This is a genomic window from Pseudomonas alcaligenes (assembly GCF_014490745.1).
Classification (GTDB): domain Bacteria; phylum Pseudomonadota; class Gammaproteobacteria; order Pseudomonadales; family Pseudomonadaceae; genus Aquipseudomonas; species Aquipseudomonas alcaligenes_C.
The window spans coordinates 3758524-4216136 of sequence record NZ_LZEU01000001.1; the positions used below are offsets into that span (position 1 = coordinate 3758524).

The 457613-nt window shown below is 65.8% G+C and carries 420 protein-coding genes, 5 tRNA genes, 1 other RNA gene, 2 pseudogenes and 3 riboswitches (2 of these 431 only partly in view); of the genes and pseudogenes, 181 read left to right on the forward strand and 247 right to left on the reverse strand.

Annotated features, from left to right (window positions below; genetic code table 11):
* From A9179_RS17160 to A9179_RS17175, 4 genes are all read right to left on the reverse strand, one after another.
* On the reverse strand, window positions 1–158 hold the beginning of the coding sequence (locus A9179_RS17160; protein WP_187807426.1) for an amino acid ABC transporter ATP-binding protein. The gene continues 604 nt to the left of window position 1, outside the view; the window shows 158 of its 762 coding nt (coding positions 1–158); the start codon lies at window positions 156–158; the stop codon falls past the left edge of the window.
* A 12-nt stretch (window positions 159–170) separates the two neighbouring features.
* Window positions 171–1268: an amino acid ABC transporter permease gene (locus A9179_RS17165; RefSeq protein ID WP_187807427.1), complete on the reverse strand. Its 1098-nt coding sequence runs from the start codon at window positions 1266–1268 to the stop codon at window positions 171–173.
* Window positions 1269–1277: 9 nt separating this feature from the next.
* On the reverse strand, window positions 1278–2462 hold the full coding sequence (locus A9179_RS17170; protein WP_187807428.1) for an amino acid ABC transporter permease: 1185 nt from the start codon (window positions 2460–2462) through the stop codon (window positions 1278–1280).
* Window positions 2463–2559: 97 nt separating this feature from the next.
* Window positions 2560–3588, reverse strand: coding sequence for an amino acid ABC transporter substrate-binding protein (locus tag A9179_RS17175; RefSeq protein ID WP_187807429.1), 1029 nt, complete (start codon window positions 3586–3588; stop codon window positions 2560–2562).
* A gap of 388 nt (window positions 3589–3976) precedes the next feature.
* On the opposite strand from A9179_RS17175, the gene A9179_RS17180 reads away from it, so the two are divergent.
* The 4 genes from A9179_RS17180 to rhlB all read left to right on the forward strand — a co-directional run bounded on the left by A9179_RS17180 (window position 3977) and on the right by rhlB (window position 8586).
* On the forward strand, window positions 3977–4636 hold the full coding sequence (locus A9179_RS17180; RefSeq protein WP_187807430.1) for an alpha/beta hydrolase: 660 nt from the start codon (window positions 3977–3979) through the stop codon (window positions 4634–4636).
* Between the two features lie 242 nt (window positions 4637–4878).
* Window positions 4879–5817: a GGDEF domain-containing protein gene (locus A9179_RS17185; protein ID WP_187807431.1), complete on the forward strand. Its 939-nt coding sequence runs from the start codon at window positions 4879–4881 to the stop codon at window positions 5815–5817.
* A gap of 81 nt (window positions 5818–5898) precedes the next feature.
* Complete coding sequence (locus A9179_RS17190) at window positions 5899–7059, forward strand: dipeptidase (protein ID WP_187807432.1); 1161 nt, start codon at window positions 5899–5901, stop codon at window positions 7057–7059.
* A gap of 99 nt (window positions 7060–7158) precedes the next feature.
* On the forward strand, window positions 7159–8586 hold the full coding sequence (gene rhlB / locus A9179_RS17195) for an ATP-dependent RNA helicase RhlB (RefSeq protein WP_187807433.1): 1428 nt from the start codon (window positions 7159–7161) through the stop codon (window positions 8584–8586).
* A gap of 51 nt (window positions 8587–8637) precedes the next feature.
* Here the strand turns inward: rhlB and A9179_RS17200 are convergent, their stop codons facing one another.
* The 3 genes from A9179_RS17200 to A9179_RS17210 all read right to left on the reverse strand — a co-directional run bounded on the left by A9179_RS17200 (window position 8638) and on the right by A9179_RS17210 (window position 10373).
* On the reverse strand, window positions 8638–8940 hold the full coding sequence (locus tag A9179_RS17200; RefSeq protein ID WP_187807434.1) for a ribbon-helix-helix domain-containing protein: 303 nt from the start codon (window positions 8938–8940) through the stop codon (window positions 8638–8640).
* A 14-nt stretch (window positions 8941–8954) separates the two neighbouring features.
* Window positions 8955–9521: a DJ-1/PfpI family protein gene (locus tag A9179_RS17205; RefSeq protein ID WP_187807435.1), complete on the reverse strand. Its 567-nt coding sequence runs from the start codon at window positions 9519–9521 to the stop codon at window positions 8955–8957.
* A gap of 75 nt (window positions 9522–9596) precedes the next feature.
* Window positions 9597–10373, reverse strand: coding sequence for a class I SAM-dependent methyltransferase (locus A9179_RS17210; RefSeq protein ID WP_187807436.1), 777 nt, complete (start codon window positions 10371–10373; stop codon window positions 9597–9599).
* Between the two features lie 106 nt (window positions 10374–10479).
* Between A9179_RS17210 and A9179_RS17215 the strand changes: the two genes are divergently transcribed.
* Entirely contained in the window at window positions 10480–11298 is an 819-nt protein-coding gene (locus A9179_RS17215; RefSeq protein ID WP_187807437.1) for a hypothetical protein, read from the forward strand.
* Here the strand turns inward: A9179_RS17215 and A9179_RS17220 are convergent.
* The 7 genes from A9179_RS17220 to ppc form a co-directional block, all read right to left on the reverse strand.
* Window positions 11279–12106 (reverse strand): isocitrate lyase/PEP mutase family protein, encoded by an 828-nt coding sequence (locus A9179_RS17220; protein WP_187807438.1) that lies wholly within the window; start codon window positions 12104–12106, stop codon window positions 11279–11281. The genes A9179_RS17215 and A9179_RS17220 overlap by 20 nt on opposite strands.
* A gap of 76 nt (window positions 12107–12182) precedes the next feature.
* Window positions 12183–13034, reverse strand: a complete 852-nt coding sequence (locus tag A9179_RS17225; protein ID WP_187807439.1) for a DUF72 domain-containing protein — start codon at window positions 13032–13034, stop codon at window positions 12183–12185.
* A 126-nt stretch (window positions 13035–13160) separates the two neighbouring features.
* A complete protein-coding gene (locus A9179_RS17230) occupies window positions 13161–13505 on the reverse strand; it encodes a hypothetical protein (protein WP_187807440.1) in 345 nt (114 codons plus the stop codon).
* A gap of 82 nt (window positions 13506–13587) precedes the next feature.
* Window positions 13588–14268: a tRNA (adenosine(37)-N6)-threonylcarbamoyltransferase complex dimerization subunit type 1 TsaB gene (tsaB, locus tag A9179_RS17235; RefSeq protein WP_187807441.1), complete on the reverse strand. Its 681-nt coding sequence runs from the start codon at window positions 14266–14268 to the stop codon at window positions 13588–13590.
* Between the two features lie 113 nt (window positions 14269–14381).
* Window positions 14382–15437: an HAD family hydrolase gene (locus A9179_RS17240; RefSeq protein ID WP_187807442.1), complete on the reverse strand. Its 1056-nt coding sequence runs from the start codon at window positions 15435–15437 to the stop codon at window positions 14382–14384.
* 180 nt (window positions 15438–15617) lie between these two features.
* On the reverse strand, window positions 15618–16265 hold the full coding sequence (adk, locus tag A9179_RS17245) for an adenylate kinase (protein WP_187807443.1): 648 nt from the start codon (window positions 16263–16265) through the stop codon (window positions 15618–15620).
* Window positions 16266–16424: 159 nt separating this feature from the next.
* Window positions 16425–19061: a phosphoenolpyruvate carboxylase gene (gene ppc, locus A9179_RS17250; RefSeq protein WP_187807444.1), complete on the reverse strand. Its 2637-nt coding sequence runs from the start codon at window positions 19059–19061 to the stop codon at window positions 16425–16427.
* A gap of 261 nt (window positions 19062–19322) precedes the next feature.
* On the opposite strand from ppc, the gene A9179_RS17255 reads away from it, so the two are divergent.
* Window positions 19323–19673 (forward strand): pilin assembly protein, encoded by a 351-nt coding sequence (locus A9179_RS17255; RefSeq protein ID WP_187807445.1) that lies wholly within the window; start codon window positions 19323–19325, stop codon window positions 19671–19673.
* Here the strand turns inward: A9179_RS17255 and A9179_RS17260 are convergent.
* The 11 genes from A9179_RS17260 to A9179_RS17310 form a co-directional block, all read right to left on the reverse strand.
* Window positions 19670–20179, reverse strand: a complete 510-nt coding sequence (locus tag A9179_RS17260; RefSeq protein WP_187807446.1) for an O-acetyl-ADP-ribose deacetylase — start codon at window positions 20177–20179, stop codon at window positions 19670–19672. The genes A9179_RS17255 and A9179_RS17260 overlap by 4 nt on opposite strands.
* Window positions 20180–20186: 7 nt before the next feature.
* The gene (locus A9179_RS17265) at window positions 20187–20525 is read right to left on the reverse strand and encodes a hypothetical protein (protein ID WP_187807447.1); all 339 of its coding nucleotides are present in this window, start codon (window positions 20523–20525) and stop codon (window positions 20187–20189) included.
* A 55-nt stretch (window positions 20526–20580) separates the two neighbouring features.
* Entirely contained in the window at window positions 20581–21462 is an 882-nt protein-coding gene (locus tag A9179_RS17270; RefSeq protein WP_187807448.1) for an alpha/beta hydrolase, read from the reverse strand.
* Window position 21463: 1 nt separating this feature from the next.
* A complete protein-coding gene (locus A9179_RS17275; protein ID WP_187807449.1) occupies window positions 21464–22210 on the reverse strand; it encodes a TIGR00266 family protein in 747 nt (248 codons plus the stop codon).
* A 148-nt stretch (window positions 22211–22358) separates the two neighbouring features.
* Window positions 22359–23651, reverse strand: coding sequence for a flavohemoglobin expression-modulating QEGLA motif protein (locus A9179_RS17280; protein WP_187807450.1), 1293 nt, complete (start codon window positions 23649–23651; stop codon window positions 22359–22361).
* 10 nt (window positions 23652–23661) lie between these two features.
* Window positions 23662–24216, reverse strand: a complete 555-nt coding sequence (locus A9179_RS17285) for a hypothetical protein (RefSeq protein WP_187807451.1) — start codon at window positions 24214–24216, stop codon at window positions 23662–23664.
* A gap of 91 nt (window positions 24217–24307) precedes the next feature.
* Window positions 24308–25021 carry a TetR/AcrR family transcriptional regulator gene (locus tag A9179_RS17290; RefSeq protein WP_187807452.1) on the reverse strand — a complete coding sequence of 238 codons (714 nt, stop codon included), beginning with the start codon at window positions 25019–25021 and terminating at the stop codon, window positions 24308–24310.
* Window positions 25022–25164: 143 nt separating this feature from the next.
* The gene (gene lysS, locus A9179_RS17295; RefSeq protein WP_187807453.1) at window positions 25165–26667 is read right to left on the reverse strand and encodes a lysine--tRNA ligase; all 1503 of its coding nucleotides are present in this window, start codon (window positions 26665–26667) and stop codon (window positions 25165–25167) included.
* 62 nt (window positions 26668–26729) lie between these two features.
* Window positions 26730–27825 (reverse strand): peptide chain release factor 2 gene (prfB, locus tag A9179_RS17300; RefSeq protein WP_187807454.1). Its coding sequence is split into 2 segments (ribosomal slippage): window positions 26730–27752 and window positions 27754–27825, totalling 1095 coding nucleotides; the frame shifts between segments, so codons are not numbered across the junction.
* A 195-nt stretch (window positions 27826–28020) separates the two neighbouring features.
* Entirely contained in the window at window positions 28021–29016 is a 996-nt protein-coding gene (locus tag A9179_RS17305) for an autotransporter outer membrane beta-barrel domain-containing protein (protein WP_187807455.1), read from the reverse strand.
* A 55-nt stretch (window positions 29017–29071) separates the two neighbouring features.
* Entirely contained in the window at window positions 29072–29806 is a 735-nt protein-coding gene (locus A9179_RS17310) for a tellurite resistance TerB family protein (protein WP_187807456.1), read from the reverse strand.
* A gap of 234 nt (window positions 29807–30040) precedes the next feature.
* Here A9179_RS17310 and A9179_RS17315 point away from each other — a divergent pair, with 234 nt between their 5' ends.
* From A9179_RS17315 to A9179_RS17365, 12 genes and pseudogenes are all read left to right on the forward strand, one after another.
* Complete coding sequence (locus A9179_RS17315) at window positions 30041–30952, forward strand: LysR family transcriptional regulator (protein WP_187807457.1); 912 nt, start codon at window positions 30041–30043, stop codon at window positions 30950–30952.
* Window positions 30953–31086: 134 nt separating this feature from the next.
* On the forward strand, window positions 31087–32541 hold the full coding sequence (locus tag A9179_RS17320) for a gamma-aminobutyraldehyde dehydrogenase (RefSeq protein ID WP_262410617.1): 1455 nt from the start codon (window positions 31087–31089) through the stop codon (window positions 32539–32541).
* Between the two features lie 77 nt (window positions 32542–32618).
* Window positions 32619–33770 carry a putative ABC transporter substrate-binding protein YdcS gene (gene ydcS, locus A9179_RS17325; RefSeq protein ID WP_187807459.1) on the forward strand — a complete coding sequence of 384 codons (1152 nt, stop codon included), beginning with the start codon at window positions 32619–32621 and terminating at the stop codon, window positions 33768–33770.
* 209 nt (window positions 33771–33979) lie between these two features.
* On the forward strand, window positions 33980–35008 hold the full coding sequence (locus A9179_RS17330) for an ABC transporter ATP-binding protein (RefSeq protein ID WP_187807460.1): 1029 nt from the start codon (window positions 33980–33982) through the stop codon (window positions 35006–35008).
* A gap of 1 nt (window position 35009) precedes the next feature.
* Entirely contained in the window at window positions 35010–35954 is a 945-nt protein-coding gene (locus tag A9179_RS17335) for an ABC transporter permease (RefSeq protein ID WP_187807461.1), read from the forward strand.
* Entirely contained in the window at window positions 35944–36750 is an 807-nt protein-coding gene (locus tag A9179_RS17340; protein ID WP_187807462.1) for an ABC transporter permease, read from the forward strand. The genes A9179_RS17335 and A9179_RS17340 overlap by 11 nt, the downstream gene beginning before the upstream one ends.
* Window positions 36751–36894: 144 nt before the next feature.
* On the forward strand, window positions 36895–38319 hold the full coding sequence (locus A9179_RS17345; protein ID WP_187807463.1) for a gamma-aminobutyraldehyde dehydrogenase: 1425 nt from the start codon (window positions 36895–36897) through the stop codon (window positions 38317–38319).
* Window positions 38320–38528: 209 nt separating this feature from the next.
* Window positions 38529–40046 (forward strand): APC family permease, encoded by a 1518-nt coding sequence (locus tag A9179_RS17350; RefSeq protein ID WP_187807464.1) that lies wholly within the window; start codon window positions 38529–38531, stop codon window positions 40044–40046.
* A 94-nt stretch (window positions 40047–40140) separates the two neighbouring features.
* Window positions 40141–40614, forward strand: a complete 474-nt coding sequence (locus A9179_RS17355; protein WP_187807465.1) for an ester cyclase — start codon at window positions 40141–40143, stop codon at window positions 40612–40614.
* A gap of 238 nt (window positions 40615–40852) precedes the next feature.
* A pseudogene (locus A9179_RS23200) lies at window positions 40853–41143 on the forward strand (methyl-accepting chemotaxis protein); the annotation flags it as partial.
* A gap of 342 nt (window positions 41144–41485) precedes the next feature.
* Window positions 41486–41986 (forward strand): cache domain-containing protein, encoded by a 501-nt coding sequence (locus tag A9179_RS23205; RefSeq protein WP_394354768.1) that lies wholly within the window; start codon window positions 41486–41488, stop codon window positions 41984–41986.
* A gap of 156 nt (window positions 41987–42142) precedes the next feature.
* Window positions 42143–42823: a transglutaminase-like cysteine peptidase gene (locus tag A9179_RS17365; protein ID WP_187807467.1), complete on the forward strand. Its 681-nt coding sequence runs from the start codon at window positions 42143–42145 to the stop codon at window positions 42821–42823.
* A 30-nt stretch (window positions 42824–42853) separates the two neighbouring features.
* Here the strand turns inward: A9179_RS17365 and recJ are convergent, their stop codons facing one another.
* Window positions 42854–44569, reverse strand: coding sequence for a single-stranded-DNA-specific exonuclease RecJ (gene recJ / locus A9179_RS17370; RefSeq protein ID WP_187807468.1), 1716 nt, complete (start codon window positions 44567–44569; stop codon window positions 42854–42856).
* An 80-nt stretch (window positions 44570–44649) separates the two neighbouring features.
* Window positions 44650–45189, reverse strand: coding sequence for a YaeQ family protein (locus tag A9179_RS17375; protein ID WP_187807469.1), 540 nt, complete (start codon window positions 45187–45189; stop codon window positions 44650–44652).
* A gap of 85 nt (window positions 45190–45274) precedes the next feature.
* On the opposite strand from A9179_RS17375, the gene A9179_RS17380 reads away from it, so the two are divergent.
* From A9179_RS17380 to A9179_RS17405, 6 genes are all read left to right on the forward strand, one after another.
* The gene (locus A9179_RS17380; protein ID WP_394354739.1) at window positions 45275–46486 is read left to right on the forward strand and encodes a CaiB/BaiF CoA transferase family protein; all 1212 of its coding nucleotides are present in this window, start codon (window positions 45275–45277) and stop codon (window positions 46484–46486) included.
* 31 nt (window positions 46487–46517) lie between these two features.
* Window positions 46518–47558 carry a DUF2157 domain-containing protein gene (locus tag A9179_RS17385; RefSeq protein ID WP_187807471.1) on the forward strand — a complete coding sequence of 347 codons (1041 nt, stop codon included), beginning with the start codon at window positions 46518–46520 and terminating at the stop codon, window positions 47556–47558.
* Window positions 47559–47721: 163 nt separating this feature from the next.
* Complete coding sequence (locus A9179_RS17390) at window positions 47722–48675, forward strand: ornithine cyclodeaminase family protein (RefSeq protein WP_187807472.1); 954 nt, start codon at window positions 47722–47724, stop codon at window positions 48673–48675.
* Between the two features lie 5 nt (window positions 48676–48680).
* Entirely contained in the window at window positions 48681–49805 is a 1125-nt protein-coding gene (locus A9179_RS17395) for an NAD(P)/FAD-dependent oxidoreductase (RefSeq protein ID WP_187808622.1), read from the forward strand.
* A 53-nt stretch (window positions 49806–49858) separates the two neighbouring features.
* The gene (locus tag A9179_RS17400; RefSeq protein WP_187807473.1) at window positions 49859–50488 is read left to right on the forward strand and encodes a helix-turn-helix transcriptional regulator; all 630 of its coding nucleotides are present in this window, start codon (window positions 49859–49861) and stop codon (window positions 50486–50488) included.
* A gap of 29 nt (window positions 50489–50517) precedes the next feature.
* Window positions 50518–50958 (forward strand): hypothetical protein, encoded by a 441-nt coding sequence (locus A9179_RS17405; RefSeq protein ID WP_187807474.1) that lies wholly within the window; start codon window positions 50518–50520, stop codon window positions 50956–50958.
* Between the two features lie 27 nt (window positions 50959–50985).
* Here A9179_RS17405 and A9179_RS17410 read toward each other — a convergent pair whose 3' ends face one another.
* The 5 genes from A9179_RS17410 to A9179_RS17430 form a co-directional block, all read right to left on the reverse strand.
* Window positions 50986–51762, reverse strand: a complete 777-nt coding sequence (locus A9179_RS17410; protein ID WP_187807475.1) for an ABC transporter substrate-binding protein — start codon at window positions 51760–51762, stop codon at window positions 50986–50988.
* A gap of 274 nt (window positions 51763–52036) precedes the next feature.
* Entirely contained in the window at window positions 52037–52492 is a 456-nt protein-coding gene (moaE, locus tag A9179_RS17415) for a molybdopterin synthase catalytic subunit MoaE (protein WP_187807476.1), read from the reverse strand.
* Between the two features lies 1 nt (window position 52493).
* Entirely contained in the window at window positions 52494–52739 is a 246-nt protein-coding gene (locus tag A9179_RS17420) for a MoaD/ThiS family protein (RefSeq protein ID WP_187807477.1), read from the reverse strand.
* Entirely contained in the window at window positions 52736–53236 is a 501-nt protein-coding gene (gene moaC / locus A9179_RS17425; RefSeq protein ID WP_187807478.1) for a cyclic pyranopterin monophosphate synthase MoaC, read from the reverse strand. The genes A9179_RS17420 and moaC overlap by 4 nt, the downstream gene beginning before the upstream one ends.
* Before the next feature lie 111 nt (window positions 53237–53347).
* Window positions 53348–54739, reverse strand: a complete 1392-nt coding sequence (locus A9179_RS17430; protein WP_187807479.1) for a PhoH family protein — start codon at window positions 54737–54739, stop codon at window positions 53348–53350.
* Between the two features lie 471 nt (window positions 54740–55210).
* On the opposite strand from A9179_RS17430, the gene yaaA reads away from it, so the two are divergent.
* The 15 genes from yaaA (at window position 55211) to A9179_RS17505 (ending at window position 74199) form a co-directional block, all read left to right on the forward strand.
* Window positions 55211–55990, forward strand: coding sequence for a peroxide stress protein YaaA (gene yaaA, locus A9179_RS17435; protein WP_187807480.1), 780 nt, complete (start codon window positions 55211–55213; stop codon window positions 55988–55990).
* A gap of 653 nt (window positions 55991–56643) precedes the next feature.
* A complete protein-coding gene (gene algD / locus A9179_RS17440; protein WP_187807481.1) occupies window positions 56644–57954 on the forward strand; it encodes a GDP-mannose 6-dehydrogenase in 1311 nt (436 codons plus the stop codon).
* A gap of 61 nt (window positions 57955–58015) precedes the next feature.
* Window positions 58016–59497: a mannuronan synthase gene (gene alg8 / locus A9179_RS17445; RefSeq protein ID WP_187807482.1), complete on the forward strand. Its 1482-nt coding sequence runs from the start codon at window positions 58016–58018 to the stop codon at window positions 59495–59497.
* A gap of 27 nt (window positions 59498–59524) precedes the next feature.
* Window positions 59525–60694, forward strand: coding sequence for a PilZ domain-containing protein (locus A9179_RS17450; RefSeq protein WP_187807483.1), 1170 nt, complete (start codon window positions 59525–59527; stop codon window positions 60692–60694).
* 13 nt (window positions 60695–60707) lie between these two features.
* Window positions 60708–62093, forward strand: a complete 1386-nt coding sequence (algK, locus tag A9179_RS17455; protein WP_187807484.1) for an alginate biosynthesis TPR repeat lipoprotein AlgK — start codon at window positions 60708–60710, stop codon at window positions 62091–62093.
* A 25-nt stretch (window positions 62094–62118) separates the two neighbouring features.
* Window positions 62119–63573 carry an alginate export family protein gene (locus A9179_RS17460; protein WP_187807485.1) on the forward strand — a complete coding sequence of 485 codons (1455 nt, stop codon included), beginning with the start codon at window positions 62119–62121 and terminating at the stop codon, window positions 63571–63573.
* Window positions 63574–63583: 10 nt separating this feature from the next.
* A complete protein-coding gene (algG, locus tag A9179_RS17465; RefSeq protein WP_187807486.1) occupies window positions 63584–65182 on the forward strand; it encodes a mannuronan 5-epimerase AlgG in 1599 nt (532 codons plus the stop codon).
* Window positions 65183–65195: 13 nt separating this feature from the next.
* A complete protein-coding gene (locus A9179_RS17470) occupies window positions 65196–66617 on the forward strand; it encodes an alginate O-acetyltransferase (RefSeq protein ID WP_187807487.1) in 1422 nt (473 codons plus the stop codon).
* Window positions 66618–66628: 11 nt separating this feature from the next.
* Complete coding sequence (locus tag A9179_RS17475; RefSeq protein ID WP_187807488.1) at window positions 66629–67729, forward strand: mannuronate-specific alginate lyase; 1101 nt, start codon at window positions 66629–66631, stop codon at window positions 67727–67729.
* A gap of 257 nt (window positions 67730–67986) precedes the next feature.
* Complete coding sequence (locus A9179_RS17480; RefSeq protein WP_187807489.1) at window positions 67987–69465, forward strand: MBOAT family O-acyltransferase; 1479 nt, start codon at window positions 67987–67989, stop codon at window positions 69463–69465.
* Between the two features lie 12 nt (window positions 69466–69477).
* A complete protein-coding gene (locus A9179_RS17485) occupies window positions 69478–70623 on the forward strand; it encodes an alginate O-acetyltransferase (RefSeq protein ID WP_187807490.1) in 1146 nt (381 codons plus the stop codon).
* 70 nt (window positions 70624–70693) lie between these two features.
* A complete protein-coding gene (locus A9179_RS17490) occupies window positions 70694–71338 on the forward strand; it encodes an alginate O-acetyltransferase AlgF (protein ID WP_187807491.1) in 645 nt (214 codons plus the stop codon).
* A gap of 104 nt (window positions 71339–71442) precedes the next feature.
* Window positions 71443–72879, forward strand: coding sequence for a mannose-1-phosphate guanylyltransferase/mannose-6-phosphate isomerase (locus A9179_RS17495; RefSeq protein WP_187807492.1), 1437 nt, complete (start codon window positions 71443–71445; stop codon window positions 72877–72879).
* Between the two features lie 104 nt (window positions 72880–72983).
* Window positions 72984–73817 carry an SDR family oxidoreductase gene (locus A9179_RS17500; protein WP_187807493.1) on the forward strand — a complete coding sequence of 278 codons (834 nt, stop codon included), beginning with the start codon at window positions 72984–72986 and terminating at the stop codon, window positions 73815–73817.
* 4 nt (window positions 73818–73821) lie between these two features.
* Window positions 73822–74199 carry a hypothetical protein gene (locus A9179_RS17505; protein ID WP_187807494.1) on the forward strand — a complete coding sequence of 126 codons (378 nt, stop codon included), beginning with the start codon at window positions 73822–73824 and terminating at the stop codon, window positions 74197–74199.
* Here the strand turns inward: A9179_RS17505 and A9179_RS17510 are convergent.
* The gene (locus A9179_RS17510; protein WP_187807495.1) at window positions 74196–75092 is read right to left on the reverse strand and encodes a DMT family transporter; all 897 of its coding nucleotides are present in this window, start codon (window positions 75090–75092) and stop codon (window positions 74196–74198) included. The genes A9179_RS17505 and A9179_RS17510 overlap by 4 nt on opposite strands.
* A 144-nt stretch (window positions 75093–75236) precedes the next feature.
* On the opposite strand from A9179_RS17510, the gene A9179_RS17515 reads away from it, so the two are divergent.
* Window positions 75237–76109 carry a helix-turn-helix domain-containing protein gene (locus tag A9179_RS17515; RefSeq protein WP_187807496.1) on the forward strand — a complete coding sequence of 291 codons (873 nt, stop codon included), beginning with the start codon at window positions 75237–75239 and terminating at the stop codon, window positions 76107–76109.
* On the opposite strand, the gene A9179_RS17520 is transcribed toward A9179_RS17515, so the two are convergent.
* The 4 genes from A9179_RS17520 to A9179_RS17535 all read right to left on the reverse strand — a co-directional run bounded on the left by A9179_RS17520 (window position 76110) and on the right by A9179_RS17535 (window position 78854).
* Window positions 76110–76430: a DUF3325 domain-containing protein gene (locus tag A9179_RS17520; RefSeq protein WP_394354769.1), complete on the reverse strand. Its 321-nt coding sequence runs from the start codon at window positions 76428–76430 to the stop codon at window positions 76110–76112.
* Window positions 76431–76432: 2 nt separating this feature from the next.
* Window positions 76433–77959 (reverse strand): PepSY-associated TM helix domain-containing protein, encoded by a 1527-nt coding sequence (locus A9179_RS17525; protein WP_187807498.1) that lies wholly within the window; start codon window positions 77957–77959, stop codon window positions 76433–76435.
* The gene (locus A9179_RS17530) at window positions 77956–78252 is read right to left on the reverse strand and encodes a DUF3649 domain-containing protein (protein ID WP_187807499.1); all 297 of its coding nucleotides are present in this window, start codon (window positions 78250–78252) and stop codon (window positions 77956–77958) included. The genes A9179_RS17525 and A9179_RS17530 overlap by 4 nt, the downstream gene beginning before the upstream one ends.
* 155 nt (window positions 78253–78407) lie before the next feature.
* A complete protein-coding gene (locus A9179_RS17535; protein WP_262410740.1) occupies window positions 78408–78854 on the reverse strand; it encodes a phosphate-starvation-inducible protein PsiE in 447 nt (148 codons plus the stop codon).
* A gap of 235 nt (window positions 78855–79089) precedes the next feature.
* On the opposite strand from A9179_RS17535, the gene A9179_RS17540 reads away from it, so the two are divergent.
* Both A9179_RS17540 and A9179_RS17545 read left to right on the forward strand, forming a co-directional pair.
* A complete protein-coding gene (locus tag A9179_RS17540) occupies window positions 79090–79539 on the forward strand; it encodes a MarR family winged helix-turn-helix transcriptional regulator (protein WP_187807501.1) in 450 nt (149 codons plus the stop codon).
* A gap of 223 nt (window positions 79540–79762) precedes the next feature.
* Entirely contained in the window at window positions 79763–80191 is a 429-nt protein-coding gene (locus A9179_RS17545; protein ID WP_187807502.1) for an organic hydroperoxide resistance protein, read from the forward strand.
* 79 nt (window positions 80192–80270) lie between these two features.
* On the opposite strand, the gene A9179_RS17550 is transcribed toward A9179_RS17545, so the two are convergent.
* From A9179_RS17550 to purL, 3 genes are all read right to left on the reverse strand, one after another.
* On the reverse strand, window positions 80271–80588 hold the full coding sequence (locus A9179_RS17550; RefSeq protein WP_187807503.1) for a YqfO family protein: 318 nt from the start codon (window positions 80586–80588) through the stop codon (window positions 80271–80273).
* 318 nt (window positions 80589–80906) lie between these two features.
* Complete coding sequence (locus A9179_RS17555; protein ID WP_187807504.1) at window positions 80907–81176, reverse strand: CDGSH iron-sulfur domain-containing protein; 270 nt, start codon at window positions 81174–81176, stop codon at window positions 80907–80909.
* A 55-nt stretch (window positions 81177–81231) separates the two neighbouring features.
* Window positions 81232–85128 (reverse strand): phosphoribosylformylglycinamidine synthase, encoded by a 3897-nt coding sequence (gene purL, locus A9179_RS17560; protein WP_187807505.1) that lies wholly within the window; start codon window positions 85126–85128, stop codon window positions 81232–81234.
* A gap of 158 nt (window positions 85129–85286) precedes the next feature.
* Between purL and mltF the strand changes: the two genes are divergently transcribed.
* On the forward strand, window positions 85287–86765 hold the full coding sequence (gene mltF, locus A9179_RS17565) for a membrane-bound lytic murein transglycosylase MltF (protein ID WP_223123239.1): 1479 nt from the start codon (window positions 85287–85289) through the stop codon (window positions 86763–86765).
* Window positions 86766–86775: 10 nt separating this feature from the next.
* Here the strand turns inward: mltF and tadA are convergent, their stop codons facing one another.
* The 5 genes from tadA to A9179_RS17590 form a co-directional block, all read right to left on the reverse strand.
* Complete coding sequence (gene tadA / locus A9179_RS17570) at window positions 86776–87255, reverse strand: tRNA adenosine(34) deaminase TadA (RefSeq protein ID WP_187807507.1); 480 nt, start codon at window positions 87253–87255, stop codon at window positions 86776–86778.
* On the reverse strand, window positions 87255–88625 hold the full coding sequence (locus tag A9179_RS17575) for a multicopper oxidase family protein (RefSeq protein ID WP_187807508.1): 1371 nt from the start codon (window positions 88623–88625) through the stop codon (window positions 87255–87257). The genes tadA and A9179_RS17575 overlap by 1 nt, the downstream gene beginning before the upstream one ends.
* Before the next feature lie 153 nt (window positions 88626–88778).
* A complete protein-coding gene (gene guaA, locus A9179_RS17580; protein ID WP_187807509.1) occupies window positions 88779–90356 on the reverse strand; it encodes a glutamine-hydrolyzing GMP synthase in 1578 nt (525 codons plus the stop codon).
* A gap of 77 nt (window positions 90357–90433) precedes the next feature.
* Entirely contained in the window at window positions 90434–91903 is a 1470-nt protein-coding gene (gene guaB, locus A9179_RS17585) for an IMP dehydrogenase (protein WP_187807510.1), read from the reverse strand.
* Between the two features lie 105 nt (window positions 91904–92008).
* A complete protein-coding gene (locus tag A9179_RS17590) occupies window positions 92009–92560 on the reverse strand; it encodes a sugar ABC transporter ATPase (protein WP_187807511.1) in 552 nt (183 codons plus the stop codon).
* A gap of 106 nt (window positions 92561–92666) precedes the next feature.
* Between A9179_RS17590 and xseA the strand changes: the two genes are divergently transcribed.
* The 5 genes from xseA to A9179_RS17615 all read left to right on the forward strand — a co-directional run bounded on the left by xseA (window position 92667) and on the right by A9179_RS17615 (window position 98996).
* A complete protein-coding gene (xseA, locus tag A9179_RS17595) occupies window positions 92667–94046 on the forward strand; it encodes an exodeoxyribonuclease VII large subunit (RefSeq protein WP_187807512.1) in 1380 nt (459 codons plus the stop codon).
* 60 nt (window positions 94047–94106) lie between these two features.
* Entirely contained in the window at window positions 94107–94961 is an 855-nt protein-coding gene (locus A9179_RS17600) for a M23 family metallopeptidase (protein WP_187807513.1), read from the forward strand.
* A gap of 146 nt (window positions 94962–95107) precedes the next feature.
* The gene (locus tag A9179_RS17605) at window positions 95108–95776 is read left to right on the forward strand and encodes a glutathione S-transferase (protein ID WP_187808623.1); all 669 of its coding nucleotides are present in this window, start codon (window positions 95108–95110) and stop codon (window positions 95774–95776) included.
* Window positions 95777–96134: 358 nt separating this feature from the next.
* A complete protein-coding gene (leuA, locus tag A9179_RS17610; protein WP_187807514.1) occupies window positions 96135–97805 on the forward strand; it encodes a 2-isopropylmalate synthase in 1671 nt (556 codons plus the stop codon).
* Between the two features lie 144 nt (window positions 97806–97949).
* Entirely contained in the window at window positions 97950–98996 is a 1047-nt protein-coding gene (locus A9179_RS17615; protein ID WP_187807515.1) for an NAD(P)-dependent alcohol dehydrogenase, read from the forward strand.
* Window positions 98997–99066: 70 nt separating this feature from the next.
* On the opposite strand, the gene A9179_RS17620 is transcribed toward A9179_RS17615, so the two are convergent.
* The 22 genes from A9179_RS17620 to trmJ form a co-directional block, all read right to left on the reverse strand.
* On the reverse strand, window positions 99067–99525 hold the full coding sequence (locus A9179_RS17620; protein WP_187807516.1) for a hypothetical protein: 459 nt from the start codon (window positions 99523–99525) through the stop codon (window positions 99067–99069).
* Between the two features lie 17 nt (window positions 99526–99542).
* Window positions 99543–100340, reverse strand: a complete 798-nt coding sequence (locus A9179_RS17625) for an amidohydrolase (protein ID WP_187807517.1) — start codon at window positions 100338–100340, stop codon at window positions 99543–99545.
* Window positions 100328–101476 (reverse strand): pyridoxal phosphate-dependent aminotransferase, encoded by a 1149-nt coding sequence (locus tag A9179_RS17630; protein WP_187807518.1) that lies wholly within the window; start codon window positions 101474–101476, stop codon window positions 100328–100330. Before A9179_RS17630 ends, A9179_RS17625 begins: the two co-directional genes overlap by 13 nt.
* A 127-nt stretch (window positions 101477–101603) precedes the next feature.
* The gene (der, locus tag A9179_RS17635) at window positions 101604–103067 is read right to left on the reverse strand and encodes a ribosome biogenesis GTPase Der (RefSeq protein ID WP_187807519.1); all 1464 of its coding nucleotides are present in this window, start codon (window positions 103065–103067) and stop codon (window positions 101604–101606) included.
* A gap of 199 nt (window positions 103068–103266) precedes the next feature.
* Complete coding sequence (gene bamB / locus A9179_RS17640; protein WP_187807520.1) at window positions 103267–104418, reverse strand: outer membrane protein assembly factor BamB; 1152 nt, start codon at window positions 104416–104418, stop codon at window positions 103267–103269.
* Window positions 104411–105046 carry a YfgM family protein gene (locus A9179_RS17645; RefSeq protein WP_187807521.1) on the reverse strand — a complete coding sequence of 212 codons (636 nt, stop codon included), beginning with the start codon at window positions 105044–105046 and terminating at the stop codon, window positions 104411–104413. Before A9179_RS17645 ends, bamB begins: the two co-directional genes overlap by 8 nt.
* An 18-nt stretch (window positions 105047–105064) precedes the next feature.
* Window positions 105065–106369 (reverse strand): histidine--tRNA ligase, encoded by a 1305-nt coding sequence (gene hisS, locus A9179_RS17650; protein ID WP_187807522.1) that lies wholly within the window; start codon window positions 106367–106369, stop codon window positions 105065–105067.
* 14 nt (window positions 106370–106383) lie between these two features.
* Window positions 106384–107496 carry a flavodoxin-dependent (E)-4-hydroxy-3-methylbut-2-enyl-diphosphate synthase gene (ispG, locus tag A9179_RS17655; RefSeq protein ID WP_187807523.1) on the reverse strand — a complete coding sequence of 371 codons (1113 nt, stop codon included), beginning with the start codon at window positions 107494–107496 and terminating at the stop codon, window positions 106384–106386.
* A gap of 8 nt (window positions 107497–107504) precedes the next feature.
* Window positions 107505–108593 (reverse strand): RodZ domain-containing protein, encoded by a 1089-nt coding sequence (locus A9179_RS17660; RefSeq protein ID WP_187807524.1) that lies wholly within the window; start codon window positions 108591–108593, stop codon window positions 107505–107507.
* A complete protein-coding gene (pilW, locus tag A9179_RS17665) occupies window positions 108593–109354 on the reverse strand; it encodes a type IV pilus biogenesis/stability protein PilW (RefSeq protein ID WP_187807525.1) in 762 nt (253 codons plus the stop codon). The genes A9179_RS17660 and pilW overlap by 1 nt, the downstream gene beginning before the upstream one ends.
* Window positions 109355–109367: 13 nt before the next feature.
* Window positions 109368–110516, reverse strand: a complete 1149-nt coding sequence (gene rlmN / locus A9179_RS17670; RefSeq protein ID WP_187807526.1) for a dual-specificity RNA methyltransferase RlmN — start codon at window positions 110514–110516, stop codon at window positions 109368–109370.
* 24 nt (window positions 110517–110540) lie between these two features.
* Window positions 110541–110972, reverse strand: a complete 432-nt coding sequence (gene ndk, locus A9179_RS17675; RefSeq protein WP_090442892.1) for a nucleoside-diphosphate kinase — start codon at window positions 110970–110972, stop codon at window positions 110541–110543.
* A gap of 100 nt (window positions 110973–111072) precedes the next feature.
* On the reverse strand, window positions 111073–111273 hold the full coding sequence (iscX, locus tag A9179_RS17680; RefSeq protein ID WP_187807527.1) for a Fe-S cluster assembly protein IscX: 201 nt from the start codon (window positions 111271–111273) through the stop codon (window positions 111073–111075).
* Between the two features lie 14 nt (window positions 111274–111287).
* Window positions 111288–111629, reverse strand: a complete 342-nt coding sequence (gene fdx / locus A9179_RS17685; protein WP_187807528.1) for an ISC system 2Fe-2S type ferredoxin — start codon at window positions 111627–111629, stop codon at window positions 111288–111290.
* Entirely contained in the window at window positions 111629–113497 is a 1869-nt protein-coding gene (hscA, locus tag A9179_RS17690) for a Fe-S protein assembly chaperone HscA (protein ID WP_187807529.1), read from the reverse strand. Before hscA ends, fdx begins: the two co-directional genes overlap by 1 nt.
* 42 nt (window positions 113498–113539) lie before the next feature.
* The gene (hscB, locus tag A9179_RS17695; RefSeq protein WP_187807530.1) at window positions 113540–114061 is read right to left on the reverse strand and encodes a co-chaperone HscB; all 522 of its coding nucleotides are present in this window, start codon (window positions 114059–114061) and stop codon (window positions 113540–113542) included.
* Window positions 114062–114069: 8 nt separating this feature from the next.
* Complete coding sequence (gene iscA, locus A9179_RS17700) at window positions 114070–114393, reverse strand: iron-sulfur cluster assembly protein IscA (protein WP_187807531.1); 324 nt, start codon at window positions 114391–114393, stop codon at window positions 114070–114072.
* A 25-nt stretch (window positions 114394–114418) separates the two neighbouring features.
* Complete coding sequence (iscU, locus tag A9179_RS17705) at window positions 114419–114805, reverse strand: Fe-S cluster assembly scaffold IscU (protein ID WP_069517686.1); 387 nt, start codon at window positions 114803–114805, stop codon at window positions 114419–114421.
* Window positions 114806–114853: 48 nt separating this feature from the next.
* The gene (locus A9179_RS17710; RefSeq protein ID WP_187807532.1) at window positions 114854–116068 is read right to left on the reverse strand and encodes an IscS subfamily cysteine desulfurase; all 1215 of its coding nucleotides are present in this window, start codon (window positions 116066–116068) and stop codon (window positions 114854–114856) included.
* 31 nt (window positions 116069–116099) lie between these two features.
* Window positions 116100–116591: a Fe-S cluster assembly transcriptional regulator IscR gene (iscR, locus tag A9179_RS17715; protein WP_187807533.1), complete on the reverse strand. Its 492-nt coding sequence runs from the start codon at window positions 116589–116591 to the stop codon at window positions 116100–116102.
* A 139-nt stretch (window positions 116592–116730) separates the two neighbouring features.
* On the reverse strand, window positions 116731–117510 hold the full coding sequence (cysE, locus tag A9179_RS17720; protein ID WP_262410742.1) for a serine O-acetyltransferase: 780 nt from the start codon (window positions 117508–117510) through the stop codon (window positions 116731–116733).
* Window positions 117503–118282, reverse strand: coding sequence for a tRNA (cytosine(32)/uridine(32)-2'-O)-methyltransferase TrmJ (gene trmJ / locus A9179_RS17725; protein ID WP_187807535.1), 780 nt, complete (start codon window positions 118280–118282; stop codon window positions 117503–117505). The genes cysE and trmJ overlap by 8 nt, the downstream gene beginning before the upstream one ends.
* A gap of 145 nt (window positions 118283–118427) precedes the next feature.
* On the opposite strand from trmJ, the gene suhB reads away from it, so the two are divergent.
* Window positions 118428–119243 carry a type III secretion system regulator SuhB gene (gene suhB, locus A9179_RS17730; protein ID WP_187807536.1) on the forward strand — a complete coding sequence of 272 codons (816 nt, stop codon included), beginning with the start codon at window positions 118428–118430 and terminating at the stop codon, window positions 119241–119243.
* Window positions 119244–119303: 60 nt separating this feature from the next.
* On the opposite strand, the gene A9179_RS17735 is transcribed toward suhB, so the two are convergent.
* The 6 genes from A9179_RS17735 to queA all read right to left on the reverse strand — a co-directional run bounded on the left by A9179_RS17735 (window position 119304) and on the right by queA (window position 125564).
* Complete coding sequence (locus A9179_RS17735; protein ID WP_187807537.1) at window positions 119304–119852, reverse strand: glycine zipper 2TM domain-containing protein; 549 nt, start codon at window positions 119850–119852, stop codon at window positions 119304–119306.
* Between the two features lie 183 nt (window positions 119853–120035).
* Window positions 120036–120947, reverse strand: a complete 912-nt coding sequence (gene secF / locus A9179_RS17740) for a protein translocase subunit SecF (RefSeq protein WP_394354770.1) — start codon at window positions 120945–120947, stop codon at window positions 120036–120038.
* 10 nt (window positions 120948–120957) lie between these two features.
* The gene (gene secD / locus A9179_RS17745) at window positions 120958–122826 is read right to left on the reverse strand and encodes a protein translocase subunit SecD (RefSeq protein WP_187807538.1); all 1869 of its coding nucleotides are present in this window, start codon (window positions 122824–122826) and stop codon (window positions 120958–120960) included.
* Window positions 122827–122887: 61 nt separating this feature from the next.
* Window positions 122888–123229, reverse strand: coding sequence for a preprotein translocase subunit YajC (gene yajC, locus A9179_RS17750; RefSeq protein ID WP_187807539.1), 342 nt, complete (start codon window positions 123227–123229; stop codon window positions 122888–122890).
* A 155-nt stretch (window positions 123230–123384) separates the two neighbouring features.
* Window positions 123385–124503: a tRNA guanosine(34) transglycosylase Tgt gene (tgt, locus tag A9179_RS17755; RefSeq protein WP_187808625.1), complete on the reverse strand. Its 1119-nt coding sequence runs from the start codon at window positions 124501–124503 to the stop codon at window positions 123385–123387.
* Between the two features lie 5 nt (window positions 124504–124508).
* Complete coding sequence (gene queA / locus A9179_RS17760) at window positions 124509–125564, reverse strand: tRNA preQ1(34) S-adenosylmethionine ribosyltransferase-isomerase QueA (protein ID WP_187807540.1); 1056 nt, start codon at window positions 125562–125564, stop codon at window positions 124509–124511.
* Window positions 125565–125672: 108 nt separating this feature from the next.
* On the opposite strand from queA, the gene A9179_RS17765 reads away from it, so the two are divergent.
* From A9179_RS17765 to A9179_RS17810, 10 genes are all read left to right on the forward strand, one after another.
* Window positions 125673–125756, forward strand: a tRNA-Leu gene (locus A9179_RS17765).
* A gap of 261 nt (window positions 125757–126017) precedes the next feature.
* Window positions 126018–126230, forward strand: coding sequence for a cold-shock protein (locus tag A9179_RS17770; RefSeq protein ID WP_187807541.1), 213 nt, complete (start codon window positions 126018–126020; stop codon window positions 126228–126230).
* A 102-nt stretch (window positions 126231–126332) separates the two neighbouring features.
* On the forward strand, window positions 126333–126836 hold the full coding sequence (locus A9179_RS17775; RefSeq protein ID WP_187807542.1) for an RDD family protein: 504 nt from the start codon (window positions 126333–126335) through the stop codon (window positions 126834–126836).
* A 119-nt stretch (window positions 126837–126955) separates the two neighbouring features.
* Window positions 126956–128290 carry an imelysin family protein gene (locus A9179_RS17780; protein ID WP_187807543.1) on the forward strand — a complete coding sequence of 445 codons (1335 nt, stop codon included), beginning with the start codon at window positions 126956–126958 and terminating at the stop codon, window positions 128288–128290.
* Window positions 128291–128448: 158 nt separating this feature from the next.
* Entirely contained in the window at window positions 128449–129861 is a 1413-nt protein-coding gene (locus tag A9179_RS17785; RefSeq protein WP_187807544.1) for a di-heme oxidoreductase family protein, read from the forward strand.
* A gap of 10 nt (window positions 129862–129871) precedes the next feature.
* Window positions 129872–130936 (forward strand): imelysin family protein, encoded by a 1065-nt coding sequence (locus A9179_RS17790; RefSeq protein ID WP_187807545.1) that lies wholly within the window; start codon window positions 129872–129874, stop codon window positions 130934–130936.
* A gap of 3 nt (window positions 130937–130939) precedes the next feature.
* The gene (locus tag A9179_RS17795; protein ID WP_187807546.1) at window positions 130940–132034 is read left to right on the forward strand and encodes a DUF1513 domain-containing protein; all 1095 of its coding nucleotides are present in this window, start codon (window positions 130940–130942) and stop codon (window positions 132032–132034) included.
* A 207-nt stretch (window positions 132035–132241) separates the two neighbouring features.
* Complete coding sequence (locus A9179_RS17800) at window positions 132242–133861, forward strand: methyl-accepting chemotaxis protein (RefSeq protein ID WP_187807547.1); 1620 nt, start codon at window positions 132242–132244, stop codon at window positions 133859–133861.
* A gap of 173 nt (window positions 133862–134034) precedes the next feature.
* On the forward strand, window positions 134035–135165 hold the full coding sequence (locus tag A9179_RS17805) for an efflux RND transporter periplasmic adaptor subunit (protein ID WP_187807548.1): 1131 nt from the start codon (window positions 134035–134037) through the stop codon (window positions 135163–135165).
* 85 nt (window positions 135166–135250) lie between these two features.
* Complete coding sequence (locus A9179_RS17810) at window positions 135251–138301, forward strand: multidrug efflux RND transporter permease subunit (RefSeq protein ID WP_187807549.1); 3051 nt, start codon at window positions 135251–135253, stop codon at window positions 138299–138301.
* A gap of 60 nt (window positions 138302–138361) precedes the next feature.
* Here A9179_RS17810 and A9179_RS17815 read toward each other — a convergent pair whose 3' ends face one another.
* The 4 genes from A9179_RS17815 to A9179_RS17830 all read right to left on the reverse strand — a co-directional run bounded on the left by A9179_RS17815 (window position 138362) and on the right by A9179_RS17830 (window position 141536).
* Complete coding sequence (locus A9179_RS17815; RefSeq protein ID WP_187807550.1) at window positions 138362–138595, reverse strand: hypothetical protein; 234 nt, start codon at window positions 138593–138595, stop codon at window positions 138362–138364.
* 2 nt (window positions 138596–138597) lie between these two features.
* Window positions 138598–139296: a lipopolysaccharide kinase InaA family protein gene (locus A9179_RS17820; RefSeq protein ID WP_187807551.1), complete on the reverse strand. Its 699-nt coding sequence runs from the start codon at window positions 139294–139296 to the stop codon at window positions 138598–138600.
* A gap of 287 nt (window positions 139297–139583) precedes the next feature.
* Window positions 139584–140864, reverse strand: coding sequence for a sensor histidine kinase (locus tag A9179_RS17825; protein ID WP_187807552.1), 1281 nt, complete (start codon window positions 140862–140864; stop codon window positions 139584–139586).
* A gap of 3 nt (window positions 140865–140867) precedes the next feature.
* Window positions 140868–141536 (reverse strand): response regulator transcription factor, encoded by a 669-nt coding sequence (locus A9179_RS17830; RefSeq protein ID WP_187807553.1) that lies wholly within the window; start codon window positions 141534–141536, stop codon window positions 140868–140870.
* A 215-nt stretch (window positions 141537–141751) separates the two neighbouring features.
* Here A9179_RS17830 and A9179_RS17835 point away from each other — a divergent pair, with 215 nt between their 5' ends.
* Entirely contained in the window at window positions 141752–142492 is a 741-nt protein-coding gene (locus A9179_RS17835; protein WP_187807554.1) for a phosphatase PAP2 family protein, read from the forward strand.
* Window positions 142493–142678: 186 nt separating this feature from the next.
* On the opposite strand, the gene A9179_RS17840 is transcribed toward A9179_RS17835, so the two are convergent.
* A complete protein-coding gene (locus A9179_RS17840; RefSeq protein WP_182831907.1) occupies window positions 142679–143437 on the reverse strand; it encodes an SDR family oxidoreductase in 759 nt (252 codons plus the stop codon).
* Between the two features lie 108 nt (window positions 143438–143545).
* Here A9179_RS17840 and A9179_RS17845 point away from each other — a divergent pair, with 108 nt between their 5' ends.
* From A9179_RS17845 to groL, 4 genes are all read left to right on the forward strand, one after another.
* Window positions 143546–144277: a HugZ family pyridoxamine 5'-phosphate oxidase gene (locus A9179_RS17845; RefSeq protein ID WP_187807555.1), complete on the forward strand. Its 732-nt coding sequence runs from the start codon at window positions 143546–143548 to the stop codon at window positions 144275–144277.
* A gap of 63 nt (window positions 144278–144340) precedes the next feature.
* Complete coding sequence (locus tag A9179_RS17850) at window positions 144341–144796, forward strand: FxsA family protein (RefSeq protein WP_187807556.1); 456 nt, start codon at window positions 144341–144343, stop codon at window positions 144794–144796.
* A 269-nt stretch (window positions 144797–145065) separates the two neighbouring features.
* Window positions 145066–145359, forward strand: coding sequence for a co-chaperone GroES (locus tag A9179_RS17855; protein WP_187807557.1), 294 nt, complete (start codon window positions 145066–145068; stop codon window positions 145357–145359).
* Window positions 145360–145402: 43 nt separating this feature from the next.
* Window positions 145403–147043, forward strand: a complete 1641-nt coding sequence (groL, locus tag A9179_RS17860; RefSeq protein WP_187807558.1) for a chaperonin GroEL — start codon at window positions 145403–145405, stop codon at window positions 147041–147043.
* 180 nt (window positions 147044–147223) lie between these two features.
* On the opposite strand, the gene A9179_RS17865 is transcribed toward groL, so the two are convergent.
* Window positions 147224–148231 (reverse strand): DUF481 domain-containing protein, encoded by a 1008-nt coding sequence (locus A9179_RS17865; RefSeq protein ID WP_187807559.1) that lies wholly within the window; start codon window positions 148229–148231, stop codon window positions 147224–147226.
* Window positions 148232–148374: 143 nt separating this feature from the next.
* Entirely contained in the window at window positions 148375–149373 is a 999-nt protein-coding gene (locus A9179_RS17870) for a DUF481 domain-containing protein (RefSeq protein WP_187807560.1), read from the reverse strand.
* Between A9179_RS17870 and A9179_RS17875 the strand changes: the two genes are divergently transcribed.
* Both A9179_RS17875 and A9179_RS17880 read left to right on the forward strand, forming a co-directional pair.
* Complete coding sequence (locus A9179_RS17875) at window positions 149372–149764, forward strand: MGMT family protein (protein ID WP_187807561.1); 393 nt, start codon at window positions 149372–149374, stop codon at window positions 149762–149764. The two genes, A9179_RS17870 and A9179_RS17875, sit on opposite strands and share 2 nt — an antisense overlap.
* A 38-nt stretch (window positions 149765–149802) precedes the next feature.
* A complete protein-coding gene (locus A9179_RS17880) occupies window positions 149803–151422 on the forward strand; it encodes an AmpG family muropeptide MFS transporter (RefSeq protein WP_187807562.1) in 1620 nt (539 codons plus the stop codon).
* A gap of 42 nt (window positions 151423–151464) precedes the next feature.
* On the opposite strand, the gene A9179_RS17885 is transcribed toward A9179_RS17880, so the two are convergent.
* Window positions 151465–151944, reverse strand: coding sequence for a YajQ family cyclic di-GMP-binding protein (locus A9179_RS17885; RefSeq protein WP_187807563.1), 480 nt, complete (start codon window positions 151942–151944; stop codon window positions 151465–151467).
* A 99-nt stretch (window positions 151945–152043) separates the two neighbouring features.
* Here A9179_RS17885 and A9179_RS17890 point away from each other — a divergent pair.
* The 4 genes and pseudogenes from A9179_RS17890 to A9179_RS17905 all read left to right on the forward strand — a co-directional run.
* Window positions 152044–153063, forward strand: a pseudogene (locus A9179_RS17890) (response regulator); the annotation flags it as partial.
* On the forward strand, window positions 153060–153971 hold the full coding sequence (locus A9179_RS17895; RefSeq protein ID WP_187807565.1) for a putative 2-dehydropantoate 2-reductase: 912 nt from the start codon (window positions 153060–153062) through the stop codon (window positions 153969–153971). The pseudogene A9179_RS17890 and the gene A9179_RS17895, both read left to right, overlap by 4 nt.
* Window positions 153972–154016: 45 nt before the next feature.
* Window positions 154017–156038 (forward strand): sensor histidine kinase, encoded by a 2022-nt coding sequence (locus tag A9179_RS17900; protein WP_187807566.1) that lies wholly within the window; start codon window positions 154017–154019, stop codon window positions 156036–156038.
* Window positions 156039–156040: 2 nt separating this feature from the next.
* Window positions 156041–156622 (forward strand): cob(I)yrinic acid a,c-diamide adenosyltransferase, encoded by a 582-nt coding sequence (locus A9179_RS17905; protein ID WP_187807567.1) that lies wholly within the window; start codon window positions 156041–156043, stop codon window positions 156620–156622.
* A 22-nt stretch (window positions 156623–156644) separates the two neighbouring features.
* On the opposite strand, the gene A9179_RS17910 is transcribed toward A9179_RS17905, so the two are convergent.
* The 4 genes from A9179_RS17910 to secA all read right to left on the reverse strand — a co-directional run bounded on the left by A9179_RS17910 (window position 156645) and on the right by secA (window position 162577).
* Window positions 156645–157586 (reverse strand): Nudix family hydrolase, encoded by a 942-nt coding sequence (locus A9179_RS17910; RefSeq protein WP_187807568.1) that lies wholly within the window; start codon window positions 157584–157586, stop codon window positions 156645–156647.
* On the reverse strand, window positions 157583–158221 hold the full coding sequence (locus A9179_RS17915) for a glutathione S-transferase family protein (RefSeq protein ID WP_187807569.1): 639 nt from the start codon (window positions 158219–158221) through the stop codon (window positions 157583–157585). The genes A9179_RS17910 and A9179_RS17915 overlap by 4 nt, the downstream gene beginning before the upstream one ends.
* 289 nt (window positions 158222–158510) lie before the next feature.
* On the reverse strand, window positions 158511–159728 hold the full coding sequence (argJ, locus tag A9179_RS17920) for a bifunctional glutamate N-acetyltransferase/amino-acid acetyltransferase ArgJ (RefSeq protein WP_187807570.1): 1218 nt from the start codon (window positions 159726–159728) through the stop codon (window positions 158511–158513).
* A 113-nt stretch (window positions 159729–159841) separates the two neighbouring features.
* Window positions 159842–162577, reverse strand: coding sequence for a preprotein translocase subunit SecA (secA, locus tag A9179_RS17925; RefSeq protein WP_187807571.1), 2736 nt, complete (start codon window positions 162575–162577; stop codon window positions 159842–159844).
* A gap of 248 nt (window positions 162578–162825) precedes the next feature.
* Between secA and A9179_RS17930 the strand changes: the two genes are divergently transcribed.
* The gene (locus A9179_RS17930) at window positions 162826–163281 is read left to right on the forward strand and encodes a DUF721 domain-containing protein (RefSeq protein WP_187807572.1); all 456 of its coding nucleotides are present in this window, start codon (window positions 162826–162828) and stop codon (window positions 163279–163281) included.
* 69 nt (window positions 163282–163350) lie between these two features.
* On the opposite strand, the gene lpxC is transcribed toward A9179_RS17930, so the two are convergent.
* The 18 genes from lpxC to rsmI form a co-directional block, all read right to left on the reverse strand.
* Window positions 163351–164262, reverse strand: coding sequence for a UDP-3-O-acyl-N-acetylglucosamine deacetylase (lpxC, locus tag A9179_RS17935; RefSeq protein WP_187807573.1), 912 nt, complete (start codon window positions 164260–164262; stop codon window positions 163351–163353).
* A gap of 112 nt (window positions 164263–164374) precedes the next feature.
* Window positions 164375–165571: a cell division protein FtsZ gene (ftsZ, locus tag A9179_RS17940; RefSeq protein ID WP_187807574.1), complete on the reverse strand. Its 1197-nt coding sequence runs from the start codon at window positions 165569–165571 to the stop codon at window positions 164375–164377.
* Window positions 165572–165625: 54 nt separating this feature from the next.
* A complete protein-coding gene (ftsA, locus tag A9179_RS17945) occupies window positions 165626–166873 on the reverse strand; it encodes a cell division protein FtsA (protein ID WP_187807575.1) in 1248 nt (415 codons plus the stop codon).
* A gap of 21 nt (window positions 166874–166894) precedes the next feature.
* Window positions 166895–167755, reverse strand: coding sequence for a cell division protein FtsQ/DivIB (locus A9179_RS17950; protein WP_187807576.1), 861 nt, complete (start codon window positions 167753–167755; stop codon window positions 166895–166897).
* A gap of 3 nt (window positions 167756–167758) precedes the next feature.
* A complete protein-coding gene (locus A9179_RS17955) occupies window positions 167759–168700 on the reverse strand; it encodes a D-alanine--D-alanine ligase (RefSeq protein WP_187807577.1) in 942 nt (313 codons plus the stop codon).
* On the reverse strand, window positions 168697–170145 hold the full coding sequence (gene murC, locus A9179_RS17960; RefSeq protein WP_187807578.1) for a UDP-N-acetylmuramate--L-alanine ligase: 1449 nt from the start codon (window positions 170143–170145) through the stop codon (window positions 168697–168699). Before murC ends, A9179_RS17955 begins: the two co-directional genes overlap by 4 nt.
* On the reverse strand, window positions 170138–171208 hold the full coding sequence (murG, locus tag A9179_RS17965; protein ID WP_187807579.1) for an undecaprenyldiphospho-muramoylpentapeptide beta-N-acetylglucosaminyltransferase: 1071 nt from the start codon (window positions 171206–171208) through the stop codon (window positions 170138–170140). The genes murC and murG overlap by 8 nt, the downstream gene beginning before the upstream one ends.
* Complete coding sequence (gene ftsW / locus A9179_RS17970; protein ID WP_187808626.1) at window positions 171198–172415, reverse strand: putative lipid II flippase FtsW; 1218 nt, start codon at window positions 172413–172415, stop codon at window positions 171198–171200. The genes murG and ftsW overlap by 11 nt, the downstream gene beginning before the upstream one ends.
* Before the next feature lie 2 nt (window positions 172416–172417).
* Window positions 172418–173764, reverse strand: a complete 1347-nt coding sequence (murD, locus tag A9179_RS17975) for a UDP-N-acetylmuramoyl-L-alanine--D-glutamate ligase (RefSeq protein ID WP_187807580.1) — start codon at window positions 173762–173764, stop codon at window positions 172418–172420.
* A gap of 6 nt (window positions 173765–173770) precedes the next feature.
* Entirely contained in the window at window positions 173771–174853 is a 1083-nt protein-coding gene (mraY, locus tag A9179_RS17980; protein ID WP_187807581.1) for a phospho-N-acetylmuramoyl-pentapeptide-transferase, read from the reverse strand.
* Window positions 174854–176221 (reverse strand): UDP-N-acetylmuramoyl-tripeptide--D-alanyl-D-alanine ligase, encoded by a 1368-nt coding sequence (locus tag A9179_RS17985; RefSeq protein ID WP_187807582.1) that lies wholly within the window; start codon window positions 176219–176221, stop codon window positions 174854–174856.
* The gene (gene murE, locus A9179_RS17990; protein ID WP_187807583.1) at window positions 176214–177677 is read right to left on the reverse strand and encodes a UDP-N-acetylmuramoyl-L-alanyl-D-glutamate--2,6-diaminopimelate ligase; all 1464 of its coding nucleotides are present in this window, start codon (window positions 177675–177677) and stop codon (window positions 176214–176216) included. Before murE ends, A9179_RS17985 begins: the two co-directional genes overlap by 8 nt.
* Entirely contained in the window at window positions 177677–179428 is a 1752-nt protein-coding gene (locus A9179_RS17995) for a peptidoglycan D,D-transpeptidase FtsI family protein (protein ID WP_187807584.1), read from the reverse strand. Before A9179_RS17995 ends, murE begins: the two co-directional genes overlap by 1 nt.
* On the reverse strand, window positions 179425–179718 hold the full coding sequence (gene ftsL / locus A9179_RS18000) for a cell division protein FtsL (RefSeq protein WP_187807585.1): 294 nt from the start codon (window positions 179716–179718) through the stop codon (window positions 179425–179427). Before ftsL ends, A9179_RS17995 begins: the two co-directional genes overlap by 4 nt.
* Window positions 179715–180656 (reverse strand): 16S rRNA (cytosine(1402)-N(4))-methyltransferase RsmH, encoded by a 942-nt coding sequence (gene rsmH, locus A9179_RS18005; RefSeq protein ID WP_187807586.1) that lies wholly within the window; start codon window positions 180654–180656, stop codon window positions 179715–179717. Before rsmH ends, ftsL begins: the two co-directional genes overlap by 4 nt.
* Before the next feature lie 2 nt (window positions 180657–180658).
* On the reverse strand, window positions 180659–181114 hold the full coding sequence (mraZ, locus tag A9179_RS18010) for a division/cell wall cluster transcriptional repressor MraZ (protein ID WP_187807587.1): 456 nt from the start codon (window positions 181112–181114) through the stop codon (window positions 180659–180661).
* 310 nt (window positions 181115–181424) lie between these two features.
* Window positions 181425–181772: RNase P RNA component class A (rnpB, locus tag A9179_RS18015), an RNA gene on the reverse strand.
* Window positions 181773–181812: 40 nt separating this feature from the next.
* On the reverse strand, window positions 181813–182685 hold the full coding sequence (gene rsmI, locus A9179_RS18020; protein ID WP_187807588.1) for a 16S rRNA (cytidine(1402)-2'-O)-methyltransferase: 873 nt from the start codon (window positions 182683–182685) through the stop codon (window positions 181813–181815).
* 124 nt (window positions 182686–182809) lie between these two features.
* Here rsmI and A9179_RS18025 point away from each other — a divergent pair, with 124 nt between their 5' ends.
* From A9179_RS18025 to A9179_RS18040, 4 genes are all read left to right on the forward strand, one after another.
* Window positions 182810–184621 carry a penicillin-binding protein activator gene (locus A9179_RS18025; RefSeq protein WP_187807589.1) on the forward strand — a complete coding sequence of 604 codons (1812 nt, stop codon included), beginning with the start codon at window positions 182810–182812 and terminating at the stop codon, window positions 184619–184621.
* The gene (locus A9179_RS18030; RefSeq protein ID WP_187807590.1) at window positions 184608–184976 is read left to right on the forward strand and encodes a YraN family protein; all 369 of its coding nucleotides are present in this window, start codon (window positions 184608–184610) and stop codon (window positions 184974–184976) included. Before A9179_RS18025 ends, A9179_RS18030 begins: the two co-directional genes overlap by 14 nt.
* Before the next feature lie 145 nt (window positions 184977–185121).
* Entirely contained in the window at window positions 185122–185715 is a 594-nt protein-coding gene (locus A9179_RS18035; RefSeq protein ID WP_160493644.1) for a phosphoheptose isomerase, read from the forward strand.
* Window positions 185712–186245 (forward strand): BON domain-containing protein, encoded by a 534-nt coding sequence (locus A9179_RS18040; RefSeq protein ID WP_187807591.1) that lies wholly within the window; start codon window positions 185712–185714, stop codon window positions 186243–186245. Before A9179_RS18035 ends, A9179_RS18040 begins: the two co-directional genes overlap by 4 nt.
* Before the next feature lie 79 nt (window positions 186246–186324).
* Here the strand turns inward: A9179_RS18040 and A9179_RS18045 are convergent, their stop codons facing one another.
* From A9179_RS18045 to rplM, 7 genes are all read right to left on the reverse strand, one after another.
* A complete protein-coding gene (locus A9179_RS18045) occupies window positions 186325–186744 on the reverse strand; it encodes a ClpXP protease specificity-enhancing factor (RefSeq protein ID WP_187807592.1) in 420 nt (139 codons plus the stop codon).
* A 19-nt stretch (window positions 186745–186763) separates the two neighbouring features.
* Window positions 186764–187381 carry a glutathione S-transferase N-terminal domain-containing protein gene (locus tag A9179_RS18050; RefSeq protein WP_187807593.1) on the reverse strand — a complete coding sequence of 206 codons (618 nt, stop codon included), beginning with the start codon at window positions 187379–187381 and terminating at the stop codon, window positions 186764–186766.
* A gap of 88 nt (window positions 187382–187469) precedes the next feature.
* Window positions 187470–188252, reverse strand: a complete 783-nt coding sequence (locus A9179_RS18055; RefSeq protein WP_187807594.1) for a cytochrome c1 — start codon at window positions 188250–188252, stop codon at window positions 187470–187472.
* Window positions 188252–189463 (reverse strand): cytochrome b, encoded by a 1212-nt coding sequence (locus tag A9179_RS18060; protein ID WP_187808627.1) that lies wholly within the window; start codon window positions 189461–189463, stop codon window positions 188252–188254. Before A9179_RS18060 ends, A9179_RS18055 begins: the two co-directional genes overlap by 1 nt.
* The gene (gene petA / locus A9179_RS18065; protein WP_187807595.1) at window positions 189463–190056 is read right to left on the reverse strand and encodes a ubiquinol-cytochrome c reductase iron-sulfur subunit; all 594 of its coding nucleotides are present in this window, start codon (window positions 190054–190056) and stop codon (window positions 189463–189465) included. Before petA ends, A9179_RS18060 begins: the two co-directional genes overlap by 1 nt.
* A gap of 251 nt (window positions 190057–190307) precedes the next feature.
* On the reverse strand, window positions 190308–190700 hold the full coding sequence (rpsI, locus tag A9179_RS18070; protein ID WP_187807596.1) for a 30S ribosomal protein S9: 393 nt from the start codon (window positions 190698–190700) through the stop codon (window positions 190308–190310).
* Window positions 190701–190714: 14 nt separating this feature from the next.
* Entirely contained in the window at window positions 190715–191143 is a 429-nt protein-coding gene (gene rplM, locus A9179_RS18075) for a 50S ribosomal protein L13 (RefSeq protein WP_187807597.1), read from the reverse strand.
* Between the two features lie 274 nt (window positions 191144–191417).
* Between rplM and A9179_RS18080 the strand changes: the two genes are divergently transcribed.
* Window positions 191418–192455, forward strand: a complete 1038-nt coding sequence (locus A9179_RS18080) for an NADP(H)-dependent aldo-keto reductase (protein ID WP_187807598.1) — start codon at window positions 191418–191420, stop codon at window positions 192453–192455.
* Between the two features lie 53 nt (window positions 192456–192508).
* On the opposite strand, the gene A9179_RS18085 is transcribed toward A9179_RS18080, so the two are convergent.
* Window positions 192509–193645, reverse strand: a complete 1137-nt coding sequence (locus A9179_RS18085; RefSeq protein ID WP_187807599.1) for an acyl-CoA dehydrogenase family protein — start codon at window positions 193643–193645, stop codon at window positions 192509–192511.
* Between the two features lie 141 nt (window positions 193646–193786).
* On the opposite strand from A9179_RS18085, the gene A9179_RS18090 reads away from it, so the two are divergent.
* Entirely contained in the window at window positions 193787–194782 is a 996-nt protein-coding gene (locus tag A9179_RS18090; RefSeq protein ID WP_394354741.1) for a GlxA family transcriptional regulator, read from the forward strand.
* Between the two features lie 57 nt (window positions 194783–194839).
* Here the strand turns inward: A9179_RS18090 and zapE are convergent, their stop codons facing one another.
* From zapE to A9179_RS18105, 3 genes are all read right to left on the reverse strand, one after another.
* Window positions 194840–195934, reverse strand: a complete 1095-nt coding sequence (zapE, locus tag A9179_RS18095; protein ID WP_187807600.1) for a cell division protein ZapE — start codon at window positions 195932–195934, stop codon at window positions 194840–194842.
* A gap of 85 nt (window positions 195935–196019) precedes the next feature.
* Window positions 196020–197366, reverse strand: a complete 1347-nt coding sequence (locus tag A9179_RS18100) for a tryptophan--tRNA ligase (protein WP_187807601.1) — start codon at window positions 197364–197366, stop codon at window positions 196020–196022.
* Window positions 197367–197384: 18 nt separating this feature from the next.
* Complete coding sequence (locus A9179_RS18105; protein WP_187808629.1) at window positions 197385–198011, reverse strand: alpha/beta hydrolase; 627 nt, start codon at window positions 198009–198011, stop codon at window positions 197385–197387.
* Window positions 198012–198149: 138 nt separating this feature from the next.
* Between A9179_RS18105 and A9179_RS18110 the strand changes: the two genes are divergently transcribed.
* Window positions 198150–198584, forward strand: coding sequence for a Z-ring associated ZapG family protein (locus A9179_RS18110; protein WP_187807602.1), 435 nt, complete (start codon window positions 198150–198152; stop codon window positions 198582–198584).
* 179 nt (window positions 198585–198763) lie between these two features.
* On the opposite strand, the gene cysN is transcribed toward A9179_RS18110, so the two are convergent.
* From cysN to A9179_RS18125, 3 genes are all read right to left on the reverse strand, one after another.
* Window positions 198764–200662, reverse strand: a complete 1899-nt coding sequence (cysN, locus tag A9179_RS18115; RefSeq protein ID WP_187807603.1) for a sulfate adenylyltransferase subunit CysN — start codon at window positions 200660–200662, stop codon at window positions 198764–198766.
* Between the two features lies 1 nt (window position 200663).
* Complete coding sequence (gene cysD, locus A9179_RS18120) at window positions 200664–201581, reverse strand: sulfate adenylyltransferase subunit CysD (protein WP_187807604.1); 918 nt, start codon at window positions 201579–201581, stop codon at window positions 200664–200666.
* A 132-nt stretch (window positions 201582–201713) separates the two neighbouring features.
* Window positions 201714–202472: a Nif3-like dinuclear metal center hexameric protein gene (locus A9179_RS18125; protein WP_187807605.1), complete on the reverse strand. Its 759-nt coding sequence runs from the start codon at window positions 202470–202472 to the stop codon at window positions 201714–201716.
* A 112-nt stretch (window positions 202473–202584) separates the two neighbouring features.
* On the opposite strand from A9179_RS18125, the gene algW reads away from it, so the two are divergent.
* Complete coding sequence (algW, locus tag A9179_RS18130; RefSeq protein WP_187807606.1) at window positions 202585–203736, forward strand: Do family serine endopeptidase AlgW; 1152 nt, start codon at window positions 202585–202587, stop codon at window positions 203734–203736.
* Between the two features lie 43 nt (window positions 203737–203779).
* On the opposite strand, the gene hisC is transcribed toward algW, so the two are convergent.
* The 10 genes from hisC to A9179_RS18180 all read right to left on the reverse strand — a co-directional run bounded on the left by hisC (window position 203780) and on the right by A9179_RS18180 (window position 211784).
* A complete protein-coding gene (gene hisC, locus A9179_RS18135; protein WP_187807607.1) occupies window positions 203780–204835 on the reverse strand; it encodes a histidinol-phosphate transaminase in 1056 nt (351 codons plus the stop codon).
* 113 nt (window positions 204836–204948) lie between these two features.
* Window positions 204949–206259 carry a histidinol dehydrogenase gene (hisD, locus tag A9179_RS18140; RefSeq protein WP_187807608.1) on the reverse strand — a complete coding sequence of 437 codons (1311 nt, stop codon included), beginning with the start codon at window positions 206257–206259 and terminating at the stop codon, window positions 204949–204951.
* Window positions 206260–206382: 123 nt separating this feature from the next.
* Complete coding sequence (gene hisG, locus A9179_RS18145) at window positions 206383–207018, reverse strand: ATP phosphoribosyltransferase (protein ID WP_187807609.1); 636 nt, start codon at window positions 207016–207018, stop codon at window positions 206383–206385.
* 84 nt (window positions 207019–207102) lie between these two features.
* Complete coding sequence (gene murA / locus A9179_RS18150; RefSeq protein WP_187807610.1) at window positions 207103–208368, reverse strand: UDP-N-acetylglucosamine 1-carboxyvinyltransferase; 1266 nt, start codon at window positions 208366–208368, stop codon at window positions 207103–207105.
* Window positions 208369–208390: 22 nt separating this feature from the next.
* Window positions 208391–208630: a BolA family protein gene (locus A9179_RS18155; protein ID WP_187807611.1), complete on the reverse strand. Its 240-nt coding sequence runs from the start codon at window positions 208628–208630 to the stop codon at window positions 208391–208393.
* Window positions 208631–208758: 128 nt separating this feature from the next.
* Entirely contained in the window at window positions 208759–209067 is a 309-nt protein-coding gene (locus tag A9179_RS18160; RefSeq protein ID WP_187807612.1) for an STAS domain-containing protein, read from the reverse strand.
* Window positions 209064–209708, reverse strand: coding sequence for an MlaC/ttg2D family ABC transporter substrate-binding protein (locus A9179_RS18165; RefSeq protein ID WP_187808630.1), 645 nt, complete (start codon window positions 209706–209708; stop codon window positions 209064–209066). Before A9179_RS18165 ends, A9179_RS18160 begins: the two co-directional genes overlap by 4 nt.
* A 2-nt stretch (window positions 209709–209710) precedes the next feature.
* Window positions 209711–210178, reverse strand: a complete 468-nt coding sequence (mlaD, locus tag A9179_RS18170; protein WP_187807613.1) for an outer membrane lipid asymmetry maintenance protein MlaD — start codon at window positions 210176–210178, stop codon at window positions 209711–209713.
* Window positions 210178–210975 carry a lipid asymmetry maintenance ABC transporter permease subunit MlaE gene (gene mlaE / locus A9179_RS18175; protein ID WP_187807614.1) on the reverse strand — a complete coding sequence of 266 codons (798 nt, stop codon included), beginning with the start codon at window positions 210973–210975 and terminating at the stop codon, window positions 210178–210180. The genes mlaD and mlaE overlap by 1 nt, the downstream gene beginning before the upstream one ends.
* Window positions 210975–211784: an ATP-binding cassette domain-containing protein gene (locus tag A9179_RS18180; protein ID WP_187807615.1), complete on the reverse strand. Its 810-nt coding sequence runs from the start codon at window positions 211782–211784 to the stop codon at window positions 210975–210977. The genes mlaE and A9179_RS18180 overlap by 1 nt, the downstream gene beginning before the upstream one ends.
* Before the next feature lie 243 nt (window positions 211785–212027).
* On the opposite strand from A9179_RS18180, the gene A9179_RS18185 reads away from it, so the two are divergent.
* From A9179_RS18185 to A9179_RS18230, 10 genes are all read left to right on the forward strand, one after another.
* A complete protein-coding gene (locus A9179_RS18185) occupies window positions 212028–213002 on the forward strand; it encodes a KpsF/GutQ family sugar-phosphate isomerase (RefSeq protein WP_187807616.1) in 975 nt (324 codons plus the stop codon).
* Window positions 213003–213527 carry a KdsC family phosphatase gene (locus A9179_RS18190; RefSeq protein WP_187807617.1) on the forward strand — a complete coding sequence of 175 codons (525 nt, stop codon included), beginning with the start codon at window positions 213003–213005 and terminating at the stop codon, window positions 213525–213527.
* Window positions 213528–213535: 8 nt separating this feature from the next.
* Window positions 213536–214105, forward strand: a complete 570-nt coding sequence (lptC, locus tag A9179_RS18195) for an LPS export ABC transporter periplasmic protein LptC (RefSeq protein WP_187807618.1) — start codon at window positions 213536–213538, stop codon at window positions 214103–214105.
* On the forward strand, window positions 214092–214637 hold the full coding sequence (gene lptA, locus A9179_RS18200; RefSeq protein WP_187807619.1) for a lipopolysaccharide transport periplasmic protein LptA: 546 nt from the start codon (window positions 214092–214094) through the stop codon (window positions 214635–214637). The genes lptC and lptA overlap by 14 nt, the downstream gene beginning before the upstream one ends.
* Window positions 214637–215362: an LPS export ABC transporter ATP-binding protein gene (gene lptB, locus A9179_RS18205; protein WP_187807620.1), complete on the forward strand. Its 726-nt coding sequence runs from the start codon at window positions 214637–214639 to the stop codon at window positions 215360–215362. The genes lptA and lptB overlap by 1 nt, the downstream gene beginning before the upstream one ends.
* Window positions 215363–215586: 224 nt before the next feature.
* Entirely contained in the window at window positions 215587–217080 is a 1494-nt protein-coding gene (locus A9179_RS18210) for an RNA polymerase factor sigma-54 (protein ID WP_187807621.1), read from the forward strand.
* Window positions 217081–217241: 161 nt separating this feature from the next.
* Window positions 217242–217550 (forward strand): ribosome hibernation-promoting factor, HPF/YfiA family, encoded by a 309-nt coding sequence (gene hpf, locus A9179_RS18215; protein WP_187807622.1) that lies wholly within the window; start codon window positions 217242–217244, stop codon window positions 217548–217550.
* 13 nt (window positions 217551–217563) lie between these two features.
* Window positions 217564–218028: a PTS IIA-like nitrogen regulatory protein PtsN gene (ptsN, locus tag A9179_RS18220; protein ID WP_187807623.1), complete on the forward strand. Its 465-nt coding sequence runs from the start codon at window positions 217564–217566 to the stop codon at window positions 218026–218028.
* Between the two features lie 19 nt (window positions 218029–218047).
* Window positions 218048–218905: an RNase adapter RapZ gene (gene rapZ / locus A9179_RS18225; RefSeq protein WP_187807624.1), complete on the forward strand. Its 858-nt coding sequence runs from the start codon at window positions 218048–218050 to the stop codon at window positions 218903–218905.
* A gap of 8 nt (window positions 218906–218913) precedes the next feature.
* The gene (locus tag A9179_RS18230) at window positions 218914–219186 is read left to right on the forward strand and encodes an HPr family phosphocarrier protein (RefSeq protein ID WP_187807625.1); all 273 of its coding nucleotides are present in this window, start codon (window positions 218914–218916) and stop codon (window positions 219184–219186) included.
* Between the two features lie 60 nt (window positions 219187–219246).
* On the opposite strand, the gene pmbA is transcribed toward A9179_RS18230, so the two are convergent.
* Window positions 219247–220593, reverse strand: coding sequence for a metalloprotease PmbA (pmbA, locus tag A9179_RS18235; protein WP_187807626.1), 1347 nt, complete (start codon window positions 220591–220593; stop codon window positions 219247–219249).
* A 113-nt stretch (window positions 220594–220706) separates the two neighbouring features.
* Between pmbA and yjgA the strand changes: the two genes are divergently transcribed.
* Window positions 220707–221228 (forward strand): ribosome biogenesis factor YjgA, encoded by a 522-nt coding sequence (gene yjgA, locus A9179_RS18240; protein WP_187807627.1) that lies wholly within the window; start codon window positions 220707–220709, stop codon window positions 221226–221228.
* A 22-nt stretch (window positions 221229–221250) separates the two neighbouring features.
* Here the strand turns inward: yjgA and tldD are convergent, their stop codons facing one another.
* From tldD to mreB, 8 genes are all read right to left on the reverse strand, one after another.
* Window positions 221251–222693 (reverse strand): metalloprotease TldD, encoded by a 1443-nt coding sequence (gene tldD / locus A9179_RS18245; RefSeq protein ID WP_187807628.1) that lies wholly within the window; start codon window positions 222691–222693, stop codon window positions 221251–221253.
* Window positions 222690–223544 (reverse strand): carbon-nitrogen hydrolase family protein, encoded by an 855-nt coding sequence (locus A9179_RS18250; protein WP_187807629.1) that lies wholly within the window; start codon window positions 223542–223544, stop codon window positions 222690–222692. Before A9179_RS18250 ends, tldD begins: the two co-directional genes overlap by 4 nt.
* A gap of 46 nt (window positions 223545–223590) precedes the next feature.
* Window positions 223591–227427, reverse strand: coding sequence for a YhdP family protein (locus tag A9179_RS18255; protein WP_187807630.1), 3837 nt, complete (start codon window positions 227425–227427; stop codon window positions 223591–223593).
* A gap of 13 nt (window positions 227428–227440) precedes the next feature.
* Window positions 227441–228898 (reverse strand): ribonuclease G, encoded by a 1458-nt coding sequence (rng, locus tag A9179_RS18260; RefSeq protein ID WP_187807631.1) that lies wholly within the window; start codon window positions 228896–228898, stop codon window positions 227441–227443.
* A 57-nt stretch (window positions 228899–228955) separates the two neighbouring features.
* Complete coding sequence (locus A9179_RS18265; RefSeq protein ID WP_187807632.1) at window positions 228956–229552, reverse strand: Maf family protein; 597 nt, start codon at window positions 229550–229552, stop codon at window positions 228956–228958.
* Between the two features lie 39 nt (window positions 229553–229591).
* A complete protein-coding gene (gene mreD, locus A9179_RS18270) occupies window positions 229592–230080 on the reverse strand; it encodes a rod shape-determining protein MreD (protein ID WP_187807633.1) in 489 nt (162 codons plus the stop codon).
* Window positions 230080–231087, reverse strand: a complete 1008-nt coding sequence (gene mreC / locus A9179_RS18275) for a rod shape-determining protein MreC (protein WP_187808631.1) — start codon at window positions 231085–231087, stop codon at window positions 230080–230082. Before mreC ends, mreD begins: the two co-directional genes overlap by 1 nt.
* A gap of 80 nt (window positions 231088–231167) precedes the next feature.
* Complete coding sequence (gene mreB, locus A9179_RS18280) at window positions 231168–232205, reverse strand: rod shape-determining protein MreB (protein ID WP_187807634.1); 1038 nt, start codon at window positions 232203–232205, stop codon at window positions 231168–231170.
* Between the two features lie 218 nt (window positions 232206–232423).
* Between mreB and gatC the strand changes: the two genes are divergently transcribed.
* The 5 genes from gatC to A9179_RS18305 all read left to right on the forward strand — a co-directional run bounded on the left by gatC (window position 232424) and on the right by A9179_RS18305 (window position 236507).
* A complete protein-coding gene (gene gatC / locus A9179_RS18285; protein WP_187807635.1) occupies window positions 232424–232711 on the forward strand; it encodes an Asp-tRNA(Asn)/Glu-tRNA(Gln) amidotransferase subunit GatC in 288 nt (95 codons plus the stop codon).
* Between the two features lie 15 nt (window positions 232712–232726).
* Window positions 232727–234178: an Asp-tRNA(Asn)/Glu-tRNA(Gln) amidotransferase subunit GatA gene (gatA, locus tag A9179_RS18290; RefSeq protein ID WP_187807636.1), complete on the forward strand. Its 1452-nt coding sequence runs from the start codon at window positions 232727–232729 to the stop codon at window positions 234176–234178.
* Between the two features lie 11 nt (window positions 234179–234189).
* Complete coding sequence (gene gatB / locus A9179_RS18295; RefSeq protein ID WP_187807637.1) at window positions 234190–235638, forward strand: Asp-tRNA(Asn)/Glu-tRNA(Gln) amidotransferase subunit GatB; 1449 nt, start codon at window positions 234190–234192, stop codon at window positions 235636–235638.
* 79 nt (window positions 235639–235717) lie between these two features.
* Window positions 235718–236086 (forward strand): septal ring lytic transglycosylase RlpA family protein, encoded by a 369-nt coding sequence (locus A9179_RS18300; protein WP_187807638.1) that lies wholly within the window; start codon window positions 235718–235720, stop codon window positions 236084–236086.
* A 37-nt stretch (window positions 236087–236123) separates the two neighbouring features.
* Window positions 236124–236507, forward strand: a complete 384-nt coding sequence (locus A9179_RS18305; RefSeq protein WP_187807639.1) for a carboxymuconolactone decarboxylase family protein — start codon at window positions 236124–236126, stop codon at window positions 236505–236507.
* Window positions 236508–236664: 157 nt separating this feature from the next.
* Here A9179_RS18305 and A9179_RS18310 read toward each other — a convergent pair whose 3' ends face one another.
* Genes A9179_RS18310 through A9179_RS18335 form a run of 6 tightly spaced genes read right to left on the reverse strand, consistent with a single transcriptional unit; the run spans window position 236665 to window position 246985 of the window.
* Complete coding sequence (locus A9179_RS18310; protein ID WP_187807640.1) at window positions 236665–237453, reverse strand: YfaP family protein; 789 nt, start codon at window positions 237451–237453, stop codon at window positions 236665–236667.
* A gap of 5 nt (window positions 237454–237458) precedes the next feature.
* Window positions 237459–239096, reverse strand: a complete 1638-nt coding sequence (locus A9179_RS18315; protein WP_187807641.1) for a DUF2300 domain-containing protein — start codon at window positions 239094–239096, stop codon at window positions 237459–237461.
* Window positions 239097–239099: 3 nt separating this feature from the next.
* On the reverse strand, window positions 239100–243659 hold the full coding sequence (locus A9179_RS18320; RefSeq protein ID WP_223123427.1) for an alpha-2-macroglobulin family protein: 4560 nt from the start codon (window positions 243657–243659) through the stop codon (window positions 239100–239102).
* 26 nt (window positions 243660–243685) lie between these two features.
* On the reverse strand, window positions 243686–244324 hold the full coding sequence (locus A9179_RS18325; protein ID WP_187807643.1) for a DUF1175 domain-containing protein: 639 nt from the start codon (window positions 244322–244324) through the stop codon (window positions 243686–243688).
* Window positions 244321–246159, reverse strand: coding sequence for a DUF2138 domain-containing protein (locus A9179_RS18330; protein WP_187807644.1), 1839 nt, complete (start codon window positions 246157–246159; stop codon window positions 244321–244323). Before A9179_RS18330 ends, A9179_RS18325 begins: the two co-directional genes overlap by 4 nt.
* Window positions 246160–246196: 37 nt before the next feature.
* Window positions 246197–246985: a YfaP family protein gene (locus A9179_RS18335; protein ID WP_187807645.1), complete on the reverse strand. Its 789-nt coding sequence runs from the start codon at window positions 246983–246985 to the stop codon at window positions 246197–246199.
* 298 nt (window positions 246986–247283) lie between these two features.
* On the opposite strand from A9179_RS18335, the gene A9179_RS18340 reads away from it, so the two are divergent.
* Genes A9179_RS18340 through pbpC form a run of 4 tightly spaced genes read left to right on the forward strand, consistent with a single transcriptional unit; the run spans window position 247284 to window position 256833 of the window.
* Window positions 247284–253124, forward strand: coding sequence for an alpha-2-macroglobulin family protein (locus A9179_RS18340; protein WP_187807646.1), 5841 nt, complete (start codon window positions 247284–247286; stop codon window positions 253122–253124).
* On the forward strand, window positions 253121–253810 hold the full coding sequence (locus A9179_RS18345) for a lysozyme inhibitor LprI family protein (RefSeq protein ID WP_187807647.1): 690 nt from the start codon (window positions 253121–253123) through the stop codon (window positions 253808–253810). Before A9179_RS18340 ends, A9179_RS18345 begins: the two co-directional genes overlap by 4 nt.
* Window positions 253807–254511, forward strand: a complete 705-nt coding sequence (locus A9179_RS18350) for a lysozyme inhibitor LprI family protein (protein WP_187807648.1) — start codon at window positions 253807–253809, stop codon at window positions 254509–254511. The genes A9179_RS18345 and A9179_RS18350 overlap by 4 nt, the downstream gene beginning before the upstream one ends.
* An 18-nt stretch (window positions 254512–254529) precedes the next feature.
* A complete protein-coding gene (gene pbpC / locus A9179_RS18355; protein WP_187807649.1) occupies window positions 254530–256833 on the forward strand; it encodes a penicillin-binding protein 1C in 2304 nt (767 codons plus the stop codon).
* Between the two features lie 139 nt (window positions 256834–256972).
* Here the strand turns inward: pbpC and A9179_RS18360 are convergent, their stop codons facing one another.
* The 3 genes from A9179_RS18360 to A9179_RS18370 form a co-directional block, all read right to left on the reverse strand.
* Complete coding sequence (locus tag A9179_RS18360; RefSeq protein ID WP_187807650.1) at window positions 256973–257914, reverse strand: AEC family transporter; 942 nt, start codon at window positions 257912–257914, stop codon at window positions 256973–256975.
* Between the two features lie 152 nt (window positions 257915–258066).
* On the reverse strand, window positions 258067–258627 hold the full coding sequence (locus A9179_RS18365; RefSeq protein WP_187807651.1) for a response regulator transcription factor: 561 nt from the start codon (window positions 258625–258627) through the stop codon (window positions 258067–258069).
* Entirely contained in the window at window positions 258620–259897 is a 1278-nt protein-coding gene (locus tag A9179_RS18370) for an ATP-binding protein (protein WP_187807652.1), read from the reverse strand. Before A9179_RS18370 ends, A9179_RS18365 begins: the two co-directional genes overlap by 8 nt.
* Before the next feature lie 171 nt (window positions 259898–260068).
* Between A9179_RS18370 and A9179_RS18375 the strand changes: the two genes are divergently transcribed.
* The 7 genes from A9179_RS18375 (at window position 260069) to A9179_RS18405 (ending at window position 268186) form a co-directional block, all read left to right on the forward strand.
* Window positions 260069–260779, forward strand: coding sequence for an SIMPL domain-containing protein (locus A9179_RS18375; RefSeq protein ID WP_187807653.1), 711 nt, complete (start codon window positions 260069–260071; stop codon window positions 260777–260779).
* Between the two features lie 210 nt (window positions 260780–260989).
* Complete coding sequence (locus tag A9179_RS18380) at window positions 260990–262591, forward strand: ABC transporter substrate-binding protein (RefSeq protein WP_187807654.1); 1602 nt, start codon at window positions 260990–260992, stop codon at window positions 262589–262591.
* Between the two features lie 46 nt (window positions 262592–262637).
* The gene (locus A9179_RS18385; protein WP_187807655.1) at window positions 262638–264221 is read left to right on the forward strand and encodes an ABC transporter substrate-binding protein; all 1584 of its coding nucleotides are present in this window, start codon (window positions 262638–262640) and stop codon (window positions 264219–264221) included.
* 74 nt (window positions 264222–264295) lie between these two features.
* Window positions 264296–265306 (forward strand): ABC transporter permease subunit, encoded by a 1011-nt coding sequence (locus A9179_RS18390; RefSeq protein WP_187807656.1) that lies wholly within the window; start codon window positions 264296–264298, stop codon window positions 265304–265306.
* Window positions 265307–265318: 12 nt separating this feature from the next.
* Complete coding sequence (locus A9179_RS18395; RefSeq protein ID WP_187807657.1) at window positions 265319–266230, forward strand: ABC transporter permease subunit; 912 nt, start codon at window positions 265319–265321, stop codon at window positions 266228–266230.
* Between the two features lie 10 nt (window positions 266231–266240).
* A complete protein-coding gene (locus tag A9179_RS18400; protein ID WP_187807658.1) occupies window positions 266241–267215 on the forward strand; it encodes an ABC transporter ATP-binding protein in 975 nt (324 codons plus the stop codon).
* Complete coding sequence (locus A9179_RS18405) at window positions 267215–268186, forward strand: peptide ABC transporter ATP-binding protein (protein ID WP_187807659.1); 972 nt, start codon at window positions 267215–267217, stop codon at window positions 268184–268186. The genes A9179_RS18400 and A9179_RS18405 overlap by 1 nt, the downstream gene beginning before the upstream one ends.
* 33 nt (window positions 268187–268219) lie before the next feature.
* Here A9179_RS18405 and A9179_RS18410 read toward each other — a convergent pair whose 3' ends face one another.
* From A9179_RS18410 to A9179_RS18430, 5 genes are all read right to left on the reverse strand, one after another.
* Complete coding sequence (locus A9179_RS18410; protein WP_187807660.1) at window positions 268220–269362, reverse strand: ABC transporter substrate-binding protein; 1143 nt, start codon at window positions 269360–269362, stop codon at window positions 268220–268222.
* Window positions 269363–269495: 133 nt separating this feature from the next.
* Window positions 269496–270416, reverse strand: coding sequence for a 5-oxoprolinase subunit C family protein (locus A9179_RS18415; RefSeq protein ID WP_187807661.1), 921 nt, complete (start codon window positions 270414–270416; stop codon window positions 269496–269498).
* Entirely contained in the window at window positions 270413–271090 is a 678-nt protein-coding gene (pxpB, locus tag A9179_RS18420) for a 5-oxoprolinase subunit PxpB (RefSeq protein WP_187807662.1), read from the reverse strand. Before pxpB ends, A9179_RS18415 begins: the two co-directional genes overlap by 4 nt.
* Window positions 271087–271830: a 5-oxoprolinase subunit PxpA gene (locus A9179_RS18425; RefSeq protein ID WP_187807663.1), complete on the reverse strand. Its 744-nt coding sequence runs from the start codon at window positions 271828–271830 to the stop codon at window positions 271087–271089. The genes pxpB and A9179_RS18425 overlap by 4 nt, the downstream gene beginning before the upstream one ends.
* Before the next feature lie 114 nt (window positions 271831–271944).
* On the reverse strand, window positions 271945–273108 hold the full coding sequence (locus A9179_RS18430; RefSeq protein WP_187807664.1) for a type III PLP-dependent enzyme: 1164 nt from the start codon (window positions 273106–273108) through the stop codon (window positions 271945–271947).
* A gap of 610 nt (window positions 273109–273718) precedes the next feature.
* Here A9179_RS18430 and A9179_RS18435 point away from each other — a divergent pair.
* Window positions 273719–275302 (forward strand): peptide chain release factor 3, encoded by a 1584-nt coding sequence (locus tag A9179_RS18435; protein ID WP_187807665.1) that lies wholly within the window; start codon window positions 273719–273721, stop codon window positions 275300–275302.
* A 55-nt stretch (window positions 275303–275357) separates the two neighbouring features.
* Here A9179_RS18435 and A9179_RS18440 read toward each other — a convergent pair whose 3' ends face one another.
* The 9 genes from A9179_RS18440 to urtA all read right to left on the reverse strand — a co-directional run bounded on the left by A9179_RS18440 (window position 275358) and on the right by urtA (window position 285038).
* Window positions 275358–276413: an AAA family ATPase gene (locus A9179_RS18440; protein ID WP_187807666.1), complete on the reverse strand. Its 1056-nt coding sequence runs from the start codon at window positions 276411–276413 to the stop codon at window positions 275358–275360.
* 7 nt (window positions 276414–276420) lie between these two features.
* Window positions 276421–277464 carry an aliphatic amidase gene (locus tag A9179_RS18445; protein ID WP_187807667.1) on the reverse strand — a complete coding sequence of 348 codons (1044 nt, stop codon included), beginning with the start codon at window positions 277462–277464 and terminating at the stop codon, window positions 276421–276423.
* Between the two features lie 106 nt (window positions 277465–277570).
* Entirely contained in the window at window positions 277571–277918 is a 348-nt protein-coding gene (locus tag A9179_RS18450) for an FmdB family zinc ribbon protein (RefSeq protein ID WP_187807668.1), read from the reverse strand.
* A gap of 131 nt (window positions 277919–278049) precedes the next feature.
* A complete protein-coding gene (gene fmdA, locus A9179_RS18455; RefSeq protein WP_187807669.1) occupies window positions 278050–279279 on the reverse strand; it encodes a formamidase in 1230 nt (409 codons plus the stop codon).
* Window positions 279280–279714: 435 nt separating this feature from the next.
* Window positions 279715–280404 carry an urea ABC transporter ATP-binding subunit UrtE gene (urtE, locus tag A9179_RS18460; RefSeq protein WP_187807670.1) on the reverse strand — a complete coding sequence of 230 codons (690 nt, stop codon included), beginning with the start codon at window positions 280402–280404 and terminating at the stop codon, window positions 279715–279717.
* Window positions 280405–280572: 168 nt separating this feature from the next.
* The gene (urtD, locus tag A9179_RS18465) at window positions 280573–281334 is read right to left on the reverse strand and encodes an urea ABC transporter ATP-binding protein UrtD (protein ID WP_187807671.1); all 762 of its coding nucleotides are present in this window, start codon (window positions 281332–281334) and stop codon (window positions 280573–280575) included.
* The gene (gene urtC, locus A9179_RS18470) at window positions 281331–282515 is read right to left on the reverse strand and encodes an urea ABC transporter permease subunit UrtC (RefSeq protein WP_187807672.1); all 1185 of its coding nucleotides are present in this window, start codon (window positions 282513–282515) and stop codon (window positions 281331–281333) included. The genes urtD and urtC overlap by 4 nt, the downstream gene beginning before the upstream one ends.
* Window positions 282516–282678: 163 nt before the next feature.
* Complete coding sequence (gene urtB / locus A9179_RS18475; RefSeq protein ID WP_187807673.1) at window positions 282679–283599, reverse strand: urea ABC transporter permease subunit UrtB; 921 nt, start codon at window positions 283597–283599, stop codon at window positions 282679–282681.
* Between the two features lie 194 nt (window positions 283600–283793).
* The gene (urtA, locus tag A9179_RS18480) at window positions 283794–285038 is read right to left on the reverse strand and encodes an urea ABC transporter substrate-binding protein (RefSeq protein ID WP_187807674.1); all 1245 of its coding nucleotides are present in this window, start codon (window positions 285036–285038) and stop codon (window positions 283794–283796) included.
* A gap of 292 nt (window positions 285039–285330) precedes the next feature.
* On the opposite strand from urtA, the gene A9179_RS18485 reads away from it, so the two are divergent.
* Both A9179_RS18485 and A9179_RS18490 read left to right on the forward strand, forming a co-directional pair.
* The gene (locus A9179_RS18485; protein WP_187807675.1) at window positions 285331–288726 is read left to right on the forward strand and encodes an ATP-binding protein; all 3396 of its coding nucleotides are present in this window, start codon (window positions 285331–285333) and stop codon (window positions 288724–288726) included.
* A complete protein-coding gene (locus A9179_RS18490; protein ID WP_187807676.1) occupies window positions 288701–289375 on the forward strand; it encodes a response regulator in 675 nt (224 codons plus the stop codon). The genes A9179_RS18485 and A9179_RS18490 overlap by 26 nt, the downstream gene beginning before the upstream one ends.
* 2 nt (window positions 289376–289377) lie before the next feature.
* On the opposite strand, the gene A9179_RS18495 is transcribed toward A9179_RS18490, so the two are convergent.
* Window positions 289378–291417 carry an AsmA family protein gene (locus A9179_RS18495; protein WP_187807677.1) on the reverse strand — a complete coding sequence of 680 codons (2040 nt, stop codon included), beginning with the start codon at window positions 291415–291417 and terminating at the stop codon, window positions 289378–289380.
* A gap of 140 nt (window positions 291418–291557) precedes the next feature.
* Between A9179_RS18495 and A9179_RS18500 the strand changes: the two genes are divergently transcribed.
* Window positions 291558–292343 carry a TatD family hydrolase gene (locus A9179_RS18500; protein WP_187807678.1) on the forward strand — a complete coding sequence of 262 codons (786 nt, stop codon included), beginning with the start codon at window positions 291558–291560 and terminating at the stop codon, window positions 292341–292343.
* Between the two features lie 105 nt (window positions 292344–292448).
* Here A9179_RS18500 and A9179_RS18505 read toward each other — a convergent pair whose 3' ends face one another.
* On the reverse strand, window positions 292449–294479 hold the full coding sequence (locus tag A9179_RS18505; protein ID WP_187807679.1) for a methyl-accepting chemotaxis protein: 2031 nt from the start codon (window positions 294477–294479) through the stop codon (window positions 292449–292451).
* Window positions 294480–294737: 258 nt separating this feature from the next.
* Here A9179_RS18505 and A9179_RS18510 point away from each other — a divergent pair, with 258 nt between their 5' ends.
* A complete protein-coding gene (locus tag A9179_RS18510) occupies window positions 294738–295622 on the forward strand; it encodes an ROK family protein (protein ID WP_187807680.1) in 885 nt (294 codons plus the stop codon).
* A gap of 3 nt (window positions 295623–295625) precedes the next feature.
* Here the strand turns inward: A9179_RS18510 and ampE are convergent, their stop codons facing one another.
* The 3 genes from ampE to A9179_RS18525 all read right to left on the reverse strand — a co-directional run bounded on the left by ampE (window position 295626) and on the right by A9179_RS18525 (window position 299479).
* Entirely contained in the window at window positions 295626–296456 is an 831-nt protein-coding gene (gene ampE, locus A9179_RS18515) for a regulatory signaling modulator protein AmpE (RefSeq protein ID WP_187807681.1), read from the reverse strand.
* Window positions 296457–297017: a 1,6-anhydro-N-acetylmuramyl-L-alanine amidase AmpD gene (ampD, locus tag A9179_RS18520; RefSeq protein ID WP_187807682.1), complete on the reverse strand. Its 561-nt coding sequence runs from the start codon at window positions 297015–297017 to the stop codon at window positions 296457–296459.
* Between the two features lie 101 nt (window positions 297018–297118).
* Complete coding sequence (locus A9179_RS18525; protein ID WP_187807683.1) at window positions 297119–299479, reverse strand: DUF1631 domain-containing protein; 2361 nt, start codon at window positions 299477–299479, stop codon at window positions 297119–297121.
* Between the two features lie 313 nt (window positions 299480–299792).
* On the opposite strand from A9179_RS18525, the gene nadC reads away from it, so the two are divergent.
* Complete coding sequence (nadC, locus tag A9179_RS18530; protein WP_187807684.1) at window positions 299793–300641, forward strand: carboxylating nicotinate-nucleotide diphosphorylase; 849 nt, start codon at window positions 299793–299795, stop codon at window positions 300639–300641.
* Window positions 300642–300695: 54 nt separating this feature from the next.
* On the opposite strand, the gene A9179_RS18535 is transcribed toward nadC, so the two are convergent.
* The 4 genes from A9179_RS18535 to A9179_RS18550 all read right to left on the reverse strand — a co-directional run bounded on the left by A9179_RS18535 (window position 300696) and on the right by A9179_RS18550 (window position 304683).
* Window positions 300696–300771 (reverse strand) — tRNA-Thr (locus tag A9179_RS18535).
* A gap of 13 nt (window positions 300772–300784) precedes the next feature.
* Entirely contained in the window at window positions 300785–302335 is a 1551-nt protein-coding gene (locus tag A9179_RS18540) for an O-antigen ligase family protein (RefSeq protein ID WP_187807685.1), read from the reverse strand.
* Window positions 302317–304239, reverse strand: coding sequence for a sulfatase-like hydrolase/transferase (locus A9179_RS18545; protein WP_187807686.1), 1923 nt, complete (start codon window positions 304237–304239; stop codon window positions 302317–302319). The genes A9179_RS18540 and A9179_RS18545 overlap by 19 nt, the downstream gene beginning before the upstream one ends.
* Window positions 304240–304272: 33 nt before the next feature.
* Window positions 304273–304683, reverse strand: a complete 411-nt coding sequence (locus A9179_RS18550) for a pilin (RefSeq protein ID WP_187807687.1) — start codon at window positions 304681–304683, stop codon at window positions 304273–304275.
* A 234-nt stretch (window positions 304684–304917) separates the two neighbouring features.
* On the opposite strand from A9179_RS18550, the gene pilB reads away from it, so the two are divergent.
* From pilB to yacG, 5 genes are read left to right on the forward strand one after another with little or no spacing between them, the layout of a single operon-like run.
* Window positions 304918–306621 (forward strand): type IV-A pilus assembly ATPase PilB, encoded by a 1704-nt coding sequence (gene pilB / locus A9179_RS18555; protein ID WP_187807688.1) that lies wholly within the window; start codon window positions 304918–304920, stop codon window positions 306619–306621.
* A gap of 3 nt (window positions 306622–306624) precedes the next feature.
* Window positions 306625–307842 carry a type II secretion system F family protein gene (locus A9179_RS18560; RefSeq protein WP_187807689.1) on the forward strand — a complete coding sequence of 406 codons (1218 nt, stop codon included), beginning with the start codon at window positions 306625–306627 and terminating at the stop codon, window positions 307840–307842.
* A 2-nt stretch (window positions 307843–307844) separates the two neighbouring features.
* Window positions 307845–308717 carry a prepilin peptidase gene (locus A9179_RS18565; protein WP_187807690.1) on the forward strand — a complete coding sequence of 291 codons (873 nt, stop codon included), beginning with the start codon at window positions 307845–307847 and terminating at the stop codon, window positions 308715–308717.
* Window positions 308714–309325, forward strand: a complete 612-nt coding sequence (gene coaE / locus A9179_RS18570; RefSeq protein ID WP_187807691.1) for a dephospho-CoA kinase — start codon at window positions 308714–308716, stop codon at window positions 309323–309325. The genes A9179_RS18565 and coaE overlap by 4 nt, the downstream gene beginning before the upstream one ends.
* A complete protein-coding gene (gene yacG, locus A9179_RS18575) occupies window positions 309322–309516 on the forward strand; it encodes a DNA gyrase inhibitor YacG (protein ID WP_187807692.1) in 195 nt (64 codons plus the stop codon). Before coaE ends, yacG begins: the two co-directional genes overlap by 4 nt.
* Before the next feature lie 12 nt (window positions 309517–309528).
* Here the strand turns inward: yacG and A9179_RS18580 are convergent, their stop codons facing one another.
* The 4 genes from A9179_RS18580 to A9179_RS18595 all read right to left on the reverse strand — a co-directional run bounded on the left by A9179_RS18580 (window position 309529) and on the right by A9179_RS18595 (window position 311379).
* Entirely contained in the window at window positions 309529–309744 is a 216-nt protein-coding gene (locus tag A9179_RS18580; RefSeq protein WP_187807693.1) for a hypothetical protein, read from the reverse strand.
* Between the two features lie 62 nt (window positions 309745–309806).
* A complete protein-coding gene (locus A9179_RS18585) occupies window positions 309807–310496 on the reverse strand; it encodes an energy-coupling factor ABC transporter permease (RefSeq protein WP_187807694.1) in 690 nt (229 codons plus the stop codon).
* Window positions 310493–310960, reverse strand: coding sequence for an FAD/FMN-containing dehydrogenase (locus A9179_RS18590; protein WP_187807695.1), 468 nt, complete (start codon window positions 310958–310960; stop codon window positions 310493–310495). The genes A9179_RS18585 and A9179_RS18590 overlap by 4 nt, the downstream gene beginning before the upstream one ends.
* Window positions 310957–311379, reverse strand: coding sequence for a GNAT family N-acetyltransferase (locus A9179_RS18595; protein ID WP_187807696.1), 423 nt, complete (start codon window positions 311377–311379; stop codon window positions 310957–310959). Before A9179_RS18595 ends, A9179_RS18590 begins: the two co-directional genes overlap by 4 nt.
* A 98-nt stretch (window positions 311380–311477) precedes the next feature.
* On the opposite strand from A9179_RS18595, the gene A9179_RS18600 reads away from it, so the two are divergent.
* The 4 genes from A9179_RS18600 (at window position 311478) to A9179_RS18615 (ending at window position 314487) form a co-directional block, all read left to right on the forward strand.
* Window positions 311478–312107, forward strand: a complete 630-nt coding sequence (locus tag A9179_RS18600; protein WP_187807697.1) for a DUF1780 domain-containing protein — start codon at window positions 311478–311480, stop codon at window positions 312105–312107.
* A gap of 84 nt (window positions 312108–312191) precedes the next feature.
* Entirely contained in the window at window positions 312192–312365 is a 174-nt protein-coding gene (locus A9179_RS18605; RefSeq protein ID WP_187807698.1) for a DUF3094 domain-containing protein, read from the forward strand.
* A 60-nt stretch (window positions 312366–312425) separates the two neighbouring features.
* Window positions 312426–313724 carry an NAD(P)/FAD-dependent oxidoreductase gene (locus A9179_RS18610; protein ID WP_187807699.1) on the forward strand — a complete coding sequence of 433 codons (1299 nt, stop codon included), beginning with the start codon at window positions 312426–312428 and terminating at the stop codon, window positions 313722–313724.
* Between the two features lie 46 nt (window positions 313725–313770).
* Complete coding sequence (locus A9179_RS18615) at window positions 313771–314487, forward strand: substrate-binding periplasmic protein (protein WP_187807700.1); 717 nt, start codon at window positions 313771–313773, stop codon at window positions 314485–314487.
* Between the two features lie 57 nt (window positions 314488–314544).
* On the opposite strand, the gene A9179_RS18620 is transcribed toward A9179_RS18615, so the two are convergent.
* From A9179_RS18620 to A9179_RS18630, 3 genes are all read right to left on the reverse strand, one after another.
* Window positions 314545–314620: transfer RNA gene (locus A9179_RS18620), tRNA-Lys, on the reverse strand.
* Window positions 314621–314625: 5 nt separating this feature from the next.
* Window positions 314626–314702, reverse strand: a tRNA-Pro gene (locus A9179_RS18625).
* Between the two features lie 9 nt (window positions 314703–314711).
* Window positions 314712–314787: transfer RNA gene (locus tag A9179_RS18630), tRNA-Asn, on the reverse strand.
* A 208-nt stretch (window positions 314788–314995) separates the two neighbouring features.
* Here A9179_RS18630 and A9179_RS18635 point away from each other — a divergent pair.
* Complete coding sequence (locus A9179_RS18635) at window positions 314996–317374, forward strand: DUF1631 domain-containing protein (RefSeq protein WP_187807701.1); 2379 nt, start codon at window positions 314996–314998, stop codon at window positions 317372–317374.
* Window positions 317375–317707, forward strand: a complete 333-nt coding sequence (locus A9179_RS18640; RefSeq protein ID WP_187807702.1) for a PilZ domain-containing protein — start codon at window positions 317375–317377, stop codon at window positions 317705–317707.
* 72 nt (window positions 317708–317779) lie between these two features.
* Here the strand turns inward: A9179_RS18640 and clpB are convergent, their stop codons facing one another.
* The 3 genes from clpB to rluD all read right to left on the reverse strand — a co-directional run bounded on the left by clpB (window position 317780) and on the right by rluD (window position 322166).
* Window positions 317780–320344 carry an ATP-dependent chaperone ClpB gene (gene clpB, locus A9179_RS18645; protein WP_187807703.1) on the reverse strand — a complete coding sequence of 855 codons (2565 nt, stop codon included), beginning with the start codon at window positions 320342–320344 and terminating at the stop codon, window positions 317780–317782.
* Between the two features lie 122 nt (window positions 320345–320466).
* On the reverse strand, window positions 320467–321195 hold the full coding sequence (gene pgeF, locus A9179_RS18650; RefSeq protein ID WP_187807704.1) for a peptidoglycan editing factor PgeF: 729 nt from the start codon (window positions 321193–321195) through the stop codon (window positions 320467–320469).
* Complete coding sequence (rluD, locus tag A9179_RS18655; protein WP_187807705.1) at window positions 321195–322166, reverse strand: 23S rRNA pseudouridine(1911/1915/1917) synthase RluD; 972 nt, start codon at window positions 322164–322166, stop codon at window positions 321195–321197. The genes pgeF and rluD overlap by 1 nt, the downstream gene beginning before the upstream one ends.
* Before the next feature lie 148 nt (window positions 322167–322314).
* Between rluD and A9179_RS18660 the strand changes: the two genes are divergently transcribed.
* The 4 genes from A9179_RS18660 to A9179_RS18675 all read left to right on the forward strand — a co-directional run bounded on the left by A9179_RS18660 (window position 322315) and on the right by A9179_RS18675 (window position 326622).
* Window positions 322315–323334 carry an outer membrane protein assembly factor BamD gene (locus A9179_RS18660; protein WP_187807706.1) on the forward strand — a complete coding sequence of 340 codons (1020 nt, stop codon included), beginning with the start codon at window positions 322315–322317 and terminating at the stop codon, window positions 323332–323334.
* Window positions 323335–323460: 126 nt separating this feature from the next.
* The gene (locus A9179_RS18665) at window positions 323461–323694 is read left to right on the forward strand and encodes a PP0621 family protein (RefSeq protein WP_187807707.1); all 234 of its coding nucleotides are present in this window, start codon (window positions 323461–323463) and stop codon (window positions 323692–323694) included.
* Window positions 323684–325279: a sensor histidine kinase gene (locus A9179_RS18670; RefSeq protein ID WP_187807708.1), complete on the forward strand. Its 1596-nt coding sequence runs from the start codon at window positions 323684–323686 to the stop codon at window positions 325277–325279. The genes A9179_RS18665 and A9179_RS18670 overlap by 11 nt, the downstream gene beginning before the upstream one ends.
* Window positions 325280–325281: 2 nt before the next feature.
* On the forward strand, window positions 325282–326622 hold the full coding sequence (locus A9179_RS18675; protein WP_187807709.1) for a sigma-54-dependent transcriptional regulator: 1341 nt from the start codon (window positions 325282–325284) through the stop codon (window positions 326620–326622).
* A gap of 7 nt (window positions 326623–326629) precedes the next feature.
* On the opposite strand, the gene thiO is transcribed toward A9179_RS18675, so the two are convergent.
* From thiO to A9179_RS18710, 7 genes are read right to left on the reverse strand one after another with little or no spacing between them, the layout of a single operon-like run.
* Window positions 326630–327733 (reverse strand): glycine oxidase ThiO, encoded by a 1104-nt coding sequence (gene thiO, locus A9179_RS18680; protein WP_187807710.1) that lies wholly within the window; start codon window positions 327731–327733, stop codon window positions 326630–326632.
* Window positions 327734–327791: 58 nt separating this feature from the next.
* A complete protein-coding gene (locus A9179_RS18685; RefSeq protein WP_187807711.1) occupies window positions 327792–328190 on the reverse strand; it encodes a type IV pilin protein in 399 nt (132 codons plus the stop codon).
* Between the two features lie 10 nt (window positions 328191–328200).
* Window positions 328201–331449, reverse strand: coding sequence for a pilus assembly protein (locus tag A9179_RS18690; protein ID WP_187807712.1), 3249 nt, complete (start codon window positions 331447–331449; stop codon window positions 328201–328203).
* A gap of 22 nt (window positions 331450–331471) precedes the next feature.
* On the reverse strand, window positions 331472–331942 hold the full coding sequence (locus A9179_RS18695) for a pilus assembly PilX family protein (RefSeq protein WP_262410620.1): 471 nt from the start codon (window positions 331940–331942) through the stop codon (window positions 331472–331474).
* Between the two features lie 14 nt (window positions 331943–331956).
* A complete protein-coding gene (locus A9179_RS18700) occupies window positions 331957–332673 on the reverse strand; it encodes a prepilin-type N-terminal cleavage/methylation domain-containing protein (protein WP_187807713.1) in 717 nt (238 codons plus the stop codon).
* An 8-nt stretch (window positions 332674–332681) separates the two neighbouring features.
* A complete protein-coding gene (gene pilV / locus A9179_RS18705; protein WP_187807714.1) occupies window positions 332682–333113 on the reverse strand; it encodes a type IV pilus modification protein PilV in 432 nt (143 codons plus the stop codon).
* Window positions 333113–333580 (reverse strand): GspH/FimT family pseudopilin, encoded by a 468-nt coding sequence (locus tag A9179_RS18710; RefSeq protein WP_187807715.1) that lies wholly within the window; start codon window positions 333578–333580, stop codon window positions 333113–333115. Before A9179_RS18710 ends, pilV begins: the two co-directional genes overlap by 1 nt.
* Before the next feature lie 196 nt (window positions 333581–333776).
* Here A9179_RS18710 and A9179_RS18715 point away from each other — a divergent pair, with 196 nt between their 5' ends.
* Complete coding sequence (locus tag A9179_RS18715; RefSeq protein ID WP_187807716.1) at window positions 333777–334304, forward strand: GspH/FimT family pseudopilin; 528 nt, start codon at window positions 333777–333779, stop codon at window positions 334302–334304.
* Here the strand turns inward: A9179_RS18715 and ispH are convergent.
* From ispH to murJ, 6 genes are all read right to left on the reverse strand, one after another.
* The gene (gene ispH / locus A9179_RS18720; RefSeq protein WP_187807717.1) at window positions 334291–335235 is read right to left on the reverse strand and encodes a 4-hydroxy-3-methylbut-2-enyl diphosphate reductase; all 945 of its coding nucleotides are present in this window, start codon (window positions 335233–335235) and stop codon (window positions 334291–334293) included. The two genes, A9179_RS18715 and ispH, sit on opposite strands and share 14 nt — an antisense overlap.
* A 62-nt stretch (window positions 335236–335297) precedes the next feature.
* Window positions 335298–335735, reverse strand: coding sequence for an FKBP-type peptidyl-prolyl cis-trans isomerase (fkpB, locus tag A9179_RS18725; RefSeq protein ID WP_187807718.1), 438 nt, complete (start codon window positions 335733–335735; stop codon window positions 335298–335300).
* Window positions 335728–336237, reverse strand: a complete 510-nt coding sequence (gene lspA / locus A9179_RS18730) for a signal peptidase II (RefSeq protein ID WP_187807719.1) — start codon at window positions 336235–336237, stop codon at window positions 335728–335730. The genes fkpB and lspA overlap by 8 nt, the downstream gene beginning before the upstream one ends.
* Window positions 336230–339061 carry an isoleucine--tRNA ligase gene (gene ileS / locus A9179_RS18735; protein ID WP_187807720.1) on the reverse strand — a complete coding sequence of 944 codons (2832 nt, stop codon included), beginning with the start codon at window positions 339059–339061 and terminating at the stop codon, window positions 336230–336232. The genes lspA and ileS overlap by 8 nt, the downstream gene beginning before the upstream one ends.
* Before the next feature lie 50 nt (window positions 339062–339111).
* A complete protein-coding gene (gene ribF / locus A9179_RS18740; RefSeq protein ID WP_187807721.1) occupies window positions 339112–340050 on the reverse strand; it encodes a bifunctional riboflavin kinase/FAD synthetase in 939 nt (312 codons plus the stop codon).
* Window positions 340051–340134: 84 nt separating this feature from the next.
* On the reverse strand, window positions 340135–341679 hold the full coding sequence (gene murJ, locus A9179_RS18745) for a murein biosynthesis integral membrane protein MurJ (protein WP_187807722.1): 1545 nt from the start codon (window positions 341677–341679) through the stop codon (window positions 340135–340137).
* A 196-nt stretch (window positions 341680–341875) separates the two neighbouring features.
* Here murJ and rpsT point away from each other — a divergent pair, with 196 nt between their 5' ends.
* Window positions 341876–342148: a 30S ribosomal protein S20 gene (gene rpsT, locus A9179_RS18750; protein WP_160078424.1), complete on the forward strand. Its 273-nt coding sequence runs from the start codon at window positions 341876–341878 to the stop codon at window positions 342146–342148.
* Window positions 342149–342243: 95 nt separating this feature from the next.
* Here rpsT and A9179_RS18755 read toward each other — a convergent pair whose 3' ends face one another.
* The 5 genes from A9179_RS18755 to rplU all read right to left on the reverse strand — a co-directional run bounded on the left by A9179_RS18755 (window position 342244) and on the right by rplU (window position 345819).
* The gene (locus A9179_RS18755) at window positions 342244–342705 is read right to left on the reverse strand and encodes a CreA family protein (protein WP_187807723.1); all 462 of its coding nucleotides are present in this window, start codon (window positions 342703–342705) and stop codon (window positions 342244–342246) included.
* Between the two features lie 11 nt (window positions 342706–342716).
* Window positions 342717–343835, reverse strand: a complete 1119-nt coding sequence (proB, locus tag A9179_RS18760) for a glutamate 5-kinase (RefSeq protein ID WP_187807724.1) — start codon at window positions 343833–343835, stop codon at window positions 342717–342719.
* Between the two features lie 61 nt (window positions 343836–343896).
* Window positions 343897–345120, reverse strand: a complete 1224-nt coding sequence (gene cgtA / locus A9179_RS18765; RefSeq protein ID WP_187807725.1) for an Obg family GTPase CgtA — start codon at window positions 345118–345120, stop codon at window positions 343897–343899.
* A 106-nt stretch (window positions 345121–345226) separates the two neighbouring features.
* Window positions 345227–345484 (reverse strand): 50S ribosomal protein L27, encoded by a 258-nt coding sequence (rpmA, locus tag A9179_RS18770; protein ID WP_021702937.1) that lies wholly within the window; start codon window positions 345482–345484, stop codon window positions 345227–345229.
* A 23-nt stretch (window positions 345485–345507) separates the two neighbouring features.
* Window positions 345508–345819, reverse strand: a complete 312-nt coding sequence (gene rplU, locus A9179_RS18775; protein WP_187807726.1) for a 50S ribosomal protein L21 — start codon at window positions 345817–345819, stop codon at window positions 345508–345510.
* Window positions 345820–346123: 304 nt separating this feature from the next.
* On the opposite strand from rplU, the gene A9179_RS18780 reads away from it, so the two are divergent.
* A complete protein-coding gene (locus tag A9179_RS18780) occupies window positions 346124–347092 on the forward strand; it encodes a polyprenyl synthetase family protein (protein ID WP_187807727.1) in 969 nt (322 codons plus the stop codon).
* Window positions 347093–347224: 132 nt separating this feature from the next.
* Window positions 347225–347467: a PA4570 family protein gene (locus A9179_RS18785; protein ID WP_187807728.1), complete on the forward strand. Its 243-nt coding sequence runs from the start codon at window positions 347225–347227 to the stop codon at window positions 347465–347467.
* Between the two features lie 181 nt (window positions 347468–347648).
* On the opposite strand, the gene A9179_RS18790 is transcribed toward A9179_RS18785, so the two are convergent.
* The 6 genes from A9179_RS18790 to A9179_RS18815 form a co-directional block, all read right to left on the reverse strand.
* Window positions 347649–348278, reverse strand: a complete 630-nt coding sequence (locus A9179_RS18790) for an FKBP-type peptidyl-prolyl cis-trans isomerase (RefSeq protein WP_187807729.1) — start codon at window positions 348276–348278, stop codon at window positions 347649–347651.
* 61 nt (window positions 348279–348339) lie between these two features.
* Entirely contained in the window at window positions 348340–348594 is a 255-nt protein-coding gene (locus A9179_RS18795; RefSeq protein ID WP_187807730.1) for a DUF6482 family protein, read from the reverse strand.
* Window positions 348595–348714: 120 nt separating this feature from the next.
* A complete protein-coding gene (locus A9179_RS18800; RefSeq protein WP_187807731.1) occupies window positions 348715–349209 on the reverse strand; it encodes a TIGR00645 family protein in 495 nt (164 codons plus the stop codon).
* 191 nt (window positions 349210–349400) lie between these two features.
* Entirely contained in the window at window positions 349401–349742 is a 342-nt protein-coding gene (locus tag A9179_RS18805) for a PA4575 family protein (protein ID WP_187807732.1), read from the reverse strand.
* A gap of 189 nt (window positions 349743–349931) precedes the next feature.
* Window positions 349932–352391: a Lon protease family protein gene (locus tag A9179_RS18810; protein ID WP_187807733.1), complete on the reverse strand. Its 2460-nt coding sequence runs from the start codon at window positions 352389–352391 to the stop codon at window positions 349932–349934.
* Between the two features lie 79 nt (window positions 352392–352470).
* Window positions 352471–352797, reverse strand: a complete 327-nt coding sequence (locus tag A9179_RS18815; RefSeq protein ID WP_187807734.1) for a TraR/DksA family transcriptional regulator — start codon at window positions 352795–352797, stop codon at window positions 352471–352473.
* Window positions 352798–352953: 156 nt separating this feature from the next.
* Between A9179_RS18815 and A9179_RS18820 the strand changes: the two genes are divergently transcribed.
* Both A9179_RS18820 and A9179_RS18825 read left to right on the forward strand, forming a co-directional pair.
* Window positions 352954–354807 (forward strand): Lnb N-terminal periplasmic domain-containing protein, encoded by a 1854-nt coding sequence (locus A9179_RS18820; RefSeq protein WP_187807735.1) that lies wholly within the window; start codon window positions 352954–352956, stop codon window positions 354805–354807.
* Window positions 354808–354905: 98 nt separating this feature from the next.
* Window positions 354906–355262: a hypothetical protein gene (locus A9179_RS18825; RefSeq protein ID WP_187807736.1), complete on the forward strand. Its 357-nt coding sequence runs from the start codon at window positions 354906–354908 to the stop codon at window positions 355260–355262.
* A 191-nt stretch (window positions 355263–355453) separates the two neighbouring features.
* On the opposite strand, the gene ettA is transcribed toward A9179_RS18825, so the two are convergent.
* Entirely contained in the window at window positions 355454–357121 is a 1668-nt protein-coding gene (gene ettA, locus A9179_RS18830; RefSeq protein WP_187807737.1) for an energy-dependent translational throttle protein EttA, read from the reverse strand.
* Between the two features lie 275 nt (window positions 357122–357396).
* Between ettA and A9179_RS18835 the strand changes: the two genes are divergently transcribed.
* On the forward strand, window positions 357397–361608 hold the full coding sequence (locus A9179_RS18835; RefSeq protein ID WP_463604194.1) for a bifunctional diguanylate cyclase/phosphodiesterase: 4212 nt from the start codon (window positions 357397–357399) through the stop codon (window positions 361606–361608).
* 143 nt (window positions 361609–361751) lie between these two features.
* Window positions 361752–363005, forward strand: a complete 1254-nt coding sequence (gene glyA, locus A9179_RS18840; protein ID WP_187807738.1) for a serine hydroxymethyltransferase — start codon at window positions 361752–361754, stop codon at window positions 363003–363005.
* A gap of 92 nt (window positions 363006–363097) precedes the next feature.
* On the opposite strand, the gene yjiA is transcribed toward glyA, so the two are convergent.
* From yjiA to A9179_RS18855, 3 genes are all read right to left on the reverse strand, one after another.
* Entirely contained in the window at window positions 363098–364069 is a 972-nt protein-coding gene (yjiA, locus tag A9179_RS18845; RefSeq protein WP_187807739.1) for a GTPase, read from the reverse strand.
* A gap of 139 nt (window positions 364070–364208) precedes the next feature.
* Window positions 364209–364412, reverse strand: coding sequence for a YbdD/YjiX family protein (locus A9179_RS18850; RefSeq protein WP_187807740.1), 204 nt, complete (start codon window positions 364410–364412; stop codon window positions 364209–364211).
* A gap of 10 nt (window positions 364413–364422) precedes the next feature.
* Window positions 364423–366489 carry a carbon starvation CstA family protein gene (locus tag A9179_RS18855; protein ID WP_187807741.1) on the reverse strand — a complete coding sequence of 689 codons (2067 nt, stop codon included), beginning with the start codon at window positions 366487–366489 and terminating at the stop codon, window positions 364423–364425.
* A gap of 162 nt (window positions 366490–366651) precedes the next feature.
* Between A9179_RS18855 and A9179_RS18860 the strand changes: the two genes are divergently transcribed.
* Genes A9179_RS18860 through A9179_RS18870 form a run of 3 tightly spaced genes read left to right on the forward strand, consistent with a single transcriptional unit; the run spans window position 366652 to window position 370394 of the window.
* Window positions 366652–367836: a DUF3142 domain-containing protein gene (locus A9179_RS18860; RefSeq protein ID WP_394354742.1), complete on the forward strand. Its 1185-nt coding sequence runs from the start codon at window positions 366652–366654 to the stop codon at window positions 367834–367836.
* Window positions 367823–370030: a hypothetical protein gene (locus A9179_RS18865; RefSeq protein ID WP_187807742.1), complete on the forward strand. Its 2208-nt coding sequence runs from the start codon at window positions 367823–367825 to the stop codon at window positions 370028–370030. The genes A9179_RS18860 and A9179_RS18865 overlap by 14 nt, the downstream gene beginning before the upstream one ends.
* Window positions 370023–370394, forward strand: coding sequence for a PilZ domain-containing protein (locus A9179_RS18870; protein WP_187807743.1), 372 nt, complete (start codon window positions 370023–370025; stop codon window positions 370392–370394). Before A9179_RS18865 ends, A9179_RS18870 begins: the two co-directional genes overlap by 8 nt.
* Before the next feature lie 57 nt (window positions 370395–370451).
* Here the strand turns inward: A9179_RS18870 and A9179_RS18875 are convergent, their stop codons facing one another.
* The 3 genes from A9179_RS18875 to A9179_RS18885 form a co-directional block, all read right to left on the reverse strand.
* The gene (locus A9179_RS18875) at window positions 370452–370601 is read right to left on the reverse strand and encodes a hypothetical protein (protein ID WP_187807744.1); all 150 of its coding nucleotides are present in this window, start codon (window positions 370599–370601) and stop codon (window positions 370452–370454) included.
* Between the two features lie 111 nt (window positions 370602–370712).
* Window positions 370713–372080 carry a DNA repair protein RadA gene (gene radA, locus A9179_RS18880; protein WP_187807745.1) on the reverse strand — a complete coding sequence of 456 codons (1368 nt, stop codon included), beginning with the start codon at window positions 372078–372080 and terminating at the stop codon, window positions 370713–370715.
* A gap of 90 nt (window positions 372081–372170) precedes the next feature.
* Window positions 372171–373586, reverse strand: a complete 1416-nt coding sequence (locus A9179_RS18885) for an MltF family protein (RefSeq protein WP_394354771.1) — start codon at window positions 373584–373586, stop codon at window positions 372171–372173.
* Window positions 373587–373775: 189 nt separating this feature from the next.
* On the opposite strand from A9179_RS18885, the gene A9179_RS18890 reads away from it, so the two are divergent.
* Window positions 373776–374267, forward strand: coding sequence for a GNAT family N-acetyltransferase (locus A9179_RS18890; protein WP_187807746.1), 492 nt, complete (start codon window positions 373776–373778; stop codon window positions 374265–374267).
* Window positions 374268–374276: 9 nt separating this feature from the next.
* Here the strand turns inward: A9179_RS18890 and A9179_RS18895 are convergent, their stop codons facing one another.
* On the reverse strand, window positions 374277–374558 hold the full coding sequence (locus A9179_RS18895; RefSeq protein WP_187807747.1) for a YdcH family protein: 282 nt from the start codon (window positions 374556–374558) through the stop codon (window positions 374277–374279).
* Between the two features lie 159 nt (window positions 374559–374717).
* On the opposite strand from A9179_RS18895, the gene A9179_RS18900 reads away from it, so the two are divergent.
* The 3 genes from A9179_RS18900 to mscL all read left to right on the forward strand — a co-directional run bounded on the left by A9179_RS18900 (window position 374718) and on the right by mscL (window position 376330).
* A complete protein-coding gene (locus A9179_RS18900) occupies window positions 374718–374972 on the forward strand; it encodes a YdcH family protein (RefSeq protein ID WP_187807748.1) in 255 nt (84 codons plus the stop codon).
* Between the two features lie 120 nt (window positions 374973–375092).
* Window positions 375093–375839, forward strand: coding sequence for an EAL domain-containing protein (locus A9179_RS18905; RefSeq protein WP_187807749.1), 747 nt, complete (start codon window positions 375093–375095; stop codon window positions 375837–375839).
* A gap of 62 nt (window positions 375840–375901) precedes the next feature.
* On the forward strand, window positions 375902–376330 hold the full coding sequence (gene mscL / locus A9179_RS18910) for a large-conductance mechanosensitive channel protein MscL (protein WP_187807750.1): 429 nt from the start codon (window positions 375902–375904) through the stop codon (window positions 376328–376330).
* A gap of 332 nt (window positions 376331–376662) precedes the next feature.
* Here the strand turns inward: mscL and A9179_RS18915 are convergent, their stop codons facing one another.
* Window positions 376663–377439: a ferredoxin--NADP reductase gene (locus A9179_RS18915; protein WP_187807751.1), complete on the reverse strand. Its 777-nt coding sequence runs from the start codon at window positions 377437–377439 to the stop codon at window positions 376663–376665.
* 89 nt (window positions 377440–377528) lie between these two features.
* Here A9179_RS18915 and A9179_RS18920 point away from each other — a divergent pair, with 89 nt between their 5' ends.
* The 4 genes from A9179_RS18920 to A9179_RS22885 all read left to right on the forward strand — a co-directional run bounded on the left by A9179_RS18920 (window position 377529) and on the right by A9179_RS22885 (window position 381484).
* Window positions 377529–378653, forward strand: a complete 1125-nt coding sequence (locus tag A9179_RS18920; RefSeq protein WP_187807752.1) for a methyltransferase — start codon at window positions 377529–377531, stop codon at window positions 378651–378653.
* Window positions 378654–378927: 274 nt separating this feature from the next.
* Window positions 378928–380361: a cytochrome ubiquinol oxidase subunit I gene (locus A9179_RS18925; protein ID WP_187807753.1), complete on the forward strand. Its 1434-nt coding sequence runs from the start codon at window positions 378928–378930 to the stop codon at window positions 380359–380361.
* On the forward strand, window positions 380358–381362 hold the full coding sequence (gene cydB, locus A9179_RS18930; protein ID WP_187807754.1) for a cytochrome d ubiquinol oxidase subunit II: 1005 nt from the start codon (window positions 380358–380360) through the stop codon (window positions 381360–381362). The genes A9179_RS18925 and cydB overlap by 4 nt, the downstream gene beginning before the upstream one ends.
* Complete coding sequence (locus A9179_RS22885; protein WP_223123242.1) at window positions 381362–381484, forward strand: DUF2474 domain-containing protein; 123 nt, start codon at window positions 381362–381364, stop codon at window positions 381482–381484. The genes cydB and A9179_RS22885 overlap by 1 nt, the downstream gene beginning before the upstream one ends.
* 76 nt (window positions 381485–381560) lie before the next feature.
* Here the strand turns inward: A9179_RS22885 and A9179_RS18935 are convergent, their stop codons facing one another.
* Together A9179_RS18935 and A9179_RS18940 are read right to left on the reverse strand one after the other, a co-directional pair.
* The gene (locus A9179_RS18935) at window positions 381561–381896 is read right to left on the reverse strand and encodes a DUF3703 domain-containing protein (protein ID WP_187807755.1); all 336 of its coding nucleotides are present in this window, start codon (window positions 381894–381896) and stop codon (window positions 381561–381563) included.
* A complete protein-coding gene (locus tag A9179_RS18940) occupies window positions 381886–382515 on the reverse strand; it encodes a cation efflux transmembrane domain-containing protein (RefSeq protein WP_187807756.1) in 630 nt (209 codons plus the stop codon). Before A9179_RS18940 ends, A9179_RS18935 begins: the two co-directional genes overlap by 11 nt.
* A gap of 61 nt (window positions 382516–382576) precedes the next feature.
* Between A9179_RS18940 and A9179_RS18945 the strand changes: the two genes are divergently transcribed.
* Entirely contained in the window at window positions 382577–382993 is a 417-nt protein-coding gene (locus A9179_RS18945) for a MerR family DNA-binding protein (protein ID WP_187807757.1), read from the forward strand.
* A 197-nt stretch (window positions 382994–383190) separates the two neighbouring features.
* The gene (locus A9179_RS18950; RefSeq protein WP_187807758.1) at window positions 383191–384405 is read left to right on the forward strand and encodes an MFS transporter; all 1215 of its coding nucleotides are present in this window, start codon (window positions 383191–383193) and stop codon (window positions 384403–384405) included.
* A gap of 6 nt (window positions 384406–384411) precedes the next feature.
* Here A9179_RS18950 and A9179_RS18955 read toward each other — a convergent pair whose 3' ends face one another.
* The 4 genes from A9179_RS18955 to A9179_RS18970 form a co-directional block, all read right to left on the reverse strand.
* On the reverse strand, window positions 384412–386412 hold the full coding sequence (locus A9179_RS18955; protein WP_187807759.1) for a J domain-containing protein: 2001 nt from the start codon (window positions 386410–386412) through the stop codon (window positions 384412–384414).
* Window positions 386413–386421: 9 nt separating this feature from the next.
* A complete protein-coding gene (locus A9179_RS18960) occupies window positions 386422–388113 on the reverse strand; it encodes a molecular chaperone HscC (protein WP_187807760.1) in 1692 nt (563 codons plus the stop codon).
* A 138-nt stretch (window positions 388114–388251) separates the two neighbouring features.
* The gene (locus tag A9179_RS18965; protein ID WP_187807761.1) at window positions 388252–388701 is read right to left on the reverse strand and encodes a SecDF P1 head subdomain-containing protein; all 450 of its coding nucleotides are present in this window, start codon (window positions 388699–388701) and stop codon (window positions 388252–388254) included.
* On the reverse strand, window positions 388698–389255 hold the full coding sequence (locus tag A9179_RS18970; RefSeq protein WP_187807762.1) for a DJ-1 family glyoxalase III: 558 nt from the start codon (window positions 389253–389255) through the stop codon (window positions 388698–388700). The genes A9179_RS18965 and A9179_RS18970 overlap by 4 nt, the downstream gene beginning before the upstream one ends.
* Window positions 389256–389450: 195 nt before the next feature.
* Here A9179_RS18970 and A9179_RS18975 point away from each other — a divergent pair, with 195 nt between their 5' ends.
* Together A9179_RS18975 and trmA are read left to right on the forward strand one after the other, a co-directional pair.
* Window positions 389451–390749: an NCS2 family permease gene (locus A9179_RS18975; RefSeq protein WP_187807763.1), complete on the forward strand. Its 1299-nt coding sequence runs from the start codon at window positions 389451–389453 to the stop codon at window positions 390747–390749.
* Window positions 390746–391831: a tRNA (uridine(54)-C5)-methyltransferase TrmA gene (trmA, locus tag A9179_RS18980; RefSeq protein ID WP_187807764.1), complete on the forward strand. Its 1086-nt coding sequence runs from the start codon at window positions 390746–390748 to the stop codon at window positions 391829–391831. Before A9179_RS18975 ends, trmA begins: the two co-directional genes overlap by 4 nt.
* A 273-nt stretch (window positions 391832–392104) precedes the next feature.
* On the opposite strand, the gene adeC is transcribed toward trmA, so the two are convergent.
* The 3 genes from adeC to A9179_RS18995 are packed head-to-tail and all read right to left on the reverse strand — an operon-like array spanning window position 392105 to window position 397837.
* Window positions 392105–393550: an AdeC/AdeK/OprM family multidrug efflux complex outer membrane factor gene (gene adeC, locus A9179_RS18985; RefSeq protein ID WP_187807765.1), complete on the reverse strand. Its 1446-nt coding sequence runs from the start codon at window positions 393548–393550 to the stop codon at window positions 392105–392107.
* A complete protein-coding gene (locus A9179_RS18990; protein WP_187807766.1) occupies window positions 393547–396684 on the reverse strand; it encodes an efflux RND transporter permease subunit in 3138 nt (1045 codons plus the stop codon). Before A9179_RS18990 ends, adeC begins: the two co-directional genes overlap by 4 nt.
* Before the next feature lie 10 nt (window positions 396685–396694).
* A complete protein-coding gene (locus A9179_RS18995) occupies window positions 396695–397837 on the reverse strand; it encodes an efflux RND transporter periplasmic adaptor subunit (RefSeq protein WP_187807767.1) in 1143 nt (380 codons plus the stop codon).
* 168 nt (window positions 397838–398005) lie between these two features.
* On the opposite strand from A9179_RS18995, the gene A9179_RS19000 reads away from it, so the two are divergent.
* Window positions 398006–398641: a TetR family transcriptional regulator gene (locus tag A9179_RS19000; protein ID WP_187807768.1), complete on the forward strand. Its 636-nt coding sequence runs from the start codon at window positions 398006–398008 to the stop codon at window positions 398639–398641.
* An 82-nt stretch (window positions 398642–398723) separates the two neighbouring features.
* Here A9179_RS19000 and A9179_RS19005 read toward each other — a convergent pair whose 3' ends face one another.
* From A9179_RS19005 to A9179_RS19015, 3 genes are all read right to left on the reverse strand, one after another.
* Entirely contained in the window at window positions 398724–399602 is an 879-nt protein-coding gene (locus tag A9179_RS19005; RefSeq protein ID WP_187807769.1) for an amino acid ABC transporter substrate-binding protein, read from the reverse strand.
* Window positions 399599–400936, reverse strand: coding sequence for a putrescine-ornithine antiporter (gene potE / locus A9179_RS19010; RefSeq protein WP_187807770.1), 1338 nt, complete (start codon window positions 400934–400936; stop codon window positions 399599–399601). Before potE ends, A9179_RS19005 begins: the two co-directional genes overlap by 4 nt.
* Before the next feature lie 390 nt (window positions 400937–401326).
* Window positions 401327–401710: a DUF4345 family protein gene (locus A9179_RS19015; RefSeq protein WP_187807771.1), complete on the reverse strand. Its 384-nt coding sequence runs from the start codon at window positions 401708–401710 to the stop codon at window positions 401327–401329.
* A gap of 124 nt (window positions 401711–401834) precedes the next feature.
* On the opposite strand from A9179_RS19015, the gene A9179_RS19020 reads away from it, so the two are divergent.
* Both A9179_RS19020 and ypfJ read left to right on the forward strand, forming a co-directional pair.
* On the forward strand, window positions 401835–402266 hold the full coding sequence (locus tag A9179_RS19020; protein ID WP_187807772.1) for a DUF411 domain-containing protein: 432 nt from the start codon (window positions 401835–401837) through the stop codon (window positions 402264–402266).
* Window positions 402267–402333: 67 nt separating this feature from the next.
* Window positions 402334–403212, forward strand: a complete 879-nt coding sequence (ypfJ, locus tag A9179_RS19025; protein WP_187807773.1) for a KPN_02809 family neutral zinc metallopeptidase — start codon at window positions 402334–402336, stop codon at window positions 403210–403212.
* A 46-nt stretch (window positions 403213–403258) separates the two neighbouring features.
* Here the strand turns inward: ypfJ and A9179_RS19030 are convergent, their stop codons facing one another.
* Window positions 403259–404266, reverse strand: a complete 1008-nt coding sequence (locus A9179_RS19030; RefSeq protein WP_187807774.1) for an AraC family transcriptional regulator — start codon at window positions 404264–404266, stop codon at window positions 403259–403261.
* 149 nt (window positions 404267–404415) lie between these two features.
* Between A9179_RS19030 and A9179_RS19035 the strand changes: the two genes are divergently transcribed.
* Window positions 404416–406245: a long-chain-acyl-CoA synthetase gene (locus A9179_RS19035; protein WP_187807775.1), complete on the forward strand. Its 1830-nt coding sequence runs from the start codon at window positions 404416–404418 to the stop codon at window positions 406243–406245.
* A gap of 80 nt (window positions 406246–406325) precedes the next feature.
* Here A9179_RS19035 and A9179_RS19040 read toward each other — a convergent pair whose 3' ends face one another.
* The 5 genes from A9179_RS19040 to A9179_RS19060 form a co-directional block, all read right to left on the reverse strand.
* A complete protein-coding gene (locus A9179_RS19040; RefSeq protein WP_187807776.1) occupies window positions 406326–406727 on the reverse strand; it encodes an endonuclease domain-containing protein in 402 nt (133 codons plus the stop codon).
* A gap of 159 nt (window positions 406728–406886) precedes the next feature.
* Entirely contained in the window at window positions 406887–407477 is a 591-nt protein-coding gene (locus A9179_RS19045; RefSeq protein ID WP_187807777.1) for an HAD family hydrolase, read from the reverse strand.
* On the reverse strand, window positions 407474–408343 hold the full coding sequence (gene tesB, locus A9179_RS19050; RefSeq protein ID WP_187807778.1) for an acyl-CoA thioesterase II: 870 nt from the start codon (window positions 408341–408343) through the stop codon (window positions 407474–407476). The genes A9179_RS19045 and tesB overlap by 4 nt, the downstream gene beginning before the upstream one ends.
* 5 nt (window positions 408344–408348) lie before the next feature.
* Window positions 408349–409971, reverse strand: a complete 1623-nt coding sequence (locus A9179_RS19055) for a SagB/ThcOx family dehydrogenase (protein ID WP_187807779.1) — start codon at window positions 409969–409971, stop codon at window positions 408349–408351.
* The gene (locus tag A9179_RS19060; protein WP_187807780.1) at window positions 409961–410530 is read right to left on the reverse strand and encodes a GNAT family N-acetyltransferase; all 570 of its coding nucleotides are present in this window, start codon (window positions 410528–410530) and stop codon (window positions 409961–409963) included. Before A9179_RS19060 ends, A9179_RS19055 begins: the two co-directional genes overlap by 11 nt.
* A 68-nt stretch (window positions 410531–410598) precedes the next feature.
* Between A9179_RS19060 and A9179_RS19065 the strand changes: the two genes are divergently transcribed.
* Both A9179_RS19065 and A9179_RS19070 read left to right on the forward strand, forming a co-directional pair.
* Window positions 410599–411516: a histone deacetylase family protein gene (locus A9179_RS19065; protein WP_187807781.1), complete on the forward strand. Its 918-nt coding sequence runs from the start codon at window positions 410599–410601 to the stop codon at window positions 411514–411516.
* Window positions 411517–411549: 33 nt separating this feature from the next.
* Entirely contained in the window at window positions 411550–412797 is a 1248-nt protein-coding gene (locus tag A9179_RS19070; RefSeq protein WP_187807782.1) for a TIGR03862 family flavoprotein, read from the forward strand.
* 56 nt (window positions 412798–412853) lie between these two features.
* Here the strand turns inward: A9179_RS19070 and A9179_RS19075 are convergent, their stop codons facing one another.
* Window positions 412854–414299: a TolC family outer membrane protein gene (locus A9179_RS19075; protein ID WP_187807783.1), complete on the reverse strand. Its 1446-nt coding sequence runs from the start codon at window positions 414297–414299 to the stop codon at window positions 412854–412856.
* A gap of 221 nt (window positions 414300–414520) precedes the next feature.
* Window positions 414521–414627: riboswitch (TPP riboswitch) on the forward strand.
* Window positions 414628–414709: 82 nt separating this feature from the next.
* Between A9179_RS19075 and thiC the strand changes: the two genes are divergently transcribed.
* Together thiC and cytX are read left to right on the forward strand one after the other, a co-directional pair.
* On the forward strand, window positions 414710–416593 hold the full coding sequence (gene thiC / locus A9179_RS19080) for a phosphomethylpyrimidine synthase ThiC (protein WP_187807784.1): 1884 nt from the start codon (window positions 414710–414712) through the stop codon (window positions 416591–416593).
* A gap of 208 nt (window positions 416594–416801) precedes the next feature.
* Window positions 416802–418064 (forward strand): putative hydroxymethylpyrimidine transporter CytX, encoded by a 1263-nt coding sequence (cytX, locus tag A9179_RS19085; RefSeq protein WP_187808636.1) that lies wholly within the window; start codon window positions 416802–416804, stop codon window positions 418062–418064.
* Between the two features lie 27 nt (window positions 418065–418091).
* On the opposite strand, the gene A9179_RS19090 is transcribed toward cytX, so the two are convergent.
* Entirely contained in the window at window positions 418092–418868 is a 777-nt protein-coding gene (locus A9179_RS19090; RefSeq protein ID WP_187807785.1) for a substrate-binding periplasmic protein, read from the reverse strand.
* Between the two features lie 108 nt (window positions 418869–418976).
* Window positions 418977–419717: an RsiV family protein gene (locus A9179_RS19095; RefSeq protein ID WP_187807786.1), complete on the reverse strand. Its 741-nt coding sequence runs from the start codon at window positions 419715–419717 to the stop codon at window positions 418977–418979.
* Window positions 419718–420182: 465 nt separating this feature from the next.
* On the opposite strand from A9179_RS19095, the gene A9179_RS19100 reads away from it, so the two are divergent.
* The 12 genes from A9179_RS19100 (at window position 420183) to ispA (ending at window position 432822) form a co-directional block, all read left to right on the forward strand.
* A complete protein-coding gene (locus A9179_RS19100) occupies window positions 420183–420782 on the forward strand; it encodes an NUDIX domain-containing protein (protein WP_187807787.1) in 600 nt (199 codons plus the stop codon).
* The gene (locus tag A9179_RS19105) at window positions 420773–421225 is read left to right on the forward strand and encodes a DUF1249 domain-containing protein (RefSeq protein WP_187807788.1); all 453 of its coding nucleotides are present in this window, start codon (window positions 420773–420775) and stop codon (window positions 421223–421225) included. Before A9179_RS19100 ends, A9179_RS19105 begins: the two co-directional genes overlap by 10 nt.
* A gap of 79 nt (window positions 421226–421304) precedes the next feature.
* On the forward strand, window positions 421305–422138 hold the full coding sequence (gene cpdA, locus A9179_RS19110) for a 3',5'-cyclic-AMP phosphodiesterase (RefSeq protein ID WP_187807789.1): 834 nt from the start codon (window positions 421305–421307) through the stop codon (window positions 422136–422138).
* A gap of 374 nt (window positions 422139–422512) precedes the next feature.
* Window positions 422513–424108 carry a flavin monoamine oxidase family protein gene (locus tag A9179_RS19115; RefSeq protein WP_187807790.1) on the forward strand — a complete coding sequence of 532 codons (1596 nt, stop codon included), beginning with the start codon at window positions 422513–422515 and terminating at the stop codon, window positions 424106–424108.
* Between the two features lie 134 nt (window positions 424109–424242).
* The gene (locus A9179_RS19120) at window positions 424243–424848 is read left to right on the forward strand and encodes a YqiA/YcfP family alpha/beta fold hydrolase (RefSeq protein WP_187807791.1); all 606 of its coding nucleotides are present in this window, start codon (window positions 424243–424245) and stop codon (window positions 424846–424848) included.
* A 65-nt stretch (window positions 424849–424913) separates the two neighbouring features.
* A complete protein-coding gene (gene parE, locus A9179_RS19125) occupies window positions 424914–426812 on the forward strand; it encodes a DNA topoisomerase IV subunit B (protein WP_187807792.1) in 1899 nt (632 codons plus the stop codon).
* Window positions 426813–426817: 5 nt separating this feature from the next.
* Entirely contained in the window at window positions 426818–427813 is a 996-nt protein-coding gene (locus A9179_RS19130) for an esterase-like activity of phytase family protein (RefSeq protein WP_187807793.1), read from the forward strand.
* Window positions 427810–428340 carry a retropepsin-like aspartic protease family protein gene (locus A9179_RS19135; RefSeq protein WP_187807794.1) on the forward strand — a complete coding sequence of 177 codons (531 nt, stop codon included), beginning with the start codon at window positions 427810–427812 and terminating at the stop codon, window positions 428338–428340. Before A9179_RS19130 ends, A9179_RS19135 begins: the two co-directional genes overlap by 4 nt.
* A 13-nt stretch (window positions 428341–428353) precedes the next feature.
* Window positions 428354–430612, forward strand: a complete 2259-nt coding sequence (parC, locus tag A9179_RS19140) for a DNA topoisomerase IV subunit A (RefSeq protein WP_187807795.1) — start codon at window positions 428354–428356, stop codon at window positions 430610–430612.
* Window positions 430613–430916: 304 nt separating this feature from the next.
* Window positions 430917–431621, forward strand: coding sequence for a PqiC family protein (locus A9179_RS19145; protein WP_187807796.1), 705 nt, complete (start codon window positions 430917–430919; stop codon window positions 431619–431621).
* A gap of 74 nt (window positions 431622–431695) precedes the next feature.
* A complete protein-coding gene (locus A9179_RS19150) occupies window positions 431696–431938 on the forward strand; it encodes an exodeoxyribonuclease VII small subunit (RefSeq protein ID WP_187807797.1) in 243 nt (80 codons plus the stop codon).
* On the forward strand, window positions 431935–432822 hold the full coding sequence (gene ispA / locus A9179_RS19155; RefSeq protein ID WP_187807798.1) for a (2E,6E)-farnesyl diphosphate synthase: 888 nt from the start codon (window positions 431935–431937) through the stop codon (window positions 432820–432822). Before A9179_RS19150 ends, ispA begins: the two co-directional genes overlap by 4 nt.
* 180 nt (window positions 432823–433002) lie before the next feature.
* Here the strand turns inward: ispA and A9179_RS19160 are convergent, their stop codons facing one another.
* Window positions 433003–433902 (reverse strand): phosphatase PAP2 family protein, encoded by a 900-nt coding sequence (locus A9179_RS19160; RefSeq protein ID WP_187807799.1) that lies wholly within the window; start codon window positions 433900–433902, stop codon window positions 433003–433005.
* 201 nt (window positions 433903–434103) lie between these two features.
* On the opposite strand from A9179_RS19160, the gene A9179_RS19165 reads away from it, so the two are divergent.
* The 4 genes from A9179_RS19165 (at window position 434104) to A9179_RS19180 (ending at window position 442789) form a co-directional block, all read left to right on the forward strand.
* Window positions 434104–437367, forward strand: coding sequence for a carboxyl transferase domain-containing protein (locus A9179_RS19165; protein ID WP_187807800.1), 3264 nt, complete (start codon window positions 434104–434106; stop codon window positions 437365–437367).
* A 113-nt stretch (window positions 437368–437480) separates the two neighbouring features.
* Complete coding sequence (locus tag A9179_RS19170; protein ID WP_187807801.1) at window positions 437481–438440, forward strand: alpha/beta fold hydrolase; 960 nt, start codon at window positions 437481–437483, stop codon at window positions 438438–438440.
* Between the two features lie 151 nt (window positions 438441–438591).
* Window positions 438592–440505, forward strand: coding sequence for a 1-deoxy-D-xylulose-5-phosphate synthase (gene dxs / locus A9179_RS19175; protein ID WP_187807802.1), 1914 nt, complete (start codon window positions 438592–438594; stop codon window positions 440503–440505).
* A 96-nt stretch (window positions 440506–440601) separates the two neighbouring features.
* Window positions 440602–440762: riboswitch (cobalamin riboswitch) on the forward strand.
* 107 nt (window positions 440763–440869) lie between these two features.
* Window positions 440870–442789 (forward strand): TonB-dependent receptor domain-containing protein, encoded by a 1920-nt coding sequence (locus A9179_RS19180; protein WP_187807803.1) that lies wholly within the window; start codon window positions 440870–440872, stop codon window positions 442787–442789.
* A gap of 107 nt (window positions 442790–442896) precedes the next feature.
* On the opposite strand, the gene A9179_RS19185 is transcribed toward A9179_RS19180, so the two are convergent.
* The 13 genes from A9179_RS19185 to nrdR form a co-directional block, all read right to left on the reverse strand.
* Window positions 442897–443709 (reverse strand): cobalamin-binding protein, encoded by an 813-nt coding sequence (locus tag A9179_RS19185; protein ID WP_187807804.1) that lies wholly within the window; start codon window positions 443707–443709, stop codon window positions 442897–442899.
* A complete protein-coding gene (locus tag A9179_RS19190) occupies window positions 443709–444128 on the reverse strand; it encodes an MFS transporter (protein WP_187807805.1) in 420 nt (139 codons plus the stop codon). The genes A9179_RS19185 and A9179_RS19190 overlap by 1 nt, the downstream gene beginning before the upstream one ends.
* A complete protein-coding gene (ribA, locus tag A9179_RS19195) occupies window positions 444125–444736 on the reverse strand; it encodes a GTP cyclohydrolase II (RefSeq protein ID WP_187807806.1) in 612 nt (203 codons plus the stop codon). The genes A9179_RS19190 and ribA overlap by 4 nt, the downstream gene beginning before the upstream one ends.
* A gap of 122 nt (window positions 444737–444858) precedes the next feature.
* The gene (locus A9179_RS19200) at window positions 444859–445509 is read right to left on the reverse strand and encodes a retropepsin-like aspartic protease family protein (protein ID WP_187807807.1); all 651 of its coding nucleotides are present in this window, start codon (window positions 445507–445509) and stop codon (window positions 444859–444861) included.
* The gene (locus A9179_RS19205) at window positions 445496–446254 is read right to left on the reverse strand and encodes a substrate-binding periplasmic protein (protein ID WP_187807808.1); all 759 of its coding nucleotides are present in this window, start codon (window positions 446252–446254) and stop codon (window positions 445496–445498) included. The genes A9179_RS19200 and A9179_RS19205 overlap by 14 nt, the downstream gene beginning before the upstream one ends.
* 12 nt (window positions 446255–446266) lie before the next feature.
* Window positions 446267–446752, reverse strand: coding sequence for a phosphatidylglycerophosphatase A family protein (locus A9179_RS19210; RefSeq protein ID WP_316851843.1), 486 nt, complete (start codon window positions 446750–446752; stop codon window positions 446267–446269).
* Window positions 446745–447710, reverse strand: coding sequence for a thiamine-phosphate kinase (thiL, locus tag A9179_RS19215; RefSeq protein ID WP_187807809.1), 966 nt, complete (start codon window positions 447708–447710; stop codon window positions 446745–446747). The genes A9179_RS19210 and thiL overlap by 8 nt, the downstream gene beginning before the upstream one ends.
* A 4-nt stretch (window positions 447711–447714) precedes the next feature.
* Window positions 447715–448200, reverse strand: a complete 486-nt coding sequence (gene nusB, locus A9179_RS19220) for a transcription antitermination factor NusB (RefSeq protein ID WP_187807810.1) — start codon at window positions 448198–448200, stop codon at window positions 447715–447717.
* Window positions 448197–448673, reverse strand: a complete 477-nt coding sequence (ribH, locus tag A9179_RS19225) for a 6,7-dimethyl-8-ribityllumazine synthase (protein WP_187807811.1) — start codon at window positions 448671–448673, stop codon at window positions 448197–448199. Before ribH ends, nusB begins: the two co-directional genes overlap by 4 nt.
* 85 nt (window positions 448674–448758) lie before the next feature.
* Complete coding sequence (ribBA, locus tag A9179_RS19230) at window positions 448759–449838, reverse strand: bifunctional 3,4-dihydroxy-2-butanone-4-phosphate synthase/GTP cyclohydrolase II (protein WP_187807812.1); 1080 nt, start codon at window positions 449836–449838, stop codon at window positions 448759–448761.
* Window positions 449839–449849: 11 nt separating this feature from the next.
* Window positions 449850–450512 (reverse strand): riboflavin synthase, encoded by a 663-nt coding sequence (locus A9179_RS19235; RefSeq protein ID WP_187807813.1) that lies wholly within the window; start codon window positions 450510–450512, stop codon window positions 449850–449852.
* A gap of 160 nt (window positions 450513–450672) precedes the next feature.
* A riboswitch (FMN riboswitch) is annotated at window positions 450673–450828 on the reverse strand.
* Window positions 450829–450879: 51 nt separating this feature from the next.
* On the reverse strand, window positions 450880–452004 hold the full coding sequence (gene ribD / locus A9179_RS19240) for a bifunctional diaminohydroxyphosphoribosylaminopyrimidine deaminase/5-amino-6-(5-phosphoribosylamino)uracil reductase RibD (protein ID WP_187807814.1): 1125 nt from the start codon (window positions 452002–452004) through the stop codon (window positions 450880–450882).
* Window positions 452001–452465, reverse strand: coding sequence for a transcriptional regulator NrdR (nrdR, locus tag A9179_RS19245; RefSeq protein WP_187807815.1), 465 nt, complete (start codon window positions 452463–452465; stop codon window positions 452001–452003). Before nrdR ends, ribD begins: the two co-directional genes overlap by 4 nt.
* A gap of 190 nt (window positions 452466–452655) precedes the next feature.
* Here nrdR and A9179_RS19250 point away from each other — a divergent pair, with 190 nt between their 5' ends.
* The 4 genes from A9179_RS19250 (at window position 452656) to A9179_RS19265 (ending at window position 455264) form a co-directional block, all read left to right on the forward strand.
* Window positions 452656–453108: a YbaY family lipoprotein gene (locus A9179_RS19250; protein WP_187807816.1), complete on the forward strand. Its 453-nt coding sequence runs from the start codon at window positions 452656–452658 to the stop codon at window positions 453106–453108.
* Entirely contained in the window at window positions 453105–453761 is a 657-nt protein-coding gene (locus A9179_RS19255) for a class I SAM-dependent methyltransferase (protein ID WP_187807817.1), read from the forward strand. The genes A9179_RS19250 and A9179_RS19255 overlap by 4 nt, the downstream gene beginning before the upstream one ends.
* A 191-nt stretch (window positions 453762–453952) precedes the next feature.
* Entirely contained in the window at window positions 453953–454825 is an 873-nt protein-coding gene (trxA, locus tag A9179_RS19260) for a thioredoxin (protein ID WP_187807818.1), read from the forward strand.
* 1 nt (window position 454826) lies between these two features.
* On the forward strand, window positions 454827–455264 hold the full coding sequence (locus A9179_RS19265) for an acyl-CoA thioesterase (RefSeq protein ID WP_187807819.1): 438 nt from the start codon (window positions 454827–454829) through the stop codon (window positions 455262–455264).
* Window positions 455265–455318: 54 nt separating this feature from the next.
* On the opposite strand, the gene A9179_RS19270 is transcribed toward A9179_RS19265, so the two are convergent.
* Window positions 455319–455672 (reverse strand): hypothetical protein, encoded by a 354-nt coding sequence (locus A9179_RS19270; RefSeq protein ID WP_187807820.1) that lies wholly within the window; start codon window positions 455670–455672, stop codon window positions 455319–455321.
* A 122-nt stretch (window positions 455673–455794) separates the two neighbouring features.
* Between A9179_RS19270 and A9179_RS19275 the strand changes: the two genes are divergently transcribed.
* From A9179_RS19275 to A9179_RS19285, 3 genes are all read left to right on the forward strand, one after another.
* Window positions 455795–456370, forward strand: coding sequence for a DUF2796 domain-containing protein (locus tag A9179_RS19275; protein WP_187807821.1), 576 nt, complete (start codon window positions 455795–455797; stop codon window positions 456368–456370).
* 106 nt (window positions 456371–456476) lie between these two features.
* Complete coding sequence (locus A9179_RS19280; protein WP_187807822.1) at window positions 456477–457184, forward strand: ABC transporter ATP-binding protein; 708 nt, start codon at window positions 456477–456479, stop codon at window positions 457182–457184.
* 1 nt (window position 457185) lies between these two features.
* Window positions 457186–457613, forward strand: partial view of an ABC transporter permease gene (locus A9179_RS19285; protein WP_187807823.1) — the start only. The gene runs 835 nt beyond the window's last position; the window shows 428 of its 1263 coding nt (coding positions 1–428); its start codon is at window positions 457186–457188; the stop codon falls past the right edge of the window.

Here is a 457613-nt window from a genome sequence, read left to right on the forward strand (position 1 = left end):
GACTTGCCCGAACCCGACGGCCCGCACAGGACGATGCGCTCGCCCTGCTTGACGTTCAGGTTGATGTCCTTGAGCACATGGAACTGGCCGTACCACTTGTTCACGCCCTGCAGGCTGATGATCGGCTCGGCCGCGGCTTCTTTCTTAACTTCGGTCATGGTCTATGACTCCTAACGCTTGTGGCCGGTGTCCAGCTTGCGCTCCAGGTGCATGGAGTAGCGGGACATGCCGAAACAGAAAATCCAGAACACCAGTGCGGCGAACACGTAACCCTCGGTGGACATGCCCAGCCAGGCAGGGTCGTTGGTCGCGCGCTTGATGCTGTTGAGCAGGTCGAACAGGCCGATGATGATCACCAGGCTGGTGTCCTTGAACAGGGCGATGAAGGTGTTGACGATGCCCGGGATCACCAGCTTGAGCGCCTGCGGCAGGATCACCAGACCCATCATCCGCCAGTAGCCCAGGCCCATGGCCGCAGCGGCCTCATACTGGCCCTTGGGAATCGCCTGCAGGCCGCCACGCACCACTTCGGCGACGTAGGCGGACTGGAACAGGATCACCCCGATCAGCGCCCGCAGCAGCTTGTCGAAGCTCATGCCTTCGGGCAGGAACAGCGGCAGCATCACCGAGGACATGAACAGCACGGTGATCAGCGGTACGCCGCGCCAGAACTCGATGAAGGTCACGCAGATCACCCGGATCGCCGGCATCTTCGAACGCCGCCCGAGGGCCAGCAGGATGCCCAGCGGCAAGGCGCCGGAGATACCCACCGAGGCAATCACCAGGGTCAGCATCAGGCCGCCCCACTGGCTGGTCGCCACTTCGCTCATGCCGAGGAAGCCGCCATGCAACAGCCAGAACGCCAGCAGCGGGAAGGCCAGCAGGAAGCCGATGGCGTAGAACGCCTTGCGCGGCATCTGCGGGATGAACAGCGGCGAGGCGCCGATGATCGCCAGCCACAGGGTCAGGTCGACCCGCCAGCGCAGGGCTTCCGGGTAGAAGCCGTACATGAACTGGCTGAAGCGCTGGTTGATGAACACCCAGCAGGCGCCTTCGCTGGTGCAATCGGCGCGGGTAGTGCCATTCCAGTCGGCGGAGAAGAAGGCCCAGTTGAGCACCGGTGGCACGATCAGCCACACCAGGTAGATCGCCAGCAGGGTCAGCAGGGTGTTGAACCAGTTGGAGAACAGGTTGGCGCGCATCCAGGCCAGCGCACCGACGCTCATTGGTGGCGGCGGCAGGTCGGGTTTGAATGTATGGGTCTGCATGGCTGCTCCTTACCGCTCGATCAGCGCAATGCGCTTGTTGTACCAGTTCATCAGCATGGAAATGCTGATGCTGATGGCCAGGTACACGCTCATGGTAATGGCGATGGCCTCGATGGCCTGGCCGGTCTGGTTGAGCACCGTGCCGGCGAACAGCGAGACCATGTCCGGATAGCCGATACCGGCGGCCAGCGAGGAGTTCTTCGCCAGGTTCAGGTACTGGCTGGTCAGCGGCGGAATGATCACCCGCAGGGCCTGCGGCACTATCACCAGGCGCAGGGTCTTGCCGGCCGGCAGGCCGAGCGAGCGCGCCGCCTCGGTCTGGCCATGGCTGACCGACTTGATCCCGGAGCGTACGGTTTCGGCGATGAACGCCGCGGTGTACACGGTCAGCGCCAGGGTCAGGGCCACCAGTTCAGGAATCACCACCCAGCCACCGTGGAAATTGAAGCCCTTGAGCTGCGGGGATTCCCAGTGGAACGGGCTGCCGCACAGCAGCGCCAGCAGGCCGGGCAGCAGCACCAGCAGGGCCACCACGCCGAGGGCGACCGGAAACGGCTGGCCCGTTGCCTCGCGTCGCTGCTTGGCCCAGCGCGCCAGCAGCACGCTGCAGACGATGGCGGTGAGCAGCGCCAGCATGAACGGCCAGAAGCCGCTGTCCATGGTCGGCGCCGGCATGTTCAGGCCGCGGTTGCTGAGGAAGAAAGTGTCGCCCAGGCTCAGGCTCTGCTTCGGCCCCGGCAGCGGCTGGAGGATGGCGAAGTACCAGAAGAAGATCTGCAGCAGCGGCGGGATGTTGCGGAAGGTCTCGATATAGATGGTGGCCAGCTTGCTCACCAGCCAGTTCGGCGACAGCCGCGCCACGCCGATGATGAAGCCGAGAATGGTGGCCATGACGATGCCGATCACCGACACCAGCAGGGTGTTGAGCAGCCCGATGACGAACACCCGGCCATAGGTGTCGCTCTCGCTGTAGTCGATCAGGTGCTGGGAAATACCGAAGCCGGCGCTCTGCTCGAGAAAGCCGAAGCCGGAGATGATCCCGCGTTGTTGCAGGTTGCTCTGGGTGTTGTCGAACAGGTACCAGCCGATCGCCACCACGGCGATCACGGCAATGATCTGGAAAGCCCAAGCGCGCACCTGCGGATCGGTCCAGACCGATCCACGTGGGCGCGTAGAGGAAGCAGGAGTATGCATAGCGGCCCTCATTGAAACCCCACGCCCGCAACCGGCGACGTGGAGTCCATGGCATCAGGAACACCGACACCCCGCAGCGGGGGCGCCGGCACGGGGGTCAGCGCACCGGCGGTGCGTACTGCAGACCACCCTTGTTCCACAGGGCATTGAGCCCGCGCTCGATCTTCAGCTCGCTGCCGGCACCGACGTTGCGATCGAAGATTTCACCGTAGTTACCAACTTGCTTGACGATCTGTACGGCCCAGTCCTTCGGCAGTTTCAGATCCTTGCCGAAATCACCCTCGGCGCCCAGCAGACGGGCGATGTCGGGGTTCTTGGTGGACTTGGCCATTTCTTCGACGTTGGCCGAAGTCACGCCCAGTTCCTCGGCATTGAGCTGGGCGTACAGGCTCCAGCGCACGATGTCGAACCACTCCTCGTCACCCTGGCGCACGGACGGGCCGAGCGGCTCCTTGGAGATCACTTCCGGCAGCACCACGTAGTCGTTCGGTGCGGCCAGCTTGATGCGCTGGGCGTACAGCTGCGACTGGTCGGAGGTGAGCACGTCGCAACGCCCGGATTCCAGCGACTTGGCGCTCTCGTCGGAGGTGTCGTAAGTGATCGGGGTGTACTTCAGGCCATTGGCACGGAAGTAGTCGGAGAGGTTCAGCTCGGTGGTGGTACCGGCCTGGATGCACACGGTGGCGCCGTCCAGTTCCTTGGCGCTGGAAACGCCCAGCTTCTTGTTCACCAGGAAGCCCTGGCCGTCGTAGTAGGTCACGCCGGTGAAGTTGAGGCCCATGGCCGCATCACGCGAGCTGGTCCAGGTGGTGTTGCGCGACAGTACATCGACCTCGCCGGATTGCAGCGCGGTGAAGCGCTCCTTGGCGGTCAGCGGGCTGAACTTCACTTTGGAGGCGTCGCCGAACACGGCTGCAGCCACGGCGCGGCAGACATCCACGTCGATCCCCAGGTAGTTACCCTTGGCATCGGCGTAGGAGAAACCCGGCAAGCCATCGCTGATACCGCACTGCACGTAGCCTTTCTTCTTCACTGCATCGAGGGTCGCGCCTGCGTGGGCAAAGCCGCTTACGCCCAGGACTGTCGCGGTAGTCAGAATTGCCAGGGTGGATTTCACCATCTTCATCAAAACCTCCAAATGTTCTTGTTGGATCGGAGTCTCGGTTCTGCCGCCGTACCCTTGTGAGGCACGTTCGATCCCGCCACCATGGCAGGATCAACCGGGGTGCGAACCTGAGGTGAGTCTAGATGCCGATACCAAGGCCGGCGAACTCACCGCATGCCGTAGGTAATACGGGCTTGAGACGCAGTGGGGTGTCTGGCCTCTGCGCACGAGGCGCCCCCCGCCAGACCCAGTGCCTACAGCAAAGCGCGTACCAGCTTGATAACCGAGCCCCGACAAAGGTCGGTCAAGAGCAAAACTTTTTCCTGTGCGACATCTTCTTAAGAATTCCCACCCTTCGACAAAAACGCTGCGCACCAAAACAAGGCGCAGTTCCATCGCGGAGCCCGACATGAGCGAAATCCTGACCCTCGAGCCCACCCAAACGGCCGACGCCTGCGTCATCTGGTTACACGGACTGGGGGCCGACCGTTACGACTTCGAGCCGGTGGCCGCACTCCTCCAGCAGCGCCTGCGCAGTACCCGTTTCATCCTGCCGCAGGCGCCGACCCGCGCCGTGACCATCAATGGCGGCTGGGCCATGCCCAGCTGGTACGACATCCTCGCCATGAGCCCGGCCCGGGCGATCAACCGCGAGCAGCTGGAAGCCTCGGCGCAGACCGTCATCACCCTGATCGAGGCGCAGCGCGACAGCGGCATCGACCCGGCGCGCATCGTCCTCGCCGGTTTCTCCCAGGGTGGCGCCGTGGTGCTGCACACCGCCTTCCTGCGCTGGCAGGGCCCGCTGGGTGGCGTGTTGGCGCTGTCCACCTACGCACCGACCTTCAGCAACGAGCTGCAGCTCGATGCCCGCCAGCAGCAGCTGCCGGTGCTGCACCTGCACGGCAGCCACGACGACGTGGTGCTGCCCGCCATGGGCCGCGCCGCCCACGATTGCCTGCAAGCCCTGGGCGTGCCGGTGGGCTGGCGCGAATACCCGATGGCCCATGAAGTGCTACAGGAAGAAATCCACGATATCGGCGCCTGGCTCGAGCAGCGCCTGGCCCGCTAAGCCTGCGTCAAAACTTCGGCAAGGCAGCGCAAGCGCTCTAAGTAGAGCCTTCGCTGTCAACTTCACGACGTCCGCGTGCAGGTCGGCCCCCAGTCCATGACCACTGGTCGGCCAACGCCGGATCGAGGATTGCTTCGGCAATGGGCGCAGGCATAAGGTCGGCCAAGGTGTTCGCCCAACAACAAGGAGTGTTTTGCGATGCCATCTGCTTTATGCAGCCTGCCACGGGGGCTCCCGCCGCGATGAAAAGCGCGCACTGGCAGGAAGATCTGCATCAAATCAGCCAACTGCGACTGTTCCAGAATGTCGCCGCCAGCAGCGTGCAACAGCTGCTCAGGGAGTTTCGCGCCTGCGAATTGGATGCCGGCGAAGTCCTGCTCTCGCCCTTCAACCGCAACCAGTACCTCTACCTGCTGCTCGAGGGTGAGCTGAAGGTCTACCTCGGCTCCCTGGAAAACCAGGCCGTCAGCACTCTAAGCCCCGGCGAATGCGCCGGCGAGATCAGCTTCATCGACAATGACCACCCGTCCGCCTACGTGGTCGCCAGCCAGGCCTCGCTGGTGCTACGCCTGCATCGCGAGTCGCTGGTCAAGCTGTTCACCCAGTCGCCGCAACTGATGCAGAACCTGCTGGAGCTGCTCTGCGAGCGGGTGCGCCAGGGCAACCGGATCATCCTCGACAGCGAGCAGAACGCCAACGTCGACACCCTCACCGGCTGCTTCAACCGGCGCTGGCTGGAGCATGTGTTCGAGCGAGAGAGCACCCGCTGCGCCTTCAATGACCAGCCGCTGTGCATGCTCATGCTCGATGTCGACCACTTCAAGGCCTACAACGATCAGCACGGCCACCTGGCCGGCGACTACGCCCTGTGCCTGGTCGCCCATACCCTGCGCAGCCAGCTGCGGCCCAAGGACAGCATGGCCCGCTACGGCGGCGAGGAGTTCGTCATCCTGCTGCCGGAGATCGACGCCAATGAAGGCCGCGGCATCGGCGAGCGCCTGCGCCAGAGCCTGGAGCAGATCGGCTCGTTCTACTCGCCGGTGGGCATCCTGCCGGGTGTGACGGTATCCATCGGCTTGGCCCAGATGAAGCACAAGGACAGCCTGGAAGCGCTGATCGCGCGTGCCGATACGGCGCTGTACAGCGCCAAGCAGCAGGGCCGCAATCGCCTGATTGGCTGAAATGCCCCGCCCGCAACCACTCCCTTTCCCCTCTCGACTTGCTAGAGTCGGCGCATAACAACAACGCCCGGATGGCACCTAATGCGCAAATTCCTGCTCGCCCTGCTGGCCCTCGGTGTAATCGTCGCGGGGGTCTTCTTCAGCCTACCGTCACTGATCGACCGCCACATGAACACGGTTGCCTCGCCCGCCCCCTACCCGGCCAGCGAGGCCGCCACCCAGCTGCACCAGAGCCTGTTCGTCGCCGACCTGCATGATGATGCCCTGCTCTGGCAGCGCGACCTGCTGGAGCGTCACGACTACGGCCACTCCGACCTGCCGCGCCTGCTCGAGGGCCATGTCGGCCTGCAGGTGTTCTCCACCGTGACCAAGACCCCGCGCGGCCTCAACTACCAGAGCAATGGCGCCGACAGCGACAACATCACTCTGCTGGCGATGGCTCAGCGCTGGCCGCGGGCCACCTGGAACAGCCTGCTCGAACGCGCCCTATATCAGAGCCAGAAACTGCAGCAGGCCGCCGATGCCAGTCAGGGCCGCATGCACCTGATCCGCAGCCGCGGTGATCTGCAGAACTTCATCAGCGCCTGGCAGCAGAATCCGCAGCAGCTCGCCGCGATCCTCGCCACCGAAGGCCTGCACCCGCTGGAAGGCCAGCTGGAGAACGTCGACCGCCTATACGACGCCGGTTTCCGCATCGCCGGCCTGACCCACTTCTTCGATAACGAAATCGGTGGCTCGGCCCATGGCCTGGTCAAGGGTGGCATCACCCCGTTCGGCCGCGAAGTGGTCGCCCGTCTGGAACAGAAAGGCATGCTGGTCGACCTCGCCCACGCCTCCAAGCCGCTGATCGACGATGTGCTGGCCATCGCCAAGCGCCCCGTGCTGGTCTCCCATACCGGCGTCGCCGGCACCTGCCCGGGGCCACGCAACCTCAGCGATGCCCACCTCAAGGCCATTGCCGCCACCGGCGGTCTGATCGGCATCGGCTACTGGGATGCCGCCGTCTGCGAGACCTCGGTCGGCGCCATCGTCCGCGCCATCCGCTATGCGGCGGACAAGGTCGGTGTCGAGCACGTGGCGCTCGGTTCCGACTTCGACGGCACCGTGCATGCGCCGTTCGATACCAGCGGCCTGGCCCAGCTCACCGAGGGCCTGCAGCGTGCCGGCTTCAAGCCCAACGAGATCGCCGCGATCATGGGCGGCAACGTCCAGCGCCTGCTGCTCGCCAGCCTGCCCGAGTGAAGCCGTGCTTTGACCTGAGCAAAATCCGCGGCACTTCGCCGCGGTAGCTTCTTGCTTTACACTGGCGGCCGTTCATTCCTTAACCAATACGAGACGGCCGTGCTCAAAGCACTCAAGAAGATCTTCACCAAGGGCGAAGCCGAACAGCCCGCCAGCCCCACTCCCCCCAGCGTCGCAGCCCCCGCCCCGGCGGCCGCCCAGCGCGAAACCAAGCCGAAGAACGCGGCCCGCACCGAGCCCGCGGCCCCTGCCGCGGCCAAGCCGCCGCGCGCCGACAAGCCGCGTCGCGAGCGCCCGGCCAAGCCGGTGAACACCTGGAAGCTGGAAGATTTCGTCGTCGAACCGCAGGAAGGCAAGACCCGCTTCCACGACTTCAAGCTCAGCCCCGAGCTGATGCACGCCATCCACGACCTCGGCTTCCCCTACTGCACGCCGATCCAGGCCCAGGTGCTCGGCCATACCCTCAAGGGCAAGGACGCCATCGGCCGCGCCCAGACCGGTACCGGCAAGACCGCCGCGTTCCTGGTCTCGACCATCACCCAGCTGCTGCAGACCACCCCGCCGAAAGAGCGCTACATGGGTGAGCCGCGCGCACTGATCATCGCCCCGACCCGCGAGCTGGTGGTGCAGATCGCCAAGGACGCCGAGGCCCTGACCAAGTACACCGGCCTCAACGTCATGCAGTTCGTCGGTGGCATGGACTTCGACAAGCAGCTCAAGCAGCTGGAGTCGCGCTACTGCGACATCCTGGTCGCCACCCCTGGCCGCCTGCTGGACTTCAACCAGCGCGGCGAAGTGCACCTGGACATGGTCGAGGTGATGGTGCTGGACGAGGCCGACCGCATGCTCGACATGGGCTTCATCCCGCAGGTACGCCAGATCATCCGCCAGACCCCGATGAAGGGCGAACGCCAGACCCTGCTGTTCTCCGCCACCTTCACCGAAGACGTGATGAACCTGGCACGGCAGTGGACGGTCGATCCGGCCATCGTCGAGATCGAGCCGGAGAACGTCGCCAGCGACACCGTCGAACAGCACGTCTACGCCGTCGCCGGCAGCGACAAGTATAAGCTGCTGTACAACCTGATCACCCAGAACAACTGGGAGCGGGTGATGGTATTCGCCAACCGCCGCGACGAAGTACGCCGCATCGAGGAAAAGCTGATCCGCGACGGCGTCAGCGCCGCGCAGATGTCCGGTGACGTGCCGCAGCACAAGCGGATCAAGACTCTGGAAGGCTTCCGCGAAGGCAAGATCCGCGTGATGGTCGCCACCGACGTGGCCGGCCGCGGCATCCATGTCGACGGCATCAGCCACGTGATCAACTTCACCCTGCCGGACGTGCCGGACGACTACGTGCACCGCATCGGCCGTACCGGCCGCGCCGGCGCCAGCGGCACCTCGATCAGCTTCGCCGGCGAGGACGACGCCTACGCCCTGCCGCCGATCGAAGCCCTGCTGGGGCGCAAGATCACCTGCGAGATGCCGCCGGAAGAACTGCTCAAACCGGTGCCGCGCAAGCACTGATCGGCAGCCCATAAAAAAGCCCGCTCGACGCGGGCTTTTTGTGCGTGGTGTTTAGCGCGCCTGCACCAGGCTGAGCACTTCCGCCGAACGCTGCGGCTTCTGCGCCAGGTAGCGGGTGCAGCTGACGCGCAGGAAGGAGGCGAAATTGACCACCTCGCCGCGCAGCTCCATCACCTCGTCGTAGAGCTTGGCAATCAGCTGGTTGGTGGTCATGCCATCGACCTCGGCAATCTCGCGCAGCAGCTCCCAGAACTGGTTTTCCAGGCGCAGGGTGGTGACCACCCCGCGAATGCGCAGGGAACGCGAGCGCGACTCGTAGAGGATCGGATCGGCCTTTACATAGAGCTCACACATTCCCTGCCCTCCTCTCAGCCCAGCACTTTCAGGAACGCCGCCAGCCAGGCCGGGTGCGCCGGCCAGGCCGGTGCGGTGACCAGGTTGCCGTCGACGTGGGCGCCATCCACCGGCAGCTCGACGAAGCGCCCGCCAGCCAGGCGCACTTCCGGCGCGCAGGCCGGGTAGGCGCTGCACTCGCGGCCTTCCAGCACGCCGGCCGCGGCCAGCAACTGCGGGCCGTGGCACACCGCAGCAATCGGCTTGCCGGCCTTGGCGAAGGCCTGCACCAGGGCGATCACCTGCTCGTTCAGGCGCAGGTACTCGGGGGCGCGGCCACCGGGAATCACCAGCCCGGCGTAGTCCTCGGCGCGTACCTGGGCGAAGTCGAAGTTGAGGGCAAAGTTGTGCCCCGGCTTCTCGCTGTAGGTCTGGTCGCCCTCGAAATCATGGATGGCGGTGCGAATGGTGTCGCCGGCCGCCTTGCCCGGACACACCGCATGCACGGTGTGGCCGACCATCTGCAGGGCCTGGAACGGCACCATGGTCTCGTAGTCTTCGGCGTAGTCGCCAACCAGCATCAGCAGTTTGTGGGCAGTCATCGCAGCATCTCCGGCAGTAGTGACAGGTGCGTTCAGTCTGGCCCAGTCGCGCTCGCCGCGGGTAATAGGCCGCTACTACTTGAGGGCCTTTTTCGGGTAGATGTCATAGCGGCTGGACTTGCCTTCCAGCGCGTAGCTGGGCTTGGCCCCCTCGATGATCGGCGCCTTGCGCGGACGCTTGACCACCACCCGGTGGCTGGCCAGGGCCAGGGCGGCAGCGAGCAGCGCCGGGGCATCCAGGTCATCGCCCACCAGCGGGCGGAACAGGCGCATCTCCTTCTTCACCAGGGCGCTCTTGTCGCGATGGGGGAACATCGGGTCGAGGTAGATCACCTGCGGCGGCTCGCCCTGCCACTGCTGCATCAGCTCGATGGCATTGCCGGTGAGCAGGCGCATCTGCGCGGCAATGGCGGCGACCTCGGCGTCCCGCGCGGCGCGCTGCAGGCCGTCTTCGAGCAGGGCGGCGATGATCGGCTGGCGCTCGATCAGGGTCATGCTGCAGCCCAGACTGGCCAGGACGAAAGCGTCACGGCCCAGGCCAGCGGTAGCATCCAGCACACTCGGGCGCACCCCGGACTGCACACCGACCGCCTTGGCGATCATCTGCCCGCTGCCGCCGCCGTACAGGCGCCGGTGAGCGACTGCGCCATCGACGAAATCGACCCGCACCGGCCCCGGTGCCTGCGGCCCCAGTTCGGCCAGCTGCAGCCCTTCGTCACCCAGCTGCAGTGCGAATTCGGCCTCGCCCTGCTGCGGCAGGCCCAGACGTTCGGCCCATTGCGCGGCACCATTGGCATGCATGGGGGCCAGGGCCTCGACTCGGATGGTGGTTATAGCCCGCTCGTCGCTCATCAGGAAAAGTGCTCAAAAAATGCTCAAAACGGGCTGACCAAGGCCGATAACCCAATACCGCCCTATTCTGCCAGACGCGGCCTGCCGAGGCCGCACCGAGTTGTCCATGTTCGATGCCCTCTCCGCCCCCCACAGCCCGCCCACCTCCCGCCACAGCAGCAGCCTGGAACAGGAGCTGGATGCCGGCCTGCGCGACTCGCTGGACTACCAGATCCTGCGCCGCACCCTGATGCCCGATAGCGAGGCGCCGGTACCCGGCGAGGCCGCTGCCGAGATCAGCCAGGCCAGCCAGGCGGACAGCGCCAGCACGGCCAGCAGCACTGCGGTGGCCGCCGCCAGCGCCCAGGCCGCCAGCTTCCAGCAGGTGCTGCAGCAGCGCGAGCTGGAGCTCAACGTCAACGTCCAGCCACAACCGCAGCAGGTCGACCCACTGGTGCTCGACCTGGCCGGCAACGGCTTCAGCAGCTGCGGCCTGGATGCCGCCGTGCACTTCGACCTGGATGGCGACGGCCGCCGCGACCACATCAGCGCCCCCACGGGCGACGATGCCCTGCTGGCCCTGGATCGCAACGGCAACGGCCGTATCGACGACGGCCGCGAACTGTTCGGCGATCAGCATGGCGCGGCCAACGGCTTCGCCGAACTGAGCAAATACGATGACAACGGCGACGGCCGCATCGACATCCAGGACTCGGTGTTCGAACGCCTGCGCCTGCTGCGCCTCGCTGCCGACGGCCAGCAGCAGAGCCAGAGCCTGGCCCAGGCCGGCGTCAGCGCCATCGAGCTGCACGCCCAGGACGTCAGCCAGGCGCTGGGCGCCTACGACCGCATCGCCCAGCTCGGCAGTTTCACCTTCAGCGACGGCCGCGAGGGCCAGGCGGCCGACCTGCTGTTGGCACTGCGGGCTAGCGAAACAGGTCGTTAACCGCGTCGAACGGCATCGCCTCGCCCACCCGCCCCAGGCTGCGCTGCTGCGCCAGCTCCCTGGCCGCAGCGAAGAAGGCGCCATAGGCCACGCGAGCCAGGTTGGAACCCAGGCTGACGCGCTTCACCCCCAGCTCGGCCAGTTCATCGAGGCTCAGCTGCAGGCGCGGCGAACCGACCAGCACATTGACCGGACGCGGCGCCACGGCGCTGACCAGCGCCCGGATTTCTTCGCGCGTGGTCAGCCCCGGTGCATACAGCACATCGGCGCCGGCCTCGGCATAGGCCACCAGGCGGCGGATGGTGTCGTCCAGATCGGGCCGGCCATGCAGGTAGTTCTCCGCGCGCGCGGCCAGGGTGAAGGGAAAGTCCAGTTCACCGGCCGCCGCCACGGCCGCCTGCACCCGCTCGACTGCCAGCTCCAGGGGATAGATCGGCTGCTCGGGCCGCCCGCTGGCATCCTCGATCGAGCCGCCGACCAGGCCCACCGCGGCCGCCATGCGGATCGTCAGGGCACAGGCATCCGGCTCGTCGCCATAGCCATTTTCCAGATCGGCCGCCACAGGCAACGGCGTGGCCTCGACTATGGCCCGGGCATTGGCCAGGCACTCGTCGCGGCCCACCGCCCCCTCGGCATCGCGGCGACCGAGGGAAAACGCCAGGCCGGCGCTGGTCGTGGCCAGGGCCGGGAAGCCCAGGCCGGCCAGCATCTTCGCCGAACCGGCATCCCAGGGGTTGGGCAGAACGAGCAGCCCTTCGCCCCGGTGCAGGTCGCGAAAGACCTGGCCGCGCTGCTGTTGTGAACTCATCTGGGCACCTCCGGCCTGCTGACAGAGCCTCAGCCTAAGTCCTGCGCGGCAAGTCGTCGAGCCGAGGTCGGTGGGCCTACAGCAGCCCCAGTTGCTCCACCGCCGCCGGCAGCGGCGCCAGGGCCGGCAGACCGGGCAGACGCGCGCCGAGCGCGGCATGGAAGCGCAGGGCCTGGGCGGCGGCCAGGTGGTTGTCCGGGGTGTGCAGGAACACATGGGGCGTCAGGCCCTGCTCGATCCAGGCGGCGACCTTGTCCAGCCAGGGCTCGAGGAACGCCTGGTTGGCATGCAGATCCGGCCCGCCGATGAAGCGCAACTGCGGGCTGGCACTGAAGGCGGTCGGGCGCAGCGGCAGGCGCGGCTTCTTGGCCTGGGCATGGAGCACCGCCGGGTCGCTGGAGGTGCAGCTGAACAGCGCCCGCGAATCCAGGCAGATGCGCTCCACCCCGCGTTCGTGCAGGTGCCGGTTGAGCTGGCGCTCTTCCTCGCCCTTGGCGAAGAAGGCCGGATGGCGCAGCTCCACGGCAATCGCCCGGCCGGCGCAGGCATCCAGCCAGCCCAGCAGCTCAGCCAGGCGGGACGGGCCGAAGCTGGCCGGCAGCTGCAGCCATAGCGGCGCCACCCGCGCGCCCAGGGGTGCCAGCAGGGCCAGGAAGTCGGCGGTGGCGTCCACCTGCTCGCGCAGGTCGCCGCCATGGCTGATATCGCGCGGCAGCTTGGCGCAGAAGTGAAAGCCCGCCGGCATCAGTTCGGCCCAGCGCTGCACGGTCGCCGCACTGGGGCGGGCGTAGAAGGTGGTGTTGCCCTCCACCGCGTTGAAGGTACGCACGTAGTGCGCCAGGCTGTCGGCGGGGCGCAGGTCAGCGGGATAGAAGGAACCGCGCCAGGCCGGCTCGTTCCATGACGGGCAGCCGAGGAAGTACGGCATTCGATCTGCTGCGCGTCGGCCATGCGGCGTTGGCCAAGGGGCTCGGGTGCTCATTTACTACCTATAAACTCCGCGCCCTCGCCCCTTGCCCGCCTAGCCTGGCGCTAGCTCGCGAGATCGAAAAACTCAGGCGTACAGATCGAGGCCGAGGACTTCGCTGGCGTCACGCTCGTTGGTGTAGCTGGCGGTGTTGCCGTAGGTGGCCAGCGCCTGGCTGGCCTTGGCGCTGAGGCCGCGCGGCGCGCTGTAGCTCTCCTGGCTGCGCGCCGGCAGGCTGTCGCTGGCGGCGTTGCCGGCCTGTACCCGGCGCAGCTGGGCGGCCTGCTCGAAGCCCTGGGTGCTGGACGGCGACGCCGGCTGCTCGCGACGCTCCTCGACCTCGCGCTGTGTCTCGCGATAAGGCGTGACCGCGCTGCCCGGACGGGAGCTGCGTTCCAGCGAATAGGAGGAGGTGAAACCGTCGATGCGCATCGAATACTACCCAGGCTCGTGCTGGCAATTTAGCGGCGGGCGCCGCCCATTGCAAAGCGCCGTCCGGCGGACTGACTGTCGGTCATGGTGCGGCCTTGGGCGTGGCCACCTGATCGCGCAGGTACACCGGTTGTGCCTGATCTGCCGGCAGGCCTTCGCCACGGGCCCAGGCGAAGCCGGCCAGGCGTAGCAGATCCTCGGCATGCGGCAGCATGGCGCCGTCCTGTGCCACTGTGCTCGGTGCCAGGCGTGCGGCATAGCTGCCCCAGCCGGTGCCGGCACCGAACCAGTCGCCCGTCGCGCCGCGCGGCAGGCTGGCCTGCTCCGGCGGCAGCACAGCCTCGACGCCCTGCAGGCGCATCTCACCCTGCTCGGCGCGGTAACAGCCCCAGTACACCTCGTCCATCCGTGCATCGATGGCCGCGGCCACCTGCTCGGCGCCGTGCTCGCGCAGCGCGCGCTGGGCCAGGATGGCCAGGTTGGAGACCGGCAGCACCGGCTTGTCGAGGGCAAAAGCCAGGCCCTGTACCACGCCGATGGCGATGCGCACACCGGTGAAGGCGCCCGGGCCACGGCCGAAGGCGATGGCATCTAGCGCCGACAGGGCCACGCCGGCCTCGCCCAGCAGGGTCTGGATCATCGGCAGCAGGCGCTGGGCATGCAGGCGCGGGATCACCTCGTAGTGGCTGAGCACCTTGCCGTCATGCAGCAGGGCGACGGAGCAGGCTTCGGTGGCGGTATCCAGGGCCAGCAGGGTAGTCATGGCGTTCTGACAGGTAAAAAGCGGGCAGGCATTAGAACCGCTTGCCGGTTTTTTTTCCAGCCATCGGGGATCGGCGGCCCGGCCCACATGCACCGGGCCGCCCGGGTGGCGACTCAGTGCAGCTGGTCGGGCGTGACGATCAGCCAGTTCTTGTCCGCCGTCACCGGCTGCTGCAGCTCGGCCTGGCGCTTGGCCGCACTGGCCTGCCAGTCCTTGACCTGCTGGGTGTACTTGGCCTTGCGATCAACCCAGATGCGCAGCCCGCCCTTGCTGGTGTCGGTGGCGTTGAACAGCATGTAGCCATCGGACAGCGGGGTGTCGCCGGCCACCAGGATCGGCTTCTTCCACTGGTCGATCCAGCCGAAGATGGTGCCCAGCTTGCCCTCGTACCAGGTCATCGGGTTCATCAGGTAGGAGGTCAGCTGCAGGTCGAGGTTCTTGGCCGGCTCGTAGCTGCCTTTCTGGATCTGCAGGCGCGAGGTGGTCAGGGCGCCGCTCTGGCGATCCTTGAGCAGCAGGTTGACGCCAAACACGTTCTGCGGCTTGAGGTTGTAGCCGTACTTCGGATCGCTGACCACCATGCGCACCAGCTCCTCGCTGGCGGCGCTGATCACGTAGACCTCGATGCCGTGCTCCTGCAGGCGGTTGTACAGCTCCTGCATGCCGGCGAACGGCTTGGGCGGATTGACGCTGCCGTCGACCACCTTGTCGCCGTCGTAGTACTTCAGCGGGATCGGCTTGCCGTAGGCCATCAGCTCGTCGACATAGCCCTTCAGCTCGCGCAGGGAGAAGCCGGAGAAGATCTGCGCCACCCAGGGGTAGCACACCAGGTTGTCGACCTCGCACAGGCGGTAGTAGTAGCTGTTGAGGCTTTCCTTGAAGCCCGGGGTGTCCTTGAACGGGATCAGCTTGAGCGCCGGATCCATGTTCTCGCGGGTCAGCACGCCCTTCATTTCCAGGAAGGGCAGCAGCGACTCTTCGAGGTCGAACTGGTACGAGGTGTTATCCATGTCGAACACCGCATACGCGCCCTTGTTGGCGTTGCTGGCAATCAGGCTGTCCAGCTTGGCAGCGGTTTCGGCAGGCCAGTGCTTCAACTCGGTGGCTTGTGCTCCCAGTGCGGCCACGCTCAGGGCCAGCCCGAGCATCCAGCTATGCATCGCTTTCATGTCTTCTCCTGCATCCTTAGGGTGAGAAAAGCGTTCGACTGGTCTAGACCAGAGGAACGATGCTAGAGCGTGCCAGCCTCAGGTTACTGTTCTGAGAACGACGCCGACTTAGCTGCCCTCACCGGGGCGCAGAAACGACAACGGCCCGCAAGCGGGCCGTTGAGGATGCAGCAAGGGCACTCAGCTGAGCGCGGCGAACACCTTGGCGGTGATCTCGTCCACCGAGCCAACGCCGGCGATGGCGCTGTACTTCGGGGTGCCGTCGGTAGCGGCCAGCTTCTGGTAGAAGTCCACCAGCGGCTTGGTCTGCGAGTGGTACACGGACAGGCGGTGACGCACGGTTTCTTCGGTGTCGTCCTTGCGCTGCACCAGGGCTTCGCCGGTGACATCGTCCTTGCCTTCGACTTTCGGCGGGTTGTAGATCACGTGATAGACGCGACCGCTGGCCTCGTGCACACGGCGACCGGCGATGCGGCCGACGATCTCTTCGTCGTCAACGGCGATCTCGACCACGTTGTCGATGAGTACGCCGGCTTCCTTCATGGCTTCGGCCTGGGGAATGGTGCGCGGGAAACCGTCGAACAGGAAACCCTTGGCGCAATCCGGCTGAGCGATGCGCTCCTTGACCAGGTTGATGATCAGGTCATCGGATACCAGGCCGCCGGCATCCATCACGCTCTTGGCCTGCAGGCCCAGCTCAGTACCGGCCTTGACCGCAGCACGCAGCATATCGCCGGTGGAAATCTGCGGAATACCGAATTTTTGGGTGATGAAACCAGCTTGGGTACCTTTGCCGGCACCGGGCGCCCCCAACAGAATCACGCGCATCGAAGTGCTCCTCGAGAAATGACAAGAAATCGTCGGATTCGCCTCATGGGGCCAATCTCACTATTCGGGTTTCGGCGTCACTGAGCGGCCAAAAGGGTGACCAAGATACACAGCGCCCCCCCCGTGCACAAGCCACCGAAAGTCGGAGGCTACGGGGCTTCAGCCGGTGTTGCGCAGGCCTGCGGCGATGCCCGCGACACTCACCAGTAAAGCCTGTTCCAGAGGGCTGTCCACCGGCCCCTGACGCTGTCTGGAACGGGCCAGAAGCTCGGCCTGCAACAGGTGCAGAGGATCCAGGTAGATGTTGCGCACGGTGATCGCCTCGCGGGTCTGCGGGCTATGGGTGAGCAGCTCGGACTGACCGGTCAGAGCCAGTACGATGGCACTGCACTGCGACAATAGGTCGCGCAACTGCGCACCCAATGGTCGCAGTCCGGCTTCGACCAGGCGCTCGTCGTACAGACTGGCGATACTGCTGTCGGCCTTGGCCAGCACCATCTCCAGCATGTCGATACGGGTACGGAAGAACGGCCAGTGCGCGCGCATCTCCTCCAGCAGGGCTTTCTCGCCACGCTGCACAGCATTGCCCAGGGCGCATTCCCAGCCGAGCCAGGCCGGCAGCATCAGGCGGGTCTGCGTCCAGGCGAAGATCCACGGGATCGCCCGCAGGCTTTCCACCCCGCCGGCGCGGCGCTTGGCCGGGCGACTGCCCAGCGGCAGGCGACCGAGTTCCTGTTCCGGGGTGGCCTGGCGAAAGTACTCGACGAACTGCGGATGCTCGCGCACCACCGCGCGGTAGGCGGCCACGCCCTCCTCCGCCAGGCGCTCCATGGCCGCCCGCCAGGCCGGCTCGGGTGCAGGCGGCGGGCGCAGGGTGGCTTCCAGCACGGCGGCCAGGTAAAGGTTGAGGTTCTGCTCGGCCAGGTCGGCCAGGCCGAACTTGAAGCGGATCATTTCGCCCTGCTCGGTGGTGCGGAAGCGCCCGGCCACCGAGCCCGGCGGCTGCGACAGGATCGCCGCATGGGCCGGGCCGCCGCCACGGCCGACCGTACCGCCGCGGCCATGGAACAGCAGCAGCTCGACTTCGTGCTGGCGGCACACCTCGACCAGGCTTTCCTGGGCGCGGTACTGGGCCCAGGCCGCCGCCGTGGTGCCGGCATCCTTGGCCGAGTCGGAGTAGCCGATCATCACTTCCTGCGGGCCGTGCAGGCGCGCGCGGTAGCCATGCAGGCCGAGCAGGCGGTCGATGGCCGGGCCGGCGTTATCCAGGTCGGCCAGGGTCTCGAACAGCGGCACCACGCGCATCGGCCGCTGCACCCCGGCTTCCTTGAGCAGCAGCTGCACGGCCAGCACATCGGAAGGCGCCCCGGCCATGGAGATGACGTAGGAGCCCAGCGCGGCGGCCGGGGCCTCGGCGATCACCCGGCAGGTGGCCAGCACTTCGGCGGTTTCCGCCGAGGGCCGGTGGTGGGACGGCAACAGCGGGCGGCGGTTGTCCAGCTCGCGCAGGAGGAACTCGCAGCGCCGGTATTCCTCCCACTCCTGGTAATGCCCAAGGCCCAGGTAGTCGGTTATTTCGCTGAGCGCCGCGGCATGCCGGGCGGCGTCCTGGCGGATGTCCAGACGCACCAGGAACAGGCCGAAGCAGGCCGCGCGGCGCAGGCAGTCGAGCAGCGCGCCTTCGGCGATCACGCCCATGCCGCAGGTGTGCAGCGAGTGGTAGCAGAGCTCCAGAGGTTCGAGCAGCTCGCGGTTGTCGTGCAGCACCTCGGCGCCCGCCGCCACATCGGCGTCCAGCGCCGCCTCGGCCCAGGCGCGGGTGGCGCGCAGGCGTTCGCGTAGTTGCTTGAGCAGCGCCCGATAGGGTTCCGGGTGCACGCCGACGCGCAGGCGCAGCTCATCGCTGGCCTGCTGCATGGACAGCTCGGCGGCCAGGCGGTCGATGTCGCGCAGGTACAGGTCGGCAGCCATCCAGCGCGCCAGTAGCAGCACCTGGCGCGACACCTCGGCGGTGACATTGGGGTTGCCGTCGCGGTCACCGCCCATCCACGAGGCGAAGCGCACCGGCGCGGCGCCCAGCGGCAGGCGCAGGCCGGTGGCCGCCTGCAGCGCCTGGTCGGTACGGCGCAGGAAACTCGGCACGGCCTGCCACAGGGAATGCTCGATCACCGCAAAGCCCCACTTGGCCTCGTCCACCGGACTGGGCCGGCTGCGGCGGATCTCCTCGGTGTGCCAGGCCTCGGCGATCAGCCGGCGCAGCTTGAGTTGCACCTGCTCGCGCTCGTCGGCAGAGAGGTCGGCATGATCCAGCGCCTGCAACTGAGCGGCGATGGCATCGTATTTCTGGATCAGGGTGCGCCGCGCCACTTCGGTGGGATGGGCGGTGAGCACCAGCTCGATATCCACCCGGGCCAGCTGGCGGGCCAGCTGCTCGGGGCTGTGGCCGTCGGCCTGCAGGCTCTGCAGCAGGCTTTCCAGCACGCGATTCTCGAACGGCTGCAGCTCTTCCGGGCGGCGCCGGCGGATGTGCTGGTACTGCTCGGCGATATTGGCCAGGTTGAGGAACTGGTTGAATGCCCGTGCCACCGGCAGCAGCTCGTCGTCGGCCAGGCCGGCCAGGGTGTCGCGCAGCTGCTGCTCGCCGGCGGCCGAGCCCTGACGCCCGGCCTTGGCGCCCTGGCGGATCAGCTCGATCTTGTCGACGAAGGCCTCGCCGCGCTGTTTGCGGATGGTGTCGCCAAGCAACTCGCCGAGCAGGTGAACCTCTTCGCGCAGACGCGCATCGATTTCCGCCATGACCGCTCACTCCGCTGGAGGTGGAGTCCTCAGCTTGCACAGCGCGACTCTTTCTTACAAGGGCACGACGAATGGCCTTGCAGCGCTCTGGCGCGAGCTAGGCTGAAACTAGCGGGCGCCAAAAGCGCCTGTGACCCGGGCCACCGCAGTACCCGGGCAACCGGAGTCCGCGGCGCGATCGGCCAGCCAGAGCGAGGTTAGCGTCCCCAGGATCGCAGCGGCTCGCAATCGCCCCACACCCCGGGGCACTCAGAGGTGTTTATGAAGATCCGTGAACTTGCCCGCCATTGGGAGCAGAACGCCAAGGGTCGCCTGACCCGCAGCCAGTACCACATCCACCTGGATCTGGAAGCCGCCGCACGCCTGGCCGCCCTGGCCGAGATGTACCCCAAGCGCAGCGCCGAGGAACTGCTCGGTGAGCTGATTGGCGCCGCCCTGGAAGAACTCGAAGCCAGCCTGCCCTACGTCAAGGGCAGCACCGTAGTGGCCACCGACGAGCAGGGTGATCCGCTGTACGAGGACATCGGCCCCACGCCGCGCTTCCTGGCCCTGTCGCGGCGCTACCTGCAGACCCTCAGCGCCAACCAGGCGGCCACCAGCAAAGCGAGCTAGACCGCGCTGTCGAGCAGTTGCCGGTAGAGCTCGGCCATCGGCGCCGAGAAGGCCACCAGCAGCGCCTGCTGCAGGCTGCTGCCGGCCGGCCGCGGGCGACGCAGCTCGGCCACAGCGATGCGCGCCGCCGCCTCGTGGGGATAGCCGTACACCCCGCAGCTGATGGCCGGAAAGGCGATGCTGGCCAGCCCGGCCGCCTCGGCCAGGGCCAGGCTGTTGCGGTAGCAGGCGGCCAGCAGGCTCGCCTCGTCGGCCTTGCCGCCCAGCCAGACCGGCCCCACCGTGTGGATCACATGTCGCGCCGGCAGGGCGAAGCCTGGCGTCAGCCGCGCCTCGCCACAGGGGCAGCCGCCCAGCGTGCGGCAGTGCTCCAGCAGCTGCGGGCCGGCGGCACTGTGGATGGCACCATCCACGCCGCCGCCACCGAGCAGCGAGCTGTTGGCGGCGTTGACCAGCGCATCCACCTCGAGCCGGGTGATGTCGCCCTGCCAGACCTCGATGCGCATGGCCGGCTCAGGGTGCGGCGGGAGCGGCCGGAGCAGCGCCCTGGGCATCGACGCAGCGCACGGCCTGCTTGTGGCTGTCGACCAGCACGCCGCTGAGCCCCTTCTGCTGGGTATCGAACAGCACCAGCACGCCGTCGATGCATTGCGCCACCTGGTCGGCCGGCTTGACCGAGATCTTGTAGTCCTCGCCCGGCACGGTCTTGAGCATGGTGAAGTCGGCCAGCAGCAGGGCGTCCTCCTCCTTGGCGAAATGCACGTAACCGTAGAACCAGAGGATCGCCACGGTCGCCACGATGCTGGCGATACCGGTGAGGATCAGGGGAATGGCGTTGCGTTCTTCACTCATGACGGAGATCACTCGAAGGGGGAAGGAAACAGGCGGCGCAGTTTACGTGGCGCGGCTACTGCGGGCTATCCACATCCGGCACCTCGGCCAGGCGGCGCAGGCCGACGAAACCGGCCGGATCCTCCAGATAGAGCAGCAGCACGCGCCGCCAGGTCGGGTCGTTGAAGGTCTGCACATGCTCGCCGCGGGTCGGCTGCAGCACCCGCGGCGCAGGCGCCGCCTGGTACAGGCGGATGCCGTTGGCCAGCGGCACCACCGTATCGTCCAGGCTGTGGTAGATCAGCTTGGGCAAGCCGGTCAGCTGCGGCATGGCCCTGATCGCGCTGTCGCCATCGGGCACCAGCCAGGCCAGCGGCACCTGCAGCGGCCAGGTCAGCCAGGCCGAGCCCAGGGTGTAGCGAGCGATATCGCGGTAGCTGGCCGGCACGCCATCCAGTACCAGCGCCTTGAGCTGCGCGCGGCGCTGTGGGTGCTCGGCCAGGAAGTGCACGGCCAGGGCGCCACCGAGGCTCTGGCCGAGCAGCACCAGCGGCTTGCCCTGCACCTCGGGCGCCTGCTGCAGCCAGGCAAAGGCTGCCTCTATGTCCTGATATACCGCCGGCAGGCTGGGCGAGCCCTCGGACAGGCCATAGCCGCGGTAATCCAGCAGCAGCACCTGGTAGCCCTGCTCCGGCAGCCAGTAGCTGCCACCCAGGTGCCAGGCCAGGTTGCCGCCATTGCCATGCAGGTGCAGCACGGTGCCCTTGACCGCCACGCCAGGCTTGGCCGGCAGCCACCAGGCGTGCAGACGGGTGCCGTCGGCGGCCGTCAGCTGGATGTCGCGGTATTCCAGGCCGGCCTTGGCCGGGGTGATCGGCAGGCCCGCCTGCGGGTAGAACAGCAGCGCGCTGCATCCGCCCAGCTGCAGGCTGACCAGGAGCAGCAGCGCGCGCAGCATGCTACTTGCCGCCGGCGCGCACTTCCTCGCGCGCACGGAAGGTGGCGTCGTAGATGCGCTCGGCCAGGCGCGAGAACGGCAGGCTCTGGATCCACACGGTGCCGGTGCCCTTGAGGGTGGCCAGGAGGATGCCCTCGCCACCGAACAGCATGCTTTTCAGCCCGCCGGCCAGGCCGATGTCGTAGTCGATGCCGCTGGTGAAGGCCACCAGGCAGCCGGTATCCAGGCGCAGGGTCTCGTTGTTGAGCTCCTTGCGGATCACCGTGCCGCCGGCATGCACGAAGGCCAGGCCATCGCCTTCGAGCTTCTGCAGGATGAAGCCCTCGCCACCGAAGAAGCCGGCGCCCAGACGCTTGTTGAAGCTGATGCCGATCTCGGTGCCATGGGCGGCGCAGAGGAAGGCATCCTTCTGGCAGATCAGCCGGCCGCCGACCTGGCCCAGCTCGATCGGCACCACGGTGCCCGGGTAAGGCGCGGCGAAGCCGACCCGCTGCGGGCCTTTGCCCTCGTTGCTGAAGTGGGTCATGAACAGCGACTCGCCGGTAAGCAGGCGCTTGCCGGCGCCCCACAGCTTGCCCAGCACGCCACTGCTGGAGCCGTCGCCCATGCGCGTCTCGAAGCGGATGCCCTCGGTCATGTAGTTCATCACCCCGGCCTCGGCGATCACCGTCTCGCCCGGATCGAGGATGATCTCCACGGTCTGCGCCGAGGCGCCAAGGATTTCGTAGTCGAGTTTATGGCTGGGCATGCAGGGCTCCCTAATAACTATCGGTCTGATGAAGCGTAGCGAGCGAAGCACAGGCTAGGCGCAGAGCGGCCCGGAAAGCGGAGTTTACTGAGTGTAAATGAGCATTTCCGGGCCGTTCGGCAACGACGCATGGGTGAGCGCAGTAGCTTCAGAGAATGTTGGCGTAGTCCGCTTCGATGCGGTCAAGACTCAGGTGATTGAGGAAGTTGGAGAAGCACATCCAGGCCGACAGCGCATTGAGGTCGCGGAACTGCGGCGGCAGGTACTTGGGCGGTGCCACCAGGCCTTCGTCCACCAGCTGGCGCAGGGTGCGCATGTCCTCCAGGGTGGTCTTGCCGCAGAACAGCAGCGGGATCTGCTCCAGCTTGCCTTTGCGCACGGCCAGCTGGATGTAGTTGTAGATCAGGATAAAGCCCTTGAGGTAGGACAGATCCTTGGTGAACGGCAGGCCGGTCGGGGTCGAGCCCCGGAAGGCGCGGCTGGCGTTGCCGTAGCTTTCTTCCAGGGTGAAGCCCTGCTCGCGGTAGAACTCGTAGACCTGCAGGAAGTCGGCGCCCTCCTCGGCCATGTGGATGGCGCGGGTGCGGTTGGTCAGCTTGCGCAGGCGGGTCGGATAGGAGGCGAAGGCGATCACCTCCATCAGGATCGCCAGGCCTTCCTGGGTCACCGTCGACGAGGGCGGGCCCTTGGCCAGGAAGGTGCAGATCGGCTGGCTCAGGCCGTTCAGCGTGGTGCCGACATGCACCAGGCCCTCGTGCACTTCCAGCGCACGTACATCACGCTCGTTGAACAGGGCGTCGGCGCGCACCTTGATGTAGTCGGCACCGGCGGCGGCATCAGCGACTATGCCGTCGGACTCGAAGACGCGGATGGTGTCGTCACCGAACACCTTGGCCAGGCGCTCCTGCAGCAGGCCCACGGCATCCTTGGCGGTCAGCGTCTTCGGCTCGTCTTCCAGGTCGCCGCGGGCAGCGATGTTGTTCAGGTAGTCGGAGAGCATCAGGCCGAGGTCGGCTAGGGTCGGGTCGCCGGCATGGAAGGCGTCGGAAGCGGCGCCGTACAGCTCCTGGGAGATCAGGCCGAAATCCGCGGTACCACGTGCTTCGAGCATGCGGATGACCATGCGGTATTCCTTGCACATGCGCCGCATGATCTGCCCGACCGGGTTGAACTGGCCGAGCTGGCGGGTGATGTCGCGCTCGATGTTCTGGAATTCCAGCTTCTTCGCCGTCGAGTCGAAGCTCAGCGGGCGGCTGTCGTAGTAGCTGCGATCGACCGCCGGCATCTGCTTGCCCTTGGCCTTGATGAAGCCCTGGCGGATGCTGTCGTCCCACTTGATCGCATCGAGCACGCGGATCGGCGTCTGCGCCTCGACCAGACGCGCCGACAAGGCATGGATGGTCTTGTGGTAGTCGTCGGAAATCCTGGGCTTCTTGGCCATGCCGGCTCCGTTATTGCTCGCTGCGTTGGTAGCGCGCCACTTCGACGAACACGTCGGAGTTGGCCTGGTCGTCGAGGTAGGCGAAGACCTTGTCCAGCGGGCTGGTCACCAGCACCGCCTCGCCCTCGGCGGTATCCACCGCCTGGCCCTGCAGCACGCCGCCGTCGACCTCCTGGAGGATCCGTTCGACATCCAGGTTGTACACCACCAGCTCGTTGCCGGTGGTCAGCTCGAAGCCGGCGATGGCGAAATTGGCGCCCATGCGCTTGGGCAGGCCGGCCGAGACGTACCAGCGGCGGCCATGGTGGGCGACGGTGAAACCGTATTCCTGGACACCCTTGAGCTCCTCCTCGCTGCCGCTCCAGGAGCGCGCCTTGTACAGGTTGGAGCCGGCACGGCTGATCGACAGGAACTGCCGGTCGCCCCACTCGTCCTGGCGCTCCCATTCGCCCAGCAAGGGAATCGGCGCGGCCTCGTTGGCCGGGATGGGATCCCTGAAAGTGACCAGACAACCGTTCAACAGCAGGCAGGACAAGGCGGCAACAGCGACGCGCCAGGCTTTCATTACGCACTCCTTGTGAGATCCGAGGGTCGCCAGCGGCGAAAACGAAAAGCCCCGCCGAAGCGGGGCCTGACCCAATCGTACGCGTGCTTGATTACACGCCGATGACCAGATCGAGGAAGCGCTGCAACACTGCGCGCTGGCCCTCTATGTCCAGGTTTTCCACCCCGTCGACAAGGGCATGATATTCCATCCGCAAAACCAGCGTAGTCAACACCTGCGCATCCTCCACCGGCGCCGCCGAACCGAGGGCGCGCAAGGCCAGCTCGGCGAACTGCAGGCGCAGCTGCTGATGCGCCTGAGCCAGCGGCATCAGCGCAGGGTTGGTCAGCGCCGCCTGGCGAAAGGCCAGCTCCACCAGCAGCTCGGTATCGCCCTCGCGCGCCTTGGTCTGGATATGCGCGACGCTGAGGTCGATGACCCGGCCGGCCATCTGCCGACGGGCCTCCGGCGCCTGCTCCACCTGGCTGGCCATGCGCTGGAAATCCTCGGCGATATCCGCCCACAGCAGCGACAGGTTGGCCGAACTGCGCTCGACGAACAGCACGAAGCTGTCGGTGATCAGATCCTGAATGTCCTTGAAGTAGTAGGTGGTGGCCGACAGTGGCACGCCGGCCTCGGCCGCCACCGCGCGATGGCGCACACCGCGCAGGCCGTCGCGGGCGATGATCCGCAGGCTGGCATCGAGGATGCTCAGGCGGCGCTGTTCGCTGCCCTGGCGGCTGGCCTTGCGGCCCTGGTACTGGACACTGTCGGCGAGTTCACTGGCCAGCCTGGCCGGGCATGCAAGAGCGGTACTGAGGGTCACTGCTGGTTATTCCCCACAACATTATTGCGGACAAAAAACAGGGCCTGCTGTTGATGGCAGGCCCTCCTTTTGCGTTCGGCATCCCAGGGATGGCAATTTGCCACGCCGAACTCTGCGCACAGTGCCCGCAACGGGCGCGGCAATCAAGCCTGCGGGCGCATATGCGGGAACAGAATCACATCGCGGATCGATGGCGAGTTGGTCAGCAGCATGACCAGGCGGTCGATACCGATGCCTTCACCGGCGGTCGGCGGCATGCCGTATTCCAGGGCGCGGACGAAGTCGGCGTCGTAGTGCATGGCCTCGTCGTCACCGGCGTCCTTGTCGGCCACCTGCTGCATGAAGCGCGCGGCCTGGTCTTCGGCATCGTTCAGCTCGGAGTAGGCGTTGGCGATCTCGCGGCCACCGATGAACAGCTCGAAGCGGTCGGTGACGCTCGGATCGTCGTCGCTGCGGCGAGCCAGCGGCGAGACTTCGAACGGGTAGCGGGTGATGAAGTGCGGCTGCTCCAGCTTGTGCTCGACCAGCTCCTCGAAAATCATCACCTGCAGCTTGCCCAGGCCTTCGAAGCCGAGCACCTTGGCGCCGGCCTTCTTGGCGATCTCGCGGGCCTTGTCGATGTCCTGCAGGTCGGCGGCAGTGATGTCCGGGTTGTACTTGAGGATCGAGTCGAACACCGACAGGCGGGCGAACGGCTCACCGAAGTGGAACACCTTGTCGCCGTACGGCACGTCGGTGGTACCGAGCACCAGCTGGGCCAGCTCGCGGAACAGTTCCTCGGTCAGATCCATGTTGTCTTCGTAGTCGGCGTAGGCCTGGTAGAACTCGAGCATGGTGAACTCGGGGTTGTGCCGGGTCGAAACGCCTTCGTTACGGAAGTTGCGGTTGATCTCGAAGACCTTCTCGAAGCCACCGACCACCAGGCGCTTGAGGTACAGCTCCGGCGCGATACGCAGGAACATCTGCATGTCCAGGGCGTTGTGGTGGGTCTCGAACGGCTTGGCCGCGGCGCCGCCAGGAATGGTCTGCAGCATCGGCGTTTCGACTTCGAGGAAGTCGCGCTTCATCAGGAAGCTGCGGATGTGGGCGATCACCTGCGAACGCACGCGGAAGGTGTCGCGCACGTCTTCGTTGACGATCAGGTCGACGTAGCGCTGGCGATAGCGCTGCTCGGTGTCGGACAGGCCGTGGTGCTTGTCCGGCAGCGGGCGCAGCGACTTGGTCAGCAGGCGCACGTCGGTCATTTCCACGTACAGGTCGCCCTTGCCGGAACGGGCCAGGGTACCGACGGCGGAGATGATGTCGCCCATGTCCCAGGTTTTCACCGCGGCCAGGGTCTCTTCCGACAGGGTCTTGCGGTTGACGTAGACCTGGATGCGCCCGGTCATGTCCTGGATCACCATGAACGAGCCACGGTTGAGCATGATGCGCCCGGCAACCTTGACCGGAATGGCAGCGGCTTCCAGCTCTTCCTTGGTCTTCTCCGCGTACTGTTTCTGCAGGTCGGCGCAGTAGTTGTCGCGGCGGAAGTCGTTGGGGAAGGCATTACCCTGCTCACGGATGGCAGCAAGCTTTTCCTTGCGCTGGGCAATCAGCTTGTTTTCTTCCTGTTGCAGGTCGTGCTGGTCGAGTTGTTGGTCGCTCATGGTCATCGGTTTCCGTCACGGGGTCGTCGCCGCCCTCCCCTGGAGGGCGGAATCGAAAGGTATTACAGGCCTTGCTTGAGGCTGGCCTCGAGGTACTGATCGAGGTCGCCATCGAGAACCTTCTGGCAGTCGCTACGCTCGACGCCGGTACGCAGATCCTTGATCCGCGAGTCATCGAGCACGTAGGAGCGGATCTGGTGGCCCCAGCCGATATCCGACTTGGTCTCTTCCAGGGCCTGGGCCGCGGCGTTGCGCTTCATCATCTCCAGCTCGTACAACTTGGCCCGCAGCATCTTCATCGCGGTGTCCTTGTTGGCGTGCTGGGAACGTTCGTTCTGGCAGGCCACCACGGTGTTGGTCGGCACGTGGGTGATACGTACCGCCGAATCGGTGGTGTTGACGTGCTGACCACCGGCACCGGAGGAGCGGTAGGTGTCGATGCGCAGGTCGGCCGGGTTGATCTCGATCTCGACCTTGTCGTCGATCTCGGGCGAAGCGAACACCGCCGAGAACGAGGTGTGGCGACGGGCGCCGGAGTCGAACGGGCTCTTGCGCACCAGGCGGTGCACGCCGATCTCGGTGCGCAGCCAGCCGAAGGCGTATTCGCCCTTGATATGCACGGTAGCACCCTTGATGCCGGCGACTTCGCCTTCGGACAGCTCGATGATGGTGGCGTCGAAGCCGCGCTTGTCGGCCCAGCGCAGGTACATGCGCAGCAGGATGTTGGCCCAGTCCTGGGCCTCGGTGCCACCGGAGCCGGCCTGGATGTCCAGGTAGCAGTTGTTCGGATCCATCTCGCCGCTGAACATGCGGCGGAACTCCAGCTTCTCGAGGATCTCGCGCAGGCGCTCGACTTCGGCGGCGACGTCGTTCACCGCACCTTCGTCGTTCTCTTCCACGGCCATGTCGAGCAGGTCACGGGAGTCGGCCAGACCGTTCTTGAGGTCGTCAAGGGTCTCGACGATCTGCGCCAGGGTGGCGCGCTCGCGGCCGAGGTTCTGGGCGTACTCGGGCTTGTTCCAGACGTTGGGGTCTTCCAGCTCGCGGTTTACTTCGACCAGACGATCATGCTTGTGATCGTAGTCAAAGATACCCCCGAATAGACAGGGTGCGTTCGGACAGATCCTTGATGCTGTTGAGGATCGGGTTGATTTCCATAAGGGCAGCACTCGCAGGCGAAAAGAGAGTCGCAACGGCGATGCGCGGCCCGGCAGGCCGGCCGTGACGGCCGCACACCGGACACGGCGGCAGGCCGTGACCTCGAAGGTTCTGAAAAGCCCGCGAGTATACCCGAGTCACGCCGCCCTGGCAGCCCGCCAACGCCCACGCGCCTCGCCGCCTGACCGGCGGGACTCAGATTTTCAGGCTGAGTCGCGCGGCCAGGGCATGCTCACGGGCATCCTCGGCGTACTGCCCGGCATAGCCCAGGCCCAGGCTGAGGTTGTCGTCCAGCACGTAATCGAGGCTCAGATCCAGGCGCAGGTTGTCACGCTCGAACTCGCGCCCCTCCAGCTGCAGGCGCTCGCCACTCGCCAGGTACTGCGCCTCGCCACGCATCTGCGGGTCGACGAAGGCGTGCCGCCCGGCCAGGCTGGCGCGCCCCACCAGCTTGCGCTGCGCCACCTGCCAGGAGGTGGCGGCACGCCAGCCGAGGGTCAGGTAGCTGCCGTCCTGGGTTTCGCCCTGCAGGCGCAGCGCCTGACTGCCGCCCTGCTCGCGCAGGTGATCGGCATCCAGCTGCACATAGGCCAGGCCGGCAAAGGGCTCCAGGCTGAAGTCACGAAAGTCCAGGGAATAGCCGGCCTCGCCGAACAGCTGGGCGCTGCCGGCGCGGCTGTCGGCATGCAGTGACTGAGCGGCGCTATGACGCTCGCTGCGCAGCTCGTGCCAGCTGTAGCTGGCGCCCAGCTTGAAGCCAAGCTGGTAGAAGCGCGTCGCCGCGTAGCCGCCCAGGTGATAGCTGTCGACGTCGCTGTCGCCGCCCTGCTCCGCCTGCAATTCGCTGCGCCCGGCACCGGCCAGCACTCCGGCCATCCACATGCCCTGCAGCGGCCGGTCGAAACCGATCAGCAGCCCGCCACTACGCCGTTCCAGGCGATCCGCGCCGCTGCCGCCATCCCAGGAACCATAGCCGCCATAGGCCCGCGCCCAGCTCTGCCATTGTCCGGGCTGCGCTGCGCGCTCGCGGAAGGCGAAACGAATCTGCTGCAGGCGATCCAGCGCCGCCTCGCGCGGCAGGCGGCTGTCTTCCAGCAGCAGGCTGCGCTGCTCGAGCAGCGGTGCGAGCGACTGCGCGCACGCCGCCATCGGCAGCAGGCCGGCAAGGCACAACATGGCAAAACCCTTCATCGCACGGCTCCCTGACAGTCCTGCGCAGTCTAGCGCCTGGATCCGCCGGCAGTCGTCAGGCCTTGGCCAGCTCCTGGCGCACCTGGGCTTCCAGCTCGGCCTTGAGCGCCGGTTCGAGCTTGAGCTGGCGGGCCAGCTCTTCCAGGTAGGCGCGCTCCATGAAGTGCTCTTCGTCGACCATCAGCACGCTGGCGATATACATCTCCGCGGCCATTTCCGGGGTGCTGGCGGCACGCGCCACTTCAGCCGGATCGAGTGGTTTGTTCAGCTCGCCTTGCAGCCACTGCGCCAGTTGCGGATCGCCGGCCAGCTTGCCGAGCTGTTCGTCGAGCAGTTGCCGCTCGCGCTCGTCGACATGACCATCGGCCTTGGCCGCCGCTACCAGCGCGCGCAGGATCGCCTGGCTGTGCTGCTCGGCCTGCGGCGCGGGCAGGCGATCGACCGTTTGCGGCGGCAGCGCCTGGGTGGTGCCGGCCTGCTGCGAAGCCTGCCAGTTGCCGTAGGCCTTGTAGGCGATCACCCCGAGCGCAGCCAGACCGCCGTAGGTGATCACCTGGCTGCCGACCTTGCGCGCACTCTTGTTGCCCAGCAGCAGGCCCAGTGCACCAGCGGCCAGCGCGCCGCCACCGGCGCCCTTGAGCAGGGTGCCGAGGTCGCCACCGCCCTTGCCGCCACCGGTGACGCTGCCAAGCAAGCCACCCAGGCCGCCAGACGAGGCAGAGCCGGACTTCTGCTGCAGCAGATCCTGGCCGGATTTGAGCAGTTGATCGAGCAGGCCGCGGGTATTCATGGCGTTGTCCTCCAAGCTGAAAAGGGTTCCCTGTGAGGCCCCGATTCTAGCCACGGACAAGCACAGCCCAGGCCGGGCAGATGCTTCGAGATATTGCTGGGGCACGAGAATTGCGTCTGGCCAGAGCCTGGCAGGCACAACAACCCCTAAACATTCGCAAAAAAAGAAAGAACCTAACTGCATTCGACAAACCATAATGCCAAGTACCCGCCCTCCGTCGCGAGCCACCGTCGCATGATGACCCTGCGCCAGATCCGCCACTTCATCGCCGTCGCCGAGACCGGCTCGATTTCCGCTGCCGCCCAGGCGGTGTTCATTTCCCAGTCGACCCTGACCCTGGCCATCCAGCAGCTGGAGGAGGAAATCGGCGTCAGCCTGTTCAACCGCCACGCCAAGGGCATGAGCCTGACCCACCAGGGCCACCAGTTCCTGCGCCAGGCGCACCTGATCCTGGCCACCGTGGACAACGCCAAGCGCAGCCTGCAGCAGAGCACCGACCAGGTCGCCGGCAGCCTGACCATAGGCGTGACCAGCCTGGTTGCCGGTTACTACCTGGCCGACCTGATCACCCGCTTCCAGCGCGCCTACCCCAACGTGCAAACCCGCGTGGTCGAGGACGAGCGCCCCTATATCGAGCACCTGCTGGTCAGCGGCGAGATCGATGTCGGCGTGCTGATCCTGTCCAACCTGGAAGACCGCCATGCCCTGCAGACCGAGGTGCTGACCCACTCGCCGCACCGTCTGTGGCTGCCTGCCCGCCACCCACTGCTGGAGCGCGACAGCATCAGCCTGGCCGATGTGGCCAAGGAGCCGCTGATCCAGCTCAACGCCGACGAGATGGGCCTGCACACCCAGCGCATCTGGAGCCGTGCCGGCCTGACCCCGCGAGTGACCCTGCGCACCGCCTCGGTGGAAGCGGTGCGCAGCCTGGTAGCGGCAGGCCTCGGCCTGTCGGTGCAACCGGACATGACCTACCGGCCCTGGTCGCTGGAAGGCGACATCATCGAGGCTCTGCCGCTGGCCGACCTGAGCGAGCCCCTGGATGTCGGCCTGGCCTGGCGCCGAGGCACGGCGCGGCCTGCGCTGGTCGATCCGTTCCTCACCGTGGCGCGCGAACAGCCGCATAACCGTAAGGTTTCGATTTAATCGAACGCTACTTTCAATATTTAGAATTTGTCGACCTCTGTGTCGGGCCCTAGTCTCAGTTCCTTATGGATGCAGGGGTTCCGCGCAGCACCGGAGCCGCCATGCAGGTAGAAACAAAAAGAAGAAGCCCGAAGATGTCCGAACCCACCCTGTACAGCGCATTGCTGATCGACGGCCAGCTGGTCGGCGGGGAAGGTCTGGTCGAGGCCATCATCAACCCGGCCAGCGGCGAAGTGCTCACCTCCATCGCCGAGGCCTCGCTGGAACAGCTGGAAGCCGCCGTCCAGGCCGCCCACCGCGCCTTCCCCGGCTGGTCGCGCACCACCCCGGCGCAACGCGCCACGGCGCTGCTGGCCATCGCCGACGCCATCGAACACAACGCCGAGCAACTGGCCCGCCTGGAAGCCCTGAACTGCGGCAAGCCGCTGCACCTGGCGCGCCAGGACGACATCCCCGCCACCGCCGACGTATTCCGCTTCTTCGCCGGCGCCGTGCGCTGCCAGCAGGGCCAGCTGGCCGGCGAATACGTGCCCGGCCACACCAGCATGGTGCGCCGCGACCCGGTCGGTGTGGTTGCCTCCATCGCGCCGTGGAACTACCCGCTGATGATGGCCGCATGGAAGATCGCCCCGGCCCTGGCCGCCGGCAATACCCTGGTCTTCAAGCCCTCGGAACACACCCCGCTGTCGATCCTGGCCCTGGCACCCGCTCTGCGCGACATCCTGCCGGCCGGCGTGCTGAACATCGTCTGTGGCGGCGGCGAAGGCGTCGGCAGCCAGCTGGTCGGCCACCCGCGGGTGCGCATGGTGTCGCTGACCGGCGATATCGTCACCGGCCAGAAGATCCTGCAGAGCGCCGCCAAAACCCTCAAGCGCACCCACTTGGAACTGGGCGGCAAGGCGCCGGTGATCGTCTGCAACGATGCCGATCTCGACGCCGTGATCCAGGGCATCCGCACCCATGGCTACTACAACGCCGGCCAGGACTGCACCGCCGCCTGTCGCATCTACGCCCAGGCCGGCATCCACGACCGCCTGGTGAGTGAGCTGGGCGACGCTGTGGCCAGCCTGCGCTTCGCCCGCAAGAAGGACAGCGACAACGAGATCGGCCCGCTGATCAGCGCCCGCCAGCGCGACCGCGTAGCCAGCTTCGTCGAGCGCGCCCTCGGCCAGCCGCATATCGAACGGGTCACCGGTGCCGCCGTGCATTCCGGGGCCGGCTTCTATTACCAGCCGACCCTGCTGGCCGGCTGCAAGCAGAGCGACGAGATCGTCCAGCGCGAAGTGTTCGGCCCGGTGGTCACCGTTACCCGGTTCGACCAGCTGAGCCAGGCCGTGGACTGGGCCAACGACTCCGAGTACGGCCTGGCCAGCTCGGTATGGACGCAGAACCTGGACAAGGCCATGCAGGTCGCCGGGCGCCTGCAGTACGGCTGCACCTGGATCAACACCCATTTCATGCTGGCCAGCGAGATGCCCCACGGCGGGCTGAAGCGCTCCGGCTACGGCAAGGATCTATCCAGCGACTCGCTGCAGGATTACAGCGTGGTGCGCCACATCATGGCACGCCACGGACAACAACTAGACTGAACAGATTCACCCGTTCGGCAGCGGTATCGCCGACATTTTGCTGCCCCAATAACAGTCCACAAGAAGAGGGAATCCCGATGTCCGCGCACAAAACAGCAGTGCTCAGTGCACTGGCCACCGCTCTGCTCGCCTCTGGCGCCGCACAGGCCGCCGAACCGCTCAAGGCACTCGGCACCGCCGAAGGCCAGCTCGACATCATCGCCTGGCCCGGCTACATCGAACGCGGCGAAACCGACAAGAACTACGACTGGGTGACCAAGTTCGAACAGGACAGCGGTTGCAAGGTCAACGTCAAGACCGCCGCCACCTCCGACGAGATGGTCAGCCTGATGGCCAAGGGCGGCTACGACCTGGTCACCGCCTCGGGTGACGCCTCCTTGCGCCTGGTCGCCGGCAAGCGCGTACAGCCGATCAACATCGCCCTGATCCCCAACTGGAAAAACGTCGACGACCGCCTCAAGGATGCCGCCTGGCACACCGTCGGCGGCCAGCACTACGGCACGCCCTACCAGTGGGGCCCGAACGTGCTGATGTACAACACCAACACCTTCAAGGAAGCCCCGACCAGTTGGTCGGTGGTGTTCAAGGAGCAGAACCTGCCCGATGGCAAGAGCAACAAGGGCCGCGTGCAGGCCTATGACGGCCCGATCTACATCGCCGACGCCGCCCTGTACCTGAAGTCGACCAAGCCGGAACTGGGCATCCAGGATCCCTACCTGCTGACCGAGGAACAGTACGCCGCCGTACTGGAACTGCTGCGCGCCCAGCAGCCGCTGATCCACCGTTACTGGCACGACGCGACCGTGCAGATGAGTGACTTCAAGAACGAAGGCGTGATGGCTTCCGGCTCCTGGCCGTACCAGGTCAACGCCCTGCAGCTGGAGAAACAGCCGATCGCCTCCACCGTACCGGTCGAAGGCGCCACCGGCTGGGCCGACACCACCATGCTGCATGCCGACGCCAAGCACCCGACCTGCGCCTACAAGTGGATGGACTGGTCGCTGCAAGCCAAGGTGCAGGGCGACGTAGCCTCCTGGTTCGGCTCGCTGCCAGCGGTACCGGCCGCCTGCCAGGGCAACGAACTGCTCGGTGCCGAAGGCTGCAAGACCAACGGCTTCGACAACTTCGCCAAGATCGCCTTCTGGAAAACCCCGCAGGCCGAGGGTGGCAAGTACGTGCCCTACAGCCGCTGGACCCAGGACTACATCGCCATCATGGGCGGTCGTTAAGCCTCCCCTCTCCACCGGGAGAGGGGTCGGGGGTGAGGGCCATGTCCGGCAACTCGCCCCCTCACCCCAACCCTCTCCCAGCGGGAGAGGGAGTAGCCCGAGTCTTCCGTTTCACCGTTGTACATCCACCACCGACTCTCCCGTCTTGTGTCGGCAAACCCAACCCGGGTGAGGCGGTGGTGGATGGCTTATATCCTGGAGCGTTTGCTATGACCCTTGCAGTGCAATTTACCGATGTGTCCCGCGCGTTCGGCGACGTCAAAGCCGTCGACCGGGTGTCCATCGACATCCAGGATGGCGAATTCTTCTCCATGCTCGGCCCTTCCGGCTCGGGCAAAACCACCTGCCTGCGCCTGATCGCCGGCTTCGAGCAGCCCAGTGCTGGCTCCATCCGTATTCATGGAGCGGAGGCCGCCGGCCTGCCGCCCTACCGCCGCGACGTCAACACGGTGTTCCAGGACTATGCCCTGTTCCCGCACATGGACGTCCTCAACAACGTGGCCTACGGCCTCAAGGTCAAGGGCGTCGGCAAGTCCGAGCGCCTGGCCCGTGCCGAGGAAGCCCTGGGCATGGTCGCCCTCGGCAGCTACGGCGCGCGCAAACCGGCGCAACTGTCCGGCGGACAGCGCCAGCGCGTGGCCCTGGCCCGCGCCCTGGTCAACCGCCCGCGGGTACTGCTGCTCGACGAGCCGCTCGGTGCCCTCGACCTCAAGCTGCGCGAGCAGATGCAGAGCGAACTGAAGAAGCTGCAGCGCCAGCTCGGCATCACCTTCATCTTCGTCACCCATGACCAGAGCGAAGCGCTGTCCATGTCGGATCGCGTGGCGGTGTTCAACAAGGGCCGCATCGAGCAGGTCGACACCCCGCGCAACCTGTACATGAAGCCGGCTACTGCCTTCGTCGCCGAATTCGTCGGCACCAGTAACGTGCTCAAGGGCGAGCTGGCCCAGCGCCTCAACGGCAGCGGCCAGCCGGTATCGATCCGTCCGGAACATGTGCGCCTGAGCAATGGCGATCCGCTGGGCAGCGACGAAGTGGAAATCAGCGGCCTGCTGCACGACATCCAGTACCAGGGTGCCGCCACCCGTTACGAGATCCAGCTGGAGAACGGCCAGAACTTCTGCGTCAGCCAGGCCAACAACCAGTGGCAACTGGGCGATGCGCCGGTGCAGCCGGGCCAGCGGGTCAGCGCGCGCTGGGCGCGTGGCGCCATGGTCGGCCTGCGCGAGGACGTGTGAGATGAGCCAGTCCCTCGCCATCGACAACAGCGGCGGCGGCCTGATGCGCCGGCTGTCCGACCTGCTCTACCGCAAGCCGACGCTGTACCTGTCGCTGCTGCTGATTCCGCCGCTGCTGTGGTTCGGCGCGGTGTATCTGGGCTCGCTGCTGACCCTGTTGTGGCAAGGTTTCTATACCTTCGACGACTTCAGCATGACGGTCACCCCGGAACTGACCCTGGGCAACTTCGCCGCGCTGTTCCAGGCGGCCAACTTCGACATCATCCTGCGCACCGTCGGCATGGCGGTGGCGGTGTCGATTGCCAGCGGCCTGGTGGCTTTCCCCATCGCCTACTACATGGCGCGCTACACCACCGGCAAGACCAAGGCGTTCTTCTACATCGCGGTGATGCTGCCGATGTGGGCCAGCTACATCGTCAAGGCCTATGCCTGGACTCTGCTGCTGGCCAAGGGCGGCGTGGCCATGTGGTTCATCCAGGCGCTGCACCTGCAGCCGCTGCTGGAGCTGATCCTGGGCATCCCCGGCGTGGGCGGCAACACCCTGTCGACCTCGCACCTGGGGCGCTTCCTGGTGTTCGTCTACATCTGGCTGCCATTCATGATCCTGCCCATCCAGGCGTCGCTGGAGCGCCTACCACCGTCGCTGCTGCAAGCCTCGGCCGACCTCGGTGCACACCCGGCGCAGACCTTCATGCAGGTGATCCTGCCGCTGTCGATCCCAGGCATCGCCGCCGGCTCGATCTTCACCTTCAGCCTGACCCTGGGCGACTTCATCGTGCCGCAGCTGGTGGGGCCACCCGGCTTCTTCATCGGCAACATGGTGTATTCGCAGCAGGGCTCGATCGGCAACATGCCGATGGCCGCCGCCTTCACCCTGGTGCCGATCGTGCTGATCGCCGTGTACCTGTCCATCGTCAAACGTCTGGGGGCCTTCGATGCACTCTGAAAAAGCATCCTGGGGCCTGAAGCTGGCCGCCTGGGGCGGGTTGGTGTTCCTCCACTTCCCGATCGCGATCATCTTCATCTACGCCTTCAACACCGAGAGCTCGGGCTTCAGCTTTCCGCCGCAGGGCTTCACCCTGCACTGGTTCAGCATCGCCCTGGCCCGCCCGGACGTGGTCGAGGCGATCAAGCTGTCGGCGCAAATCGCCTGCCTGGCCACCCTGATCGCCATGATCCTCGGCACCCTGGCCGCAGCGGCGCTGTACCGCCGCGACTTCTTCGGCAAGGAGAGCATCTCCATGCTGCTGATCCTGCCGATCGCCCTGCCCGGCATCATCACCGGCCTGGCGCTGCTGGCGGCGTTCAAGAGCTTCGGCATCGAGCCGGGCTTCCTGACCATCGTCATCGGCCATGCGACCTTCTGCGTGGTGATCGTCTACAACAACGTCATCGCGCGTTTCCGCCGCACCAGCCACAGCCTGATCGAGGCGAGCATGGATCTCGGTGCCGACGGCTGGCAGACCTTCCGCTATATCGTCCTGCCCAACCTCGGCTCGGCCCTGCTGGCCGGCGGCATGCTGGCCTTCGCCCTGTCGTTCGACGAGATCATCGTCACCACCTTCACCGCCGGCCACGAGCGCACCCTGCCGCTGTGGCTGCTCAACCAGCTGGCCCGCCCGCGCGACGTACCGGTGACCAACGTGGTGGCGATGCTGGTGATGCTGGTGACCATGCTGCCGATCCTCGGCGCCTACTACCTGACCAAGGACGGCGAAGCCGTGGCCGGCAGCGGCAAGTGATTGCATTTACTCCCCTCTCCCGCCGGGAGAGGGGCCGGGGGTGAGGGTTTCCAGGCAGCACCGAGCGGCCTATAGCCCCCTCACCCCAACCCCTCTCCCAATGGGCGAGGGGCTTAAAACAACCGCGATAGCGAGGCTTATGCGATGCAAACCAAACTGCTGATCAACGGCGAACTGGTCGACGGCCTGGGTGCCGCGCAGCCGGTGCTCAACCCTTCCCTGGGCAGCACCCTGGTACAGATTCCCGAAGCCACCGCCGAGCAGATCGACGCCGCCGTGCGCGCCGCCGACGCGGCCTTCGATGGCTGGTCGCAGACCACGCCCGGCCAGCGCTCCGCCCTGCTGCTGGCCCTGGCCGATGCCATCGACGCCAACGCCGACGAACTGGCCCGCCTGGAGTCGCAGAACTGCGGCAAGCCCTACGCCGCCGCGCGCAACGATGAACTGCCGGCCATCGCCGACGTGTTCCGCTTCTTTGCCGGTGCCGCGCGCTGCCTGCAGGGCTCCGCCGCCGGCGAATACCTGCCCGGCCACACCTCGATGATCCGCCGCGACCCGATCGGCGTGGTCGCCTCCATCGCGCCGTGGAACTACCCGCTGATGATGGCCGCCTGGAAACTGGCCCCGGCCCTGGCTGCCGGCAACTGCGTGGTGCTCAAGCCTTCCGAGCAGACCCCGCTGACCGCCCTGCGCCTGGGCCAGCTGATCGCCGGCATCTTCCCGGCCGGCGTGGTCAACATAGTGTTTGGCCGCGGCGCCAGCGTCGGCGAGCCGCTGGTGACCCACGCCAAGGTACGCATGGTGTCGCTGACCGGCTCCATCCCCACCGGCGCCAATATCATTTCCAGCACCGCCGCCTCGGTTAAACGCATGCATATGGAGCTGGGCGGCAAGGCTCCGGTGATCATCTTCGACGACGCCGACATCGACGCCGCCGTCGAGGGCATCCGCACCTTCGGCTTCTACAACGCCGGCCAGGACTGCACCGCCGCCTGCCGCATCTACGCGCAAAAAGGCATCTACGAGAAGTTCGTGGCCAAGCTCGGCGAGGCGGTCGGCTCGATCAAGCACGGCCTGCAGGACGACGCCGGCACCGAGCTCGGCCCGCTGATCACCGAAGTGCACCGCCAGCGCGTGGCCGGCTTCGTCGAGCGTGCCAGTGCGGTGCCGCACATCGAAGTGGTTACCGGTGGCAAGGCGCCGGCCGGCAACGGCTTCTTCTTCCTGCCGACGGTGCTGGCCGGCGCCAAACAGAGCGACGAGATCGTCTGCCGCGAAGTGTTCGGCCCGGTGGTCTCGGTCACCCCGTTCGACGACGAAGCCCAAGCCCTGGCCTGGGCCAATGCCTCCGACTACGGCCTGGCCAGCTCGGTATGGACTCGTGACGTGGGGCGCGCCCATCGCCTGTCGGCCCGTCTGCAGTACGGCTGCACCTGGGTCAACACCCACTTCATGCTGGTCAGCGAAATGCCGCATGGCGGCCTGAAACTCTCCGGCTACGGCAAGGACATGTCCATGTACGGCCTGGAGGACTACACCGCCATCCGCCACGTGATGATCAAGCACTGAGTTCCACCCGGTGAGGTCTGACGGCCTCGCCGCCCCCGCCGCAAGGCAAAGGATGCTTCACCGAAAACCCTGCCCCCGCGCCAGTGACGGCGCGGCGGCAACGAGAGGGCCATACCTCTTGGGGAACGCAAGACACTCCAACAATAAAGAGCGAGCCGGTCACGCCAGACGGCCTTGAACCTGCCGCCCACAATAACGAGGAACTTCGCATGAGTGCGCCATCGGCCGCCGATCGCGACGCAGAACAACTGCGCGCGCTGGGCTACACCTCCAACTTCAATCGCAGCATGAGCCTGTGGGAAAACTTCGCCCTCGGCTTCACCTACCTGTCGCCCGTGGTGGGCGTCTACACCCTGTTCGGCCTGTGTCTGGCCGCCGGCGGCCCGCCGATGTTCTGGTCGTACCTGCTGATCGGCCTCGGCCAGCTGCTGGTGTGCCTGGTGTTCGGTGAAGTGGTCTCGCAATTCCCCATCTCCGGTGGCGTCTACCCCTGGGCCCGGCGCCTGGTCGGCAAGCGCTGGGCGTGGATGGTCGGCTGGATCTATGCCTGCGCCCTGTGCGTGACCATTGCCGCGGTCGCCGTCGGCGCGGGGCCGTACATCGCCGCCATGCTCGGCTTCGAGGCCAGCCAGGCGACCAATATCGTCATCGCCCTGGTGCTGACCCTGCTCGCCACCCTGACCAACCTCAGCGGTACCAAGACCCTGTCGCGCATCGCCATGTTCGCCTTTATCTGCGAGCTGGCCGGTGCCGTGGCCGTGGGCGCCTACCTGCTGATCTTCGAGCGTCATCAGCCACTCGGCGTGCTGGTCGACACCTTCGGCATCGGCTCCGCCGAGGATTCCTACCTGCCGGCCTTCCTCACCGCCTCGCTGGCCGGGATGTTCCTCTACTACGGCTTCGAAGCCTGCGGCGACGTGGCCGAGGAAACTCCGAACCCGAGCAAGCGCATCCCCAAGGCCATGCGCATGACCATCTACATCGGCGGCGTGGCGGCGATGTTCGCCTGCCTGGCGCTGATCCTCGCCGTGCCGGACATGCAGGCAGTGATCAACGGCACCGACACCGATCCGGTCGGCACCATCCTCAACAACGCCTTCGGCCCGGTCGGTTCGCGCGTGGTAATGGCGGTGGTCACCGTGTCCTTCGTTTCCTGCGTGATCAGCCTGCAGGCCGCCGCCAGCCGCCTGCTGTATGCCTACGCCCGTGACGAGATGATCATCGGCAGCAGCCTGCTCAAGCGCATCTCGCCGAAGGCCCATGTGCCGGTACCGGCCCTGCTGGTGTGCGGTGTGGTACCGGCCATCATCATCGCCCTCGGCTTCGTCCTTCAGGACGCGGTGGCCACCATCGTCAGCTTCGCCGCCATCGGCATCTACCTGGCCTTCCAGATGATCGTCCTCGGCGCGCTGTTCGCCCGGGCCCGTGGCTGGGTACCGAGCGGCCAGTTCACCCTCGGCAAGTGGGGTACCCTGGTCAACATCGGTGCCCTGCTCTACGGCGTCGGCGCTATCGTCAACATGGCCTGGCCACGCACCCCGGACGCGCCCTGGTACATCAACTACGCCATGGTGCTGAGCACCCTGATCGTGATCGGCCTGGGCCTGCTCTACATGCTGCTGGACAAGCCCTACGATCGCGGCACCGCCCCGGCCGGCGACGCCTGGAACATCAGCGGCAAGAAGGCCCAGGGCAGCAATCTGGGCCAGGCGCAAGAACCGGCCTGAGTCCGCCTGCGGTAAAAGCTGCGCCGCCCGGTGGCGGCGCGGTTCCGGGCCACCCGGCCCACAACCTGCGGGCGCGCCCGCAACGGAGACAACCATGCGTAACCTCGTCAGAGCGTTTTCCCTGCTGTCGCTGTTCTGTTTCGCCCACCTGGCCCAGGCGGCCGACACCAAGGCCATAGTCGACGGCTACATGGCCGCCTGGAACGCCCACGACGCCGACAAGGCCGCGACCTTCCTCAGCGAGGATGCGGTGTACTTCGACGCCACCGTCGGCACCCCGCAGAACGGCAAGGCCGCCGCCCGCGACAACGTGATCAAGGTGTTCATCGGTGCCGTGCCGGATCTGAAGTGGGAAATGACCAGCGCGCCTATCGTCAGCGCCGACGGCATTGCCTTCCAGTGGAAATTCAGCGGCACCAACAGTGGTGCCTGGAGCGCGGAAACCCCGGCCACCGGCAAGCCGCTGTCCTTCGAAGGGGTCAGTTTCGTCCGTATCAAGGACGGCAAGATCAGCTACCAGGGCGACTACTACGATGCCCTGGGGTTCAACAAGCAACTCGGTTGGTAAAAAGCCGGCCGAGGATTTGCTGCGCGTCGGCCATGCTGCGTTGAAGGAGGGCTCGGGCTGCTCATTTACAGCTTGTAAACTGCGCGCCCTCGCCCTCCTTCGCCTTGCCTGACCTTAGCTCGCAATATCCTCAATCCGGCTTTACAGCCTTTTTTTCACCTGCTCGCCCCGCCGCCAGCAGGTTTGGCGACCAGCTTGGACGCCCTCCCCTGCCCCACCCCGTTCGGACTTAGCCAAGATGTCAGGTTCCCGCAGTAACGCCGCCACCCAGGAAGACAGCACCCGCACCACCATCGATCAGGTCAAGCAGCTGATCGCCGGGCTGAATACCCGCTGGGGCGAAATCGGCAAGGTGGCGGACGTGATCCGCCAGATCGCCAAGAACACCAACCTGGTGGCGCTCAACGCTGCCATCGAAGCCGCCCGCGCCGGCGAGCAGGGTCGCGGCTTTGCCGTGGTCGCCGACGAAGTGCGGCGCCTGGCCAGCCAGTCCGCCGAGGCCACCAGCGAGATCGGCAACGTGGTCGGCGCCATCCGCCAGGAAAGCCAGAAGGCCCTGGCCGATGTGGAACAGGCCGAGCAGGCCAGCCTGCTGGAACAGGCCCAGGTGCTGCTGGCCCACGAGGCCCTGCAGCTGCAGGGCCAGTTCAGCGTGATGGCCACCGCCCTGTATGGCCTGAAGAATTTCATCGTCGGCATGAAGGCCAAGGGCATGGGCCCGCAGCGCGAGCAGGTCGACGCAGTGATGCAGCAGTACCTGGTGCAGAACCCGGATCTGCTGGCCTTCGCCTGCGCCTGCGAGGCCAACGTGCTGGATGGCCGCGACAGCGCCTTCGTCGGCCAGCCCGGGCATGACGCCAGCGGCCGCCTGATGGCCTACTGGAACCGTGGCAGCGGCCTGCCGCAGCGCGAATGCCTGGTCGGCTACGAGACGGACGACTGGTACCAGCTGCCCAAGCGCAAGGCCCGCGACGTGTTCATGGAGCCCTACGACTACCCGATTGCCGGGCGCACGGTGCTGATGACCTCGTTCATGACCCCGATGTACCTGGGCAGCCAGTTCCTCGGCATCCTCGGTGCCGACTACACCCTGGCCCAACTGCAGGAGCGCCTGGCCCAGCACAGGCCGTTCGGCCACGGTCATTTCGCCCTGCTGTCGAACCAGGCCACCTACGTCACCCACCCGGATGCCGGCCGCCTGGGCAGCCAGGCCAGCGAGCTGAGCAACGAACTGCGCCAGGCCATCCGCGACGGCAAACCGCTGTGCCAGCGCCAGCGCGACGGCCAGGTGCAGCTGCTGCAGCCGATCTTCGTCGGCAACTGCAATGCGCCCTGGGCGCTGCTGATGCAGCTGCCGCCACGCCAGGGCTAGCGACCGTTCGTCAGCTACCGGCCAGACCTTGCGCACAAAGGGTGCGGGCCATCACAGGACGGCCCTAGCTGCTGGGCCGCAGGCCTCCTAGGATCAAGCCCATAACGAGAAGCGGCGGCCGTCCTGGCGAACCGCACCCTGGCCCAACGCCCATCCATGCTTGCAATCACCCGACTCTTCGCGCGCCGTACGCTGGGCGCCGCCTGCGCCCTGCTGCTCTATCTGAGCGGCGGCCTCAGCACGGCCGGCGAAAGCCCGCGCCTGCCCGGCAGCGCCCTGGCCGAGGCGATCAGCCAGAGCCGCCTGGAGGCCTGGCACGGCCTGCTGGCCCAGGCCGGCGGCAGCGAGCGCGAGCGCCTGGAGCGGGTCAACCAGTTCATCAACCGCAGCATCCAGTACGGCGAGGATCGCGACACCTGGGGCAGCGCCGACTACTGGGCCACCCCGCTGGAAACCCTCAGCCGCGGTCGTGGCGACTGCGAGGACGTGGCCATCGCCAAGTACTTCAGCCTGATCCGCCTGGGCGTACCGAGCAGCAAACTGCGCCTGACCTTCGTCAAGGCGCTGCGCCTCAACCGTGCGCACATGGTGCTGGCCTACTACGCCGAGGACAACGCCGAGCCACTGCTCCTCGACAGCCTGCAGCCACAGATCCGCCCGGCCAGCCAGCGCAGCGACCTGCTGCCGGTGTATGCCTTCAACAACCTGGGGATCTACTTCGGTAGCGCCTCGCAGCAGCGCTCCAGCCAGTCGCCGCAGCTGCTGTCGCGCTGGCAGGATGTCAGCGCGCGCGCCCTGGCCGATGGTTCGCAGGGTGTGGACACACCTCGCGGCTGAAGTCCTGAGCGGCTAAGCGCCGCCCAACTCTTAACGTGGCGCCAGATGCGCCACCATCAACTGCACGCTCTCGCGGCCCTGGTATTCGTTGACGTCCAGCTTGTAGGCCAGCTCGACCCAGCGCACGTTGGGGTTGGGCCAGGTGTCGCGGTCGACGTTGAAGGCGATGCCGTCCAGGGTCTGGCCGCCGCACTCGGTCTTCAGCACCAGCTTGAGGTGCTTTTCGCCCACCACCCGCTGATTGACGATCTGGAACACGCCGTGGAACAACGGCTCGGGGAAGTGCTGGCCCCAGGGCCCGGCATGGCGCAGGGCCTTGGCCAGTTCCAGGTGGAACTCCTCGACACCCAGCTGGCCATCGGACAGCAGGCGCCCGGTGAGGTCGTCCTCGCTGAGCTGGCGGCGCACCTCGGCATCGAAGGCAGCGGCAAAGGCGCCGTAGTTTTCCTGCGGCAACGACAGGCCGGCAGCCATGGCATGCCCACCGAACTTGCTGATCAGCCCCGGATGCTTGGCCGCCACCGCGTCCAGCGCATCGCGGATATGCAGGCCCGGCACCGAACGGGCCGAGCCCTTGAGCAGGCCGTCGCCGGCATCGGCGAAGGCGATGGCCGGGCGGTGGTAACGCTCCTTCAGGCGTGAGGCGAGAATACCGATCACGCCCTGGTGCCAGTCGGGCTCGAACAGGCACAGGCCGAACGGCAGGCTGTCCAGCGGCAGATCCTTGAGCTGGGCCAGCGCCTCGCGCTGCATGCCCTGCTCGATGGCCTTGCGATCCTTGTTCAGCTCGTCGAGCTGCTGGGCCATGTCGCGGGCCAGGCCCTCGTCGTCGCACAGCAGGCATTCGATACCCAGGCTCATGTCGTCCAGGCGCCCGGCCGCGTTCAGGCGCGGGCCGAGGATAAAGCCGAGGTCGGTGGAGGTGATGCGCCCATGCTGGCGGCCAGCCACTTCCAGTACCGCGCGCAGCCCCGGACGGGCGCGGCCGGCACGGATGCGCGCCAGGCCCTGGTGCACCAGGATGCGGTTGTTGGCATCCAGCGGCACCACGTCGGCCACGCTGCCCAAGGCGACCAGATCGAGCAGCTCGCCCAGGTTGGGCTCGGCCACGCCGCTGCTGGCAAACCAGCCGATTTCACGCAGGCGCGCGCGCAGGGCCAGCAGCACATAGAACATCACCCCGACCCCGGCCAGCGCCTTGCTCGGGAACTCGCAGCCCGGCTGGTTGGGGTTGACGATGGCATCCGCCGCTGGCAATTCCGGGCCCGGCAGGTGGTGGTCGGTGACCAGCACGGTCAGCCCGGCGGCCTTGGCCGCGGCCACGCCCTCGACGCTAGAGATGCCGTTGTCCACCGTCAGCAGAAGGTCGGGCTGGCGCTGCAGGGCCACGGCGACGATTTCCGGGGTCAGGCCGTAACCGTACTCGAAGCGATTGGGTACCAGGTAATCGACATGGGCCGCGCCGAGCATGCGCAGGCCGAGCACGCCCACCGAGCTGGCGGTGGCGCCGTCGGCATCGAAGTCGCCGACGATCAGGATGCGCTGGCGCTGCTGCAGGGCCTGCACCAGCAACTCCACCGCGGCGTCGATGCCCTTCAGCTGCTGATAGGGGATCAGACGCGCCAGCCCCTTGTCCAGCTCGGCGGCGGACTGCACGCCACGCGCCGCGTACAGGCGGGTCAGCAGCGGCGGCAGGTCGCCGAGGTCGGGAAGTTGGGCAGGAAGCGGGCGGGGATCGATGCGCATGGGTATTCCGGTTGTTCTGCTAGGCGGGCCAGTAACGGCGCGGAAGGCTCCCTCTCCCCTTGGGAGAGGGGAAGCGGCGTTCAACGCTCGCCGTGCAGCCACTCCAGGGGAATCTCGTGCTGGCCGCGCTCGTCGGTGACGTAGAGCAGGCCGTCGCTGATCATCACGCTCCAGCTCACCGAACGCGGCAGGTCGCGGGCGATATTTTCCAAGGCTTGCTGATCCACGCCGACCACATTGATGTTCTTCAGGCTGCGCACGCCATCGAGCACCTTGGTCTGCCATACCCGCAGGTTGCCGTAGGCCACCAGGCTGAATTTCTCGGTACGCCGCGAGCACCAGGTGATGCGCTCGGCGTCCGGCTGGCCGACCTCGATCCAGTGCAGCACGCGGTCGTCCAGGCTCTTTTCCCACAGCGCCGGCTCGTCGACATCGGACAGGCCACGCCCGAAGGCCAGCTGCTCGTGGTACCACAGGGCGTAGGCGATCAGCCGCACACACAGGCGCTCCTCGGTCTCCGAGGGATGCTTGGCCACGGTGAAACGCAGGTTCTCGTAGACGTTGCGGTCGATGTCGGTGAGGTTCAGGTCGATCTTGTACGGCGTGGCTTGCAGGGCCATGGGCGGGCTTCTTGGCTGGCGGGAAAGGCGGCAAGTCTACCCGATGCAACCCATGCGGGTTAGAGTCGCGACCACTGCCAGATGGATGGACACCCGCATGAACCTGCCCAGCAAACCCCTCGCCGGCCTCAAAGTGGTCGAACTCGGCACCCTGATCGCCGGCCCCTTCGCCTCGCGCATCTGCGCCGAGTTCGGCGCCGAGGTGATCAAGGTGGAATCGCCGGATGGCGGCGACCCGCTGCGCAAGTGGCGCAAGCTGTACGAGGGCACCTCGCTGTGGTGGTTCGTGCAGGCGCGCAACAAGCAGTCGATCACCCTCAACCTCAAGCACGAGGCCGGCCGCGAGGTGCTGAAGAAGCTGCTCGGCGAAGCGGATATCCTGATCGAGAACTTCCGCCCCGGCGTACTGGAAAAGCTCGGCCTGGGCTGGGACGTACTGCACGCGCTCAACCCGAAACTGGTGATGGTGCGCCTGTCCGGCTTCGGCCAAACCGGGCCGATGCAGGATCAGCCAGGCTTCGGCGCGGTGGGCGAATCCATGGGTGGGCTGCGCTACATCACCGGCTTCGAGGATCGCCCGCCGGTACGCACCGGCATCAGCATCGGCGACTCGATCGCTGCGTTATGGGGGGTGATCGGCGCGCTGATGGCCCTGCGCCACCGCGAGGTGAATGGCGGCACCGGCCAGGTGGTGGACGTGGCCCTCTACGAGGCGATCTTCGCCATGATGGAAAGCATGGTGCCGGAGTTCGACGTGTTCGGTTTCATCCGCGAGCGCACCGGCAATATCATGCCCGGCATCACCCCCTCCTCCATCCACACCTGTGGCGACGGCAAGCACATCCAGATCGGCGCCAACGGCGATGCGATCTTCCAGCGCTTTATGCGCGCCATCGGCCGCGATGACCTGGCCGACGACCCGACGCTGGCCGACAACGCCGGCCGCGATGTACGCCGTGACGAACTCTACGGGGTGATCGACCGCTGGGCCGCCAGCCTGCCGCTGAGCGAGGTGGAAGCCACCCTGGTACGCGCCGAGGTGCCGGCCAGCCGCATCTACTCCGCCGAGGACATGTTCAAGGATCCGCAATTCCTCGCCCGCGAGATGTTCCTCTCGGCCAAGCTGCCGGATGGCAAGCCGTTCAAGATGCCCGGCATCGTGCCCAAGCTGAGCGAGACCCCGGGCAGCGTGGAGTGGACGGGCCCGGCCCTGGGCGAACATAACCAGGCGGTGCTGAGTCGCCTCGGCTACAGCACCGAACAGATCGCCGAACTGCGCGCCAGCCGCGCCATCTGACCCCGACTCCCCGCGCAGAAAGGAAGCCTGCATGAGCCTCAAGATCGACGCCCACGACCTCGCCCGCGCCGTCAGCGCCGGCGTTCTGCAACCCGGTCAGGATCACAGCCTGCTGGCCTTTCTGCGCCAGCAGCCGGAGCAGCACGCCAGCTTCCAGCTGGCCCACATCGCCTACTACTTCGGCGCGCTGCTGATCATGGGCGCCATGGGCTGGTTGCTGAGCGAAGCCTGGATGCGCGTCGGCGATGTCGCCCTGCTGCTGGTCGCCCTGTCCTATATCGGCCTGCTGACCGCCTGCGGCCTGGGCCTGTGGCGACGCGGGCAGCAGATTCCCGGCGGCCTGCTCGGCGCGGTGGCGGTGAGCCTGGTGCCGCTGGCGGTGTTCGCCTTCGAGCGCCTCACCGGCCTGTGGCCACTGGACGACTACCAGGGCGATTACCACGACTACTACATCTATGTGCAGGGCGGCTGGCTGGCGATGGAAGCCGCCGCCGTGGTCGCCGGCCTGCTGATGCTGCGCCTGCTGCCCTTCCCGTTCATCGTCATGCCGATGGCGATCGCGCTGTGGTTCATGTCCATGGATCTCAGCGAGCTGATCCATGGCGACTCGTTCAGCTGGGAACAGCGCCGCGATGTGTCGCTGTGGTTCGGCCTCGGCCTGCTGCTGGTGTGCTTCGTGGTCGACGGCCGCACCCCCAAGGACTATGCCTTCTGGGGCTACCTGGCCGGGCTGCTGGCGTTCTGGGGCGGGCTGAGCCTGTCGGACAGCGGCAGCGAGTGGGGCAAGGCGCTGTACTGCCTGATCAACCTCGGCCTGATGGCCATCGCCGTGCTGCTGCGCCGCCCGCTGTTCATGGTGTTCGGCGCGCTGGGCGTGGCCGGCTACCTGGGCTACCTGTCTCACCAGGTGTTTGCCGACTCGCTGCTGTTCCCCATCGTGCTGACCCTGATCGGCCTGGGCGTGATCGGCCTCGGCCTGCTCTACCAGAAACACCGCACGCAGCTTACCGACGGCCTGCGCGCGCGCCTGCCGGCGGCCCTGCTGGACTTCCTCCCAGCCCTGCGCCGCTGACGGCAACCCAGCCCGCTCGCCGGCACGCAGCAGCGCCGGCGGGCACGCCTGCGACACCCGCAGTCAACCAGGCGCCATGGGCAGACCGGCGGCCTTGCCGGAAAATACTTAAAAGTCCAAGATGGACAAATAAGTTTATTCCTACCCAGCGGAGCCTTCAGCCATGTCCAGCCCCACTCCCCGCGTGATCCACCAGGCCGAAGCCGAACGCCTGCTCGCCCGCCTCGACGTGCACCAGGCCATGCGCGGCATGTTCCGCAGCCTGGGTGAAGGCCGCGCGGTGCAGCCGGCGCAGCAGCTGGTGGAGTTTCCCGGCGGCGGCGACTTCATCAACTACCTGGGCGTGCTGGCTGACGAAGGCGTGTACGGGGTCAAGACCTCGCCCTACATTCCCGGCCCGCAGGGCGCCACCGTCACCGCCTGGACACTGCTGATGTCGATGCACAGCGGCCAGCCGCTGCTGCTGTGCGATGCCAAGAGCCTGACCACCGCGCGCACCGCCGCCACCACCGCGGTAGCCGTCGAGGAGCTGGCGCCGGCCGCAGCCCGCCACCTGGCCATCATCGGCAGCGGCGCGGTGGCACGCGCCCACCTGCATTACGTGAAGCACCTGCGCGACTGGCAGAGCATCCGCCTGTACTCGCCCAGCCTGGCCAGCCGCAGCGCCGCCGAACACGACGCCCTGCTGAGCCTCGACCCGCGCCTGAGCCTGGCCGCCAGCCAGGCCGAAGCCGTGGCCGACGCCGAGGTGATCCTGCTCTGCACCTCGTCCGCCGGCCCGCTGCTCGACCCGCTGAGCCTGGGGCGCAATGCACTGGTCACCTCGATCAGCACCAACGCCCCGCGCGCCCATGAAGTGCCGCCCGCCAGTCTGGCCGGCATGGACGTGTACTGCGACTACCGCGCCACCACCCCCGGTTCGGCCGGCGAGATGCTGCTGGCCACTGAGAGCGGCTGGAACCGCAGCCAGATCCGTGGTGACCTGGCAGAACTGGTGAACGGCCAGGCCAGCAAGCCGGACTACAGCCGCCCGGTGTTCTTCCGTTCGATCGGCCTGGGCCTGGAAGACATGGCCCTGGCCAACGCCCTGCACCAACTGCTGGAGCAAGACCAGTGAGCGCGATCATCGACAGCGAGTACCTGATCATCGGCGCCGGCATCGCCGGGGCCAGTACCGGCTACTTCCTCGCCGGCCACGGCAAGACCATCCTGCTGGAGCGCGAGAGCCAGCCCGGTTACCACAGTACCGGGCGCTCCGCGGCGCTCTATACCCTGGCCTATGGCACCCCGCAGGTACGCGCCCTGACCGCCGCCAGCCGGGCCTTCTTCGATGCACCACCGGCCGGTTTCAGCGAACACCCGCTGCTCAGCCCGCGTGGCGAGATGGTGGTGGACTTCAGCGGCGATGCCGAGGAACTGCAGCGCCAGTTCGACAGCGGCAAGGCCAGCGTGGCCGACATGCGCCTGCTCAGCGCCGACGAGGCCTGCGCCCTGGTGCCGGTACTGCGCCGCGACAAGGTGCATGGCGCCATGCTCGACCCCAGCGCTGCCGACATCGATACCGACGCCCTGCACCAGGGCTTCCTGCGCGGCATCCGCCAGCAAGGCGGGGAAATCCACTGCAGCAGCGAAGTCAGCAGCATCGGCAAGGTCGAAGGCGGCTGGCAGGTACGCTGCGGTCAGCAGCTGTACCGCTGCCGGGTGCTGGTCAACGCCGCCGGCGGCTGGTGCGACGAGATTGCCAAGCTGGCCGGGGTCGCCCCCATCGGCCTGATTCCCAAGCGCCGCGCCGCCTTCACCTTCCTGCCGCCGGAAGGCATGGACAGCCATGCCTGGCCCTGCCTGGTGGACTTGCACGAGGCCTTCTACTTCAAGCCGGACGCCGGCCAGCTGCTCGGCTCGCCGGCCAACGCCGACCCGGTCGAACCCCATGACGTACAGCCGGAGGAGCTGGACATCGCCATGGGCATCTACCAGATCGAAGAACACACCAGCCTGAGCATCCGCCGCCCGGCGCACACCTGGGCCGGCCTGCGCAGCTTCGTCGCCGACGGTGATCTGGTCGGCGGCTACGACCCTCACGCCGAAGGCTTCTTCTGGGTCGCGGCCCAGGGCGGCTACGGCATCCAGACCAGCGCGGCGATGGGCGAGGCCTGCGCCGCGCTGATCCGCCAGCAGCCGCTGCCGGAGCGTTTTGCCGCCTTCGGCCTGACAGCCGCGATGCTCTCGCCTTCCCGCCTCGGGTGACTTGCGGCACACTCGCAGCGCCCCGCCATGCGGGGCGCCGACCGGAGCCCCTGATGAAGCCGAATACCGCCGCCGACCTGGACAACTTCCGCGCCCTCGCCGACGCCATCGCCACCCTGTTCTTCCCGCATGCCGAGGTGGTGCTGCACGACCTGCGCACACAGAAGATCGACCACATCGCCAACAACATTTCCAAGCGCGCGGTGGGTGACGACGCCGCCCTGGAAGACCTGCTGGAAAACACCCCGAACGAGCGCAACATCGGCCCCTACGAGAAGCTCAACTGGGACGGACAGAAGATCCGCTCGGTCAGCACCGTGCTGCGCGACGCCCAGGGCACGCCCGTCGCCGTGCTGTGCCTGAACCTCAATATCACCCTGTTCGAGACGGCCAAGCAGGCCCTCGACCTGTTCCTCTCGGCCAACCAGCTGATCCCGCAGCCCGACGCGCTGTTCCGCGACGACTGGCAGGAGCGTATCAACACCTTCCTGCACGCCTGGCTGCGCCAGCGCCAGATCGGCCTCAACCGCCTGACCCGCGAGCACAAGCGCGAGCTGGTCGAGGCCCTACACGCCGAAGGCGCATTCAAGGGCAAGAGTGCGGCCAACTACGTGGCCAATGTGCTGAACATGGGCCGCGCCACCGTGTATAAACATCTGAAAGAGATCAAGGGCGAAGCCTGAGCTCTCTCCCCCCCGGCAAGGACGCCACCATGCACCGCCTGATCCGCTTCTGCCTCATCCTGCTACAAAGCCTGGCCATTCCGCTGACGGCCGGCCTGTTCCTCTGCGCCGTAACCGGCGAGCTGCAACAGCAGCGCTTCGTCCTGGAATGGCCGTACCTGATCGATTCCTACCACCCGGCCCTGGATGTCTTCGGCCTGTCGCTGCCCGGCATCCTGCTCTATGCCCTATTGGCCAGCCTGCTGCGCCAGCGCGCCGTGCAGGCCGCAGGCCTGCTGGTGCTGACGCTGCTGACCAGCTACAGCACCATGCAGGCCTTCGCCACGGCCTTCGGCAATACCTGGACGCCAGCGGAAGTGTTCTTCGAGCTGTATGTCGCCTACCTGCACCTGCTGGCTCTGGCCCTGCTGCCCGGCCTGCTGCTGTGGTGGCTGCCAACGCTGGTGCCAGACATGAAAAAGCCGCGCTAAGCGCGGCTTGTTTTGCACGGCGAGTTATCAGTCGCCGTAGATATCGAAGCTGAAGTATTTGCTCTGGATCTTCTGGTACTCGCCATTGGCGCGAATCGCCAGGATCGCCGCGTTGAGCTTGTCGAGCAGCGCCTGGTCACCCTTGCGCACGGCGATGCCGGCGCCCTCGCCGAAGTAGTGCGGATCCTTGAAGTCCGGGCCGACGAAGGCGAAGCCTTTGCCCTGCTCGGTCTTGAGGAAACCTTCGTCCAGCGGGATGGCATCGGCCAGGGTGCCGTCGACGCGCCCGGAAACCAGATCCAGGTAGATCTCATTCTGCGAGCTGTAGCGCACCACTTCCACGCCCTTGGGCGCCAGCACTTCAGTGGCGAAGCGGTCGGTGGTGGTCGAGCGCTGCACGGCGATGCGCTTGCCCTTCAGGCTGGAGAAGTCGGCACTGACCTCGCTGCCAACCTTCATCGCCAGGCGGGCCGGGCTGTAGTAGTACTTGCCGGTGAAGTCCACCGACTTGCGACGGTCGTCGGTGATGGTCATCGACGACAGGATGGCGTCGACCTTCTTCACCTTGAGCGAGGGAATCAGGCCATCGAACTCCTGCTCCACCCACTGGCACTCGACCTTCATCTCGGCGCACAGGGCGCCGCCGATTTCCACGTCGAAGCCGGCCAGGCTGCCATCGGCCTGCTTGAAGGCAAAAGGTGGATAAGCGGCCTCGATGCCCAGGCGCAGCGGCTTGTCGGCAGCAAACAGACTGGAGGCCAGCAGGCTCAGGGCAAGGCCGCCGAACAGGACGAGTTTCTTCATGGTGTGACTCCCGCGATACAGGTAGGCGCCCACCGCGCGGCGGCGGGCAGGTTGGCGATAACGACAAGGGACAGGGCAGAAGAAGAGCGTGCCGGCGTGAGCCGGTGCAGGCAGGGAACGGCGAATAGCTGGCGCTGGAGCATGGGGATCGGCCGCTAATTTGTACTTATGAGTCCATACTGGACTTTTCCGTACAAACCGTCAACCGACAGCAACGACCACAGGTCGGCCCCGCGCCCTGTCGTGCCTTGATGGGAATGGAAATGCCTGAATATCAGGACTTCGACCAGCGCTGCGCGGCCTCCTGGTCGCTGCAGCGCCCTTCGACCCAGCGCGCGCCTTCAGCCGTGTCTTCCTTCTTCCAGAACGGCGCGCGGGTCTTGAGGTAGTCCATGATGAAGTTGCAGGCGTCGAACGCCGCCTGGCGATGGCTGCTGGCAGTGCCGACGAAGACGATCGGCTCGCCCGGCTCGAGCCGGCCGACCCGATGCAGCACCTCCACCCGCAGCAGCGGCCAGCGCTGCTCGGCCTCGGCGACTATGCCGGCCAGGGCCTTCTCGGTCATGCCCGGGTAGTGCTCGAGAAACATGCCGCGCACGTCGTGGCCGTCGTTGAAGTCGCGCACATAGCCGACGAAGGTGGCTACCGCGCCGATACCCAGGTTGGCCGCGTGCAACGCATTGAGTTCGACGCCCGGATCGAAGGCTTCGACCTGCACCCGGACGCTCATCTCAGCCACCTGTGACCGTGGGGAAGAAGGCCACTTCGTCACCGTCGGCCAGCTCGGTGTCCAGGCTGCACAGCTCCTGGTTGCGCGCGCACATCAGGTTCTGCTCGGCCAGCACCTGCCATACCCCGCCGCGCCCCAGCAGGTGCTGACGCAGGTCGTCCAGACTGGCCAGCGCGGCCGGCTGCAACTGCTCACCCTCGATGCCCAGCACCTCTCGGTAACGGGCGAAATACTGTACGCGGATCATGCCTGGCTCCCTGCCGGATTGTGGGGTGCACCCTCAGCCTTGAAGGTACCGCTCTTGCCGCCGGATTTCTCCAGCAGGCGAATCGCTTCGATGACCATGCCGCGATCCACCGCCTTGCACATGTCGTACAGGGTCAGCGCGGCCACGCTGGCGGCGGTCAGCGCTTCCATCTCCACCCCGGTCTGCCCGGCCAGCTTGCAGCGCGCCTGGATGCGCACGCAGTCGTCGCCCTCGGCCGCCAGCTCCAGCTTGACGCTGGTGAGCATCAGCGGATGGCACAGCGGGATTAGGTCAGAAGTCTTCTTCGCCGCCTGGATGCCGGCGATACGTGCCACGGCGAACACGTCGCCCTTGGGGTGGCCGCCGGCGACGATCATCTGCAGGGTCGCGGGCAGCATGCGCACCAGGGCTTCGGCCACGGCCTCACGGGAAGTCACGGCCTTGTCGGTGACGTCGACCATGTTGGCGCGGCCTTGGGAATCGAGATGGGTCAGCACGAGCTTGCTCCAGGTGGGATGCCGCATTGTAACGCTGCGGACATGCGGAGCGCGCTGCTTTTACCCGGTCGGCGCGCCCTCCCCGACGGGAGAGCGCGCGACGCAGGCAGGTTACATATGGGTTTCGGCGTATTCGGCCAGCAGCGAGCGCGGTACCCCTTGCAGGGTGATGTGCACGCCGTGTTCGAAGTCCTTGAAGCGCTCGGTGAGGTAGGTCAGGCCCGAGCTGGTGGCGGACAGGTAGGGGGTGTCGATCTGCGCCAGGTTGCCCAGGCAGACCACCTTGGAACCGTTGCCGGCACGGGTGATGATGGTTTTCATCTGGTGCGGGGTGAGGTTCTGGCACTCGTCGATCAGGATCAGGCTCTGCTGGAAGCTGCGCCCGCGGATGTAGTTGAGCGATTTGAACTGCAGGGGCACCTTCTGCAGGATGTAGTCGACGCTGCCGTGGGTGCTCTCGTCGTCCATGTGCAGCGCTTCCAGGTTGTCGGTGATGGCGCCCAGCCAGGGCTCCATCTTCTCCGCCTCGGTGCCCGGCAGGAAGCCGATGTCCTCGTCCAGGCCCTGCACACTGCGGGTGGCGATGATCCGGCGGTAGCGCTTGCTGACCATGGTCTGCTCGATGGCCGCGGCCAGCGCCAGAATGGTCTTGCCCGAGCCGGCGGCGCCGGACAGGTTGACCAGGTGGATATCCGGATCGAGCAGGGCGAACAGCGCCAGCGACTGGTACACGTCGCGCGGCTTGAGGCCCCAGGCTTCCTGGTGCAGCAGCGGTTCCTGGTGCAGGTCGAGGATGGTCAGGGCGCTGCCCTCGATACCCTTGACCCAGCCGACGAAGCCCTGCTCGTCGATGATGAATTCGTTGATATGCACGGCCGGCAGGTTGTCGGTGAGCTGCACCTGGTGCCAGGTGCGGCCATGGCCCTGGCGGGTCTCGACCTTGCTCACGCGATCCCAGAACGAGCCGCTCATGTTGTGGTAGCCGCGCGACAGCAGGGACACGTCGTCGACCAGCTGGTCGGTGTGGTAGTCCTCGGCGGAAATCCCGCAGGCACGCGCCTTCAGGCGCATGTTGATGTCCTTGGTCACCAGCACCACGCGCATGCCCGGGTTGCTGCTGCGCAGGTCGACCAACTGGTTGATGATCTTGTTGTCGTTGAGGTTTTCCGGCAGCCAGGTGATCGGCTCGGCACGTTTGCTCATGAGGATCGACAAGGTGCCCTTGGGCCCGCTCTTGCCGCGCTGGATCGCGACGCCCTTCTCGACGTCTTCGGGAATCGCATCGCCGAGCACCTGGTCGATCAGGCGGATGGCCTGGCGACATTCGGCGGCGACCGTGTGCTTGCCGGTCTTGAGCTTGTCCAGCTCCTCAAGCACGGTCATCGGGATGGCGACGTGGTGTTCCTGGAAATTCAGCAGCGCGTTGGGATCGTGGATCAGGACGTTGGTGTCGAGGACGTAGAGGGTAGGCAGGGTGGAGCGGGTGCGTCCGTGGTCATCCATACTCGGTCACCTTATCGAGAGGCCAGTACGACGGAGACCCCGTGCAACGCTCCGTCGCGGAAGGGCCGCCGATCTCCCGGCCGAAGTCGGGAAAGTGCTAGCAAAGGTGATGGCCGATGGCCGCCACCTGTGCTGCAGGGTTCGGCGGTCTTCCAGTGTTAATACTCCAATGTGGATGACAGAAAAAAGAACTTTTTCATCGCTTTCAGGCTTTTTTATCGGCTCGACGAATAACGCTTGGCGCTGCGAAAAAGCACCGTTAAAGTCGGAAGTCCTGCCCCCTGGCGAGAGGCCCCTCTCGCTGCAATTGCCGCCCCTCGGCGCCATCCCGAAGAGCCCGCATCAAGCCTGATCTTCTATGCCAACGTAGCTGGCCTAGTACGCACTTCTGCCGGCCCCCATCACGCCGATAGCTGGAGCCACACCCCGCATCCGGCCTAGAATCGCGCCACGTTTTCTGGAGACGACCCGATGCTGCTGGTGATTTCCCCCGCCAAGACCCTCGACTACGAAACACCGCCGGTGATCGGCCGCTTCACCCAGCCCGAGCATCTCGACCATGCCCAGGAGCTGATCGGCCAGCTGCGCGACATGAGCCCGCGGCAGATCGGCGAGCTGATGCACCTTTCGGACAAACTGGCCGCCCTCAACGTGGCGCGCTATGGCAGCTGGCAACGGCCGTTCAATCCGTCCAATGCCAAGCAGGCGCTGCTGGCGTTCAAGGGCGACGTGTACACAGGCCTCGCCGCCGAGGATTTCAGCGAGGCCGACTTCGACTTCGCCCAGCAGCACCTGCGCATGCTCTCCGGCCTCTACGGCCTGCTGCGCCCGCTCGACCTGATGCAGCCCTACCGCCTGGAAATGGGCACCCGCCTGGCCAACCCGCGCGGCAACAACCTCTACGATTTCTGGGGCGAACGCATCAGCGGCTGGCTCAACCAGGCCCTGGCCGAACAGGGCGACGACGTGCTGCTCAACCTGGCCTCCACCGAGTACTTCAGCTCGGTCAAGCGCAAGGCCCTGCAGGGGCGGATCATCGACACCGAGTTCAAGGATCTGAAGAACGGCCAGTACAAGATCATCAGCTTCTTCGCCAAGAAGGCCCGCGGCCTGATGGCCCGCTACGTGATCAAGGAGCGCCTGTGCGATCCGGCCGGGCTGAAGGATTTCAACTACGCCGGTTATCGCTACAGCGCCGAGCAGTCCAAGCCGGACAGCCTGGTGTTCCTGCGCGACCAGCCGCAGGACTGACCCCGCCCGGTGCCCGGCTCCGTCGACGCCGGGCGCACTCCCCGCCCCGCACAAATTCCCCCCGCCTTAGCCTCACCTGTATGCCACTGCGCACGCGGGCTGCAGCACTCTGCCCGGTACTTTCTGGGCAATCTGCCATTAGCCAGAACAATCAAAAGTTGAACTTTCCCAACACTTTTAACGTCGCGGAAAAGTGCCATCAAAGTGCGACCACAAACACTTAGTTTAATTATCGAACTGCGCAACAAAACAGGACGAACGGTAGGAACTATAGGATTTTCAATAGACTCTTACCCCCCGTAACAACTTTCTTCACGCCCTTCTGCGTGAACCAAAACTGCCGAAATCAGTGCACTCAGGTGCGCCGGGATAACTCATCCCCGGAAAAGTTCAAGTGCAGTAAGTGTCCAGCTCAAGGAGATCCAGACAGACGCCCACGACCAGAGCATAAGCCAGGCAGCACTAGCCTCGGCAAGCCTTACCAGGCAAACGACCAGGGCCTGCAACAGATAACGAGCCCACTGTTTACTTCCCCTTCGAGAAGTACGGAATTGTGCATGCCTGAATAACTCATTCATCACCCATGAATGAGCCAGTTAATAACGGTGGCGATCAGCCACTTAATTGCGCGATATATGGACGAGGTGAACGCAATGCGAATCAGCATTTTCGGTTTGGGCTATGTGGGGGCTGTATGTGCCGGTTGTCTGTCGGCACGTGGCCATGAAGTAATTGGCGTCGATATATCCAGGGGCAAGATCGACCTGATCAACCAGGGCAAGTCGCCAATCGTCGAACCTGGCCTGGAGGAGTTGCTGCAACAGGGCCTGCGCACCGGCCGCCTGCGCGGCACCACCGATGTCGCCGCCGCCGTGCGCGACAGCGAGGTGTCGTTCATCTGCGTCGGCACGCCGAGCAAGAAGAACGGCGATCTGGAACTCGACTACATCGAAGGCGTGTGCCGCGAAATCGGCTTCGCCATGCGCGACAAGCCCGGCCGCCACACCGTGGTGGTACGCAGCACGGTGCTGCCGGGTACCGCGCAGAACGTGGTGCTGCCGATTCTCGAAGACTGCTCAGGGAAGAAGGCCGGCGTCGACTTCGGCCTGGCGGTGAACCCCGAGTTCCTGCGCGAGAGCACCGCGATCAAGGACTACGACTTCCCACCCATGACCGTGATCGGCGAGTACGACACGGCCTCCGGCGACCTGCTGGCCAGCATCTACGAGGAACTCGATGCGCCAATCATCCGCAAGAGCATCGAGGTCGCGGAGATGATCAAGTACACCTGCAACGTCTGGCACGCGGCCAAGGTCACCTTCGCCAACGAGATCGGCAATATCGCCAAGGCGGTCGGCGTCGACGGCCGCGAAGTGATGGATGTGATCTGCCAGGATCACAAGCTCAACCTGTCCAAGTACTACATGAAGCCCGGCTTCGCCTTCGGCGGCTCCTGCCTACCGAAAGACGTGCGAGCCCTCAACTACCGCGCCAGCTCGCTGGATGTCGACGCACCGCTGATCGGCTCGCTGATGCGCAGTAACACCGCGCAGGTGCAGAACGCCTTCGACATGATCGCCGGCTACGACAAGCGCAAGGTCGCCCTGCTCGGACTGAGCTTCAAGGCCGGCACCGACGACCTGCGCGAAAGCCCGCTGGTGGAGCTGGCCGAGATGCTCATCGGCAAGGGCTTCGACCTCAGCATCTTCGACAGCAACGTCGAATACGCCCGCGTCTACGGGGCCAACAAGGACTACATCGAGTCGAAGATCCCGCACGTGTCGTCGCTGCTCAACAGCGACTTCGACTCGGTGATCGACAACGCCGATGTGATCGTCCTGGGCAACGCCGACCAGCGCTTCGCCGGCCTGGCCGAACGTACGCCCGAAGGCAAGCAGATCATTGACCTGGTCGGCTTCATGAGCCGCACCAGCCATGCCGGCGCCGAAGGCATCTGCTGGTAAGGCCCAACGGAACGCCCCGGGCTTCGGCCCGGGGATATCCCGACACAGGACGGATGTACATATGGACAAGCTGAAGACAGGCATCAATCAAGCCAGCGGCTGGCTGCTCTACCTGTCGCTGCTGATGCTGCTGGCGCTGGCCCTGCCGAGGACGGTATTCGACCCCGAGTCGAAGGACTTCCTCCTGCTGATCGGCGCGGTGGGCATCTGGCGCTACTCCATGGGTGCCATGCACTTCCTGCGTGGCTGCCTGTTTCTCTACCTGGTGTTCCCGCACTACCGGCGCAAGGTGCGCAAGCTCGGCAGCGCGGCAGACCCGTCGCAGGTATTCCTGCTGGTCACCAGTTTCCGCATCGACGCGCTGACCACCGCCATGGTCTACCGCTCGGTAATCCGCGAAGCCATCGACTGCGGCTACCCGGCCACCGTGGTGTGCTCGATCGTCGAGCTGTCCGACGAGTTGCTGATCAAGGATCTGTGGCGCCAGCTCGCCCCGCCGCCACGGGTCATCCTGGATTTCGTGCGTATTCCCGGCACCGGCAAGCGCGACGGCCTGGCCCATGGTTTTCGCGCCATCTCGCGGCAGCTGCCGGACAGCGACGCCGTGGTGGCGGTGATCGATGGCGACACCGTGCTTAACGCAGGCGTGGTGCAGCGCAGCGTGCCCTGGTTCAAGCTGTTCCCCAATGTCGGCGGGCTCACTACCAACGAGTTCTGCGAGGTGCGCGGCAGCTATGTGATGAGCGAGTGGCACAAGCTGCGCTTCGCCCAGCGCCATCTCAACATGTGCTCGATGGCCCTCTCCAAGCGCGTGCTGACGATGACCGGGCGCATGTCGGTGTTCCGCGCCAGCGTGGTCACCGACCCCGAGTTCATCGCCGACGTCGAGAGCGATCACCTAGACCACTGGCGCCTGGGGCGCTTCCAGTTCCTTACCGGCGACGACAAGTCCAGCTGGTACAGCCTGATGCGCCTGGGCTACGACACCTTCTACGTGCCGGATGCGGCGATCAACACGGTCGAGCACCCGCCGGAGAAGAGCTTCATCAAGGCCAGTCGCAAGCTGATGTTCCGCTGGTACGGCAACAACCTGCGGCAGAACTCGCGCGCCCTCGGTCTCGGCATGCGCCGCCTGGGTCTGTTCACCAGTCTGGTGCTGTTCGACCAGCGCGTGTCGATGTGGACCTGCCTGCTCGGCCTGTGCGTGGCGATCATCGCCAGCCTCAAGTACAGCATCGCCTTCATCCTGGTTTACCTGCTGTGGATCGGCCTCACCCGGCTGGTTCTCACCCTGCTCCTCAGCCTCAGCGGCCACCCCATCGGGCCGGCCTACCCCCTGATCCTCTATTACAACCAGATCGTCGGCGCCCTGGTGAAGATCCACGTGTTCTTCCGCCTCGACCAGCAGTCCTGGACGCGCCAGAACACTCAGCTCGACCGCGGCCTGGCCAGCTTCACCCGCTGGTTCAACCACTGGTCGTCGCGCGCCATGACCTTTTCTGCCACCAGCGTCTTCATCGCCACGCTCCTGGCGTTGGTGTGACCGGAACCCGAACAGGAACCCTCCCCCATGAACACAGCCGTCAACATCAACGTCGTCCACGAATCGGAAGCCCAGCGCCAGCATGCCCGGGTGAAGATACCCGCGCGGCTGCGCTACCTCGCGAAGAACCGCGAGAGTGTCGAGCTGCGCATCCTCGACCTGTCCGCCGGTGGCCTGAGCTTCACCGCCGACCGCCAGCCCGCCCGGGTCGGCGACCATCACCAGGGCCACCTGCAGTTCCAGCTGGACGGCCTCAACCTGGGCTTCGACATCGAGTTCCAGGTGCGCTCGGTCGACCCCAGCAACGGCCGCGTCGGCTGCCAGTTCCACAACCTCAAGCCGCGCGACATCGCCACCCTGCGCTACCTGATCAGCGCCCACCTGGCCGGCACCCTGGTCAGCGTCGGTGACCTGCTCGCCACCCTGCAGCGGGAGAACTTCACCAAGGCGCGCAAGGCCGGCGGCCAGGGTTCCGGCCTGGGCGTGCTGGGGCGGTTCAAGGCGGTGACCTTCAGCCTGGCCATCTTCGTGATCGGCGTGGCCGCCTTCGCCTACATCCTGCAGTCGCTGTACAACCTGTACTTCGTCACCCACGCCCAGTCGGCCCAGGTCAGCGTGCCATCGCTGCAGGTCACCATGCCGCGCGAAGGCACGGTGCAGAGCCTGCTGCCCGAGGGCAGCGACAAGGTGGCCAAGGGCGCGCCGATCGCCGCCTTCTCCGCCAGCATGCTGGAGATGCTCAAGGGCCACCTGAGCGACGAACAGCTGACCCCGGCCAACGTCGAGGAACTGTTCGGCAAGCAAATGAAGGGCACCCTGACCAGCCCGTGCAACTGCAAGATCGCGCGCCAGCTGGTGGCCGACGGTCAGTTCGCCAGCAAGGGCGAGGTGATCTTCGAACTGGTGCCGCAGGACAGCCACGCCAGCATCAGCGCCAGCTTCCCCTACCGCAACCTGGCCGAGGTCAAGCCCGGCACCCGGGTCAGCTTCTGGGTCGGCGACGAAGACCAGCCGCGCCACGGCCTGGTACTCAGCACCAGCCTGCACGACGGCGGCCTGTCCTCGGACATCCGCGCGGTGATCCAGCCCGACCAGCCACTGCCCAGCACCTACGCCGGACAGCCGGTGGAGGTCAGCATCGACCGCGGCCCGTCGCTCGACTGGATGATCGACAAGGCCCTGGCGGCCGGTTTCTGAGGAGGACGCCCGCATGTCCCACCACCACTCCCGCGCGCCCCTGGCGGCGCCGCTGCTGCTGAGCCTGGCCGTCGGCCTGGGCGGCTGCGCCGGCCTGCCGGATCAGCGCCTGGCCAACGAGGCGCTGAAGAGCGGCGACAACGTCACCGCCGAACGCAACTTCCGCGCCCTGGCCGAGATGGGCTACAGCGATGCCGCCGTCGGCCTGGCCGACCTGCAGGTGGCCAGCGGCACGCCCGAAGACCTGGCCAAGGCCGAGCAGACCTATCGCCAGGCCATGGACGAGTCGCCGCGGGCCAAGGCCCGCCTCGGCAAGCTGCTGGCGCGCAAGCCCGACGCCGACAGCGGCCAGCGCCGCGAGGCCGCGCAGCTGCTCGAAGACGCCTTCGCCGCCGGTGAGAGCAGCAGCCTGCTGCAGCTGGCGATGCTCTATCTGCAATATCCACAGGACTTTCCCGGTATGAACGTACAAGCGCGTATCGGCGCCTGGCGCCAGCAGGGCCAGCCGCAGGCCGAACTGGCCCAGATCCTGGTCTACCGCAGCCAGGGCACCTACAACCAGCACCTCGGCGAGATCGAACAGATCTGCCAGGGTCTGCTCGAACAGGCCGACGTGTGCTACGTCGAACTGGCCACCGTGTACCAGCTGCAGGGCCAGGAAGAGCAGCGCGAAGCCCTGCTGCAACGCCTGATGGGCGACTACCGCAGCGGCGCCGTGCCGGCCCAGCGGGTCGAGTCGGTGGCCCAGGTGCTGGCCGACGGCGAGCTCGGCAAGCCCGCCGAAGGCAAGGCCCAGGAACTGCTCGAGGCCATTGCCCCGCAATACCCGGCCGCCTGGGTCAGCCTGGCCCGGCTGCTCTACGACTACCCGGCGCTGGGCGATATCGACACCCTGATGGGCTACCTCGAGCACGGCCGCGACGCCGCCCTGCCGCGCGCCGAACTGCTGCTCGGCAAGCTCTACTACGAAGGCAAGCTGGTGCCGCAGGATCCGCACAAGGCCGAGCAGCACCTGCGCAAGGCCGCGCCCAGCGAGCCCGCCGCCAACTACCTGCTGGGGCAGATCTACCTGCGCGGCTACCTCGGCGAGGTCTACCCGCAGCAGGCCCTCGACCACCTGCTCAGCGCCGCCCGCGCCGGGCAGATCAACGCCGATTTCGCCCTCGGCCAGATGTTCTCCCAGGGCAAGGGCATCCAGCCCGACCTGCCCAGCGCCTATGTGTTCAGCCAGCTGGCGCTGCCCAAGAACACCCCGCAGGCCATCGAGCTGGCGCGCAACGTCAGCCAGCAACTGCCCGCCGCGCAGCTGGGCCAGGCCAGACAGAAACTGCAGGAAGAACGCGCCCTGCGCGGCCCCGCCCTGCCAGAACAGGCCGAGCTCAGCGCCCAGGCGCTGTAAGCCCCACGCCGGCAAGGAACAGCAGATGAAACTGAATCACCTCACCACCGGCCTGAGCCTCGGCATGTCGCTACTCGGCGCCGGCTCGGCCTCGGCGGTACAGGTCAGCGACCCGAACTTCGGCCTCGACGTGAAGATCACCCTGCAGTCCGAGGACGACCGCGACCTCGGCACCGCCAAGGGCGGCGACGTCGAGGGCCTGGGTCTCGACCTGCGACCCTGGGCCTACGGCCAGCGTGGCAACTGGAGCGCCTTCGCCATGGGCCAGGCGGTCACCGCCACCGACATAGTCGAGACCGACACCCTGCAGTCCAGCGACCTCGACTCGGAAGAGGACTCGGGCAATGGCAACGACGGCCGCCAGCCGGACAAGAGCTACCTGGCCATGCGCGAGTTCTGGGTCGACTACGCCGGCCTTACGCCCTACCCCGGCGAACACCTGCGCCTCGGTCGCCAGCGCGTACGCAGCGCCGAAGGCACCTGGTGGGACAGCAACATCGAGGCGCTACGCTGGAGCTTCGACACCAGCCTGCTGGAAGCCCATGTCGGCGTCGCCGAGCGCTTCTCCGAATACCGCACCGACCTCGACGAACTGGCCCCGGAAGACGAAGACCGCCAGCACCTGTTCGGCGACCTGTCCTACCAGTGGACGCCCGGCCACTGGGTCGGCCTCAAGGCCCACCACAGCCACGACAGCGGCGACCTGCAGAACCCCGGCGAAGAAGTCGACGCGCTGGACAAGCGCTACACCGGCGACCTCACCTGGCTCGGCCTGAATGCCGATGGCGACTTCTTCAACCCCAATTCGAAGAACCCGCTCAACTACTGGGCCCAGGCCACCTGGCTGACCGGTGACACCGAGCAACTCGAGCATCTGGTGGTCGGCGACCAGCGCATTGCCACCGGCAAGCGCGACCAGGATGTCGACGCCTGGGCCGTCGACCTCGGCCTGCGTTACAGCCTCGACGACAACTGGAAGGTCGGCGGCGCTTACGCCCGTGGCAGCGGCGGCGGTGACGAGGGCAAGTCCGAGCAGTTCATGCAGACCGGCCTGGAGAGCAACCGATCGGCCTTCACCGGCGTCGACTCGCGTGTGCACCGCTTCGGCGAAGCCTTTCGCGGCGAGCTGAGCAACCTGCAGGTGGCCAGTGCCTTCGCCTCGTGGAAGCTGCGCGAGGACTACGACGCCAGCCTGGTCTACCACCGTTTCTGGCGCGTCGACGCCGACCAGGACATCGGCCAGAGCGGCATCACCGCCCAGCTGCAGGACGGCGAGAAGGATGTCGGCCAGGAGCTCGACCTGGTGGTGACCAAGTACTTCAAGCAGGGCCTGCTACCCGCCGGCATGAGCGAACACCTGGACGACCGTTCGGCCCTGGTGCGCTTTCGCGGTGGCGTGTTCAAGCCCGGCGATGCCTATGCCGGCGATACCGACGCGCTGATGCACCGCGCCATCGTCGACTTCATCTGGCGCTTCTGAGGGCATGGCCATGCACGCACCAAATACCGCGCTGCCGATACGCGGGTTTCACCCGCCCTACAAGCGCCTGGCCCTGCGCCTGCTCTGTGGCGGCGTGCTGCTCGGCCTGCTGCAGCTGGCCGAAGCCAATACGCCGCAGCCGACCCAGTCACTCAAGGAAACCAAGAACTACACGGTAACCAGCGCGCCGATCAACCAGCTGCAACTGGCCGAGCCCAAGCTGCCAGAGCTCGACGGCTACACCCGCGAAGCGGTGCTGGCGAAGATCCAGCCCAAGCCGGCCGGCCAGGTGGTGGTGCGGCGCATGCTGCAGCAGGACGCCCTGAAGGACTTCATCGGCGGCAACGAGCGCCTGCGCGAATGGGTCAGCCGCCAACGCGGCATTCCCCTGGCGATCTTCGTCGAAGGTGGCTATGTCACGCCCAGGGAACTGGCCAAGCGCCTGCCGCCCAGCCAGTTCGCCGAGACCGCGCCGGGCGTGTTCATCGCCCGCCTGCCGCTGGTGGTCGCCCAGGGCGCCACCCTGCATGTCGGTCAGGAGGTCAAGGAGCTGCGCCTGTCCCAGGAGCGCGGCGCCTTCCTGGTCAACGACGGCAAGCTGTTCATCACCGACACCCAGCTCACCGCCTGGAACGAAAGCAAGGGCGAGCCGGCCTGGTTCCAGCAGCCCAAAACCTTCCGCCCGTTCCTGGTGTCCTGGGGCGGCAGCGAGCTGTACATCGCCAAGAGCCGGGTCAGCAGCCTGGGCTACGACAACTCCAAGTCCTACGGCATCTCCATCACCCAGTACACGCCGGGCATGCACGCCCGCCTCAAGCGCCCGCAGCCGACCGGCTGGCTGGTGGATTCCGAGTTCGTCGACCACTGGTACGGCTTCTACTGCTTCGAGGCGCAGAACGTGGTGATCAAGGGCAACACCTACCGCGACAACATCGTCTACGGCATCGACCCGCACGACCGCTCGCACGGCCTGATCATCGCCAACAACAGGGTCTACGGCACCAGGAAGAAGCACGGCATCATCATTTCGCGGGAGGTCAATGACAGCTGGATCATCAACAACAAGAGCTACGACAACCGGCTCTCCGGCATCGTCATCGACCGTAACAGCGTGGGCAACCTGATCGCCTACAACCACGTCTACCGCAACCATTCCGACGGCATCACCCTGTACGAGAGCCCGGATAACCTGCTGTGGGGCAACCAGGTGCTGAACAACGCGCGCCACGGCATCCGCATCCGCAACAGCGTGAACATCCGCCTGTACCAGAACCTCGCCGCGGCCAATGGCCTGACCGGCATCTATGGCCACATCAAGGATCTCTCCGATACCGACCGCGACATCGCGCTCGACCCCTTCGACACCAAGGTGTCGATGATCGTGGTCGGCGGCGAGCTGGCCGCCAATGGCTCTAGCCCGCTGTCGATCGACTCGCCGCTGAGCCTGGAGCTCTACAACGTGGCCCTCACCGCGCCATCGAAGAGCACCGGCATCACCTTCAGCGGCGTGCTCGGCGAACGCCAGGAAGAAATTCTCGACCTGCTGGTACGGCGCAAGAAGGCCGTGCTCATCGACCCCGTCGAAAGCCAGGCCGAACTCCAGGACTGAGGGAAGGAACGACATGAACCGCTATCACCGCATTCGCCCGCTGGCTCTCGCCGGCTCCCTGCTGACCCTGGCCAGCACCGCCGCCCTCGCCGCGCCGCAATACCAGGCCCGCGCCATCGGCCCGCTGTGCCCGGCCGCGCAGAACCCGAGCAACTACAACAGCAAGTACCTGAGCTTCTTCACCACCCTGGTGCAGGGTGAGGGCGACTGGCTGTTCCGTACCCGCTACGACCTGCGCACCGACTTTGGCACCACGGCGGAAGGCTACCGCCAGTTCAAGCGCCTGCACGACGCGCTCAAGGCGCGCGGCATCGAGCTGATGATCGTCTACCAGCCGACCCGCGGCCTGGTGAACCGCGAGAAGCTCACGGCCGAAGAGAAGGCCAGCTTCGACTACGAGCTGGCGAAAAAGAACTACCTGCAGGCGGTGGCCGAGCTGCGCAAGACCGGGATCTGGGTGCCCGACCTGTCGCCGCTGTTCGACGAGCGGGATCAGGCTACCGACTACTACTTCAAGGCCGACCACCACTGGACACCAGCCGGTGCCGAGCGTACCGCCAAGCTGGTGGCCGAAACGATGCAGCAGATTCCCGGCTTCGCCGAGATTCCCAAGAAGGAATTCGAGAGCAAGGTCACCGGCCTGCTGCCCAAGGCCGGCACCCTGCACAAGACTGCTACCAGCTTCTGTGGCGTCAGCTACGCCACCCAGTACGTCGACCGCTACGAAACCGTAGCGGCAGGCACGAGCGGTGGCGACGACCTGTTCGGCGACGAGTCCAACCCGCAGATTGCCCTGGTCGGCACCAGCAACAGCGGCCCGGCCTACAACTTTGCCGGTTTCCTCGAGCAGTACAGCGGCGCCGAGGTGCTCAACATGTCGGTCAGCGGCGGCGGCTTCGACAGCGCCCTGCTGCAGTACATGAGCAGCCAGGAATTCCACGACAGCCCGCCGAAGATTCTGGTCTGGGAGTTCGCCACCCACTACGACCTGGCGCAGCAGAGCTTCTATCGCCAGGCCGTGCCGCTGGTGAACAACGGCTGCGCAGGCCGCCCGGTGGTGATGAAGAACAAGGTCACCCTCAAGCCAGGCAGCAACGAGGTGCTGGTCAACGGCGCGGATCAGCTGCGCACCCTGGCCGCGCGCGATTACCTGGTCGACCTGACCTTCAGCGACCCGTCCGTGCATGAGTCCATGGCCACCATCTGGTACCTCAACGGCCGCCGCGAGAACTTCAAGATCGAACAGAGCGACCGCGTCGATACTGGTGGCCGCTACGTCTTCGAGCTGCGCAACGATGCCGACTGGCGCGACCTCAACGTGCTCGCCATGGAGATCCACAGCCCGGAAAACATGCCGGCCCAGCTCAGCGTCGAAGCCACCCTGTGCAAGCGCGCCGGCCCCGGCGACAAGGCGCTGACGGCGCAGGCCGAGTGAAGGAGCAGCCCATGACCCCACGCAACTGGCTCCTGGTGCCCTGCCTACTCGGCACCGCCCTGCTCGCCCAGCCGACCCTGGCTGGCGCCCTGGTGCCGCCCAGCGGCTACTACGCCGCCATCGGCCAGGACAAGGGCGAAGCCGAGCACTGCAGCGCACCGCCCAAGCCCTATACCGCCAAGCTGGAGTTCCGCAGCAAGTACGAAGGCTCGGACAAGGCCCGCGCCACCCTGAACAAGGATGCCGAGCAGGCCTTCCGCGCCAGCACCGCCGACATCACCACCATGGAGCGCGGGGTCAACCAGCAGGTCACCCGCTACATGCGTGGCGGCCAGCGCGAGCAGCTCGAATGCACCCTGCAGTGGCTGGGCAACTGGGCCCAGGCCAACGCCCTGCTCAGCACCGAGGGCAACCACACCGGCAAGTCCATGCGCAAATGGGCACTGGGTAGCCTGGCATCGGCTTGGCTGCGCCTGAAGTTCTCCGAATCGCGGCCGCTGGCGCCCTATGCACAGCAAGCACAGCTGATCGAGTCCTGGTTCGCCAGGCTGGCCGAACAAACGGTCAGGGACTGGAGCGACCTGCCGCTGAAGAAGATCAACAACCACAGCTACTGGGCCGCCTGGTCGGTGATGGCGACCGCCGTGGCGCTCGACCGCCGCGACCTGTTCGACTGGTCGGTGGCGCAGTTCCGCGTCGCCGCCAGCCAGGTCGACAACGACGGCTACCTGCCCAACGAACTCAAGCGCCGCCAGCGCGCCCTGGCCTACCACAACTACAGCCTGCCGCCGCTGACGATGATCGCCGCCTTCGCCGAAGCCAACGGCGTCGACCTGCGCGAAGAGAACCATGGCGCGCTCAAACGCCTGGCCGAACGGGTGCTGGAGGGCGTCGACGACCAGGATGCCTTCGATGAACGCACTGGCGAAGACCAGGACATGGACGAGCTGGAGATACACGCCAAGTTCGCCTGGCTGGAGCCCTACTGCAGCCTCTACGCCTGCTCGGCCGAGGCACGCGAGCTGAAGCAGGACATGGGCCCGTTCCAGACCTTCCGCCTGGGTGGCGACGTGACCCAGGTGTTCGCCCCGAACAAGGGGGGTGGCAGCTGAGGCCTGGCCCCTCACCCCAACCCTCTCCCGGAGGGAGAGGGAGCTGATCCGAGGTTAGCCTCAGCAGCGCCTCGGCCGGCCAGGCAACACGCATACCCCCTCTCCCCTCGGGAGAGGGCCGGGGTGAGGGGAAACCTCACACCCGACAAACCCGACCCGCACAACAGATGCGGGCGGGCCGCACGACCTTGCAGCAATACCCGGGGAGGAATGGGTGGGCCGACTGGCCCTGACAGTTCTTCGATGGAGAAACGCGGATGGTTTTCTCGTCCAACGTGTTCCTGTTCTTGTTCCTGCCGGTGTTTCTCGGCCTGTACTACCTGTGCGGCAACCGCTACCGCAACCTGTTGCTGCTGGTGGCCAGCTACGTGTTCTACGCCTGGTGGCGTATCGACTTCCTCGCCCTGTTCGCGGCGGTGACCGTCTTCAACTACTGGATCGGCCTGCGCGTCGGTGCGGCCGGGGTGCGTACGAAAGCCGCGCAGAAATGGCTGATCCTCGGCGTGGTGGTCGACCTCGGCGTGCTCGGCTACTTCAAGTACGCCGGCTTCGGCATCGACAGTCTCAACACGATCATCAGCTCGTTCGGCATGCAGCCGTTCGTGGTCACCCACATCCTGCTGCCCATCGGCATCTCGTTCTACATCTTCGAATCGATCAGCTACATCATCGACGTGTACCGCGGCGACACCCCGGCCACCCACAACCTGATCGACTTCGCCGCCTTCGTGGCGATCTTCCCGCACCTGATTGCCGGCCCGGTACTGCGCTTCAAGGATCTGGTCGACCAGTTCAACCACCGCAGCCACACGGTGGACAAGTTCGCCGAAGGCTGCACCCGCTTCATGCAGGGCTTCATCAAGAAGGTGTTCATCGCCGACAGCATCGCGCCGATCGCCGACCACTGCTTCGCCCTGACCAACCCGACTACCGGCGACGCCTGGCTCGGCGCGCTGGCCTACACCGCGCAGCTGTACTTCGACTTCTCCGGCTACAGCGACATGGCCATCGGCCTGGGCCTGATGATGGGCTTTCGCTTCATGGAGAACTTCCGCCAGCCCTACATCAGCCAGTCGATCACCGAGTTCTGGCGGCGCTGGCACATCAGCCTGTCCACCTGGCTGCGCGACTACCTGTACATCAGCCTGGGCGGCAACCGCGGCAGCACCTTCGCCACCTACCGCAACCTGTTCCTGACCATGCTGCTCGGCGGCCTGTGGCACGGCGCCAACATCACCTACGTGATCTGGGGTGCCTGGCACGGCCTGTGGCTGGCCATCGAGCGGGCCCTGGGGGTCAACGCCGCGCCGCGGGCGCTCAATCCGCTGAAGTGGGCCTTTACCTTCCTGCTGGTGGTACTCGGCTGGGTGATCTTCCGCGCGGAGAACCTCGACGTGGCCTGGCGCATGTACGCGGCCATGTTCAGCTTCAGCGACTGGCGCCTGTCCGAGCTGGGTGCCGCGCCGCTGACCAGCCTGCAGATCTGCACCCTGCTGCTGGCCTATGCGGTGATGGCCTGGTTCGGCATTCGCCAGTTCTTTGCCGAGCCGCTGGGCGGCGCGCCCAAGGCCCGCGCCAGCGCAGCGGTCGAGCTGGCCAATAGCGCCGACGGCGCCGTGCGGGCCAGCCTGCTGCCACTGCTGGCCAGTCGCATGGCGCTGCTCCTGCTGTTCGCCGCCGCCGTGCTGAAGCTCTCCGCGCAGAGCTTCTCGCCCTTCCTGTACTTCCAGTTCTGAGGTGCCTCGACCATGAACCGAACCGCGAACCTGCTGTATATCGGCGCCTTCGCCGGCAGCCTGCTGGCCCTGGCGGTCAGCTCGAGCCGCAGCTTCGGCGACTTCTCGGTGGCCGCCGACACGCCGCTGCTCAACGGCAAGCTGAGCCACGCCTTCGAGAAACACTACGACGATAAATTTCCGCTCAAACAGTTCGGTACCAATGTCTGGGCCGCGCTGGATTTCGCCCTGTTCGGCGAAGGCCGCCCCGGGGTGCTGATCGGCCAGGACGGCTGGCTGTATTCCGACGAGGAATTCAAGCCGGTGGCCGACGGCCCCCAGCATCTGCGCGACAACCTGGCGATCATCCGTGGCGTGCACGACGAGCTGGCCCGCCAGGATATCCAGCTGGTGCTGGCCATAGTCCCGGCCAAGTCGCGACTGTACCCGGAGTACGTCGGCACGCACCGCATCACCCGCATGCGCCAGGATCTGTTCGCCCAGTTCCGCGATGCGGCGCAGCGCGCCGGGATCATCGCCCCGGATCTGCTCGCTGCGCTGCAGGCCGGCAAGCGCCATGGCCAGGTGTTCCTGCGCACCGACACGCACTGGACACCGCTGGGCGCCGACCTCGCCGCCCAGCGCCTGGGTACGGCGGTGCAGCACGCGGTGACGCTGCAGGGCGAGCCGCAGGACTTCGTCACCGAAGATGACCGCAGCCATGCCTACCGCGGCGACCTGACCCGCTTCCTGCCGCTCGACCCGCTGTTCGAGCAGTGGCTGCCGGCCCCCGACAACCTGCAGCCACGCCAGACCCGCCCGGCCAATGCCGCGGCCGCCGTCGACGATGCCGCGCTGTTCGCCGACAGCGCGCTGCCGGTGACCCTGGTCGGCACCAGCTACAGCGCCAATCCCAGCTGGAACTTCGCCGGCGCCCTGCGTGAACACCTGCAACGCGACCTCAGCAACCACGCCGAGGACGGCCACGGGCCGATCCTGCCGATGCTCAAGTACCTGCAGAGCGACGAACTGAAGAACGCCAGGCCGCAGGTGGTGATCTGGGAATTCCCCGAGCGCTACCTGCCGATGGCCAACGACTTCAGCGACTTCGATCCGGCCTGGATCGCCGAGCTGAAGAACACCACACATACGCGCCTGGCCGATACCGCCAGCCGCTGACCACGCTTTGGGCAATACGCCCGGAACAACGGCCACCCGGCCACCGATAGCAAAGATGGAGGAACACCCCATGCACAGACCAACCCAACGCAGCTGGACGTCCTACGCCTGCGCCCTGGCCCTGGGCCTCGGCGCCCTGCACGCCCAGGCCGACGAAGGTGGGCTGTATGGCCCGCAAGCCCCCAAGGGCTCGGCCTTCGTGCGTGCTTACAACGCCGGTAATGCCGAGCTCAGCGTGAATGTCGGCAACACCGATCTCAACGATATCGCCCCGCTCGGTTCCAGCGACTTCAAGTTCCTCCCGGCCGGCAGCTACAGCGCCCAGGTCGGCAACAGCAACCTGCCGGTGAAGCTGGATGCCGACAAGTACTACACCCTGGTCAGCCAGCCGGGCGATGCCCCCCGGCTGGTCGAGGAACAACCGTTCAAGAACAAGCAGAAGGCGCTGATCCGCGTGCAGAACCTCAGCGACAGCAAGCTGACCCTGAAGACCGCCGACGGCAAGACCCCGGTGGTCGAGGCGGTAGGCCCGGACAGCAGCGGCCAGCGCGAGATCAACCCGGTACGGGTCGGCCTGGCGCTGTTCGACGGCGACAAGAAGGTCAGCGACCTCAAGCCGGTGGTACTGGAGCGCGGCGAAGTGGTCTGCCTGTACATCACCGGCAGCGCCGGCAAGCTCTCGCCGGTGTGGGTCAAGCGCCCTGCCGAGAGCTGAGTGACGCCCCACGTACCCGCGCCGCAGAACGCGGGACGTGGTCATCCGCCGATCCGGAGCATTGGGGAGCGACAACTGATGACTGACCTACAGGAGATACACCCATGATTCCCATCATTCTTTCCGGCGGCAGCGGCTCGCGCCTCTGGCCGCTCTCGCGCAAGCAATACCCCAAGCAGTTCCTCGCCCTCACCGGCGAGCACACCCTGTTCCAGCAGACCCTGCAGCGCCTGGACTTCGACGGCATGCAGCCGGCGGTGCTGGTAGCCAACCAGGAACACCGCTTCATCGTCCAGGAACAGCTGGGGCAGCTGCAGCTCAAGTCGCAGATGCTGCTGCTCGAACCCTTCGGCCGCAACACCGCGCCGGCGGTAGCCATCGCCGCCATGCAGCTGCTCGCCGAAGGGCGTGACGAGCTGATGCTGGTACTGCCCGCCGACCATGTGCTGGACGACCAGCACGCCTTCCAGCAGGCCCTGGCCCTGGCCACGGTGGCGGCGGAAAAAGGCGAGATGGTGCTGTTCGGCGTGCCGGCGCTGAAGCCGGAAACCGGCTACGGCTATATCCGCGCCAGCAGCGACACGCGCCTGCCGCCGGGCATCCAGCGCGTCGCGCAGTTCGTCGAGAAACCCGACGCCGAGCGCGCCGCGGCCTACGTGCAGGCCGGTGACTACTACTGGAACAGCGGCATGTTCCTGTTCCGCGCCAGTCGCTACCTCGACGAGCTCAAGCACCATGACGTGGACATCTACGACACCTGCCTGCTGGCCCTGGAGCGCAGCAAGCGCGAGGACGGGCAGATCAGCATCGACGCCGCCACCTTCGCCTGCTGCCCGGACAACTCCATCGACTACGCGGTGATGGAGAAGACCGCGCGGGCCTGCGTGGTGCCGCTCACCGCCGGCTGGAACGATGTCGGCAGCTGGTCGTCGATCTGGGATGTGCATCCCAAGGACTGCGACGGCAACGTCACCAAGGGCGACGTGGTGCTGCACAACAGCCGCAACTGCCTGGTGCACGGCAACGGCAAGCTGGTCTCGGTGATCGGCCTGGACGACATAGTGGTGGTGGAAACCAAGGACGCCATGATGGTGGCGCACAAGGATCACGTGCAGGACGTGAAGAAGATGGTCGGCCTGCTGGACGCCCAGGGCCGCACGGAAACCCAGAACCACTGCGCCGTATACCGCCCGTGGGGCAGCTACGACTCGGTGGACATGGGCGGGCGCTTCCAGGTCAAGCACATCACGGTCAAGCCTGGTGCCCAGCTCTCGCTGCAGATGCACCACCACCGCGCCGAGCACTGGATCGTGGTGTCCGGCACCGCCCAGGTGACCTGCGACGAGAATGTCTTCCTGCTCACCGAGAATCAGTCGACCTACATTCCGATGACTTCGGTGCACCGCCTGAGCAACCCCGGCAAGATTCCTCTGGAGATCATCGAGGTGCAGTCCGGCAGTTACCTGGGCGAGGACGATATCGAGCGCCTGGAAGACGTCTATGGGCGCAGCACCGAGGTGCGCGACGTACCCGTGAGCTGACGCCCCTGTCACGCGTATGGCCTGCCAGGCCATACGCGTACCGCGCGCCTTGTGTAGGATGCGGGCATACCGTCGCCCGCGAACAACACTACAAGGAGCGCTGCATGAGCCAACCCGTCGTTCTTATCACCGGCTGTTCCAGCGGCATCGGCCGCGCCCTGGCCGAGGCCTTCCGCGACGCCGGCTACAACGTCTGGGCCTGCGCGCGCAAAGCCGCCGACCTGGCCGCCCTGGAGGCGGCCGGTTTCACTGCGGCGGAACTCGACGTCAACGATGCCGCCGCCATGCAACGCCTGGTCGAACGCCTGGGTCACGAGGCCGGTCGCCTCGACGTGCTGATCAACAATGCCGGCTACGGCGCCATGGGCCCGCTGCTCGATGGCGGCGCCACGGCGATGCGCCAGCAATTCGAAACCAACGTGTTCAGCCTGGTCGAACTGACCCGCGCCTGCTTCCCACTGCTGCGCGCCAGCCGCGGCCGGGTGGTGAACATCGGCAGTATTTCCAGCGTGCTGATCACCCCGTTCGCCGGCGCCTACTGCGCCTCCAAGGCGGCGGTACATGCGCTGTCCGGCGCCCTGCGCCTGGAGCTGGCACCGTTCGGCGTGCAGGTGATGGAAGTGCAGCCGGGAGCCATCGCCTCCAGCTTCGGCGCCAATGCCAGCCAGAGCGCCGAGCAGCTGATCAGCGAACAGTCGCCCTGGTGGCCGCTGCGCGAAGGCATCCGCGCCCGCGCCAACGCCTCCCAGGAAAAACCGACGCCGGCCAGCGAGTTCGCCGCCATCCTTCTGGCCGCCGCGCAGCGCCCCGAGAGTCCGGCCCTGCTGCGCATCGGCAATGGCAGCCGCAGCCTGCCGCTGCTGGTGCGCTGGCTGCCGCGCAAGCTGATGGATCGGATGATGAGCAAGCGCTTCGGCCTCGACTGCCAGCTGGACTGAGCGCATGGCCGACGTCAGACGCTTTGCCCTGCATCGCTATGCGCTGGGGGCGATCCTCGCAGTGATCCTGCTCAACCTGCTGGCGCGCGGCCTGCTGCGCATCGGCGGGGTGCCGGCCACCCTGCTGGTGGCCGTGCTGGTCGCCCTGGGGCTGCGCTGGCTGTACCGCCGCCTCGAAGGCCGGCGCCCCGAACCGGGCGCCGCCTGGGTGCTGACCCTGCTCTACGGCGCCGGGCTCGGCCTGCTCTACCTGGGCCTGTGGGGCCTGATGTGGCTGAAGGACGAACCCGGCCACATGGGCCAGCTGCTGTTCGTCCTGCATTACCTCAGCTACCCGGTCAGCCTTGCGCTGGCCCTGCTCCTCGGCCGTCGCCCCGGCTAGCGCGCGGGCAACGCCTGTGCCGCCGGCTTCGGCTGGCGGAACACCAGCACGTTGCCGAGCATCACCAGCAGCAGACCGAACAGTGCCGGCGCCGTCCACTGGTAGCCCTCGACGAACACCGAGATGTTCAGCGCCACCACCGGGAACAGCACGGTGCAGTAAGCTGCGCGCTCCGGGCCCATACGCCCGACCAGGGTCAGGTAGGCGGTGAAGCCGATCACCGAACCGGGAATCGCCAGGTACAGCAGCGAGCCGATATAGCGGCTGTTGGCTTCGAAGGTGAACGGCACGCCACTCACCAGGCAGTAGCCGCCCAGCAGCAGTGCGCCATACAGCATGCCCCAGGCATTGGTGGTCAGCGGCTTGAGCCCGGCCTGCTGCTGCAGGCTGGACAGCAGGTTGCCGGCGGAGAAACACAGGGTACCGAGCAGGGCCAGGCCGAGGCCGATCAGGGTCTGGCGGCTGGCCTCGTGGTGCGCCAGTTCGGGCCAGAACAGCAGCGCCAGGCCGAGCAGCCCCAGGGCGCCACCGGCCAGGACGTTGGCGGCGATCCGCCGGCCCATGAAGATCCGCGCATTGAGTGCGTTCCACAGGGTCGCGGTGGAGAAGATCACCGCCACCAGGCCGCTGGGGATCCATTGGCTGGCGGTGTAGAAGCACAGGAAGTTGAGGCAGAACAGGCACAGGCCCTGGGCCAGGCACAGCAGCTGGGCGCGCCGGTCGAGACGCTGCAGACGCTGGCTGAGCAGAAGCAGGACGAACAGCACGCTGGCCGCCAGGGCGAAGCGATAGGCAATCGAAACGGGGATGGCCACCTCGCCCAGCTGCAGCTTGAGGGCGATCCAGGTGGTGCCCCAGATCAGGACGGTGAGCAGGTACAGCGACAGGTTCATGGCAGCACTCCAGCAGCGGCAGCCCAGTGTCCTCCCGCCCCGGCTCGCCGCGCTTGCACAAAGTTGCGCTTATTTGCCCGGCGGTGCTGGCAGCCTCGCGCCTGCGGGGTAGGATGAGCCATCCGTCGCCATCGCCCGTGCGCCATGTCCACCCTCGAACGCCACCAGGTTTTCCAGTCCCTCAGCAGTTCGCCGCATGCTCGCCTGGAGCATGTCGCCGAGCTGGGCGACGGCCTGGGCGCGGCGCTGTGGAGCAACCATCACGACGCCCGCGACTACCAGGGGCCAAGCCATCACACGCTGTCGTGCTACCTCACCGGCGGCACCGGCACCTTCCGCCGCGAAGCGCCGTCGCACAAGGGCGCGCCGGACAAGCTGTGCATCCTGCCGGCCGGCCACGACTCGTCCTGGGTGATCAACGGCGAGATTCGCCTGGCCCACCTGTATGTCAGCCCGGAGCGCTTCGCCGCCAGCGCAGTCAGCCTGCTCGACCGCGAACCGCGCGAGCTGCAGCTGCGCGAAAGCACCTTTCTCGAGGACGCGGCCCTGGCCGGCCAGTTTCATCGGCTGGTGAACCTCAACTGGGACGAGCCAGGCGAACGCCTGCTCGGCAGCAGCCTGGCCCACGAGATGCTCAGCCACGTGCTGCTGACCCAGGTCGGCCTGCGCCAGGGTCTGCAGATCAAGGGGGGATTGGCGCCGCACCTGCGCCGGCGCCTGGTCGAGTACATCGAGCAGCACATCGGCGAGCCGCTGCCGCTGGGCGAGCTGGCGCAGCTGGCCAGCCTGTCGGAATACCACTTCGTGCGCATGTTCCGTGCCAGCTTCGGCCTGCCACCGCACCGCTACGTGCTGCAGCGGCGCCTGTTGCGATCCCGCGAACTGCTGCTGCACAGCCAGCTGGCGTTGGGCGAGATCGCCCTGGCCTGCGGCTTCAGCAGCGCCAGTCACTTCAGCAACCGCTTCCGCCAGGCATTCGGCGGCGCGCCCAACCTGCTGCGCGCCAGCCGCGGCTGATCAGAACAGCAGCGCCACGCCACCGGCCAGCGGCAGCAGGCCGGCCAGGGGGAACACCCAGCGCTCGCGCCAGGCCAGCAACGCCACCAGCAGCAGGCCGGCCAGCATCAGCTGGCACAGCCACAGCACGCTGCCGATCTCGCCGCCTTCGGCGCCGATGCACAGCAGCAGGCCGGCGAGCATGCCGAGCGGCGCCAGCGCGCGCAGCAGACGCTGCCGCCGCTGGGCTGGCGCCCCGCTGAGCAGCACCTTGTGGTGACGCGACATGGCCAGGCACAGGGCAGTCATGGCCAGGTAGTTGAACGCAAAGCCGAGCAGCAACATCAGACGGCCTCCTCGACCAGGGGGCGACAGGAACGCACGGCCTTGGCCTGCTGCGGCTGGGCCAGGCGCCAGGCGCACAGGGCGCTGATCAGGCCACCGAGCAGCAGGAACAGATCGATACCGGCCAGCGCCCAGTCGCCACGCGCCAGGCTGGACGGCAGGCCGCCGTGGGCAGTGCTCAGGGCATTCAGCAGCGGCAGCAGCAGGGCCAGCAGCGCGCCCAGGGCCAGTTGCTGGCGGAGCAGGTTGCGCGGCTGGTTGCGGCGCAGGGCCGACCACAGCAGCACCAGCAGCCAGCTGCCGACAAACACCCAGCCTTCGGCATTGGCGCGCTCGGTGAGGTTGTCCGGAATCAGGCGGTTGCCCCACAGCAGGGCCAGGCTGGCCAGCGGCAGGCCGACGAACACCCCGCCGTTGAGCGCCCGCACCAGGCCGATGCCGGCATCGCCGCGGGCCTCGCGTTTGCTCAGCCAGACCTGCAGGCCGCCCACCAGCATGGCGCAGCCGGAAAAGCCCAGCAGCAGGTAGAGCAGGCGCACCAGGGTGCCGCCGAACTGCGCCATGTGCAGGCCGGTCAGCCAGCTGTAGGCCTGGTAGCCGCTGGAGACCTTCTGCTCATGCAGCAGGACGCCGCTGGCGTCGTCGTAGCTCAGGGTGTCCTGGGGGGCGGCGATGCGCGACTGCTCGCGGCGGCGCACATCCACCACCCCGGCTTCGTCGCCCGGGTGATGCACGCTGACCCAGCCGACGTCGCTACCGCCCCACTGCTGGCGCGAACGCTCGATCAGCTCGTTCAGGGAAGCCTGCTGCGCCGCCGGCTTGTGCACGCCCTCGCGCATGTAGGCGCCCATCACGTCGGTGAAGAAATGCTCGATGTTGCTCTGGTAGGCGACCTGGGCGCCGGCCGGCATGTAGTTGGAGACGAAGATCGCCAGGCCGGTGTAGGCCAGTACCAGGTGGAAGGGGAAGCCGACCACGCCGAACAGGTTGTGCGCATCCAGCCAGGCGCGCTGGCCATTGGCATTCGGCCGCAGGGTGAAGAAGTCCTTGAAGATGCGCCGGTGGATGATCACCCCGGAGACCAGCGCCACCAGCATGAACATGCCGGCCAGGCCAACGATGTAGATGCCGATGTTGCCGGCATGCAGGGCGTAGTGCAGCTCGAAGAAGAAGCCGCCGCCGAGGGTCTCCGGCATCGGCTGGTGGCTGGCCGGGTCGAACGCGACATTGTGGATCTGCTCCGTCTTGTCGATTTCCCAGCCCAGGCGCCAGTAAGGCTCACGCTCGGTCGGCGGGTGCATCCAGAAGGCGTGCAGTTCGTCCTTGACGTTGCGTTGCACCCAGGCCCGCACGTCGTCGGCGGTCATGCTGGACTCGCTCGCCTGGTGCAGCGCCGGACGCATCCAGCGCTCCAGCTCCTTGTCGAAGCAGGCAATGGTGCCGGCGAAGATGATCACGTAGAGCAGCCAGCTCGGCAGCAGGCCACCCCAGGTGTGCAGACCGGCCATGGATTGACGCAGGCTCATGGGCGTACCCCCAGTTCAGAGGGCAGGAAGGCGGCCAGGCACATCAGCGCGGTCAGGCCGACCAGCCACAGCCAGGCACGGGTCGCGCTGCGCGCGGCGAACACGTAGATCACCGCCGCCGTCCACACGGCGAAGCAGGCCAGGCTGGAGAACACCACACGGTCGGCCTTGGCCAGCGGCAGGTAGACGGAAAAGAAGGCGGTGAAGCCATAGGCCAGTGCGTAGCCGCCGATCAGGGCGGCCAGCACGCGGGAGGCGATGCTCCAGCGCGACAGGGATGATTTCTTGCTCACGGTCGACTCGATCTTCTGCGGAGGTAAGGCCTGGTCAGGGCACAGATGCAATCAGATCGCGTATCTTATTGAGAAACACTTGCAATGGATAGCGTTTATCCCCTAGCCGGCGACCGTGCTGGGGCGGCAAAACTGTCACCACATATTGCCGGCCCTCAGCTTTCCTCGCTGCCGCCCTCTTCTGCCGGCCGGCTGCTGGCCACCGAGGGAAAGCGCGACGAGGCGAAGCGCACCACCAGGATCGCCAGGGCCAGCAACAGGATGGCGCCGGAGACATAAACCACGCCCATGTCCGGCTTGTAATGGTGCGACACGTCGGAGATCAGCAGGCGGGTCAGCGCGGTGATCGCCACATAGATAAGGAAGCGCACCGGCATGTGATTGGTCTTGAAGTAGATGCCGACCATGGCGCCCAGCTCCAGGTAGATGAACAGCAGGAGGATGTCATCCACCGTGATGTGCCCCTTCTCCAGCATGCCGAGAAAGGCCACAACCGAGGCCCAGGCGGTGATACCGCCGATACCGAACAGGGCCAGGTAGTGGAATGCCTCCACCAGCAGATTGCCCACCGACTGCGCCTGCTTGTGCATGCCTTCGCGCATTGCATCGACTCGTTTCACTTGCACCTGCCACTCCTTCAACTGCATTGATCTGCCCTAAGCCAGGCCGGCCACCCTACCCATGCAGAATGGAGGCCAGCCGCGATCCAGAGCCTCTGCCCCGCTGCGGCAGAGACACAGACGCCGCGACATGACCAAGCGGTCACCCGCAAAGCAGTTTGCGGAACGATAGTTGGCGCGATAAATTATTGTGCAGACGTCCTGTCCGGAGATTCCCATGAGCACGGCCAAATCCTGCGAAGCGCTGCAGCTGGATAACCAGCTGTGCTTTGCCCTGTACTCCACCTCCCTGCTGCTGACCAAGGCCTACAAGCCTCTGCTGCAGTCCATTGGCCTGACCTATCCGCAGTACCTGGCCATGCTGGTGCTGTGGGAAGGCGACGGCATCACCGTCGGCGATATCAGCGCACGCCTGCTGACCGACCCCGGTTCGCTGACCCCGCTGCTCAAGCGCCTGGAAGGCGAAGGCCTGATCACCCGCACCCGCAGCAGCGCCGACGAGCGCGTGGTGGAGCTGCGCCTGACCGAACGGGGTCGCGCCCTGCAGGAACAGGCCGCGCACTTCCCCGCCTGCATCGCCGAGGCCGTCGGCCAGCCAGGCAGCGAGCTGCTGGCCCTCAAGGCCGAAGTAGTGGCCCTGCGCGAGAAGCTGCGCCAGGCCCTCTGATCCCCCTGCGCTGGCCGATCATCCGGCCAGCCATCCCGCCACTCTTCCCTATTCCTCGCCCTGCAGCCCAGGCTGCGCCTGCTTATTCCTTTGCGCACAAATCATTAGAACGATAAATTCCAACAATTATCTTGCGCACTAAATAAATCACGCCTAGAGTTCACCTCACGCACTTAGTTAGCGCGCAAGATTTTAGACAGCAAACCAAACTGGAGATACCACCATGCAAACCATCAAAGCGCTCTACACCGCCACTGCAACCGCCACCGGTGGCCGCGACGGCCGTGCCGTCTCCTCCGACGGCTTCCTCGACGTCAAGCTGACCACCCCGCGCGAACTGGGTGGCCAGGGCGGCGAAGCGACCAACCCGGAGCAGCTGTTCGCCGCCGGCTACTCGGCCTGCTTCATCGGTGCCCTGAAGTTCGTCGCCAGCCAGAAGAAACAGGCCTTCCCGGCCGACGCCTCGATCACCGGCAAGGTCGGCATCGGCCAGATCCCCGGCGGCTTCGGCCTGGAAGTGGAGCTGAACATCAGCCTGCCGGGCCTGGAACAGGACGTGGCGCAAGCCCTGGTCGACGCCGCCCACCAGGTCTGCCCGTACTCTAACGCCACCCGCGGCAATATCGCGGTACGCCTGAACGTCGCCGTCTAAGCACACCGTTCGCACCGCAAAAAGCAAAAGCCCCGACTCGCCATAGGCGGGTCGGGGCTTTTCTGTAGGGGTTAGGGGCTCAGAAGCGCAGGTCGGACAGGCGCCACACGTCGAAGGCCGGCGTCTCGTAGGGGTGGGTATTCTTCATGGCCTTGACCACGTCGTGGATCAGCTCGTCGGCCACCACCAGCTCGACCTTCCACTCCGCCACTTCCTCGATCCGCCCGAGCTGGCCGAGGAACGGCTCGCTGCCGTTGAGCGGGCGGTACTGCCCGGTGCCCAGGGTCTGCCAGCAGCAGCTGTCATAGTTACCGATGCGTCCTGCTCCGGCGGCGAACATCGCCGTCTTGACCACATCCAGGTGGCTTTCCGGCACATAGAAACACAACTTGTACATCGAGTTCTCCACGGTGCATCGACGAATACGGGAGCCTGGGGCTCACCCTGCCAAAACCATAATGGCATTTTGCCACATCAGTGCCGAGAGGCACAGTTCGCAACTCTGCATTGGAGTCCTGGAGAAAGAGATAGTCCATTTCCTGACTAGAGCAGTTAGCCATAAGCCGAGGCGGACTAAGAACCTGCTTACGATCTTCTGGATTAGCGCCAGACAAGGCAAAAGTGCCGAAAAAGCGCAGTTTACGCAGTGTAAATGAGCATTTTGAGGCCACTTTTAACGCCGTATGGCCGACAGCAAGGAGGTCGTAAGCAGGTTCTAGGAACCTTGGGTGAAGCGCCGCCACCGCGCCTTGAGCCCATTGGCTGGCGGGTTGTGGCTACCGTCACAGTAGGGCAGGCGCTGCGACTGGCCACAGCGGCACAGCAGCAGATGCTGTTCGCGCACCACCTGCAGTTGCAGGCCGTGGGTACAGGCAGGAGAACAATCGGGAAGCGCGGGAGAACGCCCGCAGCGGCACAGCAGCAAGGTTTCGCCCGGCTGCACCCGGCGTACCTCAGGAAGGATGACCTCAGGGCCGTCGCTCACCGACAGCCCCTCGATCCGCCCTCCCCCGCAGGCGGGAGAGGGTTGTGCGTGGGGATCAGTCGACCCACACGCGGGCGTTGCGGAACATGCGCAGCCAGCCGCCGTCTTCCTGCCACTCGTCCGGGCGCCAGGAGTTCTGCACGGCGCGGAATACCCGCTCCGGGTGCGGCATCATGATGGTCACGCGGCCGTCGCGGCTGCACAGACCGGTGATGCCACGCGGCGAACCGTTGGGGTTGGCCGGGTAGGTTTCGGTGACCTTGCCGTGGTTGTCGACGAAGCGCAGCGCCACGGAGCCGGACAGATCCGCCTCGAGCAGGGCCTCCTCGCTTTCAAACTCGGCATGGCCTTCGCCGTGGGCGATGGCGATCGGCATGCGCGAACCGGCCATGCCACGCAGGAAGATCGACGCCGACTCCTGCACCTGCACCATGGCCACGCGTGCCTCGAACTGCTCCGAGCGGTTGCGCACGAAGTGCGGCCAGAACTCGGTGCCGGGAATCAGCTCGTGCAGGTTGCTCATCATCTGGCAGCCGTTGCACACGCCGAGGGCAAAGCTGTCCTTGCGCTCGAAGAAGGCCTGGAAACCATCGCGGGCACGGGCGTTGAACAGGATCGACTTGGCCCAGCCTTCACCGGCGCCGAGCACGTCGCCGTAGGAGAAGCCGCCGCAGGCCACCAGGCCCTTGAACTCTTCCAGGCTGACGCGGCCGCTGAGGATGTCGCTCATGTGCACGTCGATCGCGCTGAAACCGGCGCGGTCGAAGGCCGCGGCCATCTCCACCTGACCGTTGACGCCCTGCTCGCGCAGCACGGCGATGCGCGGACGCACGCCTTTCTTGATGTAGGGCGCGGCGATGTCCTGGTTGACGTCATAGGACAGCTTGATCGACAGACCCGGGTTGTCCTCGTCGAGGATGTTGTCGAACTCCTGCTCGGCGCAGCTGACGTTGTCGCGCAGGCGCTGGATCTGGTAGCTGGTCTCGGCCCACTGGCGCTGCAGCAGACGGCGCTGGCCACCGAACACCGCTTCACCGTTGAAGCTAATGGCCACGTCGCTGCCGTTGACCGGCTGGCCGATCACCGCCACGCAGTCGTCGAGGCCGGCGGCGCTGAACTGCGCCAGCACTTCCGGAGTGGCGTCCTGGTGTACCTGGATCACCGCGCCGAGCTCTTCGTTGAACAGCACGGCAGCCAGGTCATCCTTGCCATCGGCCAGGGCGTCGAGGAACAGGTTGAGGCCGCAGTGGCCGGCGAAGGCCATTTCCAGGGCGGTGGTCAGCAGGCCACCGTCGGAGCGGTCGTGGTAGGCCAGGATATGGCCGTCGGCATTCAGGCCCTGGATCACGGCGAAGAAGGCCTTGAGGTCTTCAGCGTCGTCGACGTCCGGCACGCTCTGGCCGATCTGCGCGTAGGTCTGCGCCAGGATCGAGCCGCCCATGCGGTTCTGCCCGCGACCGAGGTCGATCAGGATCAGGTCGGTCTCGCCCTTGTCCAGGCGCAGCTGCGGAGTCAGCGACTTGCGCACATCCTGCACCGGAGCGAAGCCGGAGATCACCAGCGACAGCGGCGAGGTCACGCTCTTGTCGACGCCCTCGTCCTGCCAGCGGGTCTTCATGGACATCGAGTCCTTGCCCACCGGAATGGTGATGCCGAGCGCCGGGCACAGCTCCATGCCGACCGCTTTGACCGTGTCGTACAGGCGCGCGTCTTCGCCCGGGTGGCCGGCAGCGGCCATCCAGTTGGCCGACAGCTTGATATCGGACAGCTTGTCGATGCGCGCGGCGGCCAGGTTGGTGATGGTCTCGCCGACCGCCATGCGGCCCGAAGCCGGGGCGTCGAGCAGGGCCAGCGGGGTGCGCTCGCCCATGGCCATGGCTTCACCGGTGTAGACGTCGAAGCTGGTGGCGGTGACGGCGCAGTCGGCCACCGGTACCTGCCACGGGCCGACCATCTGGTCGCGGGCAACCAGGCCGGTGATGGTGCGGTCGCCGATGGTGATCAGGAAGCTCTTGCTGGCCACGGCCGGGTGGCGCAGCACGCGGCTCACCGCTTCGTCGATGTCGACGCGGGCGGCGGCGAAGTCATCGCCCTGCTCTGCTTCGCGAGCCACGCTGCGGTGCATGCGTGGCGGCTTGCCGAGCAGTACTTCCAGCGGCATGTCCACCGGCTTGTTGCCGAAGTGGCTGTCGGAGACGGTCAGATGCGGCTCGGCGATGGCCTCGCCGACCACCGCGAACGGGCAGCGCTCGCGCTCGCAGATGGCCTTGAAGCGCTCGAAGTCGGCGGCGTCGACCGACATCACGTAACGTTCCTGCGATTCGTTGCACCAGATTTCGTGCGGGGCCATGCCCGGCTCGTCGTTGGGTACGGCGCGCAGTTCGAAGCGACCGCCACGGCCGCCGTCATTGATCAGTTCCGGCAGGGCGTTGGAGATACCGCCGGCGCCGACGTCGTGGATGAACTTGATCGGGTTGGCATCGCCCAGCTGCCAGCAGCGGTCGATGACTTCCTGGCAACGACGCTCCATTTCCGGGTTGTCGCGCTGCACCGAGGCGAAGTCCAGGTCGGCCGAGCTGGCGCCGGTGGCCATGGAGGACGCGGCGCCGCCGCCCAGGCCGATCAGCATGGCCGGGCCGCCGAGCACGATCAGCTTGGCGCCGACCGAGATCTCGCCCTTCTGCACATGGTCTTCACGGATGTTGCCGAGGCCGCCGGCGAGCATGATCGGCTTGTGGTAGCCGCGCACTTCCTCGCCACGCGGGCTCTGCACCGCCTGCTCGAAGGTACGGAAGTAGCCGTTCAGCGCCGGGCGGCCGAATTCGTTGTTGAACGCGGCGCCGCCCAGCGGGCCCTCGATCATGATGTCCAGCGCGGTGACGATGCGCTCGGGCTTGCCGTAGGGCTTCTCCCACGGCTGCTCGAAACCGGGGATGTTCAGGTTGGACACGCTGAAACCGGTCAGGCCGGCCTTCGGCTTGGCGCCGCGACCGGTGGCGCCTTCGTCGCGGATCTCGCCGCCGGAGCCGGTGGAGGCGCCGGGGAACGGGGCGATGGCGGTCGGGTGGTTGTGCGTTTCCACCTTCATCAGGATGTGCACCGGCTCCTGAGTGGCGCCGTATTCGCGGGTTTCCGGATTGGGGAAGAAGCGCCCGGCCTCATGGCCGACGATCACCGAGGCGTTGTCCTTGTAGGCGGACAGCACGCCATCGCTGTGCATCTGGTAGGTGTTCTTGATCATGCCGAACAGCGACTTGTCCTGGCTCTCGCCGTCGATGTCCCAGCTGGCATTGAAGATCTTGTGGCGGCAGTGCTCGGAGTTGGCCTGGGCGAACATCATCAGTTCAACGTCGTGCGGGTTGCGGCCCAGCTCGGTGAAGTTCTTCACCAGGTAGTCGATCTCGTCGTCGGCCAGGGCCAGGCCCAGCTGCACGTTGGCCTGCACCAGGGCGGCGCGGCCGCCGCCGAGGATGTCCACCGCGGTCAGCGGCTTGGGCTCGGCGTGGTTGAACAGGCCGGCAGCCTCTTCCAGGGCACCCAGCACCAGCTGGGTCATGCGGTCGTGCAGCACGGCAGCCACGGCCTGGGCCTCGGCTGCGTTCAGCTCGCCGCTGACGTAGTAGGCGATGCCGCGCTCCAGGCGCTCGATCTTGGCCAGGCCGCAGTTGCGGGCGATGTCGCTGGCCTTGCTCGACCAGGGCGAAATGGTGCCGAAACGCGGGATGGTCAGGAACAGCTTGCCGCTGGGTTCCTGCACCGGAACGCTCGGGCCGTACTTCAGCAGACGGGCCAGAACTTGCTCTTCGGCGGCGGTCAGCACACCGGTCACTTCGGCAAAGTGCGCGAACTCGGCGTACAGCCCGGTCACGGCGGGAACCTTGGCGGTCAGTTGCGAAAGCAGTTTGCCGTGACGGAAGGCGGAAAGAGCGGGCGCGCCGCGCAGGATCAACATCGTGAACAGCCTCTGGGAAGGGGTGTGCTTTGAGGCCGTGCATTCTAGCCTAAAGCGCCGCCGGGCGGCACCCGTAAGGATGCATGCCGATGTACCTAGCAGAGCCACCCCGAGCTGTCGAGATATGGCGCCCAGCAGGCTTTGCGTATACTGCGCCGATGTTTGCCCACACCGCGTTGCGCACCCGCTCTGCCGCCTGGCTGCTGGCGACCGCAATCCTTCTGTTGCTCGCGGGCTGCGATGGCGATGGCGATGTCGCCAAACCGCCCAGCACGCTCGAGCGCGTCCAGAAGGAGGGCGTGCTACGCGTGGTCACCCGCAACAGCCCGGCCACCTATTTCCAGGATCGCAGCGGCGAAACCGGCTTCGAGTACGAGCTGGTCAAGCGTTTTGCCGACAACCTGGGGGTCGAGCTGAAGATCGAGACGGCCGACAACCTCGACGACCTGTTCACCCGCCTCAACCAGCCGGGCGGCCCGGTGCTGGCCGCCGCCGGCCTGGTCGCCAGCGACGGGCGCAAGGCCCAGGCGCAGTTCTCCAAGTCCTACCTGGAAGTCACCCCGCAGGTCGTCTACCGCAACGGCGAGCCGCGCCCATCGCGCCCGGAAGACCTGCTCGGCAAGCGCATCCTGGTGCTCAAGGGCAGCAGCCACGCCGAACAGCTGGCCGAACTGAAGCAGAACATGCCCGGCTTGCAGTACGAAGAGTCCGCCGACGTGGAAGTGGTCGACCTGCTGCGCATGGTCGACGACGGGCAGATCGACCTGACCCTGGTGGATTCCAACGAACTGGCGATGAACCAGGTGTATTTCCCCAACGTGCGCGTCGCCTTCGACCTCGGCGACGCGCGCAGCCTGGGCTGGGCGGTGGCCGCCGGCAGCGACGACAGCCTGCTGCGCGAGGTCAACGACTTCCTCGACCTGGTGGCCGAGAACGGCAGCCTCAAGCGCCTCAAGGATCGCTACTACGGGCATGTCGACGTACTCGGCTACGTCGGCGCCTACACCTTCGCCCAGCACCTGCAGCAGCGCCTGCCGCGCTACGAGCAGCACTTCAAGCAGGCCGCCGAGAAACACAAGGTGGACTGGCGCCTGCTGGCCGCCATCGGCTACCAGGAGTCGATCTGGCAGCCGGACGCCACCTCCAAGACCGGCGTGCGCGGCCTGATGATGCTGACCCAGGGCACCGCCCAGGCGATGGGCGTGGTCAACCGCCTGGATCCGCGGCAGAGCATCCTTGGCGGCGCCAAGTACTTCGCCCTGATCCATTCCGGCCTGACCGAAGACATGAGCGAGCCGGATCGCACCTGGTTCGCCCTGGCCGCCTACAACATCGGCATCGCCCACCTGGGCGACGCGCGCAAGCTGGCCGAGGCCGAAGGGCTGAACCCGAACAAGTGGCTGGACGTGCAGCAGATGCTGCCGCGCCTGTCGCAGAAACGCTGGTACAGCAAGACCCGCTATGGCTATGCGCGCGGCGGCGAAACGGTGCACTTCGTGCGCAACATCCGCCGCTACTACGACATTCTCAACTGGGTGACCCAGCCGCAGCTGGAAGGCAGCCAGATCGCCGAGAGCGGCCTGCACGTGCCGGGCGTCAACAAGACCCTGCCCAAGGATGAGTCCGGGCTGCTCTAAGCGCCCCCGGTCAGCCCTGGCGGCGCGCCTTGAAGAAGGCGCTGAGCATCTCGCTGCATTCCTGGGCCAGCACGCCGCCCTCGATCAGCACCCGGTGGTTGAGGAAACTCTGCTCGAAGAACTGCCCGCGGCTGATCGCCACCCCGGCCTTGGGCTCGGTGGTGCCGTAGACCACCCGAGCGATGCGCGAATGCACGATCAGCCCGGCGCACATGCTGCACGGCTCCAGGGTGACATACAGGGTGCTGCCCGGCAGGCGGTAGTTCTGCACAGCCGCGGCGGCAGCGCGGATCGCCACCATCTCGGCATGGGCACTGGGGTCGCTGGTGGAGATCGGGCAGTTGAAGCCGCGGCCGATCACCACCCCGCCCTGCACCAGCAGCGCGCCTACCGGTACCTCTCCCCTTTGCGCCCCCTCGGCAGCCAAAGCCAGCGCCTCGCGCATGAGGCGCTCGTCCTGGCTGCGGTCGATGATCTGCGGCTGGCGCATCAGGCCACCTCGATGGCGGCCATCAGGCCGGTTTCCATGTGGTCGATCACATGGCAGTGGAACATCCATATCCCGGGATTATCGGCAACGAAGGCGATACGCGCCGTCTCGTTCTTGCCCAGCAGGTAGGTGTCGGTGAAGTACGGCACGATGTCCCGGCGATCCGAATCCAGCACCTTGAACGCCATGCCGTGCAGGTGCACCGGGTGCTGGTACTGGGCCATGTTGCGCAGCACGAAGATGTAGTGGCCGCCCTGCTTCAGCTTGGCGATGGGGCGGTCGGCACAGGTCTTGTCGTTGATGTCCCAGGCCTGGCCGTTGATCTGCCAGTAGCGGTACTTGGCGCCCTGGGCGACGTTGTCGACCAGGGTCGCGGCCCACTCGAAGTTGAAGCGCAGAGTCTCGGCGCGGCCCAGATCCGGCTCCGCCACCGGGTTGGCCGGCAGCGCTGGCGGCCACTCAGCGGCCGGTTCCGGGCTGGCCACGCTTTTCAGGGTGGCCAGGCGCAGCGGGCCGTTGCGCAGCGACAGCTCGGTGCCGCTAGCCGGCACCCGCAACGCCAGATCCAGGCGCATGCCCGGGCCCAGCCAGTAATCCTTGCCCAGCGGCCGCGGCTGCACCGGATGGCCGTCGAGGGCATAGATGCGCGCCTCACCACCGGACAGGTTGAGGCAGTAGGTCACCGTGCTGTCGACGTTGATCAGGCGCAGGCGCACCACCTGCCCGGCCGGCAGTTCGAGGGTAGGAGCCGGCACGCCGTTGATGGTCGACAGGCGCCCGCGAGTGCCTTCGCGCGCCGCCTCACGCGGCACGCTGAAGGCGCTGAAAGCACCCTCCGCATCCACATGCCAGGTTTTCAGGCATAGCGTGCGCTCGTGGGCGAAGCCAGTCGGCTCGCGCTCCTCGATGATCAGCGGGCCGACCAGGCCGCGGCCGAGCTGCTCGGCGCTGGACAGGTGCGGGTGGTACCAGTAGCTGCCGGCATCCGGAGTGAGGAAGTCGTAGTCGAAGTACTCGCCCGGCAGCACCGGCAACTGCGAGACATAGGGCACGCCGTCCATCTCCAGCGGCAGGCGAATGCCGTGCCAGTGGATGGTGGTCGGCTCGGCGAGCTGGTTGACGAAGCGCACGCGCAGGCGCTCGCCCTGCCGGCAGCGCAGCTCCACGCCCGGTGCCTGGCCACCGTAGCCCCAGGCCGGAGTGACATGCCCGGGCACCAGCTCCAGGTCGAAGGGCGCGGCGATCAGCTGGTAGTCATGGCTCGCCGCGTTCTCCGGGCGCCCCAGCCAGTAACGCACGCCACCAGCGCCGAGGCCGACCACACCCAGCCCGACCAGGCCGGCCAATACTTGTCTGCGGGTAAATGCCATATCCAACCCCGTTGCGCAGCCGCCGGAGAAGCCCGGCCCGCCAATTGCAATATCTTCTCATTCCAGCACTGGCAAAGACGAGCCCGCCAGCGAGGCCGATTGCCGCATGCGCAGATGCGACAAGGGCAGCTCGCGCTGCCCCTGTTGGCTAGATCATTCCCACTCGATGGTGGCTGGCGGCTTGCTCGACACGTCGTAGGTGACGCGGGAGATACCGGAGATCTCGTTGATGATGCGGTTGGAGACCTTCTCCAGCAGCTCGTAGGGCAGGTGCGCCCAGCGTGCGGTCATGAAGTCGATGGTTTCCACGGCGCGCAGGGCCACGACCCAGGCGTAGCGACGGCCGTCGCCGACCACGCCCACCGATTTCACCGGCTGGAACACCACGAAGGCCTGGCTGGTCTTGTGGTACCAGTCGAAGTTGCGCAGCTCCTCGATGAAGATGTGGTCGGCCAGACGCAGCAGGTCGGCATATTCCTTCTTCACTTCGCCGAGGATGCGCACGCCCAGGCCCGGGCCCGGGAACGGGTGGCGATAGACCATGTCGTAGGGCAGGCCCAGCTCCAGGCCGATCTTGCGCACTTCGTCCTTGAACAGCTCGCGCAGCGGCTCGACCAGGGAGAACTGCATGTCTTCCGGCAGGCCGCCGACGTTGTGGTGCGACTTGATCACATGGGCCTTGCCGGTCTTGGCGCCAGCCGACTCGATCACGTCCGGGTAGATGGTGCCCTGGGCGAGGAACTTCACGTCCTTGAGCTTGGTGGCTTCCTCATCAAACACCTCGATGAAGCTGCGACCGATGATCTTGCGCTTCTCTTCCGGGTCGCTGACACCGGCCAGGCGACCGAGGAACAGCTCTTCGGCGTTGGCGCGGATCACCTTGACGCCCATGTTCTCGGCGAACATGGCCATCACCTGGTCACCTTCCTTGTGGCGCAGCAGGCCGTTGTCGACGAACACGCAGGTCAGCTGGTCGCCGATGGCGCGGTGCAGCAGCGCGGCAACCACCGAGGAGTCGACGCCGCCGGACAGGCCCAGCAGCACCTTGGAAGTGCCGACCTGGGCACGCACGTTGGCGATGGCGTCTTCGACGATGTTGGCCGGAGTCCACAGGGCTTCGCAGCCGCAGATGTCGAGGATGAAGCGCGAGAGGATGCGCCCGCCCTGCTTGGTATGGGTCACTTCCGGGTGGAACTGCACGCCGTAGTAGCCGCGGCTGTCGTCAGCCATGGCGGCGATCGGGCAGCTCGGGGTGCTGGCGAGGATATGGAAGCCGGCCGGGATCTCGGTGACCTTGTCGCCGTGGCTCATCCACACGTCCAGACCGAGCACACCGTCGGTGTCCACATGGTCTTCGATGCCGTCGAGCAGGCGGGCCTTGCCGACCACGTCGACGCGGGCATAGCCGAACTCGCGCAGGTCGGAGCCTTCCACCTTGCCGCCAAGCTGCTCGGCCATGGTCTGCATGCCGTAGCAGATACCGAAGATCGGCACGTTCAGCTCGAACACCGCCTGCGGCGCGCGCGGGCTGCCCGCTTCATGCACCGACTCCGGGCCACCGGCGAGGATCACGCCGCGCGGGGCGAAGGCGCGGATCGCCTCGTTGTCCATGTCGAACGGGTGGATTTCGCAGTACACACCGATCTCGCGCACACGGCGGGCGATCAGCTGGGTGTACTGGGAACCGAAGTCCAGAATCAGGATGCGGTGGGCGTGAATGTCGTGGGCCATGGCCGTCTCTCGTAGCGGAATTCGCAAATGACACGGGGCTGAATAGCAGCCCCGTGTGTTCTTCTATAAAGCGTCGATCAACCGACCCGATAGTTCGGGGCTTCCTTGGTGATCTGTACATCGTGCACGTGCGACTCGGCCATGCCGGCGCCGGTGATGCGCACGAACTCCGGCTTGGTGCGCATTTCCTCGACGGTGGCGCAGCCGGTGTAGCCCATGGAGGCGCGCAGGCCGCCCATCAGCTGGTGGACGATGGCGCTCATCGCGCCCTTGTACGGCACACGGCCTTCGATGCCTTCCGGCACCAGCTTCTCGGCACCGGCCGAGGAGTCCTGGAAATAACGGTCGGAAGAACCCTGGGCCTGGGCCATGGCGCCCAGCGAGCCCATGCCGCGGTAGGCCTTGTAGGAACGGCCCTGGAACAGTTCGACTTCGCCCGGGGCTTCTTCGGTACCGGCCAGCATGGAGCCGATCATCACGGCGGAGGCGCCAGCAACGATGGCCTTGGACAGGTCACCGGAGAAACGGATACCGCCGTCGGCAATCAGCGGCACACCGGTGCCAGCCAGAGCGGCGGCGACGTTGGCCACCGCGGAGATTTGCGGAACGCCGACACCGGCGACGATGCGGGTGGTGCAGATCGAGCCCGGGCCGATACCGACCTTGACCGCATCGGCGCCGGCTTCGGCGAGGGCCTTGGCCGCTTCGCCGGTGGCGATATTGCCGCCAATGACTTGCACCTCGGGGAAGTTCTGCTTGACCCAGCGTACGCGATCGATCACGCCCTTGGAGTGACCGTGGGCGGTGTCGACGATGATCACGTCGACGCCGGCAGCCACCAGTGCGCCAACCCGGTCAGCGGTATCGGCACCGGTGCCGACGGCAGCGCCGACGCGCAGGCGGCCCTGGTCGTCCTTGCTGGCCAGCGGGTAGGCCTTGGCCTTCTCGATGTCCTTGACGGTCATCATGCCCTTGAGGGCGAAGGCGTCGTCGACGATCAGGACTTTCTCGATGCGGTGCTTGTGCAGCAGCTCGCGCACGGCTTCCTTGGTGGCGCCTTCCTTGACGGTGACCAGACGCTCTTTCGGCGTCATCACGTCGCGCACCAGGGCATCCAGGCGGTTCTCGAAACGCACGTCACGGGAGGTGACGATGCCGACCAGGTCGCCGTTGGACAGTACCGGCACGCCGGAGATGTTGTGCTGGCGGGTCAGCTCGAACAGGTCGCGCACGGTGGCGTCGGCCTCGATGGTGATCGGATCCTTGACCACGCCGGCTTCGAACTTCTTGACCTTGCGTACTTCGGCAGCCTGCTGCTCGACGGTCATGTTCTTGTGGATGATGCCGATACCGCCTTCCTGGGCCATGGCAATCGCCAGGCGCGCTTCGGTGACGGTGTCCATGGCCGCGGACAGCAGCGGAATATTCAGCGAGATGCCGCGCGTGAGTTGGGTCTTGAGGCTGACGTCTTTCGGCAGGACTTCGGAATAACCGGGAATCAGGAGGACGTCGTCGAAAGTCAGGGCTTCTTGGCTGATACGCAGCATGGCGGGGCTCCCGAGCGGGAAAATAAGAAGCGCGGCATTATACCCAGCTGACCCGCTTCGCTCAATGCAAACTGTGATCGGCGTACAGAGAGCCGGCTCGCCGCCTCAGATCTGCACCAGCACCTGGCGCACGGGCTGGCCCAGGCGCTCGGCAAACTCGTCGAGAAAGCCCTGACGGAAGCCCGCCTCGGCCCAGTTGTTGAAAATGAAGCCGAGGTTGGAGAAGGCACAGGGCTGCAGGAACAGGAAGCCGTTGATGTCGTCCTCATGGCCGCACTGCGGGCAGCTGAAGTTGTCGGTCAGCCCCGGCATCCACTCCTCCAGGCTGTCGAACAGCGCCTCGCCGATCTCCTGGCGGCACTGCGGGCAACCGGCTTCCTCGAGGAAATCCACGGTCGGCGTATAGATGCAGCGCTTGCTGATCACCTCCAGACCATTGAGCGGGCGACCGAACGGCAGCCGCTCGGGATGCTCCACCACCGCCCGGGCACCCGGCGCGATGGCGTAGGCCATGCCCCGCGCGCCACGGCCACAGGTGCTCGGCTGCGCCTCGACGATGTCGCGCTTGATCAGCCAGCGCAACAGCGCCCAGGCCTTGGCCTCGTGCCCGGGCAGGCTGGAAATCTGTGGCACCAGGATGATCTGCTGGTCGCTCATGGCGGCACCCCGAATCGAAAACAGGCGCGCAGCTTAATCCCGGCAGCCCGCCGGTCAAGGCCGACCGACCTATGGCTGGCCCGGCAAAGCCTTTATCATGCCGGCCATGCTCAACGATCCCTTCCAGCGCCTGGGTCTCGACCGCGAGACCTTGAGCGTCAGCCAACTGAACAACCGTGCCCGCCTGCTGCTGGAAGACGTGTTCGCCCAGGTCTGGGTCGAAGGCGAGATATCCAACCTGGCCCGCCCGGCCTCCGGCCACATCTATTTCACCCTCAAGGACAGCCAGGCCCAGGTGCGCTGCGCGCTGTTCCGGCAGAACGCCGCGCGCGTGCGCCAGGCCCTGCGCGACGGCCTGGCGGTGAAGGTGCGCGGCAAGGTCTCGCTGTTCGAGGGCCGCGGCGACTACCAGCTGATCCTCGACAGCGTCGAGCCGGCCGGCGACGGTGCCCTGCGCCTGGCCTTCGAGGCGCTCAAGGAGAAACTCTCCGCCGAGGGCCTGTTCGCCGCCGAGAGCAAGCGCGCCCTGCCCACCCATCCGCAGCGCATCGGCATCGTCAGCTCGCCGACCGGCGCGGTGATCCGCGACATCATCAGCGTGTTCCGCCGCCGCGCGCCGCAGGTGGCGCTGACCCTGATCCCCACCGCCGTGCAGGGCCGCGAAGCCACCGCGCAGATCGTCCGCGCCCTGCAGCTGGCCGACCGCGCCGGCTTCGACGCGATCATCCTGGCGCGCGGCGGCGGCTCGCTGGAAGACCTCTGGTGCTTCAACGAGGAAGCCGTGGCCCGCGCCGTGGCCGCCTGCGCCACGCCCATCGTCAGTGCCGTCGGCCATGAGACCGACGTATCGATCAGCGATTTCGTCGCCGACGTACGTGCACCAACACCCTCGGCCGCCGCCGAGCTGCTGGCACCGGACAGCTCCGACCTGCAGCACCGCCTGGACGGCCTGAAGCGCCGCCTGCTGCTGAGCCTGCAGAGCCGCCTGGGCCGCGAACAGCTGCGCCTGGAAGGCCTGACCCGGCGCCTGCGCCACCCCGGCGAGCGCCTGCGCCAGCAGGCCCAGCGCCTCGACGACCTGGACATGCGCCTGCGCCGCGCCTTCACCCAGCAGGCCACCAGCCGCCACGAGCGCCTGGCCCGCCTGGACGGCCGCCTGCATGCGCAACACCCGGGGCGCGCCCTGGCCCTGCTGCGCCAGCGCCTGGACAGCCTGGCCGAGCGCCTGCCGCGGGCCATCGACGGCCAGCTCCGGCAGCAGCGCCAGCAGCTCGCCGCCCTGGGCCAGCAGCTGCATATCGTCAGCCCGCTGGCCACCCTTGGCCGCGGCTACAGCATCCTCCTCGACGATCGCGGCCAGGCCGTGCGCAGCGCCAGCCAGACCCACCCGGGGCAGAGGCTCAAGGCGCGCCTGGGCGAAGGCGAGCTGGAGGTGCGGGTCGAAGACAACCACCTCACCCCGGTCACCCTCTCCCTACTCGATTGATACCTGGACAAACCAATGCCTACCTTTATCCGTAGGAGCGAGCTCTGCTCGCGAAGCCTTATGGCTGCCAATATTCGCGAGCAGAGCTCGCTCCTACGGAGTGCCTTGCTCGCCCTGCTGCTGTGCCTTGCCCTGCCCGTACAGGCAGAAGGTTTCATCACCCGTTTGCTGAACAAGCCGGTGCCCGGCGGCGTGGCGGTGCTCGACCTGGGCGACGGCCCTGTCGCGCCGCAAGCGCGCTACCAGGGCAAGCCGGTGCTGGTGGTGAAGGAAGAAGGCCAACGCTGGATCGCCATAGTCGGTATCCCGCTGACGGTAAAACCGGGCCCGCAGCAGATCGAGGCAGGCGGCCGAACCCTGAATTTCCAGGTCGGCACCAAGCGCTACCGCGAGCAGCACATCACCCTGAAGAACCAGGAACAGGTCAATCCGAGCCCGAAGAACCTAGCGCGCATCGAGCGCGAACTGGCCGAGCAGACCCGCGCCTACCAGCAGTTCAGCCCGCGCCAGCCGAGCAACCTGCTGCTCGACAAGCCGGTGGCCGGCCCGCTCTCCAGCCCTTTCGGCGTGCGCCGCTTCTTCAATGGCGAGGAGCGCAACCCGCACGCCGGCCTGGACTTCGCCGTCGGCGCCGGCACACCGATCAAGGCCCCCGCCGCCGGCAAGGTGATTCTGATCGGCGACTACTTCTTCAACGGCCGCACCGTGTTCGTCGACCACGGCCAGGGCCTGATCAGCATGTTCTGCCACCTGTCCAAGGTCGAGGTGCAGCTGGGCCAGGAGCTGGCGCGCGGCGCCGTGCTCGGGCGGGTCGGCAGCACCGGGCGTGCCACCGGCCCGCACATGCACTGGAACGTCAGCCTCAACGACGCGCGGGTCGACCCGGCGATCTTTATCGGCGCATTCAAACCCTAGGCTCTGTTGCCGCTTCGGCGCGCCCGTGCCAGCACCAGCCCCTAGCAACGGCCTGCCCCCACACGTATAAGTGACGGCTACCCGCTGATCGCCCTGAGTGACGCGCTGTACATGGCCATCGGCATCGTCCCCGACCAGGAGCCATGATGATCATCGTCCACCACCTGAACAACTCGCGCTCGCAGCGCATCCTCTGGCTGCTCGAAGAACTGGGCGTGGAGTACCAGATCCAGCGCTATGAGCGCGATCCCCAGACCATGCTCGCCCCGCCGGAACTGCGCGCCGTGCACCCGCTGGGCAAGTCGCCGGTGGTCAGCGACGGCGAGCTGACCCTGGCCGAGTCCGGCGCCATCATCGACTACCTGGCCAACCGCTACGGCCAGGATCTGCTGCCACCAGCCGGCAGCCCCGAGCGCCTGCGCTGCAACTATTGGCTGCATTACGCGGAAGGCTCGGCCATGCCACCGCTGCTGCTCAAGCTGGTGTTCGACAAGGTGGAAAGCAGCCCGATGCCCTTCTTCATCAAGCCGATTGCCCGCGGCATTGCACAGAAGGTCAAGCGCGCGCTGATCAACCCGCAGCTGCAACTGCACCTGGACTACCTGGAAGGCGAGCTGGGCAAAAGCACCTGGTTCGCCGGCGAGACTTTCAGCGCCGCCGACATCCAGATGAGCTTCCCGCTGGAAGCAGCCACCTCGCGCGGCGGCCTGGATGGCAGCCGGCCGCGGCTCAAAGCCTTCCTCGAACGCATCCATGCCCGCCCGGCCTACCGGCGCGCCCTGGAAAAAGGCGGCGAGTACGCCTACGCCAGCTGAGACAGGCGCCCTCCCCCTGACGCCGGCCACCCGCCGGCGTCAGGGCCATGGCCAGCGCTCAGGCCTGGCGGGGCAAAAACGCCTCGCAATTCAGCCGCAGAAAAACCTGAAAACCTGGCATTTATTCCCACCAACTGGATAACAGAGCAATAAATCACCGTTTTTCCAGCACGACTTGCCAGCTTTAACCTATAGCTTTAGGGTTGGCAGTATGAACATCGCCCATACCCTCATTCTCCTGCGTCAACACGCCTGCCAGCGCCTGGTCAGCCCGCGACTGCGTGGCTAAACCGCTCGCCCCGCCGTTTCGCCCCTTTTCGTTTTACCCGGCCTGCCTGCCGACCCAAGGATTTTCGTCATGACCATGCTCAAAGACCCGTCGAAGAAATACCGCCCCTTCACCCAGATCCAGATCCCCGACCGCACCTGGCCGGACAAGATCATCGACAAGGCGCCGATCTGGCTGTCCACCGACCTGCGCGACGGCAACCAGTCGCTGATCGAGCCGATGGACGCCGAGAAGAAGATGCGTTTCTTCAAGTGCCTGGTCGCCGTGGGCCTGAAGGAAATCGAAGTGGGCTTCCCGTCCGCCTCGCAGACTGACTTCGACTTCGTCCGCGAGCTGATCGAAGGCGGCCACATCCCTGACGACGTGACCATCCAGGTGCTGACCCAGGCCCGTGAAGACCTGATCACCCGCACCTTCGAGTCGCTCAAGGGTGCCAAGAAGGCCATCGTCCACTACTACAACGCCACCGCGCCGAGTTTCCGCCGCATCGTCTTCAACCAGGACAAGGCCGGCGTGGTCGAGATCGCCACCCACGCCGCGCAGATCATCAAGCGCCTGGCCGCCGCGCAGCCGGAGACCCAGTGGGGCTTCGAGTACTCGCCGGAAGTGTTCAGCTCCACCGAAATCGACTTCGCCGTCGAGGTGTGCAACGCGGTGATCGGCGTGTTCCAGCCGACCCCGGCACAGAAGCTGATCCTCAACCTGCCGGCCACCATCGAGTGCGCCACGCCGAACAACTACGCCGACCAGATCGAGTGGTTCGGCCGCCACGTCGACCGCCGCGACAGCGTGCTGATCAGCGTGCACACCCACAACGACCGCGGCACCGGCGTAGCCGCCTCGGAGCTGGCAGTAATGGCCGGCGCCGACCGCGTCGAAGGCTGCCTGTTCGGCAACGGCGAGCGCACCGGCAACGTCTGCCTGGTGACCCTGGCGCTGAACCTCTACACCCAGGGCGTCAACCCCGAGCTGGACTTCTCCGACATCGATGCCGTGCGCAAGGTGGTGGAAGAGTGCAACCAGCTGCCGGTGCACCCGCGCCATCCGTACGTTGGCGACCTGGTGCACACCGCCTTCTCCGGCTCGCACCAGGACGCCATCCGCAAGGGCTTCGCCCAGCAGGATCCGGAAGGCGTGTGGGAAGTACCGTACCTGCCGATCGACCCGGCCGACATCGGCCGCGACTATGAGGCAGTGATCCGGGTGAACAGCCAGTCCGGCAAGGGCGGCATCACCTTCCTGCTCGAGCAGGAATACGGCATCAGCCTGCCGCGCCGCATGCAGATCGAGTTCAGCCAGGTGGTGCAGAAGGAAACCGACCGCCTCGGCCTGGAAATGACCGCTGCGCAAATCTACAGCCTGCTGGAAAACGAGTACCTCAAGGCCAACAGCCCCTACGTGCTGAAGAGCCATCGCCTGCAGGAAGAGAACGGCATCTGCAATGTCGACGTCGACGTAACCTTCAACGGCGAGCTGCGCCGCAAGCACGGCACCGGCAAGGGCCCGCTGGAAGCCCTGGTCGCCGCCCTGCCGCTGAGCGTCGAGATCATGGACTACCACGAGCACGCCATCAGCGCCGGCACCAACGCCCAGGCCGTCGCCTACATCGAGGTACGCCTGAATGGCGGGCGCCCGCTGCACGGCATCGGCATCGACGAGAACCTGACCACCGCGACCTTCCGCGCCCTGTTCAGCGCCCTCAACCGCGCCATGAGCCAGGCCGAGGCCCAGGCCGCCTGAGTCGGTAACAGATGATCGAGGGGGCTGCGGCCCCCTTTTTCATGCCCGTAACTCTGGGCATGGATTCGGCAGGATTGTGCAAGCCGGCGATCACGCCCCTGCCCTAACCTCTCCCTGGCTTACCGACTCGCCAAGGAGAACTCCATGAGCAAGACCCTCGCCTTCGCCGCCCAGGCCCCACACACCCCGCTGGCCCCCATCGAGATCCAGCGCCGCGCCGTCGGCCCGGACGACGTGGCCATCGATATTCTCTACTGCGGCGTCTGCCACTCCGACCTGCACACCGCGCGCAACGAGTGGAACAACACCTTCTACCCTTCGGTGCCGGGCCACGAGATCGTCGGCAAGGTCACTGCTGTCGGCAGCAATGTCACCAAGTTCAAGGTCGGCGACGTCGCCGGCGTCGGCTGCATGGTCGACAGCTGCCGCCACTGCGCCTCCTGCGGCGAGAGCCTGGAGCAGTACTGCGAGAGCGGCTTCACCGGCACCTACAACGGCCCGGTATTCGGCGGTGAGAACACCTTCGGCGGCTACTCCCAGCACATAGTGGTCGACCAGCGCTTCGTCCTGCGCATCAGCCACACCGACAACCTGGCCGCCGTGGCGCCACTGCTGTGCGCCGGCATCACCACCTATTCACCGCTGCGTCAGTGGCAGGTCGGCCCGGGCCAGAAAGTCGGCATCGTCGGCCTGGGTGGCCTGGGCCACATGGGCGTGAAGATCGCCGCCGCCATGGGCGCTCACGTGGTGCTGTTCACCACCTCGCCGAACAAGCGTGAGGACGCCCTGCGCCTGGGTGCCCATGAGGTGGTGGTATCGAAGAACGCCGAGGAGATGGCTGCCCACGCCAATAGCTTCGACTTCATCCTCAACACCGTGGCCGCACCGCACGACCTCAACCCCTTCCTCAACCTGCTCAAGCGCGACGCCACCCTGTGCCTGGTCGGCGCCCCGGATTCGCCGCACCCGCCGGCGGACGTGTTCGGCCTGATCTTCAAGCGCCGCCGCATCGCCGGCTCGCTGATCGGCGGCATCGCCGAGACCCAGGAGATGCTCGATTTCTGCGCCGCCCACAACATCGTCTCGGATATCGAGATGATCCCCATGCAGGCGATCAACCAGGCCTACGAGCGCATGCTGAAAAGCGATGTGAAATACCGCTTCGTGATCGATATGGCCAGCCTGGCCTGATCAACGCTCTGCGTGCTCCCTGAAAACACAAAACCCGCCAATCGGCGGGTTTTGCATGGGTGCGCCCGGCTCAGACCAGGCCGCTCAGCATCAGTACCGGCACCAGCACCAGCAGCACGGCGACCAGGAACAGCAAGCCGATGCCCACCGCGCGCCAGTTGGAGAAGAACGCCCCCTGCTGCGCGCGATGCGCCTCCAGGGCCGGGGCATGCAACTGCTTGGCGTAGTAGTACATGGCCATGACCTGGGCCACGGCGAAACCGCTATTCGGCGTGCCATCCGGCAGCATGAAGCTGATCAGCAGCACCGCCAGCAGGCAAACGCCGGCCATTACCCAGCTGGTCTTGAGCTTGTCCAGCAGGCCCAGTGCCTTGAGGTTGTGGTTGAGCACATAGGCGCCGGCCAGCGGCGTACCAAAGAAGGTCGCCAGGCCGATGGCGGCCAGGCTGTAGAGCTTCTGCCCTTGCGCTACAGAATCAGCACTGACCAGCTCGGCACTCGGGGTCTGGAACGGGTTGTTGGCATCCATGCGGGGCATTCCTGAAGTCAGGGAGGGGTGAGGGAAAAACTATCAGCATCCAGATGCGCCGGGAAGCGCTCGCGGTAGGCCGCCAGATTGGCCGCACTGAGGGTGACGCGGAACACTCCGCCCGCCTCGCCCGGCGCCAGCAGGGTTTCGCCCTGGAAATCCAGCACCTGGCTGTCGCCGCTGTAGGGGTGGCCATTGCCGTCGCTGCCGATGCGATTCACCGCGGCCACGTAGCACAGGTTCTCGATCGCCCGCGCCGGCAGCAGGCGGTTCCAGTGCTGGCGCCGTGCGCCCGGCCAGTTGGCGGTGTACAGCAGCAGGTCGGTGCCGCCGGCATCACGACTCCACACTGGGAAGCGCAGGTCGTAGCAGATCAGCGGGCGCACCTGCCAGCCTTTCAGTTCCAGCAGCACCTGCTCCTCGCCGGCGCGGTAGTGCTTGTGTTCGCCGGCCATGCGGAACAGGTGGCGCTTGTCGTAGTGCGCCAGCGAGCCATCCGGACGCGCCCATAGCAGGCGGTTACGGTAGCTGCCGTCGGCAGCCTGGATGATCAGGCTGCCGGTGACTACCGCGCCGATACGCCGGGCCTGCTCGCGCAGCCAGGCCGTGGTCGGGCCGTCTTCGGCCTCGGCCAGCTCGGCCGAGTGCATGGAGAAGCCGGTGCTGAACATCTCCGGCAGCACCACCAGGTCGGCGCCACGGGCCTGTTCCAGCAGCGGTTCGAAGCGCGCACGGTTGGCGGCGGCGTCGTGCCAGTCCAGTTCGCTCTGGATCAGCGCCAGTTCGAGGTCGGGCAGTTGGCTCAGATCGCGCATAGTTTTTCCGCTGCCAGGCGCAGCGTCTCCTCGCGTTTGGCGAAGCAGAAGCGCACCAGGCGCATCTCGGCCGGGGCCTGCTGGTAGAACACCGACACCGGGATGGCCGCCACGCCGTGCTCGCGGGTCAGCCATTCGGCCATGGCCACGTCACCCAGGTCGGGGCGAATCGCCGAGTAGTCGGCCAGCTGGAAGTAGGTGCCTGGCGCACGGGTGAAGTTGAAGCGCGAGCCGGCCAGCAGGTCGCAGAACAGGTCGCGCTTGGCCTGATAGAAGGCCGGCAGCTCCTCGACATGCTCGGGGCTTACCGCCATGAAATCGGCCAGCGCATGCTGCAGCGGTGTCACCCCGCAGAAGTTGACGTACTGGTGGATCTTGCGCAGCTCGGCGGTCAGCGCCGGCGGCGCCACCACATAGCCGGTCTTCCAGCCGGTGACGTGGTAGGTCTTGCCGAACGAGCTGACCACGAAGGCGCGGGCGTACAGCTCCTCGTGGGCCAGCACGCTGGCGTGGCGGGCGCCGTCGAAGATCAGGTGCTCGTAGACCTCGTCGCTGATGATATGGATATCGCGGCCACGGATCAGCGCCGCCAGCTGATCGAGATCGGCGCGGCCGAGCAACGCGCCGCTGGGGTTGTGCGGCGAGTTGATGAAGATCAGCCGCGTCCGGTCATTTATGGCATCGGCCAGGCGCTGCCAGTCCACGGCGAAGTCCGGCAACGCCAGCGGCACGTGCACGCAGCGCCCACCGGCCAGCTCGACCGAGGGCTCGTAGCTGTCGTAGCAGGGGTCGAGGACGATGGCCTCGTCGCCCGGGTGGATCAGCGCCTGCACGGCGCAGAAGATCGCCTCGGTGGCGCCGGGAGTGATGGTGATCTCGCTGTCGGCATCGCGCTGCACGCCATAGCTGCGGGCGATCTTGGCCGCCACCTGCTGACGCAGGGCCGGCAGGCCGGTCATCGGGCAGTACTGGTTGCGCCCCTCCAGCACATGGCGGGCCACCGCTTCACGCAGGGCCTGCGGGCCGTCGAAGTCGGGAAAGCCCTGGGACAGGTTGATGGCGCCGGTTTCCGCGGCGAGCTGGGACATGCGGGTGAAGATGGTGGTGCCGACATTGGGCAGCTTGCTGGCGAGCATCGGGACTTCCTGCTGGCGTTAGGCGAGCCGCGAGGATAGCCGATGGCCGCCGCCTGATGCAGCAGCCGCACTTATGAAAAAGGCGCAGAAGCTTATGCTGCTGCGCCTTTGGCCAACACCGGAAGAATCAGCGCTTGTCCTTGCGCTTCTTCTCGGCCTTCTTGTGGTGGCTCATCAGTCGGCGTTTCTTGTTCACCTGGCGGTCGGTGAGGGTGTTCTTCTTGCCCTCGTAGGGGTTCTCGCCGCCCTTGTACTCGATGCGGATCGGCGTACCGACCAGCTTGAGCACGCGCCGGTAGGTGTTTTCCAGGTAGCGGGTGTAGGACTTCGGTACGGCGTCCACCTGGTTGCCGTGGATCACGATCAGCGGCGGGTTGGCGCCACCGAGGTGGGCATAGCGCAGCTTGATGCGGCGACCGCTGACCATCGGCGGCTGGTGCTCCTGCACCGCGTCCTCGAGGATCTGGGTCAGGCGGCTGGTCGGCCAGCGGGTGATCGCCGACTTGAACGAGGCCTGCACCGACTTGTACAGATTGCCCACGCCCGTGCCGTGCAGGGCGGAAATGAAGTGGATGTCGGCGTAGTCGACGAAGAACAGCCGGCGCTCCAGCTCGGTCTTCACGAAGTCGCGTTCGCCCGGTTCCATGCCGTCCCACTTGTTCAGGGCGATGACCAGCGCACGGCCGGACTCGATGGCAAAGCCAAGCAGGTTGAGGTCATGGTCGACCACGCCTTCGCGCGCGTCCATGACGAAGATCACCACGTTGGCGTCCTTGATCGCCTGCAGGGTCTTCACCACCGAGAACTTTTCCACTTCCTCGTGGATCTTGCCGCGCTTGCGCACGCCGGCGGTGTCGATCAGCGTGTACTTCTCGTCGTTGCGCTCGAACGGGATGTAGATGCTGTCGCGGGTGGTGCCGGGCTGGTCATACACCACCACCCGCTCTTCGCCGAGCATGCGGTTGACCAGGGTCGACTTGCCGACGTTGGGACGGCCGATGATGGCGATCTTGATCCCGTCCTTTTCGCTCGGGCCGGGAATACGCTTGGCTTCCTCGCCTTCGGCAACGTGCTCGTCGCTGACGTCTTCTTCTGCGTCACGGGGGAAATCCCCCAGCGCCGCTTCCAGCAGCTGGGTGATGCCGCGGCCGTGGGCACCGGCGATCGGCAGGGCTTCGCCCATGCCCATCGGGGCGAACTCGGCGCGGGCGATGTCCGGATCGATGTTGTCGATCTTGTTCACCACCAGGAAGCTGCGCTTGTTGCGCTTGCGCAGGTGCTCGCCAATCATCTGGTCGCTGGCGGTCAGGCCGGCACGGGCGTCGACCAGGAACAGCACCACGTCGGCTTCTTCGATGGCCAGCAGCGACTGCTCGGCCATCTTCTCGTCGATGCCCTCCTCGTCGCCGGTGATGCCGCCGGTGTCGACCAGGATGTAGCTGCGCCCTTCCCACTTGGCTTCGCCATACTGGCGATCACGGGTCAGGCCGGCCAGGTCACCGACAATGGCATCGCGGCTGCGGGTCAGACGGTTGAACAGAGTCGACTTGCCGACGTTGGGGCGGCCCACCAGGGCGATTACCGGAACCATTGGCTCCTCCGATTCAACGATCTGCTGCGCGTCGGCCATGCGTCGTTGGTTCGGGGACTTGGATGCTCATTTACCAGATGTAAACTCCGCACTCTCGTCCCCGCCCCGCCTAGCCTGGCTCTAGCTCGCTAGATCGTAACGTAAACAAAAACAAAGGCCGCTGCCGTAGAACGGCAGCGGCCGGACATTGCAAAACAGCTTAGCGGATGGTCAGGCCGACCAGCTTGCCGCTGTTGCCGTAGGCATAGATCCAGTCACCAACCACCAGCGGGCGCACACGCACACCGTCGCCATCGATCTTCTCGCGACCGACGAAGTGACCATCCACCTGGCTCAGCAGGTGCAGGTAGCCTTCGAAGTCACCGACTGCCACGTAGCTGGAGAACACTTCCGGCGCCGACAGTTGGCGGCGCGCCAGGGCGTCGTTGTTCCACAGCGCCGAGTTGGAACGCTCGTCGATGCTCTCGACGCTGCCGTTGGCCTGGCTGACGTAGACGTTGCCGAAGCCCTGGGCCAGGCCGACATAGCTGGACGCATCGCGATCCCACAGCGGGCGACCGCTGTCGACGTCGAGCGCGGCCACTTTGCCCTGGTAGGTCACCACGTACAGGGTGCCGCCGGAGAGCAGCAGGTTGCCGTCGATATCGACCACGCGCTCCAGCTCGGAACGGCCTTTCGGCACAGCCACGCGCTGCTCCCACACCGGGATGCCGCGCTGGGTGTCGAGGGCGATCACCTTGCCGCTGGACAGGCCGGCGATGGCAAGGCGGTTGGTCAGTACCGGGCCGCTGGTGCCACGCAGGGTCAGCACCGCCGGGGTGTTTTCGAAGATCCAGCGCTGGCTGCCGGTACTGGCATCCAGAGCAATCAGGCGATCGTCCTGGGTCTGCACCACCACCACGTCACCGTTGGTCGCCGGGGCCGACAGCACTTCGCTGGTCACCCGCGAACGCCACTTCTCTTCACCGGTACTGGCGTCGAGGGCGATCACTTCGCCTTTCAGGGTACCGACCAGCACCAGGCCGTAGCCGGCGCCAACACCGCCGGATACCGGCAGGTCGAGGTCGACTTCCCAGGTCTTGTCGCCGGTCAGGCGATCCAGGGCCACCACCTCGCCGTCCGCCGAGGCGGCGTACAGGCGATCGCCGTCCACGGCCGGGGTCAGCAGGTTGTAGATATCGCCCTGGCCATCACCGATGGAGCGGCTCCACTGGGCATCCAGGCGCACTTCTTCCTGGATGTCGGGCAGCTCGGCCGGCGGCAGTTCCTTCTTGCTGTTGCTGCTGCACCCCACGGCCATCACGGCCAGGGCCAGCACTGCGGCATTCTTCCAGCGCATCACGTCACGCATCCCCTTTGGCCAGGTCGTCGAGTTTCATTTGCAGACCACCCACGGCCGCATCTTCGGCCAGGGAGTCCTTGGCTTTCTGGTAGGCGGCATGGGCATCGTCGGTACGGCCGAGCTGCACCAGCAGGTCGCCCTTGAGTTCTTCGCGGCTGGCCTGCCAGGCCTTGTCCGCTTCGCCGTCGAGCAGCTTGAGAGCGTCCTCGGCCTTGCCCTGGGCGGCGAGTACACGCGCCAGGCGCTGGCGCGCCAGCTCGCCGACGGTGGCATCCACCGGCTTGTCCAGCAGCAGCTTGAGCTCGGCGGCAGCGTCATCCAGCTTGCCGGCCTCGACGGCCACCTTGGCCACGAACAGGCTGCCGTACTGGGCGTAGTGGCTACCGGCGAACTCGCTCTTCAGCTTGCTGGCCAGCTCCGCGACCTTGCCGGCATCCGGCTGGCCATCGGGGGTCAGGCTGGTTTCCAGCAGTTGCTGGTAGACCTCCGAGGCCCCCTGGGCCTGACGGGTCTGGTAGGACTGCCAGGCCTGCCAGCCGAATACCAGCGCCAGGGCCAGCGCACCGCCGGTCAGCAGGGGCTTGCCGTTGCGCTGCCACCAGTCCTTCAGCTGCGCAATCTGTTCTTCTTCGGTCATGCTCACCCCAGTAGCTCCTTATTCGCTTTGTGCTTGAGCCTGCGCCAGGCAGGCGCCGAGATGCTGTGCGAGCGCATCCCAGGCAATGCTTTGTTGTTCGCCATCGGCGCGCAAAGGTTTGCAACCTACCACGCGACTGGCCAGTTCGTCGTCACCCAGAATCAGGGCGTAGCGCGCGCCGCTCTTGTCGGCCTTCTTGAACTGGCTCTTGAAGCTGCCGGCGCCGGCGTTGACCAGCAGTTTCAGACCCGGCAGGGCATCGCGCAGACGCTCGGCCAGGGCCAGGGCGGCCAGCTCGGCCGGCTCGCCGAAGGCGCACAGGTAGACGTCCGCCGGGTTGTTCAGTTCGGCCGGGATCAGCTCCAGGGTTTCCAGCAGCAGCACCAGGCGCTCGACGCCCATGGCGAAGCCCACGCCCGGGGTCGGCTTGCCGCCGAACTGGCTGACCAGACCGTCGTAACGACCGCCGGCGCACACGGTACCCTGCGAGCCGAGCTTGTCGGTAACCCACTCGAACACGGTACGGCCGTAGTAATCCAGGCCGCGCACCAGCTTCGGGTTGATCTCGTAGCGGATGCCGACCGCATCCAGGCGCGCCTTGAGGCCATCGAAATGCGCGCGCGACTCTTCATCCAGGTAGTCGTGCAGGGTCGGCGCATCGGCCAGCAGGGCCTGGGTCTGGGCATTCTTGCTGTCGAGGATGCGCAACGGGTTGGTGGTCAGGCGGCGCTGGCTGTCTTCGTCGAGCTGCTCGAAACGCTCCTGCAGGTAGGCCACCAGGGCATCGCGATAGGTCGCGCGCGCTTCGCTGGAGCCCAGGCTGTTGAGCTGCAGGGTCACCGCATCGGCCAGGCCGAGCTTGTGCCACAGGCGCGCGGTGAGCACGATCAGCTCGGCGTCGATATCCGGGCCAGGCTGGTTGAAGACTTCCACGCCGATCTGGTGGAACTGGCGGTAACGGCCTTTCTGCGGCTTCTCGTAGCGGAACATCGGCCCGGTGTACCACAGCTTCTGCACCTGGCCACCACCGGTCAGGCCATGCTCGAGCACGGCGCGCACGCAGCCGGCGGTGCCTTCCGGACGCAGGGTCAGGGACTCCTCGTTGCGGTCGAGGAAGGTGTACATCTCCTTGTCGACCACGTCGGTGCCCTCGCCGATACCGCGGGCGAACAGCTCGGTGTACTCGACGATGGGCAGGCGGATTTCCTGATAGCCGTAGCCATCGAGCAGGGCCGCGAAGGTGCCTTCCAGGTAGCGCCAGGCCGGAGTCTGCTCCGGCAGGATGTCGTTCATGCCACGGATGGCTTGCAGGGTCTTGCTCACAGGGTGTCCTTAAATCAGCCGCGGACGATCACGGCCGCATCGGCTTCGACCTTCTCGGCCGCTTTCTGGCGGATCAGCTTCTCCAGCTCGTCCACCAGGTTGTCGTTGGTCAGTTTCTGCGCCGGCTTGCCGTCGATGTAGATCAGGTTGTTCGGCGTACCACCGGTGAGGCCGATATGGGCCTCCTTGGCTTCGCCGGGGCCGTTGACCACGCAACCGATCACCGCCACGTCGAGCGGCACCAGCAGGTCTTCGACGCGGGACTCCAGCTCGTTCATGGTCTTGACCACATCGAAGTTCTGCCGCGAGCAGCTCGGGCAGGCGATGAAGTTGATGCCGCGGGAGCGCAGGCGCAGCGACTTGAGGATGTCGTAGCCGACCTTGATCTCCTCCACCGGATCGGCAGCCAGGGAGATACGGATGGTGTCGCCGATGCCATCGGCCAGCAGCATGCCCAGGCCCACGGCCGACTTCACCGTACCGGAGCGCAGGCCGCCGGCCTCGGTGATGCCCAGGTGCAGCGGCTGCTCGATCTGGGTAGCCAGCAGGCGGTAGGCCTCGACGGCCATGAACACGTCGGAGGCCTTCACGCTGACCTTGAAGTCGGGGAAGTTCAGGCGGTCGAGGTGCTCGACATGGCGCAGCGCCGACTCGACCAGGGCGGCCGGGGTCGGTTCGCCGTATTTCTTCTGCAGATCCTTTTCCAGCGAACCGGCATTGACCCCGATGCGGATCGGGATGCCCTTGTCGCGGGCCGCTTCGACTACGGCGCGGACGCGGTCTTCACGACCGATGTTGCCCGGGTTGATACGCAGGCAATCGACGCCCAGCTCGGCCACACGCAGGGCGATCTGGTAGTCGAAGTGGATGTCGGCCACCAGCGGCACGCGTACCTGCTGCTTGATCTTGCCGAAGGCCTCGGCGGCCTGCATGTCCGGCACCGATACACGCACGATGTCCGCGCCGGCATCTTCCAGGCGGCGGATCTGGCCGACGGTGGCAGCCACATCACAGGTATCGGTGTTGGTCATGCTCTGCACCGCGATCGGCGCATCACCGCCGACCGGCACCGAGCCGACCCAGATCTTGCGGGACAGGCGGCGTTTGATAGGAGATTCGCAATGCATGCTCAGGCTCACTGCCCCAGTTTGAGGCGGGCGGTTTCACCATGGGTGAAGGGGGCGATATCGACCTGCTGGCCGTTGAAGCTGACCACCGCGCCGCGGGCATAGCCCAGACGCAGTTCCAGAGGGGCCTTGCCGGTGACTTCCAGGCTCTCGCCCTTGCGCTTGAGGGCGCTGAGCAGCAGCTTGCCGTCGGCATCGGTGACCTGGGCCCAGCAGTCGGCGCTGAACATCAGGCTGACCCGGCCCATGCCGGCCACGGCAGCCGGAGCCACTGCAGCAGCGGACTCGGCAGGCGCAACGGCAGGTGCAGCCGGGGCGACAGGCGCTTCGGTCACGGCAGGAGCGGGATTGTTCGGCAGCGCGGGCGCCGCTGCAGGCGGCGTCAGCGCGGGTACAGCGCTGGCCGGAGCGGTGCCAGCCGCTTGAGCCGGCGCAGCAGCAGCCGGGGCTGCCGGCACGGCCGGCTGGGCAGCCTGGCCTTCGGCGGCTGCAGGCTCGCCCGGGGTTGCTGCTTCCGGCGCGACCTCGGTCGGCAGCACAGGGGCTTCGCCCTCCTCGCCGCCCTGGACTTGCGCCACGGCCTGGTCTTCCAGCTCGCTGAGCGGATGGATTTCGGTGGTGCCATCGGCGGCATCGACTTCCACGTGCTCGATATTGGCACCCGAGAGAGCGCCACCGGCTTCATGCGACTCGCCCTGCCACCAGAAGAATCCGGCAGCGCCGAGGCCCAGCAGAACCACCACGCTGAAGGCCTGCAGCAGGCCCTGCGAGGCCCGCGCCGGCTCTTCGACCCGGCCCAGGCTGGCTACGCTGCTGCCCTGGGCATCGGTACCGGTGTACTGGTCGAATTCCTGCACCAGGCGGTTGCCATCCATGCCCAGCAGCTTGGCATAGGAACGGATGTAGCCACGGGAGAAGGTATGCCCGGGCAGCTGGTCGAAAGCACCAGCCTCGAGCTGACGCAGCGCCTGCGCCGTCAGGTTGAGCTGGGCGGCCACATCGGTCAGTGCCCAGTTCTTGTTTTCGCGTGCCTTGCGCAGCATCTCGCCAGGATTGGCACGAGTCGCCACCGCTACTTCAGGATGCGAGGCCTTCATTATTGCTCCGAGAGGAATTGCTGATATTCCGGAGTGCCCGGATAGAGACGTTTCATCTGCAGGCCCAGGCTGGCCGCCTGGTCGCGATCATCGAACACCTTGGCCAGGCGGATGCCGAGCAGCAGGCTTTCCGGGGTCTGCTTGCCCTGCTGGCTGAAGCCGCGATAGTAGGCACGGGAGGACACGTAGTCCTTGTCCGAGTACGACAGCTGTGCCATCTGCAGCAACGCCAGCGGACGCTGGCTGTTCATCCGCAGGGCGCGCTCGAAATAGTGCTTGGCCTGCTCGCGCTGGCCCAGCTTCAGGGCCGTCAGGCCGAGGTTCTCGAATACCCGCGAACGCTCGGAGTAGAGGGTGTCCTGGGACGCTTTGAGGAATTGCTCCTGGGCCTCCGGGTAGCGTTTTTCCTCGTAGAGGAAGCCACCGTAGTTGTTCAGCAGGCGGGCATTGTTATCGCTCAAGGCAATCGCCTTGCGGTAGTGCTCGTCGGCCAGCTTCGGCTCCATCTCGCGCTGGAACACCAGGGCCAGCGCGGCATGGGCGTCGGCGCTCTTGGGATCGAGATCCAGTGCCTTGCGCAGCGGCTCCTTGGCCTTTTCGGTGGAGCCCTGGTTGAGATGACCAATACCCAGCTGAATATAGGCATCGCGGGCTTCGTCACGCCCTTTCTGGGTGCTCAACGGATCGACAGGCCCGCCGGTTCTGACGCAGCCCACCAGGATCACGGTCAGAAACAGGCACAGCGCAGCACGCAAGGTCATGGATGTCCTCCCTTCAGGTTCGATTGGCAGCATTGCGAGGCGTCTCGGCCTCGCTGCCCAGCTGACGAACAGCGATATAGCGCTCACTACGCCGGGTGCGATCCTGCACCTGACCGACCAGCTGCCCACAAGCGGCATCGATATCGTCGCCGCGCGTGGTACGCACGGTGACGTTGAAGCCAGCCTTGTGCAGTAGATCCTGGAAGCGGCGAATGGCGTTATTGCTCGGCCGTTCGTAACCGGAGAAGGGGAAGGGATTAAACGGAATCAGATTGATCTTGCAAGGAAAATCCTTGAGAAGTGCGATCATCTGCGCAGCGTGCTCGGGCTGATCGTTGACGTCCTTGAGCAGGGTGTATTCCACCGTCAGGAAACGTTTCTCGCCCAGGCCATCGATGTAACGGCGGCAGGCAGCCAACAGCACGTCCAGCGGGTATTTCTTGTTGAGCGGCACCAACTGGTTGCGCAGCTCGTCGTTCGGTGCGTGCAGCGACAGGGCCAGAGACACGTCGGTGACGGTCGCCAGCTTGTCGATCATGGGCACCACGCCAGAGGTGGACAGAGTCACCTTGCGCTTGGAAATGCCGTAGCCCAGATCATCCATCATGATCTGCATGGCCGGTACGACATTGTCGAAATTCAACAGGGGCTCGCCCATGCCCATCATCACCACGTTGGTGATGGCACGGTCGATCTTGGCCGGTACGGTGCCGAAGGATTTGTTGGCAATCCACACCTGGCCGATGATTTCCGCGGCAGTCAGGTCGCTGTTGAAGCCCTGCTTGCCGGTGGAACAGAAGCTGCAATCCAGCGCACAGCCAGCCTGCGAGGACACACACAGGGTGCCGCGGCCGCCTTGCGGGATGTACACGGTCTCAACGCAGCTGCCGGACGCCACGCGCACCACCCATTTACGGGTGCCATCGCTGGAGATGTCCTGGCTGACCACTTCGGGGCCGCGAATCTCGGCGCAGTCCTTGAGCTTTTCGCGCAAGGCCTTGCCGAGATTGCTCATGGCGTCGAAATCTTCGGCGCCAAAATGGTGAATCCACTTCATCACCTGGCCGGCGCGAAAGCGCTTCTCTCCGATCGACTCGAAGAAGCTTTCCATTTCCGGCTGGGTCAGCCCCAGCAGGTTGGTTTTACCGGCAGTCTCAGTCATGGCTTCACCCTCGCCTGGTCGCGATTAGCGAATGCGAGCGCACACCTCGGTGGCGGCGAAGAAGTAGGCGATCTCGCGAGCAGCGGAAGCCTCGGAGTCGGAACCGTGTACAGCGTTTTCGTCGATGGAAACGGCGAAATCGGCGCGGATGGTACCGGCAGCGGCTTCTTTCGGGTTGGTGGCGCCCATCAGCTCACGGTTTTTCAGAACGGCGTCTTCGCCTTCCAGAACCTGAACGATGACCGGGCCGGAGGTCATGAAGGCGACCAGATCCTTGAAGAAGCCACGCTCGCTGTGCTCGGCGTAGAAGCCAGCAGCTTCGCGCTCGGACAGTTGAACCATTTTCGAAGCAACGACGCGCAGGCCGGCTTTTTCGAAACGGGTGGTGATTTCGCCGATTACGTTTTTGGCAACGGCATCCGGCTTGATGATGGAGAAAGTGCGTTGAACAGCCATGTGAAACTCCGAAAACAAGGATTAAAGCGAACAAGTAAACCCGCGAATTATACGCGGGTTAGGGAAAAATGCGTAGGGCAGCGCCCAAGGGCGCGGCAGCTTACTCGGCTTCTTCGATCCAGGCGGCCTGGATGGCCTCCAGAACCTTCTCGCCACCGCGCTGCGGATCGTCGCTGAAGTCCGGCAAAGCCAGCACCCAGCGGTGCAGATCGACGAAGTTGACGTAGCGCGGATCGGTATCCGGCTTGCTTTCGGCCAGTTCGATGGCGATATCCAGCACGTCAGTCCATTTCAGGCTCATGACAGCTCCTTGAATCAGTGCGGCGCCTCGGCGGCATGGTTGAGCGAGTACTTGGGAATCTCGACGGTCAGGTCTTCCGTCCCGACTATCGCCTGACAGGCCAGGCGCGACTGCGCTTCCAGACCCCAGGCGCGATCGAGGAAGTCCTCCTCCAGCTCGTCCGCCTCTTCCAGCGAATCGAAGCCCTCGCGAATGATGCAGTGGCAGGTGGTGCAGGCACAGACGCCGCCACAGGCACTTTCCATCTCGATATGGTGTTCGTGGGCCAGCTCGAGAATGGACGTGCCGGGCTCAGCCTCGACAACCATGCCGTCAGGACAGAACTTCTCGTGTGGCAGAAAAATGACCTGCGGCATCAGTTATCCTCGATTTCGTTCAGATTGCGCCCCGCCAGAGCGGCCTTCACCGTCGAATCCATGCGGCGCGCAGCAAAGGCGTCAGTGACTTGCGACAGGCGCTTGGTCTGCTGCTCGATGGCGTAGCCGTCACTGCCTTCCAGCAGCCCGATCAGCTCCTGCACCTGCAGGTCGATGACCATGCGCTCTTCGGCATCCAGCAGGCGCTCGCCATCGGCCTCCAGGGCCGCCTGCACCGCCTCGACCAGACGCCGCGCCTCGACCTGGTGCTCGCGCAGCACGCGCGCCTCCTTGTCGCCACCGGCGTTCTGGAAGGAATCCTGCAGCATGCGGGCGATCTCGCCATCGGTCAGGCCGTAGGACGGCTTGACCTGGATGCTCGCCTCCACTCCCGACCCCAGCTCGCGGGCGGAAACACTAAGCAGACCGTCGGCATCCACCTGGAAGGTCACGCGGATCTTGGCCGAACCCGCCACCAGCGGCGGAATGCCACGCAGCTCGAAGCGCGCCAGGGAGCGGCAGTCGCTGATCAGCTCGCGCTCGCCCTGCAGCACATGGATCATCATGGCCGTCTGGCCATCCTTGTAGGTGGTGAAGTCCTGCGCGCGCGCCACCGGAATCGTGGTGTTGCGCGGAATGACCTTTTCCATCAGGCCGCCCATGGTCTCCAGCCCCAGGGACAGCGGAATCACGTCGAGCAGCAGCAGCTCCTCGCCCTCGCCGCGCTTGTTGCCGGCCAGGGTATCGGCCTGGATCGCAGCGCCGATGGCCACCACCTGGTCGGGGTCGATATCGGTCAGCGGCGTACGCCCGAACAGCTCACCCACGGCGGCGCGCACGCGCGGCACGCGAGTGGAACCGCCGACCATGACCACCGCCTCGACCTCGTCGAGCTCGATCCCGGCATCGCGCACCGCACGGCGGCAGGCCTTGAGACTGCGCGCCAGCAGCGGTTCGATCAGCGCCTCGAACTGCGCGCGGCTCAGCTCGCCGCGCCAGTCGCCATGGGCCAGGGCGACCGAGTCGGCCGCCGTCAGCGCTTCCTTAGCCGCACAGGCGGCCTGCAGCAGACTGCGCTGGGTGCCCGGGTCGATATCCGTGGACAACCCGGCCTGCTGCATCATCCAGCCGGCGATGGCATGGTCGAAATCGTCGCCACCCAGGGCGCTGTCGCCGCCGGTAGCCATCACCTCGAACACCCCGCGACTCAGGCGCAGGATGGAAATATCGAAGGTGCCACCACCCAGGTCATAGATGGCGACCACGCCTTCGGCCTGCTGGTCGAGACCATAGGCCACGGCCGCAGCGGTCGGCTCGTTAAGCAGGCGCAGGACATTCAGGCCGGCCAGGCGCGCGGCATCCTTGGTGGCCTGGCGCTGGGCATCGTCGAAATAGGCCGGCACGGTGATCACCGCCCCCACCAGCTCGCCACCCAGGCTCGCCTCGGCACGCTGGCGCAAGACTTTGAGGATTTCGGCGGAGACTTCCACCGGGCTCTTGGCGCCCTGCACGGTGTCGATGAACGGCATGTGCGATTCGCCGCCGACGAAACGGTAAGGCAGCTGCTCGCCCAGTTGCTTGACGTCTTCCAGGCCGCGCCCCATCAGGCGCTTGATCGACAGCACGCTGTTCAGCGGATCGCTGGGCGCCGCCGCCTTGGCCGCCTGGCCCACCTCGACGCGGTCGGCGTGATAGCGCACCGCCGACGGCAGGATCACCTGCCCGGCAGCATCCGCCAGAGGCGCCGAAAGACCGCTACGCACGGCGGCGACCAGGGAGTTGGTGGTGCCCAGATCGATACCCACGGCCAGGCGACGCTGGTGGGGCTGAGGGCTTTGGCCGGGCTCGGCGATCTGCAGTAGGGCCATGATGCTCTGAATGTCAGGTGCGCGACCGGGGCCGCACTTCGGTTAATCGTCGAGGCGCTCTTCCAGATCGCGCACTTCGTGGGCCAGCTTGTCGAGGAACTGCATGCGCCGCACCAGGCGCTCGGCCTCTTCACGGCGCGCAGAATCATCCCAGCAGGCGGCAAAACCTTCGTCGAGCTCATCCTGAGCCGCTTTCAGACGGCGCTTGAACGTCGCCACCCCGGCCAGATCGGCCTCGTCCTGCAGCTCTTCCAGCTCCTCGCGCCAACGCATCTGCTGCAGGAGGAACTCGCCATCCTGCACCGTGACTTCCAGCGGCAGCTCGCGGCCGCGCAGAGCCAGCAGGTAGAGCGCACGGCGCGGCGCGTTCTTCAGGGTCTGGTAGGCCTCGTTGAGGCTGGCCGAATGCTCCAGCGCCAGACGCTGTTCGCGCTCGCTGGCATCGGCGAAGCGATCCGGATGCACGGCCTTGGCCAGTTCGCGATAGCGCGCCGACAACTGCTGAAGATCCAGGCGAAAGCCGGGCTGCAGATCGAACAGGGCAAAATGACAGGGACTACCCACAACCGGCCTCAGACGTTGAAGCTCTCGCCGCAGCCGCATTCGCCACGCACGTTCGGGTTGTTGAACTTGAAGCCCTCGTTGAGCCCCTCGCGCACGAAGTCCAGCTCAGTGCCGTCCAGGTAGGTCAGGCTCTTGGGATCGATGATCACCTTGACCCCGAAGCTCTCGAAGACCTGATCCTCGCCCGCCACTTCATCGACGAACTCCAGCACATAGGCCAGCCCGGAACAGCCGGTGGTGCGAACGCCCAGGCGAATGCCCTCGCCCTTGCCACGCCCCTCGAGGGAGCGCTGCACGTGGCGCGCGGCCGCTTCGGTCATGCTGATAGCCATGGCAACTCCTTACGCGACAACGAACTCAGACCAGGCCTTTCTTCTGCTTGTAGTCGCGCACGGCCGCCTTGATGGCGTCCTCGGCGAGCACCGAGCAGTGGATCTTCACCGGCGGCAACGCCAGTTCTTCGGCCAGCTGGGTGTTCTTGATGGTTTCCGCCTCGTCCAGGGTCTTGCCCTTCATCCACTCGGTGGCGAGGGAGCTGGAAGCGATGGCCGAACCGCAGCCGTAGGTCTTGAACTTGGCGTCTTCGATCACGCCCTGCTCGTTGACCTTGATCTGCAGACGCATCACGTCGCCGCACGCCGGGGCGCCAACCATGCCGGTGCCGACGTTCGGATCCTCGGCATCCATCTTGCCGACGTTGCGCGGGTTCTCGTAATGGTCGATGACCTTTTCACTGTAAGCCATGGTGCAATTCCTCTCTCATCAGGTGCCGCTCTACAGGCGACTCGAAAATCAATGTGCCTGCCATTCGACCTTGGAGATGTCGACACCTTCTTTGAACATGTCCCACAGCGGCGACAGCTCACGCAGCTTGTTCACCGCATCAGCCACTTTGCTGGCCGCGTAATCGACTTCTTCCTCGGTGGTGAAGCGACCGAAGGTGAAACGGATCGAGCTGTGCGCCAGCTCGTCGTTGCGCCCCAGTGCGCGCAGCACATAGGACGGTTCCAACGAGGCGGAGGTACAGGCGGAACCGGAGGAGACCGCCAGATCCTTGAGCGCCATGATCAGCGACTCGCCCTCGACATAGTTGAAACTGAGGTTCAGGTTGTGCGGCACGCGCTGGGTCAGGCTGCCGTTGACGTACAGCTCTTCCATGCCTTCGAGCTGCTTGTAGAAGCGGTCGCGCAGGGCCAGAACACGCTGGTTTTCCTGCGCCATCTCTTGCTTGGCGATACGGAAGGCCTCGCCCATGCCGACGCACTGGTGGGTCGCCAGGGTGCCGGAGCGCATGCCGCGCTCGTGGCCGCCACCGTGGGTCTGGGCTTCCAGGCGCACGCGCGGCTTGCGGCGCACATACAGGGCACCAACGCCTTTCGGGCCGTAGGTCTTGTGCGCGGAGAAGGACATCAGGTCGACCTTCATCTTCTCCAGGTCGATCTCGACCTTGCCGGTGGACTGGGCTGCGTCGACATGCAACAGCACGCCGCGCGAGCGGGTCAGCTCGCCGATGGCGGTGATGTCGTTGATGGTGCCGATCTCGTTGTTGACGTGCATCACCGACACCAGAATGGTGTCGTCACGCAGCGCCGCCTCGACCATGGCCGGGGTGATCAGGCCATCTTCGCCCGGCTCGATGTAGGTGACTTCGAAGCCTTCGCGCTCGAGCTGGCGGGTGGTGTCCAGCACCGCCTTGTGCTCGATCTTCGAGGTGATGATGTGCTTGCCTTTAGTGCTGTAGAAGTGCGCGACGCCTTTGATGGCCAGGTTGTCGGACTCGGTGGCACCGGACGTCCAGACGATCTCGCGGGGGTCGGCATTGACCAGCTCGGCGACCTGGCGGCGGGCGTTTTCCACGGCCTCTTCGGCCTTCCAGCCGAACACGTGGGAGCGCGAGGCCGGGTTGCCAAAGTTGCCATCCACCAGCAGGCACTCGCTCATCTTCTGCGCAACGCGCGGATCGACCGGAGTGGTGGCGGAGTAGTCGAGGTAAATCGGCAATCTCATCAGGTGTCTCCTATTCGGGCTGGCGCCCCGCTCAATCGACGGCGGACGCTTCAATCTTATCCAGGCGAGGCGTCCTGCCGCCGCAATGGCGCTGATCCTGGCGCAGGGCAACTTCCTGCACCTCTCGGCGAGTCACCAGGTCAGCCAGGCTGATACCACTGAGGAACTCGTGAATCTGCTGGCTGAGGTCGCACCACAGGTGGTGGGTCAGGCAGGTATCGCCGGAGTGGCAATCGCCAAGCCCCTGGCAACGGGTAGCATCCACCGACTCATTGACCGCATCGATCACCTGAGCCACCTGGATCACCTGCATGTCGCGCGACAGCTGATAGCCACCACCGGGACCACGCACACTGCTGACCAGGTTGCCGCGACGCAGCTTGGCGAACAGTTGCTCCAGATAGGACAGGGAGATGCCCTGACGCTCGGAAATATCCGCCAGCGAAACCGGCCCGTGCTGCGCATGCAGCGCCAGGTCGAGCATGGCGGTAACGGCGTAACGGCCTTTGGTGGTCAGTCGCATGGTGGATACCACGGATTCGCTGGATTGCCGCAAGTATCCCCTTTTCCGACTATTTAGGTCAACTATAAGACCGATCAAAATAGTCGGATTTAGGCGCGGTACGGGGCGCGAATCATAGCAGACTCAGCCCCGCACGGCATCAGGCGGCAGGCTTGTCGCCCTGCTCCTTGCATACACCCTCGAAATCCTCGTCGCGCAGCGCCGGCAATTCCTTGGCGCAGTAATCACTGCCCAGAGCCTTGAGCGCCCCGCACATACCCTCCAGGCGCGAGTCGACCGCTTGCAGGTGGTCGAGCAGCTGACCAATGGCACGCGCCACCGGGTCAGGCATGTCCTGACTAACGCCATAAGCATCGAAACCGAGCTTCTCGGCCATGGCCTGGCGCTTGGCTTCCTGCTCGTCATCCGCCTTGGCGATGATCCGCCCCGGGATCCCCACTGCCGTAGCGCCAGCCGGCACCGCCTTGGTGACCACCGCATTGGAGCCGATCTTGGCCCCCGCACCGACGGTGAACGGACCGAGCACTTTGGCACCAGCACCGACCACCACACCATCTTCCAGAGTCGGATGGCGCTTGCCCTTGTTCCAGCTGGTGCCACCCAGGGTCACCCCCTGGTACAGGGTGACGTCATTGCCGATCTCGGCGGTCTCGCCGATGACGATGCCCATGCCGTGATCGATGAAGAAACGCCGGCCGATCTTCGCCCCCGGATGGATCTCGATGCCGGTCAGCCAGCGCCCGAAGTTGGACACCAGGCGCGCCAGCCACTTCCAGCCGCGCCCCCACAAGGCATGCCCCAGACGGTGTAGCCAGATGGCATGCAGGCCCGGGTAGCAGGTCAACACTTCGAAGGCATTGCGCGCCGCCGGGTCGCGATGGAAAACGCTCTGGATATCTTCGCGCACACGCTCAAACATCATCTTCTCTCCGCTTGTGTGGCTCGCCACGCACTGCTTTCTGGGTCTCCGTGAGGATACCGCGCAAAATGTTCATCTCCAGCTTGCTGACGTCGGCCCGCCCGTACAGGCGGCGCAGGCGCGACATCAGATGGCGCGGATGCTGCGGATCGAGGAAACCGATCGCCACCAGGGTACTTTCCAGGTGGCCATAGAACAGTTCCAGCTCGTCCGCCGTCACCGGCTGCGCATCCAGCGGTACCGCCGCCTCTACCTTGCTCATCTTGGTCGGCTGCCCCTGGGCAGCCAGCCAGGCCATGCGCACCTCGTAGGCCAGCACCTGCACGGCCGTGGCCAGGTTCAGCGAGCTGAACTCGGGATTGGCTGGGATATGCACGTGGAAGTGACAGCGCTGCAGCTCTTCGTTGGTCAGCCCGGCGTATTCGCGACCGAACACCAGGGCCACCTCGCCACCGGCCTGTACATGCTCCAGGCTGGTGGTCGCACATTCGCGCGGATCGAGCAGCGGCCAGGGAATGCGCCGATCCCGGGCGCTGGTGCCGAGCACCACGGTGCAGCCGACCAGCGCCTCTTCCAGGGTGTTCACCACCTGCGCCGCCTCGAGCACATCGGTCGCCCCGGAGGCGCGTGCCACCGCTTCGCTGCTGGGAAAGTCCAGCGGATCGACCAGCACCAGGCGCGACAGCCCCATGTTTTTCATGGCCCGCGCCGTACCACCGATATTGCCGGGATGACTGGTATTGACCAGAACCACGCGAATGTTCTGCAGCAAGTTCCGCTCCCGACAAAATGCAAAAGGGGCATAGATGGTACAGAAGCCCCCGAGCGAACGCCACGCAGCACAACGGCTAGGCTAGATGAAAAGGGCTTTTCTGTTAGAATGCCCGGCTTTCTTTAACGCCCCAGGTGAATCTCCCATGCAGCCCATGCTGAATATCGCCCTGCGCGCCGCCCGCAGCGCCGGCGAACTGATCTTCCGCTCCATCGAGCGCCTGGACGTCATCGCCGTCAACGAGAAGGATGCCCGCGACTACGTCACCGAAGTCGATCGCGCCGCCGAGCAGACCATCATCCAGGCCTTGCAGAAGGCCTACCCGACCCACGGCTTCCTCGGAGAGGAAGGCGGCCTGATCGAAGGCAGCGGCGAAGGCGCCGACTACCAGTGGATCATCGACCCACTGGACGGCACCACCAACTTCATCCGCGGCGTACCGCACTTCGCCGTCAGCATCGCCTGCAAATACCGTGGCCGCCTGGAGCACGCCGTGGTGCTCGACCCGGTACGCCAGGAAGAATTCACCGCCAGCCGCGGCCGCGGCGCAGCCCTCAACGGCCGCCGCATCCGCGTCAGCAATCGCAAGAGCCTGGAAGGCGCCCTGCTCGGCACCGGTTTCCCGTTCCGCGATAGCCAGCTGGATCACCTGGACAACTACTTCGGCATGTTCCGCAGCCTGGTCGGCCAGACCGCCGGCATTCGCCGCGCCGGCTCCGCCAGCCTGGATCTGGCCTACGTGGCCGCCGGCCGCTTCGACGCCTTCTGGGAATTCGGCCTGTCCGAGTGGGACATGGCAGCCGGCGCCCTGCTGATCCAGGAAGCTGGCGGCCTGGTCAGCGACTTCAGCGGCGGCCATGACTTCCTCGAGAAGGGCCAGGTAGTGGCCGGCAACACCAAGTGCTTCAAGGCCGTGCTGACCGCAATCCAACCGCACCTGCCGCCCGCCCTGAAACGCTGATCGCGGCGTTTCACCGGCATAAAAAACCGCCCCGAAGGGCGGTTTTTTTATGGGCCGCGTTTACTGCACGACCGGCGCCTGCTGCACCAGCACCAGCTGACCCTGCTCGTTGAGCGGGATACGGCTGCCCGGGTCGTGATCCATGCGCACCTGGCTGACCTTGCCATCCAGCTGGTATTGCACGTTATAGCCAGACACCTTCTCGCTGGTGTCAGTCACCGTACTGCAACGGGTTTCAGTGGTGGTGTAGGTGTCACGCTCCTGCATGCCTTCCTGCACCTTGTTGCCGGCATAACCGCCGCCCACGGCACCCGCCACGGTAGCCAGCTTCTTGCCATTGCCGCCACCGATCTGGTTGCCCAGCAGGCCGCCCGCCACCGCACCCAGCACGGTACCGGCGATCTGATGCTGATCCTTGACCGGCTTCTGCCGGGTCACGGTGACGTCCTTGCACACTTCGCGCGGCGTCTTGACCGTCTCCTTGATCGGTTCCACCGCCAAGACTTCGGCATACTCCGGGCCTTTGACCAGACTATAGGTTGCCACCGCGCCACCCGCGGTCACCCCGACCGCGCCCAGCACAGCACCCACGATCATCGACTTGTTCATATGCTTCTCCTGCATTCGAGCTACGCGGGCTTTCTGCCCTCTTCCCAGCCTTGGATAAGGCCAGCCAGAACGAGTTCCCCAGATATCGCCCCCCCAGGCGATAAGTGGGAAGCGCCGCACAAATATAGCTGCCAAAAACACAAAGCCCGGCAGAACCGGGCTTTGTAGGAACAGCGCGAGCACTCAGGGGCGCTCATCCACCTCGGCACTGGCGGCCGGCGGGATCAGATCTTCGCTGCTCAGGTTCAGCCAGATCAGTACCACGTTGGCGATATAGATCGACGAGTAGGTACCAGCCAGCACCCCGACGAACAGGGCAATGGAGAAGCCGAACAGGTTGTCGCCACCGAACAGCAGCAGGGCGACGATGGCCAACAGAGTGGAGATCGAGGTCGCCATGGTGCGCAGCAGGGTCTGAGTGGTCGAGATGTTGATGTTCTCGACCAGGCTGGCCTTGCGCAGCACGCGGAAGTTCTCGCGCACCCGGTCGAACACCACGATGGTGTCGTTCAGCGAGTAACCGATGATCGCCAGTACGGCGGCCAGCACGGTCAGGTCGAAAGTGATCTGGAAGAACGACAGGATACCCAGGGTCACAACCACGTCGTGCACCAGCGAGGCAATGGCACCCACGGCAAACTTCCACTGGAAGCGGAAGGCCAGGTAGATGAGGATACCGCCGAGCGCCAGGAGCATGCCCAGGCCGCCTTGGTCGCGCAGCTCTTCACCCACCTGCGGGCCGACGAACTCGACTTTCTTGTCCTTGATCAGGTTACCGGCATCGGCTGCCTGCAACGCTTCGACCACCCTGCCGCCGAGCTGCTGGTCATCGCCACGCAGACGCACCACCACGTCAGTGGTGGCACCGAAGCTCTGCACCACAGCATCTTCGAAGCCGGCACCCTTGAGCTGCTCGCGCACCTGGTTGAGGTCGACCGGCTTTTCATAGCGCAGCTCGATCTGGGTACCACCGGTGAAGTCCAGGCCGAAGTTCAGCCCCTGGAAGAACCAGCTACCCAGAGCAATGAAAGTCAGGAGCATGGTGATGGCGAACGCAATATTGCGCACGCCCATGAAATTGATCGTACGTTTCATCATCAGCCCCTCAAATCCACAGCTTCTTGAAGTCGCGACCGCCGAAGATCAGGTTGACCATGGCACGGGTCACCATGATGGCGGTGAACATCGAAGTGACGATACCCAGCGACATGGTCACGGCGAAGCCCTTGACCGGCCCGGTACCCATGGCGAACAGGATGCCGCCGACCAGCAGGGTGGTCAGGTTGGCGTCGAGGATCGCCGTATAGGCGCGATCGAAGCCCTCGTGAATGGCGCGCTGCACCGACATGCCGTTGGCGATCTCCTCGCGAATCCGCGAGAAGATCAGCACGTTGGCGTCCACCGCCATACCCATGGTCAGGACGATACCGGCGATACCCGGCAGGGTCAGGGTCGCACTGAGCAGCGACATCAGCGCCACCAGCAGCACCATGTTGAAGGCCAGCGCCACGGTCGCCAGCACACCGAAGAAACGGTAGATGGCGATGATGAACAGCGAGACCAGCAGCATGCCCCACAGGGATGCATCGATACCCTTGGCAATGTTGTCGGCACCCAGGCTCGGGCCGATGGTGCGCTCTTCGGCGAAGTACATCGGCGCCGCCAGACCACCGGCACGCAGCAGCAGGGCCAGCTCCGAGGACTCGCCCTGACCGTTCAGGCCGGTGATGCGGAACTGGCTGCCGAGGGCCGACTGGATGGTCGCCAGGCTGATGATCTTCTTCTCTTCCTTGAAGCTCTGCACCGGCACGTCTTTCTCGACGCCGTCGACCAGCTGCTTGACGTAGCGGGTCTGCGGCTTCTGCTCGATGAAGATCACCGCCATGCTGCGCCCGACGTTGTTACGGGTGGCACGGTTCATCAGCTCGCCGCCATGGCCGTCGAGACGGATGTTCACCTGCGGGCGACCGTTCTCGTCGAAGCTGGCGCTGGCGTCGGTCACCTGGTCACCGGTGATGATCAGGCCACGCTCCAGCGGCACGGCCGGACGGTTCTGCTCGCGGAACTCGAAGGACTCGGTGGCAGAACGCGGCGCGTCGGCCTCGGCAGCCAGGCGGAACTCCAGGTTGGCGGTCTTGCCGAGGATACGCTTGGCTTCGGCAGTGTCCTGCACGCCCGGCAGCTCGACCACGATGCGGTTGGCACCCTGGCGCTGCACCAGCGGCTCGGCCACGCCCAGCTCGTTGACCCGGTTACGCACGGTGGTCAGGTTCTGCTTGATCGAGTATTCGCGAATCTCGACCTGCTTGGCCTGGCTCAGGGCCAGGCGCAGCACCTGCTGACCGCCGCGCTCGGCAGCCGTCATCTCGAAATCGTTGAAGCTCTTGCGGATCAGACTCTGCGCCTTTTCCAGGTCATCGCTGCCGGCAAAGCCGAGCTGAATAGCACCATCCTGCTGCGGCAGGCTGCGGTAGCGCAGGCGCTCCTTGCGCAGCAGGGTCTTGACCTCGCTCTCGTAGACCTTCAAGCGCGCATCCAGCGCCTTGTCCATGTCCACTTCCAGCAGGAAGTGCACACCACCGGACAAGTCCAGACCCAGCTTCATCGGGCCGGCGCCAATATTGCGCAGCCACTGCGGCGTGGTCGGCGCCAGGTTCAGGGCCACCACGTAATCGTCACCCAGCAGCTTCAGCGCCAGGGCCTTGGCCGGCAGCTGGTCTTCCTGCTTGGCCAGGCGCAGCAGGCCACCCTTGCCCTTGCCCCCCAGGCTGCTGGCCTTGACCGCGATACCGGCATCGGCAAGCGCCTTGCCCACGCGATCCAGGTCGCCCTGGGTGATCTGCAGCGCCGAGCTGTTGCCGCTGATCTGGATGGCCGGATCGTCCGGATACAGGTTGGGTGCGGAGTAGATGAAGCCAACCGCCAGCACAGCCAGGATCAGCAGGTACTTCCACAGAGGATATTTGTTGAGCATGACGCCGCCCGTTATGACACGGGGCGCCTAATGCGCCCCGTCGTTACTGAAGAATGAATCGTTAGATGGCTTTCAGCGTGCCCTTCGGCAGGGTCGCCGCAATGGCCTGCTTCTGGAACTTGAGCTCGACCTTGTCGGAGACCTCAACGACCACGAAATCATCGCTGACCTTGGTGATCTTGCCGGCGATACCACCGGTGGTCACCACTTCGTCACCCTTCTGCAGGCCACCGAGCAGGTTCTTCTGCTCCTTGGCACGCTTGGCCTGGGGGCGCCAGATCATCAGGTAGAAGATGACCACGAAACCACCCAGCATCAGGGCGTTCACCCACTCGCCACCCGGCGCGGCGGCAACGGCCGGTGCAGCGGCATCGGCATAGGCCGCAGGGATCAGAAAACTCATCGGGAACTCCTATTTCGAGGTCTTGAAACTGTTTGTTATTCGCTAGCGGCTCGCCGCCCGGCGCGCCGATCAGCAGCGCGATCCGGTCGCGCCCTGTGCGTATCGATGCAGATGGGGTCGTGCCCGGCCGTTTTCAATGCCCCGGGCACACCCTTTCAGGGCTCCAGAGGCGGCGTCTGCTGGCCGCGGCGGGCGTAGAAGGCATCGACAAAGGCGGCCAATGTACCCTGTTGAATGGCCTCGCGCAAACCAGCCATCAGGCGCTGATAATGGCGCAAGTTGTGGATGGTATTGAGCATGCTGCCGAGCATTTCGCCGCACTTGTCCAGGTGGTACAGGTAGGCGCGAGTGAAGTTCTGGCAGGTGTAGCAATCGCAGCTCGGATCCAGCGGCGAATCGTCGTGCTTGTGCACCGCGTTGCGGATCTTGACCACCCCGGTATCGGTGAACAGATGGCCGTTGCGCGCGTTGCGAGTCGGCATCACGCAGTCGAACATGTCCACTCCGCGGCGCACGCCCTCGACCAGGTCTTCCGGCTTGCCCACGCCCATCAGGTAGCGCGGCTTGTCGGCCGGCAGCTGTGGCGGCAGGAAGTCCAGCACGCGGATCATCTCTTCCTTCGGTTCACCCACCGACAGACCGCCGATGGCCAGACCATCGAAGCCGATCTCGCAGAGCCCCTCCAGCGAACGCATGCGCAGCTCTTCATGCATGCCGCCCTGGACGATGCCGAACAATGCCGACGGATTGCCCTCATGGGCATTCTTCGAGCGCTTGGCCCAGCGCAGCGACAGCTCCATGGAGCGCTTGGCCACGTCGAAATCGGCCGGGTACGGGGTGCACTCGTCGAAGATCATCACGATGTCCGAACCCAGGTCGCGCTGCACCTGCATCGACTCTTCCGGCCCCATGAACACCTTGGCGCCATCCACCGGCGAGGCGAAGTACACGCCCTCCTCCTTGATCTTGCGCATGGCACCCAGACTGAACACCTGGAAGCCACCGGAGTCGGTGAGGATCGGCCCCTGCCACTGCATGAAGTCGTGCAGATCGCCGTGACGCTTGATCACTTCGGTGCCCGGGCGCAGCCACAGGTGGAAGGTGTTGCCGAGAATGATCTGCGCACCAATCGCCTCGATGTCGCGCGGCAGCATGCCCTTGACCGTGCCGTAGGTGCCGACCGGCATGAAGGCCGGGGTCTCCACCACGCCACGCGGGAAGGTCAGGCGACCGCGACGGGCACGCCCGTCAGTGGCCAGCAGCTCGAAGGACATGTGACTCATAGGGTTTCCTCGGGGCCGCGCGCAGCGGGATTGCGGGTGATGAACATGGCATCGCCGTAACTGAAGAAGCGGTACTGCTGCTCCACGGCCATGGCATAGGCAGCCATGGTCTCGGGATAACCGGCGAAGGCCGAGACCAGCATCAGCAGGGTCGACTCCGGCAGGTGGAAATTGGTCACCAGGGCGTCGACCACGTGGAACGGCCGCCCCGGATAAATGAAGATATTGGTATCGCCGCTGAAAGCCTTGAGTTCGCCGTCACGGGCAGCCGTCTCCAGCGAGCGCACGCTGGTGGTGCCCACCGCGATCACTCGCCCACCACGCGCCTTGCAGGCGGCCACGGCATCGACCACCGCCTGATCGACCTGCAGCCACTCGTGGTGCATGTGGTGATCCTCGATGCGCTCGACGCGCACCGGCTGGAAAGTGCCGGCGCCAACATGCAGGGTCACGAATGCAGTACCGATACCCTTGGCACGAATCGCCGCCAGCAACTCTTCGTCGAAGTGCAGCCCGGCAGTCGGCGCCGCCACGGCACCGGCCTTGCCCCGATCGGAATACACGGTCTGGTAGCGCTCGCGATCGGAAGCATCGTCGGCGCGGTCGATGTAGGGCGGCAGCGGCATATGACCGACCCGCTCCAGCAGTGGCAGCACCGCCTCGCTGAAGCGCAGCTCGAACAGCGCATCGTGGCGGGCGACCATCTCGGCCTCGCCACCACCTTCTATATGGATCAGCGAACCGGGCTTGGGCGACTTGCTCGAGCGCACATGGGCCAGCACCCGGTACTCGTCCAGCACGCGCTCGACCAGCACTTCCAGCTTGCCGCCGGAAGCCTTCTGGCCGAACAGCCGGGCCGGAATCACCCGGGTGTCGTTGAACACCATCAGGTCGCCAGGGCGCAGGTAGTCGAGCAGATCGATGAACTGACGGTGGGCCAGCTGACCGCTCGGCCCATCCAGCACCAGCAGGCGGCTGGCACGGCGCTCGGCCAGGGGGTGACGGGCAATCAGCTGTTCGGGAAGGTCGAAATGGAAGTCGGCAACGCGCATGGTGGGGATCGTCTTGCAGGGCCGCAAAGTCTACCGGAAAGCGCAGATTCTGGCCACGCGAGCCGATTGACCGGCCCCAGTCGCCTCCCTATACTGCGCCGCCATCGTGCCCCGGTGGCGGAATGGTAGACGCGGCGGATTCAAAATCCGTTTTCGAAAGGAGTGGGAGTTCGAGTCTCCCCCGGGGCACCACGATTTTCCTCCTCGTTTCAGCCTGCAAAGCCCTCCGCAAAGCCGCTGAAAATGCCCACTCCGAAGGGGTTGGCAAATCTCTTTGAGTTAGCGTAGAGTGGGTCAACTGTGTTTGCATGGGTCGCCTTGAATCGTGACCTGGTGCAGTAGATCCTAGATCCGCTACATCCCGCTCGACTTCTCTTACTCTCTGCAACCAGTTCCAGCCCTCTTCGCCAGAGCAAGAGGCTGTCATCAACTCTAGTTTCAAGGAAATAAGACATGTCGAATCGTCAAACCGGCACCGTTAAGTGGTTCAACGACGAGAAGGGCTTTGGCTTCATCACCCCCGAAAGCGGTCCGGATCTGTTCGTGCACTTCCGCGCTATCGAAGGCAACGGCTTCAAGAGCCTGAAAGAAGGCCAGAAAGTTACCTTCGAAGCCGTGCAAGGCCAGAAAGGCATGCAAGCTGACAAAGTCCAGATCCTGGGCTAAGTCGCTGCTCCGAAAAGCCCCTGATGGCAACATCAGGGGCTTTTTTGTGCCTGCGATTTGTTGCCCGTACAATCCGCGCACTTTTTCTGCTCCGAGCCTGCCATGCCCAAGCACATGCTGCGCCCCCAAGGCGACTTCCCCGCCGCCGGCCTGATCCGTCGCCTCGCCGCAATCTTCTATGACTTCCTGCTCAGCATCGCCCTGCTGATGGTGGTCACCCTCATCTATAAAGGCGTGCAAATGGCCATCATCGGCGAAGCCCGCCTGCACCAGCTGTCCGACGCCGGCGCCCTGGACGGCGACCCGCTGCTCTCCTCCCTGCTGCTGCTCAGCCTGTTCGCCTTCTTCGCCAAGTTCTGGACACACAATGGCCAGACCCTCGGCATGCAGGTCTGGGGCGTGCGCATCCAGAACGCCGACGGTTCGGCCGTCAGCCTGTGGCAGGCCCTGCTGCGCTTCGTCGTGGCCATCGCCTCCTGGCTGGCCTGCGGCCTCGGCTTCCTGTGGATACTGTGGGACAAGGACAAACGCAGCTGGCACGACATCTATTCGGAAAGCCGAGTGGTGCAACTGCCCAAGCACGCACACCGCCCAGGCAAGTCCTAAGCCTCCGGCAGCCAGGCACCGCGCTGCCCTTTGCATAAAATGAAAATCTTTCGCATTATTGCGCAGTTTTCTAGCGCGCTTGCGTCTCGCTCTCACTTTCATATGCAAAGGAACTCGCCATGACTCGTATGCCCCTGGCTACCGCCAGCCTGCTGGCCCTCGCCATCTCCCTCGCCGGCTGTGGCGATGACAAGAAGGAAGCAGCCGCCCCGCAAGCTGCCGCCACCGCGCCCGCCGCAGCCAGCGCCAGCAGCCTGAAAGTCGAAGACGCCGCCGCCAAGGCCGTGGTCAGCCACTACGCCGACATCGCCTTTGCCGTGTTCAGCGACGCCGCCAGCACCGGCAAGACTCTGCAGAGCGCCGTCGACGCCCTGCTCGCCAACCCCAGCGACGCCACCCTGAAGGCCGCCCGCGAAGCCTGGCTGGCCGCCCGCGTGCCGTACATGCAGACCGAAGTGTTCCGCTTCGGCAACGCCGTGGTCGATGACTGGGAAGGCCAACTGAACGCCTGGCCGCTGGACGAAGGCCTGATCGACTACGTTGCCGCCGACACCGCCCAGGCTCAGGGCAACCCGGCCGCCACCGCCAACATCATCGCCAACACCGAGATCCAGGTCGGCGAAGACAAGGTCGACGTGAAGGAACTGACCGGCGAAAAACTGGCCAGCCTCAACGAACTGGGCGGCTCCGAGGCCAACGTCGCCACCGGCTACCACGCCATCGAATTCCTCCTCTGGGGCCAGGATCTCAACGGCACCAACCCGGGTGCCGGCGCGCGCCCGGCCAGCGATTACCTGACTGGCGCCGGCGCCACCGGTGGTCACAACGAGCGTCGCCGCGCCTACCTGAAAGCCGCCACCGACCTGCTGGTCGCCGACCTCGACAGCATGGTTGCCCAGTGGCAAGCCGGCGTTGCCGACAACTACCGCGCCAAGCTGGAAGCCGAACCGGCCGAGAACGGCCTGCGCAAGATGCTGTTCGGCATGGGTAGCCTGGGTCTGGGCGAGCTGGCCGGCGAGCGCATGAAGGTCGCCCTGGAAGCCAACTCCACCGAAGACGAGCACGACTGCTTCAGCGACAACACCCACAACTCGCACTACTACGACGCCAAAGGCATTCGCAACATCTACCTGGGCGAGTACAAGAAAGTCGACGGCAGCACCCTGAGCGGCCCGAGCCTGTCCTCCCTGGTCGCCAAGGTCGATGCCGCTGCCGATACCACCCTGAAGGCCGACCTGGACGCCACCCAGGCCAAGCTGCAGGCCCTGGTCGACAGCGCCGAGAAGAACAACGTGCACTTCGACCAGCTGATCGCCGCCGACAACGCCGCCGGCCAGCAACTGGTGCGCGATGCCATCGCAGCCCTGGTCACCCAGACCGGCGCCATCGAGAAGGCTTCCGCCGCTCTCGGCATCAGCGGTCTGAACCCGGATACCGCCGACCACCAGTTCTGATCACCCCTCAGTACTGACCAACGGATGCGCCCACAAGGCGCATCCGTTTTTTATGCCTGCGACATCTGCGCCACCACACAAACGCAAACAGCTCTTATTCGCCCACCATTAGCCTGCTAAGATTGCCCGCCCGACCCGTCGTCCAGGTTGCCGTTCCGATGCCGCACCCGTTTCGCCTCTGCATACTGGCCCTGGCTCTCGGCCTGGCCGCCTGCGAACAGGCCGCGCCGCCCGCCGAGCCGGGTGAAGCACTGTCCGGCGGCACCACCACGGTGCAGCAGCGCGACCACAACGCCTTCTCCCTGCCCTCGGCCAACCTGCAGCCCTCGCGCCGTCTCGACTTCAGCGTGGGCAACAGTTTCTTCCGCAACCCCTGGGTGATCGCGCCGACCACCACCACCGCGCGTGACGGCCTCGGCCCGCTGTTCAACACCAATGCCTGCCAGAACTGCCACATCAAGGATGGTCGCGGTCACCCGCCCGAGCCCGGCGCCAACAGTGCCGCCTCGATGCTGGTGCGCCTGTCGATTCCGGCCGACGGCTCGGCCGAACACGCCGCCCTGCTGGAGCGGGCCGGGGTGATTGCCGAACCGGTCTACGGCGGCCAGCTGCAGGACATGAGCAACCCCGGCACCGCCCCCGAAGGCAAGGTGCGGGTCAACTACAGCACCGTAGCGGTGAGCTTCGCCGACGGTACCCGCGTCGAGCTGCGCCAGCCGCAGCTGCAGATCAGCAAGCTGGGCTACGGCGCCATGCGCCCGGACACCCAGTTTTCCGTACGCATCGCCCCGCCGATGATCGGCCTCGGCCTGCTCGAAGCCATCCCGGAAAGCGCCCTGCTGGCCAATGCCGACCCTGACGACCGCGATGGCGACGGCATTCGCGGCGTGGCCAACCGGGTCTGGGACGATGCCCGCGGCACCACGGTACTCGGCCGCTTCGGCTGGAAGGCCGGCCAGCCCAGCCTGGCCCAGCAGAACGCCCACGCCTTCGCCAACGACATGGGCCTGACCAGCAGCCTGGTCGTCCACGACGACTGCACGGCGAGCCAGTTCGACTGCCGCAACGCGGTGAATGGCGGTGAGCCGGAAGTCAGCGACAGCATCGCCGCCAGCGTGCTGTTCTACACCCGCAACCTGGCCGTACCGGCACGCCGCAACGTCGACGACCTGGCCGTGCGCCAGGGCAAGCAGCTGTTCCATGAGGCCGGCTGCCAGAAGTGCCATGTACCGAGCTTCACCACCGCCGCCACTGCCGCCGAACCGGAGCTGACCAACCAGACCATCCGCCCCTACAGCGACCTGCTGCTGCACGACATGGGCGACGGCCTGGCCGACCAGCGCAGCGAGTTCCAGGCCAACGGCCGCCAGTGGCGCACCGCGCCGCTGTGGGGCATCGGCCTGACCGAAGTGGTCAGCGGCCACACCCAGTTCCTCCACGACGGCCGTGCGCGCAACCTGCTGGAGGCCATCCTCTGGCACGGCGGCGAGGCCGAGCCGGCGAAGCAGTACGTCCTCACCTACGATGCCGAACAGCGCAACGCGCTGTTGGCCTTCCTCAACTCCCTGTAAGGAGCCGAGCATGTCCCGTCTATCCATCCTGGCCACCGCCCTGTGCGGCCTCGCCCTGGCCGCTTGTGGCCCGCAGGATCTCCAGCAGAAAGCCGCCAGCGCCATCACCGAAGGCGTCCTGCTGCCGGCCTACAGCACCTGGGCTCAAAGCAACCAGCAGCTGGCCGGCAATGCCCAGGCCTTCTGCAACGGCAGCCAGGATCTGCCCAGCGCGCGCCAGGCCTACCTCACCGCCGTGGGCAGCTGGGCCGCCCTGCAACCGCTGCTGATCGGCCCGCTGGCCGAAGGCAACCGTGCCTGGCAGGTGCAGTTCTGGCCGGACAAGAAGAACCTGGTGCAGCGCCAGGTCGAGGCCCTGCTCAAGAGCAAGCCGCAGCTCAGCGTCGCCGACCTGGACAAGTCCAGCGTGGTGCTGCAAGGCCTGACCGCCTATGAGTACGTACTGTTCGACCCGGCCATCGACCTCGACGATGCCGCCCAGAAGAGCCGCTACTGCCCGCTGCTGATCGCCATCGGCCAGCACCAGCAGCAGCTCTCCGCCACGGTACTGAGCCAGTGGCAAGCCAAGGACGGCATGGCCGAGCAGCTGAAGACCTTCCCCAATACCCGCTACAACGAATCCACCGAGGCCGTGGCCGACCTGCTGCGTACCCAGGTCAGCGGCATCGACGGCCTGAAGAAGAAGCTCGGCACCGCCCTCGGTCGCCAGAGCAAGGGCATCGCCCAGCCCTACCAGGCCGAGTTCTGGCGCAGCAATGCCAGCATCGCCAGCCTGGCCTCCGCCCTGGCCAGCGCCGAACGGGTCTGGCTGGGCGCCAACCAGGACGGCATCAAGGCCCTGCTCGGCAGCGAGCAGGCCGACCTGGCCCAGCGTATCGACCAGCAGTACAGCGCCACCCGCCAGCAACTGGCCAGCCTCGAGCGCCCGCTCGGCGAACTGCTCACCGACGAGGCCGGGCGCGCCGAACTGAATGCCTTCTACGACAGCCTCAACCAGCTGCATCGCCTGCACGAAGGCGAACTGGCCAAGGCCCTCGGCATCCAGCTCGGCTTCAACGCCCACGACGGAGACTGATTCATGCAACGCAGAGCTTTTCTCGGCCTGGGCGCCGCCGCCCTCGCCGCCAGCGCCCTGGGCGGCTGGAAACTCATCGACCACGGCCCGCAGCCGCTGCTGGTCTCGGCCCGTGACGACAGCGACGGCAACCACTATGCAGTGGGCTATCGCCTGGACGGCAGCAAAGCCTTTGCCACCCGTGTTGCCGAGCGCTGCCACGACGTGGTGCCGCACCCGAGCCTGCCGATGGCGGTGTTCGTCGGCCGCCGGCCAAGCCGCGAGAGCTACCTGATCGACCTGCGCGACGGCCGCCTGCTGCAGACCCTGGCCTCGCCCAAGGATCGCCACTTCTACGGCCACGGCGTGTTCCACAAGGATGGCGCGTGGTTCTACAGCACCGAAAACGACACCAGCGACCCGGGCCGCGGCGTGCTCGGCGCCTACCGCGTCGAGGCCGGCCTGCTGCGCCGCGACCATGAGCTGTCGACCCATGGCCTGGGCCCGCACCAGCTGCTGTGGATGCCCGACGGCGAAACCCTGGTGGTGGCCAACGGCGGCATCCGCACCGAGGCCGACAGCCGGGTGATGATGAACCTCGACGCCATGGAGCCCAGCCTGGTGCTGATGCGCCGCGACGGCGCCCTGGTGAGCAAGGAGCAGCTGCCGGAACAGATGAACAGCGTGCGCCACCTGGCCGTGGCCAGCGACGGCACCATCGTCTCCGGCCAGCAGTACGAGGGCGAACCAACCGACAGCGTGCCGCTGCTGGCGATCAAGCGCCCCGGCCAGGCGTTCCAGCACTTCCCGCTGGGCGAGGCGCAACGCGCGGCAATGAACCAGTACACCGCCAGCCTGGCGATCCACAACGAGCTGCGCCTGCTGGCCCTGACTGCGCCGCGCGGCAACCGCTTCTTCATCTGGAACCTGGACAGCAGCGCGCTGCTGCTGGATGCCCCGCTGGCCGACTGCGCCGGCGTCGGCGCGGTGGCCGACGGCTTCGTGGTCACTTCCGGCCAAGGCCGCTGCCGTCTGTACGACTGCCGCGGCGCGCAGATCACCGCGCAGTCCCTGGCGCTGCCGGCCGGCCTGTGGGACAACCACCTGCGCCTGGCCTGAGCGGCAGTACCGCCGCGGCAGAAAAAGCCCGGGGCATGGCTTTAGGCCAGCCGGCGGCGGCCGACCTATACTGATTGGACGTTGCACTCGCGCCCGCTTCCCCGCGGGCCCTGTGTCACCGGCGCTTCATAGCCGGGTGATAGGGATATCCGCAGTTCCGGCGCCGTTCCCGGTGCCGGGGGCAACCACCCCGAAGAGGTCTCCCCCATGTTCCTGCAGAAATCCCTGCGCGCGCAGATACTCGCGCTGCTCGGCGGCAGCCTGGCACTGATCCTGATCACCGCCCTGGCCTGCTTCAGTTTCCTCTCCGGCGGCATGCAGGCCTACCGCGGCCTGCTCGCTGGCCCGGTGGAGGCTTCACAACTGGTCGACCAGGCCAACCTGGAATTCAAGTCCCAGGTGCAAGAATGGAAGAACGTCCTGCTGCGCGGCCAGGATCCGGCCAACCTGGACAAGTACTGGAAGCAGTTCGAAGACCAGGAAGCCAAGGTGCAGAAGATTCTCGGCAAGCTGGCCAGCGAGGTCGACCCGGCCCTGCGCAACCAGGTCGAACGCCTGCGCAGCGAGCACCAGGCACTCGGCGCCAACTACCGCAAGGGCCGCGAGGCCTTCCTCGCCGCTGGCGCCAACCCGCAGGCCGGCGATGCTGCCGTCAAAGGCATCGACCGTGCAGCCAGCGAGCAGATGACGGCCCTGGTCACCCAGCTGCATGACCAGAGCCTGGAGCAGGCCAAACAGATCAACGCCAGCGCCGAGCGCACCATCCTGCTCGGCACCCTGCTGATGCTCGGCGCCAGCGTGCTGGTCGGTCTGTTCAGCCTGTGGCTGGTCAACCGTAACCTGATCGGCCCGATCACCATGCTGATCGACCATATCGCCAAGCTCAGCCAGGGCAACTTCGGCCAGCGCGTCAATGCCGACCGCCAGAACGAGCTGGGCCGCCTGGCCGTGGCGGCCAACACCCTGCGCGACTTCCTCGCCGACACCTTCACCCGCCTGAAACACAGCACCAGCCAGCTGGACACCGCTAGCGGCGAGCTGAATGCCATCGCCACCCTGATGTCGCAGGGCACCCGCGAGCAGTTCTCGCGCACCGACCAGGTGGCCACCGCCATGCACGAGATGTCCGCTACCGCCCAGCAGGTCGCCAGCCATGCGGCCGACGCCGCCGGTGCCGCCGACGATGCCGACAACTCGGCGCGCCAGGGCGGCAAGGTGATGGAGCAGACCATCCACACCATCACCACCATGCGCAGCGAGATCGCCAACACTGCCGAGGTGATCCGCCGCCTGGAGAACGACAGCGGGCGCATCGGCAAGGTGCTGGAAGTGATTCGCGGCATCGCCGAGCAGACCAACCTGCTGGCGCTCAACGCCGCCATCGAGGCGGCGCGCGCCGGCGAACAGGGCCGCGGCTTCGCCGTGGTGGCCGATGAGGTACGCACCCTGGCCCAGCGCACCGCCGAGTCCACCGCCGAGATCCACCAGATCATCGACACGGTGCAGACCGGCGCGGTGAATGCCGTGCGCGCCATCGAAAATGGTCAGAACCGCAGCGAGGAAGGCGTGACCCAGGTCACCGAGGCCGGTGCCATGCTGCAGCGCATTACCGGCGCGGTGGAGGCGATCCGCGACATGAACCGGCAGATTGCCACCGCCGCCGAGGAGCAGACTTCGGTGGCCGAGGACATTTCGCGCAACCTCACCGAGATCACCGCCATCGCTACCACCAACCAGGAGAACGTGCAGCGCACCGAAAGCGCCAGCCACAACCTGCACGACCTGTCCGCCCAGCTCAGCGAAGTGACCAGCCGCCTCAGCGCCTGACCCTCCTCACGGCACAAGGAAGTGCCGCAACCTGCACCGGCGCAACGCTGCGTTGCGCCAGGCAGCCCTCGCAATCTCTTGCAAACCTGCGTTTTTGACTTGCTGTTCAAGTCGTTCTAAGGTGCGCCTCTTGCCTATTCCCAGGCCTCCACACCTTGCCAAGGAACCGGAATATGTTGCTCCGCCGCATGCTTATCATGCTGGGCGTCGTTGTCCTCGTGGTGCTCGCTCTCGCCGCCATCAAAGGCTATTCGATCTACCAGCAGATCCAGATGTTCTCGGCACCGCAGCCGGCCATCAGCGTGTCTGCCGCCAAGGCCGAGCAGATGCCCTGGCAATCGCGCCTGCCGGCCATCGGTACGCTCAAGGCCTTCCAGGGTGTGGATCTGACCGCCGAAGTGGAAGGCACGGTCAGCCAGGTGCTGTTCCAGTCCGGCGAGAAGGTCACCCTCGGCCAGCCGCTGCTGCAGCTGGACAGCCAGGTCGAGCAGGCCATCCTCGCCACCGCCGTCGCCGTGCGCGGCCTGGCCCGGGTGGAGTTCGAGCGCGGCAAGAACCTCGCCGGCAAGCAGGCCATCTCCAAGAGCGAGTTCGACCGTCTGAATGCCGAACTGCTCAAGGCCGAGGCCAGCGTTGCCCAGCTGCAGGCCAGCCTGGACAAGAAGCGCATCCTCGCGCCCTTCGCCGGTACCATCGGCATCCGCCAGGTCGACACCGGTGACTACCTGAGCCCTGGCACCCCGGTCGCCACCCTGCAGGATCTGTCGACCCTGTTCGTCGACTTCTTCCTGCCGGAACAGGCAGTGCCCAAGCTGGCCGTCGGCCAGCAGGTACGCATCAGCGTGGCCGCCTACCCGGGCGAATCCTTCCCCGGCGAGATCAGCGCGCTCAACCCCAAGGTCGAGGAAACCACGCGCAATGTGCAGGTTCGCGCCACGCTGGCCAACCCCGACAACAAGCTGCTGCCGGGCATGTTCGCCAACCTCGCGGTGCTCCTGGGTGACGACCAGCCGGCCGTGGTGGTGCCGGAAACCGCCATCACCTACACCCTGTACGGCAACTCGGTGTATGTGATCGGCGAGAAGAAGGGCGAAGACGGCCAGGTGCAGAAGGATGCCAGCGGCCAGGCCGAGCTGGTGGTGGAGCGTCGCTTCGTCAGCACCGGCGAGCGCCGCGACGGGCGGGTGGTGATCAGCAAGGGCCTCAAGCCCGGCGAGCAGGTGGTCACCGCCGGCCAGCTCAAGCTGGATAACGGCGCCCACGTGAGCATTGTCGCCGACCAGGCCCTGAACCCGGCCCAGTAGCACTCCCAGGTGGGCGCGGCTACCGCCGCACCCGCTTCCTGGCACCGATTACCGGCCGCCTGTTGCGGCAGCCAAGGACATCGTTATGGCTTTTACAGATCCCTTTATCCGGCGCCCGGTACTGGCCACCGTGGTCAGCCTGCTGATCATCCTGCTGGGCTTCCAGGCCTTCAGCAAACTGGTGATCCGCCAGTACCCGCAGATGGAAAACGCCCTGATCACGGTGACCACCGCCTACCCCGGGGCCAACGCCGAGACCATCCAGGGCTACATCACCCAGCCGCTGCAGCAGAGCCTGGCCAGCGCCGAAGGCATCGACTACATGACGTCGACCAGCCAGCAGAACTTCTCCACCATCTCGATCTACGCGCGCATCGGCGCCAACTCCGACCGCCTGTTCACCGAGCTGCTGGCCAAGGCCAACGAGGTGAAGAACCAGCTGCCGCAGGACGCCGAAGACCCGGTGCTATCCAAGGAAGCGGCCGACGCCTCGGCGCTGATGTACATCAGCTTCTACAGCGACGAGCTGTCCAACCCGCAGATCACCGACTACCTGTCGCGGGTGATCCAGCCCAAGCTGGCCACCCTGCCCGGCATGGCCGAGGCCGAGATCCTCGGCAATCAGGTATTCGCCATGCGCCTGTGGCTGGATCCAGTGAAGATGGCCGCCTACGGCGTGACCGCCGCCGACATGGCCAGCGCCGTGCAGCGCTACAACTTCCTCTCGGCCGCCGGCCAGGTGAAGGGCGAGTACGTGGTTACCAGCCTCAACGCCACCACCGACCTGAAATCGCCGGAAGCCTTCGGCGCCATCCCGGTGAAGACCGCCGGCGACAGCCGCGTACTGATCCGCGATATCGCCCGGGTGGAAATGGGCGCGGAAAACTACGACTCGATCAGCTCGTTCGATGGCACCCCCTCGGTGTATATCGGCATCAAGGCCACCCCCAGCGCCAACCCGCTGGATGTGATCAAGCACGTGCGCGCGATCATGCCGGAGCTGGAAGCGCAGCTGCCGCCGAACCTCAAGGTGGCCATCGCCTACGACGCCACCCGCTTCATCCAGGCCTCCATCGACGAGGTGGTGAAGACCCTGGCCGAGGCGGTGCTGATCGTCATCGTGGTGGTCTTCCTGTTCCTCGGCGCCTTCCGCTCGGTGCTGATCCCGGTGATCACCATTCCGCTGTCGATGATCGGCGTGCTGTTCTTCATGCAGCTGATGGGCTACTCGATCAACCTGCTGACCCTGCTGGCGATGGTGCTGGCCATCGGCCTGGTGGTGGACGATGCGATCGTGGTGGTGGAAAACATCCACCGCCATATCGAGGAGGGCAAGACGCCCTTCGATGCGGCCATCGAGGGCGCGCGCGAGATCGCCGTACCGGTGGTTTCGATGACCATCACCCTGGCCGCGGTGTACGCGCCCATCGGCTTCCTCGAGGGGCTCACCGGTGCGCTGTTCCGCGAATTCGCCCTGACCCTGGCCGGCGCGGTGATCATCTCCGGCATCGTCGCCCTGACCCTGTCGCCGATGATGTGCTCGCGCCTGCTGCGCCACGAGGAAAATCCGTCCGGCCTGGCGCACAAGCTCGACCTGCTCTTCGACAAGCTCAAGCGCCGCTACCAGAGCGCCCTGCACGGCACCCTCAACACCCGCCCGGTGGTGGTGGTGTTCGCCCTGATCGTGCTGTGCCTGATCCCTGCCTTGCTCAAGTTCAGCAAGAGCGAGCTGGCCCCGGACGAAGACCAGGGCATCGTGTTCCTCTTCGCCAACGCGCCGCAGCCGACCAACCTGAACTACCTGAACGCCTACACCGACCAGTTCGTGAAGATCTTCAAGGAGTTCCCCGAGTACTACTCGTCGTTCCAGATCAACGGCTTCGACGGCGTGCAGGCGGGTATCGGCGGCTTCCTGCTGAAACCCTGGGACGAGCGCGAGAAAACCCAGATGGAGCTGCTGCACGAAGTGCAGGGGCGCCTCAACCAGATCCCCGGCCTGCAGATCTTCGGCTTCAACCTGCCGTCGCTGCCGGGCACCGGCGAGGGCCTGCCGTTCCAGTTCGTGATCAACACGCCGAACGACTACGAGTCGCTGCTGCAGGTGGCCGAGAAGGTCAAGGCGCGCGCCATGGAGTCGGGCAAGTTCGCCTTCCTCAACGTCGACCTGGCCTTCGACAAGCCGGAAGTGGTGGTCGACATCGACCGCGAGAAGGCCGCGCAGATGGGCGTGTCCATGCAGGATCTGGGCTCGACCCTGGCCATCCTGCTCGGCGAAGGCGAGATCAACCGCTTCACCATCGACGGGCGCAGCTACAAGGTGATCGCCCAGGTCGAGCGTGCCTACCGCGACAACCCGGGCTGGCTGGACAGCTACTACGTGAAGAGCGAAAGCGGGCAGATGGTGCCTCTGGGCACCCTGATCACGGTCAGCGACCGCGCCCGGCCGACCAAGCTCAAGCAGTTCCAGCAGCTCAACTCGGCGATCATCGAAGGGGTGGCGATCGTCAGCATGGGCGACGCGGTGGACAGCATCGCCCAGATCGCCCGCGAGGAAGCGCCGCGCGGCTACGCCTTCGACTATGCCGGCGCCTCGCGCCAGTACGTGCAGGAAGGCAGCGCGCTGTATGTCACCTTCGCCCTGGCCCTGGCGATCATCTTCCTGGTGCTGGCCGCGCAGTTCGAGAGCTTCCGCGACCCGCTGGTGATCCTGGTTACCGTACCGCTGTCGATCTGCGGCGCGCTGCTGCCGATCTTCCTCGGCCTGTCCAGCCTCAACATCTACACCCAGGTGGGCCTGGTGACGCTGATCGGCCTGATCAGCAAGCACGGCATCCTCATCGTCGAGTTCGCCAACCAGCTGCGCCGTGACGGCCTGTCGGTGCGCGAGGCGATCGAAGAAGCGGCGTCGATCCGTCTGCGTCCGGTGCTGATGACCACCGCGGCCATGGTGTTCGGCATGGTACCGCTGATCCTCGCCAGCGGCGCCGGCGCGGTGAGCCGCTTCGACATCGGTCTGGTGATCGCCACCGGCATGTCGATCGGCACCCTGTTCACCCTGTTCGTGCTGCCCTGCGTGTACACCCTGCTGGCCAAACCGGACGCCCAGCCCGGCACCAGCAGCGCCCCGGCACACTGAGCCGCGGCCAACAAAAAGCCCCGCCTAGGCGGGGCTTTTTCATGGGCGCGTGGCAGGCGCCTACTGAGCGCCCTTCATGGCGTGGGACAGACCGAACATCAGCAGCACCAGGTTGTCGCTGTCGGGGCGCGCCTGCTCCTGTCGGTGCTTGTGTGCGGCTGCGGGAAGCGGGCAATAGGCGGCCGTATCGGCACCGATCACCAGCGGTTCAGGCTCCTGCCAGGCTGCCGCCGCCAGGGCCGTAACCCCGAGGGCGCCGACGAGGAAAATACCTCGCGCAATTTCTAGCTTCATACCTATAACCCCTTGATAGTGCCGCCAAACACTTGCTCGTAACCGTAGATCAGTTGTTGCCATTCCGCCTCACTCCAAGACGAATGGCGTCTCAGTTGACGCAGATCGTGCCGCGCCGCTCGTAGCCGGCTCAGGCGCTGCCGGCATTTCTCCAGGTCGAGCAGGGCGACTTGCGGGCCCTCCTCGCCAACCTTGACGAACACATGCTTGGAGTACAGGCAGCCATGCTGCCAGCGCCCGCCATGCATGCGCGCCAGGGTCGCACCTATCTGTTGCAGCAGCTGGGTATGTACCGCCTCCCCGCACTGCTCGCGTCCACCGCTGGCATACCAGCTGAGGATGTCCTGAAAACCTTCCAGCTCCTCGCTGACCAGCAGCGCACGCCAGCCCTGCTCGCCATGGCTGGCACCGCAGTAGACCAGGCGCGGTACGCGTACCCCCAGGCGGCTCAAGCCCAGCAGGGCGTCGCGCTCGCGCAGTACGGTCGGGCGCCCGAACGGGTGCAGCAGATCGCGATACAGGTGGCCGACCTGGCGCTTGGCATACAGCAGGGGGCCATCGCCCTTCTGCAGCCGCTGCACGCCGCTCTCGCCACCTCGGCGCTGGTTGGGGATCTCGACCCACTCACCCTGCAACCGCCACCACTCCTCGAACTGTCCAGCCTTCTCACCTGTCAGCCCGAAAGCAGTTCCATGCACCATCCGCTACCCCACTCATCCATTCACGACCAACCCAGCGCCGGCAACCATGGCCTGTTCTCGCTGGAAAATTCCGATCGCAGGGTTACCACAGTCACCGCGGGTAACAATCCCCCCAGCGGTAACCGCACCTCCCCCTCCGCCGAAGCCGCCCCAGGCGCGCTACAGCGAATCCGATCACTCAGGGGTATCCGGCCTGCAAGTGGCATACCTGCCTGACTGCATGGCCAGATTACCGTCCCGGTCAGTCGTTTCGTTCGCAGTAGAAACGACGCCGAGTGAAAAAGATGTCAATGCCCGACGACGGCCAGGTTGACCTCGAAGCGACAGCCCTGGGGCATCGCTCCGGACAGGCTGACCTGCCAGCCCTGGCTCTCGCAGATGCGCTGCACCAGCGACAGGCCCAGGCCGAGACCCTCGCCCCGCGCCGAACCGCCCCGCACGAACGGCTGGAACATCGCCTCGCGTTCCTCTTCGGGAATGCCTACACCGCTGTCCTCGACCTCGAAGCCGTTCGCCCCCAGGCGCAGCTGGATATGCCCGCTCTCGGTGTAGTGCAGGGCGTTGCGCAGCAGATTGCCCAGCACCGAGCGCAGCAACGGCGCGTTGTACAGCTGCCGCCCCGTCTCGCCGCGCTGATACTGGAAGCTCAGGCCCTTGGCCTCGGCGGCCCCGCGCCACTGCGCCACCAGCTCGTCGGCCACCTCGGCCAGACTGGCCTGCTGGCTGACCTGGACATCCTCGCCGCCGCTGCGCGCCAGCAGCAGGAAGGTCTGCACCAGCTCGCGCATCTCGCCGCTGGCGCGGCTGATGCGCAGCACATGGCGGCGGGCCCGCTCGTCCAGGCTGGGGCTCTCCAGCAGCAACTCACAGGAGCTGGCCAGCACCATCAGTGGCGTACGCAGCTCATGGCTGACATCGCTGGTAAACAATCGTTCGCGAGCCAGGGCACGGCGCAGCAGGCCCAGAGTGGTATCGAAGGACTCGGCCAGCTGGCCCACTTCGTCGGCCGCATAGTCCGGCTCCAGGGGCGGCGCACGCTCGAGCAGCTGATCCGGGTGACGTACCTGGTTGGACAGGCGCACCACCGGCTCGATCACCTTGCGCGCCAGCAGCCAGCCGAGCAGGCCGGACAGCCCGATGCTGATCAGGAAGCCCACCAGCACCACGGCGAACAGCAGTTGCTCGCGATCCTCGAACTCGCTCTGATCCTGCAGCAGCACGTAGCTGCGGCCATCCACCAGCTGGACAAAGGCATGGTAGGACTTCTGCCCGCGAAACACTTCGTGGAAACCCGGCGACAGGCCTTGCAGGTCGGCCGGCAGGGCGAAGTCGCCGTGGCCGCCGCTGAAGTAGAAGATCTGCCCGGGCTCGGGCTCGGGGCGCCAGTCCTCCATGCTTTCCATCTTGAGGAAACGCCCGAGGTCGCCACCCAGTTCGGTGGAGATCAGGCGCTCCTCGACCTGGTGCACGGTTTCGACGATACCGGCGGAAAAGGTGCCGCCAACGAACAGGGTCATCAGGACGAAGGCGATGACGATCCGCCTCGACAGGCTTTGCTTGAACTCCATGCCTTAATCCGCCAGTCGGTAGCCGACGCCATGCACGGTCTGCAGCAACGGCTTGTCGAATGGCTTGTCGATCACCTGGCGCAGCTGGTGTACATGGCTGCGCAGGCTGTCGCTGTCCGGGCAGTCGTCGCCCCACAAGGCTTCTTCCAGGGCCTCGCGGCGCACCACATGGGGGCTCTTCTGCATCAGCAGGGCGAGCAGCTTGAGGCCGACCGGGTTGATCTTCAGCGACTTGCCGGCGCGCTGGATTTCCAGGGTGTCGAGGTCGTAACTGAGATCGCCGACCTGCAGGCTGCGCCGCCCGCCACCGAGGCTGCGGCGCAGCACCGCCTCGATGCGCGCGGCCAGCTCGGAGAGGGCGAAGGGTTTGATCAGATAGTCGTCGGCACCGGACTTGAAGCCCTTGAGGCGGTCGTCCAGCTGATCGCGGGCGGTAAGCATGATCACCGGCGTATCGCGGCGGGCATCCTCGCGCAGGCGCTGGCACAGGGTGTAGCCATCGATACCCGGCATCATGATGTCCAGCACCAGCAGGTCGTAGTGCTCGGTGACAGCCAGGTGCAGCCCGGACAAGCCATCCTGGGCGCAGTCGACGGTATAGCCCTTCATGCCCAGGTAATCGGCCATGTTGGCCAGGATGTCGCGATTGTCTTCCACCAGCAGAATACGCATGGTCAGTCCTCTTCGGCGGCAAGCGCCCGTGGCGCAAAGATACCTCGGCAGCCCTGCAAAACCAGGCTTTTGACACTTTTTTCACGGCCAATTCACCGCTCGCCAACAGCCTCGGCGGCAGACTCGCCGGCATTCTCGTCACCTTGGACAGCCTCCATGCCGCAACCCCGTACCGCCCGCCCTCGCGTGTCACGCTCCTCGCCGGTGCGTCGTCCATGAAGCCGCAGATCCATCCGCCCCCCTTCGACCGCCGCTGGTGGTACGGCCTGCCGCTGGCCATCCTGGCGCTGATGCTGGTGTTCGAGCCGACCCGCCTGGACTTCGCCCTGGCCGACCTGTTCTACGTGCATGGCCAGGGCTTCATCGGCCGCCACAACGACTTCCTCGAAGACATCCTGCATGACCGCGCCAAGCAGCTGAGCATCGCCATCGGCGTGCTGGCCCTGTGCGGCTTCATCCTCAGCCTGCTGCCCACCCGCCTGCGCCCGCTGCGCCGGCGCCTGGGCTACCTGGTGCTGGCCATGGGCCTGGCCGGCGGCTTCGTCAGCCCACTGAAAAAGGTCACCCAGATGAACTGCCCCTGGAGCCTGGAGCAGTATGGCGGCGTCGAGCATTTCTCGCCGCTGCTAGGCCCGCGCGCCGCACCGGTGGAAAAACCCGGCAACTGCTGGCCGGGTGGACACGCCGCGGCCGGCTTCGCGCTGATCGCGCTGTTCTTCGTTTGGCGCGACAGCCGCCCGCGCCTGGCCGGCTGCGCCCTGGCCTTCGCCATCGCCCTGGGCACCCTGTTCTCCCTGGTGCGCATGGCCCAGGGTGCGCACTTCTTCTCGCACAACCTGTGGACCGCCCTGCTCTGTTGGCTGATCAGCCTGGGCCTGTACGACCTCATGCTGTTCCGCCCGGCGCAGCGCCAGCAGCAGGCCCGGCAGCTGCTGCCCCTGCCCGCCGGCAAATAAGCCGCCCATAAAAAAGCCCCGCAGATGCGGGGCTTTTTTATGCAACCAGCAAAGCCGAGTCTCGATCTTGCGAGCTAAGGTCAGGCAAGGCGAAAGCAGGCGAAGGAGCGCAGTTTACGTCTGTAAATGAGCATCCTGAGCCTGCTTTCAACGCCGCATGGCCGACGCGCAGCAGATCGATGCGGACTAGAGGCGCAGGCCGCCGTCGAGTTCCAGGATCCGACCGGTGTAATAGTCGTTTTCCAGGATGTAAGCCACCGAGTGAGCGATCTCGGCCGGCTTGCCCATACGGCGCAGCGGGATGCCGGAGGTCATCTTCTCCAGGGCTTCCGGCTTCATGCTGCCGGTCATCTCGGTTTCGATGAAGCCCGGCGCCACGCCGGCAACGCGAATGCCGTAGCGCGCCAGTTCCTTGGCCCAGACCACGGTGTCGGCGGCAACGCCGGCCTTGGCCGCGGAGTAGTTGGCCTGGCCAACGTTGCCGGCACGGGAGATCGAGGAGATGTTGATGATCGCGCCCTGGTTCTTCAGCTCGATCATCTTCGCCGCCACTTCGCGGGTGCAGAGGAATACGCCGGTCAGGTTGACGTCGATCACCGACTGCCACTGGGCCAGGCTCATCTTGGTCATCTCGCCGTCCTTGACCTTGATGGTCAGGCCGTCGCGCAGGATGCCGGCGTTGTTGACCAGGCCGTTGATCGCGCCGAAGTCGTCGGCGATCTGTGCCACGGTGTGGGTGACCTGCTCTTCGTTGGCCACGTTGCACAGGTAGGCACGGGCATCGCCACCGGCGGCCTTGCAGGCGGCCACGGCCTCATCGAGCTTTTCCTGGTTGAGGTCGACCAGGGCCAGCTTGGCGCCCTTGGCGGCGAGGTATTCGCCCATGGCGCGACCCAGGCCCTGGCAGCCACCGGTGATGATGATGACTTTGTCTTTGAGTTCCATAACACTACCCCTCTTAAGGTCTACAGATGGCCTCGCCGGCGGCGCAGAGAGCTCTGCGAAGCGCCTGTCCGTTTGGTTTTCGACGGATTCTAAGCAAGGAGTCATAAATTGAGCGAAGCAGCCGGCAAGCATGCCCGAGAATTACTTCTCAAGGAATACCGTGGGGTGCTTTCCACTCACTCCAAGGCCATGCCGGGCTTCCCTTTCGGATCAGTGGTGCCCTACTGCCTGGATGAGCAGGGCCATCCACTGATCCTGATCAGCCGTATCGCCCAGCACACCCACAATCTGCAGCAGGACACCAAGTGTTCGCTGCTGGTCGGCGAGCGCGGCGCCGAGGACGTGCAGGCCGCCGGGCGACTGACCCTGCTGGCCGAGGCCGTACAACTCAGCGAGCCGGCCGCCATCGAGGCCGCCGCCGACCGCTACTACCGCTACTTCCCCGACTCGCGTGGCTATCACCAGGCCCATGACTTCGACTTCTGGGTGTTGCAACCGGTGCGCAGCCGCTATATCGGCGGCTTCGGCGCCATCCACTGGGTTCCCCGGGTGGAGCTGGCCAACCCCCATGCCGGCGCGGCGGAAGCCAGCATGATCGAGCACATGAACAGCGATCACGCCAGCGCCATCGCCCACTACGTGGAGCTGGCCGGCCTGCCCCGGCACGAGCCAGCCGAACTGGTCGGCATCGACAGCGAAGGCTTCCACCTGCGCATCGGCAAGAGTCTGCACTGGCTGCCGTTCCCAACATCCTGTAACAACCCCGGCGCGGTGCGCCAGGCCTTGGTACAGCTGGCCCGCGCCGAAAGCTGGCCGACCGCCGAGCCGGCTTCAGCTTGAATTAAGCGTCAGGCCCCATACTTGAACGGTATCGGAAGCCGTTCTTCCGCCAAGGACATTGCAATGCGCGCGTTTCTGTTTCTGTTCCTGCTGTTCCCGATCATCGAACTGGCCGTGCTGATCCAGGTCGGCAGTGCCATCGGTGTACTGCCCACCCTGCTGCTGGTAATCGGCACCGCCGTGCTCGGCAGCCTGCTGCTGCGCGTGGCCGGGGTCGCCACCGCCTGGCGCGCCCGCGAGAAGCTGGCGCGCGGCGAAATGCCCGAGCAGGAGATGTTCGAAGGCCTGTTGATCGCCGTTGGCGGCGGCCTGCTGCTGTTGCCGGGCTTCATCAGCGACATCTTCGGCCTGCTCTGCCTGATCCCCTTCACCCGCCGCCTGCTGATCGGCAACCTGCGCCGCCGCGCCGAGGAACAGGCCCTGCGCCAGCGCGCCTTCTTCGACGACCCGCAGGCGCGCCAGAACCAGTCCGCCCAGCGGCCGAATGTAATCGAAGGCGAGTACCAGCGCCGCGACTGACCCCGGTTCGCCCCAGCCAGTCCTAGCCAGGCTCACTCACGGGTGCCCTGGCGGGCGCTACACCCAGTCAGCCTGTAAAAAATTTTGCTCTCCCGCCCTTGAAATAACCTTGGCCGCCCCTATCTAGCCTTCACCGAAAGGTTTCTGCCGCTTGGCAGAACAGACTTCCGCGGCCCGCCCTGGCGTGCCGCGCCCGGCTCCGCCGGACTTTGCTAACCCGCCGGTGCAGTCACCGGCCGTTCAAAACAACTACTCAGGAGAGATCGACAATGAAGCTTCGTCCTCTGCATGACCGCGTCGTCATCCGTCGCAGCGAAGAAGAAACCAAGACCGCTGGCGGCATCGTGCTGCCGGGTTCCGCTGCCGAGAAGCCGAACCAAGGCGTGATCGTCGCCGTCGGTACCGGCAAGGTTCTGGATAGCGGTGAAGTCCGTGCCCTGGCCGTCAAAGTCGGTGACAAAGTGGTGTTCGGCCCGTACAGCGGCAGCAACACCGTCAAGGTCGACGGCGAAGACCTGCTGGTGATGGGCGAGAACGAAATCCTCGCCGTCATCGAAGCCTGATCCCGCGAATCTCCGCTTAATCAAGAATTGAGGAACAAGCAAAATGGCTGCTAAAGAAGTCAAATTCGGCGATTCCGCTCGCAAGAAAATGCTGGTTGGCGTCAACGTCCTGGCCGACGCCGTCAAAGCTACCCTCGGCCCGAAAGGCCGTAACGTGGTACTGGATCGCAGCTTCGGCGCTCCGCTGATCACCAAGGACGGCGTGTCCGTTGCCAAAGAAATCGAGCTGAAAGACAAGTTCGAGAACATGGGCGCCCAGCTGGTCAAGGACGTTGCGTCCAAGGCCAACGACGCTGCCGGTGACGGCACCACCACCGCAACCGTGCTGGCCCAGGCCATCGTCAGCGAAGGCCTGAAGGCCGTTGCTGCCGGCATGAACCCGATGGATCTGAAGCGCGGCATCGACAAGGCTACCATCGCCATCGTCAATGAGCTGAAGAGCCTGTCCAAGCCGTGCACCGACACCAAGGCCATCGCCCAGGTCGGCACCATCTCCGCCAACTCCGACAACTCCATCGGCGACATCATTGCCGAAGCCATGGAAAAAGTCGGTAAAGAAGGCGTGATCACCGTTGAAGAAGGCTCGGGCCTGGAAAACGAACTGTCCGTCGTCGAAGGCATGCAGTTCGACCGTGGCTACCTGTCGCCCTACTTCATCAACAAGCCGGACACCATGGTCGCCGAGCTCGACGGCCCGCTGATCCTGCTGGTCGACAAGAAGATCTCCAACATCCGCGAAATGCTGCCGGTGCTGGAAGCCGTGGCCAAAGCCGGCCGCCCGCTGCTGATCGTCGCTGAAGACGTGGAAGGCGAAGCCCTGGCTACCCTGGTTGTGAACAACATGCGTGGCATCGTCAAAGTCGCAGCCGTCAAGGCTCCGGGCTTCGGCGACCGTCGCAAGGCCATGCTGCAGGACATCGCCATCCTCACCGGCGGCACCGTGATTTCCGAAGAAGTCGGCCTGAGCCTGGAAAGCGCCACCCTGGAGCACCTGGGTAACGCCAAGCGCGTGATCCTGAGCAAGGAAAACACCACCATCATCGACGGCGCTGGTCAGCAGGTCGACATCGAGGCGCGTGTTGCCCAGATCCGCAAGCAGGTCGAAGACACTTCCTCCGACTACGACAAAGAGAAGCTGCAAGAGCGTCTGGCCAAGCTGGCTGGCGGTGTTGCCGTGATCAAGGTCGGCGCCGGCACCGAAGTCGAGATGAAAGAGAAGAAAGCCCGCGTTGAAGACGCCCTGCACGCTACCCGCGCAGCCGTCGAAGAAGGCGTGGTACCTGGCGGCGGCGTCGCCCTGGTACGTGCCCTGCTGGCCATCGAAGGTCTGAAAGGCGACAACGACGACCAGAACGTCGGTATCGCCCTGCTGCGCCGCGCCGTTGAAGCGCCGCTGCGTCAGATCGTGGCCAACGCCGGCGACGAGCCGAGCGTAGTGGTCGACAAGGTCAAGCAAGGTTCGGGCAACTACGGCTACAACGCCGCTACCGGCGTGTACGGCGACATGATCGAGATGGGTATTCTCGATCCGGCCAAAGTCACCCGCTCCGCCCTGCAGGCCGCCGCTTCCATCGGCAGCCTGATGATCACCACCGAAGCCATGGTCGCCGACATTCCGGAAGACAAGGCCGCTCCGGCCATGCCGGACATGGGCGGTATGGGTGGCATGGGCGGCATGATGTAAGCCGACCGGCACCCTGCTCCAAATAAGAAGCCCCGCCTAGTGCGGGGCTTTTTTATGCCTGCAGCTTTTTGTAGGAGCCAGCTTGCTGGCGATGCTCTTGCCCTTCAGGCAGCGCCCTGCAAAACCAGGATCGCCAGCAAGCTGGCTCCTACACAAGCGGTGTAAAGCCTGATGAGGCGACTACCAGCCGACGCCGAAACCGAGCATATAGCGGCGTTCGTTGGTGTCGCCGTTGTCGCTGGACACCTTGTCCCACTCGGCCTTCAGGCTCAGCGCCGCCCAGCTGCTGAGCTTGTAGCGCATACCAGCCTCGGTATCGAACTCGTACTCGATGGCATCGGTGAACGGTGCGCCGATCTCGCCCTTGCTGAACAGCTCGAAGTTCTTGCCGATCAGGTAGCGCTTGTAGTCCCACTCGAAGGACGCCGAGTCGAAGCTCTCGTTCTCGCCATCGACGAAGCTGTAGTCGTTGCGGTTGTACAGACCGGCCACCGAGAAGGCGCCCAGTTCGTCGTCCCAGAACTGGTAACCGGGGCCGGTACCGACAGTGCGCTGGATCTCGAGATCCTCGATACGGTCGCGGGTGTACTTGAGCTGGCCCTGCCAGAAGAATTTATCGGTGATGAAGCGATCGAGGTCGTAGTTCAGCTCGCTACGATCGGTCTTCTTCTCGTCGTCCTTGGTTTCCTGGTCGTACTGCACCACCACGCCATGGCGCCAGGCACCGTGGCGGGCCTTGGTGTCGACGTCGATGGCGTAGTCGTTGGTCTGGTTCTCGGCGCGTTTGTAGTCGGCGGAGAAGTCGACGTTGCCAGTCCAGGTCAGATCCTGCACCAGCGGCTTGGGCGGCAGCATCTGGCTGATCGAGGCCAGCTCCACCACCTTGGGCGCTTCGCCGTTGACCAGGGTGACCTTGCCTTCGTCGGCCGCGCGCAGCGACTTGGCGCGCTCGCCGGTGAAGTCGTCCTGCTTGACCAGCAGTTCCTGGTCACTTTCCAGGGTGGCGATCTTCTTCATGTCGAGGGTCACGCTGCCGGCGTAGTCGGTCTTCAGCAGCAGCTTGCCGCCGTCGAACAGCTGGATGGTGCCGGTGAGCTTGTCACCATTTTTCAGCCACACGGTGTCGGCCAGGGCCGGGGTTGCAGCGGCGCCTAGCGCCAGGCAAAGCAGGGTACGGGAGAACGTCATTGTCGGGGCCAGGATCTCGCGGGGGCAAAAAGGCGGGCATTATCCAGAGGCCCGCCGCCTGAGCAAGCACTGACCGATGATCCCCCCTCGAGTTCAGAAAAATCCCCCAGCGGTTCCGCGCTCCGGGGCCACGGCGTGCACCTTTACCAGCCGACGCCGAAGCCGAGCAGGTAGTGTTGCTCGTCATAGGTCTGCCCCAGACCGCGCACCTGGTTCAGCTCGTACAGCAGTGACAGCCGCGCCCAGTCGTTGAGCCGATAACGCAGGCCAGCCTCGCCATCGAACACGTAGTCGACCGCGTCGATCTGCGGCACCTGCAGCTCGGCGGTGCTGTAGAACTCGAAGCGGGTGCCCCACAGCAGGCGCTTGTAATCCCACTCCAGTGACCAGCTGTTGAAATCGAGGTCGCCGGCCTGGGTATCCAGTTGCACACGATTGACCTGCCCGATCAGGTCGAAGCGCCCCAGTTCGTTGTCCCAGAAGCGATAGCCAGGGCCGGTGCCGGCGATGCGCTGACGCTGGATATCCTCGAACTGGTCTTCTTCCTGCTCGTAACCCATGCGCCAGAACCAGTGATCGGTAAGGAAGCGGTCGAGGTCGTACTCCAGCTCCCAGTTGTCCTCGGTCTCCTTGTCGTTCTCGGTTTCCCGCTCCATCTGGCCGTTGAGCACATGACGCCAGCGCCCATGCTCGACGCGCATGTCACCCTTGAGCTTGAGCTCGTCGGTGCTGTCCTGGTCGCGATCCAGATCCAGCTTGGCATCCAGGTTGCCCTCCCACACCCGATCCTGCAGCAGTGGACGCGGCGGTACCAGGCGGCTGATGGCGGCCAGCGGCACAGTCGTGGTGCCGCCGTTGACCACCCGCACCGAGCCCTTGCCGGCGGCCTGCAGGCGCTCGCTGTGCTCGCTGTCCAGGCCATCACGGCGCAGCATCAGGGGTTTGTCCGAACTCAGGGTGTCGATATCCTTCCAGTCGATCAGCACACGCCCGGCATATTTGGTCTTCAGCGCCAGCTTGCCGCCATCGAGGAGGAGAATCTCCCCGCTCAGGCGGTCACCATTGTTCAGCCAGACGGTGTCGCCCCAGACCGGCATACTGGCGGCGAACAACAGCACAGGGAGCAGGGAGCGCAGCAACATGGCGAAAGTACCGGCAAAGAGGCAGAAGGCTGCCGCAGACCATGCCCCAGCCCTGGAGCCGACGGCAAGCCCCGACAGCCGCCGGGAGGCGCTGTACCTGGTGCTGGCGCAGATCCCCGCGGGCAAGGTGATCAGCTACGGCGAACTGGCCGCGCTCGCCGGCCTGGGCCGCGCCGCGCGCTGGGTCGGCCGTACCCTCAGTCAGTTGCCCGAAGGCACCCGCCTGCCCTGGCATCGCGTGCTGGGCGCCGGCGGCCGCCTCAGCCTGCCGCTGGGCAGCGTATCAGGCGATGAACAACGGGCACGCCTGCGCGCCGAAGGGGTGATGGTCAGCAACAACCGGGTCAGCATGAGCCGTCACGGCTGGCGCCCGATGGAGCCTAGCGGTTAGAGTGCGGCCTTTGCCGCCGCATTCCCCAGATAACGCCCATGCCTCGTAAATCCTGGCGCGCCGCCCTCGCCACCTATGCCCACCCGGCCGCTCTGGCCCTGCTGCTGCTCGGTTTTGCCGCCGGCCTGCCGTACATGCTGGTGTTCTCCACCCTGTCGGTGTGGCTGCGCGAAGCCGGCGCCTCGCTGCAGGCCATCGGCTACGCCAGCCTGATCGGCCTGGCCTACGCCTTCAAATGGGTCTGGGCACCGATGCTCGACCAGTGGCGCCTGCCGCTGCTTGGCAAGCTCGGCCGGCGCCGCTCCTGGCTGGTGCTGTCGCAGGCCCTGGTGGCCCTCGGCCTGATCGGCATGGCCCTGTGCGATCCGCAGCAGCATCTGTCCTGGCTGATCGGTGTGGCGGTGGTGGTGGCCTTCGCCTCGGCCACCCAGGACATCGCGGTGGACGCCTACCGCCTGGAGATCGTCGACGACAACCGCCAGGCCGCCCTCGCCGCCGCCTACATGGCCGGCTACCGGGTCGCCGCCCTGCTGGCCACCGCCGGTGCGCTGTATTTCGCCGGCTGGTTCGGTTCGGCCAGCGGCGAATACCAGCACGGCGCCTGGGCCAGCACCTACCTGATCTTCGCCATGCTGATGCTGCCGGGGCTGATCACCACCCTGTGGATGCGCGAGCCGGCGGTGCCGCTGAAGACCCAGATCGCCGCCGCGCGCTACAACCTCTACCACCAGCTGGCCTCGGTGCTGGTGCTGATCGTGCTGCTGATCGCGGTACCGGCGATGTTCACCCAGCTGCTGCGCAGCGACTTCCTGCTGACCCTGCAGGGCGAGCTGGGCCTGTATGACCTGATCCACGACGACCGCGCCTTCCTGCGCTTCCTGCTCTACGCCATCCTCTCCGCCCTGTGCCTGTCCGGCATCGGCCGCCGTGGCCTGGCGCCGGTGCTGACCCCGGTCAACGACTTCATCCTGCGCTACCGCTGGCAGGCCCTGCTGCTGCTCGGCCTGATCGCCACCTACCGCATGTCAGACACGGTGATGGGGGTGATGGCCAACGTCTTCTACATCGACATGGGCTTCGCCAAGAGCCAGATCGCCAGCGTCAGCAAGCTGTTCGGCCTGATCATGACCCTGCTCGGCGCGGCCCTCGGCGGCCTGCTGATCGTGCGTTTCGGCATCCTGCCGATCCTCCTGCTGGGCGGTGCCGCTTCGGCGGCGACCAACCTGCTGTTCGCCACCCTCTCCGGCCTCGGCCCGGTGAGCCTGCCCGACTATGACCACTACACGGTGACCCAGCTGCTGCTGGCCCTCGACCCGCACATGCTGATGCTGGTGCTGACCATCACCCTCGACAACCTCAGCTCGGGCCTGGCCACGGCGGCCTTTGTCGCCTATCTGTCGAGCCTGACCAACCTGAAGTTCTCCGCCACCCAATACGCCCTGCTCAGCTCGATCATGCTGCTGCTGCCGCGCCTGGTCGGCGGCTCGTCCGGGCTGATGGTGGAGAAACTCGGCTATGGCCAGTTCTTCCTCGCCACCGCCCTGCTCGGTATTCCCACCCTGATCCTGATCGTCGTGCAGTGGAGCCGCGAGCGCCACGCTCCCGAGCAACCCAACGGCTCGACGCCGCCACCCGGCGCCGAAGCCCAGCAGAAATGAAAAAGGCCGGCGAATGCCGGCCTTTTTCTGCCTTGCGCGACCTCAGTCGCGGAAGTTGTTGTACTGCAGCGGCATGCCGAATTCCTTGCTGCGCAGAGCCGCGATGGCCTCCTGCAGGTCGTCGCGCTTCTTGCCGGTGACGCGCACCTGCTCGCCCTGGATGGCGGCCTGCACCTTGAGCTTGGCATCCTTGATGTGAGCGACGATCTTCTTCGCCAGCTCCTTGTCGATGCCCTCGCGGAATTCCACTTCCTGCTTGACCACCTTGCCGGAGGCATAGGCGTCCTTGACCTCCATGCACTGGGCATCGATCTTGCGCTTGATCAGGGCCATGCGCAGGATTTCCAGCATCTGCTCGAGCATGAAATCGGCTTCGGCGGTCAAGGTAATGCTCTTGTCCTTGCTCTCGAAGCTGCACTTGCCACGCAGGTCGAAGCGGCGCTCCAGCTCCTTGATGGCGTTGTCCACGGCGTTGGTCAGTTCGTGCTTGTCCAGTTCGGACACCACGTCGAACGAAGGCATCGAAGTACTCCAGATAGACGGCGCGATCAGCATCACGGACTGTGCGCGCCTGGCTTGACGATAGAAATGGCGCGATCATTATAACCAGTCTGACACATGCTGTTCGGCCAAGTACCGACGGTCATACCGTTTCCTGCCAGCGAGCCCCTTTCAATGCCCAACCCCCACCTCAGCATCCTGGTCGTGGACGACGCCAAGTTTTCCAGCGCCATGATCGGCCGCGCCCTGTCCCAGGCCGGCTACCAGGATGTCCGCTTCGCCAGCAGTGCGGCCGAAGCCCTGCGTCAGCTCGAACAGCGTCCCGCCAGCGTGCTGCTGGCCGACTGGCTGATGCCGGAGATGGATGGCTTGGAGCTGACTGGACGGGTGCGCCAGCTGGATGAAACCGCCGAGCACTACACCTACGTCATCCTGCTCACCGGCAAGGAAGGCGAGAACGTGCTGGTGGAAGCCTTCGACCGCGGCGTCGACGACTTCATCAGCAAGGCTGCGATGAACGAGCAGCTGGTGCCGCGGGTCTACGCCGCCGACCGCCTGTGCAACACCCTGCACCGCCTGCTCAACGAAAATCGCATGATGACGCAGAACATCGCCAGCCTGGAGCAGCGCAACCTGGTCGACCCGCTCACCGGCCTGGGCAACCCGCGCTACCTGCAGCAGAAGCTGGCCGACAGCCTGCGCCAGGTCGAGTCGCGCGGCGGCGCGGTGTGCTACCTGTCGATCGGCATGCAGGAAGCCGGCGCCCTGCGCCAGCAGTACGGCAACGGCTTCTACAACGAGTTGCTGCACGGCGTGGCCCGGCGCCTGCAGCAACTGGTGCGGCCGCTGGACGTGCTGGTGCGGGTCGACGACACCCACTTCGGCCTGATCACCCTGCTCGACGACCTGCAGGAATGCTCGCCGAGCAGCTTCAAGCGCCTGCATGAAGGCCTCAACCTCAAGGCGTTCAAGACCAGCGAAGGCTTCATCACGCTCAAGGCCGGGATCGCCCTGGTCGGCCTGGACGCCAAGTCGCTGCCGATCGACCCGCAGACCCTGCTCGACCATGCCGCCCGCCTGATGCCGGAAGCCTACGCCAGCGGACGCGTCAGCGCGGTACGCCTGCCCCTGCCGCTATGACCTGGCATGTGCTCGGCGCCGGCAGCCTGGGCAGCCTGTGGGCCACCCGCCTGTTCCGCGCCGGCCTGCCGGTACGCCTGATCCTGCGCAACCCCGAACAACTGGCCAGCTACCGCGCCAGCGGCGGCCTGAGCCTGGTGGAAAACGGCCACAGCCAGCTCTACCCGATCGCCGCGGAAACCGCCGACAGCGCCGCCCCGGTGCAGCGCCTGCTGCTCGCCTGCAAGGCCTACGACGCCGAGGAAGCGGCCGCCAGCCTGGCCCCGCGCCTGGCTCCCGGCGCCGAAATTATCCTCCTGCAGAACGGCCTGGGCAGCCAGGATGCCGTGGCCGCGCGCCTGCCGCGGGTGCGCTGCATCCTCGCCTCGAGTACCGAAGGCGCGTTCCGCGACGGCCCCTGGCGCGTGGTGTTCGCCGGCCAGGGCCATAACTGGCTCGGCGTGCCGGGCCAGGAGCAGGCCCCGGCCTGGCTGGGCGAACTGCAACAGGCCGGCATCCCCCATGCCTGGAGCGCGGCGATCCTGGCCAAGCTGTGGCGCAAGCTGGCGCTGAACTGCGCGATCAACCCGCTGACCGTGCTGCACCAGTGCCGCAACGGCGACCTGCGCGACTGGCCACAGGATGTGCAGGCGCTGTCCAGTGAGCTGGCCGAGCTGCTGCGCGGCTGCGGCCAGACCGAAGCAGCCGATGACCTGCACAAGGAAGTGCTGCGGGTGATCGACGCCACCGCCGCCAACTACTCGTCCATGTACCAGGACGTCGCCCAGGGCCGCCGCACCGAGATCACCTACCTGCTCGGCCATGCCTGCCGCCAGGCCCGCCAGCACGGCCTGGCCACCCCGCAGCTGGATGCCCTGCATGAGCGCCTGCTGGCCTGCCTGGCCGCGCGCGGATTGCCCCTGGTCTGAGCGCGCGCTACCCTCCTCCCTCCCTATCAGCGGAAACCTGCGCCCTTGACCCGTCTGCGCCAGCGTCTCGACAACCTGCCGGTCGGCCGCAAACTGCTCGCCGCCCTGCTGGTGCTGCTGGCCACCGTGCTGCTGGTGGCCAACCTGGCGTTTATCAGCGCCGCCTACTGGATCTCCCAGGAAAGCGTGGCGCCCCAGGCCCTGCTCACCCTCGGCCGACTGATCGCCACGCCGGCCCTGAGCCGCCAGGCCCTGGCCTCGCCGCAAGCGGCCCAGGCCCTGCTGCAACAGCTGGACAGCTATGCACCGCTGCGCGCCGCCGCCCTCTACGACAGCCACGGCATGCGCCTGGCCGAGCTGCAGCTGGGCGAGCCGCTGCAGCTGCCACTGCGCGCCGAGCTGCTGGAGAGCTGGCGCCAGGGCGAGTTCCGCAACACCCAGCTGATGCCACTGAGCGTGCCCGGGGTGGCGCCCGGCCACCTGCTGCTGGTCGCCTCCAGCGAGCTGCCTGGGGCCTTCTACACCGGCACCCTGACTGCCAGCGGAGTGATCCTGGTGATCAGTGTGCTGCTCTGGACGCTGATCGCCCGGCAGATCCGCCGCCTGATCACCCGGCCGATTCGCCGCCTGGAAGAGCTGTCGCGCCAGGTCACCCGCGAAGAGAACTATTCGCTGCGCGCCACCCGCGGCAACCAGGACGAAATCGGCAACCTGGCCGATGCCTTCAACACCATGCTCAGCCGCATGGAGACCCGCGAGCAGCTGCTCAAGCGCGCCCGCGACGACGCCGAATCGGCGTTCGGCCAGGCCCAGAGCCTGGCCGAGGAAACCCGCCACTCCAACCGCAAGCTGGAGCTGGAAGTGCAGGTGCGCAGCAAGATCGAGAAAAAGCTCACCGGCTTCCAGAACTACCTCAACAGCATCATCGACTCCATGCCCTCGGCGCTGATCGCCCTCGACCAGGAGTTCTACGTCACCCAATGGAACCAGGAGGCCAGCGCCCTCTCCGGCACCCACCTGGACGAAGCACTGAACCAGCCGGTGTTCCTCGCCTTCCCCTCGCTCAAGCCCTACCTGCCGCAGCTCAAGCGCACGGCCGAGCAGCACAAGGTGGAGAAGATCGAGCGGGTGACCTGGGCCCGCGGCGAAGAGATGCACCACTACGAGCTGACCTTCTACCCGCTGATGGGCATCGGCGGGCGCGGCGCGGTGATCCGCATCGACGACATCACCCAGCGCCTGTCACTGGAAGACATGATGGTGCAGTCGGAGAAGATGCTCTCGGTCGGCGGCCTGGCCGCCGGCATGGCCCACGAGATCAATAACCCGCTGGGCGCCATCCTGCACAACGTGCAGAACATCCGCCGGCGCCTGTCGCCGGAGCTGGCGAAGAACCAGGATCAGGCGGTAGAGGTCGGCATCGCCCTCGACGACGTCACCGCCTACCTGCAGGCCCGTGAGATTCCCCAGCTGCTCGACGGCATCGCCCAGGCAGGCTCGCGGGCAGCCAAGATCGTCAGCCACATGCTCGCCTTCAGCCGGCGCAGCAACCGGCAGATGGCGCCCTGTCAGCTGCCGGCGCTGATCGACCAGGCGGTGGAGATCGCCGGCAACGACTTCGACCTGGCCGACGGCTTCGACTTCCGCACCCTGCTCATCGAGCGCGAGTTCGATGAGCAGCTGGGCGCCGTACCGGCCACCGCCAACGAGCTGGAACAGGTGCTGCTCAACCTGCTGAAGAACGCCGCCCAGGCCATTCACCTGCGCGACGACGAGGACGAGCCGGGGCGCATCGTCCTGCGCACCCGGCTCAACCCGCCTTGGGCGGAGATCCAGGTGGAAGACAACGGCATCGGCATGCCGGAGAACGTGCGCAAACGCATCTTCGAGCCGTTCTTCACCACCAAGGAGGTCGGCCAGGGCACCGGCCTGGGCCTGTCAGTGTCGTACTTCATCGTCACCAACAACCACAAGGGGCAGATGGAAGTGCACTCCACGCCCGGCCAGGGCACCTGCTTCACCCTGCGCCTGCCCCTGGTCTCCGCCACCGACACCGCGAGCCACTGAACATGGGTTACCGACTGAGCAAGATCTACACGAAGACCGGCGACCAGGGCGAAACCGGCCTGGCCGACGGCCGCCGGGTGGCCAAGGATCATCCGCGGGTGGAAGCCATGGGCGAGCTGGACAGCCTCAACAGTCAGCTCGGCCTGCTCCTCGCCGAACTGGCCGAGCAGCAGCTGCTACACCCCGGCCTGGGCGAGCTGAGCGAAGTGCTCACACCCTGCCAGCACCGCCTGTTCGACCTCGGTGGCGAGCTGGCCATGCCGGCCTACCAGGCCCTGGAGGAAAGCGAAGTGCAGCGCCTGGAAGCGGCCATCGACCGCTGGAACGAGGAGCTGGGGCCGCTGCAGAACTTCATCCTGCCCGCCGGCTCGCGCCTGATCGCCCTGGCCCATGTCTGCCGCAGCCAGGCACGCAGCGCCGAACGCCGCTGCCAGCAGCTCAACGCCCTGGAGCCGCTGCGCAGCGTCGGCATGGCCTACGTCAATCGCCTGTCCGACCTGCTGTTCGTCGCCGCCCGCCTGATTGCCCGCCGTCAGGGCATCGCCGAAGTGCTCTGGCAGGCGGCAGCGCAACCCGCGTCCTGAACCCCACCGCGCCGGTCTGCACTTACACCGGCCAAAAGGCACGGATACCGGCCACACCCTGAGCGCCGGCCTGCCAGGCGCGCTGACGATCCTCGGGGCCCACCCCGCCGAGCAGGTAGGCCGGCTTGTTGAAGCCGCGGAGCAGCTCACTCACCGCCGGCCAGCCCAGCGGCACGGCCTCCGGATGGGTCTGGGTGACCTGTACCGGCGACAGGGTGACGAAGTCCACGCCCATGCGGGTGGCCAGGGCCAGCTCCTCGGCGCCATGGCAGGACGCCGCCAGCCAGCGCTGGCCGGGGAACGGCCGGCCATTCTCGGCATACTTGTGCAGTTGCTCGGCGGTCAGGTGCCAGCCGGCGGCGGGGAAATCGCCCAGCCACTCCAGCGGGCCCTTGAGCATCAGCTGCGCCTTGCCGGCGCACAGCCCCTGGATATCCAGGGCCAGGTCGCGGTACTGGGCATCGAACATGTTCGGCGCGCGCAGCTGGATCAGGCGGATACCGGCGGCCACCGCGGCGCGCACGCCACGCAGCAGCTCACCCGGCTCCAGGCCATCGGGGGTAATCAGGTAGCACTCGGGCAGGCGCGCGGCCGCCACTATCGGCTGGTTGGCCGCGGGGAACTCATAGTCGAGCAGCTCGCGTTCGCTGACCCAGGCCAGCGGCTGGCCCTCGGCGCCATGGGGTTCGCCGGTGAAAGCCGAGACTTCCCAGACATCCAGCAGCACCTGCTTGTCGGCATAGTCGTGCTGCACCTGGATCAGCGGCCGAGCACTGCGCACCTGGATGCCCAGCTCCTCCTCCAGCTCGCGGGCCAGGGCGGCCTCCACCGCCTCGCCGGCCTCGACCTTGCCGCCGGGGAATTCCCACAGGCCGCCCTGGTGCTGCTCATCCGCGCGCCGGGCGATCAGGATGCGACCGTCGGCGCCGCGGATCACCGCGGCTGCCACGTGTACCCGTTTCATGCATTGTTCTCCGTTTCCTGCAGGCCGGCGCGATACCACCGCTGGAATGCCGGCCACTGATAGATGGTGTTCACATAGCTCTCGGCCTCGGCCGACAGCGCCACCTGGTAGCTGCGCAGGCGCGCCGCCACCGGGGCGAAGAAGGCGTCGGCGATGCTGGCATGGCCGAACAGGAAGGGGCCGTCCTGGCCGAAGCGCTGGCGGCACTCCTGCCACAGGGCGCAGATCCGTGCGATGTCCGCCGCGGCCTCGGCCGGCAGCTCGGCCAGCGCCTGGTTGCGCCGCAGGTTCATCGGCAGGTGGCTGCGCAGGGGCACGAAGCCACTGTGCATCTCCGCGCAGACCGAACGGGCAAAGGCCCGCGCCGCCGTGCCGCGGGGCCACAGATGGGCCTCGGGGAAGCGCTCGGCGAGGTATTCGGCAATCGCCAGGGAGTCCCAGATGATGCCGTCTTCGCACTTGAGCACCGGCACCTTGCCGGTCGGCGAATGCTCCAGCAGGCGCCGACGGCTGTCGGCACCGTAGAGCGACACCAATTGCTCCTCGTAGGGTGCGCCCGTCAGCTCCAGGGCCAACCAGGCACGCAGCGACCAGGAAGAAAAGTTCTTGTTGCCGATAACCAGAGTCAGGGACATGGGTTCGCTCCGTGCTGAGTAGGGGGTTCACCCGACCTTAAAAGCGCCTCCCGCAGATAGCAAATTCCCGGTATTCATGGGGTCATGAATACCGGGAATGCAAGTACGCCAGGATCTCGCGAGCTAGAGATAAACGGTGGCGCCACGACCAGCGGGAGTAACAGCCGAAGGCTGGCCCGGAGGGCAAGCGTCAGCGCGTCAAGTGGCCGAGGAAGCGGAGTTTACGATTGTAAATGAGCATTCCGAGGCCGCTTTCAACGCCGTTTAGCCGACGCGCAGCAGATCGTGGTCAGGTGCGGTATTCCGCGTTGATCTTCACGTACTCATGAGACAGGTCGGTAGTCCAGATGGTTTCGCTGCAGTTGCCGCGACCCAGCTCGATGCGGATACCGATTTCCTCGCGGGCCATCACCGCCGCGCCCTGCGCCTCGGTGTAGCTGGCGGCGCGACCGCCCTGGCTGGCAATGCACACCTCACCGAGGAACACGTCGATCTTGCTCACATCCAGTTGCGGTACGCCGGCATAGCCGACGGCGGCGAGAATGCGCCCCCAGTTGGGGTCGGAGGCGAACAGCGCGGTCTTGATCAGCGGCGAGTGGGCCACGGCGTAGGCCACGTCCAGGCACTCCTGATGAGTCCCACCGCCGTTGACCTGCACGGTGACGAACTTGGTCGCGCCTTCGCCGTCACGGACGATGGCCTGGGCCACTTCCATGAACACTTCGAGTACCGCCTGCTTGAGCTTGGCGAACAGCTCGCCAGAGGCGGAGGTGATCTCCGGCAGGGCCGCCCGGCCGGTGGCGATCAGCATGCAGCAGTCGTTGGTCGAGGTATCGCCGTCGATGGTGATGCGGTTGAACGACTTGTTCGCCGCGTCACGCACCAGATCCTGCAGCACCTCGCGGGCAACCTTCGCATCCGTGGCGATATAGCCGAGCATGGTCGCCATGTTCGGCCGGATCATCCCGGCGCCCTTGCTGATGCCGGTCACGGTGACGGTCACGCCATCGTGCTGGAACTGACGGCTGGCACCCTTGGGCAGGGTGTCGGTGGTCATGATGCCGGTGGCGGCTTCGGCCCAGTGGTTCTCATCCAGGTCGTCGAGGGCGGCCTGCAGGGCACCTTCGATCTTCTCTACCGGCAGTGGCTCGCCGATCACCCCGGTGGAGAACGGCAGCACGGCCTCGGCGGCCACACCGGTCAGCGCGGCCAGGGCGGCGCAGGTGCGGCGGGCATTGCTCAGGCCATCCGGGCCGGTACCGGCGTTGGCGTTGCCGGTGTTGGTCAGCAGGTAGCGCACGTCACCCTGCATGCGTTCGCGGGTAACCAGTACCGGCGCCGCGCAGAAGGCGTTGGTGGTGGTCACGCCGGCCACGCGCGAACCTTCGGCGCAGCGCATCACCACTACATCCTTGCGCCCCGGGCGCTTGATGCCGGCAGAAGAAATGCCGAGTTCGAAACCGGGAACCGGGTGCAGGACAGGCAGGGGACCAAGACCAACAGCCATGTGGGGACGCTCCTTCATCAGCAGTACGAAGCCGCGCGGGCGGCAAAGGTGGAAAAACGCCGCGAGCGGCAGAGCCGGTCGCGGCGTTGTTTATATAGCAGGCCTGGCGCGGATCAGCTCAGCTGGCCGTGGCAGTGCTTGTACTTCTTGCCGGAACCGCAGGGGCACAGCTCGTTGCGGCCGATCTTCGGCTCGGCACGCACCGGAGCGCTGGCCAGGGCGACATCGCCATCGGCCTCACCGTCAGCCTCGACCGGCATGGCCGAGGCTTCGGCATGCTGGAACTGCATGCGCTGGGCCATGGCTTCGGCTTCGCGGCGCAGGCGCTCTTCTTCCTCGGCCGGGTCTTCGCGACGCACCTGGACGTGGGAGAGCACGCGAATGGTGTCGCGCTTGATCGACTCCAGCAGCTCCTGGAACAGGGTGAAGGACTCGCGCTTGTATTCCTGCTTGGGGTTCTTCTGCGCGTAGCCACGCAGGTGAATACCGTGGCGCAGGTGATCCATGGTGGCTAGGTGATCCTTCCACAGGTCGTCCAGCACACGCAGCAGCATCTGCTTCTCGAAGGTACGCAGGGCCGCGGCGCTGGCCAGCTCTTCCTTCTCGTTGTAGGCGGCCACGATCTGCTCGAGGATGCGCGCGCGCAGGGTTTCCTCGTACAGCTTGTCGTCTTCGTCGAGCCACTGCTGAACCGGCAATTTGAGGCCGAAGGTGCTGTACAGCGCCTGCTCCAGACCGAATACGTCCCACTGCTCGGGCAGCGATTGTGGCGGGATGTGCTCGTTGATCGTGGCGGTCAGCACTTCCTCGCGGAACTCGGCGATGGTCTCGCCTATATCCTCGGCCACCAGCAGGCTGTTGCGCATGTGGTAGATCACCTTGCGCTGCTCGTTGGCCACGTCGTCGTATTCGAGCAGCTGCTTGCGCATGTCGAAGTTGCGGCCTTCGACCTTGCGCTGGGCCTTCTCGATGGCGTTGGTCACCATGCGGTGCTCGATGGCCTCGCCGGCCTGCATGCCCAGGGCCTTCATGAAGTTCTTCACCCGGTCGGAGGCGAAGATGCGCATCAGGCTGTCTTCCAGCGACAGGTAGAAACGGCTGGAACCCGGGTCACCCTGGCGACCGGCACGGCCACGCAGCTGGTTGTCGATACGGCGCGACTCGTGGCGCTCGGAAGCGATCACGTGCAGGCCGCCGGCCTCGATCACCTGCTGGTGACGCTTCTGCCATTCGGCCTTGATCTGGGCGACCTGCTCTTCGCTCGGCGCTTCCAGGGCGGCCACTTCGACCTCCCAGTTGCCGCCCAGAAGGATGTCGGTACCACGACCGGCCATGTTGGTGGCGATGGTCACCGCGCCCGGACGACCGGCCTGGGCAATGATCTCGGCTTCCTTCTCGTGGTACTTGGCGTTGAGCACCTTGTGCTCCATGCCGGCCTTCTCGAGCAGCTTGGAAACGTACTCGGAAGTCTCGATCGAAGCGGTACCGACCAGGATCGGCCGGCCCTGGGCCTGGCTTTCCTTGATGTCGGCGATGATTGCCTGGTACTTCTCGTCCTGGGTCAGGTAGACCAGGTCGTTGTAGTCCTTGCGCGCCACCGGACGGTGGGTGGGGATGACCACCACGTTGAGGCCGTAGATCTGGCGGAACTCGAAGGCCTCGGTGTCGGCGGTGCCGGTCATGCCGGAGAGTTTGTTGTACAGGCGGAAGTAGTTCTGGAAGGTGGTCGAGGCCAGAGTCTGGCTCTCGGCCTGGATGTTCACCCCTTCCTTGGCCTCGATGGCCTGGTGCAGGCCTTCGGACAGGCGGCGGCCCTGCATGGTGCGGCCGGTGTGCTCGTCGATCAGGATCACCTGGCCGTTCTGCACGATGTATTCGACGTTGCGGTGGAACAGCTTGTGCGCACGCAGGCCGGCATATACGTGGGTCAGCAGGCCGAGGTTGTGCGCCGAGTACAGGCTCTCGCCCTCGGCCAGCAGGCCGGCGTTGGTCAGCAGTTCCTCGATGAACTGGTGGCCAGCCTCGTTGAGCTCGACCTGGCGGGTCTTCTCGTCGACCTTGTAGTGGCCTTCCTGGGTGACCACGCCTTCCTCTTCCTCGATGTGCTGAGTGAGGCGCGGGATCAGCTTGTTGATTTCCATGTACAGCTTGGAGCTGTCTTCGGCCTGTCCGGAGATGATCAGCGGGGTGCGTGCTTCGTCGATGAGGATCGAGTCCACTTCGTCGATCACGGCGAAGTTCAGCTCGCGCTGGAACTTCTCTTCCTGGGCGAACGCCATGTTGTCGCGCAGGTAGTCGAAGCCGAATTCGTTGTTGGTGCCGTAGGTGATGTCGGCGGCGTAGGCGGCGCGCTTCTCTTCCGGCGGCATGAAGGGGGTGACGATGCCGACCGAGAGACCGAGGAACTCGTACAGCGGACGCATCCAGTTGGCATCGCGGCGGGCCAGGTAGTCGTTCACCGTGACCACGTGCACACCCTTGCCGGACAAGGCGTTGAGGTACACCGCCAGGGTGCCCACCAGGGTCTTGCCTTCACCGGTACGCATCTCGGCGATGGTGCCTTCGTGCAGGGCCATGCCGCCGATCAGCTGGACGTCGAAGTGACGCATGCCCATCACCCGCTTGCCGGCCTCGCGAGCCACGGCAAAGGCCTCGGGGAGAATCTGCTCGAGGGTCTGGCCCTTGGCCAGGCGCGCCTTGAACTCCTCGGTCTTGGCCCGCAGCTGCTCATCGGACAGCGCCAGCATCTGCTCTTCGAGCGCATTGACCGCCAGCACTGCCTTCTGCATGCGCTTAACTTCGCGCTCGTTCTTGCTTCCAAAGAGTTTCTTCAACAGCGGCGCAAACATATCGGCAGATTCTTCCACTAATGGGGATGATGGGTGGCGTAGAACGCGCGCCCTGCAGCCGGCGTGGCTGCGTGCGAAGGGGGCATTCTACCCGGAAACGTCGGCGATGAAAGCGCATCCTGCCCTGTTCCCCGGCGGAGCGAATTCATCGGCCAGCGGCTAGCAACTTCATCTATATGGGGATGCTGGCCAACAGCTGCAAGCCCGGTTTGCTAACATGCCGGATTATCGTTGCAGATTTGCCAACCATGACCTTTCGCCCCCTGCCGGCCAAGGCTCCCGCCGCCCTGCTGCGCGAAGCCAAACCTCTTCAGGCCATGCTTGCCCAGGCCCAGCGCCTGGCGCACCTGCAGACATTGGTAGATGCCCAGCTGGAAGCGGCGGCACGCGAGCACTGCCTGGTCGCCAGCTGGCGCGACGGCTGCCTGCTGCTGCTGACCAGCAATGGCCACTGGGCCACCCGCCTGCACTATCAGCAACGCCGCCTGCAGCGCCAGCTGCAAGGGCTGCCGGAATTCGCCGGGCTGCACAAAGTACAGATCAAGGTGCGCCCGCCGACCGGCCAGGTCGAGCATGTCGGGCGCACGGCAGAACTCTCCGAAGCGGCAGCAGAAAGCCTGCACAGCGCCGCCGAAGGCATCAGCGATCCCAAGCTGCGCGCCGCCCTGGAACGCCTGGCGAGCAAGGCCAAGCCAGCCGAATAGACAAAACGCGGACAAGAAAAAGGCCACCCGAGGGTGGCCTAATAAATACAACTATAAGGAGGGTCTTGCTTACACGGCCGCTACCGGGCGCATGTAGGAGATCGGTGCAGTGTTGGCGTCGTCGAAGATCACCACTTCCCAGGCGTCTTTCTGCTCGATCAGGGTACGCAGCAGGCGGTTGTTCAGCGCGTGACCGGACTTGAAGCCACGGAACTCGCCGATCAGGCTGTTGCCCAGCAGGTAGAGGTCGCCGATGGCGTCGAGGATCTTGTGCTTGACGAACTCGTCCTCGTAACGGAGGCCGTCTTCGTTGAGCACGCGGAACTCGTCGACCACGATGGCGTTGTCCACACTGCCGCCGAGTGCCAGGTTCTGCGAACGCAGGAACTCGATGTCACGCATGAAACCGAAGGTACGGGCGCGACTGACTTCCTTGACGAAGGACGTACTGGAGAAGTCGACGCTGGCGGTCTGGGTGCGACCACGGAACACCGGGTGATCGAAATCGATCTCGAAGCTCACCTTGAAACCGTCGAACGGCAGGAAGGTGGCACGCTTGTCGCCCTCCTCCACTGTCACTTCGCGCAGTACGCGGATGAACTTCTTCGGCGCTTCCTGCTCTTCCAGGCCAGCCGATTGAATCAGGAATACGAAGGGACCGGCGCTGCCGTCCATGATCGGCACTTCGGGTGCCGAGAGCTCGACGTAGGCGTTGTCGATGCCCAGGCCTGCCATGGCCGAAAGCAGATGCTCTACGGTATCCACCTTGACTTCACCATTGACCAGAGTGGTCGACATGGTGGTCTCACCGACATTTTCCGCGCGGGCGGGGATTTCCACGACGGGGTCGAGGTCGGCGCGACGGAACACTATACCGGTATCCACAGGGGCCGGCTTCAGGGTCAGGTAAACCTTCTCTCCCGAGTGCAGGCCAACACCGGTGGCACGGATGATGTTCTTCAGGGTGCGTTGTCTGATCATGGTTTTGGCTGCTTGTGCGCGTGTTGCGAACTGTTTTCAACAATGGGCGGCGATGATAGCAGAACCGCCCTTTGCTGAACACCAATCGCCAGCATACTCCTGATAAATTTCATTAATCAGCCTGACGACGCAGGAAGGCCGGAATATCGAGATAATCCAGGTCGTCCTGAGTATTCAGCTTGGCCGCAGCGGCACTGCCGGCGAGGCTTTGACGCTGAACGGTCGGGCGTTCGTAGTCCTTGTAGTTGACCGCCGGTTGCTCGGCGCTGCGCGGAGCGGCGCTGATCACGGCAGCCGGAGCGGCTGCGGCGGCCGGCACGGTATTGTCGACAACCTTGACCGGTTTCTCGATTCGCGCGCCCAGGCCGGTGGCCACCACGGTCACGTGCAGCTCGTCGCGCACGTCCGGATCGATCACCGCGCCGACCTTGACGGTGGCGTGCTCGGAGGCGAAGGCCTCGATGATCTCGCCGACCGCGGCGTACTCGCCGAGGGACAGATCCAGACCGGCGGTGATGTTGACCAGGATGCCACGCGCGCCCTGCAGGTTGACGTCCTCCAGCAGCGGGTTGCGGATGGCCGCTTCGGTGGCCTCGCGAGCACGGTTCGGGCCGCTGGCGCAGCCGGTACCCATCATGGCCATGCCCATTTCGCCCATCACGGTCTTCACGTCGGCGAAGTCGACGTTCATCAGGCCCGGACGCTGCATGATGTCGGAGATACCGCGCACGGCGCCGGACAGCACGTCGTCAGCCTTGGCGAAGGCGGACAGCAGGCTGGCGTCCTTGCCGAGGATGGTCAGCAATTTTTCGTTGGGGATGGTGATCAGCGAGTCGACGCACTCGGACAGGGCACGGATACCCTCGTCGGCGACCTGCATGCGCTTGCGCCCTTCGAACGGGAACGGACGGGTGACCACGGCAACAGTGAGGATGCCCATCTCTTTCGCCACTTCGGCAATGATCGGCGCCGCACCGGTACCGGTACCGCCACCCATGCCGGTGGTGATGAAGACCATGTCGGCGCCCTGCAGCACTTCAGCGATGCGCTCACGGTCTTCCATGGCGGCCTGACGGCCGATTTCCGGGTTGGTGCCGGCACCCAGGCCCTTGGTCACACCCGGGCCGAGCTGCAGCACGCTGCGCGCGCCGACGTTCTTCAGCGCCTGCGCATCGGTGTTGGCGCAGATGAATTCAACGCCCTCGATATTGTCCTTGATCATGTGGTTGACGGCGTTGCCACCACCGCCACCCACGCCGATTACTTTGATAACTGCGCTTTGCGGAACGTTATCTACGAGTTCGAACATTTCCCCTCTCCTTATTTTCTAGTTGTATCGCCTACAGCTACCGCGGTGTTGCTTTCAGAAATTGCCCTGGACCCAGCGTTTCAGCCGTTCCAGTACAGGTGCCTTGGGTTCATCGCTATACAGGTTGCTCGCGGACATGGAGATGCCATCGGCCTGCTTCTGCAGCCCGTACATCAGCAGGCCCACGCCTGTGGAATAGATAGGATTACGCACGACGTCGGTCAGTCCCTTGACGCTGTGGGGTACGCCCAAACGCACCGGCATGTGAAAGATCTCTTCGGCCAGTTCGACGGCACCTTCCATCTTGGCGGTACCACCGGTGAGCACGATCCCGGCAGGGATCATGTCCTCGTAGCCACTGCGCCGCAGCTCTGCCTGGATCAGGGTGAAGAGCTCGTCGTAACGGGGCTCGACAACCTCGGCAAGAGCCTGGCGGGACAGTTCCCGCGGCGGCCGATCTCCCACACTGGGAACCTTGATGGTTTCCCCCGGACCGGCCAGCTTGGCTAGGGCGCAAGCATACCGAATCTTGATCTCCTCGGCATACTGGGTCGGGGTGCGTAATGCCATTGCGATATCATTGGTAACCTGGTCACCGGCGATCGGAATCACCGCCGTGTGACGTATCGCACCTTCCGTGAAGATGGCGATGTCGGTGGTGCCGCCGCCGATGTCGACCAGGCACACACCCAGCTCCTTCTCGTCCTCGGTCAGTACCGAGTAGGCGGAAGCCAGCTGTTCCAGAATGATGTCGTCGACTTCCAGGCCGCAGCGGCGCACGCACTTCTCGATGTTCTGCGCGGCATTGGTGGCGCAGGTGACCACATGCACCTTGGCCTCCAGACGCACACCGGACATGCCCAGCGGCTCGCGCACGCCTTCCTGGTTATCGATCACGTAATCCTGCGGCAGGGTGTGCAGCACCCGCTGGTCAGCCGGGATGGCCACCGCCTGGGCGGCGTCGAGCACGCGCTCCAGGTCGGCCGGGCTCACTTCACGGTCGCGGATGGCGACGATGCCGTGGCTGTTGAGGCTGCGGATATGGTTGCCGGCCAGGCCGACGAACGCCGAGTGGATGCGGCAACCGGCCATCAGCTGGGCTTCTTCCACGGCGCGCTGGATCGACTGCACGGTGGATTCGATGTTCACCACCACGCCCTTCTTCAGGCCGCGCGACGGGTGAGTGCCGATGCCGACGATTTCCAGCTGGCCATCGGCCGTCACCTCGCCCACCAGCGCCACCACCTTGGAGGTGCCGATATCGAGGCCGACGATCATCTTGCCGCTCTGCACGCTTGCCATGGTCTTATCTATCTCCTCGATTCACTGCACGGCGGCGGCTGGCGCCGCCGTTGGCGCGACCGGCTCGCGCCAGGCCACGGCCAGGCCGTTGGCGTAACGCAGGTCGATCCGCGCGATATTCGCGATCTGGGCCTTGAGCACCTTGTCGTAGATGGTGCTCAGGCGCCGCATTTTCTCCACCAGGTGATCACGGCCCAGCAGCAGCTCGACGCCCTGGCCGGTGCTGAGGAACCAGCTGCCATGCTCGCGCAGCTCCAGACGGGTGATGGAAAAACCCATCGGCCGCAGCATCTGGCTGAGTACCTGGTATTGCTGCATCACTTCCTGCTGGGCGCGTTGCGGCCCGGACAGCAGTGGCAGGTGTTCGTAGTGGGTCGACTCGCGCGGTGCGAAGGCCTGGCCCTGGTTGTTCAGCAGCAGGCCATCGCCCCAGCGGGCCACCGGCAGTTGCTCTTCCAGATGGATCACCACCTGATCCGGCCACACCCGGCGCACTTCGGCCTGGGCGATCCACGGCATGCTTTCCAGCTCGGCGCGCATGCCGGCCAGGTTGATGGTGAAGAAGCTGCTGGCGACGAACGGCGCGATGCGCTCCTGCACCGCCTGCTGGCTGATGTAGCTCAGCTCGCCCTGCACGCTGACCCGCGCGATCGGCCGGTCGGCGTAAGGCAACAGACGCTGGGCGCCCTCATAGGTGGCAAAGCCCAGCAGTACCAGCGCCAGCGGCCAGAGCAGACGCTTCAGGCCGCTCAGATCGGGACGCGGCAAGCGCGTGGCCAGCGGTTCCTGGGCCACCATCCGGCTGGCGCCACGCGCAGCGATAGGCTGACGCCGGCTGGCGCCTCCTATCGGCTGTGCGGGGTGACGGATAGTGGCGACCATGACTTAGCCCCTCGCCTCGACGCTGTCGGCCAGGATCGCCAGCACCAGCTGCTGGAAATCCAGACCGGCGGCGCGTGCGGCCATAGGTACCAGGCTGTGATCGGTCATGCCCGGTACGGTGTTGACTTCCAGCAGCCAGAACTTGCCGGCAGCATCCTGCATCACGTCGGCGCGCGCCCAGCCCTGGGTGCCCACGGCCTCGCAGGCACGCGCAGTGAGATCCTTCAGCTCCGCCTCTTTCTCGGCCGAGAGGCCGCAGGGAATGCGGTACTGGGTGTCATTGGCCAGGTACTTGGCGTCGTAGTCGTAGAAGGTATGCGGCGTGCCCAGCCCAATCGGTGGCAGCACCTGGCCGCGCAGCATGGCGACAGTGAACTCCGGGCCGTCGATCATCTGCTCGACCAGCACCTGCGAGTCGTAACGACTGGCATCTTTCCAGGCCGCAATCAGTGCCTCGACATCGGCGACCTTGGCCATGCCGATGCTGGAGCCCTCGTGGGCCGGCTTGACGAACAGCGGGAAGCCCAGCTCGGCAGCGGCAGCGCGGCAGTCGGCCTCGCTGGCCAGCACCGCATGGTTCGGTGTCGGCAGGCCCAGGCTCAGCCACACGCGTTTGGTGCGCAGCTTGTCCATGGCCAGGGCCGAAGCGAGGATGCCGCTGCCGGTGTAGGGAATGCCGGCGCACTCGAGCAGGCCCTGCATGGAGCCGTCTTCGCCGCCACGGCCGTGCAGCACGATAAAGGCGCGGTCGATCTTCTCGGCCACCAGGCGCTGCAGGAAGTCATCCCCGACATCGATGCCGAAAGCATCCACGCCGCCTGCCTGCAGAGCCTGCAGTACGGCGGCGCCGGACTTCAGCGACACCGCACGCTCGGCGCTCTTGCCGCCGAACAGCACGGCGACGCGGCCGAAAGCCTTGGGATCGAGGGTGGAATGCAGGCTCATTTCGACTCACCTTGAACAGCGAACAACGGGTGCTTGATCAGTTGCGGAGCGACGCCGCCGATATCGCCGGCACCCTGGCACAGCAGAATGTCGCCGGCGCGCAGCAGCGGCTTGATGATCGGCGCCAGATCGACGCCACGCTCGACGTAGATCGGATCCAGCTGGCCGCGCTGACGGATGCTGTGGCACAGGTGACGGCTGTCGGCACCCGGGATCGGCTCTTCGCCGGCCGGGTAGACCTCCATCAGCAGCAGCACGTTGGCATCGCCCAGCACCTGCACGAAGTCGTCGTACAGGTCGCGGGTGCGGCTGTAGCGGTGCGGTTGATAGAGGATCACCAGGCGCCGCTCAGACCAGCCGCCACGCACGGCCTTGATCACCGCCGCGACTTCGCGCGGGTGGTGGCCGTAGTCGTCGACCAGCATCACGCTGCCGCCGTCCACCGGCAGTTCGCCGTAGACCTGGAAGCGTCGACCGACGCCCTGGAAGCCGGACAGACCGGCAACGATGGCGGCATCGTCAATGCCTTCATCGGTGGCGATAGCGATGGTCGCCAGGGAGTTGAGCACGTTGTGGTTGCCCGGCATGTTGACCGACACATCGAGCGGCTCGCGGTCGCGACGCAGCACGGTGAAGTGGGTCTGCATGCCCTGCTGGCGCACGTTGATCGCGCGCACGTCGGCGTCTTCGGCGAAGCCGTAGGTCACGGTCGGACGGGCCACCTGCGGCAGCAGTTCGCGTACCACCGGATCATCCACGCAGAGCACGGCCAGGCCGTAGAACGGCAGGTTGTGCAGGAATTCGATGAAGGTCTTCTTCAGAACGTTGAAGTCGCCGCCATAGGTGCTCATGTGGTCGGCGTCGATGTTGGTGACCACCGAGACCATCGGCTGCAGGTGCAGGAAGCTGGCGTCGCTTTCGTCGGCCTCGGCGATCAGGTAGCGGCTGCTACCGAGCTGGGCGTTGGTGCCGGCAGCGTTCAGGCGGCCGCCGATAACGAAGGTCGGATCCAGGCCGCCGGCGGCGAATACCGAGGCCAGCAGGCTGGTGGTGGTGGTCTTGCCGTGGGTACCGGCGACGGCGATGCCATGACGGTAGCGCATCAGCTCGGCGAGCATCTCGGCGCGCGGCACCACCGGAATGCGACGTTCCAGGGCGGTGGCGACTTCCGGGTTGCTGGTGTTGACGGCGCTGGACACCACCAGCACGTCGGCCTGCTCGGCGTTCTCCGCGCGGTGGCCGATGAAGATGATGGCGCCGAAGCTTTCCAGGCGCTCGGTCACGGCCGAGGCCTTGAGGTCGGAACCAGAGACTTCGTAGCCGAGGTTGAGCAGCACCTCGGCGATGCCGCACATGCCGGCGCCGCCGATACCGACGAAGTGGATGCGGCGGATGCGGCGCATGCGGCGGATTTCCGAACGGGCAGCAGCGGGAGACTTAGCCACGGGCCACCTCCAGGCAGATGTCGACCACCGTGCGGGTGGCATCCGGTTTCGCCAGGCTGCGCGCGGTGCGGCCCATGGCCTTGAGTTTTTCAGGGTGCATCAGAACCTCGGTCAGCTGCGCGGCAAGCGTGTCCGCGTCAGTCGCATGTTGCGGGAGAAGAACGGCAGCGCCCTCCTTCGCCAGATATTCGGCATTGCGGGTCTGGTGATCGTCGATCGCGTGCGGCAATGGCACCAGGAAGGACGGCAGACCGGCGGCGGCCAGCTCGCTGACGGTCAGCGCGCCGGCGCGGCACACCACCAGATCGGCCCAGGCGTAGGCACGAGCCATGTCGCTGATGAAGGGCGCGACCTCGGCTTCGACCGCAGCTTCGCGATAACGCTCCGCAGTGATCTGATCATGTTGCTTGCCGGCCTGGTGGAACACCTGCGGGCGCAGCTCGCCGGCCACTTTGCCCAGGGCTGCCGGCAGCAACTTGTTCAACGGCTCAGCGCCCAGGCTGCCGCCCAGCACCAGCAGGCGCGGGCGGCGCTTGCTCAGATCGTCACGCGGGGTTTCCAGGAACAGCTCCTCGCGCACCGGGTTACCAGTGGTGCGGCGCTTGGCGCTGTTGCCGAAGGTATTCGGGAAGCCCTCGCATACGCGCTTGGCGAACGGCACCAGGCTGCGGTTGGCGGTGCCGGCCACGGCGTTCTGTTCCTGGATGATCAGCGGTGCACCGTTGAGCTTGGCGGCCAGGCCGCCCGGGCCGGTGACGTAGCCACCCATGCCCAGCACGCACACCGGCTGCAGCTCGCGCATTACCCGACGCGCCTGCCACAGCGCGCGCACCAGCTGGAACGGCGCCTTGAGCAGGGACAGCTTGCCCTTGCCGCGCAGGCCAGTGACCTGGATCAGGTGCAGCGGCAGACCGGCCGCCGGCACCAGCTCGTTCTCGATGCCGCGCGGGGTGCCCAGCCAGTGCACGCTGTAGCCGCGTGCCTTGAATTCGCGGGCGCAGGCCAGGGCCGGGAACACGTGGCCGCCGGTACCGCCGGCCATGATCAGGACATTACCGCGCATGGCCGGTCTCCTCGCTGTCGAAGAAGTCCGACTCGGTGAATTCGATTTCTTCGCTGCCCAGCGCCGTGCGGCGCTCCCACTCGATGCGCAGGAGCATGGCCAGGCTGACGCAGCAGATGATCAGCGAGCTGCCGCCGTAGCTGAGGAACGGCAGGGTCAGGCCCTTGGTCGGCAGCAGGCCGACGTTCACGCCGATGTTGATCAGCACCTGGCCGATCCACAGGAAAGCCAGGCCGTAGGCCACGTAGGCCGAAAAGAACTGCTTGGCCTTCTCCGCCCACAGGCCGATGTACAGGGCGCGCACGCTGACAAAGACGAACAGCGCCACGGTGGCCAGGGCGCCAACCATGCCCAGTTCTTCGGCGAGTACGGCGAAGACGAAATCGGTGTGCGCTTCCGGCAGGTAGAACTGCTTCTGGATGCTGTTGCCCAGGCCGACGCCGAACCACTCGCCGCGGCCGAAGGCGATCAGCGCCTGGCTCAGCTGGTAGCCGTCGCCGAACTGGTCGGCCCAGGGGTCGACAAAGTTGGTCAGGCGCTTCAGGCGGTAGGCCTGGCTGGTCATCACCAGCACGCCCAGGCCGAGTACGCCGGCGGCCAGCGGCACGAAGCGCACCAGGTTGATGCCGCCAAGGAACAGCATGGCGATGCACGAGCCGACCAGCACCACGGTGGCGCCGAAGTCCGGCTCGGCCAGCAGCAGCACGGCGATCGGGCCCAGCACCAGCATCGGCTTGATGAAGCCGGTGAGCTTCTCGCGCACTTCTTCCTGGCGCCGCACCAGATAGCCGGCGATGAACACCACGGTGAACAGCTTGGCCAGCTCGGACGGCTGCACGTTGAACATGCCGAAACCGATCCAGCGCTTGGCACCGTTCACTTCGCGGCCGATGCCCGGCAGCAGCACCATGATCAGCAGGGCGAAGGCCAGCAGCATCAGGCGCGCACCGTGGCGCTGCCAGAAGCTCATCGGGATCAGCAGGGTCAGCAGGCCGGCACCCAAGCCCAGGGCCAGGTAAATCAGGTGGCGGATCATGTGGTACAGCGGATTGCCGGACAGCGCCGCGGCCACTTCCGAGCTGGCCGAGGTGATCATCACCAGGCCCAGGCCGAGCAGGGCCATGCTGCCGGCCAGCAGCGGGAAGTCGAGGTCGACGCCGCGACGGGTACGCAGCGGCGACGGAGCGGCGAGCAGGTCGGCGAGCAGCTTCATTGCAGCGCCTCCGCAGCCTGGGCGAACAGGCGTCCGCGCTCTTCGAAGTTCTTGAACATGTCCAGGCTGGCGCAGGCCGGCGACAGCAGCACGGCATCGCCGGCCTCGGCCAGCTCGGCGCAGCGCTGCACCGCTTCGTCCAGCGTGCTCACCCGCACCAGCGGCGCGGCATTGCCCAGGGCGGCGGCGATTTGCTCGGCATCCCGACCGAGCAGCACCACGGCGCGGCAGAACTTGGCCACCGGCGCTTTCAGCGCGGAGAAGTCGGCGCCCTTGCCGTCGCCACCGGCGATCAGCACCAGCTTGCCGGCGATATCGGCACCCAGGCCTTCGATGGCGGCCAGGGCGGCGCCAACGTTGGTGGCCTTGGAGTCATCGTAGTAGCTCACCCCGCGCAGTTCGCGCACCCACTGGCAACGATGGGCCAGGCCGGCGAAGGTCTGCAGGGTCTCTAGCATCGGCGCGAACGGCAGGCCGACGGCATGGCCCAGGGCCAGGGCGGCCAGGGCATTGGACTGGTTGTGCGCGCCACGGATCTTCAGGGCAGCGGTCGGCAGCAGGGTCTCGAACTGGAAGGCCAGGTGCTTCTCGCCACCCTCCTCGATCAGGCCGAAGCGCTTGAAGTCCGGCTTGCCCAGGCCGAAGCTCCAGCACGGCACCTGGTCGGCGATCAGCGGACGCGACAGGGCGTCGTCGCGGTTGACCACTACCTGGCGCGCACCACGGAAGATGCGGTGCTTGGCCAGGTGGTACTGGGCCATGCCGGCGTAGCGATCCATATGGTCTTCGCTGATGTTCAGGCAGGTGGCGACTTCGGCGCCCAGGCGCTCGGTGGTTTCCAGTTGGAAACTGGACAGCTCCAGCACATACAGCTCGACGTCGTCGGCCAGCAGGTCCAGCGCCGGGGTACCGATATTGCCGCCGACGGCGACCTTCCTGCCGGCAGCCGCCGCCATCTCGCCGACCAGGGTGGTGACGGTGCTCTTGGCGTTGGAGCCGGTGATGGCGACGATCGGCGCCTTGGCGTGACGGGTGAACAGATCGATATCGCCGGACATCTTCACGCCACGGGCGGCCGCTTCACGCAGCGCTGGGGTAGCCAGGGCCAGGCCGGGGCTCACGTAGAGCTCCGAGGCGCGGCAGAGGAAGTCGACATCCAGCTCGCCGCAGCGCACTTCCACCTGCGGGTAGTCACGCTGCAGGGTCGCCAGTTCCGGCGGGTTCGCGCGCGTGTCGGCCACGGCGAAGCGCACGCCCTGCTGCGCGAGGAAGCGCACCAGGGACATGCCGCTCTTGCCGAGGCCGACAACGATGCGGAACTGGTCGGAAGCGATCAGCGACACTCTCTATTACCTCAGTTTCAGGGTGGCCAGGCCAACCAGTACCAGAATCACGGTGATGATCCAGAAGCGCACGATCACGCGAGGTTCCGGCCAGCCTTTCAATTCGAAGTGGTGGTGGATCGGCGCCATGCGGAACACGCGCTTGCCGGTCAGCTTGAAGCTGGCGACCTGGATGATCACCGACAGGGTTTCCATGACGAACACGCCGCCCATGATGAACAGGACGATTTCCTGGCGGACGATCACGGCGATGGTGCCCAGCGCGGCGCCGAGGGCCAGGGCGCCGACATCACCCATGAAGACTTGTGCCGGGTAGGTGTTGAACCACAGGAAGCCGAGGCCGGCACCGACCAGGGCGGCACAGAACACGATCAGCTCACCGGCGCCCGGCACGTAGGGGATCAGCAGGTAATCGGCGAATTTGATGTTGCCCGACAGGTAGCAGAAGATCGCCAGCGCACCAGCCACCAGCACGGTCGGCAGGATGGCCAGGCCGTCGAGGCCGTCAGTCAGGTTGACTGCGTTGCTGGTACCGACGATGACGAAGTAGGTCAGCACCACGAAGCCCACGCCCAGGGGAATGGCCACGTCCTTGAGCACCGGCAGGATCAGGGTGGTTTCCACCGGGCTCTGCGCGGTCATGTAGAGGAATACGGCGGCGCCTAGGCCGAACACCGACTGCCAGAAGTATTTCCAGCGGCTCGGCAGGCCACGCGAGTTCTTCTCGATCACCTTGCGATAGTCATCGACCCAGCCAATGGCGCCGAACAGCAGGGTCACGGCCAGCACCACCCACACGTAGCGGTTGGACAGGTCGGCCCACAGCAGGGTGCTGACGGCGATGGCGGACAGAATCAGCGCGCCACCCATGGTCGGCGTGCCCTTCTTCGACAGGTGCGATTGCGGGCCGTCGTTACGCACCGCCTGGCCGATCTGGCGGATCTGCAGGGTGCGGATCATCCACGGGCCGAGCCACAGCGACAGGGCCAGGGCGGTCAGCACGCCAAGAATCCCGCGCAGGGTCAGGTACTGGAATACACCGAAGCCGGTGTAGAACTGTTGCAGGTACTCCGCCAGCAGCAGCAGCATTTAGTGAGCCTCCCCCGATGCGCAGAGAGCCGCGACGACTTTTTCCATCGCCGCGCTGCGCGAACCTTTAATTAGAATGGTGGTATTGCCCGATTCGCGGCGAAGTGCCTCGATCAGGCTGGCTTGATCGGCGAAATGCTGTCCCTGCGCACCGAATGCCTTGACGGCATGGGCCATCAGCGGGCCCACGGCATACAGCGCGCTGACCTTGCCGGCGGCATGTGCGCCGACATCGCGATGGCCTTGCTCGGCCCACTCGCCCAACTCGCCCATATCTCCCAGCACCAGAACGGTGCGGCCGGAGAAGGCGGCGAGTATATCAACGGCGGCGCACATCGAAATCGGGTTGGCGTTGTAGGTGTCGTCTATCACTCGCGCACCATTCGTCGCCAGCTGAGCAACGGCGCGGCCTTTGACCGGCTGCAGGCTTTCCAGCCCGGCCTTGATCCCGACCAGCGGCACGCCGAGGGCAAATGCAGCGGCGGCGGCGGCCAGGGCATTGGCCACGCTGTGCTCGCCCAGCAGGTTGAGCTGGATGCGCGCCTCGCCAGCCTTGCCAGCCAGGGCGAAACCGGCGCAACCGCGGGCATCGCGCCACAGTTCGCTGGCGTACATATCGGCAGCCTGGTCGCGCAGGGCGAAGCTCAGTACCTGGCGGCCCTTGGCACGCGCCTGCCAGGTGGCAAAGGCCTTGTCGTCACGGTTGAGCACGGCCACGCCCTGCTCGCTCAGGCCTTCGAGAATCTCGCCCTTGGCCTCGACTATCTTCTCCGGCCCGCCGAACTCGCCGACATGGGCCAGCCCGGCATTGGTGATGATCGCCACCTGCGGCCGGGTCAGGCCGACGGTGTAAGCGATCTCGCCGATATGGTTGGCGCCCAGCTCGATCACCGCGCCAACATGCTCGGGCGCCAGCTCCAGTAGGGTCAGCGGCGCACCGAGGTCGTTGTTGAGGTTGCCACGGGTGGCCAGCACCTCGCCGTGCAGGCCGGCGCGCAGGATGCTGGCGAGCATTTCCTTGACCGTGGTCTTGCCGCTGGAACCGGTGACGGCAGCCAGCGGTTTGGCAAAGGCATTGCGGTTCAGCGCACCGAGCTGGCCGAGGGCGATGCGGGTGTCCTGCACCAGCAGCTGCGGCAGCGACGCGCCCGGCACTTCGCGCTGCACCAGAGCAGCCACGGCGCCCTTGGCGGCGACTTCGGCCAGGTAGTCGTGGCCATCGAAATTCGGCCCAACCAGGGCGATAAACAGCTGGCCGGCCGCGATCTTGCGGCTGTCGCTGGATACCGCGGCAAATGCCACATCGGTACCCAGCACACGCGCATTCAGGGCTGCAGCCACTTCGCTGAGCAGCAACGGCTTAAGCATGGGCAACCTCCCAGGCCTGCAGAGCCTTGGCGGTTTCGACCAGGTCGGAGAAGGCATGGCGCACGCCGTTGATCTCCTGATAGTCCTCGTGGCCCTTGCCGGCCAGCACTACCACGTCACCAACCTTGGCGCCGGCAATCAGCTGGGCAACGGCCTGGCCGCGACCGTGAACGAACTCGACCTGCTCCGGTTTGGCGAAGCCGGCACGGATATCGGCAACGATCTGCTGCGGGTCTTCCGTGCGCGGGTTGTCATCGGTGACCAGCACCACATCGGCCAGGCGCTCGGCCACCGCGGCCATCAGCGGGCGCTTGCCGCTGTCGCGATCGCCACCGCAGCCGAACAGGCACAGCAGGCGCCCGGTCACGTGCGGGCGCAGGGCCTCGAGTACTTTTTCCAGGGCATCCGGGGTGTGCGCGTAGTCCACCACCACCAGCGGCTGCTGGCCGCCGCCGAAGCGCTGCATGCGCCCGACCGGCCCCTGCAGCTGCGGCAGCACCCGCAGGATTTCGTCCAGGCCGTAGTTCAGACCGAGCAACGCGCCGACCACGGCCAGCAGGTTGCTCAGGTTGAAACGCCCGAGCAGCGGGCTGTGCAGATGACCCTCGCCTTGCGGGGTGACCAGTTGGGCACGTATGCCGTGGTCGTCGAAACTGGCCTGACGGCAGTACAGGTAGGCAGCGCTGTCGTTCAGGCTGTAGCTGATCAGGCGCGAGTCATGCTGCTCGGCAGCCAGCTGGCGACCGAAGTCGTCGTCCAGGTTGAGCACCCGGCATTTGAGCTCGGGCCAGGCAAACAGCTTGGCCTTGGCGGCGCCGTAGGCCTCCATAGTGCCGTGGTAATCGAGGTGGTCGCGCGACAGGTTGGTGAACACCGCCACGTCGAAGTCCAGGGCGGCCACCCGGCCCTGTTCCAGGCCATGGGACGACACTTCCATGGCCAGCGCACGGGCACCGGCCTGCTTCAGATCGGCCAGGGTGGCCTGCAGGGCAATCGGATCCGGGGTGGTGTGGCGGCCGCTCTCCAGGGCCTCGTAGAAGCCGCAACCGAGGGTGCCGACGATGCCGCAGCGCTCGCCCAGCTTGTCCAGAGCCTGGGCCAGTAACTGGCTGACGCTGGTCTTGCCGTTGGTGCCGGTGACGCCGACCAGGCGCAGGGCACGGCTCGGCTCGCCATAGAAGCGTCCGGCGATGGCCGACAGCTGGTTGGCCAGCCCCTTGATCGCCACCAGCTCGGCGCCCTTGGCGCTGACCACGGAGGAACCTTCGGCTTCATAGGCCACCGCGGCAGCGCCACGGGCGATGGCATCGACGATATGCGCGCGGCCATCCTGAGCAATGCCGGGTACGGCAAGGAACAGGTCGCCCGGGCGTACCTTGCGGCTGTCCAGGGTCAGTTCGCGGATCAGTACCGCCGACTGAGCCTGGGGCAACAATTGGTTGAGTGGCATGGGCATCAGATGCGCCCTCCCTTGCTACCGCTAGCATCGGCGGTTTGCTGCAGAGCCGCGCTCGGGTCGACCGGCGGCGGCAGGTTGTCCGGAGTGATGTTCATCAGGCGCAGAGAGCCGGCCATCACTTTGCTGAATACGGGGGCGGAAACCAGGCCACCGAAGTAGCCGGCCTTGCTCGGTTCGTCGATCACCACCACCAGGGCGATGCGCGGGTTGCCGCTCGGCGCGAAGCCGGCGAACAGCGAGCGGTAGGCGTTGGCGGTGTAGCCCTTGCTGCCGATGGTGGCCTTGCGCGCCGTGCCGCTCTTGCCGGACACGTGGTAGCCCGGCACCTGGGCGCGGAACACTCCGCGCGGCGCTTCGATCACTTGCTGGAGCATGCCCTGCATGGTCTTGGCCACGTCCTCGGGCAGCACTTGCGCGCCCTCGGGCTTGTTGTCCACCCGGGTCATCGACAGCGGCAGTACCTTGCCGTTGTTGGCCAGGGTGGCGTAGGCGTGGGCCAGCTGCACCGCAGTCACCGACAGGCCGTAGCCGTAGGACAGGGTGGCGGTCTCGGCCTGGCGCCATTCGCGGTGGCTCGGCAGCGTGCCGACGCGCTCGCCGGGGAAACCGAGGCCGGTGTCCTGGCCGAAGCCCAGGTTGCTCATCAGGTCGTGGATGGACTCGCCGCCGATGTCGAAGGCGATCTTGCTCATGCCGACGTTACTGGAGTTGATCAGAATGCCGGTCAGGTCGAGCACGCGGCCTTCGGTCTTGGACACATCCTTGATGGTGTAGCGGCCGATCTGCAGCGAGCCCGGCCAGACTTCGACCTGATCGGTCGGTTTCCAGCGCCCGGTCTGCAGGGCGGCACTCATCGACAGCGGCTTGACCGTCGAGCCGGGCTCGAACACGTCGATCATGGCGCGGTTGCGCATGGCGGCCGGCTGCAGGTTGCGGCGGTTGTTCGGGTTGTAGGTCGGCTGGTTGACCATGGCCAGCACTTCTCCGGTCTTCACGTCGACCATCACCAGGCTGCCGGCCTTGGCGCCGTTCTCGATCAGCGCATTGCGCAGCTCGCGGTGAGCCAGGTACTGCAGGCGCAGGTCGATGGACAGGGCCAGGGTCTTGCCGGCCTTGGCGTTCTGGCTGACCTGCACGTCCTTGATCAGACGGCCACGGCGATCCTTGAGCACCTGGCGCTTGCCCGGCACGCCGGCCAGCCACTCGTCGAAGGCCAGCTCCACGCCCTCGCGGCCACGGTCGTCGACGTCGGTGAAACCGATCACGTGGGCAGCCACTTCGCCGGCCGGATAGAAACGCCGGAATTCCTCCAGGCTGTACACGCCCGGCACCTTGAGCGCGAGAATCTGCTCGCCCTGCTCCGGGGTCAGGCCGCGCACCAGGTACATGAACTCGCGTTCGCTGGCCTGTTCCAGGCGCTGGGCGAAGCTTTTCGGCTCTTGCCCGAGGGCGACCGCCAGGGCTGGCCACTGCTCACGGGCCTTGGCCAGCTCCTTGCCGTTGGCCCACAGGGTGATCACCGGAGTGCTGACGGCCAGCGGCTCACCATTGCGGTCGGTGATCAGGCCGCGGTGTGCGGGGATCGGGATATGGCGCACGCTGCGCGCATCGCCATGGGCCTGGAGGAAGTCATGGTCGATCACGTGCAGGTCGATGATGCGCCAGGAGATCGCCCCGACCATCAGCGCCAGCAGCGCCAGCACCAGGCGGAAGCGCCAGGGATAGAGAGCGCCTTCGAGCCCAATCATGGCGCCACCATCTGTACTTCGGCCGGCTCGGGAATGCGCATGTGCAGCTGCCCGGTGGCCAGCGCCTCGATGCGGTTGTGCGCAGTCCAGGTGCTCTGTTCGAGAATCAGCCGGCCCCACTCGGCCTGGGCCTTGTCGCGCACGCTGAGCTCGGCGTACAGGCCGTTGAGCAACTGGCGGTTCCAGTGCGCGCTGTAGGACACGGCGATGGCCGACAGCAGCACGGCGCCGAACAACAGCACCAGCAGCAGGCTGCCGGGCGGCAAGGGCTTGGCGTACAGACGGCTCAACGCAGCTTCTCCGCTACGCGCAGCACGGCGCTGCGCGAGCGCGGGTTGGCCTTGAGCTCGGCCTCGGAAGCGAACTGCGGCTTGCCCAGCAGCTTCAGGCGCGGCTCGAAAGCCTTGGGGATGATCGGCAGATCACGCGGCAGATTGTCGGCCTCGCCCTTGGCGTGGCGCTTCATGAACTGTTTGACGATGCGGTCTTCCAGCGAGTGGAAGCTGATCACCGACAGGCGGCCGCCCACGGCCAGGGTTTCCAGCGCCGCATCGAGGCCGCGCTCGAGGTCGCCCAACTCGTTGTTGACGTGAATACGCAGGCCCTGGAAGGCGCGGGTCGCCGGGTTCTTGCCCTTTTCCCAGGCCGGATTGGCCTCGGTCAGCACGGCCGCCAGATCGGCGGTACGCTCGAACGGCTTGAGCGCGCGGCGCTCGACTACAGCGCGGGCCATGCGCTTGGCAAAGCGCTCCTCGCCGTACTCCTTGAATACCCGGGCGATCTCGTCGGCGCTGGCGGTGGCGATGAACTCGGCGGCGCTGATGCCGGCATCCGGGTTCATGCGCATGTCCAGCGGGCCGTCATTGAGGAAGCTGAAGCCACGCTCGGCGTCGTCCAGCTGCGGCGAGGACACGCCGAGGTCGAGCAGGATGCCGTCGACCTTGCCCGCCAGGCCACGCACGGCAGTTTCTTCACCCAGCTCGGCAAAGCTGCGCTGCACAACGACGAAGCGGCCGTCTTCGGCCGCCAGTGCATTTCCTGTGGCAATCGCCAGCGGGTCTTTGTCGAAACCCAGCAGGCGCCCGTCTGGCCCGAGCCTTTCGAGGATCAGTCGACTGTGCCCTCCCCTGCCGAAGGTGCCATCCAGATAGCAGCCATCCGCACGCACGGCGAGGCCGTCGACAGCTTCGTCGAGCAGCACGGTGATATGGCGGAAGCTATCGGTCATGGTCACAGGATCAGATCACGCAGGTCGTCCGGCAGAGCACCGGGTTGTTTGATGGCGGCCAGGTCGGCATCGGCAAGCGCGTTCCAGGCATCCTCGTTCCACAGTTGGAATTTGTTCAGCTGGCCGACCAGCATCGCGTGCTTGTCCAGGCCAGCATGCCCGCGCAGGCGCGGCGGCACCAGGAAGCGGCCGCTGCCGTCCAGCTCGATATCCACGGCATTGCCGATCAGCAGGCGTTGCAGGCGACGGGTTTCTTCACGCAGGGACGGCAGATCGCGCAGCTTGGCTTCGATCAGCTCCCATTCGGGCAGGGGGTATACGCACAGGCAGGGGTCGACGGCATCAATGGTGACGATGAGCTGGCCAGCACAACGCGAAACCAGCTCGTCGCGATACCGGCTCGGCATCGCGAGTCGCCCTTTGGCGTCGAGACTGATGGCGTTAGCTCCGCGAAACAAGGCTGCGCTTCCCCACTGTAATTAGCTTTCCGTGCCCATTTAACCCACTTCATGCCACTTTGTGCCACTTCGGCACACTATAGGAATGCGGACACCCCAGCGTCAAGGCACGCCAAGTGGGAAAAATCCTTACAGGACCGCGATTTAGCGAACTAAGAGAGGGATTTTCGGGGGTAAAACGAGGGTGTTTTTGAGGCCTTTTCTTGCAGGCACGCGAAGATGAACTTCGAACTTAAAGTAATTTCTCAAGAGTAAGATTTTTTCGGTATTACAGAGGAGGGAGAACGCAACGAAGCGGAGGGAGAAGAAGCAGGAGAGTCGATCTGTAAGCCGGGTTCTGTCGAGGACAGTCATTCCTCTACGACGTACATCACTGCACGCCTCTAGCAACCTACCCGGTTCCAGCGCGGGCCACGCCAATGGAACCCTATTTGGTCTTGCTCCGAGTGGGGTTTACCTAGCCACGGACTGTTGCCAGCCGTGCGGTGCGCTCTTACCGCACCTTTTCACCCTTACCGGCGCTTGCGCGCTTAGGCGGTTATTTTCTGTGGCACTTTCCGTAGGCTCACGCCTCCCAGGCGTTACCTGGCACTCCGCCCTTTGGAGCCCGGACTTTCCTCCCCCTTCTTGCGAAGGCGGCGACTGCCCGATCGACTCTCCAGCGCCAAGGGTAACGACCCCGGCGCCGCAGAACAAGCTCAAGCGTCCTTTTGCCGCTCAAGGGCAACCTGATACAGCAGGTTCTTGCGCACGCTGGTGATCTCCGCCGCCAGCGCCGCCGCGCGCTTGAGCGGCAATTCGGCGAGCAGCAGATCGAGCACACGCAGCGCCTCGCCACTGATCGCCTCGTCGCCTTCCGGCGCCTGCCAGCCAGCCACCAGCACCACGCACTCACCACGCTGCTGGTTGCTGTCGGCCGCCACCCAGTCATGCAGCTCGCCCAGCGGCAGGCCCTTGAGGGTCTCGAAGGTCTTGGTCAGCTCACGCCCGAGCACAGCCTCGCGCTCGGCGCCAAACACCTCGCGCATGTCGGCCAGGCACTCCAGGATGCGATGCGGCGCCTCATAGAAGATCAAAGTGCGCGAATCCTCCGCCACCTGCTGCAGGCGCGCCTGGCGCCCGGCCGTCTTGGCTGGCAGAAACCCCTCGAAGCTGAAGCGATCGGACGGCAGCCCGGCAGCCGACAGGGCGGCGATCAGCGCACAGGCCCCCGGCACCGGCACCACCCGCACTCCGGCAGCACGCGCCGCACGCACCAGGTGAAAACCCGGATCGGAAATCAGCGGGGTGCCGGCATCGGAAATCAACGCCACATCCTCGCCGGCCTGCAGCTTGGCGAGAAAACGCCCACCCTGTTCGCGCTCGTTGTGCTCGTGACAGGCTGCCAGCGGCGTGGCGATGCCGAAATGCTGCAGCAGACGCACCGAATGCCGGGTGTCCTCGGCGGCGATCAGCGCCACCTCGCGCAGGATGCGCAGGGCCCGGGCGCTGATGTCGTCCAGATTGCCGATCGGCGTGGCAACTACATAGAGAGTGCCGCTGGCGACATCGGGAACGGCGGAAAAGCTCACAGCACACCTCGGCAAAAGCACAAAGCGCGCATTGTAGCCCGTTTCACCGCAGCGAGATCGCACGAGCGGCGGGCCTTGGGTACAATCCCGGCTTCTTTTTTGATCAGTACCAGGAACGTATTAGATGATCGCCTGCCTGCGTCCGCTTTCCGCCCTCTGCCTCGCCGGCCTGCTGGTTGCCTGCGCCAGCTCGCCCTCGTCCACCCTGGGGGAACTGCCGCGCACACCGCAAGCCAGCATCGAGCAGCTGCTTGAACAAGCCAGCAGCAGCCCCGCCGAGCAAGCCGCCCTGCTGCGCCTGTCCGCCGCCGACCTGGCCTACCAGCAACAGGATCTCGGCCGCGCCGCACGCATCCTCGAGGAAGTCCCACTGGAAGGCCTGAAACCGGCCCAGCAGGTCTTCGCCAGCACCCTCGCCGCCGAAATCGCCATGGCCCGCAACAAGCCGAAGAGCGCCCTGCAGGCCCTGCAGCACCCCAGCCTGGAGCGTCTGGGCGAGCTGCCGGTGGAGCTGCAGGTGCGCACCCAGCTGGTACGCGCCCGCGCCCTGGCTGCAGACGGCCAGACCCTGGCCGCCGCCCGCGAGCGCGTGTACATCGCCCCGCTGCTGTCCGGCGCCGCCGCCAGCAGCAACCACGAGGAGATCTGGACATTGGTCGCCAGCCTGCCGCAGAGCCAGCTGCAGAGCTCCGGCGACAGCGACCTGGACGGCTGGCTGAGCCTGGCCCTGGCGACCAAGAATGCCGGCACCCCGGATCAGCAACTGGCCGCCATCGACACCTGGAAAGCCCAGCATGCGCAACACCCGGCCGCCGAGCAACTGCCGCAGGCCCTAAGCAAGCTCAAGGAGCTGGTCGGCCAGCCGCTGCAGAAGATCGCCCTGCTGCTGCCGGAATCCGGCCAGCTGGCCGCAGTGGCCCGCGCCCTGCGCGACGGCTTCATGGCCGCCCACTACCAGGCCCAGCAGGCCGGGCAGAATCCGCCGCAGGTACAGCTCTATGACAGCTCGCGCCTGACCTCGCTGGATGACTTCTACCGCCAGGCCCAGGCCGACGGCGTGCAACTGGTGATCGGCCCGCTGGAGAAACCGCTGGTCAAGCAGCTCAGCGAACGCCCGCAGCTGCCGCTGACCACCCTGGCCCTGAACTACAGCGAAGCCGGCCGCGAAGCCCCGGCGCAACTGTTCCAGTTCGGCCTGGCCGCCGAAGACGAAGCCCGCGAGGTCGCGCGCCGCGCCTGGGCCGATGGCATGCGCCGCGCCGTAGCCCTGGTGCCGCGCGGCGAATGGGGTGACCGCGTGCTGGCTGCCTTCCAGCAGAGCTGGCAGGGCGCCGGCGGCAGCCTGATTGCCGCCGAGCACGTCGACCAGCCGGTGGAACTGGCCCAGCAGATCGCCGACCTGTTCCAGCTGCGCGAGAGCGAAGCCCGCGCCAAGCGCCTGCAGAACACCCTCGGCACCGCCGTGGCCGGCCAGCCGGCACGCCGCCAGGACATCGACTTCATCTTCCTCGCTGCCACCCCGCAGCAGGCCCAGCAGATCAAGCCGACCCTGGCCTTCCAGTACGCCGGAGACGTACCGGTCTATGCCACCTCGCACCTCTACACCGGCGGCGCCAACCCGGCGCAGTACATGGATCTGGAAGGCATCCGTTTCTGCGAGACGCCCTGGCTGCTGGACGCCAACGACCCGCTGCGCCAGCAGGTCGACAGCCAGTGGCCGCAAGCCGCCGGCAGTCTAGGCCGCCTGTACGCCATGGGCGTCGACGCCTACCGCCTGGCGCCGCGCCTGAGCCAGCTCAAAGCCCTGCCGGACAGCCGCGTCGAGGGCCTTTCCGGCAGCCTCAGCCTGAACGCCAGCCAGCGCGTCGAGCGTCAGCTGCCCTGGGCCGAGTTCCACAACGGCCAGGTACAGCGCCTGCCGGATGCCACCTATTAACAGCCGCCAGGACAGCGGGCGCGCCGCCGAACAGCAGGCGCGCCGGCATCTGGAACAACAGGGCCTGCGCCTGCTGGCGCAGAACTGGCTGTGCCGCCGCGGCGAGCTCGATCTGGTCATGCTCGACGGCGATACAGTAGTATTCGTCGAGGTTCGCTACCGCCGCCACAGCGGCTGGGGCGGCGCCCTGGAGAGCATCGATGCGCGCAAGCGCGAACGCCTGATCCAGGCCGCTCAGCACTTCCTGCAGCAGGAAAGCCGCTGGGCCCGCTCACCCTGTCGCTTCGACGTGGTGGCGATCGACGCCACCCCGAACGGCAAACCGAACTGGCTGCAGAATGCCTTTGAGACGTGAATAAGCCCGATCAATTATTTCTAGTCGACCCCGCTGCGCCTGTTCCGCTACAACAGCGGACAACAACCGCAGCCAAGGCGCGCAAGTTAGCGACTCCCGACTTCCCCGGCTGTTCCACCAGCCCGTACATCGAAGGTCACCACTGATGGACATGCAATCCCGAATTCGCCAGATGTTCCAGGCCAGCATCGACACCAAGCAGCAGGCCATGGAAGTGCTGGTTCCGTTTATCGAGCACGGCAGCCAGGTGATGGTCAACGCCCTGCTCAACGAGGGCAAGATCCTCTCCTGCGGCAACGGCGGCTCGGCCGGCGATGCCCAGCACTTCTCCTCCGAGCTGCTCAACCGCTTCGAGCGCGAGCGCCCGAGCCTGCCGGCCATCGCCCTGACCACCGACAGCTCGACCATCACCTCGATCGCCAACGACTACAGCTACAACGAAGTTTTTTCCAAGCAGATCCGCGCCCTCGGCCAGCCCGGCGACGTGCTGCTGGCGATCTCCACCAGCGGCAACTCGGCCAACGTGATTCAGGCCATCCAGGCCGCACATGATCGCGAAATGATTGTCGTAGCTCTGACCGGGCGCGATGGCGGCGGCATGGCTTCCCTGCTGCTGCCGGAAGACGTGGAAATCCGCGTGCCATCCAAGGTCACCGCACGCATCCAGGAAGTGCATCTGCTGGCGATCCACTGCCTGTGCGACCTGATTGATCGTCAACTGTTCGGGAGTGAAGAATGACCCGCAATCCGCTGATCCTCGCCACCCTGGCCCTCGGCCTCGTTCTGGGTGGCTGCAGCAACCGCAGCATCGGCAACAAGATCGATGACCAGTTCCTCGAGCCGTCCGTAGCCAGCGAGATCTCGCGCAGCCATGCCGACCTGACCTCGCCGACCTCGCATATCGTGGTTACCTCCTACAACGGGGTGATCCTGCTGGCTGGCCAGACCCCGCGCGCCGACCTCAAGGACAAGGCCGGCCAGGCCGCCACCCGCGTCCAGGGGGTGAAGAAGCTGCACAACGAACTGCAGGTGCTGCAGCCCAGCTCGCTGGCCGCGCGCAGCAACGATGCACTGATCACCAGCAAGCTGAAGACCCTGATGCTGGCCGACAGCAAGGTGCCCAGCGCTCGGGTCAAGGTGGTTACCGAGAACGGTATCGTCTACCTGCTGGGCCTGGTGACCCACGCCGAGGGCGCCAGCGCCACCAACGTGGTACAGAGCGCTTCCGGCGTGCAGAAGGTGGTCAAGCTGTTCCAGTACACCGACTGAACCCTGCAGCAGAAAGCAAAAAGGCGATCCAGATGGATCGCCTTTTTTGTGGGCGGTCGCCAGGCGACCAGCCCGCCTCCTACTTGACCACTTTCAGGCTGGGGCGCCCACTGGGCCGTGGCGGCTCGCCGCCGGACGGGCCGTCGTCGTCCGGGCCATCTTCATCCTCGACTTCCTCGTCGTCGACCGGCGGCTCCAGTTCGAAGACCATGCCCTGGCCATTCTCCCGGGCGTAGATGGCCAGCATGGCCCCCGCCGGAATGAACAGCGAATGGGCCACGCCACCGAAACGCCCCTCGAAGCTGACCGCCTCGTTATCCATGTGCAGGCTGCGCACGGCACTGGGCGAGACATTGAGGACGATCTGCCCGTCATTGGCGAAGCCGGCCGGCACGCGCACCCCCGGAAACTCGGCATTGACCAGCAGATGCGGCGTGCAGTCGTTGTCGACTATCCACTCGTAGAGAGCCCGTACCAGGTAAGGACGACTGGAGTTCATCTGGATTGACCTCCTGCGCTCAGCGCATGTTGCGTTCAACGGCGGACAGACTGGCCTGGAAGGCCTCACGGGCGAACTGGCGCTCCATGTAGTCCAGCAATGGCTTGGCCGGGCGCGGCAGCTCGATACCCAGCAGCGGCAGGCGCCAGAGGATCGGCAGCAGGCAGCAATCGACCAGGCTCAGTTCTTCACTGAGGAAGAACGGCTTGTCGGCGAACAGTGGCGATACCCCGGTCAGGCTCTCACGCAGCTCCTTGCGCGCCAAGACCTTCTGCGCCTCCTTGATACGCGGATCGAGAATCTGGTCGACCAGCTTGCACCAGTCGCGCTGGATGCGATGGATCAGCAGACGACTGTTGGCCCGCGCCACCGGATACACCGGCAACAGCGGCGGATGCGGGTAGCGCTCGTCGAGATACTCCATCACCACGGTCGACTCGTACAGCGCCAGATCGCGATCCACCAGGGTCGGCAGGCTGCCGTAGGGGTTGACCTCGGCCAGCCGCGGCGGGCAACGGCCACCCTCGACGTCGATGATCTCGGCGCTGACGCCCTTCTCGGCCAGCACCAGGCGCACGCGATGGGAATAATGGTCGGCAGGGTCGGAATAGCAGGCCAGCTTATTGGGCGCGGCCATGGCGTCCCTCCTTTTTATCGAAATACCAGAAACAGAAAAACGCACGCGCCCATAGGGGCGCGTGCGTCGACAGCGTTACCGCGATGGATCAGTGCACGTCCTTCCAGTATTCGCGCTTGAGCAGGTAGGCGAACACGAAGAAGAAGGCCAGGTACAGCAGTACGTAGGTACCGATGCGCTGGCTCTCCAGCTTGACCGGGTTGGCCGAGTACGCGAGGAAGGTCACCAGGTTGTGCACCGTCTCGTCGAACTCCGCTTCGGTCTGAGTACCGCTCTTCGGCACGATGGTCAGCTGGTCGCAGGCTTCGTGAGTGATCGGCGCGCCGGTCAGCGGGTCGAACTGCTTCTTGCCCTCTTCAACCACCTGAACCTGCTTGCAACCTACGACCTGGCGACCCTGCAGGCCAACCAGCACGTTGGGCATGCCGACGTTCGGGAACACCTTGTTGTTCACACCCCACGGACGGGTGGAGTCTTCATAGAAGGAACGCAGGTAGGTGTACAGCCAGTCGGTACCACGCACACGAGCCACCAGGGTCAGGTCGGGCGGCGCCGCACCGAACCAGACCTTGGCATCCTGCGGACGCATGCCGTTCTGCATGTGGTCACCGATCTTGGCACCGGTGAACACCAGGTTTTCCATCATCAGCGCTTCCGGAATGCCCAGGTCGGTGGCTACACGCTCGTAGCGCTGGAACTTGGCACTGTGGCAGCCCATGCAATAGTTGGCGAAGGTACGCGCACCATCCTGCAGGGCAGCCTTGTCGGTCAGGTCGATATCGACCTGATCGAGATGGACTTCATGGCCGGAGGACGCCAGAGCCAGAGCCGGCAGAGCGGCGAATACAAATGCAGCAAATAGCTTCTTCATCAGCCAGTCACCCTTTCCGGAACCGGTTTAGTCTTCTCCATCCGGGTGTAGAACGGCATCAGGATGAAGTAGGCGAAATACAGCGCGGTGCAGATACGCGCCAGCAGCGTGCGCTCATCGGTCGGCGGCAGAACACCAAGCACGCCGAGAATCACGAAGGACACGCAGAACACCAGCAGCCAGCCCTTGCTCAGCCAGCCCTTGTAGCGCATCGACTTGACCGGGCTACGATCCAGCCACGGCAGGACGAACAGCACGGCAATGGCGGCGCCCATGGCGATTACGCCCAGCAGCTTGTCCGGAACGGCACGCAGGATGGCGTAGAACGGGGTGAAGTACCACACCGGAGCAATGTGCTCAGGGGTCTTGAAGGCGTTGGCCTGTTCGAAGTTCGGCTTCTCGAGGAAGTAACCGCCCATCTCCGGGAAGAAGAAGATGATGGCGCAGAACACGAACAGGAAGACCACCACGCCGACGATGTCTTTCACGGTGTAGTAGGGATGGAAGGCGATGCCGTCGAGCGGAATGCCGTTCTCGTCCTTCTTCTTCTTGATGTCGACGCCGTCCGGGTTGTTCGAACCGACTTCGTGCAGCGCCAGGATGTGCAGCACGACCAGGCCGAGCAGGACGATCGGCAGCGCGATCACGTGCAGGGCGAAGAAGCGGTTCAGGGTGATACCGGAGATCAGGTAGTCACCACGGATCCACTGGGTCAGGTCATCGCCGATCACCGGGATGGCACCGAACAGCGAGATGATCACCTGGGCACCCCAGTAGGACATCTGGCCCCAGGGCAGCAGGTAGCCCATGAAGGCCTCGGCCATCAGGGCGAGGTAGATCAGCATGCCGAACACCCACACCAACTCGCGCGGCTTCTGGTAGGAACCGTAGAGCAGGCCGCGGAACATGTGCATGTAGACCACGATGAAGAACGCCGAGGCACCGGTGGAGTGCATCAGGCGAATGATCCAGCCGTAGTCCACGTCGCGCATGATGTATTCGACGGAGGCGAAGGCCTCCTCGGCGGACGGGGTGAAGCTCATGGTCAGCCAGATACCGGTCAGGATCTGGTTAACCAGCACCAGCAGTGCCAGGGAGCCGAAGAAGTAGAAGAAGTTGAAGTTCTTCGGGGCGTAGTACTTGCTCAGATGGTCTTCCCACATCTTGGTCGCGGGGAAGCGCGCATCGATCCAGGCCATGAACTTTTCCATCATGCTTTCTCCTGGTCTACGCCAACGACGATGACGTCATCGGACTCGTACGAGTGCGGCGGAACCGGCAGGTTCTTCGGCGCCGGCTGGCCCTTGTATACGCGACCGGCGAGGTCGTACTTGGAACCATGGCAGGGGCAGAAATAACCACCGACCCACTCGGCACCCAGGTCGGCCGGCGCTACTTCCGGACGGAAGGACGGCGAGCAGCCCAGGTGGGTGCACAGACCGACCAGCACCAGCAGCTCGGGCTTGATCGAGCGGTTCTGCGCATCGACATAGGTCGGCTGGGTGGAATCCTTGGACTCCGGGTCAGCCATCTTGTCGTGGATCTTGCCCAGGTTGGCCAGGATTTCCTCAGTACGGCGCACGATGAACACCGGCTGGCCGCGCCACTCGGCAACCATCTGCTGGCCGGGCTCAACCTTGGCGATATTCACTTTCACCGGTGCACCAGCGGCCTTGGCCTTGGCACTGGGGAACCATGACCCCACAAACGGAGTCGCAGCACCCACCGCTCCGGCAGCACCCACCACGGAGGTGGCCGCTACCAGGAAGCGACGCCGGCCTGCATTCACGCCGTCATTGCTCATTCAGTCGTCTCCCATCAGCTTTGTGGCCTGTTGTTCAGGCCTCTACTAGGTAATAAATCGGGCCGCACAAAATTTGCCGAATGGTAAAGAAAAGCCCCTTTTCTGACAAGGTAATTACTGGATACAAATACCCTGAAAGCCTTGCAGAACGGGCCTCGCACCAATGCGACAGGTTGTCGCACAGCCAAACAGACGCGCATAAAAAACGCCCAGCTCCGAAGAGACTGGGCGCCTTTGAACGTAGCAGCGAATTAACGCTTGGAGTACTGCGGACGCTTACGCGCTTTGCGCAGACCGACTTTCTTACGTTCAACTTCGCGGGCGTCACGAGTGACGTAGCCAGCTTTACGCAGCGGGCTGCGCAGGCTTTCGTCGTACTCGATCAGAGCGCGGGTGATGCCATGACGGATGGCACCGGCTTGACCGCTGACACCACCACCGAGAACGGTGACGTAGATGTCGAACTTCTCAGTGGTCTCGGTCAGCTCCAGCGGCTGACGCACGACCATGCGAGCGGTTTCGCGACCGAAGAAGGTATCCAGGGTGCGATTGTTGATGGAGATTTTGCCAGTACCCGGACGCAGGAAGACGCGTGCGGTAGCGGTCTTGCGACGGCCGGTGCCGTAGTTTTGAGTCGCCGACATAATGAACTATTCCGTTAAATCTTCAGTTCTTGGGGCTGCTGAGCGGTGTGCGGGTGAACGGCACCCTTGTACACCTTCAGCTTGCGATACATGTCGCGACCCAGCGGGTTTTTCGGCAGCATGCCCTTGACCGCGGTCTCGATCACGCGCTCGGGGGCTTTGGCGATCAGCTTCTCGAAGCTGATTTCCTTGATGCCGCCCGGGAAGCCGGTGTGCGAGTAGTACATCTTGTCACTGGTCTTGGCGCCGGTCACACGCACCTGCTCGGCATTGATCACGACGATGTAGTCGCCGGTATCAACGTGCGGGGTGTATTCCGCTTTGTGCTTGCCACGCAGGCGGCTAGCAATTTCAGTGGCCAGACGACCCAGGGTCTGACCTGCAGCGTCGACGACGTACCAGTCGCGCTTAACAGTTTCCGGTTTTGCAGTAAAAGTCTTCATTCGCTATAGCCTCAGGGGCCGCCCTGAAAATAAGACGGCGGATCTTACTGAATAGTGCTTGCTTTGACAAGTCAAAGACGGCCGGAAACAGACGCTATCGGGGGCTCGGGTCAGCGCGTCCGCTACGGCAGGGGTTCGGCGGGCTAGGCATCCCCACCTTCTTTCTCGTGCAGGCTAGGCATCCCCGCTGAGAAAGCCGCGGAATTATGCCGGTTGCAGCAAAAATAGCAACCTGCTTTATGATCGGTGTTTTCGCCACGCCAAGGAGTTACGCATGGAATACCGCCAACTGGGTCGCAGCGACCTGAAGGTCAGCGCCCTGTGCCTGGGCAGCATGACCTGGGGCGAACAGAACAAGGAAAGCGACGGTTTTGCCCAGATCGACCGGGCAGCCGCGGCCGGGATCAACTTCCTGGATACCGCCGAGATGTACCCGGTACCACCGCGCGGCGAAACCTATGGCGCCACCGAGCGCATCATCGGCAACTACTTCAAGGCCCGCGGCAATCGCGCCGACTGGATCATCGCCAGCAAGGTGGCCGGCCCCGGCAACGGCATCGACTACATTCGCGACGGCCAGCTCAAGCACAACCGCACGCACATAGTCGCCGCCCTCGACGACAGCCTGAAGCGCCTGCAGACCGACTGGATCGACCTCTACCAGCTGCACTGGCCGGAGCGCAGCACCAACTTCTTCGGCCAGCTCGGTTACCGCCACCAGGAGCAGGACTTCACCCCGCTGCAGGAAACCCTGGAAGCCCTCGCCGAACAGGTCAAGGCCGGCAAGATCCGCCATATCGGCCTGTCCAACGAAACGCCGTGGGGCACCATGAAGTACCTGCAGCTGGCCGACAGCCTGAACCTGCCGCGCGCCGTCTCCATCCAGAACCCCTACAACCTGCTCAACCGCAGCTTCGAAGTGGGCATGGCCGAAGTGGCGATGCGCGAGCAGTGCGGCTTGCTGGCCTACTCGCCGCTGGCCTTCGGCATGCTTTCCGGCAAATACGACAACGGCGCGCGGCCGATCAACGGGCGCATCACCCTGTTCAGCCGTTTCACCCGCTACACCAACCCGCAATCCCAGGCCGCCTGCGCCCGCTACGTGCACCTGGCGCGCAAGCACGCGCTCAATCCGGCGCAGATGGCCCTGGCCTTCGTCACCGCACAACCCTTCGTCACCAGCAACATCATCGGCGCCACTACCCTTGAGCAGCTGGAATGCAACCTGCGCAGCGTCGAGCTGAAACTCAGCCCCGAGGTGCTGGAAGGGATCGAGGCGATCCAACGCGAGCACCCCAACCCGGCGCCCTGAGCCCGCCAAGAAAAAGCCCGGCATGTGCCGGGCTTTTTCATTACCGCCGAGATTTACAGGGCGCGGCTGATGATCTCCTTCATGATCTCGTTGGTGCCGGCATAGATGCGCTGCACCCGCGAATCGGCCCAGGCGCGGGCGATCGGATATTCCCACATGTAGCCGTAGCCGCCATGCAGCTGCACGCATTCGTCGATCACCTTGCACTGCAGGTCGGTACCCCAGTACTTGAGCATCGCCGCGGTCGGCACATCCAGTTTCTTGTTCAGGTGCAGTTCCAGGCAGCGATCGACGAATACCCGGCCGATCTGGATCTCGGTGGCCATTTCGGCCAGCTTGAAGCGGGTGTTCTGAAAGTCCGCCACCGCCCGGCCGAACGCCTTGCGGTCACGGGTGTAGTCCAGCGTCCACTGCAGCGCCGCCTCGGCCGAGGCAATGGCGCCGACACCCACGGTCAGGCGCTCCTGCGGCAGCTCCTGCATCAGGTAGATGAAACCCATGCCTTCCTTGCCGAGCAGGTTGGCCTTGGGAATGCGTACATCCTGGAAGAACAGCTCGGAGGTGTCCTGAGCCTTCATGCCGACCTTTTCCAGGCGCTTGCCCTTGGCGAAGCCCGGCGTGCCGGCCTCCACCAGGAACAGGCTGATGCCCTTGGCCCCGGCCTTGGGATCGGTCTTGGCCACCACGATCACCAGGTCGGCCAGCCAGCCGTTGGTGATGAAGGTCTTGGAGCCGTTGAGCACGTACTCGTCGCCATCCAGCACGGCAGTGGTCTTCACCCCCTGCAGGTCGGAGCCGGTACCCGGCTCGGTCATGGCGATGGCAGTCACCAGCTCGCCGCTCACCAGCTTGGGCAGGTAGTGCAGCTTCTGCTCTTCCGAGCCGTAGTGAAGGATGTAGGGCGCAGCGATATCCGAGTGCAGGGAGAAGCCGATGCCGGACAGCCCCAGGCGCGACTGCTCTTCGATCACCACGGCGCTGTAGAGGAAGTCAGCAGCCATGCCGCCGTATTCCTCCGGCAGGTGCGAGCAGAGCATCCCCGCCTCGCCGGCCTTGTTCCACAGGGCGCGGTCGATATGGCCATCCTTCTCCCACTGGGCATGGAAGGGCACCGCCTCCTGCTCGAAGAATTTGCGCACGGACTGGCGGAATTGCTCGTGCTCGTGACTGAACAGGGTTCTTGGAATCATTGTTGTACCTGCATCTGAGTGGTCATGGAATGAGCACCACTCTAGGCCAGCCCCTGCATGGGAAACACTGGACACATCCGACAAAAAATAAGACGATCCAGCCACTGAATGACCGTTTCACCACCTACAAGAATAACTGCCATGCCCGCGACAGCCGCCCTGACCCGTATCTGCATCCTCGCCACCGAAGGCGTCTTCGCCGCCACCCTGATGCAGGCCCGCGACTTCTTCCACATGGCCGGCATGCGCTACAGCAAGCAGCAGGGCCTGGACATGGCCACCAACTTCCAGATCCGCGTGGTCAGTCCGGACGGCCAGGCGGTCACCAGCTTCAGCCAGGCCAATATCCAGGTCGACGGCGCCCTGGAAGCGGCCGACGTGATCATCCTGCCGGCCTTCTGGGGCGACTTCGACGAGCTGCGCCAGCGCTACCCGCAGGTCATCCCCTGGCTGCGCCAGCAGCATGCCGCCGGCGCCGCCCTGTGCGGCGAGGCCACCGGGGTGTTCTGGATGGCCGAGGCCGGCCTGCTCGACGGCAAGGAGGCGACCACCTACTGGCGTTTCTTCCGCGAGTTCGCCGAGCGTTTCCCGCGGGTGCTGCTCAACCAGGACAAGCACCTGTCGGACGCCGACAACCTGTACTGCGCCGGCGGCGTCACCTCGGCCTGTGACATGTACATCTACCTGATCGAGCGCTATTGCGGCGCCTCCATCGCCCAGGGCGTGGCCCGCGACATCCTCTACGAGACCCAGCGCAGCTACAGCCCCGGGCGCATCGGCTTTGGCGGGCAGAAGCTGCACCAGGACGTGGCCATCCTGCAGGTGCAGCAGTGGCTGGAAGAGCACTTCGCGGAGAAATTCCGCATCGAAGACGTGGCCCGCGAGCACGGCATGAGCATTCGCAACTTTATGCGCAGATTTCAAAGTGCAACGGGCGACAAACCGCTGCACTACCTGCAGCGCCTGCGCATCGAGACCGCCAAGGGCCTGCTCAGCTCCACCCGCAAGAGCATCAAAACCATCAGCTATGAAGTCGGCTACGACGACGCCAGCTTCTTCGCCCGCCTGTTCCGCCAGCATGCCGAGCTGTCGCCCAACCAGTACCGCCGCCAGTTCCTGCACAAGGACGGCGCCTGAAACGCAGAAGGGCTGCCCATGGGCAGCCCTTCTTGCATGTGCAGCGCAAATCGCCGATTAAGGCTTGTGTGGCCGCGACAGGAACTCGTGGGACTGCATCTCCAGCAGGCGGCTGAGGGTACGCTGGAACTCGAAGTTCAGGCGGCCACCGCTGTACAGATCCTTCAGCTCCACCTCGGCCGAGATGATCAGCTTGACGTTGCGGTCGTAGAATTCGTCCACCAGGTTGATGAAGCGCCGCGCCATGTCGTCCTTGGCCACGCCCATCTGCTCGACGTTGGCCAGGATCACCGCGTGGAAGATTTTGCCCAGCTCGATGTAGTCGTTCTGGCTGCGCGGGCCGTCGCACAGCTCGCGGAACTCGAACCAGGCCACGTCCTCGCAGACCCGCACCGCGTTGATCGGGCGGTTCTCGATGATCAGCGCCTCGTTCTCCACCGCCTGGGTGCAGTCCGGCAGCAGGCTCTGGAAGCTCTGCTTGAGGCTGACTTCCGCCTCGGCATCCAGCGGCCAGTGGAACAGCTCGGCCTGCTCGAGGGCCCGCAGGCGATAGTCGACGCCGCTGTCGACGTTGACCACGTCGGTGTACTGCTTGACCAGGGCGATTGCCGGCAGGAAGCGCGCGCGCTGCAGGCCGTCCTTGTACAGGCCGTCCGGCACGATGTTGGAGGTCGCCACCAGGCTCACGCCGTTCTTGAACAGCTCCTCCAGCAGGCTCGCCAGGATCATCGCGTCGGTAATGTCGGAGACGAAGAACTCGTCGAAGCAGATCACCCGCGCCTCATCGGCAAAGCGCTTGCCGATGATGGTCAGCGGGTTCTTCTCGCCCTTGAGGGTGCGCATCTCTTCGTGCACGCGCTTCATGAAGCGGTGGAAGTGGGTGCGCATCTTGCGCTCGAACGGCAGCGCATCGAAGAAGGTGTCCACCAGGTAGGTCTTGCCGCGCCCTACCCCGCCCCAGAAGTACAGGCCCTTGACCGGCTCCTGGCGCTTCTTGCCGAACAGACTGCCCAGCAGGCCGGGCTTGTTGCGCTCGTCGGCCACCAGCTCGTCGTACAGACGCTGCAGATGGCGCACGGCGTTTTCCTGCGCGGCGTCGTGGAAGAAGTCCGGCCGCTTCAGATCGGCCTGATAACGCTCAAGAGGAGTCATGCTGGGAACTTCGGTAACAAAAACGGGGCGGTCACTTTAGCGACGCGCCCCGTGCTTGGCAATCGGCCAGTAGCCGCGCAGGCCTTTATTCCTGCGGGGCCAGTGCCTCGCGCAGGCGGGCGATGGCCGCTTCCCGGCTCGCCGCATCGGCAAAAGCCGGGCTTTCGCCCACCGCTTCGCCATCCAGCCACAGGGCAAAAGCCGCGCCCTGCTCACGCACATCCAGCGCCTCGCCGGACTGCAGGCGCTTGCTCACCTGCCCAGCGGCCTTGCCGTCGGCAAAGGATTTCGACAGCAGCAGCTGCTCGCCGGCGGCATCCAGCAGGCGGAAACGGAAGCTGCCGTCGTCGTCACGGAAGCTGACGATACGCGCGCTCTTGGCTGCTTTCTTCTTCTCGCCGCCGGCCACCTGCACCTGCTCGCGGAACGAGCGCAGGCCCACGGCCTCGCGCAGCTCGCCGAGGAACGGGGTGGCGGTCTTGCGCGCCTTGGCGGCGCCGGCGAGGAGAATGTCTTCCAGATCGGCCGGCTTGGTGATCAGCGCGTTGTAGCGCTCGCGGGCCTCGCCCAGCTCGGCGTCGAGCAGCTGGAACAGGCGGTTCTTCGCCTCGCCCCAGCCCAGGCCGCCTTCCAGCTCGGCACGGAACTCGGCCTGCTGCGCCTGGCTGGCGAAGGCCTGGTACAGGGTGAACAGGTGCGAGCCGTCGACGTCCTTGGCCTCGCCCGGCAGCTTAGAGTCGGTAACGATGCGCGCGATGACATCCTTGAGCTGCTTGGCCGTGCCGAACAGCGGGATGGTGTTGTCGTAGCTCTTGCTCATCTTGCGCCCGTCGAGGCCGGGCAGGGTCGCCACTTCCTCCTCGATCACCGCCTCGGGCAAGGTGAACAGTTCCTTGCCATTGCCGAACAGGTGGTTGAAGCGTTGGCCGATATCACGGGCCATCTCCACGTGCTGGATCTGGTCGCGGCCGACCGGCACCTTGTGCGCGTTGAACATCAGGATGTCTGCCGCCATCAACACCGGGTAGCTGAACAGGCCCATGGTGATGCCGGCATCCGGGTCTTCGCCCTGCTCGACGTTCTTGTCCACCGAAGCCTTGTAGGCGTGGGCGCGGTTGAGCAGGCCCTTGCCGGCGACGCAGGTGAGCAGCCAGCACAGCTCGGGAATCTCGGGAATGTCGGACTGGCGATAGAAGGTCGCCTTGTCCACGTCCAGGCCGCAAGCCAGCCAGGTGGCGGCGATTTCCAGGCGCGAGCGCTGGATGCGTGCCGGCTCGTCGCACTTGATCAACGCGTGGTAGTCGGCGAGGAAGTAGAAAGAGTCGGCGTCGGCGGCGCGGCTGGCAACGATGGCCGGACGGATGGCGCCGGCGTAGTTGCCCAGGTGCGGGGTGCCGGTGGTGGTGATGCCGGTAAGGATACGGGTGGTCATCTGGGAGATCGCTTCGACTTATTGGAGGCGCGGTTGCACGAGCTCTTTCAGCTCGGGCAGCTTGCCGTGAAAAAAGTGGCCGCATTCTGCCACTTTCAGCAGCTCGTGGGCACGCGGCAACGCGGCCGACCAGGCATACACCACTGCCGGCTCGATCACTTCGTCCTGCTCGGGCTGGATCACCGTGAGCTGAGCCTGCTCAGGCAGGTGCTCGGGAGCCTGCAGGCGCTGCACGGCGGGGGCGACCATGAACAGGTTGGCAACGGCCACGCCCTGATCTTCCAGGCGCCCGGCCAGGACCGCTGCGACGAAACCGCCGAAGGAGAAGCCGAACAGACTCAGCGGCAGTTGCGGCTGCTGGGCGCGCAGCCAGTTGGCGGCCGCCTCGGCATCATCCACCTCGCCCGTGCCCATGTCATGGCTACCGGCGCTGGCGCCGACACCGCGGTAATTGAAACGCAGGGTGCTGTAGCCCATGTCGCGCACCGCACGCTGCAGGGTGGAGACCACCTTGTTGAGCATGGTGCCGCCCTGTACCGGGTTGGGATGACAGATCAGGGCCACGCCCTTGGCGTCCGGCACTTCGAGGTAGAGGGCTTCCAGCGGGCCGCAGGGGCCTTCGAAGGAAAGAGGGGTTTCGCGGATCAACTGCAGGAACTCCGTGACCCCGGAACGGGTCGACACGTCTTGGTTAAGCACAACGCACAACACGGCTCAGGTGCGGTATACAGCTCGAGTTAGAGCCGCTACCGTAAAGCAAAGCCGTATAGAGAGGAAGGACTCGTGGAACAGACGATCACGCCCTGGTTGCTCCCCGCCATCGCCCTGCTGGCCGGTGTTGCCATCGGCTTTCTGCTGGCGCGCCTGCTGCCCAACGCCGCCCCCGGCCGCACCCAGCGCCAGCTGGACGATATGCAGCAGCGCTTCGACGCCTACCAGAGCGAAGTGGTGACCCACTTCAACACCACCGCCAGCCTGGTCAAGAAGCTCACCCAGAGCTACCAGGAAGTGCAGGAACACCTGTCCGACGGCGCCAGCCGCCTGGCCGCCGACGAACTCACCCGCCAGCGCCTGCTGGCCGCGCTCAACAGCGAGGAAGTCAAGGCACCGCGCGAGCGCCTGACCCCGCCGAAGAACAACGAGATGCCCAAGGACTACGCACCGAAATCCCCGGACGCCCCCGGCACCCTGGACGAGACCTTCGGCCTCAAGCGCTGATAGTTCGAAGCAATAAAAAAAGCCCCGCCGATGCGGGGCTTTTTATTGGCTGACGCTCCAGCACCAGAAACCACGACGCGGCCCATGCGGGGGGCGCAGCGCACCCTAGGGCCAGCAGCATGCCGCCGTGCAAACAAAAAGCCCCGCACTAGGCGGGGCTTTTCTTACCGGCGTCGCGATCAGATCGCGCCACGGCTGCGCAGCAGGTCGAGCACCTGCTTGACGCCCTCTTCCACCGACAGGCTCTGGGTGTCGATCACCAGATCGGCATTCAACGGGATGTCGTAGGCGAAGGACTCACCCGGGATGTTGTCGCCAGCGGCGGCATACAGGCCCTGCGGGTCACGCTCGCGGCACACGGCCGGCGATGCCTGCACGTACACGGTGATCAGGCGTTCGCCGCCGATCAGCGCCTTGGCCTGCTCGCGGCCTTCGGCGTCCGGAGCGACGAAGGCGGCCAGGGTCAGCAAGCCGGCTTCGTTGAACTGACGGGCGACGTGGGCGGCGCGACGCCAGTTCTCGGTGCGCCCGGCACGATCCTGCGGCAGGCCCTTGTTCAGGTCATGGCGCAGGTTCTGGCCATCCAGCACGTACACGGCACGCCCCATGTCGAACAGCTTGCGCTCCACGGCGTAGGCCAGGGTGCTCTTGCCGGCGCCGGACAGGCCGCTGAACAGCACGGTAGCCGGCTGCTGGCCGAAGCGCGCGGCGCGCTCCTCGGTGGACACGTGGGCCAGCTTGCCGTGGTGACCGCCGCCCTGCTGGGCCTGCGGTGCAGCGATGATCATGCCGGCACCGACGGTGCCGTTGGTCAGCCGGTCGATGACGATGAAGGCACCGGTGGTGCGGTTCTGCGCATAGCCGTCGAGGGCGATCGGCGCATCCAGGGCCACCTTGACCTTGGCGATCTCGTTCAGCTGCAGGCTGCTCGCCGCGGTCTCTTCCAGGGTATTCACATCGACCTTGTGGGCGATGCTCGGAATCGAACCCGGCACGTAGCTGGTGGCGCGCTTGATGTCGTATTTCTTGCCCGGCAGCATCGGCTCTTCAGCCATCCACACCAGCATGGCCTCGAAGCTGTCGACCACCTGCGGACGGTTGTCGGCATGCACCAGCATGTCGCCGCGCGATACGTCGATCTCGTCTTCCAGGGTCAGGGTGATCGCCTGGCCCGGGCCGGCCTGCTCCAGCTCACCCTCGAAGGTGACGATGGACTTGATCTTGCTGCCCTTGCCCGACGGCAGGGCGATGACTTCGTCGCCCTTGCGCACGATGCCGCTGGCCAGGGTGCCGGCGAAACCGCGGAAGTTCAGGTTGGGACGATTGACGTACTGCACCGGGAAACGCAGGTCGTTGAAGTTGCGGTCGCCGGCGACTTCCACGGTCTCGAGGATTTCCATCAGCGACTGGCCGGTGTACCAGGGCGACTGCTCGCTCTTGTTCACCACGTTGTCGCCCTTCAGCGCCGACATCGGCACGAAGTGCAGGGAGCTGGGCTTGAGGTTGATCTTGTCGGCGAAGGCCAGGTAGTCGGCCTTGATCTGCTCGAACACGCCCTGGTCGAAGCCCTTCAGGTCCATCTTGTTGATGGCGACGACTATGTGCTTGATGCCCAGCAGCGAGGCAATGAAGCTGTGCCGGCGGGTCTGGGTCTGCACGCCGTAGCGGGCGTCGATCAGGATGATGGCCAGGTCGCAGTTGGACGCACCGGTCGCCATGTTGCGGGTGTACTGCTCATGGCCGGGGGTGTCGGCGATGATGAACTTGCGCTTGGTGGTGCTGAAGTAGCGGTACGCCACATCGATGGTGATGCCCTGCTCGCGCTCGGCCTGCAGGCCGTCGACCAGCAGCGCCAGGTCGATGTCCTCACCGGTGGTACCGACTTTCTTGGAGTCCTTGGTGATGGCATCCAGATGGTCTTCATAGATCATCTTGGAGTCATGCAGCAGGCGGCCGATCAGGGTGCTCTTGCCGTCGTCGACGTTGCCGCAAGTCAGGAAGCGCAGCAGCTCTTTACGTTCGTGCTGGGCCAGGTAGGCGAGGATGTCCTCGCTGATCAGTTCGGATTGGTGCGACATATTAAAAGTACCCCTGACGTTTCTTCTCTTCCATCGAGCCGGAAGAGTCATGGTCGATAACTCGGCCTTGGCGCTCAGAGGTTTTGGCCAACAGCATTTCCTGAATGATTTCCGGCAGGGTGGTAGCGGTGGACTCCACCGCACCGGTCAGCGGGTAGCAGCCGAGGGTACGGAAGCGCACCATCTTCTTGTGGATGCTGGCTTTCTGCTCGGGAGTGAGGTGTTCGAGGATGCGTTCGTCGTCGATCATGATCAGCGCGCCGTTCATCTCGATCACTTCGCGCTCTTCGGCGAAGTACAGCGGCACAATCGGGATCTGCTCCAGATAGATGTACTGCCAGATATCCAGCTCGGTCCAGTTGGACAGCGGGAATACGCGGATCGACTCGCCTTTCTTGACGTTGCCGTTGTACACGTTCCACAGCTCGGGGCGCTGGTTCTTCGGATCCCAGCGGTGCTTGCTGTCGCGGAAGGAGTACACGCGCTCCTTGGCACGCGACTTCTCTTCGTCGCGGCGCGCGCCACCGAAGGCGGCGTCGAAGCCGTACTTGTCCAGCGCCTGCTTGAGACCCTCGGTCTTCATCACGTCAGTGTGCTTGGCACTGCCGTAGGTGAAGGGGTTCATGTCCTGCGCCACGCCATCGGGGTTGGTGTGGGTAATCAGATCCAGGCCGTACTCTTTGACCATCTTCTCGCGGAAGCGGTACATCTCCTGGAATTTCCAACGCGTGTCCACGTGCATGACCGGGAACGGCAGCTTGCCGGGGAAGAATGCCTTGCGCGCCAGATGCAGCATCACGGCGGAATCTTTACCGATGGAATACAGCATCACCGGGTTGTCGAATTCGGCGGCCACTTCACGAATGATGTGGATACTTTCCGCCTCGAGCTGTTTCAGGTGCGTCAGTTTGTCGAGCATGGCTTATCACAGATCTGGGAATGAACGGCCGGCGGGCCGTGGACGAGGGCGCACTCTAGCACAGCGCCCCCTTCTATTCAGGCCGCCACTTAGATCGAAACGATCTAGTTTTATGCCCGAAGAATCAGCGCTTTATATGGGATTCGGGCAATCGATAAACAGGTGTTCGATGGCAAAGCGCCGCGCCAGGTAGTCGCCCAGCGCCTGCACGCCGTAGCGCTCGGTAGCGTGGTGGCCGGCGGCGATGAAGCTGATGGCGTTCTCACGGGCGCTGTGGAAGGTCTGCTCGGAGGCCTCGCCGGTGAGAAACAGATCGACCCCGGCAGCAATCGCGTCGTCGATGTAGCCCTGACCACCGCCGGTGCACCAGCCAATCCGCCGCACCATGCCCTCGCCGGCCACCAGCAGCGGCTCGCGACCCAGCACTTCCTGCACCCGCCGGGCGAAATCGCGCGGGCTCATGGGCTCGGCCAGCGAACCGAGCAGGCCGACCACCTTGGGATTGTCCGGATTCAGCGGGCCTTCCACCGTGATGTCGAGCTGGCGCGCCAGCTGCACGTTGTTACCCACCTCGGCATGCACGTCCAGCGGCAGGTGATAGGCCAGCAGGCTGATGTCGTTGCCCAGCAGGGTCTGCAGGCGACGGCGCTTCATGCCGGTGATACAGGCGTCCTCGCCCTTCCAGAAGTAGCCGTGGTGCACCAGCACCACGTCGGCCTCGGCCTCCACCGCGGCATCCAGCAGCGCCTGGCTGGCGGTGACCCCGCTGACGATGCGCCGCACCTGCGGCCGGCCCTCGACCTGCAAGCCGTTGGGGCAGTAATCGCTGATGCGCGCGGCATTCAGGAAGCGATCCGCTTCCTCGACCAGGGTGGTCAGGGCAATGGCCATGGACAATCCTCTTCAATCTGTTGCAGGCACTGCTTTCTTGCCGGCAGCCCCTCTATAATGCCGCCACCTTAAGGGGCGCCGCCTGCCCCGACAACCCTCAGGATTTCCCTCGATGCTCAAGGCCCTGCGCTTCCTTGGCTGGCCCCTGCTGGCCGGCCTGTTGCTGGCGTTGCTGATAATCCAGCGCTACCCGCAATGGGTCGGCCTGCCCAGTCACGACGTCTACCTGCAGCAGGCACCGCATTACGGTACGGCCCAGGAAGGCCCGGTATCCTACGCCGACGCGGTGAGCCGCGCGGCACCGGCGGTGGTCAACCTGTATACCACCAAGATGGTCAGCCGCTCGTCTTCGCCGATGTTCGACGACCCGGTGTTCCGCCGCTTCTTCGGCGACAACCTGCCCAAGCAGCGGCGCATGGAGTCGAGCCTGGGCTCGGCGGTGATCATGAGCGCCGAAGGCTACCTGCTGACCAACAACCACGTCACCAGCGGTGCCGACCAGATAGTGGTGGCCCTCAAGGACGGCCGCGAGACCGTGGCCCACCTGGTCGGCAGCGACCCGGAAACCGACCTCGCGGTGCTCAAGATCGACCTCAAGGATCTGCCGACCATGACCCTCGGCCGCTCCGATCAGATCAAGATCGGTGACGTCACCCTGGCCATCGGCAACCCCTTCGGCGTCGGCCAGACCGTGACCATGGGCATCATCAGCGCCACCGGGCGCAACCAACTGGGCCTCAACACCTACGAAGACTTCATCCAGACCGATGCGGCGATCAACCCAGGCAACTCCGGCGGCGCCCTGGTCGACGCGCACGGCAACCTGATCGGCATCAACACCGCGATCTTCTCCAAGTCCGGCGGCTCCCAGGGCATCGGCTTCGCCATCCCGGTGAAACTGGCTCGCGAGGTGATGAAGGCGATCATCGAGCATGGCCAGGTGATCCGCGGCTGGCTGGGCATCGAAGTGCAGCCGCTGACCCAGGAACTGGCCGAGTCCTTCGGCCTGCAGGGCCGCGCCGGCATCCTGGTCGCCGGTATCTATCGCAATGGCCCGGCGCAGAAGGCCGGCCTGCAACCGGGCGACCTGATCCTGCGCATCGGCGAGGAGGACGCCGTGGACGGCCGCCGCTCGATGAACCAGGTAGCGCGCACCAAGCCCGGCGACAAGATAGTCGTGGAAGTCCTGCGCGGCGGCGAAACCCTGGAGCTGACCGCCGAGGTCGGCCTGCGGCCACCGGCGGAAACCGCCCAGCAGGAATGAAAAAAGGCGCCGAAAGGCGCCTTTTTTCATAGTGACAGAGTCGTTACAGAATCTGCCCCAGGGCATCCAGCAAGGCCTGGTTCTGCTCCGGCGCACCGATGGTGATGCGCAGGAACTGGGCGATGCGCTGCTGCTTGAAGTGGCGCACGATCACCCCGTGTTCGCGCAGGGCCGCGGCCAGCTCCGCTGCATCGCGCTGCGGATGACGGGCGAAGACGAAGTTGGCCGCCGACGGCAGCACCTCGAAGCCCAGGCCGCTCATGGCCTCGACCAGCGCCTCGCGGCTGGCGATCACCGCCTGGCAGGTTTGCTGGAAGTAGGCTTCGTCCTCGAACGCCGCGGCTGCGCCGGCAATCGCCATACGATCCAGCGGATAGGAGTTGAAGCTGTTCTTGATCCGCTCCAGCGCCTCGATCAGATCCGGGTGCCCCACCGCGATGCCGACCCGCAGCCCAGCCAGCGAGCGCGACTTGGACAGGGTCTGGGTTACCAGCAGGTTCGGGTAGCGGTCGACCAGCTTGATCGCCGTTTCGCCACCGAAGTCGATATAGGCCTCGTCCACCAGCACCACGCTGTCCGGACTGGCCTTGAGCATCTGCTCGATGGCTTCCAGCGCCAGCAGGCAGCCGGTCGGCGCGTTGGGGTTGGGGAAGATGATCCCGCCATTGGGCCGCGCGTAGTCGGCCACGCGAATCTGGAACTGCTCGTCCAGCGCCAGGGCCTCGTGGGCAATCCCGTACAGGCCGCAGTACACCGGATAGAAGCTGTAGGTGACGTCGGGGAACAGCAGCGGCTTGCCGTGCTGGAACAGGCCGTGGAAGGCGTGCGCCAGCACCTCGTCGGAGCCGTTGCCGACGAACACCTGGGCAGTGCTCACGCCGTAGTAGTCGGCCACCGCCTGTTTCAGGCGATCGCTGTTGGGATCCGGGTACAGGCGCAGGCTGTCGTTCAGCTCGGCCTGCATGGCGGCCAGCGCCTTGGGCGACGGGCCATAGGGGTTCTCGTTGGTGTTGAGCTTGACCAGCTTGGCCAGTTTCGGCTGCTCACCCGGCACGTAGGGCACCAGGTCTTTGACGAAGGGGCTCCAGAATTTGCTCATCTGCCCTTCTCTCCTCGAATTAGGTTCGTGTCGCTTTGCGTAGGAGCGAGCTCTGCTCGCGAATTGCTCGCTTAAAAGCTTCGCGAGCAGAGCTCGCTCCCACAAGGTTCAGGTCAACTCTTGATGCGGTACTCGGCGCTTCGGGCGTGGGCGGTCAGCGACTCGCCGCGGGCCAGCACCGAGGCGACCTTGCCCAGTTCGGAAGCGCCATCGGCCGAGCAGTGGATGATCGACGAGCGCTTCTGGAAGTCGTACACCCCCAGCGGCGAGGAGAAGCGCGCGGTGCCGGAGGTCGGCAGCACGTGGTTCGGCCCGGCGCAGTAGTCGCCCAGGGCTTCCGCGGTGTAGCGGCCCATGAAGATCGCGCCGGCATGGCGAATCTCGGGCAGGTACTGCTCGGGGTTGGCCACCGACAGTTCCAGGTGCTCCGGCGCGATGCGGTTGGCCACCTCGATGGCCTGGGCCATGTCGGCGACCTGGATCAGCGCGCCGCGGCCCTCCATGGAAGTGCGGGCAATGGTCTCGCGCTCCAGGGTCGGCAGCAGCTTGGCGATGCTGGCTGCGACCTTGTCGAGGAAGGCGGCATCCGGGCTGACCAGGATGGCCTGGGCGTCTTCGTCGTGCTCGGCCTGGGAGAACAGATCCATGGCGATCCAGTCCGGATCGGTCTGGCCATCGCACACCACGAGGATTTCCGACGGGCCGGCGATCATGTCGATGCCGACCTTGCCGAACACGTGGCGCTTGGCGGTGGCCACGTAGATATTGCCGGGGCCGACGATCTTATCCACCGGCGGCACGCTCTCGGTGCCATAGGCCAGTGCGGCCACGGCCTGGGCGCCACCGATGGTGAACACCCGGTCGACGCCGGCGATGCAGGCGGCGGCGAGGACGATCTCGTTGATCTCGCCACGCGGGGTCGGCACTACCATCACCACTTCCGGCACGCCGGCAACCTTGGCCGGGATGGCATTCATCAGCACCGACGAGGGGTACGAGGCCTTGCCGCCCGGCACGTACAGGCCGGCGCGATCCAGCGGGGTGACCTTCTGCCCCAGCACGGTGCCGTCGGCTTCGGTGTAGCTCCAGGAGTCCTGCTTCTGCCGCTCGTGGTACAGGCGCACGCGCTCGGCGGCCTTCTCCAGGGCGCTGCGCTGCTCGGGCGTGATGCGGGTCAGGGCCAGTTCCAGGCGCTCGCGCGGCAGGATCAGGTCGGCCATCGAGGCAACGTCGAGGCCGTCGAATCTCTCGGTGAACTCGACCAGGGCGGCATCGCCGCGGCTACGCACGGCGGCGATGATGTCCAGCACACGCTGGTTGACGCCGTCATCCGACACGCTTTCCCAGCTCAGCAGATGATCCAGATGACGGGCGAAGTCCTGGTCAGCGGCATTGAGACGGCGGATAGCAACGGAACTGGTCATAGCGGGCCTCTTGATTGGCAAATGCTCGGGCGTCGCTAGGCTACCAAGCCCACCGCATGGACGCCCGAGAAAAGTGGCTATGACACGGATAGGCAGACGCGACGTAACGCCGCGTTGAGGGTATCAGCTGGGGTGTCGCGCCTCGACGGCGCTGCGCAGGGTATCGATCAGCGCCTGGATGCGACCGTGCTGCATCTTCATCGACGCCTTGTTGACCACCAGGCGCGAACTGATCGTGGCGATCAGCTCCTGGGGCTCCAGGCCGTTGGCGCGCAAGGTGTTGCCGGTATCGACCACGTCGATGATCTTGTCGGCCAGGCCGACCAGCGGGGCCAGCTCCATGGAGCCGTAGAGCTTGATCACATCGACCTGACGACCCTGCTCGGCATAGTAACGCTTGGCCACGTTGATGAACTTGGTGGCCACGCGCAGGCGGCCTTTCGGTTCCGGCGCACCGACCTTGCCGGCAGTCATCAGCTTGCACTTGGCAATCTGCAGATCCAGCGGCTCGTACAGGCCCTGGCCGCCGTATTCCATCAGCACGTCCTTGCCGGCCACGCCGAGGTCGGCGGCACCATGCTCGACATAGGTCGGCACATCGGTGGCGCGCACGATCAGCAGCTGCACATCGTCCTGGGTGGTGGGGATGATCAGCTTGCGGCTCTTCTCCGGATTCTCGGTCGGCACGATGCCGGCTGCGGCGAGCAGCGGCAGGGTGTCATCGAGGATGCGGCCCTTGGACAGCGCGATGGTGAGCATTGCTAAACCCAATCCTTACTGAAACGTCTGGTGCCGGCGTCCCGCATCGCGGGGCCGCCGGCGCGGCCAGGTGGCGAGCGTCTACTAGCCCGGTACGCGGCGGATCTTGGCGCCGAGCAGCTGCAGTTTTTCCTCGATGCACTCGTAACCACGGTCAATGTGGTAGATGCGGTCGATCAGGGTCTCGCCTTCGGCTACCAGCGCGGCGATCACCAGGCTGGCGGAAGCCCGCAGGTCGGTGGCCATGACCGGAGCGCCTTTCAGCGCCGGTGCACCGGTAACGATGGCGGTGTTGCCCTCGACCAGGATCTGCGCGCCCATGCGGTTCATCTCGTAGACGTGCATGAAGCGGTTCTCGAACACGGTCTCGATGACGGTGCCGGTACCCTCGGCGATGGCGTTGAGGGAGATGAACTGGGCCTGCATGTCGGTCGGGAAGGCCGGGTACGGCGCGGTGCGCACGTTGACCGCTTTCGGCCGCTTGCCCTTCATGTCCAGCTCGATCCAGTCCTTGCCGGTGGTGATCTCGGCGCCCGCTTCCTGCAGCTTGGCCAGTACGGCCTCGAGGATGGTCGGATCGGTGTCTTTCAGTTTGACCCGGCCACCGGTGGCAGCAGCGGCCACCAGGTAGGTACCGGTCTCGATACGGTCGGGCATCACGCTGTAGCGACCGCCACCGAGGCGCTCGACGCCGTCGATGGTGATGGTGTCGGTACCGGCACCGCTGACCTTGCCGCCCATGGCGTTGATGAAGTTGGCCAGGTCGACCACTTCCGGCTCACGCGCGGCGTTTTCCAGCACGGTACGGCCCTTGGCCAGGGCCGCGGCCATCATGATGTTCTCGGTACCGGTCACGCTGACGATATCGAAGAAGAAGTGCGCGCCACGCAGGCCGCCTTCTGGCGCCTTGGCCTTGATGTAGCCGCCTTCGACGTCGATCTTGGCGCCCATGGCTTCCAGGCCACGGATGTGCAGGTCGACCGGACGCGAACCGATGGCGCAACCGCCAGGCAGGGCCACTTCGGCTTCACCGAAGCGGGCGACCATCGGACCGAGTACCAGGATCGAGGCGCGCATGGTCTTCACCAGCTCGTACGGCGCGACCAGGGTCTTGATGCTGCTGGCATCGACTTCGACGCTGAGCTTCTCGTCGATGATCGGCTGCACACCCATGCGACCGAACAGCTCGATCATGGTGGTGATGTCGTGCAGGTGCGGCAGGTTGCACACGGTAACCGGGGTGTCGGCCAGCAGGGTGGCGGCCAGAATCGGCAGGGCGGAGTTCTTCGCGCCGGAAATGCGGATTTCGCCGTCGAGGCGGATACCGCCGGTGATGATCAGTTTGTCCATTTGAATCTCGCTGCCCGCAGGCTCAGGAACGCTCGGCCCAGGCGGCCTGGCTGAAGAATTTCATGGTCACGGCATGGATCGCACCACTGGCGATCCATTCGTTGAGGTGGGCGTAAATCTGCTGCTGGCGCTTGACCGGGCTGAGAGCGGCCAGCTCGTCGCTGATCAGGTTCAGCTGGAAATTGCAGCCCTCGCCTTCCACCTCGACACGGGTGTTGGGCAACTTGGCTTCCAGGAGGCTTTTCACTTCTACGGCCTGCATGTTCAACCTCGATCGGCGCAGTAAGGCATCATTGGCGGGCCGAGGCTCGCGGGCCGGCCATGATACAAAAAAGCCCCCCGCCTGCGAAGCCCGCGGCGCGGGATCGCAGACGGAGGGCCTTGGCAGGTTCAATGCTCGAGGCCGAGCAGCTCCTGCAGACCGGAAACCCGGGCAATGCCCTGCATGTCCGCCGGCAGCCGGCGCACACTGAGGCGCTTGCCCGCGGCCCGGGCGTCGCGCAGCAGGGCCAGCAGCAGCGCCAAGCCGACGCTGCTGGACTTGTCCACCGCCGCGCAGTCGAGCACCAGCTCGCCAACCGCACTGCCAGCGATCAGCCGCCGGCCGTCTTCGCGCAGCTGCGGCCCGCTACGGTAGTCGAGCACGCCGGACAGCAGCAGCTCGCCGACACCGCCCTGACGGATGGTGCCCTGGCTCATTGACCGCCAGCCTGCTGGCCTTCGGCGCTTTCCTTGGCCTTGGCCACCACATCGGCCCAGCCGTCAATGGTCTTGTCCAGGTCGTTGCCGTTGCGCTGCATGGCATCGGCGAACTGGTCACGGAACAGCTTACCGACGTTGATGCCGTTGATGATCACGTTGCGCAGCATCCACTGACCGTTGATCTGCACCATGGTGTAGGACACCGGGTAGACGGCACCATTCTTGCCGCTCACCTCCATGCCGACACTGGCGCGATCGGCGCCCTCGGCCTTGGCCGTCAGCACGCGGATACCCTGGTTGTCGTACTCGAGCAGGGCGTTGCCATAGAACTGCATCAGGCTGCGCTTGAAGTTGCTCTCGAAGCGCTGGATCTGCTCGGGCGTGGCATTGCGCGAGTATTTGACGGTCATGATGCTGCGGGAAATACCGTCGCTGTCCACCACCGGGCCAAGGATGCGATCCAGGCTGTCGTAGAAGGACTGGCGGTTCTGCTGGTAGGCCTCTTTGTTGGCCTTAAGGTCGTCGAGCAGTTGCTTGGTGGTCTGCTCCACCACTTCATGGGCAGACGGAGCGGCCTGAACCAGCAGCGGCGCTGCGGCCAGCACCACCAGCAGGCTGTTACGCAGGAGTTTGAGCATGCTCATTTGCTTTCCTTGTTCACCGAGTTCATCAGGAATTTGCCGATCAGGTCTTCCAGCACCAGAGACGACTGGGTGTCGCGAATGGTTCCGCCATCCTTGAGCAGGTCTTCTTCACCGCCCACGCTGATGCCGATGTACTTCTCACCCAGCAGGCCGGCAGTAAGGATAGAAGCCGTGGAGTCCACCGGCAGGTTGTCCACCCGCTTTTCCACTTCCATGGTCACTCGACCGGTGTAGCTGTCGCGATCCAGGTCGATGGCGGTGACCTTGCCGATAGTCACGCCGGCCATGGTGACCTTGGCCCGCACCGTCAGGCCGGCGATATTGTCGAAGTTCGCGTACAGCTTGTAGCTGTCGCTCGAACTGGCGGCAGACAGCCCGCTGACCCGCAGGGCCAGGAGCAACAGGGCCAGCAGTCCAGCCAGCAGGAACAGGCCGACGCCGATTTCCAGGGAGCGGCTTTGCATCAGAGATCTCCAAACATCAGGGCGGTCAGAATAAAGTCGAGGCCGAGCACGGCCAGCGAGGCGTACACCACGGTCTTGGTGGTGGCACGGCTGATACCTTCGGAAGTGGGTTCGCAGTCATAGCCCTGGAACACGGCGATCCAGGTCGCGACAAAGGCGAACACCATGCTCTTGATCACGCCGTTGAGCACGTCTTCGGTGAATTCCACGCTGTTCTGCATGTTCGACCAGAACGAGCCTTCGTAGACGCCCAGCCAGTCGACGGCAACCATCGCCCCGCCCCAGATGCCGACCACGCTGAAGATCGCGGCCAGCAGCGGCATGGAGATGAAACCGGCCCACAGGCGCGGGGCGATGATGTACTTGAGCGGATCCACGCCGATCATTTCCAGGCTGGACAGCTGCTCGGTAGATTTCATGTTGCCGATCTCGGCGGTCAGCGCCGAGCCGGCACGGCCGGCGAACAGCAGGCCGGTGACCACCGGGCCGAGCTCGCGCAGCAGGGTCAGGGCGACCATCTGCCCCACGGCCTGCTCCGAGCCATAGCTGGTGAGGATATTGAAGCCCTGCAGGGCCAACACCATGCCGATGAACAGGCCGGCAACCATGATGATCGGCAGCGACAGCACGCCCACCGAGTACAGCTGGCGAATCAGCAATTGCCCACCGTTGCGCAGACCACTGCGACCAAACAGCGAGCTGCCAAGGAACAGCACAGAGCGGCCCATGGCCTCGACCACATCGATTCCGGAACGGCCGAGCAGCCGGATGCGCTCCAGTGGCGACGACTTACGCATCAATTGGCCCCCAACAAGTCTTCCAGGTAATCCGGCGCCGGATAGTGGAAAGGCACCGGCCCATCCGGAATGCCCTGCATGAACTGCTGGATCCGCGGATTATCCGAATTCATCAGCTCGGCCGGGGTGCCCTGGCCGAGTACCTGGCCATCCCCCACCACATAGATGTAGTCGGCAATGCTGGCGGTTTCAGCCAGGTCGTGGGACACCACCACGCTGGTGATACCCAGGGCGTCGTTGAGCAGACGGATCAGACGCACCAGCACGCCCATGGCGATGGGATCCTGACCGACGAACGGCTCGTCGTACATCAGGATCTGCGGATCCAGGGCAATCGCCCGGGCCAGCGCCACCCGGCGCTTCATGCCGCCGGACAGTTCATCCGGCATCAGCTCCACGGCACCGCGCAGGCCCACGGCCTGCAGTTTCATCAGCACGATGTCGCGAATCATCTCGTCGGGCAGCTGGGTGTGTACCCGCAGCGGGAAGGCGACGTTCTCGAACACGTCCAGGTCGGTGAACAGCGCACCGCTCTGGAACAGCACGCCGAACTGCTTGCGCATGTCGAACAGCGCGGCACGGGAAAGGGTTGGCAGGTTCTGCCCGTTGACCCACACCTCGCCGCTGTCCGGGCGCAGCTGGGCGGCGATCAGGCGCAACAGGGTGGTTTTGCCGCAACCGGAAGGTCCCATGATGCCGGTGACCTTGCCGCGCGGAATGCGCACATCGATATTGTCGAAAATCTTGCGCGCGCCGCGCTTGAAGGTCAGCCCCTTCAACTCAACGGCATAGGCATTCTCGGCGCTCATCCAGACTCCTTGTGACACAGCCTCCATGGACAGACGCAGCATCCCGACGTTGGGGCACCACACGCACAGTGGACAGGCCGAACAAGGCGCGGAATATAGCACTGGCCGGCGCGCGGCCCAAGGCATGGCAATCTTTTCATGCATTTTCCCGGCAACCTTCGCCACGACCAATGGTCGGAGGTGAGCGAAGCCGGCTTTGCCGGTATAATCCCGCCTTTTCTGCCTGGCACCGTGAATTCCGTCATGTCCCAATCCAGCGACCTGATCCTCTCCGCACAACGCACCATCCGCCTCGAAATCGAGGCCATCGAGGCCGTGCTTGGCCGCATCAATGGCGATTTCGTCCGCGCCTGCGAACTGCTGCTGGCCTGCAAGGGCCGCATCGTGGTGGTCGGCATGGGCAAGTCCGGGCATGTCGGCAACAAGATCGCCGCCACCCTGGCCAGCACCGGCACCCCGGCGTTCTTCGTGCATCCGGCCGAGGCCAGCCATGGCGACATGGGCATGATCACCCGCGACGACGTGGTACTGGCCCTGTCCAACTCCGGCTCCACCGCCGAAATCGTCACCCTGCTGCCACTGATCAAGCGCCTCGGCATTACCCTGATCAGCATGACCGGCAACCCCGACTCGCCGCTGGCCAAGGCCGCCGAAGTCAACCTGGATGCCCGCGTGGCCCAGGAAGCCTGCCCACTGAACCTGGCACCGACCTCCTCCACCACCGTTTCCCTGGTGCTTGGCGACGCCCTGGCCATCGCCCTGCTGGAAGCCCGCGGCTTCACCGCCGAAGATTTCGCCTTCTCCCACCCGGGTGGCGCCCTCGGCCGCCGCCTGCTGCTCAAGGTGGAGAACGTCATGCACAGCGGCCAGCGCCTGCCACTGGTGGCGCGCGGCACCAGCCTGCGCGACGCCCTGCTGGAAATGACCCGCAAAGGTCTGGGCATGACCGTGATCACCGAGACCGACGGCAAGCTGGCCGGGATCTTCACCGACGGCGACCTGCGCCGCACCCTGGACAAGGGCATCGACGTGCACCAGGCGACCATCGATGCGGTGATGACCATCCACGGCAAGACCGCCCGCGCCGAAATGCTCGCCGCCGAAGCCCTGAAAATCATGGAAGACCACAAGATCAACGCGCTGGTCGTCGTGGATGACGAGGACAAGCCGGTCGGCGCCCTCAACATGCACGACCTGCTGCGCGCCGGAGTGATGTAAATGAGCAACGAACTGCTGCAACGCGCCCAGGCGGTCAAACTGGCCGTTTTCGATGTGGACGGCGTATTGACCGACGGTCGCCTGTACTTTCTCACCGACGGCAGCGAATTCAAGACCTTCAACACCCTCGACGGCCACGGCATCAAGATGCTGATCAACTCCGGGGTGCGCACCGCCATCATCAGCGGCCGCAAGACCCCAGTGGTCGAGCGCCGCGCGCAGAACCTCGGCATCCAGCACTTGTATCAGGGCCGCGAGGACAAGCTCGTCGTTCTCGACGAACTGCTCGGCGAGCTGGGGCTAAACTATGAGCAGGTCGCCTATCTGGGCGACGACCTGCCCGACCTGCCGGTGATCCGCCGTGTCGGCTTAGGGATGGCCGTAGCCAGCGCCGACGGTTTCGTCCGCCAGCACGCCCACGGTGTAACCAGCGCCCGCGGCGGCGAAGGCGCCGCCCGCGAGTTCTGCGAGCTGATCATGCGTGCCCAGGGCACCCTCGAAGCCGCCCAGGCCGCTTACCTCTAGGATTTTCCATGCCCGGCAAACTGCGCAACGCCCTGCTCGCCATACTCGTCGCCGCTCTGCTGGCGGCCGTCGGCTACTGGAACATCCGCCCGGAAAGTTTCATGGACAAGCCCAGCGTGGCGGAAACCGAACAGTCCATCGACTTCTATGTGGTCAATGCCAGCACCGTGCAATTCCAGGAAGACGGCAAGCTGCAGTACAGCATGACCGCCGACAAGCTGGATCACCTCAAGGCCAGCGACGTGACCCTGGTACAGAAGCCGGATCTGCTGCTGTACCGCGGCACCGAGCTGCCCTGGCACGTGCAGAGCGAGCGCGGCGAAGTGGCCCCGCAGGGCGCCCAGGTCGAGCTGATCGACAAGGTGCGCATCGCCCGCACCGATGCCAAGAACCGCCCGGTGGTGATCACCAGCAGCCGGATGACCGTATTTCCGGACAAAGAATATGCGCAGACCCAGCAAGCCGTTAGAATCGAGGCCGCCAACGGGGTGACCACGGCACAGGGAATGAAAGCGTACATGAATGACGGCAGGATCAACCTGCTGTCCAACGTAAGAGGCCAGCATGAGGTTCGTTAAAACCCTCCCCCTTCTGCTCAGTCTGGGCAGCGCACTTGGAAGTGCCGCCGCCTGGGCCCTGCCCAGCGACCGCGATCAGCCGATCCGGGTACAGGCGGACAGCGCCGAGCTGGACGACAAACAAGGCGTGGCGGTGTACCGCGGCGGCGTGGTGATTACCCAGGGCACCCTGAAGATCACCGGCGACACCGTGACCATCACCCAGGACAAGAACGGCGACATCGAACTGTTCACCTCGGTCGGCAAACCCGCCTACTACGAACAGAAACCCGCGCCGGACAAGGACATCGTCAAGGCCTATGGCCTGACCATCCAGTACTACGCGACCAACGAGCGCATCGTGCTGATCGACCAGGCCAAGGTGATCCAGCAGGGCAACACCTTCGAAGGCGAGAAGATCGTCTATGACACCCAGCGCCAGATCGTCAACGCCGGCCGTGCCAATGGTTCCTCGGTGACCACGCCGCGCCCGCGCATCGACATGGTGCTGCAGCCGCGCAAGAAAAGCGGCCAAGCGGAGCAGGCGCAGTAATGGCGACTCTCAAAGCCCAGCACCTGGCCAAGAGCTACAAGGGTCGCCAGGTGGTTCGCGACGTCAGCCTGTCCATCGACAGCGGCCAGATCGTCGGCCTGCTCGGCCCCAACGGCGCCGGCAAGACCACCTGCTTCTACATGATCGTCGGCCTGGTGCAGGCTGATCAGGGCCGGGTACTGATCGACAGCCACGACATCAGCCACCAGCCCATGCACGGCCGCGCCCGCGCCGGCATCGGCTACCTGCCGCAGGAAGCCTCGATCTTCCGCAAGCTGACCGTGGCCGACAACATCCTGGCGATCCTCGAGACCCGCAAGGATCTCGACCGCGCCGGACGCAACAAGGCCCTGGAAACCCTGCTGCAGGAATTCCACATCAGCCACATCCGCGACAGCCTCGGCATGAGCCTGTCCGGCGGTGAACGCCGCCGCGTGGAAATCGCCCGCGCCCTGGCCACCGAGCCCAAGTTCATCCTGCTCGACGAACCCTTCGCCGGTGTCGACCCGATCTCGGTCGGCGACATCAAGCAGATCATCCACCACCTCAAGGCCAAAGGCATCGGCGTGCTGATCACCGATCACAACGTGCGCGAGACCCTGGATATCTGCGAAACCGCCTATATCGTCAACGACGGTCAGCTGATCGCCGAAGGTGATGCCGAGACCATCCTGGCCAACCAGCTGGTCAAGGAAGTCTACCTGGGGCACGAGTTCCGCCTCTGACCAGCCCCGCTCCGGCCTGTCGCGGGCCGGTTCGCCGCCCCATCCGGGCCCGAACCACCCGCGCACGGCCACGGATCGCGAGCAGGGCCGATTCACTACAAGGACGTTGTCAAGCCTAGGCAAAGCCCGAAATTTCGGGCATATAATTTGCTTACTGGCGGCGCCCTGGCGCCCTGTAGTGAATGGCGCCCTGCGCCAGCAGATAAGGTGCAAAGCTTCCTGCCATGAAACCCTCGCTAGTCCTCAAGATGGGCCAGCAGCTGACGATGACGCCGCAGCTGCAACAAGCCATTCGCCTACTCCAGCTGTCCACCCTGGATCTGCAGCAGGAAATCCAGGAGGCCCTGGAATCCAACCCCATGCTGGAGCGCCAGGAAGAAGGCGACGACTTCGACAACTCCGACCCCATGGCCGACGCCGCCGAGCAATCGCCGCAGGCGACTCCAGAGCCGACCTACCAGGAAACCAACAGCGGCAGCGCCGACTCCCAGGAAGATGGCGAGTGGCACGAGCGCATCCCCAGCGAACTGCCGGTGGACACCGCCTGGGAAGACATCTACCAGACCAGCGCCAGCAGCCTGCCGAGCAATGACGACGACGAGTGGGACTTCACCACCCGCACCTCCGCCGGCGAGAGCCTGCAGAGCCACCTGCTGTGGCAGCTCAACCTGGTGCCGATGAGCGACACCGACAAACTGATCGGCGTCACCATCATCGACTGCATCAACAACCAGGGTTACCTGGAAGAAAGCATCGAGGAGATCGTCGAGTCCTTCGATCCCGAACTGGATATCGAAGCCGACGAAGTCGAAGCCGTACTGCGCCGCATCCAGCACTTTGAGCCCGCCGGCATCGGTGCCCGCGACCTGCGCGAGTGCCTGCTCCTGCAACTGCGCCAACTGCCAGCCAATACCCCCTGGCTGAGCGAGGCGCAGCGCCTGGCCGGCGAGCACCTCGACCTGCTCGGCAGCCGCGACTACAGCCAGCTGATGCGGCGCATGAAGCTCAAGGAAGACGAGCTGCGCCAGGTCATCGAGCTGATCCAGAGCCTCAACCCGCGCCCCGGTTCGCAGATCGAAGCCAGCGAGCCGGAATACGTGGTGCCGGACGTGATCGTGCGCAAGCACAACGAACGCTGGCTGGTGGAGCTAAACCAGGAAGCGGTGCCGCGCCTGCGGGTCAACCCGCAATACGCCGGCTTCGTGCGCCGCGCCGACTCCAGCGCCGACAACACCTTCATGCGCAACCAGCTGCAGGAAGCGCGCTGGTTCATCAAGAGCCTGCAGAGCCGTAACGAAACCCTGATGAAGGTGGCGACGCAGATCGTCGAGCATCAGCGTGGCTTCCTCGACTATGGCGACGAGGCCATGAAGCCCCTGGTGCTGCACGACATCGCCGAAGCGGTGGGCATGCACGAGTCGACCATTTCGCGGGTCACCACGCAGAAATTCATGCACACCCCGCGCGGCATTTACGAGCTGAAATACTTCTTCTCCAGCCACGTCAGCACCTCCGAAGGCGGTGAATGCTCGTCCACCGCCATCCGCGCCATCATCAAGAAACTGGTCGCCGCGGAAAACGCGAAAAAGCCGTTGAGCGACAGCAAGATCGCTGGTTTACTGGAAGCACAGGGCATTCAGGTAGCCCGCCGCACAGTCGCCAAATACCGCGAATCCCTCGGGATAGCGCCTTCGAGTGAACGTAAACGACTGATGTGATGCGGCACTGAGGGAAGGCTTTTGCAAAACTGGATGCGCGCCAAGCGCCCTGCCCGCGGGGGAATTCCAGGACAGTTCTGCAAGAGCCTTCCCAAAGCCAAAGTGTTACGGTGGCAGGCCCGTTAGCCTGCCTCTTACACACGGCAACAAGGAGAAGCGGTATGCAAGTCAACATCAGTGGACATCAACTGGATGTGACCGACGCCATGCGCGACTATGTCGGGGAAAAACTCAGCCGGCTGGAGCGCCATTTCGACCGAATCACCAACGTTCAGGTGACCATGGAAGTCGAGAAGCTCAAACAGAAGATCGAAGCAACCCTGCACATCGCCGGCGGCGAAGTGGTGGCCAACGCCGAACATGAAGACATGTACGCGGCCATCGACCTGCTCGCCGACAAACTCGACCGCCAACTGATCAAGCACAAGGAAAAGCAGCTGGGCCGCCTGCAAGGCGCCACGGCTCGCTGAAACCTGCCAACCCATGATCCGACTTGAAAACATCCTGACCGCCGGCCGCTCCCTGGTGAGCGTGCCTGGCGGCAGCAAGAAACGCGTCCTCGAACAGATTGCCAACCTGGTTGCTCGCGATCTTCCCGATCTCGACACCCAGGACATCTTCGAAAACCTGATTGCCCGCGAGAAGCTCGGCTCCACCGGCTTCGGTAACGGCATCGCCATTCCCCACTGCCGCCTGCCCGGCTGCAACGCGCCGATCAGCGCGGTATTGCACCTGGAAGCGGCCGTGGACTTCGACGCCATCGACGGCGCCCCGGTGGATCTGCTGTTCGTCCTGCTGGTGCCGGAAGCGGCGACCGACGAACACCTCGAACTGCTGCGCCAGATCGCCAGCATGCTCGACCGCAGCGAAGTACGCGAGCGACTGCGCCAGGCGCAGAGCAGCGAGAGCCTGTACCAGGTGGTGGTCGACGTGCAGAGCGGCCACTGAGGCCGGGTAGGACAGAGCCATGCGCCTGATCATCGTCAGCGGTCGTTCCGGCTCGGGCAAGAGCACTGCCCTCGACGTGCTCGAGGACAACGGCTTTTACTGCATCGACAACCTGCCGGCGATCCTCCTGCCGGAACTGGCCGAGCGCGCTCTGCTGCAGACCGAACTGCTGCACCCGCAGGTCGCCGTGTCGATCGATGCGCGCAACCTGCCCAGCCAGCTAAAGCGCTTCCCCGAACTGCTCGATGAAGTACGCGCCCGCCACATCCAGTGCGACGTGCTGTACCTGGATGCCGACGAGGAAACCCTGCTCAAGCGCTTCTCCGAGACCCGCCGGCGCCACCCGCTGACCAACGAGAACCGCGCCCTGGCCGAAGCCATCCGTGACGAGGCGCTGCTGCTCAGTCCGATCACCGATCTGGCCGACCTGAAGATCGACACCACCCACCTCAATCTCTACCAGCTGCGCGACACCCTCAAGCTGCGCCTGCTGAACAAGCCGGAGCCGGGCACCGCCTTCCTCATCGAGTCGTTCGGCTTCAAGCGCGGCATGCCGGTGGACGCCGACCTGGTGTTCGACGTGCGCTGCCTGCCCAACCCCTACTGGAAGCCGGATCTGCGCGAAATGTCCGGCCTGGAGCCACCGGTGGCCGAATACCTGGCCGCGCAGCCCGATGTCGAGGAGATGTACCAGGACATCCACGGCTACCTGAACAAGTGGCTGCCGCGCTTTGCCGCCAGCAACCGCGCCTACGTGACCATTGCCATTGGCTGCACCGGCGGTCACCATCGCTCGGTCTATCTGGCCAATCGCCTGGGCGAAGCCCTCAAGCCCATACTGAAGAACGTCCAGGTTCGCCACCGCGACCTCGGCTAAGGACTGCAATGCCTGCCTGCGAAATCACCATCATCAACAAGCTCGGCCTGCATGCCCGCGCCGCCGCCAAGTTCGTCGGCGTGGCCGGGCGCTTCCCCTGCCAGGTACGGGTCGGCCGCACCCCGCAGAGCCTGATCGACGGCAAGAGCATCATGGCGGTCATGATGCTGGCCGCCGGCAAGGGCACCAACCTGCACTTGCACAGCGAAGGCGAGCAGGAAGACGACGCGCTGAACGCCCTGATCGAGCTGATCAACAACAAGTTCGACGAAGGCGAATAAGCTTCGCCAAGACAAAGGCCCTGCCCGGGCTACCCGGGCAGGGCCTTTTGCATGGCGGGATCAGCTGCCGGCGACGGTCATCTTCTCGATCAGCACCGAGCCGGTGCGGATATTGCCGCGCAGCTCCAGGTCGCTGCCCACCGCGACTATCTGCTGGAACATGTCGCGCAGATTGCCGGCGATGGTCACCTCCTGCACCGGGAACTGGATCTCGCCGTTTTCCACCCAGAAACCGGCGGCGCCGCGCGAATAGTCGCCGGTGACCATGTTCAGCCCCTGTCCCATCAGCTCGGTCACCAGCAGGCCGCGATCCATGCGGCGCAGCAGCGCCCGCTGGTCTTCATCGCCGTGGCTGACGAACAGGTTGTGCACGCCGCCAGAGTTAGCCGTGCTGGGCATGCCCAGCTTGCGCCCGGAATAGGTGCCGAGGATGTAGGACACCAGCTCGCCGCCGGCGACGAAGGGCTTGGCATAGGTTGCCAGGCCATCGCCGTCGAAGGTCGCGCTGCCCATGGCCCGCGGGATATGCGGGCGCTCGTCGAGGCTCAGCCACTCGGGGAACAGGCGCTGGCCCAGCGTGCCTTCGAGGAAGGAAGAATGGCGGTACAGATTGCCGCCGGAAATCGCCGCGAGGAAATGGCCGAACAGCCCGGTGGCCAGCTCCGCGGCGAACAGCACCGGCACCTCGCAGGTCGGCACTGGCCGTGCACCGAGGCGCGCCACGCTACGCTCGGCGGCGCGCCGACCGATCAGCGCCGGGTCGGCCAGCAGCTCGCCCTGGCGGTTGACGTCGTACCAGTAGTCGCGCTGCATCTGCCCCTCGCCCTCGGCGATCATCACGCAGCTCAGGCTGTGGCGGGTGCTGGCATAGCCGCCGACGAAACCATGGCTGTTGCCGTACACCCGGCAGCCCTGGTGGGTATTGAGGGTAGTGCCGTCGGCATTGCTGATCCGCGGGTCGGCGGCGAAGGCCGCGCCTTCGCAGGCCAGAGCCAGCTCGACCGCCTGCTCCGGGGCCAGCGCCCAGGGATGGTAGAGATCCAGCTCCGGCAGCTCGCGGGCCATCAGCGCCGCATCGGCGAGACCGGCGCAGTCGTCCTCGGAGGCATGCTTGGCGATGGCCAGGGCCGCCGCCACGGTCTCGCGGATGGCCGCCTCGCCGTTTGCCGAGGTGCTGGCCGAGCCTTTGCGCTGGCCGACGTAGAGGGTGATGCCGAAGCCCTGGTCGCGGTTGAACTCGACCGTTTCCACCTCGCCCTGGCGTACCGTGGTGGACAGTCCCTGCTCCATCGACACCGCCACTTCACAGGCGCTGGCGCCCTGGCGCCGGGCCTCGGCGATGATCTGTTCGACCTGCGCCTGCAGGGCCGGCAAGGCCTGCGGGCCTACCACTTCTGTTGCACTCATAATCACTCCAAAACTGCCTCTGACAGCCCGCCCGGCAAGCACTGCGCTTGCGGCTTGAGGCTTGCCGCTACCCTTGCTGCTATCATGGCGACGTTTCCCTCTGGACCGCCCCCATGGCTGATGCTTACGACGAAGACTTCTCCGGCGAGAAGAGCAAGACCCAGATCAAGCGCGAGCTGCATGCCCTGCAGGATCTCGGCGCCCGTCTGACCACCCTCAAACCCGACCTGCTGGCCAAGCTGCCGCTGACCGACGCCATGCGCAAGGCCCTCGAAGAGGCGCCGAAGCACACAGCCAACGCGGCCAAGAAACGCCACGTCCAGTTCATCGGCAAGCTCATGCGCGAGCAGGACATCGAGGGCATCCTCGCCCTGATCGACCAGGTCGACAGCTCCACCCGCGAATACAACGAGCGCTTCCACAACCTCGAACGCTGGCGCGACCGCCTGATCGCCGGCGACGACGCGACCCTGGAGAGCTTCGTCAACGACTACCCGGAAACCGACCGCCAGCACCTGCGCAGCCTGATCCGTCATGCCCAGCACGAAGCGGCGCGGAACAAACCGCCAGCCGCCGCGCGCAAGGTCTTCAAATACATCCGCGAACTGGACGAAGTCCAACGCGGCCTGCGCTAAACCTCCACCCGCCGGGCGCCCCTCAGGCGCCCGTCCCGCCTACGGTAATCGCATCGATCTTCAGGGTCGGCTGGCCGACGCCCACCGGCACCGACTGGCCGTCCTTGCCGCAGGTGCCGACACCGCTGTCCAGAGCCAGGTCGTTGCCGACCATCGATACCCGGCTCATCGCTTCCGGACCGTTGCCGATCAGGGTCGCGCCCTTGACCGGCGCGGTGATCCTGCCGTCCTCGATCAGGTAGGCCTCGCTGGTGGAAAACACGAACTTGCCGCTGGTGATGTCCACCTGGCCGCCGCCGAGGTTGGCGCAGTAGATGCCCTTCTTCACCGAACGGATGATTTCTTCCGGATCGCTCGCGCCGGCCAGCATGTAGGTGTTGGTCATGCGCGGCATCGGCAGGTGCGCGTAGGACTCGCGGCGGCCATTGCCGGTGCGCGCCACGCCCATCAGGCGGGCATTCAGCTTGTCCTGCATGTAGCCCTTGAGCACGCCGTTCTCGATCAGCGTGGTGCACTGGGTCGGGGTGCCCTCGTCGTCCAGGCTCAGCGAGCCGCGACGCCCGGCCAGGGTGCCGTCGTCGACAATGGTGCACAGGCTCGAGGCCACCTTCTCGCCGACCTTGCCGCTGTAGGCCGAACTGCCCTTGCGGTTGAAGTCGCCTTCCAGGCCGTGGCCGACCGCCTCATGTAGCAGCACGCCGGACCAGCCGGCCCCCATCACCACCGGCAAGGTGCCGGCCGGCGCCGGCTGCGCCTCCAGGTTGACCAGGGCCTGGCGCAGCGCCTCACGGGCATAGCCCATGGCGCGGTCCTCCTCGAGGAAATAGCGGTAGTCGGTACGCCCGCCGCCGCCATGGCCTCCGCGCTCGCGGCGGCCGTTCTGCTCGACGATCACGCTGACGTTGAAACGCACCAGCGGGCGGATGTCGGCACCCAGGCTGCCATCGCTGGCCGCTACCAGGACATGATCCCAGACCCCGGCCAGGCTCACGGTGACCTGTTTGATGCGCGGATCGAGGGCACGGGTGGCCACGTCCACGCGCTTGAGCAGCTCGACCTTCTCGGCTCGCTGCAGTACCTCCAGCGGATTGTTCGCAGCGTACAGGGCAGTGACCTGCGGGCTGACAAAGGCCTGCACGCGCCCCTGCTGCCCGGCCCGGGCAATCGAGCGGGCGGCCCGTGCCGCCTGGCCGAGGGCCTCGGCACTGATGGCATTGCTGTAGGCGAAGCCGGTCTTCTCGCCGGACTGGGCGCGCACGCCAACGCCCTGGTCGAGGTTGAAGCTACCTTCCTTGACGATGCCGTCCTCCAGCACCCAGGTCTCGGACACCTGGCTCTGGAAGTACAGGTCGGCAGCATCGATGCCCGGCCCGGCCAGCTCGCCGAGGATGCTCGGCAGCTGTTCGATGCTCAGGTCGCCGGGGCTCAGCAACTGCCCGCTGACGGCTAACAGGGTCTCGCTCATAGGTTCTCCGTGGGCGCCGGCCCGGGTTCGACCGGCGCTAAAAATCGTCTGTGGCGGGCGATCGGCATGCGCTGGCGGATCGCCGCCTGCTCCTCGGCATCGCGCTGTCCCAGCAGCACTGCCTCGCCCTGGGGCTGCTCGGCCAGCACCCGACCCCAGGGGTCGATCAGCGCCGAATGGCCGAAGGTCTCGCGCCCGCCCGGATGGCTGCCGCCCTGCCCCGCCGCCAGCACATAGCACTGGGTCTCGATGGCGCGGGCACGGGTCAGCACCTGCCAGTGCGCCGCCCCGGTCACCGCGGTGAAGGCTGCCGGGGCGGTGATCAGCTCGGCGCCGGCCTCGCGCAGCCGGCTGTACAGCTCGGGGAAGCGCAGGTCATAGCACACCGTCAGGCCCAGGCGCCCGACCGGGGTATCGGCCACCACCACCTGGCCGCCGAAGGCATAGTCGTCCGACTCGCGGTAGCGCCCGCGGCTGTCGGCCACGTCGACATCGAACAGGTGCAGCTTGTCGTAGCGCACCACCCGCTCGCCCCGTTCGTCGACCAGCAGCGAGCAGGCATGGGCCTTGGCCGCCGGCCGGTCGTCGGGTGGCAGGGGGATGGTGCCAGCCACTATCCATAACCTGAGGTCACGGGCGGCCTGTTTCAACCAGGGCAGAATCGGCCCCGTGCCATCGGCCTCGGCCCGGCCCAGGGCGGCCAGGTCGCGGCGGCCCATGGCCGCAAAGTTTTCCGGCAGTACAGCGAGGCGCGCGCCACCGGCGGCAGCCTGCTCGAGCAGGCGACGGGCGGCGCTGAGGTTGGCCAGGACATCGTCCTGGCTGACCATCTGGATCACGGCGAAGGACATGGCTACTTCCGTCCGGGTGGTGACTGCATGCTACTCCATGTATGGACTAGCGGGGCTTTTCGAAAGGTTTCTCGAAGCTGATCTGCGGATCCTTCCAGTCGCCCTTGACGCTGTACTGCACGCTGGCGAAGCGCGCGACCTTGTCGCCGAGCAGCTTGTCGACCACAAACAGCGCGCCACCCACCGCCGGCGCGCCGACGATCAGTGCCGCCAGCGGCAGGTTGTTGCTCACCGGCAGGGTCACCAGCAGCTTGGCATCGATCTGGTCGCGAGCCATGTCCAGCTGGCCGTTGAGCTCCAGGGTGCTGGACGGCCCCACCACCCGCAGCGGCTCGCGCGTCTCGAACACGCCGTTCTGGCCCACCAGCAGGGCCTTGGTGGTGTCGTAGCTGAGGCCACGGCCAAGCAGGTCGGAGAAGTCCAGGCGCAGGCGCCGGCCGATCGAGTTGAAGTTGAGCAGGCCGAACACCCGCAGCGCCGAAGCCGAGCCCTGTACCTCGACGAACTGGCCCTTGCGCAGGCGTGGCTCAAGGTTGCCGGAGTAGCGCTTGAGGCTGAACCAGAGCGGTGACCCCGGCCAGTTGCCATCGACATTCAGACGGAAACTCTCGCTGGTGGCGGTCGGCGCGAAGCCCCAGGCCAGCAGGACATCGGCCAGGTTATCCCCCGCCAGACGGCCCTTGAACGAGCTGCGCGTGCTGCCCGGCGCCCCTTCCCAAGCGGCGCTGCCCTGCAGCTGCATGCCCTTGAGGCCCATGGCCAGGTCGCTGACCTGCACGCCCTGCGCCGTCGGCCGCGCCTTGAGCGACCAGCTGCCGAGCAGTTGATCGCCCTGCAGCACCTTGTCGATATGCAGATCCAGCGCCGGAATCTGTTTGGGGTCGAAGGCGGCGAGCGGATCGGGCTTGTCCACCGCCGATTCGCCTTCCTTCGGCGGTTCGGCGGGCGGGAAGCTCAGGCGCGCCAGCTTGACCTGGATCGGCGCACCACTGGCATCCGGCAGCAGTACATTGCCTTTGGCCGGCGCGCTGTCCAGATCCAGCGACCAGCCCTGCTGGCCACGCTCGAGCTGCACGGAGAGCTGTTCCAGCTCGCTGCCGAAGCCCTTGAAGCGCTCGATCTGCAGGTTGGCGCCGCGGAAGAACTGCAGCGCCTCGCGGTTGTTCTGGCTAGCCGCATAGCGCTTGGCGGTGTCCTGCCAGGCGCTCCAGTCCAGCTCGGCAACGCGCCCGCTGACCCGCAAGCCCTGGCCGCTGGGCAGAATCGCGCGGGCGCCGCCCAGGCGCAGCAGGCCGCGGCCCTGCTGCAGCTGCCCCACTGGCGCGGCGAAGGCCAGGCTGGCCTGCCCGGCGTAATCCAGCCAGTAGCGCCGCTCGTTGCCCTGCAGGGTCATGCGCCAGGTGGCGTTGCTGCTATCGGCTGCGGCCTTGCCATAAGGCGCAGGCAGGTCGATCAGGGTGCCCTTGAGGTCGGAGCTGACGTTCAGCTGGCTGTCGGCCCCGGCCAGTAGCAGGTTGAGCTTATACGGCAGCTCGCCGCTCAGCGGCAGCGGCCGGGTCACGCCGAGCCAGTCGCTGAGGGTCTTCACCGGCACCCGGCCATTGGCCTCGATGCGGGTCTGCACATTGCCGCGCGGGCCGCCGGCGATGGCCTTGCCCTGCACCGCGCGGCCGAACACCTGGGCGCGAATATCCGGAGCGCTGAGGCCGTTGGCGGTGTCGTAGCGGAACGCGCCCTTGAGCTGGCTCAGCTCCAGCTTCGGCGCGGCCAGCTGCAAACGCGCGCCTTCGGTGGCGAAATCCACCACGACTTTCGGCGCCTGGCCGTGGGCCAGCGGAATGTCCAGCTTGAGCTGGCCGGCCAGCGGGCCCTCGCCCTGCCAGCCGGAAAAGATCGCGGCGGTGCCGATGGGCGCTTCCTGGAGGATCTTCAGCGCATCACCCAGGCTGCTCTGCAGCTGGCCATCGAGCAGCAGGTGGGAAGTCTGGCCGCTGTCGACATGCGGGATATCCACGCTGACCGCCTCGACCTTGCTGTCCAGCAGGCGCCCCTCGGGTACCCGCACCTGCACCCCGGTGTCCTCGATCAGCACTTCGCCGCGGGCTTCGCGCAGCACCGGCCAGCCCGGCTGGAAGGCCAGCTCGGCATCGTGCACGCGGAAGAACAGGCTGAGGCTGCGCGCAGCAGCATCGGCGCCCTTCTGCAGCGAGCCCTGGTATTCGAACCAGCCTTCGTCGACCTTGCCGCCACGGATCGCCGTCTGCAGCCACTCGGCCAGCTTGGGACTGAGGCCCGGCGAGAGGGTCGGCAGGTACTTGGTGGTGTACTGCGCATCGCCGTCGCGCAGGCCGACGCGCAAGTCCATGTAGTCCTCCAGCGCCGGATCCTTCATCAGGCGGATCAGGAAGTCGCCGGCGATCCGTCCTTCCTCGCCGACCACCTGCAGGTAGGGGCTGCGCAGGGTGAAGGCCTGGTCATCCAGCGTCCACAACAGCCGCGCCGCAGCCTGGCGGTAGCGCCAGATCTTGGGGAACAGGGTGTCCAGATGCAGGCCGAAATCCGTACTGACGGTCAGCGCTTCGCCCCCGCCGAGATCGCCGGTGACGCTGCCGCTGGCGTTTTCCACCGCCGGCACGCCATGCCAGGAGCCGATGCCGACCCGCTCCAGGTTGGTCGAGAACTGCACGCGCTTGGCGTCACTGCGCTGCGGCAGGTAACTGAGCTGCAGGTTGCGCAGGGTGCCCTGCGGCTTGAGGGCGCCGAGCACTTCGGCGGCCTTGTCCGGCAACGGTGCCAGGGCCAGTACTACCGGGGTCAGGGGCGTCAGGTCGAGGCGGTCGCCGCTGAGCTGCCAGCGCTCCTCGCGGTCATCCTTGGCCAGCTCGTGGCGCAGAGCCAGGTGCAGCTCGCCCCAGCGGGTTTCGCCGAGGCTCAGGGCCAGGGAGTCGACCAGCAGCTCGGCGCCGTCCTCCTGCTGTTCGTAGTAGGCGTTCAGACCCAGATCGTCGATACGCACGGCCTTGCGCGCGGCATAGCCGCCGCGCAGCTCCGGCGCATGCAGGCGGGCAACGGCGCGCTGCACCCGGCCACGCTGCCAGTCCAGCCAGAACTCGCCGCCGATCTCGGCGCGCTCGATGCGCCAGTCCCGGGTCAGCCCGGCCGGCAGCCAGGCGGCCCAGTTGCTCTGCGGCAGGCTCAGGTACAGCTCGGCGTTGCTGGCGCGCCAGTCCTGCTGGTCGATGCGGCTGTTCAGGCGCAGGCTCAGCGGCTGACCGTCGGGCAGCAGCAGATGACCATCGAGACGCAGGCGCTTGGCGCTGCTGCGTAGGGTGAAGCTGGCGTAGGTCAGGCTCAGCGGTTTCTGCTCGAACGGCTCGAAGGTCAGCTGGCTGTCCAGCAGCGACAGCTCTTCGAGCATCGGCAGGCGCCGCAGCAGACGCTGCACGTCCAGCGCCTGCTGCGGCTCGCGGCTCGGCAGGCCCTCGACCGTCCAGTGGCCCTCAGCGTCCTGCACCAGGCTGAGCTGCAGGCCTTCGACCTGCAGGTTGGCCAGGCGCGGCTGGCGCGCCAGCAGGCTGCCGAGTATGTCCGGCACCAGGCGCACCTGATCCAGGCGCACCGCGCTGCTGCCCTCGCCGAGCATCAGGTCGTGCACCGTCAGCAGCGGCGCCAGGCCGCTCCAGCCGCCCTCCAGGCTGCCGATGGTCAGCGGCATGCCCAGTGCATCGCGGGCCCGGGCCTCGACCTCGGCGCGGTATTCGGCGACCAGCGGCAGCAACTGCCGACCCAGGCTGACATACAGCGCCGCCAGCACCAGCACCAGGGCAAACAGCCCCAGCATGGCCCGCAGCAGAGCGACGAACAGGCGCGCCAGACGATTCATTCAGCGCACGCCCTCACAGCAGCACGACATCGTACTGCTCCTGGGAATACATGGTTTCCACCTGGAACTTGATGGTGCGACCGATGAAGGCCTCGAGATCGGCAACGTTGCCCGACTCCTCGTCGAGCAGGCGGTCGACCACCTTCTGGTTGGCCAGCACCCGGTAACCCTCGGCCTGGTAGGCGCGAGCCTCGCGCAGGATCTCGCGGAAGATCTCGTAGCAGATGGTTTCCGGGGTCTTCAGCTTGCCGCGGCCCTGGCAGCTGCTGCATGGCTCGCACAGCACCTGCTCGAGACTCTCGCGGGTGCGCTTGCGGGTCATCTGTACCAGGCCCAGCTCGGTGATGCCGATGATGTTGGTCTTGGCATGGTCGCGTTCGAGCTGCTTCTCCAGGGTGCGCAGCACCTGGCGCTGATGCTCCTCGTCTTCCATGTCGATGAAGTCGATGATGATGATCCCGCCGATATTGCGCAGGCGCAGCTGGCGGGCGATGGCGGTGGCCGCCTCGAGGTTGGTCTTGAAGATGGTTTCTTCGAGGGTGCGGTGGCCGACGAAGGCGCCGGTGTTGACGTCCACCGTAGTCATTGCCTCGGCCGGGTCGACCACCAGGTAGCCGCCGGACTTGAGCGGCACCTTGCGCTCCAGGGCGCGCTGGATCTCATCCTCGACACCGTACAGGTCGAAGATCGGTCGCTCGCCGGGGTAGTGCTCCAGGCGGTCGGCGATCTCCGGCATCAGCTCGTCGACGAACTGGGTGATCTTGCCGAAGGTCTCCCGCGAGTCGATGCGGATCTTCTCGATCTTCGGGTTGACCAGGTCGCGCAGGGTACGCAGGGCCAGGGACAGGTCTTCGTAGATCACCGAGGGGGTCGGCGCGGTCTTCATCTGGGAGGCGATCTGCCCCCACAGGCGGCGCAGGTAGCGGATATCGACCAGGATCTCGTCGGCTCCGGCGCCTTCCGCGGCCGTGCGCAGGATAAAGCCGCCGGCTTCCTCGATACCTTCGGCGGCCACGCAGTCGGCCACCACCTGCTTGAGGCGCTCGCGCTCGGCCTCTTCCTCGATCTTCAGGGAGATGCCGACATGGGCGGTGCGCGGCATGTACACCAGGTAGCGCGAGGGAATCGACAGATGGGTGGTCAGGCGCGCGCCCTTGGTGCCGATCGGATCCTTGGTCACCTGCACCACCAGGCTCTGGCCCTCGTGCACCAGAGCACTGATGCTCTCCACCGCACTGCCCTCGCGGGTGGAGATTTCCGCCGCATGGATGAAGGCGGCGCGCTCCAGGCCGATGTCGACGAAGGCCGCCTGCATACCCGGCAGCACGCGCACCACCTTGCCTTTATAGATATTGCCAACGATGCCGCGCTTCTGGGTACGTTCGACGTGCACTTCCTGCAGCACGCCGTTCTCCACCACCGCCACCCGCGACTCCATCGGCGTGATGTTGATCAGGATCTCTTCGCTCATGCATCCCACTCTGTGCGCCGACCCGGCCGGCAGGGGCTGCCCCCACCGCGGTCTCGATTATGGTTGGCCGGCAGTCTGCCAGCACGGAATCCCGAATCCCTCAAGCATCTGCGCGGTTTCGCACAGGGGCAGACCGACCACTGCCGAGTAACTGCCTTCGATGCGACTGACGAACACTGCCGCCAGTCCCTGAATACCATAGCTGCCCGCCTTGTCCTGCGGCTCGCCGCTGGCCCAGTAGGCCTCGGCCTCGCCGGCAGCCAGCGGGCGGAACAGCACGCGACTGCTCACCACCTGCACCGCGCTGTGCGTGGCACTGGCCAACGCCACGGCGGTCAGCACCTGATGCTCGCGCCCGGACAGGGCCGCCAGGGTGGCCAGCGCCTCGGCGCGATCCTGCGGCTTACCGAGGATACGCCCGTCCAGCACCACCGCCGTATCGGCGCCGAGCACCACGGCATCGTCCGCTGCCGCCAAGCAGGCCAGACCGGCACGCGCCTTGTCCAGCGCCAGCCGCTCTACATAGCCATGGGCAGGCTCGCCGGGCAACGGCGTTTCATCTATGGAGGCGATTAGCGTGACGAAGGGCACACCGATCTGCGCCAGCAACTCGCGCCGGCGGGGCGACCCCGAGGCCAGGTAAAGCGTGGCCATGCAGACAGCTCCCTGTCGAAAAATGGAAGGACGGCGGCGTCAGTGCACACCCAGACGCTGCTGCAGCCCACGCAGGATGGCGAACACCCAGGGCCAGAGCAAGGCGCTGATCAGCGCCGGCAGGACGAACTCGAGAGTCGGCGCGCGGTTGCCGGTCAGTGCGTTGAGCCACAGCTGTACCAGCTGGGCCAGGCCGAGCACCACCAGCAGCACTAGGCTCTGCTGCCACAGCGGGAACATGCGCATGCGCCGTTCCAGGGTCAGCACCAGGAAGATCACCAGGGTCAGGGTCAGCGCATGCTGGCCGAGCAGCGCGCCATACAGCACATCCTGGCCAAGGCCGAACAGCCAGGCCGTGATCATCCCCACCCGGTGCGGCAGGGCCAGTACCCAGTAGCTGAGCACCAGGGCCAGCCACAGTGGCCGGCCGATCTGCAGGAAATCGGGCAGTGGCATCACCGACAGCAGCAGTGCCAACAGCAGGCTGACCCAGACCAGCCAACCGTTACGCGCCTTGGCCTGAACCATCAGTGACTCTCCTGGGTAGCGGGCGCCGCTGGAGCCGTGGCCGGCGCGGGCGTCGAGGGCGCGGCGGCACCTGGGGCGGCCGGCGTGCTGCCTGGCGCCGCAGCCTGCGGCTTGTCGCCGGCAGCCGCCTCGCGATCCGCCGCCTCCTGGGCCACGGCGGCATCGGTAGCACGCTGCTCGGCACTGCGCTGGTCGGTGAACACCAGCAGCATGTAGCGACTGCGGTTCAGCGCTGCCGTGGGCACGGCGCGGACGATGGCGAACGGCTGACCGGAGTCGTGCACGACCTTGTTGACGGTGGCTACCGGGTAACCGGCGGGGAAACGCTGACCCATGCCGGAGCTGACCAGCAGATCGCCTTCCTTGATGTCTGCGGTATCGGCCACATGGCGCAGTTCCAGGCGTTCCGGGTTGCCGGTACCGACGGCAATGGCACGCAGGCCGTTGCGATTCACCTGCACCGGAATGCTGTGGTTGCTGTCGGTGAGCAGCAGCACGCGGGCGGTATAGGGCATCACCTCGACCACCTGGCCCATCAGGCCGCGGGCATCGAGCACCGGCTGGCCAAGGAATACGCCGTCCTTCTCGCCCTTGTCGATCAGGATGCGGTGGGTGAAGGGGTTGGGGTCGACGCCGATCAGCTCGGTGACCAGCACCTTCTCGTCCACCAGCGCCGCCGAGTTGAGCAGCTCGCGCAGACGCACGTTCTGCTCGGTGAGGGTGGCCAGCTTCTGCAGGCGCCCCTGCATCAGCAGAGCTTCAGCCTTGAGCTTCTCGTTCTCGGCCATCAGCTCGCTGCGGCTGGTGAGCTGCTGGGTCGCATCCTCCCACAGGCTCACGGGCAGGCGGGCAATGCGATAGGCCGGCTCGACGATCAGGCCAAGCTGGCCACGCAGCGGCTGCAGCACTTCGAAGCGCGCATCCACCACCATCAGGGCAGCCGACAGCACGACCAGTACCAGCAGTCGTATGCCCAGCGAAGGCCCTTTGGCAAATAGCGGCTTGATAGCAAATCCCCTTTCCCGGCACCTAGAAAACCGAAAGCCGGAAGGTTCAGCTTCCGGCTTTGGCTAGCACTACAACGGACTCACTCGGTGGAGAGCAGATCCATGGTGTGGCGATCCATCATTTCCAGCGCACGGCCGCCACCGCGGGCCACGCAGGTCAGCGGGTCTTCGGCGACGATCACCGGCAGACCGGTTTCCTGGGCCAGCAGCTTGTCCAGATCGCGCAGCAGGGCGCCACCACCGGTCAGTACCAGACCGCGCTCGGCGATGTCGGAAGCCAGTTCCGGCGGCGACTGCTCGAGAGCGCTCTTGACCGCCTGGACGATGGTCGCCAGGGATTCCTGCAGCGCTTCCAGCACTTCGTTGGAGTTCAGGGTGAAGCTGCGCGGTACGCCTTCGGCCAGGTTGCGGCCACGTACGTCGACTTCGCGCACTTCGCCGCCGGCATAGGCGGTACCGATTTCCTGCTTGATGCGCTCGGCGGTGGATTCGCCGATCAGCGAACCGTAGTTGCGGCGCACGTAGGTGATGATGGCTTCGTCGAAGCGGTCGCCGCCGACGCGCACGGATTCGGCGTAGACCACGCCGTTCAGCGAGATCAGGGCGATTTCGGTGGTACCACCACCAATGTCGACGACCATCGAGCCGCGGGCTTCTTCAACCGGCAGGCCGGCACCGATGGCAGCGGCCATCGGCTCTTCGATCAGGAACACTTCGCGAGCACCGGCGCCGAGGGCCGATTCGCGGATGGCGCGGCGCTCGACCTGGGTCGACTTGCACGGCACACAGATCAGCACGCGCGGCGACGGCTGCAGGAAGCTGTTCTCGTGAACCTTGTTGATGAAGTACTGCAGCATCTTCTCGCAGACGCTGAAGTCGGCGATCACGCCGTCCTTCATCGGGCGGATGGCGGAGATGTTGCCCGGGGTACGGCCGAGCATGCGCTTGGCTTCGGTACCGACGGCGACGACGGACTTCTGGTTGCCGCTGCTGCGAATGGCGACCACAGACGGCTCATTGAGGACGATGCCGCGCTCGCGGACGTAGATCAGGGTATTGGCGGTGCCCAGGTCGATCGACAGATCGCTGGAAAACATGCCACGCAGTTTCTTGAACATGAGGGGAAAACCCTAAGACAGAGCGCGATGAAAACGCTGGGTAAAAAAGTGCGGCAAACTCTAACAACGAGCAGCCTTTTGGGCAAGGCGGCGCTTGTGCTAAATTGCCTGCTTTTCCGGGCTTTACGCCCACAATTAGCGGCCTTTGACCGCCGCGCGCGGCATCCGTTCCCCGCCTGTATTTCGTCCGGTCACCCGCATTCCCCTGGAGAATCCCGATGGCGCTTGAACGCTCCGACGTGGAAAAGATCGCCCACCTGGCCCGCCTGGGTCTGAATGAAGCCGATATTCCGCGAACCACCGAGACCCTCAACAACATCCTCGGCCTGATCGACGCCATGCAGGCGGTCGACACCGACGGCATCGAGCCCCTGGCCCACCCGCTGGAGGCCACCCAGCGCCTGCGCGCCGACCAAGTTACTGAGCAGAACCAGCGCGAGGCTTACCAGGCCATCGCCCCGGCCGTGGAAAACGGCCTGTATCTGGTTCCGAAAGTCATCGAATAAAGGAAAGGGTTTCCCATGCATCAACTGACCCTGGCCGAGATCGCCCGCGGCCTGCAGGACAAAGCCTTCTCCGCCGAAGAGCTGACCCGTACCCTGCTGGCGCGCATTGCCCAGCTCGACCCGCAACTGAACAGCTTCATCAGCGTCACCGAGGAGCTGGCCCTGAGCCAGGCCAAGGCCGCCGACGCCCGCCGCGCCGCCGGCGAGAACGGCGCCCTGCTCGGTGCCCCGCTTGCCCACAAGGATCTGTTCTGCACCCAGGACATCCTCACCAGCTGCGGCTCGAAGATCCTCGGTGGCTTCAAGGCCCCGTACAACGCCACCGTGGTCGAGAAGCTCGCCAGCGCTGGTGCCGTAACCCTCGGCAAGCTGAACATGGACGAGTTCGCCATGGGCTCGGCCAACGAATCCAGCCACTACGGCCCGGTGAAGAACCCCTGGGATCTGTCCCGCGTTCCGGGCGGCTCTTCCGGTGGTTCTGCCGCCGCCGTGGCCGCACGCCTGATCCCGGCCGCCACCGGTACCGACACCGGCGGCTCGATCCGCCAGCCGGCGGCCTTCACCAACCTCACCGGGATCAAGCCGACCTACGGCCGCGTCTCGCGCTGGGGCATGATCGCCTACGCCTCCAGCCTCGACCAGGGCGGCCCGCTGGCGCGCACCGCCGAGGACTGCGCGCTGATGCTGGCCGGCATGGCCGGATTCGACGCCAAGGACAGCACCTGCGTCGACCAACCGGTGGACGACTACCTCGCCGCCCTGCAGCAGCCGCTCGCCGGCCTGCGCATCGGCCTGCCGAAGGAATACTTCGGCGCCGGCCTCGACAGCCGTATCGCCGACAAGGTGCTGGCCGTGGTCGAGGAGCTGAAAAAGCTTGGCGCCACAGTCAAGGAGATTTCCCTGCCGAACATGCAGCACGCCATCCCGGCCTACTACGTGATCGCCCCGGCCGAAGCCAGCTCCAACCTGTCGCGTTTCGACGGCGTGCGTTTTGGCTATCGCTGCGAGAATCCGAAAGACCTGCAGGATCTGTACAAGCGCTCGCGCGGCGAAGGCTTCGGTGCGGAAGTGAAGCGCCGCATCATGGTCGGCACCTACGCCCTGTCGGCCGGTTACTACGATGCCTACTACCTCAAGGCGCAGAAGATCCGCCGCCTGATCAAGAACGACTTCGTCGCCGCCTTCAACGAGGTCGACGTGATCCTCGGCCCGACCACGCCGAACCTGGCCTGGCAGATCGGCGCGAAGAACAACGACCCGGTCGCCGAATACCTGGAAGACATCTACACCATCACCGCCAACCTGGCCGGCATCCCCGGCCTGTCCATGCCCGCCGGCTTCGTCGACGGCCTGCCGGTTGGCGTGCAGCTGCTTGCGCCCTACTTCCAGGAAGGTCGCCTGCTGAATGTCGCCCATCAGTACCAACAGGTCACTGACTGGCACAAACAAGCACCGACTGGCTTCTGAGGACGACACACATGCAATGGGAAACCGTGATCGGGCTGGAAATCCACGCCCAGCTCAGCACCCAATCGAAGATCTTCTCGGCCAGCGCCACCACCTTCGGCGCCGAGCCCAACACCCAGGCCAGCCTGGTTGACCTCGGCATGCCCGGCACCCTGCCGGTGCTCAATGCCGAAGCGGTGCGCATGGCCTGCAAGTTCGGCCTGGCGATCGACGCGCACATCGCGCCGAGCAACATCTTCGCGCGCAAGAACTACTTCTACCCGGATCTGCCCAAGGGCTACCAGACCAGCCAGATGGATCACCCCATCGTCGGCAAGGGCTTCCTCGACATCACCCTGGAAGACGGCACCACCAAGCGCATCGGCATCACCCGCGCACACCTGGAAGAAGACGCCGGCAAGAGCCTGCACGAAGACTTCCACGGCATGAGCGGCATCGACCTCAACCGCGCCGGCACCCCGCTGCTGGAAATCGTTTCCGAGCCGGATATCCGTTCGGCCAAGGAAGCGGTGGCCTACGTCAAGGCCATCCACGCCCTGGTGCGCTACCTGGGCATCTGCGACGGCAACATGGCCGAAGGCTCGCTGCGCTGCGACTGCAACGTTTCGGTACGCCCCAAGGGCCAGGCCGAGTTCGGCACCCGCGCCGAGATCAAGAACGTCAACTCGTTCCGCTTCATCGAGAAAGCGATCAACCACGAAGTGCAACGCCAGATCGAGCTGATCGAGGACGGCGGCAAAGTGGTGCAGGAAACCCGCCTGTACGACCCGAACAAGGATCAGACGCGCTCCATGCGCAGCAAGGAAGAAGCCAACGACTACCGTTACTTCCCCTGCCCCGACCTGCTGCCGGTGGTGATCGAGCAGAGCTTCCTCGACGAAGTGCGCGCCAGCCTGCCGGAACTGCCGGTGCAGAAGCGCGAGCGCTTCGAGGCGCAGTTTGGCCTGTCCGCCTACGACGCCACCGTGCTGGCTGCCAGCCGCGAACTGGCCGACTACTTCGAGGCGGTCAACGGCGTGTGCGGCGATGCCAAGCTGGCCGCCAACTGGGTGATGGGCGAGCTGTCCAGCCTGCTCAACAAGGACAACCTGGAAATCGAGCAGTCGCCGGTATCCGCCGCGCAACTGGGCGGCATGATCCTGCGCATCAAGGACAACACCATCAGCGGCAAGATCGCCAAGATGGTGTTCGAGGCCCTGGCCGCCGGTGACGGCGCCACGGCTGACGAAGTCATCGAGAAGAAAGGCCTCAAGCAGGTCACCGACTCCGGTGCCATCGAGTCGATGCTCGACGAAGTGCTGGCGACCAACGCCGAGCAGGTCGAACAATACCGCGCCAGCGACGAAGCCAAGCGCGGCAAGATGTTCGGCTTCTTCGTCGGCCAGGCGATGAAAGCCTCGAAAGGCAAGGCCAACCCGGGCCAGGTCAACGAACTGCTGAAGAAAAAGCTCGAAGGCTAAGAGCCTGTAAGCTGCAACCAATCAACGCCGGGCTTGCCCGGCGTTGTGTTATTCGTCAGTTGAAGACAAAGGAGCCGCCATGCGTATTGCATTCGCCCTGTTCGCCGCCCTGCTGCTCAGCGCCTGCGCCAGTCAGGGCGTGGTCGACCCGCATGGCTACCGCGCCGAAGGCCAGGCCTCCTGGTATGGCGCCAAGCACCAGGGACGCAAGACCGCCAGCGGCGAGCGCTTCGACCAGGACGCTCTGACCGCCGCGCACCGCGAGCTGCCGTTCGGTACCCGCGTGCAGGTCACCAACCTGAGCAACAACAAGCGCGTGATCGTGCGTATCAACGACCGTGGGCCAACCTCGCGCAAGCGCCTGATCGACCTGTCGCAACAGGCCGCCAAGCAGCTCGACATGCTGCGCGCCGGCGTGGCGCCGGTACGGGTCGAAGCCCTCGAATAATGCGCAACGCACAACCATTTCCCCAAGGAGAACCCGCATGAGCGAAGAGAAGAAAAGCGGCCTGCAGGTACGCCGTGAAGTGATGGGCGACGCCTTCGTCGACCGCGCCCTGGGCAACGCCACCGCGTTCAGCCAGCCGCTGCAGGACTTCGTCAACGAACACGCCTGGGGCGGCGTGTGGAACCGCGAAGGCCTGGATCGCAAGACCCGCAGCCTGATCACCCTGGCCGCGCTGACCGCGCTGAAATGCCCGCAGGAGCTCAAGGGCCATGTGCGCGGGGCGCTGAACAACGGCTGCACGGTCGAGGAAATCCGCGAGGCGCTGCTGCACTGCGCGGTCTACGCCGGCGTACCGGCGGCCATCGACGCCTTCCGCGCCGCCCAGGAAGTCATCGATGCCTGGCAGGCGCCCAACGCCTAAGAAGCTGCCCACGATCTTTCGTCCGTCGGCCATACCGCGTTAAAAACAGGCTCGGAATGCTCATTTACAGCTCGTAAACTCCGCTTCCTCGCCTGTTTTTGCCTTGTCTGGCTCTAGTCCAAAAGATCGTGAACAGCTTCTAAGTCGTAGAGCAGATTTATGGATAACTGAACTGCTTGACCAGGGTCAGCTCGCCCGGTGCACGCATGGGCACGAGGAACGACTGCTGCTTCTCGTTCGGTGTGCCCTCCTCGCTGATCAGGGTGATCTGCGCCGTGGTCAGCGCCTGCGCCGCGCCGCCCTCGCCGTCGTATCCGCCGCCGTAATAGTTGACGTAGACCAGGTACTGGCCCTTGAGCGGGGTCGGCGAGGCAATCATTTCCGGGCCGAAGCCGCTGGTCACGTCGACATCCAATGCCGCGCCATTGGCCAGCGAGCGCTCGCCGTACCAGACATGCCCGCCGTCCGGGGTCACCAAGTGCAGGTCGAGGTCGCTGTTGTCGCTGTCCCAGGACAGCACCACGCGCAGCTTGGCCGGCGTCTCGCCGCTGCCCTGGTTGTAGAACTGCACGCGGCGCACCTGCTGGCCATCCGGGCTGCGCACCTCGACGTTGTTGCTGCCGGCCGGGAACACGAACGGCCGGTCAAAGCCGCCATCCTCCTGCACCTTGAGCGGCATGCTGATGCCGTTGACGATCAGCCGCGCCGGCGCGCCCTCGACCTTGGCCGTGTTCTTGATCTGGCCGAGGATACGCGCGGTGTCGGCCTGATCCGGTGCGCTGTTGACCGAGGAGGCCGGGTAGTTGACCTGCTGGACGAAGTGCGCGCCCTCCGCCGAACCCTGGCGCCAGCCGGCGCGCGGGGTATCCAGACGAATCTCGGCATTTGCAGTCAGCGGCAACAGACCGAGCAGAAACAGGGCAACAGGGTGCAAGCGAAAGGTCATGGGGTCTATTCCAGAAGCAGGTGACGGGCGAGGCTTTCGATGTAGTCCTCGTCCTGGCCATTGGGGTGGGCCTCGAAGGCCAGGTGCAGGTATTCGTGAGTCAGGTCGAGCCGATCCTGCAGCGACAGCAGGCCGCGCACGTAGATGCGCCGGCGTTCGCGGTCGACATAGGGATTGCCGGACAGCAGGCGGCACACGGCGAACTGCGCGGTCTCGCTGTAGCCGGGCTCCTCATCCAGGCGCGTACGCCATTGCCGGCGCTGCGCCTGCAGCCAGTTCTCGGCGCTGTCCAGCGGCTGGCAGGCGGCCACCGGCTTGTCCCAGCGACTGAGGCTGGCCCGCGGGAAGGCACGGGCAAGGATGGCGTCGTAGCGCAGGCCGGATTCGGCCTGCTCGACCGCCTGGCTCCAGGCCAGGCGCTCGGGCCCGGGCAGATCGGAGTGATAAGTGACGACGCTGCCGGCCAGTACCAGGTCGGCGCTCCAGGCGGCGATGGCCCGCGCGGCAGTCGACGCCGGGCGCGGCGCCACCCGCTGGCTGGCGCTGCTGTCGCGGATCGCCAGGCATTCGCCACGCCGTTCGGCATTCTGCAGCAGATAGGTACGGATGGTGATCGCCAGGGCCTTGGCCGCCTCGGCCGGTTGCGCCGCCGCCTCGCGATCCAGCACCCGCGCCACATATTCCTCGCGACTCAGGTGGGCGACCAGATGCAGCTGCTCGCCCTGGCGTAGAAGAAACAGCTCGCCCGCGCTCTCGATGGGCAGGCGATTGCCGTTGGCGAACTCCACCTCGTAGTGACCATTCAGCACGCCGACGGCGGCGGCCTTGTCCTGCTGGCGCACCTGGCGCAGCGGATAACGGTCGAACAGCGCCACCTCCACGCACGTACCCGGCTCCTGCGGCCAGGGCGCCGGCAGGGTGCGCCCGAGCACCTCGGCATAGCCGTGCAGGATGCTCTGGCTGGTACCGGAACCGCCAGCCCACAACGGCGTGCCATCCACCAGCCAGCCGGCGAAACCGCCCTGGCGCGCCTGCGCGTCGCCATCGGCCAGCCAGCTCCAGGTCTTCACCCGCAGACGTCCCCCCAGGGCGCCAAGCGCGGCAGCATCCGGCGCATTCAGCGGTACGTCGAGCAATACCCGGCGCGCCTCGGCCTGGGCCGGCAGGCTGGCCAGGCTATCGAGCAGTTCATGCACCGGCACCCGCCGCTGTGGCTGCAACCGATCGAGATCCAGCAACCAGGCCGGCGCCTGCTGCGCCTGCCAGTAGCGTTGCCAATCGGCAGGCTGCAAGCCCAGGCGCTGCGGGGCGAAATACAGGCCGCAGGACTTGGCCAGGGCCTGGTCGCGGTCGATGCGCTCGCCGGCCTGGCAGCAATAGACCTCCTCGCGATCCTGGCCGGTGCAGGTATAGCCGGGGTCGGCCTGGCGGTTGTCCACCAGGTAGGCGTAGACGAACAGTTTCCACAGGCTGCCCAACGGTGTATCCAGCTGCGCCGGCAGGCTGCCACGCGCCAGCACCTGCTGGTGATCTAGCTGCAGCAGCTGGTCACCCTGGCTGGTACGCCAGGCCAGCTGCAACGGTGCCTGCCCCGCCTCGACGAGCAGGGGCACGCACAGCGCCAGCCAGCAGAGTGCCCGCACGGCTTACTCGACCTTCAGCTCGGCCAGCGCCGCTTCCTGCTCGACGGCCTGCTGCTGCGGGTCGTACATGCGCACGTAGCGCGCCGGCGGCAGGTGGAACTGGCCTTTCTGCGAGAAGCGCACCAGGTGACGCAGCTGCACGGTGCCCTGCAGGCTGTCGACCGGCACCGCATAGAGCATCTGCCCCGGCTCGTGGCGGGCCTTCTCCAGCGGCGCCGCCTCTTCCGAGTCGAGGCCGCTGATCTGGATGCCCCAAGTGGTGCGCTCAACATCGGCGCCCGGCGGCAGCGGCACTTCCAGCAGGCCGTAACGATAGGCATGTTCCTCGTCGCCGCCCTGCAGAGTCACTTCGTCGAGGTAGAGCTCGTCGCTGGACAGCGGGCCATCGCCGACTTCCTCGACACTGAAGCTGAACGCCGCTTCGCCCGGTACCAGGCGCAGCAAACGCCGGCTGACCTGCACCGGCACGTTGCCGGCCGGCGTCTCGGCGCTGTCGAAAGTCAGGGTCGCCGGTAACGAACCGACCTGCTCGGCAGGCAGCGGCAGCTCCTTGGGCTGCTCCTTGCCCAGCCACTGCCACCAGGTTTCCCCGGTAGCGCCCTGCTGGGCCGCCCAGCCGGCACCCGGTGCCGGTACGCTGGCCGGCGCCGCTTGCTCGATGCTGTTGTTCAGCCAGGTCAGCGCCAGAGCGCGCTCCAGGGTCGCCTGCTCCGGCGCCAGGCGCTGCAGCAGGGCATTCACTTCCTGCGGCTGCGGCCGGCCCTGGGCCAGGCGTACGGCCTCGGCGAACGGCTGACGGCTGTCGGCCACGCTCTGGCGCGCGGCCTCCAGACCGGTACTGAAGGCCGCCGGCAGGCTGACCTTGCTCTGCGCCGCCAGGTCGGCAGCCAGCACCCGCGCCAGGGCCAGGCCAAGCTGCGAGTTCGGTGCGGCCATCACCGGGCTAGTCAGGCCGGTATCGTCCAGGCTGACTTCGTCGCCGTCGCCAGCCTGGCCCAGGTCGGCCAGCAGACCTTCGAGCAAGGTGTTCACCGGCAACTGCATCTCGCGGGCGAAGTCGAGGATCAGCGCGCGCTGCAGCAACGGCGTGTTGGCCGCCTGCGCGGCATAGACCTCCAGCACACGCTGCCAGTGTTCCGGCGGCAGGCTGATATGCAGGGCGCGGCTGGCATGCCAGTCGGCGTAGTAGGCATAGGCGGTGAGGAAGGCATCGGCATCGCCCTCCTCGCCCCACCAGGTGAACCCGGCTTCCGGGCCGGCCATCTGCACCAGGCGCAGGCGGCTGTTCTGCATGATCAGGCGCAGACGGTCGCCAATGCGTGCGTCACCCTTGGCCAGCGTCGGGTAGGCCAGGCTCAACGGCAGCAGGCGGCTGGAGGTCTGTTCGACACAGCCGTAGGGGTACTCGATCAGGTCGTCGAGAGCCGAGCGGAACAGCGCTTGCGAGCTGTTATCCAGACGCAGGCGGATATTGCCGGCGTCGGCCGGCAGGCTCAGCGGGTTGCTGCCCGGATTGAGGCTCAGGCTCTGGGTGTGCATGCGCTGCCAGCCTTCGCCGGCCACGCGCAGGGTCACGCCAAGGGCATCCACCGGCTTGCCGTCCTGCACCAGCTCGGCACGCCATTCGCCGCCCTCCAGGGCAGTCGGCGGCAACGCCAGGTAGTTCACGCCTTTCTCCAGCTCCACCGCCTGGCGCTGTTCCTGGCCGGCGTAGTGGGTGACCAGTTCGGCCTTGGTGCTCTCCTCGCCCTGATTGAAGGCAAACAGGCCCAGCTGCGGCTTATCACCCTCGCGGAACAGGGTCGGCCCGCTCCACTTCAGGTACAGCGGCTTCTCGGAGCGGATGAACTGCTTCTTCTGCCCCACTTCGCCAGCCTCGTTGACCGCGCGCACGGTGATGCGCCAGCGGGTCAGCGAGTCGGGCATGCGGAAGGTCAGGCGCGCCTTGCCGTCGGCATCGGTGACCAGATCGGGCTGCCAGGCGGCGGTATCGACTTCCTCGCGGCGCGGCCGCTCCAGCACCTTGACCCCGCGTTCGCTGCGGTTGGCGCGGCCCGGTGCGGTCGGGTTGCCCGGCAGGGCCACGTCGTAACTGATGAACGACAGGCTGGCGCTGGTGCGCACGTTGTTGCGCCGTGGGTGATAGAAGAACTGGTCGATGCCCGGGGCGATTTCCGGCTGCAGGGCATAGATCATCTCGTCCACCACGCTGACCGTCAGACGGGTGGCCGCCGGCTTGCCCTGGAACTGGGTGGCGAGGTCGACAGTCACGGTTTCGCCCGGCTGGTAGCGTTCCCTGTCCGGGGTAATGGCAATTTCCACCTGCGCCTTGGCCACCTTGATCCCGGCGTTCTGGAAGCTGTAGTCGCCGCCCTTGGTGTAAAGCACGGAGAAGGTCAGGTTGGGCGCGAAGTGGTCGTCGACCGGGATGCGCGCGCGGTACTGGGTGTCGTTGAGCTTCTCCAGCTTGAGCCAGTCGCCGCCCTTGGACAGCAGCGCGGTAGCTTCCACCTGGTCGCGCTCCAGCGTCAGCAGCGCATCGCCGACCGGCTCGGGGAAGGTGATCAACGCCTGAGCTTCGGCCCCGGCCTGGTACTCGTCCTGGTCGAACACCACTTCCACGGTGCCGGCTACCGCCTTGACCCCGTCGCCGCTGACCGCGTGGCCGGTGGCGCCGAGGATCAGGCCGTGCTTGTCCTTGAGGGTGATGCTGTAGGTGCCGGGGCGCTCGAAGCTGAGGCTGAAGCCCTGGTCGTCGTCATCCAGGCTGGCGCTGTGCTGGCTCTGGTCTTCCAGGCGCACCCACTCGTAGCTGGCCGGCTTGAGTTCGCTGGCCTGCTCGCTGTGGTAGCTGAACGGCACGGCCTCGCCCACCGCGCTGAAGCGCTGCGGTGCGTCCAGGCGATAACGCGCGGCGCCGCGCTCGATGAGGATCTCCTTGCTGACCTTGACCCGGTAGGCGGCGCCATCGCTGGCGAACACGGTGAGCAGGTAGCGGCTCGGCTTGTCCGCCGCCGGTAGTTCGAGGGCGGCGCGGCCCTGGTCGTCGGTGCTCAGCTCGCTGCTGGAGAGTTCCACCGGGAACTGGCCGAGGTACTGCAGCTCGTTGTCGATCATCGACAGCTGCTGGGCACGCAGGCTCAGCTGCAGACGGGCGTTCTTCACCGGCTTGCCGTCCGGGTAGAGCAGCACCAGGTTGCCACTGACCTTCTCGCCGGTGCGGAAGTCCGGCTTGCTCAGGTCGAGGGCGATCTCGAAGTGCGGCTTGATGTAGTCGGCCACGCGGAAGGCACTGCTGTACAGCTGGTCGCGGTAGCTGAAGCGCAGCTCGTAGCCACCGGCCACGGCGTTGTCCGGCAGCTGGAAGCGGCCCTGGGTGCCGGCCTTGCTGTCGAGCGCCAGGTCGAGGTTCTGCAGCACGGTGCCGGTGGCATCCAGCACGCTGAGCTTGAGCGGCGCTGCCTGGGCGGCCACCGAGTCGCGGGCGTTCTTGAACTCGCGGCCGACTATCTTCACTTCCACCCAGTCGCCGGGGCGGTACAGCGGGCGGTCGGTGAAGGCATACAGCTTGGTATCGTAGATTTCGCTGTCGTAATAGAAGTTCTCGGAGACGAACACCCCGCCTTCGCTGTCCTCACCGAGCACGTAGGAGCGCTCCGGGCTGGCGTGTTTCAAGCGCAGCAGGCCCTGCTCGTCGGTGCTGCCGCTGCTCATCACGCCCAGGCCATCGCTCCACAAAACTTTGGCCCCGGCCATCGCACCGCCGTCACGCTTGTTGGCCGTCCATACCAGCAGCTCGTTGCCGGCGATCTTGCTCACCGCCACCGTGTTGGAAACGAACACCACGGTAGTCGCGCGGAACTTGCCGACCAGCGCCTCGACCAGATACAGCCCCGGCTTGAGCTTACCCAGCGGGATATACACGTTGCCCGGATTGACGCTGACGAAGGAACTGGACGAGCCGGCCAGCTCGACGCCCTTGGGCGGCTGGATCGGCTTGGCATCCCACAGCGGGTAGCGGAACTGACTGACCAGCGGCAGGCCCTTCATCGGCGCGTACTGCGGCTGCGCCTCGAACGGCGTGGGCGCCTTGATCGCGTCCCCCATCTTCAGCTCCGGCGCTTCCTCGGTGACCTGCTTGCGCGACTCGTAGGAGAAGGCGCGCTGCATCACCCGCCGCGAGGTGCGGTACCAGCTGTCCCACAGGTAGCTCAGGGTGTTGGACAGGCCCTCGCCCTTGAACTCGCCCTCGGCCACCACCCGGTGCAGGTTCTTCTGCCGTTTGAGGAAGTCCAGCGGCTTTTCGATGCGGTACACGCGCATGTCAACGCCGCCGTAGGGCTCCATCATGTAGCGGCGGTAGTCGCGTCCCGGCGCTTCCAGGCGTACCTGGGCCACTTCGTCGGTGGCGAAGCTGGCATCGGCGAGGAGGAAGAACGACTGTCCGGCCACCGGCGAATAGTTGCTCGACTCGACATTGTCGTCGGCCTGGCTAACGCCCAGCGGCAACAGGCCGAGCAGCAGGGCGGCAGCGGCCAGTCGCGGCAGGCGCAGGCTGTTCATCGCGGGAGACTTCATCGAGTGAGCCTTCATCGCGAAAGGAAATGCAGTCGATAGACGCCGATAAAGTTGGGATTGGATTCGTCGGGTATCCATCGGGTGTCCTTCCATGTCATGAGTTGTTGCAGGCTCACCGAGCGCATGCCGTTGTCTGTCTTGGTGGTGGTGCCAGTGTGATAGGCGATGTTGCGGCCCATCCAGATCATCAGGTGCTGGTCGTCACCCTGGTCGAAGAAGATCAGGTCGCCGGGGCGCGCCTGGTTGAGGTCGCGGCCGAGGAACTGGCTGTTGTACTGGATCAGTTTGATCGCGTTGACGTACGGCCCGACCCGTCCGCCGCCCTGCTGCCACTGCTGGGCGAGCTGACGCTGCTCGGCGCTCAGTTCCAGCTCCGGCGGCAGGTAGCGGTTGGACAGGCCGTTGGCGCGCAGCCACTTGGCGTCGTGCAGCTTGAGCGCCTCGTTGGCGGCGAAGCGCACCAGGCCGGCACAGTCCTGCTGCTGCCAGCGCGGGCTGGGGCCCTGGCGCAGCTGCTCCTGGGCGATGCGCACGAACCAGGCGCGAAACACCTGCGACTGCTGCGCGTCCAGCGCCGGCGCGGCCTGGGCCAGCAGCGCCGGGCTGCACAGCAGAAGGCAGGCAAACGCTATGTAATGCCGTGCTCTCACAGCGCGCGCCACTGCAGCGGCAGCCACTGCCAGGCGCTGCTGGCTTCGCTATCGGCCGGCAGGGTCAGGGCGTATTTGCCGTGGGTGGACAGGGCGCGCAGCTTGGGCAGCAGATTGCTCTGCGCGGCGTTGCGGAACACCGGTTCCATGTCTTCCGGCAGGCTCTCCAGGGTCTCGCGCTCGAACAGCGAAGCCAGGGTCTGCGGCGCCAGGTAGGCCGGCACCAGGGCATCCTTGGGCAGCACTTCGGCCAGCGGCGGGAAGCGCTTGTCCAGGGTATCCAGGGCCTTGCTCACCAGGCGGTCGTCCAGCGAGAACAGCAGGGTCGAGCCGTGCCGCGCCAGGCTGACGCGGAAAAAACCGGTGGAGGCCAGGGCATCCGGATTCTCGGCTTCGCCGCCCGGATACTGGCCGAAGTTGGAGCCGACCTGGCGCTGCCACTTGTGCGTGGCGCCTTGCTCGCTGTCTTCGACCGGGAAGGCGCCGCCCTCGACATTGGCTTCCCAGGCGCCGATCAGGCTGGCGAACAGCTTGCCCAGCTCGGCATCGGTCTGCGCACCGGCCTCGCCCTTGAGCGTGCCGACCAGCAGTGGCGAGTGCAGGCGCGACTCGGCGTACCAGCACAGGCCGGCGGTGCCGCTGAGCTGGCCGCCCAGCTCGGCAGCCACCTTGGCCTCGGCACCAACCTTGTTCAGCAAGCGCTCGGGCACGGCCGCCGCCACTGGCAGGGCGACGCAGGCACTAGCGCCCATGGGCATGGCGCGCCACACCGGGGTGAAGTCGAACTTGCCCTGGTCTTCCACTTCGTTGAGGGCCAGGAAGCTGTGCCAGCCCTGGCTGTCCATCTCGAAACGCAGACCGGCGAAGGCCGGGATAAAGCGCTGGTAGCCGAGGGCGAGGAAATCCGAACTGAGGCTGATGCGCTGCTCCAGCGCGCCACGTGCCTCCAGACCGAAACGCTCGGGGAACGGATGCTGGCCGGCCAGCAGCGCCTCGACCGCATCGGTCGACACCTTGGCCAGCAGCGGGCCGCGCGGCTCTTCGGGCTCGACCGGCGCGGCGGCGGTCTCGTCAGCCGGCACCGCCGCGTCGGGATCGACAGCAGCCACCTCGGTCTGGTCATCCGCGCTGGCCGCCTCGGCAGAAGCCGGTTCAGGCTCCGGCTCGGGGGCGAAAAGCATGTCGGTGCTGGACAGCAGCAACAGCTGGTCGCCATGGGAGGCGAACAGCAGGGAGCGGTCGTTGTTGTAGCGCAGGCGGTAGAACGGCACCGGGGCGCCATCGACGAGGAACTCGCCGGCCTGGCTCAACTGGGTGTCGTCCAGCGCCACCTTGGCCAGCGGCTCCAGGGCCTTGGCCAGGCCGCCGCGCTCGATCACCACCAGGAAGTGCTTGAGGCGGCCGCCGGCATCGCGCCACAGGGCGACCTCGGCCGGCTGGTCGAGCAGCTCGTCGAGCAGGTTGTCGCGCAGCTGCAGGTCGTGCTCGTAGATGATCCGCCGCAGGCTGCCGGTCAGGCCGAGGCGGTCGGCGTTGGCCTCGTAATAGAACACCAGGTCTTCGGTCAGGGTGTCACGCAGCAGCGGCACGTTGAGCAGATCCTTGGGCAGGCGACTGAGCGAGGCGCTTTCGATCAGCACGTCGGGGCGCGCCAGATCCAGGCCCAGCAGGTTCTGCTCGCCCAGCTGGCGTTCGCCCTGCTGCTCATGCCACAGCCAGCCGAAGATGCCGGCGGCGGCCACCGGTACGGCCACCGCCAGGGCGATCAGCAGCGGGCGCAGCCGGCGGCCGGTTGGCGCGCCTTCGCTGGCAACGGGTGTGGTGTTCTCGCTCATGTCTACAGACCCCAGTTCATCCCTGCGGCGGGAGCATTCAATAGTTGAAGGACTTGATCAGCAGCAGATCGCCGATGGTGCGCAGCGGCACCACGAACGTCTCGCGCTTCTCGTTCACGGTGTTCTCGTTGAACACCAGGCTGATCTGCGAGGTGATCACCTCGTTGAGGTTACTGCCAGCCTGGAAGTTGTAACCCTGGCTGTTCAGGTTGCCCCAGTAGTTCACGTAAATCAGGTAGGTGCCGTGCAGCGGCGCGGTCATGGTGAACATTTCCGGGCCGGGGCCGTCGACGCTGTCGACATCCAGGCCGCCACCATTGCTCATCACCGGATCGGCCCAGAAGGCGTGCTGGCCATCGGGGGTGACCACGTGCAGGTCGAGTTCGGCCTGTGGGTCGTCCCAGCCGAGGACGATGCGTACCCGCGCTGGGGTCTTCAGATGGTTGGCTTCATAGAACTGCACGCGGCGCAGCGGCTTGCCGTCGGCGCGCAGCTCGACGCTGTTGGAGCCGGCGCCAAAATTGTAAGGGCGGACAAAGCGTCCTTCGGCGTCAGTGTAGAGGGGCAGCGGGTTGCCATTGACCGCCAGCGTATAAGGCTGGCGCAGGCCCTGGGTGCCGGCGAGCTTGCCTTCGATCAGGCTGCGATTGCGCTGCGCGCCGCGGTCGATCGGCGGCGTCGGGTAGGCGACGCGGGCGTTCTCCGTGCGGTCGAGCAGGCCGGAGTAATGCCAGCCAGCAGTCGGGCCATCCAGGCTCGCAGTGGGGTCTGCCAGGGCCGCCGACGCGAACAGCGTCAGGCACAGCGGCAACAGCGGGGGGCGCATGATTAATCCTTTAAGGCGCTAAGTTGCCAAGGCTATCGACTGGCAAGGCGCCTTTCAATCGCCAGTCAGCGGAACCGCTCAGAGTTTGGCAGCCAATCACATTCATGCTGCCCGAACGGACAGCTTTCAGCCCAGCGGCAGGCCGCCAGGCGAGCGTGACAGGCATCACAAATCGCTCGAATTCTGTGCGCCCGCCCAGCTCTGCCAGGAGGCCGAAAAGCGCATAATTTGCCGGCCGATTGCCGGTACATTCGGTGCCGCGGGCGCAATGCCCGCACCATCATTTGCAGGGATGCACATGTTCGCCTCACTCGTTACGGCCTGCCGCCGCGTATTCGCCTTTCTCTCCTTTATTGTCCTTGGTGTGCTGCGCCTGGGGCGCTGGCTACTCGCTGCCCTGTTCGGCAGCTGGCAGCCGCCGCTGTGGCTGCGCAAGCTCGGCCAGGGCCTGAGCGCCGGCGCGCGCTGGCTGCGCGCGCGGCCCAAGCAGACGGCCCTGGGCCTGCTCGGCCTGGCCCTGCTCGGCGGCGCCGGCGCCTATGTCTGGCACTGGTACCAGAACCTGCCGGTGCCGCACACCGTGGCCTACTCGGTGAAGGAACCGCTGCTGACCGACTACAAGCGCGAGCCGATCCAGGTCGACACCCTGTGGATCAACTTCGGCGAATCCGCCGCGCCGCTGGACGCCATCGGTAAAGAGGTGAAACAGGGCGTGCGCCTGGAACCCGCCGTGGCCGGCACCTGGCACTGGGCCAGCGACCTCAGCCTGGTCTTCACCCCGGCCGGCGACTGGCCGATCGACCAGCACTACAGCGTCAGCCTGGACAAGGAAGGTCTGCTCGCCGACGGTGTACTGCTGCAGGACTATGACTTCAAGTTCGCCACCGCGCCGTTCAAGGCCAGCATCGCCAGCAGCGAGCTGTACCAGGATCCGGTGGTGCCAAGCCTGAAGAAGCTGGTGACCACCCTGGCCTTCTCCCACCCGGTGGATGAAGAGTCGGTGCGCCAACGCGTCAGCGTCAGCCTGGATCGCGGCCTGGAATACCGCGACAAGGACGTTACGCCGACCCCGGACATCAGCTTCAGCAAGAACAAGCTCAACGCCTACGTGCATTCCGCCCCGCTGGCCACGCCGCTGGAAACCAGCAACGTCAGCCTGCTGCTGGACAAGGGCGTGCAGGCCCGCGACGGTGGCAATGCCAGCGAGCAACCGCTGCACACGGCCGTCAGCGTGCCCGGGCGCTACCGCCTGACCTTCAGCGCCGCCAATATCCAGTTCGTCGACAACGACCGCGGCGAGCCGGAACCGGTGCTGATGTTCAGCAGTTCCAGCGCGGTGGCCGACGAAGCCATCGCCAAACAGGTGCAGGTCTGGCTGCTGCCCGAGCACAACCCGCGCAACGGCAAGCACTGGAGCGAATCGGAAGTCGACGAGCAGCTGCTGGCCCGCTCCGAGCGTCTCACCCTCAGCCACATTCCCAGCGTCGAGCCGCTCAACAGCCTGCATGCCTTCAAGTTCAAGGCCGAACCGGGGCGCTACCTGTACGTGAAGGTAGCGGCCAGGGTCGAGGCGGTCGGTGGCTACCTGGCCAAGGATCCGACCTACAGCCTGCTGCAGATGCCCAAGTACCCGCGCGCGCTGAACTTCCTTTCCGACGGTGCCCTGCTCAGCCTCAATGGCGAGAAGCAGCTCGGCTTCCTCTCCCGCGGCGTACCCGGTGCCCACGTGGAGATCGCCCGCCTGCTGCCCAACCAGCTGCACCACCTGGTCGACCAGAACTACGGCAGTTTCGCCCGCCCGGACTTCAGCAACAGCTACTTCGATCGCCTGGTCGAGCGCATGAGCCTGGATCTGCCGATCAGCAACAGCGACCCGGCCAAGACCCACTACGACCATGTCGACCTGGCGCCCTACCTGAATGCCGACGGCGGCCGCCGCGGCATCTTCGTGGTCAAGCTGAGCCCGCAGGATCGCCCGGCCGACGAAACCTTCGACTCCTACTACAGCGATGACGACGGCCCGCGCGACCTGCGCTTCATCGTCGTCACCGACCTCGGCATCATCGCCAAGCGCAGCAGCGACGGCAGCCACGACCTGTTCGTGCAGTCGCTCAGCAACGGCGGCGCGGTGGCCGGTGCCCAGGTCGAGATCATCGGCCGCAACGGCCTGCCGGTGGCCAGCGGGCAGACCGACGCCGCCGGCCAGGCGCACTTCGCCAAGCTCGATGAGCTGCGCCGCGAGAAGACCCCGCTGATGTACGTGGTGACCCTGGGCAACGACCAGTCGTTCCTGCCGGTGGCGCGCAGCCAGCACCGCCTCGACCTGTCGCGCTTCGATATCGGCGGCCAGTACGAGAACGGCGAACCGGGCAAGCTCGGCGCCTACCTGTTCACCGACCGCGGCCTGTACCGCCCGGGCGAGACCGCGCATATCGCCATGATCGTCCGTAGCGGCGACTGGAAAGGCCAGCTGCAGGGCCTGCCGGTGGAGCTGGACGTGCGCGACCCGCGCGGCCAGAGCGTGCTGCGCCAGCAGCTGAAACTGTCCGCCAGCGGCTTCGAGAGCCTCGACTTCGCCAGCAGCGAAGCAGCACCGGCCGGCACCTACAGCGCCAGCCTCAGCCTGATCGACAAGGACGAGCGGCGCATCGACCTGGGTAGCACCGAGTTCAAGGTGCGCGACTTCGAGCCGGATCGCATGAAGGTCAGCGCCACCCTGTCCAAGGCCCCGGTGAAGGGCTGGATCGCCCCCGGGCAGGTCGAGGCCAAGGTCAAGGCCATGCACCTGTTCGGCGCCCCGGCTTCCGGCCGGCGGGTTACCGCCGACATGATCCTCGCCCCGGCCTATGCCGCCTTCGACGGCTACGCCGACTACCGTTTCCGCATCAGCAACTCGCTGAAGGAGAACAGCACCGAGGAACTGGCCGAGACCCAGACCGACGACAACGGCGAGGCCGTGCTCGACCTGCGCCTGGAGCGCTTCGCCGCCAGCACCTACCAGCTCAACCTGCTGGCCAAGGTCTACGAGGCCGAGGGCGGCCGTAACGTCGCCGCACAGAGCAGCCTGATGGTGTCCTCGGCGCCCTGGCTGGTCGGGGTCAAGAGCGTCGACTCGCTGGACTATGTGAGCAAGGGCGCCAAGCGCGAAGTGCGCTGGCTGGCCATCGGCCCCGATCTCAAGCCGCTGGCGGTGGACGGCCTGTCCACCGAACTGGTCGAGCACCGCTACGTCTCGGTGCTGATCAAGCAACCCAACGGCACCTATAAGTACGAGTCGCGGGTCAAGCACATCCCGCGCGGCAGCCAGGCGCAAGCCCTGGCCGCCAGCGGCAGCAGCCAGACCCTGGACACCAGCGAGCCGGGCGACTTCACCCTGACCCTCAAGGGCGCCGACGGCACGCCGCTGAACCAGGTCGACTACAGCGTCGCCGGCCAGGGCAACAGCAGCCGCTCGCTGGAACGCAATGCCGAGCTGCAGCTACGCCTGAACAAGGCCAGCTACGCCCCCGGCGATGACATCGAGATCAGCATCCGCGCGCCCTACACCGGCGCCGGGCTGATCACCATCGAGCGCGACAAGGTCTACAGCCACCAGTGGTTCAAGGCCGACAGCACCAGCAGCGTGCAGCACATCCGCCTGCCCGCCGAGCTGGAGGGCAACGCCTACGTCAACGTGCAGTTCGTCCGTGACGGCGCCTCGCCCGAGGTCTACATGAGCCCGCTGTCCTACGGCGTGGCGCCCCTGAAGATCGACCTCGACGCGCGGCGCATCCCGCTGCAGATCGCCGCTGCCGAGCACATCGAGCCGGGCCAGCCGCTGCACATCAGTGTGCGCAGCGACCGCGCCGGCAAGGCGGTGATCTACGCGGTGGACGAGGGCATCCTGCAGGTGGCGCGCTACCAGACGCCCGACCCGCTGGCGCAGTTCTTCCAGAAACGTGCCCTGGAAGTGGAAACCAGCCAGATCCTCGACCTGCTCCTGCCGGAGTTCAGTCGCCTGCTCAACGCGGCGGCTCCCGGTGGTGACGGCGAAGACCTGCTCGGCGCCCACCTCAACCCGTTCAAGCGCAAGCGCAAACCGCCGGTGGCCTTCTGGTCGGGGCTGATCGACCTGCCGGAAGGCGAGACCACCCTGACCTACGACGTGCCGGACTACTTCAACGGCAAGCTGCACCTGTTCGCCGTGGCCGTCGACGACAGCCGCATCGGTGTGGTCGAAGGCGCCACGGAAGTCCGCGGGCCGCTGGTGATCACCCCCAACGTGCCGGCCTTCGTCGCTCCGGGCGATGTGTTCAAGGTCAGCGCCGGGGTATTCAGCAACCTGGAGCAGCCGAGCAAGGTCAAGGTCAGCGTGGAAACCAGCGCTGGCCTCAAGCTCGCCACGGCCGCGCCGACCGAGCTGGAACTGGCGCCGCGCAAGGAAGGCGTAGTGGAGATCGACCTGCAGGCCCTGGAAGCCCTGGGTTCGGCCGATCTCACCTTCGTCGCCACCCTGCCCGACGGCAAGCGTGTGCAGATCGGTGAAACCACCTCGGTGCGGCCGCTGGTGGAACGCCGCGTGGCGCTGACCCTGGGCCGCTTCGATGGCTCCAGCCATGAGGTGCAGATCAGCCGCGACCTCTACCCGCAACTGCGCAACGTGCAGTTCGGCCTGGCCAGCTCGCCGCTGGTATGGGCCACTGGCCTGCAGAGCTACCTCGACGACTACGGCTACAGCTGCACCGAGCAATTGGTGTCCAAGGCCATGCCGGCCCTGGTCTGGGGCAGCTCGGCGGAGAGCCTCGACCAGCAGTCGCTGCCGGCCTTCGACAGCGCCGTGCGCACCCTGCGTTCGCGGCAGAACCTGGAAGGTGGCTTCGGCCTGTGGGCAGCCAACCCGCAGGCATCGCCCTACGCCAGCCTGTACGCCACCGACTTCCTGATCGAAGCCAAGGAACGCAACTACCCGGTACCAAGCGACCTGCTGGGCCGCGCCAACAGCTACCTGTCGCAACTGGCCAACGGCCCCAGCGAAGGCCTGGAGGAACTGCGCAACCGCGCCTACGCCGCCTACCTGCTGACCCGCCAGGGCGTGGTCACCAGCGGCGCCCTGGCCGATATCCGCGAGCGCTACGAGACCTTCCACAGCAAGAACTGGCAGCAGGACATAGGCGCCGCCTACCTGGCCGCCAGCTACAAGCTGCTCAAGCAGGACAAGCAGGCCGACCAGCTGTTCGAGCAACAGGTCTGGCGCAGCCTGGAGAAGGGCTGGAGCCGCTACGGCCTGTACTACGATCCGCTGGTGCACGACGCCGAGCACCTGCACCTGCTCAGCAAGCACTTCCCCGAGCAGCTCGACGAGGTGCCGGTGAAGCTGCTCGACGCCCTCGGCCAGCGCCTTACCGAGCAGCGCTACAGCTCGCTATCCGCTGCCCTGCTGCTGCGTGCCCTGGACGGCTACGGCGAGCGGGCCGGCGCCGGCCTCAAGCTGAGCGTCAGCGCCTGGCTGGGCAAGCAGGCGGGTGAGCAGGCGCTGAGCCTCAGCGGCAAGCCGCCACGCAGCGCCGTGCCGCTGGCGACCAAGATGCTGCTGCCACGCAAGGAAGGCGATGCCCCGGCCTTCTACATGCTCAGCGAGGCCGGCTACGACCGCGGCGCGCCGGACAAGGTGCTCAGCCAGGGCCTGGAAGTGACCCACGAGTACATCGGCCTGGATGGCGAAGCGCTGCAGCAGGTCAAGGTCGGCGAAGAATTCCTGGTGCGCCTGCGCCTGCGCGCCAAGGACTTCGACCAGGTGCAGCAGGTGGCGGTGGTCGACCTGCTGCCGGGCGGTACCGAGCCGGTGTACAACCAGCCGGCGCCGGTCACCCCCAGCGACGACGAGAGCGACGAGTACAGCGAGGCAGACCAGGAGCCGAGCTGGCAGCCGCCGGTGGGCGAACCGGGACAGAGCACCTGGCAGCCGGAATTCGCCGATGTGCGCGACGACCGCGTGGTGCTCTACGGCACCGTCTACCGCGACGCCGCCACCTTCGTCTACCGCGTCCGGGCGACCAACGCCGGCACCTTCGGCACGCCGCCGGCCTACGCCGAAGGCATGTACGACACCACCCAGCAGGCACGCGGCAGGGCCGGTGTAATAGAGATAATCAGACCATGATGAAGAAGCACATCATTCTAAGCACATTAATTTGCATGCCAAGTTTGCTCTATGCGCAGGCACAACCGAGCCCGACACTCGAAGCCAACTTGCTCGCAAGTGACTCAACGCAATGGCCACTCACCGCACTATTACTCGAAGTAAGTGGAGAAGGTCTGCCTATTCCTATAAAGACCTATTGCAAGGGCGAAGGTAACTGCTGGGACATGGAACTGACCATCAATAACACTCCGGCTCCTGTAGTGAATCAGATGACCATTCCTGACCGGCTCAATTATGGTCACGCCTATGTATGGCTAACCTATAAAGGCTCTGCAGTAGACAAGGGCGCCGTACAAAACGTAAAAGTTTCGCTCACTACATATGGTCTTTCTTATTCGCCTCCTCGCCAGACCAAAAATGATCAGCCACCGCTGATCGTCGACGGGATACACAGTGACAGCATCATTTCCTCACCGTGGCCCGCCTTACTAAAACTTATTGACCAAAAATTGAACGATTATTGGAAAATCCTACCGAAAACCACTCAGCAGTCACTACTTGCAGAACAGCGGATCTGGCTGAGTTATCGCGATGCGGAGTGTGCCTTCCAGGCTCAAACAGGAATTTCTCCCATTGATAGATGCCTTTATCAGGTAACCGAAAAACGACTCTCTCGCCTACCACCCGTGGAGGTGCGCCAATGAAACCAATTTTTTTCTTGGCAGCGCTTTGCTTCGTCAGCGAGATAACTCTGGCCGAAGGCTTCTATAACGCAAAAATCGAAGCCATAGATGACAGTGAGTGGCCGCAAGTAAATATGCTGCTTAAGGTTTACGACGAAAGCATAGAGCCCGAACAGTTCTCTGATGCACTTGAACGCCCAACCCCCTATGACTGCCAGGCAGGCCTTGAAAAGCGCGGCTGGAGTTGCTGGAGCATTGATCTCCAAGAGAATGGGCGACACGTGACCGATGTTCATCAGGTAAGCGTCGCTACGCGGCCTGGTGATAATTGGAGCTATCTTTGGTTGAGTTATCACTCGACGCTTGCCTCAATTGATGAAGGGCTATTGACCCTTAACCTAGAGATTCCCGAATGGAGTCTACGCAGTGCCAACAGCCAACAACCGCTACAACTCTACTCTGCAAAGACCCCGGCCTTGTCAGGCTCCCCATGGAAATTCATGCTCCAACGCAGTGATCAGCAGCTAAACACCAACTATCAGCACCTGCAGGAAAACCTCTCTGAGCCCGAACAAACGCTGCTACGCAAAGCTCAGCGAGCATGGTTACAACTGAGAGGTGCTCGCTGTCCAGCGCAACTCAAGAGCAGGCAAACTCGATGCCTGTACATGACCACTCAGGATCGCGCCGAAGAACTACAACAGCTACGCCAGCAGCTCTGAGACGAGATCATTCGCTGCATGCGAGTTACTAAACCAGCCACAGTCACAGCAGTTCTTTTGGCGGCACTGCTAACCCTGCGCCTGTGGCCGCATGCGCCGCTGCGCGAAGCCGCGCCCGCCTCGCGCCTGGTGCTGGCCCAGGACGGCGAGCTGCTGCGCCTGACCCTGGCCAGTGACGGCCAGTACCGTCTGTGGCTGCCGCTGGAGCAGATGGCGCCGGCGATGATCGACACCCTGCTGCTCAAGGAAGACCGCCACTTCTACCGCCATCCCGGCGTCGACCCCAGCGCCCTGCTGCGCGCGGCCCTGGCCACCTACGGCGGCGGCGCGCGCCAGGGCGGCTCGACCCTGAGCATGCAGCTGGCGCGGCGCCTGTACGGCCTCAACTCGCGGCATATCGCCGGCAAGCTGCAACAGATCGTCCTGGCCCTGTGGCTCGAGGCGCGCCACAGCAAGCACGACATCCTCGAGGCCTACCTCAACCTGGCGCCCATGGGCGGCAATATCGAGGGCGTCGAGGCGGCAAGTCGTATCTATTTCGGCAAGTCCGCCGAACAGCTGTCGCTCAGCGAGGCCCTGGCCCTGGCGGTGATCCCGCAGCAGCCGGGGCGCCGCGCGCACTTCGGCCCGTCTTTGCAGAAGGCCCGCCTGCAGTTGCTGGACATCTGGCTCGCCGAGCACCCGGATGATCCGCGCAACGCCGGCCTGCTGCGCCTGCCGCTGGAAGCGCGTACGCGCGCGCAGCTACCGTTCCGCGCGCCGCACCTGAGCGAGCAGCTGCTGGCCAGCCGCCGCGATGCGCTGCTGCACAGCACCCTCGACTTGCGCCTGCAGCGCCAGCTGGAACAGCTGATCACCCAGTTCGTCAGCGAACACGCCGACCAGGGCGTGCACAACGCCACGGCAATCCTGGTCGACAGCCGTGACCAGGCGGTGAAGGCGCTGGTCGGCTCGGCCGACTACTTCGCTGCCGACCTGCATGGCCAGGTCAACGGCGTGCAGGCGCGCCGCTCGCCCGGCTCGACGCTGAAACCCTTTCTCTACGGCCTGGCCCTGGATCAGGGGGTGATCCAGCCAATGAGCATCATCAAGGATGCGCCCAGCGCCTTCGGCGCCTTCCAACCGGAGAACTTCGACGGCAAGTTCGCCGGCCCGCTGACCGCCCAGGATGCGCTGATCCGCAGCCGCAACGTGCCGGCCGTGTGGCTGGCCAGCCAGGTGCACGAACCTTCGCTGCACGGCCTGCTGCAGCGTTCCGGCGTGCAGCGCCTGCGCGAAGAGGAGTTCTACGGCCTGGGCCTGGCCTTGGGCGGCGGCGAGCTGACCCCGGCCGAGCTGGCGCGCCTGTACCTGATGCTGGCCGGCGACGGCCGCCTGCGCAGCCTGCGCTACACCCGCGACGACCCGGCCACCGTGGGCGCGCAGCTGCTGTCGCCACAGGCGGCCTTCATGGTGCGCGACATGCTGCGGCACAACCCGCGCCCGGACGGCCTGCCGCCCGACAGCCGCGGACGCAACTGGCCGGTGGCCTGGAAGACCGGCACCTCCTGGGGCTTCCACGACGCCTGGAGCGCCGGCCTGGTCGGCCCCTACGTGCTGGTGGTGTGGGTCGGCAACTTCGACGGCCAGCCCAACCCGGCCTTTATCGGCCTGAAGACCGCCGCACCGCTGTTCTTCCGTATCGCCGATGCCCTGCCCCTGGCCCTGCCACAGGTACAGCCGGCGGCCGACAAACCGCCCGCCGGGCTGACCCGGGTCGAGGTCTGTGCCGCCTCCGGCGAGCTGCCCAACCGCTGGTGCCCGCAGACGCGCAAGACCTGGTACTGGCCGGGCGTGTCGCCGATCCGGGTGTCCACCCTGCATCGTCCGGTGATGGTCGACCGTGCCACCGGCAAGGCCGCCTGCCCGCCCTTCGATCCGGCCAGTAGCGAGCTGCAGGTGTTCGAGTTCTGGCCCAGCGACCTGCAGCGCCTGTTCGCCGCCGCCGGCCTGCCTCGCCGCACCCCGCCGGATGCGCTGCGCGACTGCCAGGTACAGCCGGCGATCAACAGCGACGAGGTACCGCGCATCACCTCGCCGCTGACCCAGGTCACCTACAGCCTGCGCCTGTCGCAGCCGCAGGAGAGCATTCCGCTGAGCGCCAACGCGGCCAGCGACGCGCGCCTGCTCTACTGGTTCGCCGACCAGACCCTGCTCGGCCAGAGCACGCCGCAGGCCGGCCTGCAATGGCGCCCCGAGCGCTCCGGGCAGTACCAATTGCGGGTCAGCGACGACCAGGGGCGCAGCGCCAGCCGCGCGCTGCGGGTGGAGTTCCTGCCCTAGGTTCTGTACGAAAAGTCGTCGAGCGAAGGTCAGGCAAGGCAAAAGCGGGTGAGGAAGCGCAGTTTACGAGCGGTAAATGAGCATTCCGAACCAGCTTTTCACGCAGCCTTACCGAGCGCAGGCACTTATCGTCCAGAACCTAGATCCAGCCGCCAGACTGCAGCACCAACAGACCGATATTGGTGCTGACTACCGCGATCAGCGTGGTGATGACGATGATCGCTGCCGCCAGTTCGTGGTTGCCACCGGCCGCCTTGGCCATGACGAAGCTGGCCGCCGCCGTGGGGCTGGCGAAGTAGAGAAAGAGGATGCCCAGCTCGGCATTGCGGAAACCGCAGAAGAACGCGCCGAGGGTGGCCAGCAGCGGCAGCCAGAGCATCTTCATCAGGCTGGCGCTGACCGCCAGACCACTGCTGGCGCGCAGCGAGGCCAGCGACAGGGTGCCGCCGATGCAGATCAGCGCCAGCGGCAGGGTCAGCTGGGCCAGGTACTCGCCGGACGTGGTCAGCCAGGCCGGCAGCGTGACCTTCCAGTAGGCAAAGGGGATGGCGCTGAGCACGCCGAGGATCAGCGGGTTGCGCAGGATGCTCTTGGCGATGCCCCAGACACTGGCCTTGCTCGCCGGGTTGTAGACCTCCAGCACTATCACCGACAGGGTGTTGTAGCTGAGGATCACCACCCCGCCGAGAATGCCGCCCAGCGACAGGCCGTAGTCGCCGTACAGGCTGGTAGCCAGGGCCAGGCCGATGATGCCGTTGTTGCCGCGAAACGCGCCCTGCACGTAGATGCCGCGTTCGGCATAGGGCACCCGCAGCAGCGCCCAGCCCCAGGCCAGCAGGTAGCCGAGCACGGTGGCGAGGAGGAAGTAGCCGAGTACCGCCGGCTGCAGCGCGGTATTCAGGTCGGCATGCAGGATGGCCAGAAACAGCATGACCGGCATGCTCACGTTGAACACCAGGGCCGAGGCAGTGTGGATGAAGTGGACGTCGATCAGCCGCAGGCGCTTGAGCGCCACGCCGAGGAACAGCATGGAAAACACCGGCGCGGTGATGCCGATGGTTTGCTGGAAGACGGCGAGCATGGGGAACCCCGAACCTGACTACTTGGTTAGGGGGCTAATGATACCAGCGCCGAACGCCACGAAGCTTTCGCCAGGCTTTCAGCTGGTCATAAAAATCGCAGGCAATACTGCGTAGGGCGGGTGAAACCCGCGGGTTTCACCCGCCCTACGCTTCAGCGACGTACCGGACGCTTCTGCAATTTGCGCTGCAGGGTGCGCCGGTGCATGCCGAGGGCACGCGCGGTGGCGGAGATATTGCCCTCGTGCTCGGCCAGCACGCGCTGGATGTGCTCCCACTGCAGGCGATCCACCGACATCGGGTTTTCCGGTACCAGGGTTTCCAGGTCGGCATGCTGCGACAGCAGCGCTGTAAGCACGTCGTCGGCGTCGGCCGGCTTGCACAGGTAGTTGGTGGCGCCGCGCTTGATCGCCTCCACGGCGGTGGCGATGCTGGAATAGCCGGTGAGGATCACCACGCGCATCTCCGGGTCCAGCTCGAGCAGCTTGGGCAGCAGCACCAGGCCGGAGTCGCCCTCCATCTTCAGGTCGACCACGGCGTAGTCCGGCAGGTCTTCCTTGGCCAGGGCCAGGCCCTCGTCGGCCGAGTTGGCCACGCTCACGCGCAGGCCACGGCGATCCATGGCCCGCGCCATCACGCGGGTGAAGGTGGCGTCGTCGTCCACCAGCAACAGGTGCGGCTGGTCTTCGCCGTCGATGGGCAGCTCTTCACTCATGGTCTTCTCCTGGGGCCAGTCTGGGCAGGCGCAGCTCGGTGAGCGTGCCGCCCTCTTCGTGGTTGTACAGTTTCACCGAACCGCCGGCCCGCGTCACGCTGGCCTGGCTGAGGAACAGGCCGAGGCCGAAGCCCTTGCCCTTGGTGGTGAAGAAGGGTTTGCCGATCTGCTCGGCGATGGCCAGCGGCACGCCGGCGCCGTGGTCGCGGATGCTCAGGTTGATCCACTGCTGATCCCAGTCCAGACGGATGTCGAGCTTTTCCGGGCAGGCATCGGCAGCGTTGTTCAGCAGGTTGAGCAGGGCCTGGCTGAGGTCGGCCGGCGGCGACAGGCGCGGCACGGCGCCGTAGCCCAGGCACTGGAAGCGGTAGGTGGCTTCCGGGCGCATCAGGTGCCAGCGGTTGAGGGTGGCCTCGAGCCACTGCACGGCGGTCTGCTCGAACACCGCCTGGCGGCGATCCGCCTCGGCGGCGCGCACCAGGTGCTGCAGGGTTTCCTTGCACAGCATCACCTGCTCCTGCAGCAGCGCCAGGTCGTCCTGCAGGGCCGGCTTGTCGCGGTATTCCTGGCGCAGCTCCTTGAGCAGCACGCTGATGGTCGCCAGCGGCGTGCCCAGCTCGTGGGCGGCGCCGGCGGCCTGGGTGGCCACGGCCAGCAGCTGCTGGTCGCGCATGCCTTCTTCGCGGCGCAGCGCCTGCAGCTCGTCCTGGCTGCGCAGGGCACCAGCCATCTTGACCACGAAGAAGGTGATGAAGGCCGCCGACAGGGCGAAGTTCATCCACATGCCGAACAGGTGCAGGCTGATCAGCATCGCCTCGTGCTGCACGTTGTTCAGGTGCATCGGGTGATACCAGATCAGCAGCGCCGTGTAGCCGGTCAGCGCCAGGCCGGCAAGGAACATCGAATAGAACCAGGGCAGGGTCGCCGCGGCGATGGTCAGCGGCACCAGGTAATAGGAAACGAAGGGGTTGGTCGAGCCGCCGGAGAAGTACAGCAGCAGGCTGTGGATCACCAGGTCACAGGCCAGCTGCACCGTGTACTCAAGCTCGGTCACCGGCCACGGCCCGCGCAGGCGCAGGGCGGTGAGCAGGCAGACGCCGAGGGAAACGCCGAGGGTGATGCTCAGCGCCAGCCAGGGCAGGGGCAGGATGTCGGTCAGGTAGGCGATGCCCACCGAGCCGGCCTGGGCGGCCAGCACCAGCAGGCGGATCAGGGTCAGGCGCCAGAGATTCTGGCGACTGGCGGAGAACAGTTGGACACGCGCGTACATGATGGCTCCGGTGGACTGCGCCGAGTATAACCATGCAGCTCCGGGTGCCGCTTCACTGCGGCAACTCGCCGCAGCTTTGTGACGCCATGTTGGAATGCGGAACCGGCGTTAACCCGGATAGTCACACAGATCCGTCTACCCTCAGGACAGTTTTCCCACAGGAGTTCCCCGATGCAGCCATTCAACCGCCTCGCCGCCACCCTCGCCCTCAGCCTCGGCGCCCTCGCCAGCCTGCCGGCCCTGGCCGACGAGCCGCGCTACAACCAGGTGTCCCTGCGCGCCGAAGTGAGCCAGGAAGTGGCCCACGACCGCATGTTCGTGACCCTCTACCGCGAGGCCCAGGACAAGGATCCGGCGCGCCTTGCCGCCGGCATCACCAAGACCCTCAACCAGGCCATCGAGCAGGCGCGCCAGGTCAAGGGCGTCAAGGTCAGCCTGGGCAGTCGCAACAGCTACCCGGTGTATGAAGACGAAGGCAAGAAGATCAGCGCCTGGCGCGAGCGCGCCGAAGTGCGCCTGGAAAGCGCCGACTTCGCCAGCCTGGCGCAGCTCTCCGCCGACCTGCTGGGCGAGCTGCAGATGGCCGAGATGAACTTCGCCGTGGCCGAGACCACCCGCCAGCAGAGCGAGGATGCGCTGATCAAGGACGCCGTGGCCGCCTTCAAGGCCCGCGCCCAGCTGGCCACCGAGGCCGTCGGCGGCAAGGGTTACAAGCTGGTCAGCCTGAACCTGAGCAGCGGCGGCTTCCAGCCGGTGATGCCGATGCGCGCCATGGCCATGGACAGCGGTTTCAGCAAGAGCGCCCCGGCGCCGCAGATCGAAGCCGGCAGCAGCCGGGTCAGCCTGGCCGCCGATGGCGTGATCGAAGTGCAGATGCCCTGATCCGGAGCAGGGTGCCGGCATCCACTGCTGGCACCCTGCCTTCTCTGCAGCGCAAAGTTGCAGATATGCGACAAGCCCTTACAACTTCCCCGCAGCTTCTACACTGAGTGACGCATAGCGCTTGTACGCGGCATATGCCGTGCATAGTTTCTCGCAAGGTGCCCACAAAGCACCCCTCAAGATCAAAACCAAAATAAACATGAGGTCAACATGCGTAAAAACGCCGTCATCCAGGCTTTACTCGCTGCTGGGCTGATCGCCAGCGCCCCACTCGCCAGCGCCGCCAGCAACCTGGTGTTCTGCTCCGAGGGCAGCCCTGCCGGTTTCGACCCCGGCCAGTACACCACCGGCACCGACTTCGACGCGGTGGCGGAAACCATGTTCAACCGCCTGACCCAGTTCGAGCGTGGCGGCACCGCCGTGGAGCCGGGTCTGGCCACCAGCTGGGACGTATCGCCTGACGGCCTGACCTACACCTTCCACCTGCGCCCGGGCGTGAAGTTCCACACCACCGAGTACTTCAAGCCGAGCCGCGAATTCAACGCCGACGACGTGCTGTTCACCTTCCAGCGCATGCTCGACAAGGATCACCCGTTCCGCAAGGCCTACCAGGCCGAGTTCCCCTACTTCACCGACATGGGCATGGACGCCAATATCGCCAAGGTCGAGAAGCTCGACGACCTGACCGTCAAGTTCACCCTGAACGGCGTGGATGCGGCCTTTATCCAGAACCTGGCCATGAGCTTCGCCTCGATCCAGTCCGCCGAGTACGCCGACCAGCTGCTCAAGGCCGGCAAGGCCGCCGACATCAACCAGAAACCGGTCGGCACCGGCCCGTTCGTGTTCAAGCGCTACCAGAAGGACGCGCAGATCCGCTTCAGCGGCAACAAGGAATACTGGAAGCCGGCGGACGTGAAGATCGACAACCTGATCTTCTCGATCAACACCGACGCCTCCGTGCGCATGCAGAAGCTCAAGGCCGGCGAATGCCAGATCACCCTGCTGCCGCGCCCAGCCGACCTGGAAGGGCTGAAGAAAGATCCCAACCTGAACATGCCGTCGCAGCCGGGCTTCAACCTCGGCTACATCGCCTACAACGTCACCCACAAGCCGTTCGACAAGCTCGAAGTGCGTGAAGCGCTGGACATGGCGGTGAACAAGAAGGCGATCATCGACGCCGTCTACCAGGGCGCCGGCCAGCTGGCCGTCAACGGCATGCCGCCGACCCAGTGGTCGTACGACGAGACCATCAAGGGCACCGAGTACAACCCGGAGAAAGCCAAGGAACTGCTCAAGGCCGCCGGCATTGCCGAAGGCACCGAGATCACCCTGTGGGCCATGCCGGTGCAGCGCCCGTACAACCCCAACGCCAAGCTGATGGCCGAGATGCTGCAGAGCGACTGGGCCAAGATCGGCATCAAGGCCAAGATCGTCACCTACGAGTGGGGCGAGTACATCAAACGCGCCAAGGGCGGCGAGCATGACGCCATGCTGATCGGCTGGAGCGGCGACAATGGTGACCCGGACAACTGGCTGGGCACCCTGTACGGCTGCGACGCGGTCGACGGCAACAACTTCTCCAAGTGGTGCGACGCCTCCTACGACAAGCTGATCAAGGAAGCCAAGGCCACCTCCGACGTGGCCAAGCGCACCGAGCTGTACAAGCAGGCTCAGCACATCCTCAAGGCCCAGGTGCCGATCACCCCGATCGCCCACTCCACCGTGTACCAGCCGATGCGCAAGAACGTGCAGGACTTCAAGATCAGCCCGTTCGCGCTCAACGCCTTCTACGGCGTGAGCGTCGGCAAGTAAGCCAGCCGGCGGGGCCGCAAGGCCCCGCCCCTGTCTCCCGCTCGCAATGCGCCGCTGCCTGCTGTTTCTGGCTCTGTACCTTCCGCTGTCCCTTCTCGCCCAGCCACTGGTGGTCTGCACGGAAGCCAGCCCGGAAGGGTTCGACATCGTCCAGTACACTGCTGCCACCACCGCCGACGCCTCGGCGGAGACGCTGTTCGAGCGCCTGGTGCAGTTCGCCCCCGGCAGCACCCGAATCATCCCGGCCCTGGCCGAACGCTGGATCATCAGCGATGACGGCCTGAGCTACACCTTCTTCCTGCGTCAGGGCGTGCAGTTCCATGCCACGCCCTGGTTCACCCCCAGCCGCGAGTTCAATGCCGACGACGTGCTGTGGAGTTTCCAGCGCCAGCGCGACCCGGCCCATGCCTGGCACCAGCTGGCGCCACGCGGCTACCCGTATTTTGAAGCCATGGGCTTCGCCAGCCTGATCGACAAGCTGGAGAAGCTCGACGACTACAGCGTGCGCTTCACCCTGAAACACCCCGAGGCGCCCTTCCTCGCCGACCTGGCCATGGGCTTCGCCTCGATCTATTCCGCCGAGTACGCCGACCAGCTGCTCCAGGCCGGCACCCCGGACAAACTCAACAGCCATCCGGTGGGCACCGGGCCGTTCATCTTCGAGCGCTACAGCAAGGACACCCAGGTGCGCTTTCGCGCCAACCCGCATTACTGGGCCGGCCCGCCAGCGAGCGAGCAACTGCTGCTGGCCATAACCCCCGATCCCAATGTGCGGGTGCAGCAGCTCAAGGCCGGCGAGTGCCAGATCGCGGTCTACCCGCGCCCCACCGACGTGCCGGGCCTGCGCCAGGCTGGCAACCTGCAGGTGCTTGAGCTGGATTCGCTGATCACCGCCTACGTCGCCCTCAATACCCGGCACAAGCCGCTGGACGACGTGCGCGTGCGCCAGGCCATCAACCTGGCCTTCGACCGCCCCGCCTACCTGCGCGCGCAGTTCGGCGAGGGCGGCGCCAGCAGCGCGATCAACCCTTACCCGGCCACCCTGCTCGGCTACAACGACCAGATCAAGGCCTGGCCCCACGACCTGCCGCGGGCACGCCGGCTGCTGGCCGAGGCTGGCCTGAAGAACGGCTTCAAGCTGTCGATCTGGACGCGTCCCGGCGGCGGCCCGACCAATCCCAACCCGGGCATTGGCGCGCAGATGCTGCAGGCGGATCTCGCCGCCATCGGCATCCAGGCCGATATCCGCGTGTTCGAGTGGGGCGAGCTGATCAAACGTGCCAAGAACGGCGAGCACGACGTGGTGTTCATGGGCTGGGTCGGCGACAACGGCGACCCGGACAACTTCCTCACCCCCAACCTGTCCTGCGCCGCCGCCGAATCCGGCGAGAACCAGGCCGGCTGGTGCAACCGCGAGTTCGACGGGCTGATCGGCGAGGCCCGCCGGGTCAGCGACCCGGCCCGGCGCGCCGAGCTGTACCGCCAGGCCCTGGCGATCTTCCACGAGCAGGCGCCGTGGATCGCCCTGGCCCACCCCAAGCAGTTCACCGTACTCGCCAAGGATGTCGAGGGTTTCACCCTGAGCCCGCTGGGCTCGAACAACTTCGCCCATACCCGGCGAAAGCAGTAGCGGGCCCGCGGGCCTGATAACAGACGAGTCCCACGAAGGCTCGCCAACCTGATGATGCGGAGTACCACAACGCAATGCTGTCCTTCATAGCCAGACGTCTGGGGTTGTTGATCCCCACCTTCTTCGGCGTCACCTTGCTGACCTTCGCGCTGATTCGCCTGATTCCCGGCGACCCGGTGGAAGTGATGATGGGTGAGCGCCGCGTCGACCCCGAGATGCACGCCGCCGCCATGCACCGCCTGGGCCTGGACAAGCCCCTGCCGGCGCAGTACCTGGACTACATCGGCAAGCTGGCGCAGGGCGACCTGGGCGAGTCGCTGCGCACCCGCGAAGGGGTGTGGAACGAGTTCCTCACCCTGTTCCCGGCGACCCTGGAGCTGTCCCTGGCCGCTCTGCTGTTCGCCGGCACGCTCGGCCTGGTGGCCGGGGTGATCGCCGCACTCAAGCGCGGCTCGCTGTTCGACCACGGGGTGATGGGCATTTCCCTGGCCGGCTACTCGATGCCGATCTTCTGGTGGGGCCTGCTGCTGATCATGTTCTTCTCGGTTTACCTCGGCTGGACGCCGGTCTCCGGGCGCATCGACCTGCTCTACGACATCGAGCCGAAGACCGGCTTCATGCTCATCGACACCCTGTTCAGCGAGGACGAAGGCGCCTTCGTCGATGCCCTCAAGCACCTGATCCTGCCGGCCATCGTGCTCGGCACCATCCCGCTGGCGGTGATCGCGCGGATGACCCGCTCGGCCATGCTCGAAGTGCTGCGCGAGGACTATATCCGCACCGCCCGCGCCAAGGGCCTGTCGCCGGCGCGCGTGGTGTTCGTCCACGGCCTGCGCAATGCACTGATCCCGGTGCTCACCGTGTTCGGCCTGCAGGTCGGCACCCTGCTGGCCGGCGCCGTGCTGACCGAGACCATCTTCTCCTGGCCGGGCATCGGCAAGTGGCTGATCGAGGCCATCGGCGCCCGCGACTACCCGGTGGTGCAGAACGGCATCCTGCTGATAGCCTGCCTGGTGATCCTGGTCAACTTCGTCGTGGACATCCTCTACGGCCTGGTCAACCCCCGCATCCGTCATCAGCGCTAAGGAGGCCCGGACATGACTCAAGCCAACACAATGCCCGCCGCCGATCAGGCGCCGTTCTACCCCTCGCCGCTCAAGGAATTCTGGCAGGCCTTCGCCCACAACAAGGGCGCCGTCGGCGGCCTGCTGTTCATGCTGGTCATCGTGTTCTGCGCGCTGTTCGCCCCCTGGGTAGCGCCGCATGATCCCAGCGAGCAGTTCCGCGACTTCCTGCTCACCCCGCCCTCCTGGCTGGAAGGCGGACAGATGCGCTTCCTGCTCGGCACCGACGAACTGGGCCGCGACCTGCTCTCACGGCTGATCCACGGCTCGCGCCTGTCGCTGCTGATCGGCCTGGCCTCGGTGCTGATGTCGCTGATCCCGGGCATCCTCATGGGCCTGGTCGCCGGCTTCTTCCCGCGCCTGCTCGGCCCCTCGATCATGCGCCTGATGGACGTGATGCTGGCCCTGCCCTCGCTGCTGCTGGCGGTGGCCATCGTCGCCATCCTCGGCCCCGGGCTGATCAACACGGTGATCGCCATCGCCGTGGTGTCGCTGCCGTCCTACGTGCGCCTGACCCGCGCCGCGGTGATGGGCGAACTGGGCCGCGACTACGTCACCGCCGCGCGCCTGGCCGGTGCCGGCACCCTGCGCCTGATGTTCGTCAGCGTGCTGCCCAACTGCATGGCACCGCTGATCGTGCAGGCCACCCTGAGCTTCTCCTCGGCCATTCTCGACGCCGCCGCGCTGGGCTTCCTCGGCCTCGGCGTACAGCCGCCCACCCCCGAGTGGGGCACCATGCTGGCCTCCGCGCGCGACTACATCGAGCGCGCCTGGTGGGTGGTCTCGCTGCCCGGCCTGACCATTCTGCTCAGCGTGCTGGCAATCAACCTGATGGGCGACGGGTTGCGCGATGCGCTCGACCCGAAACTGAAGAATGCGCAGTAAGGAGCCCAGCATGAGTCTGCTGAATATCAAGAATCTCAGCGTGCGCTTCGGCGACGCCAACGCCATACCGGTGGTCGACGGTCTCGACCTCTCCGTGGACAAGGGCGAAGTGCTGGCCATCGTCGGCGAGTCCGGCTCCGGCAAGTCGGTGACCATGATGGCCCTGATGGGCCTGATCGACGCCCCCGGCATCGTCAGCGCCGACAGCCTGACCTTCGACGGCCACGACATGCTCAAGCTCAAGGGCAAGCAGCGCCGGACTGTCGTCGGCAAGGATCTGGCGATGGTCTTCCAGGATCCGATGACCGCTCTCAACCCCAGCTACACGGTCGGTTTCCAGATCGAGGAAGTGCTGCGCCAGCACCTTGGCCTCAAGGGCAAGGCCGCCCGCGCCCGCGCCCTGCAGCTGCTGGAACGGGTCGAGATTCCCGGTGCCGCCAGCCGCCTCGACGCCTACCCGCACCAGCTCTCCGGCGGCATGAGCCAGCGCGTGGCGATTGCCATGGCGATCGCCGCCGAACCCAAGCTGCTGATCGCCGACGAACCGACCACCGCGCTCGACGTGACCATCCAGGCACAGATCATGGATCTGCTCCTCGACCTGCAGCGCGACGAGGGCATGGGCCTGGTGCTGATCACCCACGACCTCGCCGTGGTCGCCGAGACCGCCAACCGGGTGTGCGTGATGTATGCCGGCCAGGCCGTGGAAATCGGCGGCGTGCCGGCGCTGTTCGATGCGCCGACTCACCCCTATACCGAGGCGCTGCTCAAGGCGATTCCCGAGCACAGCAAGGGCGCCACGCGCCTGGCCACCCTGCCCGGCATAGTCCCCGGGCGCTACGACCGCCCCGTCGGCTGCCTGCTGTCGCCGCGCTGTCCCTACGCCCAGCCGCACTGCAGCGCGCAGCGCCCGGCGCTGGAGCCCCATGCGCGCGGTGCGGTGCGCTGCTTCTACCCCCTCAACCTGACTGCGGAGGTGGCCTGATGAGTGCTGTCCTGACTGCCCGTGACCTCACCCGCCACTACGAGATCTCCCGCGGCCTGTTCCAGCCCAGCGCCCTGGTGCGCGCGCTCAACGGCGTGTCCTTCAGCCTGGAAGCCGGCAAGACCCTGGCGGTGGTCGGCGAGTCCGGCTGCGGCAAGTCGACCCTGGCCCGTGCCCTGACCCTGATCGAAGATCCCTCTTCCGGCAGCCTGCAGATCGCCGGGCAGGAAGTCGCCGGCGCCGACAAGGCCCAGCGCAAGCAGCTGCGCCGCGATGTGCAGATGGTGTTCCAGAACCCCTACGCCTCGCTCAACCCGCGGCAGAAGATCGGCGACCAGCTGGCCGAGCCGCTGCTGATCAACACCAGCCTGTCGCGCAGCGAACGCCGCGAGCGGGTGCAGGCGATGATGCAGCAGGTCGGCCTGCGCCCCGAGCACTACCAGCGCTACCCGCACATGTTTTCCGGCGGCCAGCGCCAGCGCATCGCCCTGGCCCGGGCGATGATGCTCAATCCCAAGGTACTGGTGGCGGACGAGCCGACTTCGGCGCTCGACGTGTCGATTCAGGCCCAGGTGCTCAACCTGTTCATGGACATGCAGGAGCAGTACAACACCGGCTACGTGTTCATCTCGCACAACCTGGCGGTGGTGCAGCACGTGGCCGACGACGTGCTGGTGATGTACCTCGGCCGCCCGGCCGAGATGGGCCCGGCCGAGCTGATCTACGAGCGCCCGCTGCATCCCTACACCCGCGCCCTGCTCTCGGCCACGCCGGCCATCCACCCGGATCCGGCCAAGCCGAAGATCAAGATCGCCGGCGAACTGCCCAACCCGCTCGACCCGCCCAGCGGCTGCGCCTTCCACAAGCGCTGCCCGTACGCCACGGAGCGTTGTCAGCAGGAAGTGCCGGAGCTGCGTCTGCTCGATGCGCGCCAGGTGGCCTGCCACCACGCGGAAACCATCAACGCCTGAATGTACAAGGGCGCCATCTTGGCGCCCTTGTCGTTACTGCATGCGGCTGACCGGTTGCGCCCGGCCATCCTGCACGCGGGTCAGGAACACCTCGTCCGACCCCTGGTGATCGGTCGGCGAGAACGCCACCGGAAAGCCGCCCGGATCGATCTTGAGCTTCTCCAGCACCCGGATCAGCCCCTCGCGGCTTGGCTGCGGGCCGGCCTGCTGCAGGGCCTGGGCGAAGACCGCCGCGCCCACATAGCCCTCCAGCGAGGTGTAGCCGATGCCGGCGCTGCCCATGTCGCTGCGGTAGTGCGCCACCAGCGGGCGCGAGGCATCGTAGGGTGACGGCATCACCTGGGTGATGTAGACGCCGTTGCCGTCCGCCCCGGCGGCCGCGACGAAGTCTTCGGTGCCGATGAAGGACACCGTGACGAAGCGCGTCTTCAGCCCGGCCGCCCTGGCCTGCTTGATGGTCGCCGCCAGCTGGCGGTAGGTACCGACGAAGAACACCGCCTCCGGCTGCTGCAGCTTGAGCGCATCCACCGCGGCCGCCACCGCCAGCGAGTTGCGCTGGATGCGCACCTCGCCGTGGATCTGCAGGCCGCGCTGGGCCAGGGCGCCGGCCAGGCCGCTCTTCACGGCCTCGCCGAAGGAGTCGTCCTGCATCAGCAGGGCGATGCGCTGCAGGTGCAGGTCGTCATACAGGCGCGCGACCATTTCCTCGGTCTCGTCGAGGTAGGAGGCGCGTACGTTGAATACCCAGCGGTGCACCGGGGTGCGCAGCACGGTGGCGCCGGTGAAGGGGAACAGGTAGGGCACCTGGGCACGCAGCACCAGCGGCAGGGCCGCGCGCGAAGTGGGCGTGCCGACATAGCCGAACAGGGCGAACACGTTGCCCGACTCGATCAGTGTCTGGGTTGCCGCCGCGCTGCGCTCCGGCTCGTAGCCGTCGTCCAGGCTGATCAGGCTGATGCGTCGGCCATGCACCCCACCGCTGGCGTTGAGGCGGGCGAAGTAGGCCTCGGCTCCGGCCTTCATGCCCCGGCCCAGGCCGGCGGCGGGGCCGCTCTGGGCGTTGACCATGCCGATGCGGATTTCTGCCGGACTCACCCCGGGTTCGCCACGGGCGGCCACGACGGGCAACAGTAGAACAGTGATGACAGCCAGTAAGGGCAGCAGCTGTCGAGGCATGTGAAGCTCCTGTGCAAATGCGTATGGACTATCGCGTTCTGGGGCACGCCAGGCTGTCCATTCCTTTTCTGCAAGCGTGCAGGGGGCGGCAGGCGCTATCAAGGCTTTTCTGCGGGCACTGGACGGCTGGCACTCAACCCCGGAAGAAGCGGTAGAACGCGCGCAGCTCCGCCTGCGCATCGCTGACACTGACCTGGGTGAAGCGTAGGCGCTGCTGCGCCGGGCACTGGGCCAGGCGCCACTGGTCGAGCGGATGCAGCCAGCCGAGCAGCGGGTAGCCACCCATGGTCTGGCGGTCGGCCTGCAGGATGATCGGTTGGCCGTCCGGCGGCACCTGGATGGCGCCGCGCGCCATGCCCAGCGACCACTGCCGCGTCGGCGCCTGCAGCGCCTCGCCCTGCAGGCGCGCGCCCATGCGATCCGACTGCGGGCTGAGCTGCCAGACCTGTTCGAAGAACGCCGCCAGCTGCTCCGGGGCGAACTCCACGGCATCGCCGCCGGTGATCACCCGCAGCAGCGGCACACCCTGGTAATCCGCCTGGAACGGCCAAGGCACGCTGGCGCCACGGGGGAAGGTCGCTGCCGCGCAGTTCAGCAGATCGCCGGCGGCCAGCGCATGGCCATCCCCGGCGAGACCACCCAGCCCTTCGCGCACCTGGGTGCTGCAGCTGCCCAGCAGCGGTGCCGCACGAAAGCCGCCGGGCGCCGCCAGGTAGGCGCGCTGGCCGCTGCGGGCAAAGCCCAGGCGCAGGCGCTGGCCGGCGCGTATGGCAAAGCGCGACCAGCCCAGTAGCGCCTGGCCGTCGAGGCTAGCCGGCAGCGCCGCGCCGGTCAGCGCCAGCCAGGTGTCGCCGCGGCACTCCAGCTCCACCCCGCCGAGGGCGATTTCCAGCAGCGGCGTGCCCCAGGGGTTGTCCAGCAGGCGATTGGCCCAGGCCGCCGCATGGCCGTCGAGCACTCCACCAGGCGACACGCCGAGGTGCTGCCAGCCGTGCCGGCCGCCATCCTGCAGCAGGCTCAGCGGCCCGGCCTTGTGCACCAGCAGGCTGCTCACTCGCGCCCACCCTCTGCGCGGTAGACCGCCGCATCGATCGGCAGGAAGCGCACCCGGTCGCCGATGGCCAGCGGACAGGGCGGGCTGCGCCGCACATCAAACAGCGGCCAGGGGCACAGGCCAAGCAGATGCCAGCCGCCTGGCGAGGCCTGCGGGTAGATGGCGGTCTGCCGCTCGGCAATGGCCAGGCTGCCGGCCGGCACCAGGGTACGCGGAGTGGCGCGCCGCGGCAGGGCCAGGCGCTCATGCAGCTCGCCAAGGTAGGCGAACCCCGGCGCGAAGCCGATGGCGCCGACGCGGTATTCGGTGGCGCTGTGCAGTTCGATCACCTGGGCAATGGACAGCTTGCAGGCCTGCGCCACCTCGGCCAGATCGGCGCCGGCGTACCACACAGGAATCTCGTGCAGGCGCCCGCCAGCAGCGGCCAGCGGCTCGGCCAGCCAGGCCTCGAGCAGGGGTGTCAGGCGTGCAGCCAGCTGCAGGTGGTCGGTGCGCAGCAGGTCGTAGTGCAGCAGCAGGCTGGTCCAGCCCGGCACCAGGTCGGTCAGCAGATCGCCCAGCTCGGCGCGGATGCGCTCGGCCAGGGCCGCCATGCGCAGCGCCAGGGTGGCGTCGGGCGCCTCGGCCAGCACCAGCAGCAGTGCCTCGGCGCCGGCCGGCTCGAGACGGATCACAGGGTGTCCAGCTGCGCTCGCAGGCGCCGCAGTACGGCCAGCGACTCGGCGTTGTCGCCGTGCACGCAGAGGCTGTCGGCCTGGAGTTGCAGCGGCTTGCCGTCGATATCGGCGAACGGCTCGCCGCGGGCGATGGCCAGCGCCTGGGCGAGAATCCGCTCGGCATCCTGATGCACCGCGCCGGCCAGGCGCCGCGGCGCCAGCTGGCCGTCGGCCAGGTAGGCACGGTCGGCAAAAGCCTCGAACAGCAGCGGCACGTCCGCCGTATCGGCCAGTTCCAGCTCGCGGCGGTTGTCGGCCAGGGCCAGCACCATCAGCGGCAGGCCCTTGCGGTACAGGGCGCAGGCTTCGAGCACGGCGGCGAACAGGGCATCGTCGCGCACCAGGTCGTTGTACAGCGCACCGTGCGGCTTGACGTAGGCCAGCTGGGTACCGGCGGCGCGGCAGCAGGCATCCAGTGCGCCGAGCTGGTACAGCACCAGGGCAGTGACTTCTTCCGCGGTGCAGCTCAGATGGCGGCGACCGAAGCCCTGCAGGTCGGGATAGGACGGATGGGCGCCGATGCTGACATCGTGGCGCACCGCCAAGGCCACGCTGCGCCGCATGATCAGCGGGTCGCCGGCGTGGAAGCCGCAGGCCAGGTTGGCCTGGTCGATCAGCGGCATGGCGTGCTCGTCGTCGCCCATGCGCCAGGCGCCGTAGCTTTCGCCCATGTCACAGTTCAGCAGTATTCGGGACATCTGCGCTCCTCCTGGAAGTCGCGCGTTATCGCGTAAATCGCCGGGCCGTGCAACTGAGCCTAGCCCAGCAACGAAAAGGCCCGCACGAGGCGGGCCTTGGCTTACCACACAGACTTACAGGTAGAAGGCCTTCAGCGGCGGGAAGCCGTTGAATTCCACCGCGCTGTAGCTGGTGGTGTAGGCGCCGGTGGACAGCCAGTACAGGCGGTCCTCGGCGGCCAGGTTGAGCGGCAGGCCGTACTTGTAGTTCTCGTACATGATGTCGGCGCTGTCGCAGGTCGGGCCGGCGATCACCACTTCCTCGGCCTCGCCCTTCTTCTCGGTCCAGATCGGGAACTTGATGGCCTCATCCATGGTTTCGATCAGGCCGCTGAACTTGCCCACGTCGGTGTAGACCCAGCGCTCCACGGCGGTTCGCGACTTGCGCGCCACCAGCACCACCTCGCTGACCAGAATGCCGGCGTTGGCGATCAGCGAGCGGCCCGGCTCGAGGATGATTTCCGGCAGGTCGTCGCCGAAGTCTTCCTTGAGGAAGCGGGTGATTTCCTCGGCGTAGGTTTCCAGGTCATTGGTGCGCTGGATGTAGTTGGCCGGGAAACCGCCACCCATGTTGATCATCTGCAGGGTGATGCCGTCTTCTTCCTTGAGGCGCTCGAAGATCACCTTGACCTTGGCGATGGCGGCGTCCCACACGTCGATGTCGCGCTGCTGCGAGCCGACGTGGAAGGAGATGCCGTATGGCACCAGCCCCAGCTGCTTGGCCAGGATCAGCAGATCCAGGGCCATGTCCGGGTTGCAGCCAAACTTGCGGCTTAGCGGCCAGTCGGCACTGGTCGAGCCCTCGGTGAGGATGCGCACATAGACCTTGGCGCCCGGGGCAGCCTTGGCAATGTTGCGCAGGTCGGCTTCCGAGTCGGTGGCGAACAGGCGCACGCCCTTGTCGAAGAAGTAGCGGATGTCGCGGGCTTTCTTGATGGTGTTGCCGTAGCTGATGCGCTCGGCGGCCACGCCGGTCTTCATCACCTTGTCCAGCTCGTAGATGGAGGCGATGTCGAAGTTGGATCCCTTGTCGCGCAGCAGCTCGGTGATCTCGCTGGCCGGGTTGGCCTTCACTGCGTAGTAGATCTTGGCGAAGGGGAAGCAGTTGACCAGCTGATCGTAGGAATTGGCGATGGTCTGCTTGTCGATCACCACGAAGGGGGTTTCCTGCTGATCGGCAAACGCCTTCATGCGCTTGAAAGTTTCGGGTGCGAAATAGTCTTCGACCTTGATCGACATGCTCGGGACTCCAAATGGCAAAACACGTTATAGAAAAGAGGGAGTGGCTCTGCTTGAGAGCCGCGAACGCCTGATCAGTTTCCCCACTTTGGTTCGCCTACTTCCCAAGGCATGTCGCCGATGATTCTCCGGTACCCGGAAAACCTCTCGTCGTCAGTACTTGAGCCGGATGGATCGTTGCCAGCATGAGCGTTCGGGCGCGAACTTTAGGACCATGAGCCCATGAGATCAATCAAAAATTGCCGCTGTTTTGCACCCAGTTGTCGCCTGTCTGATTGATTGTTTTTAATCCTTAACAAAGCGTCCGGAATGCTGCACAAAACCGGCCTGCAGGCCGCATTTTCCGGGTAGTGCCGCCATCCGCAGGCACACTCAGCATCCAGCTCTTTTTTGACAGACAGAAGACGGCTTGCCGGGTTCCGGCGAACCGTCCGCCCCAGGCGGATTAAATGAGGCCTTTCCCCTGGCTACTCCCGCTCGGCCCGGGCATATCGGCATGGCCGCACCGGTGTCGGACTACCGGGCCTGATCGCGCCGGCGTTTCCCGTTATAATCCCGCGCTTTTCGGGCTATTCACGGCCCGCAACCGTTTCCAGCCAGGCACGCATCCATGACCACCCAGGCCATCGAAGTCGGCAAACGCCGCACGTTCGCGATCATTTCCCACCCCGACGCCGGTAAGACCACCATTACCGAGAAGCTGCTGCTGATGGGTAAGGCGATCTCCGTGGCCGGTACGGTGAAGTCGCGCAAGTCCGATCGCCATGCGACCTCCGACTGGATGGAAATGGAGAAGCAGCGCGGCATCTCCATCACCACCTCGGTGATGCAGTTCCCCTACCGCGAGCACATGATCAACCTGCTCGACACCCCCGGCCACGAAGACTTCTCGGAAGACACCTACCGCACCCTGACCGCGGTGGACAGTGCGCTGATGGTGCTCGACGGCGGTAAGGGCGTGGAGCCACGCACCATCGCCCTGATGGACGTGTGCCGCCTGCGCGACACGCCCATCGTCAGCTTTATCAACAAGCTCGACCGCGATATTCGCGACCCGATCGAACTGCTCGACGAGATCGAAGCGGTACTGAAGATCAAGGCCGCGCCGGTCACCTGGCCGATCGGTTGCTACAAGGACTTCAAGGGCGTCTACCACCTGGCCGGCGACTACATCATCGTCTACACCCCGGGTCACGGCCACGAGCGCACCGAGGCCAAGATCATCGAGAAACTCGACTCGGACGAGGCCCGCGCGCACCTGGGCGACGAGTACGAGCGCTTCATCGAGCAGCTGGAGCTGGTACAGGGTGCCTGCCACGAGTTCAACCAGGACGAGTTCATGAGCGGCCAGCTGACCCCGGTGTTCTTCGGCACCGCGCTGGGCAACTTCGGTGTCGACCATGTACTCGACGCGGTGGTCGACTGGGCACCCAAGCCGCTGGCCCGGGTGGCCAACGAGCGCACCGTGGAGCCGGTGGAAGAGAAGTTCAGCGGCTTCGTGTTCAAGATCCAGGCGAACATGGATCCGAAACACCGCGACCGCATCGCCTTCATGCGTATCTGCTCCGGCAAGTACAGCCAGGGCATGAAGATGCGCCACGTGCGTATCGGCAAGGACGTGCGCATCGGCGACGCCCTGACCTTCTTCTCCAGCGAGCGCGAGCAGCTGGAAGAGGCCTACGCCGGCGACATCATCGGCCTGCACAACCACGGCACCATCCAGATCGGCGACACCTTCACCGAAGGCGAGGCGCTGGGCTTCACCGGTATCCCGCACTTCGCCCCGGAACTGTTCCGCCGCGTACGCCTGAAAGACCCGCTGAAATCCAAGCAGCTGCGCCAGGGCCTGCAGGAACTGGCCGAGGAAGGCGCCACCCAGGTGTTCTTCCCCGAGCGCAACAACGACATCATCCTCGGCGCCGTCGGCGTGCTGCAGTTCGATGTGGTCGCTAGCCGCCTGAAGGAGGAATACAAGGTCGAGTGCGCCTACGAGGCGATTACCGTCTGGTCGGCGCGCTGGATCGAGTGCGGCGACGAGAAGAAGCTCAAGGAGTTCAAGGACAAGGCCTTCGAGAACCTGGCCGTGGACGGCGGCGGCCACCTCACCTACCTGGCCCCGACCCGGGTCAACCTGAGCCTGATGGAAGAGCGCTGGCCGGAAGTGAAATTCCGCGCCACCCGCGAGCACCACTAAGCCGCCCAAGACGCGCTGCAGCCCTGCCTATCCGGACAGGGCTGCAGTGCTGACGCTACGCCCCTGCCACACCATCCCCACGCACCCGCAACTGCCCGTCCTCGACCAGCGCCAGCAGGCGGATCAGCGTCGGGTCATCCAGCAGGCACTCGGCAACCGCTGGCTCCAGCTCGGTGCGCACACGCCGTCCCAAGGCGCGCGCGCCGTAGCGCGGGTCATGCGCGCGGCATAGATGCTCCAGCGCCGTTTCATCCAGCAGCAGCGCCCTGCCCTGCTTGCCCAGGCGCTGGTTGAGCTTGCCCAGCTCGATCTCCAGCAAGGCCTCCAGCCACTCTTCCTCGATGCGCGCGAACCCCAGGATGCGATCGATGCGGTTGAGGAACTCCGGGTCGAAGTGGGCCTGCAGGGCCTGTTCGAGAATCGCCGGCTCGTCGCGCGGGGCCAGACCCAGCCAGCGCCGCCAGCCCTGCTGGAAGCGCTCGCGGTAACGCCGCGCGTCCTGGGCGCCAATGTTGCTGGTCATGAAGATCAGGCTGTTGCGAAAGTCGATGGTTCTGCTGCCGGCGGCCAGGGTCAAGCGGCCGTTCTCCAGCACGCCGAGCAGGCTGCGCAGGACTTCCCTGCCGGCCTTTTCCAGCTCGTCGAACAGCACGATGCCGGGGCGGCTGTAGCTACCCTGGATCGCCTCGATATCAAACAGCGTGGTGCCTTCCTTACTGCCGACATAGCCGGGCGGCGCGCCGGTCAGCGCGGCGGCGTAGTGCTCCTGGGCCAGGGTGTGCATGTCGATGCGGCAGAAGGCGTCGGCGCGGCCGTGGATGGCCTGGGCCAGCAGGCGCACGATTTCGGTCTTGCCGACCCCGGTGGGGCCCATGAACAGGTTGACCGCCAGCGGCCGCTCGCGCTCGCCGATATCGGCCTTGACCACCTTGAGCAGCGATTCGACCTGCTCCAGCACGGCGTCCTGGCCGACGATACGCGCGCGCAGCAGGCTCATCACCTGCGCCGGCTCGAACAGGAAGCGCGACTGCAGCGTGCCGGCTGGCAGCGGTACGCTGGCCTGGGCCAGGCGCTCGCGGTTGTGCTCGATCAGGTCGTTGGCAAAGGGCATGGGTGGTTCAACCTAGGCTCTTTTCCTGGCCCGGATGCGGCAGCTCGCCGACCGGGCAATCGGCCACGCCTATGGTCTTGCGGGTCATCTTCTCCACGTCGGCCTGGGCCTTCTGCGCATCCAGTACCCAGGTGCGGTAGAAGTCGAACGGGCAGTCGGCCACACCCTTGTCGCCATCGCCGGAGTTGTACACGCCGGTGTAGCCGCGATGGAGCAGCTTGAACAGGTGGTTCTGCGACTGGTCGTTGGCGCGCGCATCGCGGATCTGCGAGACCGACAACTGGGCGTACTGGATGCCCATTTCCTCCTCGCCGCATTCGCCGAGGGTGCGCCCGTCGAAGCCGATGATCGCGGAGTGGCCGAAGTAGCTGTACACGCCGTCGAAGCCGGCGGCGTTGGCCACCGCCACGTAGCAGTTGTTGGCCCAGGCCATGGTCTTGGCCATCAGCACCTGCTGCTCCTTGGCCGGGTACATGTAGCCCTGGCAGCGCACGATCAGCTCGGCGCCCCTCATCGCGCAGTCGCGCCAGATCTCCGGGTAGTTGCCGTCGTCGCAGATGATCAGGCTGATCTGCAGGCCCTTGGGCCCGCTGCTGACATAGGTGCGGTCGCCCGGATACCAGCCCTCGATCGGGCACCAGGGGATGCACTTGCGGTACTTCTGCGCGATCTCGCCCTGGTCGTTGATCAGGACGAGGGTGTTGTACGGCGCCTTGTGCGGGTGCTCCTCATGGCGCTCGCCGGTGAGCGAGAAGATGCCCCAGGTCTTCGCCTCGCGGCAGGCGGCGGAGAAGATCGCGGTCTCCTCGCCGGGGATGGTCGCGGCGGTGGCCATCATCTCGTCGTGGTCGTACATGATGCCCATGGTGCTGTACTCGGGGAACACCACCAGGTCCATGCCCGGCAGGCCGAGCTTCATGCCCTTGATCATCGCAGCGATCTGGCGTGCGTTGTCGAGCACTTCGGCCTTGCTGTGCAAGCGCGGCATCTTGTAGTTGACGACGGCGACGCCGACGGTGTCCGGGCTGCTGGAAATATCGCCGTGACGCATAGGATCTCCTCGCTGCGTAGGGTGGAAAAGCGTGAAGCGTTCCCACCAGGGATTCGGTCGTGCTGGTTGCTGGATTCCCGCGCAGGCGGGAACCCAATAAACAACCTCAGTGGCTGATCATCCACGGCCGACCGGCCGGCTTGCCTTTCATGGCATGCGGGTTGGCCTTGGTCGGGGCCAGCGGTTTGTTCGGGGTGCAGCAACCGCAGCCCTTGGGGTGCTTGCGGCTCTGCTGGTATTCGTCGAGCGTCTGCGGCGCGTGGGCGCTACGCTCGTTGGCGGCGATGGCGCGGCGCTGGCTGCCGGACATGGTCGCCAGGCCCGGCGCGGAAAGGATCACCCGCGCGCTCGGCGTGCCGCAGTACGGGCAGTCGCAGGGTTGATCGCGCTCGGCCATGGGCCGTAGCAGGGTGAAGTCGCCGCAGTCGGCACAGTCGTATTCGTAGATCGGCATCGCAGACTCCTTGGTGATGCAGCGGCGTTGCCGCCGCTGAACCGGCAGTGCGGTGTGACAGCTTGCGAGTGTTCGCCACCCGGGCCGGGCTGAACGCCGTCCAGAGCCCCAGCCCTGCCCGGGTGAGGAACTCACTTGTCCGGCGCGATGGGCAGGTCGATGCTGCCGTCGAGGTACTTGGTCGGGCCGGAGGCGTTGGGGTTGATGTCGAAGTCGAAGATCTCGGTCGGCAGCCACAGGGTGGCGCAGGCGTTGGGCACGTCGACCACGCCGCTGATATGCCCCTGCACCGGCGCCGAGCCGAGCAGCGCATAGCCCTGGGCCGGCGAGTAGCCGAACTTGGTCAGGTAGTTGATGGCGTTGAGGCAGGCCTGCTTGTAGGCGATGTTGACGTCGAGGTAGTGCTGCTTGCCGGCCTCGTCCACCGAGATGCCTTCGAAGATCAGGTAGTTCTTGTAGTTCGGCACGATCGGGCTGGGTTTGAAGATCGGGTTCTTGATCCCGTACTTGGCCATGCCGCCCTTGATCAGCTCGACCTTCATGTGCACCCAGCCGGCCATTTCGATGGCGCCGCAGAAGGTGATTTCACCGTCGCCCTGGCTGAAGTGCAGGTCGCCCACCGACAGGCCGGCGCCGGCGACATAGACCGGGAAGAAGATCTTCGAGCCGCGCGACAGATCCTTGATGTCGCAGTTGCCGCCATGCTCGCGCGGCGGCACGGTGCGCGCGCCGGTCAGGGCGGCCAGGTCGCGGGCTTCGCCCTTCATCTTGCCCATGTGTGCGGTCGGCGCCATCGGCGGGTTGGCCAGCGCCGGCACGCGGTGCGGGTCGGTGTCGATCAGCTCCTGCTCGCGCTTGTTCCAGTCGGCCAGCATCTTGTGATCCGGCAGGCAGCCGATCAGGCCGGGGTGAATCAGGCCGGCGAAGTTGACCCCCGGAATGTGCCGGCTGCTGGTGAACATGCCCTTGAAGTCCCAGATGGCCTTCTGCGCCAGGGGGAAGTGATCGGTGAGGAAGCCACCGCCGTTCTGCTTGGAGAAGAAGCCGTTGAAGCCCCACAGCGAATCGGGCTTGGCGCCGATGTCGAGCAGGTCGACCACCAGCAGGTCGCCCGGCTCGGCGCCATGCACACCGACCGGGCCGGACAGGTAATGCACGGTGGACAGGTCGACATCGCGCACATCGCTGGCGTCGTCGTTGTTCTTGATCGCGCCGGCGGTCCAGTCGTAGGTCTCGAGGATGAAGTCGTCACCCGGCTTGACCCAGCAGGCCATCGGGATGTCCGGGTGCCAGCGGTTGTGGATCTGCTCGTTTTCGGTGGCGGGCTGGTTGAGGTCGACCTTGATCAGCGTTTCGGTCATGACAAAGCTCCTGAGACCATTGAGGGGGACTTGGCGCCATGGCGCCGGGGTACGGAGCTAGTCTTCAACGCGGCGGAGAATCGGCAAATACGTCGGATGACGTAGTGGCAGAACGTAGTAGCCACAAGGCTTTGCAGCGTTTTCGCAGGACGAAAAAAGGCCGGCACGCACAGGCGTACCAGCCAGAAACAATGTGTCTCGCGCGCAGGGCGCACGCTCGACCTCAAGGCGTGACGCAGAACCGGTTTACGGTCTTCTGGACTAGAGCCAGGCAAGGCACAACGACCAACGGGAGTAACAGCCTCAGGCTGGCCCGAAGGGTGAGCGCTAGCGAATCAAGCAGGCGAGGATGCGGAGTTTACGAGCTGTAAATGAGCAATCCGAGCCTGCTTTTAACGCGGCCTGGCCGACGGCCAGGAGATCGTGGGCCGGTTCTCACACCGAGAGGTAACGGCTGATCGTCGCCTCGTCCACCTTGTCGCGGGTCTCCTCGACCACGAACTTGCCCTTCTCGATGACCAGGAAACGGTCGGCGATTTCCATGGTGAACGACAGCACCTGCTCGGACACGACTATGGTCAGGTCGCGCAGGTTACGGATCTCCTTCAGCTTGTGGGCAATGTCCTTGATGATCGATGGCTGGATGCCTTCGGTGGGCTCATCCAGCAGCAGCACCTTGGGGTTGGTCGCCAGCGCACGGGCAATGGCCAGCTGCTGTTGCTGTCCGCCGGAGAGGTTGCCGCCCTTGCGCGCGCGCATCTCGTGCAGCACCGGGAACAGCGCATAGAGGTCATCCGGCACCTTGCCGCCGGCCGAGGCCGGCAGGCCGGTCTGGATGTTCTCCAGCACGGTCATGTGCGAGAAGATCATCCGCCCTTGCGGCACGTAGGCGATGCCGTGTTCGACACGCTGGTGGGTTTCCAGCTTGGACACGTCCTTGCCGTCGACCGTGATCTGCCCGCCCCATTGCGGCAACACGCCCATCAGGCTCTTGAACAGGGTGGTCTTGCCCATGCCGTTGCGACCCATGACCGCGACGATTTCCTTCTTCGCCACGTTGAGGTTGAGCTCGTGGAGGATCTGACTCTGGCCGTAGCCGGAAACGAGGTTGCTGATCTGGAACATTAGCAATACTCCTTCAAAGGGCTCCAGCATCTGAGGCTGGCCGCCGCGCGTTCTGTCCCCACTCCCCCTGGGAGAGGGTTAGGGTGAGGGGTAGGCAGCAAGTCACCCCTCACCCCCGGCCCCTCTCCCGGTGGGAGAGGGGAGCTGTCGGTGCACTCGCTTTAGCCTTTAGTGCCCCAGATAGACCTCGATCACCTTCGGGTTGGTCTGCACCGCCTCCATGCTGCCCTCGGCCAGCACCTTGCCCTGGTGCAGCACGGTGACGCGGTGGGCGATGCTTTTGACGAACTCCATGTCGTGCTCGATGACCAGCACCGAACGCCCCTGGCTGATGCGGTTGAGCAGCTCGGCGGTCTGTACCCGCTCGCTGACGCTCATGCCGGCCACCGGCTCGTCGAGCATCAGCAGCGCCGGGTCCTGCATCAGCAGCATGCCGATCTCCAGCCACTGCTTCTGACCGTGGGAGAGCAGGTCGGCCTGCTTGTCGAGCAGCTCGCTGAGGAAGATCTCCCCGGCCACTTCCTCGACCCGCGCGATGACCTCGGCGCTGCGCTTGAAGAACAGTGCGCCGAACACCTTGCGGCCCTTGGGGTAGGACATTTCCAGGTTCTCGAACACCGTCAGGTTTTCGTAGATCGACGGGTTCTGGAACTTGCGCCCGACCCCAGCGCGGACGATGTCGTACTCGCGCATCTTGGTCAGCTCGCGGCCATCGAACTCGATGCTGCCGGTAGTGGACTTGGTCTTGCCGCAGATCAGGTCGAGCACCGTGGTCTTGCCGGCGCCGTTGGGGCCGATGACCACGTGCACTTCGTTGCGGTCGACATACAGGTTGAGGTCGTTGACCGCCTTGAAGCCGTCGAACGAAACGGTCAGGCCTTCGATGGCCAATACCGGCTTGGCCGCCTGGAATCCTGCTGGGCTGCTCATGGCGTGGTCTCCAGTTCACGAACGGGTTGCTTGGCGGGTGCCTTGGCGACGGGGGCACGAGGCTTGGCCTCGGCCTGGCCGAACACTTTCCGACCGACCGGGATGCGCGAGATCCACTTGCGCCCGTGGCTTTCCCACAGGCCGGCGATGCCGTTGGGGAAGTACATGACCACCACGATGAACAGGCCGCCCATCAGGTACAGCCACAGCTCGGGGAAGCTCTCGGAAAAGTAGGTCTTGCCGAAGCTCACCAGCAGCGTGCCGTACACCGCGCCGAGCAGCGACATGCGCCCGCCGACTGCGGCGAAGATGACCATCTCGATCGACGGCACGATGCCGACGAAGCTCGGCGACATGAAGCCGACCTGCAGGGCGAACATCGCCCCGCCGATGGCCGAGAACGCCGCCGCCACGCAGAACACGAAGATCTTGAAGCTGGCCACGTCGTAGCCGGAGAAGCGCACGCGCTCTTCCTTGTCGCGCATGGCCATCAGCAGGCGGCCGAGCTTGGAGGTGAGGATGAAGCGCCCCAGCAGCACGCAACCGAGCAGCAGGAAGGCGTTGACGAAGTAGAGGATGACCTTCGAGCTGTCCGGACGAATATCCCAGCCGAGCAGAGTCTTCAGGTCGGTGATGCCGTTGACCCCACCGGTGAGGCCCTGCTGGCCGATGATCAGGATGGTCAGGATCGCCGCGATGGCCTGGGTGACGATGGAGAAGTACACGTCGCCGACGCGGCGCTTGAACATGGCGATGCCGATGATCAGCGCCAGCAGGGTCGGTACCGCCAGCACCGCCAGCAGGGTGAAGCTGAAGCTGTGGAACGGCTGCCACATCATCGGCAGCTCGGTGAGCTGGTTCCAGTCCATGAAGTCCGGAATACCGGGGGTCGACTGGATCTTGGTGCTCTCCGGGTCCGAGGCCTCGAGCTTGAGGAACATCGCCATGCAGTAACCGCCGAGGCCGAAGAAGATGCCCTGGCCGAGGCTGAGGATGCCGCCGTAACCCCAGCACAGCACCAGGCCGACGGCGACGAAGGCGTAGGTCAGGTACTTGCCGACCATGTTCAGGCGGAAGGTGTCCAGCGCCAGCGGGAACACCACCAGGATCAGCGTGGCCAGCACCAGCAGGCCGATGGCCCCCTGCTTGCCACCCAGCAGGCTTTCATATGCGTTTTTCATCAGCAAATCCCCCAGCGCACAAAAAGTCGCTTTGAACCGTAGCGAGCAGCTCCAGCTGCAAGAAGCCCGGAGCGCAGTGACGAAGGCGTACACGCAGTACGTCGAGGAAACGAGCACCGCGCGACGCCGCAGATGGAGCGCGCAGTAGGTTGAAAGTGACTTTTCACTTGCGCACCTTGATCGAGAACAGGCCCTGCGGGCGCAGCATCAGGATCAGGATCACCGCCGACAGGGTCAGCACCTTGGCCATCGAGCCGGAGAGGAAGAACTCCATGATCGATTGCGCCTGGGCGATGGTGAACGCCGAGGCGATGGTGCCGAGCAGGCTGGCCGCGCCGCCGAAGACCACGGTGAGGAAGGTGTCGACTATGTACAGCGAACCCGCGGTCGGCCCTGTCGAGCCAATGGTGGTGAACGCCGCGCCGGCGACCCCGGCCACGCCACAGCCGAGGGCGAAGGTCATGCGGTCGACCTTCCTGGTGTTGATCCCCACGGCGCGGCTCATCACCCGGTTCTGCATGGTGGCGCGCACCTGCAGGCCCCAGCGCGAGCGGTAGAGCATGATGAAGAGGGTGGCGGTCAGCAGCAGGGTCAGGCCCATGACGAACAAGCCGTTCTTGGGAATGTCGATGGCCTCGGTGGGGTTCCACGAACCCATGATCCACTCAGGCATTTCCGCGCCGACTTCACGGGCGCCAAAGATCGAGCGGAAGGTCTGCTGCATCACCAGGGACAGGCCCCAGGTCGCCAGCAGGGTATCCAGCGGCCGGTGATAGAGCTTGCTGATCATCAGCCACTCGACCAGCCAACCGAGCGCTCCGGCGATCAGGAAGGAGGCGATGATGGCGAAGAAGAAGTAGTACGGCTGCATGGCCGGGAAGTAGTGCAAGGTTGCCGAGGAAATGACGTAGGTGGTGTAGGCGCCGACGGTGAGAAATTCGCCGTGGGCCATGTTGATCACGCCCATCTGGCCGAAGATGATCGCCAGGCCCAGGGCCATCAGCAGCAGCACGCAGAACACCGACAGGCCGTTGAAACCCTGCATGACGGCAATCGCGCCAAATTCGGAGAGTGAGACATCCATGGGGTGGGCTCCCGGTGGTGGAAGAGTGTTCAGGGCCTCGGACGAGGCCGGTGACGCGGAACTTCATGGGCAGGAGCCAGCTGGCTGGCGACCGGTACCCGCAGTGGGCCGACACGCCGGGCAGAGCGATCGCCAGTCAGCTGGCTCCTGCCGAAAGTGGCTGTGCGCAGGGCTGGGCCCTGCGCACGTGGGGCTTACTGGTAGCCTTTGGGGAACGGGTTCGGCTCGATCAGGTCGGACTCGTAGACCACCTTGAAGGTACCGTCGGCCTGGATCTCGGCGATCCGCGACTTGCTCCACAGGTGATGGTTGTCGTGCACCTTCACGTAGCCTTCCGGCGCGGTGGTCAGCTCGATGCCCGGGGAGGCGGCCACCACCTTGTCGACGTCGAAGCTGCCGGCCTTCTCGACCGCGGCCTTCCACAGCCATGGGCCGAGGTAGCCGGCCTGGGTCACGTCGCCGATGACCGCATCCTTGCCGTATTTGGCCTTGAACTCCTCAACGAATTTCTTGTTGTTGGGGTTGTCCAGGGTCTGGAAGTACTTCATCGAGGAGTAGAAGCCCTTCATGTTCTCGCCGCCGATGCCGAGCATTTCATCCTCGGTCACGGAGAGGGTCAGCAGGGTCTGCTTGTCGGCGGTGATGCCGGCGGCTTTCAGCTGCTTGTAGAAGGCCACGTTGGAGCCACCGACCACGGCGGCGAAGACCACGTCCGGCTTCTTCAGCTTGATCTTGTTGGTCAGCGAGCCGAACTGGGTGTTGCCCAGCGGGTAGTACTCTTCGCCGACAACCTTGCCGCCGAGCACGTTCTCGATGTGCTTGCGCGCGATCTTCATCGAGGTGCGCGGCCAGATGTAGTCCGAGCCGAGCAGGTAGAAGGTCTTGGCGCCCTTCTCCTTGGCAATCCAGTCGAGGCTGGCGAGGATCTGCTGGGTGGCTTCCTGGCCGGTGTAGATGACGTTCTTCGACTGCTCCAGGCCTTCGTAGAAGGTCGGGTAGTAGAGCAGGCCGTTGTCCTTCTCGAAGATCGGCAGCACCGCCTTGCGCGAGGCCGAGGTCCAGCAGCCGAACACGGTGGCGACCTTGTCGCTTTCCAGCAGCTTCTTGGCCTTCTCGGCGAAGGTCGGCCAGTCGGAGGCGCCGTCTTCCTGGATCACCTTGATCTGCCGGCCGAGCACGCCGCCCGAGGCGTTGATCTGCTCGATGGCCAGGCGCTCGGCCTGGATCGAACCGGTTTCGGAAATCGCCATGGTGCCGGTGGCCGAGTGCAGCTGGCCGACGGTCACCGTGGTATCGGTCACGGCCAGGCCGGTGGTGTTGACGTCATCCGCCGCCGCGGTCTGGCTGAACACGCTGGCCGCCAGCAGCGAGAGCGCCGCGGCACCCAGCGCCAGCCGGCGGGGAAGAAGGCGTTTCGAACCCGTCAGTCGAGAATCCATGGTCTTTGCTCCTCTGTGGTTTTTTCCGCCCCGGCTCGCCTTGCGGGTACCGGTTTGGGGTTGGCGCAAGCATGCGATTGGCGGTGTGCGCGGCGGTATACGCAGGTTGACGTAACGGCATACGTCATCTGACGTAGGGCCAGATGCACCGCGCTGGTGCAAGCTCGTGCCCGACAACCAGCCAGATAGAAGCCCGCGCGCGCGGTTGCCGCGCCTGCAGGCCGGGGCATGGTTGTTGCAGCCTCGTGATACGGCCAGCCGGCCATCGAACCGACCCCAGGGAACCGCCTCCGTGCAACCAACCGGCACCCAGCGCATCGTCAAGATCCGCCGCGACTACAACAGCTGGGTCGCCGACGAGACCCTGGAGGACTACGCGCTGCGCTTCACGCCCAAGTCGTTCCGCAAATGGTCGGAGCTGCGCATCGCCAACACCGCCCTGGGCGCGGTGTCGTTCCTCGCCCTGGAGGCCATCGGTGGCGCCCTGGCAATCAGCTACGGCTTCACCAACACCCTGTGGGCGGTGCTCGCCGTGGCCCTGGTGATCTTCCTCACCGGCCTGCCGATCAGCTACTACGCGGCGCGCTACGGCGTGGACATGGACCTGCTGACCCGCGGCGCCGGCTTCGGCTACATCGGCTCGACCATCACCTCGCTGATCTACGCCAGCTTCACTTTCCTGTTCTTCGCCCTCGAGGCGGCCATCATGGCCCTGGCCCTGGAGCTGTATTTCGACATACCGCTGGCCCTGGCCTACGTGCTCTGTTCGATCATCGTGATACCCCTGGTGACCTACGGCATCACCCTGATCAACCGCCTGCAGCTGTGGACCCAGCCGCTGTGGCTGGTGCTGCTGTTCCTGCCCTACCTGTTCGTGCTGCTGAAGAACCCCGGCGCGCTGAGCGACTGGACCAGCTTCGCCGGCCGCGAGGGCGAAGGCGGCGCGTTCAACCTGCTGTCGTTCGGCGCCGCCTGCACCGTGGCCCTGGCCCTGGTCACGCAGATTGGCGAGCAGGTCGACTACCTGCGCTTCCTGCCGGAAAAGACCCGGCAGAACCGCAAGCGCTGGTGGGCCGCGCTGCTGATGGCCGGGCCGGGCTGGATCATCCCCGGTGCGCTGAAGATGCTCGCCGGCGCCTTCCTGACCTTCCTCGCCCTGCAGCACGAAATCCCCATCGAGCGCGCCGCCGAGCCGACGCAGATGTACCTGGTGGCGTTCAGCTACGTGTTCAGCTCGCCGCAGTGGGCGCTCGGCGCCATGGTGCTGTTCGTCATCGTCTCGCAGATCAAGATCAACCTGACCAACGCCTACGCCGGCTCGCTGGCCTGGTCGAACTTCTTCGCCCGCGTCACCCACAGCCACCCGGGGCGCGTGGTGTGGCTGGTGTTCAACGTGGCCATCGCCCTGATGCTGATGGAGCTGGGCGTGTTCGATGCCATCGAGCAGGTGCTCGGCCTCTACGCCAACATCGCCATCGCCTGGATCGGCGCGCTGGTCGCCGACCTGGTGATCAACAAGCCGCTGGGCCTGTCGCCCAAGCACATCGAGTTCAAGCGCGCGCACCTGTACGACATCAACCCGGTCGGCGTCGGCGCCATGCTGATCGCCTCGCTGCTCTCGGTGCTGGCCCACGCCGGACTGTTCGGCGCCCTGGCCCAGGCCGCCTCGCCGGTGGTAGCGCTGGGCTCGGCCTTCCTGGTGGCGCCGCTGATCGCCTGGCTGACCAAAGGCCGCTACTACATCGCCCGCAGCAGCGCGCCGCAGCTGCTGTACCCCGCCGGCCCGCGCGCAACCGTGCAGTGCGGCCTGTGCAGCAATCAATTCGAAGCGCCGGACATGGCCTTCTGCCCGGCCTACAGCACGCCGATCTGCTCGCTGTGCTGCTCGCTCGACGCACGCTGCGGCGACGCCTGCAAGCCGCGTGCGCGCCTGGCCGAGCAGATGGACGACTTCGTCCGCTGGATCTACCCCAAGGCCTCGATCCCGCGCCTGCACAGCCGCCTGGCGCAGTACCTGGGCCTGCTCGCGGTGCTGGTGCTGTTGCTGGCCGGCGCCCTGGCGCTGATCTACAGCCAGGTCGCCCACGGCCTGGTGGCGCACTCGCCGGAGGTGCAGCGCACCCTCTACCAGGCCTTCCTCAAGGCCTTCCTGACGCTCTCGCTGTTTGCCGCGATCCTCGCCTGGTGGGTGGTGCTGACCCGCGAAAGCCGCAGCGTGGCGCAGAAGGAATCGGATCGGCAGACCCTGCTGCTGATGCAGGAGATCGAGGCACACCGGCGCACCGACGAAGCCCTGCAGAAGGCCAAGGAAGCCAGCGAGGCGGCCAACGCGGCGAAGAGCCGCTACGTCACCGGGCTGTCCCACGAGCTGCGCACGCCGCTCAACAGCATCCTCGGCTACACCCAGATCCTGCAGCGCGACGCGGCCATGCCCGGCCAGCACCAGGACGCCCTGGCCACCATCTTCCGCAGCAGTTCGCACCTGCTGTCGCTGATCGACGGCCTGCTCGACGTGGCCAAGATCGAAGCCGGCAAGCTCAACCTGGAGCTGTCGGAAATCCCCTTCCCCGAGTTCATCCACCAGCTCGACCGCATGTTCACCCCGCAGGCCGAGGAGAAGGGCCTGCGCTTCCACCTGGAAACCGTCGGGCGCATGCCGGCGGTGGTGCGCGGCGACGAGAAGCGGGTACGGCAGATCCTCATCAACCTGCTCGGCAACGCGGTGCGCTTCACCGACAGCGGCGAGGTGCGCCTGCGCATCAGCTACCTGCGCGAGACGGCCAGCTTCGAGATCCTCGACACCGGCATCGGCATCGACCCCGAGCAGATCGAGCGGATCTTCCAGCCCTTCGAGCGCGGCGACCTGCTGCGCCAGGACAACGGCGTCGGCCTCGGCCTGACCATCACCCGCATGCTCACCTCGCTGATGGGCGGCGAGCTGTCGGTGAAGAGCGTGCTCGACCAGGGCACCTGCTTCCAGGTGCGCCTGTTCCTCTCCGAGGTACGGGTGCCGCAGGCGGTGGTGCATGTCGAGCACGACATCATCGGCTACCAGGGCCCGCGCCGGCTGATCCTGGTGGTGGACGACCATATCGAGCACCGCCGCGTGCTGGCCGGCATGCTCGATCCGCTGGGTTTCAACATTGCCCAGGCGGCCAGCGGCCAGGAGGCGATACGCCAGGTGGCGCTGCTCAACCCCGACCTGATCTTCATGGATCTGTCGATGCCGCAGATGGACGGCTGGGAAACCAGCCGGCTGATCCGCCGCAACGCCCTGTCGCAGGCGCCGATCATCGTGCTCTCGGCCAACGCCTTCGCCGACGACCGCGAGCGCAGCGTGGCCGCCGCCTGCAACGACTATCTGGCCAAGCCGGTGCACACCCCGCAGTTGCTCGAGCGCATCCACAAGCAGCTCGACCTGCAATGGCTACGCCGCACCAGCGAGGACGCGCCCAGTACCACGCCACGGGTACTGCCCGACGCCGCCGACCTGGCCGCCCTGCGCGAACTGGCCGCACTCGGTTATGTACGCGGGCTGCAGGACAAGCTCGATGCCATCGACCAGCTGCGCCCGGACTGCGCCAGCTTCACTGCGCCCCTGCGCGCCCTGGCGAAAGGATTTCGCCTGGATGAACTCAACCGCCAACTCCAGGAAGCCGAACATGAATGCGCAGACACAACCGCCTGAGCGCGGGGTGATCCTGATCGTCGACGACACCCCGGACAACCTCGCGCTGCTCTCCGACGCCCTCGACGACGCCGGCTACATGGTGCTGGTGGCGCTCGACGGCCTCAGCGCGCTGACCCGCATCCAGCGCCGGCGCCCGGATCTGATCCTGCTCGATGCGCTGATGCCCGGCCTGGACGGTTTCGAGACCTGCCGGCGGATCAAGGCCCAGGCCGAGAGCGCGGACATCCCGGTGCTGTTCATGACCGCGCTGACCGACAGCGAGCACGTGGTCGAAGGCTTCGCCGCCGGCGGCATCGACTACGTGACCAAGCCGATCCACCCCGAGGAAGTGCTGGCCCGCGTCGCCGCCCACCTGCGCACCGCGCGCATCCTGCAATCGGCGCGCGCCGCCTCGCAGCCGCTGGATCTCAGCCTGAGCAACGAGCCGACCCAGGAAGCCCTGTCCAGCCGCTACCAGCTCACCGAGCGCGAGGTCGAGGTGCTGCGCTGGGTGGCCTGTGGCAAGACCAACCGCGATATCGGCGACATTCTCGGCCTCAGCCCGCGCACGGTGAACAAGCACCTGGAGCACGTCTACGTGAAGCTCGGCGTGGAGACCCGCACCGCCGCCGCGGCCGTGGCGATCTCGGCCAGCGTGGCGCGCTGAATTCAGCCCTTGCCCTGCATCTGCCGCAGCAGCGGCGCACACTGGCTGCCGTCCTGGCCGCCGCTGCTCGGCGCGATCAACGCCACCAGCCCGGCCGCCGGCGCCACCGCCACGCCCAGGGCCAGCAAGCCGGCGCCGCGCAGGGCCAGCGGCACGGCCTGCACGCCGGCGTCCGGCTGCTTGAAGGTGCCGCGCACATAGAGAGGCGAGCGCAGGGAGAAGATGCGCATACCCTTGGACGCCGGGGTGACCGTCAGATCCAGGCGCTCGCTGGCGAAATTGGCCGTGCCGTCGACCTTGATGATGGCGTTCTCGGTATCCACCACGAACAGCCGCGTGCTCATCAGGCCGCGCTTCAGTCCCAGGTCGGCGGCCGCGCAGTTGATCTGCACCTCCTCGTCGCCGAACAGCTTGCCGACCAGGTAATTGCCCAGGTTGAGCCCGGCGATCTCCAGCAGGCCGCGACTGATCGCGCCATCGTTGACCAGCAGTTTCACCGAACCGTCGGCAGCGCCGAGCTGGCTGGCCACCGAGTTGCCGCGGCCGGCCAGTTCGGCGTCGCCGTTCAGCTCGCCGAGGCTGGTCTGCATTGGCGCAAAGCCGGGGAACAGCTGCTTGAGCTTCAGGCGCCGCGCGCTCAGGCGGGCCCGGCCCTGCAGCGGGGTCTGTGCGCCATCGAGGTGGATGGTCGCATCCAGCTCGCCGCCGGCCACGCCGAAGCGCAGCGGCTCCAGGCTGAGGCGGCCATCGTCGAGCAGCACATGGGTGTCCAGGTCGCTGATCGGCAGCTTGTTGCTGTGCACGATGCGCTTGCCGGTGAAACGCACGTCGGCATCCATGGCGCGCCAGCGCTCGGTGCGGAACGCCTCCACCGGCAGCAGCTTGCCCGCCGGCTGGCTGGCCGCTGCACCACGCTGCTTCTTCTCGGCATTGGAGTCGGCGCCGATCAGCGGCGCCAGGTCGGCGAACAGCAACTGGTTGGAAGTCAGCTGGCCGGAGAGCTTGGGCCGCGGCAGGCCGGCGACGAAGGTCAGGTCACCGTGGATATCGCTATCGCCGATGCGCCCGTTGAAGTCCTGGTAGCGGAAGCGGGCACCGCCGCTGTCGCGCAGCCGGGCACTGAGCCGGCCATCGGTGGCGTAGGCCGGGGTCTCCGGCAGGGTCACCCCGGTCAGCGCATAGAGGTGGCCCAGGCTGCTGCCGGACAGCTGCAAGCGCAGGTCGAGGGCGCCGAGGTGCTGCGGCTCGGTCAGGGTGCCGGCCAGCACGATGCGCGTGCTGCCGGCACGGATATCGGCCTGCAGGGGGAACGGCAGCCGCGCATCCTGCAGCGCCAGCAGGCCGCCGACCTTGCCCTGGCCGTCCAGCGTCTGGCCCCGGTAACGGCCCTTGGCCTGCCAGGCGAAGGCGTAGTCCTGGGCACCGACCGCCGCCGCGGGCTGGCCCTTGCCGACGATATCGCTGAAGGCGATTGGCTGGCCCAGCGGCGTGATCTGCAGCTGCAGCTGGGTGCGCAGCAACTGGTCGTCCAGGCTGACCTGGCCGCGGTCGAAGCCGATGGTACCGATGTCCAGCGTCCAGGCCGACGGCGCCTGCGGGTCGGCCGGATCGCCCTGGTCGAACTGCCAGTTGCTACGCCCGTCGGCCAGGCGCTGCAGATGGGCGACCGGTGCCACCAGATCGATGCGCGGGATGCTCAGCGTCTTCCACAGCAGCGGCAGCGGCTCCAGGCGCAGCTGCACGCGCTCCAGGCTGACGAAAGTCGCCTCCTTGGCCCACGGCGGATTGCCCAGGCGCAGGCCCGTGGCGGAAAAGTGTGGCCACGGCAGCCAGGCGTGCCAGCCGCTCGCACCCGGCTCGCGCTGCCAGACCACGCGCAGGTCGCCGTCGATGGCGAAGGGCCGGTTCAGTGCCGCGGACACCTGGGCATTCAGCAGCGGCCGGGCCTGGTTCCAGTCGAACAGGGCGAGGAACAGCAGCAGCGCCGCCAGCACCAGCAGGGTCGCGGCGCCCAGGCCGCCCAGCAGCTTACCTACCCGCACAGCCAACTTCCTGCATAGCCACGTACTCCAAGCAAACGGGACTCAATAGGTCTGACTGACGAAAGCGGGGAATGCTCCCCGCGCTGGCAGCCCGGCGCAAAATGCCCGATCCTGAGGGCCTTGGCCAGCCCGGAACGCCCATGCGCCTGATCGACACCCACACCCACCTGGATTTCCCCGACTTCGACGCCGATCGCAGCGAACTGCTGGCGCGCAGCCGTGCCGCCGGGGTGGAGAAGCTGGTGGTGCTAGGCGTGTACCAGGCCAACTGGCAGCGCCTGTGGGAGCTGGTGCAGCGTGAGGACGGCCTGTACGCCGCCTTCGGTCTGCACCCGGTGTATCTCGAGCAGCATCGCAGCGCCGACCTGGACGAGCTGCGCACCTGGCTGCTGCGCCTGGCCGGTCATCCAAAGCTGTGCGCAGTCGGCGAGTTCGGCCTCGACTACTTCCTCGAACAGCTCGACCGCCAGCGCCAGCAGGAGCTGTTCGAGGCCCAGCTGCACCTGGCCACGGAGGTCGAGCTGCCCGTCCTGCTGCATGTACGACGTGCCCATGCCGCCACCATCGCCACCCTCAAGCGCCTGCGCCCGCCGCGCGGCGGCATCATCCACGCCTTCGCCGGCAGCTACGAGGAAGCCCGCGAATACCTGCGCCTGGGCTTCAAGCTCGGTCTTGGCGGCGCACCGACCTGGCCGCAGGCCCTGCGCCTGCGCAAGGTGCTGGCGCAGCTGCCGCTGGAGGCCATAGTGCTGGAGACCGATGCGCCGGACATGGCGCCGGCCATGCACCCCAACCAGCGCAACAGCCCGGAGTTCCTCCCGGATATCTGCACTGCGCTGGCCGAGCTGCGCGGGGTAACCCCAGCCGAACTGGCCGCCGCCAGCAGCCGCAATGCCGCCGAGCTGTTCGGCTGGCCACTGGCGTAAACCCGCCCTACCCGGCCGCCCCAGCAGGGCGGGTGCAAGCCGCGAAACCGCAACGCAGAAACGCAAAAGCCCGCCAATTGGCGGGCTTTTGCTTGAGCAGGGCAATCAGACGCGGAAGGTGCTGATCAGCTGCTTGAGCCGCGCCACCTGGTCGGACAACTCGCGGCTGGCGTGCTCGGTCTGCACCGCGCCTTCGGCCGTGCGCTCGCCGGCCTGGTTGATCTCGACGATGTTCATGTCGATATCGTGGGCCACGGCGGTCTGCTGCTCGGCGGCGGCGGCGATCTGCTGGTTCTGGTCGACGATCATGCCGACCGCACCGAGGATATTCTCCAGCGCCTGCTGCACCTGCGAAGACTGGCTGACGGTGCTCTCGACCATCTGGTGGCTGCCGTTCATCGCCGACACCGTGGCGTTCACCCCGGTCTGCAGGCGGCCGATCATCTGCTCGATTTCCTCGGTGGACTGGTGGGTGCGCTTGGCCAGGTTGCGCACCTCGTCGGCCACCACGGCGAACCCACGGCCCTGCTCGCCAGCCCGCGCCGCCTCGATGGCGGCGTTGAGCGCCAGCAGGTTGGTTTGCCCGGCGATGCCCTTGATCACTTCCAGCACCTGGCTGATCGAGGCGCTGTCGGAGGCCAGCTGGTTGATCACGCTGACCGACTGATCGATCTCGCTGGCCAGGCGCTGGATGCTGCCCACCTGCGATTCGACCAGTTCGCGGCCGCTGACTGTTTCCTCGTTGACACTCTGCGCGCTGCCCACGGCGGCGGCGGCGCTGCGCGCCACTTCCTGGGCGGTGGCGGACATCTGGTTCATCGCCGTGGCGACCTGTTCGATCTGCCCGCGCTGGGCACTGACCGCCTGGCTGCTCTCGCCGGAGACCATCTCGACCTTGTCGGCCTGGCGCTCGACCTCGGTGACGGTCTGGCCGACCAGGTCGATCAGCTCGCGGATCTTCTCCACGGTGCCGTTGAACACCTGGCCCAGCTCGCCCAGCTCGTCCTGGCTCTTGACGTTGACCTTGACCGTCATGTCGCCGGCGGCGACCTGGCCGAGGGTCTTGCCGAAGCCCTTGAGGGTGGTGCGGGTGGAGACGTAGAAGCCGCCGTAGAGGTAGCCGATCAGGACGAACACCACCACCAGAGCGATGACCAGCAGGAACATCTGTGTGCGCTTCTGCCCCAGGCGCTCGGCCAGGCCCTGGTCGAGGAACTGCAGCACGGCATCGTTCAGTGCATAGGTCTTGTCGATACCGGCGCTGGTCTCGTCAAAAAAGCTCTGCCACGAGGCGTCCAGGGTGTCAGCCATGAGAATCTGCTCTTCCAGGCGGCTGCTGCCTTCGGTCAGGGTCGCCCGGCTGGCTTCGGCCAGGGCGCCGAGAGCCTGCTGCGCCTGCGGCTTGTCCTGCAGGGCGCTCTGGATCTTGAAGCCGTACTCGGCATTGAGCTTTTCCAGATCAGCGAGCATTTCATCGAGCTTGCCGCTGTCGGACGAGCCGAGGATGTGCTGGCCGAGGGTGTAGGAACCGAGGGCGCGGCCCTTGCTCAGGGCCTTGGTCACCGGCGGGGTGACGGTGGTCAGCAGCTCGGTCATCTGCCGCACGGTAAGATCGGCATCCTGGCTGAGGCCGGCCTGGCTGGCGACGAACTTGATGAACACGTCGGTGTTGTCCAGCACCTTGACCCCGAGGCCAGCCCTGCTGCGCTGCGAGTCTTCCTTCTGCATGGCGCTCAGGGCGGTCTTGATCGCGTCGCGCTGGGTATTGAACTCGGTGACCTTCTGCTCGTCCTCGCTGCTCGGCGCCAGGGCGTCCAGGCCGCTCTGGATGGTGCCCAGCAGCCCGTCGATCTGCGCGGTGATCTTCTCCGACTCGCCAGACTGGCCGAGCACGGCATTGATCTCCAGCAGGTCGTTGAGACGTTCGATGTCCTGGCGCAGCTTCATGCTCTGCTTGAGCAGACCGATGCTTTGCAGTTCGGTGCGGGTGTCGACGAACTCGGCATAGGAGTCGCGCACCAGGTAGAAGTTGGTGACCAGCATGGGCAGGAAGAAAAGAACGCTGATCAGGCTGAACTTCATGCCGAAGCTCAGGCGGTTCATGAGCGCAATGGCTGGATACAGCACGCTATTCACTACACGTCTCCTGTTGCCATTATTGTTGTATACCGGCCGGGAGCAGGCCGGGAATTGAACGGCAAGATGATGAAACTCGATCTGGAGCCCGACTACGCAAAGCGTAGCGGACGCATGGCGACGGCTTGAGCGTGCCAGATTCGGCACTACCGTTCATCCACGATTTGCAAAGGGTGTTTTCGGGCAGGCACACGTCCTTGCGCGACCTGTATACCGGATATCGACCCGTTCCTCTGTAACTTAAGGTTAAGAATGCGCATGTCACTTCGCCTCGGCATTGATCTGGGTGGTACCAAGACTGAAATCATTGCCCTGGAGGGCTCCGACGAACGGTTACGGCGGCGCCTGCCCACGCCCCAGGGCGATTACCCGGCCACTCTCGACACCCTGGTGCGTCTGGTGCACGAGGCCGAGGACGAACTGGGCGCCCAGGGCTCGGTCGGTGTCGGTATCCCCGGCACCCGCTCGCCGGATCATGGGCGGATCAAGAACGCCAACTCGGTGTGCCTGATCGGCCAGGATCTGCAGGGCGACCTGCAGCAGCGCCTGGGGCGGCCGGTGCGCCTGGCCAACGACGCCGACTGCTTCAGCCTGTCCGAGGCCACCGACGGCGCCGGCCAGGGTGCGCGCAGCGTGTTCGGGGTAATTCTCGGCACCGGCGTCGGTGGCGGCATCGTGATCAACGGCCAGCTGCTCGGCGGGCCGAACGCCATCGCCGGTGAATGGGGGCACAACCCGCTGCCCTGGCGCAGCGCCGCCGACGGCCCGGCCCGGCGCTGCTACTGCGGCCTCGACGACTGCATCGAGACCTTTCTCTGCGGCCCCGGCTGGGCTGCTCGCAGCGCTCTGGGCCTGAGCAGCGAGCAACTGGCCGCTGCGGCTCAGGCCGGCGAGCCGGCGGCAGCCCTGGCCCTGCAGCGCTACGCCGAGCACCTGGCGCGCAGCCTGGCCTCGGTAATCAACCTGCTCGATCCGGAAGTGATAGTGCTGGGCGGCGGCCTGTCGAATATCCAGGCACTGTACCAACTGGTACCGCAATTGCTGCCGCGCTACGTGTTTTCCGACCAGGTCAACACGCGCCTGGTACAGGCCCGCCATGGCGACTCCAGCGGGGTGCGCGGCGCCGCCTGGCTGTGGGATTGAGCGCTAGAGCAGAAGGATCCACACGGCAAAGGCGGCGTACCAGAACACCGCCGAACGCACCAGCAGCTGCCACAGCTCGTCCAGGCTGTTGGCCCCGGCCTCGCCGGCCTGCGGCTCGGCCAGCTCGCCAGCGGCACGCCCGGCCCGGCCCAGCAGCTGCGCGGCGGGAATGTCCCAGGCCAGCAGGTCGTGCAGCACCGCGCGGCTGACTGCGGCGAAGTTGCCGACCAGGGCGAAGCTGGCCGCCAGTACCCGCACCGGCAGCCAGTCCAGTGCATGACGCAGGCGCGCGGCACGCTCGGCCAGCTCCGGCTGCCGGGCCTGCTCGGCGGCCAGCGCCAGCAGGCGGTAGGCCAGCGCCAGCAGGGGGCCGAGCAGGGCATACCAGAAGATCACCGCGAAGAAGCCCTGGTAGGCCTGCCACAGCTCGTAATCCTGCACCCGCGACAGCAGTTCCGCCTCGCCGTCGGCCTGCACGCCGAGGTCGCGCTCGGCCACATGCAGGGCGGCCTGGTCATCCCCCCGGCGCCAGGCATCGCGGAACGGCCCGAGGGCCGCCAGCACATCGCCACGGCCCAGGCTGTAGACCAGCACCAGCAGGTGCAGCGGCAGCGCCAGCCAGCCGTAGGCCAGCGGCTGGACAACGCCCAGCAGCAGGCCGAGCAGTCCCAGCGGCACCAGTATCAGCAGGGCCAGCGCCAGCCAGGGCTCGGCCGGCTGGCGTGCCTCGACTCGCGCCAGCCACTGCTGCCAGGCCCCATCCTGCTGAATGCGCTGGCGCCAGGCAGATAGTTTCTCCACCCAGAGCACCAGCAAGAGCACCAGGAAATTCATCTACAGCTCTCCTTGTTCGGTCAGCGCCGCCCGCAGCCGGGCCCAGTCGAAATATGGCCCCGGATCGGTCTTGCGCCCCGGCGCGATATCGCTGTGGCCGCAGATACGCGACGGATTCAATTCAGGATAGGCCTGCAACAGCTGCCGGCTCAGGGCAACCAGGCTGGCATATTGGGCCTCGCTGAACGGCAGCTCGTCGGTGCCCTCCAGCTCGATGCCCAGGGAAAAGTCGTTGCACCCCTCGCGCCCGTCAAAGCTGGACACACCGGCGTGCCAGGCGCGCTCACCGCAGGCGACGAACTGGGTGACCGCGCCATCGCGCTCGATCAGAAAGTGCGCCGACACGCGCAACTCGGCGATACCGGCGAAATAGGGGTGTTCATCGATGGGCAGGCGGTTCTGGAAGAACTGCTGCACCTTGCCCGTGCCGAACTGGCCGGGTGGCAGGCTGATGTTGTGAATCACCAGCAGGGACACCTCGCCCTGCGGGCGGGCATTGCAGTTCGGTGAGGGGCAGTGCCGCACGCCGGCGCACCAGCCTGTGACGGGATCCAGCTGCATGGAAGCTCCTTGGACAGATCACCACTCTACCAGAGGCCGGCACGCCCCAGAAACGACAACGCCCGGCACAGGGCCGGGCGTTGCTTGCAGCAGGCTGGGAATCAGTCGCCCTTGAGCTTGCGCAGGTTGCCGATCACCGACTCCAGCGCCCGGTCGAACAGCAGGGCATCGTCGAGCAGGCGAATGGCGCCGCGGCGGAACTCCACGGCCAGGCCCATGCGGCTCTTCTCCTGCACTTTCATGCCGGTGCGGTTGACGAAGATGTACTTGCCGGTCGGCTTGATGATCGCCGCCAGCTTGCAGCGCAGCTTGTGCTCTTCGTCCTCGAAGATTTCCACCCAGCTGCCGACGCGCAGGCTGTCCACCTGAACCAGTGCGGCATCGTCGTCCGGCAGGCTCGCCTCGGGCTCGGTGGCACGCACCTCACCCGGCGCCAGCAGGACGATCTCTTCGACCACCTCGACCATGGCCGGCGGCTCGACCAGCGGCTCCGCCTCGACTGCCGGCAGATCCAGCAGCGGCATGCCACTCAGCTCGGCGGCCACCTCGGTCTCAGTAACTGCTGCAGCTTCCTCGCCTTCACCCTGCGGCTGCGCTGCCGGGCTTTCGGCCGGAGCCTCGGGCAGGCTGCGCTTGAAGCGCTGGAAGGCCTGCACATGTACCGACTCCAGCTGGCTGAAGAACTCGCTGGTGACGAACGGGTCGATAGCCGCGCTGGCCAGGCCGTCGCGCAGGGCCTTGAGCAGGCTCGGCACCAGCTCCAGCAGACGCAGGCGGTCTTCCGGCGACTCGTGGGGCTCGACGCTCCATACCAGGTCGTCCATCACCACCAGGGCAGCCTGCCATTCTTCGGCCTCGACGCCATGCTTGAGGCAGATCAGCTGCAGCACCTTGCTCCAGCCCTCTTGCAGCAGGCGCACCACCACCTCGGGCAGGGTCTTGCCCAGCAGGCGGGCATTCAGTGCCTGCTCGACCTGCTGGCGGGCCAGCTCGGCCTTGGCACGGCCCTCTTCGGCATCGCGGGTACGCTGCTCCAGCAGCTCGCTGCGACGGCGCTCGTCACCGGTAAAGGCAAGGAATTCGGCGAGAACATCGGAGAAGATCGCAGGATCATCGGTGAAATCGTTGAGCAGACGCTGCACCACCTGCTCGATGCGCTGGTACAGCACATCGCGCTGCGCATCGCCCTGCCCGCTCCAGCCGAGCGCCGCCGTGGCGATCTCGTTGAGCAGGCGGCGCGCCGGGTGGCTGCCGCGACTGAAGAAGGTCTTGTCCAGTACGGCGACCTTGAGCATCGGGATCTGCAGACGCCCGATCAGCGCCTTGAGCGAATCCGGCAGGGTACGGTCGTCGAGGATGAACTCGAAGAGCATGGCGACCAGGTTGATCACATCCTCGTCGATCTCGCCCACCACGCGGGTCTTGCCGGTTTTCGCACTGGCCCGGGCCAGCAGTTGTTCAAGCTGACCGCGCAGGTTGTAGTCGTCCTGCGCCACCGCTGCCTCGTTCGGCAGGTGCTGCTGCAGGTGGGAAAGCAGGCGCATCAGGTCATTGCTCGACACCGGCACGGCATCGGCCGGCAGCGCACGCCGCGGCGCCACTGCAGTACCACGCACCTGGGCCAGCAGCTCCTGCAGTACGCCGAACACTTCCTGCTCGCCAGCATCGGCATAAGCGCCGCCTGCGGCTGAACCGCCCTCTTCCGCCGCCTCGCGGCTCGTGCGGGTTCCAGCAGCCTGACGCGGCCCCTGGCGGCGCGCCGGCGGCGCCGACTTGAGCTCCGGCAGTACGCCGGCTTCGACTAGCTGCTGGTTGGCATTGGCATACAGCTGGTCGACATCGGCCAGCACGTACTTCTCGAACAGCTTGAGAATGATCAGTTTGACGCGGATCTCCACGCCCAGCCCGGCGCAGGCCTCGAGGAAGCGCTCACACAGCTTGTGCGGGCCAAGCGGGTTGCTCTTGTCGTCGAGCTTCTGGGTGATCATCGCGTTCAGACGGGTGGTCAGGTGACCCAGGGCCAGACCATCGCGGCTCATCACCCGGGCGACCATGGCATCCAGGGCGACGGACTCTTCCAGCACGTCATCCTGTACCAGCGACAGGCTATCGAAGGAAACCGGCGCCAGCTGCGGCGGCTTGCCGATTTCATACTGATTGAGGGTGGCGAAGCTTTCGAAGACCTTCTGCAGAAAACCGCGCTCGATGCTCTTGCGCTTCAGGCGCAGGTCGCGCATGGCTTCAAAGAAGGCATTCTGCTCAGCATTGCTGCTGGCACGGTCGGCCATCTCGAAGAGGGTGTCGTCGGCATTGTCGAACAGCGCCTGCAGAGCCTGCTTGAGCTGCTGTGCTGCCTTGTCGCGCACTTGAATCAGGGCCACGGGAAGTCTTCCTGCCGGCGAAGCTGGCGATTGCTCAGGGGCAGCCTTGTTCAGGTGCACCACTTTCGCGTCAGTCTGCATTGAGAGTCTCCCACAGGCCGCCCGATCCGGACTGCCTGTTTACGATTCGGCTGGACGCCATCCATAACGTCAAAGGTGTGGCGTCAAAATCTATGGCCAACCTTATTATAGGGGGAGGCGAAGGATGACCAAATACCCCCTGTCGCAGACTTGACCTGGTTCACAGAGCGCAGTTCCAACTGCGCCGAACGGTCATGTTTGTCCACCAAATCGCTCTATCGGTCTAGCAGATGGACGGAGTTTTCTCCCGTCGACCTCCTGCGCCGACCGTCGGCAATCCCTATAATCGCGCCACCAGACTGCGGAGGCCGCCATGCCCAACCTGATCCTTGCCGACCTCGGCGCCGAAATCGAAGCCAACGTGCGCCGCGCCCTGCACGAGGATATCGGCAGCGGCGACATCACCGCCCAGCTGATCCCCGCCGAGCGCCTGGCCCAGGCCAGCATCATCACCCGCGAGGCGGCCGTGGTCTGCGGCACTGCCTGGGTCGACGCGGTATTTCGCCAGCTCGACCCGCGCGTCGCCGTGCACTGGCAGGTCGTCGATGGCGAGCGGGTTAGCGCCAACCAGCAGCTGTTCAGCCTCGAGGGCCCGGCCCGCGCCCTGCTCAGCGGTGAACGCAGCGCCCTGAACTTCCTGCAGAGCCTGTCCGCCGTGGCCACCCGCTGCCGCCACTTCGCCGACCTGGTCGCCGACACCCAGGTGAAACTGCTCGATACCCGCAAGACCCTGCCTGGCCTGCGCCTGGCGCAGAAGTACGCGGTCACCCAGGGCGGCTGCCACAACCACCGCATCGGCCTGTACGACGCCTTCCTGATCAAGGAAAACCACATCGCCGCCTGCGGCGGCATCGCCCCGGCGATCACCGCTGCCCACCGCATCGCCCCGGGCAAGCCAGTGGAAGTGGAAGTGGAAAGCCTGAAGGAGTTGCAACAGGCCCTGGAGGCCGGCGCCGACATCATCATGCTCGACGAACTGAGCCTGGACGACATGCGCACCGCCGTCAGCCTGACCGCCGGCCGCGCCAAGCTGGAAGCCTCCGGCGGTATCAACGAAAGCACCCTGTGCACCATCGCCACAACCGGCGTGGACTACATCTCCATCGGCAGTCTGACCAAGGACATCAAGGCCATCGACCTGTCGATGCGACTGAGCCTGTAAATGCCAAATCGCAGCCAATAAAAAGCCCCGCCAATGCGGGGCTTTTCTTTTATATGGTGCCGGAGACAGGAATCGAACCTGCGACCTTCGCGTTACGAGTGCGCTGCTCTACCGACTGAGCTACACCGGCGGCGGGCGGTAAGCTAGCACCACACCCTATTTGAAGCAATCGTCATGTCCGCATTGTGCCACTTAGCAAGGTTGCCCACATAACCCAATGCAAAAAAGGCAGAGGGCAACCCGTGATAAAAAACCCCGTCAATCATCGATAACAGCAGAAGCGCAACAACCAGAACCAAACCAAAGCCAGCTCGCAATTGAAACTCCACGGGAGCAGAGCAGCACCTGAAGATCCCCACCACTGCCCCGCAAAACAGTGGAAGACCTAATACTACCAACCCAGTCACACCCCACTCGATCAACAACTGGAGAAAAGCATTATGTGCCTGATTGAGCAAGCTACCGTCCCAAACAGCTAAAACACCTTCGCCGCCCCAGCCAAACCAAGGACGCTGGACAATAAACCCCCACAGATAACGCCAAATATCTAGACGCCCCGTGCTCAGACCATTGAATGAGGCAGCCCCATCCGAACGCTGCAACGCAGAAACCCACCCCAACCCCGGATGCTCGACCGGGAACAACGAAGACAGCCATAAGCTAAGAAGCAACCCAACAACAACCCCCGACCAACGCCACGTCTTCTGCCTGAATCCCCCCAACAGCAGTAACGATATAACCCCAGCAAGCCCAGCCAGAAACGCGCCACGCCCCCCACTCCACAACAAAGCACTGACAACAAGCACATAAACCAGCCAGGCGAGAATCCAAAATCGACCGGGAGCAGTCAGGAAAACCCAGGCGCTAACCACAAAGCCCACACACAAGAAATATCCAAGATGACGGACATGTCTAAATAGTGGCGGATGATAAAACCAGTCATGAGATTGCGGATCATCCAAACTCAGCCAAGTCCCAACCAAGATCGACACACAAACAAGAGAAGCAAGAACCACTCCGGCCGCAACCAACGGCGCAGCCAATCGATCCTGCCGCCACCAAACATACAAGCTCCAGCCCAGAATCAAATGCCCGCAAATTTCAACGGCACGCCACCAAGACGCCAGCCCCACCCCATCTCTGATCGCTAACAGATTCGCAGCACAAAGCACAGCCACCACACCAAACCACCACCGCAACAGCAGCGAGCCAGGCAACATCGTACGACCGAAGATGGACAGCCCCACCCAAAGCACCCCGCCCTCCAGTAGCGCTATGCTCTTTTGATTGCTGGCAATATCGCTTGTATTGATTAAACCCAGCAGGAAAACAAACACAAGTACTACAGCACGAAATAACATCCCCCCACCTAGAGAGGTATAACTTAGCAGAACCAATAACCAAACAAGATGAATATACAGATAAAGAACTGCACGCTGCCCCCAAAGAGATTGGCGATCCACATGAGCCAATGCGATACCTAACAGCAATGAAAACAGCAGGAAGGCGACACCCAAAACAACCGACGAACGCTGCAAGAGAAGAAAAGGGCACAACATCACCAAGCCAGCCTGCAGAACCCCAAAAGGGGAATAACTGACAAAACCGATGGAGACCCAATAGAGACTTAGCGCCAGCAGACCAAAAACGGCAAAGGATCGCCCCCCTGCGATCCTCAATGAACGGCTTTCCATTTACTCTGGTAATTCTCTTGATAGGCTTGGATATGCGCCACATCCTCAGATGCTGGCTGCAATTGCTCGGTGGGAATCCCTCGTTTATCGAGCCGATATGCCAGATAGCGCTTACTGGCAGGCTCATACCAGGTCAAACGATCAGCACACCGCCAACCAATGTCCTTGGTCGCCAGCAATTCAGGCAAACGATCCTCTCGCAAGCGCAAACGCCCTTGCTGATCAACCTCATAGAAAGAAGCTGCCTGTTTGGCAACATCAGCCTCCCTGAGCGAACGATAATCCTGAGTAGCATCCAAGCGAATACCAGTTTCCACAATCAGACATGCCCCCACACCTGGCAATGCTGCATCGCCCCCACGAGCAAAAGCCTCCACCGCTGGACGCAAAGCCAACAGTGACACCTGCTCCGCTTCCACCCCAGAATCACCCACCGGCTCGCCCCCCCTAAACCTCAATACCCCCAATAGAATTCGGCTCTGGCGATCACTAAGAAGATTGGCGCCATGACCGTAGCTATACACATCAAAAGGCTTACCATCCCGCACAATAGATGCCTCGACCTCTCCGACAGCCTCACCATGATCAGACAACAGAATCACCAAGGCATCATCCAGAATACCTTGCTCCCGCAACCCATCAACTAGCTGAGCCACCTGACGATCCACCACAGTCAGTGCCTGTAGATACCCCCCCATAAAGGGGTTATCACGATTTATTTTTATTTGCGCATGGCGCGTTTTAAAAGGAAAGTGCGCAGATTCGAAATGCACCGCCATAAACAGAGGATCACCTGCATCGACCGAATCCAGCACTCGCTCAACGAACCCCTGGGCAGAGTAATTGGTGTATGCCGCAACATTGGTGTACGAATAGGGAAACAAATAAGCCGCCAAAGGCGTCTGCAGCAACAAATTACTTAGGGGATTATCATTAATCGCCTGCAAAGCAAAATCCAACGCACCCGCCTTCGGCCCAACAATCTGATCAAAACCAAAACTCTCATCAATATTGGCAAAGCGCCGCTCATCTATGGCGAAAACCGTGTGGTATCCCATTTCGCGCAGCGTAGTAGAGAGCAAATCCTGACGCTCGACATGCTCCATGTTACGCAGATTGAATACCGCACCATGCTCTGCCGGCGGTTTACCACTCAAGATACTGACCCAAGCCGGAAAGGTGCGACCCAATGGGGTATAGGCTCGACTATACCGTCGAGAATGCCCAATCAACTGCGTCAGCGTCGGCAATAGCTCAGGGTTTTTCTCAAAAGCATCAGCCGACAGGGAGTCAATACCAATCAGAATGACATTCCTCGCCCCCGCTCTCTGGACAACCTCTCCCGAAGCGAAAAACCAGCCTAAACCAACTAGTACAAACGTGCCCACCAAGCAAAACAAAACATGCCTGCGCAATTGTAAGACTGCCACCAGCAACGCGACAAAGAGAACAAAAAAACATCCCACCCCCCAGAAAGGATTGGCAATCGGCCAAAAAGCAACAGAGTAATTAGACTGCGGAAACAGCCAAGCATTACCAACCGCCAGCCCCAACCATGCAACGAGCAGCAGAAAAAGGCGTATAAAAAAAGCATTAAGCCCCAGCTTGTACGCAAGTCCCCCACCAACCCGAACGCAACCAAAACCAACAAATAACAAAAGAATTAATAATGCAAGCCCATTACGCAAAAGCTCTTGCCAAACCAGTGGCACCGCCAACAAATCAATAAATAAATTCTGAACCCTCCCATCCTGAACCGACAAAACAGAGTCACCAAGAAAGAACGGAAAAAAATAGAAAAAAACAAAAAGCACAAAGTAAAATGTGCCACCAACAATTCGCCTTCCCAAACCCAACACCCTCAGAAAATATTTTTTAATCCCCCAAAAAAAAGAGACCGCCATGCGGTCTCTTTTCTCTCATAACGTCAGACGTTATCAGATACGGCACTCTGCCGGTACATACTTATTGCTTGCGGCATCACTAACCGCACACGTCCAGCTAATACCAGCACTAACCTGAGCAGGGGACAGCGTAATAGTAATACCACCAGCTTTAGTGGTAGTAGTAACAGTAATCTCACCACTCGAGCAGCTCATGCTTGCAACGTTATCAGTAGCGGTAGTGATAGCGGTTACACCGTCACAGGAGTCGGTATCGATAGCATTGTTGTTAGCAATGTTCTCACCAACAGTAGCCTTGGCACCCGAAGCGACAACCACCGCCTCAGAAACACGCGCACGAATGGTGTAGTCCTGGTAGGCCGGCAGAGCGATGGCCGCCAGGATACCGATGATGGCAACTACGATCATCAGTTCGATAAGGGTAAAGCCTTTTTGCGCTTTCATAAGCATCTCCATCAAGGAAGAAATTAGTCAGGCCACTCGACCTGCAGAAGGATTAGCAGCTTGCGTGCCAACTCCAGAACAGCCCCACTGCAAGCGGATAGCGGCACAGCACCTGCACCAAACCACGCTTTTTCCGGGAGTTTGTGACACTTTGCGTCACCCCAAGCTGGAGGATTTGGCAGCCCCTTTCAACTAAGTTATAAGGCACCACTGCTCACTGATGCGTCCCCGACCATGAACGATACTGTTTCTCTCTCCGGCCTGGCTCGCCAGATGGTGTTGGCCGAACTGCTCGACGAGCGCTCGGCACAGCAAGCCCAGCAACAGGCAGCACGCAACAAGCTGTCGCTGGTGACGTACCTGGTACAGAACAAGCTGGTCAAGAGTCGAGCCCTGGCCGAACTGGCCGCCGAGCAGTTCGGTATCGCGTTCATGGATTTAAGCTCCATGGATAAGGAGAGCCAGCCGCGCGATCTGGTTAGCGAGAAGCTGATTCGCCAGCACCGCGCCCTGCCTCTTTATCGCCGCGGCAATAAACTGTATGTCGGCGTATCCGACCCGACCAATCATCAAGCCATTACCGACATCCAGTTCAGCACCGGCCTCAATACCGAGGCCATTCTGGTCGAGGACGACAGGCTCGGCGACGCTATCGAGAAGTTCTTCGACAATGCCAGCACCGGCCTTGAAGGCATGGGCGATATCGACCTGGACAGCGTCGATATTGAGTCTGTCGATGATGATAAGAAAGATGATGGCGCTGGCAGCGATGCCGATGATGCCCCCGTAGTGCGCTTCGTCAACAAGATGCTGCTGGATGCGATCAAAGGCGGCTCTTCCGACCTGCACTTTGAACCTTACGAGAAAGCCTACCGGGTGCGCTTTCGTACTGACGGCATCCTGCACGAGGTTGCGCGCCCCCCGATCCAACTGGCCCCTCGCATTTCCGCACGTCTGAAGGTAATGGCCAGCTTGGACATCTCTGAACGGCGCAAGCCTCAGGATGGCCGGATCAAGATGAAAATCTCCTCGACCAAGGCCATCGACTTCCGCGTCAACACCCTCCCCACCCTGTGGGGGGAGAAGATTGTGATGCGGATCCTCGACCCCACCAGTGCCCAGATGGGTATTGACGCCCTGGGTTATGAGGACGCACAGAAAGAACTGTACATGAATGCCCTGAAGCAACCGCAGGGCATGATCTTGGTCACCGGCCCCACTGGTTCGGGCAAAACGGTATCCCTGTATACCGGCCTGAACATCCTCAACACTGTTGATGTGAACATCTCCACCGCCGAAGACCCGGTGGAGATCAACCTGGAAGGCATCAACCAGGTTAACGTCAATCCCAGGCAAGGCATGGACTTTTCCCAGGCCCTGCGCGCCTTCCTGCGCCAGGATCCGGACATCATCATGGTCGGCGAGATCCGCGACCTGGAAACCGCAGAAATTGCCATCAAGGCCGCCCAGACCGGCCACATGGTGATGTCGACCCTGCACACCAACAGCGCCGCGGAAACCCTGACCCGCCTGCGCAACATGGGCGTCCCGGCGTTCAACATTGCCACCTCGGTCAACCTGATCATTGCCCAGCGCCTGGCGCGCAAGCTCTGCTCCAGCTGCAAGAAACCCGTTGAAGTTCCAGCCGACACACTGATCAAAGAAGGCTTCCCGGAAAGCCAGATTGGCAGCTTCAAGCTCTACGGCCCGATTGGATGCGAGAACTGCAAGGGCGGCTATAAAGGTCGAGTGGGTATTTATGAAGTAGTTAAAATCACTCCCGCCTTGCAACGGATTATCATGGAGGAAGGCAACTCCATCGAAATTGCCGAGCAGGCCCGTCGCGATGGTTTCAACGATCTGCGTACATCCGGCCTGTTCAAGGCTATGCAAGGCGTGACCAGCCTTGAGGAAATCAACCGCGTGACCAAGGACTAAACCATGGCCGAAAAAGCTATAAAAAACAGCGTATTTGCCTGGGAAGGTACAGATAAGCGCGGCACCAAAGTCAAAGGTGAGCTGTCAGGCCCGAACCCCGCCTTGGTCAAGGCACAATTGCGCAAACAGGGCATCAATCCTCTCAAAGTGCGCAAAAAAGCCGCCCCTTTGTTCGGCAAAGGAAAAAAAATCAAGCCCATGGATATCGCCCTGTTTACTAGACAGATGGCGACCATGATGAAAGCCGGTGTTCCCCTACTGAACTCCTTCGACATAATCAGCGAAGGCTTCGACAACCCCAACATGCGCAAGCTGGTGGATGACGTGAAGCAGGACGTAGCCGCCGGTAACAGCTTTGCTTCCTCCCTGCGCAAGCGCCCACTGTACTTCGATGACCTCTATTGCAACTTGGTCGATGCCGGTGAACAGTCCGGCGCGCTGGAAACCCTATTGGATCGCGTCGCCACCTATAAGGAAAAGACTGAAGCCCTCAAGGCCAAGATCAAGAAAGCAATGAACTACCCCATTGCGGTCATCGTCGTCGCCTTGATCGTATCCGCCATTTTGCTGATCAAAGTTGTGCCGCAGTTCCAGTCGGTTTTTGCCAGTTTTGGCGCGGAACTACCTGCTTTTACTCAGATGGTTATTGGTCTATCCGAACTACTCCAGAAATGGTGGCTTGCTGTACTCGTGGGGCTTTTCGGAGCAGCTTTCGCACTCAAAGAAACCCAAAAACGCTCGGAGAAATTCCGCGACTGGCTTGATCGGACAGTACTGAAAGTTCCACTTGTAGGTGACATCATCTACAAATCATCGGTTGCCCGCTTCGCGCGCACTCTGGCCACAACCTTCGCAGCTGGTGTTCCGCTGGTAGATGCACTGGACTCCGTTGCCGGAGCAACCGGCAATATCGTATTCAAGTCTGCAGTGAACAAGATCAAACAGGATGTCTCCACCGGTATGCAGCTGAACTTCTCCATGCGCACTACTGGTGTGTTCCCCAGCATGGCCCTGCAGATGACCGCTATCGGTGAAGAGTCTGGCGCCCTCGACGACATGCTCGACAAAGTTGCCACTTTTTACGAGGACGAGGTCGACAACATGGTCGACGGTCTGACTAGCCTGATGGAGCCCATGATTATGTCCGTACTGGGTGTCTTGGTTGGCGGCCTGGTTATCGCCATGTACCTGCCAATCTTCCAGCTGGGTGCCGTTGTCTAATCATGCAGGTGATCAATTTTCTGGCCGGCAATTTGCCGGCCTTTGTTTTGTGCGCAACCTTGCTTGGCCTGCTGATCGGCAGTTTTCTTAACGTCGTCATCTACCGTCTGCCGAAGATGATGCAGCGCGACTGGCAGACAGAAGCGCGCAGCATCCTCGAGCTGCCCGCCGAGCCGGCCGGGGAAACCTTCAACCTGGTGTTGCCGCACTCCTGCTGCCCGCATTGCGGCCACCAGATCAAGGCCTGGGAGAACATTCCGGTCATCAGTTATCTGGCGCTGCGTGGCAAGTGCTCAAGCTGCAAGGCTCCGATCAGCAAGCGCTACCCGCTGGTGGAACTGGCTTGCGGCCTGCTGTCCGGCTATGTCGCCTACCGCTTTGGTTTCGGCTGGCCAGCCGCTGGCATGCTGGTGCTGACCTGGGGCCTGCTGGCGATGAGCCTGATCGACTGCGACCACCAGCTGCTGCCCGACGTGCTGGTTCTGCCGCTGCTGTGGCTGGGCCTGATCGCCAATCTCTATGGCCAGTACACCAGCCTGGAAAACGCCCTGTGGGGCGCCATCGCCGGCTACCTCAGCCTGTGGTCGGTGTACTGGCTGTTCAAGCTGCTGACCGGCAAGGAAGGCATGGGCTATGGCGACTTCAAGTTGCTGGCCATGCTCGGCGCCTGGGGCGGCTGGCAGATTCTGCCGCTGACCATCCTGCTGTCGTCGCTGGTCGGCGCCGTGCTCGGGGTGATCATGCTGCGCCTGCGCAACCAGGAAACCAGCACGCCTATCCCTTTCGGCCCCTATCTGGCAATTGCTGGCTGGATTGCGCTGCTCTGGGGTGATCAAATAACCGGAACCTATCTGCACTTCGCCGGTTTTAGATGAGCACACCCTGGATTCTCGGCCTGACTGGCGGTATCGGCAGCGGCAAGAGCGCTGTCGCGCAACACTTCATCGACCTTGGCGTGCATCTGGTGGATGCCGATCACGCCGCCCGCTGGGTGGTCGAACCCGGGCGCCCGGCCCTGGCGCAGATTGCCGAGCGCTTCGGCCCGCAGGTACTGCAGGCCGATGGCAGCCTGAACCGCGCCGCCCTGCGCCAACTGATTTTCCAGGACGAACAGCAGCGGCGCTGGCTTGAAAGCCTGCTGCATCCGCTGATCGGCACGGAAATCGTCCAGTACCTGGCCAAGGCAGAATCGCCCTATGCGATCCTGGTGTCGCCGCTGCTGATCGAGTCCGGCCAGCGCCGCATGACCCAGCGCGTGCTGGTGGTGGATGCCCCGGAGCAGCTGCAACTGCAGCGCACCATCGCCCGCGACCAGAGCAACGAGGAGCAGGTGCGCGCCATTCTCAAGGCCCAGGCCAGCCGCGAAGAGCGCCTGCGCCACGCCGATGATGTACTGCACAACGACCGCGACCTGGCCTGGCTGCAGAGCGAAGTCGAACGCCTGCACCAGTTCTATCTAACCCTGCGCGGAGGCCGAGCATGAGCAGCACCGTACAATGCCCCACCTGTGGCGCCCCGGTCGAATGGGGCCCGCAAAGCCCGAACCGGCCCTTCTGCAGCGAGCGCTGCAAGCTGATCGACCTCGGCGCCTGGGCCTCCGAAGCCCACGCCATTCCCGGCGACCAGCTGGAAGACGAGCTGTTCTCGGAAGACCTGCCGCCGCGCGGCCACTGACCGAATGCGCCCTCAGGGGCGCATGAAGGTGTAATCGCGCTCGCTATCCAGATTGTCGGCAAGAAACTCCAGCTCCCGAGCCAGATCAGCCGCCCCGCGCAGCTCATTGTTCTGCTCGACCACCACGCTGAGCAAAGCCCGCAGACACATCACGGCCTCGAAGCCCTGCCCCTCGCCCCGCACCAGGCAGCCTGCCAGCTCCTGGCGCGCCCACTCGTGTACGCCCATAGATTGCCCTCCAGCATTTGCGCCAGCATGACCAAGCGCCGGCCGGCACATATTGACCGGCGTCAGCTGGGCGGCTCGTCGTCCTTCCAGGGCGCGGAGAGATAGCGGGTGCGATTGAAGGTTTCCAGCCAGTCCGGGTAGAACACCACCAAGCCGGTGACCACCATGCCGTTGATGAATGCCTCGGGAAACATCACCAGCCACAGGTAGCCGATGAAGTCGTCGAGCCATGGCGGCATCTCGTAGAGGCCGTCGAACCACAGCAGGCCCAGGCCACACAGCAGGGTCGCCAGCGCCGCCAGGCCAGCCGGAAAGAAGCCGCTGCAGAAGATATACACGAACAGGTTGCGCGGCTGGCGGCGCTCCACCTGCTGCGCGCAGACTTCGGTGATCAACACCGGGATCAGCACCAGCAGCACACCGTTGACGCCCAGCGCCTGCAGATCCTGGCGGCCCATCAGCACCAGCGCCAGTTGTGCTGCCAGCCCGCCAAGCACGGCCAACGGCCAGTCCAGCAACAGGGTAACGGCAGTCATGCCGATGAAATGGAAAGACAACCCCGAGGCGAAATCGCGCCGCACCAGCCACAGCAGGAACAGGCCGAGAATGGTGCCGAACAGCAAATGCTGGCGGCGCTGATCGCTGCACAGCTCGACCCAGGGCGCGCGCCACAGGGCCCACAGTAGCGCCAGCCCATACAGCAGCCAGCCGAGCCACAGACTGCCCGGCGCCAACAATGCGGCCGCGATCACTGCCCGGCCTGCTCCAGGGTCGCACGTAGCGCCGCCGCATCGGCGAAGCTGCGCTGCCCCTGCAGGCGCCCGTCACGCAGATCCAGCCACAGCACGCTTCCCGCCACCACGGGATAACGCGGCACCACCCGCGCCTCGCGATCGAGCAATACCCGGTAGTGGTAATCGCGCATGGCCGGTATGGCGAACAGCTTGGCAATCGGCCCAGGCATGCCACTGATATCGGCCAGGAACAGCGCATGACGCTGCTCCAGATAGCCCTCGGGCTTGTCCTGCAGAGCTGCTTTCAGCAGCTTGGCGCCGTCCATGTCACGCGCCACCAGCAGCACCTGCAGGCGTTCGTCCAGGCTGTAAGGACGATCGAACTGATCGAGCAGCGTCCAGGGCGCCAGACGCTCGCCAGGCTCAAGCGCCAGGGCCAGTCCGGACACCAGCCAGACCGCCAGAAACAAACCGATCCTCATGCCTCACTCCTCGTGGAAAACACCTGAATATCCTCGCGCCGCTCCCAGCCAGGCTGGGCCTGCCAAAAGCCCAGGGCCGCGGGCGCATCCTGCAATACAAACACGTGGGACTTGTCGATGCCCAGGCGCGCCAGGTTCGCCAGCGCCTCGGCCAGCAGGGCCCGCGCCAAACCGCGCCCACGCCAGGGCTCATCCACCACCAGATGCTGCAGATAACCGCGCCGGCCGTCATGCCCGACCAACAGGCAGCCCGCCAACTGGCTATCGATCTCGAGCACCAGGCTCAGCTGCGGATTGCGCGTCAGGTAGGCGCAGAACGGCGCATAGCCATCCTCGGCACGCAAACGGATTCCCGGTGTGCGCTGCCAGAGCGCAAGCAGGGCCGGATGATCGGCAGGCGTGGCTGGGCGAATCGACATGGCAGCTCCCGGATGGCGACAGCCGAGTGTACACCTGCCTCCCGGGCAGTTCAGCGCGGCCAACTGTCGCCGCGCCGATTTGCAGTTATGCTCCGTGCATGGACGATTCCGACTACCTGCGCCTGCTGACCCGGCAGGCCGAGCAGGCCAACGACTTCCTTTCCAATGCGCGCAAGTGGGAGCGCGAGCGCTGGGTCTGCCAGCGCCTGCTGCTCAGCCTCAACGTGCCCTTTCGCCAGGAGGAGTTCGCCAGCAGCAGCCGGGAGCCGCCGGATGTGCAGTTTCGCGAAGCCAACTTCGAAGTGTTCTTCGTCCTCGACGAGGGCCGCCGCCTGAATGACGAGTGGCGCGTCGAACTGGAACGGCGCCGCAGCGCCCTCTCACTCAGCCAACTGCTGCGCCGCGAACGGCGCCCGCGGCGCATCCCCGCCACCGAGCTGCAAGCGCGCCTGGCGCCCACCCTGCGCAAGAAGGCGCACAACTACCGCGAGCGTGGCATCGACCTCGGCGAGCTGGATCTGCTGGCCTTCGCCAGCCTCAAGCACAACCTGCCGGATTTCAACACGCCCTTCCCGCCCCCGGGCGAATACCTGCGCCAGGGCTGGCGCTCGCTATCGCTAGTCGGCCCGACCTACTGCCGCGTGTTGTTCGCCCATGCCGACGCCCCGGACTTCCTGCGCAACAACCTCGGCCGCACCGTGCTGTTCGATGCCGGCATCAGCCTATGAGCCGGCCCGCACGACGCTGCGAGACAGATTGAGCGGGCGCGAGCGCCCCAGCTAGAATGCCCCCATCCACCTGAGAGGCCTGCCATGACCAGTCGCCTGAGCCCGGAAGATCAGCAACGTGTCGATCAGTATTTAAGTGCCCCGCAGCACCAGGTCGAGCGTCAACCCTTCCGACCCTGGCGCCTGTTGCTGCTGACCATCGGTACGGTCATCGCCCTCGGCATCCTCAGCCGCCTGCTTGCCCGCCTGGTGCTATGAGCTGCTTCGCGCTCGCCCAGGCCGGCCCACCCGGATTCCACAAGCCTATGAGATATCCCCATGACCCATCGTATCGTGATCGTCGGCGGCGGCGCCGGCGGCCTGGAGCTTGCTACCCGCCTGGGTAGAACCCTGGGCAAACGCAGCCAGGCCCAGGTTGTCCTGGTCGACGCCAACCTCACCCATATCTGGAAACCGCTGCTGCACGAAGTAGCCTCCGGTTCGCTGAACTCCTCCGAGGACGAGCTGAACTACGTGGCCCAGGGCAAGTGGAACCACTTCGAGTTCCAGCTCGGGCGCATGAGCGGGCTGGATCGCGCGCGGCGCAGCATCCGCCTGGCCGCCACTCTGGACGAGGACGGCGGCGAGCTACTGCCCGAGCGCGAGCTGGGCTACGACAGCCTGGTACTGGCGGTCGGCAGCACCACCAATGATTTCGGCACCCCCGGCGCCGGCGAACACTGCATCTTCCTCGACACCCGCGAGCAGGCCGAACGCTTCCACCGCCAACTGCTCAACCACTACCTGCGTGCCCATGCCGGACGCCTGGACGACAACCACATCAGCGTGGCCATCGTCGGTGCCGGCGCCACCGGTGTCGAGCTGGCCGCCGAGCTGCACCATGCTGCCCACGAGCTGGCCGCCTATGGCCTCGATGGCATTCAGCCGCAGAACATGCGTATCACCCTGGTCGAAGCCGGCCCGCGCGTGCTGCCGGCATTGCCGGAACGCATCAGCCAGCCGGTACACCAGACTCTGGAAAGACTCGGCGTCACCGTGCTCACCGGCACGGCCGTCAGCGAGGTCAGCGCCGATGCCCTGCGCACCGCCCAGGGCATGGAGATCCCGGCCAGTCTCAAGGTCTGGGCCGCCGGCATCCGCGCCCCGGCCGTGTTGCGCGAACTGGACGGCCTGGAGTGCAACCGGATCAACCAGCTGCTGGTACGCCCGACCCTGCAGACCACCCTGGACGACAACATCTTCGCCTTCGGTGACTGCGCCGCCTGCCCCATCGGCGACGGCAGCGAGCGCAATGTGCCGCCACGCGCCCAGGCCGCCCATCAGCAGGCCTCGCTGCTGGCCAAGTCGCTCAAGCTACGCCTGAGCGGCCAGCCGCTGCCGAGCTTCGCCTACCGCGACTACGGCTCGCTGATCTCGCTGTCACGCTTCTCCGCCGTCGGCAACCTGATGGGCAACCTGATGGGCAGCGTCAAACTGGAGGGCTGGCTGGCACGGATGTTCTACATCTCGCTGTACCGCATGCACCAGATGGCGCTGTACGGCACTGTGCGCACCGCCCTGCTGATGCTCAGCGACCGCATCGGCCGCAGCACCGAGCCGCGCCTCAAGCTGCACTGAGGCAGCACCTATACTGCGCATGGAGCCCACCCACCCGGGAGCGCCCATGCGCAGCCTGCTCGCCCTGCTCTGCCTGGCGGCCGCTCTGCCGCTTCGCGCCGAGCCGCTGACCGTCTACTACATCGAGAAGCCGCCCTACTACCACACGGAAAAGGGCCAGCCGACCGGTTTTCTCCTCGAACGCACCCGCGCCATCTTCAGCCAGGCCGCAATAGCCGTGCACTTCGAGGCGCGCCCGGCCAAGCGCATCCTCCTCGAGCTCGAACAGGGACAGGCCGCCGCCTGCTCCACCGGCTGGTTCAAGACCCCGCAACGCGAAGCCTTCGCTCGCTTCAGCCGCGCCATCTACCGCGACGAACCGATGACCATCCTGACTCGCGCCACTCTGCAACAGCAGCTGAGCAGCTACTCCAGCCTTGCCGACCTGCTCGCCAGCCCGCTGCGCCTGGGCGTGGTGGACGGTTTTTCCTACGGCGAACTGGATGCCCTGCTGGCCCGCGGCAACCCCAGCCGGGTCACCGCACCGCCTTCGCAGAACGTACGCATGCTGGCTGCCGAGCGCATCGACTACACCCTGGTCGACGAACGCGAGCTGCCCTACATCCTCGCCGAGGCCGACCTCAACAATGCCCGCCTCAGCAGCCTGAAGATGCCGGACATCCCGCCCGGCCAGCGGCGCTACCTGATGTGCAGCAAGGCAGTCGGCGATGAGGTAATGAAAGCGCTGGATCGCAGCATCCAGCGCCTCGGCCTGGAGCCCTGAAAAACCCGGACGACAAAAAGCACGAAGCCCGCACAAGGCGGGCTTCGTTTTTCTATATGGTGGGTCGTGTAGGATTCGAACCTACGACCAATTGGTTAAAAGCCAACTGCTCTACCAACTGAGCTAACGACCCTGAAATGGTCGGGGTAGGGGGATTCGAACTCCCGACATCTTGCTCCCAAAGCAAGCGCGCTACCGGACTGCGCTATACCCCGATTGGAATTTGGCTCCGCGACCTGGACTCGAACCAGGGACCCAATGATTAACAGTCATTTGCTCTACCGACTGAGCTATCGCGGAACTTCGTCATTCCAGCTCCAACACTGTAGCGGCTATGCCGTTTCCCGTATCAGAGGCGCGCCATTTTACGTACCAAAACGTTGCTGTCAACCCTTTAAAAGACTTATCCAACAATGCTTTGCCGAAAAATAACCGACTATTCTATCTTTGCGGCATGATCTCCATTTCAGCGTCCCCGAGCGGGCCGCCGTTTCATCCAGGATGACCCATGAGTTCCCAGGACGCTCCGCCTCCTTCTTCCAGACCCACCCCCGGTCTGGCCAGCCGCGGCATCCAGCCTCGCTTCAGCGAACTGGTGCAGGACTGCCGCAAGCTGGTGATGAACAACCTGGCCGAGCACCTCGGCGGGGTGTTCGGCCAGGTCGACGATACGCTCTTCGAATGCGCGGAGAAGGCCGAGAACAATCGACTTCAGACCCTGTTTTTCGACAGCATGCGCGATATCCGCAAGCTGCGCCCGCAGCTTGAGCGCAGCTACCACCAGAGCATCGCGCAGAATTTCTCCGACTTCCTCGAAGGCAAGCTCAAGCCAACCCCGGACACTGCCGCGCTGGATGCCGAGCAACTGGAGCTGGTGCAGAACGAGGAATATGAAGAAAGCCTGCAGGTCACCAACATGGTCAGCCGGGTACGCGCCCACAGCGCCCGCGGCCTGTTTGCCCTGGAGCAGCGCCTGGCCCTGCTCAACAACGGGCACAAGCTCGGCGAGGACAGCAACCCGTTCGGCCCCCAGGCCATCGCCGATGCCTTCCGCGCCGCGCTTACCCCGCACCCGCTGCCGCTGCGGATCAAGGTCATCCTCTACATGCTGTTCGACCGGCATGTCATGGAAGGCCTCGACTCGCTCTACGAGATGCTCAACCAGCGGCTGATCGCCGCCGGCATCCTGCCCAACCTCAAGTTTACCCCGCAACGCGGCGCCAGCAGCCCGAGCAGCAGCGGCGCAACCAGCCCGCCTGCCGAGCCGGCCGCCACCGCAACCACAAGCCCGGGCAATGCCAGCGAGCGATCGGCTCCAGCCGGCCAGCCGGGCTCCGCCGCCGCGGGCGCTACAGGTTCGGCCATGCCGCTCGACCTCGCGGCGCCGCCATCGGCCGATCCGGTACAGCTGTTCGGCGGCCTTACCGCGCTGCTCAGCGAACGCCGCGAACGCGACCTCGACGCCCCGCTGCCCGGCGGCGCGCGCAGCATCGCCAGTTTCGCCCCGCGCACCGCCACCAGCACCTACAGCGCCAGCGAACTGCTCGACGCTCTCAACCGCCTGCAGCAACAGTCGGCCAACAGCCTCAGCCAGCGCCTGCACCACCCGCAGCCGGTGGAAGAGCTCAAGGTAGGCCTGCAGCAGCAACTGGAAGCCCACAGCGCCCTGCCCGGCCAGCAGAAGCTGTCCGACCAGGAAGCCGACGTGATCGACCTGGTCGGCATGCTGTTCGACTTCATCCTCGACGACGACAATCTGCCGGACGCCTGCAAGACCGCCCTCTCCCATCTGCACACGCCCTATCTGAAGGTGGCGCTGCAGGACAAGGCGCTGTTCACCCAGCACCACCATCCGGCCCGCCGCCTGCTCAACACCATGGCCCAGGCCGGCGTGCTGTACGGCGGCGAAGGCGACGAACGCGGCCTGCTGGCGAAGATGCAGTGGGTGGTCGAGCGGGTCATCCACGGCTTCGTCGGCGACCTACAGCTGTTCGACAGCCTGCTGGAAGAGTTCAACGAGTTCGTCGCCACCCTCAAGCACAAGGTCGAACTGCGCGAACGCCGCGCGGTGGAAGCGGCCAAGGGCCGCGACAAGCTGCTCGGTGCCCGCCAGCTGGCTGTCGAAGTGATCACCAAGGCCGTACAGGAGCGCGAGCTGCCGGCGATCATCCGCAACTTCCTCGAACTGACCTGGGCCGACGTGCTGGTGTTCGTCCTGCTCCGTCACGGCGAGCGCAGCCCGGAATGGCAGCGCGCCGGCGAGGTCGCCGAGCTGCTGGCCTGGAGCGGCACCCCACTCGACGCCGACGGCCGCACGCGCCTGCAGAGCCAGCGCGTGGCCCTGCTCGACGAGCTGCGCAAGGGCCTGGAGCTGCTCGGCGGCTACCACGAGGACGGCGTGCGCCGCCTGCTGCAGGACATAGTCGCCTGCCAGCATGCCGTGCAGGCCCAGCAGCCGCAGATCGCCGCACAGATCAAGACCCAGCTGCCGGACAGCCCGCTGGGCGCCATGCTCGGCGAAGACGCGGTATTGGCCGAACCGGTCAAGCCCAGCGGCAACCTGTCGCCGCGCGCCCAGAGCCTGATGAAGGAACTGCAGCAGGTCGAATTCGGCACCTGGTTCGAGTTCGTCCAGGGCAAGGAAACCCGCAGCCTCAAGCTGTCCTGGTTCAGCCCCACCACCCACAACTACATGTTCGTCGACCACAGCGGGCAGCGCGTGGCGATCAAACCGATCCGCCAGCTGGCCAGCGAAATGGAGCAGGGCCTGGCGCGCATCGTGCCACCCGAGCGCAGCTCGCCTCTGGTCGATCGCGCCCTCGGCGCCATCTACCGCGTCCTGCAACGTTTTACCGGACGCGCCACTGAAGTCGGACAAGGAGCCTGAATGGACGATCGTCGCCAGCACAACCGGCACACCACCGCGCTGCACATCGAAGTCTTCGACCTGCATTCCGGACGCCGTCTCGGGCGCATCGTCGATCTCTCCGCCGACGGCTTCATGCTGTTCAGCGAGACCGAGGTGGAAAGCGACTCGGTATGGGAATGCCGCCTGACCCTGGAGCCGCCCGTGGAGGGCATCCACGAGATCCGCCTGGGCGCCGACTGCCTGTGGAGCCGCCCTGGCGCCAACAACCAGAACGGCTGGAGCGGTTTCCACATCATCGACCTGGCCGACGAGCAGGCCAGCGCCCTGGAGCTGGTACTGCAGCACATCTGAGCGCCATCCCCAGCCACAACAAAAACGCCCCGTCCGGGTTACCCGGGCGGGGCGTTTGCATAAGCGCTAGGCTCAGGCGAACACCAGCTCCTCGCCCTCGACCCGCGCGCGGATCTGCGCGCCCGGCAGGAACTGCCCGGCCAGGATCTGCTGGGCCAGCGGGTTCTCGATCCAGCGCTGAATCGCCCGCTTCAGCGGCCGTGCGCCATACACTGGGTCGTAACCGACGGCGATCAGCTTGTCCAACGCCTCGCTCGACAGCTCCAGGTGCAGCTCGCGCTCGGCCAGGCGTTTACGCAGGCGCTGCAGCTGGATCTCGGCGATGCCGGCGATCTGCTCGCGGCCCAGCGGATCGAACACCACCACCTCGTCGATGCGGTTGATGAACTCCGGACGGAAATGGCTGCCCACCGCATCCATCACCGCCGCGCGTTGCGCCTCCGGATCGCCGACCAGCTCCTGGATCTGCGCCGAGCCGAGGTTGGAGGTCATCACCACCACGGTATTACGGAAGTCCACGGTGCGTCCGTGGCTGTCGGTCAGGCGACCATCCTCAAGCACCTGCAGGAGGATGTTGAACACATCCGGATGGGCCTTCTCCACCTCGTCGAGCAGCACCACCGCATAGGGTTTGCGGCGTACCGCCTCGGTCAGGTAACCGCCCTCCTCGTAACCGACATAGCCGGGCGGCGCGCCGATCAGTCGGGCCACCGAGTGTTTTTCCATGAACTCGGACATGTCGATGCGCACCAGCGCCTCCTCGGTATCGAAGAGGAACTCGGCCAGCGCCTTGCACAGTTCGGTCTTGCCCACCCCGGTAGGGCCGAGGAAGAGGAAGGAACCACTGGGCCGATTGGGGTCGGCCAGGCCGGCGCGGGAACGCCGCACCGCGTTGGCTACTGCCACCACGGCCTCGTTCTGGCCAATTACCCGCTGGTGCAGCAGGCCTTCCATCTTCAGCAGCTTGTCGCGCTCGCCCTCAAGCATCTTGGCCACCGGAATGCCAGTCCACTTGGACACCACTTCAGCGATTTCCTCGTCGGTGACCTTGTTGCGCAGCAGCTGGTTCTCCGCCTTGCCGTGCTGATCGACCATCTGCAGGCTGCGCTCCAGATCCGGGATCACCCCGTACTGCAGCTCGGCCATGCGCTGCAGGTCGGATTTGCGCCGCGCCGCCTCGAGATCGGCCTTGGCCTGCTCGATCTTCTGCTGAATCTGCGCCGAGCCTTGCACCTCGGCCTTCTCCGACTTCCAGATTTCCTCCAGGTCGGCGTACTCCAGCTCCAGCTTGGCAATGTCTTCCTTGAGCTTCTCCAGGCGCTTGAGGGCGGCGTCGTCGTCCTCCTTCTTCAGCGCCTCACGCTCGATCTTCAGCTGGATCAGGCGCCGCTCCAGGCGATCCAGGGCTTCCGGCTTGGAGTCGATCTCCATGCGGATGCGACTGGCCGCCTCGTCGATCAGGTCGATGGCCTTGTCCGGCAGCTGGCGGTCGGTGATGTAGCGATGGCTGAGCTTGGCCGCGGCGATGATCGCGCCGTCGGTGATGGTCACCCCGTGGTGCACCTCGTAGCGTTCCTTGAGGCCACGCAGGATGGCGATGGTGTCTTCCTCGCTCGGCTCGTCCACCAGCACCTTCTGGAAGCGCCGCTCTAGGGCCGCGTCCTTCTCGATGTACTGGCGGTACTCGTCCAGGGTGGTGGCGCCGACGCAGTGCAGCTCGCCGCGGGCCAGAGCCGGCTTGAGCATGTTGCCGGCGTCCATCGCGCCCTCGGCCTTGCCGGCGCCGACCATGGTGTGCAGCTCGTCGATGAACAGGATGATGCGCCCTTCCTGCTTGCCCAGCTCGTTGAGCACCGCCTTCAGGCGCTCCTCGAACTCGCCGCGAAACTTGGCGCCGGCGATCAGCGAGCCCATGTCGAGGGACAGCAGGCGCTTGTCCTTCAGCCCGTCCGGCACCTCGCCGTTGACGATGCGCTGGGCCAGGCCTTCGGCGATGGCGGTCTTGCCGACACCGGGTTCGCCGATCAGCACCGGGTTGTTCTTGGTACGCCGCTGCAGCACCTGGATGGTACGGCGGATCTCGTCGTCGCGGCCGATCACCGGGTCGAGCTTGCCTTCTTCGGCGCGCGCAGTGAGGTCGACGCAGTACTTGTCCAGCGCCTGGCGCGCTTCCTCGACGTTCGGGTCATTCACCGCCTGGCCGCCGCGCAGGTTGGCCACGGCATTTTCCAGGGCTTTCTTGGTCACGCCCTGGGCCAGCAGCAGTTTGCCCAGGCGGGTGCTGTCATCCATCGCGGCAAGCAGCACCAGCTCGCTGGAAATGAACTGGTCGCCCTTCTGCTGGGCCAGACGGTCGGCCTGGTTGAGCAGGCGCGCCAGATCCTGGGACAGGTTGACGTCGCCGGTAGGGTTCTGGATTTTCGCCAGGTGGTCGAGTTCCTTGGTCAGCGCCTGGCGCAAGGCGTTGACGTCGAAGCCGACCTGCATCAGCAGCGGCTTGATCGAGCCGCCCTGCTGGTCGAGCAGGGCCTGCATCAGGTGCAGCGGCTCGATGGCCGGATGGTCGAGGCCGACGGCCACGGACTGGGCGTCGGAAAGGGCAAGCTGCAGCTTGCTGGTCAAACGGTCGATTCGCATGGATTGTCCTTCCTTCACTAGATCGGGCCGGAGCGCTGAACTGCTCGCAACGAAAAAGCCCTGAGTTGAAGACTAGATGAGGACAGTTTGCCGCGATTCAAGCGTCGCGCTGTTGATCGGCGTCAGTCGGCCAGCCAGACCAGCGAAGCAAAGCGCCCGGTACGCACGGCACGGCGGTAGGAAAAGAAGCGCGGATCGCTGACCGTACACCAGCCGCCGCCCGACACGGCAGTGACGCCGCGGGCCGCCAGACGGATGCGCGCCAGGGCATAGATATCGGCCATGAACTTGCCGGGATTGATGCTCGGCTGGAACGCTGCCGCGCTCTCGGCATGGCTGGCGATAAAGGCCTCGCACACTTCGGGGCCGACCTCGAAGGCCGTCGGGCCGATGGCCGGGCCGAGCCATACCAGCACCTGTTCGGGCGGCAGGGCCAGGGCATCCAGGGTTGCCTCCAGCACGCCGCCGGCCAGCCCGCGCCAGCCGGCATGGGCAGCCGCCACGCGGCTGCCGGCACGATCGCAGAACAGCGCCGGCAGGCAGTCGGCAGTGAGTACCGCGCTGGCGATACCCGGCGTGGCGCTCCAGCTGGCATCGGCCTCGGCCACCTGCGCCGGATCGGCCTCGACCACTGCCGTGCCATGTACCTGGCGCAGCCAGGCCGGCTGGCAGTGCAGTTGCGCGGTCAGTTGCTGGCGATTGGCGGTCACCGCCGCCAGCTCATCCTCGACATGGTCGCCGAGGTTGAGGCTGTCGAACGGCGCCAGGCTGACGCCGCCAGCGCGGGTGGTGACACAGGCACGCACTTTGGCCGGGGCCGGCCAATCGGGAATCAGCCAGTCAGCGCTCATCAGACGAAGGATTCGTTGTCCTGGCGCAGCAGCGAGAGCATCCACACCAGGTCATCCGGCAGTGGCGACTCCCACTTCATGCGCTGCCCGGTGGCCGGATGGGTCAGCTCGAGGAAGCGCGCATGCAGGGCCTGGCGCGGGAACTCCTTGAGCGTCTGCACCAGGGTCTGGCTGGCCGCCGGCGGGATGCGGAAGCGCCCGGCGTACAGCGGGTCACCGATCAGCGGGTAGCCGACATGGGTCATGTGCACGCGGATCTGGTGGGTACGCCCGGTTTCCAGCTTGACCCGTACATGGGTGTGCGAGCGGAAGCGTTCCAGCACCCGGTAGTGGGTAACGGCCGGCTTGCCGCCGTCGATCACTGCCATGCGCTGGCGGTTGGCCGAGCTGCGGCCGATCGGCGCGTCGATCTTGCCACCAGCGGTGATCACGCCGATACAGATACATTCATAGATGCGGCTGACCGTGCGTTTCTGCAGCTGGTCGACCAGCTTGGTCTGCGCCTGCAGGGTCTTGGCCACCACCATCAGGCCGGTGGTGTCCTTGTCCAGGCGATGGACGATGCCGGCGCGCGGCACGTTGACGATGTCCGGCACGTGGTGCAGCAAGGCATTGAGCAGGGTGCCGTCGGCATGCCCGGCGGCCGGATGCACCACCAGCCCGGCTGGCTTGTCGATCACCAGCAGGTGCTCGTCCTCGTAGACGATGTTCAGCGGTATGTCCTGCGCCACCCATTCGCCCTGGGCTTCCTGCTCGGCCTCGAGAGCCAGCACGGCGCCACTGTGAACGATGTCGCGCGGGCGCAGCACGGCACCGTCGACGGTCAGGCGGCCGTCCTTGATCCAGGCGGACAGGCGCGAACGCGAGTACTCGTCGAACAGCTGGGCGGCGACCTGGTCGAGGCGCTGGCCACCGAGGTCGGACGGTACTTCGGCGGTGAGTTGGATGAGCTGATCGGAGTCTTCGGACATGGGCTGCTGCGGAGGGCGGTGCAGCTTTTGGTTTCGGCTGCACGCTGTGGTTAAATACGGCGTCTTTGTCCCGGGTATTTCCGGGGCGCCCATCATAACAGGACGGTTCAGGCCGAGACAGCCGGCCGTCACAGGGACGCAAGCCGCCATGCAAGTGAAACACCTGCTGCTGATCGCCATCATCGCCCTCACTGCCGCCTGCTCTTCCGACAAACCGGAGGTGGACGAGAACCTGAGCGAGAGCGAGCTGTACCAGCAGGCCCAGGACGATCTCGACAACAGCAGCTACAACAATGCCGTAGCCAAGCTGAAGGCTCTGGAATCGCGCTATCCCTTCGGCCGTTACGCCGAGCAGGCCCAGCTCGAGCTGATCTACGCCTATTACAAGAACGTCGAGCCGGAAGCGGCAAAATCCGCGGCCGAGCGTTTCATCCGCCTGCACCCGCAGCATGCCAACGTCGACTACGCCTACTACCTGAAGGGCCTGGCCTCCTTCGACCAGGATCGCGGCCTGCTGGCGCGCTTCCTGCCGCTGGACATGACCAAGCGCGACCCGGGCGCGGCCCGCGACTCGTTCAACGAATTCGCCCAGCTCACCAGCCGCTACCCGAACAGCCGCTACGCCCCGGACGCCAAGGCGCGCATGATCTACCTGCGCAACCTGTTGGCCGCCTACGAGATCCACGTCGCCCACTACTACCTGACCCGCCAGGCCTATGTCGCCGCCGCCAACCGCGGCCGCTACGTGGTGGAAAACTTCCAGGAAACCCCCGCCGTCGGTGATGGCCTGGCAGTGATGACCGAGGCCTACCAGCGCCTGGAAATGAACGACCTGGCCGCCACCAGCCTGGAAACCCTCAAGCTCAACTACCCGGATCACCCGAGCCTGGTCGACGGCAACTTCGTGCCGCAGGAAGAGGAGTCGGACAACCGCTCCTGGCTGGCCAAGGCCACCCTCGGTCTGATCGAATCCGATGCACCGCTGCCGCCGGGCGAAACCCGCGCCAGCCAGGACGTGATCAAGCAATACGAAGACGCCCAGGAAGAGATCCCGGAAGACCTGCTCCCGGAAAACCAGGACGCCGCCAAGGAAGAACAGCAGGAAGCCGAAGGCAATGCCGACGACCGCTCCTGGTTCAGCTACATGACCTTCGGCGTGTTCGACTGAGCACGACGCAGGCACACAAAGGGAGGCTTCGGCCTCCCTTTTTCATGCCCGTACGGCGCGCTTAACTGCTGCGCCCGGCCCGCGACCTTGGCTACACTGCTCGCCTGCCAACAAGAAGAACCCGCCATGTTTCGTCTGCTGTTCTGGATTGCCCTGATCACTGCCGCCATCTGGTTCTGGCGCCGCCTCAAGCGCCCCGCGGCCACCGCGCAAACCCGCCACGAAGCCGCGGCAGCCCCCATGGTGCGTTGCGCTCACTGTGGCGTGCACGTACCGCAGCAGCAGGCACTGGCCGCCGGCAACCTGTGGTACTGCAGCCAGCCGCACCTGCAGCAAGGGCCGAATCGCGGTGAACGCTGATGCCCTGAGCCTGGAGGGCATCCACGGCCGCCGGGTGCTGCGCCTCTACCATCTGTATCGAGTCATCATCGGCCTGGCCTTGGTGCTGCTGATCTCCAGCAACCTGGACGACGATCTGCTGCAGCTGGCCCACGAGCCGCTGTTCCGCTACGGCAGCTGGTTGTACCTGAGCTTCAACGTGCTGGTCGCCGTGCTGATGCAGCGTCCGCGCCACCTGCTGCAGACCTTCAGCCTGGCCCTGTTCGACGTGCTGCTGCTGTCGGCCCTGTTCTACGCCGCCGGCGGCGTGTCCAGCGGCCTGGGCAACCTGCTGATCGTCGCGGTGGCCATCGCCAACATCCTCCTGCGCGGGCGCATCGGTCTGCTGATTGCGGCAGTCGCCGCCAGCGGCATGATCTACCTGACCTTCTACCTCAGCCTCAGCCGCCCCGCGGCGGCTGCCCAGTATGTGCAGGCCGGCGCCCTCGGCGCCCTGTGCTTTGCCGCGGCGATCTTCCTCCAGGGGCTTAGTCGGCGCCTGCAGCTCAGCGAAAGCCTGGCCGAGCAGCGCGCCGTCGACGTGGCCAGCCTGGAGGCGCTCAACGCCCTGATCCTGCAGCGCATGCGCACCGGCATCCTGGTGCTGGACAAGCACAATCGCGTGCTGCTGGCCAACCAGGGCGCGCTGACCCTGCTCAACCGCAACGAGCTGACCGGCAAGGTACTCGACCCGCACTGCCCGGAGCTGGTCAAGCGCCTGCAGCAGTGGCAGCACAACCCGACCCTGCGCCCGCAGAGCCTGCAGGTGGTGGCCGACGGGCCGCTGCTGCAGCCGAGCTTCATCGCCCTGCAGCGCGGCGAGGAACTGCACAGCCTGGTGTTCCTCGAGGACATCTCGCAGATCACCCAGCAGGCCCAGCAGCTCAAGCTCGCCTCCCTCGGCCGCCTGACCGCTGGCATCGCCCACGAGATCCGTAACCCGCTCGGCGCCATCAGCCATGCCGCCCAGCTGCTGCAGGAGTCGGAGGAACTGGAAGGCCCGGATCGGCGCCTGGCACAGATCATCCAGGATCACTCGCGGCGGATGAACCTGGTGATCGAGAACGTCCTGCAGCTGTCGCGGCGGCGCCAGGCCGAGCCCCAGCTGCTCGACCTGAAATACTGGCTGCACCGCTTCGCCAGCGAATTCCGCAGCTCGATCGCCACCCTCGACCAGAGCCTGCACCTGGAAGCCATCGGCAGCGGCCTGCAGACTCGCATGGATCCGCACCAGCTGACCCAGGTACTGACCAACCTGGTGCAGAACGGCCTTCGCTACAGTGCGCAGAGGCACCAGCTCGGCCAGGTCTGGCTCAAGCTGTTCCGTGATGCGGACAGCGACCTGCCGGTACTGGAGGTGCTCGACGACGGCCCCGGCGTGCCGCCGGAGCAAGTGCAGCACATCTTCGAGCCGTTCTACACCACCGACAACAAAGGCACCGGCCTGGGCCTGTATATTTCCCGCGAGCTGTGCGAAAGCAACCAGGCGCGCCTCGACTACAAACCGCGCGATGGCGGCGGCAGCTGCTTTCGCATCACCTTCGCCCATCCACGCAAACTGAGCTGAACATGAGTACCCGGCAGAGAGCCCTGATCGTCGACGACGAGCCCGATATCCGCGAACTCCTGGAAATCACCCTGGGCCGGATGAAGCTCGACACGCGCAGCGCGCGCAACGTCAAGGAAGCCCGCGAGTGGCTGGCGCGCGAGCCCTTCGACCTGTGCCTGACCGACATGCGCCTGCCCGACGGCACCGGCCTGGAAATCGTCCAGCACATCCAGCAGCGCCACCCACAGGTGCCGGTGGCGATGATCACCGCCTACGGCAGCCTTGACACTGCGATCAACGCTCTCAAGGCTGGCGCCTTCGACTTCCTGACCAAACCGGTCGACCTCGGCCGCCTGCGCGAGCTGGTAGCCACCGCCCTGCGCCTGCGCAGCGCCAGCGATGAAGACGGCCCGGTGGACACCCGCCTGCTTGGCGAGTCGCCACCGATGCGCGCGCTGCGCAGCCAGATCCTCAAGCTGGCGCGCAGCCAGGCACCGGTGTACATCAGCGGTGAGTCGGGCAGCGGCAAGGAACTGGTGGCCCGCCTGATCCACGAACAGGGCCCGCGCACCGAGCGCCCCTTCGTCCCGGTCAACTGCGGTGCCATCCCCTCCGAGCTGATGGAGAGCGAGTTCTTCGGCCACAAGAAGGGCAGCTTCACCGGCGCTATCGAGGACAAGCAGGGGCTGTTCCAGGCCGCCAACGGCGGCAGCCTGTTCCTCGACGAAGTGGCCGACCTGCCACTGTCCATGCAGGTCAAGCTGCTGCGCGCGATTCAGGAAAAGGCCGTACGCGCCGTCGGCGGCCAGCAGGAAGTGGTGGTGGATGTACGCATCCTTTGCGCCACCCACAAGGATCTCGCCGCCGAAGTGGCGGCCGGGCGCTTCCGCCAGGATCTGTTTTATCGCCTCAACGTCATCGAACTGCGCGTACCACCACTGCGCGAGCGCCGCGAGGATATCCCGCTGCTGGCCGACACCATGCTGCGCCGCCTCTGCGAAGGCACCGGCCTGCCACTGACCCGGCTCAGCGACGATGCCCTGGAAAAGCTCAAGAGCTATCGCTTTCCCGGCAACGTGCGCGAGCTGGAGAACATGCTGGAGCGCGCCTACACCCTGTGCGAGGACGAGCAGATCCGCGCCAGCGACCTGCGCCTGGCCGAAACCGCCTGCAGCGCCGAGAGCGGCGAAGCCTCGCTGGCACAAATCGACAACCTGGAAGACTACCTGGAAGACATCGAGCGCAAGCTGATCATGCAGGCGCTCGAAGAAACCCGCTGGAACCGCACCGCCGCAGCCCAGCGCCTGGGCCTGACCTTCCGCTCGATGCGCTACCGCCTGAAGAAGCTCGGCATCGACTGAGAGCGGCTCAGCCCAGCCGCCCCGCCGGCGCATAGGGCGCCGGATCGAGCAGCGGCTCGCGCCCCAGCAGCAGATCGACCAGCAGCCGGCACGAAGCCGGCGCCAGCACCAGACCATTGCGGTAATGCCCGCAGTTCAGCCACAACCCCGGGAAGCCCGGCACCTCGCCGATAAAGGGAATACCCTCGGGCGAGCCAGGGCGCAACCCGGCCCAATGCCCGACCAGCTCGGCCTCGGCCAGCGCCGGCAACAGCTCCTCGGCAGAAGCTTTGAGACTGGCCAGCGCCACCTCAGTCGGGGTCTTGTCGAAACCGGCGTGCTCCAGGGTGCTGCCAACCAGGATATGGCCATCCTTGCGCGGGATGGCGTAACGCCCCTTGGCCAGTACCATGGCCGGCAGGAAATCCGCGGCGCACTTGTAGAGAATCATCTGCCCCTTGACCGGCTCGACCGGCAGGTTCAACCCCAGCTGCGCCAGCAGCTGACCGCTCCAGGCCCCCGCTGCCAGCACCACCCGCTCGGCCCGTATCTCTCCACCCGTGGCCTGCACCCCAGCGACCCGCCCGCCCTCCTGCAGGAAACCGCTTACCTCGGTGTGCTCGTGTATCCGCACATTGGGCATTGCCAGCAACGCGGCACGCAGCGCCTTGACTAGACGCGGATTACGCACATTGGCCACTCCCGGCATATGGATGGCACTGGCAAAGCCGGCGCCCAGCACGGGCACGGCGTCGTAAACCTGGCTCATCCCGACCTTGTGCAACGCTCGCGCCTCGCGCCGAGCCCACAGCAGAGCCTCGGGCTCGTCTTCCAGATCCAGCCAGTAGAGACCGGTGGCGTACACCTGCGGATCGACTCCGGTCAACGCCAGCAGGCGCGCCCCCAGGTCGGGATAGAAATCCTGCGACCAGCGCGCCAGCGCCGTCACTGCCGCGCCATAGCGCCAGGGATACAGCGGGGAAACTATGCCACCGCCGGCCCAGGAGGACTCCTGCCCGACCGCCCCACGCTCAACCAGCACTATCGACTCGCCCGCCTGCGCAAGCTCGAAAGCCCCAAGGAGCCCGAGCGCGCCCCCGCCTATGATCAGCGTGGAATAGCCGTGCGCCACTACAACCCCCTAACAAAGAAAAAGGGGAGCCATGCTCCCCTTTGTTTCACGCTTGCACTCAGCGTCGCCAGCAGACCGCATTATCGCTCGAGGTCTGCTCGCCCAGCTCGTTGATACTCAACGCCTCACAAGTATCGCCATCCATGACTCCACCAGACACAGCCGTCGCATTGATCACAAAGGCGCTGGAGGAAGTGGCAGCATCATCGATGGCAATATCATACACGGCCGTACCATCTGCCGGACTCTGATCGCCGATGGCAGCGCCTTCATAAGTACCGTTCTGCGTATAGAAGCGCTCCATGATCTGCGCATCCTCCAACAGAATCGCCACTACCTCGGCCCGCCGGGTTTTCTTCACATACTCGCTGTAACTCGGGTAGGCGATGGCAGCCAGAATACCGACCACCGCCACCGTAATCATCAGCTCGATCAGAGTAAATCCATTGCGCTTCATCTAGACATCCTTACTGCAATTGACGCCACATGATTCGGCGGGATTGGGTTATAGCACCGCACTGTCCGTTATTCACCTCACCGCACTCATCCACCACGGTAACAGCCCCCGTCGACTTCAGGATGTACTTGCCCTGGGTGTCCTTCTGGTCGCCAGCATCGATGATCACCGGCTGCCCCGGCAGACCATCGTCAATGCCCAGACCAGAGACACGGGTATCGTTGGTATCGACCACACCATCGCCATTGGTATCGAGCACCGGATAGGACAGCATCTTGCCGGAGATCGCATCCAGTTCGACCAGCTTGCCGCTACCGGTACTTTCGCAAGGATCGTTGGCATCCACCTTGGCCGTTACGAAGATGACCCGCCCCATGGTGGTCTGCGCCGGATAGATGACCCGCTCGCCCTGCAGCACGTTGTTCAGACTAAGCGGCAGGTACCAACCGCGCTTGGTATCCCAGTCGACAGAGTTCTCGCTAGTGTTGTAGTAGGTCTGACTTTCACCGTTCGCCGTGATAACCGAAGACGAGGTGAAGGACTGAGCCACCAGGGAGCTGCTTGCCACCGTGCCGCTGGTCGCGTTCTTGTCCCAGATGCCATAGAAGGTCTGCAGCGTGGTACTGAGTTTGTCAGCAGCCTCCATCAGCTTGCCGGTGCCGAACAGCACCAGGTGACCGCCATTCGGATGCTCCACCACCAGGGGGCGAGCAGTGATCGGATGATCGACCCCGGCCTCAAAGAGCGGAGTTCCCGAGTTCGCCACGGAGCCGGTAGCACCGGACAGATCGAACTCCCAGAGGTTTCCACGCAGGTCGCCGGCATACACTTTCTGCACCTGGTACTGGGCATTCACCACCATCTGCGGCGCAGACAGCCCATTGGGAGCCGTACCGCTGGCGTTGGCATCCACCACGATCTCCTGGATCAGCGCGCCAGTGCTCAGGTTGACCACATACAGCGAGGCCTTGCCCAGATGGCTGCCATAGCCATTGCCAAAGATAGCGACCCACTCATTACTGGCATTCCGCGCCACCAGAGGCTTGGAATAGGTGTAGCCCAGGTCGTTCCAACTATTGGTCGGCGTCGAAGTGGCTGGGGCAGTTATCTCCCAGAGCCCACTGATCGCGTTGTTACCTGCCGAGAACAGCTTGACGGCGAACATGCTCTTGCCACCACCGCCCATGCCCGAAACCGCCACCGTGGCCCAGTTGGATCCCAGCTGGGCATCTGCCACGGTGATACCACCATCCACCATGAACTTGTGGCCGCCACTGGTGGCATAGTCGGTCGCCGCCACGGTATGCAGCGAAGAGAACACGCTGGACGGCATATAGGCGTAGCGATGACCGCCGGTGCCGGCATTGATCACATGAAAGAAACCGTCGTTGCTGTTTACCAGCAAGCTGTCCGTCATCGATGCCTTGGCCGATACATAGCTGTCATAGGACGTGTCGCCAGTGATACTGCTGGCCAGACGCTCCGTTGACGACAGCCGCTCCAGCGTCGAGTTGATGACGTCCCCCAGCAGCACCGTACGACTGCGCAAGCCCGTCACGGCAGTACCCTTGGACCATTCGACCAGCTGCGTACCAGTAACCCCGGTCGGCAGACTGGTGCTCAGGACGGTTTGCTGTGCAGGCGAAACGTTGGTGTAGCTCAGCGCCACCACGTTATTGGTGGCGGTGTTGTAGGTCTGGTAGGAAGCCCCGTTGCTGGACGGAGTAATGGTGTTATCCGTGGTCCAAACGCGCGACACCAAACGGCCCGTGGTTGCGCTCAAGGCATAGGCCTCGATGGTACCGCGCCAGTCCGCCGGATCGTAGAGGGTCTTGTAGTAACGCGTGGAGGTGGTCAGGCTCGAGGAGCTGGATGCGCCCGCACCACCGGAACCTGCTTGCGCACTAATTTCATTCAATGCCTGGCTCAGCGCCGACGTCAGCCCGGCGCTATCCGAGGCCGTGTAATACTTGCCGTGCCCATATTGCGCGGCATCTTTCAGCATCTGGTTATCTTGGGCAAAACCGACGGTATAGGTCTTGATGTTCTGCTGATTGAAGGCAACGGTCTCGAAGCTCTTCCCAGCCAGATCCAGCGTACTTGCCGTCGGCCGGATGTCGATGTCATAGGCAAACTTGGCAATGTCATCGAGATAATAGGTGGAGCCCTCGCTCCCAAGCCCCAGCGATGTATCACCATCCGAATAAGCAGTCGGCGGACTTGGGCTCAGGCCATCCCAATCCGGCAGGTTGTTCGTTCCCGCCACCGAACTGTTATCCCGATCCGGATCAGTCGAGGTATTGAAGAACTTGGAGTCATAGGTCGGCGCGCCGTCCGTGACCACAATGCCGAAGTTCTTCTGGCAGCGATACTGAACCTGATCCGTCAGCGTCGTGGGCGCTGTATTGTAGGAGCTGGCGAGCCCACGGTAATAACGCACCACATCATAGTAGGCTTCGGACAAGGGGGTGTAGGTCGTGCCATACAGGGAGTTGACGTTGCTATCCAGAGTCGTCTTTACCGCTCCCAGCCCCGAAACAACAATACCGCCCTGCTGTTCATAGGTTTCGCCGGTAGAGCCTGAAGCAGTGTTACCCGGGCGGAAAGACGCCAAACCAAAGCGCACACCCGAGATATTGTCGGAGATGATCTGCTTGGCAACTGTCTTGGCAACCCCCATACGGTGTCCCGTGGGAATATCAGAGGCTGTAATAGTCCCGGCCAGGAGGCCCTGAACCAGATACTCAAGGTAGTTCTTCGGCAAATCCGCCTCATCTGCCGTGGAACCCGTCGAGTTTGTCTGAACCACGGTCGGGAACGGAATGCAGACGGTCTGCGCAGCACTACCTGGGTAGTAGACCGTATTTTTCCGGACGGTGAACTTGTTCTTGGCACCCAGTTTGTAATACCCGGCACTGCAGCCGCCCTGAGCCACCCTGCTATGACCGGAGATACTGGCGGTATCCGTCCAGTGATCCACATTGGTCACATCGCACGAGGTACCCGACTTACAGTACATCGCCGTTGGATAATCAATCTTCGGGTTATAACCGCTGTGGAAGATAACGGTATTCATACTGCCCGAGTTATCCAGCAGCAGCATGACGTTTGGTGTAACTGCGGCCGTACTCAGCAACGGCGCCTGGAAGGGAGTAAACGCATACACGGGCGATGAAACATATCCCGCTACCAGAAAGCCCGCCAGCAACGACAGAACCTTGGAGGCCGGGCGCCCGGTATTTTTATTGGATGACGACATTTCCACAGCCCTCGCGAAGCACTCAGTTACTGTGCGCATAGATGCTTTCCAGTGCAGTTCTGGCATTCCCTTGGTATGACACGGCGGTCACCCGATAAAGCACCACGCTAGAACTGCTCGGCAGGTTTATCGCAGCACTGGAGGTACCCAGTTTCTGCAATTGATAAAAGGTGTTTCCCGTGGCAGCACTTTTCCATGCCGCACAAGTTCCGCTGGTTGCAGATATCTCGCCGGTGATATCGGGTACGCGGCAGTTGTTACCTGTGCAAGTAGCACATGCTGCCAGCGCAGTCGCATGACTGACATCGGCTATGTAGTTTTCACCCTCGCGCAATGCCCGCTCAGCCAGCTGAAAAGTTTCATTCTTCAGCTTCACATTGCCGGCCATTTTTTCCTGGACTCCGGCATTCTGCATGGACGCCACACCGATAATGGTGAGCAGCAAGAGGAAGATCAGACTGACAAACAGCGCCATACCGTTCTGCTTTTTCATGACGGCCATCCCCCTCACAGAAGCCGGTTGCGCAGCGCGGCAACCACCGAATAAGTCTGGTTACCCGCCTTACCATCAGGATCAGCCAGGGTCATGCTGATGCGCACACTGCGAATAAGTGCAGGATCAGCCGGCGCCAGTTCATAACTGCCTGAGGCATAAGTACTGTCGGAATCCGCCGCCACACCAAAAGACACGTTGAACGCCGTGACTCCGCTGATCAGCGTCTGAAAACCACCTGCGCCGCCGTTCTGTACGGACAGTGTCTGAGCGTCCTCGTCGTACTGGTATTCGACTTGGCGAATCGGGAAGGCCATCTGCCCGGCCACCGGAGCATGATTGCCCGCCTGTACCGTGCCGGTGCTACGGCAATCAGTAGTCAGCGTCCAATCGGCATCGGTTGCGCTATCCGAACCGGTCACAGCGTTTGCCGTGATGATGCTGAGCGTGCCGTCATCCCAGACAATCGGATCATCGAATGCCGTTGGCACATTGCTGACCGAGCCGGAGCTTAGCGACAAGCAGCCAAACATACCGGCCATGCGCAATTCCTGGGTCATGCGCGTCAGCACATAACGAGCATCCTCCTGCAATCGTGCGGAGGCGTCCTGCGCCACATAAGTCTGCTTGGAACTGACAAATATCTGGGTAATCCCCAGCACCACCAGCAGCCCGAGCACCATCGCGACCATGACTTCGATCAGGCCGAAACCTTGTTGTTTACGATCCATAGTCCGCATCACTCGTTGGCCACATCGGTAGTAACTGTGAAAGTACCGGTGTCATCTGCACTGGTGCCCGCCTTGCCTTCCGACCAACTGATGGTCACCGTGACCGAACTGCCCACCACACCGATACTGCCCTCACCGCTTGGCAGAGTGTGCACATTGGCGGCGAAATCGGTCAGGTCGGTACCCTGCAGCCCCGTGGCACCGGAAGGTGTGTCCGTACTGTCCAGTTCATAGTCATCCAGATTGTCTGGATCGGCATTGGCGCGGATCCGGTCAAGGATGTCGTAGGCGATGAAACTGGCCTGCGAGGTATAAACGGCGCTATTGGTGTACTTCAGTGCATTGAGCTGCAGTGCTGCTGCCCCAAGAACGCCAATGGCGCTGATGAAGACAGCGATCATCACCTCTATCAGGGTTACGCCCAGCTGTGTCTTTCTCATCAATTGCACTCCGCCCCGACCTGAATGCGCCCAGTCAGACAAACAGCCACCACCTTGCTCTGATCGCCCAGGCTATAGGTGAAGGCCACAGCCTGGGCCGGACTGTTCAAGCCCCCGAAACTATTGAACTCGATGGTCGTGGCATCATTTTCCTCGGCCACCGCCGCGCCTGAAGACATGGCCGGAATAGTCCGCAGTACCGAATCGTCGGCGCTCTGCCTAACCGTAATCCCTGCACTCCATCCGGCATCGGCATCGGTCGGAACCACTTCGACCGGCTGGCTGCGGTTGATCGCCTCAAGCCGCCCATAATTGAGGGCCTGTGCCAGATCGTTCGCCTCGGTGCTGGCTCGCGAGCGCTCAAAGGCGCCGTCAAAGGCAGGCAGAGCCAGGGCAGCCAGAACCCCCACGACGACCAGCGTGATCAGCAGCTCGATGAGGGTGAAACCGTGTAGATGTCGCCGCATTACGCTCTCCTTTTGCTGAGTCGGACTATATCCACTCACCCGGAGGGCAACAGTTCATACGGGACATACGGTCGAATTAGAAGGCTCAACGAATACTGGCAATGTGCTGCATTGCGCAGCCTGGGCAATTCACCTTGCCCGCCTCGCAGCCTCACCTATAGTCAGTTCGCCCACCTAATCCACGGACGGATTAAGCATGCGTAGCCAAGGATTCACCTTGCTGGAGCTAGTGATAGCTCTTGCCATTGCAGCAATTCTCACTTTCCTGATCCTCCCCGCAACCAACGCCATTGTTGCCCGCCAGCGGGTGAGCAATGGACTGAGCAGTTTCATCAACAGCCTGAAGTACGCGAGAACATATGCGGCACTCCATCAGACAGGCGTGACCATGCTAGCCCGACAGGATAACTGGGGAGCCGGCTGGACAGTCTTCGAAGATCCCAACCGCAATGCGCTGCAGGATGACGGGGAGCGCGTACTGCTGAGCAGGGAGCCCAGCGACACATTGATGATTGCCGGCAACCAACCGATTGCCAGCTATGTGCACTTCAATATGTTTGGTGAGCCACAGCTCAGCAGTGGCGGGTTTCAGGCAGGTACCCTGACCCTCTGCTCACCGGAAGCGCCTAACACTCGCTACCAGCTGGTCATGGCCAAAACTGGCCGGGTGCGCATCCGCTCGAGCGAAAGTACGAGCCCCTGCCGGGCAGCTACAGGGCCTTGACCCGCAGCTCTTTCGGCATCGAGAAGGTCACATTCTCCGGGCGCCCATCGAGCTCCTGCGCCTCGCTTGCACCCCACTCTTTCAGGCAGTCGACCACGCCGCGCACCAGCACTTCCGGGGCCGATGCGCCGGCGGTGATGCCAACGCGTTGCACGCCGGCAAACCACTCCTGCTTGAGATCCTCCGCCCCATCGATCAGATAAGCGGGAGTACCGATACGCTCGGCCAGTTCGCGCAGGCGGTTGGAGTTGGAGCTGTTGGGGCTGCCGACCACCAGCACCACGTCGCACTCGTCGGCCAGTTGCTTGACCGCATCCTGGCGATTCTGGGTGGCGTAGCAAATGTCGTCCTTGCGCGGCCCGCCGATGCTGGGGAACTTGCTGCGCAGGGCGTCGATGACCTTGCTGGTGTCATCCATCGACAGGGTGGTCTGGGTGACGAAGGCCAGGGACTCTGGATTGCGCACCTGCAGCGCGGCGACATCCGCCTCGTCCTCGACCAGGTAGATGGCACCGCCGTTGCGGTCATCATACTGGCCCATGGTGCCTTCGACCTCCGGATGACCCTCGTGGCCGATAAGAATGCACTCGCGGCCGTCACGACTGTAGCGCGCCACCTCCATGTGCACCTTGGTCACCAGCGGGCAGGTCGCATCGAAGATCTTCAGGCCACGGCGCTCGGCTTCCTGGCGCACGGCCTGGGACACGCCGTGGGCGCTGAAGATGACGATGGTGTCATCCGGAACCTGATCCAGCTCTTCGACGAATACCGCGCCGCGGGCACGCAGATCCTCGACCACGAACTTGTTGTGCACCACTTCGTGACGCACGTAGATCGGCGCACCGAACACTTCCAGAGCACGGTTGACGATCTCGATGGCGCGATCGACGCCGGCACAGAAGCCGCGGGGATTGGCGAGTTTGATTTGCATACGGGGAATCTCGGCACGCGATGAAAGCGATGGGGAGAGTGTACGCCTCTCCCCGCAAGGGATCAGGCCGGACGAACCTCGATGATTTCCACATCGAAACTCAGGGTCTTGCCGGCCAGGGGATGATTGAAGTCGATGGTCACCTGGGCATCATCGAACGCCTTGACCACCCCCGGCAACTCGGCATTGGCGGCATCATTGAAGATCACCAGCAGCCCCTCGGACAGCTCCATGTCGGCGAACTGGGCGCGCGGCATCACCTGCACGTTCTGCGGGTTGGGCTGGCCGAAGGCGTTCTCCGGCTCGATCTGCAGGCTGCGCTTGTCACCGGCCTTGAAGCCGTAGAGCGCCACCTCGAAGCCCGGCAGCAGGTTGCCGTCGCCGACCTTGAAGGTGGCCGGCTGCTTGTCGAAAGTGCTGTCGACCACGTCGCCGTTGGCCAGCTTGAGGGCGAAATGCAGGGTGACTTCCTTGTCCGGCCCGATACGTTGCTCAGTCATGGGCGGGTGCTCCGGACTTCTTGCTCTTGAACATGTCCAGCGCCAGCATCACGGCGCCGAGGGTAATGCCGCTGTCGGCCAGGTTGAAGGCGGGGAAACGGTACTGATCCTGCCAGTGCAGCAGAATGAAGTCGACCACGTGGCCGAGCACCATGCGGTCGTACAGATTGCCCAGCGCGCCGCCCAGCACCAGCGCCAGGGCGATGGCCAGCCAGGTCTCGTCGCGCTTGAGGCGCTTCAGCCACACCACCAGCACGGCACTGACACCCATGGCGATGGCGGCGAACAGCCAGCGCTGCCAGCCGGACTCACCAGCCAGGAAGCTGAACGCCGCGCCGCGGTTGTACACGTGCACCCAGTCGAAGTAACCGTCGATTACCACGACGCGCTGGCCGTACTCCAGCACCTGCAGCACCACCTGCTTGCTGCCCTGGTCGAGCAGGAATACCGCCAGGGCCAGCCACAGCCAGACCAGCCGGCCGAAACGCGAGGCATCAGGCATGCTTGCGCACCTCGCCTGCACCCTCGATGTTGCTCACGCAGCGCTCGCACAGCTCCGGATGGGCGGCATTGCTGCCGACATCGGCGCGGAAGTGCCAGCAGCGCCCGCACTTGGCATGGGCCGACTTGAGGATCTTCAGCTTCAGGCCAGCCACTTCGGTAACCACCGCATCGGCCGGAGCCGCAGCCAGCGGCGCGACTTCGGCGGTGGAGGTGATCAGAGCGAAGCGCAGCTCGTCGCCCAGCTTGCTCAGGGCCGCCTGCAGCGACTCATCGCCGAACAGGGTGACCTCGGCCTGCAGGCTGCCGCCGATGGCCTTGGCCGCACGCAGGTTCTCCAGTTCCTTGTTCACCGCAGTCTTCACCGCCATGACCTGATCCCAGTAGGCGCGATCCAGCTCGAAGCCTTCCGGCAGGCGCTGCAGACCTTCGTACCAGGTGTTGAGCATCACCGACTCGTTACGCTCGCCCGGCAGGAACTGCCAGATCTCGTCGGCGGTGAAGGCCAGGATCGGTGCGATCCAGCGCACCAGGGCCTCGGCGATATGGAACAGCGCGCTCTGGCAGGAGCGGCGCGCCACGCTGTCGGCGGCGGTGGTGTACTGGCGATCCTTGATGATGTCCAGGTAGAAGCCGCCCAGCTCCTGCACGCAGAAGTTGTGCACCTTGGAGTAGACGTTCCAGAAGCGGTACTCGCCGTAGGCCTCGATGACTTCGGCCTGCAGACGTGCGGTGGCATCCAGCGCCCAGCGGTCGAGGTCGAGCATCTGCTCGACCGGCAGCAGATCCTTGGCCGGATCGAAGCCGTTGAGGTTGGAAAGCAGGAAGCGCGTGGTGTTGCGGATACGCCGGTAGGCATCGGCACTGCGCTGCAGGATGACCTTGGACACGGCCATCTCGCCCGAGTAATCGGTGGAGGCGACCCACAGACGCATGATGTCGGCGCCCAGGCTGTCGTTGACCTCCTGCGGAGCCACCACGTTGCCGAGGGACTTGGACATCTTGCGGCCGTTTTCGTCGACCACAAAACCGTGGGTCAGCAGCGCCTTGTACGGCGCGTGGCCGTCGATCGCGCAGCCGGTCAGCAGGGAGGAGTGGAACCAGCCGCGGTGCTGGTCGGAGCCTTCCAGGTAGAGGTCGGCGCGCGGGCCGACGGCGTGACCCAGCGGGTGCGAACCGCGCAGCACGTGCCAGTGGGTGGTACCGGAGTCGAACCAGACGTCCAGGGTGTCGCTGATCTTGTCGTACTGCGCGGCCTCGGCACCGAGCAGCTCGGCGGCGTCCAGCTTGAACCAGGCCTCGATGCCTTGTTCCTCGACGCGCTTGGCCACCTCTTCCATCAACTCGACGGTGCGCGGGTGCAGCTCGCCGCTGGCCTTGTCGAGGAAGAACGGAATCGGCACGCCCCAGTTGCGCTGGCGCGAGATGCACCAGTCCGGACGCCCGGCGATCATGCTGTGCAGACGCGCCTGGCCCCAGGCCGGGACGAACTCGGTCTGTTCGATGGCGCTCAGGGCGCGCTCACGCAGGGTGGCGCCCTGCGCAGGCGTCTTGTCCATGCCGACGAACCACTGCGCGGTGGCGCGGTAGATCAGCGGCGTCTTGTGCCGCCAGCAGTGCATGTAGCTGTGCTGGATGGCTTCATGCTTGAGCAACGCACCGACTTCACGCAGCTTCTCGACGATGGCCGGGTTGGCCTTCCAGATGAACTGGCCGCCGAAGAACGGCAGGTCGGCAACGTACACACCATTGCTCTGCACCGGGCTGAGGATGTCGTCGTTATGCATGCCGTACTGCTTGCACGAGCGGAAGTCGTCCTCGCCGTAGGCCGGTGCCGAGTGGACGATGCCGGTACCGGCGCCCAGCTCGACGTACTCGGCCAGGTACACCGGCGACAGACGCTCGTAGAACGGATGGCGGAAACGGATGTTCTCCAGCGCCGCGCCTTGCGCGGTGGCAAGCACTTCGCCCTGCAGGCCATAGCGCGCCAGGCAGCTCTCGACCAGCTCTTCGGCCAGCAGCAGCAACTTGTCGCCGACGTCGACCAGGGCGTAGGTGAATTCCGGATGGACGTTGAGCGCCTGGTTGGCCGGGATGGTCCAGGGCGTGGTGGTCCAGATCACGATGCTGGCCGGCTTGCTCAGCGCGCTCAGGCTGAAGGCCGCGGCCAGCTTGGCGGCGTCCTCGACGGCGAAGGCCACGTCGATGGCATCGGACTTCTTGTCCTGGTACTCGACTTCCGCCTCGGCCAGGGCCGAGCCGCAATCGAAGCACCAGTTGACCGGCTTCAGGCCCTTGAACACGAAGCCCTGCTTGACCATCTCGGCCAGGGCACGGATCTCGCCGGCCTCGTTGGCGAAGGCCATGGTCTTGTACGGGTTGTCCCACTCGCCCAGTACACCGAGGCGGATGAAGTCGGCCTTCTGCCCTTCGATCTGCTCGCCGGCATAGGTGCGGCAGCGCTCGCGGGTCAGGTCGGACGGCTGGTTCTTGCCGAAAGTGGTCTCGACCTTGTGCTCGATCGGTAGGCCATGGCAGTCCCAGCCTGGCACGTAAGGCGCGTCGAAGCCGGCCAGGGTCTTGGAGCGGGTGATCATGTCCTTGAGGATCTTGTTGACCGCGTGACCAATATGGATGCTGCCGTTGGCGTAGGGCGGGCCATCGTGCAGAACGAACTTCGGCCGGGTTTCGCCAATCTGCCGCAGCTTCTGGTACAGGCCAATGCTGTTCCAGCGCGCCAGGGTTTCCGGCTCGCGCTGGGGCAGGCCGGCTTTCATCGGGAAGGCAGTATCCGGGAGGTTCAGCGTGGCTTTGTAGTCGGTCATCTCAGGCTCTTGGACTTAATCAATACGAGCGGTGGTCAATACGAACGCGGTCAATCCAGCGACTGGCCCAGCCAGTAAGCGCGGGCGGCGGCAACATCCGCCGTTATGGCGGTCTTCAGCGCCTCCAGGGAGGCGAAGCGCTGCTCATCGCGCAGCTTGTGGTGGAACACCACCGTCAGGCGCCGGCCGTAGATATCCCCGGCAAACTCCAACAGATGCACTTCCAAATGGGGCAGGCCATCGCCGGCGACCGTTGGCCGCAAGCCAATATTGGCCACCCCGTGGTGACGCTGACCATCGATCAGCGCGCTAACCAGAAACACCCCGCGCAACGGCGGCTGGCGACGCTTGAGCTGCACATTGGCGGTCGGCGAGCCGAGCTGACGCGCCAGCTTCTGCCCATGTAACACGCGCCCTGCCAGGGCAAACGGACGCCCCAACAGGCGCTCGGCCAGTTCCAGCTCGCCAGCCTGCAGGGCCTGGCGCACGCGGGTACTGCTGATGCGCTCGCCGTCCAGCTCGACGGTCAACGCCGCCTCTACGCTGAAATCCTGCTCGACGCCGGCCTGAACCAGAAAAGCGAAATCACCGGAACGATCACAACCGAAGCGGAAGTCGTCGCCGACTTCAAGGTGCTTGACGTGAAGCCCCTCGACCAGCACCTGGCGAACGAACTCGGCCGCCGACAACTCGCGCAAACGCCGGTTGAAGGCCAGGCACAGCACCCGATCAACGCCCTGCTCGGCCAGTAGCTCGAGCTTCTCGCGCAGACGAGTCAGGCGCGCCGGCGCGGTATCCGGACCGAAGTACTCACGCGGTTGCGGCTCGAAAATCACCACGCAACTGGGCACGCCCAGCTCGATCGCCCGCTCGCGCAGACGCGCCAGAATGGCCTGGTGCCCACGGTGCACGCCATCGAAGTTGCCGATGGTGGCAACGCATCCCTGGGTCAGGGGTAGCAGATTGTGGAGGCCTCGAACCAGCTGCATAGCGCGCTTCTTGCTTACAAAGTGGTCGATTATACGCACACAGGGCAGCGGACAACAGGCAGCACGTCCACCCGCGTACGCCCATCAGGACACCGCGCGCCGGGCGAAATCGCGCAAACGGAAGCCCAGCAGCAGCAATACGCCGAAATAGGCAACCACCCCGACCGCCACCAGCAGCGCCAGACGCAGCAGACGCGCGAGCATATCGCCCGCCCCCCAGGCCGGCATGAAATGCATGGTCACCAGTAACGCCGCCACCATCACCAGCACCGCCAGCAGCAATTTGCCGAGGAACAGTGGCCAGCCCGGCAGCGGCAGGTACATGCGCCGGCGGCGCAATTGCCAGAACAGCAGGCCGGCGTTGAGGCAGGCGGCCAGGCTGATGGACAGGGCCAGACCGGCATGCTGCAGCTCGATGCCGAAGACGAACAGGGCATTCATCGCCTGGGTCGCCAGCAGACTGAGGATACCGATGCGCACCGGCGTCCTGATGTCCTGCTGGGCATAAAAACCAGGCGCCAGGATCTTCACCAGAATCAACGGCAGCAGGCCAACCGAATAGGCGACCAGGGCCCGCTCGGCCATCTGCGAGTCGAAGGCAGTGAACTTGCCGTACTGGAACAGCGAGACCACCAGCGGCTCGGCGATGATCGCCAGCGCCAGGGTGCAGGGCAGTGCCAGCAGCAGACACAGGCGCAGCCCCCAGTCGAGCAGGCGGGAATACTCCTCGCGATTGGCACTGGCGTAGGTCTTGGCCAGCGCCGGCAACAGGATGGTACCCAGCGCCACGCCGAGCACGCCGGAAGGCAGCTCCATCAGGCGATCGGCGTAATACATCCAGGACACCGAACCGGCGACCAGAAAGGAAGCGAAGATGGTGTTGATGATCAGCGAGACCTGGCTCACCGACACACCGAAGATCGCCGGCCCCATCTGCTTGAGCACCCGCCACACGCCGGTGTCGCGCAGACTCAGGCGCGGCAGCACCAGCATGCCGATCTTCTTCAGCGCCGGTAGCTGCCAGAGGAACTGCGCCAGGCCGCCGACCAGCACCGCCCAGCCCAGGGCCATGATCGGCGGGTCGAAATAAGGCGCCAGCCAGACGGCGAAGACGATCATGCTGACATTCAGCAGGGTCGGCACGAAGGCCGGAACCGAGAAGCGGTTCCAGGTGTTGAGCACCGCGCCGACCAGCGACGACAGGGAAATCAGCAGGATGTAGGGGAAGGTCACCCGCAGCAGATCGGTGGTCAGGGCGAAGCGCTCCGGCTCGTCGGCGAAGCCCGGCGCGCTGATCCAGACGATCCAGGGCGCGGCGCAGATGCCGAGCAGCGTGACCAGCGCCAGCACCAGGCTCAGCAGGCCGGCGACATAGGCCAGAAAGGTGCGGGTCGCCTCCTCACCCTGCTGGGTCTTGTACTCCGCCAGGATCGGCACGAAGGCCTGGGAGAAGGCCCCCTCGGCAAAGATCCGCCGCAGCAGGTTGGGCAGCTTGAAGGCCACCACGAAGGCATCCGAGGCCACGCCGGCGCCAAAGGCGCGCGCAATGATGGTGTCGCGCACGAAGCCCAGAACACGTGACAGCATGGTCAGGGAGCTGACGGCGGCCAGCGACTTGAGCAGATTCATGGAATAATTCGACTTCCGCAAGCAGGCGCAATCGCGGACAATCCGCCGCCTGCGCAAAGGCGTCGAGTGTAGCGAGCCGCCGCTGGTCAGACCAGCGCCGACAAACTTCATCAGGCTTGACATACGCCGCCTGCCTCGGCATGATTCGCGGCCTTATTTGTTGCTATCCCCCAGATTTTTTTCGAGGAGCTTGACGGTGGCCAATACACCTTCTGCCAAAAAACGCGCCAAACAGGCTGAGAAGCGTCGTAGCCATAACGCCAGCCTGCGCTCCATGGTTCGTACTTACATCAAGAACGTAGTCAAGGCTATCGACGCCAAAGACCTGGAAAAAGCGCAAACCGCTTACGTTCTGGCTGTGCCGGTAATCGACCGTATGGCCGATAAAGGCATCATCCACAAGAACAAAGCCGCTCGTCACAAGAGCCGCCTGAACGGTCACATCAAGGCTCTGGCTACCGCCGCCTAAGATGTACCGCTCGTGAAAAACCGGCTTCGGCCGGTTTTTTATTGCCTGCATTTTTTCCAGACACAAAAAAGCCGGAGCATGCTCCGGCTTTTTCCTTACTGCCCAGCCCAGGGCAGGATCGGAATGGCGGTCACCGCATTCTGCGGACTGCCCTCGATGATGCGGTCGCTGTACACCAGATAGACCAGGGTATTGCGCTTCTCATCGAAGAAACGCACCACCTGCATGGTCTTGAACACCAGCGAAGTACGCTCCTTGAACACCTCTTCGCCATCCTTGAGCTTGCCACTGAAGCGAATCGGGCCCACCTGACGACAGGCAATGGAGGCCTCGGCACGATCTTCCGCCAAGCCCAGGCCACCCTTGACCCCACCCGTCTTGGCGCGCGACAGGTAGCAGGTCACGCCCTCCACTTGCGGATCATCGAAGGCCTCGACCACGATCTTGTCGTTCGGCCCCAGCCACTTGAACACCGTGGATACCTCGCCGATCTCATCGGCCGCCGCCAGCAACGGCAGCATCAGCAAACCGCCCAGCAATCCCTTCGCCATGCGCATTGGCACTCTCCTCAGACCAGAATCAGATTATCCCGGTGCACCAACTCGGGCTCGTCGACATAGCCCAGCAGTCGCTCGATGGCATCCGAAGGCTGGCCGACGATCTTCTGCGCCTCCAGCGCACTGTAGTTGGCCAGACCGCGAGCAATTTCGCGCCCATCCGGCGCCACGCAGACCACCATCTCGCCACGCCGGAAGCTGCCCTGCACTTCCTTGACCCCGACCGGCAGCAGGCTCTTGCGATCTTCCAGCAGCGCCTTCACCGCCCCCGCATCTAGCACCAGGGTGCCGCGGGTCTGCAGATGACCGGCCAGCCACTGCTTGCGCGCCGCCAGCAGACCGCGCTCGGGCGCCAGCAGGGTACCCAGACGCTCGCCTGCCTTGAGCCGATCGAGCACCCGCTCGATGCGCCCACCAACAATGACCGTATAAGCCCCGGAGCGCGCCGCCAGACGCGCCGCACGCAGCTTGGTCTGCATGCCGCCGCGCCCCAACGCACCACCGGTACCACCCGCCACCGCATCCAGCGACGGATCGTCGGCGCGCGCTTCAAAAATCAGCTGGGCATCGGGGTTGTGCCGCGGATCGGCATCGAACATGCCGTCGCGGTCGGTGAGGATCACCAGCAGGTCGGCCTCGACCAGGTTGGCCACCAGCGCCGCCAGGGTGTCGTTGTCGCCGAAGCGGATTTCGTCGGTGACCACCGTGTCGTTCTCGTTGATCACCGGAATGGTGCCGAGCTCAACCAGGGTACGCAGCGTACTGCGCGCATTCAGGTAACGCTTGCGATCGGACAGGTCATCATGGGTCAGCAGCACCTGCGCGGTGTGCTTGCCGTGCTCGCCAAAGCTGGACTCCCAGGCCTGCACCAGGCCCATCTGCCCGACCGCCGCAGCCGCCTGCAACTCATGGATGGCACTCGGGCGCGATGCCCAGCCCAGACGACTCATGCCCGCCGCCACCGCACCGGACGACACCAGCACCAGCTCGACGCCCGCCTCGCGCAGCGCCACCATCTGCTCGACCCACACCGCCATGGCATTGCGATCCAGCCCCCGGCCATCGGCCGTCAGCAGCGCACTACCGATCTTCACCACCCAGCGCTGGGCGCCGGTCACCTTGTCCCGCATGTCGTCAAATCCTACTGGCCAGTCAGCACAACGCCGCTATCAAGCGGCGCTGTACGATACCTCAATCACGCACGTAGATGATCTCCGGACCATCCTCGTCATCTTCGAAATCATCATCCCAGTCATCGTCACCGACATCGTCGACGCTCTTCAGACCAGCACGACGCAGGGCACGCTTGTCGTCCAGCGCCTGCAGACGGGCACGCGCCTCGTCCTCGATGCGCTGATCCAGCTCGGCCAGCTCGGCGGCATAGGCCGGCTCCTCGACCTTGCGCACTTCGCGCTCATCGAGATAACGCATGATCGCCTGGCTCAGCGCCTCGGTGCCTTCGCTTTCCAGTGCGGAAATCACATGCACCGGCCCTTGCCAGTCGAGCCGCTCGACCACCGCACGCATGCGCTCCTCGCGCTCGTCATCGAGCAACTGATCAGCCTTGTTCAGCACCAACCAGCGATCACGATCAGCCAGCGCCGGGCTGAATTTTTCCAGCTCGCGAATGATCACTTCCGCCGCCTCGGCCGGATCGCTCTGATCCAGCGGCGCCATGTCCACCAGGTGCAGGAGCAGACGGGTACGCGCCAGGTGCTTGAGGAAGCGAATGCCCAGGCCTGCGCCCTCGGAAGCACCCTCGATCAGACCCGGAATGTCGGCGACCACGAAACTCTTGTAGCGCCCGACACTGACCACACCCAGATTCGGCACCAGGGTGGTGAACGGGTAATCCGCCACTTTCGGCTTGGCCGCCGAGACCGAGCGGATAAAGGTGCTCTTGCCGGCGTTCGGCAGCCCCAGCAGGCCGACATCCGCCAGCACCTTGAGCTCCAGCTTGAGGTCGCGCGACTCACCCGGCTTGCCCGGCGTGGTCTGGCGCGGCGCACGGTTGGTACTGGACTTGAAGCGGGTATTGCCCAGCCCGTGCCAGCCACCCTGCGCCACCATCAGGCGCTGACCCGGCTTGGTCAGGTCGCCAATGATTTCCTGGGTACCAGCATCGATCACCGTGGTGCCGACCGGCACCGGCAGGATCAGATCCTCACCCTTGGCACCGGTACACTCGGTGCTGCCACCCTTCTCGCCATTGCGCGCATTGAAGCGACGCGTGTAGCGATAGTCGACCAGGGTATTCAGGTTCGGATCAGCCTCCATGAAAATGGAGCCGCCATCACCGCCATCGCCACCGTTGGGGCCACCCTTCTCGATGAACTTCTCACGGCGAAAGCTCATCATGCCGTTACCGCCGTCGCCGGCTTTTACAAAAATCGAAACTTCATCGACGAATTTCATGGGTACGCCTCCCGTCTCGGCGACGGGCTAATGGAACACGGGATACAGGATATACAGAAACAAAAAAGCCCCGTCGCGAGACAGGGCTTTTTCAGCAAGCACGGACTTAGGCAGTCACGACGCTCACGTAACGGCGACCGAAGGCACCCTTCACTTCAAACTTGACCACGCCGTCGACTTTAGCGAACAGGGTGTGATCTTTGCCCATGCCAACGCCGTAGCCGGCGTGGAACTGGGTGCCGCGCTGACGCACGATGATGTTGCCGGCTTTGATAGCCTGGCTGCCATACATCTTCACGCCAAGGCGTTTACTTTCTGAGTCGCGGCCGTTACGAGTACTACCGCCAGCTTTTTTGTGTGCCATGAGTCAAATCCTCCTAAAAGGGATCAGGCCTGAATGCCAGTGATCTTGATTTCGGTGAACCACTGACGGTGGCCCTGACGCTTCATGTGGTGCTTACGACGGCGGAACTTGATGATGGTCACTTTGTCGTGACGGCCCTGGGAGACCACTTCAGCGACAACTTTGGCGCCAGCAACAACCGGAGCGCCGATCTGAACGTCGTCGCCATTGCCGATCAGCAGAACGCGATCGAAAGTCACGGATTCGCCAGTGGCGACTTCCAGCTTCTCGACCTTGAGGAATTCACCTTCGGCGACTTTGTATTGCTTGCCACCGGTAACAATTACAGCGTACATGGATATCTCTCCGTTAAACCTGCTCACCCGACTCTTTATAGGAAGAGTTATTGGCCGGCATGGCTGCATGGGATCACAACGAACCCTTGCAATTGCGTAAGGCAGGGAGTGCCCAAAGAAGTTAGGGGCCGCGATTGTACGGAAACCGGGAAAGCGAGGCAAGCCCCGCCAGCACTCGCCTTGACAGCCCCTACCCCGCCCCCTAGCATGCCGCGCAACCCGAAATACCCCGCCCGGCACGCTCTGTGCCGATGCCTGCGCTCTGCGCGGCAGACCCGCACAACCCCAGGAGCTCCCGTCAACGATGCAACCCCAGGCCTTCTACAGCGTGGTGGCGGACGATTTCGCCGCCGTCGACGGCATCATCCGCCGCCAGCTGGTCTCCCGAGTGCCTCTGGTGGAGAAGATCGGCGACTACATCATCTCGGCCGGCGGCAAGCGCCTGCGCCCGCTGCTGGTACTGCTCAGCGGCAAGGCTCTGGGCTACCAGGCCGATGACCTGCGCCTGCTGGCAGCCACCATCGAGTTCCTGCACACCGCCACCCTGCTGCACGACGACGTGGTCGACATGTCCGGCATGCGCCGGGGCCGCGCCACCGCCAACGCCCAGTGGGGCAACGCCCCGAGCGTGCTGGTCGGCGACTTCCTCTATTCGCGCTCGTTCGAAATGATGGTCGAGCTCGGCTGCATGCCGGTGATGAAGATCCTCTCCCGCGCCACCCGGGTGATCGCCGAAGGCGAAGTGCTGCAGCTGTCCAAGGTACGCGACGCCAGCACCACGGAAGAGACCTACATGGAGGTCATCCGCGGCAAGACCGCCATGCTGTTCGAGGCCTCGACCCACAGTGCGGCCGCCCTGGCCGGCGCCAGCACAGCGCAGAGCGAGGCCCTGGCACGCTTTGGCGACCACCTCGGCATTGCCTTTCAGCTGGTCGACGACCTGCTCGACTACCAGGGCGACGCCGCCACTCTGGGCAAGAACGTCGGCGACGACCTGGCCGAAGGCAAGCCGACCCTGCCGCTGATCTACACCATGCGTGAAGGTACCGCCGAACAGGCAGCCCTGGTACGCAGCGCGATCCAGAAAGGCGGCCTCGACGACCTGGAAAGCATCCGCAGCGCGGTCGAAGCCTCAGGCGCCCTGGCCTACACCGCCCAGCTGGCCCGCGAGCACGCCGACCAGGCCATCGCCTGCCTCGACGCCCTGCCGGACAACGCCTACCGCAACGCCCTGATCGAGCTGTGCCGCTTCGCCGTGGCCCGCACCCACTGAGGTCGGCAGCCGGTTATCGAAGCCCGTCCCTGTGACGGGCTTTTTATTGCCCGACGGAAGGCATGATTGACACTTGCCATTATTTGAATAGGAATTATTCTCATCTCATGTTGTGAGACAAGGAGATGAACCATGACCTATCTGATCGATGCCTGGCTGGATCGCCCGCATCCCTACCTGCGCATCCTCAACCGCGAAACCGGTGCGGTCTGCGCGATCCTCGAAGAAGAGGCCATCAGTGAACTGCGCGAGCAGGGCGACCTCGACCTCAACGGCCTGAACTCCAGCGAACCGGTGGTGCTCAAGGAGCTGGTACGCAGCCTGTTCCTGTTCTGCTATGCGCGCGCCCTCAGGCCGCACGATAGCCCGCACTGAAGGCAAGGCATGGCGGAGACGGCCAATGGCGGTCGACTCCGGCAGGGCAAAACCCGGCCCAGGACAGGGCCGGGAAGCATACCGCCTCCGCGAGGCCGGCATGCGCGGGAGCAAAGGCGCCCCCGCTGATGCCCGGGCGATCAGGACGATCGGCCGGGCATCGTCTTTTCTACGCCAGGCCTCAGAGGATCTCGAGCAGCTCGACGTCGAACACCAGCACGCTGTGCGGCGGGATGCTGCCGACGCCCTGACCGCCGTAGGCCAGCTCGCTCGGTACGTGCAGGCGCCACTTGCTACCAGTGTTCATCAGCTGCAGGGCTTCGATCCAGCCGGCGATCACGCCGCCTACCGGGAATTCCGCCGGCTGGCCGCGCTCGTAGGAGCTGTCGAACACAGTGCCGTCGATCAGGGTGCCGTGGTAATGGGTGCGCACATGGTCTTCGCGGGACGGCTTGGCGCCCTCGCCAGCCACCAGCACTTCGTACTGCAGACCGGACTCCAGCACGGTCACGCCTTCGCGCTTGGCGTTCTCGACCAGGTACTCGCGACCGGCACCGGCAGCCGCTTCGGCCTTGGCAGCGGCTTCGGCCTGCATGATCTCGCGGATCACGCGGAAGCTGGCATTCAACGCTTCCGGGGAAACCTGGCTGGGCAGGTTGGCGAAGGCATCGCGCAGACCGGCAACCACTGCATCCAGGCTCACGCCGGGCGGCGGGTTGTCACGCAGTTGGTCGCCCAGCTGACGGCCGATGCCATAGCTGACGCGGCCCTCGTCGGTGGACAGAACGGTGGACAGGTTGATTTCGGACATGAGCGGGCTCCGCAGGGGCTGAAAAGGCCGGCAGCCTATCACAGCCACCCCGCAGGCGCCCTCAGTGCAGGCTGGGCAAGCCGCACATTTCGTCGTGCGGATCGGCACCCGCCAGACGGAACGGCAGCCCGTGCAGCAGCTCACGGGCGTGCTCGAGCGAGCGCGGATGCAGCGGCTCGCCCTGCTCGTCTCGCAGCGGCAAACGCAGCCCGCCGACATGGGCTTCCAGCAGGTAGAGCCCGCCTTCCAGGCTGATCAGCTCGATCGCCTCAACCTGCCCGGCCCGCGCCCGCACCAACAGATCATGCAGAGACATCGCACACCTCCAGCCCCCTCGCTCTGTCAATGTGGGCCGGCGCCCCTGCCACGGCAAGGCCAAAACACAACCGCCCGTCCGCATTGCTGCGCACGGGCGGTCGGGAACAGCGGCGGGCGATCAGTGGTCGTGCTTGGTCAGCTTGTCCAGGTAGCCCATGGCGAACGCCGATACGACGAAGGCCATGTGGATGATCACGTACCACTTCAGGTATTCGGTATCGATGTTCTTGGCATCCATGAACACGCGCAGCAGGTGGATCGAGGAAATCGCCACGATGGAGGCGGCCACCTTCATTTTCAGCGAGCCGGAGTCCATCTTGCCCAGCCAGCTGAGCTTCTCCTTGCCCTCGTCGATATCCAGCTGGGAGACGAAGTTCTCGTAGCCGGAGATCATCACCATCACCAGCAGGCCGCCCACCAGGGCCATGTCGATCAGCGACAGCAGCACCAGGATCAGCTCTGCCTCGGCGAGGGCGAAGATGTTCGGCAGAATGTGGAAGATCTCCTGGAAGAACTTCAGCGCCAGTGCCAGCAGGCCCAGCGACAGGCCGAAATAGATGGGTGCCAGCAGCCAGCGCGAGGCGTACATCGCGTTCTCGATAAAGCGTTCCATGGGTTCCCCGTCGGATAAAAAACTGGCCGCGAGTATACCCAGCCAGCCGTCCGGGACAAGCCGACAAAGCATTGCAGGAGTTATCCCCGCCCGCTGTGGATAACCTTGTGGGTAGCGGCGGGAAAGGTGGCTGCAGGCCTGCCCATGCGGTGCGCCGGCAGGATTGGGCAAAAAGCACCCAACGCCGTGTCTCAGCTTTCCGGACGGAACAGATAATTGCCCTGGTGATGGCTGCGCTCGCCATTCAGGCGGCGCAGTTCGGCCTGCAGGTGCAGACGCCAGATCGGGGCTTCAGCGCAGGGCTGATAGCCCTGCACAGCCAGGCACTGGGCAATCGAATCGAGCACATCCTCGGCCACGAAAGGCCCGTGGAATGGGCCTTGCGCCTTGATCGCCGAAGGTTGCGCACCGGACATGCCGGCGGCGCAGAGCAGCGTCCACAGGCCGCGCTCGCCTGCCAGCGGGCGGATCAGGCATTCGATACGGGTGGTCAGGCCCAGGCACTGACGGGTGAGACAGAGGCTGCGCGGCATAACGGCATTCCTCGCGAGGTCTGGCCTCCAGCCTACACCCCGGTATGCCGCTTCGGGAAGCCGCGAAGTTATCCCCGCACTCTGTGGATAACTCTGTGGAGAGATCGTGGGCAAGCACCGCCGAGCGAGGCTAGCCAGGCCCGCCGGACAACTGCTCAGTGACTGACCAGTTGTCCGGTGACGCTCGACCTACTCTTTGGCCGCCTTGGGTACCGGCTTGGCCCGCGGTTTGGCCGCGGCCTTGGGCTTCTCCACCGGCTTGGCCGGCTCTTCCTCTTCTTCCATGCCCAGCTCGGCGATGCTGCGCAGGCGCTCGACCACCCGCGCGTTGACGCTGCCCTTGGCGAACTGGCCATCGGCATCCTGCGCCCCGGCCGGCTCGCCGAGCAGCAGGCCGAGGGCCTCGTCGACATGGCGCACGGCGTAGACATGGAACTGCCCGGCCCGCGCCGCCTGCAGCACGCGCTCGTCGAGCATCAGGTTGCTGACGTTGGAGTGCGGGATGATCACCCCCTGCTCGCCGGTCAGGCCGCGCGCCTCGCACAGGCGGAAGAAGCCCTCGATCTTCTCGTTGACCCCGCCGATGGCCTGCACTTCACCGAACTGGTTGATCGAGCCGGTGATGGCGAAGCACTGCTTGAGCGGCGTGCGCGACAGGGCCGAGATCAGCGTGCAGACCTCGCCCAGCGAGGCGCTGTCGCCGTCGACATAGCCATAGGACTGCTCCAGGGCGATGCTCGCGGAAATCTCCAGGGGAAACTCCTGGGCATAGCGGCTACCGAGGAAGCCGGTGAGGATCATCACCCCCTTGGAGTGGATCGGCTGGCCCAGGTTGACCTCGCGCTCGATGTCGACGATGCCGCTGCCGCCCGGATAGACGGTGGCAGAGATCCGCGCCGGCATGCCGAAGGCCGAGTCGCCGACTTCCAGCACGGTGAGGCCGTTGCACTTGCCCACGGCCGAGCCGGCGGTGTCGATGAGGATGATGCCGGCCAGCATGTCGTCGATGATCCGCGCCGAGACCCGCCCGGTGCGATCCGACTTGGCCTTGAGGGCGCGCTCGATATGGCCGACGTCGGTGACTTCATCGGCGGCCAGCTGGCGCACGAAGTCGGCCTCGCTGACCAGCTGGAACAGATCGCCGATGCGCGCGGAGAGGCGCCCCTGGTGCTCGGCCAGGCGTGCACTGTAGGTGGCCAGGCGCGCCACGGCGGCGGCGGTGAGCGGTGCCAGGCCCTCCTCCGAGGTGCGCGTCTTGAGCAACTGGGCGAACTGTTCGAGGCTGTCGTCGCCGACGGCAATCTCCTCGTCGAAATCGACCAGCACGCGGAACATTTCCTGGAAGTCCGAATCCATGTCCTGCAGCGCATAGTAGAGCTGGCGCGAGCCGATGATGACGACCTTGAGCTGCAGCGGGATCATCTGTGGGGTGAGGGTCACGGTGGCGATGCGACCGAGATCGCCAAGCGGCGACTCCATCTTCAGCTGGCGCGAATGCAGGGCACGCTTGAGCGCATCCCAGACGAACGGCTCGCTGAGCAGCTTCTCCGCCTCGACGATCAGGTAGCCACCGTTGGCCCGGTGCAACGCGCCCGGGCGCAGCTGGCGGTAGCTGGTGTAGAGCGCGCCCTGATCGGTGCTGTACTCGATGCGGCCGAACAGGTTGTCGTAGGTCGGGTGCGGCTCGAACACCACCGGCGCGCCGCTGCCCACCTGATGACCGGCCACCAGGCTGGGCAGGTACTGCTCCTCGAGCATCTCGCGGCGCTGCATGTCCGGCTTGTCTTCAGCCAGCTGCTCGAACACCGTCTTCAGCAGGTTGACCTGCACCGCCTGCAGGTAGGCGCAGACTCCGGCGTTTTCCGCGTATTTCTCCGACAGTGGCGCCAGCAGCGGCTGCAGGGCCAGGCCGATGGTCTCCTCGTTGAGCTGGCGCAGCTGGTTGCTCAGCTCGCGCTTCCACTGCGGCAAGCCGCTCAGCTCCTCGTTGAGGCGCTCCTCCAGGTCGGAGATATCGGCGTGGAAGCGCTCGCGCTCGGCTTCCGGCAACTGGGCGAAGTCGGCCTCGTCGAGGGCCTTGCCGTCCTTCATCGGGGTGAAGGCAATGTTGCTGCTGTCGCGGTAGAGGGCGACGTCCTTCTCCAGGGCCAGGCGCTCGATCACATCCAGGGCCTTGTCGTAGCGCTGGTTGAACACCCGGTCGATGGCGCTTTTCTTCTGCTGGTAGGTCGGCGTCTCGAACACGGCCGGGAAGGTCGACAGCAGGTTGTCCACCAGGTGGCCGAGATCGGCAGTGAACTCGCTGGCGCTGCTGGCGGCCAACTCCAGCGCACGCGGCTCGCGCGGCTCGTCGAAATTGTTGACGTAGACCCGGTCGAGCGGGGTGGCCTGGCGCTTGGCCTCGGCCTTGAGGTAGCGCTGCACGAAGGAGAAGCGGCCGGTACCCGGCTCGCCCATCACATACACGTTGTAACCGGGGCGCGGCATCGCCACGCCAAACTGCAGAGCCTCTACCGCGCGCTCCTGGCCGAGCACGCCGCGGAACGGCTCCAGATCGTCGGTGGTGATGAAATTGAACTGGTCAGGGGCGCAGGGGCGGGTCAGGGCAGTGGGAGCGAGGCGCAGATTGGCAGCAAAGGATTCGGGCATCGGAAGTCCTTATCGGGCGGTACAGCACCGCAGAAAGTCGACCTCATTCTTGCGCCGCCTCGCGACCACTGGCAAGGCGTCAGCTCGCTGTTTTATCCGCGCAGGCCAGACAGAATTCGGCCGCCGGCAGCACCGCCAGGCGCGCCGGGCTGATCGGCTCGCCGCAACGCTGGCATTCGCCATAACTGCCCTCGGCCAGGCGCAGGCGAGCCAGGCCGACCTGACGCAGGCCGGCTTCGGCCTCGGCCAGCAAGGCCTCGAGCACTTCGTCGTTCTGCCGCTCCTGGGCCTGCTCAGCGAAATCCGCCTGGTGCGGCAGGCCCAGATCGCGGCGAATCGAACTGGCGCGCTTGCTGTACTCGGCGAACAGCTGATCCAGCGCAGCATGCGGGTCAAAGGAGGTCATGGCGCAGCTCCATACGGGTTTCTTTCAGTGTGGCCCGATCTGCGCCGCTTGCACTGCCCCTGATCAAGCTTGCGCAAATGCCTCACCTGGCCTTGCTTGACAGCCTCGCCAAGGCTGCGGAAAGCTCGGCCATCGCATCGCCAGAAGGCGCCGCCCTTGAAACGGATCTTCCCGGCCCTGGCCCTGAGCCTCGCCCTGCCCTTGCAGGCGGCGCCCCTGCCGCCGGCCGAGCGCCTGCAGGAGCTGGCCAACACGCCTTACTGGCTCGCCCTCGGCCACTACGAACGCGGCAAGCTGGGCGGCTGGCGCAGCTACGTCGACGACCCGGCCTTCTTCTTCGCCGCCCAGGGCGACAGCGACCCGCAGGCCGAGCTGAGCGCCACCCTGCAGGCGCTGTACCAGCCCGTCAGCCTCGGCGAGCGCCACCCGCAATGCGTATTCCCGGCGCGCACCCGCTGGCTGCGCGCACAGCTGCAACTGAACGACCTGCCACAACCGGCCTGCAGCGAATACCGTGCCTGGTTCGCCGACATCCAGCCGCACAGCGCCGTGCTGGTGTTCCCCGCCGCCTACCTGAACAGCCCCTCGTCGATGTTCGGCCACACCCTGCTGCGCATCGACCAGGCCGACGTCGACAGCAACCGCACCGCCCTGCTCAGCTACGCGCTGAACTTCGGTGCCTACGTCGAGGGCATGGACAACAGCATTCTGTATGCCTGGAAAGGCCTGATGGGCGGCTATCCCGGGCTGTTCGCCCTGGTGCCCTACCGCGACAAGCTGGCCGAGTACCGCAGCCTGGAAAACCGCGACCTGTGGGAGTACCGGCTGAACCTAACGCCAGCGGAAACCGCGCGCATGGTCGAGCATGTCTGGGAGCTCAAGCAGATCCGCTTCGACTACTACTTCTTCGACGAGAACTGCTCCTACCGCCTGCTCGAACTGCTGCAGATTGCCCGCCCCGGCCTCGACCTGACCAGCCAGTTCCCCCTCACCGCCATTCCCACCGACACCCTGCGTGCGGTGCAGCAGGCCGGCCTGGTCGAACGCATCGACTACCGCCCCTCGCGTGAGCGCGAGCTGCTCGGTCGCGCCGCCGACCTGGACAGCGCCGAACAGGACTGGGTACTGCGCCTGGCCGAGGACGAGAATCAGCTCACCAGTACCGACTTCCTCGCCCTGCCCGCACCGCGCCAGGCGCTGATCCAGGACGCCAGCTACCGCCTGCTGCGCTACCGCTCCAGCGGCCAGCAGCGCGACCCGGCCGAAGCCAAGCGCAGCTTCGCGCTGCTGCGGGCGATCAACCAGAATCCGCCGCCACAACTGGATATCGCCCGCCCCGATCTGCCACAGGACGGCCACCAGTCGCGCACCTGGCAGCTTGGCGCCGGCAGCCGCGAGGATCGCGCCTTCGCCGAATACGGCCTGCGCATGGCCTATCACGACCTCAATGACAACGCGGCGGGCTTCCCCCTCGGCGCGCAGATCGAGATCCTCCAGCTCAAGCTGCGCCAGTACGAGGGCAACCACTGGCAACTGCAGCAACTGGATCTGGCCAACATTCGCTCGCTGACACCCCGCGGCCAGCTGCTCAAGCCCTGGTCCTGGCAGGTCGGCGGCGGCCTGCAGCGAGTGCCCGGCGCGGGTGACGAGGAAACCCTGGTCAGCCACTTCAACGGCGGCGCCGGCGGCACCTGGCAGCTCGGCACCGATACCCTCGGCTACGCCCTGGCCACCGCACGCCTGGAGCACCATGAGGACTTCGCCCCCTTCATCGCCCCGGCGCTGGGCTTCGACAGCGGCCTGCTATGGCACAACGCCCTGGGCAACCTGAGCCTGGAGGCCAAGGGCGACTACTTCCACCAGGGCGAAGTGCGCCGTAGCCTGGCGCTGACCCAGCAGTGGGAGCTGTCAACCAACCTCGGCCTGCGCCTGGCCGCCCAGCGCCAGTTCAGCCAGCTGGCCAGCCCGCAGAACGAGGTGATGCTGGAGCTGAAGTGGTATCACTACTGAACGCCTGCCGATGCGTCACCTTTTCCTCACCCGCTTTTGACGAATTGCTCACAGGTCGCGGAGCAGGCTGACAGCCTTACCGTCACGCTGCCCCGACCATGTCACGCCCCATCGCCCTGCTCTGCCTCCTGCTGCTCTGCGGCTGCCAGTCGACCCGCGAGCAGCTGCTCGCCCAGGGTTACCCGCCGGCCTTCGCCGATGGTTTCCAGGATGGTTGCAGCAGCGGACGCGAGGCCGCAGGTGCAGGCAGCGAGGGTTTTCGCAAGGCGGTGGCGCGCTATCTCGACGAGCGTCTGTACGCCAGCGGCTGGGACGACGGCTTCGAGCAGTGCAAGCAGCAGGCACTGAGCGCCGAACGCCAGCGCTACGAGGATGAGCGTTACGACGACGCCGATGACGACTGGCAGCGCAGCAAGGATCGCGCCCTGGGTCAGGCCCTGCAGGGCACACACTGACGGCGCAGAAACGAAAACGGGGCCCGCAGGCCCCGTTTTCTGTTGCAGCAAGCGTCTAGCGCTTGCTTACGATCTGGCGAGCTAGCGCCAGGCTAGGCGGGAAAGGGCCGAGGGCGCGGAGTTTACACCCGCTAAATGAGCACCCGATGCCCGTTCCCAACAACGCATGGCCGACGCGCAGCAGATCGTAGTTACTGTGCCAGCTTCTTGTAACGCACGCGGTGCGGCTGTGCGGCGGCATCGCCCAGGCGTTTCTTGCGGTCAGCTTCGTACTCGGTGTAGTTGCCTTCGAAGAACTCGATATGCGAGTCGTCTTCGTACGCCAGGATGTGGGTCGCTACGCGGTCCAGGAACCAGCGATCGTGAGAGATCACGATGGCGGCGCCAGGGAAGTCGAGCAGCGCCTCTTCCAGCGAACGCAGGGTTTCCACGTCGAGGTCGTTGGACGGTTCGTCGAGCAGCAGGACGTTGGCGCCCTCTTTCAGGGTCAGGGCCAGGTGCAGACGGCCACGCTCACCACCGGAGAGATCCTTGACGAACTTCTGCTGGTCGCCACCCTTGAAGTTGAAGCGGCCGACGTAGCCGCGCGACGGCACCTCGTAGTTGCCGATCTTGATCATGTCGAAACCGTCGGACACGGCTTCCCACACGGTCTTGCTGCCGTCGAGGTCTTCGCGGCTCTGGTCGACGCAGGCCAGCTGCACGGTTTCGCCGATCTCGATGCTGCCCGAGTCCGGCTGTTCCTTGCCCATCAGCATGCGGAACAGGGTCGACTTACCGGCACCGTTACCGCCGATCACGCCGACTATGGCGCCTTTCGGGATGCTGAACGACAGGTCGTCGATCAGCACGCGGTCGCCGTAGCCCTTGGTGACGTTGACGAAGTCGATGACCTTGTCGCCCAGACGCGGACCAGCCGGGATGTAGATCTCGTTGGTCTCGGCGCGCTTCTGGAATTCCTGCGACTGCATTTCCTCGAAGCGCTGCAGACGGGCCTTGGACTTGGACTGGCGGGCCTTGGCGCCTTTGCGCACCCACTCCAGTTCGTCCTTCATGGCCTTCTCGTGGGCCGACTGCTGCTTGGATTCCTGGGCCAAGCGCTCGGATTTGGCTTCCAGCCAGCCGGAGTAGTTGCCTTCGTACGGGATGCCGGCGCCGCGGTCGAGTTCGAGAATCCAGCCGGCGACGTTGTCGAGGAAGTAACGATCGTGGGTGATCGCCACCACGGTGCCCGGGAAGTCGTGGAGGAAGTGCTCCAGCCAGGCCACCGAGTCGGCATCCAGGTGGTTGGTCGGTTCGTCCAGCAGCAGCATGTCGGGCGCCGACAGCAGCAGGCGGCACAGCGCCACGCGGCGCTTCTCGCCACCGGACAGGTGTTCGATGCGGGCATCCCATGGCGGCAGACGCAGGGCGTCGGCGGCGACTTCCAGCTGGCGCTCGAGGTTGTGGCCGTCGCTGGCCTGCAGGATGGCTTCCAGCTTGGCCTGCTCGGCGGCCAAAGCGTCGAAGTCGGCGTCCGGCTCGGCGTAGGCGGCGTACACCTCGTCCAGGCGGGCCTGGGCCTGCTTGATCTGGCCTACGGCTTCTTCGACTATCTCGCGCACGCTCTTGCTCGCGTCCAGCTGCGGCTCCTGCGGCAGGTAGCCGACATTGATGCCGGGCATGGCGCGGGCTTCGCCGTCGAACTCGGTGTCGACACCGGCCATGATGCGCAGCAGGGTCGATTTACCGGCGCCGTTGAGGCCGAGCACGCCGATCTTGGCGCCCGGGAAGAACGACAGGGAGATGTTCTTGAGGATTTCCCGCTTCGGCGGCACGACCTTGCCGAGCCGATGCATGGTGTAGACGTATTGAGCCATGGATGACCTTGGTTCTGCGTATTGAAATAGATAGGGTGCGGCGGCCTCGCCGGCCGAGCGGCGGCGATGGCATTGCCGGGCGAATGAGCATGATAGCCCCCTGTGCCCGCGCGCGTGCGGCAAAGCTACCGGAATGCGCCGGACGGGGCAAACGACGCTGGTCGGCGAAGATGGCAGCGTGATAGCACTTTGCCTCGCTTCAAGGCATGCTAGCCGACCTTGATCGCCTGACTTACAGTCCAGAGTCAGGCAGTAGTATCAGCAGGATTCCTCGCGTGTCCAAATCCCGCCCTTCCCGCGTGCCTCGTCAGCCGAGCGACCCGTTCAGCAGCCCCCTGCGCGGCTCGCTGAAGGGCGCCCTCGGCCTGCTGGTCGGGCTGATGCTGGGCCTGCTGCTGTGGCAGCTGCAGCAGGAGTACCACAGCCGCGAGGAAAGCCAGCGCCAGCTCAGCCTGGCCTACAGCAGCCAGCTGGCCAGCCATCTCGAGCTGTCCCTCAAGCTCAAGGCCGATGCCGGCCAGGCCTACCTGCACCAGGCAGCTCCGCAGGCACTGCCGCCAGCCAGCTGGCCAGCCCTGCTGGACGGCCTGCGCGGCATCTACCCGGCCCTGCACAGCCTGGCCTGGTTCGACGCCCAGGGCCGCATCCTCGCCGACAGCGCACCGGATGCCGCCGACCAGGCGCTGATCGACGAACTGATCGCCAGTCGTCCTAGCGCCTATCACTTCACCTACGGCCCGCGCGAGCAGGGCCTGATCTACCTGCTGCTGCCCGCTGGTGCCCAGCCCAGCGGTGGCTGGCTGGTGCGCCTGCAGCGCAGTGCGCTGAGCAACTGGCTGCCCACCGCCAGCAGCGACACCCCATGGCTGCTGCTGGATCAACGCAGCGGCCAGGTGCTGCTGCAGCAGCCGCTCGCCCAAGGCGGCACACCACTCAGCGACGCCGCCCTGCGCGGGCAGAGCATCCAGCAGCTGGCCCTGCGCGGCAGCGACTGGCAGATCCACGGCCTGTACGACGCCACTGCCCTGCACGCCAAGCTGCTGCCGCTACAGGCCGGCAAGCTGCTGCTGTTCATCCTCTGCGCCGCCCTGGCCCTGCTCGCCCTGTTCAGCCTGCTGCGCGAGCAGCGCAGCCTGCGCGCCTACCACGCGCTGTCGCGACGCTCGCTGGAAGACGCCATCGGCGCCCTCGGGGCGATCGACGAGCGGGTACTGGTGACCCAGCCCGACGGCCATATCAGCTACCTCAATCCGAGCGCCGAGCAGATGTTCGGCCTCGACCGCACCGACGCCAGCCAGATGCACCTGCTGGAGCTGCTGCCGGCCCTGGCGCCCTGGCTGGCCAATACCTTCCATGAGCAGAGCGAGCCGATCGAGATCCTCCAGGACGGCAGCAAGCGCCTGTTCAACGTCACCTGCCACGCGCTCTACACCGACAACGCCGAGCCCAGTCGGGCCTGGGTGCTGCGCGATGTCACCGAGCAGCAGCAGGCGCTGCGCGTAGTGCAGGACACCCGGCGGCGCTACCAGGACATCTTCGAGGGCAGCGGCATCGCCCTCTGCGTACTGGATCTGGTCGCCCTGCGCGAGCTGCTCGATGCTGAGGGCCTGCACAGCAGCGCGCAACTGAGCGACTGGCTGGCGGTGGCGCCGGAGCGCCACCAGCAGATCCTGCGGCTGATCCAGATCAGCGAAGTGAACAAGGTGGCCACCCAGCTGCTCGGCGTCGAAACGCCCGAGCAGGTCTGGCACTACCTGATCGGCTTCAGCCCGCTGCGCCCCGGTGGCGCGCGCTTCAGCCTGGTCAGCGCGCTGCTCGACGGCGACGAACACATGATGGTGGAAACCCACCTGCGCACGCCCCAGGGCCACGAGCGCTACCTGTGGCTGACCCTGCAGCTGCCGCAGCAGCACGAGGAGCTGCACGCGGTGACCCTGAGCGTGCACGACATCACCAGCCGCAAGCGCGTCGAGCTGTCGCTGGTGGAGCGCGAGCGCTTCTGGTCGGATGTGGTGCGCGCGGTGCCCGACACCCTCTACGTGCACGACATGAGCAACCAGCGCGTGCTGTTCAGCAACAACCGCCTGGGCCCCGATCTCGGCTACAGCAAGGAAGAGCTCAAGCAGCTGGGCGACAAGCTGTGGGAAAAGATCCTGCATCCCGACGATGTCGAGCTGTACCAGCGCGTGCGCAACCTGCAGAAAGTGGTGGGCAACAAGCAGACCCTGCATTGCCAGCTGCGCTGGCGCCATCGCGACGGCAGCTGGCACTGGTTCGACATCCGCGAGCACGCCCTCAGCCGCGACGCGCTGGGCCGGGTCAGCCGCCTGATCGGGGTGGCCAAGGACATCACCCCGGAGATCACCTCCAAGGCCAGCCTCAGCGAAAGCGAACGGCGCTACCGCCTGCTGGCGGAAAGCATCAGCGACGTGATCGTTTCCACCAACAGCAGCCTGCAGCTCAACTACGTCAGCCCCTCGGCCCAGGCGTTCTTCGGCTACAGCCCGGAATGGGTGCTGCAGAACGGCCTGCTCAGCACCGTGACCAGCGCCCGCCAGCTGGCCAATCTGGAAAGCCTGCTCAACGAGGCCCGCGCCGCCCTCGGCAACTACGAGCTGCTGAGCAGCCTGCAAGCGCGTCTGACCGGCAAGGTGTTCATCTTCGACTGCCTGCGCGCCGACGGCCGCAAGATCACCGTGGAAATGCGCATGATGCTGATGTGGGACGAGCAGAGCCGCTTCGAAGGCGTGCTCGGCATCGGCCGCGACATCAGCCAGCAGCGCCGCGCCGAGCGCGACCTGCGCATGGCCGCCACGGTATTCGAGCACTCCACGGCGGCGATCATGGTCACCGACCCGGCCGGCTACATCGTGCAGACCAACAAGACGTTCCAGCGCATTACCGGCTATGCCTCGGAAGCCGTGCTCGACCAGCTGCCGGCCATGCTCACCGCCGACCGCCAGCAGGCCGGCCACCTCAACTTCATCCTCGCCCAGCTCAACCAGCACGGCATCTGGGAAGGCGAGCTGTGGCTCAAGCGCCACAACGGCGAGCAGTACCCGGCCTGGGTCGGCATCACCGCGGTACAGGACGACGACGGCGACCTGGTCAGCTACGTGTGCTTCTTCAACGACATCAGCGAGCGCAAGGCCAGCGAACAGCGCATCCACCGCCTGGCCTACTACGACGCCCTGACCCTGTTGCCCAACCGCACCCTGTTCCAGGATCGCCTGCACACCGCCCTGCAGCATGCCGAGCGGCATGAGGAGTGGGTGGTGCTGATGTTCCTCGACCTCGACCGTTTCAAGCCGATCAACGACTCCCTCGGCCATGCCGCCGGCGACCGCATGCTCAAGGACGTGGCCGTGCGTCTGGCCGCCTGCGTCGACGAGGACGACACGGTGGCACGCATGGGCGGCGACGAATTCACCCTGCTGCTGCAACCGCGCAATACCCGCGCCGGCGCGCTGAACCGCGCCATCAGCGTGGCCGAGCAGATCCTCGCCAGCCTGGCCCAACCGTTCGTCCTGCAGGGTCGAGAGTTCTTCGTCACCGCCTCCATCGGCATCGCCCTGGCGCCGCAGGACGGCGACGAGCTGAGCCAGCTGATGAAGAACGCCGACACCGCCATGTACCACGCCAAGGAGCGCGGCAAGAACAACTTCCAGTTCTACCAGGCGGACATGAACGCCACCGCGCTGCAGCGCCTGGAGCTGGAAAGCGACCTGCGCCACGCCCTCGAGCAGAACCAGTTCCAGCTCTACTACCAGCCGCAGTTCAGCGGCGACGGCAAGCGCCTGACCGGGGTCGAGGCGCTGCTGCGCTGGCAGCACCCGCGGCGTGGCCTGGTGCCGCCGGGCGAGTTCATCCCGGTGCTGGAAGAGCTCGGCCTGGTGGTGCAGGTTGGCGACTGGGTGCTAGAAGAGGCCTGCCGCCAGCTCAAGGCCTGGCACGCGGCCCAGGTGCGGGTGCCGAAGATCTCGGTGAACCTGTCCGCCCGCCAGTTCGCCGACGGCCAGCTGGCCATGCGCATCTCGCGCACCCTGGAAGACAGCGGCGTACCGCCGGCCTGCCTGGAGCTGGAACTGACCGAAAGCATCCTGATGCGCGACGTCGGCGAGACCCTGCAGATCCTCGCCAGCCTGAAGAGACTCGGCCTGTGCATCTCGGTCGATGACTTCGGCACCGGCTACTCCTCGCTCAACTACCTCAAGCAGTTCCCCATCGACGTGCTGAAGATCGACCGCAGCTTCGTCGACGGCCTGCCCGGCGGCGAGCAGGATGCGCAGATCGCCCGCGCCATCATCGCCATGGCCCACAGCCTGAACCTGGCGGTAATCGCCGAGGGCGTGGAAACCCAGGAGCAGCTGGACTTCCTGCGCGAGCACGACTGCGACGAGGTGCAGGGCTTCCTGTTCGGCAAGCCGATGCCGGCCAAGCAGTTCGAGACCCAGTTCAGCGGCCAGGCGCTGTTCGTCCTCAACTGAGCCAACCCCGCGCCAGATGGCCGGCGCAGCTGGGTGAAAGCCGCTTGTCCGCCACTTGACCGCCTTTCATGTGCCAGTCCGGGGGACATCGGGTAGAATGCGCGCCTTTCCCCTACCGCCCGCTGATAGATCAGGTGACCACCATGTTCAGCCGTGATTTGACCATTGCCCGCTACGATGCCGAACTCTTTGCCGCCATGGAGCAAGAAGCCCAGCGCCAGGAGCATCACATCGAGCTGATCGCCTCCGAGAACTACACCAGCCCGGCGGTGATGGAAGCCCAGGGCAGCGTGCTGACCAACAAGTACGCCGAAGGCTACCCGGGCAAGCGCTACTACGGTGGCTGCGAGTACGTCGACATCGTCGAGCAACTGGCCATCGACCGTGCCAAGGAACTGTTCGGCGCCGACTACGCCAACGTCCAGCCGCACGCCGGTTCGCAAGCCAACAGCGCCGTGTACCTGGCCCTGCTGTCGGCCGGTGACACCATCCTCGGCATGAGCCTGGCCCACGGCGGCCACCTGACCCACGGCGCCAGCGTTTCCTCCTCCGGCAAGCTGTACAACGCCGTGCAGTACGGCATCACCGACGCCGGCCTGATCGACTACGACGAAGTCGAGCGCCTGGCCGTCGAGCACAAGCCGAAGATGATCGTGGCCGGCTTCTCCGCCTACTCGCAGGTACTGGACTTCGCCCGCTTCCGTGCCATCGCCGACAAGGTTGGTGCCTACCTGTTCGTCGACATGGCCCACGTGGCCGGTCTGGTTGCCGCTGGCGTGTACCCGAACCCGGTACCGTTCGCCGACGTGGTCACCACCACCACCCACAAGACCCTGCGCGGCCCGCGCGGCGGCCTGATCCTCGCGCGCAAGAACGAAGAGATCGAGAAGAAGCTCAACTCCGCCGTCTTCCCGGGCGCCCAGGGTGGCCCGCTGGAGCACGTGATCGCCGCCAAGGCCATCTGCTTCAAGGAAGCCCTGCAGCCTGAGTTCAAGGCCTACCAGCAGCAAGTGGTGAAGAACGCCCAGGCCATGGCCAGCGTGTTCATCGAGCGCGGTTTCGATGTCGTCTCCGGCGGCACCCAGAACCACCTGTTCCTGCTCTCGCTGATCAAGCAAGACATCACCGGTAAAGATGCCGACGCCGCCCTGGGTCGCGCCTTCATCACCGTGAACAAGAACAGCGTGCCGAACGACCCGCGTTCGCCGTTCGTCACCTCCGGCCTGCGCATCGGCACCCCGGCTGTCACCACTCGCGGCTTCAAGGAAGCCGAGTGCAAGGAACTGGCCGGCTGGATCTGCGACATCCTGCAGAACATGGGCGACGAGTCCGTGGTCGACGCAGTACGCGAGAAGGTCAAGGCCATCTGCGCCAAGCTGCCGGTGTACGGCAAGTAAGCCTCAGCGCGGCATGAAAAAGCCCGGCACTTGCCGGGCTTTTTCGTTTCTACCTCCCCTCTCCCTGAGGGAGAGGGAGTCATCAGCCTCATCTACCCGAGCGCGGCAAAACCAGCGCGAATTTCCTCTTCCGACAGATTGTCGCCGATCAGCACCAGCACGCTCTCGCGCGCCTCATCCGCGCCCCATTCGGCATCCCAGTCGAAGCCGTACAGGCGCAGCACGCCCTGGAACACCAGGCGCCGCGGCTCGCCGGCCACACAGAGCACGCCCTTGTAGCGCAGCAGCGAATTGCCGTGGCGCTCCAGCAGACCCTCCATGAAGGCGTTGAGCCTGTTCTTGTCCAGCGGCTGCTCGCTGCGCAGCACCAGGCTGGCGATGCGGTCGGCGCTGCCGGCAGGAGCCGTCAGCGGACGCAGCACCAGCGCCGGGCCGAGCTGTGCATCCAGCTCGAAGCCACGCACATCGAGCAGTGCGGCCAGGTCGATGCGGCCATGCTCGACCACCTGGATCGGCGCCCGCCGGTTGATCCGCTGCAGGCGCTGGCGCAGCGCTTCGACCTGCTCGGCCGTGGCCAGGTCGGTCTTGCTCAGCAGGATGCGATCGGCGAAACCGACCTGGGCCTGGGCGATAGCCTCCTGCAGATGGCGCTCGGCATTCACCGCATCGACCAGGGTGACGATGGCGTCGAGGTGGTAACGCTGGGCCAGTTCTTCGTCGGCGAAGAAGGTCTGCGCCACCGGTGCCGGGTCGGCCAGGCCGGTGCACTCGATCACCAGGCGGTCGAAGGCCAGCTCGCCGCTGTCCAGCTTGTCCAGCAGGAGGAACAGCGCCTTCTCCAGCTCGACATGGATCGAGCAGCAGACGCAGCCGTTGGCCAGGGTCACCAGCTCCACCGGGCGGTCGCCGAGCAGCTGGCCATCGATCGGCACCTCGCTGAACTCGTTCTCGATCACCGCCAGCTTGAGGCCATGCTCGGCCTGCAGCATGTGGCGCAACAGGGTGGTCTTGCCAGAACCGAGAAAGCCGGTGAGCACGGTGACGGGAATCGGGGAATGGGCCATGCGGAGCCTCACGGATGATCAATAGCGTAGGAGCGAGCTCTGCTCGCGAACGATTGCGCCAGGGCTTCGCGAGCAGAGCTCGCTCCTACAAAAAAGCGCGCCACGACTGGGCGTGGCGCGTGGGTGTGGCGGGAGTCTATCAGCAGCAGCGGATGGGCCGTCCTTTGCCTCCGCCGTAGCGCGCCTCCTGGCGCTCACGGAAGAACGCCTCGTAGCTCATCACCGGCTGATCCGGGTGCTTGTTGCGCATGTGCTCGACGTAATTGTCGTAGTCGGGCATGCCCACCAGCATGCGCGCGGCCTGCCCGAGGTATTTGCCCATGCGACTCAGGTCATCGAACATGCGCGTCTCCTCAGGCGTCCGGAAGCGGCTGGAACGGGGTTTCCCGATCAGTGCGCTGCGGCGTGATCCACGCCGCGCGGCCGACCTTGATGGCGTAGAACAGCACGCTGAGCACGACGAACAGGAACAGCACGGTCAGGGTCGCGTTGGTGTAGGCGTTGAAGATCACGTGGTTCATCTGCACCGCGTCCTTGGCCGGGGCGAGGATCTGCCCGGCGGCCTGGGCGTCGCTGTACTTCTTGGCCAGGGCCAGGAAGCCCACCGCCGGGTTGGGGTCGAGCAGCTTGATCAGCCCCGCGGTGGTGGTGCAGATCAGCAGCCAGGTGGCCGGGATCAGGGTCACCCAGACATAGCGCTGGCGCTTCATCTTGATCAGCACCACGCAGCCGAGCATCAGGGCGATGCCGGCAAGCATCTGGTTGGAGATGCCGAACAGCGGCCACAGGGTGTTGATGCCGCCCAGCGGGTCGATCACCCCCTGGTACAGCAGCCAGCCCCACAGGGCCACGCAACCGGCGGTGCCGACCACGTTGGCGCCCCAGGACTCGGTCTTCTTCAGCGCCGGCACGAAGTTGCCCAGCAGATCCTGCAGCATGAAGCGCCCGGCACGGGTGCCGGCGTCCACCGCGGTGAGAATGAACAGCGCCTCGAACAGAATGGCGAAGTGGTACCAGAAGGCCATGGTGTTCTCACCCGGCAACACCTGGTGGAGGATCTGCGCGATGCCCACGGCCAGGGTCGGCGCACCGCCGGCACGGGCCAGAATGGTGTGCTCGCCGATATCGCGGGCGGTGGCTTCCAGCGCCTCCGGGGTAATGGCGAAGCCCCAGCTGCTGATCGTCGTGGCCACCGCATTGACGTCGGCACCGACCACCGCGGCCGGGCTGTTCATGGCGAAGTACACGCCCGGCTCGATCACCGAGGCGGCGACCATAGCCATGATGGCGACGAACGACTCCATCAGCATGCCGCCGTAGCCGATGTAACGGGCATGGGACTCGCTGGCCAAGAGCTTGGGCGTGGTGCCCGAGCTGATCAGCGCATGGAAGCCCGATACGGCCCCGCAAGCGATGGTGATAAACAGGAAGGGGAACAGCGCGCCCTTCCACACCGGGCCAGTGCCGTCGGTGAACTGGGTCAGCGCCGGCATCTTCAGTTCCGGCATGGTGATCAGGATGCCGATGGCCAGGGCGACGATGGTGCCGATCTTGAGGAAGGTCGACAGGTAATCGCGCGGAGCGAGGATCAGCCACACCGGCAGTACGGCAGCGACGAAGCCGTAGCCGATCAGCATCCAGGTGATCTGGATACCGGTGAAGGTGAACACCGGCGCCCACTCGGGGCTGGCCGCCACCTGGCCACCCAGCCAGATCGAGCCGAGCAGCAGGGCCACGCCGACCACCGAGATCTCGCCGATACGGCCAGGGCGGATATAGCGCATGTAGATGCCCATGAGCATGGCAATCGGGATGGTCGCCATCACCGTGAACATGCCCCAGGGGCTTTCGGCCAGGGCCTTGACCACGATCAGCGAGAGCACCGCGAGGATGATGATCATGATCAGGAAGGCGCCGAACAGGGCGATGGTGCCGGGCACCTGGCCCATTTCCTCGCGCACCAGCTCGCCCAGCGAGCGGCCGTTGCGGCGGCTGGAGATGAACAGCACCATGAAGTCCTGCACCGCGCCGGCCAGCACCACCCCGGCGATCAGCCACAGGGTGCCGGGCAGGTAGCCCATCTGCGCGGCGAGCACCGGGCCGACCAGCGGGCCGGCGCCGGCGATGGCGGCGAAATGGTGACCGAAGAGGATGTGCTTGTTGGTCGGCACATAGTCCAGACCGTCGTTGTTGAGCAGCGCCGGGGTGGCGCGGGCGGGATCGAGCTGCATCACCCGGGTGGCGATGAACAGGCTGTAGTAGCGGTAGGCGACCAGGTAGAGGGCGACGGCTGCCACCACGATCCACAAGGCGTTGATGGCTTCGCCGCGGCGTAGCGCCACGACACCCAAGGCACAGGCGCCTGCCACTGCCAGCACTGCCCAGGGCAGGTGACGCAGCGGGCTATTGTTATTGTTCATAGGTACTCCCAACGAATGGACAGACAGGCTGCCGCACAAGCTTAGTCCTTCCACCGTAATCCTCTATGCGACCTTGGTCTAGACGCGACGCGTGCCCGCCATCGAGCCATTTCCGCGGTTAAACTGAGGCTCCTTTTCGGCGCCTGCCAGGATCGCTTCGCCGTGCCACTTCACCCCCTGCTCCGCTCGCTCGTCTGCCTGCTCGCCCTGCTCGGGCTGGGCGCCTGCACGCCACCGGCAGAACTCGACCAGCAGCTGTACATCTGGCAGCGCCAGTGGCTGCCGGCCCATGCCGGTGCCCTGGCGCAGAGCCATGCCGACTTCGCCACCCTGCGCGTGCTGGCCCTGCAGGCCCACCCGCAGGCCGGCTGGGCGCGCGCCCATGTCGATCTGCAGCTGCTCAAGCGCGACGGCCGCCCGCTGATCGCCGTGGTGCGCCTGGACGGCCAGCTGCCACAACTGGATCAGCCTGCCATCGTCAGCCAGATCACCCGCCTGCTACGCGACTGGCAGGCCGCCGGCGTGCGCCTGGCCGGTATCGAGATCGACCACGACTGCGCCAGTGCGCGCCTGCCCGCCTATGCCGAACTGCTCGGCGAACTGCGCCGGAGCCTGCCGGCCGACCTGCCGCTGAGCATCACCGCCCTGCCCGCCTGGCTGGCCAGCCCGGAGCTGGACAAGCTGCTGGCCAGGGTCGACAGCTCGGTGCTGCAGGTGCACGCGGTTAACGACCCGCGCCGCGGCCTGTTCGACCCCGCGCAGGCCCTGGACTGGGCCGAGCGTTACGCCGAGCGCAGCCGCCAGCCCTTCCACCTGGCCCTGCCGGCCTACGGCGTGGCGCTGACCGCCGATGGTCAGGTGGAAAGCGAGGTGCCGCTGCGCCAGGGCGGGCCGCGGCGCGAACTGCAGGCCGAGCCGCAACAGGTCGCCGAGTTGCTGCGCACCTTGCGTGACAATCCGCCCGCGCACCTGGCCGGAGTCATCTGGTTCCGCCTGCCACTGCCCGGCGACCGCCGCGCCTGGCCCATGGAGACCCTGCTGGCGGTGGTACGCGACCAGCCCCTGCAAGCAGCCCTGGGCGTGGCGCGCCGGCAGAACGGCGCCGTCAGCGAGCTGCAACTGTTCAACCACGGCACCCTGGCCAGCACCCTGCCCAGCCGTATCGAGCTGCCGGCCCAGGACTGCGAAGCGGCCGACGGGCTCGGTGCCTATCGCGTGGAAAGCAGCCCCACGGGCCTGCGCTTTACCCGCCAACAGCCCGGCCAGCTGGCCGCCGGCGGCCAGCGTGCACTGGGCTGGGCCCGCTGCGCACGAATCGATCAAGGAGGATTGCATGTCGAGCTTTAAAGACCATCGCCGCCATCTGCTGGCACTGGCCGTCGCCAGCCTGCTGCCACTGGCCACGGCCCAGGCCTGCGGGCCGGACTTCCCCTATCGCCTGCTGGGCGACCGCAGCAACGCCCTGAGCCAGCTGCCGGAAGGCAACTTCGCCGTGGAGATCAAGCGCCTCGGCCAGGACATCGACGGCCTCAAGCCCTCCACCGAGGCCACCATCGCCCCCTACTGGGACGACAGCACCCAGCAATACCTGGATGCCCGCGTGGCCGCGGAGAAACAGCAGCTGAGCGCCGCCCAGTTCGAGCTGATCAGCCAGCTGCGCAGCCTCAGCGATGCGCACCAGGCCGAAGCCGCCGGCGCCGCCCTGCCGACCGAGCTGCGCCTGTACAGCGCCGGCGCAGTGGCGTTCGCCCAGCAGGACATGGCCCTGGCAGCCGAGTACTTCCAGCGCGTGCTGGCCCTGCCGGCCGCCGAGCGCCCGCTGCGCAGCACCTGGGCCGCCTACTCCCTGGGCCGCGCCCTGAGCAGCCTGGCCGTCAGCGCAGCGGACAGCGAGCTCGACGAGGCCGCCCTGCTGCAGCGCCAGCAGGATCTGCTGGCCCAGGCCCACCGAGCCTACCAACAGGCCCGCGAACTGAGCCGCAACGGCTTCAGCGACCCCCTGGAGCTGGGCATCGCCAGCCTTGGCGAGGAGGCCCGCCTGCAGCTGGACAACAACGACTGGCCCGGCGCCATCCGTCTCTATGCCAGTCAGGCCCGCCTGGGCTCGACCACCGGCTACAGCTCGCTGCGCCAGCTGACCTGGGCGCTCAGCGACAAGAGCGACACCGAGCTGCAGCAGCTGCTGGCCAGCCAGGAAGTCCAGCAGCTGCTGGCCGCCCAGTTGTTCAGCCGGATCGACGACTACGACAGCCACGACAAGCAGAGCCAGCGCCTGCTGGCCCTGCTGCAGGCACACAGCCCGCTGGTTCCGGCGCTGGCCGACCGCCTGGCTGCGCTGAGCTACCAGCAGGGCGACTACGCCGCCGCCCAGCGCTTCGTCGCCCAGGCCGGCGACAGCGGCCTGGCCTGGTGGCTGCGGGCCAAACTGGCACTGCAGGTCGGCGACAAGCCGGCGGCCGTGGCGGCCTATGCCAAGGCGGCCAAGGCCTTCCCCGCGGACGAGGACTGGGGCTGGCGCCGCAACGCCAACTGGGACTACGAAACGCTCAAGCCGCGCTGCCGCATCGAAGGCGAGATGGCCATCCTGGCCCTGGAACGTGGCGACTACCTGGAGGCTTTCGACCAGCTCTACCGCAGCGGCGAGATCTACTGGCAGGACGCTGCCGAAGTGGCCGAGCGGGTGCTGAGCAGCGACGAACTCAAGGGTTATATCGACGCCAAGGTCGCCGCCGCCCCGCCACCACCGGCCGGCCAGGAGCAGTACTACTGGGAACGTCCACTAGCCACCAGCGCCCGCGAACTGCTCGGCCGGCGCCTGCTGCGCGAGGGCCGCTACGCCGAAGCCGTGCCATATTTCGCCAGCGCCGAACTGCAGGACGCGGCCCGCCAGTACGGCGCGGCCCGCGAGCAGGCGGAGGACGCCTGGACGGCCAGCGGTCGCGCCGAAGGCTACTACCGCGCCGCCAAGCTGGCCCGCGAACAGGGCATGGAGCTGCTCGGCTATGAGCTGGGCCCGGACGAAGCCTGGAACGCGGGCTCCTACGGCAGCGAGTTCGGCAAACCGGTGCAGGCCGCCGGTCTGCTCACGGCCGCCGAAGCCCAGTTGCAGAACGCCAGCGCCGCCGAACCCAACCGGCGCTTCCACTACCGCTTCGTCGCCGCCGAGCTGGCCAACCAGGCCGCCGACCTGCTGCCGCCGCGCAGCCAGGCCTTCGCCGCCGTGCTGTGCAAGGCCAGCGGCTGGCTGCAGTACCGCGACCTGGCGGCCGCCCAGGGCTACTATCGACGCTATGTGCAAGAGGGGCCCTATGTGGACTGGGCGGAGAACTTCGGCCTCAACTGCCAGGAGCCGGACTTCGCCCGCGCCGAGCAGCGCCGCTGGCAGGAACGCCAGCAAGCCGTACGCCAGGCCCTGCGCCCCTACAAGTACGGGTTGCTGCTCGGCCTGCTGGCGCTGCCGGCGCTGGCCATCTACTGGCGGCAACGTCGCCGTGGCTTGGCTATAGTGGATAAAACCGCAGAGGAATCACGCAATGAGTGATACGACCACCGAGCGTCGGCGCTTCCAGCGCATCGCCTTCGACGCCGCCACCGAGATCGCCCAGGGCGAGCGGCGTTGGGCGGTTGCCCTGCACGATGTGTCGCTCAAGGGCCTGCTGGTCAAACGCCCGCGCGACTGGAACGGCGACCCCGACCAGCCCTTCAACGCCACCCTCAGCCTGGACGGCGACATCCGCATCCAGATGGAAGTGGTACTGACCCGCACCCGCGACGACCTGCTCGGCTTCGTCTGCCGGCATATCGACCTGGACTCGATCAGCCACCTGCGCCGCCTGGTGGAACTCAACCTGGGCGACGAGAGCCTGCTGGAGCGCGAACTGGCCGCCCTGGGCGAAGACGACTAAAACCACTCCACAACTGCAAAGGGCGCCAATCGGCGCCCTTTGTTTATCCAGCTCGGTTCAGCGCCCGCCGCCGGGCCGCGGCTGGCGCAAACGCGCCTGCAGCCGCCGCGCACCCATGCTCGCCTCACGGCGCGCTTCGGCACTATCGCGGGGCTGCCCCGGCTGATAATTGAGGGTTTTGGCGAAGAAGTCGAAGAACAGGAACATGGCTTATCTCCGTTATGCACATGGCTCCATGCTCCTCCCCGTCGGCTCGCCAAAGATTGATCTGCAGCAAGCGTCAGGCGGCGCCCCCAGCGGCAGAGCGCCGCAGGGGCATCACTCGAACAGGGCGTCCAGCGCCTGTTCCAGGCGGGTCACGGCGATCACCTGCAGGCCCGGCGGGGCCTCCTTGGGCGCATTGCCCTTGGGCACGATGGCGCGCTTGAAGCCGTGCTTGGCCGCCTCCTTGAGGCGCTCCTGGCCGCTCGGCACCGGGCGGATCTCGCCGGACAGGCCGATCTCGCCGAATACCAGCAGATCATGGGGCAACGGCTTGTTGCGCAGGCTGGAAATCACCGCCGCCATCAGCGCCAGGTCGGAGGCGGTCTCCAGCACCTTGACCCCGCCGACCACGTTGAGGAACACGTCCTGGTCGTAGGTGGGGATGCCGCCGTGGCGGTGCAGCACGGCCAGCAGCATGGCCAGGCGATTCTGATCCAGGCCCAGGGTCACGCGCTTGGGGTTGGCCATATGGCTGGTGTCGACCAGTGCCTGTACTTCCACCAGCATCGGCCGGGTGCCTTCCCAGGTGGCCATCACCACGCTGCCGGGCACCGCCTCCTGGGCGCGAGTGAGGAAGATCGCCGAGGGGTTGGTGACTTCCTTGAGGCCCTTGTCGGTCATGCCGAACACGCCCAGCTCGTTGACCGCGCCGAAGCGGTTCTTCACCGCGCGCAGCAGACGCAGGCGGCCGTCGGACTCGCCCTCGAAATACAACACGGTATCGACCATGTGCTCCAGCACGCGCGGGCCGGCCAGGGCGCCCTCCTTGGTCACATGGCCGACCAGGAAGATCGCCGTACCGCTCTGCTTGGCATAGCGCACCAGCAGCGCCGCGCTCTCGCGCACCTGGGCCACGCCGCCGGGGGCGGACTGCAACTGCTCGGTGAAGATGGTCTGGATCGAGTCGATCACCATCACCTTGGGCTGCTCGCGCCGGGCCACGTCGATGATCGATTCGATGCAGGTCTCGGTCATCACCTTGAGTTTGTCCTGCGGCAGCTCCAGGCGGCGGGCGCGCATGGCCACCTGCTGCTGCGATTCCTCGCCGGTAACGTACAGAGCCGGCAGGCGCTGCGCGATATTGCACAGGGTCTGCAGCAAGATGGTCGACTTGCCAATACCGGGGTCGCCGCCGATCAGCACCACCGAGCCATCCACCAGGCCGCCGCCGAGCACCCGATCCAGCTCGCCGGAAACGGTGGAGAAGCGCGGTACTTCCTCCACGCTGACCTCGGCCAGGGTCTTGATCTGCGCCTGCTGCCCGGCCCAGCCGCCACGCCCGGACGGCGCGCCGGCACCACCGCTCTCGATCATGGTCTCGGTCAGGGTGTTCCAGGCCCCGCACTCGCCACACTGCCCGGCCCACTTGGGAAAGGTGGCGCCGCACTCGGTGCAGCCATACATGCGCTTGGCCTTGGCCATGAAAAACTCCGCCCGCTGGAAAAGCGCCGATCATAGCGGCTGGGCCGCTCCTCGGCAGCATTCATGCAGGCTTTGGCGTCGCCGCGCGCACTATTCCTTCGCTGCGCTAGCCGCCTTGCGCTCGCGCATCTTCTGCTCGGCCAGCTTGTAGACCACGTAGTACTTGTAGATGTTGCCCACGTAATCCACCGTTTCGCGGCCGACGATGCGCGCGGCGCCCTGCTCGACATTGCCGAACCAGATGTTGGGATCCAGCCCGGACTTTTCCGCCAGCCGGCGAAACTTCATCAGGTTGCCCGGCCCGGCGTTGTAGCCGGCAAAGCTCAACAGCAGGCGGTTGACCGGAGTAATCTCGGGATCCTCCAGGTAGGTGTCGGAGATCAACCGCAGGTACTTGCTGCCGGCTTCGATATTGCGGTCGGCGCTGCTCTCGATGTCGCTCACGCCGACCTCCTTGGCGGTGCTCGGTAACAGCTGCATCACCCCCACGGCACCGGCCTGGCTACGTGCCGCCTGATCCAGCTGCGACTCCTGAAAACCCTGCGCCATCAGCATCAGGTGGTCGAAGTCATAGGTACCGGCGTGCTTTTCGAACAGGCCGACCAGGGCGTTGAACTTGTTCATCTCCGCCTCGGAAACGGCATTGCGCACCCGTTTGCTGTCCTTGAAGTAGCGCCGCATCATGATGTTGCCGAATTCGCTGCCGATCTTGTGGCTCTTGTTGAAGTCGTTGAGCGCGGCCAGCAGCTGCGGGCTGTTCTTGCGCAGCGCCCAGCCCAGCTTGCCGCCCTTGTGCAGGGGAAAGCCATCGTGGATGACCAGGTCGCTGTACAGCGGCTGCCACAGCTGGGCGATGTGGCCATCGGCCACGGTGATGCCGAACAGTCCGGCATTGACCATCTGCAGCAGATCCTCGGTCTCCAGGTTCTCGTTGGCCGGCATGATCTTCAGCGGCGCCAGGCCCTGCGCCTCGAAGCGCTGGTTGAGCTCGACCAGGTGCTCGAAATAGCTGCTCGACGGCCGCACGTAGACTTCCTGCCCGGCCAGATCCTCGATCCGCGTCAGCTTGGGGCTGTCTTGGCCGGTGACGAACACCTCGTGCACATCGCTGTACACCGGGTCGGTGAAGTCGACAGTCTGCAGGCGCCCGGTAGTCTGCGTCAGGCCGCCGGCGGCGATATCGCCATAACCGGCCAGCAGCTTGGGCAACAGCTCGTTGCGGGCGGTGGGAATGAACATCACCTGCCAGCGCTGGGACTTCTTGCCCAGCGGGCGCTTGGCATTCAGCCAGGCCTCGAACGCCTTGCCGTACTCGTAGGCCACACCCTGCTGCTGGCCGCGGTCGACCATGTAGAAGGTCTTGCTGTACGGCACCAGGATGCGCACCGTGCGGCTGGCGCGCATGCCGTCGAGGTCGCCGATCCAGGCCGGCGGCACCGGCAGCACCATGGCATCCACTTCGGATTTCTCGGCTGCGCTCAGTTGCGCCGGCGGCAACCCGCCCACCTCTGCGCTAACGGCGGCAACCGCCCCGCCCCCTGCCAACAGGCTGAACAACAGCCCCCATGCCCAATACTTCCTCAAGCGGCTTCTCCTGTGCCAGGCAATCTCTGTGCCCCTCTGCTCAGATTAGCCAGCTTCAGTCGTACAGATACGGCGATAATGACATCTCGTTGATTGCCACCGGGCCGCCCCATGCAGATCGAACTTGTTCCCGCTACGGTCGACCAGTTACCGCTGATCGCCAACCTCTACCAGTACTACGCCTACGAGTCGTCGGACTGGGAGCAGGAGGACGTCGAGCTCGACGGGCGCTTCTATATCCACCAGCCGCACCTGCAGCGCTACTGGCAGGACGACGGCTGGAGCGCCCAGCTGATCCTGGCCGACGGCTTCATCGCCGGCTTCCTGCTGATCGAACGCAGCGAGCTGCCGGGCATCGACGCCCTGGAGTTCGCCGACCTGTTCATCCTCAAGAAATATCGCCGCCAGGGCATCGGCCAAGCCCTGGTTCAACAGGTCATGGGCGCTGGCGGCACCTGGCTGGTGCGTTTCTATGGCCGGGACGAGCTGGCGGCAGCCTTCTGGCGCAAGGTGCTGGCCGAGCTGCCACTGGGGTCACGCCAGGTCTGGCCGGATGACGAGCCCGAGCTGCTCAGCTACCTGATCAATCCACCACTGCATTGACAGGCTGGCCTAGTGCGGACTGCAGGCATTGCCGCAGCCGCAGCACTGCCCGGTCGCCCGCTTGAAGTGACGGGCCAGGGTGTCTCGATACACCTTGCGAGAGCGTTTCAGGCGCCCCAGGGCGAGTTCATCGATTCGCTCCAGGCCATTTGCGACCCGCTCGATACGGGCGTCGAGCGCATCGAACTGCTCGATCAGGTAGGCGAAGTGGCTGTCGTTCTGGCGCATTTGCTGCATTTTCCAGCGCAACTCGGGGAACGCCTGAGGCAATGACTGAGCTTGAGCCTTCATCGCGATGACTCCTGAAGATGAATGTGTTCACATTTTAACCAACCCCGAAGCCGGCCCATTGACCTGAATCAAACAGCCCAGCCGTCCGCCACCTTGCGGGCAACAGCGCCAGCCACTGAGCTAGTCTGAACAAGACATGCACCGTCTGGAGGATTCACCATGCCGCTCGAACACCACCCGCTGTCCCGCGAATTTCCGGAATACCGCCAGCAACTGCAGACCCTGCATGCCGAGGATGCGCACTTCGCCCGGTTGGCGCAGCAGTACGAGAGCCTGGACAAACGCATTTACGAAGTGGAAGACGGTCGCGAGTCGCTGAATGACCTGGCCCTGCATGCCCTGAAGAACGAGCGCGTGGCACTCAAGGATCAGATCGCCGAATGCCTGCGCAAGGCCAATGGCAAGGGGGGCTAGGCTGGCCGAGATGAACCTCACCACCGCCAGCCTGCAGCGTAATGGCCGAAGGCTGCGCGGGACGAGACAGCCACTGGAGTTTTTGCTTATCTTGGTTGGACGCCACCATGAGATCCACCCATGAAGAACTCTCCAGGCTGTTCCGCTTGCCGTGATGGCAAGGGACTGGACTTCCCTATCAGCATGGCTTTCCAACCCATAGTCAACGTTGCGCAGCAACAGATCTTCGCCCACGAAGCCCTGGTGCGCGGGGCCAACGGCGAGTCAGCCGGCAGCCTGCTGGCCCAGGTCAATGCAGAAAACCTCTACGCGTTCGACCAAAGCTGCCGGATCACGGCGGTAGAGTGGGCCGCGCGCCTGCAGGTGCCGGCCATGGTTTCGATCAACTTCATGCCCAATGCCGTGTACCAACCGGAGACCTGCATTCGGGCAACGCTGGAGGCCGCACGGCGCTTCAACTTCCCCATCAACAGAATCATCTTCGAGGTCACCGAACAGGAGCAGGTGCTGGATATCCACCACCTCACCGACATTCTGCGGGCCTATCGCAAGCAGGGATTCATGACCGCCATCGATGACTTTGGCGCCGGCTATGCCGGGCTCAACCTGCTCGCCGACTTCCAGCCGGATCTGATCAAGCTGGACATGGAGCTGATCCGCAACATCGATAGCGACAGCGTGCGGCAGATCCTTGTGGAATCGACCCTGGACATGTGCCGCAAGCTCAAGGTGCGCGTCATCGCCGAAGGCATCGAGACCCAGGCCGAGCTGCAGACCCTGCAGCAGATGGGCGTGGAGCTGTTCCAGGGCTACCTGCTGGCCAAACCGGGCTTCCAGAGCCTGCCTGCAGTGAATTACCCCACGTAGCACTGGCAGCGGCGGGCGCCTGCAGTAAACTCGACCCAAACCAGTACCTCAGGGAGTGAAACATGAGCATCCTCAGCGAATTCAAAGCCTTTGCCATGAAGGGCAACGTGGTCGACATGGCCGTGGGCATCATCATCGGCGCGGCCTTCGGCAAGATCGTCACGTCCTTCGTCGGCGACGTGATCATGCCGCCGATCGGCCTGCTGATCGGCGGGGTGGACTTCAGCGACCTGGCCATCGTCCTGCGCGATGCGGTCGCCGCCACCGACACCACGGCAGCGGTGCCGGCCGTGGTGCTGAGCTATGGCAAGTTCATCCAGACCATTCTCGACTTCACCATAGTTGCCTTCGCCATCTTCATGGGGGTCAAGGCGATCAACAAGCTCAAGCGCGAAGAAGCCGCCGCGCCGGAAGAGCCGCCGGCGCCGACCGCGGAACAGCTGCTGCTGGGCGAAATCCGTGACCTGCTCAAGGCCCAGCAGAACAAGTAGCCGCCAGCTGGCTTGCTACAACGGCGCCTGCGGGCGCCGTTTGCATTGTTGGGCCTGGTTCGACCAATCATGTAGGGCGGGTGAAACCCGCGAGTCGGCACGCGGGTTTCACCCGCCCTACATGAAGCCGCCTTATGCCACCGGCCGTTTTGTCACAACGCTGGCGCCTTCCGCCTCTGGATCATTCCCTTCCGGGCCAGCGCTAGCTGGTGCTGTTCAACGACAGAGCCGCTGTCCTGCCTGCGCGGGAATAATGGTTACAGAGAAGTATCCCACCACCTCGTCATCCCCGCGCAGGCGGGGATCCAGTGAAGCCACACAGAGGCGGCGGCCTACCAGTAGGTTTCCACCGCCACCTGACCGGGCCGGCGGCTCAGACTCAGCTGCATGCCGCGGGCCTTCAGCACCGCGCGGGTGTCGTCGATCATCTGCGGGTTGCCGCAGAGCATGAAGCGCGAGTGCGCCGGGTCGAAGGCCAGGCCGGCCGCGCGCTCCAACTCGCCGCTGGCGATCAGCGCTGTGACCCGCGCATTGAGCGCCCCCGGCACCTGCTCGCGGGTTACCACCGGCAGGTAGTGCAGCTTGTGCCCGGCGCCCTCCAGCCAGTCGCGCTGCGGCAGCTCGGCGATCAGTTCCTGGTAGGCCAGCTCCGCCGCATTGCGCGCGCTGTAGACCAGGACGATGCGTGCGAAGCGCTGCCACACCGCCAGATCCTGGAGAATCGACAGGAACGGCGCCAACCCGGTGCCGGTGCCCAGCAGCCACAGGTCGCGACCATCGGGGAAGCGGTCGAGGGTGAGGTAGCCGAAGGCCTGCTTTTCCACCAGCAGCTCGTCGCCGGCCTTGAGCCGGCTCAACTCGCTGGTGAACTCGCCGCCGGGCACCACGATGGAGAAGAACTCCAGGTACTCGTCGTGGGGCGCCGAGACCATCGAGTAGGCACGCCACACCACCGTGCCGTCGGCCTTGCACACGCCCAGGCGGGCGAACTGGCCGGCCTGGAAGCGAAAGCCCGGATCGCGGCTACAGCGCAGGCTGAACAGGCTGGGCGACCAGACGCGCACCTCGGTGAGAGTCTGGCGGGTGAACTTCTCTTCGCTGGCGGTCATACTTTGCCCTCATCACATGCTCCCAGAGCCTATTCAAAGGCTCTGATCAGTCTCGCGCAAAGCGCGGCTTACAAACACCGACGGTTTCCATGCCTATTCTCGCCACCCCCTTCGCCCAGCTCGACCTGATCCGCCAGCCGGAGATGGCCAACGAACCGCTGCAGGCCTTCGACGCTGCCGACGAGTACCTGCTTGCCCACCTGCACGAGCAGGGCCTGGCGGCCGATGCGCGGGTGCTGCTGCTCAACGACGCCTTCGGCGCCCTGGCCGCCAGCCTGGCGCCGCACTGCCGGGTGACCAGCAGCGGCGACTCGCACCTGGGCCACCTGGCACTGCAGAAGAACCTGGCGCGCAACGGTCTGGCGGCCGACAGCGTGACCTTCGTGCCGGCCAGCGAGACGGTGCAAGGCCCGTTCGACTGGGTGCTGATTCGCGTGCCGAAGACCCTGGCCCTGCTCGAGGAACAGCTGATCCGCCTGCACGGACAGCTGGCCCCCGGCGCGCGGGTGGTGGCCGGGGCCATGATCAAGCACCTGCCGCGCGCCGCCGGCGAGCTGCTGGAGCAGTACATCGGCCCGCTGCAGGCCTCGCTGGCGGTGAAGAAGGCGCGTCTGCTGAGCGCCACGCCCGAGCAACGGCCGGCACCGACCTCGCCCTACCCGAGCCGCTACCGGCTCGACAAGCCGGCCCTGGAGCTGCTCAACCATGCCAACGTGTTCTGCCGCGAGGGCCTGGATATCGGCACCCGCGCCTTCCTGCCGCATCTGCCGAAGCGCCTGCAGCCGCAGCGGGTGGCCGACCTCGGCTGCGGCAACGGCGTACTGGCCATCGCCTTCGCCCTGGCCAACCCACAGGCCGAGCTGACCCTGGTGGACGAGTCCTATATGGCCGTGCAATCCGCCGAGGAGAACTGGCGTGCGGCGCTGGGTAAGCGCCCGGCCACCTTCCGCGCCGCCGACGGCCTGGCCGGCCAGGCGGCGGACTCGCTGGATCTGGTGCTGTGCAACCCGCCCTTCCACCAACAGCAGGTGGTCGGCGACTTCCTCGCCTGGCGCATGTTCCAGCAGGCCCGTGCGGCGCTGGTGACCGGCGGCGAGCTGTGGATAGTCGGCAACCGCCACCTGGGCTACCACGCCAAGCTGGGCCGGCTGTTCCGCGGCGTCGAGCAAGTGGCGGCCAACCCCAAGTTCGTCGTGCTCAAAGCCACCAAGTAGCCAGCCACGCCCTGGCGGCCGGACACGCCGGTGGAACTCTGCCGCCCCCTACGCCTCCCAGACTCAGGCAAGGCAGATCCGCCGCAGACCGTAGGGCAGGTGCAACCCGCGGCCAGATAACGCGGGTTTCACCCGCCCTACGACTAAACTCCAGCACGAATTCCGCCCGCTGCGCGTCACTGCGACAAATTGCCCAATGCGACAATCCGCCGGCTACGACGAAAGTCGCAGGCAGCGGATCATTGACCCAGATCAATGTCACGAGGGGCCTCGCATGTTCGGCCTGGATGCACTGGAACTGGCACGAATCCAGTTCGCTTTCACCGTTTCCTTCCACATTCTGTTTCCGGCCATCAGCATCGGCCTGGCCAGTTACCTGGCGGTGCTCGAAGGTCTGTGGCTGAAGACCGGCAAGGATGTCTACTACGACCTGTTCCGCTTCTGGCTGCAGATCTTCGCCGTGACCTTCGGCATGGGCGTGGTCTCCGGCGTGGTGATGAGCTACGAGTTCGGCACCAACTGGGGCCAGCTGTCCACGGCGGCCGGCAGCATCATGGGGCCGTTGCTGACCTACGAGGTGCTCACCGCGTTCTTCCTCGAGGCCGGCTTCCTGGGCATCATGCTGTTCGGCCTGAACAAGGTGGGCCGCGGCCTGCACTTCTTCGCCACCCTGATGGTGGCCATCGGCACGCTGATCTCGACCTTCTGGATCCTCTCCTCGAACAGCTGGATGCACACCCCGCAGGGCTTCACCCTGGTCGACGGCGTGTTCACCCCGGCGTCCTGGTGGGACATCGTGTTCAACCCGTCCTTCCCCTATCGCCTGGCGCACATGGCGGTGGCGGCCTTCCTCAGCACCGCCTTCGTGGTCGGCGGCACCGCCGCCTGGCACCTGCTCAAGGGCAAGCGTGACGAAGCCACCCGCATGATGTTCTCCATGGCCCTGTGGATGGCGCTGCTGGTCGCGCCGATCCAGGCCGTGATCGGCGATGCCCACGGCCTCAACACCCTCAAGTACCAGCCGGCCAAGGTGGCCGCCATGGAAGGCCACTGGAACACCGAGAAAGGCGTGCCGCTGCTGCTGTTCGGCATTCCCGACATGCAGGCGGAAACCACCAGGTACGCCATCGGCATCCCGCGCCTGGCCAGCCTGATCCTCACCCACGACCTCGACGGCGAGATCAAGGGCCTCAAGGAATGGGCGCCAGAGGATCGCCCCAACGCGCTGATCGTGTTCTGGAGCTTCCGCGTGATGGTCGGCCTCGGCCTGCTGATGATCCTCTGTGGCGTGCTCGGCCTGTGGCTGCGCCGCGGCGGCAAGGTCTACGAGTCGAAAGGCTTCCAGCGCCTGATGCTGGCGATGGGCCCGGCCGGGCTGATCGCCCTGCTGGCCGGCTGGGTAACCACCGAAGTGGGGCGCCAACCCTGGGTGGTCTATGGCCTGCTGCGTACCAGCGAGGCCGCCTCCAACCACAGCGTCAGCCAGCTCAGCCTGTCGCTGGGCCTGTTCGTGGTGGTGTATTTCGCCGTGTTCGGCGTCGGCATCACCTACCTGCTGCGCATGATGCGCAAGGGCCCAGTGCTTGGCCTGCTGAGTGCCCACGCCGCCGAACAGGGTGGCCCGGGTCATAGCCGCACGCCGTCCCGCCCGCTGTCCGCCGCCGCAGAAAGCGTCGACGATGAAACCGATGAGGAGAAACGCCCATGAGCATCGACCTGCCGCTGATCTGGGCCGGGGTGATCGCCTTCGGCATCTTCATGTACGTGGTGATGGATGGCTTCGATCTGGGCATCGGCATCCTCTATCCCTTCTTCCGCGACAAGGACGAACGCGACGCCATGATGAACACCGTGGCGCCGATCTGGGACGGTAACGAAACCTGGCTGGTGCTCGGCGGTGCCGGGCTGTTCGCCGCCTTCCCGCTGGCCTACTCGGTGGTGCTCACGGCGCTGTACCTGCCGCTGATCATCATGCTGATCGCCCTGATCTTCCGTGGCGTGGCCTTCGAGTTCCGCTTCAAGGCCAAGCGCACCCGCTACGTGTGGGACGCGGCCTTTATCGGCGGCTCGGTGCTGGCCACCTTCGCCCAGGGCGTGGTGCTGGGTGCCTTTATCGATGGCATCGCGGTGGAGAACCGCCAGTTCGCCGGTGGCGCCTTCGACTGGCTGGCGCCCTTCCCGCTGTTCTGCGGCGCCGGGCTGGTGGTCGGCTACGCCATGCTCGGCTGCGCCTGGCTGCTGCTCAAGACCGAAGGCAAGCTGCGCCACAAGATGTACAAGCTGATGCTGCCGCTGACCTGCGCGCTGCTGCTGTTCATTAGCGCAGTGAGCATCTGGACGCCGCTGACCCATCCGGAAATCGCCCAGCGCTGGTTCACCCTGCCCAACCTGTTCTACTTCATCCCGGTACCGACCCTGGTGGCGGTGACCATCCTCGGCATCGTCCGCGCCGTGCACCTGAAGATCGACTGGCAGCCGTTCGTCCTCACCCTGCTGCTGATCGCCCTGGCCTATGCCGGCCTGGCCATCAGCGTATGGCCGAACATCATCCCGCCGTCGGTGAGCATCTGGCAGGCCTCGGCCCCCGCAAGCAGCCAGGCCTTCGCCCTGGTCGGGGTCTCCATCATGGTGCCGATCATCCTCATCTACACCGCCTACAGCTACTACGTGTTCCGCGGCAAGGTGAAGGTCGGCGAGGGGTACCACTGATGAACGAGACGAAGCAGCCGCTGGGCAAACGCCTGGCCTGGTTCGCCGCCCTGTGGCTGGGCGGCGTGCTGGCAGTACTGGTGCTGGCCTACGCGATCAAGCTGGGCATGGGCCTGGCCTGAGCGCCCCAACTCCTTCTCAGAGTTCGGCCAAGCCTGCCCCCTCTCCCGTCGGGAGAGGGTCGGGGTGAGGGCCAGGCTACTCCAGCAGCCTTTTCAGCTCCGCACTCAGCGGCATCGGGGTAAATGCACTGACCCGCGCCCGCCCGTTGTTGCCCAGCGGTACCCACAACCGCGAGAACAACAGCGCGGCGAGGATGCGCGGCAACTGCCCTGCCACCTCGCGCCAGTCCCTGAGCATCCAGCCGGCGCGCAGCATCAGCCAGTGCGCGCGGGCATGGGGCAGCGCCAGGCGCTGGCCGAGGATATGCGCGCGCTCCAGCCAGACCAGGGCCGCAGCAGGCTCGCCCCGCCCCAGCGCCGCTTCGGCCTCGGCGAAAGCCAGCTGCAACGCCGCGTGCGCCTCAGTGCGCATGGCCGTGACCTTCGCGCAGCTCGCCGTCGGCATGGCGCAGTACCTGTACCGCCGAGCTGATCGCCAGGCTGGCCATGATCCCCGCCACGATCAGGTCGGGCCAGGCGCTGCCGGTGCCGAACACGCCCAGCGCCGCTGCCAGCACGGCAAGGTTGCCCAGGGCATCGTTGCGGGTGCACAGCCAGACGCTGCGCATGTTGCTGTCACCCTCGCGGTAGGCATACAGCAGTGCCGCCACGCCGAGGTTGGCCAGCAATGCCAGGCTGCCGATCAGGCCCATGGTCGGCGCGCTCGGCACCTCGCCCTGCCACCAGTGCCAGAGCGCCGCGCCCAACACGCCGAGACCGAACAGCAGCATGCTCAGCGCCTTCAGCTGGGCAGCGCGGGCCCGCCAGGCCAGGGCCATGCCCAGTACCCAGAGGCTGATGGCGTAGTTGGCAGCGTCGCCGAGAAAGTCCAGCGAGTCGGCCAGCAGCGACACCGAGCCGGCGCGGATACCGGCACCGATCTCGATCAGAAACATGCCCAGGTTGACCAGCAGGGCGATCCACAGGATGCGCCGGTAGCGCCCGTTATCGTGCTGGGGGCCGGTGTCGTGGTTGCAGCAATGCGCGCCCATTTGGCATCTCCTTGGTTGAGGTGCAGACTAAGCTAAAGCCTGTAGTAACTACGGAGTCAACATGGGCAAGCCACTAACCATCGGCATCCTCGCCCGCGAGAGCGGGGTCAACCTGGAAACCATCCGCTTCTACGAACGTAGCGGCCTGCTGCCGGCGCCGCAACGCAGTGCCGCCGGCTATCGCCACTACCAGGAGATGGACGTGCGCCGCCTGCGCTTTATCCGCCGCGGCCGCGAGCTGGGCTTCAGTCTGGAGGAAATCCGCAGCCTGCTGGAACTCGCCGCCCATCCCGAGAGCCCGTGCGACGCCGCCGATCGCATGGCCCGCGAACATCTGGACGCCATCGAAACACGCATCCGCGACCTGCAGAACATGCAGGCCGAGCTGAGCAAGCTGGCCGGCTGCCAGAGTGGTCACGCCGAGCACTGCCGCCTGCTGGAGGCGCTGGACAGCCGCGATTGCTGCGCCCCCAGGTAGCCCGGGAATCGCACGCGGGTTACACCCGCCCTACGCAGCGCTTCCCGGTAGGGCGGGGGCAACCCGCGCAACCCACCACGTGAAGTTATTCCACGGCAAACGTGCGATAGACGAACACAGCGTTCAGCATTCGCAACGGCGCCGCGCGCCAGGCGTGCTAGGCTGGGCAACTCGTTAGCCGCCTAAGTATTACCGCCATGTCCCAACTGCTCCTGCGTCGGCACAAACCCTTTCTCGCCTTTTGGCTGGCCCGCGTATTCACCGCCAGCGGCTTCCAGATGCTCACCGTGGCCATCGGCTGGCACCTCTACCAGCTGACCAGCAGCGTGCTCGACCTGGGGCTGGTTGGCCTCGCTGAATTCCTCCCGCGCCTGCTGTTCATGCTGCATGCCGGGCACACCGCCGACCGCTTCGAGCGACGCAAGATCGCTGCCGTCTGCCAGAGCGTGCAGGCCCTGGTGGCCCTGGCCCTGCTGCTGGGCAGCAGCACCGACAGCGTTAGCCGCGAGATGATCTTCGGCCTGGCCTTCCTCCTCGGCCTGGCCCGTACCTTCGAGATGCCGGCGACCCAGGCCCTGCTGCCCAACGTGGTACCGAGCGAGCTGTTCCCCCGCGCGGTGGCCGCTTCAGCCTCGGCCATGCAGGCGGCAACCATCATCGCCCCCGCCCTCGGCGGTCTGCTGTACGCCTTCGGCGCACAGTGGGTATACGGCCCGGCGACCCTGCTGTACGTGCTGGCCTGCGCCCTGATGCTCGGTCTGACCGCCACTGGCCAGGTGCTGCGCAAAGACCCAGCCACTCTCGAATCGCTGCTGGCCGGCATCCGCTTCATTCGCAGCAAGCCGGACGTGCTGGGTTCGATTTCGCTGGATCTGTTCGCCGTGCTGCTCGGCGGCGCCACCGCGCTGCTGCCGGTGTTCGCCAAGGACATCCTGCTCACCGGCCCCTGGGGTCTCGGCCTGCTGCGTTCGGCGCCGGCGGTCGGCGCCCTGCTGATGTCGCTGTGGCTGGCCCATCACCCGATCGAACGGCGTACCGGGCCGGTGATGTTCACCTCGGTGGCGGTGTTCGGCGTGGCGACCATCGCCTTCGGCCTGTCCACCTCGTTCTGGTTCAGCCTGGCAGTGCTGGTGGTGCTTGGCGCGGCCGACATGATCAGCATGGTGATCCGCGGCGCCCTGGTACAGCTGGATACCCCGGACGCCATGCGCGGTCGGGTCAGCGCGGTGAACGGCCTGTTCATCGGCGCCTCCAACCAGCTCGGCGAGTTCGAGTCCGGCCTCACCGCGCACTGGTTCGGCACGGTGCCGGCGGTACTGATCGGCGGGGTCGGCACCCTGCTGGTGACCGGCACCTGGATCAAGCTGTTTCCCACCCTGGCGCGCCGCGATCACCTGCACAAGCAGGGCTGAGCCGCCCTACTTCAACGCCCCCGGCAGGCGGCAGTCCTCCATCTCCACCTCCGGGCCGCAACCTTCGACCAGGGTGCCACCCAGCTCGAAGAGGGTGGCCTTGTCATGGCGAGTCGTGGCGGCCGGTTGGCGGTCGCTGACCTTGCTCTGGCGCGTCTCGGCAGCCGGTGGGCGGGCGCTGGTCTTGTCCTGGCGCGTCTCGACAGCTGACGGGCGGGCGCTGGCCTTGTCGGGGCGCGCCTCGGCAGCCGGCGGGCGGGCGCTAGCCTTGTCCAGGCGCGTCTCGACAGCCGGCGGGCGGTCACTGGCCTTGTCCTGGTGCACCTCGGCAGCCGGCGGGCGGTCGCTGGTCTGGTCGTGACGCGTCTCGGCGGCCGGCAGGAACTCGCTGAGCGAGGTTTTCTCCAGCTTGCCCTGGGTGTTCCAGTAGATGGCCAGGGCGAACAGGCTCAGGCCGACCACCCACAGCAGCCTGTTCCAGACGCGCTGGAAGCGCCGCAGGAAATGCAGGGCCACCCTCACAGGCGAGCCCATACGGGTGGTGAAGTCGGCGTAGAGCAGGGCCAGCGGCGCCGTGATCCCGCAGGCCACCGCTTCGACCACGCCCTGGGTGGCGCCCATCGCTACCGTAGCGGCAGTCAGCGCCGCACTCGGCAGGCCATGGCGCAGCAACAGCAGCCCGGTGCCATCTCGCACCCAGGCGCGTGGCAGCAGCATCTTGCTCAACAGCACATCGAAGCCGGTCAGCCAGCCAGTGAGCAGGCGCCAGACCCGGTGCAGCACCAGCGCGCCAGCCATCAGCATGCCCGCCATCATGGCCACGCTCAGCGCCACCACCAGCGGCGAGTCGCCCGGCTTCTTGTGAAAGTCGTCGTAGAACAGGAACCAGGCCGGTACCAGCAGCAACAACCACAGGCTGAAGCCGATGCCATGCCAGTCCAGGCCCGGCAGCCATTTGCGCCAGTCATGCAGGCCCTCCGGAGCCAGGCGCTCCAGCACTTCCGGGGCCTCGTGGACGAGGGTCTGCTCGAGCAGCTGGCAGGCGGCCAGATCCTTCTCCACGAAACCATCCACCAGGCGCTTGCGCTGCCCGTCGCGGAGCGGCTTGAGCAGCAGCCAGGCAGCCCGCTCCTGGCCACTCCTGGGCTGGCGCAGAGCCATGCGTTCACGAATGCGCTGCTCCAGGCCATCCAGCTCGCCACGACGCTGCAGCTGATCCCACTCGTGCAGCCAGCCGGCTTGGCTGGCCTGCAGTTCGTCCCAGCGGCAGCGGCTGCACAGCTCCTGGAAGAACGCCGGCGACCAGCGGGTTGCCAGGAGGATGTCCACCAGCTGGCGGTTGAAGTAGCTGCGCAGGTCGAACGGCTGCAGCCAGTCCTGCTCGTGCAGGGCCGCGACCCGCGCCAGGAAGGCCTGTTCGTCGCCCTCGGCCAGCTGGGCATGCAGACTGTGCAGCTCGGTGGCGAGCAGGCGGTTGACCAGCACGTCCAGCTGCATCGGCGGCAGCGAGGCTTCCTGCCAGGGCGTCAGCCAGCCCAGGCAGGCCAGCGCCCACTGGGCGGCCGCGTAGCCCTGTTCGTTGTCCTCCAGGCAGCGCTGCAGCAGGCAGCGCTCGAACAGCGCCAGGCGCTCCTCGGCCTTGGCCTGGCTGGCCAGGGCCGCCAGGTTTTCCGGCGCCATGTCGCTGAGGCTGGCGAGCATCTGCGCCTCGGCCTGCAGCGCCGGATCGGGCACCTGCAGCGGGCGCTCCAGCTCGGCCAGCAGCCCCGTATCGGCCAGCACGGGCGGAGCAGCCAGGGCCAGGCCGTCGTCCTCGCCCGCCTCTTCGTCCTGCTCCTCGGCACGCCGGCGGGCAATCGCCAGGGCCTGCTCGTAGGCTTCGCGCAGGCGCTGGAAGGCGTCCAGATCCTCATCCGGGCGGTGCACTTTGAGCAGGGCGGCATAGCTGCGCTTGATCGCGCGTTCGTCGGCATCGGCGCGCAGGCCGAGAATCGTCCAGCAACTCATGACCGCCCCTTAGAAGCCGCGCTCAAGCTGATCCAGGCGCTCGTTGACCGCCACCCGCAGCTCGCGAATCTGCCGCTCGTCCTGACCGTCGAGCACCCGCTGGAAGTCGCTGGCCAACCGCGCCACATACTCGCGCGCCTCGCCCAGGCACTCCTGATACAGGCGCTCCAGGCGCGCCATGATCATGCTGTTGACCTGCTGGTCGCGCGGGTGGATCTTCAGCCCGGCCAGGGCCTTGAGCTTGGCGTCGATCTCCTCGCGGCTGAGCACGCCGGGGTTGTTCTCGATCACCAGGCGGTGGTTCTCGCCGGTCAGCGGGATGCTCACGTCGGCCTCCAGCAGGCCGTTGTTGTCGTAGGTGAAGCGGATGTCCAGGCTGACCTCGCCGGCCTTGCGCGGCGGCACCGGTACACTCAGTTCGCCGAGGAAGATGTTGTCCTTCACCATGCGGCTCTCGCCCTGGAAGATCTTCACCAGCACGTGCTTCTGGTTGTCTTGCAGGGTCTGCACCTGCTCCACCCGGCTGACCGGCACCACGCAGTTGCGCTCGATGATCGGCAGGTAGTGGCCGCTCTCCATGCGCTCGCCATGCTGGTGGGTGATCTCGATGCCCATGCTGTAGGGGCAGACGTCGGTCAGCACCACTTCTTCCAGGGCCGCATCACGGGCCTTGAGCGCCGCCTGAATGGCCGCGCCCTGGGCGATCACTTCATCCGGGTTGAGGTGCATCGAGGGGAAGCGGCCGAACAGCCCGGCCACCAGCTTGCGCACCAGCGGCATGCGCGTGGTGCCGCCGACCAGCAGCACTTCGTCGAGATCGGCGACGCGAATCCGCGCATCGCGCAGGGCCCGCTCGATCGGCGCGCGCAGGCGCTCCAGCAGCGGCTCCAGGGCCTGGCGCAGCTGCTCCTGGGTGAAGACTTCCGTCCACTCACGATCCTGGTCGCGCAGGCAGAAGGTCGCACTGTCGTCCTGGCCGAGGGCATGGCGTACGCGCTGGGCCTCGCGGCGCAGGCGGTGGCGCAGCAGCGGCTGGCTGGTATCCGGCAGACCGGCGCCCTGCTGGCGCTCGATGAAGCGCTGCACCAGGGCGTCGTCGAGGTCTTCGCCGCCGAGGAAGTTGTCGCCGGAGCTGGCGCGCACTTCCATCACCCCCTCGAAGCGCTCGAGGATCGACACGTCGAAGGTGCCGCCGCCGAGGTCGAACACCAGGAAGGTGGTCTCCTCTTTATGGTGCACACCGTAAGCCAGGGCGGCGGCGGTGGGTTCGTTGATCAGCTTGTCGACCTTCAGCCCGGCCAGCTCGCCGGCTACTCGCGTGGCCTTGCGCTGGGCATCGCTGAAATAGGCCGGGACGCTGATCACCGCTTCCGTCACCGGCTCGCCGAAGGCGCGCTCGACATCGGCCTTGAGACTTTTCAGCACCAGCGCCGAAAGCTCCTCGGGGCGGAAGCTGCGCTTGCCCAGGCGCACTTCGTGGGCGCTGCCCATGTAGCGCTTGAACAGCGAGGTGGTCAGTTGCGGATGGGTCTGCAGGCGCTCGCGCGCCACCTGGCCGACCAGCACCTGGCCGTCGTCGTCGAGGCCGACCACGCTGGGGGTGATGAAACTGCCGAGGGCATTGGCGACCAGTTGCGGAGCGCCGTCGCGCCATACGGCGACCAGGCTGTTGGTAGTACCCAGATCAATACCGACGATCATGCCGACCATCACTCCCTTGAAGTATTCACAGCATGCAAAACGGGATCGGCAACAACGCCAGACACCGGCCAAAGGCCAGTATTTGAACCCGCCTCCCCCTCTGCGGTAAAGCGGCGTTCAGCGCCGGCAGCGCGCCGCTCAGCGGCTCCAGTCGCGTACCAGTGCCTCGGCTTCGGCCAGCGAGTCGAAGCCGGTCAGCGCCACCCGGCCATCAAGCACCGGCTCGCTGATGATCGGCGCCAGGCGCAGCTCACCATCCACCACGAAGGCCAGCGGTTGACCCAGCTCGCTGCGGGTCAGGCTGGCCAGGATGGCGCGGCCGTTGGCACCGAGGGTGAGAATGATGGCCGGCTGGCCATCGGGAGCGAGGATCATGTCCGCCTGCTGCACGTCGGCCTCGGTCAGCGCCGCCTGCGGCGCCAGCCACAGGTGCACGCCGCTGTGGCGGTCGGTCTGCGCCTGCCAGCCGTCGACGCTGGCCGTGCGGGCCGGGTAGATGCCCAACTGGTGCGCGGCCGGCGGCCGTTGCGCCTGACTGGCGCAAGCGCTCAGCAGAACCAGCGCCAAAGCCGCGAACAGCGCCCTCATGCCGGCACCAGCATGGCCTCGGCCACCGCCTTGCGTTTGGCCTTGCCGGCCAGCTGCTCGACCAGGGTCAGGGCGAATTCCAGCGCCGTAGCCGGGCCCTGGCTGGTGATGCAGTTGCCGTCGACCACCACCGGCGCATCGACGAAGGTGCAGCCCGACAGGCGGTCGCTGAACGCCGGGTAGCAGGTCATCCGCCGCTGCTTGAGCACCCCGTAGCCCTGCAGGGCCAAGGCCGGGGCGGCGCAGATGGCGGCGAACAGCTTGCCGGCCTTGGCCTGCTCGCGCACTTTCTCGCCCAGGGGTTCATGATCGGCCAGATGCTGGGCACCGGGCATGCCGCCGGGCAGCACGATCAGGTCGAAGTCCTGGGCCAGCACGTCGACCAGCATGGCGTCGGCGGTGACCCGTGTGCCGCGGGCGCAGGTGAACATGCGGCGGTTCTCGATGCTGGCGACTACCACCTCCACCTCGGCGCGGCGCAGCACGTCGATCAGGGTGATGGTTTCCAGGTCTTCCACGCCATCGGCGACGGCGAGCAGGGTGCGCTGAGTCATCAGGCTTCTCCTCGGACGGAAACCGATGCTGTCCGTCCGGTCATAAATTCACCGCTCGGGGGTGAGCTGGTATAGTGCGCGGCTTTTCCGGATCCAGCCCAAAAACGCCCTCGTATTCCGTCGAGTTGGCAGCCTTTGTGCTTTGCTTTCGCGCAGTCCGCAACCCACGTCGCACCAGCCCCACGGGAGTTCACCATGCTGGAAAAGCTGTTCCAACTCAAGGCGCACAACACCACGATCCGTACCGAGATCCTGGCTGGTATCACCACCTTCCTGACCATGGCCTACATCCTCTTCGTCAACCCGGCGATCCTCGGCGAGACCGGCATGGACAAGGGCGCGATCTTCGTCGCCACCTGCCTGGCCGCGGCCATCGGTTCGGCGCTGATGGGTCTGATCGCCAACTACCCGATCGCCCTGGCGCCCGGCATGGGCCTCAACGCCTTCTTCACCTACACCGTGGTGCTGCACATGGGCCACAGCTGGCAGGTGGCGCTGGGCGCGGTATTCATCTCCGCCACCCTGTTCTTCCTGTTGTCGATCTTCCGCATCCGCGAGTGGATCGTGAACAGCATCCCGCTGCCGCTGCGCTCGGCGATTGCCGCCGGTATCGGCCTGTTCCTCGCCCTGATTGCGCTGAAGGAAGCCGGCCTGGTGGTGGACAACCCGGCCACCCTGGTCGGCCTCGGTGACCTGCACGCCCCCGGCCCGCTGCTGGCCGTGCTCGGCTTCTTCCTGATCGTTGCCCTGGAAGCCCGTCGCGTTACCGGCGCGGTAATGATCGGCATCCTCGCCGTCACCGCCATTGCCATCGCCCTGGGCGTCACCCCGTTCGGTGGCGTGGTGTCGATGCCGCCGTCGCTGGCCCCAACCTTCCTGCAGCTGGACATCATGGGCGCGCTGGACGTGGGCATGGTCAGCGTGATCTTCGCCTTCCTGTTCGTCGACCTGTTCGACAACACCGGCACCCTGATCGGCGTGGCCAAGCGCGCCGGCCTGATGAGCAAGGACGGCAACCTGCCGAAGATGGGCCGCGCCCTTATCGCCGACAGCGCCGCCGCCATGGGTGGCTCGCTGCTGGGCACCAGCACCACCACCAGCTACATCGAATCCGCCTCGGGCGTGGCCGCCGGCGGCCGCACCGGCCTGACCGCCATAGTGGTCGCCGTGCTGTTCCTGCTGGCGCTGTTCTTCGCCCCGCTGGCCGGCACCGTGCCCGCGTTCGCCACCGCGCCGGCGCTGCTGTTCGTCGCCGTGCTGATGACCTCCGGCCTGGCCGAAATCGACTGGGATGACATCACTGTCGCCGCGCCGGTGGTGATCACCGCCCTGGCCATGCCGCTGACCTTCTCGATCGCCAACGGCATCGCCTTCGGCTTTATCGCCTGGGTGGTGATCAAGGCCCTGGCCGGTCGTTTCAAGGAGATCAACCCGGCCCTGGTGGTACTCGCCGCCATCTTCGTCGCCAAGTTCGCCTTCGGCGTCAACGCATGACCCAGGTACGTGACGCGGCGGCCTATGCCGCCCAGCTGGAGGAGAAGGTCGCCCGCCTGCGCGAGCTGCTGGCGCCCTTCGCCGCGCCTGAGCCGGCGGTGTTCACCTCGCCAGGCGAGCACTACCGCCTGCGCGCCGAGTTCCGCCTGTGGCGCGAGCAGGAAGAGCGCCACTACGCGATGTTCGAGGCCGGCGACAAGCACACGCCGATCCTGATCGACGAGTTCCCCATCGCCAGCCTGCGCATCAATGAGCTGATGCCGCAGCTGAAGGCCGCCTGGCAGGCCAGCCGGGTATTGTCGTTCAAGCTGTTCCAGGTCGAGTTCCTCACCACCCTGGCCGGCGATGCGCTGATCACCCTGTGCTACCACCGCCCGCTGGATGCCGCCTGGCAGGCCGAGGCCGAGCAGCTGGCGCAGCAGCTGGGCGTCAGCCTGGTCGGCCGCTCGCGTGGCCAGCGCCTGGTGATCGGTCGCGACTACGTGCAGGAAGAAATGCAGGTGGCCGGTCGCACCTTCCGCTACCGCCAGCCGGAAGGCGCCTTCACCCAGCCCAACGGCCTGGTCTGCCAGCAGATGCTGCAGTGGGCCCATGACGCCCTCGGCGAGCGCCAGGATGACCTGCTGGAGCTGTACTGCGGCAACGGCAACTTCACCCTGCCGCTGTCGACCCGGGTACGCAAGGTGCTGGCCACCGAGATCAGCAAGAGTTCGGTCAACGCCGCGCTGGCCAACCTGGCCGACAACGGCATCGCCAATATCGAGCTGGTGCGCCTGAGCGCCGAGGAGCTGACCCAGGCCCTCAACGAGGTGCGTCCATTCCGCCGCCTGGCCGACATCGACCTGAAGTCCTACGACTTCGGCGCCGTGTTCGTCGACCCGCCGCGTGCCGGCATGGATCCGGACACCTGCGAGCTGACCAGGCGCTTCGACAATATCCTGTACATCTCCTGCAACCCGGAGACCCTGGCCGCCAACATTGCCCAGCTCAACGATACCCACCGTATCGAGCGCTGCGCGCTGTTCGACCAGTTTCCGTGGACGCACCATATGGAGTCCGGGGTGCTGCTGGTTCGCCGCTGAGACGTAGGGCGGGTGAAACCCGCGTGGCGGCCTTCACGGGTTGCACCCGCCCTACGCGCTGGTTGTGGCACCCCTCGTTGCGTCCTTCTTCCTGCTCCACGGTGGCCCATCTGGATTCCCGCCTTCGCGGGAATGACGAGGTTAGGTTAAATCACATGGTTTCCTCTCTACTCCGTCATCCCCGCGCAGGCGGGGATCCAGTAGCGGTGTGTCATAAGCAACACCCACAAAAAAGCCCCGGCATGTCGGGGCTTTTTCATTTCAGGCCAACCGTCAGTCCGCCGCTGGCGCTGCCGCCAGGGTGGTCTGCTCGTGCCAGCCGCCGCCGAGGGCCTTGTACAGGTTGACCTCGCTGGTCAGCTGGTTGAGCCGGTCGCCGATCAGCTGCTGCTGGGCGCTGAACAGCTGGCGCTGGGCGTCGAGCAGGGTCAGGTAGCTGTCCACCCCGGTGCGGAAGCGGCGTTCGGCGAGGCGGTAGTACTCCGCGCTGGTGCCGACCAGGGCGCGCTGGGCCTCCAGCTGCTGCTGGTAGGTGGTGCGCGCGGCCAGGCCATCGGCGACTTCCTGGAAGGCACCCTGGATGGCCTTCTCGTAAGTAGCGACCTGGATGTTCTTCTGCACCTCGGCGTAGTCGAGGTTGGCCTTGAGCCGGCCCGCCGTGAAGATCGGCAAGTTGATCGACGGCTGGAACAGCCAGCTGCCCGAGCCACCGTCGAACAGACCGGACAGCTGGCTGCTGGCGCTGCCGGCATTGGCGGTCAGGCTGATGCTGGGGAAGAACGCTGCGCGTGCCGCGCCGATGCTGGCATTGGCCGCCTTGAGCTGGTGCTCCGCCTGGAGCAGATCCGGGCGGCGTTGCAACAGCTCGGACGGCAACCCGGCCGGGACTTCGGCCAGCAGGTCGCTGCCCAGCACTTCGCCTTGCGGCAGGTCGGCCGGCACCGCGCCGCCCAGCAGCAGGGCCAGGGCGTTGCGATCCTGGGCCACCAGGCGGCTGTACTGCGCCAGGCTGGCTTCGGCGCTCTGTACCGAGGTACGCGCCTGGCTCAGCGCCAGCGCATCGGCGACGCCGACGTTGAAGCTGCGCTCGGTGAGGGCGTAGCTCTTGCGGTAGGTGTCCAGGGTGTCGCGGGTCAGCTGCAGCAGTTGCTGGTCGGCCTGCAGGGTCAGGTAGGCGTTGGCCACGCTGGCCACCAGGCTGATCTGCGTGCTGCGCTGCGCCTCTTCGCTGGCGAAGTACTGCTCCAGGGCCTGCTCGTCGAGGCTGCGCAGGCGGCCGAAGAAGTCGATTTCCCAGGCGCTGGTGCCGACCGTGGCGCTGTACTGGCCGCTGGTGGTGGCTTCGCCGGAAGACGACAGATCGCCCGGCAGACGCTGGCGGGTACCGCTGCCGGCGGCGGAGATGCTGGGGAACAGCTCCGAGCGCTGGATGCGGTGCTGGGCGCGGTAGGCATCGACGTTGAGCGCGGCGATGCGCAGGTCGCGGTTGTTGGCCAGGGCGGTCTCGACCAGGCCCTGCAGCGCCGGATCCTTGAAGAACTCGCGCCAGCCCAGGGCGGCGGCGGCCACATCGGTCTGCGCTGCGCCATTGGCGGTATAGGCCGCGCCTTGCGGCCAGGCACCGTCGACCGGGGCATCCGGGCGCTGGTAATCGGGAATCAGGCTGCAGCCGCCGAGCAGGACGCTGGCGACGGCAAGTGACAACAGGGACTGCCTCACTGGACGGCCTCCTCTTTGATGGCATCTTTGCTGCGCTTGTCCTTGAACAGCGAGCAGACCAGTACGTAGAACAGCGGCACCCAGAAGATCGCCAGCACGGTCGCGGTGAGCATGCCGCCGATCACGCCGGTACCGATGGCGTGCTGGCTGCCGGAACCGGCGCCGGTGGAGATCGCCATCGGCACCACGCCGAGGATGAACGCCAGCGAGGTCATGATGATCGGACGCAGACGCATGCGGCAGGCCTCGATGGCCGCGTCGAACAAGCTTCTGCCCTGTTCGTGCAGCTCCTTGGCGAACTCGACGATAAGGATCGCGTTCTTCGCCGACAGGCCGATGGTGGTGAGCAGGCCGACCTGGAAGAACACGTCGTTGCTCAGCCCGCGCAGGCTGGTGAACAGCAGCGCACCGATGATCCCCAGTGGCACCACCAGCATCACCGAGAACGGGATCGACCAGCTCTCGTACAGCGCCGCCAGGCAGAGGAACACCACCAGCAGCGACAGGGCGTACAGCGCCGGCGCCTGGGAACCGGACAGGCGCTCCTCGTAGGACAACCCGGTCCAGGAGTAGCCGACACCCGCCGGCAGCTGGGCGATGATCTCCTCGACCGCAGCCATGGCCTCGCCCGAGCTGTGCCCCGGCGCCGGTTCACCGAGAATCTCGATGGCCGGCACGCCGTTGTAGCGCGCCAGTTTCGGCGCACCGTAGACCCACTCGCCGCTGGCGAAGGCGCTGAACGGCACCATCTGCCCGGCGTCGTTGCGCACGTACCACTTGCCGAGGTCCTCGGGGTTCATCCGCGCTTCCGGCACGCCTTGCAGGTAGACCTTCTTGACCCGGCCACGGTCGATGAAGTCGTTGACGTAGCTAGCACCCCAGGCAATGGCCACGGTGTTGTTGATGTTGGCCAGGGACACGCCGTGGGCGCTGGCCTTCTCGTCGTCGATCAGCAGCTGGTACTGCGGCTCGTCGTACAGGCCGTTGGCGCGCACGCGGGCCAGCACCGGGTTGTTCTTGGCCAGCTGGAGGAACTGGTCGCGGGCAGCGTTGAGTGTTTCATGGCCGACGCCGGCGCGATCCTGCAGGAACAGGTCGAAACCGGTGGCGTTACCCATCTCCAGTACGGCCGGCGGAGCGAAGGCGAACACCATCGCATCGCGGAAGCTGAAGAAGTGCTGCTGGGCGCGCTGGGCCAGGCTGAACACGCTGTGCTCGGCACCCGGGCGCTCGTCCCAGGGCTTGAGCATGATGAAGGCCATGCCCGAACTCTGGCCGCGACCGGCGAAGTTGAAGCCGGTGACGGTGAACACCGACTTCACCGTGTCCTTCTCGTCGGCCAGCAGGTATTCGCGCATCTGGTCGACCACCGCCTGGGTGCGCTCGGCACTGGCGCCAGCCGGGGTCTGCACCTGGGCGAACAGCACACCCTGGTCTTCCTCGGGCAGGAAGGCGGTGGGGATGCGGGTGAACATCCAGGCCATGACCGCGACTATTACCAGGTACAGCACGATGAACGGCAGGCGGCGCTTGAGGATGCCGCGCACGCTGCGCTCGTAGCCGTTGACGCTGCGCTCGAAGCCACGGTTGAACCAGCCGAAGAAGCCGCGCTTGGGTGCGTGGTGATCCTTGCTGACCGGCTTGAGCAGGGTGGCACAGAGCGCCGGGGTGAATACCAGGGCAACCAGCACCGAGAGGGCCATGGCCGAGACGATGGTGATCGAGAACTGCCGGTAGATCACCCCCGTGGAGCCGCCGAAGAAGGCCATCGGTAGGAATACCGCCGACAGCACCAGGGCGATACCGACCAGCGCGCCCTGGATCTGGCCCATCGACTTGCGCGTGGCTTCCAGCGGCGACAGGCCTTCCTCGGCCATCACTCGCTCGACGTTCTCCACCACCACGATGGCGTCGTCCACCAGCAGGCCGATGGCCAGCACCATGGCGAACATGGTCAGGGTGTTGATGGTGAAACCGAAGGCAGCCAGCACGCCGAAAGTACCGAGCAGCACCACCGGCACGGCCAGGGTCGGGATCAAGGTGGCGCGGAAGTTCTGCAGGAACAGGAACATCACCAGGAACACCAGCACGATGGCTTCGCCCAGGGTGTGCACCACGCCTTCGATGGAGGCCGAGACCACCGGGGTGGTGTCGTAGGGGAACACCACTTTCATCCCGGCGGGGAAGAACGGCTGCAGCTCATCGATGGTCGCGCGCAGGGCGCGGGCGGTGTCCAGTGCGTTGGCGCCGGTAGCCAGCTTGACCGCCAGACCGGAGGCCGGGTTGCCGTTGTACTGCGCACTGATGCTGTAGTTCTCGCCGCCCAGTTCGATGCGCGCGACGTCGCCGAGGCGCACTTGCGAGCCATCGCGGTTGACCTTGAGCAGGATCGCGGCGAACTGCTCGGGCGTCTGCAGGCGGGTCTTGCCGATGATGGTGGCGTTCAGCTGGTTGCCCGGCGAGGCCGGCAGGCCGCCGAGCTGGCCGGAGGAAACCTGCACGTTCTGCGCCTGGATGGCGGTCTTCACGTCCACCGGGGTCAGCTGGAAGTTGAGCAGCTTGGCCGGATCGAGCCAGATGCGCATGGCGTACTGCGAGCCGAACACCTGGAAGTCGCCCACGCCCTTGGTGCGCGAGATGGCGTCCTGCATGTTGGAGACGATGTAGTTGGACAGGTCGTTCTTGTCCATGGAACCGTCTTCGGAGACCACGCCGATCACCAGCAGGAAGTTCTTCACTGCCTTGGTCACGCGGATGCCCTGCTGCTGCACTTCCTGCGGCAGCAAGGGGGTGGCCAGCTGCAGCTTGTTCTGCACCTGCACCTGGGCGATGTCCGGGTTGGTGCCCTGCTCGAAGGTGGCGGTGACGGTCATGCTGCCGTCGGAGTTGCTCTCCGAGGACAGGTAGCGCAGGCCGTCGATCCCGTTCATCTGCTGCTCGATGACCTGCACCACGGTGTCCTGCACGGTCTGCGCCGAGGCGCCCGGGTAGGTGACCTGGATGGCGATGGCCGGTGCGGCGATGCTCGGGTACTGGTTGATCGGCAGTTTGAGGATGGCCAGGCCACCCGCCAGCATGATCACCAGGGCGATCACCCAGGCGAAGATCGGCCGGTCGATGAAAAACTTCGACATCTATGGCTCCTTATGGGTGCTTGGCCAGCTCGGCCGTGGCGGCCGGCACACTGGCGACATTGCTCGCCGGCGCGACTGTCACCTCGACACCCGGATGAACGAACTGCAGGCCCTCGGTGATCAGGCGATCGCCCGGCTTGAGTCCTTCGCTGACCAGCCAGCGGTCGCCCTGGGTACGCTCGGCCTGCACCTGACGCAGCTCGACCTTGTCGCCCTCGCCCACCACCAGCGCGGTGGCCTGGCCCTTGAGGTCACGGGTGATGCCCTGCTGCGGCGCGAGGATGGCCTGCTGGTTGACCGCCGAACTGAGCTGGGCGTGAACGAACATGCCCGGCAGCAGGTTGTGCTCGGGGTTGGGGAACACGGCGCGCAGCACCACCGAACCGGTGCCCTCGTCCACCGACACTTCGGAGAATTCCAGGGTGCCTTCGTGCTCGTAGCTGCTGCCGTCTTCCAGGGTCAGCTGCACCTTGGCCGCATTGACGCCGGCCTTCTGCAGCTGGCCGCTGGCCAGTTCGCGGCGCAGGCGCAGCAGATCCTTGGTCGGCTGGGTGACGTCGACGTAGATCGGGTCGAGCTGCTGGATGGTGGCCATGGCCGTGCTCTGGCCATTGCTGACCAGCGCACCTTCGGTAACCAGCGAACGGCCGACGCGACCGGAGATCGGTGCCAGCACCTTGGTGTAGCGCAGGTCGATGCGCGCTCGCTCCAGCGCGGCCTCGGCCGACAGGCGCGCGGCCTCGGCCTCGTCATAGGCCTGCTTGCTCACCGCCTGGTCGGCGACCAGATCCTTGTAGCGTTCGGCCAGCGACTGGGTCGAGGCCAGGGTAGCCTGGGCGCTCTTGTAGCTGGCCTGGTAGACGGAAGCGTCGATCTGATACAGCTGCTGGCCGGCCTTGACCTCGGAGCCCTCGGTGAACAGGCGCTTCTGGATGATGCCGTCAACCTGCGGACGCACCTCGGCGATACGGTAGGCACTGGTGCGCCCCGGCAGCTCGGCGGTGAGGGTGTAGGGCTGGGCCTGCAGGGTGACGATGCCGACCCGCGGCGCCGGCTGGCCACCCGGTGCGGCGTCTTCCTTGCAGCCGGAAAGGCTGAGCGTGGCCACGGCGATGGCGGCAACCATCACGGCCAAAGCTGGCTTCTTGTGCATCTGCGTGGATCCCTCGTATCAGTGATTCGTGCCCGGCACTGGCGGCGCCGCAAAGCGGGCGCGAGATGTTATGTAGCAGGCTAACGAATATACTTACATACCAGAATGTTTGTAAATCGGCTAAGCTCACCTAATTAGTAACTTTTCTCATCCTTTACACAGACAGCCATGGTCAGACGCACCAAAGAGGAAGCCGCCGAAACCCGCGTGCAGATACTCGACGCCGCCGAACGGGTGTTCCACGACCAGGGGGTTTCGCGCACGACGCTGGCGCAGATCGCGGCCGCCGCCGGGGTAACCCGCGGCGCCATCTATTGGCATTTCGAGAACAAGGTCGACCTGTTCCAGGCCATGCTCGAACGTCTGCACCTGCCGCTGGAGGCGCTGGCCCAGGCCAGCGAGAACGAAGACGAACCCGACCCGCTGGGGCGCATGCGCGAACTGCTGACCCAGCTGCTCAGGCGTGTGGAGCTGGATGCGCAGAGCCGGCGCATCGGCGAGATCCTGCGCTACAAGTGCGAGTACAGCGACGACCTCGGCGACCTGCGCCAGCGCATGCAGCACGCCCACCTGGACTGCGACGAGCGCATCGCCAAGTCACTGCGCAACGCGGTGAGCAAGGCGCAGCTGCCGGACGACCTCGACTGCCAGCGCGCCGCACTCTGCGTGCATGCCTATATCGAAGGGTTGCAAGCCAACTGGCTGCTGGCGCCCGGCGGCCTGTCGCTGGCCGAACAGGCGCAGAGCCTGGTCGATGCGCTGCTCGACATGCTGCGCAGCAGCCCGGCATTGCGCCAGCGCTGACACATAAGCGGCAGGGCGGGTGCAACCCGCGCGTCCGGCAACGCGGGTTTCACCCGTCCTACGCGCTACGCCGGGCAAGTGCTCAGCGCGGCGCGTAAGCGCGGAACAGCAATTTCACCGGCTCGCTCGGCGGGCCGAAATAGCGCCCGTAGATGCTCTCGATCCGGCCACTGCGGTACAGCCTGCTGAGGGTGGTATCGACCAGCAGGCGGAAGTCCTCGTCGCCGCGCGCCAGCACCAGGCCCATCGGTTCCAGGTCGAACAGCCGGTCGAGCACCTGCAGGCGCCCGTCCATGCCGCTACTGGCCAGCCAGTTGTGCATCAGCACGCGGTCGGAGAAGAACGCATCGGCCTGGCCGCGGTCGAGCAGTTCCATCCCCTCGCGCAGGTTGTCCACCGCGCGGATGCTCGCCGCCAGCCCCAGCTCGCGCACCCGCTCGCGCGCCCAGATCTCGGTGGTACTGCCCTTGAGCACCAGGAAGCGATGGTTGCCCAGTACCCGGGCGATGTTCGCCCGCCACTGCGGCGCCGCCTGCTGGCCGCCGCCGTTGAGCGCCTGCACCAGGCTCTGCGGGGCATCGCGACGCACCACCACGCCGCGCCCGGCGGCATAGATGGGCACCGAGAAACTCACCTGGCCGCGGCGCTCCAGGGTCTCGCTGGTGGCGCCGCAGAACAGATCCAGCGAGCCATCGCGAACCGCCTCCAGCCCCTCCTGGGTGTCCAGCGCGCGGAAGCTCTGCTGAAGGCGCTCGAAGCCCGGCTGCTGGCGGATCTGCTCGACCACCTGCTGGCACAGCTCGATGGCATAGCCGCGCGGCTGGCCGTCCAGGGTCGAGGAAAACGGCGCCAGGTTGGCCTGGTAACCGATGTTCAGCTGCTGGCTGGAACGGATGCGTTCAAGGGTCTGCGCCTCGGCCAGCAGCGGCAGGCACAGCAGCAACGGCAACAGGCGCTTCATGGCCGGGCCTCCTGCAGCGGCGCCGCCGGGGTGCGATGCTCCAGCATGCGGTCGGCGATGTAGCCGAACAGCAGGTAGCCCACCGCCGTCACCAGCATGCCGCCGAATACCGCCTCGGTGCCGGAGGCGTACAGGGCGTAGAAGCTGTAGCCCATGGCGACGATCAGGGCGAACACGTTGCGGTTGCGAACCGAACGCGACACCCCGGCCTTCTGCATGATGATCAGCAGCGCCGACAGCGAGGTGATGTAGGGAATGATGTTGGTCACCGCCGCCAGGTTGACCAGCTTGGAGAACTGCTCCGAGGCATTCGGCGAGATGGTCGATAGCGCCATCAGGCTCTGCAGCACAGCGTTGGCGATCAGCCCCAGCAGCGGCGCACCGAGCAGCGTCACCCGGGCGAAGATTTGCGGGAACATGCGCTGTTCGGCGGTGACCTTGGCGGTCTGCGCCAGGGTGAACTGCCAGCCGAGCAGCGAGCCGACGCAAGCAATCACCGCCAGCGCCATGATGATGTTGCCCACCAGCGGGTTGAACATCTGCGCATAGACGTAGGCGAACGGCGCGCTGGAGTTGGCCAGCTCGGCGTTGGGGATGATGCCCTGGATCACCGTGGTCGACAGGATGTAGATCACTGCCGCGCCGAAGGTGCCGAGCAAGCAGGCCAGCGGCACGTTGCGCTTGGGATTGTCCACCGCATCGGAGTTCTGCGCCGCCGACTCCATGCCAAGGAAGGCCCACAGGGTCAGTGGAATGCTTTGCGAGATGATCTGCCCGGTCGGCAGCTCATGGGGGTTCCAGGCCGCCTCGAGAATGGCCGGATCAAACCAGAACCAGCCCAGCACCGAGAGCCCGGCCACCGGGATGATCACCCCCCAGACGGTGAACGAGCCGATCTGCCCGGTGACCTTGGGCCCGCCGAAGTTGGCCAGCGAGGTCAGCCAGATCAGCCCGCAGGTACCGACGAACAGCGGAATGGCGCCGCTGCCCAGCCAGGGAATGAACGGGGTGAGATAGCCCACCGCGGAAATGGCGATGGCCACGTTGCCGATCGCCAGCGACAGAAAGTACAGGTAGGAACAGAGGAAGAACGCCGACTTGCCATGCGCCTCCTCGGTGTAGGCCGACATCCCGCCGGGGCGTGTGCAGTACACCCCGCACTGGGCAAAGCAGTAGGCGATGGCCATCGAGCCGATCGCCGTGATGACCCAGGACAGCAGCGATACCGCTCCCAGCTGAGCCATGCTCGAAGGCAGCAGAATGATCCCCGAACCCATCATGTTGACCGCCACCAGCGTGGTCAGTCCGGTCAATCCCATCTTCTTCACTGGCATGCCGCTCCCCCTCAACTGCCCCATGAATACGCGTCATGCGCGTCCCCCAGAGCAAGACTAGTCGGGAAGCGCGCAATGCGCGGCCGGGCTACAGCTCCAGCTTGTAGCCCACGCCATAGGTCGAGTGGATCAGCTCCTGCCCTGGTGCATGCGGCACCAGCAGCGCCGCCCTGAGCAGCCTGTTCAGCGGGGGCAGTAACCGCGCCAACCGGGATGCCGCCAAGAGCGAACAGGCGATCCAGCTGACGACCTACGAGAAGCCCCTGCAAAGCACATTCAAGGAAGTCGCCGACAGCCTGGCCATGCGCTGTACCGCAACGGCGCCAGTAGCTACCTCGACGCCCTGGACTCGCAGCGCGCGCTGTACGCCGCGCGCCAGGCGCTGAACGGTCAGCCGCGCAGCGTGCGCAAGGCCTGGAAGGCCAGCCCGGCAGACACCCCTTCGAACAGCATGGCGTAGAGGTTGAAGGTCTGCTGCGCGCCGCCATCCAGCCACAGGCCGCCCAGGCGGGCGGCAAACAGGCTGGCATACAGCAGCACCAGCAGCATCAGCGCCGGGCGCTGCAGCTCCGCGCGCAGCAGGGCCAGCAGCAGCCACAGGCCGAGGCCGAGCTGCAGGCCGCCGTAGTAGGCACGCACATCGGTGATCGCCGCCGTCTCCATCAGCAGCATGCCGCTGAGGTTGGCCAGTTGGTGCGGCTGGATGAAGTAGGCCAGGCCGAAACCGGCGAGGATCAGGGCCTGGGCGGCCAGCAGGATACGGACGAACAGCATGACGGCCTCCATGGCAGACGTTGTGCGCATAGTAGCCGCTCGGGTCGCACCCGGTAACAGTCGCGGCCTGGGGCAATGCGGCGGCCCGCGCTATTCTGCAACCTCCCGTCCTGGAGATTGCGCCATGCGCCCGCTGCTGCTCGCTACCCTGCTGTTCGCCACCACCGCCCAGGCGGCCGGCCCGGTCATGGATGTCTACCGCGACCCCAACTGCGGCTGCTGCAAGGCCTGGATCAGCCATCTGCAGGCCAATGGCATTCAGGTCAACGACCATGTCGAGAACGACATGAGCGCGCTCAAGCAGCGCCTCGGCGTACCGCCGCGCCTGGCCTCCTGTCACACCGGAGTGCTCGACGGCAAGTTCGTCGAGGGCCATGTGCCGGCTGCCGACGTGCTCAAACTGCGCAACCAGCCGGATCTGCGCGGACTGGCCGTGCCCGGCATGCCAGCCGGCTCGCCGGGCATGGAAATGGGCGAGCGCCACGACGCCTACCAGGTGCTCGGCCTGCAGCAGGATGGCCAGGAGCGGGTGGTCGCCGACTATCCGGCGCACTGACCGCCGGACTGGCGCCCTCCCGCCCCAGCAGCGACACTGAAAGCCTTTTCGGCAAGGGAGAACGGCCATGCGCTGGGAAAAGGCTCGTCGCAGCGACAACGTGGTGGATGCCCGTGGCGGTGGCGGAGGCGGCATGCGCTTCGGCGGCGGCAAGGGCCTCAGCCTGGGCGGCATCGCCGTGGTGGTGGTGATCGGCCTGCTGATGGGCCAGGATCCGCTGACCATCCTCGGCAACCTGGCCGGCCAGGCCGTGCAGCAAGGCGGCGTGAGCGTGCAGCAGCAGTCGGCGCCGGCCGCCAACGACCCGCAGCGCGAATTCGTCCGCGCCGTGCTGGGCGATACCGAGGACACCTGGCGCGCCATCTTCCAGGCTGCCGGCAAGCAGTATCAGGATCCCAAGCTGGTGCTGTTCAACGGTGGGGTCAACTCCGCGTGCGGCTTCGCCGATGCCGCGGTCGGTCCGTTCTACTGCCCCGGCGACCATCAGGTCTACCTCGACCTGAGCTTCTTCCGCGAGCTGGAAACCCGCTTCGCCGCTGCCGGCGACTTCGCCCAGGCCTACGTGATCGCCCATGAGGTCGGCCACCATGTGCAGACCCTGCTCGGCGTCTCGGCCAAGATCAACGCGGCGCGCCAGCGCGGCGACCGGGTCGAGGGCGACAACGGCCTGCTGGTACGCCAGGAGCTGCAGGCCGACTGCCTGGCCGGGGTCTGGGCGCACCACGCCCAGCAGCGCCTGAACTGGCTGGAGCCGGGTGACCTGGAAGAAGCCCTGACCGCCGCCAACGCCATCGGCGACGACCGCCTGCAGAAACAGGCGCGCGGCACCGTGATGCCGGACTCCTTCACCCACGGCACCTCGGCCCAGCGCGTACGCTGGTTCAAGGCCGGCTTCGAGCAGGGCCAGGTCGGCCGCTGCGACACCTTCCGCGCGGCCAAACTCTAGGGCGGATGAAATCCGCGTGGCGTACTGAACGCGGCTTGCCGCCGCCCTACCGCCGTTCCTGATAGGCCTTGGGCGACACGCCGAACCAGCCCTTGAACGCCTTGTAGAAGGCGCTCGGCTCGGCAAAGCCGAGCTCGCGGCTGAGCCGCTCGATCCGGCAATCGCTCTGCTGCAGACGGCGCAGGGCGTGCTCGCGGCGGACTTCGGCGAGCAGCGCGGAGAAGCTGCAGCCTTCTTCGCGCAGGTGGCGGTGCAGGGTCTGCCGGCTGGTGTGCAGACGCTGCGCCACCGCCTGCACCGAGAAGGCGCCATCGACCAGACCCAGTTCGATCAGGTGCAGCACCTGCTGGCGCAGGCTGTGGTGGCTCGGCAGCTGCGCCTGCATGTCGCTGACCCGCTGCAGCAGCAGGCCCTTGAGGTAGTCGTTGCCACTGTGCAGCGGCAGCTGCATGTCCGCCGCCGCCATCTCGATATAGTCCAGCGGCTCGCCGAAACGCACCGGGCAACCGAGGATCTGCCGGTAGCTGGCGGAGCCGGCCAGCGGCATATGGCGAAAGCCCACCCGCAATGGCAACAGGCGTACCCCGCTCATCTGCCGTCCCCAGCACAGCGCCGAACTCAGGCTGTATTCGCAGGCCATGGGGTAACCGGCCAGCGGCGCGGTGAACAGGAAGCCGATGCGCACCCGCTCGCCGAGCTGCTCGACGCGCAGGTTCTCGCACTCGCTCATTACCGGGCTGTGGCGGCTGAACAGCTCCAGCGCCTCGCCGATGGTGGCGCTCATCGCCGCCAGGTTGGCCACCGGGCCGCGGCTCTGCAGGCCGCGCTGCTGACCCAGCTGCAGGCCGAGGTCGGCCGGCGCGCCGCGCTCGGCGGCCAGCTGCCACAGGCGCAGCAACCAGGCCACCGGAATGCGCGCCTCCAGATCCAGACGCGGCTCGGGAGCCAGGCCCAGCTCGGCCAGATCGGCCGGGCCGGCCAGCTGCAGGCGACGCAGGTTCTGGTAGAGATCGAGCAGCAGCGAGGCGGTGGCGCTCGGGGCGGTGTCCAGCATGGCAAATCCTTTCACCGGTGGCAGGTGAACCGAGTGTGCGCCAGCCGTGAGACCAATTGCCAGTCTGTTGCGACCTGCGGCTATCAACAGGTCGCCGCCCCCTTGCGTAGATTGTCAGGCAATAACAACAACACTGCGCAGGAATCCCCATGAACCCGTCCGCCGTTCTCACCCTGCCGCGCCTGCTGACGCGCGTGCCCTACCTGCTCGCCGGCCTGCCCGGCATCGTCCGCGGCCTGCGCCTGGCCAGCCGCGCCCGCGGCAGTGCCGTCGGCGGCCTGGCCGACTGCGTGGAGCGCGCTGCGCGCAGCAACCCGCAGGGCATCGCGCTGATCCAGGGCGATGAGCAGCTGAGCTACGTCGAACTCGACCAGTGGGCCAATCGCCTGGCCCACCGCCTGCGTGGCGGCGGCCTGGCCCAGGGCGACTGCGCCGTACTGCTGCTGGAGAACCGCCTGGAACTGCTGGCCTGCGTGATCGCCTGCGCCAAGCTCGGCGTGGTCAGCGCGCTGCTCAACAGCAGCCAGCGCGGCCAGGTGCTGGCGCACAGCATCAACCTGGTGAAGCCACGCATCGCCCTGGTCGGCGAGGAGCTGCTGGGCGCCTTCGCGGAAGTGCAGGAGCAGCTGCAGCTGCCGGCCGACGCCCGCTACTACTTCGCCGACCGCCCGACCTGGCGCGACCCCGGCCAGGCTCCGGCCGGCTGGCAGCACCCGGCCGCCGAGCTGGCACAGCAGCCGGATACGCCACCGCTGCTGGCGCGCCCGGTGCAGGCAGAGGATCCCTGCTTCTACATCTACACCTCGGGCACCACCGGCCTGCCCAAGGCCGTGGTGTTCAACCACGGACGCTTCCTCAAGGGCTACGGCATCTTCGGCTACGGCGCCGTGCGCCTGCGCCATGACGACCGCCTGTTCTGCAGCCTGCCCTTCTACCACGCCACCGCCATGACGGTGTGCTGGGGCTCGGTGCTGTCCGCCGGAGCGGCATTGATCATGGTGCGCAAGTTCAGCGCCAGCCGCTTCCTCGACGAAGTGCGGCGCCACCGCGCCAGCGCCTTCGGCTATGTCGGCGAGCTGTGCCGTTACCTGCTGGAGCAGCCGGCACGCCCGGACGATGCCGACAACCCGCTGCGCATCATGGTCGGCAACGGCATGCGCCCGGCCATCTGGGGCACCTTCAAGCAGCGCTTCGGCATCCAGCGGGTGGTCGAGTTCTACGCCTCCAGCGAGGGCAACATCGGCTTCACCAACCTGCTCAACCTGGACAACACGGTGGGCTTCACCCCCTACCCCTACGCCATCGTCCGCTACGACCGCGACAGCGAGGCGCCGCTGCGCGACGAGCGCGGCCGCCTGCAGCGGGTGCAGCCCGGCGAGGCCGGCCTGCTGATCGGCGAGATCACCGCGAAGACGCCGTTCCACGGCTACACCGATCCGGCCAAGACCGAGAGCTGCATCCTGCGCGACGTGTTCAAGCCGGGTGACGCCTGGTTCAACACCGGCGACCTGATGCTGCACCAGGGCTGGCGCCATGCGCAGTTCGTCGACCGCCTCGGCGACACCTTCCGTTGGAAGGGCGAGAACGTCTCCACCACCGAGGTGGAGGCGGTGCTCGATGGCATCGCCGGAGTCGGCGAGGCGGTGGTCTACGGGGTGGAGATCGCCGGCACCAACGGCCGCGCCGGCATGGCCTGCATCCGCCTGGATCGCGCCCCGGCGGACTTCGATTTCCAGGGCCTGCTCGCCGAACTGCGCCGCGAGCTGCCGCCCTACGCGGTGCCGCTGTTCCTGCGCCTGAGCGAGAAGATGGAAACCACCGGCACCTTCAAGCACAAGAAGGCGCCACTCAAGGATCAGGGCTTCGACCCCCAGCGCTGCGCCGACCCGCTGTACGCCTGGCTGCCCGGTACGGAGAGCTATGTGATGGTGAACGCCGAGCTGCATACGGCGATTCAGGGCGGTACCTACCGCTATTGAAGACCGAGGGGGCTGGAGCTCCCTCACCCCTGCCCCTCTCCCAGGGGGAGAGGGGTGATCACTCCCAAGCGACCTGCGAACTATTTCCCCTCTCCCTCCGGGAGAGGGGCCAGGGGTGAGGGTGAAGTGGCCACCAGGTAAATACGCTCCAATACGGCCGGCAGCTCCAGCAGTACCTCGCGGTTACTGAAACGCAGCAGGCGAATGCCTTGGCTACGCAGGTACCCAGCTCGCTGCCGATCATGCCCTCGGCCTTCATCCAGATAGTGCTGCGCGCCATCCAGCTCTATGCCAAGACGCAGTTCCTCGCAGTAGAAATCCAGCACATAAGGTGGCACCGGATGCTGGCGGCGGAACTTGCGGTCAGCCAGCTGCCGGCTGCGCAAATGGCGCCAGAGCAAGGTCTCGGCATCGGTGGCGGCGTGTCTTAGTTGACGAGCGAACTCGAGCTGGGAGGAATCGAGAGGGGATTTGCGGCGCATGGCAGGAGTCCTTTCCTGATTGTCCGCATAGCCTAGCAGCCCCTCACCCCCAGCCCCTCTCCCAGGGGGAGAGGGGTGACCTCACCAGCAACCACCTGCGCACAACTCCCCCTCTCCCTCCGGGAGAGGGGCCAGGGGTGAGGGCCTTCCCACACGGATCTAACCCAGCCGTTCCAGCAGCTCGGCACAGTCCAGCGCATGATGGTCGGTCAGCTCCGGCCAGGGATTTTCCGCCAGGTTGACCAGCACGCTGCTGGCGCCGGCGGCGCGGGCGCAGTCGAGGTCGAAGCGATAGTCACCGACCATCACCAGTTGCTCCGGCGCCACGCCCCACTGCGCGGCCAGGTGCAGCAGGCCGCCTGGGTCGGGCTTGGGCGGTGCCTCTTCGCGGCCGACCACATCGGCGCTGGCGAAGCAGTCGCCGAGGCCGATGGCGGCCAGGGTCAGCAGCGCCAGTTCATGGGCATTGCGGGTGAGAATGCCGAGGCGACAGCCGCGCGCATGCAGGGCGCGCACCAGCTCCACCGCACCAGGTGCGGCCACCGAGGCGATGGCCAGTTCGCGCTCGTGCTCCAGCAGCCAGGCGTGCTTGGCCTGGGCTTCTGCCTCCGGCAAGGCGGCCAGGTGATGGAGGATGTCGTGCTCCTGCGGGATATTCAGCGCCCGCTTGATCGCCGGGAAATCATGCACGGCGATGGTCAGGGTGCCGTCCATGTCGAACACCCAGTGGCGGGCAGCGCATAACCTCACCTCCAGTCCTCGCGCAGGCGGATCAGTCCCTCCTGGGCCACCGAGGCGACCAGCTCGCCCTGGCGGTTGAAGATGCTGCCGCGGGCAAAGCCGCGGGCGTTGCCGGCCCAGGGGCTGTCCATGGTGTACAGCAGCCACTCATCGGCGCGCAGGTCGCGGTGGAACCACAGCGAATGGTCGAGGCTGGCCACCTGCATGAACTTCTGCCACACCGACACGCCGTGGGGCAGCATCGAGGTGGTCAGCAGGTTGAAGTCCGAGGCGTAGGCGAGGATGTACTTGTGGATCGCCGGGATGTCCGGCAGAGCGCCGTCGGCGCGGAACCACACATGCTTGGCCGGCTCGCACGGCTTGGGATCGAAGGGGTTGCTGCGGGTCACCGGGCGGATCTCGATCGGCTTGGCGCTCACCGCCCGCTCGCGCATGCGCTCCGGCAACAGGTGCTCGACCATACGCGCCAGCTCGGTCTCCGACTTCAGCTCTTCCGGGCCGGGCACGTCGGGCATCTGGATCTGGTGATGGAAGCCTTCCTCATCGGCCTGGAACGACGCCGCGCAGGTGAAGATCGGCTGGCCCTTCTGCACCGCGGTAACCCGGCGGGTGGTGAAGCTGCCGCCGTCGCGTACCCGGTCGACCTGGTAGACCACCGGCAGCGTGGCATCGCCCGGACGCAGGAAGTAGCCGTGCAGCGAGTGCACATGGCGCGCCTGCTCCACCGTCTGGCTGGCCGCCGACAGCGACTGGCCGAGCACCTGGCCGCCGAACAGCTGGCGAAAGCCGAGATCCTGGCTGACGCCGCGGAACAGGTTCTCCTCGATGGCCTCCAGGCTCAGCAGGGCAACCAGATCATCCAATACGCGACTCATCTACTTCACTCCTCGGCGCCCCGGTGCGGCGGCGGTCGTCTCAATTCGGCATAGGCCGGCAGGCTGCTCAGGCGGTCGTCCCACAGCGCGCGGCCAATGGTGAAATGGTAAAGGCTTTGCCAGCGGCTGTCGGCCAGTTCGAGCAATTCGTGCACCTGATCGTCGAAGAAGCAGCCGATACCGGTGCCGGACAGCCCCGCCGCCTCGGCCTCCAGATACAGCAGCTGGCCGATCTGCCCGCACTCCCAGTACAGCCGCGGGTAGTGCCAGGCACCTGCCGCCAGCGCCGTGTCGAAGCGCGCCAGCATGGCCACGGCCAGGCAACCATCGCTGGCGATGTCCTGGCCGCAGCTGAGGAAACCGGCCAGGCCACGGGCATCACCCGACAGCAGGCGATACAGCGGCAGCTCGGCATGCACGCGCTGCCAGGCGAAATCCGCCCGCAGGCCGTCCGCCTGGGCCTCGTCGTCACCACGGGCCAGCCAGTACAGACCGGGCTCCAGGCCCTGCACGCGGTGGACGAACAGCAGCAGGTCGACCTGCGGCGGCTCGCCGGTGACGGCGAAAGGGATTGGTGAATGGCTGGGCAACAGCCGGCGCAGCCAGGCGAACAGCAACTCGGCCTGGATGCCGCTGCGCCCGTCGAAGGCCTGGGCACTGCGCCGCCGGTGCAGGATCGGCCGCAGCGGCAGGCCGGGGTTGTCCACCGCCGCCACACCCGCCGCTGCGTCCCAGGATACGGCCGGCAGCGCCGGTGCCCGGCACAGCGCCTGTACCCGAGCCAGCTCCGGCCAATCCCGATAGGCCCGCGACAGGCGATTGGGCGTACCGCTCAGTTCCAGCACGGCCAGGCCCTGCAGCAGGTTGGCCGGCAGGCGGAACTCGTGAGCCTGCGCCGGGCCGATCCACAGCAGACAATCGCCATATTCGGCTTCGTGGAAACCCTCGCGATCCAGGCCCAGCAGGCCATCCAGATGCGACTCGGCCACACCGCGCAGCAGGCGTACCTGCCAGCCCTGCACGCTGGCGGCGATGGCCACGGCGGCCAGGGCATGGCCCAGGTCATGCTGGCAGTAGCGGTAGGCACGCTCACCGTACTTCCACGCCTCGCGCCAGGCGATGCTGGCCAGGCCAAGGAGGAAGCCACCGGCCGGCAATGCCGCGGCCAGTTGTTGGCCCAGCGCCGGCGCCAGCTCACCGCGCACTTCCAGGCCATGTATGTCCGGCGCGTAGTGGGCAAGCAGGCCCTGCTCCTCCAGCGCGCCGGGCGGCAACAGCAGGTAGGCCTCGGTAGGGTGCAGGTTGCCGGACGACGGATTGACCCGCAGTGCCCAGCGGCTGCCGCCACTCTCCTTCCAGGCCGACAGCGCCAGGCTGTCGTACAGCAGCTGGGAGATACTGGCGCGGTTCAGTGGCGCCGGCGCCCCCAGCAGTGCGGCGAACACCGCGTCGTAGCCCGGTGACTCCTCCTGCGGGCGCTGCCACAGCTCGATCAGGCGCGCCCCGGCATAGCGGCGGAACGGCGCCGGCTGGGTGGCCCAGTCGAGCTGGCCAGGCCCAGGCGCATAGCGCTGCGGCTGGTGCTTGCTCAACTGGTGATAGGCGCGCACCTGCTGCTCAGTGTCCATCCACCGCCTCCAGCCAGGCCTGGCGTGACAGGCGATAGAGCACATGCGGGCGCAGCGGGTGGCCCGCAGGCAGGCGCGGGTGCTCGAAGTCGCCGGCCGCATCGCGCTGCATGCCCAGGCGCTGCATCAACCCCTGCGACGGCAGGTTGGCCGGCACGGTAAAGGCCAGCACCTCGTCCAGCCCCAGCTGGGTGAAGGCACACTGCAACGCGGCCTGCGCTGCCTCCCGTGCATAGCCCTGGCGCCAGAAGGCCGGATGCAGACGCCAGGCGATTTCCACCGCCGGGGTGAAAGCGGCCTCGAAGCTCACCCGCTGCAGGCCGAGCACACCGATCAGCCCGGGCTCATCGTGGCGCTCCAGCACCCACGAGCCGAAGCCGTGCGCGGCGAAGTGTTCGCGAATGCGCTGCGCCAGCACCAGGCTTTCGGCCGTGCTCATCACCCCGGGAAAGTGGCGCATCACCTCGGCATCGGCGTTCAGCGCGGCAAAGCCGGCCAGGTCGGCGTCGCGCCAGGCACGCAGGCGCAAACGCGCGCTGTGCAATTCGATCGCTTGCATGGTCTGCACCTTGAGCCCCTCGTCAGGCCCACAGCATACTGCCTGACGCCCTGCCGCGAGAGCCGACGATGTACCTGCCGCTGGTCTATCACGACGACTACAGCCCGCCCTTCCCCGCCGGCCATCGCTTTCCGATGGAGAAGTTCCGCCTGCTGCGCGATCACCTGATCGACAGCGGCCTGACCGATGATGCAGCCCTGTTGCGCCCCGAGCTGTGCCCGCCCGAGGTGCTGGCCCTGGCCCACTGCCCGGCCTATATCGAGCGCTTTCTCGCCGGCGAGCTGAGCCACGACGAGCAGCGCCGCCTCGGCCTGCCCTGGAGCGAAGCCCTGGCCCGGCGCACCATTCGCGCCGTCGGCGGCTCGCTGCTGGCCGCCGAGCAGGCGCTGCAGCATGGCATCGCCTGCCACCTCGCCGGCGGCACCCACCATGCGCACCGCGACCACGCCTCCGGTTTCTGCATCTTCAACGACCTGGCGGTGCTCGCCCTCTACCTGCTGGAAAGCGGCAAGGCCGGGCGGGTGCTGATCTACGACTGCGACGTGCACCAGGGCGACGGCACCGCGCGCATCCTGGAGAACGTGGCGGACGCGGTTACCGTGTCGCTGCACTGCGAGAAGAACTTCCCGGCGCGCAAGGCCAGCAGCGACTGGGACATCGGCCTGCCGATCGGCATGGGCGACGCCGACTACCTCAAGGTGGTCAACGACAGCCTGGGCTACCTGCTGCCGCTGTATCAGCCGGATATCGTGCTGTACGACGCCGGTGTCGACGTGCATCAGAACGACGCCCTCGGCCATCTGCAGCTGAGCGACGCCGGCATCGCTGCCCGCGATGAGGCGGTACTGCGCCATTGCCTGGAGCGCGAGATCCCGGTGGTCGGCCTGATTGGTGGCGGCTACGACAAGGATCGTACCGTGCTGGCCCGGCGCCACGGCATCCTCCATCACAGCGCCCGGCGGGTACTGGACAGCATGCTCGGTTAGAATGGCGCCCCGTTTCCTTATCGATCAACCGCAATGACCCAGCCCAGCCCAGCCAAGCAGTTCTCTGTCGCCATCATTGGCGGCGGCCCCGCCGGGCTGATGGCCGCCGAGGTGCTGGCCACCGGCGGGGTGCGGGTCGAGCTGTTCGACGCCATGCCCTCGGTCGGGCGCAAGTTCCTCCTGGCCGGGGTCGGCGGGATGAACATCACTCATGCGGAGGCCAAGCCGGCCTTTCTCGGCCGCTACCGTGAACGCCAGGACGAGATCGCCGCGCTGCTCGCCGACTTCGATGCCGATACCCTGCGCGCCTGGATCCACGGCCTGGGCATCGACACCTTCGTCGGCACCTCCGGCCGCGTGTTCCCCAGCGACATGAAGGCCGCGCCGCTGCTGCGCGCCTGGCTCAAGCGCCTGCGCGAAGCCGGGGTGCAGATCCACACCCGCAGCCGCTGGCTGGGCTGGAACGCCGACGGCAGCCTGCGCATCCAGGGCGCCGCCGGCGAGCAGGCGATCCAGGCCGATGCCTGCGTGCTGGCCCTGGGCGGCGGCAGCTGGGCGCGGCTGGGTTCGGACGGCGCCTGGCTGCCGCTGCTGCAGGAGCGCGGGGTGGAGATCGCCGCCCTGCAGCCGGCCAACTGCGGCTTCGAGGTGACAGCCTGGAGCGCCCTGCTGCGCGACAAGTTCGCTGGCGCGCCACTGAAGAACGTGACCCTCAACCTGCCCGGCACGGCGCCGCGGCGCGGCGAGTTCGTGCTCACCGCCAGCGGTGTGGAAGGCAGCCTGGTGTATGCCCTGTCGGCCGCCATCCGCGAGCAGATCGACCAGCAAGGCAGTAGCACCCTGCACCTCGACCTGCTGCCGGATCGCCCGCTGGACAAGGTCGAGGCGGCCCTGCGCAAGCCGCGCGGCTCGCGCTCCATGGCCAAGCACCTGCACAGCCAGCTGGGCCTCGACGGGGTCAAGGCCGCCCTGCTGCGCGAGCTGACCACGGCCGAACAGTTCGCCGACCCGGCGCTTCTGGCCAGTGCAATCAAGGCCCTGGCGCTGACGCTGGTGCGCCCACGGCCGCTGGACGAGGCGATCAGCAGTGCCGGCGGCGTGCGCTTCGAGGCGCTGGATAGGCAGCTGATGCTGCGCCAGCTGCCGGGGGTGTTCTGCGCCGGCGAGATGCTCGACTGGGAGGCGCCGACCGGTGGCTACCTGCTCACCGCCTGCTTCGCCAGTGGCCGCGCCGCCGGGCTGGGTGCCCTGGCCTGGCTCCGTCAGCAACCCGGCAACTGAAACGGCGCGCACAAAAAAGCCCGGCAGATGCCGGGCTTTTTTATGCTGCGTGCCACTCAGTACTCGGTGTTGCCCTTGAGCTGAGCTTCGGCGGCCTTGGCCAGATCCGGCGGCAGGAAGTCGGTATCCGGGTTGTAGTCGGCCTTGAGGAAGCCCGACAGGGCTTCCAGGTCGGACGGTGCCAGGGTGCCGGCAGCCTGCTTCAGGCGCAGGTTGTTGAGGATGTAGTCGTAACGCGCGTCGTTGTAGTTGCGCACCGAGCTGTACAGCTGACGCTGGGCATCGAGCACGTCGACGATGTTGCGGGTACCGACCTGGTAGCCGATTTCGGTGGCTTCCAGGGCGCACTGGTTGGAAATGATCGACTGCTTGCGTGCCTGCACGGTTTCCACGTCGGTGTTCACCGCGCGGTGCAGGTTGCGGGTGTTTTCCACCACCTGGCGACGCAGGCTCTCGCGCTCCTGCTCGCTCTGGTCGAGGCGCTGGTAGGCCTCGCGCACTTGCGAACTGGTCAGGCCACCGCTGTAGATCGGGATGTTCAGCTGCAGGCCGATGGTGGTCTGCTCGGCATCGCCGTTGTAGGGGTGCGACAGATCGCTGTTGCTGAAGCCGAGCGAGTCGTTGTCGCCCTTCTCGTACTGGGCCACAGCGTCCAGGGTCGGCGCGTGACCGGCCTTGCGCTGACGCAGGGTTTCTTCGGCCGCTTCCACGGCGAAGTCGCTGGCCTGCAGATTGAGGTTCTGCTGAGCGGCGGTGTCGACCCAGGCCTTGGCATCGTTCGGCGCCGGCGCCAGCACCGGCAGGCTGTGCTTGATGCCTTCGATGGAGCTGTATTCGTGGCTGGTCAGGGTGACCAGGGCCTGGAAGGCGTCTTCCACATTGCGCTCGGCGATGATGCGGTTGGCACGGGAAGTGTCGTAACCAGCCTGGGCCTCGAGCACGTCGGTCTTGTCCGACAGGCCGACGTCGAAGCGTTCGTTGGCCTGATCCAGCTGACGCTTGAACGCCGCCTCTTCGGCCTTGGTCGAGGCCAGGGTGTCCTGGGCACGCAGCACGGCGAAGTAGGTCTCGGCGCTCTGCAGGATCAGGTTCTGTTCGGTGGCCGACAACGACAGGCTGGCCTGTTCGTTGGTGGCCTTGGCCGCCTGGTACTGGAACCAGCGATCCGCGCGGAACAGCGGCTGGCTCAGGGTGGCCCGATAGGACAGGCCACTGCGGTCGGCATTCACGTCATCGGGCAGACGGGTATCGACCTTGGTGTTGGTATTGGTCGAATCGGCACCGGCCGCCAGGTTCGGCAGCAGGCCGGCACGGGCCTGCGGTACCACTTCGCTGATGGCGCCGTAGTTGGCACGGGCAGCCGCCAGGTCGGCGTTGTTCTTCACCGCCTCGTTGTACACAGTTACCAGGTCGGTCTTGCCGACCTGGGCGGATTCTTCAGCCCAGGCCAGGCCAGAGGTGGCGGAAGCTACTGCGAGCGCCAGAGAGAGTCTGCGTAGCATGATCAGTCCTAGATACGGGGGTAATCGGGCAAGGCTAAGGTGGCCGCCTGCGGTGGTCAAGGCACAGCTGGCCTGAGCACAGCCTAGTTTGCAATAAGCTTTGTTGCCGAGTTGCAACAATACTTTACTCGCCGGTTCAGTTTATATTTTTTCCGCAGGGCTTAGACCATCCATACATCCAGCATATTGGTGTTATCCAGGCCGGTTGATTAGACTGGCCGTCGTTCTTGTCGGGGTGCCTCGAATCGGAGGCTGAGATCGGAAAGTTCCGGATCCCGTTGAACCTGATCAGGTTAAGGCCTGCGTAGGGAACAAGATGTCCTCGCCCCTGGGTGAGTTCTCTGTGCACCACCCGTGGTGCGTCCGTCGTCATCAGGTTCGCTCCGACATCCAGCCGAGGAGTCGAACCGATGAGCAGCAAACCCCAGCCGAAACTCAGCGAAAGCGCCCAGGTCGATCAGCAGTCGATCCAGCCGTTCCCGCGCTCGCAGAAAGTCTATGTGCAGGGTTCGCGCCCGGATATCCGCGTGCCGATGCGCGAGATCAGCCTGGACGTGACGCCCACCGCCTTCGGCGGCGAGATCAACGCCCCGGTCACCGTCTACGACACCTCCGGCCCCTATACCGACCCGACCATGCAGATCGACGTACGCCAGGGCCTGGCCGATGTGCGCAGCGCCTGGATCGACGACCGCGGCGACACCGAGAAGCTTCCGGGCCTGTCCTCCGAATTCGGCCAGCGCCGCCTCAACGATGCGGAGCTCTCGGCCATGCGCTTCGCCCATGTGCGCAACCCGCGCCGGGCCAAGGCTGGCAAGAACGTCAGCCAGATGCACTACGCCAAGCAGGGCATCATCACGCCCGAGATGGAGTTCGTGGCCATCCGCGAGAACATGAAGCTGGCCGAGGCCCGCGAGGCCGGCCTGCTCAAGGAACAGCATGCCGGTCACAGCTTCGGCGCCAGCATCCCCAAGGAAATCACCCCCGAGTTCGTCCGCGCCGAGATCGCCCGCGGCAGGGCAATTATTCCGGCGAACATCAATCACGTGGAACTGGAGCCGATGATCATCGGCCGCAACTTCCTGGTGAAGATCAACGGCAATATCGGCAACTCGGCGCTGGGCTCCTCGATTGAAGAGGAAGTGGCCAAGCTGACCTGGGGCATCCGCTGGGGTTCGGACACGGTCATGGATCTGTCCACCGGCAAGCATATCCACGAGACCCGCGAGTGGATCATCCGCAACAGCCCGGTACCGATCGGCACCGTGCCGGTGTACCAGGCCCTGGAGAAAGTCGGCGGCATCGCCGAAGACCTGACCTGGGAGCTGTTCCGCGACACCCTGATCGAGCAGGCCGAGCAGGGCGTGGACTACTTCACCATCCACGCCGGCGTGCTGCTGCGCTATGTGCCGCTGACCGCCAAGCGCGTGACCGGCATCGTCAGCCGTGGCGGCTCGATCATGGCCAAGTGGTGCCTGGCCCACCATAAGGAGAACTTCCTCTACACCCACTTCGAGGAAATCTGCGAAATCATGCAGGCCTACGACGTCAGCTTCTCGCTGGGCGACGGCCTGCGTCCGGGCTCCATCGCCGACGCCAACGACGCCGCGCAGTTCGGCGAACTGGAGACCCTCGGCGAGCTGACCAAGATCGCCTGGAAACACGACGTGCAGACCATGATCGAAGGCCCCGGTCACGTGCCGATGCAGCTGATCAAGGAGAACATGGACAAGCAGCTGGAGTGCTGCGATGAGGCGCCCTTCTACACCCTCGGCCCGCTGACCACCGATATCGCTCCCGGCTACGACCACATCACCAGCGGCATCGGCGCGGCGATGATCGGCTGGTTCGGCTGCGCCATGCTCTGCTACGTCACGCCCAAGGAGCACCTGGGCCTGCCGAACAAGGATGACGTGAAGACCGGGATCATCACCTACAAGATCGCCGCGCATGCGGCCGACCTGGCCAAGGGCCACCCGGGCGCGCAGATCCGCGACAACGCCCTGAGCAAGGCGCGCTTCGAGTTCCGTTGGGAAGACCAGTTCAACCTCGGCCTCGACCCGGACACCGCGCGCAGCTTCCACGACGAAACCCTGCCCAAGGACTCGGCCAAGGTCGCGCACTTCTGCTCCATGTGCGGGCCGAAGTTCTGCTCGATGAAGATCACCCAGGAAGTGCGCGACTACGCCAAGGACAACGGCCTGTCCGACGAGAGCAAGGCGGTCGAGGCCGGCTTTCGCGAGCAGGCCGAGCGCTTCAAGGGCGAAGGCTCGGTGATCTACAAGCAGGTTTGACAATAGTCTGGCGCCACCTTGCTCGGCCAGCTGGACGAGCACCGTGCGCGGGAATGACTGAGTGGATAGCGTCATCCCCGCGCAGGCGGGGATCCAGTCCGGTCAGCGTGGACATGCCAGGCCAACCCAGAAACACCCGCCACCCTAGATTTTTCTCCTCCCCCCCAGAGAACCATAAACAGTGAACACTCCCCGCTACTCACCTCATATGGCCGTACCGCTCACCGAGCGGGTATTCGGCGCCCGCGACCTCGGCTCCCTGTGGTTCTCCCTCGGCATCGGCCTGATGGTGCTGCAGCTCGGCGGCCTGCTGGCGCCGGGCCTGGGCCTGGCCGGCGGGATCGGCGCGATCCTGCTCGGCACGGCGGTCGGCGTGCTGCTGCTCGGCGCGGTGGCGGTGATCGGCAGCGATACCGGGCTGTCGTCGATGGCGGCGCTCAAGCTCAGCCTGGGCAGCCAGGGCGCGGTACTGCCGGCCCTGCTCAACCTGCTGCAGCTGGTTGGCTGGGGCGCCTTCGAGGTCATCGTCATGCGCGACGCCGCCAGCCTGCTGGCCGGCAAGGTGTTCAGCGAAGGCAGCGTACTGACCAGCCCGGTTCTGTGGACGCTGTTCTTCGGCGCCCTGGCCACCCTGCTGGCGGTGACCGGGCCGCTGACCTTCGTGCGCCGCGTGCTGCGCAAGTGGGGCATCTGGCTGCTGCTCGGCGCCTGCGCCTGGCTGACCTGGAACCTGTTCGACAAGGCCGACCTCGGCGCCCTCTGGGCGCGTGCCGGCGATGGCTCGCTGCCGTTCGCCCTGGGCTTCGATATCGCCATCGCCATGCCGCTGTCCTGGCTGCCGCTGATCGCCGACTACTCGCGCTTCGGCAAGGCCGCCGGGCGGGTGTTCGCCGGCACCGCGCTGGGCTTCTTCTGCGGCAACGTGTGGCTGATGAGCCTGGGCGTGGCCTACACCCTGGCGTTCGCCCCGAGCGGCGAGATGAATGCCCTGCTGCTGGCCCTGGCTGGCGCCGGCCTGGGGATTCCGCTGCTGCTGATCCTGCTCGACGAGTCGGAAAACGCCTTCGCCGACATCCACTCGGCGGCGGTTTCCAGCGGCACGCTGGTGACCCTCAAGGTCGAGCACCTGGCCCTGGCCATCGGCGCGCTGTGCACCCTGATCGCCCTGTTCGCGCCATTGGCCGAGTACCAGAACTTCCTGCTGCTGATCGGTTCGGTATTCGCCCCGCTGTTCGGCGTGGTGCTGGTCGACCACTTCATTCTGCGCCGCCGCCATGCCGAGCTGGCGCCGCGCGTCGGCCTGCGCTGGGACACCCTGCTGGCCTGGGGCTGCGGCGTGGTGGTGTACCACGCCCTGGCCAAGTTCGCCCCGGAGATCGGCGCGACCCTGCCGGCACTGGCCCTGGCCGCCGTGCTGCAACTGCTGCTGGGCAAGCTGGCCGGCCGCCAGCGCGACATCGCCGCAGTCTGATCCCCCCGGCGCCCGCCAGGGCGCCACTCAGTACTTGATCGTCTGATACTTCAGCGCCAGCTCGGCCAGGGTCGCCTCGCGCAACTGGCCGATGCGGCTCCACAGGCGCTCGAGCAGCTGCGGGTTACGGGCCTGGAAGTCGCGATTGAAGATGACGAAGTAGTCCTTGGTCACGAAGGGCAGCGGCATCCGCTCGACGTCCTCGATCTGGTAATGGCGCAGGGCTTCATCGCCGGCCTCGCGCAGGCTGACATAGCCGGCCAGGCGCCCGGCACGCAGCTTGGCCAGGTTGCGCCAGGTACTGGAAGCCTCCTCCACGGCGATGCCATCGGCGCGCAGATCCTCGCCGATCGACCAGCCGCGATTGATGCCCAGGGGTTTATCCAGACCGCTCAGGCGCTGGCCATCCCAGTCCAGCGTGGTGCCGCGCCGGTGATAGATCACATAGGCCAGCGACGTGAGCCGGCGCGCCGCATCCGGCGCGCCATCCTTGAGCGGATAGGCGAAGCGCGCCGCTCGCTCGGCGTTATAGGCGTAGATGAAGGCGCCATCCTGGCTGCCGGACTCGACCGAGGCCAGCACCCGCAGGGTCGGTGCCCGCTTGAGCAGTAGCGTGCAGCCGATATCGCCGGCTGCGCGCTGCAGCAGCTCGATGGCAGTCCCGGGATGTTCGGGAATCTGCTCGCCATCGCCCATGACCAGCGGCGGGATCGGGTCGATGCTGTAGATCAGGCTGATCTCGCAGGCCGAGACCCTCAGGCTGAGGCCCAGAACGCAGGCGAACAGCAGTGCAAGCAGGCGCATGTCTTCCCCCTGGCCGAAGTCCTTGCCCGAATGACGCGCTGAGCAGTGGCAAGATGCCAGCGCCCTTTCAGTCTAGCCAATCGGCCAGGTCTGCCGGCGCCGCCCTGACTATCCGCGGCCGGGGAAATAGTAGGGTTTGAGGATGCCGTTGAGGCGCGGGTAGGGCACCTTCAGCTCGGGATGACCGCTGGAGTACGGCGCGATGCGGTCGATGTCGTACTTGAGCAGCACCGCGCCGCGCAGCAGGGCGATGTTGTCGGTGCGCTCGAACGGCCAGCTGCGCAGGTACTCGGCGTCCTGGTCATGACCGTTGGCCGTCAGCCAGGCCTGGTGCGCCAGCTGCACGGTCTGCCAGAAGGCCTCCTCTTCGCCCGGCACCAGCATGTCCTGCAGGCTCAGCACCCGCCCGGTCTGGCGGTCGAAGTTGAGGTAGGCGCGCCCGGGAATGCCGTGGGCGCCGCCAGTGAAGCGGTAGCTGGACAGCTCGATCACCACCAGGCGGTCATGCTGCTCCAGCACCTTGGCCTGCAGGTAGCTGCTCCAGCCTGGCTTGGCGCTGGCCAGGAACTCCCGCTCGTAGCTGGCCAGCGAGCTTGGCAGCGGATCGCCCGGCAGCTCGATGGTCAGGCCGAGCAGCTCACGCTCGATGCGCGCATTCAGCTCGGGCTGCTCGCGCAGCAGCTGCAGGTCGATATTCACCAGCGCACAGTCGCTGCCCGTGCAGCCCGGCGCCAGGTGCTCCCAGCGCTGCGCGTCGGTCGGCAGAGGGGATGATCCAGGCTGCAGGCTCTGGCAGGCCCCGAGCAGCAGGGACGAAATCAGCAGGCAGGCAACGGCGGGCAGACGCATGGGCGATTCCTTGCGGGGTAACGAGCGATGTTCGACTGCGCCAGCGGGTGGCTGTTCCCACCGTGGCGCGGGCGCCATTGTCACTGGCGGCCGGCGCTTCTCCAAGCGTTGCACGCCGCGCGGCAGAAAATCGCCGGCGCCCGCACGCTTTGCCCAGCCGCCGGTTGAACTCGACCGATGGCTGCGCCAGACTGCCGCCTGGCTCCCGCCCTGAATACGGCGAGCCTGGATGGCCACAAGAGCCGCGCAGCCGCCGATCACTCCGGCGCGCCAGCCGGACTGCAAGCCGCGACGGGCCGAGCGCCCGCCTTGCCTACCTGCCCGCAATCGCGCCACGGACTTGTCAAAGCCCTGTCCGCGCGCGCACATTCGAGACAACCGGACACCGCCGCCCACCGCTGTCGGCGCCGATCCACTAGCCTTTACGCAGGGCCGACCCTGCCGCATGCCAGAAAGGGGATTTTCATGTCGCACGCCGATGTCGAGGTGCTCAAGCGCGAGACCTGCTTCCAGGGTTTCTACAAGCTGGAGCGCCTGCACCTGCGCCATCGCCAGTTTTCCGGAGCCATGGGCCCGCAGCTCAGCCGCGAGCTGTTCGTGCGCCACGATGCCGTCTGCGTGCTGCCCTACGACCCGCAGCGCGATGCCGTGGTGCTGATCGAGCAGTTCCGCGTCGGCGCCATGGAAAAAAGCGCCAACCCCTGGCTGATCGAGCTGGTGGCCGGGCTGATCGACAAGGACGAGCAACCCGAGGAAGTGGCGCGCCGCGAGGCCATCGAGGAAGCCGACCTGACCCTCGGCGCGCTGTGGCCGATCACCACCTACTTCCCCTCCCCCGGCGGCTCCGATGAGCGCGTGCACCTGTACGTCGGCCGCTGCGACAGCCAGGGCGCCGGCGGCGTGCACGGCCTGGCCGAGGAAGGCGAGGACATCCGCGTGCATGTCTGGCCGCTGGAGGATGCCCTGCAGGCGGTGAAGGACGGGCGCATCAACAACGCCGCCAGCATCATCGCCCTGCAATGGCTGGCGCTGAACCGCACGGAAGTCCGGGGGCTGTGGTCATGAACCTGCTGCGCGAGCGTTACCGCGTCGACCTGGTCGAGCTGCAGAGCGCTTGCGAAGCCAACTATGCGCGCCTGCTGCGCCTGCTGCCGGAAATGCGCGAGGAAGCCGGCGAGCGTCGCGTCGCCCTGAGCCAGGGCGACCAGCTACTCGGCGTGCTGGTGCTGCAGGTGCTGGAAGCCTGCCCCTACACCACCACCCTGCAGGTACGTCAGGAGCACAGCCTGCCATGGCTGCCGGTGCCGCGCCTGGAGGTGCGGGTGTACCACGACGCGCGCATGGCCGAAGTGGTCGGCGCCGAACATGCCCGGCGTTTTCGCAGCATCTACAGCTACCCGAACGCCGCCATGCACCAGCCGGACGAGAAGACCCAGCTCAACCTGTTCCTCGGCGAATGGCTGACTCACTGCCTGGCCTGCGGCCACGAACTGGCCCCGGTCGTCTGAGGCCATACACTGCAAGTGTGACCAGTTCACGTTTAACGGGTTTACCGAATCGTGCTTCACCCACCATAATCCTGAGAACATGTTCAGGAGTCGGCCTTTGTCGCGCCCTTCGCCCATTGCCGTTGACCGCTCGGTACTGCTGGTGCAGTTGTCCGACAGTCATCTGTTTGCCGAAGCAGACGGCAAGCTGCTGGGCATGAACACCTGCGACAGCCTGCAAAAGGTGATCGACAAGGTGCAGGCCGAACAGCCGCAGATCGACCTGATGCTCGCCTCCGGCGACCTCTCGCAGGACGGCACCCTCGCCTCCTACCAGCGCTTCCGCCAGCTCACCGCCGCCCTGGCCGGGCTGGCCCGCTGGTTCCCCGGCAACCACGACGAACTGCCGGCCATGCGCCAAGCCTGCAATGGCAGCGACCTGCTCGAGCCGGTGCTGGACATCGGCAACTGGCGCATCACCCTGCTCGACTCGTCGATTCCCGGTGCGGTGCCCGGCTTCTTCAGCGAAGAGCAGCTGACCCTGCTGGCCAACTCCCTCAGCGAGGCCCCCGAGCGCCATCACCTGGTGTGCTTCCACCACCACCCGGTATCCATCGGCTGCCAGTGGATGGAGCCGATCGGCATCCGCAACCCGGACGCCCTGTTCGCCGTGCTCAAGCGCTTCCCCCAGGTCAAGGCGCTGCTCTGGGGCCACATCCACCAGGAATTCGACCAGCAGCTGAATGGCCTGCGCCTGCTCGCCTCGCCGTCCACCTGCGTGCAGTTCGCCCCCGGCAGCGAGGAATTCCAGGTCGACACCACCGCCCCCGGCTACCGCTGGCTGCGCCTGCACCCCGACGGCCGGCTGGAAACCGGCGTATCGCGGGTGACCGGCATCCAGTTCGAAGTGGACTACAGCGTCAAGGGCTACTGAGCCCCTCCTCCGCCCCGCCCAAGCTCGCCGCGCACGCGACAGAAGCCTGCTGCCACAGCGGCAGCCATCGATTTAATCGAACAGCGCTTTCTTTATTTCACATTTGTGTCACCTGCAGGCGCTCTCTAGCCTGAGGCCACCCTTGCGCAGCTCGCAGCTGCCGCCTGGGCTGCGGCTCACGCCATTAGTGCCTGCCCGGCGCTGCCCATCTGCGACCCGCGCCCATAGCAAGGCACGGCAGTCGACAGCAGGCGAGCGCACACAGGCTGAAGTCAGTGTGTCTGTGCCGTTCCGGCGCCATCGTGCGGCTCCCTGCCGTACATGCACGTAGTTGTTCTATGCAGTCCGATACCTAATACAACGGAGATTGATAGATGGCTCGTACACCCTTGCTCAGCCGCCTGCAGGCACTCAGCCACCTGGCAGGCCGCACGCCCGACCCCACCGCCGACTTCCAGCAGGCCCTGAGCTTGCAGCGCTCGCGCCGTGACCTGCTCAAGTCCGCCGGGATTGCCGGCGTGGTGCTGGCCGGCAGCAGCCTGCCCGGGCTGGCGGTTGCAGCGACTGGCGGCAGCAGCGCCCCCCTGGGCGTCGCCGTGATCGGCGCCGGCCTGGCCGGCCTGGCCAGCGCCTACGAACTGAAGAAAAGCGGTGTCAGCGCCACCCTCTTCGAAGCCTCCACCCGCCTTGGCGGCCGCTGCTTCAGCAACCGCAGCACCTTCCCCGGCCAGGTAGCCGAGAACGGCGGCGAGCTGATCGACGGTTACCATGTCGAGACCCTGCGCCTGGCCAAGGAACTGGGCCTGCAGGTGGACGATCTGCTGGCCTACGACAGGGCCCAGGGCGGCGAGGACATCTACTACTTCCAGGGCCAGCGCTACAGCGTCGCGGACGCCTTCAACGACTTCAAGGCGATCCAGGCGCAGCTCGCCAGCGAGGTCAAGGCCGCGCCCTTCCCCACCCTGTGGAACAGCTACACCGCCCGCGGCCAGGTGCTGGATCAGATGACCATCAGCCAGTGGATCAACCTGTATGTGCCGGGCGGCACCCAGTCGCGCCTCGGCCGCCTGCTCGATGTCGCCTACGAGATCGAATACGGCGCCGCCTGCAGCCAGCAGAGCGCGCTCAACCTGATCTACCTGCTGGGCTACTCCAGCAAGCAGAGCCTGGAGATGTTCGGCGAGTCCGACGAGCGCTATCACATCCGTGGCGGCAACGATCAGCTGGTCAGTGCCATGGCCAGCCGTATCGGTGACAGCCAGATCAACCTCGGCCACGAGCTGACCCGCATCAGCCTCAACCCCGACGCCAGCTACACCCTCGACTTCAACACCGCCAAGGGGCCGTTGCGAGTGGTCGCCCTGCAGGTGGTGATGGCCATCCCGTTCAGCATCCTGCGCAGCAGCGTGGACTTCGCCAGCGCCGGCTTCGACGCCCGCAAGCTCAGGGCCATCCGCGAAATGCCGATGGGCAACAGCTGCAAGTTCCAGCTGCAGTTCCGCCAGCGCATCTGGCGCCAGCAGAACAGCAACGGCTCCAGCTACTCCGACACCGGCTACCAGGACACCTGGGAAGTCACCCGTGGCCAGGCCGGCAGCGAGGGCATCCTCAACAACTTCACCGGCGGTGCCACCGCCCTGGCGATGAACAGCGCCACGCTGGATATCAAGGCCGCCCAGTTCCTCGGCCAGCTGGAGCGGGTCATGCCCGGCATCAGCAACGAATGGAACGGCCGCGCCATCCTCAACTACTGGCCGGGCTACCGCTGGACCAAGGGCGCCTATGGCTACTACGCGCCGGGCAACTACACCGCGTTCGTCGGCTACGAGGGCGCGCGCCAGGGCAACTGCCACTTCTGCGGCGAACACACCTCGATCGAATCCCAGGGCTATCTCAACGGGGCGATCGAAACCGGCCAGCGCTGCGCCAAGGAAATCCTCGCCGACCTCAAGGCCGCGCAGGTCGCCTGATCCACGCCCGCAACGGCCTTGTGCTGCGCAATGCACGCAAGGCCGCTGGCCATACAGCGCCGGCAGGCGGAAAGTCGCAACGGCACACGCGGCGGCTTGCAGCCTGCCGCCCCCGCTTGTAGCCTCCCCTCCCCATGACCAGCATCCTTTATATCCACGGCCTCAACAGCTCGCCCGCCTCGACCAAGGCCAGCCAGCTGCTGCGGGTCGCCGAACACTGCGGCATCGCCCAGCACCTGCGCGTGCCGGCCCTGCACCACCACCCGCGCCAGGCCATGCAGCAGCTGCAGACGGCCATCGCCGAACTGGGCCGACCGCTGCTGGTGGGCAGCTCGCTGGGCGGCTACTACGCCACCTACCTGGCCGAGCAGCATGGCCTGAATGCCCTGCTGATCAACCCGGCGGTGCGCCCGCACCAGCTGTTCGGCGGCAAGGAGGTCGAGCAGACCAACCACTACAGCGGCGAGACCTGGCTGCTCACCCACGACCATGTGCAGGCCCTGGCCGAACTGGAAGTGCCCGAGCCACGCGCGGGCCAGCGCTACCACGTGTGGCTGCAGACTGCCGACGAAACCCTCGACTACCGCCAGGCCGAGGCCTACTACCAGGGCTGCAGCCTGGATATCCAGGCCGGCGGCGACCACAGCTACCAGGGTTTTGCCGGCCGCCTGCCGGAAATCCTCGAACTGGCTGGCTTCGACCGCACAATCTGGCAAGATTTCGACTTTTCCACCCTTTGAGCCCTTCGCCCCTGCCTTGCCGCACGGGGCGGACGCCCTGACCACCGACTCAATTAAGAGACCCCATGGCCCAGCAGAACACCTATAACGCCGATGCCATCGAAGTCCTCTCCGGCCTCGACCCGGTGCGCAAGCGCCCGGGCATGTACACCGACACCGCGCGGCCCAACCACCTGGCCCAGGAAGTCATCGACAACAGCGTCGACGAAGCGCTGGCCGGCCACGCCAAGGTCATCCAGGTCATTCTCCACGACGACAACTCGCTGGAAGTCATCGACGACGGCCGCGGCATGCCGGTGGATATCCACCCGGAAGAAGGCATCCCCGGTGTCGAGCTGATCCTCACCAAGCTGCACGCCGGCGGCAAGTTCTCCAACAAGAACTACCAGTTCTCCGGCGGCCTGCACGGCGTCGGTATCTCGGTGGTCAACGCCCTGTCCAACCAGGTCGAGGTCAAGGTCAAGCGCGACGGCAGCGAGCACCGCATGACCTTCGCCGACGGCTTCAAGGCCACTGACCTGGAAGTGATAGGCACGGTCGGCAAGCGCAACACCGGCACCAGCGTGCGCTTCTGGCCCGACCCGCAGTATTTCGACTCGCCGAAGTTCTCCATCAGCCGCCTCAAGCACGTGCTCAAGGCCAAGGCCGTACTCTGCCCCGGCCTGGAAGTCACCTTCACCGACAAGAACCTCGACGAGACCACCCGCTGGTACTACGAGGACGGCCTGCGCTCCTACCTCACCGACGCGGTGAGCGAGTTCGCCCGCCTGCCCGACGAGCCATTCTGCGGCAGCCTGGCCGGCAACAAGGAGGCGGTCGACTGGGCCCTGCTGTGGCTGCCCGAAGGCGGCGAGTCGCTGCAGGAGAGCTACGTCAACCTGATCCCCACCGCCCAGGGCGGCACCCACGTCAACGGCCTGCGCCAGGGCCTGCTGGACGCCATGCGCGAGTTCTGCGAGTTCCGCAACCTGCTGCCGCGCGGCGTCAAGCTGGCCCCGGAAGACGTCTGGGAGCGCATCGCCTTCGTCCTCTCGATGAAGATGCAGGAGGCGCAGTTCTCCGGGCAGACCAAGGAGCGCCTGTCGTCCCGCGAGGCGGCTGCCTTCGTCTCCGGCGTGGTGAAGGACGCCTTCAGCCTGTGGCTCAACGCCCACCCGGAAACCGGCCTGGCCCTGGCCGAGCTGGCCATCAGCAACGCCGGGCGCCGCCTCAAGGCCGGCAAGAAGGTCGAGCGCAAGAAGATCACCCAGGGCCCGGCGCTGCCCGGCAAGCTGGCCGACTGCGCCGGCCAGGATCCGATGCGCTCCGAACTGTTCCTGGTGGAAGGTGACTCCGCCGGCGGCTCCGCCAAGCAGGCCCGCGACAAGGAATTCCAGGCCATCATGCCGCTGCGCGGCAAGATCCTGAACACCTGGGAAGTGGACGGCGGTGAAGTCTTGGCTTCTCAAGAGGTGCACGATATCGCCGTGGCCATCGGCATCGACCCTGGCTCCGACGACCTGGCCCAGCTGCGCTACGGCAAGATCTGCATCCTCGCCGACGCCGACTCCGACGGCCTGCATATCGCCACCCTGCTTTGTGCATTGTTCGTCCGCCACTTCCGCCCGCTGGTGGACGCCGGCCACGTCTACGTCGCCATGCCGCCGCTGTACCGCATCGACCTGGGCAAAGAGATCTTCTACGCCCTCGACGACGCCGAGCGCGACGGCATCCTCGACCGCCTGGTGGCCGAGAAGCGCCGCGGCAAGCCGCAGGTCACCCGCTTCAAGGGCCTCGGCGAGATGAACCCGCCGCAGCTGCGCGAAACCACCATGGATCCCAATACCCGCCGCCTGGTGCAGCTGACCCTGGACGACTTCGAGGGCACCCGCGAAGTGATGGACATGCTGCTGGCCAAGAAGCGCGCCGGTGACCGCAAGAGCTGGCTGGAGTCCAAAGGCAACCTGGCCGAGGTTCTCGCGTGAGGTTGATGGCCCTGCTCGCCGGCCTGTTCCTGGCCGGGGCGGCCCATGCTGCCGAGCAGCCAGCGCCTGCCACGGCGGCGCCCGCCGAGCTGAAGCTGCTGGCGCAATACCCGGTGGACGGCATGAATGCCGGCAACCTGTCCGGCCTGGCGCGCTGCGCCGGCGAATGGCTGGCGGTGTCCGACCATGACGACGACCGCTACTACCGCCTGCTGCCCGGCACGGCCGCCTGGCAGGCCGAGGCCGAGCTGTTCAGCGCACCGCCGGCGCCCGCCAGCAACCTGCCCTGGGGCCTGCGCGTGCGCACCTGGACGGCCAACCTGCTGCGTGGCGGCGACCTGGACTTCGAAGACATCGCCTGCGACAACGCCGGCAACCGCTACCTGCTCAGCGAAGCCAACGCCGCCGTGCTGCAGTTGCCCCTGGCCGGCCAGCCCGAGTGGCTGCACCTGCCCGCCAGCCTGACCCGCCAGGCCCGCGCCAGCGGCATGCTGCTGCACTACAACGCGCTGCTCGAAGGCATCGCCATCGAGCCGAACGGCACGCGCCTGTGGCTGGCCGCCGAACGCGAACGCCGCGGCCTGCTGGTACTGCACCAGAAGAACGGCGGCTGGCAATGCACCGGCGGCTGCGTGCTGCTCTCCGAGGCCGGCCGCGAGCGCTCGCCGCTGACCCCGGACAGCCAACAGACCTACCCGCGCGACTTCTCCGCCCTGACCTTCTTCGACGGCAAGCTGTTCAGCCTGGAACGCCTGGCCCATCGCCTGTGCCGGCGTACCCTGGGCAGCGGTGCGGTGGAGAAATGCTGGTCGTTCGCCGCCGAGGCCAGCCTCGACAGCCGCCGCTACCCGGAGCCCTACGGCACGGCCGAGGCCCTGTGGCTGGAGGCGGACGGCCTCTGGCTGGGCCTGGACAACAACGGCCAGGCCCGCGGTGACGGCGAGCAGCGCCCGCTGCTCTGGCACTTCGCCGCCCCCAGCGGCGGCTGGAGCGCTCCATGAGCGACGTGCAGCCCGCCGGCGAACGCGCCGGGCGCGTGATGCTGATCCTCGCCTGGATCGCCGCCCTGGCGCTGGCCACCTACTGGTTCGGCAACTGGGAAGACAGTCGCGCCAATCCCAACCAGCAGCCGCAATCGGTGCATGGCGAGGGCTTTATCGAAGTGCGCCTGGCCAGCGGTCGTGGTGGCCACTACCTGCTCGATGGGCAGATCAACGGACAGACCGTGACCTTCCTGCTCGACACCGGCGCCAGCGCCGTGGCGATTCCCGCCGACCTGGCCAACCAGCTTGGCCTCAAGCGCGGCGCACCGCTCACCCTGAGCACCGCCAACGGCCTGAGCACCGGCTACCGCACCCACCTGGCCAGCCTGCAGCTCGGCGATATTCGCCTGAACAACGTGGCGGCGCTGGTCGCCCCCGGCATGCAGGGCAACGAGGTGCTGCTCGGCATGAGCGCCCTCAAGCAACTCGAATTCACTCAAAAGGGCGGCACCCTGGTGCTGCGCCAATCGACTTCTCTGAAATGACCATGAGGCACGCATGAGCGACACCCTCGATTTGAGCCTGGAAGGCGTGGAGCGCCGCTCGCTGGCCGACTTCACCGAGCAGGCTTATCTCAACTACTCCATGTACGTGATCATGGATCGCGCCCTGCCGCATATCGGCGACGGCCTCAAGCCGGTGCAGCGGCGGATCATCTATGCCATGAGCGAGCTGGGCCTGGACGCCGACTCCAAGCACAAGAAATCGGCGCGTACCGTCGGTGACGTGCTCGGCAAGTTCCACCCGCACGGCGACAGTGCCTGCTACGAAGCCATGGTGCTGATGGCCCAGCCATTCAGCTACCGCTACACCCTGGTCGACGGCCAGGGCAACTGGGGTGCGCCGGACGATCCCAAGTCCTTCGCCGCCATGCGCTACACCGAGGCGCGCCTGTCGCGCTACTCCGAGGTGCTGCTCAGCGAGCTGGGCCAGGGCACCGTGGACTGGGTACCGAACTTCGACGGCACCCTCGACGAGCCGGCGACCCTGCCGGCGCGCCTGCCCAACCTGCTGCTCAACGGCACCACCGGCATCGCCGTGGGCATGGCCACCGACGTGCCGCCGCACAACCTGCGTGAAGTGGCCAGCGCCTGCGTGCGCTTGCTGGATGAGCCGAACGCCACCGTCGAGCAGCTGTGCGAACACGTACTCGGCCCGGACTTCCCCACCGAGGCGGAAGTCATCACCCCCAAGGCCGACCTGCTGAAGATCTACGAGACCGGCCGCGGCTCGGTGCGCATGCGCGCGGTGTACAAGGTCGAGGACGGCGACATCGTGGTCAGCGCCCTGCCGCACCAGGTCTCCGGGGCCAAGGTGCTGGAGCAGATTGCCGCGCAGATGCAGGCCAAGAAACTGCCGATGGTCGCCGACCTGCGCGACGAGTCGGATCACGAGAACCCCTGCCGCATCGTCATCATCCCGCGCTCCAACCGCGTGGATGCCGACGAGCTGATGACCCACCTGTTCGCCACCACTGACCTGGAGTCCAGCTACCGGGTCAACACCAACGTCATCGGCCTCGACGGCAAGCCGTCGGTGAAAGACCTGCGCACCCTGCTCACCGAGTGGCTGCAGTACCGCGTCGGCACAGTGCGCCGGCGCCTGCAGTTCCGCCTGGACAAGGTGGAGAAACGCCTGCACCTGTTGGAAGGCTTGCTCGCGGCCTTCCTCAACCTGGATGAAGTGATCCATATCATCCGCACCGAGGATCAGCCCAAGCCGGTGCTGATGGAGCGCTTCGGCCTCACCGAGATCCAGGCCGACTACATCCTCGACACCCGCCTGCGTCAGCTGGCCCGCCTGGAAGAAATGAAGATCCGCGGCGAGCAGGACGAGCTGGCCAAGGAACGCGCCAAGCTGCAGGCCCTGCTCGGCAGCGAAGCCAAGCTGAAGAAACTGGTGCGCCAGGAAATCCTCGACGACGCCGAGAAATACGGCGACGACCGGCGCTCGCCGATCGTTGCCCGCGCCGAAGCCCGCGCCCTGTCGGAAACCGAGCTGATGCCGACCGAGCCGGTCACCGTGGTGCTCTCGGAAAAAGGCTGGGTGCGCTGCGCCAAGGGCCACGATATCGACGCGACGGGGCTTTCCTACAAGGCTGGCGACGGCTTCAAGACCTCCGCGCCAGGCCGCTCGAACCAGTACGCCGTGTTTATCGACTCGACGGGCAGGAGTTATTCCCTTGCCGCGCATTCGCTGCCGTCGGCCCGTGGCCAGGGCGAGCCGCTCACCGGCCGCCTGCAGCCGCCGCCGGGCGCCACCTTCGACTGCGTGCTGCTGCCTGACGACAACGCGCTGTACGTGATCGCCTCCGACGCCGGCTACGGCTTCGTGGTCAAGGGCGAGGATCTGCAGGCCAAGAACAAGGCCGGCAAGACCCTGCTGACCCTGCCCAACGGCTCGCTGGTGGTGCCGCCCAAGCCGGTGAACAGCCTGGAGGACGACTGGCTCGCCGCCGTCACTACCGAAGGCCGCCTGCTGCTGTTCAAGGTCGCCGACCTGCCGCAACTGGGCAAAGGCAAGGGCAACAAGATCATCGGCATCCCCGGTGAGCGCGTGGCCAGCCGCGAGGAATACCTCACCGACCTGGCCGTGCTGCCGTCCGGCGCCACCCTGGTACTGCAGGCCGGCAAGCGCACCCTGTCGCTCAAGCCGGACGACCTGGAGCACTACAAGGGCGAACGCGGCCGCCGCGGCAACAAGCTGCCGCGCGGCTTCCAGCGGGTCGACCAGCTGCTGGTGGAAAGCCCGAGCTAAACACCGCGCAATGAACAAGGGAGGCTCCAGCCTCCCTTTTCTTTTCAGCCTCACGGATACGCGGATCTGTCGCGGCTCTTCTGAGCTAGAGCCAGGCAAGGCGGAGTTAGGCGAGGACGCGGAGTTTACGAGGTGTAAATGAGCAGTCCGAGCCTAATTCCAACGCAGCATGGCCGACGATCAGAAGAGCCGAGACCCGGACTGGAGTCCGGCGGCGGTTTGGCGGATGATACGCGGCCGCAGGCAAGCGACCTGCTGACCGCACAAGACTGCCGGCCGCCCGCGCGGCCCCCAGGGTGAAATGATGACTGTGTTGCGCCTCCCCGCTGTTCTGCTGCTCGCCGGCCTGCTCGGCCTGGTGGGCTGTACGGCGCACAAACCGATGCCGCTGTACCAGCTCGACGCGGGCAGCCCCAAGGTGCCGCAACAGGCCCAGGGCCTGGCCGTGCTGCTCGGCCCGGTATCGATCGCCGACTACCTGCAGCGCGAAGCCTTCCTGCAGCGGCAGAACGACGGCAGCCTGGTGGCCGCCGAAGATGCGCGCTGGGCCGGCAGCCTGGCCGCCGATATCGACCAGGTGCTGCTGCGCCTGCTCGCCTCGCGCCTGGACAGCCAGCGCCTGGTACTGGCCCCCTCCCACAGCGGCTTCACCCCCGACGTGCAGGTGCTGCTGAACATCAGCCGCCTGGACTCCGGCCCGCACCACCCGGCCGTACTGGAAGCCCAGTGGCGCCTGCTCGACCGCAGCGGCCAGCTGCGCGACAGCCGCCTGCTGCGCCTGGAAGAAGCCCACGATGGCTCGGCCGCCGATCAGGTGCAGGCGCAGAGCCGCCTGCTGCGCCAGCTGGTGCTGCAACTGGGCGATGCCATCGAGCCGCTGCGCAACCAGCCGGTGGCCGAAGCCAGCAAACCGGCGACGCCACCTGCGCGGCCGAGCAAGCCGCAACAGAAGGCGCCGATCCCGCTGGTCACGCCTTCGCGCAGCAACGGCGAAGTGCTGCGCTTCTGACCCCCACGGTTTGCCCCAGATTGCGCGGCTCTGCTAGTGTCGCGCCCGTTCCAACAGTGCCGAGATCAGCCGCCATGGCCCGCAAAAAAGCCGCCGTCGACTTCGAACAATCCCTTGCCGACCTGCAACAGCTGGTCGAGCGCCTGGAAGGCGGCGAACTGTCCCTGGAAGACTCGCTCAGCGCCTTCGAGCAGGGCATCCGCCTGACCCGCGACTGCCAGGCCGCCCTGGCCCAGGCCGAGCAGAAGGTGCAGGTGCTCCTCGAGCGCGACGGCGAGCTGCAGGAAGCGCCCTTCGACGCGGACGAACCGGCATGATCGCCGCCTACCAGCAGCGCTGCCAGGCCCGCGTCGACGCGGCCCTGGCCAACCTGTTCGAGGCCCCGCGCAGCGAACTGGCGCGCCTGTACCAGGCCATGCGCTACAGCGTGGTGAATGGCGGCAAGCGCGTGCGCCCGCTGCTGGTGTACGCCGCCTGCGAGGCACTGGACGGCGACCTCGACCGCGCCGACGGCGCCGCCTGCGCAGTGGAGCTGATCCACGCCTACTCGCTGGTGCACGACGACCTGCCGGCCATGGACGACGACGACCTGCGCCGCGGCCAGCCGACCACCCATATCGCCTATGACGAAGCCTGCGCCATCCTCGCCGGCGACGGCCTGCAGAGCCTGGCCTTCGAGGCCCTGGCCGACTGCCGACACAATCCGCTCGACGCCAACCTGCGGCTGTCCATGGTCATGGGCCTGGCGCGCGCCGCCGGCCCGGCCGGGATGGTCGGCGGGCAGGCCATCGACCTCGAGTCGGTGGGCCGCCAGCTCGACCAGAAGGCCCTGGAAACCATGCACCGGCACAAGACCGGCGCGCTAATCGAAGCCAGCGTGCAGCTCGGCGCCCTGGCCAGCGGCAACGCCGACGAGCCGGCCCTGCGCTCGCTGCAGCAATACGCCCAGGCCATCGGCCTGGCCTTCCAGGTGCAGGACGACATCCTCGACGTGGAAAGCGACACCGCCACTCTGGGCAAGACCCAGGGCAAGGACGAAGCCAACCACAAGCCGACCTACCCGGCCCTGCTCGGCCTCGACGCGGCCAAGGCCTATGCCCTGGAACTGCGCGACCAGGCCCTGCACGCCCTGCGCCCGTTCGGCGACAACGCCGAGCCGCTGCGCGAGCTGGCCCGCTACATAGTCGAACGCCGCAGCTAGCCTGTATACGATCTGCTGCGCGTCGGCCATGCGTCGTTAAAAGCAGGCTCGGAATGCTCATTTACCATTCGTAAACTCCGCTTCCTCGCCTGCTTTTGCCTAGCCTGGCTCTAGCTCGCGAGATCGTTGCCGATTCAAGCGCTGTAGGGCGGGTGAAACACGCGCGCCCTACAGAATCCATCAGGCGGCGGCGCCGACCGGCAACGCCGACTCATCGCGCCGCACAGCCTTCAGCAAGTGCAGGCGCACCAGCAGCCAGGGCATCAGCCAGGTCACGAACAGCCCCATCGCCAGGCCGCGCAGCCCCTGCCAAACCAGCGGTTCGAACGGCCAGGCCGCGCCGAGCTGTCTCAGCCCCTGCTGCAACAGGATAAAGGCCACTGCGCCAAGCGCCGCGGCCAGCAGGCGGCGCCACAGCACTACCTCGGCAGAGAATGCCAGCTGCCGGTAGCCACACAGCACCCCGGCCAGCATCCCCGCCAGCAGCGGCACATAATGCGGCGCCACGCCGTGCCAGCTCAGCCAGGCGCCGGCAAACACCAGCGCGATCAGCGCCAGGTGCCAGCCGGCATGGGCCTCACGCCACCAGCTCCAGTGCCGTACCCGCTCGAACACCAGCAGCGTGGCAAGGCCCAGCAGGGCACCGCCGAGCACGTCTTCCACATCGTGGGCGCCGAGGTACAGGCGGCTGAAGATGATCCCGCTGGCCACCACTCCGCTGACCAGCCAGGCCCAGCCGCGACGCAGCTCCCAGGCCAGCCAGAACCAGATGACCACGGCGATCTGCGCGTGCCCGCTGGGCAGGCCGAAGCTGTCGCCCACCTCGTGATCCATGCGCAGGGCGATATCCGGGCGCGGATCCTGCCAGTAGTCCTTGAGCAAGGCATTGAGCAGCGCAGTGATCGCCACCAGCACCAGCAGGCGCAGGAATACCCCGCGGTTCCAGGCCCAGTAGCCCAGCGGCAGGAAGAACAGAATGAACTTCTCGTAGCCGAGCAGGGTGAACAAGCGCATCAGCGGAGTCAGCCCGTCGCTGCGCAGCGGCAGCACCCAGTCCAGGCTGTGGAGCAATTCGTTCATGACTGTCCTTGCGGTAATCCAGGCGAAGCGCCACAGATACTGCAGCCCTCGGGCCCGGGCAAGGGCCGAATCGGACAAAACGCGCAACGAATCATCAGCCACCCTGAGTGGCAGGTATTCGTCGCGGCACAGTTGGCTGCGGCCGGCGCCGGCGGCTGCCTAAGATGCCGTACTCACTACAACCAGACCGGAGCCACCGGCATGCCCTTTTCCGCCCTGCTGATCGCCAACCGCGGCGAGATCGCCATCCGCATCGCCCAGGCCTGCGCGGATCTCGCCATCCGCTCGGTGGCCGTGTTTGCCGAGGACGACAGCGCCAGCCTGCACACGCGCAAGGCCGACCTCGCCGTGCCGCTCAAGGGCCGTGGCGTACCGGCCTACCTGGACATGGATCAACTGATCGCCATCGCCCGCGAGCAAGGCTGCACGGCGGTGCACCCGGGCTACGGTTTTCTCGCCGAGAACGCCGAGTTCGCCCGCCGCTGCCGCGCCGCCGGGCTGGTGTTCATCGGCCCAGAAGCGCAGACCCTCGCACTGTTCGGCGACAAGGCCGCCGCCCGCGCCCTGGCCGAGCGCTGTGGCGCGCCGCTGGTGGCCGGGCTCAACCATGCGGTGAGCCTGGAGCAGGCGCGCGCCTTCCAGGCCGAACATGGCGCGGTGATGCTCAAGGCCCTGGCCGGCGGCGGTGGCCGTGGCATGCGCGCGGTGAGCGCAGCCAGCGAGCTGGACGAGGCCTACGCGCGTTGCCAGTCCGAGGCGCAGAGTGCCTTCGGCAACGGCGCCCTGTATATCGAACAGCTGGTACAGAGCGCCCGCCATATCGAAGTGCAGGTGCTCGGGGACGGCCATGCGGTCAGCCACCTGTGGGAACGCGACTGCAGCCTGCAGCGGCGCAACCAGAAGCTGCTGGAGATCGCCCCCAGCCCGGATCTGCCGGCCGCCACCCGCGAGGCAATCATCGCCTGTGCCCTGCGCCTGGCCGGTGAGGTGAACTACCGCGGCATCGGCACCTTCGAGTTCCTGGTCGAGGGCGAGCGTTTCTACTTCATGGAAGCCAACCCACGGGTGCAGGTGGAGCACACCGTCAGCGAACAGGTCACCGGCATCGATCTGCTGCACACCCAGTTGCGCCTGGCTGCTGGCACCAGCCTGGACAGCCTCGGCCTGCGCCAACCACCGGCCGTGCAAGGCTGCGCCGTGCAGTTGCGGATCAACCTGGAGACCCTGCTGGCGGACGGCAGCGCACGCCCGGCCGCCGGCGTGCTGAGCGCCTACCAGCCGCCCTCCGGCCCCGGCCTGCGCATCGATGGTTATGGCTACGCCGGCTACCCGGTAAGCCCGGCCTACGACTCGCTGCTGGCCAAGCTGATCGCCACCGCGCCCGACTACCCAAGCGCCCTGCGCCGTGCCTACCGCGCCCTCTGCGAGTTCCGCCTGGAAGGCGTGGCAAGCAACCTGCACCTGCTGCAGAACCTGCTGCAGCGCGAGGAAGTGGCTGCCAACCGGGTCGACACCCGCTTCGTCGAGCGCCAGCTGAGCGAACTGCTCGGCGCCCACGGCGCACCCCACCCGCACCGCTACTTCGTCGGCAGTGCCGCGCAGCAGGGCAACAGCCGGCAGAGCATCGACGCCCCGCCCGGCACCCTGGAGCTGAACGCGCCGAGCAGCGGCGTGCTGGTAGCCCTGACGGTAGCCGTGGGCGACAGCGTGGCCGCCGGCCAGAGCCTGGCCGTGCTGGAAGCGATGAAGATGGAGTTCGAGGTGCGCGCCGAGCGTGGCGGCATCGTCCGCGCCCTGGCCGCCGCTCCTGGCGACGCCCTGGCCGAGGGTCAGGCCCTGCTGTTCCTCGAACCCGCCGAGGTCGATGGCAGCCAGGTGCAGGACGAACAGGCCGTCGACCTCGCACATATCCGCGCCGATCTGGCCGAGGTGCTGGAGCGCCACGAACGCCTCACCGATGCGCGCCGCCCCGAGGCGGTGGCCAAGCGACGCAAGACCGGCCAGCGCACTACCCGGGAAAACCTCGACGACCTGCTCGATGCCGGCAGCTTCAACGAATACGGCGCCATGGCCCTGGCCGCCCAGCGCCGCCGACGCTCCCACGAGGAGCTGCTGGAGCTGAGCCCGGCCGACGGCCTGGTGGCCGGCACCGGTACGGTCAACGCTGCCGCCTTCGGCCCGCAGGCCGCGCGCTGCATGGCCATCGCCTACGACTACACGGTGTTCGCCGGCACCCAGGGGGTGATGAACCACAAGAAGACCGACCGCATGCTGGCCCTGGCCGAGCAGTGGCGCCTGCCCGTGGTGCTGTTCGCCGAGGGCGGCGGCGGCCGGCCGGGCGATACCGATTTCGTCGGCGTGGCCGGGCTGGACTGCCATACCTTTGTCGGCATGGCCAAGCTCTCCGGCCTTGTCCCTACAGTAGGGATAGTCTCCGGGCGCTGCTTCGCCGGCAATGCCGCCCTGCTCGGCTGCTGCGACGTGATCATCGCCACCGGCAACGCCAGCATCGGCATGGCCGGCCCGGCGATGATCGAGGGCGGCGGCCTGGGCAGCTACAAGCCGGAAGAAGTCGGCCCCACCAGCGTGCAGGGCCCCAACGGGGTGATCGACGTGCTGGTGGCGGACGAAGCCGAAGCGGTGCAGGTGGCCAAGCAGTACCTGGGCTACTTCCAGGGGCCGCTGGCCGACTGGCAGTGCAGCGATCCGCGCGAGCTGCGCCACGTCATTCCGGAGAACCGCCTGCGGGTCTACGACATCCGCAAAGTCATCGCGCTGCTGGCCGACAGCGGCAGCGTGCTGGAGCTGCGCCGCCAGTTCGCCCCCGGGCTGATCACCGCCTTCATCCGCATCGAGGGCAAGCCCTTCGGCCTGATCGCCAACAACCCGGCCCACCTCGGCGGCGCCATCGACGCCGTAGCCGGCGACAAGGCCGCGCGCTTCATGCAGCTGTGCGACGCCTTCGACCTGCCGATCGTCTCGCTGTGCGACACCCCCGGCTTCATGGTCGGCCCCGAGGCGGAGAAGCAGGGCACGGTGCGCCATGTGTCGCGCATGTTCGTCAGCGCCGCCAGCCTGTCGGTGCCCTTCTTCACCCTGGTGCTGCGCAAGGGCTACGGCCTCGGCGCCCAGGCCATGGCCGCCGGCAGCTTCCACTCGCCGCTGTTCACCGCCGCCTGGCCGAGTGGTGAATTCGGCGCCATGGGCCTGGAAGGCGCCGTGCGCCTGGGCTTCGCCAAGGAGCTGGCAGCCCAGCCGGACGAGACCAGCCGCCAGGCGCTGTTCGACAAGCTGGTGGGCAAGGCCTACGCCAACGGCAAGGCACTGAACATGGCCAGCTACCTGGAGATCGACGCGGTGATCGACCCGGCCGAGAGCCGCGCCTGGCTGCTGCGCGGACTCAACGCGGCACCGGCCCCGGCGCCACGCACGGGCAAGAAACGCCCCTTCGTCGACACCTGGTAAAGCCACCGTTTTTGTAGGAGCGAGCTCTGCTCGCGAAGCGCTTCATGCGCCTGATTCGCGAGCAGGGCTCGCTCCTACAAGTTCGCCCTGTTTTGGTAGTGTGAGAGAAATCCATGCACATCGAACATCAGCTGCTCGCAGTCAACGGCATCGACCTCAGCGTCTACAGCGCCGGCCCGGCGCACGGCAAGCCGGTGTGGCTGCTGCACGGTTTTCCCGAATGCTGGTACGCCTGGCACCCGCAGATCGAGGCCCTGAGCCGCGCCGGCTACCGGGTATTCGCCGCGGAGATGCGCGGCTACGGGCAGAGCAGCGCACCGCGCGATCCCGCCGCCTACGACCTGCTGACCCTGTGCGGCGATATCCAGGGCGCCATGGACGCCCTCGGCCACACCCGCGTTGCGGTGGTCGGCCATGACTGGGGCGCACCGGTGGCCTGGCACCTGGCCCTGCTGGAGCCCGAGCGGGTGCAGGCACTCGGCGCGCTGTCGGTGCCGTTCGGCGGCCGGCCGAAACGCCCGGCCATCGAGATGATGCGCGAGGCCTATGCCGGGCGCTTCCACTACATCCTCTACTTCCAGCAGCCGGGGGTGGCCGAGGCCGAGCTGGACGCCGACATCGGCCGCAGCCTGCGCCTGCTGCTCGGCGGCCTGGAAGGCGCACTGCTGGCCGACAAGCCGGCTGACGCCAGGTTGTTCGACGGTGCGCACGACCTGGCGCTGCCGGCCTGGTGCCCGCCCGAGCTGTTCGCCGTGTACGAGCGCACCTTCGCCGGTCGCGGCTTCCACGGTGCGCTGAACTGGTACCGCAACTTCGAGCGCAACTGGCAACGCACCGAGCCGTTGGCCGAGCTGCAGGTGCAGCAGCCGACCCTGTTCCTGCTCGGCGAGCGCGACCCGGTCGGGCGCTTCGAGGCACCGACGCTCAAGCGCATGGCCGCCAAGGTGCCGCGCCTGGAGCAGCACCTGCTGGCGGACTGCGGCCACTGGCTGCAGAGCGAGCGCGGCGAGCAGGTCAACGCCCTGCTGCTGGACTTCCTCGCCCGCCACTACCCGGCAGCACCCACCCCGTAGGGCGCAGCCATGCGCACCAAGCCCCCCCCTGCGCGGTTACGGGGGCGCACGGCGCACACTGCGACAGGGGCTGGCTGATGGCAGTTTGGGCAAGCGGGCGGTGCTTCAGGTAAACTGCCGCATCTTTTGTACGCCTATAACGATCTGCCTGATGCCGACCACCTTCCACGAGATCCCCCGCGAGCGCCCCGTCACGCCCCTGCTCGACCGTGCCGAGACCCCGGACGGCCTGCGCCGCCTGGCGGAGAGCGAGCTGGAAAGCCTCGCCGACGAGCTGCGCCAGTACCTGCTGTACAGCGTCGGCCAGACCGGCGGGCACTTCGGCGCCGGCCTCGGCGTGGTCGAGCTGACCATCGCCCTGCACTACATCTTCGACACCCCGGACGACCGTCTGGTGTGGGACGTCGGCCACCAGGCCTACCCGCACAAGATCCTCACCGGCCGTCGCGAGCGCATGGCCAGCCTGCGCCAGAAGAACGGCCTGGCCGCCTTCCCGCGGCGCAGCGAGAGCGAGTACGACACCTTCGGCGTCGGCCACTCCAGCACCAGCATCAGCGCGGCCCTCGGCATGGCCATCGCCGCACGCCTGCAAGGTTCGCGGCGCAAGTCGGTGGCGGTGATCGGCGACGGCGCGCTGACCGCCGGCATGGCCTTCGAGGCGCTCAACCATGCGTCCGATGTGAAGGCCAACATGCTGGTCGTGCTCAACGACAACGACATGTCGATCTCGAAGAACGTCGGCGGCCTGTCCAACTACCTGGCCAAGATCATCTCCAGCCGCACCTATTCGAGCATGCGCGAAGGCAGCAAGAAGATCCTCTCGCGCCTGCCCGGCGCCTGGGAGATCGCGCGCAAGGTCGAGGAACACGCCAAGGGCATGCTGGTGCCCGGCACCCTGTTCGAGGAGCTGGGCTGGAACTACGTCGGCCCCATCGACGGCCACGACCTGCCCACCCTGATCGCCACCTTGCGCAATATGCGCGACCTGGAAGGCCCGCAGTTCCTCCATGTGGTGACCAAGAAGGGTAAGGGCTTCGCCCCGGCCGAGGCCGACCCGATCGGCTACCACGCGATCACCAAGCTGGAGCCGATCAATCCGCCGGCGCAGCCCAAGCAGCCCTCCGGGCCCAAGTATTCGGCCGTGTTCGGCCAGTGGCTGTGCGATATGGCCGCCCAGGATGAGCGTTTGGTCGGCATCACTCCGGCGATGAAGGAAGGCTCCGACCTGGTGGCCTTCGCCGACAAGTTCCCGGCCCGCTACTTCGACGTCGCCATCGCCGAGCAGCATGCAGTGACCCTGGCCGCCGGCATGGCCTGCGACGGCATCAAGCCGGTGGTGGCGATCTACTCCACCTTCCTGCAGCGCGCCTACGACCAGCTGATCCACGACGTGGCCGTGCAGCACCTCGACGTGCTGTTCGCCATCGACCGCGCCGGCCTGGTCGGCGAAGACGGCCCGACCCACGCCGGCAGCTTCGACATTTCCTACCTGCGCTGCATCCCCGGCATGCTGGTGATGACCCCCAGTGACGAGAACGAGCTGCGCCGCATGCTCACCACCGGCTACCTGTTCAACGGCCCGGCGGCAGTGCGCTATCCGCGCGGCAGCGGCCCCAACGCAGTGATCGAGGCAGCCCTGGAGCCGCTGCAGATCGGCAAGGGCGTGGTGCGACGCCAGGGCAAGGGTGTCGCCCTGCTGGTGTTCGGTGTGCAGCTGAGCGAAGCCCTGCGCGTCGCCGAAACGCTGGATGCCACCGTGGTCGACATGCGCTTCGTCAAACCCCTCGACGAAGCCCTGCTGCGCGAACTGGCAGCCAGCCACGCGCTGCTGGTGAGCATCGAGGAAAACGCCGTGATGGGCGGCGCAGGCTCAGCGGTGAGCGAGTTCCTCGCCGCCGAGAACCTGCTCAAGCCGCTGCTGCAGCTGGGCCTGCCGGACTACTACGTGGAGCACGCCAAGCCGGCGCAGATGCTCGCCGAATGCGGCCTGGACGTGGCCGGCATCGAATCCGCCGTGCGCGCCCGCCTGGCCCTGCTTGAGCAGGATTCAGCACAAGCTGACTGAAACCCGCTTGTGGCCCGACACGCCGTGCACTAAGGTGCGCGGCGTTTTGCATTCCGCCAAGGTGCGCCAGAGCTGCCGACGATCCGCCCCGCGCGATCGTCGCAGGCGGCGTTAAACGGGAAGCCGGTGCGCTCACGAGCCATCCCGGCGCTGCCCCCGCAACGGTAATCGACCGCAGCCCTGCGCTGCCCGCCTGCTCATCCGCCACTGGGATTTCCCGGGAAGGCGAGCCGGCGCGTCGAGAGCCCGGAGACCGGCCTGGACGGATTCGACTGGTGTTGCGGAGGGCAGCACCGTCAAGCGCTGGCGCTTGCCGTGCTTGTCCTGCCCTTCTCAAAAGCTCTGCTCTTTTGAGGATTTACCCATGAAGTTTTCCCGGCTGGCCCTGCCTGCCCTACTGCTGCCCCTGCCGCTGCTGAGCCAGGCCGATGACAGTGCCGCATCCGCCAGCCCGCTGAGCCTGCCCGAAACGGTGATCACCTCCGGGCGTATCGCCGAACCGCTGAACCAGGCCACCGCCGCCACCAGCGTGTTCACCCGCGCCGATATCGAACGCCTGCAGCCGAGTTCGATCAACGACCTGCTGGCCCGCGTACCCGGCGTACAGGTGGTGCAGAACGGCGGCCGTGGCAGCAATACCTCGCTGTTCATCCGCGGCGCCAGCAACACCCAGAGCCTGATCCTGGTAGACGGCCAGCGCATCGGCTCGGCCTCCGACGGCGGCGCCAGCATCCAGTACCTGAATGTCGACGAAATCGAGCGCGTGGAAGTGGTGCGCGGCTCGCGCTCGGCACTCTATGGCAGCGATGCCATGGGCGGTGTGATCCAGATCTTCACCCGCCAGGGCGAGCCCGGCCTGCAGCCGCGCCTGAGCATCAGGGCTGGCAGCAACCAGACCTGGGAGCGCAGCCTGGGGCTTTCCGGCGGTGACCAGCAAACCCAGTTCAGCCTCAATGGCAGCCTCGACGAAACTGCCGGCATCGACCGCACGGGCCCGTCCTTCGCCTCGGACAGCGACCACGATGCCTATCGCAACAAGGCGCTGAGCCTCAACCTCACTCACCAGTTCAGCGACGACCTGCAGGCCGGTGTCAGCGCCCTGGATCAGCGTGGCCGCTCGGAGTTCGACAACCCCTTCGGGCGGTTCGACATGACCACCTACCAGAGCTACCCGCAGCAGCCGTACATCGACTTCGCCCTCAGCAGCTTTTCGAGCTTCCTCGATGCCCAGCTCAACCAGACCTGGAACAGCCGCCTGGAGCTCGGCCACAGCGAAAGCCGCCAGGAAGGCCACGACAAGCTCAGCGCTGAGCGCACCCTGTTCAACACCTACCGCGACTCCGCCAACTGGCTCAACACCCTGCAGCTGGACGACAGCAACAGCCTGCTGCTGGGCGCCGACTGGTACGAGGACGAACTGCACAGCAGCACCGGTTACGACCAGGAAACCCGCTGGAACCAGGCCGCCTACGCGCAGCACCGCTTCCAGGGCGAATGGCTGTCCACCGAACTGGGCATCCGCCACGACAAGAACGAGCAGTTCGGCAGCGAGAACACCTGGAACGCCTCGCTCACCCTACCGCTGGCCGACACGGACACCGACCTGATCGCCTCCTACAGCGAAGGTTTCCGCGCGCCGAACTTCAACGAGCTGTACTGGCCGGACGACGGCAATGGCTACATCGGCAACCCCGACCTGTCGCCCGAGCACTCGAAGAGCTATGAGCTGCAATTGCGCGGCGAGCACTTCGAGACCAGCTGGAGCGTCGCCGCCTACCGCAACGATGTCGACGACCTGATCAGCACCGTGCTGTACGACCCGGTCTTCTACATCTACCGTGCGGTCAACCTGAACAAGGCCCGCCTGCAGGGCATCGAGCTGAATGTCTCGCGTGAAGTGCTGGGCTGGACGGCCTCGGCCAACGCCAACTTCCTCGATGCCCGCGACCGCGAAACCGGCCATACCCTGCCGCGCCGCGCCCGGCGCAACTTCAACCTCGACCTCGACCGCCAGTTCGGCCGCCTGGGCCTGGGCGCAACCTGGCAAGCCGTGAGTTCCAGCTATGACGACGTCGACAACAGCCGCGAGCTCGCCGGCTACGGCCTGCTCGGCCTGCGCAGCAGCTGGCAGGCCAGCCACGAGCTGCAGCTGGAGCTCACGCTGGACAACCTGCTGGACAAGGATTACAGCCGCGCGATGTACAGCCATGACGGCGCCAACTATGGCTACCGCGAGGAAGGTCGCACGGCCATGTTCGGCGTGGTCTGGACGCCGGAAATCTAAGGCGCCGCCATCCGCAAAAGCCCGCCGCGGGCCGCAACAGCTCGCAGCATGCAAAAGGCACCTTGCGGGGCCTTTTTTATCGCCGGGCGGAGTCGCGAATTCCCGCCCTAGTGTGCCTTGGCCAGCAGCGCACAGAGCTTCTCGGTGGCCGCCAGCATCTGGTAGCTGGGCCGCTCCAGGCCCTTGTCCGGCACCGTCCACAGCTGCTCGCGGCGCACTGCCTGCAGCTGCGTCCAGGGCTTCCAGAGCGCCAGCTCGGCCGGGCTGCCGCCGAGGATCACCGCCGGGTCGCGCTGCAGCACGCTTTCCACATTGACCTGAGCCGCCGGCACTGCAATGTCGGCGAACACATTGCGCGCGCCGCACACCTCCAGGGCCTGGCTGACGATCTGCCGGCCGCCGATGGTGAACGGCGGCTCATGCCAGACCTGATAGAACACCGGCAGCGGCTGCTGCCGCCGATAGCGCGCACGCAGCTCGGCCATGCCCGCCGTAAAGCTCTCGGCCAACTGGCGGCCACGCTCGGCGCGGCCGACGCGCTCACCGATCGCGGCGAACTGCTCGGCCAGGGCGGCGAAATCGGCCGGCTCACCGATGTACAGCGGAATGGCGAAGCGCTCCAGCTGCTCGCGCTGAGCCGGTGACACGCTGGCCGGCCAGAGCAGAATCAGATCGGGCTTGAGGCTGAGCAGGCGCTCCAGGTCGAGCTGGCCATAGCGCCCTACCGAGGGCACCCCGGCCAGGGCAGCGGGACGCTGGTCGCCATCGAGCACGCCGACCAGCTGCCCGGCAGCGCCCAGTTCCAGCATGATTTCCGAGAGTGACGGCGCCAGGCTCACCACCCGCTCGGCCGCCGCCAGCGGCAGGCAGCAGGCGAGCAGACAGCAGGCGAGCAGGCAGGCGCCGAGCAGCCGGCGCATCAGCCGAGCTGGCGGGGAATGCGGTACAGGCTGAACAGCACCACGCTGCTCAGCGCCAGCAGCACCAGAGCTACCGCGTGCAGGCCGGTGAACAGCCCCGGCACCGCGACCCAGGCCGGCAGGGCGGCAGCCAGGAAGGCCAGACGCCGGCGGCGCGCCAGTTCGATCCAGGCGGCCGGCTCGTCGGCGCTGTCCAGCGCCTTTTCGGTGGCGATCAGCGCGCGCTTGTAGGCAGAGAACAGCGGCAGGGTGACGAACAGCGAGCCCAGGCCGGCAACGAACAGCGGCAGTTCGAGCATCTGCAGCACCGGCTGCACCTTGCCGAACAGCAGGTTGAGGCAGAACAGCGGCGCCAGGGCGAAACCGAGCCAGCGCCACCATTCCAGGGCCAGACGGCGACGCACCTCGGTGCGGGTCACTCCTGCTCTTCCTGGTGCTGCAGACCGAGCATGTGGCCGAGCTTGCCGGCCTTGGTCGCCAGGTACTTGCGGTTATGCGGGTTGCGCCCGGCTTCCAGCGGCATGCGCTCGGCCACGCGCACGCCGAAGCCTTCCAGGGCTTTGACCTTGCGTGGGTTGTTGGTCATCAGCTTGATCGCGCTGACGCCCAGGTGATCGAGCATCGGCTGGCAGATCGAGTAGTCGCGCTGGTCGGCGGCGAAGCCCAGGCGCTCGTTGGCCTCGACCGTGTCGGCGCCGCCGTCCTGCAGCTCGTAGGCGCGGATCTTGTTGAGCAGGCCGATGCCGCGACCTTCCTGGCGCAGATACAGAAGCACGCCGCGGCCTTCATTGGCGATGGCGCGCAGGGCCGCCTCGAGCTGGGCGCCGCAGTCGCAGCGCTGGCTGAACAGGGCATCGCCGGTCAGGCATTCGGAGTGCAGGCGACCCAGCACCGGCTGGCCGTCGGCGATATCGCCAAGGGTCAGGGCCACGTGTTCCTTGCCACTGGCTTCGTCGAGGAAGCCGTGCATGGTGAACTCCGCGAAGGGCGTGGGCAGCTTGGAGGCGGCGACGAAGACGACGGACACCGGAGGCTCCTGTTGGGTATTGGGCAGAAAAGGCCGGCATTGTACCAGCAGCACCGCGCCGCCGGTCAGCGTGAATTGTGCGGGATAAGGATCAGGCTATTCGATGGATCGCGCCCGACCGCTCAGATTTTCGACTCCAGCTGCAGCACGCCGTTGTCCTCGCGCCAGCGCACCCGGCTGAGGAAGCTCATGCCCAGCAGCACCTCGGCAGGCGAGTCGCCTTCGAGCACCGCGGCATCCACGCCCAGCACTTCGAGACCGGCGACCTTGACGCTGTCCAGGTGGATGCGCCAGCCACGCACGTTGCCGCCGGCGGTACCGGCGACCATCGGCGAGCCCTGCACCCGGTAGTCGATGCCCAGGCGCCGGGCCTGCGCCTCGTTCATCGCCACCGTGGTGGCGCCGGTATCGACCAGGAACTGCACCGGATGGCCGTCGATCGAGCCGGCCACCCAGTAGTGCCCACCGGTACCCTGGGTAATGCTGGCCTGGGTCTTCTGCGGCGTGGCCATGCCGCCCTGGTTGTACTCGCGCGACAGCCCGTAGTTGCGCTGCACGCCGTCAACCAGCAGCACCGCGCCCTTGCTGTCGGCGCTCAGCACCTTGACCCCGCCCGGGCCGGTCTGCCCGGCCTTGACCAGCTTGCGCTGCCCCTCCACCAGCAACACCGCGGCATTGGGAAACAGGCCGACCACCTGCACCTGGGTCTCGGCCCGCAGCGCGGGGGCAGTGGCCAGCAGCAGGCTGGCACACAGCAGTTCAAGGCGACGCATCGGATCTCTCCATGTCCTGATCGAAGGGGTAAGGCTGCTGCCAGCGCTTGAACAGCGGACGCAGCGCGCCGCTGCCCACCAGCGCCGCCATGCGCTGGTCGTACAGTGCCGCCAGCGCCCGGCCACGGGGCGTATCGCTGAAGCCGGGGTACAGCGGCAGGCGGGTCAGCAGGGTGACACGATAGCGGGAAGCGTCCGCACTATCCTTGAGCACCTCGTCGATTTCGGTGCTGGCATCGAGGTAGAAGTCGGCGTGATCGAGATCGAGCATACCGAGAATGCCATTGCGCCGTTCGATCTCCTGGTAGTGCTGCAGGCCCGTCAGGTAGTGCTGGTAGTCGTAGCCACGCACCCAGGCCAGGCGGTACTGGCCGAGGTTGGCCAGGGTCGGCTGCGGCTTGCTCTGCAGGCCGAGGGCGGCGATGAGGTCGGCGTCGTAGTGCCAGTGCGGGTAGACGATTCGCTGGCCGATCTCGTCGCGGTAGGAACCCAGCCAGGCATCCGCCTCGCCGCGCTGCACCAGGCCGATGGAGCGGGTATAGGGCACGATGCGGAAGCTGACCTTGACCCCGGCCGGCTCGAACACCTGACGCATGATGTCCCAGGCCAGCCCGCTGCCATCGCGGTTGGTATGCCCGGCCCAGTATTCGCTAACCAGCTGGATTTCCTGCGGCAGCGCCTGATCGGCCTGCGCACCCAGCGGCACCAGCAACCCCAGCAGCACACCCAGCATCCACAGGCGCATGGCCGTTTTACCTCAGGTAAGGCCCCAGACCAGTAACTGCATGCTCAGCCAGGCGAACACCCCGGCCAGCACATCGTCCAGCATGATGCCAACGCCGCCATGCACGTGTCGATCGATCCAGCGGATCGGCCACGGCTTGAGGATGTCGAACACGCGGAATACCACAAAGCCTAGCAGCAGCCAGTACCAGCCCTCGGGTACCAGCCACAGGGTGATCCACATGCCGACCATCTCGTCCCAGACGATGCCCTCGTGGTCGTGCACGCCCATGTCCTCGGCGACTCGCCCGCAGACCCAGAAGCCGAACAGCATGGTCACGCCCAGCATCAGCCAGTAGCCCCAGTCCGGCAGCAGCTGCCACAGCGGGATGAACGGGATGGCCACCAGCGAGCCCCAGGTGCCCGGCGCCTTGGGCAGCAGCCCGGAACCGAAGCCGAAGGCGAGGAAATGCCAGGGGTTGCGCCACACCTGCGGTGGCACCTTTACCAGTTCAGTCACCCGTACTCCCGAAATGTTGATAGCCCGCCCGCGGCGGATTGACGATATGCCCGGCCGCATCCAGCAGCTGCACGCCACTGCCGGCCACTACCCAGCCGATCACCGTGCACGCCGGCCAGGCGGCCTGCAACGCGGCCAGACGCTGGGGCGCTAGGGTAAACGCCAGCACATAGTCGTCGCCACCGGCCAGTGCACAATCCACCGCGGCCGCGCCGGCCACCGCCTGCAGCGCCGGTGACAGCGGCAGGCGCGCCGCCTCGATGTGCAGGGCCACGCCGGAAGCCTTGGCGATATGCCCGCAGTCGGCCAGCAGGCCATCGGAAATATCCAGCGCCGCCGTGGCCTGCCCGCGCAGCAGGCGGCCAAGGGTCAGCTGTGGCTGCGGCGCCCAGTAGCGCTGCAGCAGATAGTCGGCTTGCACGCCCTGGCTCTGCTGTTGACCAAGCACCAGCGGCAAAGCGCCAGCCGCATCGCCCAGCTCTCCGCCGACACACAGCAGATCGCCCACCTGCGCGCCACCACGGGTCAGCGCCTGCCCCGCCGGCACCCGGCCGAAAACAGTCAGAGTCAGGCTCAGCGGGCCACGCGTGGTATCCCCGCCGACCAGCGCCAGGCCACAGCCCTGGGCCATCTGCGACAGGCCGCGGGCAAACGCCGCCAGCCAGTCGGCGTGCGCCTCGGGCAGGGTCAGGGCCAGGGTGAAAGCCAGCGGCTCGGCGCCCATGGCCGCCAGATCGCTGGCCGCCACCGCCAGCGCGCGCTGGCCGAGCAGGAAGGGATCGGGAGATACAGGAAAATGCACACCGGCGACCAGGGTGTCGGTGGACACCGCCAGCTGTTCGCCGGGTGACAGTTGCAGCAGGGCGCAGTCGTCGCCGATACCCAGGGCGACGCCTTCGGCCGCCTGCGCACAGGGCGCGGCGGCGAAGAAGCGGCGGATCAGCTCGAACTCGCCCAAGGCCTCAGCGCTTGTGCGCGTTGACTTCGGCCGCGCGCAGGGTCGGCGCCAACTTGTCCAGCACGCCGTTGACGAACTTGTGCCCGTCGGTGGCTCCGAACACCTTGGCCAGCTCGATGCCTTCGTTGATCACCACGCGATAGGGCACGTCGAGACGGTTGCGCAGTTCCCAGGTGGACAGGCGCAGGATCGCCAGTTCGACCGGGTCCAGCTCGTCCAGGGCGCGATCCAGGCACGGCACGATGACCTCGTCGATGTCCGACTTCTGGGTCGCCACACCGGTGAGGATCTCGTGGAAGTAGGCACCGTCGACGCCGCTGAAGTCGTTATCGACGCGGAACTGCGCTTCGATCTCGTTCAGCGACTGACCGGCCATGTGCCACTGATACAGGGCCTGCATGCCCAGGCTGCGCGCCACCCGACGGGTCGCGATCTTGCCCTTGGCCTTGGGCTGCGGAGCGTCCTGGCTATCGTCGTGGTTCAGGCTCACTTGGCCTCCAGCTGCGCCAGCAGACTTACCATTTCCAGAGCGGACAGGGCAGCTTCGGCGCCCTTGTTGCCGGCCTTGGTGCCGGAGCGCTCGATGGCCTGTTCGATGGAGTCGACGGTCAGCACGCCGAAGGACACCGGCACGCCGTATTCCATGGACACCTGGGCCAGGCCCTTGGTGCACTCGCCGGCGACGTATTCGAAGTGCGGGGTACCGCCACGGATCACTGCGCCGAGGGCGATGATGGCGGCGAACTCGCCACGCTGGGCGACTTTCTGGGTAACCAGGGGAATCTCGAAGGCGCCCGGAGCACGGATGATGGTGATGTCATCTTCCTTCACGCCATGGCGTACCAGGGCGTCGATGGCGCCGCTGACCAGGCTTTCGACGACGAAGCTGTTGAAGCGGCCGACCACCAGGGCATAGCGGCCTTTGGGGGCGATGAAGGTACCTTCGATGGTCTTCAGGGTCATGGGCGAGTCTCGATTCGGGTAAAGAGCCGGGGTGCCGACAGGCACCCCTCGGTATTGAGTATGGGCAAGTCCGGACGATCCGGCCTTACTCAGCGGGCACGTATTCTACAACTTCCAGGTCGAAACCGGATATCGCGTTGAATTTCATCGGCGAACTCATCAGGCGCATCTTGCGCACGCCGAGGTCGCGGAGGATCTGCGAACCGGCACCGACCGTGCTGTAGGTAGCCGGGCTTGGGCTCTGCTGGCGACCCAGGTGGGCCAGCAGCTCCGGCCCGCTGAGCGGATTGCCGAGCAGCAGCACCACGCCGCTACCGGCCTTGGCCACCTCGGCCATGGCCGCACGCAGGCTCCAGCGCCCGGGCTGGTTGACCATGAACAGGTCGCGCAGCGGCTCCATGTTGTGCACGCGCACCAGGGTCGGTTCCTCGGCGCACACCTTGCCCAGGGTCAGGGCCATGTGCGCGGTGTTCTCCACGCCATCGCGGTAGGTGACCAGGTTGAAGTGGCCGACCTCGGTGTCCAGCGGCTGCTCGGAGATGCGCTCGACGGTGCGCTCGTGCAGCAGGCGGTAGTGGATCAGGTCGGCGATGGTGCCGATCTTCAGGCCGTGCTCGGCGGCGAACACTTCCAGCTCCGGACGGCGGGCCATGGTGCCGTCGTCGTTCATGATCTCGCAGATCACCCCGCTCGGCTCGAAGCCGGCCATGCGCGCCAGGTCGCAGGCTGCCTCGGTGTGGCCGGCACGGGCCAGCACGCCGCCCGGCTGGGCCATCAGCGGGAAGATGTGGCCGGGGCTGACGATATCGGCAGCCACTGCGTTGCGCGCCACCGCAGCCTGCACGGTACGCGCGCGGTCGGCGGCGGAGATGCCGGTGGTCACGCCTTCGGCGGCCTCGATGGAGACGGTGAACTTGGTGCCGAAGCCGGAGCCGTTGCGCGGCGCCATCAGCGGCAGGTTGAGCAGCTCGCAGCGCTCGCGGCTCATCGGCATGCAGATCAGGCCGCGGGCGAAGCGGGCCATGAAGTTGATGTGCTCGGCGGTGGTGCATTCCGAGGCGATGATGATGTCGCCTTCGTTCTCGCGATCCTCGTCATCCATGAGGATGACCATCTTGCCGGCGCGGATGTCTTCGATCAGTTCTTCTGCGGTATTCAGAGCCATGCTGGCCGTCCTTACTTGTTCAGGTAGCCGTGTGCGGCCAGGAAACTTTCGCTGATGCCGGAAGCCGTGGGCTCGGCAGCCTTGTCGCCGAGCAGCAGGCGCTCCAGGTAGCGCGCCAGCAGGTCGACCTCGAGGTTGACCTGCCGCCCGGGGCGGTAGTCGGCCATGATGGTCTCGACCAGGGTATGCGGCACGATGGTCAGTTCGAACTCGGCGCCATTCACCGCATTCACCGTCAGGCTGGTGCCGTCGACGGTGATCGAGCCTTTCAGGGCGATGTACTTGGCCAGCTCGCGCGGGGCGCGCACGGTGAACTGGATGGCGCGGGCATTGTCCTCGCGCCGGACTATCTCGCCGACGCCGTCGACATGGCCGCTGACCAGGTGGCCGCCGAGGCGGGTGGTCGGCGTCAGGGCCTTTTCCAGGTTGACCCGGCTGCCCTGCTTGAGATCGATAAAGGCGCTGCGCGCCAGGGTCTCGCGACTGACATCGGCCCAGAAACCGTTGCCGGGCAGCTCCACGGCGGTCAGGCAGATGCCGTTCACCGCGATGCTGTCGCCCAGTTTCACATCACCCAGGTCGAGCTTGCCGGTCTCGACATACACACGCACGTCGCCGCCCTTGGGGCTCAGCGCACGGATGGTGCCGATCGCTTCGATGATTCCGGTAAACATCAGGCCTCCCCTACTGACAGCGCACTGCCGCCGCGCACGGGGCGGCGGGCAGAACGAAAAGCATAAGACATCACTACGCACTCCTGTTCGGAAAACAAACAGGGCGATGGGATCGATAGGGATTTTCGCGGGCGCAGACGCACGGCGCCCCGGAAGGGAATCCCGCTCTCTCTTTATCCGGACTTTAACCGTCGGCCCCGGAATCACACCGGGTCTGCTGACCTTGCCACCCCAGCAGGGCAGACAAGCGCTCGCGGGCTAGGCGCTGGAGGCCATTACCGCCGGTGGGGAATTACACCCCGCCCTGAGAACGTTGCAGTCCCGGAGGACTGCGGCATGCTTTTTACCACAAAAGTCCGCGGCGCTTCTACGCGGGGCGCTTGGGCACCGCGATGATCCGCCAGTCGTTACCCACTGCGCGCAGCTCGCGGATCTCCAGCTCCTGGGCCTCGGCCATGCGTGCCAGCGGCCAGTCGAGCAGCGGGCGGGCGCTGGAGCCGAGGAACTTGGGGGCGACGAACAGCTGGTATTCATCGACCAGCCCGGCGCGGGCAAAGGCACCGGCCAGGCGCGGCCCGGCCTCCACTAGTACCTCGTTGGCGCCGCGCCCGGCCAGTTCCATCAGCAGCTTGCGCAGGTCGACATGGCCATTGCTGCCAGGCACGGCGAGCAGCTCGTGACCATCCTCGAGGAAGCGATCACGCGCCGAGGCGGCGGCGCAGGTGGCGACCAGCGCCGGGCCGGTCTGGTAGAACGGCGCCGACAGCGGTACGCGCAGGCGCCCGTCGACCAGCACGCGCAGCGGCGGACGGTCGATGGCCAGGGCGGTAAGTTCGGCATTCAGGCCCAGCTCGTCCGGGCGCACGATCAGGCGCGCCTGGTCGGTGAGTACGGTATCGGCGCCGGTCAGGATCACGCTGGCCCGCGCCCGCAGGCGCTGCACCGCCGAACGCGCTTCCGGCCCGGTGATCCACTGGCTCTCGCCGCTGGCCATGGCGGTGCGTCCGTCCAGGCTCATTGCCAGCTTGATCCGCACGAACGGCAGGCCCTGCTCCATGCGTTTGATAAAACCGGCATTCAGCTCGCGCGCCTCGGCCTCCAGCACCCCGCTGTGCACGGCGATGCCGGCGTGCATCAGGCGCAGCAGGCCCTTGCCGGAGACCTGCGGGTTGGGATCCTGCATGGCCGCCACCACCCGTGCCACCCCGGCATTCACCAGCGCGTCGGCGCAGGGCGGCGTGCGCCCGTGGTGGCTGCAGGGCTCCAGGGTGACGTAGGCGGTGGCGCCGCGCGCCTTGTCGCCGGCCTGGCGCAGGGCATGCACTTCGGCGTGCGGCTCGCCGGCGCGGGCGTGCCAGCCTTCGCCAACGATCTGCCCGTCGCGCACGATGACGCAGCCGACCCGCGGATTGGGATGGGTGGAATACAGGCCCTTGCGCGCCAGTTCCAGGGCGCGGGCCATGAACGGCTGGTCGAGCGGCGCCGCACTCATGCTTTCGACGGCTCGCGGGCCAGGCGCTCGATTTCCTCGCGGAACTCGTTGAGATCCTGGAAGCGCCGGTATACCGAGGCGAAGCGGATATAGGCGACTTCATCGAGTTTCTGCAGCTCGGTCATCACCAGCTCGCCAAGCACCAGCGACTTGATCTCGCGCTCACCGGTGGCGCGCAGCTTGTGCTTGATATGGGCGATCGCCTCTTCCAGGCGCTCGATGCTCACCGGGCGTTTTTCCAGCGCGCGCTGCATGCCGGCGCGCAGCTTTTCCTCGTCGAATGGCTGGCGGCTGCCGTCCTGCTTGATCAGGCGCGGCATCACCAGCTCGGCGGTCTCGAAGGTGGTGAAACGTTCGCCGCAGGCCAGGCACTCGCGGCGCCGGCGCACCTGTTCGCCCTCGGCGACCAGGCGCGAATCGATGACCTTGGTGTCGTTGGCGGAACAGAAGGGGCAGTGCATGACGGGAAGGGCCCTGTGAAAAGGTGGCTCATGGTAGCGCATCCCCCCGGCAAGACAAGCCAGGGGCTTTGCGGTATACAGGCGCCCGGGCGGCACCCCGGCAGCGGGCCGCACGCCCGGCAACCACCGCCAAGTCCGCCGCGCTAGACTTTGCCCAGGCTCAAGACCGCACCGCCGCACCGGAAGCACCATGTCGCCACGTTACCTGCCAATCTGCCTGCTCAGCCTGCTGAGTGCCTGCACCAGCGCCCCGCCGCAGCCGCCCGCCCCGGCGCCGCAAGCGGCAGCGCCCAGCCAGCCAGTCATCACCAAAGCCGAGACCGCCCTGCCCGCCCATCTGCGCGAACTGCGCGGCCAGCTGCGCACGCCGCCGGCCGGCAGCGAAGTGGAGCTGGCCCTGCTGGTGATCGACGAGCGCGATCGTCCGCAACAGCTACTGGGCAACCTCACCCTCGCCGGCAACGGCCAGAGCCTGCCCTTCCGCCTGCCGTTCGACCCCACGCACTTTCCGCCTGGCGCGCGGGTCGAACTGCGCGCCAGGGTCAGCCAGTCCGGCCGCCTGATCTTGCGCCTGCCGCCGCAGCTGGTACACCAGGCCCAGAGTCGTGACCTCGGCGCGCTGTCGCTGGTGAGCGCGCCATGACCCCGCCGGCTTCTCTGCAACAGGCCCTGCAACAACTGCTCGGCGATGCCCGCCTGGTGGCCGAGCCCCTGCCCGGCACCGATATCAAGCTGTGGCTGATCGATGCGGCGAACATGGATCGCTGCTTCAGCCCGGAAGAAACCCGCCTGATCCTCGAAGAGCCGCCCTACTGGTGCTTCTGCTGGGCCAGCGGCCTGGTGCTGGCGCGCTGGCTGGCCGAGCGCCCGGAGTGGGTGCGCGGCAAGCGCGTGCTGGACTTCGGTGCCGGCTCCGGGGTGGCCGCCATCGCCGCAGCCAAGGCCGGTGCCCTGGAAGTGGTGGCCTGTGACCTCGACCCACTGGCCATCGCCTCCTGCCGAGCCAACGCCGAGCTGAACGGCGTAGAGCTGAGCTACTCGACGGACTTCTTCGCCGAGCAGGATCGCTTCGACCTGATCATCGTCGCCGACGTGCTCTACGACCGCGCCAACCTGCCGCTGCTCGACCACTTCCTCAGCCGTGGCCGCGAGGCGCTGGTGGCCGACTCGCGGGTCAAGGACTTCCAGCACCCGCTCTATCGACCACTCGCGCGATTGGAGGCCTGCACCTGGCCGGATCTGGCCGAGCCAGCGGAGTTTCGCCATGTCAGCCTGTACCACGCCCGGCGCGACTAGCGCCGGCCTTGTATCCAGACCGGTGCGCCCACATTTATAGTCACACCTCGTTCAAGGCCTCGCGAGCTAGAGAAAAACAAGGCGAAAAAGGCTGAGGAAGCGGAGTTTACGAGTTGTAAATGAGCATTCCGAAGCCGTTTTCAACGCAGGTTTTCCGACGCGCAGCAGGCCGCCCCAACAGAGACTCTTCCATGAGCGACACCCCCTACATCTTCGACATTTCCGGCGCCGCCAGCTTCGAACAGCTGGTGATCGAGAACTCCTTCCACAAGCCGGTGCTGGTGGACTTCTGGGCCGAGTGGTGCGCGCCGTGCAAGGCGCTGATGCCGCTGCTGGCGAAGATCGCCGAGGAGTATCGCGGCGAGCTGCTGCTGGCCAAGGTCAACTGCGATATCGAGCAGGACATAGTCGCCCGCTTCGGCATCCGCAGCCTGCCCACCGTGGTGCTGTTCAAGAACGGCCAGCCGGTCGACGGCTTCGCCGGCGCGCAGCCGGAATCGGCGATCCGCGAGATGCTCAAGCCGCACGTTGCCGAACCGGCGCCACTGGCGGCCGACCCGATGGAAGCGGCGCAGGCGCTGTTCGCCGAAGGTCGTTTCGGCGAGGCCGAAGCCCTGCTGCAGCAGGTGCTGACCGAGAACAACGAGAACGCCGCGGCGCTGATCCTCTATGCCCGCTGCCTGGCCGAACGCGGCGAACTGGGCGAAGCGGAAACCGTGCTGAGTGCAGTGAAGAGCGACGAGCACAAGCAGGCCCTGGCCGGCGCCAAGGCGCAGCTGACCTTCCTCCGTCAGGCCGCCAGCCTGCCGGACAGCGCCGATCTGAAAGCGCGCCTGGCCCAGGATGGTAACGACGACGAGGCCACCTACCAGTTGGCCGTGCAGCAACTGGCGCGCCAGCAGTACGAGGCGGCGCTGGATGGTCTGCTCAAGCTGTTCGTGCGCAACCGCAGCTACGCCGAAGGCATTGCCCACAAGACCCTGCTGCAGGTGTTCGACCTGCTCGGCAACGACCACCCGCTGGTGACCCTGTATCGGCGCAAGCTGTACCAGGCGATCTACTAAAGTGGCGCAGCCTTTTACCCTGCTGCTGCGGGTGCGCTACGGCGAATGCGATGCGCAGCAGGTGGTGTTCAATGCGCGCTACGGCGATTACATCGACGTGGCCGCCACCGAGTTCTACCGTGTTCTGTTCGGCAGCTACCAGGCCCTGCTCGAGCGCGGCCTGGACAGCCAGGTGGTGCGCATGAACACCGACTGGAGCTCGTCGGCGCGCTTCGACGACGTGCTCGAGCTACGTGTGCAGACCCTGCGCCTGGGCACCACGTCCTACAGCCTGCAGGTGGACATCCTCCAGCACGCCGAGCAGCGCCTGGTGGCGCGCAGCGAAATCACCTACGTGATGATCGATGCCCGCAGCTTCACCAAGGTCGCCATCCCCGACGACCTGCGCGCCCGCTTCGAACAGGGCGCCCCCGGTGTGCTGATCAATCAGGCCGGCTGATCGACTCACCGCCGAGCAGGGCGGGTTAGATCCGCGCCACCCGACAGCGATCCCTCATTCAATCCAGCGATACAGCGGCGCCTCGTCCCCGCTTTCCACCCGCACCTGCGGGCAGTGGCGCAGGCGCACCAGCAGGCGCTTGCCAGCCATTTCGCTACCGGCCAGACCGGCCAGCGCCGCCAGCAGCTGCGGCCCGTCCAGGGCGCCGGCCTGCTGCAGCAGCGCCTGAGCCGCCTGCCACTGGCCGTCCGCGGCGCGCTCGCCGGCTATCGGGCGGGCAACCGTCGCCGGCTCGACCGCCAGGCCTTCGCGCGGCAACAACGCCGCCAGCTGCGCCCAGTCTTCCTGATCCATCTGTACCGTCAGATCCACCGGCCAGTCGCCGATCTGCCCCTTGATTCGCAGCATTGCCCACTCCTCGCTCAATGCCGGCATGCTGCCACGCCGCTCCGCCGCCGCCAAACAGCGCTAGGCAAGCTCATTTAAAACTTGTTATAACATAACCATAAATTCTCATCTGGAGACCTGCCATGCGTCGTACCCTGCTCGCCCTGTCCATCGCCCTGCTGCCCCTGGCCGCTGCCCAGGCCTCCGAAGAGGAGCATGGCAGCCTCGGCAAGCACGAGCATGGCGTGGCCACACTAGACGTGGCGCTGGATGGCCAGACCCTGGAGCTCCAGCTGGAAAGCCCGGCCATGAACATCGTCGGCTTCGAACATGCCGCCAGCAGCGCGGCGGATCAGGCCAAGGCTGCCAGCGCCAAGGCGCAGCTGCAGCAGGCGCTGGAACTGTTCGGCCTGCCGGCCGCGGCCGGCTGCAGCATTGCCAGCCTGGAGCTGCACAGCCCGCTGTTCGGCGACGCGGCGCATGACCATGACCATGACCATGACCATGATCAGTCTGCCGGCGAACACGCCCACGAGCACAGCGATGTGGATGCCGCCTACCGCCTGACCTGCAGCCAGCCGCAGCAGCTGAACGGCCTCGATCTCGGCCTGTTCTTCCAACGCTTCCCCGCCACCGAGAAACTTCAGGTGCAGCTGATCGGCCCCAACGGCCAGCAGGGGGCCGAACTGAGCCCGGGCAACCCACGGCTGAATTTCTGAGCAACTCCCGCGCGGCCCAGGGAACCGGGCGCCGCGCGGGTGATCCGACTACACCTGTGACGGCGCAATCCCTATGCTGTCGACCTCTCAGCCAACCCGGTGCGCCATGCCCACACCCCTGATCGAACTCAGCGACCTCGGCTTCGCCTGGCCCGGCCAGGCCGAGCTGCTGGACATCCCCGCCTTCGCCCTGGACGCCGGCTCCAGCCTGTTCCTCAAGGGCCCCAGCGGTAGCGGCAAGACCACCCTGCTCGGCCTGCTCGGCGGCGTGCAGAAGCCCGGACGCGGCAGCGTGAAGCTGCTCGGCCAGGATCTGACCCGACTCTCCGCCGGCGCTCGCGACCGCTTCCGCGTCGACCACACCGGCTACATCTTCCAGCAGTTCAACCTGCTGCCGTTCCTCTCGGTGCGCGAGAACGTCGAACTGCCCTGCCGCTTCTCCAAATCCCGCGCCGAACGCGCCCGCCAGCGCCACGGCAGCATCGATACGGCCGCCACGCGCCTGCTCGAACACCTGGGGCTAAAGGCGGAACTGCTGGAACGGCGCGCCGATGCCCTGTCGATCGGCCAGCAACAACGGGTCGCCGCCGCCCGTGCACTGATCGGCCAGCCGGAACTGGTGATCGCCGACGAACCGACCTCGGCCCTGGATGCCGACGCGCGCGAAGCGTTCCTCCAGCTGCTGTTCGCCGAATGCCGCGAAGCCGGTGCCAGCCTGCTGTTCGTCAGCCATGACCAGAGCCTGGCGCCGCTGTTCGACCGCAGCCTGTCGCTGGCCGAACTGAACCGCGCCAGCCGCGCCCCGGAGGTCTGAGATGTACCTGCTGCGCCTGGCCCTGGCGAGCCTCAACAATCGCCGCTTCACCGCCCTGCTCACCGTGTTCGCCATCGCCCTGTCGGTGTGCCTGCTGCTGGCCGTCGAACGGGTGCGCAGCGAGGCGCGCGCCAGTTTCGCCAGCACCATCAGCGGCACCGACCTGATAGTCGGCGCCCGTTCGGGCTCGGTGAACCTGCTGCTGTATTCGGTATTTCGCATCGGCAACGCCACCAACAATATCCGCTGGGACAGCTTCGAAACCCTGGCCCAGCAGCCGCAGGTGAAGTGGGCGATCCCGCTGTCGCTGGGCGACTCGCACCGTGGCTACCGGGTGCTCGGCACCGATAGCGGCTACTTCGAGCACTACCGCTACGGCCGCGCCCAGCCGCTGCAGCTGGCCGAGGGCAAGCCGTTCGCCGACCTGTT

Bases quoted from the DNA above. Each gene is read 5' to 3' on its own strand.
- A9179_RS17165 (WP_187807427.1), bottom strand. From the start codon at position 1,268: ATGCAGACCCATACATTCAAACCCGACCTGCCGCCGCCACCAATGAGC.
- A9179_RS17170 (WP_187807428.1), bottom strand. From the start codon at position 2,462: ATGCATACTCCTGCTTCCTCTACGCGCCCACGTGGATCGGTCTGGACC.
- A9179_RS17175 (WP_187807429.1), bottom strand. From the start codon at position 3,588: ATGAAGATGGTGAAATCCACCCTGGCAATTCTGACTACCGCGACAGTC.
- A9179_RS17180 (WP_187807430.1), top strand. From the start codon at position 3,977: ATGAGCGAAATCCTGACCCTCGAGCCCACCCAAACGGCCGACGCCTGC.
- A9179_RS17185 (WP_187807431.1), top strand. From the start codon at position 4,879: ATGAAAAGCGCGCACTGGCAGGAAGATCTGCATCAAATCAGCCAACTG.
- A9179_RS17190 (WP_187807432.1), top strand. From the start codon at position 5,899: ATGCGCAAATTCCTGCTCGCCCTGCTGGCCCTCGGTGTAATCGTCGCG.
- A9179_RS17200 (WP_187807434.1), bottom strand. From the start codon at position 8,940: ATGTGTGAGCTCTATGTAAAGGCCGATCCGATCCTCTACGAGTCGCGC.
- A9179_RS17205 (WP_187807435.1), bottom strand. From the start codon at position 9,521: ATGACTGCCCACAAACTGCTGATGCTGGTTGGCGACTACGCCGAAGAC.
- A9179_RS17210 (WP_187807436.1), bottom strand. From the start codon at position 10,373: ATGAGCGACGAGCGGGCTATAACCACCATCCGAGTCGAGGCCCTGGCC.
- A9179_RS17215 (WP_187807437.1), top strand. From the start codon at position 10,480: ATGTTCGATGCCCTCTCCGCCCCCCACAGCCCGCCCACCTCCCGCCAC.
- A9179_RS17220 (WP_187807438.1), bottom strand. From the start codon at position 12,106: ATGAGTTCACAACAGCAGCGCGGCCAGGTCTTTCGCGACCTGCACCGG.
- A9179_RS17225 (WP_187807439.1), bottom strand. From the start codon at position 13,034: ATGCCGTACTTCCTCGGCTGCCCGTCATGGAACGAGCCGGCCTGGCGC.
- A9179_RS17230 (WP_187807440.1), bottom strand. From the start codon at position 13,505: ATGCGCATCGACGGTTTCACCTCCTCCTATTCGCTGGAACGCAGCTCC.
- tsaB (WP_187807441.1), bottom strand. From the start codon at position 14,268: ATGACTACCCTGCTGGCCCTGGATACCGCCACCGAAGCCTGCTCCGTC.
- A9179_RS17240 (WP_187807442.1), bottom strand. From the start codon at position 15,437: ATGAAAGCGATGCATAGCTGGATGCTCGGGCTGGCCCTGAGCGTGGCC.
- adk (WP_187807443.1), bottom strand. From the start codon at position 16,265: ATGCGCGTGATTCTGTTGGGGGCGCCCGGTGCCGGCAAAGGTACCCAA.
- ppc (WP_187807444.1), bottom strand. From the start codon at position 19,061: ATGGCGGAAATCGATGCGCGTCTGCGCGAAGAGGTTCACCTGCTCGGC.
- A9179_RS17255 (WP_187807445.1), top strand. From the start codon at position 19,323: ATGAAGATCCGTGAACTTGCCCGCCATTGGGAGCAGAACGCCAAGGGT.
- A9179_RS17260 (WP_187807446.1), bottom strand. From the start codon at position 20,179: ATGCGCATCGAGGTCTGGCAGGGCGACATCACCCGGCTCGAGGTGGAT.
- A9179_RS17265 (WP_187807447.1), bottom strand. From the start codon at position 20,525: ATGAGTGAAGAACGCAACGCCATTCCCCTGATCCTCACCGGTATCGCC.
- A9179_RS17270 (WP_187807448.1), bottom strand. From the start codon at position 21,462: ATGCTGCGCGCGCTGCTGCTCCTGGTCAGCCTGCAGCTGGGCGGATGC.
- A9179_RS17275 (WP_187807449.1), bottom strand. From the start codon at position 22,210: ATGCCCAGCCATAAACTCGACTACGAAATCCTTGGCGCCTCGGCGCAG.
- A9179_RS17280 (WP_187807450.1), bottom strand. From the start codon at position 23,651: ATGGCCAAGAAGCCCAGGATTTCCGACGACTACCACAAGACCATCCAT.
- A9179_RS17285 (WP_187807451.1), bottom strand. From the start codon at position 24,216: ATGAAAGCCTGGCGCGTCGCTGTTGCCGCCTTGTCCTGCCTGCTGTTG.
- lysS (WP_187807453.1), bottom strand. From the start codon at position 26,667: ATGAGCGACCAACAACTCGACCAGCACGACCTGCAACAGGAAGAAAAC.
- A9179_RS17305 (WP_187807455.1), bottom strand. From the start codon at position 29,016: ATGAAGGGTTTTGCCATGTTGTGCCTTGCCGGCCTGCTGCCGATGGCG.
- A9179_RS17310 (WP_187807456.1), bottom strand. From the start codon at position 29,806: ATGAATACCCGCGGCCTGCTCGATCAACTGCTCAAATCCGGCCAGGAT.
- A9179_RS17315 (WP_187807457.1), top strand. From the start codon at position 30,041: ATGATGACCCTGCGCCAGATCCGCCACTTCATCGCCGTCGCCGAGACC.
- A9179_RS17320 (WP_262410617.1), top strand. From the start codon at position 31,087: ATGTCCGAACCCACCCTGTACAGCGCATTGCTGATCGACGGCCAGCTG.
- ydcS (WP_187807459.1), top strand. From the start codon at position 32,619: ATGTCCGCGCACAAAACAGCAGTGCTCAGTGCACTGGCCACCGCTCTG.
- A9179_RS17330 (WP_187807460.1), top strand. From the start codon at position 33,980: ATGACCCTTGCAGTGCAATTTACCGATGTGTCCCGCGCGTTCGGCGAC.
- A9179_RS17335 (WP_187807461.1), top strand. From the start codon at position 35,010: ATGAGCCAGTCCCTCGCCATCGACAACAGCGGCGGCGGCCTGATGCGC.
- A9179_RS17340 (WP_187807462.1), top strand. From the start codon at position 35,944: ATGCACTCTGAAAAAGCATCCTGGGGCCTGAAGCTGGCCGCCTGGGGC.
- A9179_RS17345 (WP_187807463.1), top strand. From the start codon at position 36,895: ATGCAAACCAAACTGCTGATCAACGGCGAACTGGTCGACGGCCTGGGT.
- A9179_RS17350 (WP_187807464.1), top strand. From the start codon at position 38,529: ATGAGTGCGCCATCGGCCGCCGATCGCGACGCAGAACAACTGCGCGCG.
- A9179_RS17355 (WP_187807465.1), top strand. From the start codon at position 40,141: ATGCGTAACCTCGTCAGAGCGTTTTCCCTGCTGTCGCTGTTCTGTTTC.
- A9179_RS23205 (WP_394354768.1), top strand. From the start codon at position 41,486: ATGGCCTACTGGAACCGTGGCAGCGGCCTGCCGCAGCGCGAATGCCTG.
- A9179_RS17365 (WP_187807467.1), top strand. From the start codon at position 42,143: ATGCTTGCAATCACCCGACTCTTCGCGCGCCGTACGCTGGGCGCCGCC.
- recJ (WP_187807468.1), bottom strand. From the start codon at position 44,569: ATGCGCATCGATCCCCGCCCGCTTCCTGCCCAACTTCCCGACCTCGGC.
- A9179_RS17375 (WP_187807469.1), bottom strand. From the start codon at position 45,189: ATGGCCCTGCAAGCCACGCCGTACAAGATCGACCTGAACCTCACCGAC.
- A9179_RS17380 (WP_394354739.1), top strand. From the start codon at position 45,275: ATGGACACCCGCATGAACCTGCCCAGCAAACCCCTCGCCGGCCTCAAA.
- A9179_RS17385 (WP_187807471.1), top strand. From the start codon at position 46,518: ATGAGCCTCAAGATCGACGCCCACGACCTCGCCCGCGCCGTCAGCGCC.
- A9179_RS17390 (WP_187807472.1), top strand. From the start codon at position 47,722: ATGTCCAGCCCCACTCCCCGCGTGATCCACCAGGCCGAAGCCGAACGC.
- A9179_RS17400 (WP_187807473.1), top strand. From the start codon at position 49,859: ATGAAGCCGAATACCGCCGCCGACCTGGACAACTTCCGCGCCCTCGCC.
- A9179_RS17405 (WP_187807474.1), top strand. From the start codon at position 50,518: ATGCACCGCCTGATCCGCTTCTGCCTCATCCTGCTACAAAGCCTGGCC.
- A9179_RS17410 (WP_187807475.1), bottom strand. From the start codon at position 51,762: ATGAAGAAACTCGTCCTGTTCGGCGGCCTTGCCCTGAGCCTGCTGGCC.
- moaE (WP_187807476.1), bottom strand. From the start codon at position 52,492: ATGAGCGTCCGGGTGCAGGTCGAAGCCTTCGATCCGGGCGTCGAACTC.
- A9179_RS17420 (WP_187807477.1), bottom strand. From the start codon at position 52,739: ATGATCCGCGTACAGTATTTCGCCCGTTACCGAGAGGTGCTGGGCATC.
- A9179_RS17430 (WP_187807479.1), bottom strand. From the start codon at position 54,739: ATGGATGACCACGGACGCACCCGCTCCACCCTGCCTACCCTCTACGTC.
- yaaA (WP_187807480.1), top strand. From the start codon at position 55,211: ATGCTGCTGGTGATTTCCCCCGCCAAGACCCTCGACTACGAAACACCG.
- algD (WP_187807481.1), top strand. From the start codon at position 56,644: ATGCGAATCAGCATTTTCGGTTTGGGCTATGTGGGGGCTGTATGTGCC.
- alg8 (WP_187807482.1), top strand. From the start codon at position 58,016: ATGGACAAGCTGAAGACAGGCATCAATCAAGCCAGCGGCTGGCTGCTC.
- A9179_RS17450 (WP_187807483.1), top strand. From the start codon at position 59,525: ATGAACACAGCCGTCAACATCAACGTCGTCCACGAATCGGAAGCCCAG.
- algK (WP_187807484.1), top strand. From the start codon at position 60,708: ATGTCCCACCACCACTCCCGCGCGCCCCTGGCGGCGCCGCTGCTGCTG.
- A9179_RS17460 (WP_187807485.1), top strand. From the start codon at position 62,119: ATGAAACTGAATCACCTCACCACCGGCCTGAGCCTCGGCATGTCGCTA.
- algG (WP_187807486.1), top strand. From the start codon at position 63,584: ATGCACGCACCAAATACCGCGCTGCCGATACGCGGGTTTCACCCGCCC.
- A9179_RS17470 (WP_187807487.1), top strand. From the start codon at position 65,196: ATGAACCGCTATCACCGCATTCGCCCGCTGGCTCTCGCCGGCTCCCTG.
- A9179_RS17475 (WP_187807488.1), top strand. From the start codon at position 66,629: ATGACCCCACGCAACTGGCTCCTGGTGCCCTGCCTACTCGGCACCGCC.
- A9179_RS17480 (WP_187807489.1), top strand. From the start codon at position 67,987: ATGGTTTTCTCGTCCAACGTGTTCCTGTTCTTGTTCCTGCCGGTGTTT.
- A9179_RS17485 (WP_187807490.1), top strand. From the start codon at position 69,478: ATGAACCGAACCGCGAACCTGCTGTATATCGGCGCCTTCGCCGGCAGC.
- A9179_RS17490 (WP_187807491.1), top strand. From the start codon at position 70,694: ATGCACAGACCAACCCAACGCAGCTGGACGTCCTACGCCTGCGCCCTG.
- A9179_RS17495 (WP_187807492.1), top strand. From the start codon at position 71,443: ATGATTCCCATCATTCTTTCCGGCGGCAGCGGCTCGCGCCTCTGGCCG.
- A9179_RS17500 (WP_187807493.1), top strand. From the start codon at position 72,984: ATGAGCCAACCCGTCGTTCTTATCACCGGCTGTTCCAGCGGCATCGGC.
- A9179_RS17505 (WP_187807494.1), top strand. From the start codon at position 73,822: ATGGCCGACGTCAGACGCTTTGCCCTGCATCGCTATGCGCTGGGGGCG.
- A9179_RS17510 (WP_187807495.1), bottom strand. From the start codon at position 75,092: ATGAACCTGTCGCTGTACCTGCTCACCGTCCTGATCTGGGGCACCACC.
- A9179_RS17515 (WP_187807496.1), top strand. From the start codon at position 75,237: ATGTCCACCCTCGAACGCCACCAGGTTTTCCAGTCCCTCAGCAGTTCG.
- A9179_RS17525 (WP_187807498.1), bottom strand. From the start codon at position 77,959: ATGAGCCTGCGTCAATCCATGGCCGGTCTGCACACCTGGGGTGGCCTG.
- A9179_RS17535 (WP_262410740.1), bottom strand. From the start codon at position 78,854: ATGCGCGAAGGCATGCACAAGCAGGCGCAGTCGGTGGGCAATCTGCTG.
- A9179_RS17540 (WP_187807501.1), top strand. From the start codon at position 79,090: ATGAGCACGGCCAAATCCTGCGAAGCGCTGCAGCTGGATAACCAGCTG.
- A9179_RS17545 (WP_187807502.1), top strand. From the start codon at position 79,763: ATGCAAACCATCAAAGCGCTCTACACCGCCACTGCAACCGCCACCGGT.
- A9179_RS17550 (WP_187807503.1), bottom strand. From the start codon at position 80,588: ATGTACAAGTTGTGTTTCTATGTGCCGGAAAGCCACCTGGATGTGGTC.
- purL (WP_187807505.1), bottom strand. From the start codon at position 85,128: ATGTTGATCCTGCGCGGCGCGCCCGCTCTTTCCGCCTTCCGTCACGGC.
- mltF (WP_223123239.1), top strand. From the start codon at position 85,287: ATGTTTGCCCACACCGCGTTGCGCACCCGCTCTGCCGCCTGGCTGCTG.
- tadA (WP_187807507.1), bottom strand. From the start codon at position 87,255: ATGCGCCAGCCGCAGATCATCGACCGCAGCCAGGACGAGCGCCTCATG.
- A9179_RS17575 (WP_187807508.1), bottom strand. From the start codon at position 88,625: ATGGCATTTACCCGCAGACAAGTATTGGCCGGCCTGGTCGGGCTGGGT.
- guaA (WP_187807509.1), bottom strand. From the start codon at position 90,356: ATGGCCCACGACATTCACGCCCACCGCATCCTGATTCTGGACTTCGGT.
- guaB (WP_187807510.1), bottom strand. From the start codon at position 91,903: ATGCTGCGTATCAGCCAAGAAGCCCTGACTTTCGACGACGTCCTCCTG.
- A9179_RS17590 (WP_187807511.1), bottom strand. From the start codon at position 92,560: ATGAGCGACCAGCAGATCATCCTGGTGCCACAGATTTCCAGCCTGCCC.
- xseA (WP_187807512.1), top strand. From the start codon at position 92,667: ATGCTCAACGATCCCTTCCAGCGCCTGGGTCTCGACCGCGAGACCTTG.
- A9179_RS17600 (WP_187807513.1), top strand. From the start codon at position 94,107: ATGGCTGCCAATATTCGCGAGCAGAGCTCGCTCCTACGGAGTGCCTTG.
- A9179_RS17605 (WP_187808623.1), top strand. From the start codon at position 95,108: ATGATCATCGTCCACCACCTGAACAACTCGCGCTCGCAGCGCATCCTC.
- leuA (WP_187807514.1), top strand. From the start codon at position 96,135: ATGACCATGCTCAAAGACCCGTCGAAGAAATACCGCCCCTTCACCCAG.
- A9179_RS17615 (WP_187807515.1), top strand. From the start codon at position 97,950: ATGAGCAAGACCCTCGCCTTCGCCGCCCAGGCCCCACACACCCCGCTG.
- A9179_RS17620 (WP_187807516.1), bottom strand. From the start codon at position 99,525: ATGGATGCCAACAACCCGTTCCAGACCCCGAGTGCCGAGCTGGTCAGT.
- A9179_RS17625 (WP_187807517.1), bottom strand. From the start codon at position 100,340: ATGCGCGATCTGAGCCAACTGCCCGACCTCGAACTGGCGCTGATCCAG.
- A9179_RS17630 (WP_187807518.1), bottom strand. From the start codon at position 101,476: ATGCTCGCCAGCAAGCTGCCCAATGTCGGCACCACCATCTTCACCCGC.
- der (WP_187807519.1), bottom strand. From the start codon at position 103,067: ATGGTTCCGGTAATCGCCCTGGTGGGCCGCCCCAACGTCGGCAAGTCG.
- bamB (WP_187807520.1), bottom strand. From the start codon at position 104,418: ATGCGTGACGTGATGCGCTGGAAGAATGCCGCAGTGCTGGCCCTGGCC.
- A9179_RS17645 (WP_187807521.1), bottom strand. From the start codon at position 105,046: ATGACCGAAGAAGAACAGATTGCGCAGCTGAAGGACTGGTGGCAGCGC.
- ispG (WP_187807523.1), bottom strand. From the start codon at position 107,496: ATGCATTGCGAATCTCCTATCAAACGCCGCCTGTCCCGCAAGATCTGG.
- A9179_RS17660 (WP_187807524.1), bottom strand. From the start codon at position 108,593: ATGAAGGCCTCGCATCCTGAAGTAGCGGTGGCGACTCGTGCCAATCCT.
- pilW (WP_187807525.1), bottom strand. From the start codon at position 109,354: ATGACCTTGCGTGCTGCGCTGTGCCTGTTTCTGACCGTGATCCTGGTG.
- rlmN (WP_187807526.1), bottom strand. From the start codon at position 110,516: ATGACTGAGACTGCCGGTAAAACCAACCTGCTGGGGCTGACCCAGCCG.
- ndk (WP_090442892.1), bottom strand. From the start codon at position 110,972: ATGGCTGTTCAACGCACTTTCTCCATCATCAAGCCGGATGCCGTTGCC.
- iscX (WP_187807527.1), bottom strand. From the start codon at position 111,273: ATGAGCCTGAAATGGACTGACGTGCTGGATATCGCCATCGAACTGGCC.
- fdx (WP_187807528.1), bottom strand. From the start codon at position 111,629: ATGCCGCAGGTCATTTTTCTGCCACACGAGAAGTTCTGTCCTGACGGC.
- hscA (WP_187807529.1), bottom strand. From the start codon at position 113,497: ATGGCCCTACTGCAGATCGCCGAGCCCGGCCAAAGCCCTCAGCCCCAC.
- iscA (WP_187807531.1), bottom strand. From the start codon at position 114,393: ATGGCTATCAGCATGACCGAAGCGGCCGCGCGCCACGTGCAGCGCTCC.
- iscU (WP_069517686.1), bottom strand. From the start codon at position 114,805: ATGGCTTACAGTGAAAAGGTCATCGACCATTACGAGAACCCGCGCAAC.
- A9179_RS17710 (WP_187807532.1), bottom strand. From the start codon at position 116,068: ATGAGATTGCCGATTTACCTCGACTACTCCGCCACCACTCCGGTCGAT.
- iscR (WP_187807533.1), bottom strand. From the start codon at position 116,591: ATGCGACTGACCACCAAAGGCCGTTACGCCGTTACCGCCATGCTCGAC.
- cysE (WP_262410742.1), bottom strand. From the start codon at position 117,510: ATGTTTGAGCGTGTGCGCGAAGATATCCAGAGCGTTTTCCATCGCGAC.
- suhB (WP_187807536.1), top strand. From the start codon at position 118,428: ATGCAGCCCATGCTGAATATCGCCCTGCGCGCCGCCCGCAGCGCCGGC.
- A9179_RS17735 (WP_187807537.1), bottom strand. From the start codon at position 119,852: ATGAACAAGTCGATGATCGTGGGTGCTGTGCTGGGCGCGGTCGGGGTG.
- secF (WP_394354770.1), bottom strand. From the start codon at position 120,947: ATGAAACGTACGATCAATTTCATGGGCGTGCGCAATATTGCGTTCGCC.
- secD (WP_187807538.1), bottom strand. From the start codon at position 122,826: ATGCTCAACAAATATCCTCTGTGGAAGTACCTGCTGATCCTGGCTGTG.
- yajC (WP_187807539.1), bottom strand. From the start codon at position 123,229: ATGAGTTTTCTGATCCCTGCGGCCTATGCCGATGCCGCTGCACCGGCC.
- tgt (WP_187808625.1), bottom strand. From the start codon at position 124,503: ATGTCCTTCGAGCTGCTGGCCACTGACGGGCGTGCCCGTCGCGGTCGC.
- queA (WP_187807540.1), bottom strand. From the start codon at position 125,564: ATGCGCGTTGCCGACTTCCATTTCGACCTTCCCGAACAGCTGATTGCC.
- A9179_RS17770 (WP_187807541.1), top strand. From the start codon at position 126,018: ATGTCGAATCGTCAAACCGGCACCGTTAAGTGGTTCAACGACGAGAAG.
- A9179_RS17775 (WP_187807542.1), top strand. From the start codon at position 126,333: ATGCCCAAGCACATGCTGCGCCCCCAAGGCGACTTCCCCGCCGCCGGC.
- A9179_RS17780 (WP_187807543.1), top strand. From the start codon at position 126,956: ATGACTCGTATGCCCCTGGCTACCGCCAGCCTGCTGGCCCTCGCCATC.
- A9179_RS17785 (WP_187807544.1), top strand. From the start codon at position 128,449: ATGCCGCACCCGTTTCGCCTCTGCATACTGGCCCTGGCTCTCGGCCTG.
- A9179_RS17790 (WP_187807545.1), top strand. From the start codon at position 129,872: ATGTCCCGTCTATCCATCCTGGCCACCGCCCTGTGCGGCCTCGCCCTG.
- A9179_RS17795 (WP_187807546.1), top strand. From the start codon at position 130,940: ATGCAACGCAGAGCTTTTCTCGGCCTGGGCGCCGCCGCCCTCGCCGCC.
- A9179_RS17800 (WP_187807547.1), top strand. From the start codon at position 132,242: ATGTTCCTGCAGAAATCCCTGCGCGCGCAGATACTCGCGCTGCTCGGC.
- A9179_RS17805 (WP_187807548.1), top strand. From the start codon at position 134,035: ATGTTGCTCCGCCGCATGCTTATCATGCTGGGCGTCGTTGTCCTCGTG.
- A9179_RS17810 (WP_187807549.1), top strand. From the start codon at position 135,251: ATGGCTTTTACAGATCCCTTTATCCGGCGCCCGGTACTGGCCACCGTG.
- A9179_RS17815 (WP_187807550.1), bottom strand. From the start codon at position 138,595: ATGAAGCTAGAAATTGCGCGAGGTATTTTCCTCGTCGGCGCCCTCGGG.
- A9179_RS17820 (WP_187807551.1), bottom strand. From the start codon at position 139,296: ATGGTGCATGGAACTGCTTTCGGGCTGACAGGTGAGAAGGCTGGACAG.
- A9179_RS17825 (WP_187807552.1), bottom strand. From the start codon at position 140,864: ATGGAGTTCAAGCAAAGCCTGTCGAGGCGGATCGTCATCGCCTTCGTC.
- A9179_RS17830 (WP_187807553.1), bottom strand. From the start codon at position 141,536: ATGCGTATTCTGCTGGTGGAAGACAATCGCGACATCCTGGCCAACATG.
- A9179_RS17835 (WP_187807554.1), top strand. From the start codon at position 141,752: ATGAAGCCGCAGATCCATCCGCCCCCCTTCGACCGCCGCTGGTGGTAC.
- A9179_RS17840 (WP_182831907.1), bottom strand. From the start codon at position 143,437: ATGGAACTCAAAGACAAAGTCATCATCATCACCGGTGGCTGCCAGGGC.
- A9179_RS17850 (WP_187807556.1), top strand. From the start codon at position 144,341: ATGCGCGCGTTTCTGTTTCTGTTCCTGCTGTTCCCGATCATCGAACTG.
- A9179_RS17855 (WP_187807557.1), top strand. From the start codon at position 145,066: ATGAAGCTTCGTCCTCTGCATGACCGCGTCGTCATCCGTCGCAGCGAA.
- groL (WP_187807558.1), top strand. From the start codon at position 145,403: ATGGCTGCTAAAGAAGTCAAATTCGGCGATTCCGCTCGCAAGAAAATG.
- A9179_RS17865 (WP_187807559.1), bottom strand. From the start codon at position 148,231: ATGACGTTCTCCCGTACCCTGCTTTGCCTGGCGCTAGGCGCCGCTGCA.
- A9179_RS17875 (WP_187807561.1), top strand. From the start codon at position 149,372: ATGGCGAAAGTACCGGCAAAGAGGCAGAAGGCTGCCGCAGACCATGCC.
- A9179_RS17870 (WP_187807560.1), bottom strand. From the start codon at position 149,373: ATGTTGCTGCGCTCCCTGCTCCCTGTGCTGTTGTTCGCCGCCAGTATG.
- A9179_RS17880 (WP_187807562.1), top strand. From the start codon at position 149,803: ATGCCTCGTAAATCCTGGCGCGCCGCCCTCGCCACCTATGCCCACCCG.
- A9179_RS17885 (WP_187807563.1), bottom strand. From the start codon at position 151,944: ATGCCTTCGTTCGACGTGGTGTCCGAACTGGACAAGCACGAACTGACC.
- A9179_RS17895 (WP_187807565.1), top strand. From the start codon at position 153,060: ATGACCTGGCATGTGCTCGGCGCCGGCAGCCTGGGCAGCCTGTGGGCC.
- A9179_RS17905 (WP_187807567.1), top strand. From the start codon at position 156,041: ATGGGTTACCGACTGAGCAAGATCTACACGAAGACCGGCGACCAGGGC.
- A9179_RS17910 (WP_187807568.1), bottom strand. From the start codon at position 157,586: ATGAAACGGGTACACGTGGCAGCCGCGGTGATCCGCGGCGCCGACGGT.
- A9179_RS17915 (WP_187807569.1), bottom strand. From the start codon at position 158,221: ATGTCCCTGACTCTGGTTATCGGCAACAAGAACTTTTCTTCCTGGTCG.
- argJ (WP_187807570.1), bottom strand. From the start codon at position 159,728: ATGGCTGTTGGTCTTGGTCCCCTGCCTGTCCTGCACCCGGTTCCCGGT.
- secA (WP_187807571.1), bottom strand. From the start codon at position 162,577: ATGTTTGCGCCGCTGTTGAAGAAACTCTTTGGAAGCAAGAACGAGCGC.
- A9179_RS17930 (WP_187807572.1), top strand. From the start codon at position 162,826: ATGACCTTTCGCCCCCTGCCGGCCAAGGCTCCCGCCGCCCTGCTGCGC.
- lpxC (WP_187807573.1), bottom strand. From the start codon at position 164,262: ATGATCAGACAACGCACCCTGAAGAACATCATCCGTGCCACCGGTGTT.
- ftsZ (WP_187807574.1), bottom strand. From the start codon at position 165,571: ATGTTCGAACTCGTAGATAACGTTCCGCAAAGCGCAGTTATCAAAGTA.
- ftsA (WP_187807575.1), bottom strand. From the start codon at position 166,873: ATGGCAAGCGTGCAGAGCGGCAAGATGATCGTCGGCCTCGATATCGGC.
- A9179_RS17950 (WP_187807576.1), bottom strand. From the start codon at position 167,755: ATGGTCGCCACTATCCGTCACCCCGCACAGCCGATAGGAGGCGCCAGC.
- A9179_RS17955 (WP_187807577.1), bottom strand. From the start codon at position 168,700: ATGAGCCTGCATTCCACCCTCGATCCCAAGGCTTTCGGCCGCGTCGCC.
- murG (WP_187807579.1), bottom strand. From the start codon at position 171,208: ATGCGCGGTAATGTCCTGATCATGGCCGGCGGTACCGGCGGCCACGTG.
- mraY (WP_187807581.1), bottom strand. From the start codon at position 174,853: ATGCTGCTGCTGCTGGCGGAGTACCTGCAACAGTTCTACACCGGCTTC.
- A9179_RS17985 (WP_187807582.1), bottom strand. From the start codon at position 176,221: ATGCTTAAGCCGTTGCTGCTCAGCGAAGTGGCTGCAGCCCTGAATGCG.
- murE (WP_187807583.1), bottom strand. From the start codon at position 177,677: ATGCCCATGCCACTCAACCAATTGTTGCCCCAGGCTCAGTCGGCGGTA.
- A9179_RS17995 (WP_187807584.1), bottom strand. From the start codon at position 179,428: ATGATTGGGCTCGAAGGCGCTCTCTATCCCTGGCGCTTCCGCCTGGTG.
- rsmH (WP_187807586.1), bottom strand. From the start codon at position 180,656: ATGACCGATAGCTTCCGCCATATCACCGTGCTGCTCGACGAAGCTGTC.
- A9179_RS18025 (WP_187807589.1), top strand. From the start codon at position 182,810: ATGATCGCCTGCCTGCGTCCGCTTTCCGCCCTCTGCCTCGCCGGCCTG.
- A9179_RS18030 (WP_187807590.1), top strand. From the start codon at position 184,608: ATGCCACCTATTAACAGCCGCCAGGACAGCGGGCGCGCCGCCGAACAG.
- A9179_RS18035 (WP_160493644.1), top strand. From the start codon at position 185,122: ATGGACATGCAATCCCGAATTCGCCAGATGTTCCAGGCCAGCATCGAC.
- A9179_RS18040 (WP_187807591.1), top strand. From the start codon at position 185,712: ATGACCCGCAATCCGCTGATCCTCGCCACCCTGGCCCTCGGCCTCGTT.
- A9179_RS18045 (WP_187807592.1), bottom strand. From the start codon at position 186,744: ATGAACTCCAGTCGTCCTTACCTGGTACGGGCTCTCTACGAGTGGATA.
- A9179_RS18050 (WP_187807593.1), bottom strand. From the start codon at position 187,381: ATGGCCGCGCCCAATAAGCTGGCCTGCTATTCCGACCCTGCCGACCAT.
- A9179_RS18055 (WP_187807594.1), bottom strand. From the start codon at position 188,252: ATGAAGAAGCTATTTGCTGCATTTGTATTCGCCGCTCTGCCGGCTCTG.
- A9179_RS18060 (WP_187808627.1), bottom strand. From the start codon at position 189,463: ATGGAAAAGTTCATGGCCTGGATCGATGCGCGCTTCCCCGCGACCAAG.
- petA (WP_187807595.1), bottom strand. From the start codon at position 190,056: ATGAGCAATGACGGCGTGAATGCAGGCCGGCGTCGCTTCCTGGTAGCG.
- rpsI (WP_187807596.1), bottom strand. From the start codon at position 190,700: ATGTCGGCGACTCAAAACTACGGCACCGGCCGTCGCAAGACCGCTACC.
- rplM (WP_187807597.1), bottom strand. From the start codon at position 191,143: ATGAAGACTTTTACTGCAAAACCGGAAACTGTTAAGCGCGACTGGTAC.
- A9179_RS18080 (WP_187807598.1), top strand. From the start codon at position 191,418: ATGGAATACCGCCAACTGGGTCGCAGCGACCTGAAGGTCAGCGCCCTG.
- A9179_RS18085 (WP_187807599.1), bottom strand. From the start codon at position 193,645: ATGATTCCAAGAACCCTGTTCAGTCACGAGCACGAGCAATTCCGCCAG.
- A9179_RS18090 (WP_394354741.1), top strand. From the start codon at position 193,787: ATGCCCGCGACAGCCGCCCTGACCCGTATCTGCATCCTCGCCACCGAA.
- zapE (WP_187807600.1), bottom strand. From the start codon at position 195,934: ATGACTCCTCTTGAGCGTTATCAGGCCGATCTGAAGCGGCCGGACTTC.
- A9179_RS18100 (WP_187807601.1), bottom strand. From the start codon at position 197,366: ATGACCACCCGTATCCTTACCGGCATCACCACCACCGGCACCCCGCAC.
- cysN (WP_187807603.1), bottom strand. From the start codon at position 200,662: ATGTCGCACCAATCCGAACTGATCAGCGAGGACATCCTCGCCTACCTG.
- cysD (WP_187807604.1), bottom strand. From the start codon at position 201,581: ATGCTCGACAAACTGACGCACCTGAAACAGCTCGAGGCGGAAAGTATC.
- A9179_RS18125 (WP_187807605.1), bottom strand. From the start codon at position 202,472: ATGGCCATTGCCCTGACCACCCTGGTCGAGGAAGCGGATCGCTTCCTG.
- algW (WP_187807606.1), top strand. From the start codon at position 202,585: ATGCTCAAGGCCCTGCGCTTCCTTGGCTGGCCCCTGCTGGCCGGCCTG.
- hisC (WP_187807607.1), bottom strand. From the start codon at position 204,835: ATGAGCAAATTCTGGAGCCCCTTCGTCAAAGACCTGGTGCCCTACGTG.
- hisD (WP_187807608.1), bottom strand. From the start codon at position 206,259: ATGACCAGTTCCGTTGCTATCCGCCGTCTCAATGCCGCTGACCAGGAC.
- hisG (WP_187807609.1), bottom strand. From the start codon at position 207,018: ATGCTCACCATCGCGCTGTCCAAGGGCCGCATCCTCGATGACACCCTG.
- murA (WP_187807610.1), bottom strand. From the start codon at position 208,368: ATGGACAAACTGATCATCACCGGCGGTATCCGCCTCGACGGCGAAATC.
- A9179_RS18155 (WP_187807611.1), bottom strand. From the start codon at position 208,630: ATGCAGGCCGTAGAAGTGAAAAGCCTCCTGGAAGCCAAGTTGCCCAAC.
- A9179_RS18160 (WP_187807612.1), bottom strand. From the start codon at position 209,067: ATGAGCCAGGGCACCATCCGTCAGGGCGGTGTCGGCGAGCTGCTGCTG.
- A9179_RS18165 (WP_187808630.1), bottom strand. From the start codon at position 209,708: ATGCTCAAACTCCTGCGTAACAGCCTGCTGGTGGTGCTGGCCGCAGCG.
- mlaD (WP_187807613.1), bottom strand. From the start codon at position 210,178: ATGCAAAGCCGCTCCCTGGAAATCGGCGTCGGCCTGTTCCTGCTGGCT.
- mlaE (WP_187807614.1), bottom strand. From the start codon at position 210,975: ATGCGTAAGTCGTCGCCACTGGAGCGCATCCGGCTGCTCGGCCGTTCC.
- A9179_RS18180 (WP_187807615.1), bottom strand. From the start codon at position 211,784: ATGAGCGCCGAGAATGCCTATGCCGTTGAGTTGAAGGGGCTGACCTTC.
- A9179_RS18185 (WP_187807616.1), top strand. From the start codon at position 212,028: ATGTCCCAATCCAGCGACCTGATCCTCTCCGCACAACGCACCATCCGC.
- A9179_RS18190 (WP_187807617.1), top strand. From the start codon at position 213,003: ATGAGCAACGAACTGCTGCAACGCGCCCAGGCGGTCAAACTGGCCGTT.
- lptC (WP_187807618.1), top strand. From the start codon at position 213,536: ATGCCCGGCAAACTGCGCAACGCCCTGCTCGCCATACTCGTCGCCGCT.
- lptA (WP_187807619.1), top strand. From the start codon at position 214,092: ATGAGGTTCGTTAAAACCCTCCCCCTTCTGCTCAGTCTGGGCAGCGCA.
- lptB (WP_187807620.1), top strand. From the start codon at position 214,637: ATGGCGACTCTCAAAGCCCAGCACCTGGCCAAGAGCTACAAGGGTCGC.
- A9179_RS18210 (WP_187807621.1), top strand. From the start codon at position 215,587: ATGAAACCCTCGCTAGTCCTCAAGATGGGCCAGCAGCTGACGATGACG.
- hpf (WP_187807622.1), top strand. From the start codon at position 217,242: ATGCAAGTCAACATCAGTGGACATCAACTGGATGTGACCGACGCCATG.
- ptsN (WP_187807623.1), top strand. From the start codon at position 217,564: ATGATCCGACTTGAAAACATCCTGACCGCCGGCCGCTCCCTGGTGAGC.
- rapZ (WP_187807624.1), top strand. From the start codon at position 218,048: ATGCGCCTGATCATCGTCAGCGGTCGTTCCGGCTCGGGCAAGAGCACT.
- A9179_RS18230 (WP_187807625.1), top strand. From the start codon at position 218,914: ATGCCTGCCTGCGAAATCACCATCATCAACAAGCTCGGCCTGCATGCC.
- pmbA (WP_187807626.1), bottom strand. From the start codon at position 220,593: ATGAGTGCAACAGAAGTGGTAGGCCCGCAGGCCTTGCCGGCCCTGCAG.
- yjgA (WP_187807627.1), top strand. From the start codon at position 220,707: ATGGCTGATGCTTACGACGAAGACTTCTCCGGCGAGAAGAGCAAGACC.
- tldD (WP_187807628.1), bottom strand. From the start codon at position 222,693: ATGAGCGAGACCCTGTTAGCCGTCAGCGGGCAGTTGCTGAGCCCCGGC.
- A9179_RS18250 (WP_187807629.1), bottom strand. From the start codon at position 223,544: ATGTCCTTCGCCGTGATCCAGATGGTCAGCCAGGACGATGTCCTGGCC.
- A9179_RS18255 (WP_187807630.1), bottom strand. From the start codon at position 227,427: ATGAATCGTCTGGCGCGCCTGTTCGTCGCTCTGCTGCGGGCCATGCTG.
- rng (WP_187807631.1), bottom strand. From the start codon at position 228,898: ATGAGCGAAGAGATCCTGATCAACATCACGCCGATGGAGTCGCGGGTG.
- A9179_RS18265 (WP_187807632.1), bottom strand. From the start codon at position 229,552: ATGGCCACGCTTTACCTGGCCTCGGGGTCGCCCCGCCGGCGCGAGTTG.
- mreD (WP_187807633.1), bottom strand. From the start codon at position 230,080: ATGGTTCAGGCCAAGGCGCGTAACGGTTGGCTGGTCTGGGTCAGCCTG.
- mreB (WP_187807634.1), bottom strand. From the start codon at position 232,205: ATGTTCAAGAAACTGCGTGGCATGTTTTCCAGCGATCTGTCGATCGAC.
- gatC (WP_187807635.1), top strand. From the start codon at position 232,424: ATGGCGCTTGAACGCTCCGACGTGGAAAAGATCGCCCACCTGGCCCGC.
- gatA (WP_187807636.1), top strand. From the start codon at position 232,727: ATGCATCAACTGACCCTGGCCGAGATCGCCCGCGGCCTGCAGGACAAA.
- gatB (WP_187807637.1), top strand. From the start codon at position 234,190: ATGCAATGGGAAACCGTGATCGGGCTGGAAATCCACGCCCAGCTCAGC.
- A9179_RS18300 (WP_187807638.1), top strand. From the start codon at position 235,718: ATGCGTATTGCATTCGCCCTGTTCGCCGCCCTGCTGCTCAGCGCCTGC.
- A9179_RS18305 (WP_187807639.1), top strand. From the start codon at position 236,124: ATGAGCGAAGAGAAGAAAAGCGGCCTGCAGGTACGCCGTGAAGTGATG.
- A9179_RS18310 (WP_187807640.1), bottom strand. From the start codon at position 237,453: ATGACCTTTCGCTTGCACCCTGTTGCCCTGTTTCTGCTCGGTCTGTTG.
- A9179_RS18320 (WP_223123427.1), bottom strand. From the start codon at position 243,659: ATGAACAGCCTGCGCCTGCCGCGACTGGCCGCTGCCGCCCTGCTGCTC.
- A9179_RS18330 (WP_187807644.1), bottom strand. From the start codon at position 246,159: ATGAGCGAGAACACCACACCCGTTGCCAGCGAAGGCGCGCCAACCGGC.
- A9179_RS18335 (WP_187807645.1), bottom strand. From the start codon at position 246,985: ATGCGCCCCCCGCTGTTGCCGCTGTGCCTGACGCTGTTCGCGTCGGCG.
- A9179_RS18340 (WP_187807646.1), top strand. From the start codon at position 247,284: ATGTTCGCCTCACTCGTTACGGCCTGCCGCCGCGTATTCGCCTTTCTC.
- A9179_RS18345 (WP_187807647.1), top strand. From the start codon at position 253,121: ATGATGAAGAAGCACATCATTCTAAGCACATTAATTTGCATGCCAAGT.
- A9179_RS18350 (WP_187807648.1), top strand. From the start codon at position 253,807: ATGAAACCAATTTTTTTCTTGGCAGCGCTTTGCTTCGTCAGCGAGATA.
- pbpC (WP_187807649.1), top strand. From the start codon at position 254,530: ATGCGAGTTACTAAACCAGCCACAGTCACAGCAGTTCTTTTGGCGGCA.
- A9179_RS18360 (WP_187807650.1), bottom strand. From the start codon at position 257,914: ATGCTCGCCGTCTTCCAGCAAACCATCGGCATCACCGCGCCGGTGTTT.
- A9179_RS18365 (WP_187807651.1), bottom strand. From the start codon at position 258,627: ATGAGTGAAGAGCTGCCCATCGACGGCGAAGACCAGCCGCACCTGTTG.
- A9179_RS18370 (WP_187807652.1), bottom strand. From the start codon at position 259,897: ATGTACGCGCGTGTCCAACTGTTCTCCGCCAGTCGCCAGAATCTCTGG.
- A9179_RS18375 (WP_187807653.1), top strand. From the start codon at position 260,069: ATGCAGCCATTCAACCGCCTCGCCGCCACCCTCGCCCTCAGCCTCGGC.
- A9179_RS18380 (WP_187807654.1), top strand. From the start codon at position 260,990: ATGCGTAAAAACGCCGTCATCCAGGCTTTACTCGCTGCTGGGCTGATC.
- A9179_RS18385 (WP_187807655.1), top strand. From the start codon at position 262,638: ATGCGCCGCTGCCTGCTGTTTCTGGCTCTGTACCTTCCGCTGTCCCTT.
- A9179_RS18390 (WP_187807656.1), top strand. From the start codon at position 264,296: ATGCTGTCCTTCATAGCCAGACGTCTGGGGTTGTTGATCCCCACCTTC.
- A9179_RS18395 (WP_187807657.1), top strand. From the start codon at position 265,319: ATGACTCAAGCCAACACAATGCCCGCCGCCGATCAGGCGCCGTTCTAC.
- A9179_RS18400 (WP_187807658.1), top strand. From the start codon at position 266,241: ATGAGTCTGCTGAATATCAAGAATCTCAGCGTGCGCTTCGGCGACGCC.
- A9179_RS18405 (WP_187807659.1), top strand. From the start codon at position 267,215: ATGAGTGCTGTCCTGACTGCCCGTGACCTCACCCGCCACTACGAGATC.
- A9179_RS18410 (WP_187807660.1), bottom strand. From the start codon at position 269,362: ATGCCTCGACAGCTGCTGCCCTTACTGGCTGTCATCACTGTTCTACTG.
- A9179_RS18425 (WP_187807663.1), bottom strand. From the start codon at position 271,830: ATGTCCCGAATACTGCTGAACTGTGACATGGGCGAAAGCTACGGCGCC.
- A9179_RS18430 (WP_187807664.1), bottom strand. From the start codon at position 273,108: ATGTCGATCAAGGTCGAAGACTATTTCGCACCCGAAACTTTCAAGCGC.
- A9179_RS18435 (WP_187807665.1), top strand. From the start codon at position 273,719: ATGACCACCCAGGCCATCGAAGTCGGCAAACGCCGCACGTTCGCGATC.
- A9179_RS18440 (WP_187807666.1), bottom strand. From the start codon at position 276,413: ATGCCCTTTGCCAACGACCTGATCGAGCACAACCGCGAGCGCCTGGCC.
- A9179_RS18445 (WP_187807667.1), bottom strand. From the start codon at position 277,464: ATGCGTCACGGCGATATTTCCAGCAGCCCGGACACCGTCGGCGTCGCC.
- A9179_RS18450 (WP_187807668.1), bottom strand. From the start codon at position 277,918: ATGCCGATCTACGAATACGACTGTGCCGACTGCGGCGACTTCACCCTG.
- fmdA (WP_187807669.1), bottom strand. From the start codon at position 279,279: ATGACCGAAACGCTGATCAAGGTCGACCTCAACCAGCCCGCCACCGAA.
- urtE (WP_187807670.1), bottom strand. From the start codon at position 280,404: ATGTTCCAGATCAGCAACCTCGTTTCCGGCTACGGCCAGAGTCAGATC.
- urtD (WP_187807671.1), bottom strand. From the start codon at position 281,334: ATGAGCAGCCCAGCAGGATTCCAGGCGGCCAAGCCGGTATTGGCCATC.
- urtC (WP_187807672.1), bottom strand. From the start codon at position 282,515: ATGAAAAACGCATATGAAAGCCTGCTGGGTGGCAAGCAGGGGGCCATC.
- urtB (WP_187807673.1), bottom strand. From the start codon at position 283,599: ATGGATGTCTCACTCTCCGAATTTGGCGCGATTGCCGTCATGCAGGGT.
- urtA (WP_187807674.1), bottom strand. From the start codon at position 285,038: ATGGATTCTCGACTGACGGGTTCGAAACGCCTTCTTCCCCGCCGGCTG.
- A9179_RS18490 (WP_187807676.1), top strand. From the start codon at position 288,701: ATGAATGCGCAGACACAACCGCCTGAGCGCGGGGTGATCCTGATCGTC.
- A9179_RS18500 (WP_187807678.1), top strand. From the start codon at position 291,558: ATGCGCCTGATCGACACCCACACCCACCTGGATTTCCCCGACTTCGAC.
- A9179_RS18510 (WP_187807680.1), top strand. From the start codon at position 294,738: ATGTCACTTCGCCTCGGCATTGATCTGGGTGGTACCAAGACTGAAATC.
- ampE (WP_187807681.1), bottom strand. From the start codon at position 296,456: ATGAATTTCCTGGTGCTCTTGCTGGTGCTCTGGGTGGAGAAACTATCT.
- ampD (WP_187807682.1), bottom strand. From the start codon at position 297,017: ATGCAGCTGGATCCCGTCACAGGCTGGTGCGCCGGCGTGCGGCACTGC.
- A9179_RS18525 (WP_187807683.1), bottom strand. From the start codon at position 299,479: ATGCAGACTGACGCGAAAGTGGTGCACCTGAACAAGGCTGCCCCTGAG.
- nadC (WP_187807684.1), top strand. From the start codon at position 299,793: ATGCCCAACCTGATCCTTGCCGACCTCGGCGCCGAAATCGAAGCCAAC.
- A9179_RS18540 (WP_187807685.1), bottom strand. From the start codon at position 302,335: ATGGAAAGCCGTTCATTGAGGATCGCAGGGGGGCGATCCTTTGCCGTT.
- A9179_RS18545 (WP_187807686.1), bottom strand. From the start codon at position 304,239: ATGGCGGTCTCTTTTTTTTGGGGGATTAAAAAATATTTTCTGAGGGTG.
- A9179_RS18550 (WP_187807687.1), bottom strand. From the start codon at position 304,683: ATGAAAGCGCAAAAAGGCTTTACCCTTATCGAACTGATGATCGTAGTT.
- pilB (WP_187807688.1), top strand. From the start codon at position 304,918: ATGAACGATACTGTTTCTCTCTCCGGCCTGGCTCGCCAGATGGTGTTG.
- A9179_RS18560 (WP_187807689.1), top strand. From the start codon at position 306,625: ATGGCCGAAAAAGCTATAAAAAACAGCGTATTTGCCTGGGAAGGTACA.
- A9179_RS18565 (WP_187807690.1), top strand. From the start codon at position 307,845: ATGCAGGTGATCAATTTTCTGGCCGGCAATTTGCCGGCCTTTGTTTTG.
- coaE (WP_187807691.1), top strand. From the start codon at position 308,714: ATGAGCACACCCTGGATTCTCGGCCTGACTGGCGGTATCGGCAGCGGC.
- yacG (WP_187807692.1), top strand. From the start codon at position 309,322: ATGAGCAGCACCGTACAATGCCCCACCTGTGGCGCCCCGGTCGAATGG.
- A9179_RS18580 (WP_187807693.1), bottom strand. From the start codon at position 309,744: ATGGGCGTACACGAGTGGGCGCGCCAGGAGCTGGCAGGCTGCCTGGTG.
- A9179_RS18590 (WP_187807695.1), bottom strand. From the start codon at position 310,960: ATGAGGATCGGTTTGTTTCTGGCGGTCTGGCTGGTGTCCGGACTGGCC.
- A9179_RS18595 (WP_187807696.1), bottom strand. From the start codon at position 311,379: ATGTCGATTCGCCCAGCCACGCCTGCCGATCATCCGGCCCTGCTTGCG.
- A9179_RS18600 (WP_187807697.1), top strand. From the start codon at position 311,478: ATGGACGATTCCGACTACCTGCGCCTGCTGACCCGGCAGGCCGAGCAG.
- A9179_RS18605 (WP_187807698.1), top strand. From the start codon at position 312,192: ATGACCAGTCGCCTGAGCCCGGAAGATCAGCAACGTGTCGATCAGTAT.
- A9179_RS18610 (WP_187807699.1), top strand. From the start codon at position 312,426: ATGACCCATCGTATCGTGATCGTCGGCGGCGGCGCCGGCGGCCTGGAG.
- A9179_RS18615 (WP_187807700.1), top strand. From the start codon at position 313,771: ATGCGCAGCCTGCTCGCCCTGCTCTGCCTGGCGGCCGCTCTGCCGCTT.
- A9179_RS18635 (WP_187807701.1), top strand. From the start codon at position 314,996: ATGAGTTCCCAGGACGCTCCGCCTCCTTCTTCCAGACCCACCCCCGGT.
- A9179_RS18640 (WP_187807702.1), top strand. From the start codon at position 317,375: ATGGACGATCGTCGCCAGCACAACCGGCACACCACCGCGCTGCACATC.
- clpB (WP_187807703.1), bottom strand. From the start codon at position 320,344: ATGCGAATCGACCGTTTGACCAGCAAGCTGCAGCTTGCCCTTTCCGAC.
- pgeF (WP_187807704.1), bottom strand. From the start codon at position 321,195: ATGAGCGCTGACTGGCTGATTCCCGATTGGCCGGCCCCGGCCAAAGTG.
- rluD (WP_187807705.1), bottom strand. From the start codon at position 322,166: ATGTCCGAAGACTCCGATCAGCTCATCCAACTCACCGCCGAAGTACCG.
- A9179_RS18660 (WP_187807706.1), top strand. From the start codon at position 322,315: ATGCAAGTGAAACACCTGCTGCTGATCGCCATCATCGCCCTCACTGCC.
- A9179_RS18665 (WP_187807707.1), top strand. From the start codon at position 323,461: ATGTTTCGTCTGCTGTTCTGGATTGCCCTGATCACTGCCGCCATCTGG.
- A9179_RS18675 (WP_187807709.1), top strand. From the start codon at position 325,282: ATGAGTACCCGGCAGAGAGCCCTGATCGTCGACGACGAGCCCGATATC.
- A9179_RS18685 (WP_187807711.1), bottom strand. From the start codon at position 328,190: ATGAAGCGCAATGGATTTACTCTGATCGAGCTGATGATTACGGTGGCG.
- A9179_RS18690 (WP_187807712.1), bottom strand. From the start codon at position 331,449: ATGTCGTCATCCAATAAAAATACCGGGCGCCCGGCCTCCAAGGTTCTG.
- A9179_RS18695 (WP_262410620.1), bottom strand. From the start codon at position 331,942: ATGAAAAAGCAGAACGGTATGGCGCTGTTTGTCAGTCTGATCTTCCTC.
- A9179_RS18700 (WP_187807713.1), bottom strand. From the start codon at position 332,673: ATGGATCGTAAACAACAAGGTTTCGGCCTGATCGAAGTCATGGTCGCG.
- pilV (WP_187807714.1), bottom strand. From the start codon at position 333,113: ATGAGAAAGACACAGCTGGGCGTAACCCTGATAGAGGTGATGATCGCT.
- A9179_RS18710 (WP_187807715.1), bottom strand. From the start codon at position 333,580: ATGCGGCGACATCTACACGGTTTCACCCTCATCGAGCTGCTGATCACG.
- A9179_RS18715 (WP_187807716.1), top strand. From the start codon at position 333,777: ATGCGTAGCCAAGGATTCACCTTGCTGGAGCTAGTGATAGCTCTTGCC.
- ispH (WP_187807717.1), bottom strand. From the start codon at position 335,235: ATGCAAATCAAACTCGCCAATCCCCGCGGCTTCTGTGCCGGCGTCGAT.
- fkpB (WP_187807718.1), bottom strand. From the start codon at position 335,735: ATGACTGAGCAACGTATCGGGCCGGACAAGGAAGTCACCCTGCATTTC.
- lspA (WP_187807719.1), bottom strand. From the start codon at position 336,237: ATGCCTGATGCCTCGCGTTTCGGCCGGCTGGTCTGGCTGTGGCTGGCC.
- ileS (WP_187807720.1), bottom strand. From the start codon at position 339,061: ATGACCGACTACAAAGCCACGCTGAACCTCCCGGATACTGCCTTCCCG.
- ribF (WP_187807721.1), bottom strand. From the start codon at position 340,050: ATGCAGCTGGTTCGAGGCCTCCACAATCTGCTACCCCTGACCCAGGGA.
- murJ (WP_187807722.1), bottom strand. From the start codon at position 341,679: ATGAATCTGCTCAAGTCGCTGGCCGCCGTCAGCTCCCTGACCATGCTG.
- A9179_RS18755 (WP_187807723.1), bottom strand. From the start codon at position 342,705: ATGCGCATGGCGAAGGGATTGCTGGGCGGTTTGCTGATGCTGCCGTTG.
- proB (WP_187807724.1), bottom strand. From the start codon at position 343,835: ATGCGGGACAAGGTGACCGGCGCCCAGCGCTGGGTGGTGAAGATCGGT.
- cgtA (WP_187807725.1), bottom strand. From the start codon at position 345,120: ATGAAATTCGTCGATGAAGTTTCGATTTTTGTAAAAGCCGGCGACGGC.
- rpmA (WP_021702937.1), bottom strand. From the start codon at position 345,484: ATGGCACACAAAAAAGCTGGCGGTAGTACTCGTAACGGCCGCGACTCA.
- rplU (WP_187807726.1), bottom strand. From the start codon at position 345,819: ATGTACGCTGTAATTGTTACCGGTGGCAAGCAATACAAAGTCGCCGAA.
- A9179_RS18780 (WP_187807727.1), top strand. From the start codon at position 346,124: ATGCAACCCCAGGCCTTCTACAGCGTGGTGGCGGACGATTTCGCCGCC.
- A9179_RS18785 (WP_187807728.1), top strand. From the start codon at position 347,225: ATGACCTATCTGATCGATGCCTGGCTGGATCGCCCGCATCCCTACCTG.
- A9179_RS18790 (WP_187807729.1), bottom strand. From the start codon at position 348,278: ATGTCCGAAATCAACCTGTCCACCGTTCTGTCCACCGACGAGGGCCGC.
- A9179_RS18795 (WP_187807730.1), bottom strand. From the start codon at position 348,594: ATGTCTCTGCATGATCTGTTGGTGCGGGCGCGGGCCGGGCAGGTTGAG.
- A9179_RS18800 (WP_187807731.1), bottom strand. From the start codon at position 349,209: ATGGAACGCTTTATCGAGAACGCGATGTACGCCTCGCGCTGGCTGCTG.
- A9179_RS18805 (WP_187807732.1), bottom strand. From the start codon at position 349,742: ATGCCGCGCAGCCTCTGTCTCACCCGTCAGTGCCTGGGCCTGACCACC.
- A9179_RS18810 (WP_187807733.1), bottom strand. From the start codon at position 352,391: ATGCCCGAATCCTTTGCTGCCAATCTGCGCCTCGCTCCCACTGCCCTG.
- A9179_RS18815 (WP_187807734.1), bottom strand. From the start codon at position 352,797: ATGACCTCCTTTGACCCGCATGCTGCGCTGGATCAGCTGTTCGCCGAG.
- A9179_RS18825 (WP_187807736.1), top strand. From the start codon at position 354,906: ATGTCACGCCCCATCGCCCTGCTCTGCCTCCTGCTGCTCTGCGGCTGC.
- ettA (WP_187807737.1), bottom strand. From the start codon at position 357,121: ATGGCTCAATACGTCTACACCATGCATCGGCTCGGCAAGGTCGTGCCG.
- glyA (WP_187807738.1), top strand. From the start codon at position 361,752: ATGTTCAGCCGTGATTTGACCATTGCCCGCTACGATGCCGAACTCTTT.
- yjiA (WP_187807739.1), bottom strand. From the start codon at position 364,069: ATGGCCCATTCCCCGATTCCCGTCACCGTGCTCACCGGCTTTCTCGGT.
- A9179_RS18850 (WP_187807740.1), bottom strand. From the start codon at position 364,412: ATGTTCGATGACCTGAGTCGCATGGGCAAATACCTCGGGCAGGCCGCG.
- A9179_RS18855 (WP_187807741.1), bottom strand. From the start codon at position 366,489: ATGAACAATAACAATAGCCCGCTGCGTCACCTGCCCTGGGCAGTGCTG.
- A9179_RS18865 (WP_187807742.1), top strand. From the start codon at position 367,823: ATGTCGAGCTTTAAAGACCATCGCCGCCATCTGCTGGCACTGGCCGTC.
- A9179_RS18870 (WP_187807743.1), top strand. From the start codon at position 370,023: ATGAGTGATACGACCACCGAGCGTCGGCGCTTCCAGCGCATCGCCTTC.
- A9179_RS18875 (WP_187807744.1), bottom strand. From the start codon at position 370,601: ATGTTCCTGTTCTTCGACTTCTTCGCCAAAACCCTCAATTATCAGCCG.
- radA (WP_187807745.1), bottom strand. From the start codon at position 372,080: ATGGCCAAGGCCAAGCGCATGTATGGCTGCACCGAGTGCGGCGCCACC.
- A9179_RS18890 (WP_187807746.1), top strand. From the start codon at position 373,776: ATGCAGATCGAACTTGTTCCCGCTACGGTCGACCAGTTACCGCTGATC.
- A9179_RS18895 (WP_187807747.1), bottom strand. From the start codon at position 374,558: ATGAAGGCTCAAGCTCAGTCATTGCCTCAGGCGTTCCCCGAGTTGCGC.
- A9179_RS18900 (WP_187807748.1), top strand. From the start codon at position 374,718: ATGCCGCTCGAACACCACCCGCTGTCCCGCGAATTTCCGGAATACCGC.
- A9179_RS18905 (WP_187807749.1), top strand. From the start codon at position 375,093: ATGAAGAACTCTCCAGGCTGTTCCGCTTGCCGTGATGGCAAGGGACTG.
- mscL (WP_187807750.1), top strand. From the start codon at position 375,902: ATGAGCATCCTCAGCGAATTCAAAGCCTTTGCCATGAAGGGCAACGTG.
- A9179_RS18915 (WP_187807751.1), bottom strand. From the start codon at position 377,439: ATGACCGCCAGCGAAGAGAAGTTCACCCGCCAGACTCTCACCGAGGTG.
- A9179_RS18920 (WP_187807752.1), top strand. From the start codon at position 377,529: ATGCCTATTCTCGCCACCCCCTTCGCCCAGCTCGACCTGATCCGCCAG.
- A9179_RS18925 (WP_187807753.1), top strand. From the start codon at position 378,928: ATGTTCGGCCTGGATGCACTGGAACTGGCACGAATCCAGTTCGCTTTC.
- cydB (WP_187807754.1), top strand. From the start codon at position 380,358: ATGAGCATCGACCTGCCGCTGATCTGGGCCGGGGTGATCGCCTTCGGC.
- A9179_RS22885 (WP_223123242.1), top strand. From the start codon at position 381,362: ATGAACGAGACGAAGCAGCCGCTGGGCAAACGCCTGGCCTGGTTCGCC.
- A9179_RS18935 (WP_187807755.1), bottom strand. From the start codon at position 381,896: ATGCGCACTGAGGCGCACGCGGCGTTGCAGCTGGCTTTCGCCGAGGCC.
- A9179_RS18940 (WP_187807756.1), bottom strand. From the start codon at position 382,515: ATGGGCGCGCATTGCTGCAACCACGACACCGGCCCCCAGCACGATAAC.
- A9179_RS18945 (WP_187807757.1), top strand. From the start codon at position 382,577: ATGGGCAAGCCACTAACCATCGGCATCCTCGCCCGCGAGAGCGGGGTC.
- A9179_RS18950 (WP_187807758.1), top strand. From the start codon at position 383,191: ATGTCCCAACTGCTCCTGCGTCGGCACAAACCCTTTCTCGCCTTTTGG.
- A9179_RS18955 (WP_187807759.1), bottom strand. From the start codon at position 386,412: ATGAGTTGCTGGACGATTCTCGGCCTGCGCGCCGATGCCGACGAACGC.
- A9179_RS18960 (WP_187807760.1), bottom strand. From the start codon at position 388,113: ATGATCGTCGGTATTGATCTGGGTACTACCAACAGCCTGGTCGCCGTA.
- A9179_RS18965 (WP_187807761.1), bottom strand. From the start codon at position 388,701: ATGAGGGCGCTGTTCGCGGCTTTGGCGCTGGTTCTGCTGAGCGCTTGC.
- A9179_RS18970 (WP_187807762.1), bottom strand. From the start codon at position 389,255: ATGACTCAGCGCACCCTGCTCGCCGTCGCCGATGGCGTGGAAGACCTG.
- A9179_RS18975 (WP_187807763.1), top strand. From the start codon at position 389,451: ATGCTGGAAAAGCTGTTCCAACTCAAGGCGCACAACACCACGATCCGT.
- trmA (WP_187807764.1), top strand. From the start codon at position 390,746: ATGACCCAGGTACGTGACGCGGCGGCCTATGCCGCCCAGCTGGAGGAG.
- A9179_RS18990 (WP_187807766.1), bottom strand. From the start codon at position 396,684: ATGTCGAAGTTTTTCATCGACCGGCCGATCTTCGCCTGGGTGATCGCC.
- A9179_RS18995 (WP_187807767.1), bottom strand. From the start codon at position 397,837: ATGCACAAGAAGCCAGCTTTGGCCGTGATGGTTGCCGCCATCGCCGTG.
- A9179_RS19000 (WP_187807768.1), top strand. From the start codon at position 398,006: ATGGTCAGACGCACCAAAGAGGAAGCCGCCGAAACCCGCGTGCAGATA.
- A9179_RS19005 (WP_187807769.1), bottom strand. From the start codon at position 399,602: ATGAAGCGCCTGTTGCCGTTGCTGCTGTGCCTGCCGCTGCTGGCCGAG.
- potE (WP_187807770.1), bottom strand. From the start codon at position 400,936: ATGCCAGTGAAGAAGATGGGATTGACCGGACTGACCACGCTGGTGGCG.
- A9179_RS19015 (WP_187807771.1), bottom strand. From the start codon at position 401,710: ATGCTGTTCGTCCGTATCCTGCTGGCCGCCCAGGCCCTGATCCTCGCC.
- A9179_RS19020 (WP_187807772.1), top strand. From the start codon at position 401,835: ATGCGCCCGCTGCTGCTCGCTACCCTGCTGTTCGCCACCACCGCCCAG.
- ypfJ (WP_187807773.1), top strand. From the start codon at position 402,334: ATGCGCTGGGAAAAGGCTCGTCGCAGCGACAACGTGGTGGATGCCCGT.
- A9179_RS19030 (WP_187807774.1), bottom strand. From the start codon at position 404,266: ATGCTGGACACCGCCCCGAGCGCCACCGCCTCGCTGCTGCTCGATCTC.
- A9179_RS19035 (WP_187807775.1), top strand. From the start codon at position 404,416: ATGAACCCGTCCGCCGTTCTCACCCTGCCGCGCCTGCTGACGCGCGTG.
- A9179_RS19040 (WP_187807776.1), bottom strand. From the start codon at position 406,727: ATGCGCCGCAAATCCCCTCTCGATTCCTCCCAGCTCGAGTTCGCTCGT.
- tesB (WP_187807778.1), bottom strand. From the start codon at position 408,343: ATGAGTCGCGTATTGGATGATCTGGTTGCCCTGCTGAGCCTGGAGGCC.
- A9179_RS19055 (WP_187807779.1), bottom strand. From the start codon at position 409,971: ATGGACACTGAGCAGCAGGTGCGCGCCTATCACCAGTTGAGCAAGCAC.
- A9179_RS19060 (WP_187807780.1), bottom strand. From the start codon at position 410,530: ATGCAAGCGATCGAATTGCACAGCGCGCGTTTGCGCCTGCGTGCCTGG.
- A9179_RS19065 (WP_187807781.1), top strand. From the start codon at position 410,599: ATGTACCTGCCGCTGGTCTATCACGACGACTACAGCCCGCCCTTCCCC.
- A9179_RS19070 (WP_187807782.1), top strand. From the start codon at position 411,550: ATGACCCAGCCCAGCCCAGCCAAGCAGTTCTCTGTCGCCATCATTGGC.
- A9179_RS19075 (WP_187807783.1), bottom strand. From the start codon at position 414,299: ATGCTACGCAGACTCTCTCTGGCGCTCGCAGTAGCTTCCGCCACCTCT.
- thiC (WP_187807784.1), top strand. From the start codon at position 414,710: ATGAGCAGCAAACCCCAGCCGAAACTCAGCGAAAGCGCCCAGGTCGAT.
- cytX (WP_187808636.1), top strand. From the start codon at position 416,802: ATGGCCGTACCGCTCACCGAGCGGGTATTCGGCGCCCGCGACCTCGGC.
- A9179_RS19090 (WP_187807785.1), bottom strand. From the start codon at position 418,868: ATGCGCCTGCTTGCACTGCTGTTCGCCTGCGTTCTGGGCCTCAGCCTG.
- A9179_RS19095 (WP_187807786.1), bottom strand. From the start codon at position 419,717: ATGCGTCTGCCCGCCGTTGCCTGCCTGCTGATTTCGTCCCTGCTGCTC.
- A9179_RS19100 (WP_187807787.1), top strand. From the start codon at position 420,183: ATGTCGCACGCCGATGTCGAGGTGCTCAAGCGCGAGACCTGCTTCCAG.
- cpdA (WP_187807789.1), top strand. From the start codon at position 421,305: ATGTTCAGGAGTCGGCCTTTGTCGCGCCCTTCGCCCATTGCCGTTGAC.
- A9179_RS19115 (WP_187807790.1), top strand. From the start codon at position 422,513: ATGGCTCGTACACCCTTGCTCAGCCGCCTGCAGGCACTCAGCCACCTG.
- A9179_RS19120 (WP_187807791.1), top strand. From the start codon at position 424,243: ATGACCAGCATCCTTTATATCCACGGCCTCAACAGCTCGCCCGCCTCG.
- parE (WP_187807792.1), top strand. From the start codon at position 424,914: ATGGCCCAGCAGAACACCTATAACGCCGATGCCATCGAAGTCCTCTCC.
- A9179_RS19130 (WP_187807793.1), top strand. From the start codon at position 426,818: ATGGCCCTGCTCGCCGGCCTGTTCCTGGCCGGGGCGGCCCATGCTGCC.
- A9179_RS19135 (WP_187807794.1), top strand. From the start codon at position 427,810: ATGAGCGACGTGCAGCCCGCCGGCGAACGCGCCGGGCGCGTGATGCTG.
- parC (WP_187807795.1), top strand. From the start codon at position 428,354: ATGAGCGACACCCTCGATTTGAGCCTGGAAGGCGTGGAGCGCCGCTCG.
- A9179_RS19145 (WP_187807796.1), top strand. From the start codon at position 430,917: ATGACTGTGTTGCGCCTCCCCGCTGTTCTGCTGCTCGCCGGCCTGCTC.
- A9179_RS19150 (WP_187807797.1), top strand. From the start codon at position 431,696: ATGGCCCGCAAAAAAGCCGCCGTCGACTTCGAACAATCCCTTGCCGAC.
- ispA (WP_187807798.1), top strand. From the start codon at position 431,935: ATGATCGCCGCCTACCAGCAGCGCTGCCAGGCCCGCGTCGACGCGGCC.
- A9179_RS19160 (WP_187807799.1), bottom strand. From the start codon at position 433,902: ATGAACGAATTGCTCCACAGCCTGGACTGGGTGCTGCCGCTGCGCAGC.
- A9179_RS19165 (WP_187807800.1), top strand. From the start codon at position 434,104: ATGCCCTTTTCCGCCCTGCTGATCGCCAACCGCGGCGAGATCGCCATC.
- A9179_RS19170 (WP_187807801.1), top strand. From the start codon at position 437,481: ATGCACATCGAACATCAGCTGCTCGCAGTCAACGGCATCGACCTCAGC.
- dxs (WP_187807802.1), top strand. From the start codon at position 438,592: ATGCCGACCACCTTCCACGAGATCCCCCGCGAGCGCCCCGTCACGCCC.
- A9179_RS19180 (WP_187807803.1), top strand. From the start codon at position 440,870: ATGAAGTTTTCCCGGCTGGCCCTGCCTGCCCTACTGCTGCCCCTGCCG.
- A9179_RS19185 (WP_187807804.1), bottom strand. From the start codon at position 443,709: ATGCGCCGGCTGCTCGGCGCCTGCCTGCTCGCCTGCTGTCTGCTCGCC.
- A9179_RS19200 (WP_187807807.1), bottom strand. From the start codon at position 445,509: ATGCGTCGCCTTGAACTGCTGTGTGCCAGCCTGCTGCTGGCCACTGCC.
- A9179_RS19205 (WP_187807808.1), bottom strand. From the start codon at position 446,254: ATGCGCCTGTGGATGCTGGGTGTGCTGCTGGGGTTGCTGGTGCCGCTG.
- ribH (WP_187807811.1), bottom strand. From the start codon at position 448,673: ATGACCCTGAAGACCATCGAAGGTACCTTCATCGCCCCCAAAGGCCGC.
- ribBA (WP_187807812.1), bottom strand. From the start codon at position 449,838: ATGGCTCTGAATACCGCAGAAGAACTGATCGAAGACATCCGCGCCGGC.
- A9179_RS19235 (WP_187807813.1), bottom strand. From the start codon at position 450,512: ATGTTTACCGGAATCATCGAAGCGATCGGCACCATCCGTGCGCTGAGC.
- ribD (WP_187807814.1), bottom strand. From the start codon at position 452,004: ATGAGTGCGGCGCCGCTCGACCAGCCGTTCATGGCCCGCGCCCTGGAA.
- nrdR (WP_187807815.1), bottom strand. From the start codon at position 452,465: ATGCACTGCCCCTTCTGTTCCGCCAACGACACCAAGGTCATCGATTCG.
- A9179_RS19250 (WP_187807816.1), top strand. From the start codon at position 452,656: ATGTCGCCACGTTACCTGCCAATCTGCCTGCTCAGCCTGCTGAGTGCC.
- A9179_RS19255 (WP_187807817.1), top strand. From the start codon at position 453,105: ATGACCCCGCCGGCTTCTCTGCAACAGGCCCTGCAACAACTGCTCGGC.
- trxA (WP_187807818.1), top strand. From the start codon at position 453,953: ATGAGCGACACCCCCTACATCTTCGACATTTCCGGCGCCGCCAGCTTC.
- A9179_RS19270 (WP_187807820.1), bottom strand. From the start codon at position 455,672: ATGCTGCGAATCAAGGGGCAGATCGGCGACTGGCCGGTGGATCTGACG.
- A9179_RS19275 (WP_187807821.1), top strand. From the start codon at position 455,795: ATGCGTCGTACCCTGCTCGCCCTGTCCATCGCCCTGCTGCCCCTGGCC.
- A9179_RS19280 (WP_187807822.1), top strand. From the start codon at position 456,477: ATGCCCACACCCCTGATCGAACTCAGCGACCTCGGCTTCGCCTGGCCC.